The 461,373-nt window shown below is 70.5% G+C and carries 411 protein-coding genes, 4 tRNA genes and 4 pseudogenes (2 of these 419 running past the window's edge); 160 read left to right on the forward strand and 259 right to left on the reverse strand.

Annotated elements, in window-relative coordinates; all coding sequences use genetic code 11:
* Together HNR23_RS16910 and HNR23_RS16915 are read right to left on the reverse strand one after the other, a co-directional pair.
* A protein-coding gene (locus HNR23_RS16910) for an FAD-dependent oxidoreductase (RefSeq protein WP_184076653.1) crosses the window boundary here: on the reverse strand, positions 1–1,000 show its 5' portion. 173 nt of this gene lie to the left of the window's left edge; the window shows 1,000 of its 1,173 coding nt (coding positions 1–1,000); it begins with the start codon at positions 998–1,000; its stop codon lies beyond the left edge, outside the window.
* A 72-nt stretch (positions 1,001–1,072) separates the two neighbouring features.
* Positions 1,073–1,645, reverse strand: a complete 573-nt coding sequence (locus HNR23_RS16915) for a TIGR03086 family metal-binding protein (protein ID WP_184076655.1) — start codon at positions 1,643–1,645, stop codon at positions 1,073–1,075.
* A 212-nt stretch (positions 1,646–1,857) separates the two neighbouring features.
* Between HNR23_RS16915 and HNR23_RS16920 the strand changes: the two genes are divergently transcribed.
* Positions 1,858–2,397: a nitroreductase/quinone reductase family protein gene (locus HNR23_RS16920; RefSeq protein ID WP_394353784.1), complete on the forward strand. Its 540-nt coding sequence runs from the start codon at positions 1,858–1,860 to the stop codon at positions 2,395–2,397.
* 162 nt (positions 2,398–2,559) lie between these two features.
* Here HNR23_RS16920 and HNR23_RS16925 read toward each other — a convergent pair whose 3' ends face one another.
* From HNR23_RS16925 to HNR23_RS16935, 3 genes are read right to left on the reverse strand one after another with little or no spacing between them, the layout of a single operon-like run.
* Complete coding sequence (locus HNR23_RS16925) at positions 2,560–3,879, reverse strand: PQQ-binding-like beta-propeller repeat protein (RefSeq protein ID WP_184076657.1); 1,320 nt, start codon at positions 3,877–3,879, stop codon at positions 2,560–2,562.
* On the reverse strand, positions 3,876–4,772 hold the full coding sequence (locus tag HNR23_RS16930) for a cytochrome c biogenesis protein CcdA (protein WP_184076659.1): 897 nt from the start codon (positions 4,770–4,772) through the stop codon (positions 3,876–3,878). The genes HNR23_RS16925 and HNR23_RS16930 overlap by 4 nt, the downstream gene beginning before the upstream one ends.
* A complete protein-coding gene (locus HNR23_RS16935; protein WP_184076661.1) occupies positions 4,769–5,494 on the reverse strand; it encodes a DsbA family protein in 726 nt (241 codons plus the stop codon). Before HNR23_RS16935 ends, HNR23_RS16930 begins: the two co-directional genes overlap by 4 nt.
* A 131-nt stretch (positions 5,495–5,625) precedes the next feature.
* On the opposite strand from HNR23_RS16935, the gene HNR23_RS16940 reads away from it, so the two are divergent.
* The 3 genes from HNR23_RS16940 to HNR23_RS27545 are packed head-to-tail and all read left to right on the forward strand — an operon-like array spanning position 5,626 to position 7,452.
* Complete coding sequence (locus tag HNR23_RS16940) at positions 5,626–6,084, forward strand: hypothetical protein (RefSeq protein WP_184076663.1); 459 nt, start codon at positions 5,626–5,628, stop codon at positions 6,082–6,084.
* A 1-nt stretch (position 6,085) separates the two neighbouring features.
* Entirely contained in the window at positions 6,086–6,493 is a 408-nt protein-coding gene (locus tag HNR23_RS16945) for a BlaI/MecI/CopY family transcriptional regulator (protein WP_184076665.1), read from the forward strand.
* A complete protein-coding gene (locus HNR23_RS27545; RefSeq protein WP_184076667.1) occupies positions 6,490–7,452 on the forward strand; it encodes a M48 family metalloprotease in 963 nt (320 codons plus the stop codon). The genes HNR23_RS16945 and HNR23_RS27545 overlap by 4 nt, the downstream gene beginning before the upstream one ends.
* A 172-nt stretch (positions 7,453–7,624) precedes the next feature.
* On the opposite strand, the gene HNR23_RS16955 is transcribed toward HNR23_RS27545, so the two are convergent.
* The 5 genes from HNR23_RS16955 to HNR23_RS26880 all read right to left on the reverse strand — a co-directional run bounded on the left by HNR23_RS16955 (position 7,625) and on the right by HNR23_RS26880 (position 12,176).
* Positions 7,625–8,848: a tyrosine-type recombinase/integrase gene (locus HNR23_RS16955; protein ID WP_184075636.1), complete on the reverse strand. Its 1,224-nt coding sequence runs from the start codon at positions 8,846–8,848 to the stop codon at positions 7,625–7,627.
* A gap of 87 nt (positions 8,849–8,935) precedes the next feature.
* Positions 8,936–9,145, reverse strand: coding sequence for a MerR family transcriptional regulator (locus HNR23_RS16960; RefSeq protein ID WP_184075635.1), 210 nt, complete (start codon positions 9,143–9,145; stop codon positions 8,936–8,938).
* A 200-nt stretch (positions 9,146–9,345) separates the two neighbouring features.
* Complete coding sequence (locus tag HNR23_RS16965; protein ID WP_184075634.1) at positions 9,346–10,914, reverse strand: replication initiator; 1,569 nt, start codon at positions 10,912–10,914, stop codon at positions 9,346–9,348.
* Between the two features lie 267 nt (positions 10,915–11,181).
* Positions 11,182–11,373, reverse strand: coding sequence for a DUF397 domain-containing protein (locus HNR23_RS16970; RefSeq protein WP_184075633.1), 192 nt, complete (start codon positions 11,371–11,373; stop codon positions 11,182–11,184).
* Positions 11,370–12,176 (reverse strand): helix-turn-helix domain-containing protein, encoded by an 807-nt coding sequence (locus HNR23_RS26880; protein WP_343070524.1) that lies wholly within the window; start codon positions 12,174–12,176, stop codon positions 11,370–11,372. The genes HNR23_RS16970 and HNR23_RS26880 overlap by 4 nt, the downstream gene beginning before the upstream one ends.
* A gap of 384 nt (positions 12,177–12,560) precedes the next feature.
* On the opposite strand from HNR23_RS26880, the gene HNR23_RS16980 reads away from it, so the two are divergent.
* From HNR23_RS16980 to HNR23_RS17000, 5 genes are all read left to right on the forward strand, one after another.
* Entirely contained in the window at positions 12,561–13,016 is a 456-nt protein-coding gene (locus tag HNR23_RS16980) for an ATP-binding protein (RefSeq protein WP_184075632.1), read from the forward strand.
* Positions 13,013–13,207, forward strand: coding sequence for a hypothetical protein (locus tag HNR23_RS16985; RefSeq protein ID WP_184075631.1), 195 nt, complete (start codon positions 13,013–13,015; stop codon positions 13,205–13,207). The genes HNR23_RS16980 and HNR23_RS16985 overlap by 4 nt, the downstream gene beginning before the upstream one ends.
* A gap of 30 nt (positions 13,208–13,237) precedes the next feature.
* A complete protein-coding gene (locus tag HNR23_RS26360; protein ID WP_221308096.1) occupies positions 13,238–13,807 on the forward strand; it encodes a helix-turn-helix domain-containing protein in 570 nt (189 codons plus the stop codon).
* Between the two features lie 776 nt (positions 13,808–14,583).
* On the forward strand, positions 14,584–14,787 hold the full coding sequence (locus HNR23_RS16995) for a hypothetical protein (RefSeq protein ID WP_184073544.1): 204 nt from the start codon (positions 14,584–14,586) through the stop codon (positions 14,785–14,787).
* A 333-nt stretch (positions 14,788–15,120) separates the two neighbouring features.
* Positions 15,121–15,468, forward strand: coding sequence for a hypothetical protein (locus HNR23_RS17000; protein ID WP_184073542.1), 348 nt, complete (start codon positions 15,121–15,123; stop codon positions 15,466–15,468).
* 333 nt (positions 15,469–15,801) lie between these two features.
* Here HNR23_RS17000 and typA read toward each other — a convergent pair whose 3' ends face one another.
* Positions 15,802–17,691, reverse strand: coding sequence for a translational GTPase TypA (typA, locus tag HNR23_RS17005; protein ID WP_184076668.1), 1,890 nt, complete (start codon positions 17,689–17,691; stop codon positions 15,802–15,804).
* Between the two features lie 367 nt (positions 17,692–18,058).
* On the opposite strand from typA, the gene HNR23_RS17010 reads away from it, so the two are divergent.
* Positions 18,059–19,108, forward strand: coding sequence for an iron-siderophore ABC transporter substrate-binding protein (locus HNR23_RS17010; protein WP_184076670.1), 1,050 nt, complete (start codon positions 18,059–18,061; stop codon positions 19,106–19,108).
* 71 nt (positions 19,109–19,179) lie between these two features.
* Here HNR23_RS17010 and HNR23_RS17015 read toward each other — a convergent pair whose 3' ends face one another.
* Both HNR23_RS17015 and HNR23_RS17020 read right to left on the reverse strand, forming a co-directional pair.
* The gene (locus tag HNR23_RS17015; RefSeq protein ID WP_184076672.1) at positions 19,180–19,590 is read right to left on the reverse strand and encodes an NUDIX domain-containing protein; all 411 of its coding nucleotides are present in this window, start codon (positions 19,588–19,590) and stop codon (positions 19,180–19,182) included.
* Between the two features lie 102 nt (positions 19,591–19,692).
* Entirely contained in the window at positions 19,693–19,989 is a 297-nt protein-coding gene (locus HNR23_RS17020) for a hypothetical protein (RefSeq protein WP_184076674.1), read from the reverse strand.
* A 416-nt stretch (positions 19,990–20,405) separates the two neighbouring features.
* Between HNR23_RS17020 and HNR23_RS17025 the strand changes: the two genes are divergently transcribed.
* Positions 20,406–20,723, forward strand: coding sequence for a hypothetical protein (locus tag HNR23_RS17025; protein WP_184076676.1), 318 nt, complete (start codon positions 20,406–20,408; stop codon positions 20,721–20,723).
* 668 nt (positions 20,724–21,391) lie between these two features.
* Here HNR23_RS17025 and recD2 read toward each other — a convergent pair.
* From recD2 to HNR23_RS17045, 4 genes are all read right to left on the reverse strand, one after another.
* On the reverse strand, positions 21,392–23,686 hold the full coding sequence (gene recD2, locus HNR23_RS17030) for an SF1B family DNA helicase RecD2 (protein ID WP_343070598.1): 2,295 nt from the start codon (positions 23,684–23,686) through the stop codon (positions 21,392–21,394).
* 163 nt (positions 23,687–23,849) lie between these two features.
* Positions 23,850–24,746, reverse strand: a complete 897-nt coding sequence (locus HNR23_RS17035; protein ID WP_221308153.1) for an NgoMIV family type II restriction endonuclease — start codon at positions 24,744–24,746, stop codon at positions 23,850–23,852.
* A 9-nt stretch (positions 24,747–24,755) separates the two neighbouring features.
* Positions 24,756–25,736, reverse strand: coding sequence for a NaeI family type II restriction endonuclease (locus HNR23_RS17040; protein WP_184076678.1), 981 nt, complete (start codon positions 25,734–25,736; stop codon positions 24,756–24,758).
* A 26-nt stretch (positions 25,737–25,762) separates the two neighbouring features.
* A complete protein-coding gene (locus HNR23_RS17045) occupies positions 25,763–26,881 on the reverse strand; it encodes a DNA cytosine methyltransferase (RefSeq protein WP_184076680.1) in 1,119 nt (372 codons plus the stop codon).
* 226 nt (positions 26,882–27,107) lie between these two features.
* On the opposite strand from HNR23_RS17045, the gene HNR23_RS17050 reads away from it, so the two are divergent.
* The 7 genes from HNR23_RS17050 to HNR23_RS17080 all read left to right on the forward strand — a co-directional run bounded on the left by HNR23_RS17050 (position 27,108) and on the right by HNR23_RS17080 (position 34,695).
* Entirely contained in the window at positions 27,108–27,545 is a 438-nt protein-coding gene (locus HNR23_RS17050) for a very short patch repair endonuclease (protein WP_184076682.1), read from the forward strand.
* Between the two features lie 264 nt (positions 27,546–27,809).
* Positions 27,810–28,685 carry a polysaccharide deacetylase family protein gene (locus tag HNR23_RS17055; RefSeq protein ID WP_184076684.1) on the forward strand — a complete coding sequence of 292 codons (876 nt, stop codon included), beginning with the start codon at positions 27,810–27,812 and terminating at the stop codon, positions 28,683–28,685.
* 786 nt (positions 28,686–29,471) lie between these two features.
* The gene (locus HNR23_RS17060; RefSeq protein WP_184080491.1) at positions 29,472–30,053 is read left to right on the forward strand and encodes an ATP-binding protein; all 582 of its coding nucleotides are present in this window, start codon (positions 29,472–29,474) and stop codon (positions 30,051–30,053) included.
* A gap of 249 nt (positions 30,054–30,302) precedes the next feature.
* On the forward strand, positions 30,303–30,914 hold the full coding sequence (locus HNR23_RS17065) for a hypothetical protein (RefSeq protein WP_184076686.1): 612 nt from the start codon (positions 30,303–30,305) through the stop codon (positions 30,912–30,914).
* Positions 30,915–31,115: 201 nt separating this feature from the next.
* Positions 31,116–32,687: a PepSY-associated TM helix domain-containing protein gene (locus HNR23_RS17070; RefSeq protein WP_184076688.1), complete on the forward strand. Its 1,572-nt coding sequence runs from the start codon at positions 31,116–31,118 to the stop codon at positions 32,685–32,687.
* A 192-nt stretch (positions 32,688–32,879) separates the two neighbouring features.
* Positions 32,880–33,404, forward strand: a complete 525-nt coding sequence (locus tag HNR23_RS17075) for a GNAT family N-acetyltransferase (protein WP_449406841.1) — start codon at positions 32,880–32,882, stop codon at positions 33,402–33,404.
* Positions 33,405–33,651: 247 nt separating this feature from the next.
* On the forward strand, positions 33,652–34,695 hold the full coding sequence (locus tag HNR23_RS17080) for a protein kinase domain-containing protein (protein ID WP_184080493.1): 1,044 nt from the start codon (positions 33,652–33,654) through the stop codon (positions 34,693–34,695).
* 109 nt (positions 34,696–34,804) lie between these two features.
* Here HNR23_RS17080 and HNR23_RS17085 read toward each other — a convergent pair whose 3' ends face one another.
* Positions 34,805–35,563: an SDR family oxidoreductase gene (locus HNR23_RS17085; RefSeq protein WP_184076691.1), complete on the reverse strand. Its 759-nt coding sequence runs from the start codon at positions 35,561–35,563 to the stop codon at positions 34,805–34,807.
* A gap of 209 nt (positions 35,564–35,772) precedes the next feature.
* Here HNR23_RS17085 and HNR23_RS17090 point away from each other — a divergent pair, with 209 nt between their 5' ends.
* Positions 35,773–36,645: a helix-turn-helix domain-containing protein gene (locus tag HNR23_RS17090; protein WP_246421783.1), complete on the forward strand. Its 873-nt coding sequence runs from the start codon at positions 35,773–35,775 to the stop codon at positions 36,643–36,645.
* Between the two features lie 83 nt (positions 36,646–36,728).
* On the opposite strand, the gene HNR23_RS17095 is transcribed toward HNR23_RS17090, so the two are convergent.
* The gene (locus HNR23_RS17095) at positions 36,729–37,142 is read right to left on the reverse strand and encodes an MmcQ/YjbR family DNA-binding protein (protein WP_184076695.1); all 414 of its coding nucleotides are present in this window, start codon (positions 37,140–37,142) and stop codon (positions 36,729–36,731) included.
* A gap of 265 nt (positions 37,143–37,407) precedes the next feature.
* Here HNR23_RS17095 and HNR23_RS17100 point away from each other — a divergent pair, with 265 nt between their 5' ends.
* Positions 37,408–37,755 (forward strand): 50S ribosomal protein L7/L12, encoded by a 348-nt coding sequence (locus HNR23_RS17100; RefSeq protein WP_246421784.1) that lies wholly within the window; start codon positions 37,408–37,410, stop codon positions 37,753–37,755.
* Between the two features lie 28 nt (positions 37,756–37,783).
* Here HNR23_RS17100 and HNR23_RS17105 read toward each other — a convergent pair whose 3' ends face one another.
* The 3 genes from HNR23_RS17105 to HNR23_RS17115 form a co-directional block, all read right to left on the reverse strand.
* Entirely contained in the window at positions 37,784–38,203 is a 420-nt protein-coding gene (locus HNR23_RS17105; RefSeq protein ID WP_184080910.1) for a hypothetical protein, read from the reverse strand.
* Positions 38,170–38,823 carry a GntR family transcriptional regulator gene (locus HNR23_RS26890; RefSeq protein WP_246421785.1) on the reverse strand — a complete coding sequence of 218 codons (654 nt, stop codon included), beginning with the start codon at positions 38,821–38,823 and terminating at the stop codon, positions 38,170–38,172. Before HNR23_RS26890 ends, HNR23_RS17105 begins: the two co-directional genes overlap by 34 nt.
* Before the next feature lie 85 nt (positions 38,824–38,908).
* Positions 38,909–39,196, reverse strand: a complete 288-nt coding sequence (locus HNR23_RS17115) for a winged helix-turn-helix domain-containing protein (protein WP_184076697.1) — start codon at positions 39,194–39,196, stop codon at positions 38,909–38,911.
* 167 nt (positions 39,197–39,363) lie between these two features.
* On the opposite strand from HNR23_RS17115, the gene HNR23_RS17120 reads away from it, so the two are divergent.
* The 3 genes from HNR23_RS17120 (at position 39,364) to HNR23_RS17130 (ending at position 41,883) form a co-directional block, all read left to right on the forward strand.
* A complete protein-coding gene (locus HNR23_RS17120) occupies positions 39,364–39,510 on the forward strand; it encodes a hypothetical protein (RefSeq protein WP_184076699.1) in 147 nt (48 codons plus the stop codon).
* Complete coding sequence (locus HNR23_RS17125) at positions 39,507–39,794, forward strand: hypothetical protein (RefSeq protein ID WP_184076701.1); 288 nt, start codon at positions 39,507–39,509, stop codon at positions 39,792–39,794. The genes HNR23_RS17120 and HNR23_RS17125 overlap by 4 nt, the downstream gene beginning before the upstream one ends.
* A 226-nt stretch (positions 39,795–40,020) precedes the next feature.
* Entirely contained in the window at positions 40,021–41,883 is a 1,863-nt protein-coding gene (locus tag HNR23_RS17130; RefSeq protein ID WP_184076703.1) for a bifunctional metallophosphatase/5'-nucleotidase, read from the forward strand.
* Here the strand turns inward: HNR23_RS17130 and HNR23_RS17135 are convergent.
* Entirely contained in the window at positions 41,867–42,715 is an 849-nt protein-coding gene (locus HNR23_RS17135) for a type IV toxin-antitoxin system AbiEi family antitoxin domain-containing protein (protein WP_184076705.1), read from the reverse strand. The genes HNR23_RS17130 and HNR23_RS17135 overlap by 17 nt on opposite strands.
* Before the next feature lie 96 nt (positions 42,716–42,811).
* Positions 42,812–43,738: an SEC-C domain-containing protein gene (locus HNR23_RS17140; protein WP_184076707.1), complete on the reverse strand. Its 927-nt coding sequence runs from the start codon at positions 43,736–43,738 to the stop codon at positions 42,812–42,814.
* Positions 43,739–43,918: 180 nt separating this feature from the next.
* On the opposite strand from HNR23_RS17140, the gene HNR23_RS17145 reads away from it, so the two are divergent.
* The 5 genes from HNR23_RS17145 (at position 43,919) to HNR23_RS17165 (ending at position 49,994) form a co-directional block, all read left to right on the forward strand.
* A complete protein-coding gene (locus HNR23_RS17145) occupies positions 43,919–44,128 on the forward strand; it encodes a hypothetical protein (RefSeq protein ID WP_184076709.1) in 210 nt (69 codons plus the stop codon).
* Between the two features lie 22 nt (positions 44,129–44,150).
* Positions 44,151–44,834: a hypothetical protein gene (locus HNR23_RS17150; RefSeq protein ID WP_184076711.1), complete on the forward strand. Its 684-nt coding sequence runs from the start codon at positions 44,151–44,153 to the stop codon at positions 44,832–44,834.
* A 330-nt stretch (positions 44,835–45,164) separates the two neighbouring features.
* The gene (locus HNR23_RS17155) at positions 45,165–46,286 is read left to right on the forward strand and encodes a class I SAM-dependent methyltransferase (protein ID WP_184076713.1); all 1,122 of its coding nucleotides are present in this window, start codon (positions 45,165–45,167) and stop codon (positions 46,284–46,286) included.
* Positions 46,287–46,297: 11 nt separating this feature from the next.
* On the forward strand, positions 46,298–48,346 hold the full coding sequence (locus HNR23_RS17160; RefSeq protein ID WP_343070599.1) for a glycosyltransferase: 2,049 nt from the start codon (positions 46,298–46,300) through the stop codon (positions 48,344–48,346).
* 10 nt (positions 48,347–48,356) lie between these two features.
* Positions 48,357–49,994 carry a glycosyltransferase gene (locus HNR23_RS17165; protein WP_184076717.1) on the forward strand — a complete coding sequence of 546 codons (1,638 nt, stop codon included), beginning with the start codon at positions 48,357–48,359 and terminating at the stop codon, positions 49,992–49,994.
* Between the two features lie 61 nt (positions 49,995–50,055).
* On the opposite strand, the gene HNR23_RS17170 is transcribed toward HNR23_RS17165, so the two are convergent.
* From HNR23_RS17170 to HNR23_RS17190, 5 genes are all read right to left on the reverse strand, one after another.
* Positions 50,056–51,315, reverse strand: a complete 1,260-nt coding sequence (locus HNR23_RS17170; RefSeq protein WP_184076719.1) for a DUF418 domain-containing protein — start codon at positions 51,313–51,315, stop codon at positions 50,056–50,058.
* Positions 51,316–51,483: 168 nt separating this feature from the next.
* Positions 51,484–53,001, reverse strand: coding sequence for an enoyl-CoA hydratase-related protein (locus tag HNR23_RS17175; protein WP_184076721.1), 1,518 nt, complete (start codon positions 52,999–53,001; stop codon positions 51,484–51,486).
* Between the two features lie 334 nt (positions 53,002–53,335).
* A complete protein-coding gene (locus HNR23_RS17180; protein ID WP_184076723.1) occupies positions 53,336–53,992 on the reverse strand; it encodes a TetR/AcrR family transcriptional regulator in 657 nt (218 codons plus the stop codon).
* An 821-nt stretch (positions 53,993–54,813) separates the two neighbouring features.
* The gene (locus HNR23_RS17185) at positions 54,814–55,821 is read right to left on the reverse strand and encodes a dimethylarginine dimethylaminohydrolase family protein (protein ID WP_184076725.1); all 1,008 of its coding nucleotides are present in this window, start codon (positions 55,819–55,821) and stop codon (positions 54,814–54,816) included.
* A 309-nt stretch (positions 55,822–56,130) separates the two neighbouring features.
* Positions 56,131–57,075, reverse strand: a complete 945-nt coding sequence (locus HNR23_RS17190) for an ATP-grasp domain-containing protein (RefSeq protein WP_184076727.1) — start codon at positions 57,073–57,075, stop codon at positions 56,131–56,133.
* A gap of 282 nt (positions 57,076–57,357) precedes the next feature.
* Here HNR23_RS17190 and HNR23_RS17195 point away from each other — a divergent pair, with 282 nt between their 5' ends.
* The gene (locus HNR23_RS17195; RefSeq protein WP_184076729.1) at positions 57,358–57,693 is read left to right on the forward strand and encodes a YnfA family protein; all 336 of its coding nucleotides are present in this window, start codon (positions 57,358–57,360) and stop codon (positions 57,691–57,693) included.
* 252 nt (positions 57,694–57,945) lie between these two features.
* Here HNR23_RS17195 and rpoB read toward each other — a convergent pair whose 3' ends face one another.
* Together rpoB and HNR23_RS17205 are read right to left on the reverse strand one after the other, a co-directional pair.
* Positions 57,946–61,413, reverse strand: coding sequence for a DNA-directed RNA polymerase subunit beta (rpoB, locus tag HNR23_RS17200; RefSeq protein WP_184076731.1), 3,468 nt, complete (start codon positions 61,411–61,413; stop codon positions 57,946–57,948).
* 426 nt (positions 61,414–61,839) lie between these two features.
* Positions 61,840–63,153: a hypothetical protein gene (locus HNR23_RS17205; RefSeq protein WP_184076733.1), complete on the reverse strand. Its 1,314-nt coding sequence runs from the start codon at positions 63,151–63,153 to the stop codon at positions 61,840–61,842.
* A 224-nt stretch (positions 63,154–63,377) separates the two neighbouring features.
* Here HNR23_RS17205 and HNR23_RS17210 point away from each other — a divergent pair, with 224 nt between their 5' ends.
* Both HNR23_RS17210 and HNR23_RS17215 read left to right on the forward strand, forming a co-directional pair.
* Positions 63,378–64,550, forward strand: coding sequence for an alpha/beta hydrolase (locus tag HNR23_RS17210; RefSeq protein ID WP_184076735.1), 1,173 nt, complete (start codon positions 63,378–63,380; stop codon positions 64,548–64,550).
* A 38-nt stretch (positions 64,551–64,588) separates the two neighbouring features.
* Positions 64,589–65,716, forward strand: a complete 1,128-nt coding sequence (locus HNR23_RS17215; RefSeq protein WP_184076737.1) for an alpha/beta hydrolase-fold protein — start codon at positions 64,589–64,591, stop codon at positions 65,714–65,716.
* Positions 65,717–66,144: 428 nt separating this feature from the next.
* Here the strand turns inward: HNR23_RS17215 and HNR23_RS17220 are convergent, their stop codons facing one another.
* From HNR23_RS17220 to rox, 5 genes are all read right to left on the reverse strand, one after another.
* Positions 66,145–66,480, reverse strand: coding sequence for a histone-like nucleoid-structuring protein Lsr2 (locus HNR23_RS17220; protein ID WP_184076739.1), 336 nt, complete (start codon positions 66,478–66,480; stop codon positions 66,145–66,147).
* Between the two features lie 512 nt (positions 66,481–66,992).
* Positions 66,993–67,382, reverse strand: coding sequence for an RNHCP domain-containing protein (locus HNR23_RS17225; RefSeq protein ID WP_184076741.1), 390 nt, complete (start codon positions 67,380–67,382; stop codon positions 66,993–66,995).
* A 364-nt stretch (positions 67,383–67,746) separates the two neighbouring features.
* On the reverse strand, positions 67,747–68,487 hold the full coding sequence (locus HNR23_RS17230; RefSeq protein WP_343070600.1) for a class I SAM-dependent DNA methyltransferase: 741 nt from the start codon (positions 68,485–68,487) through the stop codon (positions 67,747–67,749).
* A 252-nt stretch (positions 68,488–68,739) separates the two neighbouring features.
* Positions 68,740–69,504 (reverse strand): SDR family oxidoreductase, encoded by a 765-nt coding sequence (locus HNR23_RS17235; RefSeq protein ID WP_184076745.1) that lies wholly within the window; start codon positions 69,502–69,504, stop codon positions 68,740–68,742.
* Positions 69,505–69,514: 10 nt separating this feature from the next.
* Positions 69,515–70,978 carry a rifampin monooxygenase gene (gene rox, locus HNR23_RS17240; protein WP_184076747.1) on the reverse strand — a complete coding sequence of 488 codons (1,464 nt, stop codon included), beginning with the start codon at positions 70,976–70,978 and terminating at the stop codon, positions 69,515–69,517.
* Positions 70,979–71,236: 258 nt separating this feature from the next.
* Between rox and HNR23_RS17245 the strand changes: the two genes are divergently transcribed.
* Entirely contained in the window at positions 71,237–72,241 is a 1,005-nt protein-coding gene (locus tag HNR23_RS17245) for an FAD-dependent oxidoreductase (RefSeq protein ID WP_184076749.1), read from the forward strand.
* A 72-nt stretch (positions 72,242–72,313) separates the two neighbouring features.
* Here HNR23_RS17245 and HNR23_RS17250 read toward each other — a convergent pair whose 3' ends face one another.
* From HNR23_RS17250 to HNR23_RS17270, 5 genes are all read right to left on the reverse strand, one after another.
* Complete coding sequence (locus HNR23_RS17250) at positions 72,314–73,264, reverse strand: aminoglycoside phosphotransferase family protein (RefSeq protein WP_184076751.1); 951 nt, start codon at positions 73,262–73,264, stop codon at positions 72,314–72,316.
* Between the two features lie 212 nt (positions 73,265–73,476).
* Positions 73,477–73,761 carry a hypothetical protein gene (locus tag HNR23_RS17255; protein WP_184076753.1) on the reverse strand — a complete coding sequence of 95 codons (285 nt, stop codon included), beginning with the start codon at positions 73,759–73,761 and terminating at the stop codon, positions 73,477–73,479.
* 35 nt (positions 73,762–73,796) lie between these two features.
* Entirely contained in the window at positions 73,797–75,851 is a 2,055-nt protein-coding gene (locus HNR23_RS26365) for a serine/threonine-protein kinase (RefSeq protein WP_246421786.1), read from the reverse strand.
* A gap of 310 nt (positions 75,852–76,161) precedes the next feature.
* A complete protein-coding gene (locus HNR23_RS17265) occupies positions 76,162–76,698 on the reverse strand; it encodes a putative immunity protein (protein WP_184076755.1) in 537 nt (178 codons plus the stop codon).
* Positions 76,699–76,953: 255 nt separating this feature from the next.
* Complete coding sequence (locus tag HNR23_RS17270) at positions 76,954–77,184, reverse strand: DUF6199 family natural product biosynthesis protein (protein ID WP_184076757.1); 231 nt, start codon at positions 77,182–77,184, stop codon at positions 76,954–76,956.
* 237 nt (positions 77,185–77,421) lie between these two features.
* On the opposite strand from HNR23_RS17270, the gene HNR23_RS17275 reads away from it, so the two are divergent.
* Entirely contained in the window at positions 77,422–78,117 is a 696-nt protein-coding gene (locus tag HNR23_RS17275) for a hypothetical protein (RefSeq protein ID WP_184076759.1), read from the forward strand.
* A gap of 115 nt (positions 78,118–78,232) precedes the next feature.
* Here HNR23_RS17275 and HNR23_RS17280 read toward each other — a convergent pair whose 3' ends face one another.
* The 3 genes from HNR23_RS17280 to HNR23_RS17290 all read right to left on the reverse strand — a co-directional run bounded on the left by HNR23_RS17280 (position 78,233) and on the right by HNR23_RS17290 (position 82,404).
* A complete protein-coding gene (locus tag HNR23_RS17280) occupies positions 78,233–78,946 on the reverse strand; it encodes an Eco57I restriction-modification methylase domain-containing protein (RefSeq protein WP_221308157.1) in 714 nt (237 codons plus the stop codon).
* Positions 78,947–79,166: 220 nt separating this feature from the next.
* Positions 79,167–79,772 carry a hypothetical protein gene (locus tag HNR23_RS17285; protein WP_184076761.1) on the reverse strand — a complete coding sequence of 202 codons (606 nt, stop codon included), beginning with the start codon at positions 79,770–79,772 and terminating at the stop codon, positions 79,167–79,169.
* A 1,384-nt stretch (positions 79,773–81,156) separates the two neighbouring features.
* Positions 81,157–82,404 carry a hypothetical protein gene (locus tag HNR23_RS17290; RefSeq protein ID WP_184076763.1) on the reverse strand — a complete coding sequence of 416 codons (1,248 nt, stop codon included), beginning with the start codon at positions 82,402–82,404 and terminating at the stop codon, positions 81,157–81,159.
* Between the two features lie 101 nt (positions 82,405–82,505).
* Here HNR23_RS17290 and HNR23_RS17295 point away from each other — a divergent pair, with 101 nt between their 5' ends.
* On the forward strand, positions 82,506–82,910 hold the full coding sequence (locus HNR23_RS17295) for a hypothetical protein (RefSeq protein WP_184076764.1): 405 nt from the start codon (positions 82,506–82,508) through the stop codon (positions 82,908–82,910).
* A 24-nt stretch (positions 82,911–82,934) separates the two neighbouring features.
* Positions 82,935–83,171 (forward strand): hypothetical protein, encoded by a 237-nt coding sequence (locus tag HNR23_RS17300; RefSeq protein WP_184076766.1) that lies wholly within the window; start codon positions 82,935–82,937, stop codon positions 83,169–83,171.
* A gap of 565 nt (positions 83,172–83,736) precedes the next feature.
* On the opposite strand, the gene HNR23_RS17305 is transcribed toward HNR23_RS17300, so the two are convergent.
* The 3 genes from HNR23_RS17305 to HNR23_RS17315 all read right to left on the reverse strand — a co-directional run bounded on the left by HNR23_RS17305 (position 83,737) and on the right by HNR23_RS17315 (position 86,355).
* Positions 83,737–84,654 (reverse strand): aminoglycoside phosphotransferase family protein, encoded by a 918-nt coding sequence (locus tag HNR23_RS17305; protein WP_184080499.1) that lies wholly within the window; start codon positions 84,652–84,654, stop codon positions 83,737–83,739.
* A 261-nt stretch (positions 84,655–84,915) separates the two neighbouring features.
* Positions 84,916–85,608, reverse strand: coding sequence for a hypothetical protein (locus HNR23_RS17310; RefSeq protein WP_184076768.1), 693 nt, complete (start codon positions 85,606–85,608; stop codon positions 84,916–84,918).
* Between the two features lie 6 nt (positions 85,609–85,614).
* A complete protein-coding gene (locus tag HNR23_RS17315) occupies positions 85,615–86,355 on the reverse strand; it encodes a hypothetical protein (RefSeq protein ID WP_184076770.1) in 741 nt (246 codons plus the stop codon).
* On the opposite strand from HNR23_RS17315, the gene HNR23_RS17320 reads away from it, so the two are divergent.
* Entirely contained in the window at positions 86,354–86,872 is a 519-nt protein-coding gene (locus HNR23_RS17320; protein ID WP_184076772.1) for a winged helix-turn-helix domain-containing protein, read from the forward strand. The two genes, HNR23_RS17315 and HNR23_RS17320, sit on opposite strands and share 2 nt — an antisense overlap.
* A 12-nt stretch (positions 86,873–86,884) precedes the next feature.
* On the forward strand, positions 86,885–87,223 hold the full coding sequence (locus tag HNR23_RS17325) for a transposase (protein ID WP_281382003.1): 339 nt from the start codon (positions 86,885–86,887) through the stop codon (positions 87,221–87,223).
* A 136-nt stretch (positions 87,224–87,359) separates the two neighbouring features.
* On the opposite strand, the gene HNR23_RS17330 is transcribed toward HNR23_RS17325, so the two are convergent.
* The 5 genes from HNR23_RS17330 to HNR23_RS17350 form a co-directional block, all read right to left on the reverse strand.
* Positions 87,360–87,875 carry a hypothetical protein gene (locus HNR23_RS17330; RefSeq protein ID WP_184076774.1) on the reverse strand — a complete coding sequence of 172 codons (516 nt, stop codon included), beginning with the start codon at positions 87,873–87,875 and terminating at the stop codon, positions 87,360–87,362.
* Positions 87,876–87,953: 78 nt separating this feature from the next.
* Positions 87,954–90,641, reverse strand: a complete 2,688-nt coding sequence (locus HNR23_RS17335; RefSeq protein WP_184076776.1) for a TPR repeat region-containing protein — start codon at positions 90,639–90,641, stop codon at positions 87,954–87,956.
* Positions 90,642–90,683: 42 nt separating this feature from the next.
* Positions 90,684–91,058 (reverse strand): hypothetical protein, encoded by a 375-nt coding sequence (locus HNR23_RS17340; protein ID WP_184076778.1) that lies wholly within the window; start codon positions 91,056–91,058, stop codon positions 90,684–90,686.
* 566 nt (positions 91,059–91,624) lie between these two features.
* Complete coding sequence (locus tag HNR23_RS17345; protein WP_184076780.1) at positions 91,625–92,089, reverse strand: hypothetical protein; 465 nt, start codon at positions 92,087–92,089, stop codon at positions 91,625–91,627.
* A gap of 180 nt (positions 92,090–92,269) precedes the next feature.
* Positions 92,270–92,647: a hypothetical protein gene (locus tag HNR23_RS17350; protein WP_184076782.1), complete on the reverse strand. Its 378-nt coding sequence runs from the start codon at positions 92,645–92,647 to the stop codon at positions 92,270–92,272.
* Between the two features lie 172 nt (positions 92,648–92,819).
* Here HNR23_RS17350 and HNR23_RS17355 point away from each other — a divergent pair, with 172 nt between their 5' ends.
* Together HNR23_RS17355 and HNR23_RS17360 are read left to right on the forward strand one after the other, a co-directional pair.
* A complete protein-coding gene (locus HNR23_RS17355) occupies positions 92,820–93,677 on the forward strand; it encodes a Scr1 family TA system antitoxin-like transcriptional regulator (protein WP_184076784.1) in 858 nt (285 codons plus the stop codon).
* Positions 93,678–93,684: 7 nt separating this feature from the next.
* Positions 93,685–93,879 (forward strand): DUF397 domain-containing protein, encoded by a 195-nt coding sequence (locus HNR23_RS17360; protein ID WP_184076786.1) that lies wholly within the window; start codon positions 93,685–93,687, stop codon positions 93,877–93,879.
* Positions 93,880–93,937: 58 nt separating this feature from the next.
* On the opposite strand, the gene HNR23_RS17365 is transcribed toward HNR23_RS17360, so the two are convergent.
* From HNR23_RS17365 to HNR23_RS17385, 5 genes are all read right to left on the reverse strand, one after another.
* Complete coding sequence (locus HNR23_RS17365; protein ID WP_184076788.1) at positions 93,938–94,723, reverse strand: hypothetical protein; 786 nt, start codon at positions 94,721–94,723, stop codon at positions 93,938–93,940.
* 44 nt (positions 94,724–94,767) lie between these two features.
* Entirely contained in the window at positions 94,768–95,937 is a 1,170-nt protein-coding gene (locus HNR23_RS17370) for an NlpC/P60 family protein (protein ID WP_184076790.1), read from the reverse strand.
* A gap of 66 nt (positions 95,938–96,003) precedes the next feature.
* Positions 96,004–96,678, reverse strand: coding sequence for a hypothetical protein (locus tag HNR23_RS17375; RefSeq protein ID WP_184076792.1), 675 nt, complete (start codon positions 96,676–96,678; stop codon positions 96,004–96,006).
* 80 nt (positions 96,679–96,758) lie between these two features.
* Positions 96,759–99,080 carry a conjugal transfer protein TrbL gene (locus tag HNR23_RS17380; RefSeq protein WP_184080503.1) on the reverse strand — a complete coding sequence of 774 codons (2,322 nt, stop codon included), beginning with the start codon at positions 99,078–99,080 and terminating at the stop codon, positions 96,759–96,761.
* 77 nt (positions 99,081–99,157) lie between these two features.
* A complete protein-coding gene (locus HNR23_RS17385) occupies positions 99,158–101,665 on the reverse strand; it encodes an ATP-binding protein (RefSeq protein WP_184076794.1) in 2,508 nt (835 codons plus the stop codon).
* Between the two features lie 185 nt (positions 101,666–101,850).
* On the opposite strand from HNR23_RS17385, the gene HNR23_RS17390 reads away from it, so the two are divergent.
* A complete protein-coding gene (locus tag HNR23_RS17390) occupies positions 101,851–102,930 on the forward strand; it encodes a type IV toxin-antitoxin system AbiEi family antitoxin (RefSeq protein WP_184076796.1) in 1,080 nt (359 codons plus the stop codon).
* Positions 102,931–103,031: 101 nt separating this feature from the next.
* Here HNR23_RS17390 and HNR23_RS17395 read toward each other — a convergent pair whose 3' ends face one another.
* The 5 genes from HNR23_RS17395 to ychF all read right to left on the reverse strand — a co-directional run bounded on the left by HNR23_RS17395 (position 103,032) and on the right by ychF (position 112,696).
* Positions 103,032–109,106, reverse strand: a complete 6,075-nt coding sequence (locus HNR23_RS17395) for a TcpE family conjugal transfer membrane protein (RefSeq protein ID WP_184076798.1) — start codon at positions 109,104–109,106, stop codon at positions 103,032–103,034.
* A 12-nt stretch (positions 109,107–109,118) separates the two neighbouring features.
* Entirely contained in the window at positions 109,119–109,445 is a 327-nt protein-coding gene (locus tag HNR23_RS17400; RefSeq protein WP_184076799.1) for a hypothetical protein, read from the reverse strand.
* 102 nt (positions 109,446–109,547) lie between these two features.
* Complete coding sequence (locus tag HNR23_RS17405) at positions 109,548–110,525, reverse strand: conjugal transfer protein (protein WP_184076801.1); 978 nt, start codon at positions 110,523–110,525, stop codon at positions 109,548–109,550.
* A gap of 517 nt (positions 110,526–111,042) precedes the next feature.
* A complete protein-coding gene (locus HNR23_RS17410; RefSeq protein ID WP_184076803.1) occupies positions 111,043–111,510 on the reverse strand; it encodes a GNAT family N-acetyltransferase in 468 nt (155 codons plus the stop codon).
* A gap of 91 nt (positions 111,511–111,601) precedes the next feature.
* Entirely contained in the window at positions 111,602–112,696 is a 1,095-nt protein-coding gene (ychF, locus tag HNR23_RS17415; protein WP_184076806.1) for a redox-regulated ATPase YchF, read from the reverse strand.
* Between the two features lie 356 nt (positions 112,697–113,052).
* Between ychF and HNR23_RS17420 the strand changes: the two genes are divergently transcribed.
* The 4 genes from HNR23_RS17420 (at position 113,053) to HNR23_RS17435 (ending at position 116,803) form a co-directional block, all read left to right on the forward strand.
* Complete coding sequence (locus HNR23_RS17420; protein ID WP_184076808.1) at positions 113,053–113,994, forward strand: FkbM family methyltransferase; 942 nt, start codon at positions 113,053–113,055, stop codon at positions 113,992–113,994.
* 105 nt (positions 113,995–114,099) lie between these two features.
* On the forward strand, positions 114,100–114,711 hold the full coding sequence (locus tag HNR23_RS17425; RefSeq protein WP_184076810.1) for a TetR/AcrR family transcriptional regulator: 612 nt from the start codon (positions 114,100–114,102) through the stop codon (positions 114,709–114,711).
* Between the two features lie 14 nt (positions 114,712–114,725).
* Entirely contained in the window at positions 114,726–116,105 is a 1,380-nt protein-coding gene (locus HNR23_RS17430) for a DNA recombination protein RmuC (RefSeq protein WP_184076812.1), read from the forward strand.
* Between the two features lie 32 nt (positions 116,106–116,137).
* Positions 116,138–116,803 carry a DUF6542 domain-containing protein gene (locus HNR23_RS17435; RefSeq protein WP_184076814.1) on the forward strand — a complete coding sequence of 222 codons (666 nt, stop codon included), beginning with the start codon at positions 116,138–116,140 and terminating at the stop codon, positions 116,801–116,803.
* Between the two features lie 95 nt (positions 116,804–116,898).
* Here HNR23_RS17435 and HNR23_RS17440 read toward each other — a convergent pair whose 3' ends face one another.
* From HNR23_RS17440 to HNR23_RS17450, 3 genes are all read right to left on the reverse strand, one after another.
* A complete protein-coding gene (locus HNR23_RS17440; protein ID WP_184080505.1) occupies positions 116,899–117,192 on the reverse strand; it encodes an exodeoxyribonuclease VII small subunit in 294 nt (97 codons plus the stop codon).
* 10 nt (positions 117,193–117,202) lie between these two features.
* Positions 117,203–118,441, reverse strand: coding sequence for an exodeoxyribonuclease VII large subunit (gene xseA, locus HNR23_RS17445; protein ID WP_184076816.1), 1,239 nt, complete (start codon positions 118,439–118,441; stop codon positions 117,203–117,205).
* Positions 118,442–118,587: 146 nt separating this feature from the next.
* Entirely contained in the window at positions 118,588–119,421 is an 834-nt protein-coding gene (locus HNR23_RS17450; RefSeq protein ID WP_184076818.1) for a patatin-like phospholipase family protein, read from the reverse strand.
* 210 nt (positions 119,422–119,631) lie between these two features.
* Between HNR23_RS17450 and HNR23_RS17455 the strand changes: the two genes are divergently transcribed.
* Positions 119,632–120,057 (forward strand): hypothetical protein, encoded by a 426-nt coding sequence (locus HNR23_RS17455; protein ID WP_184076820.1) that lies wholly within the window; start codon positions 119,632–119,634, stop codon positions 120,055–120,057.
* A 285-nt stretch (positions 120,058–120,342) separates the two neighbouring features.
* On the opposite strand, the gene HNR23_RS17460 is transcribed toward HNR23_RS17455, so the two are convergent.
* Positions 120,343–120,555, reverse strand: coding sequence for a hypothetical protein (locus HNR23_RS17460; RefSeq protein ID WP_184076823.1), 213 nt, complete (start codon positions 120,553–120,555; stop codon positions 120,343–120,345).
* Between the two features lie 505 nt (positions 120,556–121,060).
* Positions 121,061–121,708, reverse strand: a complete 648-nt coding sequence (locus HNR23_RS17465; RefSeq protein WP_184076825.1) for a hypothetical protein — start codon at positions 121,706–121,708, stop codon at positions 121,061–121,063.
* A gap of 31 nt (positions 121,709–121,739) precedes the next feature.
* Here HNR23_RS17465 and HNR23_RS17470 point away from each other — a divergent pair, with 31 nt between their 5' ends.
* Positions 121,740–121,886 carry a hypothetical protein gene (locus HNR23_RS17470; RefSeq protein WP_184076827.1) on the forward strand — a complete coding sequence of 49 codons (147 nt, stop codon included), beginning with the start codon at positions 121,740–121,742 and terminating at the stop codon, positions 121,884–121,886.
* A 213-nt stretch (positions 121,887–122,099) separates the two neighbouring features.
* A complete protein-coding gene (locus HNR23_RS17475; RefSeq protein WP_184076829.1) occupies positions 122,100–123,074 on the forward strand; it encodes a 4-hydroxy-3-methylbut-2-enyl diphosphate reductase in 975 nt (324 codons plus the stop codon).
* Between the two features lie 169 nt (positions 123,075–123,243).
* On the opposite strand, the gene HNR23_RS17480 is transcribed toward HNR23_RS17475, so the two are convergent.
* Positions 123,244–123,783: a DUF4245 domain-containing protein gene (locus tag HNR23_RS17480; protein ID WP_184076831.1), complete on the reverse strand. Its 540-nt coding sequence runs from the start codon at positions 123,781–123,783 to the stop codon at positions 123,244–123,246.
* A 31-nt stretch (positions 123,784–123,814) separates the two neighbouring features.
* Positions 123,815–124,453, reverse strand: coding sequence for a TetR/AcrR family transcriptional regulator (locus tag HNR23_RS17485; protein WP_184076833.1), 639 nt, complete (start codon positions 124,451–124,453; stop codon positions 123,815–123,817).
* Between the two features lie 176 nt (positions 124,454–124,629).
* On the opposite strand from HNR23_RS17485, the gene glpX reads away from it, so the two are divergent.
* The 7 genes from glpX to HNR23_RS17520 all read left to right on the forward strand — a co-directional run bounded on the left by glpX (position 124,630) and on the right by HNR23_RS17520 (position 133,862).
* Positions 124,630–125,655 carry a class II fructose-bisphosphatase gene (gene glpX / locus HNR23_RS17490; protein WP_184076835.1) on the forward strand — a complete coding sequence of 342 codons (1,026 nt, stop codon included), beginning with the start codon at positions 124,630–124,632 and terminating at the stop codon, positions 125,653–125,655.
* Between the two features lie 101 nt (positions 125,656–125,756).
* A complete protein-coding gene (locus HNR23_RS17495) occupies positions 125,757–127,346 on the forward strand; it encodes a DUF3352 domain-containing protein (RefSeq protein WP_184076837.1) in 1,590 nt (529 codons plus the stop codon).
* A gap of 318 nt (positions 127,347–127,664) precedes the next feature.
* Complete coding sequence (locus tag HNR23_RS17500; RefSeq protein ID WP_184076839.1) at positions 127,665–128,651, forward strand: lytic polysaccharide monooxygenase auxiliary activity family 9 protein; 987 nt, start codon at positions 127,665–127,667, stop codon at positions 128,649–128,651.
* Positions 128,652–128,712: 61 nt separating this feature from the next.
* A complete protein-coding gene (locus HNR23_RS17505; protein ID WP_184076841.1) occupies positions 128,713–129,315 on the forward strand; it encodes a DUF1707 domain-containing protein in 603 nt (200 codons plus the stop codon).
* 379 nt (positions 129,316–129,694) lie between these two features.
* On the forward strand, positions 129,695–130,330 hold the full coding sequence (locus HNR23_RS17510; protein ID WP_184076843.1) for a lytic polysaccharide monooxygenase auxiliary activity family 9 protein: 636 nt from the start codon (positions 129,695–129,697) through the stop codon (positions 130,328–130,330).
* Positions 130,331–130,551: 221 nt separating this feature from the next.
* Positions 130,552–131,946, forward strand: a complete 1,395-nt coding sequence (locus tag HNR23_RS17515) for a class II fumarate hydratase (RefSeq protein WP_184076845.1) — start codon at positions 130,552–130,554, stop codon at positions 131,944–131,946.
* A 248-nt stretch (positions 131,947–132,194) separates the two neighbouring features.
* A complete protein-coding gene (locus HNR23_RS17520) occupies positions 132,195–133,862 on the forward strand; it encodes a serine/threonine-protein kinase (protein ID WP_184076847.1) in 1,668 nt (555 codons plus the stop codon).
* A gap of 274 nt (positions 133,863–134,136) precedes the next feature.
* On the opposite strand, the gene HNR23_RS17525 is transcribed toward HNR23_RS17520, so the two are convergent.
* The 6 genes from HNR23_RS17525 to HNR23_RS17550 all read right to left on the reverse strand — a co-directional run bounded on the left by HNR23_RS17525 (position 134,137) and on the right by HNR23_RS17550 (position 141,055).
* Complete coding sequence (locus tag HNR23_RS17525; RefSeq protein WP_184076849.1) at positions 134,137–134,811, reverse strand: aggregation-promoting factor C-terminal-like domain-containing protein; 675 nt, start codon at positions 134,809–134,811, stop codon at positions 134,137–134,139.
* Between the two features lie 539 nt (positions 134,812–135,350).
* Positions 135,351–135,980, reverse strand: coding sequence for a transglycosylase family protein (locus HNR23_RS17530; protein ID WP_343070603.1), 630 nt, complete (start codon positions 135,978–135,980; stop codon positions 135,351–135,353).
* 153 nt (positions 135,981–136,133) lie between these two features.
* Positions 136,134–137,684 carry an alkaline phosphatase D family protein gene (locus HNR23_RS17535; protein ID WP_184076853.1) on the reverse strand — a complete coding sequence of 517 codons (1,551 nt, stop codon included), beginning with the start codon at positions 137,682–137,684 and terminating at the stop codon, positions 136,134–136,136.
* Between the two features lie 233 nt (positions 137,685–137,917).
* Positions 137,918–139,180 (reverse strand): PhoH family protein, encoded by a 1,263-nt coding sequence (locus tag HNR23_RS17540; protein WP_184080507.1) that lies wholly within the window; start codon positions 139,178–139,180, stop codon positions 137,918–137,920.
* A gap of 384 nt (positions 139,181–139,564) precedes the next feature.
* Positions 139,565–140,326: an isoprenyl transferase gene (locus tag HNR23_RS17545; RefSeq protein WP_184076855.1), complete on the reverse strand. Its 762-nt coding sequence runs from the start codon at positions 140,324–140,326 to the stop codon at positions 139,565–139,567.
* Positions 140,327–140,461: 135 nt separating this feature from the next.
* Positions 140,462–141,055 carry a sigma-70 family RNA polymerase sigma factor gene (locus HNR23_RS17550; protein WP_184076857.1) on the reverse strand — a complete coding sequence of 198 codons (594 nt, stop codon included), beginning with the start codon at positions 141,053–141,055 and terminating at the stop codon, positions 140,462–140,464.
* Positions 141,056–141,239: 184 nt separating this feature from the next.
* On the opposite strand from HNR23_RS17550, the gene HNR23_RS17555 reads away from it, so the two are divergent.
* Positions 141,240–142,616: a protein kinase domain-containing protein gene (locus HNR23_RS17555; RefSeq protein ID WP_184076859.1), complete on the forward strand. Its 1,377-nt coding sequence runs from the start codon at positions 141,240–141,242 to the stop codon at positions 142,614–142,616.
* An 11-nt stretch (positions 142,617–142,627) separates the two neighbouring features.
* Here the strand turns inward: HNR23_RS17555 and HNR23_RS17560 are convergent, their stop codons facing one another.
* The 4 genes from HNR23_RS17560 to mca form a co-directional block, all read right to left on the reverse strand.
* Entirely contained in the window at positions 142,628–143,278 is a 651-nt protein-coding gene (locus tag HNR23_RS17560) for a hypothetical protein (protein WP_184076861.1), read from the reverse strand.
* A gap of 144 nt (positions 143,279–143,422) precedes the next feature.
* Positions 143,423–145,408 (reverse strand): thioredoxin domain-containing protein, encoded by a 1,986-nt coding sequence (locus HNR23_RS17565; protein ID WP_184076863.1) that lies wholly within the window; start codon positions 145,406–145,408, stop codon positions 143,423–143,425.
* A gap of 48 nt (positions 145,409–145,456) precedes the next feature.
* Positions 145,457–145,741, reverse strand: coding sequence for a hypothetical protein (locus tag HNR23_RS17570; protein ID WP_184076865.1), 285 nt, complete (start codon positions 145,739–145,741; stop codon positions 145,457–145,459).
* 4 nt (positions 145,742–145,745) lie between these two features.
* Positions 145,746–146,624, reverse strand: coding sequence for a mycothiol conjugate amidase Mca (gene mca / locus HNR23_RS17575; protein WP_184076867.1), 879 nt, complete (start codon positions 146,622–146,624; stop codon positions 145,746–145,748).
* Between the two features lie 170 nt (positions 146,625–146,794).
* On the opposite strand from mca, the gene HNR23_RS17580 reads away from it, so the two are divergent.
* The 4 genes from HNR23_RS17580 (at position 146,795) to HNR23_RS27240 (ending at position 149,250) form a co-directional block, all read left to right on the forward strand.
* On the forward strand, positions 146,795–147,208 hold the full coding sequence (locus tag HNR23_RS17580; RefSeq protein ID WP_184076869.1) for a DUF4307 domain-containing protein: 414 nt from the start codon (positions 146,795–146,797) through the stop codon (positions 147,206–147,208).
* Between the two features lie 268 nt (positions 147,209–147,476).
* On the forward strand, positions 147,477–147,977 hold the full coding sequence (gene greA / locus HNR23_RS17585) for a transcription elongation factor GreA (protein ID WP_184076871.1): 501 nt from the start codon (positions 147,477–147,479) through the stop codon (positions 147,975–147,977).
* Positions 147,978–148,111: 134 nt separating this feature from the next.
* A complete protein-coding gene (locus tag HNR23_RS26895; protein ID WP_246421788.1) occupies positions 148,112–148,654 on the forward strand; it encodes an RDD family protein in 543 nt (180 codons plus the stop codon).
* Positions 148,651–149,250, forward strand: coding sequence for an RDD family protein (locus HNR23_RS27240; RefSeq protein ID WP_184076875.1), 600 nt, complete (start codon positions 148,651–148,653; stop codon positions 149,248–149,250). The genes HNR23_RS26895 and HNR23_RS27240 overlap by 4 nt, the downstream gene beginning before the upstream one ends.
* Here HNR23_RS27240 and HNR23_RS17600 read toward each other — a convergent pair.
* Both HNR23_RS17600 and HNR23_RS17605 read right to left on the reverse strand, forming a co-directional pair.
* Positions 149,247–150,776: a hypothetical protein gene (locus HNR23_RS17600; protein ID WP_184076877.1), complete on the reverse strand. Its 1,530-nt coding sequence runs from the start codon at positions 150,774–150,776 to the stop codon at positions 149,247–149,249. The two genes, HNR23_RS27240 and HNR23_RS17600, sit on opposite strands and share 4 nt — an antisense overlap.
* Positions 150,777–150,913: 137 nt before the next feature.
* Entirely contained in the window at positions 150,914–152,074 is a 1,161-nt protein-coding gene (locus tag HNR23_RS17605) for an FIST N-terminal domain-containing protein (RefSeq protein ID WP_184076879.1), read from the reverse strand.
* A 275-nt stretch (positions 152,075–152,349) separates the two neighbouring features.
* Between HNR23_RS17605 and HNR23_RS17610 the strand changes: the two genes are divergently transcribed.
* Positions 152,350–153,780 (forward strand): sigma 54-interacting transcriptional regulator, encoded by a 1,431-nt coding sequence (locus HNR23_RS17610; protein WP_184076881.1) that lies wholly within the window; start codon positions 152,350–152,352, stop codon positions 153,778–153,780.
* A gap of 35 nt (positions 153,781–153,815) precedes the next feature.
* On the forward strand, positions 153,816–155,627 hold the full coding sequence (locus HNR23_RS17615; protein ID WP_184076883.1) for a vWA domain-containing protein: 1,812 nt from the start codon (positions 153,816–153,818) through the stop codon (positions 155,625–155,627).
* Between the two features lie 54 nt (positions 155,628–155,681).
* Here HNR23_RS17615 and HNR23_RS17620 read toward each other — a convergent pair whose 3' ends face one another.
* Together HNR23_RS17620 and HNR23_RS17625 are read right to left on the reverse strand one after the other, a co-directional pair.
* Positions 155,682–156,251, reverse strand: coding sequence for a UTRA domain-containing protein (locus HNR23_RS17620; RefSeq protein ID WP_184076885.1), 570 nt, complete (start codon positions 156,249–156,251; stop codon positions 155,682–155,684).
* A gap of 263 nt (positions 156,252–156,514) precedes the next feature.
* Positions 156,515–157,321: a GntR family transcriptional regulator gene (locus HNR23_RS17625; RefSeq protein WP_184076887.1), complete on the reverse strand. Its 807-nt coding sequence runs from the start codon at positions 157,319–157,321 to the stop codon at positions 156,515–156,517.
* Between the two features lie 253 nt (positions 157,322–157,574).
* On the opposite strand from HNR23_RS17625, the gene HNR23_RS17630 reads away from it, so the two are divergent.
* Positions 157,575–157,850 (forward strand): hypothetical protein, encoded by a 276-nt coding sequence (locus HNR23_RS17630; protein ID WP_184076889.1) that lies wholly within the window; start codon positions 157,575–157,577, stop codon positions 157,848–157,850.
* Between the two features lie 90 nt (positions 157,851–157,940).
* Positions 157,941–158,393, forward strand: a complete 453-nt coding sequence (locus HNR23_RS17635) for a DUF6292 family protein (RefSeq protein WP_184076891.1) — start codon at positions 157,941–157,943, stop codon at positions 158,391–158,393.
* A 102-nt stretch (positions 158,394–158,495) separates the two neighbouring features.
* On the opposite strand, the gene HNR23_RS17640 is transcribed toward HNR23_RS17635, so the two are convergent.
* The 3 genes from HNR23_RS17640 to HNR23_RS17650 all read right to left on the reverse strand — a co-directional run bounded on the left by HNR23_RS17640 (position 158,496) and on the right by HNR23_RS17650 (position 161,919).
* A complete protein-coding gene (locus HNR23_RS17640) occupies positions 158,496–159,641 on the reverse strand; it encodes a cystathionine gamma-synthase (protein WP_184076893.1) in 1,146 nt (381 codons plus the stop codon).
* 83 nt (positions 159,642–159,724) lie between these two features.
* Complete coding sequence (locus tag HNR23_RS17645; RefSeq protein ID WP_343070604.1) at positions 159,725–160,360, reverse strand: acyltransferase; 636 nt, start codon at positions 160,358–160,360, stop codon at positions 159,725–159,727.
* 191 nt (positions 160,361–160,551) lie between these two features.
* Entirely contained in the window at positions 160,552–161,919 is a 1,368-nt protein-coding gene (locus tag HNR23_RS17650; RefSeq protein ID WP_184076895.1) for a cystathionine beta-synthase, read from the reverse strand.
* 571 nt (positions 161,920–162,490) lie between these two features.
* Here HNR23_RS17650 and HNR23_RS17655 point away from each other — a divergent pair.
* The 3 genes from HNR23_RS17655 (at position 162,491) to HNR23_RS17665 (ending at position 165,447) form a co-directional block, all read left to right on the forward strand.
* Positions 162,491–163,564 carry an SGNH/GDSL hydrolase family protein gene (locus HNR23_RS17655; RefSeq protein WP_184076897.1) on the forward strand — a complete coding sequence of 358 codons (1,074 nt, stop codon included), beginning with the start codon at positions 162,491–162,493 and terminating at the stop codon, positions 163,562–163,564.
* A gap of 153 nt (positions 163,565–163,717) precedes the next feature.
* The gene (locus HNR23_RS17660; protein ID WP_184076899.1) at positions 163,718–164,941 is read left to right on the forward strand and encodes an acetyl-CoA C-acetyltransferase; all 1,224 of its coding nucleotides are present in this window, start codon (positions 163,718–163,720) and stop codon (positions 164,939–164,941) included.
* Positions 164,942–165,201: 260 nt separating this feature from the next.
* Positions 165,202–165,447, forward strand: coding sequence for a DUF4287 domain-containing protein (locus tag HNR23_RS17665; protein WP_184076901.1), 246 nt, complete (start codon positions 165,202–165,204; stop codon positions 165,445–165,447).
* Positions 165,448–165,569: 122 nt separating this feature from the next.
* Here HNR23_RS17665 and HNR23_RS17670 read toward each other — a convergent pair whose 3' ends face one another.
* The 3 genes from HNR23_RS17670 to pruA all read right to left on the reverse strand — a co-directional run bounded on the left by HNR23_RS17670 (position 165,570) and on the right by pruA (position 169,401).
* Positions 165,570–166,496, reverse strand: a complete 927-nt coding sequence (locus HNR23_RS17670; RefSeq protein ID WP_184076903.1) for a Bax inhibitor-1/YccA family protein — start codon at positions 166,494–166,496, stop codon at positions 165,570–165,572.
* 239 nt (positions 166,497–166,735) lie between these two features.
* Positions 166,736–167,662 (reverse strand): proline dehydrogenase family protein, encoded by a 927-nt coding sequence (locus tag HNR23_RS17675; protein WP_184076905.1) that lies wholly within the window; start codon positions 167,660–167,662, stop codon positions 166,736–166,738.
* Positions 167,663–167,775: 113 nt separating this feature from the next.
* Positions 167,776–169,401: an L-glutamate gamma-semialdehyde dehydrogenase gene (gene pruA / locus HNR23_RS17680; protein ID WP_184076907.1), complete on the reverse strand. Its 1,626-nt coding sequence runs from the start codon at positions 169,399–169,401 to the stop codon at positions 167,776–167,778.
* Between the two features lie 146 nt (positions 169,402–169,547).
* On the opposite strand from pruA, the gene HNR23_RS17685 reads away from it, so the two are divergent.
* A complete protein-coding gene (locus HNR23_RS17685) occupies positions 169,548–171,323 on the forward strand; it encodes a PucR family transcriptional regulator (protein ID WP_246421789.1) in 1,776 nt (591 codons plus the stop codon).
* Positions 171,324–171,442: 119 nt separating this feature from the next.
* Here HNR23_RS17685 and HNR23_RS17690 read toward each other — a convergent pair.
* The 7 genes from HNR23_RS17690 to HNR23_RS17720 form a co-directional block, all read right to left on the reverse strand.
* Positions 171,443–171,516, reverse strand: a tRNA-Leu gene (locus HNR23_RS17690).
* Between the two features lie 127 nt (positions 171,517–171,643).
* Positions 171,644–173,023, reverse strand: coding sequence for an NAD(P)/FAD-dependent oxidoreductase (locus HNR23_RS17695; protein ID WP_184076909.1), 1,380 nt, complete (start codon positions 173,021–173,023; stop codon positions 171,644–171,646).
* Between the two features lie 359 nt (positions 173,024–173,382).
* Positions 173,383–174,375 carry a Ppx/GppA phosphatase family protein gene (locus HNR23_RS17700; RefSeq protein ID WP_184076911.1) on the reverse strand — a complete coding sequence of 331 codons (993 nt, stop codon included), beginning with the start codon at positions 174,373–174,375 and terminating at the stop codon, positions 173,383–173,385.
* On the reverse strand, positions 174,372–174,935 hold the full coding sequence (locus HNR23_RS17705) for a DUF501 domain-containing protein (protein WP_184076912.1): 564 nt from the start codon (positions 174,933–174,935) through the stop codon (positions 174,372–174,374). Before HNR23_RS17705 ends, HNR23_RS17700 begins: the two co-directional genes overlap by 4 nt.
* Positions 174,936–174,996: 61 nt before the next feature.
* Entirely contained in the window at positions 174,997–175,818 is an 822-nt protein-coding gene (locus tag HNR23_RS26900; RefSeq protein ID WP_246421790.1) for an FtsB family cell division protein, read from the reverse strand.
* 11 nt (positions 175,819–175,829) lie between these two features.
* Positions 175,830–177,113, reverse strand: a complete 1,284-nt coding sequence (gene eno / locus HNR23_RS17715; protein ID WP_184076914.1) for a phosphopyruvate hydratase — start codon at positions 177,111–177,113, stop codon at positions 175,830–175,832.
* Positions 177,114–177,339: 226 nt separating this feature from the next.
* Positions 177,340–177,876 carry a TetR family transcriptional regulator gene (locus HNR23_RS17720; protein WP_184076916.1) on the reverse strand — a complete coding sequence of 179 codons (537 nt, stop codon included), beginning with the start codon at positions 177,874–177,876 and terminating at the stop codon, positions 177,340–177,342.
* A gap of 161 nt (positions 177,877–178,037) precedes the next feature.
* Here HNR23_RS17720 and HNR23_RS17725 point away from each other — a divergent pair, with 161 nt between their 5' ends.
* Positions 178,038–179,309 carry an FAD-dependent monooxygenase gene (locus tag HNR23_RS17725; protein WP_184076918.1) on the forward strand — a complete coding sequence of 424 codons (1,272 nt, stop codon included), beginning with the start codon at positions 178,038–178,040 and terminating at the stop codon, positions 179,307–179,309.
* A 625-nt stretch (positions 179,310–179,934) separates the two neighbouring features.
* Here the strand turns inward: HNR23_RS17725 and HNR23_RS17730 are convergent.
* Together HNR23_RS17730 and HNR23_RS17735 are read right to left on the reverse strand one after the other, a co-directional pair.
* Complete coding sequence (locus HNR23_RS17730; protein WP_184076920.1) at positions 179,935–180,291, reverse strand: hypothetical protein; 357 nt, start codon at positions 180,289–180,291, stop codon at positions 179,935–179,937.
* A 209-nt stretch (positions 180,292–180,500) separates the two neighbouring features.
* Complete coding sequence (locus tag HNR23_RS17735; RefSeq protein ID WP_246422266.1) at positions 180,501–181,625, reverse strand: amidase domain-containing protein; 1,125 nt, start codon at positions 181,623–181,625, stop codon at positions 180,501–180,503.
* Positions 181,626–182,028: 403 nt separating this feature from the next.
* Here HNR23_RS17735 and HNR23_RS17740 point away from each other — a divergent pair, with 403 nt between their 5' ends.
* The gene (locus tag HNR23_RS17740) at positions 182,029–183,606 is read left to right on the forward strand and encodes an FtsW/RodA/SpoVE family cell cycle protein (RefSeq protein WP_184080514.1); all 1,578 of its coding nucleotides are present in this window, start codon (positions 182,029–182,031) and stop codon (positions 183,604–183,606) included.
* On the opposite strand, the gene HNR23_RS17745 is transcribed toward HNR23_RS17740, so the two are convergent.
* Positions 183,554–184,231 (reverse strand): MazG family protein, encoded by a 678-nt coding sequence (locus HNR23_RS17745; protein ID WP_246422268.1) that lies wholly within the window; start codon positions 184,229–184,231, stop codon positions 183,554–183,556. The genes HNR23_RS17740 and HNR23_RS17745 overlap by 53 nt on opposite strands.
* 213 nt (positions 184,232–184,444) lie before the next feature.
* Positions 184,445–186,073 carry an adenylyl-sulfate kinase gene (gene cysC, locus HNR23_RS17750; RefSeq protein ID WP_394353785.1) on the reverse strand — a complete coding sequence of 543 codons (1,629 nt, stop codon included), beginning with the start codon at positions 186,071–186,073 and terminating at the stop codon, positions 184,445–184,447.
* A gap of 311 nt (positions 186,074–186,384) precedes the next feature.
* Between cysC and mfd the strand changes: the two genes are divergently transcribed.
* The 8 genes from mfd to HNR23_RS17790 all read left to right on the forward strand — a co-directional run bounded on the left by mfd (position 186,385) and on the right by HNR23_RS17790 (position 199,129).
* Positions 186,385–189,987, forward strand: a complete 3,603-nt coding sequence (gene mfd, locus HNR23_RS17755) for a transcription-repair coupling factor (RefSeq protein WP_184076924.1) — start codon at positions 186,385–186,387, stop codon at positions 189,985–189,987.
* 275 nt (positions 189,988–190,262) lie between these two features.
* Positions 190,263–191,897 carry a Wzz/FepE/Etk N-terminal domain-containing protein gene (locus HNR23_RS17760; RefSeq protein ID WP_184076925.1) on the forward strand — a complete coding sequence of 545 codons (1,635 nt, stop codon included), beginning with the start codon at positions 190,263–190,265 and terminating at the stop codon, positions 191,895–191,897.
* On the forward strand, positions 191,897–193,312 hold the full coding sequence (locus HNR23_RS17765; RefSeq protein ID WP_246421791.1) for a ligase: 1,416 nt from the start codon (positions 191,897–191,899) through the stop codon (positions 193,310–193,312). Before HNR23_RS17760 ends, HNR23_RS17765 begins: the two co-directional genes overlap by 1 nt.
* Positions 193,309–194,556 (forward strand): aminoglycoside phosphotransferase/kinase family protein, encoded by a 1,248-nt coding sequence (locus HNR23_RS17770; protein ID WP_184076928.1) that lies wholly within the window; start codon positions 193,309–193,311, stop codon positions 194,554–194,556. Before HNR23_RS17765 ends, HNR23_RS17770 begins: the two co-directional genes overlap by 4 nt.
* Positions 194,557–194,687: 131 nt before the next feature.
* Positions 194,688–195,533 (forward strand): sulfotransferase family protein, encoded by an 846-nt coding sequence (locus HNR23_RS17775; RefSeq protein ID WP_184080524.1) that lies wholly within the window; start codon positions 194,688–194,690, stop codon positions 195,531–195,533.
* Positions 195,530–197,140, forward strand: coding sequence for a lipopolysaccharide biosynthesis protein (locus HNR23_RS17780; RefSeq protein WP_343070607.1), 1,611 nt, complete (start codon positions 195,530–195,532; stop codon positions 197,138–197,140). The genes HNR23_RS17775 and HNR23_RS17780 overlap by 4 nt, the downstream gene beginning before the upstream one ends.
* A gap of 46 nt (positions 197,141–197,186) precedes the next feature.
* Positions 197,187–197,648 carry a glycosyltransferase family 28 protein gene (locus HNR23_RS17785; RefSeq protein ID WP_184076930.1) on the forward strand — a complete coding sequence of 154 codons (462 nt, stop codon included), beginning with the start codon at positions 197,187–197,189 and terminating at the stop codon, positions 197,646–197,648.
* On the forward strand, positions 197,588–199,129 hold the full coding sequence (locus tag HNR23_RS17790; RefSeq protein ID WP_184076932.1) for a glycosyltransferase: 1,542 nt from the start codon (positions 197,588–197,590) through the stop codon (positions 199,127–199,129). Before HNR23_RS17785 ends, HNR23_RS17790 begins: the two co-directional genes overlap by 61 nt.
* On the opposite strand, the gene HNR23_RS26905 is transcribed toward HNR23_RS17790, so the two are convergent.
* The 11 genes and pseudogenes from HNR23_RS26905 to HNR23_RS17845 all read right to left on the reverse strand — a co-directional run bounded on the left by HNR23_RS26905 (position 199,065) and on the right by HNR23_RS17845 (position 211,491).
* Positions 199,065–200,483, reverse strand: coding sequence for a glycoside hydrolase family 26 protein (locus HNR23_RS26905; protein WP_343070609.1), 1,419 nt, complete (start codon positions 200,481–200,483; stop codon positions 199,065–199,067). The two genes, HNR23_RS17790 and HNR23_RS26905, sit on opposite strands and share 65 nt — an antisense overlap.
* A 298-nt stretch (positions 200,484–200,781) precedes the next feature.
* Positions 200,782–201,672, reverse strand: coding sequence for a sulfotransferase (locus HNR23_RS17800; RefSeq protein ID WP_343070764.1), 891 nt, complete (start codon positions 201,670–201,672; stop codon positions 200,782–200,784).
* A 98-nt stretch (positions 201,673–201,770) separates the two neighbouring features.
* Entirely contained in the window at positions 201,771–203,039 is a 1,269-nt protein-coding gene (gene cysN, locus HNR23_RS17805) for a sulfate adenylyltransferase subunit CysN (protein ID WP_184076936.1), read from the reverse strand.
* Between the two features lie 90 nt (positions 203,040–203,129).
* Positions 203,130–204,062 carry a sulfate adenylyltransferase subunit CysD gene (cysD, locus tag HNR23_RS17810; RefSeq protein WP_184076938.1) on the reverse strand — a complete coding sequence of 311 codons (933 nt, stop codon included), beginning with the start codon at positions 204,060–204,062 and terminating at the stop codon, positions 203,130–203,132.
* A gap of 49 nt (positions 204,063–204,111) precedes the next feature.
* Positions 204,112–204,904 (reverse strand): annotated as a pseudogene (locus HNR23_RS17815) (3'(2'),5'-bisphosphate nucleotidase CysQ).
* A 5-nt stretch (positions 204,905–204,909) separates the two neighbouring features.
* On the reverse strand, positions 204,910–206,382 hold the full coding sequence (locus HNR23_RS17820; protein ID WP_394353786.1) for a sugar transferase: 1,473 nt from the start codon (positions 206,380–206,382) through the stop codon (positions 204,910–204,912).
* A 512-nt stretch (positions 206,383–206,894) separates the two neighbouring features.
* Entirely contained in the window at positions 206,895–207,563 is a 669-nt protein-coding gene (gene pth / locus HNR23_RS17825) for an aminoacyl-tRNA hydrolase (RefSeq protein WP_221308777.1), read from the reverse strand.
* Positions 207,564–207,603: 40 nt separating this feature from the next.
* Positions 207,604–208,260, reverse strand: coding sequence for a 50S ribosomal protein L25/general stress protein Ctc (locus HNR23_RS17830; RefSeq protein WP_184076942.1), 657 nt, complete (start codon positions 208,258–208,260; stop codon positions 207,604–207,606).
* Positions 208,261–208,537: 277 nt separating this feature from the next.
* Positions 208,538–209,509: a ribose-phosphate diphosphokinase gene (locus HNR23_RS17835; RefSeq protein WP_184076944.1), complete on the reverse strand. Its 972-nt coding sequence runs from the start codon at positions 209,507–209,509 to the stop codon at positions 208,538–208,540.
* A 34-nt stretch (positions 209,510–209,543) separates the two neighbouring features.
* Complete coding sequence (gene glmU / locus HNR23_RS17840; RefSeq protein WP_184076946.1) at positions 209,544–210,995, reverse strand: bifunctional UDP-N-acetylglucosamine diphosphorylase/glucosamine-1-phosphate N-acetyltransferase GlmU; 1,452 nt, start codon at positions 210,993–210,995, stop codon at positions 209,544–209,546.
* Positions 210,996–211,419: 424 nt separating this feature from the next.
* A tRNA-Gln gene (locus HNR23_RS17845) sits at positions 211,420–211,491 on the reverse strand.
* A 392-nt stretch (positions 211,492–211,883) separates the two neighbouring features.
* Between HNR23_RS17845 and HNR23_RS17850 the strand changes: the two genes are divergently transcribed.
* The 3 genes from HNR23_RS17850 to HNR23_RS17860 all read left to right on the forward strand — a co-directional run bounded on the left by HNR23_RS17850 (position 211,884) and on the right by HNR23_RS17860 (position 214,145).
* Positions 211,884–212,501, forward strand: a complete 618-nt coding sequence (locus HNR23_RS17850) for a TetR/AcrR family transcriptional regulator (RefSeq protein WP_184080529.1) — start codon at positions 211,884–211,886, stop codon at positions 212,499–212,501.
* Between the two features lie 133 nt (positions 212,502–212,634).
* Positions 212,635–213,144 (forward strand): MarR family winged helix-turn-helix transcriptional regulator, encoded by a 510-nt coding sequence (locus HNR23_RS17855; RefSeq protein WP_184076948.1) that lies wholly within the window; start codon positions 212,635–212,637, stop codon positions 213,142–213,144.
* 89 nt (positions 213,145–213,233) lie between these two features.
* Positions 213,234–214,145 (forward strand): GDSL-type esterase/lipase family protein, encoded by a 912-nt coding sequence (locus HNR23_RS17860; protein WP_184076950.1) that lies wholly within the window; start codon positions 213,234–213,236, stop codon positions 214,143–214,145.
* 107 nt (positions 214,146–214,252) lie between these two features.
* Here HNR23_RS17860 and HNR23_RS17865 read toward each other — a convergent pair whose 3' ends face one another.
* From HNR23_RS17865 to HNR23_RS17875, 3 genes are all read right to left on the reverse strand, one after another.
* Entirely contained in the window at positions 214,253–216,049 is a 1,797-nt protein-coding gene (locus tag HNR23_RS17865; RefSeq protein WP_184076952.1) for an ABC-F family ATP-binding cassette domain-containing protein, read from the reverse strand.
* A gap of 481 nt (positions 216,050–216,530) precedes the next feature.
* On the reverse strand, positions 216,531–217,430 hold the full coding sequence (locus tag HNR23_RS17870; protein ID WP_184080530.1) for a transketolase family protein: 900 nt from the start codon (positions 217,428–217,430) through the stop codon (positions 216,531–216,533).
* Between the two features lie 83 nt (positions 217,431–217,513).
* The gene (locus tag HNR23_RS17875) at positions 217,514–218,206 is read right to left on the reverse strand and encodes a thiamine pyrophosphate-dependent enzyme (protein WP_184076953.1); all 693 of its coding nucleotides are present in this window, start codon (positions 218,204–218,206) and stop codon (positions 217,514–217,516) included.
* Positions 218,207–218,280: 74 nt separating this feature from the next.
* Here HNR23_RS17875 and soxR point away from each other — a divergent pair, with 74 nt between their 5' ends.
* Entirely contained in the window at positions 218,281–218,742 is a 462-nt protein-coding gene (gene soxR / locus HNR23_RS17880; protein WP_184076956.1) for a redox-sensitive transcriptional activator SoxR, read from the forward strand.
* Between the two features lie 72 nt (positions 218,743–218,814).
* Here soxR and HNR23_RS17885 read toward each other — a convergent pair whose 3' ends face one another.
* Positions 218,815–219,756, reverse strand: a complete 942-nt coding sequence (locus HNR23_RS17885; RefSeq protein WP_184076958.1) for a 4-(cytidine 5'-diphospho)-2-C-methyl-D-erythritol kinase — start codon at positions 219,754–219,756, stop codon at positions 218,815–218,817.
* 256 nt (positions 219,757–220,012) lie between these two features.
* Here HNR23_RS17885 and HNR23_RS17890 point away from each other — a divergent pair, with 256 nt between their 5' ends.
* Positions 220,013–221,974 carry a serine/threonine-protein kinase gene (locus tag HNR23_RS17890; protein ID WP_184076961.1) on the forward strand — a complete coding sequence of 654 codons (1,962 nt, stop codon included), beginning with the start codon at positions 220,013–220,015 and terminating at the stop codon, positions 221,972–221,974.
* Positions 221,975–222,083: 109 nt separating this feature from the next.
* Here HNR23_RS17890 and rsmA read toward each other — a convergent pair whose 3' ends face one another.
* Positions 222,084–222,968 carry a 16S rRNA (adenine(1518)-N(6)/adenine(1519)-N(6))-dimethyltransferase RsmA gene (gene rsmA / locus HNR23_RS17895; protein ID WP_221308780.1) on the reverse strand — a complete coding sequence of 295 codons (885 nt, stop codon included), beginning with the start codon at positions 222,966–222,968 and terminating at the stop codon, positions 222,084–222,086.
* 125 nt (positions 222,969–223,093) lie between these two features.
* On the opposite strand from rsmA, the gene HNR23_RS17900 reads away from it, so the two are divergent.
* Positions 223,094–224,200: a CaiB/BaiF CoA transferase family protein gene (locus HNR23_RS17900; RefSeq protein WP_184076965.1), complete on the forward strand. Its 1,107-nt coding sequence runs from the start codon at positions 223,094–223,096 to the stop codon at positions 224,198–224,200.
* A gap of 61 nt (positions 224,201–224,261) precedes the next feature.
* Here the strand turns inward: HNR23_RS17900 and HNR23_RS17905 are convergent, their stop codons facing one another.
* On the reverse strand, positions 224,262–225,185 hold the full coding sequence (locus tag HNR23_RS17905) for a TatD family hydrolase (protein WP_184076967.1): 924 nt from the start codon (positions 225,183–225,185) through the stop codon (positions 224,262–224,264).
* Between the two features lie 135 nt (positions 225,186–225,320).
* Entirely contained in the window at positions 225,321–227,138 is a 1,818-nt protein-coding gene (metG, locus tag HNR23_RS17910; protein WP_184076968.1) for a methionine--tRNA ligase, read from the reverse strand.
* A 122-nt stretch (positions 227,139–227,260) separates the two neighbouring features.
* On the opposite strand from metG, the gene HNR23_RS17915 reads away from it, so the two are divergent.
* The gene (locus tag HNR23_RS17915) at positions 227,261–227,770 is read left to right on the forward strand and encodes a hypothetical protein (protein ID WP_184076970.1); all 510 of its coding nucleotides are present in this window, start codon (positions 227,261–227,263) and stop codon (positions 227,768–227,770) included.
* A gap of 81 nt (positions 227,771–227,851) precedes the next feature.
* Complete coding sequence (gene secD, locus HNR23_RS17920; RefSeq protein ID WP_184076972.1) at positions 227,852–230,476, forward strand: protein translocase subunit SecD; 2,625 nt, start codon at positions 227,852–227,854, stop codon at positions 230,474–230,476.
* A 92-nt stretch (positions 230,477–230,568) separates the two neighbouring features.
* Here the strand turns inward: secD and rsmI are convergent, their stop codons facing one another.
* A complete protein-coding gene (rsmI, locus tag HNR23_RS17925; protein ID WP_343070611.1) occupies positions 230,569–231,441 on the reverse strand; it encodes a 16S rRNA (cytidine(1402)-2'-O)-methyltransferase in 873 nt (290 codons plus the stop codon).
* Positions 231,442–231,537: 96 nt separating this feature from the next.
* Between rsmI and HNR23_RS17930 the strand changes: the two genes are divergently transcribed.
* Together HNR23_RS17930 and HNR23_RS17935 are read left to right on the forward strand one after the other, a co-directional pair.
* A complete protein-coding gene (locus tag HNR23_RS17930; RefSeq protein ID WP_184076980.1) occupies positions 231,538–233,169 on the forward strand; it encodes a dolichyl-phosphate-mannose--protein mannosyltransferase in 1,632 nt (543 codons plus the stop codon).
* A gap of 308 nt (positions 233,170–233,477) precedes the next feature.
* Positions 233,478–233,681, forward strand: a complete 204-nt coding sequence (locus HNR23_RS17935; RefSeq protein ID WP_184076982.1) for a cold-shock protein — start codon at positions 233,478–233,480, stop codon at positions 233,679–233,681.
* Between the two features lie 133 nt (positions 233,682–233,814).
* Here the strand turns inward: HNR23_RS17935 and HNR23_RS17940 are convergent, their stop codons facing one another.
* Positions 233,815–234,657: an ion transporter gene (locus tag HNR23_RS17940; protein WP_184076984.1), complete on the reverse strand. Its 843-nt coding sequence runs from the start codon at positions 234,655–234,657 to the stop codon at positions 233,815–233,817.
* A 167-nt stretch (positions 234,658–234,824) separates the two neighbouring features.
* Between HNR23_RS17940 and HNR23_RS17945 the strand changes: the two genes are divergently transcribed.
* Both HNR23_RS17945 and HNR23_RS17950 read left to right on the forward strand, forming a co-directional pair.
* Positions 234,825–235,610: a phosphatase PAP2 family protein gene (locus tag HNR23_RS17945; protein WP_343070612.1), complete on the forward strand. Its 786-nt coding sequence runs from the start codon at positions 234,825–234,827 to the stop codon at positions 235,608–235,610.
* Between the two features lie 55 nt (positions 235,611–235,665).
* Positions 235,666–235,983, forward strand: a complete 318-nt coding sequence (locus HNR23_RS17950; protein WP_184076988.1) for a sec-independent translocase — start codon at positions 235,666–235,668, stop codon at positions 235,981–235,983.
* A gap of 65 nt (positions 235,984–236,048) precedes the next feature.
* Here the strand turns inward: HNR23_RS17950 and HNR23_RS17955 are convergent, their stop codons facing one another.
* The 11 genes from HNR23_RS17955 to galU all read right to left on the reverse strand — a co-directional run bounded on the left by HNR23_RS17955 (position 236,049) and on the right by galU (position 248,760).
* A complete protein-coding gene (locus HNR23_RS17955) occupies positions 236,049–236,627 on the reverse strand; it encodes a hypothetical protein (RefSeq protein WP_246421792.1) in 579 nt (192 codons plus the stop codon).
* Positions 236,628–236,806: 179 nt separating this feature from the next.
* A complete protein-coding gene (locus HNR23_RS17960; protein WP_184076990.1) occupies positions 236,807–238,696 on the reverse strand; it encodes an endonuclease/exonuclease/phosphatase family protein in 1,890 nt (629 codons plus the stop codon).
* Positions 238,697–238,922: 226 nt separating this feature from the next.
* A complete protein-coding gene (locus HNR23_RS17965) occupies positions 238,923–239,162 on the reverse strand; it encodes a hypothetical protein (protein WP_184076992.1) in 240 nt (79 codons plus the stop codon).
* A 698-nt stretch (positions 239,163–239,860) separates the two neighbouring features.
* Positions 239,861–243,160, reverse strand: coding sequence for a UvrD-helicase domain-containing protein (locus HNR23_RS17970; protein ID WP_184076994.1), 3,300 nt, complete (start codon positions 243,158–243,160; stop codon positions 239,861–239,863).
* A gap of 169 nt (positions 243,161–243,329) precedes the next feature.
* Positions 243,330–243,403, reverse strand: a tRNA-Ala gene (locus HNR23_RS17975).
* A 74-nt stretch (positions 243,404–243,477) separates the two neighbouring features.
* Positions 243,478–244,176: a divisome protein SepX/GlpR gene (gene sepX, locus HNR23_RS17980; protein ID WP_184076996.1), complete on the reverse strand. Its 699-nt coding sequence runs from the start codon at positions 244,174–244,176 to the stop codon at positions 243,478–243,480.
* Positions 244,177–244,587: 411 nt separating this feature from the next.
* A complete protein-coding gene (locus HNR23_RS17985) occupies positions 244,588–245,229 on the reverse strand; it encodes a GNAT family N-acetyltransferase (protein ID WP_184076998.1) in 642 nt (213 codons plus the stop codon).
* 181 nt (positions 245,230–245,410) lie between these two features.
* A complete protein-coding gene (locus tag HNR23_RS17990; protein ID WP_394353787.1) occupies positions 245,411–245,959 on the reverse strand; it encodes a MogA/MoaB family molybdenum cofactor biosynthesis protein in 549 nt (182 codons plus the stop codon).
* Positions 245,956–246,459, reverse strand: a complete 504-nt coding sequence (gene moaC, locus HNR23_RS17995; protein WP_184077000.1) for a cyclic pyranopterin monophosphate synthase MoaC — start codon at positions 246,457–246,459, stop codon at positions 245,956–245,958. The genes HNR23_RS17990 and moaC overlap by 4 nt, the downstream gene beginning before the upstream one ends.
* 72 nt (positions 246,460–246,531) lie before the next feature.
* Positions 246,532–247,773: a molybdotransferase-like divisome protein Glp gene (gene glp / locus HNR23_RS18000; protein ID WP_184077002.1), complete on the reverse strand. Its 1,242-nt coding sequence runs from the start codon at positions 247,771–247,773 to the stop codon at positions 246,532–246,534.
* Positions 247,774–247,842: 69 nt separating this feature from the next.
* Positions 247,843–248,760: a UTP--glucose-1-phosphate uridylyltransferase GalU gene (gene galU, locus HNR23_RS18005; protein ID WP_184077004.1), complete on the reverse strand. Its 918-nt coding sequence runs from the start codon at positions 248,758–248,760 to the stop codon at positions 247,843–247,845.
* A gap of 165 nt (positions 248,761–248,925) precedes the next feature.
* Here galU and HNR23_RS18010 point away from each other — a divergent pair, with 165 nt between their 5' ends.
* From HNR23_RS18010 to HNR23_RS18025, 4 genes are all read left to right on the forward strand, one after another.
* Positions 248,926–249,501, forward strand: a complete 576-nt coding sequence (locus HNR23_RS18010) for a 5-formyltetrahydrofolate cyclo-ligase (RefSeq protein ID WP_246421793.1) — start codon at positions 248,926–248,928, stop codon at positions 249,499–249,501.
* A 186-nt stretch (positions 249,502–249,687) separates the two neighbouring features.
* On the forward strand, positions 249,688–250,068 hold the full coding sequence (locus tag HNR23_RS18015) for an FmdB family zinc ribbon protein (protein ID WP_184077006.1): 381 nt from the start codon (positions 249,688–249,690) through the stop codon (positions 250,066–250,068).
* Positions 250,069–250,273: 205 nt separating this feature from the next.
* Positions 250,274–250,912: an SAF domain-containing protein gene (locus HNR23_RS18020; protein ID WP_184077008.1), complete on the forward strand. Its 639-nt coding sequence runs from the start codon at positions 250,274–250,276 to the stop codon at positions 250,910–250,912.
* A 184-nt stretch (positions 250,913–251,096) separates the two neighbouring features.
* Complete coding sequence (locus HNR23_RS18025) at positions 251,097–251,501, forward strand: MscL family protein (protein ID WP_184077010.1); 405 nt, start codon at positions 251,097–251,099, stop codon at positions 251,499–251,501.
* Positions 251,502–251,548: 47 nt separating this feature from the next.
* On the opposite strand, the gene HNR23_RS18030 is transcribed toward HNR23_RS18025, so the two are convergent.
* A complete protein-coding gene (locus HNR23_RS18030) occupies positions 251,549–252,712 on the reverse strand; it encodes a D-alanyl-D-alanine carboxypeptidase family protein (protein ID WP_394353788.1) in 1,164 nt (387 codons plus the stop codon).
* Between the two features lie 300 nt (positions 252,713–253,012).
* Here HNR23_RS18030 and HNR23_RS18035 point away from each other — a divergent pair.
* The 4 genes from HNR23_RS18035 (at position 253,013) to HNR23_RS18050 (ending at position 258,031) form a co-directional block, all read left to right on the forward strand.
* A tRNA-Arg gene (locus tag HNR23_RS18035) sits at positions 253,013–253,088 on the forward strand.
* A gap of 418 nt (positions 253,089–253,506) precedes the next feature.
* A complete protein-coding gene (locus HNR23_RS18040) occupies positions 253,507–254,823 on the forward strand; it encodes a DUF6884 domain-containing protein (RefSeq protein WP_343070613.1) in 1,317 nt (438 codons plus the stop codon).
* 267 nt (positions 254,824–255,090) lie between these two features.
* Positions 255,091–255,960, forward strand: coding sequence for an alpha/beta fold hydrolase (locus HNR23_RS18045; protein WP_246421794.1), 870 nt, complete (start codon positions 255,091–255,093; stop codon positions 255,958–255,960).
* A gap of 112 nt (positions 255,961–256,072) precedes the next feature.
* Positions 256,073–258,031 (forward strand): APC family permease, encoded by a 1,959-nt coding sequence (locus tag HNR23_RS18050; RefSeq protein ID WP_184077014.1) that lies wholly within the window; start codon positions 256,073–256,075, stop codon positions 258,029–258,031.
* Here HNR23_RS18050 and HNR23_RS18055 read toward each other — a convergent pair.
* Entirely contained in the window at positions 258,021–258,239 is a 219-nt protein-coding gene (locus HNR23_RS18055) for a hypothetical protein (protein ID WP_184077015.1), read from the reverse strand. The genes HNR23_RS18050 and HNR23_RS18055 overlap by 11 nt on opposite strands.
* 119 nt (positions 258,240–258,358) lie before the next feature.
* Here HNR23_RS18055 and HNR23_RS18060 point away from each other — a divergent pair, with 119 nt between their 5' ends.
* The gene (locus HNR23_RS18060; RefSeq protein WP_184077017.1) at positions 258,359–258,781 is read left to right on the forward strand and encodes an Hsp20/alpha crystallin family protein; all 423 of its coding nucleotides are present in this window, start codon (positions 258,359–258,361) and stop codon (positions 258,779–258,781) included.
* A 102-nt stretch (positions 258,782–258,883) separates the two neighbouring features.
* On the opposite strand, the gene HNR23_RS18065 is transcribed toward HNR23_RS18060, so the two are convergent.
* Positions 258,884–259,708, reverse strand: a complete 825-nt coding sequence (locus HNR23_RS18065) for a hypothetical protein (RefSeq protein ID WP_184077019.1) — start codon at positions 259,706–259,708, stop codon at positions 258,884–258,886.
* Positions 259,709–260,315: 607 nt separating this feature from the next.
* Here HNR23_RS18065 and HNR23_RS18070 point away from each other — a divergent pair.
* The gene (locus tag HNR23_RS18070) at positions 260,316–261,089 is read left to right on the forward strand and encodes a bestrophin-like domain (protein ID WP_246421795.1); all 774 of its coding nucleotides are present in this window, start codon (positions 260,316–260,318) and stop codon (positions 261,087–261,089) included.
* A 25-nt stretch (positions 261,090–261,114) separates the two neighbouring features.
* Here the strand turns inward: HNR23_RS18070 and HNR23_RS18075 are convergent, their stop codons facing one another.
* Complete coding sequence (locus HNR23_RS18075; protein WP_184077023.1) at positions 261,115–261,405, reverse strand: hypothetical protein; 291 nt, start codon at positions 261,403–261,405, stop codon at positions 261,115–261,117.
* 980 nt (positions 261,406–262,385) lie between these two features.
* Here HNR23_RS18075 and HNR23_RS18080 point away from each other — a divergent pair.
* Positions 262,386–263,159 carry an enoyl-CoA hydratase/isomerase family protein gene (locus HNR23_RS18080; RefSeq protein ID WP_184077025.1) on the forward strand — a complete coding sequence of 258 codons (774 nt, stop codon included), beginning with the start codon at positions 262,386–262,388 and terminating at the stop codon, positions 263,157–263,159.
* Between the two features lie 164 nt (positions 263,160–263,323).
* The gene (locus tag HNR23_RS18085) at positions 263,324–264,043 is read left to right on the forward strand and encodes a peptidoglycan recognition protein family protein (RefSeq protein ID WP_184077027.1); all 720 of its coding nucleotides are present in this window, start codon (positions 263,324–263,326) and stop codon (positions 264,041–264,043) included.
* A 30-nt stretch (positions 264,044–264,073) separates the two neighbouring features.
* Here the strand turns inward: HNR23_RS18085 and HNR23_RS18090 are convergent, their stop codons facing one another.
* The 5 genes from HNR23_RS18090 to HNR23_RS18110 form a co-directional block, all read right to left on the reverse strand.
* A complete protein-coding gene (locus tag HNR23_RS18090) occupies positions 264,074–264,922 on the reverse strand; it encodes an SAM-dependent methyltransferase (RefSeq protein WP_184077029.1) in 849 nt (282 codons plus the stop codon).
* 466 nt (positions 264,923–265,388) lie between these two features.
* Positions 265,389–267,617 (reverse strand): ABC transporter ATP-binding protein, encoded by a 2,229-nt coding sequence (locus HNR23_RS18095; protein ID WP_246422288.1) that lies wholly within the window; start codon positions 267,615–267,617, stop codon positions 265,389–265,391.
* 14 nt (positions 267,618–267,631) lie between these two features.
* Positions 267,632–268,576 carry an ABC transporter permease gene (locus tag HNR23_RS18100; protein WP_184077031.1) on the reverse strand — a complete coding sequence of 315 codons (945 nt, stop codon included), beginning with the start codon at positions 268,574–268,576 and terminating at the stop codon, positions 267,632–267,634.
* The gene (locus HNR23_RS18105) at positions 268,569–269,579 is read right to left on the reverse strand and encodes an ABC transporter permease (protein ID WP_184077033.1); all 1,011 of its coding nucleotides are present in this window, start codon (positions 269,577–269,579) and stop codon (positions 268,569–268,571) included. The genes HNR23_RS18100 and HNR23_RS18105 overlap by 8 nt, the downstream gene beginning before the upstream one ends.
* Positions 269,580–269,740: 161 nt before the next feature.
* A complete protein-coding gene (locus HNR23_RS18110; RefSeq protein ID WP_184077035.1) occupies positions 269,741–271,513 on the reverse strand; it encodes an ABC transporter family substrate-binding protein in 1,773 nt (590 codons plus the stop codon).
* A 343-nt stretch (positions 271,514–271,856) separates the two neighbouring features.
* Here HNR23_RS18110 and HNR23_RS18115 point away from each other — a divergent pair, with 343 nt between their 5' ends.
* A complete protein-coding gene (locus HNR23_RS18115) occupies positions 271,857–272,678 on the forward strand; it encodes an oxygenase MpaB family protein (protein ID WP_184077037.1) in 822 nt (273 codons plus the stop codon).
* 63 nt (positions 272,679–272,741) lie between these two features.
* Here the strand turns inward: HNR23_RS18115 and HNR23_RS18120 are convergent, their stop codons facing one another.
* The 5 genes from HNR23_RS18120 to HNR23_RS18140 all read right to left on the reverse strand — a co-directional run bounded on the left by HNR23_RS18120 (position 272,742) and on the right by HNR23_RS18140 (position 279,761).
* Positions 272,742–273,587 (reverse strand): putative protein N(5)-glutamine methyltransferase, encoded by an 846-nt coding sequence (locus HNR23_RS18120; protein WP_184077039.1) that lies wholly within the window; start codon positions 273,585–273,587, stop codon positions 272,742–272,744.
* Positions 273,588–275,024: 1,437 nt separating this feature from the next.
* Complete coding sequence (locus tag HNR23_RS18125; RefSeq protein ID WP_184077041.1) at positions 275,025–276,839, reverse strand: phosphoenolpyruvate carboxykinase (GTP); 1,815 nt, start codon at positions 276,837–276,839, stop codon at positions 275,025–275,027.
* 311 nt (positions 276,840–277,150) lie between these two features.
* Positions 277,151–278,368 (reverse strand): DUF1996 domain-containing protein, encoded by a 1,218-nt coding sequence (locus tag HNR23_RS18130; protein ID WP_184077043.1) that lies wholly within the window; start codon positions 278,366–278,368, stop codon positions 277,151–277,153.
* Between the two features lie 134 nt (positions 278,369–278,502).
* A complete protein-coding gene (locus tag HNR23_RS18135) occupies positions 278,503–279,153 on the reverse strand; it encodes a DUF4142 domain-containing protein (protein ID WP_184077045.1) in 651 nt (216 codons plus the stop codon).
* Positions 279,154–279,200: 47 nt separating this feature from the next.
* Positions 279,201–279,761 (reverse strand): hypothetical protein, encoded by a 561-nt coding sequence (locus tag HNR23_RS18140; RefSeq protein ID WP_184077047.1) that lies wholly within the window; start codon positions 279,759–279,761, stop codon positions 279,201–279,203.
* Between the two features lie 475 nt (positions 279,762–280,236).
* On the opposite strand from HNR23_RS18140, the gene HNR23_RS18145 reads away from it, so the two are divergent.
* Together HNR23_RS18145 and HNR23_RS18150 are read left to right on the forward strand one after the other, a co-directional pair.
* Positions 280,237–281,109, forward strand: coding sequence for a hypothetical protein (locus HNR23_RS18145; RefSeq protein ID WP_184077049.1), 873 nt, complete (start codon positions 280,237–280,239; stop codon positions 281,107–281,109).
* Entirely contained in the window at positions 281,106–282,590 is a 1,485-nt protein-coding gene (locus HNR23_RS18150) for an NADH-quinone oxidoreductase subunit NuoF family protein (RefSeq protein ID WP_184077051.1), read from the forward strand. Before HNR23_RS18145 ends, HNR23_RS18150 begins: the two co-directional genes overlap by 4 nt.
* 59 nt (positions 282,591–282,649) lie before the next feature.
* Here the strand turns inward: HNR23_RS18150 and HNR23_RS18155 are convergent, their stop codons facing one another.
* From HNR23_RS18155 to HNR23_RS18170, 4 genes are all read right to left on the reverse strand, one after another.
* Positions 282,650–283,264 (reverse strand): sigma-70 family RNA polymerase sigma factor, encoded by a 615-nt coding sequence (locus HNR23_RS18155; RefSeq protein WP_343070614.1) that lies wholly within the window; start codon positions 283,262–283,264, stop codon positions 282,650–282,652.
* 82 nt (positions 283,265–283,346) lie between these two features.
* Positions 283,347–284,507, reverse strand: a complete 1,161-nt coding sequence (locus tag HNR23_RS18160; RefSeq protein WP_184077053.1) for an anhydro-N-acetylmuramic acid kinase — start codon at positions 284,505–284,507, stop codon at positions 283,347–283,349.
* Between the two features lie 37 nt (positions 284,508–284,544).
* Entirely contained in the window at positions 284,545–286,224 is a 1,680-nt protein-coding gene (locus HNR23_RS18165) for a hypothetical protein (RefSeq protein ID WP_221308163.1), read from the reverse strand.
* Positions 286,225–286,289: 65 nt separating this feature from the next.
* A complete protein-coding gene (locus tag HNR23_RS18170) occupies positions 286,290–287,198 on the reverse strand; it encodes a universal stress protein (protein ID WP_184077055.1) in 909 nt (302 codons plus the stop codon).
* Between the two features lie 332 nt (positions 287,199–287,530).
* Here HNR23_RS18170 and lysX point away from each other — a divergent pair, with 332 nt between their 5' ends.
* From lysX to HNR23_RS18185, 3 genes are all read left to right on the forward strand, one after another.
* Positions 287,531–290,959: a bifunctional lysylphosphatidylglycerol synthetase/lysine--tRNA ligase LysX gene (lysX, locus tag HNR23_RS18175; protein WP_184077057.1), complete on the forward strand. Its 3,429-nt coding sequence runs from the start codon at positions 287,531–287,533 to the stop codon at positions 290,957–290,959.
* Positions 290,956–291,717 (forward strand): DUF998 domain-containing protein, encoded by a 762-nt coding sequence (locus HNR23_RS18180; RefSeq protein WP_184077059.1) that lies wholly within the window; start codon positions 290,956–290,958, stop codon positions 291,715–291,717. The genes lysX and HNR23_RS18180 overlap by 4 nt, the downstream gene beginning before the upstream one ends.
* A gap of 160 nt (positions 291,718–291,877) precedes the next feature.
* Entirely contained in the window at positions 291,878–292,090 is a 213-nt protein-coding gene (locus tag HNR23_RS18185) for a hypothetical protein (protein WP_184077061.1), read from the forward strand.
* A 101-nt stretch (positions 292,091–292,191) separates the two neighbouring features.
* On the opposite strand, the gene HNR23_RS18190 is transcribed toward HNR23_RS18185, so the two are convergent.
* Positions 292,192–292,941, reverse strand: a complete 750-nt coding sequence (locus HNR23_RS18190) for an RNA polymerase sigma factor (protein ID WP_184077063.1) — start codon at positions 292,939–292,941, stop codon at positions 292,192–292,194.
* Between the two features lie 358 nt (positions 292,942–293,299).
* On the opposite strand from HNR23_RS18190, the gene HNR23_RS18195 reads away from it, so the two are divergent.
* A complete protein-coding gene (locus tag HNR23_RS18195) occupies positions 293,300–294,136 on the forward strand; it encodes a helix-turn-helix domain-containing protein (RefSeq protein WP_184077065.1) in 837 nt (278 codons plus the stop codon).
* A gap of 24 nt (positions 294,137–294,160) precedes the next feature.
* Positions 294,161–294,406 (forward strand): DUF397 domain-containing protein, encoded by a 246-nt coding sequence (locus HNR23_RS18200; protein WP_184077067.1) that lies wholly within the window; start codon positions 294,161–294,163, stop codon positions 294,404–294,406.
* 155 nt (positions 294,407–294,561) lie between these two features.
* On the opposite strand, the gene HNR23_RS18205 is transcribed toward HNR23_RS18200, so the two are convergent.
* The 5 genes from HNR23_RS18205 to HNR23_RS18225 all read right to left on the reverse strand — a co-directional run bounded on the left by HNR23_RS18205 (position 294,562) and on the right by HNR23_RS18225 (position 298,278).
* Positions 294,562–295,236 carry a RibD family protein gene (locus tag HNR23_RS18205; RefSeq protein ID WP_184077069.1) on the reverse strand — a complete coding sequence of 225 codons (675 nt, stop codon included), beginning with the start codon at positions 295,234–295,236 and terminating at the stop codon, positions 294,562–294,564.
* Positions 295,237–295,546: 310 nt separating this feature from the next.
* Positions 295,547–296,368, reverse strand: a complete 822-nt coding sequence (locus tag HNR23_RS27245) for a peptidoglycan DD-metalloendopeptidase family protein (RefSeq protein WP_221308164.1) — start codon at positions 296,366–296,368, stop codon at positions 295,547–295,549.
* Positions 296,369–296,694: 326 nt separating this feature from the next.
* A complete protein-coding gene (locus HNR23_RS18215; protein ID WP_184077071.1) occupies positions 296,695–297,549 on the reverse strand; it encodes a helix-turn-helix domain-containing protein in 855 nt (284 codons plus the stop codon).
* Positions 297,546–298,076: a DUF6879 family protein gene (locus HNR23_RS18220; protein WP_184077073.1), complete on the reverse strand. Its 531-nt coding sequence runs from the start codon at positions 298,074–298,076 to the stop codon at positions 297,546–297,548. Before HNR23_RS18220 ends, HNR23_RS18215 begins: the two co-directional genes overlap by 4 nt.
* A gap of 1 nt (position 298,077) precedes the next feature.
* The gene (locus tag HNR23_RS18225) at positions 298,078–298,278 is read right to left on the reverse strand and encodes a hypothetical protein (RefSeq protein WP_184077075.1); all 201 of its coding nucleotides are present in this window, start codon (positions 298,276–298,278) and stop codon (positions 298,078–298,080) included.
* A 295-nt stretch (positions 298,279–298,573) separates the two neighbouring features.
* Here HNR23_RS18225 and HNR23_RS18230 point away from each other — a divergent pair, with 295 nt between their 5' ends.
* Complete coding sequence (locus tag HNR23_RS18230; RefSeq protein ID WP_184077077.1) at positions 298,574–299,071, forward strand: HIT family protein; 498 nt, start codon at positions 298,574–298,576, stop codon at positions 299,069–299,071.
* Positions 299,072–299,182: 111 nt separating this feature from the next.
* On the opposite strand, the gene HNR23_RS27250 is transcribed toward HNR23_RS18230, so the two are convergent.
* The gene (locus HNR23_RS27250) at positions 299,183–300,004 is read right to left on the reverse strand and encodes a peptidoglycan DD-metalloendopeptidase family protein (protein ID WP_221308165.1); all 822 of its coding nucleotides are present in this window, start codon (positions 300,002–300,004) and stop codon (positions 299,183–299,185) included.
* Between the two features lie 321 nt (positions 300,005–300,325).
* Here HNR23_RS27250 and HNR23_RS18240 point away from each other — a divergent pair, with 321 nt between their 5' ends.
* The 4 genes from HNR23_RS18240 (at position 300,326) to HNR23_RS18255 (ending at position 304,921) form a co-directional block, all read left to right on the forward strand.
* Positions 300,326–301,186 carry a phosphoribosylaminoimidazolesuccinocarboxamide synthase gene (locus HNR23_RS18240; RefSeq protein ID WP_221308166.1) on the forward strand — a complete coding sequence of 287 codons (861 nt, stop codon included), beginning with the start codon at positions 300,326–300,328 and terminating at the stop codon, positions 301,184–301,186.
* A gap of 175 nt (positions 301,187–301,361) precedes the next feature.
* A complete protein-coding gene (locus tag HNR23_RS18245; protein WP_184077079.1) occupies positions 301,362–302,066 on the forward strand; it encodes a response regulator transcription factor in 705 nt (234 codons plus the stop codon).
* A complete protein-coding gene (locus HNR23_RS18250; RefSeq protein WP_184077081.1) occupies positions 302,066–303,562 on the forward strand; it encodes a sensor histidine kinase in 1,497 nt (498 codons plus the stop codon). The genes HNR23_RS18245 and HNR23_RS18250 overlap by 1 nt, the downstream gene beginning before the upstream one ends.
* Before the next feature lie 354 nt (positions 303,563–303,916).
* Positions 303,917–304,921, forward strand: coding sequence for a DMT family transporter (locus HNR23_RS18255; protein ID WP_221308167.1), 1,005 nt, complete (start codon positions 303,917–303,919; stop codon positions 304,919–304,921).
* A 43-nt stretch (positions 304,922–304,964) separates the two neighbouring features.
* On the opposite strand, the gene HNR23_RS18260 is transcribed toward HNR23_RS18255, so the two are convergent.
* Together HNR23_RS18260 and HNR23_RS18265 are read right to left on the reverse strand one after the other, a co-directional pair.
* Positions 304,965–306,272 carry a glycosyltransferase gene (locus HNR23_RS18260; protein WP_184077083.1) on the reverse strand — a complete coding sequence of 436 codons (1,308 nt, stop codon included), beginning with the start codon at positions 306,270–306,272 and terminating at the stop codon, positions 304,965–304,967.
* A gap of 580 nt (positions 306,273–306,852) precedes the next feature.
* Positions 306,853–308,502, reverse strand: coding sequence for a S1C family serine protease (locus HNR23_RS18265; protein ID WP_184077085.1), 1,650 nt, complete (start codon positions 308,500–308,502; stop codon positions 306,853–306,855).
* 304 nt (positions 308,503–308,806) lie between these two features.
* Here HNR23_RS18265 and HNR23_RS18270 point away from each other — a divergent pair, with 304 nt between their 5' ends.
* On the forward strand, positions 308,807–309,910 hold the full coding sequence (locus HNR23_RS18270) for an IS630 family transposase (protein WP_184072741.1): 1,104 nt from the start codon (positions 308,807–308,809) through the stop codon (positions 309,908–309,910).
* Between the two features lie 349 nt (positions 309,911–310,259).
* Here the strand turns inward: HNR23_RS18270 and HNR23_RS18275 are convergent, their stop codons facing one another.
* From HNR23_RS18275 to HNR23_RS18325, 11 genes are all read right to left on the reverse strand, one after another.
* Complete coding sequence (locus HNR23_RS18275) at positions 310,260–310,532, reverse strand: hypothetical protein (RefSeq protein ID WP_184077087.1); 273 nt, start codon at positions 310,530–310,532, stop codon at positions 310,260–310,262.
* Positions 310,533–310,738: 206 nt separating this feature from the next.
* Positions 310,739–312,277, reverse strand: a complete 1,539-nt coding sequence (locus HNR23_RS18280; RefSeq protein WP_184080554.1) for a polyamine aminopropyltransferase — start codon at positions 312,275–312,277, stop codon at positions 310,739–310,741.
* Between the two features lie 213 nt (positions 312,278–312,490).
* Positions 312,491–312,910, reverse strand: a complete 420-nt coding sequence (locus HNR23_RS18285; RefSeq protein WP_184077089.1) for a DUF350 domain-containing protein — start codon at positions 312,908–312,910, stop codon at positions 312,491–312,493.
* Between the two features lie 82 nt (positions 312,911–312,992).
* Complete coding sequence (locus HNR23_RS18290) at positions 312,993–313,250, reverse strand: hypothetical protein (RefSeq protein ID WP_184077091.1); 258 nt, start codon at positions 313,248–313,250, stop codon at positions 312,993–312,995.
* Positions 313,251–313,259: 9 nt separating this feature from the next.
* Positions 313,260–313,832 (reverse strand): DUF2617 family protein, encoded by a 573-nt coding sequence (locus tag HNR23_RS18295; protein WP_184077093.1) that lies wholly within the window; start codon positions 313,830–313,832, stop codon positions 313,260–313,262.
* A gap of 8 nt (positions 313,833–313,840) precedes the next feature.
* Entirely contained in the window at positions 313,841–314,482 is a 642-nt protein-coding gene (locus HNR23_RS18300) for a DUF4178 domain-containing protein (protein WP_246422304.1), read from the reverse strand.
* Positions 314,483–314,643: 161 nt separating this feature from the next.
* Positions 314,644–315,519 (reverse strand): sulfurtransferase, encoded by an 876-nt coding sequence (locus HNR23_RS18305; protein ID WP_184077095.1) that lies wholly within the window; start codon positions 315,517–315,519, stop codon positions 314,644–314,646.
* Between the two features lie 34 nt (positions 315,520–315,553).
* Positions 315,554–316,021: a hypothetical protein gene (locus HNR23_RS18310; RefSeq protein ID WP_184077097.1), complete on the reverse strand. Its 468-nt coding sequence runs from the start codon at positions 316,019–316,021 to the stop codon at positions 315,554–315,556.
* Entirely contained in the window at positions 316,014–316,379 is a 366-nt protein-coding gene (locus HNR23_RS18315; RefSeq protein ID WP_184080557.1) for a hypothetical protein, read from the reverse strand. The genes HNR23_RS18310 and HNR23_RS18315 overlap by 8 nt, the downstream gene beginning before the upstream one ends.
* 207 nt (positions 316,380–316,586) lie before the next feature.
* On the reverse strand, positions 316,587–316,832 hold the full coding sequence (locus tag HNR23_RS18320) for a type II toxin-antitoxin system RelE family toxin (protein WP_184077099.1): 246 nt from the start codon (positions 316,830–316,832) through the stop codon (positions 316,587–316,589).
* Positions 316,829–317,122, reverse strand: coding sequence for a type II toxin-antitoxin system Phd/YefM family antitoxin (locus HNR23_RS18325; protein WP_184077101.1), 294 nt, complete (start codon positions 317,120–317,122; stop codon positions 316,829–316,831). The genes HNR23_RS18320 and HNR23_RS18325 overlap by 4 nt, the downstream gene beginning before the upstream one ends.
* 334 nt (positions 317,123–317,456) lie before the next feature.
* Here HNR23_RS18325 and HNR23_RS18330 point away from each other — a divergent pair, with 334 nt between their 5' ends.
* The 3 genes from HNR23_RS18330 (at position 317,457) to HNR23_RS18340 (ending at position 322,454) form a co-directional block, all read left to right on the forward strand.
* Positions 317,457–319,535 (forward strand): HelD family protein, encoded by a 2,079-nt coding sequence (locus tag HNR23_RS18330; protein ID WP_184077103.1) that lies wholly within the window; start codon positions 317,457–317,459, stop codon positions 319,533–319,535.
* A 133-nt stretch (positions 319,536–319,668) separates the two neighbouring features.
* Positions 319,669–320,751 (forward strand): hypothetical protein, encoded by a 1,083-nt coding sequence (locus HNR23_RS18335; protein ID WP_184077105.1) that lies wholly within the window; start codon positions 319,669–319,671, stop codon positions 320,749–320,751.
* Positions 320,752–320,882: 131 nt separating this feature from the next.
* A complete protein-coding gene (locus HNR23_RS18340; protein ID WP_343070616.1) occupies positions 320,883–322,454 on the forward strand; it encodes a CYTH and CHAD domain-containing protein in 1,572 nt (523 codons plus the stop codon).
* 18 nt (positions 322,455–322,472) lie between these two features.
* Here the strand turns inward: HNR23_RS18340 and HNR23_RS18345 are convergent, their stop codons facing one another.
* From HNR23_RS18345 to HNR23_RS18355, 3 genes are all read right to left on the reverse strand, one after another.
* Positions 322,473–323,366, reverse strand: a complete 894-nt coding sequence (locus HNR23_RS18345) for an ABC transporter ATP-binding protein (protein WP_184077109.1) — start codon at positions 323,364–323,366, stop codon at positions 322,473–322,475.
* Between the two features lie 39 nt (positions 323,367–323,405).
* On the reverse strand, positions 323,406–324,422 hold the full coding sequence (locus HNR23_RS18350; RefSeq protein WP_246422308.1) for a FecCD family ABC transporter permease: 1,017 nt from the start codon (positions 324,420–324,422) through the stop codon (positions 323,406–323,408).
* Positions 324,423–324,502: 80 nt separating this feature from the next.
* On the reverse strand, positions 324,503–325,606 hold the full coding sequence (locus HNR23_RS18355) for a FecCD family ABC transporter permease (protein ID WP_184077113.1): 1,104 nt from the start codon (positions 325,604–325,606) through the stop codon (positions 324,503–324,505).
* A gap of 204 nt (positions 325,607–325,810) precedes the next feature.
* On the opposite strand from HNR23_RS18355, the gene HNR23_RS18360 reads away from it, so the two are divergent.
* Together HNR23_RS18360 and HNR23_RS18365 are read left to right on the forward strand one after the other, a co-directional pair.
* Positions 325,811–326,011, forward strand: a complete 201-nt coding sequence (locus tag HNR23_RS18360) for a hypothetical protein (protein ID WP_184077114.1) — start codon at positions 325,811–325,813, stop codon at positions 326,009–326,011.
* A 40-nt stretch (positions 326,012–326,051) separates the two neighbouring features.
* A complete protein-coding gene (locus HNR23_RS18365; RefSeq protein ID WP_184077116.1) occupies positions 326,052–326,306 on the forward strand; it encodes a hypothetical protein in 255 nt (84 codons plus the stop codon).
* Here HNR23_RS18365 and HNR23_RS18370 read toward each other — a convergent pair.
* Positions 326,303–328,624, reverse strand: a complete 2,322-nt coding sequence (locus HNR23_RS18370) for a molybdopterin-dependent oxidoreductase (RefSeq protein ID WP_184077118.1) — start codon at positions 328,622–328,624, stop codon at positions 326,303–326,305. The two genes, HNR23_RS18365 and HNR23_RS18370, sit on opposite strands and share 4 nt — an antisense overlap.
* Before the next feature lie 181 nt (positions 328,625–328,805).
* On the opposite strand from HNR23_RS18370, the gene HNR23_RS18375 reads away from it, so the two are divergent.
* Positions 328,806–329,759: an HpcH/HpaI aldolase/citrate lyase family protein gene (locus HNR23_RS18375; RefSeq protein ID WP_184077120.1), complete on the forward strand. Its 954-nt coding sequence runs from the start codon at positions 328,806–328,808 to the stop codon at positions 329,757–329,759.
* Between the two features lie 166 nt (positions 329,760–329,925).
* Here the strand turns inward: HNR23_RS18375 and HNR23_RS18380 are convergent, their stop codons facing one another.
* The gene (locus tag HNR23_RS18380; protein ID WP_184077122.1) at positions 329,926–331,557 is read right to left on the reverse strand and encodes a glycine/sarcosine N-methyltransferase; all 1,632 of its coding nucleotides are present in this window, start codon (positions 331,555–331,557) and stop codon (positions 329,926–329,928) included.
* Between the two features lie 400 nt (positions 331,558–331,957).
* Here HNR23_RS18380 and HNR23_RS18385 point away from each other — a divergent pair, with 400 nt between their 5' ends.
* The 3 genes from HNR23_RS18385 (at position 331,958) to HNR23_RS18395 (ending at position 334,650) form a co-directional block, all read left to right on the forward strand.
* Positions 331,958–333,271 carry an aminotransferase class I/II-fold pyridoxal phosphate-dependent enzyme gene (locus HNR23_RS18385; protein WP_184077124.1) on the forward strand — a complete coding sequence of 438 codons (1,314 nt, stop codon included), beginning with the start codon at positions 331,958–331,960 and terminating at the stop codon, positions 333,269–333,271.
* A gap of 138 nt (positions 333,272–333,409) precedes the next feature.
* Complete coding sequence (locus HNR23_RS18390) at positions 333,410–334,030, forward strand: DUF6069 family protein (RefSeq protein WP_184077126.1); 621 nt, start codon at positions 333,410–333,412, stop codon at positions 334,028–334,030.
* 152 nt (positions 334,031–334,182) lie between these two features.
* The gene (locus HNR23_RS18395) at positions 334,183–334,650 is read left to right on the forward strand and encodes a hypothetical protein (protein WP_184077128.1); all 468 of its coding nucleotides are present in this window, start codon (positions 334,183–334,185) and stop codon (positions 334,648–334,650) included.
* 97 nt (positions 334,651–334,747) lie between these two features.
* On the opposite strand, the gene HNR23_RS18400 is transcribed toward HNR23_RS18395, so the two are convergent.
* The 7 genes from HNR23_RS18400 to paaN form a co-directional block, all read right to left on the reverse strand.
* Positions 334,748–336,430, reverse strand: coding sequence for an alpha/beta fold hydrolase (locus HNR23_RS18400; RefSeq protein ID WP_221308168.1), 1,683 nt, complete (start codon positions 336,428–336,430; stop codon positions 334,748–334,750).
* Between the two features lie 348 nt (positions 336,431–336,778).
* The gene (gene paaE / locus HNR23_RS18405; RefSeq protein WP_184077130.1) at positions 336,779–337,903 is read right to left on the reverse strand and encodes a 1,2-phenylacetyl-CoA epoxidase subunit PaaE; all 1,125 of its coding nucleotides are present in this window, start codon (positions 337,901–337,903) and stop codon (positions 336,779–336,781) included.
* Positions 337,904–337,957: 54 nt separating this feature from the next.
* A complete protein-coding gene (gene paaD, locus HNR23_RS18410) occupies positions 337,958–338,575 on the reverse strand; it encodes a 1,2-phenylacetyl-CoA epoxidase subunit PaaD (protein ID WP_246421796.1) in 618 nt (205 codons plus the stop codon).
* Positions 338,575–339,387: a 1,2-phenylacetyl-CoA epoxidase subunit PaaC gene (paaC, locus tag HNR23_RS18415; protein ID WP_184077132.1), complete on the reverse strand. Its 813-nt coding sequence runs from the start codon at positions 339,385–339,387 to the stop codon at positions 338,575–338,577. Before paaC ends, paaD begins: the two co-directional genes overlap by 1 nt.
* Positions 339,384–339,782, reverse strand: coding sequence for a 1,2-phenylacetyl-CoA epoxidase subunit PaaB (paaB, locus tag HNR23_RS27255; RefSeq protein ID WP_184080563.1), 399 nt, complete (start codon positions 339,780–339,782; stop codon positions 339,384–339,386). Before paaB ends, paaC begins: the two co-directional genes overlap by 4 nt.
* Before the next feature lie 11 nt (positions 339,783–339,793).
* Entirely contained in the window at positions 339,794–340,813 is a 1,020-nt protein-coding gene (gene paaA / locus HNR23_RS18425; RefSeq protein WP_184077134.1) for a 1,2-phenylacetyl-CoA epoxidase subunit PaaA, read from the reverse strand.
* 146 nt (positions 340,814–340,959) lie between these two features.
* Positions 340,960–342,642, reverse strand: coding sequence for a phenylacetic acid degradation protein PaaN (paaN, locus tag HNR23_RS18430; RefSeq protein WP_184077136.1), 1,683 nt, complete (start codon positions 342,640–342,642; stop codon positions 340,960–340,962).
* Between the two features lie 202 nt (positions 342,643–342,844).
* Here paaN and HNR23_RS18435 point away from each other — a divergent pair, with 202 nt between their 5' ends.
* The 3 genes from HNR23_RS18435 (at position 342,845) to HNR23_RS18445 (ending at position 347,498) form a co-directional block, all read left to right on the forward strand.
* Positions 342,845–344,209, forward strand: coding sequence for an AMP-binding protein (locus HNR23_RS18435; protein ID WP_246421797.1), 1,365 nt, complete (start codon positions 342,845–342,847; stop codon positions 344,207–344,209).
* 220 nt (positions 344,210–344,429) lie between these two features.
* Positions 344,430–344,972: a TetR/AcrR family transcriptional regulator gene (locus HNR23_RS18440; protein ID WP_343070767.1), complete on the forward strand. Its 543-nt coding sequence runs from the start codon at positions 344,430–344,432 to the stop codon at positions 344,970–344,972.
* Positions 344,973–345,149: 177 nt separating this feature from the next.
* Positions 345,150–347,498 (forward strand): hypothetical protein, encoded by a 2,349-nt coding sequence (locus HNR23_RS18445; RefSeq protein ID WP_246421798.1) that lies wholly within the window; start codon positions 345,150–345,152, stop codon positions 347,496–347,498.
* Here HNR23_RS18445 and HNR23_RS18450 read toward each other — a convergent pair.
* A complete protein-coding gene (locus HNR23_RS18450) occupies positions 347,493–348,362 on the reverse strand; it encodes a TauD/TfdA dioxygenase family protein (protein ID WP_184077148.1) in 870 nt (289 codons plus the stop codon). The two genes, HNR23_RS18445 and HNR23_RS18450, sit on opposite strands and share 6 nt — an antisense overlap.
* A gap of 381 nt (positions 348,363–348,743) precedes the next feature.
* Here HNR23_RS18450 and HNR23_RS18455 point away from each other — a divergent pair, with 381 nt between their 5' ends.
* Positions 348,744–349,250 carry an STAS domain-containing protein gene (locus HNR23_RS18455; protein WP_343070617.1) on the forward strand — a complete coding sequence of 169 codons (507 nt, stop codon included), beginning with the start codon at positions 348,744–348,746 and terminating at the stop codon, positions 349,248–349,250.
* 104 nt (positions 349,251–349,354) lie between these two features.
* On the opposite strand, the gene HNR23_RS18460 is transcribed toward HNR23_RS18455, so the two are convergent.
* The 4 genes from HNR23_RS18460 to HNR23_RS18475 form a co-directional block, all read right to left on the reverse strand.
* Positions 349,355–350,125 carry a M50 family metallopeptidase gene (locus HNR23_RS18460; protein WP_221308169.1) on the reverse strand — a complete coding sequence of 257 codons (771 nt, stop codon included), beginning with the start codon at positions 350,123–350,125 and terminating at the stop codon, positions 349,355–349,357.
* Between the two features lie 126 nt (positions 350,126–350,251).
* Entirely contained in the window at positions 350,252–351,241 is a 990-nt protein-coding gene (locus HNR23_RS18465; protein WP_184077150.1) for a DUF4097 family beta strand repeat-containing protein, read from the reverse strand.
* A gap of 52 nt (positions 351,242–351,293) precedes the next feature.
* A complete protein-coding gene (locus HNR23_RS18470; RefSeq protein WP_184077152.1) occupies positions 351,294–351,947 on the reverse strand; it encodes a response regulator transcription factor in 654 nt (217 codons plus the stop codon).
* Positions 351,948–351,954: 7 nt separating this feature from the next.
* A complete protein-coding gene (locus HNR23_RS18475) occupies positions 351,955–353,349 on the reverse strand; it encodes a sensor histidine kinase (protein ID WP_184077154.1) in 1,395 nt (464 codons plus the stop codon).
* Positions 353,350–353,670: 321 nt separating this feature from the next.
* On the opposite strand from HNR23_RS18475, the gene HNR23_RS18480 reads away from it, so the two are divergent.
* The 4 genes from HNR23_RS18480 to HNR23_RS18495 are packed head-to-tail and all read left to right on the forward strand — an operon-like array spanning position 353,671 to position 356,818.
* The gene (locus HNR23_RS18480) at positions 353,671–354,099 is read left to right on the forward strand and encodes a TOBE domain-containing protein (protein ID WP_184077156.1); all 429 of its coding nucleotides are present in this window, start codon (positions 353,671–353,673) and stop codon (positions 354,097–354,099) included.
* Positions 354,092–354,868, forward strand: coding sequence for a molybdate ABC transporter substrate-binding protein (modA, locus tag HNR23_RS18485; RefSeq protein ID WP_184077158.1), 777 nt, complete (start codon positions 354,092–354,094; stop codon positions 354,866–354,868). The genes HNR23_RS18480 and modA overlap by 8 nt, the downstream gene beginning before the upstream one ends.
* Complete coding sequence (locus tag HNR23_RS18490) at positions 354,846–355,700, forward strand: ABC transporter permease (protein ID WP_184077165.1); 855 nt, start codon at positions 354,846–354,848, stop codon at positions 355,698–355,700. Before modA ends, HNR23_RS18490 begins: the two co-directional genes overlap by 23 nt.
* Positions 355,697–356,818 carry an ATP-binding cassette domain-containing protein gene (locus HNR23_RS18495; protein WP_184077167.1) on the forward strand — a complete coding sequence of 374 codons (1,122 nt, stop codon included), beginning with the start codon at positions 355,697–355,699 and terminating at the stop codon, positions 356,816–356,818. Before HNR23_RS18490 ends, HNR23_RS18495 begins: the two co-directional genes overlap by 4 nt.
* Before the next feature lie 112 nt (positions 356,819–356,930).
* Here HNR23_RS18495 and HNR23_RS18500 read toward each other — a convergent pair whose 3' ends face one another.
* From HNR23_RS18500 to HNR23_RS18515, 4 genes are all read right to left on the reverse strand, one after another.
* The gene (locus tag HNR23_RS18500; RefSeq protein ID WP_184077169.1) at positions 356,931–357,368 is read right to left on the reverse strand and encodes an SRPBCC family protein; all 438 of its coding nucleotides are present in this window, start codon (positions 357,366–357,368) and stop codon (positions 356,931–356,933) included.
* A 125-nt stretch (positions 357,369–357,493) separates the two neighbouring features.
* Positions 357,494–358,558, reverse strand: coding sequence for an NUDIX hydrolase (locus HNR23_RS18505; protein WP_184077171.1), 1,065 nt, complete (start codon positions 358,556–358,558; stop codon positions 357,494–357,496).
* Complete coding sequence (locus HNR23_RS18510) at positions 358,551–360,617, reverse strand: RNA degradosome polyphosphate kinase (protein WP_184080569.1); 2,067 nt, start codon at positions 360,615–360,617, stop codon at positions 358,551–358,553. The genes HNR23_RS18505 and HNR23_RS18510 overlap by 8 nt, the downstream gene beginning before the upstream one ends.
* A 272-nt stretch (positions 360,618–360,889) precedes the next feature.
* The gene (locus HNR23_RS18515; protein ID WP_184077173.1) at positions 360,890–361,180 is read right to left on the reverse strand and encodes a hypothetical protein; all 291 of its coding nucleotides are present in this window, start codon (positions 361,178–361,180) and stop codon (positions 360,890–360,892) included.
* A 128-nt stretch (positions 361,181–361,308) separates the two neighbouring features.
* Here HNR23_RS18515 and HNR23_RS18520 point away from each other — a divergent pair, with 128 nt between their 5' ends.
* Positions 361,309–361,575, forward strand: coding sequence for a hypothetical protein (locus HNR23_RS18520; RefSeq protein ID WP_184077175.1), 267 nt, complete (start codon positions 361,309–361,311; stop codon positions 361,573–361,575).
* 9 nt (positions 361,576–361,584) lie between these two features.
* Here the strand turns inward: HNR23_RS18520 and HNR23_RS27550 are convergent, their stop codons facing one another.
* The 6 genes from HNR23_RS27550 to ectB all read right to left on the reverse strand — a co-directional run bounded on the left by HNR23_RS27550 (position 361,585) and on the right by ectB (position 367,258).
* Positions 361,585–362,568: a CPBP family glutamic-type intramembrane protease gene (locus HNR23_RS27550; protein WP_184077177.1), complete on the reverse strand. Its 984-nt coding sequence runs from the start codon at positions 362,566–362,568 to the stop codon at positions 361,585–361,587.
* A 180-nt stretch (positions 362,569–362,748) separates the two neighbouring features.
* Complete coding sequence (locus HNR23_RS18530) at positions 362,749–363,651, reverse strand: CPBP family intramembrane glutamic endopeptidase (RefSeq protein ID WP_184077178.1); 903 nt, start codon at positions 363,649–363,651, stop codon at positions 362,749–362,751.
* Between the two features lie 111 nt (positions 363,652–363,762).
* Complete coding sequence (locus tag HNR23_RS18535) at positions 363,763–364,230, reverse strand: flavodoxin family protein (RefSeq protein ID WP_184077180.1); 468 nt, start codon at positions 364,228–364,230, stop codon at positions 363,763–363,765.
* Between the two features lie 87 nt (positions 364,231–364,317).
* Entirely contained in the window at positions 364,318–365,226 is a 909-nt protein-coding gene (gene thpD / locus HNR23_RS18540) for an ectoine hydroxylase (protein ID WP_184077182.1), read from the reverse strand.
* A 202-nt stretch (positions 365,227–365,428) separates the two neighbouring features.
* On the reverse strand, positions 365,429–365,863 hold the full coding sequence (locus tag HNR23_RS18545) for an ectoine synthase (protein WP_184077184.1): 435 nt from the start codon (positions 365,861–365,863) through the stop codon (positions 365,429–365,431).
* A gap of 129 nt (positions 365,864–365,992) precedes the next feature.
* Positions 365,993–367,258, reverse strand: coding sequence for a diaminobutyrate--2-oxoglutarate transaminase (ectB, locus tag HNR23_RS18550; RefSeq protein ID WP_184077186.1), 1,266 nt, complete (start codon positions 367,256–367,258; stop codon positions 365,993–365,995).
* 1,251 nt (positions 367,259–368,509) lie between these two features.
* Between ectB and HNR23_RS18555 the strand changes: the two genes are divergently transcribed.
* The 3 genes from HNR23_RS18555 to HNR23_RS18565 all read left to right on the forward strand — a co-directional run bounded on the left by HNR23_RS18555 (position 368,510) and on the right by HNR23_RS18565 (position 370,221).
* On the forward strand, positions 368,510–368,773 hold the full coding sequence (locus HNR23_RS18555; RefSeq protein WP_184077188.1) for a WhiB family transcriptional regulator: 264 nt from the start codon (positions 368,510–368,512) through the stop codon (positions 368,771–368,773).
* A 117-nt stretch (positions 368,774–368,890) separates the two neighbouring features.
* Positions 368,891–369,637 (forward strand): hypothetical protein, encoded by a 747-nt coding sequence (locus tag HNR23_RS18560; RefSeq protein ID WP_184077190.1) that lies wholly within the window; start codon positions 368,891–368,893, stop codon positions 369,635–369,637.
* On the forward strand, positions 369,571–370,221 hold the full coding sequence (locus HNR23_RS18565) for a copper resistance CopC family protein (protein WP_184077192.1): 651 nt from the start codon (positions 369,571–369,573) through the stop codon (positions 370,219–370,221). Before HNR23_RS18560 ends, HNR23_RS18565 begins: the two co-directional genes overlap by 67 nt.
* Before the next feature lie 92 nt (positions 370,222–370,313).
* Here HNR23_RS18565 and ectA read toward each other — a convergent pair whose 3' ends face one another.
* Positions 370,314–370,961 (reverse strand): diaminobutyrate acetyltransferase, encoded by a 648-nt coding sequence (gene ectA / locus HNR23_RS18570; protein ID WP_184077194.1) that lies wholly within the window; start codon positions 370,959–370,961, stop codon positions 370,314–370,316.
* 60 nt (positions 370,962–371,021) lie between these two features.
* The gene (locus HNR23_RS18575) at positions 371,022–371,783 is read right to left on the reverse strand and encodes a PP2C family protein-serine/threonine phosphatase (protein ID WP_184077196.1); all 762 of its coding nucleotides are present in this window, start codon (positions 371,781–371,783) and stop codon (positions 371,022–371,024) included.
* A gap of 673 nt (positions 371,784–372,456) precedes the next feature.
* Here HNR23_RS18575 and HNR23_RS18580 point away from each other — a divergent pair.
* Positions 372,457–373,701 (forward strand): glycosyltransferase, encoded by a 1,245-nt coding sequence (locus tag HNR23_RS18580; RefSeq protein ID WP_184077198.1) that lies wholly within the window; start codon positions 372,457–372,459, stop codon positions 373,699–373,701.
* Positions 373,702–373,777: 76 nt separating this feature from the next.
* Positions 373,778–374,722, forward strand: a complete 945-nt coding sequence (locus HNR23_RS18585) for a sensor histidine kinase (RefSeq protein WP_184077200.1) — start codon at positions 373,778–373,780, stop codon at positions 374,720–374,722.
* A 73-nt stretch (positions 374,723–374,795) separates the two neighbouring features.
* On the opposite strand, the gene HNR23_RS18590 is transcribed toward HNR23_RS18585, so the two are convergent.
* Together HNR23_RS18590 and HNR23_RS18595 are read right to left on the reverse strand one after the other, a co-directional pair.
* Positions 374,796–375,146, reverse strand: coding sequence for an anti-sigma factor antagonist (locus HNR23_RS18590; protein WP_184077202.1), 351 nt, complete (start codon positions 375,144–375,146; stop codon positions 374,796–374,798).
* Between the two features lie 210 nt (positions 375,147–375,356).
* Positions 375,357–376,085, reverse strand: a complete 729-nt coding sequence (locus tag HNR23_RS18595) for a GAF and ANTAR domain-containing protein (RefSeq protein WP_184080571.1) — start codon at positions 376,083–376,085, stop codon at positions 375,357–375,359.
* Positions 376,086–376,276: 191 nt separating this feature from the next.
* Between HNR23_RS18595 and HNR23_RS18600 the strand changes: the two genes are divergently transcribed.
* Positions 376,277–377,440, forward strand: a complete 1,164-nt coding sequence (locus HNR23_RS18600) for a PAS domain-containing protein (RefSeq protein ID WP_184077204.1) — start codon at positions 376,277–376,279, stop codon at positions 377,438–377,440.
* A gap of 29 nt (positions 377,441–377,469) precedes the next feature.
* On the opposite strand, the gene HNR23_RS18605 is transcribed toward HNR23_RS18600, so the two are convergent.
* The 5 genes from HNR23_RS18605 to HNR23_RS18625 form a co-directional block, all read right to left on the reverse strand.
* A complete protein-coding gene (locus HNR23_RS18605) occupies positions 377,470–378,366 on the reverse strand; it encodes a hypothetical protein (protein WP_184077206.1) in 897 nt (298 codons plus the stop codon).
* 120 nt (positions 378,367–378,486) lie between these two features.
* Positions 378,487–379,596 (reverse strand): hypothetical protein, encoded by a 1,110-nt coding sequence (locus HNR23_RS26930; RefSeq protein WP_246421799.1) that lies wholly within the window; start codon positions 379,594–379,596, stop codon positions 378,487–378,489.
* Positions 379,597–380,119: 523 nt separating this feature from the next.
* Positions 380,120–381,256 (reverse strand): hypothetical protein, encoded by a 1,137-nt coding sequence (locus HNR23_RS18615; RefSeq protein ID WP_184077208.1) that lies wholly within the window; start codon positions 381,254–381,256, stop codon positions 380,120–380,122.
* 278 nt (positions 381,257–381,534) lie between these two features.
* Positions 381,535–382,173, reverse strand: coding sequence for a response regulator (locus HNR23_RS18620; protein ID WP_184080573.1), 639 nt, complete (start codon positions 382,171–382,173; stop codon positions 381,535–381,537).
* A gap of 2 nt (positions 382,174–382,175) precedes the next feature.
* Positions 382,176–386,558 (reverse strand): HAMP domain-containing protein, encoded by a 4,383-nt coding sequence (locus HNR23_RS18625; RefSeq protein ID WP_184077210.1) that lies wholly within the window; start codon positions 386,556–386,558, stop codon positions 382,176–382,178.
* A gap of 342 nt (positions 386,559–386,900) precedes the next feature.
* On the opposite strand from HNR23_RS18625, the gene HNR23_RS18630 reads away from it, so the two are divergent.
* The gene (locus HNR23_RS18630; RefSeq protein WP_184080575.1) at positions 386,901–389,072 is read left to right on the forward strand and encodes a SpoIIE family protein phosphatase; all 2,172 of its coding nucleotides are present in this window, start codon (positions 386,901–386,903) and stop codon (positions 389,070–389,072) included.
* 16 nt (positions 389,073–389,088) lie between these two features.
* On the opposite strand, the gene HNR23_RS26935 is transcribed toward HNR23_RS18630, so the two are convergent.
* The 7 genes and pseudogenes from HNR23_RS26935 to HNR23_RS18660 form a co-directional block, all read right to left on the reverse strand.
* A complete protein-coding gene (locus tag HNR23_RS26935) occupies positions 389,089–389,694 on the reverse strand; it encodes a response regulator transcription factor (RefSeq protein WP_343070769.1) in 606 nt (201 codons plus the stop codon).
* 126 nt (positions 389,695–389,820) lie between these two features.
* A pseudogene (locus HNR23_RS27555) lies at positions 389,821–390,273 on the reverse strand (histidine kinase); the annotation flags it as partial.
* A 142-nt stretch (positions 390,274–390,415) separates the two neighbouring features.
* Complete coding sequence (locus HNR23_RS18640) at positions 390,416–390,634, reverse strand: hypothetical protein (protein WP_184077212.1); 219 nt, start codon at positions 390,632–390,634, stop codon at positions 390,416–390,418.
* On the reverse strand, positions 390,634–390,846 hold the full coding sequence (locus tag HNR23_RS18645; RefSeq protein ID WP_184077213.1) for a hypothetical protein: 213 nt from the start codon (positions 390,844–390,846) through the stop codon (positions 390,634–390,636). The genes HNR23_RS18640 and HNR23_RS18645 overlap by 1 nt, the downstream gene beginning before the upstream one ends.
* A complete protein-coding gene (locus tag HNR23_RS18650) occupies positions 390,843–390,983 on the reverse strand; it encodes a hypothetical protein (protein WP_184077214.1) in 141 nt (46 codons plus the stop codon). Before HNR23_RS18650 ends, HNR23_RS18645 begins: the two co-directional genes overlap by 4 nt.
* Positions 390,984–391,147: 164 nt before the next feature.
* On the reverse strand, positions 391,148–392,380 hold the full coding sequence (locus HNR23_RS18655) for a helix-turn-helix domain-containing protein (RefSeq protein ID WP_184077215.1): 1,233 nt from the start codon (positions 392,378–392,380) through the stop codon (positions 391,148–391,150).
* Positions 392,381–392,638: 258 nt separating this feature from the next.
* Positions 392,639–392,839, reverse strand: a pseudogene (locus HNR23_RS18660) (ATP-binding cassette domain-containing protein); the annotation flags it as partial.
* Positions 392,840–393,106: 267 nt separating this feature from the next.
* Between HNR23_RS18660 and HNR23_RS18665 the strand changes: the two are divergent.
* Both HNR23_RS18665 and HNR23_RS18670 read left to right on the forward strand, forming a co-directional pair.
* Entirely contained in the window at positions 393,107–394,408 is a 1,302-nt protein-coding gene (locus tag HNR23_RS18665; RefSeq protein ID WP_184077216.1) for an ATP-grasp domain-containing protein, read from the forward strand.
* An 8-nt stretch (positions 394,409–394,416) separates the two neighbouring features.
* Positions 394,417–396,447, forward strand: a complete 2,031-nt coding sequence (locus HNR23_RS18670; RefSeq protein WP_184077217.1) for a CocE/NonD family hydrolase — start codon at positions 394,417–394,419, stop codon at positions 396,445–396,447.
* Between the two features lie 771 nt (positions 396,448–397,218).
* On the opposite strand, the gene HNR23_RS18675 is transcribed toward HNR23_RS18670, so the two are convergent.
* Both HNR23_RS18675 and HNR23_RS18680 read right to left on the reverse strand, forming a co-directional pair.
* Complete coding sequence (locus HNR23_RS18675; RefSeq protein WP_184077219.1) at positions 397,219–397,440, reverse strand: hypothetical protein; 222 nt, start codon at positions 397,438–397,440, stop codon at positions 397,219–397,221.
* The gene (locus HNR23_RS18680) at positions 397,437–397,577 is read right to left on the reverse strand and encodes a hypothetical protein (RefSeq protein WP_184077221.1); all 141 of its coding nucleotides are present in this window, start codon (positions 397,575–397,577) and stop codon (positions 397,437–397,439) included. The genes HNR23_RS18675 and HNR23_RS18680 overlap by 4 nt, the downstream gene beginning before the upstream one ends.
* A 172-nt stretch (positions 397,578–397,749) precedes the next feature.
* Between HNR23_RS18680 and HNR23_RS18685 the strand changes: the two genes are divergently transcribed.
* A complete protein-coding gene (locus HNR23_RS18685; protein WP_184077223.1) occupies positions 397,750–397,992 on the forward strand; it encodes a GntR family transcriptional regulator in 243 nt (80 codons plus the stop codon).
* 119 nt (positions 397,993–398,111) lie between these two features.
* Here the strand turns inward: HNR23_RS18685 and HNR23_RS18690 are convergent, their stop codons facing one another.
* From HNR23_RS18690 to HNR23_RS18700, 3 genes and pseudogenes are all read right to left on the reverse strand, one after another.
* Positions 398,112–398,324, reverse strand: a complete 213-nt coding sequence (locus tag HNR23_RS18690; protein ID WP_184077225.1) for a hypothetical protein — start codon at positions 398,322–398,324, stop codon at positions 398,112–398,114.
* 81 nt (positions 398,325–398,405) lie between these two features.
* Positions 398,406–398,552, reverse strand: a pseudogene (locus tag HNR23_RS27660) (NUDIX domain-containing protein); the annotation flags it as partial.
* 284 nt (positions 398,553–398,836) lie between these two features.
* Positions 398,837–399,295, reverse strand: coding sequence for a MarR family winged helix-turn-helix transcriptional regulator (locus HNR23_RS18700; protein ID WP_184077229.1), 459 nt, complete (start codon positions 399,293–399,295; stop codon positions 398,837–398,839).
* A 181-nt stretch (positions 399,296–399,476) separates the two neighbouring features.
* On the opposite strand from HNR23_RS18700, the gene HNR23_RS18705 reads away from it, so the two are divergent.
* Positions 399,477–400,676: an MFS transporter gene (locus tag HNR23_RS18705; protein WP_184077231.1), complete on the forward strand. Its 1,200-nt coding sequence runs from the start codon at positions 399,477–399,479 to the stop codon at positions 400,674–400,676.
* A gap of 139 nt (positions 400,677–400,815) precedes the next feature.
* On the opposite strand, the gene HNR23_RS18710 is transcribed toward HNR23_RS18705, so the two are convergent.
* Positions 400,816–401,037, reverse strand: a complete 222-nt coding sequence (locus tag HNR23_RS18710; protein WP_184077219.1) for a hypothetical protein — start codon at positions 401,035–401,037, stop codon at positions 400,816–400,818.
* The gene (locus tag HNR23_RS18715) at positions 401,034–401,204 is read right to left on the reverse strand and encodes a hypothetical protein (protein ID WP_184080912.1); all 171 of its coding nucleotides are present in this window, start codon (positions 401,202–401,204) and stop codon (positions 401,034–401,036) included. Before HNR23_RS18715 ends, HNR23_RS18710 begins: the two co-directional genes overlap by 4 nt.
* A gap of 113 nt (positions 401,205–401,317) precedes the next feature.
* On the opposite strand from HNR23_RS18715, the gene HNR23_RS18720 reads away from it, so the two are divergent.
* Positions 401,318–401,572, forward strand: coding sequence for a winged helix-turn-helix domain-containing protein (locus tag HNR23_RS18720; protein ID WP_184077233.1), 255 nt, complete (start codon positions 401,318–401,320; stop codon positions 401,570–401,572).
* A 60-nt stretch (positions 401,573–401,632) separates the two neighbouring features.
* Here the strand turns inward: HNR23_RS18720 and HNR23_RS18725 are convergent, their stop codons facing one another.
* The 6 genes from HNR23_RS18725 to HNR23_RS18750 form a co-directional block, all read right to left on the reverse strand.
* A complete protein-coding gene (locus tag HNR23_RS18725; protein WP_184077235.1) occupies positions 401,633–403,060 on the reverse strand; it encodes an FAD-dependent oxidoreductase in 1,428 nt (475 codons plus the stop codon).
* Positions 403,061–403,173: 113 nt separating this feature from the next.
* Positions 403,174–404,031, reverse strand: a complete 858-nt coding sequence (locus HNR23_RS18730) for an ABC transporter permease (protein WP_246421800.1) — start codon at positions 404,029–404,031, stop codon at positions 403,174–403,176.
* Positions 404,028–404,966: an ABC transporter permease gene (locus HNR23_RS18735; protein WP_246421801.1), complete on the reverse strand. Its 939-nt coding sequence runs from the start codon at positions 404,964–404,966 to the stop codon at positions 404,028–404,030. The genes HNR23_RS18730 and HNR23_RS18735 overlap by 4 nt, the downstream gene beginning before the upstream one ends.
* Before the next feature lie 10 nt (positions 404,967–404,976).
* Positions 404,977–406,200 carry an extracellular solute-binding protein gene (locus HNR23_RS18740; RefSeq protein WP_184077237.1) on the reverse strand — a complete coding sequence of 408 codons (1,224 nt, stop codon included), beginning with the start codon at positions 406,198–406,200 and terminating at the stop codon, positions 404,977–404,979.
* A 115-nt stretch (positions 406,201–406,315) separates the two neighbouring features.
* Entirely contained in the window at positions 406,316–407,473 is a 1,158-nt protein-coding gene (locus HNR23_RS18745; RefSeq protein WP_184077239.1) for an ABC transporter ATP-binding protein, read from the reverse strand.
* A 16-nt stretch (positions 407,474–407,489) separates the two neighbouring features.
* Positions 407,490–408,944 carry an aminobutyraldehyde dehydrogenase gene (locus HNR23_RS18750; protein ID WP_184077241.1) on the reverse strand — a complete coding sequence of 485 codons (1,455 nt, stop codon included), beginning with the start codon at positions 408,942–408,944 and terminating at the stop codon, positions 407,490–407,492.
* A 281-nt stretch (positions 408,945–409,225) separates the two neighbouring features.
* Between HNR23_RS18750 and HNR23_RS18755 the strand changes: the two genes are divergently transcribed.
* The 6 genes from HNR23_RS18755 to HNR23_RS18780 all read left to right on the forward strand — a co-directional run bounded on the left by HNR23_RS18755 (position 409,226) and on the right by HNR23_RS18780 (position 417,246).
* Positions 409,226–410,584, forward strand: a complete 1,359-nt coding sequence (locus HNR23_RS18755; RefSeq protein WP_184080580.1) for an aspartate aminotransferase family protein — start codon at positions 409,226–409,228, stop codon at positions 410,582–410,584.
* Positions 410,585–410,980: 396 nt separating this feature from the next.
* Positions 410,981–411,631: a hypothetical protein gene (locus HNR23_RS18760; protein ID WP_184077243.1), complete on the forward strand. Its 651-nt coding sequence runs from the start codon at positions 410,981–410,983 to the stop codon at positions 411,629–411,631.
* 375 nt (positions 411,632–412,006) lie between these two features.
* Complete coding sequence (locus HNR23_RS18765; protein ID WP_184077245.1) at positions 412,007–412,849, forward strand: nitrilase-related carbon-nitrogen hydrolase; 843 nt, start codon at positions 412,007–412,009, stop codon at positions 412,847–412,849.
* Positions 412,850–412,895: 46 nt separating this feature from the next.
* Entirely contained in the window at positions 412,896–414,311 is a 1,416-nt protein-coding gene (gene hydA, locus HNR23_RS18770; protein WP_184077247.1) for a dihydropyrimidinase, read from the forward strand.
* Between the two features lie 49 nt (positions 414,312–414,360).
* A complete protein-coding gene (locus HNR23_RS18775) occupies positions 414,361–415,368 on the forward strand; it encodes a TIGR03842 family LLM class F420-dependent oxidoreductase (RefSeq protein WP_184077249.1) in 1,008 nt (335 codons plus the stop codon).
* A 264-nt stretch (positions 415,369–415,632) separates the two neighbouring features.
* A complete protein-coding gene (locus HNR23_RS18780; RefSeq protein WP_184077251.1) occupies positions 415,633–417,246 on the forward strand; it encodes an NCS1 family nucleobase:cation symporter-1 in 1,614 nt (537 codons plus the stop codon).
* 454 nt (positions 417,247–417,700) lie between these two features.
* Here HNR23_RS18780 and HNR23_RS18785 read toward each other — a convergent pair whose 3' ends face one another.
* A complete protein-coding gene (locus HNR23_RS18785) occupies positions 417,701–418,174 on the reverse strand; it encodes a helix-turn-helix domain-containing protein (protein ID WP_246421802.1) in 474 nt (157 codons plus the stop codon).
* A 180-nt stretch (positions 418,175–418,354) separates the two neighbouring features.
* Here HNR23_RS18785 and HNR23_RS18790 point away from each other — a divergent pair, with 180 nt between their 5' ends.
* The 4 genes from HNR23_RS18790 (at position 418,355) to HNR23_RS18805 (ending at position 421,154) form a co-directional block, all read left to right on the forward strand.
* Positions 418,355–418,582, forward strand: coding sequence for a helix-turn-helix transcriptional regulator (locus HNR23_RS18790; protein ID WP_184077253.1), 228 nt, complete (start codon positions 418,355–418,357; stop codon positions 418,580–418,582).
* Between the two features lie 52 nt (positions 418,583–418,634).
* Positions 418,635–419,477 (forward strand): hypothetical protein, encoded by an 843-nt coding sequence (locus HNR23_RS18795; RefSeq protein ID WP_184077255.1) that lies wholly within the window; start codon positions 418,635–418,637, stop codon positions 419,475–419,477.
* A gap of 179 nt (positions 419,478–419,656) precedes the next feature.
* Positions 419,657–420,184, forward strand: a complete 528-nt coding sequence (locus HNR23_RS18800) for a DUF4352 domain-containing protein (protein WP_184077257.1) — start codon at positions 419,657–419,659, stop codon at positions 420,182–420,184.
* Positions 420,185–420,560: 376 nt separating this feature from the next.
* The gene (locus HNR23_RS18805) at positions 420,561–421,154 is read left to right on the forward strand and encodes a DUF4352 domain-containing protein (protein WP_184077259.1); all 594 of its coding nucleotides are present in this window, start codon (positions 420,561–420,563) and stop codon (positions 421,152–421,154) included.
* A 168-nt stretch (positions 421,155–421,322) separates the two neighbouring features.
* On the opposite strand, the gene HNR23_RS18810 is transcribed toward HNR23_RS18805, so the two are convergent.
* The 11 genes from HNR23_RS18810 to HNR23_RS27265 all read right to left on the reverse strand — a co-directional run bounded on the left by HNR23_RS18810 (position 421,323) and on the right by HNR23_RS27265 (position 432,779).
* A complete protein-coding gene (locus HNR23_RS18810) occupies positions 421,323–421,577 on the reverse strand; it encodes a hypothetical protein (protein ID WP_184077261.1) in 255 nt (84 codons plus the stop codon).
* A 705-nt stretch (positions 421,578–422,282) separates the two neighbouring features.
* Positions 422,283–423,062 (reverse strand): peptidoglycan recognition protein family protein, encoded by a 780-nt coding sequence (locus HNR23_RS18815; RefSeq protein WP_184077263.1) that lies wholly within the window; start codon positions 423,060–423,062, stop codon positions 422,283–422,285.
* A gap of 111 nt (positions 423,063–423,173) precedes the next feature.
* Complete coding sequence (locus HNR23_RS18820) at positions 423,174–423,455, reverse strand: hypothetical protein (RefSeq protein ID WP_184077265.1); 282 nt, start codon at positions 423,453–423,455, stop codon at positions 423,174–423,176.
* A gap of 115 nt (positions 423,456–423,570) precedes the next feature.
* Entirely contained in the window at positions 423,571–423,807 is a 237-nt protein-coding gene (locus HNR23_RS18825) for a hypothetical protein (protein ID WP_184077267.1), read from the reverse strand.
* Positions 423,804–424,586, reverse strand: coding sequence for a hypothetical protein (locus tag HNR23_RS18830; protein ID WP_184077269.1), 783 nt, complete (start codon positions 424,584–424,586; stop codon positions 423,804–423,806). Before HNR23_RS18830 ends, HNR23_RS18825 begins: the two co-directional genes overlap by 4 nt.
* Positions 424,586–425,347 (reverse strand): hypothetical protein, encoded by a 762-nt coding sequence (locus HNR23_RS18835; protein ID WP_184077271.1) that lies wholly within the window; start codon positions 425,345–425,347, stop codon positions 424,586–424,588. The genes HNR23_RS18830 and HNR23_RS18835 overlap by 1 nt, the downstream gene beginning before the upstream one ends.
* Positions 425,347–426,522 carry a hypothetical protein gene (locus HNR23_RS18840; protein ID WP_246421803.1) on the reverse strand — a complete coding sequence of 392 codons (1,176 nt, stop codon included), beginning with the start codon at positions 426,520–426,522 and terminating at the stop codon, positions 425,347–425,349. The genes HNR23_RS18835 and HNR23_RS18840 overlap by 1 nt, the downstream gene beginning before the upstream one ends.
* Before the next feature lie 29 nt (positions 426,523–426,551).
* Positions 426,552–427,541: a hypothetical protein gene (locus tag HNR23_RS18845; RefSeq protein ID WP_184077273.1), complete on the reverse strand. Its 990-nt coding sequence runs from the start codon at positions 427,539–427,541 to the stop codon at positions 426,552–426,554.
* Positions 427,542–427,553: 12 nt separating this feature from the next.
* Positions 427,554–428,420: a phage distal tail protein gene (locus HNR23_RS18850; protein ID WP_184077275.1), complete on the reverse strand. Its 867-nt coding sequence runs from the start codon at positions 428,418–428,420 to the stop codon at positions 427,554–427,556.
* Positions 428,420–430,558 carry a phage tail protein gene (locus tag HNR23_RS18855; protein WP_184077277.1) on the reverse strand — a complete coding sequence of 713 codons (2,139 nt, stop codon included), beginning with the start codon at positions 430,556–430,558 and terminating at the stop codon, positions 428,420–428,422. The genes HNR23_RS18850 and HNR23_RS18855 overlap by 1 nt, the downstream gene beginning before the upstream one ends.
* Before the next feature lie 526 nt (positions 430,559–431,084).
* Positions 431,085–432,779 carry a stealth conserved region 3 domain-containing protein gene (locus HNR23_RS27265; protein ID WP_221308171.1) on the reverse strand — a complete coding sequence of 565 codons (1,695 nt, stop codon included), beginning with the start codon at positions 432,777–432,779 and terminating at the stop codon, positions 431,085–431,087.
* Positions 432,780–433,130: 351 nt separating this feature from the next.
* Here HNR23_RS27265 and HNR23_RS18865 point away from each other — a divergent pair, with 351 nt between their 5' ends.
* Complete coding sequence (locus tag HNR23_RS18865; protein ID WP_221308172.1) at positions 433,131–435,020, forward strand: stealth family protein; 1,890 nt, start codon at positions 433,131–433,133, stop codon at positions 435,018–435,020.
* Between the two features lie 59 nt (positions 435,021–435,079).
* Here HNR23_RS18865 and HNR23_RS27560 read toward each other — a convergent pair whose 3' ends face one another.
* The 20 genes from HNR23_RS27560 to HNR23_RS18965 form a co-directional block, all read right to left on the reverse strand.
* Positions 435,080–436,609, reverse strand: coding sequence for a phosphodiester glycosidase family protein (locus tag HNR23_RS27560; RefSeq protein WP_184077279.1), 1,530 nt, complete (start codon positions 436,607–436,609; stop codon positions 435,080–435,082).
* A gap of 78 nt (positions 436,610–436,687) precedes the next feature.
* A complete protein-coding gene (locus HNR23_RS18875) occupies positions 436,688–438,154 on the reverse strand; it encodes an amino acid permease (protein WP_184077281.1) in 1,467 nt (488 codons plus the stop codon).
* Between the two features lie 299 nt (positions 438,155–438,453).
* A complete protein-coding gene (locus HNR23_RS18880) occupies positions 438,454–438,690 on the reverse strand; it encodes a hypothetical protein (protein ID WP_184077283.1) in 237 nt (78 codons plus the stop codon).
* Between the two features lie 143 nt (positions 438,691–438,833).
* On the reverse strand, positions 438,834–439,166 hold the full coding sequence (locus tag HNR23_RS18885) for a hypothetical protein (protein ID WP_184077285.1): 333 nt from the start codon (positions 439,164–439,166) through the stop codon (positions 438,834–438,836).
* Positions 439,167–439,204: 38 nt separating this feature from the next.
* Entirely contained in the window at positions 439,205–439,513 is a 309-nt protein-coding gene (locus tag HNR23_RS18890) for a hypothetical protein (protein WP_184077287.1), read from the reverse strand.
* A gap of 230 nt (positions 439,514–439,743) precedes the next feature.
* Complete coding sequence (locus HNR23_RS18895) at positions 439,744–440,316, reverse strand: hypothetical protein (RefSeq protein WP_184077289.1); 573 nt, start codon at positions 440,314–440,316, stop codon at positions 439,744–439,746.
* A 69-nt stretch (positions 440,317–440,385) separates the two neighbouring features.
* Positions 440,386–440,787, reverse strand: a complete 402-nt coding sequence (locus HNR23_RS18900; protein WP_184077291.1) for a hypothetical protein — start codon at positions 440,785–440,787, stop codon at positions 440,386–440,388.
* A gap of 403 nt (positions 440,788–441,190) precedes the next feature.
* Entirely contained in the window at positions 441,191–441,955 is a 765-nt protein-coding gene (locus tag HNR23_RS18905) for a crotonase/enoyl-CoA hydratase family protein (protein ID WP_184077293.1), read from the reverse strand.
* 18 nt (positions 441,956–441,973) lie between these two features.
* Positions 441,974–442,747 (reverse strand): SDR family NAD(P)-dependent oxidoreductase, encoded by a 774-nt coding sequence (locus tag HNR23_RS18910; protein WP_184077295.1) that lies wholly within the window; start codon positions 442,745–442,747, stop codon positions 441,974–441,976.
* A 177-nt stretch (positions 442,748–442,924) separates the two neighbouring features.
* Complete coding sequence (locus HNR23_RS18915) at positions 442,925–443,929, reverse strand: Gfo/Idh/MocA family oxidoreductase (RefSeq protein ID WP_184077297.1); 1,005 nt, start codon at positions 443,927–443,929, stop codon at positions 442,925–442,927.
* Positions 443,930–443,967: 38 nt separating this feature from the next.
* The gene (locus HNR23_RS18920; RefSeq protein ID WP_184077299.1) at positions 443,968–444,978 is read right to left on the reverse strand and encodes an ATP-binding cassette domain-containing protein; all 1,011 of its coding nucleotides are present in this window, start codon (positions 444,976–444,978) and stop codon (positions 443,968–443,970) included.
* A gap of 15 nt (positions 444,979–444,993) precedes the next feature.
* Positions 444,994–446,064: an ABC transporter permease gene (locus HNR23_RS18925; protein WP_184077301.1), complete on the reverse strand. Its 1,071-nt coding sequence runs from the start codon at positions 446,062–446,064 to the stop codon at positions 444,994–444,996.
* A gap of 8 nt (positions 446,065–446,072) precedes the next feature.
* The gene (locus HNR23_RS18930) at positions 446,073–447,050 is read right to left on the reverse strand and encodes a substrate-binding domain-containing protein (protein WP_184077303.1); all 978 of its coding nucleotides are present in this window, start codon (positions 447,048–447,050) and stop codon (positions 446,073–446,075) included.
* A gap of 171 nt (positions 447,051–447,221) precedes the next feature.
* Complete coding sequence (locus HNR23_RS18935; RefSeq protein WP_184077305.1) at positions 447,222–448,142, reverse strand: TIM barrel protein; 921 nt, start codon at positions 448,140–448,142, stop codon at positions 447,222–447,224.
* Positions 448,143–448,184: 42 nt separating this feature from the next.
* Positions 448,185–449,690 carry a CoA-acylating methylmalonate-semialdehyde dehydrogenase gene (locus HNR23_RS18940; RefSeq protein ID WP_184077307.1) on the reverse strand — a complete coding sequence of 502 codons (1,506 nt, stop codon included), beginning with the start codon at positions 449,688–449,690 and terminating at the stop codon, positions 448,185–448,187.
* A 26-nt stretch (positions 449,691–449,716) separates the two neighbouring features.
* Positions 449,717–451,597: a 3D-(3,5/4)-trihydroxycyclohexane-1,2-dione acylhydrolase (decyclizing) gene (iolD, locus tag HNR23_RS18945; RefSeq protein ID WP_184077309.1), complete on the reverse strand. Its 1,881-nt coding sequence runs from the start codon at positions 451,595–451,597 to the stop codon at positions 449,717–449,719.
* Positions 451,598–451,602: 5 nt separating this feature from the next.
* Positions 451,603–452,493, reverse strand: a complete 891-nt coding sequence (gene iolB / locus HNR23_RS18950) for a 5-deoxy-glucuronate isomerase (protein WP_184077311.1) — start codon at positions 452,491–452,493, stop codon at positions 451,603–451,605.
* Complete coding sequence (locus tag HNR23_RS18955; protein ID WP_184077313.1) at positions 452,490–453,374, reverse strand: Cgl0159 family (beta/alpha)8-fold protein; 885 nt, start codon at positions 453,372–453,374, stop codon at positions 452,490–452,492. The genes iolB and HNR23_RS18955 overlap by 4 nt, the downstream gene beginning before the upstream one ends.
* Positions 453,374–454,381 carry a 5-dehydro-2-deoxygluconokinase gene (iolC, locus tag HNR23_RS18960; protein WP_343070619.1) on the reverse strand — a complete coding sequence of 336 codons (1,008 nt, stop codon included), beginning with the start codon at positions 454,379–454,381 and terminating at the stop codon, positions 453,374–453,376. Before iolC ends, HNR23_RS18955 begins: the two co-directional genes overlap by 1 nt.
* Before the next feature lie 79 nt (positions 454,382–454,460).
* Positions 454,461–455,471 (reverse strand): Gfo/Idh/MocA family protein, encoded by a 1,011-nt coding sequence (locus tag HNR23_RS18965; protein ID WP_184077315.1) that lies wholly within the window; start codon positions 455,469–455,471, stop codon positions 454,461–454,463.
* 247 nt (positions 455,472–455,718) lie between these two features.
* Here HNR23_RS18965 and HNR23_RS18970 point away from each other — a divergent pair, with 247 nt between their 5' ends.
* From HNR23_RS18970 to HNR23_RS18980, 3 genes are read left to right on the forward strand one after another with little or no spacing between them, the layout of a single operon-like run.
* Positions 455,719–456,459 (forward strand): UTRA domain-containing protein, encoded by a 741-nt coding sequence (locus HNR23_RS18970; protein ID WP_184077317.1) that lies wholly within the window; start codon positions 455,719–455,721, stop codon positions 456,457–456,459.
* Positions 456,460–456,512: 53 nt separating this feature from the next.
* Complete coding sequence (locus HNR23_RS18975) at positions 456,513–457,082, forward strand: DNA glycosylase AlkZ-like family protein (RefSeq protein WP_184080590.1); 570 nt, start codon at positions 456,513–456,515, stop codon at positions 457,080–457,082.
* A gap of 46 nt (positions 457,083–457,128) precedes the next feature.
* A complete protein-coding gene (locus tag HNR23_RS18980) occupies positions 457,129–457,665 on the forward strand; it encodes a DUF2165 family protein (protein WP_184077319.1) in 537 nt (178 codons plus the stop codon).
* Between the two features lie 73 nt (positions 457,666–457,738).
* Here HNR23_RS18980 and HNR23_RS18985 read toward each other — a convergent pair whose 3' ends face one another.
* Entirely contained in the window at positions 457,739–458,773 is a 1,035-nt protein-coding gene (locus tag HNR23_RS18985; RefSeq protein ID WP_184077321.1) for an ROK family glucokinase, read from the reverse strand.
* Between the two features lie 140 nt (positions 458,774–458,913).
* On the reverse strand, positions 458,914–460,278 hold the full coding sequence (locus tag HNR23_RS18990) for a lysine 2,3-aminomutase (RefSeq protein ID WP_184077323.1): 1,365 nt from the start codon (positions 460,276–460,278) through the stop codon (positions 458,914–458,916).
* Positions 460,279–460,671: 393 nt separating this feature from the next.
* Here HNR23_RS18990 and plsX point away from each other — a divergent pair, with 393 nt between their 5' ends.
* Positions 460,672–461,373 carry the 5' portion of a phosphate acyltransferase PlsX gene (gene plsX, locus HNR23_RS18995; protein WP_281381848.1) on the forward strand. It continues 390 nt past the right edge of the window, so 702 of the gene's 1,092 nt are visible here — the first part of the coding sequence; its start codon is at positions 460,672–460,674; its stop codon lies off the right edge, out of view.

Below are 461,373 nucleotides of genomic sequence, written 5' to 3' on the forward strand. Positions count from 1 at the left end.
TTCGCGGCAACCGCGCATCGGTGTAGGAACGCAGCGCCGTCGGCACGTAGGCCATCGACCCGTCGATGTGGTGCGCCAGCATGACCGCGTCCTCCATCGCCTGCCCGGCGCCCTGCCCCAGGTTGGGTGTCATGGCGTGGGCGGCGTCGCCGAGCAGCGCCACCCGCCCCTTGTGGAAGGCCGGCAGCGGGGTGTCGACGTGCCAGACGTCCATCCGCACGATCGCCTCGGGGCGCGCGGCCGCGAAGAGCTCGGCCATCGGGGCGTGCCAGTCGTCCATCCGGCGGACCAGGGCCGCTTTCTCGTCCTGGCTGCCGACCCCGGCCGGGGCGTTTCCGGTGGCGTAGCAGTAGACCGCGTCGCCGTTGAGCGGGAGCACCCCGGCGACGCCGCCCTGACCCCAGCTCTCCCCGTACTCCAGGGGGTACTCCGCGGGCCACGGGACGATGGCGCGCCAGCAGGTGAAGCCCGCGTAGACCGCGCCGGGGTGCTCCAGGAAGAGCTCGGGGCGCACCGTCGAGCGCGCGCCGTCGGCCACCACGACGAGGTCGGCGCTGAGTTCCCCGCCGTCGGTGACGACCCGGGCCGGGCGGCGTGTGTCGCCGGGCTCCACGTTGGTGACCGTGGTGGCGGTGTGCAGCACCGAGCGGGGCAGCCGCTCCAGCAGCACATCGGAGAGGTCGGCGGTACGGAGCACGCACACCACATCGCCGAAGCGGCGCCGCGTCTCGTCCAGGCCGGTGCGCAGGATCCACCGGCCGTCCTTGCGCCTGATCGAGGCGACGTCATGGGCGGCGGAACGTTTGCGCACGTCGTCACCGGCGCTGAGGGCATCCAGGGCACGCAGCGCGTTCGGCGCCAGAGCCAGCCCGACCTCGGCGGGGTCCAGCACCGGCGCACGTTCGCAAACGGTCACGGCCCACCCTCGGCGGTTCAGCGCCAAGGCGGCGGTCAACCCGCCGATACCACCTCCGACGATGACGGCGTGCGGCTCTGCCATGGAGTCGTCCTTCTTCGGGCACGCGTGTGGACGGCCCCGGGGCGGGAATCCGTAGGCCTCTGTCACATCAGGCTAGGGCTGCCGACCGAGGAATGCCATGAGTTGCTGGGTTTTCGTCGTATCTGGCCCAAGCTGGACTTCCGGCCCGAACATCGTGCCGCGCCATTCGGGCCGGATGAAACCGCGGGAGAAGGCGAGCGCCGCCTCGGCGAGCCCATCGGGGACGGTCGCGTCCTGCCCGGTGGCGCGTGCGATGTCCCAGCCGTGCGCGAGGACGTCGACGACCATGACCCCGGCGACGTCGTACACGCGGTCTCCGGTGAAGGCCCCGGTGAGCTCCCGGTCCCAGACGTCCGGGGCGGCGAAGGTCACGCGGGCGCGGTCCGCCGCAGCGGCGAACGCGGCCCCGGGCGTTCCGCTGACCGGTGCGGCGGCGGTGGCCTCGGGGTCGAGCGCCGCCTCCTCGACCGCCTCACCCGCCACGCCGCGGGCCGCGAGGTCGAGGGAGTTGATCATGTGGTCGAGCACCTGGCCCAGACGCCACTCGGTACAGGGCGTGGGCGTATCCAGCGACGTGCCGCCGATCCCCCGCACCTTGTCGGCGGTGTAGTCGAGGGCGGCGTTGACCGTTGCCTCGGAGATCATGGCCGTTCTCCAATCGATCACCTGTACGAACAACGTGATCCACGCTACTACGCGAACCGCCCGCCCGCACCCCTCCCACACAGCCGCCTCCCCCGCAGCCGTGCCCATTCCCCCTCCACCGACCCCTGGCACGCCTCGCCACCACCCTTGGCACACCCGGCGAGCGCACGTAGTTTCACGGACACCCACCCGCACCGGGGAAAGGACCTCCCGTGCCCTCCACACCCCCTCCGCAGCCCCCGTCCTCCGGCCGCCGGACCACCCCGCTCCGCACCACACTCCTCGCCCTCTCCCAGCGGATGGCGGCGAGCCGCCTGTTCGCCCGGGTCGCCCCCCGCGTCCTCCCCCGCCTCGACCGGTTCCTCGCCCGGCGCACAGGCGGCCGTGTGCAGACCGCACGCTGGGCCGTCCCGAGCCTGATGCTGACCACCACCGGTCAGAAGAGCGGCGAACCCCGCCAGGCCCCGGTCGCGTGCCTGCCGGAGCGGGAGACCGGCTCCTTCCTGGTCGTCGGCAGCAACTTCGGCCGCGAGAAGCACCCCGCCTGGACCGGAAACCTGCTCACGACACCCGAGGCCGTGGTCAATTACAGGGGCCGCGAGATCCCGGTGACCGGCGTACTGCTCTCCGCAGAGGAGAAGGCCGCGGTATGGGACCGGCTCAACGCGATGTGGCCCTACGACTCGTATGCGTCCCGGTCAGGCCGCGAGCCCCGCGTCTTCCGACTCGTCCCCCGCCCGGCCCACCGGTGAGCCGACCACCCCCTCCTCCGTTGATCTCGGAGATATCGGGGTCTCAGCGGCGACTTTTACCCCGATATCTCCGAGATCAACGGAGACAGGGCGCCGATCACAGCGGGGCCGGGCTCCGACCATCGGGGAGACGGGGGCGCGGCCCCCGGCCCGGGTGCCCGCTCAACGCGGCGTGCCGACGGCGAAGCAGGTGCCCTCGGCGCGGCCGCACGCGGTCCCGGGCAGCTCCACGGCCGTCGCTCCCGACGCGGTGGCCGCGACCGGGAAGGGCCAGGCGCCGCGTTCCTCCACGGTCCCCTCCGCCGCCGCGAGCGCGACCCGGTCGGCGCCGTCGTCGGATCGGGCGCCGAAGAGCCGACCCCCGAGCAGTACCCGGGGCGCGTGGTCGGCCCCGTCGGCACGCCACAGCTCCCGGCCGCTCTCGGGGTCGTAGGCGGCGATGACACCTCCGCCGTCCGCCACCGACGTCGCGACGATCACCCCGCTCACCGGGTCGGCGAGCGCCCGCGGCTCGGCGATCCCGCCGGGGAGGACCGCCAGGGTCGCGCCGGTGCGCAGGTCGTTCACGGTGGTCACGGGGCGCCCCGAGCCGCCCGCCGGCGCCCAGGAGAGGAGGACCCGGCCGCCGTCGCCCTCCACGGCCGCCGCGTAGGCCGGCACGCGGCCCCCGGCGCCCGCGGGCGGGGAGAGTTCGTCCCCGGTCCACAGCTCCCGGTCGGCCACGGTGTCGCGTGCCCGCAGTTCGCCGCCGTCCTCGACCAGGAGGGCCCCGTCGTGCTCGTGGTGGACCACCACACCGTCGTCGTTCTCGTCGGCGCGTACCGACCCGTCGGCGGGCGAGAGCGCCACCTTGGCGCCCCCGTCGTCGCTGACCACGGTCCCCGGCATGTCACCGAACACCAGGCCCGGCCCGATCGCGGCGCCCGGGACGTCCACGGGTCCCCACAACCGCTCTCCGGTCACCGCGTCGTAGCCGCTGGCCTCGGTCGCGGGGTCGGCGCCGTTCCGCAGCGGGTCGAAGTCGTTGTCGAGCAGCACGACGATGTCGCGGCCCTCGGCGTGCGAGACGGCGAAGCTGGTGCACGAGGGGTTGACGGACCGGCTCCACCGGGCGGTGCCGTCGGCGCCGGTGAGGACGAAGGTGAGGTCGGGATCCTCCGCGGTGGGCAGGACGGTGCCGATGAAGCCGTCGCCGACCGCGGTGGGGCGGCTGTCCACGGGCAGCAGCGCGAGCGTGCCGGGGTCGACCGGGGGCGGGACGTCCCGGCCGTCGACACCGTGCAGCGGCTCGGCGGGCTCGTCGAGCACGGTGACCTCGTCGGCCGCACGCGTTCCCCGGTCCTCCCCCGCGGTTCCGGATCCGCCGACGCAGGCCGCCAGCGCGATCGCGGCGGCGCACCCGGCGGCTCCGAGGGCCGCGGCCCGTCGCGCCTGCCGCGCCTGCCGCTTTCCGGTTGTCTTGTCGACCGCGTTTCCGGTCATCGCGTCTCCTCGCGGTCCACGGCTTCCGCGGGCTCAGTGGGCTCAGTGGGCTCGATCCTCTTGTCGTGGGCCGCGCGCCGGTCGCGGTGCCAGCGCCAGGCGCCCGCGCCGATGAGCGCCGCACCCAGCGCGCCGAACAGCGCCAGGTCGGCCCCGGATCCGCTGAGCCCGGCCAGCCACTGCTGGGCGCGGTAGGCCTGGTCCTCGAAGAGCGCGCCGCCGAACAGCGACGCCGTTCCGTCGTAGCGGAGGAACAGCGCGCCGATGAGGATGAAGAGCAGGCCGGAGGCGGTGCTCGTGGTGTGCAGCCGGACCGGCCCGATGCGCACCTGCCGACCGCGCAGCCACGCCTTGCCGCCCAGGTCGAAGCGGTCCCACAGCAGCGCGAGCAGGAACAGGGGCAGCGCCATACCCAGGGCGTAGACCGCGAGGAGGAGGGCGCCGCGCACCGCGCCGCCGGTGGCGGCCACGGTGAGGACGGCACCGAGGATCGGGCCGGAGCAGAACCCGGCGAGGCCGTAGACCGCACCGAGGGCGAACACGGACACGGCGTCCGTCCGCCCGGAGAAGCGGCCCTCCAGCCGCGCGAGGAAGCCCAGCGAGATGCCCAGCCCGGCGATCTGGGCGACGCCGAACGCGATGATCAGCCACCCGGCGACGGCGATGAGCAGGTCGCGCTCTCCGTAGAACAGCCCGCTGACCGCGGCCGATCCGGCGCCGAGCGGCACCAGCGTCACGCACAGGCCGAGGTAGAACAGGGTCGTGCGGGCGAACAGGTGCCGCGGGTCGCGGAAGGCGTAGCCGAAGAAGGAGGGCAGCAGCAGCGCGCTACACGGGCTCAGCAGGGCGAGCACCCCGCCCGCGAGCGCCGCCGCGAAGCCGATGTCGGTCACGCGGCCCCCTCGGCGTCGTCCAGCGCGGCGTCGACGGCCTGGGTGAACACCGGCAGCGGCTGCGCGCCCATGACGGGTTGGCCGTTGATGAGGAAGGCGGGGGTGCCGTTGACGCCGATGCCGACGCCCTCGTCGAAGTCGCGCTGGACCGCCTGGGCGGCCTCTCCGCTCTCGCGGTCGTCGTCGAAGCGCTTCCCGTCCAGGCCGATCGCCTCGGCGATGGCGTCCAGTTCGTCCTGCAGGGCGTCGCCCTCAAGCTTCTCGTCCTCGGCGTAGTAGGCGTCGTGGAACTCCCAGAACCTGCCCTGCCGCCCGGCGGCGTGCGCGGCTCGGGCGGCGGTGGTGGAGGCGTCGCCGAGGTAGGGGAACTCCCGCCATTCGATGCGCAGGTCGCCGTCCTCGACATAGGGCATCAGCTCGGGCTGGATGTCGCGGACCCAGCGCCCGCAGAACGGACAGTTGTAGTCGGAGTAGGCGATGAGGACGACGGGGGCGTCGGTCTCACCCATCGCCATGGGGTCGTCGGCGTCGCGGCGGGCCAGCTGCTCGCCCATGTCGCGGATGTCGGCCGAGACAGGGGCCGACGGCGGCGCGTCCGGCTGGTCCGCTTCACCGCCGGATGCGGTGATGGCGTACCCGGCGATCGCGATGAGGATCGCGGCCCCGGCGGCGAGCGGCACCCAGGGGGCAAGTCGCCGAGATTTCCTGTCTGAGCTGGGCATTCGTCGCTCCTCCGTCGTCGCACCACGCGTCTTCTATCAAGCATAGTAGTATTTCTATGAACCATAGAAACAAAGTCCCGGACCACGGTCCCGGGGCGGCGCACGCAGGGTCGACGTGAAAGAGGGATCGGATGCGGCACTGGAACGCACGCAGGTGGTGGGCGGCGGCCGCCGGGAGCGCGGCGGCCGCGGTGCTGCTGGGAGTGCCGACCGCACTGATCCCCAACCCGCTGTTCGGCCGCGAGATCGCACCGGAGTGGTGGAGCCACCCCGTCTGGATCGCCTCCGCCGTCCTCAGCGGGCTGCTGCTGGCCACTTACGTTACCCCGCGTGGCAGCGGTGCCACGCCCGCCACACCCGAGCGCGGCACCCGCGCCTCCCTCGGCGGCGGGCTGCTGTCCTGGTTCGCCATCGGCTGCCCCGTCTGCAATAAGTTGGTACTGCTCGCGGTCGGCACCTCGGGCGCGGTGACGTGGTTCGCTCCCCTGCAGCCGCTTTTCGCCGCCGCGGGGCTGGTACTGCTCGCCTGGGCGCTGCACACCCGCCTGCGCGACGACGCGTCCTGCCCCGCCCCCGCACGAAAGGCCTGACATGGGTGGATTCGGCCCCCTCGAACGGGTCGTGATGGACATCGTCTGGGACGCCGCCGAGCCGGTCACGGTCCGCGCCGTCACCGAGGCGCTGGACGACCGCGACCTGGCCTACACCACGATCTCCACGGTGCTGCAGAAACTGTTCGACAAGGGGTGGCTGGAACGCGAGCGCATCGGCCGCGTGTGGTTCTACCGCGCGGCGGTCGGCCGCAGCGACTACGCGGCGCGCGTCATGCACGAGGCACTGCACGAGAGCGGCGGCACCCGCAGCACGCTGCTGCGCTTCGTGGACGCGATGAGCGATGAGGAGGCGCGGATGCTGCGCGACCTGCTGTCCGATGGCGGTGGCCGGGAGGACCGCGGGGACAGCGGTGATGGCGGGTACAGCGGCGGGGGCCGACCGTGACCCCGGGCGCCGCGCTGCTGCTCGCGGCCGCCTACACGGTGGCGCTCGGCGCGTTCGGGCCCCGGCTGCTCGCCCGGCTGCACGACGCCGCGCGGCGCGCACCGGGAACCGCCCTGCTCGCGGTGGTCGCGCTGGCGACCTCGTGGGCCGCCGCTCTGCTCTCCGTCGGCCTGCTGCTGCTCGCCAGGGTCACCGGTGGGCTCGGCCTGGCCGCGCTGATCGAGCTGTGTGTCGCCACCGTGTGCACGGTCTTCGGTTCCCCCGGCGACCCCAACGTGTCGGCCCTCGCCGCGCTGGCCGCCCCCGCCGCCACGCTCGGCCGCCTGGCCTGCTGCGCGGCCACACGCGGCTACCGCGGGTGGCGGTGGAGCTCCCGGCACCGCGCCATGCTCGACCACGTCGCCACGCGCCGCCGGGTGCGCGGCGCCGACGTGTGGCTCCTGCCCACCGGGCAGGCCTCCGCCTACTGCGTGGGCGGTCCCGGGGCGCGCATCGTGCTCACCCAGGGGGCGCTCGACACCCTCGACGGCGACCAGCTGGCGGCGGTCGTCGCCCACGAGCGCGCCCACCTGCGGGGGCGGCACCACCTGCTGCTGGGCTGGGTGCGGATCCTCGACTCCGCCTTCCCGTGCGTGCCGCTGCTGCGGCGGGCGGCGCCGCTCACCGCCGAGCTGGCCGAGTGGGCCGCCGACGACCGCGCCGCATGCGGCCACGACCGCCGCGTCGTCGCCCGGGCGATCGCCGCCATGGCGCCAGCCCCCGGGTCGGCCGCGCTCGCGGCCGGGGGCGGCGAGGTGGTGGAACGCGTCCGCCGCCTGGTGCGCCCCGCCTCGGGCGGACCCGCCGCGCCGCGCGCCCTCACCGCCACGGTCGCCGCGCTGGCCACCGCGGCGGCCGCCTGCGTGCTACTCGCCCCGATCACCGCCACCAGCTTCGGCCTCACCTGCGGCATGGTCTAGGCGGATGACACGCAGCCTCGGAATCCCCCGGCCCCTGCGTTGATCTCGGAGATTGTCATGCGTAAGGCCCGCCCTCCGCGTTGTGCCTGGTGACAGGCGCGCGGTGGGTGGGCCGGGGGTTCGAGGTCAGCAGGGGGTCAACGTACTACACGCCACCACCCCGGAACAGGCGTCAATGGGCCGGAGCGTCGGGGCCGCCGGGAGTGTCGGGGGCATCGGTGGCGAACGCGGCATCCATGGCCGAGCGCAACGAGTCGTCGGAGGAGTTCATCAGGTGGCCGTAGACGTCCATGGTCACGCTGATGCTTGCGTGCCCCATCCACGTCTGAATCTTCTTCGGCGAGGTGTTGTGCTCGATACAGACGCTGGCGAAGGTGTGGCGCAGGTTGTGCAGCTTGTGCGGGACCTCCGGGCGCAGCCCGGCGGCCGCGCAGGCCTTGCGGAACCGGTAGCGGACGGTGGCGGGGTTGGCCATCCCCCCGCGCGGGGAGCGGAACACCGGTTCGACCTCCGTGCGCCCCGGGGCGCCGTCCTGTTCGGCACTGACCGTCTGGGGCGGGTACAGGTCCCGGTGGGTGCGCAGTTCGGTGATGACCCGCTGGGAGAGCGGGACGCGCCGGATGGACGTGCGGGTCTTGGCCGGGGACAGGCGCCCGTCTTGCAGCTGGCGGTCAACACTCACCGTGCCCGCTTCCAGGTCGATCCGGTCCCAGGTCAGGCCGAGCAGTTCGCCGATGCGCAGGCCCAGGCAGGCGCCCATGACCACGAGTAGCCGGTAGCGGGGGGTGATTTCTTCGGCGATCGCCTCGACTTCCGCGACGGTGAAGGGCACCACCTCACTCGTGTGCACCTCGGGAAGGCGGACGTTGCGGCAGGGGGAGGCGGGGATCCTCCCGGCGTCGGCGGCTCCTTGGAACAGGCCCTTGCACGCCCGGTAGATCAGGCGCACCGTCCAGGCGGACAGGCCGTGGCGCGTCGCCCAGGCGTTGACGGCCCGCTGGACATCGTGGGGGGTGACGGCGTTCAGCGTCATCCCGCCCAGTTCGGGGAGGATGTAGCGGTTGACCCAGGTGCGGTAGGTGGCGTGCGTGGAGGGTCTGCGTGTGGCCTTGATCGTGGAGAGCCATTCGGCGCCCCAGGCGGAGACGGTGATGCGCCCGGCTTTGAAGTCTTGGAGGATGCCCGAGTTCTTCTGTCCGCGCACCAGGTCCCGGAACTCCTTGGCTTGCGTCAGGGTGTCCCAGGTCTGGGAGGTCTGCTTTCCGTCGCCGTCGCGGTAGGGCACTTTGTAGGCGTAGACCTCACGCCCGGCGGCTTTGGTCTTGGTCTGGTTGAGGGTTTTGCGGATTCCGTCGCGCATGGTCCCGACCGCCCAGCCGACCGCCTTTTTCGCCATGGTCCCATCTCCGTTTCCTCGTGTTCTTTCTTTCTATCGCCCATTCTATCCAAATCTGTGGAATTCGGCGATTAAAGAGTCTGTTGATCATGGCCGGATCTGGCCACTGATCCATTTCTTGACCTCATTTGCGGAGAAGCGGAGTTCCCGGCCGACGCGCGCCGCATGGAAATACTTGCGGTGGTTGTCGTGCACCCACGACACAGGTTTGCGCAGGTAAGCGGCCACATCATCGACCGCCCACAGCCCATCAAGGGACCCGGGGGAATCGTTTCCTTGTTTGTTTTCGCGTTTCACGTGAAACCCCCAAAGAGGAAACCGAGAATGGAATATCAGATGGTCGATAAAAGTGATCGGGCGCCGGGCTCGCCCACTGACCAATCCCCCGACCACCCACCCCTCGCCCGGCGGAGCCAAGGGCGTAAAAGGACGCGCTACGCGCGCCGTATTCCTGTTCCAGTGGCCGGCGCAAGCGGAACAGATCCGGGTTCACGCATTCAAGGACGCGCTTCGCGCGACATTTCTTCCCGGCGCTGCCGCACTGGAGCCCATGTCAGCGAAAAATGTTCCGCCCGCCTCAATTTCTCATCGCAGAGCACGCGGCGATATTCCTCGCGTGCGATCGCGTACTCCCGCGCCATCTGTTCGACGAGCATAGAATCGCCAGCCTTGACCCAGCCGCGACCGGCGTACGCCCAGTGGCCGATGACCAGCGTCGAACCGTCACCACCAGTGGCCCACACATCGCGTTCCCCGGACGCCTCCCGCTGGTTCGCGCGCCAGGCACGGCGAGCGGCCCGCAGCGCCCCCAAGGTCACCGAGTACACCCGCGACTTGGTCGCGAAGTGACCCCGAAACCCCAAGCAGTGCGCCCACTTGCGCAACCGCAGGTGTTCCAGGTCGCGCCGCGCCCCCAGGTCCCACGCCGTTTCCACCATCCGCGCCAGATGCGCCCCCACCGCCCGCCGCAGCCACCCACGGTGCAGCCGGTGAAACCGCCGCGCCAACGCCCCCGACGCCGACACCGCATCCGACGCGGTCTTGGTCGCGTACTTCGCCAGATAGGCACCCAGACGCCGCGTGTTGGTGACCGGCCCGCCCTCCGAGACGTCGGTGACGTCGCGCTGAGCACCCCACGAGGCCACCCGCAACCGCCCATCAGTGGACGGCAAGGCCACCGCCGCCTGATCGACCGCCCGCCTCACCGCCGACGCGAGCAGCCCCGCCGACGCCCACACCGGCGGCTCCACGATCCGGCCCCGGTCATCGGGATCGATCCCGTCCAGGCGGATGACCGCGTGCAGGTGCACCAGGCCCCGCCGCTGGAACTCCGCCACCTTCACATACGAGGTCCGCACCAGGTCACGCAGACCGGTCGCCGACACCCGGGTACCAAGCACCTCGGAGACCAGCGGGGCCAACGCCCGGTCGATCGCCACCCGGGTACGCCTCCACAACTCCCCGGCGTACGCGTTCCACAGCACCGCACCGGTGTAGTCATAGCACTCCGGACAGATCGGAGTGCCGACGATGGGGTGATCGCTGTCATGAGTCAGGGCGCACCCGAGAAGACGGCCATGGGCGCACGTCCGTCGGGTGTCGCGCCGTGGTCGGCACACCCCACCGCCGCGCGCCGAGTGCACCGGCCCGAAGCTGGGCGCCGTCAGCGTCACGAACAAACGCGGGTGCCCCTGCACCGTGTCGGGCACCACCGAGCCGACCGTGTCCTGACGCGCCCCCGCCCCACCCGACGAAGTCGCCGACATCCGCCCCGATATCCCCGACGCGACCAGGTGCCACATATCGCGCCGGTAGACCTCCGCACACGACCCACACACCGACGCCCGCCGGTCCCCGCACGCCACCAGCAACACCCCATCAGGGTGGGACGCGGTATCGACCTCCGCACGCACCTCACCCGTATCGGCGTCGGCCGACACCGCGCCCCCAGCCACACGGACCGGGTTGGAGCAGAACCGCGCCCGCTCCGCCTGCTGCCTCCAAGCCGGAAAATCCTCGCCCGTCAACCGGTCCATCAACGCCCGCTCTACCGGCGACACCCCCACGCGCAACCTCCCGCACCCGCATCGAACACCCGTCCTACAACAAGCCTGAGGGCAAACGGCAGAACCGAGCCGACGACTTTCGATCGGATCGACGATCCGCCCAACAGACCCGACCAGACCGGAACACACCCAAAGGTGAGGCGGACCGAAACGCGCGCAGCAGGGGAAATTAAGGAACGTCCGAAAAGACGAGGGCAAGCAGAAGGCCCCCGGCCGCGAACAGCGGGAGGCCCAAGCGTCTCAAGGGATGGGGAAGGGTGGAGGTCACTACAGAAGGTCGCTGCGCACGCCGGAGAGGAACGCCCCCCACTCCCGGGCGGGGACGGCCAGGTATCCAAGGTGCCGATTCTGCGTGTCACGTACGAACGTGCCCTGTCGAGTCCCGGCTACCTCAACGCACTGTCCGCCCGTGTTGTTGCTGTAGGTGGACGTGCGCCACGCCAGGTCATGAGGTCTCACGAGAACTCTCCTTGTACGGTCGCGATGAGTTGGCGGGTTGCATCCAGGGGGAGGGCTGCACCGCGTAGATCTCCGAAGAGTCGAGAGTAGTCGTCCACTGCGTCGAGATCGTGCACGATTGTGCCCTCCCGTCGAGTTTCCAGGTACAGGATGACCCCCTGGCCAGGGACCTTGAAGAGTTCGAAGGCTTCACTCAGCCCAGGGTGGTCGGTTGTGGCGAATGGGATGACTTGGATCGCGACCTTGGGGCGTTGCGATTTCTCAAGAAGGTTCGCCAACTGACGTGCCATGATCTCTCGTCCGCCTGTTGGCCTGCGCAGAACCGACTCGTCTAGGACGAAGACGAGGGCAGGAGCTTCGTCCGACTTAAGAAGTTCCTGACGCTTCATGCGAATTTGCACGAGTTCCTCGATCGAATCAGGAGTGTCACGAGGAAGTCCCGTCCTCAGAATGTGTCGGGCGTACTCCTCCGTCTGCAGCAGGCCGGGCACAACCATCTGGTGGAATTCCCAGATCTCCGACGCAGCGCGCTCTAGTTCCGCAGCGTCTTGGTAGCCAGGGGCTAGAGCAGACTCCGACAACCGATCCCACAGCTCTGTCAGTGCACCGCCTGTGTTGAGCTCGCGATCAAGGTGCCTCGTATGCTCCCTTTTGATCCCCCGTGCGCCGCGTTCCATTGCACTGAGCATGGCTGGCGAGATCCCAACCGCCTTCGCTAGGTCCTCCTGCGAAACACCAGCTCGTTCGCGGAATGCGCGGATCTGCTTGCCAATCCGGATCCAGCGACTCCTGTTTCCCTGCACCGATCACACACCCCTCACTACGCTTCCTCTACCGATTGGCACCCAATAAGACCAAGGAAAGCACTTTAGTAAAAGGTATTGCAAGCGATCTTTAGTGCAGACATTGTGTTGTCCCCAGCGGCAGTTAAGTCGCCGCCCGAAGATCACTACTCTGCTAGCACACATGCGGCCCTGGTCGGTGTAGGCACACACCGAGCGCAGGGCCTTGATCCCCAACCTGAGAACCACAAGGAGCAGGTGAGGACCCAACATGAACACTATCGTCCAGCAGACGGAGCAAACGACCGTCAGGCTAGGTTGCCGCGTTCGGAACCCGCACCACCGGCGATCCGCGCGGGTGCGCCCCTACGTCCACCGCATGACCACCGGGGAGGCGGTGTGACCATGGCTTTCTACACCCGTAGCTTCCCCGGGGTGCCCGAGCAGGTCGCCGAGGCACGCCACTGGGCCGAGGACGTGTTGACCACCGCCGTGCACGGCCCCGGCACCCCGGACGAGACCACCGCAACCGCCGTGCTCCTCCTGTCCGAGCTGTGCACCAACGCCATCCGCCACACCCACACCGGCCGCCAGGGCGGACGCTTCACCGTCAGCCTGGTACTGACACCCGGGCAACTGGAAGCCCGCGTTGCCGACAACGGCGCCGCCGACAGCGCGCCCCGCCTGCTGTCCACCGGCCCCGACGCAGAGCAGGGCAGGGGGCTGCACCTGGTCCGGCACTTCGCCGACCACACCGGCCCCCTGCCCCAGGGATGCGGCGTGTTCTTCCGCCTCGCCTGGGCCACCACCAGCAGCGCCCCCACCCCCGCCCGAGCAGGTGTAAAGGGGGAGGACCGGTGAACGGCGAACAGGACGAGGCCGAGGAACTGCGCCGCAAAATCGCAGAAATACGCGTGGTCGTGCTGTTCCGGGGCGCCGTCGACGTCTCGCCCCGCACACCGCCGCCCAACGTGCACGGCGAGATCGAGCGCCTGCGATGGCAGCTTGAAGACATCCAATGGCGGCGCGACTGCCTCACCCGGCGCCACTGACCCCCGACGACGAGGAAGGAGGACGCCCCTATGGCAGCCACCGCCCCCGCAGCGCGCCGCCCCCTCACCCGCACCGACCGATTAGTGATCACCACGTGCTTCGACGCGGGCGCGTCCATCGAACGCATCGCCACCGCAACCCGCCGCTCCCAGAACACCGTGCGCCGGGTGCTCAAGGAGTCCGGCCGCAGCATCCGGCACCGCCCCCGCACCCGCCCCGACGTCACCACCGAGGAATGCGCCCGACTCTACGCCGAGGGCCGCAGCTGCCCCCAGATCGCCGAGCTTCTGGACACAAGCACCAGCACCGTGTTCAACCGGCTCCAGGAGGCAGGCATCCCGCGCCGCCCGCCGGGCCGCCACCGGGCACCGGCATCCCGCACCACGGGCAGCGCCCACGCAACCCGGCCCCGCCCCGCCCTGAGTGCCCCGGTCGAGCTACTGACCACGGCCGAGGTCGCCGACCTCTTCAACGTGCGCACGCGCGCGGTACGGGACTGGACCCGCCAGGGCCGTGTGCCGGTCATCTACACACCCGGCGGACGCCCCCGCTACCCAGCAGAGCAGATCCGCCAGCTCATCAAGGAGAGCAGGCCATGACCGCGCTCGCAGCGTGCGCCGACGCGCTCACCCTGGCCGCCCGGCTCATCCGGCCCGCACGCGGCCTCCACGCCGTCCCGCGCCGACAACGCTGGGACCAACCCCAGCCGCCCCCGCAGCACTCCGGAGCCGCCCGAAGTGCCCGCAGGCCGCTACCGCCGCCACGGACACACCGTTCGCTAGACCGCCGACCAGGCGCACCATGCGATCGGTGACGACTTTCCCTACAGGGTCAAGGCTGCCCGCCCGCGCCATGGCGCGGGCGGGCAGCGGACGTGTGCGCCGGGGGTCGGCCGCAGGTCGGGACGGGCTTACGGGACACGTCGCGCTGCGCGCCCGACTTCGTCGGGTGCTCGCGCGCGGCCCCGACACCCGCCCTCCCCGGCCTCACCAGCGTGCCCCGCCTCCACCGCCCCGCCTACCGCACGAGGGCGAGCCCGCCCGCGCAGGAACGCCCTGCACACCGCCGCACCGACGCCCGCCGACCGTGCACAGCCCCCGGCCGGGCTCCGGGAACCGGGCCGGACCAGCTCGCCGTGTTCGTCGCGCGCGTGGTTCCGGTAGGCGGACAAGGTCACCGGTGCGCTTCAGCGTTTCGACCGTGGCACCGGTAGCGGGCACCCTCCCGGAGGTCGATCCGGCCTGACTTTCCGGGACCTATCACGCCCGGGGCGGGGGTCAAGGTCGTTCAGTCGTGGAGTGCTCCACCTTGACCCCCGCCCCGGGCGTGATCCAGACGGCCCCGTCAGGCCGAACCGACCCCCCAGGAGGCCGCCATGAACACCGCCGCCACCACGACCGGAAACGCGACCGCTCTGCGCACCGCCGACCGCGCCGCCTACCTCATCTGCTCCGACGACCCCGCCGAGGTCACCGCCGGACTCCGCCTCGCCTTCGCCCTCCCCCGGGAGCTGCGCACCGAGATCCTGGCCGGGGTCGAGTACTACCTGGCCGACGACGAGCCGGACGAGGCCGCATAGCGCCCCCGGGCCGCGCGCCCCGGACCCTCGGGTCTGGGGCCTTTCCGTGTGCTCACCTGCGCGGTCACCGGCATGCAGGCGCACCGCGGGCACGGGTGCGCGGTGGGGCCGGGTGGCCGGTTCCGTCCGCGTTCACGCGTCGCGGCGGGACCCGAAGGATCGGGGGCCGGTCGGAGAAAAGGGGTGGAGCCCGAAGGCTCCGACCGCTCAGGGCCAGCGTAGCGGCCCCCGATCCTCCCGCCGCGCCGCGCTCTGCGCGACCGGAACCGTCCACCCTCCCGCCGTTGCCCGCGCGGGTAGGCGCGCCCAAGCGCGGCGGTCTATCCTGCCGCCATGAGCGACCCGCACCGCGTGCGCCCCATCACCAGCGCCCCCACCGCCAAGGCCCGCCAGCGCGCCCAGGAGGCCGAGACCGCGCGCCTTGCCGACCTCATAGCGTCCGACCTCCGGCGCCAGCAGTGGGCGAAGCTCTCCTACACCGATGAGGAGGAGCGCGCCGCGATCAAGCGCGCCGCACGCCGTGCGGGCAAGGAGATCGGGGTGAAGGTCGCCGTGCGCACCACCCGCGACGGCGCCGTCATGGCCGCCATCGACGAAGAAGGCGGACCCCTGCGCGACCGGTTGGACGAGGCCCGCCTACGCAACGCGATCGATGACGCGTTCGGTGATGACCCCCGTTGACGTGTCCCGGACCGTCCGCGCCCGCCGCGTGGCCGGAGCCCCCAGCGTCATCCCGGCGTCAACCTACACACCCGGACCACCCCGGAACAGTCACCACTAGACCGGAACGCCCAACCCAGGGAAACAGGGCGCCACCTGGGCAGACGACAACAGTCGACAACAGGCCGGACCACCCCGGAACGTCCGAATCCGGCATCCGTTGATCTCGGAGATATTGGGGCCTCGCGGGCGATTTTCACCCCAATATCTCCGAGATCAACGCAGGAGCGGCGAAAACAGGGAGCCCGGCGGGCTCCCTATGGGGTCGTTCCGCGTGCGCCGCGTCTGCTCCTGCTAGTTGCCGCGCTTCTTGTTGGCGGTGATGCGGCCGCGCTCCTTCTGGTCGAGGACGACCTTGCGGATGCGGACGGCGTCGGGGGTGACCTCGACGCACTCGTCCTCGCGGCAGAACTCCAGCGCCTGCTCCAGGGAGAGCTTGCGCGGCGGAACCAGGCGCACCAGCTCGTCACCGGTGGACGAGCGCATGTTCGTGAGCTTCTTCTCCTTGGTGATGTTGACGTCCATGTCGTCGGAGCGCGAGTTCTCACCGACGATCATGCCCTCGTACACCTCGGTACCGGGCTCCACGAACAGGGTGCCGCGCTCCTGCAGGTTGAACATGGCGAAGGCGACCGCCTGGCCGGCGCGGTCGGCGACCAGCACACCGTTCGGGCGGGTGCGCAGCTCGCCGAACCACGGCTCGAAGGACTCGAAGACGTGGTGCGCGATGCCGGTTCCGCGCGTCTCGGTGAGGAACTCGGTGCGGAAGCCGATGAGCCCGCGCGAGGGGACCAGCCAGTCCATCCGGACCCAGCCCGTGCCGTGGTTGGTCATCTGCTCCATGCGGCCCTTGCGGACGCTGAGCAGCTGGGTGATGGTGCCCAGGTACTCCTCGGGCGCGTCCACGGTCAAGCGCTCGACGGGCTCGTGCAGCTTGCCGTCGACCTGGCGGGTGACCACCTGCGGCTTGCCGACGGTGATCTCGTAGCCCTCTCTGCGCATCTGCTCGACGAGGATGGCCAGCGCGAGCTCACCGCGGCCCTGCACCTCCCAGGTGTCGGGGCGGTCGGTCGGCAGCACGCGCAGGCTGACGTTGCCGACGAGCTCACGGTCGAGGCGGTCCTTGACCAGGCGCGCGGTGACCTTGCCGCCCTTGACCTTGCCGACGAGCGGCGAGGTGTTGATGCCGATCGTCATGGAGATCGCGGGCTCGTCGACCTTGATCAGCGGGAGCGGACGCGGGTCCTCGACGTCGGCCAGGGTCTCGCCGATCATGATGTCGGGGATACCGGCGATGGCGATGATGTCGCCCGGCCCGGCCTTCTCGGCGGGCTTGCGCTCCAGCGCCTCGGTCATCAGCAGCTCGGTGATCTTGACCTGCTGGGTCTCGCCGTCACCGCGGATCCAGGCGACCTGCTGGCCCTTGGCGATCTCACCCTGGCGCACCCGGCACAGCGCCAGGCGGCCGAGGAACGGCGAGGCGTCGAGGTTGGTGACGTGGGCCTGCAGCGGCGCCCCCGGCTGGTACTCCGGGGCCGGGATGGTGTCGAGGATGGTGCGGAACAGCGGGGTGAGGTCGTCGTTGTCCGGTCGGCCGCCGTTGTCCGGGCGGTTGAGGGATGCCGAGCCGTCCATGGCACAGGCGTAGACGATCGGGAAGTCGATCTGCGACTCGTCGGCGTCGAGGTCCATGAAGAGCTCGTAGGTGTCGTCGACCACCTCGGCGATCCGGCTGTCGGGCCGGTCGACCTTGTTGATGACGAGGATCACCGGGAGCTTTGCGGCCAGCGCCTTGCGCAGCACGAAGCGGGTCTGCGGGAGCGGGCCCTCGCTGGCGTCGACCAGGAGCACGACGCCGTCGACCATGGACAGCCCGCGCTCGACCTCACCGCCGAAGTCGGCGTGGCCGGGGGTGTCGATGATGTTGATGACGACGTCCTCGCCCTCGGGCGAGGTGTAGTGGACGGCGGTGTTCTTCGCGAGAATGGTGATGCCCTTCTCGCGCTCCAGGTCGTTGGAGTCCATGACCCGGTCGTCGACGTCCTGGTTGGCCCGGAAGGCTCCCGACTGCCAGAGCATCGCGTCGACGAGGGTGGTCTTGCCGTGGTCGACGTGGGCGACGATGGCGACGTTTCGGAGGTCGGCCCGGCGGGCGGAGCCTTCGGCGTGCGTGGCGCTGGACATGCGAAAGTCTCGATCTCATGAGGTGGGAAAGAACCGCGACTCCCGCGGCCATCCATCAGTTTATGCCGGGATACCGGACAGCTTGGGAAACGGGCTGGTCAGGCGGTATCCGCAGGGCATCGCCGGGAGCGGGAGCCTCGGGCGCGACCGTGCGCGCGGGCGCCCGCGGGACGTGTGGGCGATTCGGCCGGGGCCCTGCCGAGGGTGTAACGCGGGGACGCCCGCAGGACTTCCCCGACACGACGAATCGGACTTAGGATAGGCATGCCTCACATGTTGCCGAGGTGGATCCGCCGCCGTACGCGGCCCTCCGGCGCCGAGGCGGCCCCGCACGCTCCCCCGACCCTGACGAGAGGTCCTCCACCCCATGCCCACGCAGTCCGCCCGATCCCCGCTGCGCGCCACCGCACGGCTCCCCCTCATCGCCGCCGCAGCGGCCGCCACCACCCTGATCGCCACCGGGTGCGGCGCCGGCACGACGGACACCGGCCCCGGGTCGGCAAACGGCGACTGGACGCCCGTCACCATCGAACACGCCTTCGGCTCGACCGAGATCGACCGCGCGCCCGAGCGGATCGTCACCGTCGGCTGGTCCGACGAGGCCACGCTGCTGGAGCTCGGCATCGTCCCGGTGGGCATGGCGGCGTCCACCTACGGCGACGAGGACGGCTACCTGCCGTGGGACCTGGAGAAGATCGACGAGCTGGGCGCGGACAAGCCCGAGCTGTTCGGCGCCGACGACGGGATCCCGGCCGAGCAGGTCGCCAACCTCGCCCCCGACCTCATCCTCGGCGTGCAGTCGGGCATGCAGGAGAGCGAATACAAGCAGCTCTCCGAGATCGCGCCGACCGTCCCCTACCTCGGTGAACCGTGGATGACGGACTGGCAGGAGCAGACCCTCGCCATCGGCGAGGCCGTCGGCCGGAAGGACGACGCGCAGCGGATCGTCGACTCGACGACCGAGTACATCGCCGGCCTGGCCGCCGACCACCCCGAGTTCGAGGGCACGACGTTCGCCATGGGCATGCCCATGCTCGACAGCGGCAGCCTCGCGTTCGTGACCGAGGGCGACCAGCGCTACGAGGTCATGAAGCAGCTGGGCTTCACCCCGGCGGACTTCCACGACTCGGCGCTGTCCGTGGAGGACGGCCGGTTCTACGGCCTGCTGAGCCTGGAGGACGCCGACCAGGTCGACGCCGACGTGCTGGTGATGTGGTTCGGCACCGAGAAGGAACGCGGCGACCTGGACGGCAACGACGTCTTCTCCAAGATCGGCGCCGTCGCCGACGGCGGCTACGCCCCCTTCGACGACGACCGGCTCAGCATGGCCTTCTCCACCCCGAACCCGCTCACGCTGCCGTGGGCGATGGACGACGTCGTCCCGATGCTCTCCGCGGCGGCGAAGGGCGAGGCGTAGGGCACGGAGAGGGGCGGTCCGGGGCGGCCGACGGTAGGGGCTGCGCGCGGGTGCCTCGGCGCCACCGCACGTCAGGGCCGCAGGTGCGGGCGGATCGCGTCGAGGAAGGGGACGTCGGCGGGGAGCCAGTCGATGTCGGCGAGGACGTCGGACTTGAGCCAGCGCAGGGCGAGGTGTTCGAGGGCCACCGGCTCGGCGTCGTCGAGGATCTCGGCGGTCCACACGCGCATGACCGCCTCGGAGCCGTCGTTGCGCGGAGGGAAGGTCACCTCGTAGTTGATGCGCTCGATGGGGCGGATGTCGACGCCCAGCTCCTCGCGGCACTCGCGGACGAGCGCGTCCAGTTCCTCCTCGCCGGGGTCGACCTTGCCGCCGGGGAGTTCCCAGCGCCCGAAGAGCGCCTCGGGCTGGGAGCGCTGGGCTGCGAGCAGGGCTCCATCGCGGATGATGGCGGCGCCGACGATGATCTGTGTCTGTGTCACGGAGTCCAACGTTAGTCGGGGGAGCCTGCGCCGTCGCCCCCGAGGCGGGAACCGGGTCGGCGAATCGGGCGGGCCGCCGCAGCGCGCCGGGGTGCGTGCGGCTCAGGCCGCGGCGTGCGCGGCCCGACGCAGGCCGGCGAGGGCGGCGATCCGCTGCGCCGCGCCTTCGGGGTCGGCCGCGGGGTGCGTCTGCTGGATGCCCAGGTCGTCGCGCCAGCGGAAGAGCCCGCCCATGCACCAGACGGTGAGGCCGGTGCGAATCGACAGCGACGCCACCGTGCCCCGGTCGCCCGCGTAGAGGCGCTCCGTCCCGTCAGCGGCGAGGTGTCCCCGCAGCCGGGCGATGGCTTCGGACGGTGAGGCGGGGGAAGAGCCGTTGATCCAGGAGAGGGTGCCCACTCATGTGCCTTTCCGCGTGCTTCGCGGGCTTTGTTGCCCGCATGATCCATATGTGGGGGTTCGTGGTGGGGTGCACCCCGCCACTGGCGTCGCTCATACCCCTGTTTGGGACACCCATAAACAGGGATCATCGTTTGGATCTCTAAATGATCACATCGGTCAACTTTCGGACACACAGAGCGAGCGTCCGTGAGCAAGGAGAGGCTTACCTGCGATCACGCGGCCGGGCCAGACCCTGACCCCGCGTTTCGGCCCTGGTACGGGTCGTGGTTGCGACTCGCGGCACACTCCCCCGAACCACACTCCGCCGGAAAATCTGCCCAGAACCGGCCGGAACGGTGTGGGATCACATCCCATGGGGCACCTCACGAAGCAGGTCACCTGAGGACGCCGCCGCGACGTAGGAGGGTGCGCACATGTCGGCTCTGCACGGTCTGAAGGGGTCCTTGCTGGACGGCATCTGGATCGATGCTCCGGGACATACCGTGACGCTCTCGCTGCGATCCACCAACCTGACGCCCCCGGTCGGATACACCCTGGTCCTCGAAGGCGTCACCGACTTCCACTTCTTCGACGACTCCGCCGAGCCCTGGTCCGGCGCCGAGTTGACCGACATCCGCTCCGACCACGATCCGGGCTCGCTGCGCCTGGACTTCTCGTTCGGCAGCGAGTCCTCCGGACTCGCCCTCACCTGCGCCAAGGTCGTCCTCCACCGGACGAGATCGGCCGAATGAGAGACCCGTCTCCCCATACCCCCTGCTCCCCGCAGCCCGAGAACCTCGGGCGCCGACCGCCCTGGTCGGCGCCCGAGGGGGCCGACGCTCTCCGGGGGGAGTGGAAAGAGCGTCAGCGTCCTGGGTGGCTCGCCCGCCGCGGCGATCCGCATTACGGTTCCGCGGTAAACCCGAGTATTCCGCACCCCGGAATTGTGGTTCCTGAGGCTGCTGCTATGCCGACGCGCCCGCCGGTATCAGCTCCATAACCGGAGCCTATTCACCCATCGGCGACCTTGGGGCGGAAACTCGAAAAACACGGGATGAGCAGTGGGGAACGGACCGGGGACCGCCGTCGATCTTTTATCCGCGACATCACCTCGGGGCGGCGGTCGAACCACCCCGCCAGGGGACGGCGGTCCCGGTCCAGGCGCGCTCGGTGCCCAGGAGAGGGGCGAGCACCGCGGCGCCGGACGGCCGCGCTACCGGAGAGGGGGGCGCGGCTCTGCGCGACCGTCGCCTCCACCGTAAACGAGGGCAGGCCGAAATTCATTTGTTCAGGCGCACGAATTTCCCCGAAATTTCCAGCCAATCGGACAGCATGCAGTCCGAAAAGTCAGCTATGCCCGAAGCTCCGCGATTGTTGAATCCGGGTCGGGTGAATTTTATCCTTTTCACCCTCTTCATGACTAAAGGCCCCGGTTGGACAATCGGTACGCGAGCCCGGTATATCGGCGCCCGGCCGCGGCATTGCGCACCGCCTGGGCGATGGCCCGCCGCGAGCCGACCAGCACCACCAGCTTCTTCGCCCGGGTGATCGCGGTGTAGAGCAGGTTGCGCTGCAGCATCATCCACGCGCTGGTCGTCACCGGGATCACCACGACCGGGTACTCGCTGCCCTGCGAACGGTGCACGGTGACCGCGTAGGCGTGGGCGAGCTCGTCGAGCTCGGCGAAGTCGTAGCCGACGTCTTCATCCTCGTCGGTGCGCACGGTGAGCTCCTGCTCGTCGGTGTCGATCGCGGTGATGACCCCCACCGTGCCGTTGAAGACGCCGTTGGCGCCCTTCTCGTAGTTGTTCCGGACCTGGGTGACCTTATCGCCGACCCGGAAGATCCGGCCGCCGAACCTGCGCTCGGCCACGCCCTCGCGCGACGGAGTCAGGGCGCTCTGCAGCACCGTGTTGAGGTTGCCGGCCCCGGCCGGGCCGCGGTGCATCGGGGTGAGCACCTGCACGTCGCGGCGCGGGTCGAAGCCGAACTTCCGCGGGATGCGGGTGGCGACGACGTCGACCGTGATCTCCGCGGTCAGCTCGGTGTCGTCACAGGAGAACAGGAAGAAGTCGGTCATACCGTCCAGCTCCGGCGGCTTGCCCTGGTTCACCCGGTGCGCGTTGGTGACCACGCCGGACTGCTGTGCCTGGCGGAAGACCCGGGTCAGCCGCACGTTCGGGATGGGGTCCGCGCACTCCTCGGAGCCATCGGCGGCGGCGTCGGCCTCTGCGCCCTGTGTCGCCAGCAGGTCGCGCAGGACCTGCCCCGCTCCCACGGACGGCAGCTGGTCGACGTCGCCGACCAGCAGCAGGTGGGCACCGGGTGGCACGGCCTTGACCAGCTTGTTGGCGAGCAGGAGGTCGAGCATGGACGCCTCGTCGACGACCAGCAGGTCGCAGTCGAGCGGCCGGTCCTTGTCGTAGGAGGCGTCGCCGCCCGGTTTGAGCTCCAGCAGCCGGTGCACGGTCGACGCCTCGTGGCCGGTGAGCTCGGTCATCCGCTTGGCGGCCCGCCCCGTGGGCGCCGCGAGGATGATCCTGGCCCGTTTGGCGGCGGCCAGCCGGATGATGGAGGCGACCGTGAAGGACTTGCCGCACCCGGGCCCGCCCGTGAGCACCGCGACCTTGCGGGTCAGCGCCAGCTTGACCGCTTCCTCCTGCTCGGGCGCCAGATCCGCACCCGTCCGCTGCTTCAGCCACTCCAGCGCCTTGGCCCAGTCGACGTCCTGGAAGGCCTCCATCCGGTCGGCCGGGTGCTCCAGCAGTGCGTGCAGCTGAGCGGCGAGTCCCACCTCGGCGCGCTGGAAGGGGACGAGGTAGACGGCGTTGACCGGCTCGCCCTCGGGACCGGGGACCTTCTCCTTGACCACGCCCTCCTCGGCCACCAGCTCGGCCAGGCACTCGATCACCAGGCCGGCGTCGACCTGCAGGATCTTCACGGCATCCGAGATGAGCCGGTCCTCGGGCAGGAAGCAGTGGCCGTCGGAGGTGGATTCGGAGAGCGTGAACTGGATCCCGGCCATGACCCGCTGCGGGCTGTCGTGCGGGATGCCCACGGCGCGCGCGATGGTGTCGGCGGTCTTGAACCCGATACCCCACACGTCGGTGGCGAGCTTGTAGGGCTCGTTTCGGACGACGCCGATGGAGCCGTCGCCGTACTTCTTGTAGATACGGACGGCGAGCGACGTGGAGACGCCGATGCCCTGGAGGAAGACCATGACCTCCTTGATGGCCTTCTGCTCCTCCCAGGCGTCGGCGATGAGCTTGGTGCGCTTCGGTCCGAGCTTGGGCACCTCGATCAGGCGCTCGGGGGTCTGCTCGATGACGTCCAGCGCCTCGACCCCGAAGTGGTCCACGATCTTCTCGGCCAACCGCGGGCCGATACCCTTGATCAGCCCAGACCCGAGGTAGCGGCGCACACCCTGCACGGTGGCGGGCAGAACGGTCGTGTAGTTCTCGACCATGAACTGCCGCCCGTACTGCGGATGGGACCCCCACCGGCCCTCCATCCGCAACGACTCCCCCGGCTGCGCCCCCAGCAGGGCGCCGACCACGGTGGTCAGCTCCCCGCCGTTGCCCCGCCCGTTGTCGACCTTGGCGACGGTGTAGCCGGTCTCCTCGTTCGCATAGGTGATGCGCTCCAGCACCCCCTCCAACACCGCCGGCCGAAACGGCTGCCCACCACGCCCCTCGGCCACAAGAACCCCTCCCACGCCTCGGTTTTCCACCCACCCCCATCATGCCGCGCTCCCCCGACGCCCGCGCTTGGCTGTCCACACCGACCGAAAGCCGGTCTGGCGGTCTCCGCCCCCACCCCGTGTGGCTCGGAGGTCGCAGGCTTCGCGACTCCGAATCCTTCACCGATCGACCGTCGATTCAAATCCGTGACACGTATGCGATCAGATCATCGTAATCCCGGACCCTCCCCTGGTCTCGCAGGCGATGAAAAGTGTCTCGCGCGGCCATACGATTCTTCGACGTACAGACCTGATCGACTGCTTCGGCCAGGGCAGGTAGGTGGAGGTGGTAGACACAATCGATTTCGCCCGACCCCCTGCCGAGAATTCCAAGGAAGTAGGGCCGCGGCTCCATCGTGACGGCGGCGAAGTGCGGCATGCGGCCGCGTCTCAAAGCGGCCATTTTCGCCCCCTGGGTTCGACAATCCTGGGCACGATCGGTACGCAGACTCCACTTCAGCGAGAACCCGGCTTCCAAGAACGGAAGCGACGAATTCGAGTAAGGCGATGGCCCAGAGATCGCTATATCGAGCCCCAGCACGGATTCCTCACCGAGGGTATCCAGCAGGAGCCGCCGCTCGGCGACCGACTCCTCGTGCTCTCCACGAATCCTGCCCACCAGGTCGAGCAACCTCGGCGCCTGGTTCAGATCACCATCATCATCGTGAATGTACACCTCAAGTTCTTCGATACTCGACGAGACTCGACTCCCTGCAGGATCTTTCGCAAGCTCCTGCACCACACCCAGATGGGAATATTGCTCGAATTCCGCCAGCTTACGTTCAGCATCGACTGAGACATCACTCCCGAAGGATTCCACCCTGCCCGCAAGGTCAGCGAGCATTTCCCTGGCCATGACGGGACCGGCCAGCCCTCCATCGACCGCCGCCCGAGGCACCCCCATCACGTCGAAGAAGGCGGTCCCCAACTCCACCGAGAACGCGTGGCTCGCATCGCTGGTATTGGGCTTTCCATTACGGTAGCCGCACAAGGAAGCGGCGAACGGAGCAGGAATTGGTCGACCTCGTTCCAACACGGTGATTCTTCAGAGGGTGGGCAGAGGGCTGGGCGGCTCATCATCATTCGCCACGGCGTAGGTCGCCGATCCCATCGGTGTGACCCGGCGCCCATCATCGCCTTCCGAGGGAACCAGCCTGGCGCTTATCCATTCGCCTTTGGAGCACTTCGGAAGACCTAGATCGTGACAAACATTCGGATGCCCATTCTGGTGACCGAAGATCATTATCCCTTCATCGCGCAAGGCGATTCGGGCATCTCGAACGCGCTTCGGCGCATCCGACTGCTTGGCGACCGTGAGGACCGTCTGGCGATCCACGACACGCCCCTGTACGATTCTGAATAGTCGATTCACACGTTCCTGCCCACTCGGGGGGTTTCCACGTGCATCCAACCTGTCGAATATCTCGTGGCGCTCGGCCGCCGAGAGCCTCATGAGAAAATTCTCAGGAAGATCACCATCGCGGACCAACCACCGGATATGGCGTCGGGATTCCGATTTTATCGATCGTTTTCCGTCGCTGTTCTTCCCAGGGTTCAGCCGGTCTTCCGTGGTTCTCAACAACCCGACCGAGAACCGCCCTCTGTCGTCGCGTGCGTGCATGAGGAGGCAGATCCTCCCCACGGCTTCCCTCGGAATCGACTGTCCGGTGGATGCCCCGATCGAGAACTTGGCGTCGACTTCCTGTTCGCATACGAGGTAGTCCATCGATTTACCACGAGGAAGTTCGAACATGTCCTGACAGACGATCTCCACCTTCGTCCCCAGGTACGTCAATTCGGTCTTGGCGACGCGCGCTCGATCGTGAATATCGAACCTTCCGGTTCGCTGCCCGTCGAGCACCTCGTCGATCGCCTGACGGAAAACCTCAGCGAACCTGCTCTCCAGGTCGGGAAAACTCAGAAACCAGGACTCCACCGCATCCATCTCGGAGTCGACCATAGTGTCATCGACTTCATCCGAGATCGGCAGACCTTCATGGGAAAAAAGATTTAAATCGTCGCTCACACTACAAGTGTAGGAGCACCGACAACCTATGCCAAGAGGCTGAGTTGCCTGTCTTCTTTCCTCTCGGTGGACCACTTCCCATCGGCGAAGGCCAGTGCGTACACGAACTCGGCGAGTGCCCGCCCGAGCTTCGCAGGGACGGCGTTGCCGATCTGGCGCGCGACATCGATCTTCGTTCCCTCGAACACGAAGTCGTCCGGGAAACTCTGGATCCGTGCGGCCTCACGGTGAGTGATCGGCCTGTCGTACTGAGGGTGGAGGTACCGTCCCTTCTCCGGCTTGTAGAACTCGGTACGGATGGTGAATCCAGGTCGGTCCCACCAGAGTCTGCCCATGACGTCGGTCGTTCCCGTTGCCTTGTTCGCCCAGCATCTGGGCTCTAGATCGGGACGATTCCGGCGTAGATCGAATCTGTTTCCACCTTCAGGGATGGCACGATAGCGCGCAAGCGACTTCGCGGTCGGATTTCGCTTGATGTGCAGGTCCTGACGCCCCTCCGAATCGAATGTGATTTCCGCATTCTTCGGGTAGGAGGGAAGGTCACCGATGACGTCTCGAAGCGTAAGGTATTCTTGCCCGCTCGGGGACTCCGGACCATGGGTCGGCGGCGGGGGCCACGGGACGTCGTCGACTCCTCTGACCGCGACGAATATGCCTCGACGCCGTGTCTGCGCTACACCGTAGTCGGCTGCGTTCAAGACCCCGTAGTTGTAGGAGTACTGCTTCAGGTCCTCGTCCGTCTCCATGAGTTCCAGTAGGCGAGCGAACTGCGCGGACTTCTGGAACTGTGGGACGTTCTCGATGACGAACGCCTTGGGCTGCAGTTCGCAGACCGCCTTCAGGTACTGTTGCCAGAGATCGTTGAGCTGCGCACGGCTCTCGTCGTCCCGATCCCGACCGAGCGGGCTGAAACCCTGGCACGGCGGCCCTCCGATGATGAGGTCGGCCTCCGGATAGTGGTCGACGGCCTCGATGGGCCCGTCGAAGACCTCACACCCGAAGTTCTGCTTGAAGGTACGAGCAGCCGCTGGATCGACCTCGACCGCGAACACGGACGTGAAGCCCAGGGCGGCCTGGCGGAAACCGAGCGCCAGGCCACCCGCTCCGGCGAACAGGTCGATGGTCCTGATGGCCGTGCCATCCATCGGCGCCTCCCCAAGCAGTACGACGATGTAACTATAGGAGCCAGTCGGCCCTGTGAGAGCCGATGCGAGGGAGTGTCCCCCTGCTCCGCCGGTGACGGAAGGTTCCATCGAGGTATTCAACACTCTCCCGGTGACAGAACCGCTCGATCGACTCCGCCGCCATGCGGCGATCGGACGGCCCTCGGCCTGTCCCCATCGGGCTCGCGAGCTCCATATAGTCGGCTGTATGGTCGCCGAACGTCCACGGGGCGCCTCCAGCGAGGCCGTGCGGAAGAGCATGCGGTCCAACAAGGGTCGTGACACGAAACCTGAGCTCGCCGTCCGCAGAGCCGTACACGCCCGGGGACTGCGGTACCGCGTCTCTGCACGGCCTCTCCCCGACCTGCGGCGGACCGCCGATCTCGTCTTCATCCGGTCCAAGGTCGCCGTGTTCATCGACGGCTGTTTCTGGCATGGGTGCCCCGAGCACCACACCGGTTCCAAGACCAACGCCGCATTCTGGGCTGACAAGGTACGACGGAACCGGGAGAGAGATCGCGAGACCGACACCCTACTGACGAAGGCGGGCTGGACGGTGATCCGTTCTTGGGAACACGAAGCCACCGAGGCCGTCGTCGAACGGATCATCCGGGTGGTGAAGGATCGCCGGGCAGTGGAGGGCTAGAGGCTCGTCGCCCCCGGTCTGAGGTCCGAGGCCACCCTGGCCGGCAGCCTGTGGACCGGTACCGCACACGCCGAGTCGGCCCGCTTCTGCCGGTTCCGGATCACCCCCGGCGTCGCCGCGGCGGTCGTGTTCGCGGTCCGCGACGGCGCCCCCGAGGAATCGGTCACGGGGGCGGGAAAGTCCCGCGAATCGTAGGGTTCTCAACTACGCGTGCAGGAAACGATACTTGTCGTTACTGCCGCCGTGAGAATCACGAGGTCCCCCGTGAAGCACGTCTCGCTCCTGCGTCCGCGCATCCTCGCCTTCCTTCCCGACCACTTCTCCCGTCCCGCCGATCCCGACGTCGATCCCAGACCGCAGCGCACGACGCACCGGGCGCACCCCCGCCGGCTCGGCACGGCGGCGATCCTCGCCTCCGTCGCACTGCTGCTCGGTGGGGGGACCGCCGTCGCCGCGCCCGCCCCCGCCGGGCCCGCCCCCGACGCCGCCGTCGACTGCTCCGCGGCGGGTGCGAAATGCATCGCCCTGACCTTCGACGACGGCCCGGCGCCCCGTACCCCCGAACTCCTCGACATCCTCGACCGGCACGGCGCCGAGTCGACGTTCTTCATGGTGGGTCGGCAGATCGAGCGGCGCCCGTCCACCGTCCGCATGGTCCGCGACCGCGGCCACGAGGTCGGCAACCACAGCGCCAACCACCGCGTCCTCACCGAGCTGAGCGAGCGCGAGATCCGTGCGGAGATATCCGAGGTCAACGACCTCGTCCGGCGCGAGATCGGTCGCAGCCCCACGCTCATGCGCCCGCCCTACGGCGAGACCGACGCCACCGTCGCCAAGGTGATCCGGGACCTCGGGATGACCCAGGTCATCTGGAACGTCGACAGTGAGGACTGGAAGGGCCACGACTCCGCGACCATCACCCGCCGGACCCTTGCCGACGCCAAGCCGGGGGCCATCGTCCTGATGCACGACACGATCGACCCGACGATCGAGGCGGTGCCGACGATCCTGCGCGAGCTCAAGGCGCGCGGCTACACCATGGTCACGGTCTCGGATCTGCTCAGGAGCGGGCAGGCCGACCTCGACCGGTTCGAGGGCGGGCCGACCGCGCTTCCGGTGGAGTCCGCTTCGGCCCCGTGACCCGCTGCGGGCGCCCCTACTCGGTCCGCGGCGGCTGCGACCCGCCGCCTGGCTCGGGTTTCGGCCCCGGCCTTCCGCGTACACGCTCCGCGGCCCTGGTGCCGTGGGTTTCCCCCGCAGGCCGCCAGGGCCGCGTGGAGCCGCGCGTCGGTTCCGGAGCCCGGCCCGGCGTCGTCGCCTTCCGCACGGGCCAGGACCTCCGGCGCCCGACCCTCCTGCGGGCGGAATCCGGTCTCCTGGAAGAGCCGCAGCGCCTCACGCGGCGCGGTCGGGGCGGTCGGGGCGGCGCCACCCACACCACGAACGCGAGCCAACCCTTCACATCTTCACGAAGCCACCTCCACCCCCACCCCCGCCCGAAAGGAAAGGATTTCCTTCCCTTCGAACACCTCGCCCGCCCCTTCGTCAAACCCACCACCAATGCACCCACAAAGCGAGAGAAAACTCGTTCGGCCACCCCGGTAGCAGTATCGGCGAATCTGAGAGAATTCTCTGGAATTCAGTTCTCTAAGGTGCCACGTTAGAAGGGAAAGCCTAGTGAGGACGACCTCGTTCAGGTGATCGCGAGCCCGGCGCGAGGTGCGGGCCACCCGGCGCGCACACCGGGTGGACACGTGCCGCAGACCCACGAAAGGCCAGGTGAGCAATGATCATGGAAGCCGGCGCCCCTCGCGAAAGAAGGGCACCGGGAAGGGAGAGGAGAAATCCTCGGGCATCTCACGGACGATGCCCGGCCTCTCCCTTCACCGAGGTATCGAACACCCGAGAAAGGGGAGTGTGGTGATCATGCGAGCGTTCGCGCGCACCTTCCCCGGCCGCGCGGAGAGTGCCGCCCAGGCCCGCCATTGGCTCAGAGAACTGCTGGATCACGAGACCTGCGGTGCCAAGGTGCCCACCGAAACCGCCGAGACCGCCTACCTTCTCCTCTCCGAACTCGCCACCAACGCGGCGCAGCACACGGCATCCGGGCGGCCCGGCGGGTACTTCTCCGTGTTCGCCCGGTTCACCACGAGCCGACTGCGCATCGAAGTCACCGACGAACCCGACCTCGGCGATCCCCCCGCCCCCGCCCCAGCACGCCCACGAGACGAAAGCGGGCGCGGCCTCGGCATCGTCGCCGCGCTCTCCACCCGGTGCGGCGACTATCGGCGCGCCCGCAGCCATACCGTGTTCTTCGAACTCGCGCACGGCTCACGCCGCCACGGAAACGGAAACGGCAACTTCCCCCCGCCCCTCGCCCTGCCCCCGCTCCGCCACTGGTTCCAGCGGCAGGTCGCGTCCAGGAGTCGCCCCCGCGGCTCTCTGGCCCCCGCCCGAGGCCCCGGCGGAGGCGGGCGCCTCTTCGCCCCGTCCCCCGCCATCGCCTGACACCCCCGCACCCGGTCGGCCGTACCGGCGCGGTCGACTCGGGTGCCTGAACCACGTGCACCGCCCATCCGTGATGAAGACATGCAGACGGTTCCGAGAGCGATCGTGCCCCGACCCTCACCGCGGCGTTGCCCGCCTCGTCCTCGCCTGCCCGTCCCGCACCGCCCCGTCCCCTCCCGCGCCCGGGGTGTGCACGACGACCCACCACCCTCTTCCACGGTCTGTGCGCGTCCGGGAATAATCGGCCGCGTGCGACTCGACCAGCCGATCATCCGGGGCCTGCGCGCCGGGCTCTTCGCAACCGTCTGCGTTGCGGTCTCGGCCGGTCTGCACGTGTCCGCGGGCGGGGCACCCGTCGACTGGCGAACTCTCGGGCCGGCAGTGCTGATCATCGGTGCGGTCGGCTACGCCCTCGCGGGCGGCCGGCGCGGCCTGGGTCAGATCATGGCCGCGGCCTTCACGGCCCAGTACGGGCTGCACCACCTCTTCGGTGCGGGAGCCGCCGCCCCGTCCGCCACCCCGGCGGCGGCCGACCCAGCGGGCGGAACCCTGCACCACACCATGGACGGCGGCCCTGGCCTGGCCATGCTGCTCGTCCACACCTTCGCCGCGTTGGTGACGGCATGGTGGCTGGAGCGCGGCGAGTCCGACCTCGCCGAACTGCTCCACCTCCTCGGCGCACACCTGCCCGTTCTGCTGGCCCTGCCACGCCCCTTCGCCACTCCTCCCCTCCCGAAGCTCCGCTACCGCCCCACGGCGCCACGCCCCGTCGAGCGGTTGCTCGGCCGGACCATCCGGCGCCGCGGACCACCCGGGCCCTCGCGCGTGTTCCACGGCGGGCGGGTCGCCCTGACGCCCTGAGTCTGAGGGCCGCGCCCCGCCGTTCTCCTCCGCCGCCCCGACGCCGACCGCGGTGATCTCCAGCGCTCCGGCATCGGCGGCACCGGCTCCCCACCCCTGCCCGGCCGACGTCGCTGACCCGGCCGGGCCCCGCGCGATGCCGCATGCCCGAGAACGGGCGTGCGCGGTGCCGCGTGCCCGAACACGTAAAGGACACCACCCATGGCGACCCCCGCCGACACACCCCCGCGATCATCGGACGCCGCACCGTCGGCGACGGCACCGGCGAAACCGCACCCGGCGCGATCCCGACCCCGACCGCACCACCAGCGCTACCGGACCGTCTGGCGGTGGCACTTCTACGCCGGCCTCTTCGTCGCGCCCGTGCTGCTCGTACTCGCCGTCACCGGCGGCATCTACCTCTTCAAGGACCCCTACGAGGAGTGGCGCTACTCCGACCTGCGCACGCTGGACGCACCCGTCAGCGCACCGGTCCCGCTGTCCGAGCAGGTCGAGTCGGCCCAGGCGGCCCACCCCGACCTCCCGCTCGACTCGGTCATCCCGCCGGCCGAGGCCGACCGCTCGACCCGCGTCATCCTCAAGGGCACGGACGCCGGCCACTTCGCCCCCGGGATGTCGGTGTACGTCGATCCCGCGAGCGCGCACGTGCTGGGCTCGGTCGATGACAGTGCGACCCTGATGCGCGCGGTGCGGGACATCCACGGCTCGCTGATGGCCGGGGACATCGGCGACATGGTCGTGGAGACGGCGGCGTGCTGGGCCGTCATCCTCGTCGCCACCGGCACGTACCTGTGGTGGCGCAGCCCGGCGCGGCGGCGGTCGGCGGCCACGTCCGGCCGCAGCGGCGGAGCCGGCGAGAGCGGGAGCGGGAGCGGGAGCGGGACCGGCAGCGGCGACGCGCGGGCTCCCCGGAACGGGCGGCGCCTCTCACTGCGCCGACTGCACGCCCTCACCGGGATCACCGCGGGCGCCGTCATCGTCCTGCTCGTGCTGACCGGGCTCCCCTGGTCCGGGGTGTGGGGCGGCGGCCTCCGCGCGGTCCAGGAGTGGACCGGCTCCACCAGGCCCGACCCCGGCGACTTCGCCGACACCTCGGCCCCCGGCACCGCGCAGGACGGGCACGCGGGCCATGGCGCGTCCGCCACTCGGGACCCGCGGGAACACCACCCCGACGCCGACGTCCCCTGGGCCGCGCAGGACGAGAAGGTCCCCACGTCGGCCGGGGGCACCGCACCCGTCCCCATGGAGGCGGCGCTCGCAGCGGCGCACGACACCGCCGACTGCCCCGCTTCGTCCTGCGACTACTCGGTCCTTCCGCCGCAGGACGCCGCCGGCGTCTACACGGTGACGGCCAAGCCCCGGCACGACCCGGCCGACGAGCGCACCGTGCGCGTCGACCAGTACACGGGCGAGGTCGTCGCGTCCTACGGCTGGGCGGAGTACGGGGTGATCGCCAAGGGGGTCTCGCAGGGCATCGCCATCCATGAGGGGCGGCGCTTCGGCACGGCCAATCTGATCCTCATGCTCGCCGCCTGCGTGGCCATCGTCGGGCTGGTCGTGACGGGAACCTGGATGTGGTGGCGGCGCCGCCCCCGCAACCGCATCGGCGCCCCGGCCCGCCCCACCGACCGGCGCACCGCCTACGGGGTCATCGCGATCATGGCCGTCCTCGGCCTGCTGTTCCCCCTGGCCGGAATCAGCATGCTCATCGTCCTCGCGATCGACGCCCTCATCCTGCGCCGCGTTCCGGCGCTGCGGACCATGTTCGGCTGAGCCTCAGGCCCGAGGACCGGGGCCATGCCCCCGGTCCTCGGGCCGCGTCCGCGCCATGGAATCCACCTGACCTTGGCACGGGTCGCCCCGGCCTTCCGGCCGGTGCGGAACCGCCCCCGGAGCCCTGGTGGTGTGGGAGTGGCCGAAGCGGCCCCCTACCCGTGCTCGCGCTCCTGCGCCAGGATGAACGCCGTGAACGATATCGCGATCCGCCCTGCCCGGCCCGACGAGTCAGCGGCCGTCGCCGAGCTCCGCTGGCGTTGGGTACAGGAGACCTATGGAACCCCCGACACCACGCTGGAGGAGTTCGTCCCCCGGTTCGTGGCGTGGGCCAGGGAGAACGAGTCCTCACACCGGTGCATGGTGGTGGCCCGCGGCGACACGGTCATCGGCATGGCCTGGCTGGCGACCACACAGCGCGTGCCGCATCCGCGCTCCTTCGAGCGGATGTCGGGCGACGTGCAGTGCGTGTATGTGGCGCCGGGCGAGCGCGACCGCGGCCTGGGCGGCGAACTGATCGAGGCGGTCCTGTCGTGGGCGCGTGACCTGGGCCTTGAGCGGGTGACGGTGCACTCCAGCGACCGGGCGGTCCCGGCGTACTCCCGCCACGGGTTCGAAGCCTCGCCGCGCCTGCTCCAGTTCGAGGTGGGGGGCGGGAGAAGAGGTGCGATGCCGGTGGACGAGGTGGAGGACGAACTCGCTCGCCGTGCCCGATGAAGCAGGAACCCATCGAGGCCCGGACGTGCGGTCGGCAGGGTTCTCCCGCCTTCAGGCGGGGAAGACGTCAACCACCTGGACATCCCCCATGCCCTGGATGGTGCTCCGTGATCACGCTCCATCGGCGCGCTGTCGTACGCGCGCGTCCGGCCTCGTCGCGATGCCGGCGCTGTGCGTGCCGTTCGGCCTCGTCATCGCGTTCTGCATCGCGTTCTGCGCGCCCTGCTCGTTGTACGCGGGAGGAGCGGTGAAAGCGCGGGGGGCGCGGCGGCTCGGGCGGCTGCTGCCCGACGACCCGTCCGAGGTCGGGGGCTACCGCCTCGTCGGGCGGGTCGGCTCCGGCGGGATGGGAACCGTCTACGCGGGCACGGCCGCGGGCGTCCGCGGGTACCTCGCCGTCAAGGTGGTCCACCCGCGGCACGCCGCCGACCCCCGCTTCCGGGAGCAGTTCGCCCACGAGGCCCGGCTGCTGGCGCGAGTGAACAGCCCGTGCGTGGCCAGGTTCATCAGCGCCGATGTGGAGGCCGACCACCCCTGGTTGGCCACCGAGTACGTGCCGGGGCCGACCGTGCGCCACCACGTCGAACGCTACGGCCCGCTGCGCCCGGGGATGGTGCGGGCGCTGGCCGTCGGCGTCGCCGACGCGCTGCGCGCGATCCACGCGGCGGGCATCGTGCACCGCGACCTCAAGCCGAGCAACGTCGTCATGGCGCCGTCGGGGCCGAAGGTGCTCGACTTCGGTATCGCCCGCCCGTCGACCGCGGCGGACGCGACGCGGTGGGTGCGCATCCGCCGCATGCGGCGGGCGTTGCGCGCGCTGCGGCTGCCCTCGCCCGCGACCCTGCCCGGCCCGGAGGCGGGGAGCGGCGTGCCGCGCGACCGGGTCGGCACGCCCGGGTGGATCAGCCCGGAGCAGTACCGGCGCCGACAGGTGACCGACCGGTCCGACGTGTTCCTGTGGGGCGCCCTGGTCGCCTTCGCGGCGGCCGCCCACGACCCGTTCGGGCACGGGCACCCGCGCGAGCTGGCCCGGCGGGTCCTGCACGAGGACCCGGACCTGGACCGGCTCCCACCCGGACTCGACGAACTCGTCCCGCGCGCGATGGCCAAGGACCCCGGCGACCGGCCGGACGCGGCGGAGCTTCTGCGCCTGCTCCTCGCGTCGGAGGGCGCCGCGAACGGCCGCAGCGACGTGACACCGACGGTGCGGCGCGTCCTGCGCGAGCAGTGGACCGACGTGGCCGTGCGGTTCCCGCAGCCGCCCCGCGAGCGCTGGTGGCCGCTGCGCTGAACATCCACCCGCCCGGGAGAAAAGGGAGGACGGCACCCCATCTCCCGGGCGGCGTCACCGCGGCCCCGGGGCGGAACCCCCACGTGCCGCACCGAGGCCGAGCCGACGGTCAGCGGGTGGTGTAGCCGCCGTTGGCGAGGATGGTCTGGCCGGTGATCCACCAGCCGTCGGTGGCCAGGAACCGCACCAGCGGGACGATGTCCTCGATCTTCGTGAGCTGGTTTCCCAGGGCCTGGGACTTGTGGAACTCGACCCGCTCGGGGGTCTCCTGCCCGTAGAAGAACGGGGTGTCCATCGGCCCGGGGGCGACGTTGTTGACGGAGATGCCCCGGTCGGCGAACTCCTTGGCGGCGGCGCGGGCGTAGTGCTCGACCGGCGCCTTGCCCCCGGCGTAGGTGGAGTACCCGTCGGTGAACGCGGCCAGCAGCGACGTGAGGATCGTGATGACCTTGCCGTTGTCGTTCAGGTGCCGGCCGGCCTCCCGGATGAAGAAGTACGCGGCCTTGGCGTTGATGTCGGCCATCCGGTCGTACTCGTCCTCGGTGGTCTCGACGATGGGCTTGCGCAGCACCATGCCGGCGGTGTTGACGGCGACGTCGATGCCGCCGAACCGGTCCTTGGCGGTGGCGAAGAGGCGCTCGACCTCCTCGACCCGGGTCAGGTCGCCCTGGACCGCGACGGCCTTGGCCCCCGCGGCCTGGACCGCCTCGACCGTCGCCTCGGCATCGGGCTCCGTGGCGTCGGAGTGGTAGTGGACGATGACGTCGGCACCGTCGCGCGCCACAGTGCGGCTGACCAGCCCGCCGAGGTTCTTGGCTCCGCCGGCGACCAGTACCGTCTTGCCCGACAGGGAGTGGTTCGTGCTCATGCTGGCTCCTTCGCACCTCGTGCTCGGCTTGCCCGAACATCGTGCGATCGTGCCGCCCGCGGGGTCTTGAACGTTCGGCCGGTCGTGGAACGATCCCGCCCCGGGTGTGCCCGCGGGGTCGGGCAGCGCGTCGGGTGCCCGCCGGTGTGTGCGGAACCCCCAGGCCGCGTTGGACGCAATGGGTAACAATGAGTGTTATGGCACGGTCGATGATCAAGCCGCATCTGCTTCACCTGTCCGGGAGCGGGGACGACCTGGGCCACGCCGTGGTCGAACGCGATGTGGAGCGCGCGGCCGGGAAGGCCGACACGGTGCCGCCTCCGGTCGGTCCGGCCTCCCACGTCCTGGTCGTGCACTCCGGGACGTCGACGAACCTGACCTGGTCGGTCGACGGTCGGGCGCGCCGTGAACGCTTCCACCGCGGCCAGTCCCTGATCAACCCGGCGGGGTGGGCGTCGCGACCGCGGTGGGAGGAGGACGTCGAACTGATGCTGGTCTCCATGGACCCCCGGTGGCTGGAACGCCTGGCCGAGGAGGGCGGCGCCAAGGGGGTGTTCGAGCTCGCCCCGCAGTACCACCTCGACGATCCGCTGCTGGCGATGATGGTCGAACGGCTGGTCACCGAGTACGAGCTCCCCGGCCCCGCGGACACCCTCTACACCCAGGCGCTGGTCCAGGCGGTGGCCGCGCACGTGGTGAAGATGTCGTCGGCACGGTCGGACCGGCTGACACGGGACGGCGGGCTGTCCCCGCGCCGCCTGGCGCTCGTGTCCGACTACATCGAGGCCCACCTGCACGAGCGGCTGCGCCTGGATGACCTCGCGCGGGTGGCGGGGCTGAGCGAATCGCACTTCACCCGCGCCTTCCGCACGTCCACCGGGCAGTCGCCGCACCAGTACGTGCTGCGGCTGCGGCTGGACGCGGCGCGCCGCGCCCTGCTGTCGACCGACGCACCCATCGCGCATATCGCCGACGCGACCGGGTTCGCCGACCAGAGCCATCTGACCCGCATGATGCGGCGCCGTCTCGGGGTCACCCCGAGCGCTCTGCGGGCGGCCCGGATGTCCGGATCCCGTCGTTGATCTCGGCGACGTGCGCCGAACACTAAGACCCGCAGGCGGTAGCCGGCGCGCGTCGCCGAGATCAACGGAAGGGAGGTCGGGGTTCAGCCGTCCTCGGCGCCGCCCGGTGCGGGCAGGGGCGGGGTGCCGTCACCCAGGACGGCGAGCAGGCGGTCCCGGTCGGCCCGCCGGAGCCCCTTGACGACCTGGACGTAGGAGTGCCGCACCATCTCCACCACCTCGTCGTCGGGGACCGTGCCGTCCAGCGCGACGGAGTTCCAGTGCCGCTTGTTCATGTGGTAAGCGGGAGTGACCGCGGGGAACTCGGCGCGGAGTTCGAGCGCCAGGACCGGGTCGCACTTGAGGTTGACCGTGGCCGACCGGTCACCGCCCTCGTCCATCAGCAGCGCGAACATCTTGCCCGCGACCTTGTAGACCGGCACCCCGGCCACGAACGGCTCGGTCTCCACGGCATCGGGAAACCACAGCGCGATGTCGATGAACTGCTCCGGAGTCACCGGATCCCCTCGTCTCGTCCGCGTCGTGCGGGTCGACCGCCGACACGGCCATCCTGGCACCCGGTACCGACAACGCACCGCCACGGCCGCAGGCGCGCGTCGGCGATGCCCTGTGCCCGCGGTGATGCGCTAGGCTCCGCCGTCGAAGCACCGGTACATCGGAGGCCTGTCCGCCCCGTTTTCTCCCGCTTCCGGCGCCCGATTCGTCGCTGCGCCGCTCCCGCAACCGCACTCGTACGTCGACTTCTCCTACCTGGTGGTGGTCATGGCCGGACTGTTCGGACGCTCGCCCAAGATCCCGCGCGACGTCGTGCCCCTGACCGAGGACGCGATCGCCCAGGCCCGGGAGCTGGTCCGCCAGGGCAAGCAGATCAACGCGGTCAAGGTGATCCGCGAGCAGAGCGGGATGGGCCTGGCGGAGGCCAAGGCCATGGCCGACGCCCTGCGCGAGGGCCGACAGGTTCCGGTCGCTCCGGCACCGGGCATGAGCCTGGCGGACCGGGTGCGGCGGCTGCGCGGCGAGGACCGTATCGCCGACGCCGTCCGGCTGGTGGCCACGGAGACCGGCATGACGGAGGCCGAGGCGGCGCTGTTCATCGAGCACCTGGCGTGAGCCGCGGCGGCCGGGCGGCCGCGGCCGTTCAGTGGAGGTTCCGGTAGTAGGTGCGGGACGGCTGCATCAGCACCAGGCCGAGCATCGCGGCGGAGAGGGCGAGGGGGAGGAACGAGACGCCGGGGCTGTCGACCAGCACCCACAGCCACCACAGGGTCATGGCTCCGTGGAAGGCCGCCAGGAGCCACCACACGACCGGCGTCCTGCGACCCATGACCGCCGCGAGGCCGAGGGCGAGCACCGCGTAGGCACCGGTCGCCACCGCTATCCAGAACAAGGCCTCGGACCAGCCGGTCGCGTTCTCCACGCCGTGCTCCAGGAACGCGGCCTCCCGCTGCCCGTCGGTGGTCTGCGGGTCCGCCAGCAGGCCGGTCAGCACGGCGAGCAGGAGCCCGCCCGCGCCCAGGATGACCATCATGACCCGGACCCCGACCAGGGTCCCCGGCATGGACACCCGGGCGGGAGGCCCGTACACGGTGCCCGGCTGCCAGGGCCGGTGCCCCGTCGGCGGATGACCCTGGTGCGGCTGCGCGTACGGGGTGGGCTGCGGGTGGGGGTGGGGGTGGGGCGGATACTGGTGGGGATGCTGACGCGGCGGCTGCGCCCCAGGGTGCTGCTGGGGCCGGTTCGGCTGCTGCGGTGGATACGGCCCCGGTGGGTAGGACATGCGCGATGCTCCCGTTTGATCAGTTCCAGGCGTGCCTGACCAGCCGTGCGAATATATCCGACCCGAATGCGGAGATGGAGTACCGGAAGCGACATCCCGCCGAAATCACCCCTGGCCGAAACAGGCCATGACCGGTCGGCTACTCGTCGACCCTGTTCATTGGTCTTGGGATGCTGCGAGACGAACGTTCCTCTCTGGGGAAGCGTGATCACCCAGCCTTCGGAGCGCAGGAGGGCGACAGCCTGCCGCGCCGTGTCTCTGGCGATGCCGTACTCGGCGACCATCTGCGGCTCCGACGGAACACGGTCCTTCGGCTTGAGTTCACCTGACTTGATGCGCTCACGGATGACACGCGCCACCTGCTGATAGATGGGCGTGGGGTCGAAGTGATCGATGTCCATGCCGCAGGCTCACCAGGAGCCTGGCTACGCGGTGAGCGTTCGCAGAACCGAGTCCGGCGGCACGCGGGGCTCCCAGCCGCAGGCCCTACTTCTCGGCTTCAGGCTCACGAGCAACGACGAAGGTCCCCTTGGCGGGGAGCGTGTACACCAAGCCTTGCTCGCGCAGTGCCCGTACAGCACGGCGTGCCGTCTCCACGGCTACGCCGTATTCCTCGGCCAAGTCGCGTTCGCCGGCCAACCGCGCACCTGGCGGTAGCGCATCGGCCGGGCGGCTCTCACCTCGCCCGGCTTCGATCCGCAGCGCAATATGCCGGGCCACTTCGTCGTAGACGTAGGCGCCCGGGTTGGGATCGTACGGCGGGATCTCTGCCATGCAATGAAGATTAGAGCACTCCTGAGCTGGGCAAATACATGGAGTGCGCTGCACTGCTATGCAGCGCACTGCCACGTGCGGTATCGTCAGTAGGCACAAAAAGACCCCGACGGCAGCGGGCACTGCCTCGGGGCGCGGCCACCAGCTGCTCAAGGAGCTGATGACAAGTGAAGAGTAACCGTCTGCAGGCGCGGTCCGCGAACCGTGTCCGGCCCTATATCGCTGTTCTGGAACACCAGCGCGCCGCCGAGGCGCTGCGGTTCCAGCGGTTCGCCGTCCAGGTCGCTCTGTCCGCTGCGGGGGTGGGGCGATGAGTGGGGACAACGACCCGCTGCTGCGGCTGCTGCGGGAGCACTACCGGCACCGGTGGGCCATCCGGCGGACCGAGAACCTGTGGATCGCGGTCGCCCAGGACCCTGACGCCGACCACGCGCCGACCGTCGTACAGCCCGACATCAACGTCTTCCTCGCCGACCTGGAGAACCCGCCACCGCGGGCGGGCCGGTCCCGGTCGCTGATGTCGGCCGAGTACTTCGCGACCCAGTACAAGCAGGTCGACGACGGCGTGTGGCGCAACACCTCCCCGCCCGGAGTCTGACCTCCCGCGACGCGCGGCCCACCGCCGGGCTGCCGAACACGGCCCCATCGGCCCTCGCGGGTCGGTGGGGTCCTCCTTCGCCGGGATCAACGCAATGGCCAACCCGCGTCGGCCGGCTCGTAACGCCTCCCCCGTATGATCCCGGCAGGTTCGGTGGGTGCGCCCGCCGGGCCGTGTTCGATTCCGCCCCGCTCTACCGTCCCCCGTCTCCGGAGAGGAACCGTGCATGTCGAGACGATTCCGTCCCCCCAGATCCCTGCTGCGCGCCTCGGGCGCGGTGGTGATCGCGTCCGCTCTCGTCGCCACGTCGGTGGTGCCGGCGTCCGCTGAACCGAAGGGGGGCCATGGCGGCGGCAACAGCAGGACGCACTACACGCTGACCATCCTGCACGCCAACGACACCGAGTCGAAGCTCCTCGGTGCCCCCGCGGACGCCGACTACGGCGGCGCCGCCCGGTTCACCTCGCTGATGCACCGGCTGCGGGAGGAGGAGCGCAGTCCCCGGGCCGCCCAGGCCGGCGAATCGCGACGGCGCGGGGTCGTCACCCTGTCGTCCGGGGACATGTTCCTCTCCGGGCCGCAGTTCGCCGCCGGCCAGCAGGACGGCGCGCCCTTCTACGACGCGGTCGCCACCGGCTACGCCGAGTACGACGCGATCTCCATGGGCAACCACGAGTTCGACCTCGGGCCCGACACCTACGCCGACTTCATCGCCGCCACCCCCGGCGACGTACCGTTCCTCGCCGCCAACATCGACGTCTCCGGCGAACCTCGGCTGGCCGAGCTGGAGGAGAAGGGCCGCATCGCGCCGAGCACCGTCGTCAAGCAGCGCGGCGAGCGGATCGGGATCGTCGGCGCCATCACGCCGCTGCTGCCCGCCATCTCCAGCCCCCGCAACGCCGTCGTCGACCCGGACGTGCGCGCCGCGGTCCAGGGCGAGGTGGACGCCCTGACCGCGCAGGGCATCGACAAGATCATCGTCATCTCGCACCTCCAGGGCATCGGTGAGGACAAGTTGCTCGCCCGCGAGCTGCGCGACGTCGACGTGATGATCGCCGGAGGCGGCCACGAGACCCAGGCCTCCCCGGGCACCCCGCTGGTGCCGGGCGACGTCGTGCCCAACGACCCCGAGACCGGCGAACCGCTGGAGTACCCGTTGTGGGTGGCTGACTCCACCGGCGCCGAGGTGCCGATCGTGACCGCCGGTTCCGACTACAAGTACGTCGGCCGCCTCGTCGTCAACTTCGACAGGCAGGGCAACGTCACCTCGGTCGCCGACCGCTCGGCCCCCGTCCGCGTCTCCGGTGTCGGCGACGACGCCGTCGAGCCGCACCCGGACGTTCACGAGGAGGTCCACCAGCCGGTCGAGGCCTATGTCGCGGACCTGGCCGAGACCACGGCCGCGACCGCCGAGGTCGGCCTGGACGGCCGCCGCGATCCGGGGGTTCGCACACAGGAGACCAACCTCGGCAGCCTGATGGCCGACGCGCTGCTGGCCACCGGCCGCGCCAACGCCGCCGAGTACGGTGTGCCCGAGCCGCAGATCGCACTCCAGAACGGCGGCGGGATCAGGAACAACTCGGTGGTCGGCCCCGGGCGGGTCTCCGAGCTGGACACCTACACGATCGCCCCCTTCCCCAACCAGGTGGTGGTCGTCCCGGACGTGCCGCGCGCGCAGGTCAAGGAGCTGCTGGAGAACGCGGTCTCCTCGATGCCCGCCGCCGACGGCCGGTTCGCGCAGGTCGCGGGGTTCGACTTCGGATACGACGCCTCGCGCACCGCCCAGCAGGTCGACGACGACGGCGACGTACTGCGCGCGGGCGAGCGGGTGCGCGACCTTGAGCTGCACGACGGCACCGTCATCGTCGCCGACGGCGAGGTCGTGGACGGCCCGGCGATCTCCGTGGCCACCATCGACTTCTCCGCGCGCGGCGGCGACCAGTGGCCGTTCCGCGGCGCCGACTACACGGTCGTGGGCGCGAACTACCAGACGGCCCTGTTCACCTACCTCACCGACGACCTCGGCGGCCGGGTGACCGCCGCCGACTACCCCGAGGGCGGCTCCGGCCGCATCACCGCCGCCGGGTAGGCGGGGAACCACCCCCCTGTGTCGCCGATCGGCGGTCGAGCGGGGCGCGGCACCGGGCCGCGCCCCGTTCTCGTGCGCCCGGTGCGCGGGACTCCGCCCGCGGGCGGGGGCCGGGGTGCTGCGCGGTTCCGGCGGCGCCGAGGAAGCGGCGGGCCTCGGCCGCGCTGACCAGGCCCAGGCGCCGCGCGGCCGCGACCATGGGCGCGAACTCCGCACGCGGCGCCGTGCCGGCGAGATCGGCGAGGGTGCGCCGCACCGTGGTCAGCCGCACGGGACCCCTGCGGGTGAGGTCACTCCTGCGGATCCACCGGTGGTGGACCAGCAGCGGAGGCGCCGGGCACCGCACCTTGCCCCGCGGCCGGGTGGCCATGTGCACGGCGCCGCCCCACCGCCGCGGATCGCACAGGCCGTGCAGCCGCGCGGCGGTCTCCAGGCACGCGCAGGAGTCGCGCCCCAGTGCGAGCTGCGCCGCCATGACCTCGCGTGGCAGCCCGGGGGCGGCGAGCCGCGGGTCGCCCGCGATCTGCGCGAGCGGCAGGGCCACCTGGTACACGCCGGTGTAGCGGCGCACCAGGTGGCCCGCGTCGACCATGGCGGTGAGCCGCCGCCGACCGAGCCCGGACTCGTGCACCTGCTCGGTGGTGACACACCCGCACTGCCGGGCGGCGACGCGGGCGAGCCGGGTCTGGGCTGCGACGAGCCCCGCGAGCGTGGAGTCCGCGGTGAGGGGGCGGTCCGCCGACACGGCGGCGGGGAGGGGACGGAAGGGGCGGTCAGGTCGGGAACCGATGGGGCGAGCCGCGGCGCGGTCGCTGCTCTTGGCTGAGGTCATGGGTCCAGCGTGGGCGGGCGCGGCCCGGATCTCCATGCCGGTTCCCCGGGCTGTGGACAACCCGGCGCCGCGAGGCCCGGCGATCCCCCGCCGCGGTCAGCGCCGCGGACGGCCGCAGCAGCAGGCGTAGGGCTGCCCCGACATGCACCAGCACGGCGCGGGGTCGTGCGGCGGCCAGTGGGTCACGCCCACCCGCTCGGCCTGGTCGAGCAGGTAGTACTCGCGTGTGCCCGGCTGGTCGTCCGGCCCCGACGGAAGCCGCTGCACGATCTCGTGGTCCTCCACCCTGACCGGCACCAGGAGCCGCCGCCACACCCCGTGCGTCTCCGCGGCGATCTGCCACAGGACCTCGCTGCGCTGGTAGTAGAGCTCGGCGTCGACACCGGGCGGCAGCGCCTCCGCGGCCGCGGCGCGCTCGACCTCGCTCCGCGGGAAGTAGGGGGTCAGCACGGGCGCACCGGTGTCGGGGTGCTCGCGCATGCACTTCGCCTCGGCTTCGATGTCCTCCTGGAACAGGAGGAAGTCCAGCTCGTCCGGTGGGAGCCCGAGCTGTGTCCGCACCGCGGTCCGGTTGCGGCCCGCCTGGCGCCGGTCGCGCTGCGCCGCACCGTCGGCGGGGCACTCCAGGGTGAGGGCGCAGGTGTACCAGTGCAGCGCCCGTTCGAGATCGCCGTCGGCCGCCCACAGCGAGCCGAGCTGCTCGGCGGTGTGCACGGTGGGGGCGCAGCGTTCGAGCACTTCCAGCTCGGCCATGGCGCGCTCGGGTTGGCCCTGCTCCCGCAGGAGCATCACCTTGAAGTAGCGGGCGCTGAGCGACACCTGGCGGTCGCCCTCGCGGATCAGGCGGTCGCAGAACTCCAGCGTCCGCGCCTCGGGGTCGGCCACGCCGGCTCTGCGCGAGGCCGACCGAAACTGCAGCAGCCCGTGGATGGTGGATCTCCCGTCGCGCCACGCCATGCGCCGCGCAACGGCGATCCGATCCTCATCCCGCTGCCAGCGGCCGAATTCGGAACCCTTCCACATGCGGCGAATATAGTGCGCACATCCTCACGGCATCCGGCTTTTCCGCATATTCACCCGCCTCTCCCCCGAAGCACGCCCGCCTCTACCGGTGATCACGGCAAAAAGTGTCGATTTCACCCACTCTGCCCCGTCAAGTGCCGTGATGATCACGGAAACCGAAACCCCCGGTATCCTCCCGACATGCCCGTCCTCCCCCGGGGCCGCTTCACCCCCACCCGCTTCTCGGCCGCGCTCGCCCTCGCCGCGACGACCGCCCTCCTTTCCGCTTCCGCGGCCGCAGCGGACACCGTCGACTCCGCCGATGCCGGCGACGCCTACGTCCACACCAGCCCCGCCGCGTTCTTCGCCGAGCCGATCTCCGAGGAGCCCGAGGGCGCGGCGGCCATCTGATCGACGCACGCAGTTCGCCCCCGTGGCCGCCCCCTTCCACGTGGTGGCCACCCCCAAATCCCTGTCCGGCCACCTTTCCGGAGACGACCTCGTCGCCGCCGTCCAGGACCGCGTGGGCCACGAAGGCCTCTACGTACACATGGCCATCGGCCACCGGACGCTCGACGCCTTCACCACGCCGGGCGTGGACCTGCCGCTCGCCGACGCGCGGTCGGTGCTGCCGACGGACGACACCCTCACCCACCCCGTCCGGACACCGCGGGTCGCCGAGCGCTACGTGGACGCCCTGCTCGACCCCGACCTGCCCGAACGCGCCAACGGCCCCGCCGGCCCGGGCTTCATGACCGGGACGGTGGCGGCGGTCCTCGCCGGGGCCACCGCCGCCGACGTCCGGGCGCCTCCGGGCACCGCCCCCGAGTACCGGGACGCCCACGACCCGCCGGCCGCGCCGCCCGGCACCTGGCCCCGGGCGGGGAAGGCGGCCCGGACGCACCGGTGCGCGTGGCCGGCCCGCCGCACGGCCCCGGCTTCGGCCGCGGCAGCACCGGTGTCGGCGGCATCCGCCCGATGCGCCAGCACTGCCGCGAGCGGGACGCACACCGCCGCGCCCCCTGCGGGGGCACGCGGGCGGACGATGACGCGACCGGAGCCGCGGACAGAGGCCGAGAGGCACCCAGAAGGCGGTTTCACGTCCCGTTTCCGTTGATCTCGGGGATACCGACCGAATAACGACGAGTATTACGTCGATATCTCCGAGATCGACGAAAGGGCGGGAATCGGGAACCTCCACAGGGGAATTCCGTGGAATCGAAGCGGCGGTGAGCGAACTCCCCCGGGCGTGTTCCGTGCCGCAGGAAGACCGGCCCGGCTAGCATTACTCCCTATCGAACCCCGTCGCACCGGCATCGCTTCACGATTGGAATCGAAGCACGCGGCGGGAACGGCGGTGATTTCCGCGCCGACAACGCACCGCGGCCGCCACCGTTTTCGGGCATTGGCGACGTACGGCCGTCATTCATTCACGGGGGTTTCCACCATGCCGCTGCCGCGGTCGCGACTTCCACTCCTGCTGCTGGTCATCGCAGTGGTCGGGGTCGGGCTCATCATCACCGCGCGCACGGCGGACGCCGTGGGGTGGACGGCGGCCCTGGGGCTTGCCGCCACCGGTGCGGTCGGCCTCGCGATCGGCGTACTCGCCCTTCTGATGCGGCGGGTGATCGTGCAGATCCGCCGACTCGGCCGCACACTCGACACCAACACCCGCAGCATGTCGGAGGCGATCGGCGAACACCGCGTCGAATTCACCGAGATCATCGAGGGAACCCGCACCGAACTCGCCGGGTCGGTCGACCGCGTGCGCGCGGCCGTCCGGGAAATCAACGGGAATCTCGACCACATTCGCCCGACCCCCGCCAACGGCTCCGAAGCCCATCACTTCGAGCGGTTTCCGAGAATCACCGACCGCATCCCCCTCCCGCAGGACAACGGCGACCCCCGGCCGACCGACGAACCGGAACCGGGCGACGACCAAGGGCCGGGAGGCTGCGAGATCATGCAGGTCCGCCCGTTCGCCCCGACACCGCGCGGCTGGGCGGCCTCACCGGACGTGCAGCGGTTCGTCGCGCTGGCGGTCCTGGAGCGCCAACCCGCCCTTCTCGTCGAATGCGGGAGCGGGACCAGCAGCATCTGGCTCGGCGAGACCCTGCGCCGAACGGGCACCGGACGTCTGGTGGCGCTCGAACACGACGAGCGCTACGCGCGGCTCACCCGGGACATGGTGGCCGCCCACGGGCTGGACGGGATCGTCGAGGTGCGGTTCGCGCCGCTGGCCGACTGGCGGCCGCCCGGCGACGACGCCGGCACCGCCGCCGCCCGGCGCTGGTACCACCTCGACTCCATACACGACCTCGCCGGAATCGACATGCTCTTCGTCGACGGCCCGCCCACCGACGCGAGCGCCGAGGCCCGCTACCCCGCCGGCCCCGCCCTGCTCCCGCTGTGCTCGCCCTCCGCCCTCGTCGTCCTCGACGACGCCCAGGCCGCCGACGGCCGCGCCGTCACCGAGCGCTGGCTGGACGACCACCCCGCACTACGCCGTGAGGGCCTGTCCGGCGACATCGACGTGCACGTCTTCACCTGGGAACGGGGAACGCGGTGATACCCGACACGGTGCGTGCCGCACTGGAGCTGTCGGGCCACCAGGGCGCGGTGCTGTGCCACATCGGCGGTGACACGGCCCGCGACCTGCTCCCGGCCCGCCCGCCCGGGAAGGGCGACCGCGTCCTCGACCTCGACGACGCCGTTCCCGAGGCCCCCGGCGACCCCGCGCCCCCCGGTACCGGCACCGACGCGCGGCCGACCCCGGTCGGCCTCGCCGTCCTCATCGCCGCCACGCCCGCCGACCTGCGACGCGCCGTCCTCCCCAGCGAGGCGCTCCCGGCCTCCGCCCACCTCCTCCTCGGCATCCGCGCCCTCCCGAGGAACGGCACCCCGCCGTTGCCCTCGGCCCCCGGCCTGAACCAGTGGGCCGACCTCCACACCCTGCACGCCCAACGCCACGCCGACGACGCCTGGACGTGTGAGTTCCGATTCCTGGAACCGGTCGCCGTGCGGGAGGCGGTACTGGCGGTGGCCCGCGCGGTCGGCGGCGGCCGACGCCAGCGGCCCGCCTCACCCCTCGCCGGTCTGAGCGGCCCGGACGCCTCCCTGTGGTGCCCGGGCGACCCGACGGCGGTCGCGGTCCCCGATCCGGGCGGCCCCGTGCCCCTGCTCAGGGCGGCTCCCGTCGCCGACATCGCGCTGCGCTCCCATAACGGCCGGCCGCCGCACTGGACCGACGACACGGTCGCCTGCACCGACCGGCCCGGCCTCGCCACACTCTCCTGGGCGCGCCTCGGCCACGGCGGCGACGGCACACGCCTGCGCGACCTGCACCCCGGCGCGCTGGACGTCGACGACGTCCCCCCGATCGACGAGCGCGCCGTCAACCCGACCGGTTTCCGGTCGACGCCCGGCCCGCACATCGGCGGCCTGGTCCCCCGCCCGGACCGGTGGGCCGTGGTCGTCGGCAGGACGGTCCTCCTCCGTGTCCCCGACTCCGGCACCGTCACCGACGTCGACCTCGACCGGCTCCGCCACCTGCGCGGGGTACGCGTGGAATGGCACCGGCACAGCGGGCCCCTGGCGGCCGTGCGCGCGGTCGCCGGCCTGGCGGCGGGCGGTGTGCCGGTGTTCAGCGACCCGGTGCCCCGGTGGGGCCGGTGCCTCGGCGACGACCTGTGCTCCCTGCTCACCTCGGTCACCGCCGACGACCTGGCCGACCCGCTCACCCGCGAGGAGCACAGCGTGCGGCTGCGCCGGGCCGCGCTGCGCACCCACGGCTCCCTGGCCCGCTGGCGGCGGATCGGCGCCGGCGCCGGGTTCCCGGTTCCTCCGGAGCCGTCGGTCTCGGTCGTCCTGTGCACCCGACGCCCCGGGCTGCTGGACTTCGCGCTGCGGCAGATCGCCCTGCAGCGCGGCGTCGACCTCGAAGTGGTCCTGGGTCTGCACGGTGTGGAGCCGGACCTCCCCGAGGTGCGCGCGGCCGTCGCCGCCTTCCGCGCCTCCGGGCGCGAGATCACCGTCCACGCCGCCGACGGCGGCACCCGCTTCGGAACGGTGCTGAACCGGCTCGCGGCCAAGGCGGGCGGGAGCGTCATCGCCAAGATGGACGATGACGACTGGTACTCGCCGGACCACCTCTCCGACCTGCTGCTGGCCCGCGACTACTCGGGGGCCGACGTGGTCGGGTGCCCCGACGAGTACGTCTACGTGGTCGACCTGCACCAGACGATCCGCCGCCCCGCCGAGGTGGAGCGGACCGTCCCGGCGGTTTCGGGGGGAACCATCACCATGGACCGCGCCGTCCTGGAGGACATGGTCGCGTTCCGCCCCCTCGCCGTCTCCGAGGACAACCAGTTCCTGCACAACGTGGTGCGCTCCGGCGGCCGCATCTACATCACCCACGGGCTCGGCTACGTGACGCGCCGCTGCAGGTCAGGCCATACGTGGGACGACGGGACCGCGTTCTATCTGCGCCGCGGCGGCCAGCAGTGGTACGGGTGGCGGCCCAGTGCCCTGCTGGACTGCGATCCCTCGCTCGTTCCGCAGCCGCCGCACACCACCCGAGCAACGCACATGGAGAGAGACAGTGACGGTCGTCGACAAGGCATCGCCTGAACCAGGGGGCGTGGCACCGCGGAGCGAGGAGTCGGGGCCCGTCCTCCACCAGCCGCGGATCCGCCGCAACGACTACTCCGTGCTGATACCGCCGCAGCTCGGCGAGTGGACGCCCACCCTGGACGTGTCGGTGGTCATCCCCGCCCACGGCAACGCCGACAAGCTGCCCCTGGTGCTGGCCGCGCTCGCCGCGCAGAGCTACCCCGAGCGCCTCATGCAGACCGTCGTCGTCGACGACGGCAGTGACCCGCCGCTCACCCTGCCGGAGATCCGGCCGGAGCGGACCCGGATCGTGCGCCCCGACCCGTCGGTGTGGGGGCCCGGCGGCGCGGTCAACACCGGCGTGGCGGTCTCGGAGGGGGCGGTGGTCCTGCGCCTCGACTCCGACATGCTGATCCACCGCGACCACGTGGAGTCGCAGCTGCGCTGGCACCACCGGGCCGACTACCTCGGTGTGATCGGCGACAAGCGGTTCGTGGACTTCACGCCGGGCGACCTCAGCGCGCAGGAGGCCTTCGAGGCCGTCCGCGACGGGCGTGCCGCCGAGCTGTTCGGCCGTGACAACGGGCCGGAGGTGTGGATCGAGCGGATCCTGAACCGTACCGACCGGCTGCGCTCCGAGGGGCCACGCGCCTACCGGGTGTTCACCGGCGCCACCTGTTCGGTGCGCCGCGAGCTCTTCGACGCCGTCGGGGGCATGGACCCCACGCTGCTGCTCGGCGAGGACGTCGAGCTGGGGTACAGGCTCGCCCAGGCCGGGGTGGTCTTCATCCCCGAACTGGGGGCCGGCGCCTGGCACCTCGGCGAGGCGCGGACGCGGATGCGCCACGAGGAGGCCACCCGCTACCGGATCCCCTCCGTCGGACACCGCATCCCCGACTCCGACCTGCGGCGGGACATCCGCGGGCGGCGCTGGCAGGTGCCCTACGTCGACGCGGTCATCGACGTCGGCGACCACCCCTGGGAAAGGGTCCGCGACACCGTCGACGGCCTGCTGACCGGTGAGGTCGACGACGTCCGCGTCACGCTCGTCGGGCCGTGGGCCGAGCTGGACGCCGACGAAAGGCGGGCTCCGCTCGACGACCCGCGCCTCGACCTGCGCCTGCTGCGGGAGACCTACCGGACGGACGACCGTGTGCGGTTCGGCGATGTCCCCCCGGTTCGGGACGGTGCCGTGCCGTTCCGGTTCACGCTTCCCGCCGACAGCCGCCCCACCCGCTGGGCCCTGCGCACGCTGATCGAGACCGCCGACCGGGAACGCGCCGGGCTGGTCGGGGTGCTGCTGCGCGGCTCCGGCGAGGAGGCGCCCTATCCGCGCCTCGAACGCACCGCCGCCTTCGCCCGCGCCTACCGCCTCGGCGCGACGGCCGCCGACGTGGACCGGCTCGTCGACGAGATCTACGGAGTGCGGTGGGTGGACGGGGACGGTGTGTTCGCCGACGACCGCGAGCACCGCGAGCCGACACCCTGCTGTGCGTGCCAGGAGAAGCTGGAGGACGCCCGGCGCCAGGCCGGTCGGGAGCGGATCCGCGCCGAACGGGAGCGCGCCCGTGCCGACCGGTACGACCGCCAGCTGCGGTGGCTGCGTGAGTCCCCCTCGCCCGGGCTGTGGCGACGCATCCTGCCCGAGCGCTGGTCGCGCGACTGAGAAGCGTCCCCTGCCCTCCGGGGCAGGGGACGCTCCGGCGGCGCGGGCCGTCGGAGCCGGCTCAGCCGACCTTGAGGACGCCGCCCCGGTCTCCGGAGGCGGGCCCGGGAGCGGCGGCCGGGCGGGCGGGGGCGGGGGTGCGGCGCCAGGTGGGGATCTCCAGGTTGGTGACGGCGCGGAGCACCCACTCGATCGGGCCGTAGGTGTGCACGGCCATCCAGCGGGCGCTCAGCCACAGCTGGGCCGCGTAGATCGCGACGGCGATCAGCAGTACGTAGGCCGGGGCGACCCGGCCGACCAGGCCGAAGCCGAACCCGGTGAAGATGATCGCGCAGATCAGCGACTGGCCCAGGTAGTTGGACAGCGCCATGCGCCCGGCCGGGGCCAGCGCGGCGGCGAGCCGCGCGCCGCGCTCGCTCTGGAAGAACCGCAGCAGCGTGGCGGCGTAGGCGGCGGACAGGAACGGGCCGGTGAGGATGACCATGGACAGCGCGTAGACGTCGCTGGTGCCGCCCATGTCGGCCAGGGCCAGCGAGCCGACCAGGCCGACCGGGAAGCCGATCCACTGGACGAGGCGCAGCGCGCGGTCGTGGGCGCCGACGTCGGCGAGCACCCGGTGGCGACCGGCGGCCAGACCGACGAGGAACGCGGCGAAGGCGACCGGACCCTGCATGCCCACCAGCGCGACCGCCATGTGCGGCAGCGCCTGCACGTGCTCCATGATCACCGTGGCGGGGCTTGCGGCGAGAGCAGCCGTGGTGTGGGCACCGGCGGCCAGCGCGGCGTCGGCGTCGAACGCCGCCATCCCGCTCAGCCCGAGCCAGCGGAACTGGATCACGACCAGGCCGACCAGCACCGCCGCCGTGATGAGCGCGGTGCGCGCCGTGACCCGGTGCATCGCCAGCAGCAGCAGGCCGAGCAGGGCGTAGGTGGTGAGGATGTCGCCCTGGAAGAGCAGCACCGCGTGCAGCGCCCCGATGACGAACAGCCCGCCCAGGCGGCGCAGGAAGCGCCACCTGAAGTCGACGCCCTTCCGCTGCGCCGAGTCGAGCTGCAGCGTGAAGCTGTAGCCGAACAGGAACGAGAAGAGCAGGTAGAACTTCGTCTCGAAGAACATCGCCACGAACCAGTGCACGCCCTTGTCCATGAGGGACGTGAAGGCGGGGTCGTGCACCTGGTGGAAGGTGTAACCCGAGGCGAAGAAGCCGATGTTGACGACCAGGATTCCGAAGAGCGCGAAGCTGCGCAGCGCATCGAGGTCGAGGATCCGCCGCTGCGGAGTGGTCGGCTTGGAGGGGCTGTTCACCGCGCTTGTGCTCATGTCGTCGAAGGTACTGATCAGGCGACTCACCAGGCCATATGCCAGGCTTGCCGGTGCGGGGTGGGGGACGTCTTCACACACAGTGGTGGCGTGGGAACGTGGTGAGTGGTGCCTGCACCCCTCCCGCCCGGCGCCGCAGAGCCGAGGCCGCCGGTCCGCGGCCCCCGGTCAGGAACCGCCCACCAGCACCACTCCCAGGACGGCCGGTTCGTCGCCGCGGTTCGACCAGGTGTGGTCGACCCTGTCCCGGACGAGCACGTCACCGGGGCCCAGCTCCACCTCGCGGCCGTCCAGGACGCAGACCACCGTCCCGGCCAGGACGATGAAATAGCCGGTGGCGGCGTCGGTACCCGGCCCCACGCCGACCGGGCCACCATCCGCCGCCTCACCGCCCACGCCCAGCACGCGCCGGACATCGGGCTCCTGCCGGCTCTCCCTGCCACCGGTACCCTCCCGCCGCACCCGGTCCGGCTGGAGGTAGAACATCCGGAAAACGCTGCCACCCCGCGGCGGGCCGGAATCCTCCACTACGACGGGGACACCGCGCTCCCCACCGCCGGTGCGCCAGAAGTCGTCGACCGCACCGGCGGCGCCCTCGGCCCGGGCCGGGGTGGCCTCGGACAGGGCGGCGGGGCGGCCGTCGCCTCCCGGACTCGCGATGAGGAGGCGCGCGGAGGCGGGGAGTGGCGGCAGGTCGCGCCGACCGCGCCGGGTGCGGCAGGAGAAGCGCGTCCGGTGGCCGCCGCTGTCGGGGGCGTCGCTCGGCGCGCTCTCCGCGCTCTCCGCGCTCTCCGCGGTGTCGGCGGTGTCGGCGGGGCGCTCCGTCCCGTGCGGCGGGCGGATGGACTCGGCGAGCAGGGCGCCCAGCGCCTCCTGCTCGATGGCGAGTGCGGCGTCGATTCCGGCCATGGCCGCGACGCGGTAGGCGGTGGAGACGAGCGTCGCCCGCGCGGTGGAGGCGTCGTGGGGTGCGGCCGGGCGCGCCGGGGTGGCGGGGGCGGCCGCCATCCGGTGCCCGAGGCGGTCCCAGGGCTGCACGGGGTCCGGGTTGGCGGCGATCCACGCCTCGGCCTGGTGCTGCAGGGCGTCGGAGTCGGGGGCGATCTCCTCGACCAGGCCGAGCGCCCGCGCGCGCCGGGGCGGGTAGGCGGCGTCTTCGTGTAACAGGTTGGCCAGCGCCGCCGCCGGCCCCCAGCGGTGCACGACGCGCGAGACGCCCCCGGCGAGCGGGAGCAGGCCCGCATCAGCGTCAGGGAGCCCGACCCGGGACCCGTCGTCCTCGACGGCGATGCGGTGGTGGCAGGCGAGCGCCAGCTCGAAGCCCGCCCCCAGCGCGCTGCCGTCGATGGCCGCGACGACGGGGACACCGAGCCGCTCCAGGCGGCGCAGGGTCGTGCGCAACGTGCCCAGGGCGGCGTCGCGGCCGCGCCGGTCGCAGGCGAACCGCTCCAGCGTCGCGGGGGCGGTGCCGAGCATGAACGTCGGCTTGGCCGAGGTGAGGATGACCCCGGTGATGTCCTCCCGGGACCGGTGGAGGTGGTCGACCGCATCCGACAGCGCGTCGATGAGGCCGCCGGTGAGCAGGTTGGCGCCGTGCCCGTGCCGGTCGAGGACGAGGGTGACGACGCCGGTGAAGTCGAGGTGCCACCGCAGCGGGCGGGGCGGCGAGGCGCTCGCGGCCATCATGGGCGGATCCGGGCGGCGGGACTCGGGGGTGTCCCGGCGATCCCGGGGGCGGCTTCGGGGCACTCATGGGCCGGGGTCGGCCGGGGCCCTCGCATCTCGTCCTCGGTGCGGGTCAGCATCTCGCGGACCACACCCCTCGGACCGGGGAGCGGCGCGAGCGCCCACCGCAGCGGCGGGCGCTCGTCGGCACCGGGAGGGGCGGACACTCGCAGGGGACCGAGGATTCGCACACCATCATCACGTCCTTACCGGAGGACGGCGAAGGACACCGCGACCCGCCGACGTTGTCACGGTCGGCCTTCACCTCTCCCGTCGTCAGGCCCGAAGGCGGGAGTCAGCATGGTCTGCCGAGGATACGCAGCACCGCGATCAGCAGCAGCCTATGCAGCTCGGCGCGGTCCTCGTCGGTGTGCGGGGCCGTGAGAACGTCGTGGCACCGCTTGAAGACCATGCCCAGGATCATCTGGACCAGGGGGCGCGCGTCCCCCGCGTCCCGGGGGAGCAGGTCGGCGAACCGCGCCTCCTCGACCGCTTCGCGCAGGGCCTCCTCCCAGGGGGCCATGTGGCCCTGCCACCACTCCGGCTCGGTCGTCTTCGTCTCGAAGGACGTGGCCATCGCGGCGCCGAGCAGCCCGCCGGAGTCCTCCCAGAAGGCGATGAGGTCGTCGAGGAGGCGGCCGATGTACTCCTCGAAGCCCTCCATACGCCCGAACCGCAGGTCGACACGGGACATCAGGGCGGTGAACCGCGCGTCCATCGCGTCGCGAAGGATCTCGGTCTTGGCGTCCTGGTCGCCGTAGTAGGTGTAGACGCTGGAGTGGCTGATGCCGGCTCCGGCGGCGACCTCGGTCACCGAGATGTCCCGAAACGACTTGTGCCGCAGCAGGTCGGCCAAACTCTGCTGGAGTTGCAGCTGGCGACGAAGGCGCCGAGCGGCACTGTCCTCGGCGTTCTGGCTGCGCCGGAGGCGCGGAGATTCAGGCGGGGTCATAGTGCAGAGGGTAGATGCTGCGATCACACCCCTATTCCCCCTCTCCCACCTGCAACCTTAGATCGCAGTTACTCAACAGTGTGTTTGTTTCAGACGATACAGTGTTGACGATTCGGCACAGAGTTGCAAGACTCACTCTCGGTCGAACGCACGCAGCACGCGAGCGATCACGACGACGCGCTGGAGGGGGAGGACGGCCGCCGGCCCGGCTCTCCGTGGACGGCACAGAGGAGCGCCCCGGCGTCCCCTCCCCCTCCTTCGCCCTTCGCCCGGCGACCGGCGCCCGGCGACCGGCGACCGGCGACGAGCAGCACCCTGCCCGAGCCCGGTCGGCACCCTCGAAGCGGATCCCTTGCTTCCGTTGTTCTCGGGGCTGTCGACCGAATTCTCGTCGGTGTTCGGTCGACAGCCCCGAGATCAACGGAGGAAGGCGCGGGAAAGCACTTTCCCTAAGTGGGCGCCGGATCCAGGCGGGCTGGGCGCCCGGATCTGTGGTTTCCGGCCGGCTGAAACCCCCTCCCGCAATGACCATGGGATTCAATCGGACGAAACGGAAATCGTCGGATGCGAGCCCATGCTCGTCTTCAGCGAGACCCCAGGGCTCCCGGATCGCGGAAACCGCTGCACGCGAAGCGGAAAAACGGGCTTCCGGCCGACCCGAACCGTCGATCGGCTCGCCCACAACGTCCAACCGAGCCCGAAAAGCCACCGGACAGCGCTTCCCCACCCTCTCCTCCGATGATCTCGGCAGAGGAGAGTCGGTCACCCCGCGGGGTGACCGACGGGGGCGGCAGCCGCTTGCGGCCTCCACCGACTCCAGGTCAGCCGCGGACCAGAGGGGCGGTGGCGCAGCGGACGCCGCCGCCGTTCTGCGACACCTTCGCGAACGAGATGTCGTCGACGACCTCGACACCGCGGCGGCGCAGCTCTCCGATCAGCCGGGTGTGCTCACTCGGGACGATCACCCGGTTCGGGGCCAGGCAGAGGGTGTTGCACCCCATGGCGCGAGCCTCCTCCTCGGTCGCGTCGATGACCTCCCAGTCGGCGATGAGGTCGGGGAGACCGCCGGTGAACGCGGGACGATGGGCGATGGCGAGTCCCGGCCGGACGACCGCGAGGACGCAGTCGAGGTGGAGCCACGTGTCGGCCAGCTGCACCTGGTGGACCCGCCGACCGCCGGCGTGGCGGCGCAGCCAGTCGACGCCCGCGCGGTTGCTGGCCAGACCGGAGTCGCCGACGAGGATGTCGTCGTCCAGCAGGAACACGTCGCCGCCTTCGAGGAACGGCCCCGGTCCGTCGGGCCGCTCGATGTCGAACTCGCTCGGCAGCGGGGGCGGCGCCGCGATCCAGCAGGCCTCGGAATCCTCGGCGAGCCGGGCGGCGAGCGCATCGCGGAAGGCGAACGCCTCCTTGCGGCGCCCCGGGATCATCAGCGAGGCCTCGATGACCGCAGAACCGACGACGATGATCGGGTCGCGGGCGAACACCGGTGCTCCGCCCGGCACCACGTACCGCGACTCCGCATCGGTGAACGGCCGAGGCCGGTGGACCCGCACCCCGTCGGCCTCGAACAGCGCCGCGAGGTCGTCGAGCTCCCGTGTGACGGCGTGGACCTCCTCGGGCGGGTAGACGTCCAGCACCGGTCGGCCCGCGTTCCTGTCGAGGAACTCGACCTCCTCCGGGGAGAGACGGATGTACTTCACGGCGGAGTACGACAACGGCATCACCAGCCCGTCGGGATCGTTGGCGCCCACCACGACCTCGCGCAGCGGCGCGAACTCGTTCCGCACGGAGATGGCCTCGGTGCGGGCGCTGTCGGGCTGCTTCATGGACCCCGCGAGTGTTGTGTGACGAACCGGACCCGTCTGTTCCTCCGGCATGCGTGCCACCTCCCTGTTCTGCCGCCCCCCTTGTGCGCCCGGCCGCGCCACGGGCGACACTCACTCCCAGGGTCACAACGGCGCCCCCGGATTCCTTCCGCCGCGGGGATGAAGTTCGGCCGACCGGCGTCCCCCGTTCGATGTACGCCGAGCCGCTGCGCCACCACCTGGCCCGAGCTGACCAGCGCGATCCGCGCCTCCCTCCCCGCCTGACGGACGCGCCTCTCGCCCACGCACCGTCCCGATCCGGTGGCCGCGTCACGTCCGCGCCCCGGTCCGGACGTCCTCGATGGCGTGGGAGACCATCCGGAAGAGTTCGAGGCCGAGGTCCTTGCCGGCGGCACGGAACAGCTCCGGGTACAGGGCGGGGTAGGTGTTCTCGTCGACGATGATCGGGGAACCGCCGTGGAGGATCATGTCGAAACCGATGATGTGCGCGCCCAGGGCCTTCTGGGCACGTAGGGCCTGCTCGGCGTAGGCCGGGGGGACCTCGCACGCGTCGACGCCACCGCCCTCCCCGCCGGGGTCGTAGACCTTGGCGGCGCCGCCTCCCATCTGCGCCCACCGGTGCGGCCGTTTGCGGTAGCCGTACATCAGCGAGCCGTTGATGACGGTGGCCGAGATCCAGTCGGCGGGGTCGTTGTCGTAGAAGCGCTCCAGCAGGTACGTGCCGTCGGGGGCCGTCGGCACGGCGCTGGTCAGATAGCCGACCAGGTCGCGCAGCGTGGGGTAGCCGTCGATGAGGAGCACCCCGGTGCCGAAGTAGCCCCGGCGCGGCTTGAGGACCGCCTTCCCCCACTCGGCGAGGACCGGTTCCGCGGCCGCCACGTTTCCCTGGTGGATCAGCACCGAGTCGGGCACGGCCACCCCGGCACGCCTGAGCGCCAGGTGGGCGCGGTGCTTGTCCACGCCGTTGGCCAGGCCCTCCGGGTCGACGATCACCCGGGTGTCGCGGCTCAGGTTCTCCAGGGCCTCAAGGTGGTAGCTGTGCGGGCCGCGGTCGATCTGCGCGTACCAGACGTAGAGGTCGAGGTCGTTGAGGCAGAGGCCGCCGTGGTGGACGCGCCCGTTGCGGATGTGGGTCCGGTCGATGTTGAGGCCGTGGACGAACTCCACACCGTCGAGGCCGTCGAGGTCGGCCAGCAGGGCAAGGCACCGCTCCTGGTCGTCCGCGGGGATCGTGTGCACCGGCAGTCGGCGCACGGCATCGGAGGTTCCGATCGGCGCCGTCGACAAGAACGTACCGACTCGCAACGCGGCGTCCCCTCCCTTGTCAGGCCCACAGCACCACCCGAATATAACGCTGCGTAACCGGTTGAGGTCGTCCGCGACGCCGATGTGGGACAGGTTCGGTTCGGTGTCCGGGTGGAGTGCAGACGGGTGGAGTGCAGAATGGAGGACCGCCGCACATCGCACCTGTTGTGCCGGTTCGCCCCGGTGCAGGCATGGACGTCCGCCCGTCCCGAACCCCGGAGAGTCATTCACGTGCTGCCCGTAAAGTCCGTCCTCCTGTTCATCCTCGCCGCCCTGTTCGAGATCGGCGGGGCCTGGCTGGTGTGGCAGGGCGTGCGCGAACACCGCGGCCTGCTGTGGGTCGGTGCCGGCGTCATCGCCCTGGGACTCTACGGTTTCGTCGCCACGCTGCAGCCCAATGCCGATTTCGGGCGCATCCTGGCCGCCTACGGCGGCGTTTTCGTCGCCGGCTCACTGGCCTGGGGCATGGTCATGGACGGCTACCGCCCCGACCGCCTGGACATCGTCGGCGCCCTGATCTGCCTGGTGGGCGTCGCCGTGATCATGTACGCCCCGCGCGGCGCGTGAAGACCGCGACGCCGACACGAACTCCACCGTCCGAAATTCGAGTTCTCGAATCGATCGCCACACGAAGGGCTTGGGGAGGTGGGGTGAGTCCCGGCACCGGTGTTCGTCGAGGCGGGAGGGGGCGGCCCCGCTGCGGTTCCGGCCGTTGCGGGGCCGCCGTGTCCGGTTCGGGGTCGGGTGGCGGGCCCGAGCCGGGAGGGGGCGTGTTCCTACCGGCTCGGGACGGGACCCGCAGGTGACGTGCGAAAGACGTCAGGCTTCTTCGACGCTGCTCGGTTCGCGGCGGCCGAGGTCGATCCCCAGTTCTTCCGCTGCACGGAAGACGTCTTCGTCGGTGTCGCGCATCTCGATGGACATACCGTCACTGGACAGCACCTCCACGTTCAGACAGAGCGACTGCATCTCCTTGATGAGCACCTTGAAGGACTCGGGGATGCCCGGCTCGGGGATGTTCTCGCCCTTGACGATCGCCTCGTAGACCTTCACACGGCCGACGACGTCATCGGACTTGATGGTGAGCTGTTCCTGCAGGGCGTAGGCGGCGCCGTAGGCCTCCAGCGCCCAGACCTCCATCTCGCCGAACCGCTGGCCGCCGAACTGCGCCTTACCACCCAGCGGCTGCTGGGTGATCATCGAGTACGGACCGGTGGAGCGCGCGTGGATCTTGTCGTCCACCAGGTGGTGCAGCTTGAGGAAGTAGGTGTAGCCGACGGAGATCGCCTGGTCGAAGGGCTCGCCGGTGCGGCCGTCGAACAGCTGCGTCTTGCCGTCGGTACCGATGAGGGAGTTGCCGTCCTCGTCGGGGAGGGCCGACGTGATCAGGCCGCTGAGCTCGTCGCCGTGCAGGCCGTCGAAGACGGGGGTGGCCACGTGCGAGTTCGGCGGTGCCTCGGCCGCCCCGATGTCGTGGAGCGCACGCTTCCACGGCTCGTCCGTGCCCTCGACATGCCAGCCGTTCTTGGCCAGCCAGCCCAGGTGGACCTCCAGCACCTGGCCGATGTTCATCCGGCCCGGCACACCCAGCGGGTTCAGGATGATGTCGACCGGCGTACCGTCGGCCATGAACGGCATGTCCTCCTGCGGAAGGATCTTGGCGATCACACCCTTGTTGCCGTGCCGGCCGGCCAGCTTGTCACCATCGGTGATCTTGCGCTTCTGCGCCACATACACACGCACCAGCTCGTTGACACCCGGCGGCAGCTCGTCGCCCTCGTCCCGGCTGAACACCCGAACACCGATGACCTTGCCCGACTCACCGTGCGGCACCTTCAGCGAGGTGTCGCGCACCTCCCGCGCCTTCTCCCCGAAGATCGCCCGCAGCAGCCGCTCCTCCGGCGTCAGCTCGGTCTCGCCCTTCGGCGTCACCTTCCCCACCAGGATGTCGCCGTCCACGACCTCCGCGCCGATCCGGATGATCCCCCGGTCGTCCAGATCCGCCAGCACCTCGTCGGAGACGTTGGGGATCTCCCGGGTGATCTCCTCGGGACCCAGCTTGGTGTCCCGCGCGTCGACCTCGTGCTCCTCGATGTGGATCGAGGACAGCACGTCGTCCTGCACGAGCCGCTGGGAGAGGATGATCGCGTCCTCGTAGTTGTGGCCCTCCCAGGACATGTAGGCCACCAGCAGGTTCTTGCCCAGCGACATCTCGCCCTGGTCGGTCGAGGGGCCGTCGGCCAGCACCTGGCGCTCCTCCACCCGCTGGCCCTCGGCCACGATCGGGCGCTGGTTGAAGCACGTGCCCTGGTTGGACCGCTTGAACTTGCCCAGCCGGTAGGTCTTGCGCGTACCGTCGTCGGCCAGCACCGTCACATAGTCGGCCGTCACGTCCTCGACCACACCGGCGGCCTCGGCCAGCATGACGTCGCCCGCGTCGGTGGCCGCACGGTACTCCATGCCGGTGCCGACGTACGGGGCCTCGGCGCGCAGCAGCGGCACGGCCTGGCGCTGCATGTTGGAGCCCATCAGCGCGCGGTTGGCGTCGTCGTGCTCCAGGAACGGGATCATGGCGGTGGCCACCGACACCATCTGGCGCGGCGAGACGTCCATGTAGTCGACCTCACCGACCGCCACCTGTTCGAATTCGCCACCCTTGCGGCGAACGAGCACACGATCCTCGGCGAAGGTCCCGTCGGCGCCGACCGGGGTGTTGGCCTGCGCGATGACGTAGCGGTCCTCCTCATCGGCGGTGAGGTAGACGACCTCGTCGCTCAGGCGGCCGTCGACGACCCTGCGGTAGGGCGTCTCGACGAAGCCGAAGGAGTTGACCCGGCCATAGGCGGCCAGCGAGCCGATCAGACCGATGTTCGGGCCTTCCGGCGTCTCGATCGGGCACATGCGGCCGTAGTGCGACGGGTGGACGTCGCGCACCTCGAAGCCGGCGCGTTCACGGGACAGACCGCCCGGACCCAGGGCGGACAGCCGCCGCTTGTTGGTCAGACCGGCCAGCGGGTTGGTCTGGTCCATGAACTGGGAGGACTGCGAGGTGCCGAAGAACTCCTTGACGGACGCGACGACCGGACGGATGTTGATCAGGGTCTGCGGCGTGATCGCCTCGACGTCCTGGGTGGTCATGCGCTCGCGCACGACCCGCTCCATCCGCGCCAGGCCCAGCCGGACCTGGTTCAGGATGAGCTCACCGACGGTACGCACACGCCGGTTGCCGAAGTGGTCGATGTCGTCCGTCTCGACGATGACCTCACCGTCGACGCCCGGCATGGTCTCCTCACCGGCGTGCAGCCGCACCAGGTAGTCGATCGTCGCGACGATATCGTCCTCGGTCAGCGTCCCCTGCGTGAACTCCGCCTCCACCCCGAGCTTCTTGTTGATCTTGTACCGGCCCACCTTGGCCAGGTCATAGCGCTTCGGGTTGAAGTACAGGTTCTCCAGCAGCGCCTGGGCCGACTCCTTGGTCGGCGGCTCCCCCGGACGCAGCTTGCGGTAGATGTCCAGCAGCGCGTCGTCGGTCCCCGCCGTCGGGTCCTTCTCCAGCGTGTTGCGGATCGACTCATAGGCGCCGAACCGCTCCAGGATCTGGTCGGTCGTCCACCCCAGCGCCTTGAGCAGGACCGTCACACCCTGCTTGCGCTTGCGGTCGATGCGCACACCGACGAAGTCGCGCTTGTCGACCTCGAACTCCAGCCACGCACCCCGCGACGGGATGACCTTGCAGCCGTACAGGTCCTTGTCGGAGGACTTGTCGACCTGGCGATCGAAGTACACGCCCGGGGAGCGGACCAGCTGCGACACCACGACACGCTCGGTGCCGTTGATGATGAACGTGCCCTTGACCGTCATGAGCGGGAAATCACCCATGAACACCGTCTGGCTCTTGATCTCACCGGTGTCGTTGTTGATGAACTCCGCCGTGACGAACATCGGGGCGGAGTAGGTCATGTCCTTGTCCTTGCACTCCTCTTCGGAGTACTTGGGCGGCTCGAACCGATGGTCGCGGAACGACAGCGACATCGTGCCCGAGAAGTCCTCGATGGGACTGATCTCCTCGAAGATCTCTTCGAGACCGGACCGCTCCGGAACGTCCTTGCGGCCGGCGTTACGGGCCGCCTCGACTCGGGCACGCCACTTCTCATTGCCCAGCAGCCAGTCGAACGAGTCGGTCTGCAGAGCGAGAAGATCAGGAACTTCCAGGGGCTCCCGGGTGCGCGCGAAGGAGACGCGGCGCAGGCCGGAGGATACGGCGGAGGTGTTGCGCGAGGCTGCCAACAGGGGTCCTTCCGGAGGGCACGGACGGAATCGAAGTGCACGCACGCCAAAAACCCCGGACGAATCCGGGGCGCCGAAAGGCAGCGCGAGGGGGCAGCATAACGCAAATCAGAAACGTATGTCCACTTTTACCATGAACTTCAACCTCGGTGCCGCCATCAATATCGCACAGCCGCGCTGACGCGTCAACTCCGACAGGTTCCCGGGAGTCATCGGCCCGTATCGGCCACTGCCGGGTGTGCGGGGCTTACCACTACCGTTCTGAGGTCGACTCAGCCACCACGGTGGAAATCGGTGACCACCGGCACAGCACTTCTCCCTCCTCACTCAGGGATATTCCCTGCCGCGTTTCCGGCACCGAGCCGGGGATTCGCGCAGGACCGCACGGCGATCCGACGCGCCGGGGATCCCATCGGTGCGGAATGCCTAGACCTCGCCGCTCGGACTCTCCACGACCTCCAGGCCGGGACGGGCGGTCCGGATCGCGCCGAGCAGCCGCGCTTTGCCCGACACGTCCACCGGCACCACGACGCTCCCGTCTCGAACCGCGGCCCAATACGGCGCCGCGGCCGACGCATCACCGGACGACCCGCCGGACCCGGCCGAAGGAAGAGGGCCGTCGAGGAACAGGGTCACCGTGGTGTGCTCGAAAGGGATGTAGCTGAACCAGGGGCGCCGGAAACCGGTGTGGCCGACGGCCGAATCGATGCGCTCCCACGGCAGGAAGACGGTGCCGCCGCGGAGCCACCACCTGCCCTCGGAGACGAGGGCGACACCGTCGGCGCCGACGCGCACCCCCTGTCGGGTCATGAAGCGCGGCACCAGGTAGGCGATGCCGACCAGCGGCACCGCCGTGATGACATGGATCAGCCACAACTCCGCGATCCGCTCCCCCTCCCCGCTGATGAGGAATCCGCCGATCAGCACCGCGTCCAGCGCCGCGAGGAGCGGGCCGAAGTGCAGCGTGAAGTGCCACCGGCCCTTCCGCCGGTCGACCCTCCGCACCCGGATCCACGCCCCTTGCGTGCAACGGTCGGGTGGGTCGTCGGACGTGCCGGGGGCGGCGTCCCGCCATCGCACCCGGCGTTCGGGCGCCACCTCCGCGGGGTCGGGTCCGGGGTCGCGGAGGCGCTCCGGGGCGACCTCCTCGATCCGCTCGCGCACCCGCGATGCCGGTCGTCCGGTGAACACGAGCCGGTCGTAGCGGTGAGGACCACCCCGGCGCGGGTCGCCGGCCGGGACGAACACCGTGAACCCGGGCGGGCTCACGTGGCTCCCGTCCGGAGCCACGTGGACCTCCAACGCCGCGCGCCGCGGCATCCGGCCGCGATATCGGCGCACCACCACACCGCGGATCGCACGCCACGGAAGGAACAGGTCCTGGCCGGCCGACCACAGCAGGGGCCGCTGCGCCGCACGCAGCCCCAGCGGCGTGACCTCGACCCCCTGCGCGGCGAAGTACGTCGGCATCACCCACAAGTTCGCCCCCGCGGTCATGACCACGGTCATCGCGAACACCACGCCCAGGACGACAAGGAAGATCCCTGGCTGCTCCCCCTCGACCCACAGCACGACAGGACCGGCAACGAACGGCACCGCGACCACGCTGACGAACGCGAAGGTCAGGGGCGATCTCACACACCAGTGCAGGACGCGCCTCGGCCGCACGCTGATCCACTCGGTCCTCGGCGAGCCGCGGCTGTCCGGCTGCTCTTCCCGACATCCGCTTCCCTCGCTCATACACCGAATTATGGACACCACTGGTCGAGCACACGATCGGTGAAGCATGACACCCGCGGGTTGACCGGAACTTTGCCGCTGCTTCCTGGGATCGCCGACGACACGCTCGTAGCATCGACGGCAGGGCCTTGACCGGAGCGGCACGCAGGCGGGGGGACGACCGGTGCCGGGCGGGTCATGAGTGAGCGCGGGGACGCTGCGCCGGTGACGGGGGAGTACAGGGTTTGGCGTGGGTCGCTGCCGGAATGTGGTCGCCGCTGGTGGCGGGGGACACCGGATTCGGCCTGACGAGCGGCAAGTTCCTGCTGGCGCTGGCGCTGCTGGCGGTGGCCGCCGTCGTGCTCACCGTGTGGCTGTGGCCCCGCCTGGCCGGGCGCGGGGTACTCCCCGTCCTGGGCAGGATCGGCCTGGTGCTGCTGGTCGACGTGACCGTGCTCGCCGCACTCGCCGCGGTGGCCAACCGGGAGGTGAAGGCCTACCCGACCTGGTCGGACCTCTTCACCACCGGCTCCCAGCAGCGCATCGTGGGCGAGGACACCTCCCCCGCGACCACGAGGGCCGTCGAACTCCAGGTCACCGGCCGGACCGCCCCCGGGGTACCCGGCGGCGCCGACCCCGCGGCCGTCGGCCAGCTCCAACAGGTCTCCTTCACCGGCCCCGCCTCCGGCCTGCGTGGCACCGGGACCGTCTACCTGCCACCCGAGTACTTCGCCAAGAACGCGGACGAGCGGACCTTCCCCGTCGTCGCGGTGGTCGCCGGCCAGGGGCAGGACCCGCAGCGCCTCATGACCGACCTCTCCCCCGCCGCCGCGCAGCTGGCCGAGGCACGCGCCGGCCGCGTCGACCCCGCCATCTGGGCCGTCCTCGCCCCCTCCGACGACACCGCGCGCGCCTGCGTCGACGTCCCGAAGGGGCCGCGCGGCCTTGCGTTCGCCGGCCAGGACACGGCCTGGCTGCTGCGCGACACCTACCGCACCTCCCCCGACCGGCGCGCCTGGTCGGTCGCCGGAATCGGAGACGGCGCAGCCTGCGCGCTGCGCGCCGCCATGACCGGCTCCGACGTCTACGGGGCCGCGGTCATGCTGGGCGGCAGCCCGGGCACCCCCGACAACGGCGACCTGTACGGCGACAGCGCCGAGGTGCGCTCGCTCAGCGACCCGCTGTGGCGCCTGCGGCACCTCCCCGCCCCGCCCATCCGCGTCCTGGTCGGAGAAACGGGCGGGAAGGACCGCACCGCCGACGAGCTCGACGATGCCGCCGGCGAGCCGATGACCGTGACGGCCCTCCGCGCGACGGGCGGCACCACCGCCGCATCGTGGAAATCCCGCATGGGGGATGTCGCCCGCTGGGTCGCCCCCAAGGGCGAGGGGGCCGCTTCCCGCCGGGAGGGCCCGTGAGACCCGGACACCGCCGAACGGAACGGAGCGCCGCCTAAGTGGAACCGACCGGCACCGCCCTGCTCGCCATGCTCGGCGCCGTCGCGGCGCTTGCGACCGTCGCCGTCATCGTGTTCTGGCGCCGCGCGGCCCGCCCCGGCGTGTGGGGTGTCCTGGCCCGCCTCGGCATGCTGGGCGTGTCGGTGGTGTGCGTGATCGCGCTGATAGCGGGGCTCGCCAACGCGTACTTCTCGTTCTTCGGTACCTGGGACGCGCTGCTGGGCAGGACCGCGCCGACGGCCGACCAGGCCGGTGAGGGGAACGGGGAGGCCCCCGACTCCTCGTCCGCGCGGGTGCTGCCGGAGGACGACATCACCGCCGGGACCCCCAAGAGCATCGGCACCATGGAGAGGGTCGAGTTCAAGGGGGTGCGCACCGGGCTCGACCTGGAGGGCTACGTGCTGCTGCCCCCGGAGTACTTCCAGCCCGAGCACAAGGACGACCGGTTCCCCGTCGGCGTCGTCCTCAGTGGCTTCCCCGGTGAGGCCCGCAACCTCGTGGAGCTGCTGAATCTCCCCAACCTCGTGGGGGAGATGCGGGCCAAGGACGAGATCAAGCCGACGATCTGGGTGCTCACCCGGCCCACGGTGGCCCCGCCGCGCGACACCCTGTGCGTGAACGTGCCCGACGGCCCGCAGTCACGGATGTTCTTCGCCGAGGACCTGCCCGAGGCCATCAGTGGCCGGTACCGCACCGCCCCGACCCGGGAGGGGTGGGCGATCATGGGTGTCAGCTCGGGCGGCTCGTGTGCGCTGCGCACCGCGATGATGCACCCGTCGACCTACCGCACCGCGGTGGGCCTCGGTGCCGACCTGCGCGCGGTGCAGGACGACACCACCGGCGACCTGTACGGCGGAAGCAAGGCCTACCGCCAGGAGAACGACCTCCGCTGGCGGGTGGAGCACGCCCCGCCGCCCCCGATCGACGTGCTGCTGTCGGTCATCGCCGACGGCGGCGACGGCGACCCGGCGGCCGCGCGCCGCTTCGCAGAGCGGTCCAAGGCTCCGATGCGCGCCGAACTCCTGGAACGCCAGACCGGCGGACACAACTTCGACACCTGGCGCGGCATGATGACCGACGTCCTGCCCTGGGTGGACCGCCGCCTCCGCGTCGAGGAGGCGGGATAGCGGCGGGACGCCTCTCGACCGCCACAGGGAGGACTTCTTCGCCGGCGGAGCGATGACGTCCTCGCGGCCGAACGCCGCCGCGCCATTCGACCGCCGGGTGAGCCGCCCGACCGGTCGGCGCACCAGGCCCGCGGGACGCGAGTGACGGTGACCGCCCGGCTCAAGGGCGACCGCTTCCCACACCCCCTTCGCCGCCACGCCTTCATGGAACGGAATCCCGGACCCGCCACCAGCGGCGGATAGGGCTTTACCGGTGATCATCGCGTAGACGGCGGAACGCCACCGGCACCGGAGCCCGCACGGCTGTCGCCCGACCCGGCACGGCCCCACGCGTACCGCCCTGACCCGGTGGTCGGGCCTGTCGCCGCCCCCACGGGTAACGGCCACCTCGCCGGTGCTCGGTGGCCGTTACTCCTCCCAGTCTCGGGTCACTTGGCGGCCTTTTCGTAAGCCTCTCGGATCTCGGACGGAATGCGGCCTCGTTCGCTGATGTCGTAGCCCTTCTTCTTGGCCCACTCGCGAATCTTGGCGGTGTCCTCACGCGCAGGAGCCGCAGGGCGGGTCTTGCCACGCCCCCGCGCACGCCCCCGGCCGGATTTCCGGCCCGCGTCGATGAACTTGTCGAAGGCCTTGCGAAGTTTCCGCGCATTGGCGTCGGAGAGATCGATCTCGTAGTTCCTGCCGTCCAGCGCGAAGGCTACGGTCTCCTTGGCCTTACCTCCGTCGAGATCGTCGACCAGTAGGACCTGAACCTTCTGTGCCATGGAAAGCTCCTCCCGTCAAAGGTCGCGACTCCGACGATACGGAGCCGCGGAGAATCGGCCTGGAACGCCGGGACGCCCGGCGCCCGTGGGCGGCTCGGCCCGGGAGTTCCCCTGCGGTCGGGTCAGGCACTTCGCGGGCGTGGCGCAAGCTCTACGGGATCGGTATGCCGTGGAACCGTGTGTCGCGCTCCGATAGTGACGGCCTATCTCGACGACATGTCTTGTGTGTCTATCGCACCCAGTGTGAGCCGGTACTCTGCGACCCCCTCGCAGAATCAGTCGACCGGTTCTCCTGGTCTTATAACCATTCACGCCGGAGGGCTAACTTTAAACTTCGCCACGCGGCCGATCCCCGCGTTTCGACTTCGGCCTTCGCGGGTTATCCTCACCGACCCGTGCGATCGCCCGCCGACCCCCCGGGCAAGCCGACACTGCGTGGGGGCGGGTATGCCGAACGGGCCGCCCGGCACGGGTGCGTACCGGGCGGCCCGCGTGCGGTGCGGCGGTGCCCGCTACAGGGCGGCGAGCCGTTCCAAGGGGAACGGCGGTGCCGCCAGCGGACGTGCCGCCATACGGACCAGCACCAGCGGGTTGTCGTCGCCCGCGGTGCGGTTGGCGCCGAGCTCGTCGCAGGCGGTGCAGCGGTGGATGATCACCCACTCGCCGTCACCGCGCACCGAGATCGCGATCGGCTCCATCCGCGCGCCGCACTCGGCGGCGCGGTCGCCGGGCACGTCCCGGTCGACATGCCTGCTGTACAGGCAGTTCGGGCAGTGGTTGCGGTGCCGCGTTCCCGGCGCGCTCATCGGCACGTCGAGGCGGCAGTGCAGGCAGCGGAACGCGTCGGCGCTCGCGTTCCGTCCGGAGCGCGGCCGTGCGCGCTCGTCGCGTCGTCTGGACACGGAGTGGTGGCTCCTTGCGAGAGAGAATCCGGCGGTGCTCGGAGCCGAGCGCCGCGAACCGCCCCCGCGAAGGGCCCGTGCCGGGGTTCCCTCCCCGGCACCTCACCGGCTCACGCGGTCGGGCCCTCCCGGAGGACGACGGCACTCGGCGCCGGCCGGGGTATACGCCACTGCTTTCCGCACATAGGACGACACTCGTTTCCGCAGGGGACGACCATGGATCCGGACCGCACCCGCGGACCGGTCCGCCGATTCAATCTCGTTCACGGGGAGCGGCGCAACGCGTTTTTCCGACGCGGCCCGCCGCACACCGCGCCGACGGAAGGCCGCAGCGGCCGGGGCCGCGCGGTGGGGCGGCCGGCGGTCAGCCGGCCTGCTTCTCCCAGACCGACACGTGCTTCCCGCTGTCGCCGGTGAAGGGCTCTCGCCCCCAGTCGCCCCACCGGTCGCGCAGCCGCAGCCCGGCCAGCTGCGCCATCAGGTCCAGTTCGGAGGGCCACACATACCGGAACGGAATCGAGCGGAACCGGGCCCGCCCATCGACGACCGTGACGTAGTTCGAGCTCATCGCCTGGGTGGCGACGTCGTAGACGTCATAGGCCACCCCGTTCTCCCCCACCTGGAACGGCACGGCCGTCTGCCCGGGCGGGAGCTTGCGCAGCTCGGGGACGCCCACCTCGATGACGAAGCACCCGCCGGGGCTGAGGTGTTCTGCGGCGTTACGGAAGCAGGCCACCTGGTCCGCCTGTGTGGTGAGGTTGTTGATCGTGTTGAAGACCAGGTAGACGAGCGAGAACCGCCGATCCACCCGGGTCGTGGCGAAGTCACCGATCGTCACGCCGATCTCGTCGCCTCCGGGCTTGGCGCGCATGCGCTCGACCATCGCCCGGGAGAGGTCGACACCGTGGACCCTCACCCCGCGGCGCGCCAGCGGCAGCGCGATGCGGCCGGTTCCGACGCCCAGTTCAAGAGCGCTGCCGTCCGTCGCGAGCCCCTCCAGGACGTCGACCGTCGTCTCGATCACGTCCGGCCGGAACGCGTCGGACTCGGGGTCGTCGTAGGTGGCCGCGACATCGTGTCCGAAGTAGCCGTCGTCGTTCGTCACACCGCCACCGTAGAACGGGAGGCTCCCGCGGGCGAGCGGATTTCGCGGTGCCCGGGAAACGGCTGCCGATGGGAGGACTGCGCGGGTCGGCTCGGGCATCGGTGGAGACCCGGTACGCCGATCCACGGGAACGACCGGCGTCCTCGGCGGGTGTCCCGAGCCCGGTCCCCGTCGCGCACCTGCCCTTCGGGGCCGCTGCGGGCTCGGGCCGCGCGGGCCTCGCGGGCCGCGCGGCCCGTCAGCCGCGGCGCATCACGGCTCGGTGCGGTGGATGCGCATCGGCCCCCAGGCCTGCACGACCGGCATCAGCTCGACGCTGTTCACGTTGACGCGCGGGGGCTGCGAGGCGACCCAGTGCACCGTCTCGGCGACGTCCTCCGGGGTGAGCGGTTCGGTGTTCGCGTACGGCGCCTCGGCACGCTCATCGTCGCCGCCGAAGCGGACGCTGGAGAACTCGGTACCGCCGACCAGGCCGGGCTCCACGCAGGTCACCCGCACCCCGGTGCCGTGCAGGTCGGCCCGCAGGTTCCGGCTGAACTGCTGCACGAACGCCTTGGTCGCGCCGTAGACGTTGCCGCCGGGGTAGGGGTAGCTCCCCGCGATCGACCCCATGTTGACCACGTGCCCGGCCCCCCGCTCGACCATCCCGGGCAGCAGGGCACGCGTGCAGTGCATCAGGCCCGCGCAGTTGGTGTCGAGCATCTGCTGCCACTCGCCGGGGTCGGCCTCGTAGGCGGGCTCCAGGCCCAGTGCGAGTCCGGCGTTGTTGACGAGCACGTCCACCTCGGCGAAGGCGGGCGGCAGCTCGGCGACGACCCGCTCGATGGCGGCCCGGTCGCGCACGTCCAGCGCGACCGGCAGCACGGCGTCGTCACCGAGCTCCCTGCGCAGGCCGTCCAGACGGTCGGCGCGCCGCGCGGTGGCCACGATACGGGCGCCCTCGGCGGCGAAACGGCGGGCGATCGCCGCGCCGAAACCCGCGCTGGCCCCGGTGATGAAGATGGTTCGCTGCTCCATGATCACGAGCCTAGGACCCGGCCGCCTGGGGTCGCCGCTCCGGGGTGCCGGTGGCGGGGCCGAACCACGTCGGCAGGTGGGCGAGGAGATCCTGCTGGTCGTCACCGACCCATGCCACGTGGCCGTCCGGCCGCAGCAGCACGGCGGGCGCGTCCAGTTCCTCGCTGCCATCGACGACGTGGTCGACCCGGTCGGCCCAGCCCGCCGCCGACAGCCGGCCGGTCCGGTCGAGCAGGAGTCCGCGGCCGCCGTGCAGCAGCGCGTACAGGCGGCCGCGCTCCAGGCCGATGTCGCGCATCCGCCTGCCGACCAGGTCACGCCCCGCCCCGAGGTCGTAGCGGACCCCGATGGCGGTGATCTTCTCGATCAGGTACCGGTTCACCTCGTCGAAGTCCATCAGCTCCGACACCAGCCGACGCACCGACCGCGGCCCCGGCTCGGTGGACATCAGCTCCATCTGCGCACGCGTGCCGTCCAGCACGTCTGCGGCGACCGGGTGCCGCTCGGTGTGGTAGCTGTCCAGCAGCCCCTCCGGCGCCCAGCCGCCGACCTCGGCGGCCAGTTTCCAGCCGAGGTTGAACGCGTCCTGGATGCCGAGGTTGAGGCCCTGCCCGCCGGCCGGCGGGTGGATGTGCGCGGCGTCGCCGGCCAGCAGCACCCGGCCGGTACGGTAGCGCTCGGCCAACCGGGTGGCGTCGCCGAAGCGGGAGAGCCAGCGCGGTGAGTGCACGCCGAAGTCGGTGCCGGCGACCGCCCGCAGCCGCCGCCTGAACTCCTCAAGGGTCGGCGGGGTCGCGCGGTCCTCGGCCACCCCTTCGGCCGGAACGACGACACGGAACACCCCGTCGCCGAGGGGTGCGGCGCCGAACCGCTTCTGGGTCGTGCGGATGTCCGCGACGACCTCGGCGACCGTCTCCGGGTCCTCGGCGACCTCCAGTTCGCCCAGCAGCGTCTCGACCTTGGCGGGCTCGCCGGGGAAGCCGACGCCGAGCAACTTGCGCACGGTGCTGCGGCCGCCGTCGCAGCCGACGAGGTAGCGCGCGTGCAGCCGGGTTCCGTCGGCCAGCTCGGCGCTCACCCCGTGGTCGTCCTGGCTCAGTCCGACCAGTTCGCGGCCGCGCCGGATCTCGGCGCCGAGCTCGGCGGCGCGCTCGGCCAGCAGGCGGTCGGTGGTGGTCTGCGGGATACCGAGGACGTAGGGGTGCGCGGTGTCCAGCCGGTCGGGCGCGGGCTTTTCGATGCCGGCGAAGAAGACACCCCCGAGCGGGTACTTGCGGCCGTGCGCGAGGAACCGGTCCAGCAGGCCGCGCTGGTCCATCACCTCGATACTGCGCACGTGCAGGCCGAGCGACCGGACGTAGGCGGCCGGCTCCGTGTCCTTCTCCAACACCAGCACGCGCACGCCGTGCAGCCGCAACTCGGCGACCAACATCAGCCCGGTCGGTCCCCCGCCGACCACGATCACGTCGAACATGACATCCCCCCGCGGACGCGAATGCGATTCCACCGACCGCTCCGCGCATACCTGATCGCCACAGAAACCGGCTTTGACCGACGATTCTCCGGCACATCCCGGGCCTTGCGGCAAGTCCCCCGGTGCGCTGTACTCTGAAAGTGGCAGGGAGGTTTTTCCCTGCCTTTTTCGTCCGCCGTGACCGGAAACCTCCACACGATGCCGGTCCGGTGCCCGCGTCTTGTGCCGCCGGATGGCGGTGACCCATCATGGGGCACCATGGCCGTTCACTCGCCGCCCCTCACCGCCGACCGCGAGAGCACGCCTCCCCACCGCCGGATCGCCGTCATCGGGGCGGGTGTCATGGGGCTCAGCATCGCCCACGCCCTTCGTCTGCGCGGCCACGGCGTCACCGTGGTCGCCGACCGGTCGGCCACCGACAGCGTGTCCGGGGTCGCGGCCGCGATCTGGTTTCCCTACCGCAGCGGGTCCTCGCCCCTACTCGCCTCCTGGCTGCGCCGGTCCAAGGAGCGCTTCGAACGCCTGGCCGCCGACGACGCCTGCGGCATCGACCTGCGGGCGGGCACCGTGGTCGAGCGGGACGAGCACGCCGACCGCTCCTGGGCCGCGGCCGTCGCCGACCCCCGCGAGGCGCCGGCCGAGGCGCTTCCGCCCGGTGCGGTGGCCGGTCTGCGGGCGACCGTGCCGGTGATCTCCATGCCCCACTACCTCGCCTGGCTGAACCGGCGCTGCGAGGAACTGGGGGTGCGGTTCGACCGGCGCACGATCACCTCCGTCGGAGAGCTGGAGGGCGAGGCCGACCTGGCCGTCGTCGCGGCGGGGATGCGCTCCGGCGACCTGCTGGACGACCCCACGCCCTACCCCGTCCGCGGCCAGGTCGTCCGGCTCCCCAACCCCGGCCTCACCGAGTGGATCACCGACGAGGACAACCCCGCGGGCATCACCTACGTCGTCCCGCGCCGCGACGACGTCGTCTGCGGCGGGACGGCCGACGTCGGCTCGTACGCCGCCGAGCCCGACCCCGCGACCGAGCAGGCCATCCTCGAACGCGCGACCGCCCTCGTCCCCGCCCTGCGCGGCCTCCCGGTCCTCTCCCGAGCCGTGGGCCTGCGACCGGCCCGGAACACCATCCGCCTGGAACCCGTCGAGGGCCACCCCCTACCTGTCATCGCCTGCTACGGCCACGGCGGCGCCGGCGTCACCCTCTCGTGGGGCTGCGCCGAGACCGTCTGCGACCTCGTCCCCGCCCAGGGGGCGGCCTGACCGCAGTCCATCGCATTCTCCGCAAGCGATGCCGCAGACGCGGCACGGGCTCCGGCCCGCGCTGCGCGCCCGTCAGGCCGGCAGGCCTCCGGCGAACGGCATCGACCGCCACTGCTCGGGGAGTTCGCGCATGGCGTCCGCGAGCATGGGGAGTTGCGGCGCGAGGGCGAGGCTGGCGAAGGCGACCAGCATCCCCACGGCGTTCGCGAAGGCCAGGACGTCGGAGTTCAGCGTCCGCATACCCCTGCGCCGCGCTTCGCGGTTGTAGGCGGCCTCGCACTCGGGGCCGACCAGGGCCACGTCCCACTCGACGGGGCCCAGCGTCACCATCTCGAAGTCGGCGTACCGGTCCCCGTCCACCGCGTGGAAGATATTGGCGACCGGGGAGTCGCCGTGCACGGGCTGGACGCCGATCCCCGGGAACGTCTCCTCGAACAGCGCGCGCGAGCGGGCCACGGGTTCCAGCACCCGCCATTCGCGGCGCATGCGGTCCAGGTCGGCCGGGTCGATCAGGTCGGGCCGCTGTTCGAGCGCGGCGATCCCGTCCTCGATGAACCGCGGGTCGGCCGCGGACAGGAACGACAGCTCCCCCGGATAGTCGCGCATGCCCGCATGCAGACCGGGGACGAGGCCGGCGTTGGCCACGTAGTCGGGCTCGGAGTCCTTGGCCTCCTCGACGAACTGCCAGAACGTCATCGCGAACCCGTCGTACCGGACGGGTTCCGCCGGAACCAGCGGGCTGGGCGGGATGACGGGGGTCCCCCGGTCCGCGAGCCACCGCACCATGTCCAGTTCCGCACGCTGCCGCCCGGCGAGGCCGTCGAGGTCCGCCTGCTGCGGCACCACGGTGAGAACCCGGGCCACGACCGGAGAGGGGGCCAGGTGGACGACGACGGAGAACACGTCGTGCAGCACCTGGGGATCGGTCACGGTGAGCCCGAGCCCCCGCCCGGCCTGCACAGCCGCATCGACGGCACGCGAAGTTCGCTGGGCGATCTGCTCCGGTGTCATGAACGCACTCATGAGGCGATGGTCCCACGAGAGGACCACTGAATGGCCGACGAGAGCGGCCGAGGCCGGCGATCGAAAGACCTGCATTCCCCACAGCTCCTCCTGACCTGGTGGTCATGCCGCGGTACCCGGCCACTCGGGTGACGGCCCGTGCAAGGGCTTGGAGCGGAGCGGCGCCACGCCTCTCCGGTCCCGCCCTCGGGATCCCGACGTCGACGATCGCTCTATGCGCTCTGGACGCCGCCCCCGAGCGGTCCGCGATGGAACGCATCGCCTAGGGTGACCGCGTGGATCGCCCCCTCGACTTCCAGGACCGGGTTTTCGTCAACTTCCGCGACTTCGACTTCGCCACGCCCGGCGTGCACGGCTACCGCTGGGTGGACATCAGGCGATTCCGCCGACGATCGGACACGGCGCGCCATGAGGACGTCCTCGCCGAGCTGATCGGACACGTTCAGTTCAGGGACGGGTACGCCGGCGACGGCGTCGACGTGAACGGCACCCGGCACGGCCCCTACTGGATCGGCACCATCACCCCCGCCGCCTACGCGCCGATCAGCCCAGCGGCGGCGGCCGACCTGCTGGGCACCTGGGCGGGACAGTACGGCGACGTCCCGAGCGGCCTCGACGCCGCCCTGAACTCACACGTGTTCGGGCCGCTCCGCACCGCCACCGCCCTGTACCGCCTGGACGACCTGGGCGAGAAGGCGTTCCACGACTGGGGCGGAATCCACGTCGACTTCCACGAACTGGTTCTCATCGACGCCGACGCCGGGACCGTCACCCTGCTCGTCGCCGCTGACGACTGAGGGCAGGGTTGCACAGGGGTACCCGGCGGTCTGTCGAGCCCACCGAGTAGCGCGCAGCCGCGCGTCGACCCCCCTGAGCTCGGGGACGTCCATCCGCGCTCCAGGGAGCGGTGTGCCGTCGCACTCGATGAAAGGCGCCCTATCGGGCCCTTGCCGGAAGGCCTCAGAGCACCTCGTGACGTAGCCCTGCCCCCATGCCGGGGTCGACAGGGCGCTTTCCCGGCCGTCGACCCCAGCCCTCCGAAGACGGGAGCGCGGCCAGGAGCACGGACGCAGCCGCAGTGACAATGGTGACGGCGAGGACACCCCCGGTGGGCCGGGGAGAGTCCCACCTCAGGGAAGAGCACGATGAACCTCAGCGCTTGCAGCGCCAGGCCGGTGCCGCCCGCCATGATCAGCCAGCGGCCGGCGGTGTTCCGCAGCAGCACCAGCAGCGCGCCGATGGCGAGGACGATCGCCGACACACTGCACAGCACCGCCTGCACCGCTGCCTCGCCGCTCGTGGCCATTCCTACGTTGACGGCGTAGGCGGCCGCGAAGGGGATGGCCGGAACCGTGAGAAGGCACGGCGACGCCATCACGGCGGCCGCGGTTCCGGCGGCGGGCCGCCTCCCGGGAGGGGGAGGACCGGGCTTCATTCCTGAGCTTTGGCCCCCGTTCCGAGAGGCCGGGGGTCGCCCGACGGGGTCGGCTTCCAGGGGCCGGGTCTCGCGAAGCTTGATGACTTCGGTGACCGCCTCGGGCAGCCATCGCCCCCCGTTACGGCCCCGGTCGGACGGCGCCATGGCGGCCAGTTCCGCCAGGACCCGGTCCAGGCCGGGCCGGGCGTCGGGGGCCTTGACCAGGCACGCACCGACCTGGTCAGACAAGGGAGCGGGCAGGGCGGATAGGTCGGGGGCGTCATAGACGACGCGGTGGGTCACCGCGTAGGCGGGGCCCTCGCCGAAGGGGCTGCGGCCTGTCGAGGCATAGGCCAGCACGCACCCGAGGGCGAACACGTCGGTCGGCGGCCCCACCTCCTCCCCGCGCACCTGTTCGGGGGACATGAACGCCGCAGTGCCCAGAATGGCGGAGGTGCGGGTGGCCGAGGCCGCGTCCAGAGCACGGGCGATGCCGAAGTCGATCACCCGGGGGCCGTCGTCGGCCAGGATGACGTTTCCAGGTTTGAGGTCCCGGTGGACCAGGCGGCAGCGGTGCACCGCCATCAGGCCTTCGGCCAGGCCCGCGCCGAGCGCGGCCACCGAAGCGGGCGGCAGCGGACCGTGGTCGCGCACCGCCTCGTGCAGGGAAGGGCCGGGGATGTAGGCGGTGGCCAGCCATGGCGGATCCCCGTCGGGGTCGGCGTCGACGACCTGGGCGGTGTAGAACCCGCCCACCCGCCGCGCTGCTTCGACCTCGGCGGCGAAGCGCCGGCGGAACGCCGGGTCGTCGGCCAGGTCGGGGTGGACGGCCTTCACGGCGACGGTGAGCCCGCCCGGCGAACTGCCCAGGAACACCCGGCCCATTCCCCCGCCGCCCAGGTGGGTGTGCAGCCGGTAGGGGCCGATCTGCGAGGGCTCGTCGCCGACGCGGCGGATGGCCGGCATCGTGGCCCCGGCCGTCGTCCCGGTGGTCGCGCCGGCCTCGTTGGAACGGGGTCCCCGGCGAGTCCACAGCACCACGACGACCACGATGACCGCTGATGCCGCGAGGGCGGCGACGACCGTCACGACAGGGCTGATGGCGGAAGAGTTCGCTGCGGCCAGACCGCGTTCCAGGATCGCCCGGCTCCGCTCGGCATCGAATTCCATGCGGCGACGCCAACCCCGGGCGTCGGACCGCGCCAGACGGCTTCCTCTCCTCGCCTTCCCGCCGATGCGAATCCCCATCAAGAACTGACGGGTCACGGCACGGCGACGGCCAACGCAAGCAGGGACCAGCGGAACGAGGAATCCCCCGGCCTTCGGCGGCCGGGGGCGCGAGTGCGTCGTGCTGAGCCCCCGGGCCGGCGAGTACCTGAAGACCGACCCGGAAACCGGATGAGCGCGGGTGGCTCGGGGTGTGCCGCGCGACGTGGCGAGTTGGAACGGGCCACGGCCTTCGGGACCGGCCGCGGCCGTCTCACAGGGAGCGAAGCGATGTGTCCAGCTCGCTCATGAGCTGGGTCGCGCGGTTACCGCGCGCCGGGGCGGCTGGGTAGCGCTTGAGCACCGCGACTAGATCAGGTGTCGCTCGCCGACGCGCCTGTTCGATTCGAGCCGCGCCGACGTCCCGGTTTCCGCCCTCGGTCAGCTCCGCCGCGCGTGCTGCGTGCGCTGCGGCCCCCAGGATGTGTCTGACCTGGGTCGACTTGGCGAGCGGGTGCAGGTAGGCCGCTGCCGCGGCATGACCGGCGGCGCGTGCCGCCTCCCCGGCGGCCTCGGTCGCCGCTTCCCGCGCAGCCTTGTGCGCGGCCAGCGAACTCGTCCGCTGCAACTTCGTGCGCCTGGCGCCGTCGACGAAAATCCACGCCGCTTCCACGGCTGCACGCGGCCGCCGGTCCTCAGGGTGACTCTCCTCGAAGATCGACAGGGCCTCCTCGGCGATCTCCGCGCAATAGCGGGCAACGACGCGAAGATCCTGGTCACTCAGCTCGACCTCGTCGGTCTCATTCGCCATGCCCTCATCCTCCCGCAGTTCCGGGAAACCAGGCTCGGTGGGGCCACCCGGCAAGCAGCCTCCGGCCACCCTCAGTGCATTCGGGGATGGCTGCGCCCCCTTCTCGACGACCTCCCACCTGCCATGCGGCGTGTCCAGAGTCACCGTGTAAGTCACGGCGACCCTGTGCACGTCGGCACAGGCCGCCTCCTCGGCACCCCGCCGCACAGAGACGGCCATGAGCTGAGTCGACCCAACGTAGCTGCCGCTCGACTCCTATTGGTGAGCGATGCTGGACGGATGCAACATCGCAATCCAAATCGCGATGCAGACGATGACGGCGGCGGCCGAGCTGACGCGCACCATGGTGAAGTACGCCTCGCTGGGCTCGTTCTTCTCCGGGTTCTTGTACTGCCATTTCGACATCAGCCACCCGATCTTCGGCCACATCGCGTTGATGACTGCGACGGCGATCCCCAGGGCGAGAAACGGGTGGAGGGGCGTCACGAGCAACTCCTAAAACTCTCAAACGGCGTAAGTGCGGACAGAATATCTGAAACACGGCGCATTCTGACGGAGCTACCGGCACGGCGTCGCTCTGCTCGTCGGGGCACGGTCGTCAACGACGGCAACCAGCCAGGCCGCCGCACGCCCCGGTCCCCCTTCGGGCCACCCGGGGCGGCCGCATGTAGCGTCGCGGCGACGCGCCGAAACCCCGCACTTCCGGAGAACACAGGAGCCCCCGTGCCCGCAGCTCGCCCCGCCGCCGCAGCAGCGGCCCTCGCCCTGGCCACCACTGGCTGCGGCGCTCTCGACCAGGTCACCGGGCCTATCCAGCAGGCCGAACGGCAGGTGGCCATCAACGAGATCGACGATCTGGAAATGCTGTGCGACGGCATCGGCGACGGCTACCCCGATTCCGCCTTCTACGCCGGCGATGGCCCCCACCCCACCGCGATGTTCTTCACTGGCAGCTCACACGACACCGATGACCACCCCGGCCCGTGGCTGGTGGAAGGCAACCCCAATGCCCGCCCCGGCGCCACCCCCATCACCGGATGGCTGCCCGACACCCTGGAGGAGGTGGCGCTGCTGGTGTGCGCCGAGGGCCACGGCCCCGCCGAAAAGCTGCGCATGTGCGACTACGAGCCTTCTGAAGGGGCGTTCGGCACAGGCACGGGCACAGGCACTGGCGGCCCCGCCACACTGCCGTTCTACAGCCAGGATTACTCGCTGACCGTCTATGAGCTGCCCACCGGCAACACGGTCTACGAGGGCGAGTTCACCTCGGTCAACGGCTCGTTCACCGGCTCCGGCATGAACCTGGACTGCCCGGACTGGGTGCAGTACGAGAGCGAGCCGAGCGAGCTGTACGCCCAGCCCAGCGCGAAGGAGATCCACCAGCAGATCGGCCACATCGTCGAGGGCGAAGCTCCGTGACCGAGGCCTGCCCACCGATCCGCACGCCCGCGCGAACACCCCAGGTCCGGCAGCGGTGGTGGCCGTCCCCTCCTGCGGCCCACTCGGCGACCTGACCATCGCACAGCTTGCCCCACTACTCACCAGACGCAAGAACCGATGGCCGTCCCCGTCGACGAAGCAGCGGCGATACCTCACACCGCACCGATTTCCCCCAAAAGGAGCGTTGCGTGGACAATCGGTGACCGCGCCTCCACAGGTGCTCGATGCGGTCACGGGAGAGGGGAACAGGGCACATGTCCGGTCTGCGACGGACGTCGGCTCGTCCGCCCATCGTCGGGTAGGCGGCGCGGTAGTGCGCGGTCCGGTCGCGGGGGACGTCTTCGAGGCGGATGTAGGGCGGGTTGCCGACGACGAAGTCGAATCCCTGGTCGGGCGGGTCCGCGAGGAGGTAGTCACCCTGCCTGACCCACGCCTCCACCACCGCATCAACACTGGAAGCCGCCCAGCCGTCCGCGAGCAGCTGTGCGCGGACCACTTCCTGGGTCTTCTTGACGTTGAGCGGAATCAGGTCCAAGGCCTGTGCAGCGTGGACAGCGTCGGCGATGTCCCGCCCGTGCGCCCGGCACGAGGCGCTGAGACGCCGGGTGACCGCCATCATGAAGGCCCCGGCCCCGCACGCTGGCTCAGCGAGCCGGAGACTGGCCAGATCCCGGTCCGCGGTGTACCCCACCAGATCGAGGATCAGGTCGACGACCCAGCCACGCGTGAAGACCTCCCCGTGCTCCATCGCGTCGGCGGTCGCCTGAGACAGAGGGGCGGCAGGCTCGTGAAGTCCCAGGATTGACACAGGTTGACTGTACAAGCTGCGGGCCTGGGGGAACGGAGACAACTGCGGCCAGGTTGAACGAGCACCCGGGCGAGCGCAAGCCGTGCGCGGTTGGCCAGAGTCTGGGGGCAGGGGTGGTCAGGCCGGGCACGGCGGGCGTAGTGGGAGCTAACAACACCAGCAAGAACACTCGCGCGATCCGGTTCGTATCCGAGCGAGCGCTGCTCTTCGTCAGCGTCAGTTACGGACCCGACCCATCAGGAACTTGAACAAGCTCTGCCCACTCCCCAGCGCAATGGACATAATCATCTACTTCCTTTCTGTAATCGGAAAATTTTGAATACCGGTTTTCTGAACTCAATTTAAGATACTTCTCCACAGCCTGGTATCCAGACATTTCTTTCGAACAGATTTTAATATCATTCATTCTCGAAAAGTTAACCAGCGCCTGGTCTACGGAATCAAGAGAATTGGCCGATATGTCAAGATCCTTAGTCCAATTTCCGTCTATGTCATTCCATTTGTCGTGATTCACTTCCACCACATACCTCCCATCGCCATTCTCATCAATAATGCCAATTCCCATAAGGATGGGGAGATCTCCATCCACCATCCCATTTACCGCCTCTCTGTTTTCTTCGACGCTCCCTGAATCCAATAGAGATTTCATAATTTGAACGCGGACCTGCCTAGCCTTCCATTCGACCGCGACGTTCTCAGCCAATGACGCTTCGGTGTCCACTTTCGAATCAGCGTCGTCCCCATGCGGAACACTCATACAACCAGCAGAAATGAACACTACACCAAAAGCAAGAATCCCAAACATTGGCATTCTTACGGCGGTCACCGCATCATTCAATGGCCTCACCTCTCGACTGGCGCCTTAACCGTTCGCCAATGATCATCGCTTTTCCGGCAAACAGAATTGTCGGAATGGCGATAATAAACGCGATGGACTGGCGGCGGATTCGGCGAGCATCGCACACTACGTTGGCCCTCTCCGGAGTTATATTTGCGCCATCATACCAGTCCCATTCCAGTCTTTGTACCCACGAAGTGGAGCGCCCACACCAACCGTCGAATCGCAAACAATAAGAGGCTCCATCCAGTTATTCCTGTTTGCCATTCCCACCGACGGCGTCACCGAAAGCGCAACAACGATTACAAACCCCAGAGTGGACCACGCCAGGCACCGCTTTCTTCTTCGACTCTCGGAATCACGCGACGAGTTCATTTATTCCTCTGCATCAGACTTGACGCCCATTGACTTATCCATGGCCGAAAGCGGAAGTTGCCATCCTAACCAAACAGCCCACTTCGGTTACCAAGGCGCAGACGCCCACATCATCCCCCCGTTGAATGCTGGGATGACGACCCTCTCATCGCCCAGCACACCCGGACGTTCAACCACCTCTAACGCGCGCACTGGCCTCGCGCCGAGAGCGCGGGGTCGCGCTAATACTCCAGCCGCACTTGGAGATCTCGGTCTGATCGACGACCGGACATAAGACGGCCACAGCTGTGACCATGTGGGTGTATACGAACCAAACGATCGGCGGTGGCCGTGTCGCCCACTGTAGTAAAGGTCGACCCTGACGCGTGGGCGTACAGCTTCGGCGGCTTGTTCTCCCAGGTCCTCGCCCCGTTCTTCAGCCGCAGGGAGAATGCCCATGCCTCAGTCGGCAGCTCCCGGCCCTCTGGAGCGGGGGGCGGGGATGCGGTGGCCCGGTTCCCGTCTCTACCGGCCTCAGCTGGGGACTCCTGCGGGGTTCCCCTGACCATGGGTCCACAGGTCCTGAGCTGGGTTCAGTGAGCTCATTTCGTCCTGAATTCGCAGATCGCGCCCTGGCGACGGCTGCTTGCTTTGCCTCACGCCACGAAGAAGACCCTGGCAGATGGTTCGCCAACCGCGAGCGACAACCGGTCCAGGGAATTCGATGCTGTTCTACCTGCCGCGCTGCCGTTTTCAGGCCGGACGCTTTGGGGCGAGCAGATCCAAGGCTCTCACGGTCTCGATCGCCTCGGTGATGTCCCCCCGGCAGTGTGCCCTACACGAGGCGCTCAGACGGCGGGTGACCGCAATCATGAAGGCTCCGGCGAAACACGCCAGCTCAGCGGTCCTGAGCCTCGCCAGAGCCAGGTATGCGGTATACCCGACCAGGTCAGGTATCAGCTCGGCGCCCCAACCGCGCTACTCCTCCCTTCAATAATTGGCGAGCCGACCCCTTATTTCAGTTGGATGAGAGTTTTCTTTCGATTACACGCTGAACCGCCGCCGCCGCGCTGTCGCCCAATTTCCATGCTGCAGGATCGGCCAAAGGGATTTTGTTGCCAGATGCGTCGTTGGTGATAAAGTACGTACCCTCGAAATCATCGACGGAGATGACCCCATCAGAGATCAGCTCACTCGCAACCAAACCAATCATCTTATTTTGCGTGGTCGCGGGATGCCCGATCAATACGTACTCTGGAGGCGCAGCACGATCGGCCAATGGCGCAGGAATATAGTTATCAACTTCCCTTACGGCCGACCATGGATAGAGATCGTCATTTTCTCCACTCCGGATATCAATGGCAATATAGTTTCCCCCCATCTCGCCTTTCACTATAGATGTCGCCGGATCACCGTTGGTGTATGGCATCTGCAACGCATCTGCGTAGCTCAAGTTTGGTGGGTTCTGAGATTCCCAGGAGCGACTCCACACCTCATTTCCAGAGAAAGAGTCCAAAGCTACAACATCAGCTTCGTTGGTGGCTTCACAGGAATACGAAAGAGTGACCAACCCTTGGCTAGTCACAATACTGTCGCCCATTGCATCCTCGTTGGGGCCCAGTGAGCAATCAGATGGCACCTGGAAATCCCAAAGATAGTCACCTGACTCTAGGGAATGAGCTTCTAGTGACTTTCTTCCATCAGTGTCCAAAACACTGATACGAGAATCAGACGTCAACCAGCGAACTCGCCTTTCCAGATCCTCCTGCGAATTCGAGATAGAGCTGTCCGAGACTACTTCTCCCGTCGCCGCCTCGATAGTAATTATTCTCCCCACAGGCCCAAGTAGGCTCATAGAGTCAAAGGAGAGAACAACCCTTTGGTCATTATAGTCACCATACTTGTCTATCGGAGTAAGTCCCGCTGAGATCGGCGCGCCCCGATATGAGTACGACCAACGGACCTTCAGTGAGTCATTATCAACCGAGACAACACCGGTCTCAAGTACAGCGACTGTTCCATGACCTGCTCTGAGTAGGTGCTTTACTTCGCCGTATTCGCTTCCAGTGAGACTCTTACGAACTTTATCGAGATCATCCTTCGAGTACGCGGGGCGCACGCTGTCTAGCCCTGCAGAGGCTCCGTCACTTTCCACGCTCTCGATCCCCCAGTTACGAAGGGATAGATCAGCAACAAAGACGGAACCCGCAGTCAGCACGGCTGCAAGTACTGCGATTTTAGCCCTCTTGCCTCGCCAGCTCTCCATCGCATCCTCACTTCTACAGTTAAGTTAAGTTCAACTAGGACCAACGGAAATGGGAAACAAACACTTTCCCGCTGCCATTCAGATATCCTGGCTATCCCTCTATGACAATCGTCGCTACCTCACAGCATCAATACCGCTTTCAAAACGACGTGGCATTGGGAACGATGGCAGCAACTCCTTGGGTGCATCATTTCATAAAAAGAAGCAGCTTGGCTACTTCACAGGCAAACCTAATCCTTCTTGCTATCCGCGCCCTCAACCTTCTTCATAGGATCCGTGTACTGCTTGCCAAACTGCTCCACGTACTTCCTAAGCCTCCCATTGAGGTCGTCTGGGCTTTTGTTCTCACCGAGCACACTCTCAGGTATTTTTCCGAGAGTGTTTTTTTGCAGATCTCCGGTGTGGCTCTCGCTTCCATAATCCCATGCGTGCGAAGTGGTCGGGAGCTCGCCATCAACGAAATGGAAGGATACGTCCTCAGGGTCGATGACGCCATCCTCCAGTAGAACGTGTGTTGCCTGGAGAATTAGGTGGTCCTGGACAGCAGCTTCATCACCAAGTGTAAGCTTTTTAATTTCTTCGCCAGAATACTCCGGGGTTCTTTTCCCGACCTCATGAGAAACGAATTCTTTTATCCGAAAGCGGCCAAGTGCTTATCGAGCGCCCGCGACCACTACAGGGAGAAGAGCGTCGCCGCAGCTCTGGGGAGTCCCTGCGTCAGCGCTGTCCAGGCGAGGGCTCACCCCCACTCGCTGGGACAGCTGTGAGGGGTGCCCAGCTCACAGGCCGGGCACCCCTACGGGGCCGAGTCGGAATCAGTGGAGGAGGCCGAGGGCGTGGGAGAGGAGCATTAGGGCGAGGATCGTGCAGGAGTAGGGGAGCTGTTCGTAGAGGGTGAACAGCGCTCGGGTTTGGCCGGCGGTCTCGGCCAGGATGCGGTGCTTGTAGGCGTAGTAGGCGCGTCTGCGGGCCTGGCGGGTAGGCCGAACGGTTGAGGCGGGCCGGGGCCGGGTGGGCGTTCTGGTGGCCCGCTGGCCCGAGGGGCGGGCGGCCGGGCTCGTGGGGCGGGTTGCGTGACAGCGGACAGTGGATATTCCCCCAGGGACGGCCGTTTGAGGCCCCACCCACGGCCACGACACTCCCCGCTCGCGGCCAGATACCTCCCCTCCTGACCTGGACGAACACCTGTCAGCGAGGGTTGACCGGGTGAAGAGCAGCAGGGAGGCGCCGTCACCAGGCTCGTGCGCGGCGCTGCCACTACCAGCGCCAGAAACGCCTCATCGATCACTAAGTGCGGCTGGAATACTAGTTGGCGGACCCTTAATCTATGCTTCAAGACTGATCCGCGATCAGGCGTTGCAGGGAAGCCTCCGCTGGCGGGCCCCAGGTAGCTTTACCACCCGGGCGGCCATGGACTCCGTTATCACCGATGATCAGGCAAGCAAGTGCCTTGATTAGCGCCCAGCCGCGAGCGCGGCGCAGAGTCGCAGCGTCAACAGCGGACGAGTAGGTTTGATAGAAGCGGTCGATGACCCCATCGGGCAGAAGGATCCAACAAGCAGCCAGGTCGCAGGCCGGATCCCCCGCGCACATGTCGCCAAAGTCGACCACGCCGCAGAAGTTGCCGTCCCTTGTCAGAAGATTCGCCGGGTGCAAGTCCCCGTGCAGCCACAGGGGCGGACCTGTCCAGTCAGGCGCAGCTAGCGCATCCTCCCAGACCTGATGTACGGCATCCGGGTCGGCAATCAACCCACGATCGATTGCCTCGTTGAAGAAGTGCGCGAAGCCTTCACTGATATCGGCCAGCGACCCACCTCGGCCATTCCGGCCAGCAGGCACGTCGGTAGGCGCAGGCTTATGTAGGGATGCCAGAAAAGCCGCCAAGGTATCGGCTGCCTTGTTACCGCGAGTCGCAGGAGTGCGGTCAGCAGGTTCGCCGGCGACCCAGGTCGTGACAATCCAGGGACGCGGGAACCGCTCGGAAGGCTCACCCAGACGCTGTGGCACAGGTACTTCCAAGGGAAGTCGGGGCGCTATGGCAGGTAGCAAGGTGTACTCCTTAAGGAGTAAGTCGCCTGCGTCCCCGGTGGCCCAAGGCAGCCTGACCGCAAGGTCGTCGCCGAGCCGCCACAGCTGATTATCCCACCCGTGAGCCCCAAATGTCAGCGGCAAGTCAGCCAAGTCAGGGTGCTGGTCGCGGAGTAGCTCTGCAATCAGATCCGCGGTAATCTCACTCTCTGTGCCCTCCATAAAAACCACTCTACTCCTTTGCTTCAAGCAGAAGGGTTATAGGGGTGGGCGCATTCTCGGATTCTGAGAGTACAGTGGGAGCGCGCAGGTCACGTCGAGACCGGCCAGTAAATTCTGGCCTCGGGACGCATCACCGAAACCGGCAACGTCCTCGCTAACTCCGGCGGCCACTGGATGGATGTCGCGGCACTCGGAGATCCTGTTGGGTCCGAAGCACTGATCCGCAGGCGAACCGATCAACCCCAAAACCTGACCAGGCACCTATAGCTTGTCTAGAACCTCGCGAGCAACATAGGATGACATATCAATCAATTCCTCATCGTCGTAGATTGATTTATCCTCATTGGCATCTACTCCAAAGTACCAAACGTTGACCCTATACCTGTCTTCCACTGCATAGAGATTGGCGATCGCCGGCCAACGCATGTCAGTGACTATGTTGACTCTTGCATCTTCACCGACACCTTCAACTTCTTTTCCTTTATGGGAGTTTGGCAGAACATAGCCAGAGTAAGGGTAGGGTGAAACAACGAGACCGATGCTGAGATTGCGAAGCTCCCCGCTCTCCTTGTCTTCAGCCTCCCAATAGCAGGACAGCTCTAGCTCACCGCTAGAATAGTTAGCAGAATCTGGATCCCCCAAATCCTCCACCAGTTCGCCGCCTCCTGCCACCCCAAGAGCCCTCTCTAGAGCATCATCCGGGAGAATCTCGCAAAGGTTAGGCGGTGCAATATCAACTGGGTTTCTAAATTCCTTCGATGAGACTGGTGATGGGGAACTTGAATCATTGGCTTTTTCGCCATCAGATTTCGGTTGAGCACAAGAAGCCATCGAGGCCATGATTACCAGCGAAGCAATGGCCGAACGACCAAGAGGTCCTACACCAAAAGAAAATGAATAAGGCCTCAATTTCCTCCCCTTCTCAAATTCAGGATATCGTCTCCTCGAAAGCAAATCCTTTTATTCATCTTTCAGCATGTTCTCCAATTCTCCGGACCTCAGGCTCTCGCGCCCTTCCTTCGTATTCTGGTAGTGAAGTTCACGCTTCGCTTTATTATAGCTACCGAACGAGTCTTCGGTGAACCGTCCCATTTCGGCGATTTCCCTAGCGGAAAGCTGATCGAGGATCTTATCCGAACCTGCCGCGCTGCTGTATTTATCTCCCTCACTACCCCCATCGGTAGGCTCATACCTCCATTTCTCGCGGTCGAATTCAATGACGTTTCCGTTCATCATCTCCTCCGGAATTTTCTCTCTAATCTCTCCACTTTCACCTGCGTTTATCTTGCGTTGGATGAGATGCAGAAGCACCTTTTCTCTAATTTGCTCCTCATCAGTATATCCGTCAGTTCGTTGGTCTACCATTCCCGGGGCCTTGAAGAACTTCTCTAGAGCCTCATCCTTCACATAGCCCCCAACAGCAGCGGCGACTTCTCCTCCGAATTTTAGATTTCCAAGAGAATTTTCCCCAGCGTCCCCTGCAATTTTCCAAAGCTTCTTGATTCTCTCATTCTGCTGGTACTCTTCCTCATAACGCAGCAATGATTCATTTCTCAGTGCAGTGTCAACAAGCCCACCAAGGGTACCGACTGCAGATCCATTCTCCACTGGCCTGCCTTCTGCAGCGTACCTTCGCATAGTAGCTTTTTCGTATCCTTCAGCAACATTGATCGTCTGTGCCGCTATATCGTCCTCGGACATGAGGTACACGGCGACCGGAGCGCCGCCGAAGCTCACGGATGACGAACGGGGCAGGCTGTACAACTGGATCGTCGGGAGTGACCCCCGGAGGCACGGCTTCGAATTCGCCCTGTGGACGCGGGAGATCATCACTGATCTGATCAAGCGGAAATTCGGTGTCGGCTACACCCCTCAAGGAATCGGGAATCTCCTGCGCGGAATGGGACTGTCGCCGCAACGCCCGATCGTCCGGGCCTATGAACAAGACGCCGAACAGGTGCGGGCATGGAAGGAAGAGGAGTACCCCCGTATCCAGCAAGAGGCCGTTTCCGCAGGTGCGAGCATCTTCTTCGGCGACGAGGCCACTGTGCGGACCGACTACCACGCCGGAACCACATGGGGCGCGGTCGGCCGCACGCCGATCGTCCAGGGCAGCGGAAACCGGATGTCGGTCAATATGATCTCCGCCGTCAGTGCGCAAGGAAAGATGCTTTTCTCCTTCGTGGACGAGGGACTGACCAGCGAGGCGTTCATCTAGTACCTGGCCAAGCTGCTCAACGACATTCCCGGCAAGATATTCCTGATCGTCGACCGCGCGCCGTCGCACACCTCGCGAGCGACACGGAAGTTCGTCGAGTCCACGCGGGGAAGACTCACGTTGTTCTATCTTCCGCCGTACTCCCCGCAGCTGAATCCCGATGAGTGGGTCTGGAAGAACATCAAGAACGACAACGTTGGACGGGCTGCTGTGCGAACACGCGACGAGATGAAGAAACGGATCGATCAGGCGGTGGAGCGGCTCCAGAGCACTCCCGAGATCGTCCGCGGCTTCTTTCGGGATGTCGATCTAGCCTATATCGCTAATGCTGATATGTGGCCAGCAACTTAGTTTCTGCTTAGTAAGAGAATGATGGTCTATTTAACTACGTCTGTGGTGATACTCGCCCTGCCATTCTCGCAGCTTTCTCATCACTCCACTCGCTCCGTCGCTGCTCTGAAGCAGTATCGAGCCGTGATTGGCTGTCTTACTCCTCACAGTTGAGATAGTCATCAATCTGCTCTCGATACGCCGCAAAGGAAGACAACACGTCATCGGAATGGGACTCCATGTACATATTTGCAGCCTCATACCCGCGCATATCAGCACCACAAATGGAAATATTGCTGGCGTCCATGTAGTCGCTTAGGGCCTGATCAACATCTGATGCCGACCCACTATCAGGCAACTTCCCTTCCCAGAACTCACCATTCCATTTTTCGTTATCTACCTCCACCTCGTAGATTTTTCCATCCAATTCGACGAGGATTCCAGAATCCATGAGGGCACCGACATACCCATCCCCCCGGACTTCATTTATGAAGTTTCGGTTCTCATTCGGACTCTTTGAATCAAGAATCCTCTCCAGCGCTTGGACTCTAAACTGTCTTAACTTCCATTCGTTATCCACCTCCTTCTGAGAGGCGTTCGGAGAGGGGCCGCCCTCAGGGTCGCCATCTCCCAAGATCCTTGAGTCGCATCCTGATGAGAGAGCAGCGCTCACAATGAGAGTCGCCGTAAGAAGCTTCCTAAGTTTCATTCCGGTCCCACGAAGTAGTGTCCTGCAATACACCAGCCCACACTAACCAAGGTGTTTCTCAGTTGACTCATACCTGTTCTTGTACTGAGTAGTATATCTGTTTGTTGCCTCATACCCAGGCAATGAAGTCCCGTTCTCTCCAGCCCCGAAGGAGAAGTTGACGTTATCCATCGCATCACTCAGGGATTGATCGATGTCCGATATGGATGCCTTTGCGTCTGGGTCGTTAAAATCAACCTTCCACTTCTCAGGATCCATTTGAACCCTCACGTCCCCGGCAGAACTCTTAGTCAGAACTCCATAGTCTTCCAGGCGCTTCGCGAGCGACTCAGAGTTCTTGTCCGCTGAATCCGCAGCGACTTCATCAAGCTTCTTGTAGTTGCCTTCATTCAACGCACCATTCTCGCTTGAAATGAGGTAATCGAGCGCATTCACGCGCGAGTAGCGGTCAATCTCTTCTCCAAAAGTGTGAGTGCTGAATTTGGGAGGCCTCGAGGTTTCCCTTTCTATGACGCGATCAATGACTGCATCACTGATGCCATCAATTCCATTCTTCAAATGCTTTCCGATTGCCGGGAGGGACTCAGCGGCATTGGCACCCTTGTCAGAGAGGAGCTTGGCTATTTTCTTATCGCGCTCCAGAGTGTCAGTCAGGTCCTCACCTCTCAACTCAGCGTCACGAATAAGAGCAGACTCCATTAGCCTGTTAAGACCTCCAGCATTTGCAGCTGTCTCCGTCTGTTTCCCAGTCTCGAAGTAGATTCCGGCCATTACATTCGCATAGTCGTCCGTTAGGTTTACGACGCGACCGGCAGTACCGTCGTTGCCCATAAGGTAGGTCATGAACGCCTTCGCTTCTTCTCCACCGATTTGAATGGAGTTGTTCTCTAGGTGATAGTTTCCGACGCCCTTATATGCGAGTTCAGACTCACCATCGAGTGTGGTCGACTTGGCGAAGCTCGTCATGTAGCTCTCGAACACATCAGCTAGTCCATCGACCGCGCGTGTGTTGAACTGTCCGAATCTGGAGTCACCGTAGGACAGGTCTTCGTCCTCGACCCGGACGCCTGTCTTCGTTAGTTCGTCAAAAGCGCTGCTCGTCGTCATGTTACGGATCAGCCCAGCTGCGGCCTCTCCCGCCCGCTCGCGTGCACTATCGAACGGGCTATACGCATCCCGCGCGATCCAATCGGTAAGGCCACGAACAGTCTCACCCTTATCGCCCCACTCATAGGAATAGAGGCCGACCAGGACATCCTCTGGGCTGTAGAGGGTGTTCTGGGAGCCCTCCCCTGTGAGGAGACTGTGATTTCCAGACTCACTCCGCAAAGAGACATCGAGAAGCTGGCGCAAGCCCTCCTCCATGTTCTCCAAGCCAAGCGCGCCTGCCCCGGAAACCGAGTCGCTTGTGGCAGCGCTGATTCCGAGGTCGACGGCCAAGGCACCGCCCGACATAGCCAAGAACGACGGATCGAACGGTCCGCTCTTCCCGTCCTTAAGCGCGCCTCCAAGGGAGGAGGTAAGTGTGGATGAGAACTCCGTTCCACCCTCCGAATATGGGCCTGCGCTACCCAGCAAGTAGGAAAGGGCAGGAAGGTCCTCTTTCCATTCAACATCGCCATAGAGCTCGTACTTGGGAGTATCTATGGACTGCTCGGCTCCAGTCGGGCCTGCTGCAGCGTTTCTCAGGCTTTCCGGCAGGCGGTCCCAGCCACCACCATAGCTCTCATTCGAGAGCGTCAATATTCCTTCGCCAAGTGCCTTGGCAAGCTCTCGTTTTTCTGCATCGCTCATATTGGCGTTCGCTGATTGCGCAAGAAAAACAGGAAGCCTTTCAGCTCCGCTAAGCTTATCAAGTTCATCGAAGAGCCTTTCCAGATAGGCTGTCGCCTTTCGCTTGGCTTCGGGGTCACTGTAGATGACCGAGCTCTGAGACCCCATAAGTTGAAGGGCAAGCAGGGCCGACCAGTAGGCCTCATCCGGCTCCTTACCGTCCGGGCCAAGGTACTTTGCCAGAATTTGAGCGTTTCGACCAGCATCTTCCATTCGGATAGGAAGAGGTTCACCCTGTCCTTTAATGTTATATGCAGACCAGCCCATGATTCCAGCATCGACAAGACGTTTGACGTTCTCCGGAGTGGGGCCCTCTTTCAAACGTTCGCCGTGCTCTTCTGCTTCTTCTTTGAATTTCTTCCACCTCTTGCTAGACCTGGTATTCAGGTCATCCAGCTTCCCAGACAGTTCTCCCAGAATCTCTTTGAACTTGTCGACATAGATTCCTGTGTATTGTTGACTAAAGTCGGAGTGTGGGGCTGGACTTGGAGCGTTCACGATTTTGTTAGGGAGTCGCTTTGCTGCGCTCTTTACTGCACTCCCCCACTCCTCAATGAGGTCGCTTCTATCCTTTTTATAGTCGCCGACAGCTTCGGCCCAGGACAGAGTTTCCTTCGCGCAGAAATTTACGGAATAAGAAGCATCCCTCCACAATCCCTCGTTGTAGCCGCTTTGATCCTTCACATTCCAAGAGATCGCATTAGTGAAATGCACCGCTGTATCGTCAAACTGCCCAGACAGCTCGTTAGAGCGCCCCATGATTCGCGCTCTTAGAATATCCATCTCTCGCGCCCACTTATTGATGTCACCCTGACTGGCTTCAGTATTCCTGGGGTTAAACGAGAGCCCAAACTCTGACATTGCGGTAGCATTGTAGCTGCTGAGAGAGTCAGCCATGATATCCTCCTGGATGTTATTCAGAAACAGTGGAAGTTGATGTTAGTAGAGCTCTGCGCCCCCAGGGCCCGAGTGTCCCTCACCTGAGCTTTGGTTAATGGGCCTACTAAGGCCAGGCCATGCTCCATTGAATCCTTCCTCTGTTGTGTCATCATTGCGCCCAATCGCCGCACCACCTGAATGGATATTTTTAGCCAACTGAAGCCCATGTTCTTCAAGCTCTAGAATTGTTTCGGCATAGTTGTCTCGAAACTTCGGGTAGCCCTCAGCGCACTCTTCTTCCACCGCTGCCTTTTGCGCGCTATTCATGATGTCGTTGAAAGTATCCCGCAGGCCACTCATTGCATCCGCAAGTTGAGCTGCTGACCGCGCTTTTCCACTGATCCTGCTCGGATCTCCACCAGATTCGTCAGCCATGTGACCCGCCTTTCTCTTGGGCTCGGTGGCAGTCGCTATCCCCAGGGGCAGCGGCAGCAAGTCGAGGGAGAGGACCTGCCAACAGTCCCGATCCTGCTGGCGCTGGTCCTTCCGGCAGGCACTACCGCGTACGTCAGGGCATCGAAGACGTTTCTACCACTGTTGGGTGACACGCCTGAATCCCCCATTGCCCTCAGTGACGGGAGCGCACCTTCGCTCGCCAGATCCTTTGGGGCAGCACGTGTGGCTGGGAGGCAGTGCACATGCTCTGCCTCCCAGCCACTATTAAGGGATCTGGTGGCGAAGCCAGTCGCGGGTAAGGCGGACCGGTGGTGAGGGATGTCGTAGAGAACCACCTCGAATGACTGCAGAACGTAGTCGCCTGTCCGAAAGCGGCCAAGTGCTTATCGAGCGCCCGCGACCACTACAGGGAGAAGAGCGTCGCCGCAGCTCTGGGGAGTCCCTGCGTCAGCGCTGTCCAGGCGAGGGCTCACCCCCACTCGCTGGGACAGCTGTGAGGGGTGCCCAGCTCACAGGCCGGGCACCCCTACGGGGCCGAGTCGGAATCAGGGGAGGAGGCCGAGGGCGTGGGAGAGGAGCATTAGGGCGAGGATCGTGCAGGAGTAGGGGAGCTGTTCGTAGAGGGTGAAGAGCGCTCGGGTTTGGCCAGCGGTCTCAGAGAGGACGCGGTGCTTGTAGGTGTAGTAGGCGCGTCTGCGGGCCTGGCTGGTGGGCCGAACGGTTGAGGCGGGCCGGGGCCGGGTGGGTTGTCTGGTGGCCCACTGGCCCGAGGGGCGGGTGGCCGGGCGCGGGCCGACCGGGGCCTTGGGGCGGGTCGCGCGGGCGGGCGGGGCTGTGGGCCGCGCCGGGTAGCTGGGCTGGGTGGCGTACGGGCTGGGGCCGGGCAGGCGTGCGCGGTCCGGGGCCGTTGCTGGCCGGAGGGCCGCGTAGGGCCGCGGTCGCGGCGTTGCTGGACGGCTGGCCGCAGGGCTCGCCGGGTCGGGTGGTTGTCGGAGCTGTCGTGGGGGCATCGGTCCCCTCCCGGGGTGTGGCTGGTCGGAGTTGCCTGGGGGGTGGGTGTCCGCCCCGTCTCCCCTTGCACGGGGCGGACACCCGGTGGCGGCGCTCAGCGGGGGCGGCTCTTCCCCTCCCGATTCCGGGAGCCGGCCGCAGCGCCTGCGGGATAGGCTTCTGGCCTTGCTATTCCCCTGCTATTCGGTGCTGTCGAGGATGAGGATGTTGCGGATCCGGCGCGCGGTCTCGGAGATCTCCTCGACGGGGAGGAGACGGGTCACCTCTGGCTCGGCCGTCTCGCTGTCGAACCGCTCCCCCGGCCACAGCAGCCACCACCACGGGTGGGCGTTGACCGGGTCGGGCCGAAGGATCGCCCGCTGCGTGCACTGCACGCACACCCGTCGCAGCCCCTGCTGCCACCGGGAGGAGTCCGGGAGGACGTACGCGTCGACCACCGAGACCGACACGTCGATGCTCGCCCCGAGCCGCCGCGCTTCCAGCTCCTTAGCCAGGGCCTGGAGGGGGTGCAGCGGCGAGGCGGAGAGGGAGGACGGAGGAGAGAAGTAGCTGGGCATACAAGTCACCACCTGGGGATGAAGGTCGATCGGACGGATCATGATCGACCGCTCACATTGAGTATGAATTACCTCCGAGGTAAGTTTCAAGCAAGTTTGACGATCCAGAGGTATTTTTTTCGAGCCGATGGGGCCTTAGGATCGCGTCGCGGCCAGTTACGGGGAGGAACAAGTGGCAGAGAGGCAGACACCGACCGTGCGACACCGGCGCCTGTCCGCTGAGCTACGCCAGCTGCGAGAGGCCGCTGGGCTCGACACGTTGGAGACAGCGCAACGTATGGGGTGGGACCGGTCCAAGGTCAACCGCATAGAACGGAGCCAGTGGAAACGGCTCAAGGAAGCCGACATTCGTGGCCTGTGCGCCCTGTACGGCGTTGCGGATGAAGGCCGCGTGGACGCCCTGGTCTCGATGGCCAAGCAGGCCAAGGAGACCGGATGGTGGGTGCGTTACTCAGATGTGCTTGGCCCTGGGTCGTACGTCAGCCTTGAGGCGCAGGCATCCGAGCTGCGGTTCTACGGCGGGATGCTGATCCCTGGGCTACTCCAGACAGCCAGCTACTGCAAGGCTCTCGCCCGCGCAGCCGGGATCACCAACGACAACGAGATCAAGCGGCGCGCCGAAGCACGCTTGGCCCGCCAAGAGATCCTGGAGCGCACCGCCCCACCGACCGTCAGTGCGGTCGTGGATGAGGCGGCGCTTCGCAAGCTGGTCGGCAGCAAGTTGACTATGCGCGAACAGTTCCTGCGCCTGATGCTGCTCAATGAGCAGCAGATGGCCGAGATTCGTGTCCTCACTGACGAGATGGGCGCCCACTGCGCGATGGGCGGGCCGTTCGCCCTCCTGGACTTCCCCCATGACGACCAGAGTTCGGTCGTCTACCTAGACATCTCGCGCGACGGTATATTTCTGGAAGAACAGGATGATATTCGGACGTATAGGGCACAGTTCGACAGCCTGAGCGCGATGGCACTCTCCCCAGAAGCATCGAACGCTCATCTGGCCCGAATGGTTGACGAACTCGCAGAGTGAGGCAGCAGTGACCATCCCCCGGACTTGGAAGAAGAGCACCTACAGCAGAGGTGACACCCAAGAGTGCGTCGAGGTAGCCTCCCACGCTGCTACGGGGAGGCTCATCCGCGACTCTAAGCACCCCCACCTGGGGATGCTTGGCTTCCACTCCTCGGAGTGGTCGAGATTCATCGGAAATCTGAAGAGACCTGACGCTGAATGATCGCCTGAGCGATAGTCGGCTTGTACCCGACGGATTCCCCCTGAGCCCGCCTGATCTGCTACTCGGGGATCAGCAGACCGAACTCGATACTGAGGCGGGACACCAGCTTCTCCACCTCATGCCGGTAGGCCTGTTCAGGGACCGGCTCGTTGTCCAGCCCAGGTTCTCCCACGAGGCGGATCTCGTAGACCGCGCTACGAGTCTGCGCGAGGACGACGTAGGTCGTTTCCTGTTCGGATCCTGACGAGTCGCCGTACAGAACCTGAGAGCGATCGGCATCGGTGAGGGGGCCGCCTCCGTCGCTCTTCACCGGCGAGAAGAAGGACTCTAGCTCCTTCTTCCGATCATCGAAGATTCCGGAGGCCACCTCATCCCGGTCCTCACCCGGGGCCGCATCGATGATGGCCTCGTACGAGAAGTGAAAGTCCCATGGCTGAGCCGAGCTGTAGTCGGGGGTCAGGGTCCAGTCACACTCGTCGCGGACAGTGCGTTCGGTCTCCTCTGAGTCCCGTCCTTGGAGCGCAGGGTCGTTGTAGTTCTCCGCAGGGTCAACGCGATTGATGTTGACGCCACGCGTGCGCGGAAGCGTCCTCGTGCAGATGTCGAGCTTGCCGGGCTCCAACGCTGCCTGCGGCCTACCGGTCTGCTGGTCGCGGGGAACCTCCGGCGTAGCCTCGCCCCCGACGGCCGATGACACGCTCGACACGAAGGCCTGCAGTATGCCCACGATGATCCCCACGACGAGAAACGCGGCCAGGGTCCCGGAGGCGAACACCACCAGGAACGCTCGCCACCCGTGCAACCCCACCTTCTTCTTCCGTGGGGCCTCGTCTCTCTCAGGCATGTTCGGTCCTCGCGTCGGCCAACAGGCGTCGCGCAGGAAAGCCCCTACCTACCCTGGGCCTCCAGCTGCGCCTTCACGTCGGGGTGCTCCAACGGCCGGGTGAAGCCCAGGATCGTCGGAGCGTCAGGGGCATCGTACGGCCGCGTGGCGATCGGCCCGCAGTTGGTGCACCGCGCCTCCACCATCAGCCCGTCGCCGATCACCATGGCCACGTGCCCCGGCCCCGGCGGCTCACCCGCGCGCGTCACGTCGAAGAACACGAAGTCCCCCGGCTGCTCCTCGCCCTCCTTGACCCTCGGCCCGAACGTCCACTGGTCCTGGGAGATCCTCGGGATCGACACCCCGATGCTCTCGTAGGCCTTCTGCAGCAGGCTGGAGCAGTCGAACGCGTTGGGCCCGTTGGCCCCGTACACGTACGGTTTCCCGCGCTGCGCCATCGCCCAGTCGACCACCGCCTGCGACACCCTGTCCGGGGCCCGCCCGATCGGCTCGCCGTCCGCCGTGAGCTCGCAGTTGACCGCCACCTCGATCGACGAGCTCACGTCGAAGTTCCCGTCCGCGTACTTCTCCGCCCACTCCAGGACATCGTCCACGTACCACCACGCGTGGTTGTAGCCGTAGATCGCCCTGCGCATGTCCTCCTCGGCGCCGTGCGCGATCAGGTAGTCGGCGGCCGCCGGGATGGCGTCGGCCGGGTCGTACACGTTCACGATCCCGTCGTCGTTGCCGTCCAGCCCGTACCCCTCGTCCGGCCGGTCCTCAACAGGCATGATGGGTTCGCCGCCCCAGCTGTTGCCCGCCGCGGACCCGTCCTTGGCGCCGAACTGCATCGGCCCGGCCGCCCCCCAGTCGTTGTGCCCCTCGGTGATGCCCGGGCCGTCCCACCGGCCGTGCTTGCTCTCGACCTGGCCGATCCCGGCGAGCACGTTCCAGGGGATCCCGCGGTCCCGCCCCGCCTCCTTGTACAGCTCCAGGTAGTTCTCCGGGATGGAGTCCTCGGCGTAGCTGCTGGCCGCGGCCTGGTTCGCCTCCTGGTCGGGCGTGCACTTCAACCCGCTCATGAGGTTGGTCAGCCCCGTGTTGAACGTCGCCACAGGGAGCAGCACGACCGCGACGGCGATGGTCCCGGCGACCAGCAGGCCGACACCCACGGCGAGCCGGGTGACGGCGGATCCTCGGTCGTTGGGGGTGGGGGTTGTGAACAGGGAGATCACTCGGCACCTGCCTCGGACGAGCACCTGCGATGGGGAGAGTAGGGGGTTGTCGGTGGGGGAACGCCGTCAGTCGGCTCCCAGGTTGCCGGCATCAGCGGGTTGGAAGTCGTACACCTGCCACTCGCCGCCCTTCTTCACGACCGTGACGGCGAAGTCGCCCAGGTCCTCCTCGAATCCGTCGTCGTCCTCGGTGATCGACTGCGTCTTCACCACGAAGACCACCGAGTTCTTGTCGAAGCTCCGCAGCTTCTTCACCTCGGCGCGCCCCTCGGCGACGGCCTCCTTCTCCGCCAGCTCCTCCCAGAGGCCCGCCGCACCGGAGCTCTGCGCGAGGGTCTTCGCGTACTCCTTGGTCGCCAGGTCCTGCATCGCCTTGAAGTACTCCTCGGGCGACTTCGAGTAGTCGATCGTGCCGTAGGCCGCGGCGAACCCCTGAGCCGTCGCGGCCGCCGCCTTCAACTCGTCCTCGTCGAGCGGGAACCAGTCCAGCACCTGCATGTCCTCGGTGGCCGTCATCGGGATGGGGCTGGGGGGAGCAGTGGCCGGAACGTCCACTCCCCCGCCGCCCGGCTCCGGCCGCCCCTGGGCCTGGCTCTGATCCTGACCGGCGGCGTCCCCGGGATCATCCCCGGAACCGCCGCTGAACCCGCCGACGCTCAGATAGATGCCGAAGGCGACCAGGACGACGACGAGCACCCCGAAGAACAGGCGCTGCTGGCCTTCCGTGAGGGTCTTGGGCATGGCGAGGTCTTCCTACTATCCGGCGCACGGTCTGTGTCGATGGGGGCGGCGTCGCCGACGTGGTCGGGGATCACTCCGCATCAGCCGTCCTCGTCCCGCAGCCAGAACGGGATGTCGCGCTTGTTCTCGCGCTGCCGCTGCGCCGAGGACCCGGTCCAGAAGGGGCTGGTGGGCGCGTCGCCGCTCTTCTTGCCCGAACCCGTGATCCAGCTGCCGCCGTCCTCGCGCCGCGCGGAGGGGGCCGACGCCGGACGCGGGGGCCGGGGCGGCGGGGCGGACTTCTCCTTGCGCGTGCTCGGCCCGCCCCACCGGGAGCCCCGCGGCGACGGGTTGCCCTGGGGCGGCGTCGCCGAACGGCCCCGGAAGATCCCCTGCCCGGTGCTGGGGGCAGCCTGGTCGGCGCCGCCGGACGACGACCCGCCGCCTCCCCCACCGCCCGACGAGGCCGCGCGCTGGCCGCCGCCGGAGTCGGTGCCGAACACCGACGCCCAGCCGGTGTCACCGGTGCCGGTGTACCCCCCGGAGGGTCGGGGCGGGATGGGGCCGCTCCTGCCGCCGCTCCCCCGCGGCGGCAGCCCGCCGGACGCGGCCTCGCTGAGGCGCGGCGCCTGCGCGGAGCTGCGGTGGCCGGCGGCGCCCTGCTGGGAGCGTCCGGAGTCGCCGTCGCCGCTCTTACCGGCGAGGTCCAATGGCGGCGGCGCGGCCTTGCCGCGCACCCTGCCGTAGCCCGCGGTACCGCGGACGCGGTCGGTGTCGGCGCGGACGTTGGTGCCCTCGCCCTCGGCGGCGTCGCCACCGGCGGCCGCCGCCCCGCGCGCCGTGTCGGCCGCGTCGGTCCCACCCGCGGCCCCGGTCCCCGCCGGAAGCGCGGTCGCCGCGGCCGCGATCTGCGGAGAGCGCTTGAGCCCCCACTTCTGCGCCCGCATGTAGGCGACGGGCGGCAGCACGTTGGCGCTCTTGCTGAGCGCGCTGCTGCTGACGGCGTCGCTGACCATGCGCGAGGTGAAGGTGTTGGCGTTGACCGACGCGAAGAGGTGCGCGAAGGGCTTGCGGTAGATGAACAGGGCCAGGGTGAACAGCGCCAGCAGGATCATCTGCAGGCCCCACGCCAGGTTGGTGGCCATGATGATCCCGTAGCACATGACCAGCAGCGCGATCAGCAGGACCACGAAAACCTGCTTGAGCAGGATGCCCAGCACCATCTCGAACCAGCGCAGCAACACGGTCCGCCCGTAGCCGGGATGGATGCCGATGAGCAGGAACACGGGTGAGAGCAGCAGGAGGAGCAGGAAGCCGATCTTGAGGACGATGAGCGCGACCGACCCCGCGAGGATCAGCCCTCCGGCGAACAGCGCCGCGAACAGCGCCAGGACTGCGATGCCCAGCCGGTTCTCCTGCTGGCTGCCCTCGAAGAGGGGATACACACCGGGGTAGGTCGTCTGGATGCCCTCGGCGATCTCCTCGTACCGCTCCTGCTTCTCCGCGACCAGCTCCTGGCCGTCGACCTCGCCGTCGGCGATCCGCTGCTGCTCGATGCGGCTGATGCCCTGCGCGGCGATGAGGTCGGTCCCGTAGAGCGTGGCGGCGGAGTCCGCCACATCACCGGTCCCGAACACCCCGGCCACCCACGGCTCGCAGACCAGACTGCTCCACAGCATGTTGGAGTTCTGCCGGACCGCGAAGTCGTTCTCCGACTCCCACTCCGCCTTCTCCACCGGCTCGGCCCCGCCCGGACACGTCCCCGACGCGCCCGGGAACGACATCTTCGAGAACGCGGCGTTGACCAGCTGCCCGCCGGAGTTCACCACGTTCCCGGCCATGCCGAGCACCTGGCCCGGGTTGACCAGGATCCAGATGCCCATCGCGGTCGCCAGCACCATCCACACGGCGCTCTCGACGGTGAGCGTCAGCCGCTTGCGGATCAGCCCGTACCAGCCGAGCCACACCGCACCCAGGATGATCACCGTCGGCAGCAGCGGCCGCCAGATGCCTTCGCGCAGCTCCCGGATGAAGGACTCGACCACGGTGTTGAAGTCCGAGAGCAGCCCATCCGACGTCGCCGCCTGGTACACGGTGATCGTCGACTGGTTGATGGTCTTCGACAGCTCCCACGTCGTGGTCGTCAACGTCGCGACCGCCGCCGAGCCCATCTTGTCGACGCACGACTCGCGGATCACGTGCCACTGCTGCCCCGCCGTCCCGTACTGCCCGTACAGGCTCGCGTCCGGGGGCAGGCCGTCCGGGGAGCCCACGATCGACGACTGCGACTGCGGCGGCACCAGCAGCCCGTCGGCGCCGCTGCCCGCCGCCTCCGGCTGCGGGGCCGGCTCCCCCTCGCACACCGGGTTGGCCTGGGCACCGCCCATCGGCACCAGCACGAACGCCAGCACCAGCAGCGCCATGGTCAGGTTCCGCTTCAACCGCCTGCCGAAGAGAGAGCGGGGGTTCCTCACCGCTCCGGCCGACCTAGTCCTCACCGCTACTCCTGCCTTGTGCTCCCGATGCCACTGCCACCGGTACCCACCAGGGCACCGTCGGCACCGCCATCATCGTCTGCGTCGGGCCTCTGGCGTGTCGGGTTGGTGTCCAGCCACCGCAGCAGCTCCTCGGACACCAGGTCCACGGCGATGCGTCCGGCGCGGCCGTCGAGGTCGCGGAAGATGCACTCGCCGTTGCCGAGATTGCGGAGCATGGCCATGTGGTCCTCGGAGGGCTCGACTCCGAGCAGGGCCATGACGCTCTCGACCTCGTGGCGTTCGGTCGATCGGAAGGCGAACACGCTGGACAGGCAGTTGGTGACCTGCTCGTTGAGCAGGTCACCCGCGTTCTGGCTGACCAGGATGAGGGCGGTGTTGCGGGACCGCCCCATCCGCGACACCTCGGGCACCAGCTTGGCGCCCTCGGGCGTCGAGGTCACGGCCCACGCCTCGTCCAGGAAGATGGCCTTGGGCAGGCGCCGGTCGAGCCCGTTCATGAGTCTGCGGGCGAACTGGCTGACCAGGTAGAGCAGGGCGACGCTGAGCCGCTGCTCGTAGGAGTAGTCGTCGCGCTGGATGGTGGAGTCGGGCAGGGTGAGCCCGCCGAGGGTGAAGACGGTGGTCCACCCCTCGGTGTCGATCCGGGTCTCGCCCTGCGGGTCGAAGCACAGGCTCGCCAGCCGCATCTCCGACATCGAGCGCAGCACCGCCCCCAGGTTGCGCGACGCCGCGTCGTCGGAGTCCTCCAGGAACGCGACGACCTTGTCGAGGCTGGGGCGGGGCTGGTTGGCGACGGCGGCCACGGCCTGGATCATGGCCGACTCGCGCTCCTCGCTCATTCTGGGCAGGAGGAGGCGCAGGGTCTCGGTGGCCATGGTCTTCTGCGCGGCGAGGTCGTCGCCGAAGGAGAACGGGTCGAGCAGGCCGGGCTCGGCCGAGCCCAGCGACATGATGCGGGCCTTGCGGCCGCGCCGCTGCAGCAGCCGGACCAGGGACTCGGCGTCGCCCTTGGGGTCGATGGCCGCGACCGTGACCCCGCGCAGGGCGAGCTGGTGGATGAGGAGGAGCGCCAGCGTGGTCTTGCCGCCGCCGGGCTCGCCGGTGATGGCGATGGCGGTGGGCCGGTTGCGGGCGGCGGCCACCATCGGGTCGAAGTGGACGATGGAGCGCGCGCGGCCCAGCGTCTCGCCGATGTAGGGGCCGGTCCAGCCGCCCCCGCCGGTGCCCGGGTCGTGGCGGTCCCCGACCTCGACGGTGGCGGTGGGCATGCCGCCGGCGATGGTGCGCAGGGGCTGGCGCTGGGCGTAGGCGTTGAGGCGGATGCGGTCGCCCGGCATCGACTCCAGGAAGAGGGCGAACTGGTCGCCGGTGGAGTTGGTGACGTCGATGCCGATGTCGCGGTAGTGCTCCACGACCGCCTCGACGCGCTGCACCAGCAGGTCCTCGGTGGGCGCCGACACCATCAGGCGGTGCCAGCCGTAGACGAACGGCAGCCGCTCCTTGGTGATGCCGTGCTCCAGCATGCGGGCGGCATCGATCTGCTCGGCGAGCGCGATGGGCAGGTCGGCGCCGGCCTCGCGGATGTGGGCGTCCATGTCGCGGGCGTGGGCGAGCTTGCGGCCGACGTCCTTGCTGGCCTTGGCCGGCGGGATGAGCTTCATGCGCAGGCTCAGCTCGACGGGGAAGGGCAGGGCGTCGGCGAAGTGGAGCCACGGCTCGCCGTCGGGGAACGGCATCAGGTCGGGGAAGCGGGAGAAGGAGAGGTGGGCGACGTAGGTGGAGCCGGCGGGCTGGTCGAGGCGGAGCATCGAGCGGCCGTTGTGGATGACGCCCTCCACCAGCTGCTCGATCTCGCCCTTGCCCCAGGTGCGGCGGTCGGCGGCCGAGGTGCGGGGCTCCTCGATGGTGCCGGTGACGGCGTGGCGGATGAGCCAGGCGAGCTGGTCGGCGGTGGCGTGGCGGGCGTGCAGGGAGCTGGCGGACAGGGCGCGGCCCAGGCGCTCGGACTGGTCGGTCCAGCGGGCGATCTCGCGGTCGTCGATCGCGTCGTCCTCCATGCCCAGTACCTGCTCGGTGCGCTGGTAGGCGGAGAAGAGCTGGCCGAACACGCCCTGGCTGAACTGGCCGCGCACGCCGCCGCGCTGGCCGAGCCGGACGCCGAGGTAGACCTCCTTGGTCCAGAAGTCCTTGGCCCAGACGTGGCGGTACATCTCGTCGAGGTAGTCGAACCAGCCGGAGCCGGAGTCGGAGGTCGCGTCGAGCTTGGTGGCCCACTCGGCCGCCGGGTAGGTGCGGTGGGCGACGCGCAGGTGGACTTCGGCGTCGTTCATCCGGATGGCGGCGAGCGCGATGGTGATGTTGGTGGCCAGCGCCTCGCGCTCCTCGGGGGTGGAGAACTCGTAGGAGACCTTGGGCAGCCGGAAGTAGGCCCAGGCTTCGGCGTCGCTGAGCAGGATGCGGTCGTCGAAGTACCGCACCGCCAGCCGGCTCCCACTCCTACTGCCGATCATCGGTTCCCCTCCTGAGTGATCACTGTGATTCCTGCTGTGCCCCTTCCCGCTCTCCGTTGATCTCGGAGATATTGGGGGAAAAGCCCGCGCTGATACCCCAATATCTCCGAGATCAACGAAGGCATGCGCGGGTGGTCTGTGGACAGCGATGAAACGCGTCGACAGGGCGGCGCCATCGTGGGCGTATGCCTGCTTCCCCTGACATCCCCACCGGGCTCAGCCACGCACCCTTCCTTGGGAGCGAGGCACGGAAACGCGGACTGCTCACGACCGAACAACTCCGCGGAAAACAGTGGGTCCGCTTGTGGCACGACGTGTACACGCATGTCGACACCGACCCTGACTCGCTGGCCACCCGTCTCCGCGGGCTGATGCTGATCGTTCCGGAAGGGGCCGTGGTCGGCGGGTCGGCGGCCGCCGGTCTGCACGGTGCCGACTATCGGCGCAAGGGTGACCCGATTACGGTCGTGGTACCCAGGGACATTCCGGTGGGTCCGCGCCAGCACGTCGAAATGACGCACGCAGAGCTTCTTCCAGATGACACGGCTTATGTCCGGGGCATACCGGTCACCGCACCACTGCGTACCGCCTTCGACCTCGCGCGGCTTGCGAAGAGTGGAGGCGGTGGAAACCTCCGGGAACACGTCGCCGCGGTCAACGCCATGCTGCACGTCGGGGTGGACCCGTACGACCATCGGCCGCGGCTTTTCACCGTGGACGGGTTCCGGTGCTACGTGGGGCAGGAACGGCTGTACCGGTGGGTGGGGGTGCGCCAAGCCGCGGCGGTCGCGGAATTCGCCGAGCCGCTGGTGGAGTCGCCGGAGGAGTCGCGGCTGATGATGGACCTGGTGGGCGCGGGGCTGCCGAAGCCGGTCGCGCAGTACCGGCTGGCCACACCCGGTGGGCGGCGCGCCAACGCCTACCTCGACCTCGCCTACCCGGAGCTGGGGATCGGCATCGAGTACGACGGGGAGTGCCACGCGGACCGGCGCGAGGCCGATGTCGAGCGATGGCACCGCATCGAGGAACAGGGGTTCCGGCTGTTCGTCCTCACCAGGAGCACGCGTAGGGAGTTGCTGCCGAAGGTCGTGCGGGCGATCCGAACGCGGTTGAGCGCGCGGGGTGTGTACGTTCCCGAGGCGTACCCCCGCCAGGCGCACCTGTTCCAGTGGAGGACGGCCATGGCGCTGCGAGAGGAGCGCGAACGGCTCGGCGTCGGCGAGAACGCGCCGTGCCCCCAGCGCCGCCTCCCCTTCCACCGTTGATCTCGGAGATATCGGGGTATCAGCGCCGGTTTTTACCCCGATATCTCCGAGATCAACGTGGGAGGGGTGGGGGGCGGAGGGGGTGGGGGTGGGGGGAAGGGTCACCGGCGGCCCCCCGGGGAAGTGGGGTGGGTTCCGGGGGTGGTGCCACCGCCGAGGCCGTGGACGAGGACGCCGCCCAGGGCGGCGTGGGCGCGGCGGGTGGTGGCGCGCAGGGCGCCCACATCGACGATCTTCCCGGCGGCGAGGTGGTCGTCCCACGGCACCCGCACGATCGCGCGGCAGCGGCCCCGCGCCACCCGCTCGGCGTCGTCGACGTCGGTGAGGCTGCGCTTGCTCACCCCGTTGACCACGACCACGGCGCGCATGCGCAGGCTCGCGTAGCCGTGGCCGTCGAGCCATTCGAAGGTCATGTCGACGGCGCGAGCGGCGTCGGCGCTGGCCGGGGCGACCAGGACGAGCCCGTCGGCGACCGGCAGGGCGCGGGCGACGCCGGTGGCGGCGGGGTCGAGGACGGTGACCCCGTAGTAGGCGCCGAGGAGGCCGGCGAGGCCCGCGTAGTCGCGGTCGTCGAGCGTCTGCACGTAGGGGTCGTCGAGTGTGGACACGACCTCCAGGCCGCTCTTGGTCTGGGAGGTGTACTTGCGCATGCCGAGGTAGCCGTGGACGGCGTCGGCGTTCGCGAGGAGGGAGGTGAGGGTTTCGGGCGTCTCGGTCCGTACGCGGCGGGACAGGGCGTTGAGGCCCGGGTTGACGTCCACCGCCACGACGCGCTCGTCGCGGTGGGCCGCGAGGGTGTGGCCGAGCATGAGGGTGGTGACGGTCTGCCCTGCGCCGCCGGTGCAGCCGAGGACGACGACGCGGCGCGGCCGACCCAGGGGGGCGCGCAGCCGTTCGATGTCCTCCTCGGCCAGGTCCGAGCGCTGGGCGGCGGCGGAGCCGCCGGTGACGACCCGGGCCAGGCGGCGCCAGCCCCGGGTTCCGCCCGCGGGGGGTGTGTCGCCCGGGCGGCCGCCGGGTGCGGCGCCGTCGCGCTCGGCGGGGGCGCGGGTGGGGGTGTCGGTGAGGCCTTCCTGCTCGCCGGTGCCGTGGTCGAGCTGGAGTTCGGGCTTGTCGGCCCTCCTGTCGTGGGGGGTGCGGTCGGTGGCGCGGTCGGCGGTGCCGGGCCGCCGGGTGGCGTCGGACGTCCCGCGGGTGTCGGTGTCCGGGGACTGGCCGGGCGGGGTGGTGCCGAAGAGGTGGCTGATGCGGCGCGCGTTCTGCGCGACGCGGTTGAACACGCCGTCGTCGACGTAGTGGGCGTCGCGCGGGCCGTGGCCCTCGCGCTTGCGGCCACCGGTGGTGGGCGTGCGGTGGATGGGGCCGACCGGCGGCGGGGCCGAGGCGGAGCGGCGGGAGGACGGGGCCGACGGCGTCCTGCTGTTTCCGGGCGTGTCGGATCGCGAGCCGATGGCGGGGGTGCCGCCGGTCGGGTTGGAGCGCATGCTTCGGGAGAGGCGGTCGGAGCGGTCGGAGGGGTCGGAGCGTCCGGTGTCGATGTCGATGTCGGTGTCGGTGCCGGAGTCGGCCGCGGGTTCCGTCCGCCGGGCCCTGTCCTGAGGCGCTGAGGAGGACGAGGGTGCGGAGGCGGATGAGGACGCGGAGGAGGACGGGACCGCGGAGGGCGCGTGCGGCTGCGGGGCGGCGGGGGCCGACCGCTGCGAGTGACGGGACGCCTGTGCCGATGCCGCGGACTCCGGTGCGGGGGTGCGCGGGGCAGCGGTCGCCTTGTTCCGCTCGTTCTGCTCGTTCTGCTCGCCCCGCCCGGGTGCCGTGCCGCGGGCGTTCTTCCGCTGCCGGGCACGGAGCGCGGCGGCCTCGGCGGCTTCCAGGTCGGCGGGGGTCGCGCGGCGCGGGGCGGCCCCGATCTCGGAGTAGCTTTCGTGCTCGCCCGTGCCGTGGTCGAGTTCCAGCGGCGGCTTGCCGCTCGCGGCAGGCAGGTCCTCGGTGTCGGCGGGTGTGTGGACGGCCGGGGTCGGCGCGACGTCATGGTCGGCCGCCGCGGCATCCTGCGGCGAGGCCGCCGGGGATGGGGTCGGCGCGTGGGACGTCGACCGGGCACCGGGCACGGCCTCAAGCGGGCCGGATTCGGCGGCCGTCGACGGTGTGGTGCCATGGTCGGCGGGCTCTTCACCCTGCGGCACAACGGACGGGGAAACCGGCCGGGCGGCACCCTCACCGGCGGACGAGGGTACGGGTCGGGCGGAACCCTCACCGGAGGGCAGGGCGTCGGCGCTTCCGGGTTCCGTGCCGGATCGCGCCGCGCTGGAACCTTCGGTGGGTGCGGCGGCCGGGGACGACGCGGAGCCGTGGTCGGCGGGGTTCTCCCCCTGGACGGCGGCGGATGCGTGGGGTCGGGCGGGTTCCGGGCCGACGGCGGGATCGTCGGCGCTGTCGGCGGCCGCCACCCGCGGCCGCGCAGCGGCGGATCCCCCAAGGGGGGCGGCGGGCGTCCGCGACTCGACGCTGCGGTCGGTGGGCCGCTCGTCCTGCCGCGCCGTCGTCCGGGGGGCGGGCGTCGAGGTGGACCGGCCGGTGCCGTCGGGTTCGGGAGCGGAGGGCACGGCGCCGGGCTCCGCGGTAGACGCAGTGGACGCGGTGGACGACGCCGACGCGGTGCCTCCGCCGGTGGGCGTCTCCCCCTCGTGGGAGACGGCAGGTTCGGGAGCGGTCGCCGTCGGCGCCCCCGCGGACGGCGGGTCGGTGACGGGCCCATCGGCGTCGCCGGTGGCGGCGGCTTCCGCCCGTGCGAGGGCCGTGGCGGACCCCTGAGCGAGCACGTGGTCGGCCGCGGTCTCGGCCTGCGGCGAAACGGACGGGGAGGGGCCGCCATCGGCCGCGGCTTCCGTTTCGGACCGCGCAGCGCTGGATTCCTCAGCGCCCGCGACGCCTGATGCCGCCTCGGCGCCGTGGCCGGTGGGTTCCCCGTTCTGCTGCGCGGAGGACCGCGCGGGCGCGGCCGGGGAAGCGGCGGCGCCAGCGTTCTCGACGCGGGGATGGGTGGATGCGACCCCCTCAGCGGAGGATGCGGCGAGCGGCGTCGGCTCGGTGCCCCGGTCTGTCGGGGTGGCGGCCTCCTCCGGCACGGACGGCGCGGGTGCGGCGGCCGTCGGCGTGCGGGGCTGCTCCCGGTCGGTGGTGGGGGTGGGGGTGGTGGTGGGGGCCTGCGGCTGCTCGGGGGCGGGCTTGTCCGCAGGGTCGTCGGTGAACCACTCGACCCGGGCGCGCGGCTTCGGGCCGTCGGCGTCGGCGAAGCGCGGGGCCGGGGGTGGCGGGGTGTCGGCGTGGCTCAGGTGTCGGTCGAGGATTTCGAGGCGTTCGGCTTCGGCGGCGCTCCGCGGGTGCTCAGGAGTGTCGGACTGCGCTGGGCGTGTAGCAGGCTCGGGCAGCTCGGTGCCGGTGCGGGCCGGAGCGGCGGCTGCTGCGGCCGGGGGCTGCGCGGCGTCGTCTTTCGCGGCCTGGGTGCCGACGGTGTCTGCGGCGGGGTCACCGACCGGCTTCCCCCGTTCGGCCTGATGGGGCCGCGGTGAATGCGGTGTCGAGGCGTCGAGCTCGGAGATGTCCCGGGTCTCCCCCACAGCCCGGGCCGCAGGACCACCGACCTGCCTCACCGACTCGGACCGGTGCGCCTCCGACACGCGCGATGCCGACGCATCGACCCCCGCGACATCCCGGGTCTCCCCCACAGCCCGGGCTGCGGGGTGGTCGGCTTCGACGGCGGGGGCGGGCTTCTCGACGTCGACGGCGCCGGCCTGCTCCGGAGTGTCCTGTGCCGTGTCGGCCGCCGCGCTGTCCTCGGGACTCTTGGTACCTTCGGGACTTTTCTCTTCCACCGGGACAGAGAACACCCGCAGTACGCCGGACATGGCTCTGTGCTCGCCCGTTCCGTGGTCGAGTTCGAGCGAGGGCTTGCCGGTGGAGGAAGCCGCCGGGGCGGGTTCCTTGTCTCTGCGTCGCGTGGCGTCTCCTGGGCTGACTGATGGGTCGGTCTCGCTGACCTCGTTTTCTACGGTGTCCTCAGTTTCCTCGGGGTCCGTCGGCTGCCGCAGCTGCGGCACGCCGGATTCCTCGGATTCCTCGGACTGCTGTCGGGGTTCGCGTGGCTCGTAGAAGTGCGAGGTGAGGGGCAGGTCCCACGGCGCCGCGTGCGGGCGGCGGCGCGGAGCCGACTCATCGTCCTCCTCATGCCGTTCGACTTCCTCGGGGGTGGCCGGCGAGCCCAGGCCGCGGGCACGCTCGACCGGTGGCGGCGGAGCGACGCGCTCCTGCGCGCGGGCGGCCTCGGGGGGCGCGGTGGCGTCGCCGGATTCGGGCGGCGTGGGTGCCTCGGACGGTTCGGGTGCCGGAATGGCCGACTCGGTCGCGGTGGCCGCCGCCTCGGCCGGCGGGGCGGGGACCGGCGCGGGCGGCACGCTGTGCTCTGTTTCGGCGCGCTCGGGCTCCGGAGCCGCGGCGGGGGCTGCGGCGCCCGGACGGAGCTCCGCGGCCAGGTGGGGCTGTGTCGGCCGGAGGGCCGCGGCGCGCCTGCGTTCCAGGCGGCGGGTGGCCGCGGCCAGCTCGGCTCGGGCGCGCAGTCGGCGCACGGCGCGGCGTTCCGGCCCGGCGGGCAGGGTCGCGCCGGGGGCCGTCGACACGGTGGGGGTGTCGGCCTCGGGGTCCGCCTCGGCCGCCGCCACCGGCTCCGGTGCCGCTGCCGCTGCCGCTTCCACCGGCTCGGCCGGTCGCGCCGGGGTCGTCGGCTCCGGTGGTTCGGGGGCCGACATCATCTCTTCGGCACGGCGGCGGGCGGATGTGCCCTCGGAGGCCGTGGCCTTCGCGGGTGCGTCCTCGGGCTGGGCCGCGTCGTCGTCCGCGTCGGGCGGAGACATCGGGCCGGTGTCGCCCTTCTCGTAGGCGGCCTTGGACGACAGCGGCCACGGCGTCTCGCCCCAGGAGGCGCGGAGTTCGGTGAACCACGCGGCGTCGCGCTCCAGCTGCTCGTCGTCGTCCTCGTCGTAGAAGCCGGGGTGCGGGTTGTCCTTGGCGTCGGTGTTCCGCGCGGAGTCTCCGTCGGCCCCGGCCTGCTCGGGCAGGGCGAAGCCGAAGTAGTTGAGGACCTTGATGCCCAGGCCGCGCGAGGCGGCGGAGTCGCCGGCGTCGGGGGTGTCCGGGGTGTCGGAGCCGGGGGCGGGGGCCGCCGCCGCTTGTGTCTCCTGCTCGTCCTGGTCGCGCTGGGGGGTGGGCGCCGGGGCTTCGCCGTTCCGGTCGCCGATCCACCCCGCGGAGGATGCGGGGGCGGCGGCGAGCTCCGCAGGGTGGGCGGGCTCGGCCGCTGTGGAGGCGGCGACCGCTTCGACGGGCCGGGGGGTCTCGCCGACCTCGGTGGCCGTGCCGGGCTCGGCGGGTTCGGTCCGCTCGACGTGCTCGAACGCCTCGACCTGCGGGGTAGCGCCGGGCGGCTCGTCGGACGGCCGTTCTTCTTGTTCCCTTCGTTCCTTGTGTTCCTTCCGCTTGGGGTCGAGCACCAGCGGTGGTGCCACCCGGGCGGGGCGGGCGGGTGGGGCGGTGCGCGGTTTCGGGGCGGCGGGTACCTGTGCGGTCGCCGGGACGGCCGTTGCCGCGGCGTGGGCGTCGGTCTCGGCGCCGGTGGGCGCCGAGGCGCGCTCCTCCGCGGGTTCGACCGGCTCCTCAAGCTCGGCGGGGGCGGGCTTCCCCCGCCGCAGAAGCCCCTTGGCACGCAGCGGGGCGCTCTTGCGGTGCACGACCGGAAGCGGACCCGCCGCCGGGTCGCGGTGCCACACGCGCACCGCGACCCGGATCTCGGCGGGCTCGCGCTCGGGGGCGAGGCTCGTGTACACGCGCGCCTCGGTCATGAAGCGGACCTGCGACACCACCAGTTCGCTGAGCCGCTTGCCCTCCATGACCGGGCGAGTGGCGAAGAAGGTGATGATGAACGGCGGGACCAGCCACAGCACGTGCCACGGCGGGTCGGTCGTGAAGGGAACGCCGATGACGGCGAGCGCCACGAACCAGACCCCGTACGTGCCCAGGAGAACACCAAGGAAGACGACCGAGACCGGCTGCGGCAGCCGGAAATCGTAGAGCTTGTACAGCCGCTTCTCGATACGCCAGATGTTGGTGTACGTGGGCAGGTCCACGTCCCCGGCCTCCTACTCGGTCGAGACGCCCATGGCACGCGCGATGGCTACGGCTGTGACCTCGATGATGCCCGGGACGTAGAACACGATTCCGATGAAGATCGCCAGAATGATGAACTGCGCGAACCGGGTGATCTCCCTGGTGAACAGGAAGAAGATGGCCACGACCGACACGATCACCAGGAACAGCGGTCCGAAGAAGCCGCGGAGGAAGTCGGCCAGTCCGGAGGTGTTCGGGGCGTCGCCGCCGGCCGCGAGGACGAGCGGTCCTGCGATGTCGTATGTGCCGCGCACTAGGTCCGAAGACGCGTAGGCGAGGCTGGAGAGGAGGGGGAGCATCTTAGGCGCCGTCCTCCCGTGCCTCACGTCTGAACTGCATTTCGTTCACGACTCCTTGGTTCCTGCCCTGCTCGGCCGATGTGTCCGGTGGGGGTCTACCGGCTACTTTCCGAACGACCCCGGCGCTCCCTGGATATCCAGGACCTTCCAGTCGTCGCCGTCCTTGACCACGGACAATCGGTAGCTCTGGGTGAGTTCCGCGGGGTTGTCCGCGTCACCGTCCGCGAGCCGCCACTTCACGGTGGCCGTCGCCTGTCGTACATCATCTTGACCGTTCGCGGTCTTCGCTGGAACCAGTAGTTCTTCCAAACCAGCGAATTCCAGGCTGCCTTCGGGCAACTCGGAGAAGTGCGCGCCGTCGGCCAGGTAGCTGGGCAGGTGTTCCGGGGTCTCGGCGTAGGCCTCGAAGAAGCGCTTGAGGCGGGGTTCGAGCTCCTCGCGCACCGCGGAGTCGTTCTCGGTGGTGGTGGGGTCGGGGAGCTTGGCCTTGGTCGGCGCCGCCAGGAGGGCGGGGCGGCCGGAGACGACGAGGGAGGTGCCGTCGTCGTCGGCGTAGACGGGGACGTCGAGGCGCATCGGGTCGCCGTTGACGTCGGCGCTGAGGGTGACGACGGCGTTGTTGTCGTCCTGGGGGTCGACGGCCACCACCTGGATGTCGCGGCCGGTGAGGTCGGCGCCGGAGAGGTTGAGTTGGGAGACCTTGCCTTCGGGGACGAACCCGGCGAGGGCTTCGGCGCGCTCGGCGCCCTCGCCCTTCTTGGCGTTGAGGTAGGTGTCGGCGAAGCGAAGTGCGAAGGCGGCGGCCGCGCTCTCGGGAAAGGCGGGTTCGTCGTTCTCGACGGCGGGTTCGGCGGCGGGTTCGGCGATGCTGTCGCGGATGGGCGTCCACAGGCCGTTGAAGATGACGACGATGATGAAGGCCCACAGGACGGCGCGGCCGGCCCAGACCCACCACCGGCCGCCGGACGCGACGCCGGGTGCGCGGGAGGGCCGCACGGGGGGGTCGGTGTCGTCGTAGTCGCCGGCCGCCGCGGTGTCGTCGTGCGCACCACCGCGTCGCGCGGTCGACCTGCCAGCCATCACGCCTCCCCATCCCATTCCGGGTCCACAGCACCCACCGACGGCAAACCGACGGCAAAGTGATCCACGCCCTGTTTACCCCATACCTATGGTGAGGCATTGTTCCGGATCTCGGATGACAATCCACGTTCGCGATTGGTTCCCGGCCCTGGGTTGTACCCCGGTTGAGATCGGGCCAATGGCGGCCGAGCGGGCCGAACCGCGCCGATAGGTGGAATCATCCGAGGTCATCGGCGCGATTACCGACCGCTGGGAAAGGAAGAACTCCCTGGTCGGATAGGTATTCGTGACGATTGGTGACGTCCGGCCGCCGGTGCACGGCCGCGACACCCCCGGACGCGGGGCAGCGGGTGGGTGGGGGTCGGTCAGGGGTGGAAAGTGGCGAAGTCGACACCGCGCGGGGCGGGCTCGGACGCGAAACGCCCGCCCGTGCGGGGCACGGGCGGGCGGTGGTCCGTCAACCGGGTGACCCGGTCTCAGGGCGGGCCGGTACCGAGCGGGTCGGCTCGGCCGGAGTTCAGCGCGCGGCCCCGTAGGTCATGTGCAGGATCGGGTACGGGCGCCCGGCGTCGTCGAGTCCGCTGCGGTCGACGACGGCGAAGCCCCTGCTCTCGTAGAAGCCCACGGCCTGCGTGTTCTGTTCGTTGACGTCGACCTGGCGGGCACCGTTCGCCAGGGCGTCGGCGAGGAGCGCCGAACCGACGCCCCGCCCGCGGAGCTCGGCCCCGACGAACAGCATCTCGATCTTGCCGTCGGCGACGCCCACGAACCCGCCGGCGCCGCCGTCGACCTCCGCGACCCGAAGGGCCACGTTCGGGAAGTACGACGGGATGAGCCGCGCCTCGATGGCGTCGCGGTCGCGCGGGTCGAGGAAGTCATGGGTCGCATCGACCGCACTGCGCCAGATCGCCGCGAGGCTCGCGTACTCCGAGCTCCCTGCGCACTCTCGGATGGTCACGGCGCCGCCCGGTGCGTCCCCGGCCAAGTCGAAATCCCCTCGTCGTCACCGGGCGCGCCGCCGCGCGCCGCGCCCCGCCACGGAGCCGTGGCACCGTCCGGGCCGGACGGCCCGGTGTTCACACGTTGAAGCGGAACTCCACGACGTCGCCGTCGGCCATCACGTAGTCCTTGCCTTCCATGCGCACCTTGCCGGCTGCCTTGGCCGCCTGCATGGTGCCGGCCTCGACGAGGTCGTCGTAGGAGACGACCTCGGCCTTGATGAAGCCGCGCTGGAAGTCGGTGTGGATGACGCCGGCCGCCTCCGGGGCGGTCGCGCCCTTCCTGATGGTCCAGGCGCGGGCCTCCTTCGGCCCGGCGGTGAGGTAGGTCTGCAGGCCGAGGGTGTCGAAGCCGACGCGGGCCAGCCAGGCCAGGCCGGACTCCTGCTGCCCCATCTCGGCCAGCATCTCCGCGGCCTCGTCCTCCTCCAGCTCGGCGAGCTCGGACTCGATCTTGGCGTCGAGGAAGATCGCCTCGGCGGGGGCGACGAGCTCGGAGAGCTTGGCGCGCAGCCCGTCGTCGGCCAGCTCATCGGAGTCCAGGTTGAACACGTAGATGAACGGCTTGGTGGTCATGAGGTTGAGCTCGCGGATGAGCGCCAGGTCGACCCCGGCGGCCGGGCCGCCGGTGTAGAGCCGCTCGCCGTTGTCGAGGACCTCCTGCGCGGACTTGGCGGCCTCAAGCTTGAGCTGGGCGTCCTTGTCCTTGGCGTTGCGCTTGGCGTCCTTCTCCAGCCTCGGCAGCGCCTTCTCCAGGGTCTGCAGGTCGGCGAGGATCAGCTCGGTGTCGATGGTCGCGATGTCGCGGGCGGCGTCGATGGCGCCGTCGACGTGGGTCACGTCGGGGTCGTTGAACTCCCGGATGACCTGGCAGATCGCGTCGGTCTCGCGGATATTGGCGAGGAACTGGTTGCCCAGCCCCTCCCCCTCCGAGGCGCCGCGGACGATGCCGGCGATGTCGACGAAGTCGACGGTCGCCGGGAGGACCTTCGCGGACCCGTAGATCTCGGCCAGCTTGTCCAGCCGCGGGTCGGGCACCCCCACCACACCGACGTTGGGCTCGATGGTGGCGAACGGGTAGTTCGCCGCCAGAGCATCGTTCTTGGTTAGCGCGTTGAACAGCGTGGACTTACCGACGTTCGGCAGGCCGACGATCCCAATTGACAGACTCACAGCACCCGAGTCTATGCGCGCCGACGCGCCGAACCGCCCGGCCGGACGCGCGGGGGTCCGCCGAGGCGACGCTTCGGTGACACGCGGGTCTCGACTTGGGTGAAACGGCCTGCGGCCGTGAGGATTCTCGGAGTACGTTCGTGTTCGGCCAGCCGACGCGGGGGCGACGACGGGGAACCTCGCGGCGCGGACACGGCGGCACCGGGGGCCGGAGCGGGCACGTGGGGGCACGGGGCCGTCCGGTGGCGGGACCGTCGGCGCGGCACCGACGCACGCGGGTGCCCCGCACGGCTCACAACGCCATACAGGTCACAGGTCACAGGTCACATGGGGGGATATCAGTGCTACCTGGTCAGATGCGTGCCTTCGTGCGCCGCCACCCGGCCGTGCGCCATGCCACGCGGCAGATCCGGGTCCGGCTGCCGCAGAGCCTCGGGGGGCTCGACCCGGCGCGGCTGCCGCCGAAGACCCGCCGGTTCGACCTCGCGCTGCCGCGCCGGGAGGGGGCGGGGGCCTTCCCGGTCGGCCCCGACCGGCTGAGCATCGAGGCGCCGGGCGACTCTTGGATCCCCCGCTGCCTGGACCTGACCGGTCTGGCCGGGTACGACCGCGAGGCGCTGGCCTGCTTCCTGGCGGTCCTGGAGCACGCGCGGCCGGGCTCGGTGCTCGATGTCGGCGCGAACATGGGGCTGTACGCGGCGCTCGCGGCCGCGCGTACCCGGCGCCGGGTCTACGCGTTCGAGCCCGCTCCCGACACCGCCGCGACCGCACGGGCGGTGGCCGCCGCCAACGGCCTGGGGATCGAGGTCGTGGAGCTGGCCGCGAGCAACCACGGCGGCACCGGCCACCTGCACCTGTCGATGGCCAGCGACGCGTCGAACTCACTGGTCCCGGGCTTCCGCCCGGCACTGGGCCGGATCGAGGTGGAGGTCGACACCCTCTCCCACTGGCGCGAGCGCGCCGGGACCGCGCCCGCCGTGATCAAGATCGACACCGAGGGCAACGAACCGGACGTGATCGCCGGCGCCCTGGAGATCCTGCGCCGGTTCCGCCCGTTCGTGTTCTGCGCGGTGCTGCCCGACCAGGGCATCGAGGAGCGGCTGATGGCGCTGCTGGAGCCGGTCGACTACCAGTGGTACCGGCTGGTCGGGGCGCCGCCGTATCCGCCACGCCCCGCCATCGGCGGCATCGTCCCCGGGGTCGAGCAGACCATGTGGATGTTCGCGCCCGCGCCGGTACCGGACCGGGTGTGGGCGACCGCCCTGGAATGGCACGCGGCGATCGGCGCCTGCCGGTGAGTCCCTGGGCCGCCACCCCGGTCACTCTGGGCACATACCCGATGACTCTGTTGCGAGATGACGCCCTGTAACGTCGGCTGCGGCCATCTCGAAGTTGGAGGCACGATGAGTGAGACCGTCGTTCGACGGCGACGCGGTCAGGGCAGTGCACGGCGCAACGAGATCATCGCGGCGGCGATGGAGGAGTTCGCCGCGGGCGGCTACAAGGGCACGTCCCTGGCCACGGTCGCCGATCGCGTCGGACTGACCCAGCAGGGGCTGCTGCACTACTTCCCGAGCAAGGAGGCCCTGCTCGTCGCGGTGCTGGAGAGACGCGACGAGATGGACGCCGCGGCGGGCGACAGCCCGCGCGACCTGACGGACTTCGCCGAGGCCGTGAGCCGCAGCAGCGACCGGCGCGAACTCGTCCAGATGCACACGGTGCTCAGCGCGGAGGGCGTGACCGGGCACCACCCCGCACACGACTACTTCCATGCGCGCTACCGCGGGCTCCGGGACCGCACCACGGAGCTGCTGCGCGCGCGACACGGCGACACGCTACCCGGAGGGCTGGCCCCCGAGGACGCCGCGACCCTGGTCATCGCCGCCATGGACGGCCTGCGGCTGCAGTGGCTCTATGAGCCGGACGCGGTACACATGCCCGGCCTGATCAAAATGTTGGCCGACGTCCTGACCTCTCCCGCGCGTGGCGGGAACCCCGCAGACGCCCGGGATTGAGACCATAGGCCGCTATGGACGGCCTGAGTGTGATTCCGGTGTTACTGGTGGGCATCGCGATCGGCGTTGCGGTGGGGTGGTTACTCGCCCGTGACCGCACCGCCGATGCGCGGGCCCGGGCGCACGCGGCCGAGGAGCGCGCCGCCTATATCGAGGAGCAGCTCGGCGACCGCTTCCGCGCCCTGTCCGCACAAGCCCTCGACGCCACCAACCAGCGGTTCCTGGAGCTGGCCGAGGGGCGCATGCGGGCGGTCGGCCTGGAGGCCGGGCACGACATGGAGCAGCGGCGCCAGGCCGTGGAGCGGCTCGTCGCCCCACTGAAGGAGACCCTGGCGCGGGTCGAGGGGCAGCTGCGGGAGGTCGACGCGGGGCGCCGCGCCGCCCACGCCGAGCTCGCCAAGCAGGTCGACTATGTGCGCGAGGGGTCGGAGCGGCTGCGCGACCAGACCCAGGCACTGGTCACCGCGCTGCGCCGACCCGAGGCACGGGGCAGGTGGGGCGAGTTGCAGCTGCGGCGCGTCGCCGAGCTGGCGGGGATGAGCGCCTACTGCGACTTCGAGGAGCAGGCGAGCGCGGCGGACGACACCGCCGAGCGGGTGCGCCGCCCGGACATGGTGGTGCGCCTGGCCGGCGGCAAGAACATCGTCGTGGACTCCAAGGTGTCGCTGGCCGCCTACCTGGAGGCCGTGGAGACCGATGACGCCGACGTTCGGGCCGACCGGTTGGCGGCGCATGCCCGGCACCTGCGCACCCACGTGGACCAGCTGGCCGGCAAGTCCTATTGGAACGCGTTCGGTCCGGCGCCGGAGTTCACGGTGCTGTTCATCCCGGGTGAGGCGTTCCTGGCACCCGCGCTGGAGCACGACCCGGCGCTGCTGGAGTACGCGATGGCGCGCAAGGTGCACATCGCGACGCCGACGACGCTCATCTCGCTGCTGCGCACCGCCCAGTACGCCTGGCAGCAGGAGGCGCTGAGCGAGAACGCGCGGGCCGTGTTCGAGCTGGGCAAGCAGTTGCACGCGCGGCTGGCGACGCTCGGCGGGCACGTGGACGGGCTGGGCCGCCAGCTGTCGCGGACGGTCGCCGCCTACAACCAGACCGTGGGCTCCTTGGAGAGCCGGGTGCTGGTGACGGCGCGCCGGTTCGGGGAGCTGGGGCTGGTGGACGGCGAGTTGGAGCGCCCCGAGGGGGTGCGGGACCAGGCGCGGCCGCTCACCGCTCCGGAGCTGACCGACGAAGTGGACCGGGCCGGGGACACCGGGGAGGACACCGGGGTGCCCGGCGTGGGGGACGGCGCCGATCCGCGGGTCGAGCTGTTCGGGGCGGCGTTCGAGGAAGATGGAGACACGGCGCCCCAAGAGGAACCCAACTCCTCACCTCGGGTGACACAATAATTACTGTGAGTTATATAGGGAGCGTAAGGGCGATGGTGACGCGTAACACGGAGACCCCGGAGGACCCCCGTCCTCCGTTCTTCGTCGACGAGCCGTCCCGACGCCGCCGACCGTCCGACCGCCGACCCCCGGGTGGCGCCGGCGCCTCGGCCACACGCACGCTCCGTTCGGAGGCCGGAGCCGCCGCCCCGCCGGCGAAGGGGCGCAGATCCGGCGGGGGCACGGCACGCCCCCACCCCGCGCAGCCCGGCCGCGCGGGGGTCCGCCTCACCGCGCGCGGCGGCATCCTCGGCATCGTGGTCCTCAGCTTCGCCTCGGCGATGATCGCCCCGCTGGTCGGTATGCCGGGCATCAACGGGGGCGCGTTCGTGGCCGCGTGCGTCGTCGCCGCCCTGCTGGTCCGCCCCACCGACCTGCTTTCCCTCTCGGTCAGCCCACCGCTGGCCTACTTCACCGCGATCCTGGCCGCCGAGGCCGTCCTCACCCTGGGCGAGGACGGCTTCGCGCGCGGCGTGGCGATCGGCATCGCCACCCGGCTCGCCGACATCGCCCCCTGGCTCTTCCTCGGCACCGCCCTCGTTCTGATCATCGCGCTCTTCCGCGGGCTGCCCGCCAACGTCCGCGACCTCGGCGACGAACTCAACGGCCGCAAGGAACGCGCCGCCCGCCGCGCCGAACGCCACCCCGAAGCCGAGTAGCCCGCACCGCCGCGCCCCTGCGTTGATCTCGGAGATATCGGGGCGAAAATCGCCGCTGAGACCCCGATATCTCCGAGATCAACGCAGGGAACGGGTCAGAAGGGCGTGGAGTGGTCGTTGCCGCCGTTGTTCTGCGGGGTGTTCTCCTCCAGGGCGACGGCGAGCTTGGCGCGGGCACCCTCCAGCCACTGCTCGCAGGTCCTGGCGAGCTGTTCGCCGCGCTCCCACAGGGCCAGCGACTCCTTGAGCGTGAGGCCGCCGGACTCCAGGCGCCGCACGACGCCGTCCAGCTCCTCGCGGGCCTCCTCGTAGCTCAGCTCCGGTTCGGCGGGCGGCGCCGTGTCGGTCTCGGCTCCGTCGCCGGTCGTGCTCTGGGCCTCGTCGGCCATGGGGTCCCCCTCAGTCATCGGTGGTCGGGTGGTCGTCGGCCGAAGCGGGGCCGTCGGCCGTCGCGGTCAGGCTGTCCTCGGCGAAGCGCAGCCGCAGCGCCTCCCCCGCCTCGACCTCCGCGGCCGAGCGGACCACGGCTCCGTCGGACTTCTGCACGATGGCGAAGCCACGGGCCAGGGTGGTCGCCGGGGACAGCGCGTGCAGGCGGGCGCGGGTGTGGGCGAGGTCGTCGGCGGCGCGGTCGACGGAGATCGTGACGCAGCGCCGCGCCCGGTCGCGCAGGCCGGCGACCTGCTCGGTGAGCCGGTCCATCTCACGCAGCGGGCTGGCCAGCACCGGGCGCGAGCGCATCTGGGCCAGCCATGCCTCCTCGCGGGCGATGCCGCCCTCGATCACCCGGCGGCCCCGGTCGCGCAGCTGGTGGATCAGGCGCAGCTGCTCCCCCACGTCCGGCACGACCTTCTTGGCGGCGTCGGTGGGTGTGGAGGCGCGGAGGTCGGCGACGTAGTCGAGGAGCGGGGCGTCCTGTTCGTGCCCGATCGCGCTGACGACCGGGGTGCGGGTGGCCGACACCGCGCGCACCAGCGCCTCGTCGGAGAACGGCAGCAGGTCCTCCAGGGAGCCGCCGCCGCGGGCGATGATGACCACGTCGACATCCGGGTGCGCGTCGAGCTCCTTGAGCGCGTCGAGCACCTCGCCGACCGCCCGGTCGCCCTGCACGGCGACCTCGCGCACCTCGAACCGGACCGCCGGCCAGCGGCGGCGGCCGTTCTCCAGGACGTCGCGCTCGGCCGCGGAGTCGCGCCCGCAGATCACGCCGACGGTCCCGGGCAGGAACGGCAGCGGGCGCTTGCGGGCCTCGGAGAAGAGGCCCTCTGCGGCCAGCGTTGCGCGCAGCTGCTCCAGCCGGGCCAGCAGCTCGCCCAGGCCCACGTGCCGGATCTCCAGGGCGAGCAGCGAGAACGTGCCGCGGGCGACGTAGAAGTCGGGCTTGGCATGGACGACCACGCGCGCCCCGGCCTGCGGCGCCGGGGCCGCGGCCTCCAGCACCCGGATGGGGCACACCACGCGCGCCGAGACGTTGGCGACGGGGTCGCGCAGGGTGATGAACGCCGTGCCGCCGCGCCGGTTCAGCTCGGCGATCTGGCCCTCGACCCAGATCCTCCCCAGCCGGCCGATCCAGCCGCCGATGGCCTGCATGACGACCCGGACCGGCTGCGGGGACTCCGGGGAGCTGTCCATACCCATGGCCATGAGCGTAGAGGAGCGGGGCGACGTTTCCGGCCAGGTAGCGGCGCGCGGTGGACGGTCACCCGTCGATCTCGGGGGTCATCGACCGAACACCGCGGGATATTCGGTCGATAACCCCCGAGATCGACGGGAGGGGGCGGGTGTCAGTCGTTCCAGGCCGCGCGCACCTGGTCGAGGACCGCGGCCGCCTGGGCGCGTCCGGCGCGGGCCGCCGGGGCGCGGCGGGCGGGGTCGAGGGGGTTGGCGCCGATCGCCTCGCGGGCCGCGGCGTCGGGGACGACGAGCGCGGTACGCGGCGCCCCGGGGAGGTCGGCCAGCTGTTCGGAGGGCGAGGGGACCGGGCCGGCGCCGGCGTCGATCGGTGCGAGGACGACCACGCGGTCGCAGCCCGCGGCCACGTCGACGTTGGCGGCGGAGCCGACGCCGCCGTCGATGAACAGGCGGCCGCCGATGACCGCCGGGGGCCACACCCCGGGCACGGCGCAGGACGCCAGCACGGCGTCGAGGAGGGGAACCCCGCTGTCGCGGCCGAACGCCTCACGGCGGCCCGAGCGCGCGTCCACGGCGGTGACGCGAAGGTCGCGCTCGGGCCAGTCGTGGGAGGGGAGGCGCGCGGCGATCACGGCGCGGCGCTCGGTCAGGGAGGCGGTCGACGAGGCGTGCGCCAGGCGGCCGATGCGGGCGCGCGCCCGCGCCGGGTCGCGCTCGCGGAGGAACGCCCACACCATGCGGGCCAGCGCGCGGCGCGGCAGGCGGGCGGCGACCTCGCCGTTGGGGGCGGCGAGCTGGCGGGTGAACAGGGTCTCCAGGGCGACGCCGGAGGTGATCTGCGCACCGACGACCGAACCCGCGGACGTTCCCACGATCAGGTCGGCATCGGTGAGGTCGACCCCGGCCTCGCACAGCCCGGAGAGGATCCCCAGCTCCCACCCGATCCCGGTGAGCCCTCCGCCGCCCAGTACCAGTGCCCTGCGCATGCGCTCCGCCCTTCCCGCCGAGTCGTCCCCGGCCAGGATAGGGCCACGGCGTGTGGCCGGAGGGAAGCCCCTCCCCTACGCTTCCGTTGCCTTACCGGGAAGTCATTCGATGCTCGTCGAACTGCCTTGCCGCCGGTCACGCCCCCGGACAGCATGGGCGCATCCCGGCCCGCCGGGACCGCGACCACCCCCAAGAGCAGGGAAAACACCATGCAGAGAACCACCTTTACGTTGCGCGGAATCGGAACGACCGCAGTCGGGGCCGTCATGGGGGCCGCCATGGCGGGGACGCTGCTGGCAGCGCCGGCCCAGGCCGCGACCGCACCCGCGTCGGTGTCCGCGCAGTCCTGCGCCGGCTACCTGCAGAAGCCGTACAAGGTGTCGGGCTCCAAGCACATCATGGCGTTGGCCGAGGCCCGTGGGTGCGGAAGCCGGATGCAGTACGAGGTCTTCCTGCAGCGTTCCCGCTGGTACGGCTGGCAGAAGATGGACACCCGGCGATGGACGGGCGACGGCAGCCGCACGCTCTCCAGCGCGTGCGACGGCACGCACGACTGGCGGCTGTTCATGAACGTCACCGAGCCCGGCGGCCAGCTCGGCAGCAGGGCGGGGACGAGTGCCCGCCTCACCTGCTAGGGCGTGTTCGGCGGATGCTTTCCTCCTGAGCGAGCGGCCGTCCGGGGCGGCGCTCGCAAGCCGCTGCACGACGTCGATCCAGGTCGGCTTTGCGAGTGGAGCGGCGCAGCGAGCGCCGTTCCGGTGGCCGCGAGCCGGAAATGATCCGTCGAACACGCCCTAGCGGCACGCGGATCCCCTTCGGGGCCATCGGCCGCTCCCCACGCGCGGCCGATGGCCCCGTTTCCTGCCGTTCCCACGGGCACCCTCCATCGCCGATACATCTGAATTCCCACCCGTTCCGCGTCATTGCATTCGAGAAATTGCATCGGCCTTACCCTGGCTCGGACATTCGGACTGAACCGAAAGACATTGCCGATTGCCATTCACACGACGAATGATGTGAGGCACACCCGAATTCGTCGGGCAAGTGACCTTGGAGGCAATCGTGTCGAGGTTGACCATTGCATCGAGAAGGATCGCGATCGCCGTCGCGGGCAGTGCCATGGGCGCGGTCATGGCGGCATCCCTGATGACGGCCCCCGCACAGGCCGCACCGACGGCCGCGGAGCGTGCCGAAACCGCAGGCCAGGAGGGCGCCGCCCAGCAGTGCCGCGAAGTCCTGGGGATTCCCTATAAGGCCAGTCGGACTCGGGTGTCGGCGCCGGCGAGGACCGATTTCTGCGCTGGCTGGCACATCTATGTCGAGCTGCAGCGTTCGCGGTGGTCGGGGTGGCAGACGATGGACTCGCGGTCATGGCGGGGGGACGCTCTGCACACACTGACCACCACCTGCTCCGGCACCCATAACTATCGACTGCGGATGACCAAGCGGCCGCCCTCCGGGGCCACGCAGGTGAGGACAGGCCGCGAAGTGCGGCTTTCCTGCCCCGGCTGAGCGGGATATCAAAGGGTCTGACAATGACGGAGGCCTTCGACCGCTGTACGGAGTGGTCGAAGGCCTCCGGGTGTCCCGTGCCCCGGGTGCGGCGGGCGGGGGAAGCCGTTCCGGGGGTAGCCGGGGCTACTCGCCGGTCTTCTGGAGCTTGGCGATGCGGTTGTCGTACATCTTCACGAACTCCGGGCGCTCGGCGTTGGCGATCTCGTAGGCGCGGAGGTCGCGGACCTGGTCGATGGTGAGTTTGCGCAGGCGGGCGCGGATGGAGGGCAGGGTGAGGCCGTCATAGCCCGGCACCGGCAGCTCTTCTGCGGCGGGTGCGGACTGCTTGCGGACCTTCTCCAGCACCTCGTCGCCGGCGACCTGGGTGATGGCCTCCGCCCCGGCGATCTCCTCGGCGACGGCGGCTTTCTCCTCGGGGGCCACGAGCGGGGGCTCGTCCGCGGGGGTGTCCTCGGCGGGCTTCTCCGCGGGCTCGGCGGCGGCCGCGGGCGCCGAGGCCTCGGACCGGGTGTCCGGGGCGGGCTCCGGCTCGACGGGAGCGGTCGGCTCGGCCGGGGCGGCCGCACCGGCGGCTGCGGCCTTCTCGGCCTTCTCGGCCGTCTCCGCGGTCTCGGTGGTCGGGGTCGCGTCGGTCTTCTCCGCGGGCTGCTCGGCCGGCTCCCGCTGCTGCACCGGGATGGTGGCCGACGCCGGGGCCGGGGCTTCGGTCTTCTGCCCGAAGACCCCCTTGACCAGGGTCATCACCTTGCTGACGATGGACGGCTTAGGCATGGGACTGGGGGCTCCTGACAATCTCGGTGGGGTGAAACTCGGCGGCGCACACGCACTGGGGATCGCCCGCCGGGTCGCCCCGGCGGAGTGGCTGCGGACCGCTGGCACGGGGCTGGCGGAACGCCGCCCGGTGCTGCTCGGTGCCGCCTTCATGCTGCTGGACACTGCTGTCGGATGATGACGCGAATTCAACCCAGAATAGGGGAGTAAGGGTCGCCTGCCACGCCTCGTTTGTGAATGGTTCGAGCTGGTCGCGACGGAAACGAGCACGGACTGTTATCACGCATTCATCAAATCGGACCGGTCGGGGCGCCCGTGTCGCCCGAGCTCCCGCGGGTGCGTCTGATCACAGCCGCACCCCTTACGGCCCATGGGCCGTAGGATGGAGCCCATGACTGCGACGAATCGCCGCCGTGTCCTGCTCGCCAAGCCCCGCGGTTACTGCGCCGGGGTGGACCGCGCTGTCGTCACGGTCGAGAAAGCCCTTGAGCAGTACGGGGCCCCGATCTACGTGCGCAAGCAGATCGTGCACAACACGCACGTCGTGCGCACGCTGGAGGAGCGCGGGGCCATCTTCGTCGAGGAGACCGAAGAGGTGCCCGAGGGCGCCATCGTGGTCTTCTCCGCCCACGGCGTCTCGCCGATGGTGCACGAGGAGGCCGCGCGTCGGCAGCTCAAGACCATCGACGCCACCTGCCCCCTGGTCACGAAGGTGCACAAGGAGGCGCAGCGCTTCGCCAAGGAGGACCGCGACATCATCCTGATCGGCCACGCCGGTCACGAGGAGGTCGAGGGCACCAGCGGCGAGGCCCCGGACCACATCCAGCTCGTGGAGAGCCCGGACGAGGTCGACAAGGTCGAGGTGCGCGACCCGGACAACGTCTCCTGGCTGTCCCAGACCACGCTGTCGGTCGACGAGACCAACCAGACCGTCGACGCGCTGCGCAGGAAGTTCCCGAACCTGCTCGACCCGCCGAGCGACGACATCTGCTACGCCACCTCCAACCGCCAGGACGCGGTCAAGGTGATGGCGCCGGAGTGCGAGCTGGTCATCGTGGTCGGCTCGGACAACTCCTCCAACTCGGTGCGGCTGGTCGAGGTCGCCCTGGACGGCGGGGCCGACGCCGCCTACCTGATCGACAACGCCTCGCTGATGGACGACTCCTGGCTGGAGGGCGTCACCACCGTCGGTGTCACCAGCGGCGCGTCGGTGCCCGACATCCTGGTCCAGGACCTGCTGCGCAAGCTCGCCGAGCACGGCTTCGGCGACGTGCGGGAGATCGAGACCGCCGAGGAGCGGCTGACGTTCTCGCTGCCCAAGGAGCTCCGCCGCGACCTGCGCGCCGAGGAGCCGGCCTCCTCGTAGCCGCCGTTCGGCCGTCATCCGCGCGTCGGCCCCGCCCCGGAAGGTTCCGGGGCGGGGCCGACGCGCGTCCGCGCCTGCTTCCGTCTCCGTCGGTCTCGGCGACGTGCGCCGGAAGGCGGCGCGCATCCGGTGCGCTCCACCGAGACCGACGGGGGTGGGGCGGGGCGGGTCAGGTCTGGGGGTCCAGCGAGTCGGCCAGGGTCTCCAGCTCGTCGAAGCTCGCGCTGCCGGCGACGATGACGGTCGCACCCTCCTCGCGCTTGACCAGGGCGCGGCGGGGCTTCTCGTCGGGGTCCGCCTCGCGCTCGAACCGCTCCCAGCTCTCGCCGCCGACCTCGCTGGAGCCGTTCGGCTCGCCCTGCCGGGTGGTCTCGGCGATGAAGTCGTCGGGGTCCGCGTCGCTCATGGCCAGCTCGGCGTGGCGGTCGCCGGGGGTGGCGAAGCCGAGGGACCAGCTCACCGGCCCGTCGGTGTCCAGGTTGGTGCTGGTGGCCACCCACCCGTCGGGCAGGCTCTCGCCCGGGACGTAGGTGGTGTAGGCGGCGGTGTCGCGGAGCTCGGCGGCGTCGAGGCGGTAGTCGACGCTGGGGATGTGCTCCTCCCGCCGCCCCGCGACCACGAGCGCCATGACGAGCAGGATGCCGACGATGATGCCCATCGCGATGACGAGGGACCCGAAGGTCGAGTTGGCGCGGTCGTAACTACTCATGATGTCTTCAAGCTTGCCGCACCTGTCCGGGTCACTCGTCCCGGGGTGCGGTTCTCCGCTCGGCGACGTGCCGCGGCTCCAGCCGGGACAGCAGGGCGGTGATGTCGTCGGCGAGGCGGCGCGCGTCGGCGTCGTCGCGGCGGATCACCTCGGCGACGGCGACGAGCATGGCGCCGCTGACGACCATGAGGAGTGCTTCGTCGACGGGTTCGTCGGCCTTGCGGAACAGGGCGACGTTGCGGTCGGTCCACTCGCGCAGGCGGGTGCGGAGCTGGGAGTCGAAGCCGGGCGGCCCGTCGCCGCTGAAGAAGAGGAGTGTGGTCTCCCTCTCTTCGATGCACCCTTCCAGGTACGCGCGGGCGGCGGCGTACATGAGCCGGGTGGGGTCGGTCTCGCCCGCGGCGCGGGCGTCGCCGACCGCCCGGTGGGTGCGGTCCTGCTGGCGCTGCTGGAACTCCTCGTACAGCGCCATGTAGAGGTCGGCCTTGCCGCTGAAGTGGTGGTACAGGCTTCCGACGCTCGCCCCGGCCTCGGCGACGACCTCGCTCACCCCGGCTTTGGCGAAACCCACCGTGCGGAACACGTGGGCCGCGGCGCTGAGGAGGGCGCTGCGGGTGGCCGCTCCGCGATGCGAGACCCGCACCGGCTTGTGCACCTTTTCAACAGTCAAGTCCGAATACCGTCCCGTCCCGTTCCCGACAGCGTGCCGACGGCCCGCCTTGGGATGAGGTTACGCCAGTTGATTACGCTTGTTCCAAGCCGCCGCCCTCGGCGGGGGAACGTTGTACCCGCCAGCGCACGTGTCGTGAGCTGGGCGTTGAGAGCCGTACTGAGAGGCTGCCGAAGATGACTGATCCCACCGCACCCGCGTCGTCCGCGCCGGAGGCGCCCGACCGCAACCTGGCACTGGAGCTGGTGCGGGTGACCGAAGCCGCCGCCCTGGCCGCGGGCCGTTGGGTCGGCAAGGGGGACAAGATCGGGGCCGACGGGGTGGCCGTGCGCGGTATGCGCCACCTGATCAGCACCGTGTCGATGGCCGGGACGGTGGTCATCGGCGAGGGCGAGAAGGACAACGCCCCGATGCTGTACAACGGCGAGCGCGTCGGCGACGGTCAGGGGCCCGAGTGCGACGTGGCGGTCGACCCGATCGACGGCACCCGCCTGACGGCGATGGGCATGCCGAACGCGATCGCGGTCATCGCGGTCGCGCCGCGCGGGTCCATGTTCGACCCGTCCGCGGTGTTCTACATGGACAAGCTGGCGGCCGGTCCGGCCGCGGCGGGCGTGGTGGACATCACCGCGCCGGTCGGCGACAACATCCGGGCGGTCGCGCGCGCCAAGGGCGGCACCCCGGCCGACGTGACGGTCGTCATCCTGGACCGGCCACGGCACAAGTCGCTGGTGCGCGAGGTGCGCGAGGCCGGGGCGCGGATCAAGTTCATCACCGACGGCGACGTGGCCGGCGCGATCATGGCGGCTCGCGAGGGCACCGGTGTGGACCTGCTGCTGGGGATCGGCGGTACGCCGGAGGGCATCATCACGGCGTGCGCGATGAAGTGCCTGGGCGGTGTGATCCAAGGCCGGTTGTGGCCACAGGACGAGGACGAGCGCCGCAAGGCGATGGACGCGGGGCACGACCTGGACCGCGTGCTGACCACCGACGACCTGGTGTCCTCGGAGGACGTGTTCTTCGCGGCGACCGGTATCACCGACGGCGAGCTGGTCGAGGGCGTGCGCTACCTGCCCGGAGGCGCGATCACGGACTCCCTGGTGATGCGCGGGCGCAGCGGCACGGTCCGCCAGATCCGGAGCCGGCACCGCATCGACAAGCTCGCGACGTACTCCGGCGTGGACTTCGAGTCGGCCCGCTGAGGGCGGTCCGCGACCTCCGGTAGGGGCGGGGACCAGGGCAATTCCTGACGTCCCGGATTGGTACGGTCTACATCGACCAAGCTTGTCCCTCCGGAGGTTCGATGTCCTACCCTGACCCGCCCAACCAGCCGTCGTGGGTGCCTCCCGGTCCGCCGACCGGGGGGCAGCCCGTCGGACAGCCCGGATATCCGATGGGCATGGGGGCGCCGCAGCCGCCGCAGTACGCCGCACCGCGGAAGAACCGGATCTGGATGGTCCCGGTCGCCGCGGGCCTGGGTGTGGCGCTGATGGCGTCCACGGTGTGGGCGGCCAACTCGGTCGTGGGCGACTGGTTCGGGGGGCCGCAGCCGGAGTCGGTGCTGCCGGCGTCGTCCATCGCCTTCGCCAAGCTCGACATGAAGCCGTCGGGCGGCCAGCTGGCGAACTACGCGCAGCTGGTGAACAAGCTGCCCGACGAGGTCAAGGACGAGATCGACCCGGCCACCGCCACCAACCCGGCGCGGGACATCGTCGAGAAGGAGTTCGAGTACCTCGACTACGAGCACGACGTCGAGCCTTGGCTCGGCAAGCGCTTCGGGTTCGCGATGTGGGAGAGCGACGCCGAGGCCGCCCAGATCTCCCGGGACGGCACGACGGCGGCGTTCGCCCTGGCCGTGACCGACGAGGATGCCGCGCGGAAGGCACTGCAGAAGGTCGAGGCCAAGGAGGGCATGGCCTTCGAGTTCCGGAACGACTTCGCCATCATCGCGCCGAACGGCGCCGCGATCAGCGACTTGGACCAGCAGGTCGCGACCGGGGGAACGCTGGACGGTCAGGCGGACTTCTCCTCCGACATGGCCGGCATCGGCGGCGACACGCTGGCGACCGCCTGGATGGACTTCGGCGAGCTGAGCAGGCTGGAGTCGCGGCCGAGCTCCCGCGGGGGCTTCGGCAGCGGCCGGTCCGGCAACCCGTTCCAGGAGCTGACCGGCGGTGAGGACGTCGAGGGCCGCGTCGCGCTGTCGCTGAAGCTGGAGAGCGACTACGTCGAGCTGCGCGGCGACATGTTCGGTGTCAAGAGCGGCGACTCCCTGGAGGGCTTCGAGGCGCCCGAGCCGGGGTTGGAGGCGATGTCGTCCCTCCCGAACGACACCGTGATGGCGGTGGGCGGCAGCGGGCTGGACAGCCTGATGGAGCAGGTCTGGAAGGAGAACCCGGACGAGTTCGGCGAGTTCGAGGACGCGCTCCAGGAGGAGGGAGCCTCGCTCCCCGAAGGCTTCACCCAGCTGCTGGGGTCGAAGTCCGCGTTCGGTATCACCGATGTCCAGGGGTCGTTCGACGAGGTCTTCGACAGCGACTTCTCCTTCCAGTTCCGGGCGACCGGCGCCGACGGCGACCTGTTGGAAAGCCTGGCCGAGCAGCTGTCCGCGGGCACCTACGGCCCGACGCCGGGGGTGAACGAGGACGGCGACGCGGTGGTCGTCTCCTCCGGTGCGATGGGCACCGGCAAGCTCGGCGACGACGCGGTCTTCACGAAGGTCATGGAGGGGACCGAGGACTCCCACGTCGGCTTCTACTTCGACCTGCGCCAGCTGTCGAGCAGCGGCGACATGTCCCAGCCCGAGCAGTGGGGTGCCTTCGGGGCCGCGATGAACTTCGACGGCTCCAGTGGCACCGTCCTGGCCCGGTGGGCACCGTCGGCAGACGCGTAGCGATACGACGCGGCGGGCGGCACCCCTTCGTGGGGGTGCCGCCCTTTTCGTATCCGCGGGGTGGTTTTCGCGCCGTTCTTACTTCTCCACTTTCTCCACATTGGTGACTTTGCACGCCAAACGCCTCATTGCACCACACACAGAGCTATTACTGGCAAGAACCTTTACGGTTTTGAGTGATTTATGTACAGTTCTAGTTTCAACCTTTCGGGTGGGCTGGAACTCACTCCCGAAAGGTCGTCCTCCAGCCCGGACGGCCGTGCGGCGTCGCGCACCGCACGGCACCCCCGCTCGTCCAAACTGAGGAGAAACCACCCCATGACGCTGGGACGACCGATCCGAACCGCCGCCCTGCTGGCCGGCATCCCGCTCGCGGCGGCCCTCCTGACCGCCGCGCCCGCCGGCGCCCACGGCTCCATGGGCGAACCGATCAGCCGCGTCGCCGCCTGCTACCAGGAAGGACCGGAGAACCCGCAGTCCGACGTGTGCAAGCGGCTCGTCGAGCAGAACGGCACCCAGCCGCTCTACGACTGGCACGAGGTCAACATCGCCAACGCCGACGGCCGGCACCGCGAGATCATCCCCGACGGACAGCTGTGCAGCGCCGGCCGCGCCAAGTACTCCGCCCTGGACACCCCCGGCGCGTGGCACACCACCACCCTGCCGACCAGCGGAACCCACACCTTCGCCTACACCGCCGCCGTCCCCCACCGGGGCTACTTCGAGCTCTACGTCACCAAGGACGGCTGGGACCAGAGTAAGAGGCCGGGCTGGGGCGACCTGGAACCCGAGCCGTTCCTGCGGGTGGACCGGCCGCGGGTGCGGAACGGCATGTACCACCTCACCGGCGAACTGCCGCAGGGCAAGAGCGGCCAGCACCTGATCTACGCGATCTGGCAGCGCACCGACAGCCCCGAGGCGTTCTACAGCTGCTCCGACGTCGACTTCGGCGGAACCGGCGCGAGCGCCGCCGCGTTCGAGGCGACCGAGGAGGACTACGGTGACGCCGCCGAGCACGCGGCGCACGGCGGCCACGGCGCCGACGCGAACGCCGAGGCCGGTGCGGACGACGGGGGCGACGCAGCTCTCGTGTCCGCCTCGGAGGGGTCGGCCGCCGACGCCGGCGCTTCCGCTCCTGACACCGGGCACGGCACCCACGCAGCCCACGCAGCAGCGGCGGGCCCGTCGGACGGCTCGGTGGTGACCGGCCTGTTCCTGACGGCGTTCGCCGTGATGGCCGCGGCCGCCGCCTACCTGGGCGTCCGCCGCAGGCGCGGCACCACCGGGGAGCACCGGGCCCGGTGACGGCCCCGGGTCGGCCGTCCGCGTCCGGGCGGCGGGCGGCCGACCCGGCTAACGTGTCGGTGTGAACGACACACTGCCCCCGGAACGGCTGCGCGCCTCCCACGCCGATCGGGAGCGCGTCTTCGACGTGCTGCGCGGTGCCGTCGAGGACGGGCGGCTGGACATCTCCGAGTTCGAGGAGCGCGCCGAGCGCGTCTACCGGGCACGGACGCTGGGCGAACTGCCCGCGATCACCCGCGATCTCCTCCCCGCCGACCAGCAGCCGATCCAGCCCGGGGCCGGGCCGGTGACCGCGTTCTTCGGCGATGTCCGGCGGTCGGGCCGGTGGGTGCTGCGCGCCGAGGAGTACGTGGTGGCCATCGGCGGCACCGCCGATGTGGACCTGTGCGAGGCGCTGATGATGCGCGGCCGCGCCCGGGTGAACGCCTTCAGCCTGTTCGGCCGGGTGCGCATCCGCGTACCCGAGGGGATGGACGTGCGGATGGGCGGCCGCTCCTTCCTCGGGCGGCGCACGAGCTCGGCCGACCTGCCGGAGGAGGCCGATGCCCCGGTACTGGAGGTCGCGGGGTTTAACCTGCTGGGGTCGGTGCGCGTGTACGCGCCGCGGCGGAGGAGGCGGCGATCGTGGCTGTCGCGCCTTCGCCGCCGCCCGCGGCTCCGTTGATCTCGGAGATATCGGGGAAAAAACCGCCCGTGAGACCCCGATATCTCCGAGATCGACGGAGGGGCGTGGGGTGGCGCCCGGTGTAGTTGAAGAATCACCGAGTGCGGAGTAAGTGAACTGTCGCCTCGCGGGCATCCCCGCCCGCGTGGGCGACTGGCCTACCCCGCCGCCTGGACTGGTCACCCTCTCGCCGTGCCCCGCGCGCGTTCCTGTAGTGACCTGCACAGATCATTTTCAGGAAAGTCTCTTTCCTTTTAGTTGAAGCCGTGCCTACCATCCACTCACCCCCACCACGCGGTGCGCACCGTCTGGAACTCCCCCGGTGGGTCCCGGGGCGGGCAGTCCCCGCTCCGGCCCCCGCTCCCACAGGAGGACTGCCATGTCCGGACGACGCACGACCGCGGCGCTGGCCGTGATCGGCGGATTCACCCTGCTCCTCAGCATGCTGACGACGGCCACCGCCAACGCCCACGGCAGCATGCAGGACCCCGTGAGCCGCGTCTACAACTGCCGCTTGGAAGGACCGGAGAACCCCAGGTCCGACGCCTGCCGCGACGCCATCCGCCGCGGCGGCACCCAGCCGGTCTACGACTGGCACGAGGTCAACATCCCCAACGCCGCCGGGCGGCACCGCGAGATCATCCCCGACGGGCGGCTGTGCAGCGCCGGCCGCGCCAAGTACGCGGCGTTCGACGCGCCCCGCACCGACTGGGTGGCCACCACCCTGCCCTCGGGCGGCACACGGGCGCTGACCTTCCACGCCACCGCCCCGCACCGCGGGACCTACTACTTCTACCTGACCCGCGACGGCTACTCCCCCACCCAGCCGCTGAAGTGGTCCGACCTGGAGTCCGCGCCGCTGACATCCGTGACCGACCCGCGGACCGTCAACGGACGGTGGAGCACCACCGTGCGGTTGCCGCAGAAGACCGGGCGGCACATGCTGTACGTGATCTGGCAGCGCTCGGACAGCCCCGAAGCGTTCTACTCCTGCTCCGACGTCGACTTCCGCTGAGTCGACGGCGTCGCCCGGCTGAGGCACCACGCTCGGGCCCCGAACGCGGCCCCGGGCCGGCCCGCACCGGCCCGGGGCCGTCCGTGTGCCCGGCACGGCGGCGAACGTGACTCCGACCACGTTCGACGAGGTCGTGGGCGTGTGGGACGGGGTACGGGAAACCTGGGGGCGGGGTATCTGGCAGTCTTAGGCACAGGTTTCCCTGGAGGTGTCTTTCAGCAATGAGTGAATACCGCATCGAGCACGACTCGATGGGCGAGGTCAAGGTCCCCGCCGACGCGAAGTGGCGCGCGCAGACGCAGCGCGCGGTCGAGAACTTCCCGATCTCGGGGCAGGGCCTGCAGAGCGCGCACATCGCCGCCCTGGGCCACATCAAGGCGGCGGCGGCCAAGGTCAACGCCGAGCTCGGGGTCATCCCGGACCACCTCGCCAAGGCGATCCGCGAGTCCGCGCTGGAGGTCGCCGAGGGCAAGTGGGACGACCACTTCCCGATCGACGTGTTCCAGACGGGCTCGGGCACGTCCAGCAACATGAACACCAACGAGGTCGTGGCCACGCTGGCCAGCGCGCGCCTCGGCGAGGACGTGCATCCCAACGACCACGTCAACGCCTCGCAGTCGTCCAACGACGTGTTCCCGTCGTCGATCCACATCGCGGCGACCTCGGCCGTGGTCAACGAGCTGGTCCCGGCGCTGCGCCACCTCGAAGGCGAGTTCACCCGCAAGTCGGTGGAGTTCGCGACCGTGGTGAAGAGCGGCCGCACCCACCTGATGGACGCCACCCCGGTCACCCTGGGCCAGGAGTTCGCCGGGTTCGCGGCGCAGGTCCGCTACGGCATCGAGCGCCTGCAGGCGTCGCTGCCGCGCGTCGCCGAGCTGCCGCTGGGCGGCACCGCCGTCGGCACCGGCATCAACACCCCCGAGGGCTTCTCCCCCCGGGTCATCGCCGAGATCGCGACCACCACCGGACTGCCGCTGACCGAGGCCCGCGACCACTTCGAGGCGCAGGGCGCCCGCGACGGCCTGGTCGAGCTGTCCGGGCAGCTGCGGACGATCGCGGTGAGCTACGCCAAGATCGCCAACGACATCCGCTGGATGGGCTCCGGCCCGCGCACCGGGCTCCAGGAGATCTACCTGCCCGACCTGCAGCCCGGCTCCTCGATCATGCCCGGCAAGGTCAACCCGGTGCTGTGCGAGGCGATGCTGCAGGTGTCCTCGCAGGTCGTCGGCAACGACGCGGCGGTGGCCTTCGGCGGCTCCACCGGCAACTTCGAGCTCAACGTGCAGCTGCCGATGATCGCCCGCAACGTGCTGGAGTCGATCCGCCTTCTGGCCAACGTCTCGCGGATCTTCGCCGACCGCTGCGTGGCCGGGATCGAGGCCAACGAGGAGCGCTGCCGCGAGTACGCCGAGTCCTCCCCGTCGATCGTCACGCCGCTCAACCGCTACATCGGCTACGAGGAGGCCGCGAAGGTCGCCAAGCAGGCCCTGGCCGAGCGCAAGACGATCCGTGAGGTCGTCGTCGAGCGCGGCTACATCGCCGACGGCAAGCTCACCGAGGCCCAGCTGGACGCGGCCCTCGACGTGCTGAAGATGACGAACTCCAGCGCTTCCTAGAGGCTTTCCCGGAGGTTACGGGGTGGCCCCGCCCGTCGTGCGGGGCACGACCGGCTGTCCGCAGGGCCGGTGGATCGGGACGTCCCGGTCCACCGGCCCTGTGCCGTTCTCCGGGTCGTACGCGCGGCCCGCGTCCTTGGCCGATTCACGCCAATCCGCGGCAATTCGATCGCGGTCGGCACATCGTGAGTAATCTGCTGGTAAAAGCCCAGGGTCTCCCCCCATTACCCCGGACAGAGGCTTTGCTCATGACGAAGAGCGAGGACGGTGGCGAGCGCGTCATCGCCGACAGGTACCGGCTGCGGAGCGCGCTGGGTGCCGGAGGCATGGGCACGGTCTGGCTGGCGTGGGACCCCGAGCTGGCGCGCGACGTCGCCGTCAAGGAGGTGCTGCTCCCCGACGGCCTCTCCGGACCGGAGCGCGACGAGGCGCACGCGCGGGTGCGGCGCGAGGCGCGGTCGGCCGCCCGCATCGCCCACCCGTCGGTCGTCACCATCCACGACGTGCTGGATTTCGAGGGCCACCCGTGGGTGGTGATGGAGCTGCTCCGCGGCCGCTCCCTGCAGCAGGAGCTGGCCGCGAACGGTCCGATGGACCCGCAGCGCGTCGCGGTCATCGCCGTGCAGCTGCTGGAGGCGGTCCGCGCGGCACACGCGGCCGGGGTGATCCACCGCGACATCAAGCCCGGCAACGTCATGCTCGCCGACGGCGACCGGGTCACCCTCACCGACTTCGGCATCGCCACCCTGGAGGGCGGCGCCACCATCACCCGCACCGGTGTGCTCGTCGGCTCACCCGAGTACATGTCGCCGGAGCGGCTGCACAGCGAACAGGCGACGGCCGCCTCCGACCTGTGGAGCGTCGGCGTCACGCTGTACGCGATGAGCACCGGCGCCTCGCCCTTCCACCGCGACAGCATCACCGGCGCGATCGCGGCCGTGCTCTCCGCGCCGATTCCGCCGCTGGGGTGGGCGGGACCGCTGGCACCGGTCATCGGCGGCCTGCTGGAACGCGATCCCGGGCGGCGGCTCACCGCCGACCGGGCGCTGGCGCTGCTCGCCGCGGTCGCGCCGCCGAACGGTCCGGACGCCGCCTCCGGGGAGCGGCCATCGCCTCCGAACGGCCCGCCGCCGTGGCAGGGGCCGGTGACTCCGCACCCGTCCGGGCCGGTGACGCCACGGCCCACCGGTCCCGCCACCCCGCAGCCGCACGCCCCGCCGGCCCCCCGCCCGGGCGGACCCGCGACACCGCACCCGGCGCTCGGCCCTCCGCCGGCGCCGATACCGGCGGCACCGATCGGCGCGTGGCCGGCTCCCCCCGCGGCTTTCCACGCCGGACGTGAGAAGCCGCGCCGCCGCTCGCGCGTCGGCCTGTGGGCGCTCCTCATCGGCGCGGTGGTCGTCGCCGCCGTCGCCTTTCTCGCGGCGGTCGCGGTGGTCATGAGCGAGGAGTTCGGTTCGGCCCCGCCCATGCGGACCTACTCCAACCAGTGGTACTCGATCGGCTACCCAGAGGGGTGGGACTACGAGACCCCGCCGGACGAGGAGCGGACTATCCGGTTCCAGAACCCCGACGGGACCATCACACTCACGGTCGTGTCCTGGGAGCTCACGTCCTCCGACCCCCAAACCGCGCGCGAATGGGTGGAGCTGTACCACGAGGAGGTCCAGAATGAGGAGGGCGTCGAGGTCAGACGGGTGATCGGAACGGCCTACGGGTTCCCCTCCGACTGGGACGTCGGCCACATCCTCCTCCGCTACACCGAAGACGCCCACGACGATCAGATCCGCCGCCTCGACGGCTACGTCATCGTGTACGACGGCGAATACTACGGACTGGCGTGGGACACCCCTTGGGACGCACCACGCACCGACCTGCACGATTCGATAGTGGACTCGTTCAAGCCCCGGACATGACGGCGCCGCCTCCGCCGCACCGCGCGCAGCCCCGTCAGACCGGGGGCGAGGCGTCCCGGCACCACGGGCAGACGGCTCTGCCCTGCTTGTCCTTACCGCACATCCGGCACATGTGCCCCCCGCTTCCGTTCTCCGGCACAGTCGGTGCCTCCGGTCTGCCTAACGCCGGTGCACCCGGCGCGGGTTCCCCCGAAAGGGCGAAAAAGGCCCGCAGGCGTGCGCCTGCGGGCCTTTGCGGCCGCACCCCGCGCGGCCCCTACGTCACGTCACCGGATCAGTACCAGCCGTTGGCCTGCGAGTGCGCCCAGGCGCCGCAGGGGTTGCCGTAGCGGCCGTCGATGTAGCCGAGGCCCCACTTGATCTGGGTGGCAGGGTTGGTCTCCCAGTCGGCCCCGGCGCTGGCCATCTTGCTGCCGGGGAGCGACTGCGGGATGCCGTAGGCGCCGGAGCTGGGGTTCTTGGCCGTGTGGTTCCAGTTGCTCTCCTTCTCCCAGAGCGGCTCCAGGCAGGCGAACTGGTCCTGGCCCCAGCCGTAGTCGCCCAACATGGCCTTGGCCATGGCCTTGGGGCTGCCGCTGGGAACGGGGGTGCTCGACTCGGCGGAGCCGCCGGAGTCGTCGGCGCCGTCCTCCGGCTCCTCCTCCTTTTCCTCCTCCTCTTCCTTCACGGATCCCGACCCCGAGCTCACGGCGGCGTTTCCGGCCTCCTCCATCAGCCCTTTGGCCCTCTCGCGCGCCTGCGCCAGCTCCTCCTCGGAGTCCGGGTCGGCGGCGGCGAAGAAGTCGTCGGGGGCGCTTTGGGGACCCTGCGCCGCGGTGGCGGCGGAGGCGGCCAGCCCGGGATCGGCATCGGTGTCGGCGAACGCGGTCACCGCGAACGTGACGCCTGCAACCAACGTCGCGGAGCCAACGGCCGTGGCCGCCCGCAACGAGATCCGGTTCAGTAGCACTAATCGCCCTTCCGTCAGTCACGCGCCCGGCGGTGACGCGCGTGATCGACCACGGCCCCGGGAGTCGACAGGTCGGGTTCGTCATCGGGGGAGATGAGCGGCGGATCCGCATTCGAGGGGGCGTGACCGCCGACCGCCCCGCCGCTTCGCGACCTCGCGCACGGGTTCTCTTCGGGGTCCGTGGGGGTGTCACATCGGTACCCGACCCGCGCTCCGGGGACTCCTTATGGAACGGGTCCCACCATGCCGCATCGGTACGGAGCACTGCGCAAATTCCACCTATGACGTGAATCACAGCACACAGGGTGAAGAGCAAAAGGGCGACCACCTGCGCCGATGCACGCTAAGTGATCATCGATCACAGGCGTCACACAGAACGATCTCCTACACACACGACGCAGCCGCCGCTTTCGGCACTCGCATCACACCACACGACCGGAGCCGAAACGCACGCGGGCCCCCGCGATCGGTGATCGCGGGGGCCCGCGTCGGACCCTGCCGGACGCCCGCCCTCCGGCGCGCCCGGCGCCTCGGACGGCTCAGCCGAAGAGGTGGTGGCCGCACGACGGCCACTGACTCTGCCAGTCGCCGTTGGCGCGGTTGTAGAGCAGCTTGGCGCGCATCGTCTGCTCGTCGGCACCGGCCTCGGCGGGCGATCCGCTGCCACCGACCGACCGCCAGGTGGGCATGGTGAACTGGTAGAGGCCGTAGTAGCCCGCGGGATTCACGGCCGCGGGATCGCCGCCCGACTCACAGCGGGCCAGGGCGGCCCAGTTGAGGCCGTCGACGTCGCCTCCGAGGTTCGGGTCGACCGGGCCCGCGCTGTCCGCGGCGCCGCCACCGGCGTCCCCGTCATCCGCGGACTCGGGCTCCCGGGGCTCCTCTCTCGCCTGCTCGACGGTCCCCGTCCCGGTCGTCAGCGCCAGCCCGCCGGCCGCCTCGATCCGCTCCTGTGCCCGCTCGCGCCGCTGTCGCAGGTCGGTGTCGCCGACCGGGTCGGCGGCGGCGAAGAAGTCGTCGGGGGCGTCCGGGGGCGCCTGCACCGCGGTGGCGGCCTGCCCGGCGTCGACGGCGGGAACGGTGTAGGCGGCGACGAGGAAGGCCGTCCCCGCCACCGCCGCCGCGGCCCCCGCAGCCACCGCCACCCGCCCCGAGATCCGGTTGATCACCACAGTCCCCCCTACTGTCCGGTGTCCACACGTCGCGCCATACAGTACGCACTCGCATAACTACTGGCAGTGATGATATCGGGGTGTCGCCCGCCACTCCGGGGGTTCACGCAGAACGGGGCGTCCCGCTGAGCACCGGCGGCGTCGGCGCCGTCAGGACGGGCGGCCCTCCGGCGCCAGGGTCGTGGACCACAGGGCGTCGCCGTTGCCGTCGCGCAGGTGGACGGTGAGCTCGCGGCTCTCCCGGTCGATCTCGATCTCGCCGAAGTGCTGGAACCCCTCCAGCGGGGACGTATTGGCGCGCGGTGGGGCATGGGCGAACACCTCCCGGGGGCCGAAGGTGGGGTCGAGCCGGTTGGGGCCGAAGGCGCCCGCGTGCAGCGGGCCGGAGACGAACTCCCAGAACGGGGTGAACTCCGAGCTCTCCGCCCGGTCCGGGGAGTAGTGGTGGGCGGCGGTGTAGTGCACGTCGGCGGTCAGCCACACGACGTCGGTGACGCCCGCCCGGTGCAGGCCGTGCAGCACCCACTCGATCTCGGCCTCCCGGCCCAGCGGCGGGCCGGGCAGGCCGTTGGCGACCGCCTCGATGTTCTCGCCATCGGGCACGACCAGCCCGATCGGCATGTCGGAGGCAACGACCTTCCAGGTGGCGGTCGAAGCCGCCATCTCCCGGACCAGCCACCGGGCCTGGGCGTCGCCCAGGATGCGCTCGTAGGGCGCGGTGCCCGGGGAATTGGGGTCCCGGTAGGGGCGCATGTCGATGACGAAGACGTCGAGCTCGGGGCCGTAGCGGATCCGGCGGTGGATGCGGCCGTCGACGGCCTCGGCAGGGATGATCGGCTGCCACTCGTGGAAGGCGCGGTGGGCGCGGGCGGCCAGCACGTCGACGCGGCGCTCGGTGTAGCGGGGGTCGTCGAGCACCTGGCCGGGGTACCAGTTGTTGACGACCTCGTGGTCGTCCCACTGGACGACGTGCGGGACGCGTGCGGCGAAGGCGCGCACGCCCTCGTCCAGCAGGTTGTAGGAGAACTGCCCGCGGAACTCGGCCAGGGTCTCGGCGACCTTGGTCTTCTCCTCGGTGACCAGGTTGCGCCACCTGCGGCCGTCGGGCAGGTCCACGGTCTCCCGCAGTGGGTTGTCGGAGTAGCAGGCGTCGCCGCTGTGCACGAAGAAGTCGGGCTCGCGGTCGGCCATGGCGGCGTAGATCGGCATCCCGCCGATGTCGGCGTTGATGCCCCAGCCCTGTCCGGCGACGTCGCCGGACCACAGGAAGCGGATCGGGCCGTCGCCGCCGGGGGTGCGGAACGAGCCCGTGACCGGTTCGCTTTCCGCTCGGCCGGTCTCGGCGCGCACCCGCACGTGGACCTCGGTGCCCGGCTCGACACCGGTGATCCGCACCCGGCCGGTGCCGTCGTGCGCCCGGGTCAGCATGGGGCCGCGGACCACGCGCGCGTCCTTGAAGTCGGGGCGGCCGGAGACCTCCACGACCATCCGCGCGGCCCGGTCGGCCCTGGTCCACACGACGGCGCCGTCGGCGCGCGGGTCGCCGAGCTGGATGCCGTGGGTGAGGGTGGGGCGGTTCCGCCCCTGGGCGAGCGCGGGGGCCGCGCCGGGGGCGAGGACGGCGCCCGCGCCGAGCACGCCGGAGGCGAGCAGGGTGCGTCGGGACAACGGGGATCCGGGGGCGGGGGACGGTGCGGTCATGCGGCGGGCTCCTCCGTGCGGGGACGTGACGCGCACGGCAATCTACGCCACGGTCCCCGACGCTCGACCGAACACGCGCCGACCGCGGCATGAACACCCGCGCCGCTCGGGTCCCCCCTCCCCTCCGTTGATCTCGGAGATATTGGGGTCTCGCGGGCGGTTTTTACCCCGATATCTCCGAGATCAACAGGGCTCGTGGGCGGGCCGCCCGTGGGGGCGGCCCGCGGCGGGGCTCAGCGCTCCAGCATCTCCGTGACGAGTGCGGCGATGGGCGAGCGCTCGGAGCGGGTGAGGGTGATGTGTGAGAAGAGGGGGTGGCCCTTGAGCTTCTCGATCACCGCGACGACGCCGTCGTAGCGGCCCACCCGGAGGTTGTCGCTCTGGGCGACGTCGTGGGTGAGCACCACGCGGGAGTTCTCCCCGAGGCGGGAGAGGACGGTGAGCAGGACCCCGCGCTCCAGGGACTGGGCCTCGTCGACGATGACGAAGGCGTCGTGCAGGGAGCGGCCGCGGATGTGGGTGAGCGGCAGGACCTCCAGCATCCCCCGGTCCACGACCTCCTCGATGACCTCGGGCGTGGTGACGGCCGAGAGGGTGTCGTGCACGGCCTGGGACCACGGCGACATCTTCTCGTTCTCGGTGCCGGGCAGGTAGCCGAGGTCCTGGCCGCCGACCGCGTACAGCGGGCGGAACACCATGACCTTGCGGTGCAGGCCCTTCTCCAGCACGGCGTCGAGCCCGGCGCACAGCGCGAGCGCGGACTTGCCGGTGCCGGCGCGCCCGCCCAGCGACACGATGCCGACGTCGGGGTCGCTGAGCAGGTCGAGCGCGATGCGCTGCTCGGCGCTGCGCCCGTGCAGGCCGAAGACGTCGCGGTCGCCGCGGACCACCTTCACCGACTTGTCGGGGAGGACGCGGCCCAGGGCCTTGCCCCGGTCCGACACCAGCACCAGTCCGGTGTGGCAGGGCAGGTCGCGGGCCTGTTCTATGTCGGCCGTACCGCCGTCGAAGAGCGCGGCCACCTCGTGCGCGGGGACCTCCAGTTCGGCCATGCCGGTCCAGCCGTGCTCGATGGCGAGTTCGGCGCGGTACTCCTCGGCCGCCAGGCCGATGGACGACGCCTTGATACGCATCGGCAGGTCCTTGCTGACCAGCACGACGTCGCCCTCGCTGTGCAGGTTGCGGGCGACGGTGAGGATCCGGGTGTCGTTGTCGCCGAGCCGGAATCCGGCCGGGAGGACGGACGGATCGCTGTGGTTGAGCTCCACCCGCAGCGTGCCGCCGTGCTCGTTGACGGGGACGTCGGCGTCGAGGCACCCGTGGGCGACCCGGAGGTCGTCCAGCCTGCGCAGCGCCTCCCGGGCGAAGTAGCCCAGCTCCGGGTGGTGGCGCTTGCTCTCCAGTTCGGTGATCACCACGATCGGCAGGACCACCTCGTGCTCTGCGAACCGGGTGATCGACACGGGGTCGGCCAGCAGGACGCTGGTGTCGAGCACGTAGGTTCGCCGCCGACCCGTCTCCGTCACCGGAGCGGGCGTGCCGAGGGTGTCGATATCGCGGCGGTTGGTCGAGGAACTAGCCACTCGTTCTCCCCTTGGGCGCCGCGAGGGCGCCCTTCTCTCACGGGATACCAAGGACCGGGACCAGCCCCGACAGGGCCGGGACCGGCCCTTGTCACCATGAGTTCCTTGTGTCGCCAGGACCTCAACCGTTCGGGGCCTCCCGCGTGGACGGATACGCACCATCCACTCACATCGACGGTACCGGCGTCCTCCGAAAGAGCAAGACCCCCAGGTGAGACGGTGTGTGAACACCCGATGACGCGATCGTTCCTCCGTTTCGGCGCGGGCGTGTCCGGTCGAGGGTGGAGGGGGGCCGGCTCAGGTGCCGTAGCGTCGACTCCGCGCACCGTAGGAGCGGACCGCGCGCAGGAAGTCGACTCTGCGGAAGGCAGGCCAGAAGACCTCGCAGAAGTAGAACTCCGAGTGCGCGCTCTGCCAGAGCAGGAAGCCGGAGAGGCGCTGCTCCCCCGAGGTCCGGATGAGCAGGTCCGGGTCGGGCTGGCCGCGGGTATAGAGATGCTCCGCGATGTGCTCCAGATCGAGGCGCCCGGCGAGCTCCTCAAGGCTGGTGCCCTTGGCCGCCTCGGCGAGGAGGAGCGACCGCACCGCGTCGGCGATCTCACGTCTTCCCCCATACCCGACCGCGACGTTGACAATCAGCCCGGAGTTGCCGGATGTGGCCGCGCCCGCCTCTTTCAGGACACGGGCGGTGGAATCGGGCAGCAGGTCGAGCGAGCCCACGGGGTTGACGTTGCGGCCCTCGTTCCGCAGCCGCCTGACGGTGTTCTCGATGATCTCCAGCAGCGGATCGAGCTCCTCGGCGGGCCGGGCGAGGTTGTCGGTGGACAGCATCCACAGGGTCACGACCTGTACACCGACCTCGTCGCACCAGCCGAGGAGGTGGAAGATCTTCTCGGCTCCGGCCTGGTGCCCCTGCTCGACCCTGGCCAGCCCGCTCGTCTTCGCCCACCGGCGGTTGCCGTCGAGGATGACGCCGACGTGCCGGGGAATCTCGTAGCTGCCGAGCTTGCGCTCCAGCCGACGCTCGTAGAGCCAGTAGAGGGGGTCACGGAGCCCCATGGGTCGCTACCTTTCGCCGATATCCGGGGGAGGCTGACTACTACCGCTGCGGCGCCCTCACCCGGTCTCGGCCGGACAGGCCACCCCGGGTGGAAACGCGGGAGAACGTCTCCAGGGTAGGCCTGTTTTCCCCTCTCATGTCACGGCAAGCGACTTTCGCACGTGCTTCCGGCCCTGATGAATCCGCGATTTCACGGTGCCCAGAGCGAGGTCGAGTTCCGCGGCGATCTCGTTGTAGTCCATCTGGCACAGGTCGCGCAGCACCAGGGGGGCCACCAGGTTGGGCCGGTCCTTCTCCAGCTGGTCGAGGGCTTCGAGGAGGTCGATGCGGGAGCCGGCGATGACGCTGGTGGTGCGGGGGTCGCGCTGGTTGGGGATGCGCTCGGCCTCGGTGGGCATCTCGGCGGAGCGGCGCTTGAGCGAACGGTAGGTCTGGCGGGCGGAGTTCGACACCACGGTGTAGAGCCAGGTGGTGAACAGGGAGTCGCCCTTGAACCCGTGGATGTTGCGGGCCACCCGCAGCAGCGCGTCCTGGCAGGCCTCCTCGGCGTCCTGGCGGTAGGGCAGGAACCGTGCGCAGCGCCGCAGCACCTCGGGCTCGATGCGACGCAGTAGGGTCGTCAGCGCGTCCTGGTCGCCGCCGCGGGCGAGCACCGCGAGCTCTTCCAAGGAGTCGTCCACCCTCGCGGCCGGACGGCGCGGTGTCGAGCCCTTCTCAGTGTTTCCCACGGTCGGTCACTCCCTGACTTGAGAAGAAGAAATTCCATGCCATCCAGCTGTTACACGCCCATCCCCCTCTATGAGGTTCACATCCCCCGGCAGAGGAGGACAAGCCCCCGGGGAAATCCGGTCAGACCTGGCCACCCGTTGAATACGGACGTTTGGCCGTGACGGCACCGGTAAAGCAGTAGCTGTGGCACAACCGGACACGTTCGGCCGTTACCGCGTCATACGCCATCTGGGCTCCGGAGCGTTCGCGACCGTGTGGCTCGCGCACGACGACCGCCTCGACACCCCGGTGGCCATCAAGGTTCTGGCCGAGAACTGGGCCCGCCGGATGGACGTGCACCAGCGGTTCATGGAAGAGGCTCGCATACTCCGGCAAACCGATTCCAATTGGCTGGTCCGCGTACACGACCTGGACGTCCTGCCCGACGAGCGCCCCTACATGGTGATGACCTACGCCGACCAGGGCAGCGTCGCCGATCTCGTCGCCAAGGGGCCGCTGCCGCTCGACGAGGCGCTGCGGCTGCTGACCGAAATCGGCCAGGGCGTGACCGTGCTGCACCGGCACGGGACCATCCACCGCGACATCAAACCGTCCAACGTGCTGCTGCAGTCCAGCCCCGTGGGGCAGCGGGTGCTGGTGGCCGACCTCGGCTTCGCCAAGAGCATCGACCAGGCCTCCGCCTTCACCGCTGCGGCCGGGACCCCCGGCTACATGTCACCGGAGCAGAGTGTGCCCGGCGGCGACATCGACGTCCGCGCCGACGTGTACTCGCTGGGCGCCGTCGCCTACGAGCTCATCACCGGGCGGCCTCCGCCGGCCCCGCCGGTGCGCACCCCGCCGGGCCGGATCCGGCCCGGCCTTCCGCCCGCACTGGACGAGCTGATCATGTCGGCGCTCTCGGCGGACCGGGTCAACCGCCCCGCGGACGCCCAGGCGTTCACCGACCGGGTGCGGGCGATCCGTATGACACCCGGGCTGCCGACGTCGGTGCCGTGGTGGATGCGGCACCGCCCCAAGTGGGTGCGGGCCGTGGCCGCCGGGGCCGCCGCGGCGACGCTGCTGTTCACCAGCGGCGCGGCCGCACTGCCCGGCCTGCGCTTCATCGACGTGCGCGACGGCAGCGGGACGTTCGCCGCGGCGGTCCCGCACGCCTGGGCCCGCCAGCAGCACCTCAACGGCTGGGAGCCGCGCGAACTGGGGATGCTCGGCGGCAAGCAGGCGGGGATCCTGGTCGCCACCGACATCGGGCGGTGGCGCGACGACGGCGACCCGTCCTACGGGGTGTTCGCCGGGGTGCTGCCGCCCCGCGAGGAGGAGCGGGCGGGCCTGGACGACGTCGTCGACTCCGTCCCCTGCCCGGGGGAGCCGGTGCGGCGCCGGGTGGACGACGGCCGGTGGACCGGGGAGGTCGGTGAGTGGCCCGGGTGCCCGGCCGGGTTCGGCGCCGCCGTCCTGCACGCCGAGGACGGCGGCGGCTCGCTGTACCTGGAGGTGCGCCAGCCGGACGGCCGACCGGGCGTCATCGACCAGGTGATCGCGGGCACCCGTCTGCTTCGTTGATCTCGGGGGTGTCAGTCGGTGTAGCGGGAGAGGTCCATGGAGCGGGCGATCGCGTCGTAGTCGTCGCTGAGCCCGGCGTCGGTGATGGCCGCGACGCTGAGCTCCAGGTCCACCTCCGGCACGTACCAGACGCGGGTGTCGAAGCGATCGCCGCCGCAGGAGAGGATCCACGCCGCGGACTCCACCCGCTCCCCGCTGAGCGCGGTGAAACCGCGGCGGCCCAGGGCGGTCACCGTCTCGGGTTCCTCCCCCTCGACGACCTCCCCGTCGGGGCACGCCGTCCACGGACGCTCCCACCCGTCCCGGCGGGCGAGGTCGTCGCCCTCGGGGTCGATCAGGCCCTGGCGCGCGGCGCCGGGGACGATGCGCAGCGCCGTGATCGGGCAGTTCTCGGCCAGGGCGTCGACGTCGCCCGGGGGTGTGAGGCAGTCGTCGGATCGGGTCGAGGACCAGCCCTGCGGCAGCACGAAGTGGATGAGGTTGCGGTACGCGTAGGGCTGGTCGCCCGATTCGAGGCGGACGCCGTCGGTGCTGGAGGCCACCGGCTGCGCCAGGCCGGGGAGCGTGTCGACATGCGGCGGAGTGCAGCCCGCCGCCAGTACGGTCCCCAGCACGACCAGCCCGGTCGCGCTCCGCCTACGCCCCCCGGCGTCCTCCGTCATCGCACTCCTGGATCAGCCCGTCCGCCAACCTGTCGTCGAGGGAGGCGCTCCGCGATGCGGATCATTCCCTCTACGGCCCTGTGCGACCCGCCGCGCGTCCGGAGATCGGTCCGGGGCGGGGTCGTAGCCGTCCCAACGCCGCTGTCAGCGCAGGCGTTCCCGCAACCGCTCGGGTGTGGTGACGGGCAGGTCGCAGGTGAAGCCCTGGCAGACGTAGGCGGCGGGGGCGCCGTCGACCAGCGGGCGGTCGGCGAGCAGCGGGATGCCTCGGTCGTCGGTTCCGTCACCGCGGGTCACGGCGGTGCCGAAGGGCGCGTGCAGCAGGGCGGTGCGGTGCAGCCCACGGGTGCGGGGGTCGTCGTCGGGACCGACCACGGCGATCTCCAGGGGGCCGCTGAGCAGTGTCTCGGCGACCGCCAGCCCCCACCCGGCGAACCGCGCGGCCCTCTCGGCGAGCAGCGACACCGGTGCCAGCGCCGCCTCGGCGGCCTGTCGGTGCCGCGCCGAACCGGTCAGCCCGGCGTAGGTGAGCAGCGCGCCGGCCGCGGCGAACCAGCCGGACGGCGTCGCGTTGTCCGTGGGGTCGCGGGGGCGGTTGAACAGGGTCTCGGCGTCATCGGCGGTGTCGTAGAAGCCGCCTTCACCGTCGGCGAAGCGGTCCAGGACGGTGTCGAGCAGACCGCCCGCCGCGGCCACCCACTCGGGTTCCCCGGTGACGGCGTGCAGCGCCAGCAGGCCCTCGGCGACGTCGCCGTAGTCCTCCAGGACCCCGGCGCTGCCGCCGGCGGCGCCGTCGCGGGAGGTCCGCAGGATCCGGCCGTCGCGCATGTGCACGTCGCGCAGGAGCCGTGCGGCGGTAGTGGCGTGTTCCACCAGGTCGGGGCGGTCGAAGAGGGCGCCGGCCTCGGCCAGCGCGGCGATCGCCAGGCCGTTCCAGGCGGCCACGACCTTGTCGTCGCGTTCCGGCCGCACGCGCCGGGCGCGGGCGGCCAGCAGCGCGGCGCGCACCCGGGCGTGCCGCTCGGTGTCGTCGGGGTCGGTGCGCAGCTGCAGCACTGAGGTGCCGTGTTCGAAGGTGCCGCCGGGGGTGACGCCGTAGAGCCCGGCCGCCCACCGGCCGTCGTCGTCGCCCAGCACCGCGCTCAGCTGCTCGGGAGTCCAGACGTAGTAGCGGCCCTCCTCGCCCTCGCTGTCGGCGTCCAGCGCCGAGGCGAAGCCGCCCTCGGCGGTGCGCAGGTCGGCGACCATCCAGTCGAGGGTCTCGCAGGCGACGCGGCGCGCGAGCTCGTCGCCGGTGGTGCGCCACAGGCGGGTGTAGGCGCGGGCGAGCAGGGCGTTGTCGTACAGCATCTTCTCGAAGTGCGGGACGACCCACGCCGCGTCCACCGCGTAGCGGGCGAACCCGCCGCCGAGCTGGTCGTACATGCCGCCGCGGGCCATGGCCTCGGCGGTGTGCCCGGCGGCGTCCAGCCCGCGCCGGTCACCGGTGCGGGCGTGGTGGGCCAGGAGGAAGGACTGCAGCATGGACGGCGGGAACTTGGGGGCGCCGCCGTAGCCGCCGTTGACGGCGTCATAGTCGCGGGCCAGCGCGGCGACGGCGGCGTCGAGCACCTCGGGGCCGGGCGGCGCCGCCTTGGGCAGCGACCGGGGGGCGCTGAGCGCCTCCACGACGCGGCGGCCCTGCTCCACGACGCCCTCGCGCTCCTGCTCCCAGGCACGGGAGACGCCGAGGAGGATGCGCTGGAAGTGTTCGCGCGGGAAATAGGTCCCGCAGTAGAAGGGGGCCCCGTCGGGCGTGGTGAACACCGTCATGGGCCAGCCGCCGTGGCCGGTCATGGCCTGGGTGGCCTCCATGTAGACGGCGTCGACGTCGGGGCGCTCCTCCCGGTCGACCTTGATGTTGACGAAACCGGCGTTCATCAGGTCGGCGGTGGGCTCGTCCTCGAAGGACTCGTGCGCCATCACGTGGCACCAGTGACAGGCCGCATACCCCACGGACAGCAGGACGGGGACCTGGCGGCGCCGGGCCTCGGCGAAGGCCTCCTCGCCCCAGGGCCACCAGTGGACGGGGTTCTGGGCGTGCTGCAGGAGGTAGGGGCTGGTCGCGTCGGCGAGGCGATTGGCGGACATGTCCCCACTCTGCCCGAGGAGGGCGGGTCCGACACCCGGGGGCGGGGGTCAGGGCTTGCGGTCGTCGGGGCCGCTCTCGTCCTTGGGGCCCTCGCCCCCGGGTTCCTCGCGCTTCTCGGGCTGCGCTTCCTCGGGTCGCGCTTCCTCGGCCTTCGCGTCCTCGGGGTCGAACTCCTTGCCCTTGACGCCGCCCAGTTTCCTGGTCATGGACTTCATCAGCAGGTAGAGGCAGAACGCGATCAGGGCGATGACGATGAACCCGAGCACCCCGGGGGTGATGGCGTCGACGTCGAGGTCGACGTCGGTCTGGGCGAGGACGAGAGCGGACTTCATGCCGCTATGCTCTCACCCCTTCACGCACACCCGCGAACAGGTCGTCCTCGGGAATGTCGCTGTCCACGAGGGAGCGGGCCAGATGGTAGTCCTCGTACGGCCAGGCCTCGCGCTGGACGTCCAAGGGTACGGCGAACCAGAATCCGTTGGGGTCGATCTGGGTGGCGTGCGCGATCAGCGCGCGGTCGCGGGTTTCGAAGTACTCCTCGCAGCGGACCTGGGTGGTGATGTCCCACTCGGGCCAGTCGCGCTCGTCGATGCGCTCCATCCACTCCTTGTAAGGGTTCTCCAGGCCGCGCTGCTCCAGCAGCTTGGAGATGGCCTCGAAGCGGGCACGGGGGAAGGAGACGTGGTAGTAGAGCTTGAGGGGCTGCCACGGGTCGCCGGCCTCGGGGTAGCGCTCCGGGTCGCCCGCGGCGTCGAAGGCCTCGACCGAGACCTTGTGCGTCATGATGTGGTCGGGGTGCGGGTAACCGCCGTTCTCGTCGTAGGTGATCATCACGTGCGGCTTGAAGGAGCGCACGGAGCGGACCAGCGGTTCGGAGGCGGCGTCGAGCGGCTGCAGCGCGAAGCAGCCCTCGGGCAGCGGGGGCAGCGGGTCGCCTTCGGGCAGGCCGGAGTCGACGAATCCGCTGAACTCCTGGTGGACGCCGAGGATCTGCCGTGCCTCGGCCATCTCCTTGCGGCGGACCTCGCCGATGTTGGCGACGATCTCCGGGCGGTCCATGGCGGGGTTCAGGATGGAGCCGCGCTCTCCTCCGGTCAGTGTGACGACCAGCACTTCGGCGCCCTCACGGACGTAGCGCGCCATGGTCGCGGCGCCCTTGCTGGACTCATCATCAGGGTGGGCATGAACGGCCATCAGCCGCAAGCGCTCGGACAACGGACGAATCCCCTTGGATAGTCGCGGAAGGAAGATGCGATCGACCGCTCCGCCACGACAGGCCACCGCGCTCCCGGCCTTGCGAACTCGCGAGGAGCGGGGGTGGAGCGGGAGTCACTCAGGACGGAGCTATCTTAGACAACGTAGACCGCACGTTCGGAGATTCCCGTATGCCCGACAGCCCTTCCACTCCCATGCCCGACGCCGCCGAACCGGCCCGGGGTATGAGGCGTCTCTACGGGAACAAGCCGTTCATCTTCCTGATGGGTCTGCTGGGCGCCGGGATCTTCACCGTGGGGTGGGGGTCGGCGCTGATGAGCTACGGGGGCCATACCGGCGCCGCCTTCCAGGTGATCTCCTGGAAGGTCGAGTCCGCCGATGAGGCCACGGTCACCTTCCAGGTGAACAGCTCCAAGCCCGCGGTCTGTGTGATCAGGGCCGTCGACGCGCACCACGTTGAGGTCGGGCAGGCCCGCGTGGAGGTCAAGGCCGGAAACCGCAGCGTCACCACCAACGTTGACACGGTTCGTTCGGCTTCGGCGGTAGAAGTGACCTCGTGCAGGGAACAAGCTTCGTCAGAGTAGTCCCTTCGGGGAGAAGCCCTCGTCGAGCCGGGATCGGTGCCGATCCCACCCCTGCCAGCCGATGTCCACCCCTGCCCCGCCGCCGGCCGCCGCCGGCCTTCGCCCCCGCTCCGCACACCGCCCGGACCGGATCCACACGTGCCGGGTATGCGTGCTGGTGAGGGGTTTCGAAGGGCCGGACCGCCCAGGGCGCGCGGTGATAATCTCGTAAGTTCATCTGCGGCCGGATGGCGGTTCGCAGTTACTAGACGCACCAAAGGGAGTTCCCGTGACCGAGACCCGCGATGACAACGTCACCTGGCTGACTCAGGAGGCGTATGACCGGCTCAAGGCGGAGCTGGAGCACCTGTCGGGGCCTGGTCGCATCGAGATCGCCGACAAGATCGAAGCCGCCCGTGAGGAGGGTGACCTCAGGGAGAACGGCGGCTACCACGCCGCCAAGGAGGAGCAGGGCAAGATCGAGGCCCGCATCGCGCAGCTGCAGGGCATCCTGCGCACCGCGCGCGTGGGGGAGGCCCCCCGCAAGGCGGGCGAAGTCGGCCCCGGTATGACCGTGACCGTCAAGTTCGAAGGGGACGACGAGGAGATCACGTTCCTGCTCGCCTCCCGGGAGGAGAGCGGGGCTCCGATCGACGTCTACTCCCCCAAGTCGCCGCTGGGGAGCGCGATCACGGGCAAGAAGATCGGTGATTCGGCGAAGTACACCCTGCCGAACGGCAAGAGCCTGAAGGTGGACATCATCGACGCCGTCCCCTACGGCGGCGCATAGCCCTCAACGTAATCGCGGAGGGGGTGGCCACGAGCCACCCCTTCCGCGTTGGGGGGACACCGGCGATGCGGCCGCTCCCCCCGACCCCCGCCGTCCCGGCCACACCGTCGGCGGGGGTCGGGCATAATGCCGCGATGACCACTCCTTCATGGAATGCCCCGAAACACGGTCATCCCGCACCCGGCGGCCCGCCTCCACCGGGACAGCACGGCGGGTACGGCGGTTACGGCCCACTTCCTGCGGCCTACCCCAACGGCCCGATACCCGCGGACGCGTCCGGGTACGGATACGCCCGGCCCTGGTACGGAACGCCGTACCCCGGTGGCCCCGGATACGCCCCCGGCCCCGCGCTCGCGAGCTACGGTCGGCGGGTGGGCGCGCACCTGATCGACCTGGTGATCATCTTCGCCCTCTTGGCCGGCGTCTTCGCGGTCGGCGGCCTGGGCATCGGGGCCGTGGCCGGGGACGGCCCGGTGGCGGGGTACGTCGTGGTCCCCCTGTTCTTGCTGACCTATGTCGGCGCGTTCGCGTCCGCCTTCTGCTACCGCTGGCTCTGCCACGCCAAGTCCGGGCAGACGCTGGGCAAGCGCGCCCTGGGCATCCAGGTCGTCGCCCGGCAGACCCTGCACGACAAGACCGCCGACACGATCGTGATCGAGAAACCGCAGACACCGTGAACACTCCTCCCTGGCACACGCCCCCGCCCCATGGTCCGCCGCCCTACGGTCCCCCGCCGCTTCCCGGGTCGGCCCCGGCCCACACCCCCGAGCCGGCTCCGGCCGGATTCTGGCCGCGGGTGGTCGCACGGATCGTCGACTACATCGTGCTGGCCGTCTTCGCCTTCGCCTTCTTCCTCGTGGTGACGCTGGTCATCTCCGCCGCCAACCCCGAGGGGCTGGAGGCGCAGCTGTCGGAGGACTACTACAACGTCTGGGCGATGCTCTGGTTCTTCGGCTGGGGCATCCTGCTCTTCTTCTACGACTGGCTGTTCCACATCGCCTGGGGGCGCACGCTCGGCCAGCTGCTGATGGGGCTGCGGGTCGTGCGTGCCGAGGACGGCGGGCGGCTGCGGCAGGGCCAGGCCGTCGGCCGGGCCGCGCTCTTCGGACTGCCGCACAGCGTGCTGTGCCTCGGGCACGTGTGGGTGGTGGTCGACTGCCTCTTCGCCGGGTCCGAGAACGGACGCCGCCAGGCGCTGCACGACAAGGCGGCGCGGACCATGGTCGTCAGCACCCGCCGCCCGGCCGGACCTCCGCCCTACTACGCCGCCTAGTTCTCAGTGTCCTCGGCGCCGTCCGGGGCGGACGGTGCCGGGGAGTGGTCCTCCGCGGGCTCCTCGGCCGCCTCCGCCCCGCCGTCCTCCTCGGCCTCCGGCCCCTCGCACGCGGGGGCGGTGTGGCCGCCGCGGACGAAGGCCGCCGGGACGTAGTCGCCCTCGCCGATCCGGTACCAGACGTCACTCTCCCCCTGCGGGCCGGTCGCGCGGTCCCCCGACACCTGGCAGATGACGTCGACGTTGGCCTTGTGCGCGGCCAGCCCGCTGGCCGGGAAGGCCGCACCCGGTCCCGGGCGGACGATCACCGGGTCGGTTTCGGAGGCGGTGCCGATCTCGGCGCGGTGGGCGTAGGTGGCGGTCCACAGGTAGTCGACGTCCACCCACGCGTTGTCCCGCAGGCCCAGCGCCTCCCGGAAGGCGCCGTCGGCGAGGTCGATCCCGGCGGGGTTGCGCACCTTGCGTCCGAAGCCGTCGGCACCCCCGTTGTGGCCGTCGCGGTGCGCCGCCTGTGCCTGGGGTGTGCCGCGGGGCAGGTCGTTCCACATCTCCCGGCCGTCGTTCCAGTAGTCGTCCCTGATGTTCCACGGCCCCACGTCCCACACCGGCATGTAGGCGCAGCGCCGGTTGCCGCCCGTCGTGCACACCCGCACCGTGTACTCGCCGCCGCCGCGGGCCGCCAGTCCGCGCCGTGAGGGCAGCGCGACGAAATGGTCGTGCACGCGGACCCGGTGGCCGTTCGCGGTGGTGCCGCCGACCAGGCCGATCCGGGTGGCGAAGACCCGCGCCGAGAACGGCTCGCCCGCGTCCTCGGCCTCGCTGTCGTCGGCGGGCGCGTGCGCCGGTCCCGGGCGGATGCGGACACCGTGCAGCGCGGCGTCGGCGTCGGCGCCCTCGGTGATCCCGACCCGCACCTGCACTCCCTCGGCCGGTGCGGCCAAGGCGACCCACCGGCCGTTCACGCGCGAGGTCGTCGCCGTCGGCCCGGTCCGCCGCGCCACGGTGCCCGGGCCGCGCGCCTCCCGCCACTCGGTCCAGATCCCGTCCGGGCGCAGGCCGCGCACCTCGATCCGGAAACCCGCGGGGTCGCCGGCGGCGTCCACCGCGACCTCGACGGAGGACACGGGGTCGTCGAGGTCGTGTACGGGGAAGGTGGCCGTGGCGGCGCCGACCTCACGTTCCAGCGTGCGCGGCAGCGCCGTGCGCGTGTCGGGGGCGAGCCTGTCGGCCGGCCGCCCGGTGCCGGATTCGCGCAGGGACGCCACCAGCGGCATGTCGCCGTCCCGGCCGCTGCCGCGCCCGCGGCCGTCGCGGCCGTCGCGCCGGACGCGGATGCGGTCGCCGTCGAGGACGGCGCCGACCCGGTCGGCGGCGGTCAGGTCTTCCTCGATCCACTCCCCGCCCGCACCGTAGGGCTGCGTTCGGGCCACTGCGGCCGCCTCGCGCTCCCCCGCCGGCAGCGACGCGAGCGTGAGCGCTCCGATCGCGGCGACCGCGACGGCGCGCAATAGCCAGGCATGCGACATGATGACCCCCAACGGCGCCTTTGCGCCACTCTCAGTAAGCATTACCTGACATGGGGTCGCATAATTGGCGCGCCGGGCACCGCGGACGCCGGGGTAAAAATCGGTCTAAGCCGTCGTCAACGCGGCAACCCCGCCGCTCACGCCTCGAAAGTGAGCAGACAGGCGGTGAACCCGTGCACGTGGTTGCGGCCGGCCACCGGGCCGATCTCGCCCGCCGCGAAGAAGCCGCCCACGGCGTCGATGCCGAGCGCCTGGCGGACCATCCGGACGTCGTGGTCGGCGCTGGGGAACAGCGTGGCTCCGCGACCGTTGCAGGAGAAGAGGAGTGCGGCGGCGCTGCGGCCGTCGGTGTCCTCGTCGAACATGCGCAGCCGCTCGCGCAGGTCGGTGCCGGCGGTGTCGCGGTCGCGGACCTGGAACCGCACCGTCTGGCCGACCTCCACCATGTCGCCGATGGTGATCGTGCCCAGTTCGGGGTCGGCGGCCACCACGGAGCGCACCAGGAAGTCCCCGCGCTCGTGGCGGTCGGCGTACTCGTCCATGGCGATGCCGATGTGCAGGCCCTGTGCGGCCAGCTCCTGCTCCTCCGGCGGCAGCGCGTTGATCAGCTGCTCCAGCCGCTCGTAGGCGGGGGCACCGGCGAGCTCCAGGATCATGTTGCCGTCGGACTTGGTGACCGCCATGGCCGGGCCCACCGGGCGGCAGCCCTGGCTGACCATCGTGCCGACGATCCCCGAACCGCCCAGCAGCAGCCCGACGGCGCCGCACTCGGCGATCTCGCCGTCGGCGAAGAGCCGCACCGATCCCGGCCCGTGCGCGCCACTGGCGAGCCCGCCGACGAACGGCAGGCCGCCCAGGGCGTCGGTGGACCGCTCGACGAACGCCTGCGTCGGGAACTCGTAGGGGTCCACCAGGAGCAGCGCCGCCTGGTCGACCGGTGACGGTTCGTGCATGCCGACCACGGCGAGGTGGTCGCCGTCGGGCACGGTGTCCAGCCGGAAGGGGGTGATGGTGACCGACGGCATCCGGGCCGCCCACACGCTCACCGCGCCCTGGTCCTCCACGCCGCGGCCGCCGCCGATGACGCCGCCGGAGGTGCAGCCGATGGTCACCGCGCCGTCCGCGAGCGCCATGACGCGCTCGGCGGCCAGCACCACCTCCTCCTGGTCGGCACCGCTGATCCAGAAGCAGATGAGGTCCGCCGGGCCCTCAATCGGGCGCACGGCGGCGAGCACCGCCCGCTCGGCGGCGCTCACGAGGTCCGCACCCGTCGCCAGAGCATCACCGAACCTGGCCACTCGTCCGCCACCTCACATCGTCATCGGGCCCATTCGCCTACTCTTGGACCCTACTGCGGATCCTCAGACGTCCTATTCTCCCCGCTACCCCGCTCAGTCCATCAGATACGGACGCCGCTGCCGTCATCCCCCTTATCCCCGCTATCGCCGCCGGTGACGCCGCCGATGCGGCCGCCGATCCCCCCGCAGGTCATCCCGGTCCGCGACCGCCGCGGAGGGCCGGGGGCGGACGGTTCGGCCGCGGGCCCGCGCGGCACGGGCGTAGACTCGTCGCCGTGTCCGCCGTCACATCCGCACGCACAGCCCCCGATGACCCTCCCCCGACGCTCGGCGCCCTGCGCGCCGCGGGCCACACCCACCGATCGGTCAAGGCCGAGGTACGGGAGAACCTGCTGGCCCGGCTGCGCACCGGCGAGGAACGCTTCCCCGGCATCGTCGGTTTCGCCGAGACCGTCCTACCCCGACTGGAGCGCGCGCTGCTGGCCGGGCACGACATCGTGCTGCTCGGTGAGCGCGGCCAGGGCAAGTCCCGGCTGATCCGCACGCTCACCGGGCTCCTCGACGAGTGGTCGCCGGTCGTGGCCGACTGCCCGGTCAACGACCACCCCTACACACCGGTGTGCGCCCGCTGCCGGCGTCTGGCCGCCGAGGCCGGCGACGACCTTCCGGTCGCGTGGCGGCACCGTGCGGACCGCTACGGCGAGAAGCTGTGCACGCCCGATACCGGCGTCGGCGACCTCATCGGCGACATCGACCCGGTCCGGCTGGCCGAGGGGCGCAGCCTCGGCGACCCGGAGAGCGTGCACTACGGCCTGGTTCCGCGCGCGAACCGGGGGGTGTTCTGCCTCAGCGAGCTGCCCGACCTGCCGGCCCGCATCCAGGTGGGGCTGTTCAACGTGCTGGAGGAGCGCGACGTGCAGATCCGCGGGCTGGCGCTGCGGCTGCCGCTGGACATGCTGCTGGTCGCCGGGGCCAACCCCGAGGACTACACCAACCGCGGGCGCATCATCACCCCGCTCAAGGACCGGTTCGGCGCGGAGATCCGCACCCACTACCCGCGGGAGCTGCACGACGAGACCGCGCTCATCCGCCAGGAGGCGCAACTCCGCGGCGGCGTCACCGTGCCCGGCCACCTGGTGGAGATCGTCGCCCGGTTCACCCGCATGGTGCGCGACTCCTCCGCGGTGGACGCCCGCTCCGGGGTATCCGCCCGGTTCGCCATCGCCGGTGTGGAGACCGCTGCGGCCGCGGCCGAGCGCCGCGCCGCGCTCATCGGCGAGCGGCGGGCGGTGGCCCGGGTCTGCGACCTGCCGCCGATCGTGGAGACGCTCGCCGGCAAGGTCGAGTTCGAGGCCGGTGAGGAGGGGCGGGAGGCCGAGGTCCTGGGCCACCTGCTGCGCCGCGCCACGGCCGAGGCGTTCCGGGACACGGTGGACGAGGCGGCGCTGGCGCCGCTCACCGGGCTGTTCGCCGACGGCGCCAAGGTCGAGGCGGGCGAGCTCGTCGGCGCCGCCGAGCTGCTGCGCGGCGTCGGCCCGCTCCCCGGGCTGGCCGCCCTGACCGAGCGCGTCGAACCGGACCGGCAGGACTCGGGCGACCCCGAGGCCCGCGCCGCGGCCGTGCTGGAGTTCACCATGGAGGGCCTCTACCTGACCCGTCGGCTGTCCAAGGAGCACCTGGAGGACCGCGCGGTCTACCGGACCTGAGCGGCCGAGCTGCGGGAGTGACGGGAGTGATGCGCATGGACCGCGTCCGGTACGCCGCCTACCAGGGCGGCCCCGACCCCCTTGCGCCACCGGTGAACCCGCGCGCCGCCCTGGACGAACTGGGGCGCGGCGTCCTGGCCGGAGCCCGCCCTGCCGACGCCCTGCGCGAGCTGCTGCGGCACGGGGCCGGCGGTGACGGTCCGCCCGCTGCGCCCGACGGTTTCGGGGCCGGGCTGGCGGAACTGCGGCGCCGCGTCCGGGAGCGCATCGGGCAGATCCGCTCCGGCGGGGTGCCGGACGGCTGGTTCGCCGATCTCCCGCCGATCCCGGACCGGCCGTCGGGCCACCGCTCCCAGCCGACGGCCCCGGAGCGGATTCCCGAACCGGACGTCGAGCGCGTGCATGCGATGCTCACCGCCCTCAACGCCCTCCTGGTCACGGGCGGGCCGGGCCACCCCTCCGCGGCGGACTTCGACCGGTTCATGGCCGAGCACGGGGACTTCTTCCCGGAAGGGCCGCGCGACCTCGGCGGCGTCGTCGACGCACTGGCCCGCCGGGCCGCGGCCGCGCAGCGCATGCTGGACTCCCTCGCCCCGGAGGACCGCGCGGAGCTGACGGCCCTCGCCGACCGGGCCATCGCCGCCGCCGGCCTGGGCCCCGGCCTGGAGCTGCTGGCCGACACGCTGCGGTCCCGGCGCCCCGGCCTCTCCTGGTCCGGGACGGGGCCGATGCATGGCCTCGACGCGCTGGGCCTGGTCGAGGCGGCGTCCGCCGTGCGGAAGCTGGCCGACCTCGGTGAGCTGGACGCGGCGCTGGGACAGGACTATCCGGGGGCCGACCTGGCGGACATCGACGACGAGGCGGTGCTCCGCGCGCTGGGCCCGGACGCCGCCGACACCGTCGCGCGGCTGCGCTCCCTGGAGCGCGGGCTGCGGGAGGCGGGCTACCTGGACGGGCCGAAGAACCGGGTGCGGCTGACCCCCAGGGCGCTGCGGCGGCTCGGCGAGACCGCGCTGCGCGACGTGCTCGCCGACACACCGCCGCGGCTTCTGCGGCCGGGCGGGCACGGCGGCGCCGACCGCCCCGGCGCGCCGCCGGTCGGCGCGGCCGGAGAACCCACGGGCCGGGCCCTTCCCGCCGAGCCCGGGGACGAGCGGCCCGTCGACGTGGTGCGGACGCTGGGCAACGCGGTCGCCCGGGGCCGGTCGGCGCGCGGCGGGTCGCTGCGGGTGCACCCGCAGGACATCGAGGTCGCCGAGTGTGAGCAAGGGACGGCCGCTGCGGTGTGCCTGCTGGTCGACCTGTCCTACTCGATGGTCCGGCGCGGCCTGTGGGCGGCCGTCAAGCGCACGTCGATGGCCCTGCACACGCTGGTGGCGACGCACTACCCGCAGGACGCCCTGCGCGTCATCGGCTTCGACGACCGCGCGCGCGAGATCCCCGGCCGCGACCTGGCCGAGCTCGGTCCGAACCGGGTGCAGGGCACCAACCTGCAGCACGCCCTCGCCCTGGCCGGGCGCCACCTGGACACCCACCCGGACTTCGCGCCGATCGTGGTGGTCGTCACCGACGGCGAACCCACCGCCCACATCGCCCGGGACGGCTCCCCGGCCTTCTGCTGGCCCCCGTCGGCCGAGACGACGGCGGCCACCCTCGCCGAGGTCGACCGCATGACCCGCCGCGGCGCCCGCCTGCACACGGTCCTGCTCACCGACGACCCCCGGCTGCGGGCCTTCGCCGACCAGGTCGCGCACCGCAACGGCGGCACCGTCGTCCGGCCCGACCCCGCCGTGTTCGGCACCCGCGTCATCCGCGACTTCCTGACCCGGCGGCGGGCGCTGCCGTGATGACCATGGCGCCCGGCGGGACGAAACGGACCGAATCGCCGCGCCGCGCCATGCTCATCCTGGTCGGTCGCCGACCGGGGCCGGGGCGCCGATGTCGTAGCACAGCACGAGGTCGCCGCCCATCGGGGTGACCGTGGTGGTCACGCGCAGGACGCGGTCACGGGACCAGACGGTCCGCACCACGTTCAGCGCCGGAGTGCCGGCCGCGGCTTCGAGGTCGTGGGCCTCCGGGGCGTCCAGGACGTGGGCGGCCACCTCGTCCCGGTAGCCGACCTGCGGGTGGCCGTGCTCGGCCAGGACGCTGATGGTGCCGCGGGGGATGTCCCGGGCCGACTCCAGTTCGGTGCCGGCGGCCAGGTCGGCGGGGTAGTAGGAGGTCTCGACGCAGACGGGCCGGTCGTCGATGAGCCGGACCGCGCGGCGCACCACGGCGTCCCGGGCCGCGAGCCGGTCGGCGATCGGCTCGGGGAGGGGGGCCTGCCGGCTCACCCGGAGTTCCTTGCCGGGGCGTCGGCCCGCGTCGCGGATGAACTGGTCGAGCGCGTCGCAGCCGATCTTGTCGGCGCCGTCGCGCACGCGCTCCCGGGCAGCCGGATACCGAAAGGCAGGGGATTCCTCGGTCACTCGGACCACCTTTTCCTCAGGTGTTCGGGGGTGAACGGTGGTCCTATACCCCTTTCCCCCCACGACGCGAACGATCACCGAGCGCACTTTTTCCTTACCTTGTGCGACCGGTCGTTCCGCTCCGGCGAAACCCGGCGCGAATGCGCAGGTCGGACGGGCGGTCCTGTTCCGTTCGGGGTGGCGGGGGTGGAACTGGTCCCCTTCCGTCGGCTTTCGGGTCGCGTTTTCGCCGGTGGGTCGGCCGCGGTGGCGGAAATCGCGGGTCAGTGATCGTAGATATTGACGTCGGTCGCCTTGCTCAGCGATTCCTGCGTCATATCCCCTTCGAAATAGAGCAGCTGGTGGCGGTCGGCCGGCATCACCGTCTTGGTGAACCGGACAGGGGTGTCGCCGGAGTAGGCCATGCGGTCGTGCACGAGCAGCGGGGTGCCGGGGCCGATGCCGAACAGGGCGGAGTCCTTCAGCGACGGCATCTTGGCTCCGACCACGTCCCACGAGCGTGTCTGGGGATAGCCCATCTCGGCGAGGAGCTCGCGGGTACCGCGGGGGATGTCCTCCGGCTGCATCAGCGCCGATCCCCTGCCGCGGTCCATCGCGATGAAGTCGGGGTAGTAGGAGAGCTGGCGCTGCCAGAGCCGGGGGCCGATGTAGCGGTCGCAGCGTCGGATCACCACGAACCCCGCGGCCTCGGAGGGATCCAGGTCCATGAGGCAGGCCAGCTTTCCGGTGGCCGCCTCGACGATCACGCGAAGCCGCTGGGTCGGTTCGACCCCCTGCTCGTCCCTGATCCGCTCGACGTAGCGCGTGTACCGCTCGTCGTCGGGCTCCCCCTTGGCCGAGGAGGCGAGATGGACGGTCGGGCGGTAGCTGCGGACCGTGCTCCCGCTGCCCTGCCGGGTGTCGATCCGCCCCCGGCTGGACAATTCACGCAGGGCGCGCCGGACGGTATTGCGCGACGTTCCGTACGTGTTCATCAATTGATCTTCGGTGGGGAGTGCGGCGCCGGGGGCGTAGCGGCCTTCGTCGATCTCCTCCATGAGGTCATGGGCGATCTCCAAATGCCGGGCCATGTCCGCTCCCAACCGTTCGCCGATTCGTTCCCATGATTCTACCCAGAAGACTTGACTCTCCCTTTATCTGAGCGCATGGTGGGACTTGTAGGAATGAATCGCATGAAGCCGGACAGGAGAGGGAATAAGCGTCTGGGTCCCGAACACGCGAGGTCAACCGGTGGAGTGGGTCATTCCTCCCCTCGGGCCTGAGCGGTCCCGAGGTCGTACGGGCGCAGGACGGGCGTCCGCACGAAACGAGAGGAGGGGATTCATGCCCTGGGCCCTCGGAATGAGCCTCGTGCTGGTTCTGGTCGCCTTCTTCAGCGCCGTCTTCGGGCTGCTGCTCGCCGCATCCATCGGGATCAAGCGCGGTGACCGCGGCCGCTACCAGGCACTGCGCGACGGTGACGACCGCCGCTTCTTCACCGGAGCGGGACGCAGCCTCTCCGGGCTGCGCTTCGGCGCCGCAGCCCCGCGGCCCGCCCCGACCGACCGATCGACGGACAGTGACGACGACCCCGCGGGCGACGCGCGGACCGCGGCCTGAACGGACCGCCCCGCGACCGCCCCGGCACACGCCCATCCCCCGACATCCGCGACACACCGGCAGGACCACCCCACCGAAAAGGACCGCGCCGTGAGCGACTACGGCCCTCCCTCCGCACCCGTGCCCTACTCGCCCGAGTGGGTCCGCCTCCCCGAACCCTACGTCCACGCCATCGCCCACGAGCTGACCGCTCGGGGCGTGGCGGTCGTCGACCACTGGAACGACCCCATGGACCCGCGCGACGCCACGGTCATCGTCCGCGGCCACGACGGCGGCCGGCTCCGCTTCGTCTGGGACGAGGAGAGCGGCTGGAGGTACGGCCCCATGGACGAGAACGGCTGGGTCCCCCTCCACCTGACGAGGTACCTCGCCGCCGGGCTGCTGCCGGCCCCCGCGCACGTGGCGCACCTCGTCGACAGGGTTCTCCACCGAGCCATCGAAGGGGCCGTGCAGCGGCCCCGGTACCGCTCCTTCCGCGACTACGGCGACGCGTTGGACGGGCGTCTCGCCGCCTACGCGCGGGGGCGCGAACCGGCAGGGTGAGCCAGGCACCGAGCCGGTGACAACGGCGGTGGCCGCGTCCCCCGGACCATCCGGAAGGGCGCGGCCACCGTCATGTGCGCACTGCGCCGGAACGGCGCGGTGTCAGAAGTCCAGGGCGTTGCGCAGGTCGGCGACCAGGTCGTCGACCGACTCGATACCCACCGAGAGCCGCACCAGGTCCGCCGGCACCTCCAGCGGCGACCCGGCCGTGGAGGCGTGCGTCATCCGGCCCGGGTGCTCGATGAGCGACTCCACCCCGCCCAGCGACTCGGCCAGCGTGAACACGCGGGTCCGGTCGCACACCTTCAGCGCGGCCTCCTCGCCGCCGCGGACCCGGAAGGAGACCATGCCGCCGAAACCGCGCATCTGCCGCTCGGCCACCTTGTGGCCGGGGTGCTCGGGCAGTCCCGGGTAGAGCACCTGGCCGACCGCCGGGTGCCCGGACAGCTCGGCGGCGATGCGCTCGGCGTTGGCGCAGTGCCGGTCCATCCGCACCGCCAGGGTCTTGATGCCGCGCAGCGTGAGCCAGGCGTCGAACGGCCCGCACACGGCGCCCATCGTGTTCTGGTGGAAGGCGACGCGCTCGCCCAGCTCTGGGTCGGACACCACCAGGGCGCCGCCGACCACGTCGGAGTGGCCGCCCATGTACTTGGTCATGGAGTGCACGACCACGTCGGCGCCCAGCGTCAGCGGCTGCTGGAGGTAGGCCGAGGCGAAGGTGTTGTCGACGACGAGCAGGGCGCCGCCGTCATGGGCGATCGCGGCCAGCGCCTCGATGTCGGTGATGTTGAGCAGCGGGTTGGTCGGGGTCTCCGTCCAGATCGCCACCGTCTCGGGCCGCATCGCCGCCCGCACGGCCTCGGGGTCGGTCTGGTCGACGGCCTCCCACTTCACCCCCCACCGTTCCAGCACCTTGGAGAAGAGGCGGAAGGTGCCGCCATAGGCGTCACCCGGGATGATCACGTGGTCCCCGGGGGCGGCGATGGTGCGCAGCAGGGTGTCCTCGGCGGCCATGCCGGAGGCGAAGGCCAGCCCGCGGGTGCCCTGCTCCAGGGCGGCGATGCACTCCTCCAGGGCGGCGCGGGTGGGGTTGCCCGTGCGGGAGTACTCGTATCCGCCGCGCAGACCGCCGACGCCGTCCTGGGTGTAGGTACTCGTCTGGTAAATCGGGACCACGACCGCGCCGGTCCCGGGATCTGCTTCCTGCCCGGCGTGGATGGCCAGGGTCTCGAACCCGTCGAACGTCATGGCACCCAGACTAACCGCGCGAACCGGGCGCCGCCCCGCGCGACTCCCCCCGATGATCTCGGGCGGAGGGGGGCCGATCCGGGTCAGGCGGCGCTGCCGCGCAGGGGCGGGTCCCAGCCCGCGTCGGGATCGTAGCGGCGCACGACCCTGCCGGGGATCCCGGCGATGACGCTGTGGTCGGGGTAGTCCCCCGGACGCACCACCGTGCTCGCGGCCACCACGCAGTTGCGGCCGAGTTTCGCGCCGGGCAGGATCACCGCGTTGGTGCCGATCCAGGTGCCGGAGCCGATGACCACGGGTTCGTCGGACGGCCACTGGCGGCCGACCGGCACCTCGGTGTCGGCGTACACGTGGTTCTGGTCGGTGATGTAGACGTAGGGGCCGGTGAAGACGTCGTCGCCGATGTCGATGGAGGTGTGGGCGACGACGTGCGAGCCGCGCCCGATCGTGCACCCGTTGCCGATGCGCACCAGCGGTGCGGCGCCGAGGTCGAGGCCGGGCACCATCCCGGCGGTCAGCGTGATGTCGCCGCCGATCAAGGTGTGCTCGCCGATCTCGATCCAGGGCTCGCCGAAGACGGTCGCGGGCGGGAACGCGATGGAGCTGCCCGTGCCGAACGCGGCGAACCTGCGCGCGGCGCGGGACCCGGCGCGGATCTGGGCGTGGCGCCGGGCCCACGACCACACCCCGCGCACCATCCAGGACAACAGTCGCGACACCCTATCCCCTGCGTTCTTTCGTTCAGCGCCCCGCCGGAGGTATCTACCGGCCGGTAATGATGAGGTGAACAGTAATAGCATCCGGCTCGGGATGCGGGGACGCCCAGGTGGCGCCCCCGAACGGGGGGAGGTTCGGCGACGGCGCCGGAGGGGCGGCCGGGAGCGACGGCGGCGCCCCTCCGGGGGGCGGCCTACGCCGAGAGGTGCGCCAGCAGGTCCTGGCGGGTGAGGACACCGGCCGGCTTGCCGTCGACGAGCACCACGACGGCGCCCGCCGTCTGCAGCAGCTGCACGCACCGGCTGACCGGCTCGCCCGAGCCGACCAGCGGCAGCGGCGCGCTCATGTGCTTGTCGATCGGGTCGGCGAGCTGCGCGCGCCCGTTGAACAGGGCGTCCAGCATGTCGCGCTCGGCGACCGAGCCGACGACCTCGGGCGCCATGACCGGCGGCTCCTCCTTGAGGACGGGAAGCTGGGAGACCCCGTACTCGCGCATGACCGCCACGGCCTCGCCGACGGTCTCGTGCGGGTGGACGTGCACGAAGTCGGGCAGCTCGGCGCCCTTGGCCCCGAGCACCTGCGCGGCGGTGGCCTCCTCGGTCTCCTGCGACAGGAAGCCGTAGTCGGCCATCCACTCGTCGTTGAAGATCTTGGTGAGGTAGCCGCGCCCGCCGTCGGGCAGCAGCACCACGATGACGTCGTCCGGCGCAGCGGTGGCGGCCACCTTGAGCGCGGCGACCACGGCCATCCCGCAGGAACCGCCGACCAGCAGCGACTCGTCCTTGGCGAGGCGGCGCGTCATCAGGAACGAGTCCTTGTCGCTGACCGCGATGATCTCGTCGCAGATGTCCGTGTCGTAGGTCTCGGGCCAGATGTCCTCGCCGACGCCCTCGACCAGGTAGGGGCGGCCGGTACCGCCGGAGTAGACGGAGCCCTCGGGGTCGGCGCCGATGATCTTCACCTTGCCGCCGGAGACCTCCTTGAGGTAGCGGCCGGTGCCGCTGATGGTGCCCCCGGTGCCGATACCGGCCACGAAGTGCGTGATGCGCCCCTCGGTCTGCTCCCAGAGCTCCGGGCCGGTGCTCTCGTAGTGCGAGAGGGGGTTGTTCCGGTTGGTGTACTGGTCGGGCTTCCAGGCGCCGGGAATGGTGGCGGCCAGCCGGTCCGACACCGAGTAGTAGGAGTCGGGGTGGTCGGGCGCGACCGTGGTCGGGCAGACCACGACCTCGGCGCCGTAGGCCCGCAGCACCGCCAGCTTGTCCGTGCCGACCTTGTCCGGGCAGACGAACACACAGCGGTAGCCGCGCTCGGCCGCGACGATCGCCAGCCCGACACCGGTGTTGCCCGAGGTCGGCTCGACGATGGTGCCGCCAGGCTTGAGCAGGCCCTTCTCCTCGGCGTCGAGGACCATCTTCAGCGCGATCCGGTCCTTGACCGAACCGCCGGGGTTGAAGTACTCGACCTTCGCCAGCACCGTGGGGGCGAGCCCCTCGGTCACCTTGTTCAGCCGCAGCAGCGGAGTGTCGCCGACCAGCTCGATCAGTGAGTTGTGCACCCGCATCAGATCTTTTCGTCCCCTTCAACGATCGCTCGTTCGCGCCCGGGTGCCGCAGATCGCCGTGGCCCGCCCCGGACGGCCCGCGTGGCGCGCGGGACCCGGTTCACTCACGATGCCTGTGACAGCCGCGGATCTCGCGAACCGTCCTGGTCACGGCCGCCAATTGCCGTGGACGGACCGGTTGGGTCCGTATGTCTGTGCAGCCTAACGTGATCACACCCTCGGACGACATGCCGGGAGATCGCCGGGGCACCGGGCCGGGGAGAGCCGCGAGCACGGAGCGCGGCCGGTTCCGGACAGGCTTTCGCGGGCGCTGCGGACGCACTGGATACGGGAAGGACGAGATGGCGGCGGACGGCGGCGGCACCGGAGGTGATCGACCCGGTACTCCCGGAATCCGGCGCGCGCCGCGGTCGTTGACAACATCTCTACCGATGAGTAATCCGGAATTCGGAGTGAACGGGAGGACGCCGGGCCCATGGCCCGGCGGGCACGCGCGCCTCCGCGTGCGGGTCGCGGGGACGGACGCGCGCCGGATCCTCTGCCATCCGTTCGGAACGGGAGACGGGGACATATGTCGCTACGCGCCGCACGCGCCCGGAGAATCGCGACCGCCACCGCGTTCGGCGGCGGCGGTCTGACCCTCCTGGGAGCCGGGACCATCGCACTGCTCTACATGCAGGCCAAGATCGCGCACCGCACCGTCGGCTTCACCGAGTGGACGGCGCCCGACGTCGACGGGCTCTACGGCGGCGGTGACGGCGCACCGATCTCGTTCGTGATGATGGGCGACTCCACGGCCGCCGGGTTCGCGCTGGCCGACGGGATGCAGACGCCGGCGAGCCTGATCGCCGGGGGCCTGTCGGCGGTGGCCGAGCGGCCCGTGCGGATGCGCAACGTCGCGGTCGTCGGCGCGACGTCGGCGGGCCTGCACGAGCAGCTGCAGCGGGTCCGCCCCGGTCGGATCGACCTGGCCATCGTCTTCATCGGCGCCAACGACGTCATCCACCGGATGCGCCCGGCCGACTCGGTGCGGCACCTGCAGGCGGTGGTGCGCGAGCTGGTCGCGGCCGACACCGCCGTCGTCGTGGGGACCTGCCCCGACCTGGGGTCGGTGCAGCCCATCGGCCAGCCGCTGCGCTACGTGGCGCGGCGCTCCTCCCGGCAGCTCGCCGCCGCGCAGACCATCGCGGTGGTCGAGGAGGGCGGGCGCACGGTCTCGCTGAGCAACATGCTGGCCGACGAGTTCCAGAACAACCCCGACGAGCTCTTCGGCCCGGACCGGTTCCACCCCTCGGCGCGCGGGTATGCCCAGGCCGCGGTCGCCGTGCTGCCCACCGCGTGCGTGGCGCTGGGCCTGCTGCCGGAGTTGGAGACCGTCCCCGACCCCGGCGAGGGCGAGGGCGTCCTGCCGATCGCCACGGCCGCCGCCGAAGCGGTCGAGGAGCCCGGCATGGAGGTCAGCGGCGCCCGGGTCGCCGGGCACGAGCGGGGGCCGCGGGGGCGCTGGGCCACGCTGCTGCGGCGGCGGACCCGGACCCCGGTGCCGGAGGCCGCGGCGGAGCACGCGGAGGCGGAAGGGCCGGACACGGTACCGGAGGCCGACGCGGTCCGCGGCGCCGCCGTCGAGGGCGGCGGCCGGGCCTGACCGCGTTCCGCCGCCCCGCTGCGCCGCCGGGATCCGGCCGAACCGCGACCCCGGTGGTCGGCTACGTCACAACGCCAGGTTAACTGAGCAGTAACATCAAGATCGGCCGCCCTGCCCGGACGGCCCGGCGTCGAAGAGGAAGGCCCGCGAGCAATGCCTGAAGCCGTCATCGTCGCGACCGCGCGCTCACCCATCGGCCGCGCGTTCAAGGGGTCCCTGAAGGACCTGCGCGCGGACGACCTGACCGCCCGGATCATCTCCGCCGCGCTGGCCAAGGTGCCGGAGCTCGACCCCGCGTCCGTCGACGACCTGCTCCTCGGCTGCGGCCTGCCCGGCGGCGAGCAGGGCAACAACCTCGCCCGGGTGATCGCCGTCCAGCTCGGCCTGGACTCGGTCCCCGGCGCGACCATCACCCGCTACTGTTCCTCCTCTCTGCAGACGACGCGGATGGCCTATCACGCCATCAAGGCCGGGGAGGGCGACGTCTTCATCTCCGCAGGGGTGGAGATGGTCAGCCGCTTCACCAAGGGCAACAGCGACTCGCTGCCCGACACCAAGAACCCGCTGTTCGCCGGGGCCGAGGAGCGCACCGCGCGGCGCGCCGAGGGCGGCGCCCCGGAGTGGAGCGACCCGCGCGCGGACGGCGAGGTGCCCGACGTCTACATCGCCATGGGCCAGACCGCCGAGAACGTGGTGCAGATGCGCGGGCTGTCCCGGCAGCGCCAGGACGAGTTCGGCGTGCGCTCGCAGAACCTCGCCGAGAAGTCGATCGACAACGGGTTCTGGGACCGCGAGATCGTCCCGGTCACGCTCCCCGACGGCTCGGTGGTGAGCGCGGACGACGGACCGCGCCGCGGCACCTCCTATGAGAAGGTCTCCGGGCTCAAGCCGGTGTTCCGCCCCGACGGCACGGTCACCGCCGGGAACTGCTGCCCCCTGAACGACGGCGCCGCGGCGGTGATCATCATGAGCGACACCAAGGCCGCGCAGCTGGGCATCACCCCGCTGGCCCGGATCGTGTCCACGGGTGTCAGCGCGCTGTCCCCGGAGATCATGGGGCTGGGCCCGGTCGCGGCGTCGCGCCAGGCGCTGGCCCGCGCCAACATGAGCATCGACGACATCGACCTGGTGGAGATCAACGAGGCGTTCGCGGCCCAGGTGCTGCCGTCCGCCGACGACCTCGGGATCGACATCGACGCCAAGCTCAACGTGAACGGCGGCGCGATCGCGGTCGGCCACCCGTTCGGCATGACCGGCGCGCGCATCACCACGACGCTCCTCAACGGCCTGGAGTTCCACGACAAGACGTTCGGCCTGGAGACCATGTGCGTGGGCGGCGGCCAGGGGATGGCGGCCGTCTTCGAGCGGCTGAGCTGACGGGGCTTCGGACGGCCGGAACACCGGATCGCGGCCGACCGGGCCACCCGCGGCGGGACCCCTGCGGAATGCGGGGTCCCGCCGTTTCATGCCCGTAGGACACCGGACCGCCCGCGCCGTCTGGTTTCCCAACGGCGGGTGAAGACGCCCTGGAGGGCGGGGCACCGGAAAGTAACGTAAAAGCTCGCTTCGAGGGCTTGTCCGATTCGTGATCCTGATGCAAGGTCGCAGGTAAGTGCCGCTCATCCTCGGAGGTGCGTATGTCGGTAACCCACTCGCCGGAGACCCACGCGCTGCTCATCGCCCGCATTCCGACCGTCACAGGCCGCCAACTCCACGAGTGGTTCGACAAGCTAGAGAAGGGCCCGGGCCTCACCCGCTGCTCCGAGCGCACGAACTGGCTCGCCGACGAGTACCAGCTCAGCCACGGCTACGCGCAGGCCATCGTTCAGGAATTCGACCGTCGCCGCCGGAACCGCACGGCCGTTCCGCGACAGCGCCCCTGACACCCCAGCCCCGTCCTCACAGCGAAACGAAGAACCGCCTCGCCCGGGCAGGTGCCCGGACGAGGCGGTTTCGTCGTTCGCGGCTGCCGCCGGGCCGCCAGGCCCGTCGGCGCCGACAGGTGCTAGTCCTGGAAGATCGCGTACAGCATCCAGAACAGGCGCAGCATCTCGATGTACAGCCAGACCAGCGAGATGGTCAGGCCGAAGGCGCACTGCCAGGCGAGCTTGTTGGGGACGCCCGCCTCGATGCCGTCCTCGATGCCCTTGAACTCGATGGCCAGCGTGGCGCAGGCGATCACGATCATCACCAGCGAGACGATGATGCCCAGCGGGCCCGCCTCGCGGATGCCCAGGCCACCCGGGATGAAGAAGCTCAGCACGAGGTTGAGCAGGATCAGGACCAGGGCCGCGACCAGGGCGACCGAGACGACCTTCACGAAGGTGTTGGTCACCCGGATGATGCGCATCCGGTACATCGTGAGCATCGTGGCGAACGCGACGATGGTGCCCACGACGGCGGAGGTGACCAGCTGGCCCGGCGCGGTACCCGCCGAGACCTCGAAGACCCGGCTGATACCACCCACGAAGAGGCCCTCAAGGGCCGCGTAGATGAGGATCAGGGCGGGGTTGGTCGAGCCCTTGAAGCCGATGATGAGGCCCAGGACCAGACCGCCCAGCATGCCGCCGAAGGTCAGCATCATGCTCAGGCCCGGGTTGGCCGGGTCGAACAGGAAGTAGTTGATGGCGGCGGTGAGGATGACCATACCGATGGTCATCGCGCTGCGGATGACGACGTCGTCGATCGACATCGGCCGCGCGTCCTCGGCCGACATGGGGGGCTGGCCGTGGGGCTCGGCGTAGCCCGGCTGGCCGTAGGGGGGTTGCCCCGGCTGCGGGTATCCGGCGTATCCCTGCTGATAACCGGGCTGGCCGTAGGGCTGCTGGTAGGGGCCGCCCTGGCCGTACGGAGCCTGGTGGGGCTGGCCATAGCCCGGCTGGGCGGAGCGCATGGCCCGCTTCAGGACGGGGTTGGAACTCCTCATCTGCATCTCTTCGCAAGCCTTTCCAGGGCGTCGCTAATCTCCCCCAACCTAACGCACCGCCCCGCGGGCGGGTTCCCCGCTCAGGTCACGCTTGGGATTCATCACCGGCCGAAATCCCGTGGCCGGGTGCGGAATGCGGTAGAAGGTCGCGATCACCCGCACGGACGACCGTCCCCGCCCCGCCGCAGGGGGAGGCGCGGGCGGGGCGGGGACGGCGGGGGAACGGAGCCGGGGATGAGGGGGATTCAGCCCCGGCTCACCAGGGACCGTGCGAAGAACGCGACGTTGGCCGGACGCTCGGCCAGGCGCCGCATGAAGTAGCCGTACCACTCGTCGCCGTAGGGAACGTAGACGCGCATCCGGTTGCCCTCGGCCGCGAGGCGCACCTGCTCGGCCTCGCGGATGCCGTACAGCATCTGGTACTCGAAGGTGTCCGGCGCGCGCCCGGTGTCCTCGGCCAGCTTCCCGGCGATCGCGATGAGGCGCGGGTCGTGGGAGGCGATCATCGGGTAGCCGTCCCCGGCCATCAGGATCTTCAGGCAGCGCACGTAGGCCCGGTCGACCTCCCGCTTGTCCCGGTAGGCCACCGACGCCGGTTCGTCGTAGGCGCCCTTGCACAGCCGCACGCGCGAGCCGGCGCTGCGCAGGTCGCGGCAGTCGGCCTCGGTCCGGTGCAGGTAGGCCTGGAGGACCGCACCCACCCACGGGAAGTCGACGCGCAGGTCGCGCAGGATCCCCAGGGTGGAGTCGGTGGTGGTGTGGTCCTCCATGTCCAGGGTGACCGTGGTGCCGACGGCGGCGGCCTCCTCGCAGATCCGCCGGGCGTTGTCCAGCGCGACCTTCTCGCCGTCGGCGGGCAGGAACTGCCCGACCGCCGACAGCTTCACCGAGACCTCGGCCCGCCCGGCCAGCCCGCGGCGGCCCAGTTCACACAGGAGCCGGCTGTAGGCGGTGACGGTGGCCTCCGCCTGGGCGAGCTCGGTGGTGTCCTCACCCAGGTGGTCCAGGGTGATGAGGCGGTCCTCGGCGAGCTTCTCGACCGCGGGGAGCGCCTGCTCCTGGGTCGAGCCGGCGACGAACCGCGCGACCAGCCCCCGGGTCACGGGGGCGCGCTCAACGAGGGTGCGGCAGGCGGTGGAGCGGGCCGCGACCAGAAGTGGCGTACGAAGCATGATCGACCCCAGTCGTGTTCTGCGGCGCGCCGGCCGTCGGCGGCGCGCCCGGGTTCGAGCGGGTCCCGGGCGGTGTGTCGGCGCCCGGGACCCGGGGATGTCCCCGTCGGGGGTCAGCCCTGGTGGGGGTGGGAGGAGGCCGTCGGCGGGACGAACGTCTCCTTGATCGAGCGCGGGCTGGCCCAGCGCGCGAGGTTCTGCGCGGAGCCGGCCTTGTCGTTGGTGCCCGAGGCGCGGCCGCCGCCGAAGGGCTGCTGGCCGACGACGGAGCCGGTCGGCTTGTCGTTGACGTAGAAGTTGCCCGCGGCGAAGCGCAGCGCGTGGTGCGCCTTGGTGACGGCCTCGCGGTCGTCGGCGATGACGGCGCCGGTCAGGGCGTAGGCGGAGCCCTCGTCGACGACCTTCAGGATGCGCTCGTAGTCGCCGTCCTCATAGACGTGGACCGCGATGAACGGGCCGAAGTACTCGGTGCTGAAGACCTCGTTGGACGGGTCGGTGCCGACGACGACGGTCGGGCGGACGAAGAAGCCCACGGAGTCGTCGACCTGGCCGCCGGCGATGATCTCCAGCGTCGGGTCCTTGCGGGAGTGCTCGATGGCCCCGGCCACCTTGTCGAAGGCACGGCGGTCGATGACGGCGCCCATGAAGTTGGCGAAGTCGGTGACGTCGCCCATGGGGATGGCCTCGACCTCGGCGACGAGGTCGTCACGCAGGCGCTCCCACACCGAGCGCGCGACGAACGCACGCGAGGCCGCGGAGCACTTCTGGCCCTGGAACTCGAACGCGCCGCGGACGATCGCGGTGCGCACGACGTCGGGGTCGGCCGAGGAGTGGGCGACGATGAAGTCCTTGCCGCCGGTCTCCCCCACGACGCGCGGGTAGGAGCGGTAGGTCTCGATGTTCTCGCCGACCGTCCGCCACAGGTGCTGGAAGGTGCGGGTGGAGCCGGTGAAGTGCACGCCGGCCAGGTCCGGGTCGTTCATGGCGACGTCCGAGACGGCCAGGCCGTCGCCGGTGACCATGTTGATGACGCCCGGGGGCATCCCGGCCTCTTCGAGGAGGCGCATCGTGAGGTCGGCTGCGAACTGCTGGGTGGGGGACGGCTTCCACACCACGACGTTGCCCATGAGGGCGGGGGCGGTGGGCAGGTTCCCGGCGATGGCGGTGAAGTTGAACGGCGTGATCGCGTAGACGAAGCCCTCCAGCGGACGCTGTTCCAGGCGGTTCCACTGGCCGGCCGGGCTGAACGGCTGCTCGGCCATGAGGCGGCGCGCGTAGGCCACGTTGAAGCGCCAGAAGTCGATCAGCTCACAGGCGGAGTCGATCTCGGCCTGGATGGCGGTCTTGGACTGGCCGAGCATGGTGGCGGCGTTCAGCGTCTGGCGCCACGGGCCGGCCAGCAGGTCGGCGGCGCGCAGGATGATCGCGGCGCGCTCGTCGAAGGGCAGGTCCCGCCAGGCAGGGGCGGCCTTCTTGGCCGCGGCGATGGCGGCGCGCGCGTCGTCGTGGGTGGCGTTGGCCGTGGTGCCCAGGACGCGGGCGTGGTCGTGCGGCCGGACGACGTCGATGCGCTCGCCGCCGCCCATCCGACGCTCCCCGCCGATGGTCATCGGCAGCTCGACCGGCTCCTTGCCGAGCTCGGCCAGCTTGCGCTCCAGCTCGGCCCGCTCCGGGCTGCCCGGCGCGTACGTGAGTACGGGCTCGTTCACCGGGGTGGGGACGTTCGTGATGGCGTCCATGGGCACCTCCCTGTCTCGATCGTCGAAGAAAACGTAAATTCAACGTGAACCGGACAAACGTAAGAGATGCCGGGGCATGACCACCTTGTGGAGTCGGCCACTCTTTGTCAGGCTGGCTTGGCCGATAGGACAAAATGGATGCCATCATGAATCCAGCCGCCGATCCCACCCGCCCCGTCCCCGCCGCCCCCGCGCCGGACAGCGACATCCCAGGTGAACCCGGAGGTGTGGCGCTGCGGCGCCTGCTGCTGGCAGTCGGCGACCCCCTCGTCGACGTCCTCGCTGCCCCCGCCGGCCTTGATGTAGAAGTGAACAATGTCGTCATCGTCGACCCGGAGGACGAGGCCGAGGCGGCAACCGGCGACCTGGTGCTCCTGATCGGCGCGCGCGGCGGCGCCGCCCGGCACCTGGTCCGGTCCGCCGCACGGCAGGGGGCCGCCGCGGTCGCCGTCAAGGTGAACGCCACGGCCCGCGCCCTCTCCGAGGAGCCCAGCTACCCGCCGCCTCAGGGGTGGGCGGCACCGACTCCGGCGCCGCGCCCGGCGCGCGAGGAGTTCCGACAGCTGCGCGCCGCCGCCAGCGAGGCCGGGGTCGCACTGCTCGCGGTCCGCCCGGAGGTGCGCTGGGACCAGCTGCAGTCGCTGTGCCGCAGCGTACTGGACGACGCGCGGCTCACCGCCGACGGCGCGGAACTCGGCGACTCCACCGGCGACCTGTTCTCGCTGGCGCAGACGATCGCCACGCTCACAGGCGGCCTGGTCTCCATCGAGGACGCGGCCAGCCGGGTGCTCGCCTACTCCAGTGGCGAGGAGGGCGACGAGCTGCGCCGCCTGTCGATCCTCGGCCGCCAGGGTCCCGAGCAGTACCTGGCGCTGCTGCGCGAGTGGGGGGTGTTCTCCCGGCTGCGCTCGGGCGAGGAGGTCGTGCGCATCGACGAGCGCCCGGAGCTGGGCATCCGGCGGCGCCTGGCCGTGGGCATCCACGCGGGCTCCCAGCCGCTGGGCACGATCTGGGTGCAGGAGGGCGCGGCGCCGCTGGCGGACGACGCCGAGAAGGCGCTGCTGGGGGCGGCCCGGATGACCGCCCTGCACATGCTGCGGCAGCGCACCGAGATGACACTGGGCCTGCGGCTGCGCGAGGACCTGCTGTCCGGCCTGCTGGAGGGGCGGATCGAGGCGGCGGCCCTGGACGACACGATCGAGGTGGCCCCCGACCGCCCGGCGCTGGTCGTCGCCTTCACGATGGCCTCCGGCTCCGGCCGGGCCGCGGCCGAGGGGGCCGGGCGCTCCGGCCGGGAGCTGCAGCGCCGCCGGATGATCGACATGATCTCGGTGCACACGGCCGCCTACCGGCGCACGGCGCTGACCACGATGCTGGGCGGGCGCGCCTACGTACTGCTACCCGACCTGACCGGCGCCTCGGCCGAGTCGTCGGTGCTGGCGCTGACCCGCAAGACCGTGGAGGCGGCACGCCAGGCGCTGGGGGCGCCGGTGCAGGCGGCGGTGGGCTCGCTGGTGCGCACGCTGGACGACGTCACCCGCTCGCGGGCCGAGGCCGACCGGATCCTGGACGCGATGGCGCGCGACCTCGACTCCGACGTCGCCACGATCTCCGATGTGCGGGCGCGGGTCCTGGTCAGCGAGACCCTGGCGCACCTGCGCGGGGCCCCGGAGCTGCGCGATCCACAGGTGTCGCGGCTGGTGCAGCACGACGCCGCGGCCGGGTCGGAGCTGGTGGAGTCGCTCGTGGCCTACCTGGACGACTTCGGCGACGTGCGGGCGGCGGCCGAGCGGCTGCACATCCACCCCAACACCCTGCGCTACCGGGTGCGGCGCGCGGAACAGGTGAGCGGCCTGGACCTAGGCGACCCGAACCAGCGGCTCTTCGCCCACCTGCAACTACTCATGGAGCGCGGCCGATAGCCCCTGCCTCGCCCCTCCAGCGTCGTTCTCGGCGACGTGCACCGGAACCCGGCGCGCATTCGGTGCACTTCGTCGAGATCGACGGAGGCGAAGACGACGACCGAGGCGGCTCATGTGAGTGCCCCCGGTCGGACTCGAACCGACACTTGTGACCCTTTTAGGGGGCCTGCCTCTTCCATTGGGCTACGAGGGCGCGACCATCATACCGGCCATCGCGACGCCAAAGGTGCGCCCCCAGGGCATGAATGAACGAATCGGCCGACCCCGCAGGTGCGGGACCGGCCGATTCGGACGTCCGTCGGCGTTGCGGCCGATTCCGGTCAGCTGACCCGGCGCAGCGGCTCGCCCTTCTCCGCCGGAGGCCGGCTGGCCTCCTCGAAGGCCTGGCGCGGCGTGTCCATCTCGGCCAGCGCCGCGAAGTCGCGCCGGAAGAACAGCGCGAGCGTCCAGTCGGCCAGCACCCGCATCTTGCGGTTGAAGGTGGGAACCGCGAACAGGTGGTAGGAGCGGTGCGCGTACCAGGCCAGGCGGCCGTTGAGCTTGATCCTGCCGAACAGCTGGGCCGCGCCCTTGTGCAGGCCGAGCCCGGCGACGGCACCCAGGTTCTTGTGCACGTAGGCGGTGGGCTTCTTGCCGCGCAGCGTCGCGATGACATTGTCGGCGAGCACCGGCGCCTGGCGCACGGCGTTCTGCGCGTTGGGCGGGTAGAAGCCGCCGTTGCCGTCGGGCACCTGCGCGTTGTCGCCGCCGGCGAAGGCGTTCTCGACACCCTTGACCATCAGGAACTCGTCGGTGTCGACGTGGCCCTTGGGGCCGAGCGGCAGGTCGCTGGCCTGCACGACCGGGCTGGGCTTGACACCGGCGGTCCACACCAGCGTCCCCGCCTCGAACTCGGTGCCGTCGCTCAGCTTGATGCGCTGGTCGACCGCGGACTCAAGGAAGGTGGACAGGCGCACGTCGATGTTGCGCGCCTTGAGCTGGTTGAGCGCCTTGGTGCCGACCTCGGGGCCGACCTCCGGGAGGATCTTGTCGGCCGCCTCGATGAGGTAGAAGTGCAGGTCGTCGACGCTGATCGAGGGGTAGATCCGAGTGGCGTCGCGGGCCATGTCCTCCAGCTCGGCGATGGCCTCGGCACCGGCGAAGCCGCCGCCGACGAACACGAAGTTCAGCGCCTTGCGGCGCACCTCGGGGTCGTCGGTGGAGTCGGCGATGTTGAGCTGCTCCAGCACGTGGTTGCGGAGGAACGCCGCCTCTTCGACGGTCTTGATGCCGATCCCCCACTCGGCCAGGCCGGGGATCGGGAGGGTGCGGGAGACCGCGCCGGCCGCCATGACGATGTGGTCGTAGGCGATCTCGGTGGGGGCGCCGTGGTTCGGCTCGAAGACGACCTTGCGGTCGGCGTGCTGGATCTGCACGACCTTGCCGTTGAGGACGCGGACCCGGTCGAAGACCTTGCGCAGCGGCACGACGACGTTGCGCGGGGAGATGCTGCCGGCCGCCGTCTCCGGAAGGAACGGCTGGTAGGTCATGTAGGAGTTGGGGTCGACGACCGTGATGCGGGCTTCGCCCGGCCCCAGCTTCTTCTCCAGCCGCCGCGCGGTGTACATCCCGAGGTACCCGCCACCGACGATGAGGATGTGCGGGATCTCCGACTCGTCCCCACCACCGTGCACCAGCCGGTAGTTCCTGCTCTCGGTCATCTTCGCATTCCGCCCTTTGAGTGCCGTCCCGCCGCCCGCACAGGGGCGGCGATCATCGGTAAGTCTTCGTTGACCAGCATGTTCTCGTCGGACTCCGACGTGTGAGAACCGCTCCTTGTCCGGCGATCCCCGGAGCTCGCCATCTCCGGGCTGACGCTTGTGCATTCTTTCACAAGCAGTTCCCGTCAAGAAAGAGACAATTCGTGAAGGTTTAGACCATCGTTCGCGCGGAGTCAACCACGTTTGCGCAGGTCAGGATGCTTGTGAAAGCTTTCACAGGCGAAAGCGCGGGTGACGCGCCTCACGCGCGGCCGGGAGTTCGACCCCGGCCGCCCCGGACAACGGGGCGGCCGCGCGGGTTATTCCGTGACTTCGGAAAGGCAGAGGCTCCAGGCGATCCCGTCGAGGATGTCGTGCTCGCTGGCGACGAACCCGTCGGCGCCGGTGCGCTTCACCACACGGTCCAGGATCAGGGCCCCGGCCCCGATCACATCGACCCGGCCCGGGTGCATCACCCCGATGGCGGCGCGGGCCTCGTGCGGCATCGCCAGCAGCTCCTCGGCGATGGCGTGGGTGCGCTCCGCCGACACCCGGGTGTGGTGGATGCGCTCCGGTTCGTAGGCGGGCAGGTCCTCGGCGATCCCCGCCACGGTCGTGGCGGTTCCCGCCACGCACACGACGGTCGCCGCCTCGTCCAGCGGCACCGCCCGGGCGGCCTCCTCCAGGGCGGCGTCGATGTCGGCCGTGGCCGCAGCGACCTGCGCGGGCGGGGGCGGGTCCTGGGTCAGGTGCCGCTCGGTCATCCGGACGCAGCCGATGTCGACCGAGCGCGCGGCGCGCACCACCCCGGCCTCCTCGCCACCGGTGTGGCCGAGCACGAACTCGGTCGAGCCGCCGCCGATGTCCACCACCAGGAACGGGGGCTTGAAGCCGTCCTCGGCGCCCTCCAGCTCGGCCGTGGCGCCGATGAAGGACAGCTCCGCCTCCTCGTCGCCGGAGATCACCTCGGGCTCGACCCCGATGATCGAGCGGACGCCGTCGATGAACTCCTGGCGGTTGGCGGCGTCACGGGTGGCGCTGGTGGCCACCATTCGCACCGACTCCGGGCCGAACCCCACGCCGTGCTCGCGCATCAGCTCGGCGTAGCCGCGCAGCGCGGCGAACGTGCGCTCCAGCGCCTCGGGCGCGAACGCACCGGTGGAGTCGACACCCTGGCCCAGGCGGACGATCTCCATGCGGCGCTCGACGTCGAGCAGCTGGACTTCGTCCTCGTCCATCGCGATCACGCTGGAGATCAGCAGCCGGATGGAGTTCGTCCCGCAGTCGATGGCCGCGACGCTTCTGGTACTCACTCGGGGTCCTCGCTGTCGTTCGCACGGTCCTGCACGCACACGCACCGCCCCTTGTCCCACCACTCGGGCAGGGCGTCCAGGGCCTCGCGCCCGAACGGGTTGGTACCGGGCTCGGCGAGCTCGTGGCCGACCAGGGCGTGCAGGCACTTCACCCGGGTCGGCATGCCTCCGGCGCTCTGCATCCCGGGCGGCAGCGGCTCCACACCGTCGCGCCGCGCCTGCTCGTCGCGCTCGGCGACGTAGGACTCGTGCGCCCGGGTGTAGGCCGCCCGCAGCTCGGGGTCGTCGGCCAGGCGGGCCTGCATCTCCCGCATGACGCCGTCGGCCTCCAGGGTGCCGATGGCCGAGGCGGCACGGGGGCAGGTCAGGTAGTAGAGCGTCGGGAACGGCGTGCCGTCCTCCAGGCGCGGCGCGGTGCGCACGACATCGGGCAGGCCGCAGGGGCAGCGGTGTGCCACCCCGCGCAGCCCGCGCGGAACCCGGCCCAGCTGGAGCTCGATGGCGGCGACGTCATCGGCGGAGACACGCTCGTCCGCGGCGTCGTGATCATTGGAAGTCATCTCGGACTCAGGTTAGCCCCGGCCGACGGCTCCGGTGACACGACGGCCCGGGGGCGCCGGCTCAGCGTTTCGGGGGCTGGGCGTCGGGGATCGGCTCGTCGTCCGTCCCGGACTCGTCGGCCCCCTTGACCGACTTCCACAGCTTGGTGAACCAGGGGTCGTCCGAACGCACGTCATCGTCGTCCGCCTGCTCCGTGGTCCGGTCGGGGACGACGACGTAGGCGCGCTCCCCCGGGTACTGGTAGTGCAGCCGGGTGCGGGCCTCGCGCTCGATGTAGGTGGGGTCCTGCAGCTGCTCCTTGCGTGTCTCCAGCTCACTCACGTTCTCCTGGGCGCGGCTGCGCTGCTCCTGCAGGCGCGCGATCTCGGCGCGCTGGGAGATGTACTCGCGCAGCGGGTAGGCGAGGCTGAGCGCGATCACGCAGATGACCAGGGCGAGGATGGCGGCGCGGCTGGTGAGCGCCGGCCGGATGCGACCGGCCGCGCCTCCCGCGCCCCCCGTGGACCCTGCCGCCTTGGCCGACCCCTTGGCCGACCCCTTGGCCGACCCCTTGGCCGGAGGCTTCGCGGTGGCGGCGGCCCTGGTGCGACCGGATGACGACCGACCGACCGCCGCGGGCGCGCCTGGCTTCGCTCCCTTCGCCGCCTTCGCGGACGTGGCACTCACCCCGGGTTCCCCTGCGGCCTTGGCGGGGTGGGTGGGCTTCGCGGGCTTCGACGGGGAGCGCTTGGCCCCGGTGGGCTTGGCCGCCTTCTTACCGCTCGACGCGGGCCGGGCGTCCGTGGCCGACGCCTTCGCGCCCTTGCGGCCCGAGGCGCCAGAGGCCGGGGGTCCCGCCTTCCCCGGGCGGGACCCCTTCGGCTGCTCTGGCACCTTGGGCATGGGGCGTCAGCCTAGTCCCGGGCCTTGAAGCGCGGGAAGGCCGACACACCGGCATAAATCGCGGCGTCGTCCAATTCCTCTTCGATCCGCAGCAGCTGGTTGTACTTGGCGACGCGCTCGCTGCGGGCCGGGGCACCGGTCTTGATCTGCCCGGCGTTGGTCGCGACGGCGATGTCGGCGATGGTCGTGTCCTCGGTCTCGCCGGAGCGGTGCGAGATCATCGCCGTGTAGCCGCTGCGCTGGGCCAGGGCGACCGCGTCCAGGGTCTCGGTGAGGGTGCCGATCTGGTTGACCTTCACCAGCAGCGAGTTGCCGATCTCGGAGTCGATGCCGCGCTGCAGCCGCTCCGGGTTGGTGACGAACAGGTCGTCGCCGACCAGCTGCACCTTGTCGCCCAGGGAGGCGGTCAGCTTCCCCCAGCCCTCCCAGTCCTCCTCGTCGAGCGGGTCCTCGATGGAGACCAGCGGGTAGGCGTCGACGAGGTCCGCGTAGTAGGAGGCCATCTCCTCGGCGGTGCGGGACTCGCCCTCGAACCGGTAGGCGCCGTCGGAGTAGAACTCGCTGGCGGCGACGTCCAGGGCGAGCGCGATGTCGCGGCCCGGGGTGTACCCGGCCTTCTGGATGGCCTCGATGATCAGGTCGAGCGCGGCCCGGTTGCTGTCCAGGTTCGGGGCGAAGCCGCCCTCGTCGCCGACGCCGGTGGCCAGGCCGTGGGCCTTGAGGACCGCCTTGAGCGCCTGGTAGACCTCGGCGCCCCAGCGGACGGCCTCGCGGAAGCTCGCCGCCCCGATCGGGGCGATCATGAACTCCTGGATGTCGACGTTGGTGTCGGCGTGGGCGCCGCCGTTGAGGATGTTCATCATCGGCACCGGCAGCACGTGTGCGTTCGGGCCGCCCAGGTACCGGAAGAGGTGGAGGCCCGCGGTCTCGGCGGCGGCGTGCGCCACCGCGAGGGAGGTGCCGAGGATGGCGTTGGCGCCGAGCTTGGACTTGTCGGGGGTGCCGTCGAGGTCGATGAGCGCGCGGTCGATCAGCCGCTGCTCGTCGGGGGCGAAACCCAGGATCTCCTCGGCGATGTCGTCGTTGACGGCGATGACGGCCTTCTCCACACCCTTGCCGCCGTAGCGCTCGCCGCCGTCGCGCAGCTCCACCGCCTCGAACTGCCCGGTGGACGCCCCGCTGGGGACCGCCGCGCGGGCGATCGTCCCGTCGTCGAGCAGGACCTCGACCTCCACCGTCGGATTACCGCGGGAATCGAGGATCTCCCGCGCCTGCACTGCCTCGATCGACGACAACGTTGCACTCCTTCGATAGCGACTGTTCAGCGGCTCGCGCCCGCGCCCGATCAGGCATGGACCCCACCCCAGAGCTTCCCGGCCCTCCCAGCACCGACGCGATCCACACGAGCCGAGTACGAGCCTATCGAGCCGGGTAGGGCATCGCCGCCCCCACTCCGGGAAATTGGTCTAGTCCGCATGGGTGAGATGCGCCGGACCACGCTCCATCGACCATCATCCCTGGTCACGTCCGCAATGCGCGGTAGGCGGCATCGACGGCGGCGGCGCGGACCTCAGCGGCCGGTCCACCCCCCATCATCACCGCCGCGTCCTGCAGCCCGCCGACGGCGACCGTGACGCGGGCGGCGTCGGCCGCGGACGCGTCCGGCCCGACGAGGAGGGTCTGGAGCCGGTCGCGCCAGCCGAAGACGGCCGGCAGGACGTCGAGCCGGGCCAGCGCGCCGATGTCGCTGAGCATGGCCATGAACACGACGCGGTGGCGCGCGATGACGTCGAAGTAGCCCTCCAGGATCCGGCGCGGGTCGGACTCGCCCGCGCGCTCCGCCGCGTCCAGCATCGCCGGGACGTCGGTGAGCAGCGGCGCGACGACGTCGCTCAGCAGGTCGGACTTGGACGGGAAGTGGTAGTAGAGCGCCGCCTTGGTGATGCCGAGGCGCTCGGCGATCTCGCGCAGGCTCGTCTTCTCGAAACCCTGCTCGGCGAAGAGCTGCAGCGCGACGGCGCGGATCTCCGCTCTGGTGTCGATCTGCCGACGTGCCACGCCGATGCCTCCTCGCGGGTCGCAGGTGGTGTGCGGCCGGGTGGCGCGCGGGGCGAGTCTATCCCGGTGATCATCCGCCGACCGGAAACTTACTTGCCGACCGGCAAGTGACTCGACTACCGTCGAAGACGAACGGTCCCACCGGGCGAAAGGCGGACCCCATGCCCACGACCACCGGCCGCAGTGTCCTCATCTCCGGGGCGAGCATCGCCGGACCCGCGCTGGCGTACTGGCTGCGCGCCCACGGGTTCACCCCGACCGTCGTCGAACGCGCGCCGCGCCTCCGCGACGGCGGGTACGCGGTCGACGTCTGCGGGATCGCCGTCGACGTGGTGGAGAGGATGGGCCTGCTCCCCGCGGTGCGCCGGGCCGGCACGCAGACGCGCACGCTGTCCACCATCGGACGGGACGGGCGCCGCAGCGCCGAGGTCGACATCTCGGTCTTCGGCAGCGGCCCCTCGGCGTCCAACGTCGAGCTGATGCGCGGCCACCTGAGCCGGATCTTCCACCAGGCGACCGAGGACGGGGCGGAGTACGTGTTCGACGACTCCATCACCGCGATGGAGGAGACCACCGACGGCGTGCGGGTGACCTTCGAGAACTCCGCGCCGCGCACCTTCGGCCTGGTGGTGGGCGCCGACGGGCTGCACTCCAACGTGCGGCGGCTCGCCTTCGGGCCGGAGGGGAACTTCCGCCGCTACCTCGGGCGCTACGTCTCGATCTTCAGCGTTCCCAACGACCTGGGCCTGGACCGGGAGGTGCGCCTGTACAACACCCCCCACCGGCTCACCGCCCTGCACTGCTCGGCACCGCACACCGGCCGGATCGAACCGCCGCGGCCCGGCGAGGAGAACGACCCGGGAACCAACCCGGTGGCCAAGGCCATGTTCGTCTTCACCACCCGCCGCGAGGTGCCCGTCGACCACCGCGACGTCGCGGCCCAGCAGCGGATCGTCTCGGCGGTGTTCGCACGGGAGGGCTGGGAGGCGCCCCGGCTACTGCGGGCGATGCGGGACGCCGACGACTTCTACTTCGACTCGGTCAGCCAGATCCACATGGACCGCTGGTCGCGGGGACGCATCGCGCTCGTCGGGGACGCCGCCTACTGCCCCTCGCCGATGTCGGGCCAGGGGACGAGCGTCGGATCGGTGGGCGCCTACGTGCTGGCCGGTGAACTCGCGGCGGCCGACGGCGACCACACCGCGGCGTTCCGCCGCTACGAGTCCCTGATGCGGCGGTATGTCCACGCGAACCAGGCCATCGCCGCCAAGGGGTCACGCGTCCTCATCCCCGCCACCCCCACCGGTATCCGGCTGCGTGACCAGGCCTTCCGCCTCACGAACTACCTGCCCGGACTCACCGGGCTCGGCCAGGACATCGACCGCGCCTCCAACGGGATGGCCCTCCCCGACTATCCGGTGAACGACGAATGACGGACGTGCGGAGGCACATCGGCCCAGCGAAGAAGGCCCGAGAGAAAGGGGCCTGCCGGGCGGCCCTGCCTGCGGGAACGTGCGGGATGTTCGGTGGAGGAAGCGGCGCCGACGGCGGCAGGAGCCTGGGGGCGGCGGTCGCCGCCCGGGTAGGCGGATGGCCGGCGTCGGCGGGGGCCTTCGCTCCAGCCCGGCCCCGTACCGAAGGGCAGCGGCGAGGAGGACGGGAGGGGCGCCCCCAACCGCCCGCGGGTCCGAAAGACCACCGGAAAGCGCTTCCCCACCCCCTCCTCCGTTGATCTCGGAGATATCGGGGTCTCAGCGGCGATTGTTGCCCCAATATCTCCGAGATCAACGGAGACAGGGCACCGATCAGTGCCGGACCGGACTCCGACCGGCGGCGGCAGGGGTGCCCTCCCCCTTCGTCCGCGTCACTGCCCCCGGTACGGGGCCGGGGCCGGACGTGGAGTGCGGCCGACCCCACCGCCGGCCCGGCCACCCGCCCACCCGCGGGGCCATCGGTCGCCCCAGGCCCCCTCGGCCGTCGGCGCCGCTTTTCCCACCGAACATCCCGCACCACGACCGCGGAGAAGGCCGCCCAGCGGACCTGTGTTCCGAGCCGCTGTCACTCAGGACAGGGCGCACCGTCCTTCTCCCACTCGTCGCCCGGCTCGGTGATGACGTCGTCCCAGCTCTCGTAACCGAACTCCTCCAGCATCTCCTCGTCGCTCCACATCCCCGGACCGTCGTCTCCGAAGGGCAGGACGACGTACCAGCGCCCTTCGTCCTCATAGACCATCACGTAGAGCGTCTTCTCAGCGCCGTCCCGCTCCCCGTCGAAGCGAACACTGCAGGTGCTGTGGAAGTTCTGCTTCGCCCACGTTCCCGCCACATCGAACTCTCCGCCCCCGTCCCGCTCTAGGGCAAGCTCCGCCCGCTCTCGTTCGGAGCCGGGTTCACCCAGGGCCAGGATGGCGTCCACGTCCTTAGCATTGACCGCCCGAATATAAGACTCCGCAGCCTCCACAGGCTTCGTGGCGCCTCCCGAAGAGAGCGAACACGACGTTGCAACCAGGAACACCATCGGTGCGGCCAAGAGGCCGATTTTCCTAAGAGTCATTCTGCGTCTTCCCGAAACCAGATCGGAGGATATGAGAGGCGAAGGAGCCACCGAGAGGGAAGGACCTCAGGTTAGGTGCGGTGGGGATACCAATCAGCCCCCGGACTTTCCTTCTTGACACGGCTAAGCTTCTTCTCCTTGGTGCTGGGGGTGTGATAGTTGAGATACTTCTCGCTGCGCTTACCGGTCTTGACGACGATCATCGAGTGGTCCTTGGGGTTCCCCTTCTTCCAGGCTGCCTGCAAGATGTCCCCTGGAGCCAGCGAGGACATCTTGATCTTCCGGGTCCGCTTGGACTTGATCCGCGCGAAGGTGCCCCAGTTCTCGGCTCCAGCCCACGTATAGCTTGTGGCTTTCGCTGCCGGACCGTAATACCAGACGTGGTTCCACCTGCGGGCACCTACTCCCGACCCCTTGTACTTCCACCCTCCAGCGCGCATTGCCTGGGATACGAAGTTCGTGCAGTCCGCCTTGTATGACCTGTAGCTCTTGTTGTATTTTCGAACGTATTTCTGGGCGTAGTTGACGACCTTCTTCTTGTTGGCCTTACTCAACCCTTTCGGCCCGACCCCGTTCTCCAGCTCCGGTGCGACTTCGGGCAGAGGAGCCTCAGCCTCGGCGACCACCTCCGGCTCGGCTGGAGCCGCACCGGTGTCGATCATCGCCTGTGTGCTCGGCAGCAGCGCCCCACCGGCGAACTCCGGCATCGACTCAAGCATCACCCAGCCCGATGGCCCCTGCAGGAATGTGAAGTCATGGCGTAGCCAGTACTCCTCGCATTCGGGTTCGTCCGGCTCCGGATTCTGGTAATACAGCTTGGTGTTCTCTTCGACGGTAGCCACCAATCGATCGCCGTCGATTCTGACCTCCACGAGGGACACGGAGATGTCGGTGGACGCATTGCCACCGTCAACGGAACGGTGATCCTCCCGAGTGGCCTTGATGACCTCGATGTCGTCGTGGATCCGCGCCTCCGACTCCCGATCGATCTGGAGGCCGTCAGAGAGCCGGGTGAACAGCGAGGGCGCGTTCGTGAGCTGATCGGCGCGAAGGGCGAGGTAGTCGCGGGCCTGTCTGAGAAGAAGCCCTTCCTCCTCAGGTGACATCCCGACCGTCGCAGACGCGGTTCCCGCAGGCAGCAGGGTGACGGCCGTCGCGCCCAGCCCGGTCGCCACGAAGAAGGTGCGGCGATCCATGGACACGCCGATCTCCTTGGGGGATTGCGTTGGGGGGTTTGCGCGCAGTGCGCAAGGGGGTGAACGGGGAAAGTCGGGAGGAACCTACCAACGCAAGCGCCTTCAGAGCGGATTTCGGCCAGCTTCGGTCGGGGAGGGAACCGTTTGCTGGGACCACGGCGATAGAGACGGGCTCATCGATACCGAGCTTGGGTCGCCGTGGCTCCGGGTGTTCGAGGGGGGAGGGTGTGTACTCGCGGTGGCGATGGGCCTACGTGTGCGGCAGCGCCGTGAGGGGTGGGTTTCCCGGGCTCGCTGTCGGGGACACCGAGGGCGGGCGCCTATAGTTCTCTTCTGGGTCACTATCGACCGACGACATTCGCAACCCCGACAAAAGCCCCCTCGCATGACAGAGCACCCGTCCATGGACGGCGGGCACGGACCTCGGACGGTGAGGCGAGGCGGTGCGGTGACACCCCAATCCACAGGACACGCGGAGCGGCCGAAGCGGCGCAACGTCGAGTTGGCGCTGCTGCTCGTGGCCGTGGCGGTCCTGGCGGGCGGGCTGTGTCTGGCCGGGTGGGAGATCGACGGACGGGTGCCCGATGACCTGGCGCTGTTCGTCGGTGCATTCGGCGGGGCTGTGCTGGTCCTGCACGTCGCGCTGCGGCGGCTGGCGCCGTGGGCCGACCCGCTGATGCTGCCGTTGGCGGCCGTGCTGAACGCCGTGGGACTGACCGTCATCTGGGGGCTGCACCGCACCGAGGGGCTCGTGGAGTTCGCGGCCGGGAAGCAGCTCATGTGGGCGGTACTCGGGGTCGCGGGGTGTCTGGGTGTGCTCCTCCTCCTGCGGGAGCCGCGGCGGCTGCAGCGCTACCCCTACCTGCTGGCCGTCACCGGGCTGGTGCTGCTGGCCCTGCCGATGCTGCCGATCATCGGCATCGACGCCTACGGCGCCCACCGGTGGATCGGCGTCCGTGGGTTCACCGTCCAGCCATCGGAGTTCGCCAAGATCCTGCTGGTCGTCTTCCTCGCCGCCTACCTGGGGATGAAGCGCGAGGTGCTGTCGACGGCCGCCCGGCAGCTGCGGGTGCGCGGTGTGAAGGTCTTCAGCCTCCCCCGCATGCGCGACCTGGGGCCGATGACGGTCGCGTGGGGCTTCGCCATCCTGCTGCTGGTCGGCACCAAGGACCTCGGCGCCTCGCTGCTGCTGTTCGGCGTCTTCCTGGCGATCCTGTACACCGCGACCGGCCGCAAGTCCTGGGTCGGCATCGGGCTGCTGATGTTCTCCGCCGGGGCCACGATCGCCTGGGCGATGTTCGTGCACGTGCGCCAGCGCGTCCTCATCTGGCTGGACCCGTTCGACCCGGAGCTCTACCGCTCCGCCGGCGGCAGCTACCAGCTCGTCGAGGGGCTGTTCGCACTGGCGGACGGCGGGCTGTTCGGTACCGGGTTCGCCGACGGGCGGGCCGCCGACATCTTCGCCGCCGACAGCGACCTGATCCTCGTCTCGATCGGGGAGAAGCTCGGGCTCACCGGACTCATGGCGGTGCTGGTGCTGCTCCTGCTGCTCGCCGAGCGGGGGTTTCGGACCGCGATCGCCTCCCGCGAGATCTTCGTGAAGCTGATGGCCACCGGCTTCGCGTTCCTACTCGGCTTCCAGGTCTTCGTGGTGCTGGGCGGGGTCACCCGGCTCATCCCGCTGACCGGCATGACCACGCCCTTCCTGGCGGCCGGCGGGTCGTCGCTGGTGTCCAGCTGGATCATGATCGGGCTGTGGCTGCGCATGAGCGACTCCGCCCGCCGCCCCTCGCCCGCGCCGCAGGAGCAGGCGCGGGGTGAAGACGTGACCGAGGTGATCCGGCTTCCCGGGGGTGGTGTGGGCGCTCCACGAGGAGCGGGCACTTCGCAGGGTGCGGACGCCTCGCAGCGTGACGAGGAGGCCGGCGTCAATCGCGAGGGCGATCCGTCCCCCAGTAGGCGCGCCACTGCTCAGGGGTGAGCGCGCGCGGGTCGCGGCCGTCGGCGCGCGCCTTGGCCTCGGCCGCGCGCACCCGCCGGTCGAACCGGCGGGCCGCGGCGCGCAGGTCGATCTCCGGGTCGGCGTCGCGCCGCCGCTCCGCGTCGACCCCGGCGAACAGGCCGCCGCCCGCTCCCCCGTCGTCGGTGATGAGGTCGTCGGGCAGCCCGTTGCGCACCGCCCGCTTCTGCAGCTCGTAGGCGAGCAGCGCGGCCGGCTGGCCGAAGGGCACGCCCTCCAGGATGGAGGCCTCGGCGTCGCCCTTCCGGGCGCGCTCGGCGGCCTTGATGGTCTCCCAGTTGGCGCGCACGTCGTCCACGCCCTCGACGGCGACGCCGCCGAACACGTGCGGGTGGCGGCGGGTGAGCTTGTCGATGATGGCGTCGGCGACGTCGTCGACCGTCCAGCCGTCCGCCCCGCGCTCCTGCGCGATCCGGGCGTGGAAGAGGACCTGCAGCAGCACGTCGCCGAGTTCCTCGCGCAGCGTGGCGTAGTCGCCCGCCTCGATGGTCTCCAGCGTCTCGTAGGCCTCCTGGAGCAGGTACTTGGCCAGCGACTCATGCGTCTGGCGGGCGTCCCAGGGGCACTGGCGCCGCAGCGTGTCCATGACCTCGACCAGGGCGAGCAGGCGGTGGCCGGGGACGGGCGGCGTCCCGTCTCCGCCCCCGGTGTCCTGCTTCTCCGGTAGCTGCGGGGCGGGGCCGTGGGCGGCGTCGTCTGCGGCGGGGTGGTTGCTCATGGGGATGGTGTTCTTGTCTCGGCGCTGTGGTGGTGTGCGTCGGCGGGGCCGACGCGCGGCTGTGCGGTCGGGCGACCGGGGTCAGCGGTGGTCATGGTGCTCGACGTGACTGGGGTGGTTGCGGTGGTCGTGGTGGTCCGGCAGCCAGCCTCCGGCGCGCAGCGCGGAGAGGACCTCGGCGACCGACTCCCCCTCTGCGGCGTCCCGGGTGTCGACCACCAGGTCGGCGTCGGTCGGCTCCTCGTACGGGTCGGATATGCCGGTGAACTCCGGGATCTCCCCCGCGCGCGCCTTGGCGTACAGGCCCTTGCGGTCGCGCTCCTCGCATACCTCCAGCGGGGTGGCGACGTGCACGAGGAAGAAGTCGCCGTTCTCCTCCACCATGGCGCGCACCTGGGCGCGGGTGGCGGCATACGGGGCGATCGGGGCGCAGACGGCCACGCCGCCGTGCCGGGTGATCTCGGCGGCGACGTAGCCGATGCGGCGGATGTTGAGGTCGCGGTCGGCGCGGGAGAAGGTGAGCCCGGACGACAGCAGGCGCCGGACCACGTCGCCGTCGAGCAGGGTCACGGTGCGCCCGGCACGGCGCACCCCCTCGGCCACGCCGCGGGCGATGGTGGACTTGCCCGACCCCGACAGGCCGGTGAGGAAGACGGTGAGGCCGCGCCGGGTCCGGGCGGGGCACAGCCGGTGCAGTTCGGTGGCGACGCGGGCGGGGGTGAACCAGGAGGGCAGTTCCCGGCCGAGCGCGAGCATTTCCTCGACCTCGGCGTCGCCCGGCTCGGTCTCGGCGCGGTCGTCGGGGACCTGGTCGGCGCGGCGCCACAGTTCCTCGCGGGTGTCGTAGCGCCATTCCGCGGCCGGGAGGATCGGGATGGGGGCGTGACCGTGTTCTTCGCACGTGGCGGCGGGATCGCCCGGGGCGCGGTCGATGAGTAGGTGGGTGGCGCCGTAGGCGCGGGCGACGTGCGCGGCCAGCAGGTCGTGGCGGCCCGCAGGCAGCGGGTGGCCGTCCCTGCGGCCGGAGGTGGGCAGCGTGGTCACGACGAATCGGGTGCGCGGCGGCAGCAGCGGCTCGGCGGCGAGGATCGCCGGGGTCAGGCCCTCGTCGTCGAGCGGGGTGTCGATGAGGACCAGCACCTCGGCGCGACCGTCCCCGCCGATCTCTTCGGCCGCGGCGCGGATCTGGTGCAGGGAGCGGTGGTGCAGCGGGCGCTCGGCCAGCACGGCCAGAAGCGGGCGGTCGGCGAAACCGCCGATGTCGCGCTGGCCGCGGATCTCGGTGGGGGCCAGGCGCAGGTGGCGCAGGACTCCGTACATGGGCGGGCGGGCGAAGCGCACCTCGCCGGCCAGCCGGTGGCCGTACTCGTGGTCGCGGTGGTCGGACCACCAGTGCTGGCCGACCCGCAGCTCGGCCAGCGGGGCGCCCTCGGGGTCGGCGAGGACCAGCCGCTCGGCGCCGGCCAGTTCGTCGGGCACCGGCAGGGTGACCGGAACCGGCCACGCGGTGCCGTCGGGCAGCCTGCCGTGCTTGATCGTGGACGCGGACTCCTCCGAGGTCATGAAGCCGGTCAGGGGGTATGCGCCGTTGAGGATCAGCTCCAGGTGGGCCAGGGTCACCGGGTCGGGCGTGAACACCGGTGCCGTGTCCTGTGGGACCTGTCCCTGATGGTTGGCGTCCAACCCGACCTCCGCTCGTCCGACCGTCACCCATCCTCTGTCGTGCTCCAGCGTATGCCGCGGGGGTGCGGCGGGGCGGGCGCGCCCCCGGGGGAACACCCAGGCCCGCCGCGGTGTTGGCAGTGGTGATCTCCGATGTATCTCCTCGCGCGTGTCCGGCGGCGGGAGTCCCGGCCCGACACATCGCTCCAGTCCGGTACCTTCCGGGCGCCGCCGGTGCGGCGCGGCGCGTACTCTTGGCACCGGGGAACCCTGTCTCGTGAGCGAACGGGGAGCGCAGCCGTGCGCGTTGCGGTCCACCGCACTGATCGGTCCCACTGTCACACGCCCCTTTTGGTGATATGAGCCTCTCTGGACTTCTCGCCGTCGTCGCCGACGACCCGGCGCTCAAAACGTCGATCGCGACCGCCCGCAGCGGTCACGACCCCCGTCTCGACCTTGTCGCACCCCCGGCTCTGCGCCCGTTCCTGGTGGCCGCGCTCGCGGCCGGCGCCCCGGTCGGCGCGGGCCGCCCGGTCCTCGCCGTCACCGCCACCGAGCGGGAGGCGGCCGACCTCACCGACGCGCTGGGGGCGCTGCTGCCCGAGAACACCGTCGCGCTCTTCCCGGCCTGGGAGACGCTGCCGCACGAGCGGCTCTCCCCGCGCTCCGACACGGTCGGCCAGCGCCTGGCCGTGCTGCGCCGTCTAGCGCACCCTGACGCCTCCGACCCGCTGACCGCGCCGCTGCGCGTCGTCGTGGCCCCGGTCCGCAGCGTGCTGCAGCCGCTGGTGGCCGGGCTGGGCGACCTCACCCCGGTGCGTATCCGCCCGGGCGACCAGGTCGCCCTGGAGGAGGTGGTGGGCTCGCTCGTCGACGCCGGCTACTCCCGCGTGGACCTGGTGGAGAAGCGCGGCGACATCGCGGTGCGCGGCGGCATCCTCGACGTCTTCCCGCCCACCGAGGAGCACCCGCTGCGCCTGGAGTTCTGGGGCGACGAGGTCGAGGAGATCCGCTACTTCCAGGTCGCCGACCAGCGCTCCATGGGCGGTGAGCAGGCCGCGCAGGGCGACGGTGGCGGTGCGGCGGGGCTGTTCGCGCCGCCGTGCCGCGAGCTGCTGCTGACACCGGAGGTGCGGGAGCGCGCCCGGGCGCTGGCCGAGGCGCACCCGTCGCTGGCCGATGTGCTGGACAAGCTGGCCGACGGTATCTCGGTGGAGGGCATGGAGGCGTTCGCCCCGGTGCTGGCCGAGCGGATGGAGTCGCTCTTCTCCTACCTGCCCGAGGGCACCCACATCGTGGGCTGCGACCCCGAGCGCATCCGCACCCGGGCGGTGGAGCTGGAGGCGACCAGCAAGGAGTTCCTGGACGCGTCGTGGATCAACGCGGCCTCCGGCGGCGAGGCCCCCATCGACCTGGGCGCCTCCGCCTACCGGCCCATCGCCGAGGTGCGCTCCGACGCCGCGGCGCGCGGGCTGCCGTGGTGGACCGTCAGCCCGTTCGGGTCCGATGACCCGGCCGAGGCCGGGGATGCCGAGGAGTCGGTGGTCATCGGCGCCGCCGCGGCGGACGCCTACCGCGGCGACACCGAGCGGGCGCTGGCCGACGTCAAGTCGTGGCTGCACGATGAGTGGCGGGTGGTGCTGCTGACGCCGGGCCACGGCCCGGCCGAGCGGCTGGTCGACATGTTGAAGGACGCCGGGCTGGGCGCCCGGCTGAGCGGGAGCGTGGACGCGCCGCCCGACCCCGCGGTCGCGACGGTCACCACGGGCCTGCTCGCCAACGGGTTCGTGTGGAAGTCGGTGCGCCTGGTCGTGCTGACCGAGACCGACCTGGTGGGGCAGAAGTCCTCGACCCGCGACATGCGCAAGATGCCCAGCCGCCGCCGGGGAGCGGTCGACCCGCTGCAGCTCAAGCCGGGCGACCACGTGGTGCACGAGCAGCACGGTGTGGGCCGCTACATCGAGATGGTCAGCCGCAGCGTCCAGGGCGCCACGCGCGAGTACCTGGTGATCGAGTACGCGGCGACCAAGCGCGGCCAGCCCGGCGACCGCCTGTTCGTCCCGACCGACCAGCTCGACGAGGTCACGAGGTACGTGGGCGGCGAGTCGCCGACGCTGTCGAAGATGGGCGGCGCCGACTGGTCGAAGGCGAAGAACCGGGCGCGCAAGGTGGTCCGGGAGATCGCCGGGGACCTGATCCGGCTGTACTCGGCGCGGCAGGCCTCGCCCGGCCACGCGTTCGGCCCGGACACGCCGTGGCAGCGGGAGCTGGAGGACGCCTTCCCGTATGTGGAGACGCCCGACCAGCTGGCCGCGATCGAGGAGGTCAAGCGCGACATGGCCAAGCCGGTCCCGATGGACCGGCTGATCTGCGGCGACGTGGGCTACGGCAAGACCGAGGTGGCGGTGCGCGCGGCGTTCAAGGCGGTGCAGGACGGCAAGCAGGTGGCGGTGCTGGTGCCGACCACGCTGCTGGTGCAGCAGCACCTGTCGACGTTCGCCGAGCGCTACGCGTCCTTCCCGGTCACGGTGAAGCCGATGTCGCGGTTCCAGAGCGACGCCGAGGTGGAGGCGACCCGCGAGGGGCTGCGCACCGGCGAGGTGGACGTCGTCATCGGCACGCACCGGCTGCTGTCCAACGAGACGAAGTTCAAGAGCCTCGGCCTGATCATCATCGACGAGGAGCAGCGCTTCGGCGTGGAGCACAAGGAGGCGCTCAAGCGGCTGCGCACCCAGGTCGACGTGCTCGCGATGTCGGCGACCCCGATCCCGCGGACCCTGGAGATGGGGCTGACCGGCATCCGGGAGATGACCACGATCCTCACCCCGCCGGAGGAGCGGCACCCGGTGCTGACGTTCGTCGGCCCCTATGAGGAGAAGCAGATCGCCGCCGCGGTCCGCCGCGAGCTGATGCGCGACGGCCAGGTGTTCTTCGTGCACAACCGGGTGGCGTCGATCGAGAAGGTGGCCGCGACCCTGAGCAGACTCGTGCCCGAGGCGCGGGTGGCCTACGCGCATGGGCAGATGAACGAGCAGCAGCTCGAAAAGGTCATGGTCGACTTCTGGGAGAAGAACTTCGACGTGCTGGTCTCCACCACGATCGTGGAGTCGGGGCTCGACGTCCCCAACGCCAACACGCTGATCGTGGACCGGGCCGACACCTACGGCCTGTCCCAGCTGCACCAGCTGCGCGGCCGGGTGGGCCGGGGCCGGGAGCGGGCCTACGCCTACTTCCTGTATCCGCCGGAGAAGCCGCTGACCGAGACCGCGCACGAGCGGCTGACCACGGTCGCCCAGCACACCGAGACGGGTGCGGGCATGTACGTGGCCATGAAGGACCTGGAGATCCGCGGCGCCGGCAACATCCTCGGCGCCGAGCAGTCCGGCAGCATCGCCGGGGTCGGGTTCGACCTGTACGTGCGGATGGTCGGGGAGGCCGTGCGCGAGCTGAAGGGCGATCCGGCCGCGGAGGTGGAGGCCGAGACCAAGGTCGAGCTGCCCATCGACGCGCACATCCCGCACGACTACGTGCCGGGCGAGCGGCTGCGGCTGCAGGCCTACAAGCGCATCGCGGGCGTCACCGACCACGATGACATCGCGGCGGCCCGCGACGAGCTCACCGACCGCTTCGGTGCCCCGCCGCAGCCGGTGGACAACCTGCTGAGCGTGGCCCGCTTCCGCGTGCTGGCCCGCCGCGCGGGCCTGACCGACGTGGTGCTGCAGGGCAACCAGATCCGGTTCGGCCCGGTGGCGCTGCGGGAGTCCCAGCAGCTGCGGCTGCGGCGGCTGTACCCGAAGGCCGTCTACAAGGAGGCCGCCGACACGCTGCTGGTCCCCGTTCCCAAGGCGGGTGGCATCGGCGGCCGACCGCTGCGGGACATGGAGCTCCTGCAGTGGTGCACCGAGCTGGTGAACGCGGTCTTCGAGCCGAACAGGCCGCGGGGTTCGGCCGCCGCGCCCTAACCGATGGGGGCACCGTTCCATGGGAAGTCGTGGGAACGGGTCACCGATGAGGACCGCCTCGCTCCGGGGCGGTCCTTTTCGCGGTTTTCGGGGCGCTTCGGGGGCTGTGTCCGGTGCGTGCTGGGGTGGCGGATTCGAGCGCCGCCGGAGAACGTAAAGCTTTGCGGCGATGCGGAAATCTCCCGTGTGCGTCGCCGTTCGGCGGACCTCCGGCAACTACTGTTGGTACATATTTATTTACCCAATGTGGAGCCGCCGAAAGGATTCGTACCCGCATGCAGACCGCCGCTTCCGAACCGGAGCTCAGCGATTACCTGGCCTTGCTGCGCCGTCGGTGGCGGGTTGTGGTCGCGGCCGCGCTCGCGGGCCTCGTCCTCGCCGCCGTCGCCCTCGTGCTCGCTCCGAAGACCTACACGGCGACCACGTCGGTGCAGGTCCGCCCGACCGGCCTGGCCGAGCTCACGGGCGAGCGCATCGGGCGCACCAACGGCGAGGTGAACCTGGACACCGAGGCACAGGTCGTGCGGTCCATCCGGGTGGCCGACGCGGCCGCCCGGCTGCTCGGCACCGACGAGGACCCGGTGCGGCTGCGCGAACGCGTCGATGTCACCGTCCCGCCGAACAGCAGCGTCCTGGACATCGACTACTCCGCCGGCTCCCCCACCGCGGCCCGCGCGGGCTCGGCGGCGTTCGCCGACGCCTACCTCGCCCACCGCCGCGACGAGGTGACCGACCGGATCGACGGCCGCCTCGCCGCCCTGCGTGCCAGGGCCGAGGACCGCTACGAAACCCTGGAGGACCTGGCAGCGGCCACGACCAGCGGAAAGGACGCCACCCGGGCCCGTGCCGAGAGCCGGATCGTGTCGGTGCAGGACGAGATCTCCGACCTGAACGGCGAGATCACGCCGCTGAGCTCGCTCCGGGACTCGATGGAGCCCGGCCAGGTCATCAGCCCCGCCTCCGCGCCCGAGTCCGCCACCGCTCCCCGCGTCCCGGTGTGGCTGGCCGGAGGCCTGATGCTGGGGCTGCTGGCCGGCCTGAGCCTGGCCCACCTCGGTGAGCGCCGTGACCCGCGGCTTCACCACACGCGCGACGTGCGGCGGTGCACACCGACCCCGGTCCTGCTCGACCTGGCCGACGACCTGCCCGGCGGGGCGCCCGCCGGGCTCTCCGGCCTGCTGCCGCCCGCCGGGCGCGGCGGCCAGCGCGTCAACTCCCTCGCCCTCACCCTCGGCGCCCGGTCGGCCGTCGGCGGGCGCCTGGTCCTGGTCCCCGGAGTCTCCACCGGCCCGTCGGCGATGTTCGTCGCCGCCAACCTCGCCGCCGCGCTCGCCCGTATGAACACCGACGTGCTGCTGGTCTGCGCCGACCCCGACGGCACCGCCGCGCAGGGGCTGCTGGAACTGCCGACCGGGCCGGGGCTGGCCGAGGCGCTGGCCGCCGGGGCCGACCCGGGGCGCATGGAGTACCGTCCCGGGCGCCTGCCCGGCCTGCGGGTGCTGCGCTTCGGCGAGCGGGACGCCGTCGACCTGCTGCAGTGCGCGTCGATGACGCACCTGTTGCGGACACTGCGCACCGACGCGGAGTGCGTCGTGGTCGCGACCGCGCCACTGGCCGAGCGGGCCGACGCGCAGGCCATGGCCGCGGTGTGCGACACCGTGCTGCCCGTCGTCGACCTCGGCCGCACCGGAGCGGCCGAGCTCGCGGCGGCGCTGCGGGTGTTCGCCGCCCTCGACGCCGACCTACCCGGCCTGGTCACCGTACGGGCGGAGGACACGGCCGCGGCGGCGGCCGGGCGCACGCCGGGCCCCGCCGGGGCGGCGGGCGATCCGGACCGGCCCGCGGAGACGCCGCCGGGCGACGTCTCCGCCGAGGACCGGTCCTCCGCGGCACCCTCCCTGCGGAACTGATGGCGGCCGACGGCGCGCCGTCGGCGCGCACCGCACCCCGCCCCCCGTCCGGCCCCGCGCAGGCGCAGGTGTGCCCGCGCCCCGGCGCACTGGCCCCCGGGTGGCCGCTGATCTGGCTGCTCGCCGGTTTCCCCCTGTGGTGGGCGCTGGGCATCGGGTACTTCGCGTTCTGGGTCTTCGCCGTCCCGATGGCCGTCGAGCTGGTCCGCCGCCACCGCGGGCCGGGGCTGCGGCTGCCGCCCGGTTTCGGGCTGTGGGCGCTCTTCCTGCTGTGGGCGGTCGCCGGGCTCGCGCTCATCGGCGCGGTGCCGCCGGGCACCCTGGCCGACAGCGGGGGCCTGCTCGGCGCGCTCGCCCGGGTGATCAGCTACCTGTCGGTGACCGTGATCCTGCTGTATGTGGGCAACCTGTCCCGGCGGGAGCTGCCCGACCTCGTGGTGGCGCGCGCGCTGGGCTGGCTGTGTCTGGCGACGGTCGCGGGTGGGCTGCTGGGCATGCTCGCCCCGGCCTTCGAGTTCACCTCGCCGATGGAGCTGCTGCTGCCCGGGCCGATCGCCGCCGACGAGTACGTGCGGGCACTCGTGCACCCCGAGGCGGCGCAGATCATGAACGTCCTGGGCTACGAGAGCGCCCGGCCGAAGGCCCCGTGGGAGTTCACCAACACGTGGGGCTACATGCTGTCGCTACTGCTCATCTGGCTGGTCATCGGGTGGGTGCGGGCCGGCCGGGGGTGGCGGCGGTGGACCGGTGCGGTGGCCGTGGCCCTCGCGGTGGCCCCCGTCGTCACCTCGCTCAACCGCGCCCTGTGGGCGGGCCTGGCGCTGTCGGTGGCGTTCGCGGTGGTCGTGCTGGCGCGGCGGGGCCGGGTGGCGGCGGCGGGCGCGTGTGTGCTGCTGGTGGCCGCGGCGCTGGCCGCGGTGGTGGCCTCGCCGCTGATGTCCACACTGCGCGAGCGCGCCGACAATCCGCACAGCGACGGCGGCCGCGCGGCCACGAGCGCCGCGGCGCGGGAGGCCGCCGCGGCCTCCCCCGTGCTGGGCTGGGGCACCACCCGGGACATGGCCGGCAGCTCGCAGTCGATCGCCATCGGCAAGTCACCGGAGTGCCCGGCCTGCGGCAACCCGACCATCGGGAACAACGGCCAGTTCTGGCTGCTGCTGATCAGCACCGGGTGGGTCGGCACCGCCCTGTTCCTGGGGTTTTTCGCGCGCGTGGTGTGGCGGTACCGGCGTGATGTGTCCCTGGTCGGTGGGGGCGCACTACTGACGATTTTGTTACTTTTCTGGTACATGTTCTTTTATGTCGCGCTAACGGCGCCGCTGGCCGTCTGCATGATCGCCACCGCTCTGCTGTGGCGGCGGGCCACCGAACCCGGCGCCGTGCCTGCCGCGACGGTGGGGGGTGATACGGCATGAACGGCGAGACCACCTACCTGACCGATCTGGCCGAGGTGCTGTGGCCGTGCGGCGGCCTCCTCGGCCGCGGGGCGGACAGGGCCCCGCAGCGGGAGGAAACCGAGCCCCCCGGCGAGGCCGAGGTTCGCGAGTACCTCCCGGTCCCCTCCGCACACAACCCCCGGGTCATCCTCCCGGTCACCAACCGCTACGCGGCCGCCCGCGGCATCGCCGCATTCGCGCAGCGCCACTCCTTCGCCCAGCGCGTCCGCGCCGCACTGCTGACGTCGGCGTTCGCCAGCGGGCTGGCGCCACTCCTGCTGCGCGACCGGCTGCACGTCGGGCCGGGCCGGACCATCGAGCATGCGCTGGCGTCCGCGCTCGACCGCGACGTCGTCATCGCCATCCACCTCGGCCCGCCGCGCGCCAACCGCAAGCCGGTGCTGCTCCTGCTCACACCGGCCGGGCGCACCATCGGCTACGCCAAGCTCGGTGTCAACGAGCTGACCTCGCGGCTGGTCCGGGCCGAGACCGACGCGCTGCGCCGCCTCGCCGACGCCCGGCTGCCCGACATCACCGTTCCCCGGCTCATCCACGCAGGAGAGTGGAACCGGCACCCCCTGCTCGTACAGGAGGCGCTGCCCGTCGGCGACCAGACCGACCGGCCCACCCGGCGCCAGCTGCTCCGCTGCGTCCTGCAGATCTGCGATCTGGAGACGGTCCGCGAGATCCGGCTGCACACCAGCCCCTACCACCGCTCCCTGGCCCACCGGATCGCCGCCCTCGGCGACCGCGCCGAGGCACCCGCCCTGCACGACGCCCTGCGGCGGCTGCCGGACGTGGCTCTCCCGTTCGGCGCCTGGCACGGCGACCTGACCCGGTGGAACGTCGCGAGCACCCCGCGCCGGGCGTTCGTGTGGGACTGGGAGCGGCTGTCGTTCGACGCCCCGCTGGGCTTCGACGCGCTCCACTACGAGCTGAACGAGCGCGTGCAATCCGGGGTCCACCCCGGCGTGCGGCGCTGGCTGGACAGCGGGGCGCGGCTGCTCCGCGACCCGCTGATCGCCGGGGCCGGGCTGCGCTCGGATGCCGTGCCCACGGTCATGGCGCTGTACCTGATCGACCTGGCCACGCGCTACCTGCACGACCGGCAACTGGAAGCCGGCGGCCGCCTGGCCGCGGTGGGCGACTGGCTGCTCCCGGTCCTCGCCGAGCTGCGGGAACGCGCGGGGCAGGAGGCCCGGGAGGCGCGAACGGCCGGCTAGTCGAAGCCGGGGGCCGGGGCCGCCCGCCCCGGCCGCCCCGCCGCCGGCGGCCGCGCTTCCGCCCGCCCTTCATTGACTACTCTCTGTAAAGGAATGTACTCGTGACCGTGATCTCATCGACCACCCGCCACATGCCCGACGCGGTGAAGCGGTCGGTCCGCTCGACCTGGGGTGTGTTCGGCCAGGCCACCCGGACGGCCCGGGCACTGCCCACGTTCCTCATCGTCGGCGCCCAGCGCTGCGGGACGACATCGCTGTTCAAAGCCCTGGTTCAGCACCCCCAGGTGGCCGGCCCGGTGCTCCGCAAGGGCGTCCACTACTTCGACACCGCCTACGGGCGCGGCGCGGGCTGGTACCGCGGCCACTTCCCGACGCGGGCCGCAACGCGGGCACGGGGCGGGCGGCCGCGCATCGAGGTGGGCGAGTCGAGCCCCTACTACCTGTTCCACCCCCTGGCCGCCGAGCGCATCGCCCGCGACCTGCCCGGGGTCAAGGTCATCGTGCTGCTCCGCGACCCGGTGGAGCGGGCTTACTCCGCGCACAGCCACGAGCGGGCACGCGGCTTCGAGACCGCTGCGTTCGAGCGGGCGCTGGACCTGGAGGAGGAGCGGCTCGCCGGCGAGGAGGCGCGGCTGCGCGCCGACCCCGGTGCGCGCTCCCACGCCCACCAGCACCACGGCTACCTGGCCCGGGGGCGCTACGCCCTGCAGCTGCTGCGGCTGGAGGAGCACCTGGGGCGCGACCGCATGCACGTCATGGAGAGCGAGGACTTCTTCGCCACCCCGGAACCGGTCTTCGCCGAGGTCGAGCGCTTCCTGGGGATCCCGCACGCCGACGGGATCCGCTTCGACCGACACAACGCCCGGCCGCGCGCCGACATGTCGGAGGCGCTGCGCCGGAGACTCACCGACTACTTCGCCCGGGCCGACGAGCAGCTCGCGGCCTGGTGGGGCCGCACCCCCTCGTGGCGGGCGTGAGCCGGGGGCCGGCGGTGCGGGCCGCCGACCCGCTGCTTCGCCGGGTCGCGCGCGGCGGCGCGGTCAATATGGCCGGGGCGGTGGTCGGCGCCGTGCTCAACCTGGCGCTGGTCATCGCCGTGGCCCGCGGCTTCGACCAGCACACCGCCGGGGTCCTCTTCGCCGCCACCTCGGTGTTCCTGATCGTCGCGACCGTCGCGAACCTCGGCACGTCCAACGGCATCGTGTACTTCGTGGCGCGGCTGCGCACCCTCGGCGCGGCCGGACAGGCGCCACGGGTGCTGCGGCTGGCGTTCGGCCCGGTCCTCGCGGTGTCGGCGGCGTCCGGTGCCGCGATGTTCGCGCTGGCGGGCCAGGTCGCGGAGGTGATCGGCGCGCCGGGCGCCGTCGCCTACGTGCGGATCCTCGCGGTCTTCCTGCCGTTCGCGGTGTTCACCGACGCCGCCCTGGCCTCGACGCGCGCCTTCCACGACATGCGCGCCACGGCCCTGGTGGACCGGGTGGGTCGCCCGATGGCCCAGCTCGCCCTCATCGGAGGCGTGGCGCTGACCGGGTCGGCGGGACTGCTGACGGTCGCGTGGGCCGGGCCGTACCTGCCCGCCGCCGCGGTGGCCTGGTTCTGGCTGCGCCGCATTCTCCGAGCCGACGCCCGCACCCCGCCCTCCGCCGATCGCGCGGACACCGGGGGGAGGACCGGCCGTGAGCCCCCTCCGTCCGTACGGTCTCCGAGATCGGCGGAGGAGGAGGTGACGGCGCGGGGGTTCTGGGGGTTCTCGTTGCCCCGGTCGGTGGCGAGCATCGCCCAGCTCGGCAACCAGCGCCTGGGCATCGTGCTGGTCGCGGCGCTGCAGGGGGCGGTCGAGGCGGCGGTGTTCACCGCCGCGACCCGGTTCTTCGCGGTGGGGCAGTTCGCCACCCAGGCCATCCAGCTCGCCGCCCAGCCCCGGCTGGCCGAACTGCTCGCCGTCGACGACCGCCGGGGCGCCAACACCCTCTACCAGTCGGCCACGGTGTGGCTGATCTGCCTGACCTGGCCGCTGTTCCTCCCGATGATCGTCTACGCCCCGTTGGTGATGGGGCTGTTCGGCGACGACTACACCCGCGGGGCCGACGTGCTGGTCGTCATCTGCGCCGCCCAGCTCACCGCGGCGGCTCTGGGCATGGGTGACCTGGTGCTCACCATGGCCGGGCGGACCTCCTGGAACCTCGTCGACAACCTGCTCGCGCTGGCCGCCAACGTCGCGCTGTGCCTGGCCCTGGTCGGCCAGATCGGGGCGATGGGCGCGGCGTTCGGGTGGCTGGCGGCCATCGCCGCGCGCAAGCTGCTGCCGCTCGTGCAGCTGTCGGCCGCGCTCGGCCTGCACCCCTTCAGCCGCCGCTGGCTGCTGGCCATGGGGGTCTGCCTGGTGTGGTTCGGGGCCGTCCCCCTGGCCTGCGCCGCGATGCTGGGCACGGGGTGGCTCTCCCTGACCGCGGCGCTGGCGGCGGGCGGTGCCGGCTATCTCGCGACGCTGTGGCGGCTGCGCGGGGTGCTGGAGCCGCAGCTGCTCGGCACCGCTTTCCTGCGCCGCCCCGCGCAGCCCGCCCGCGAATCGACGAAACACTGACCGCAAGTGATGATCAAACTACTACGAGTTGTGGAATCATTGCCGCATGCCTACCGCCCCGATCCTGTTCGTCGCATCAAGTGGGGGCCACCTCGCCCAGCTGTGGTCCCTGCGTCCCTGGTGGGAGGGGCGGTCGCGGGCCTGGGTCACGTTCCGCACGCCTGATGCCGAACCGCTGCTCGACGGCGAAGAGGTCACCTGGGCCCACCACCCCACCACCCGCCATCTCGGCAACCTCGCCCGCAACACGGTGCTGGCGGTACGCGTGTTCGCCCGCCGCCGGCCGTCCCTGGTCATCACGACCGGGGCCGGTGTGGCGCTCCCCTTCTTCGCCCTGGCCTGGCTGCTGCGCGTCCCGACCGTCTACATCGAGGTCTACGACCGGATCGACCGCCCCACCCTGACCACCCGGCTGTGCCGCCCCTTCACCCGCCTGTACCTCGCCCAATGGGACGAGCAGCGCACGTTCCTGCCGTCCACCGCCATCACCGTGGGACCGCTCCTGTGACCAACGACGCGACCGCCACCGACCACCGACCGCTCATCCTGGTCACCGTCGGCACCGACCACCACCCCTTCGACCGGCTGATCGACTGGGCCGACGCGTATGCCGCCGACCACCCGGACATCCGCGTCCTGGTGCAGTACGGCCGCAGCCGCGTGCCGGAGGCGGCGGAGGGCACCGATTTCCTCGGCCCTGCACGGCTCCGCGAGCTGATGCGGGAAGCCGCCGCCGTCGTCACGCACGGCGGACCGGCCACCGTCACCGAGGCGCGGCGCGCCGGGCGGCTGCCCATCACCGTCGCCCGCGACCCCGAGCTCGGCGAACACGTCGACGACCACCAGCTGCGCTTCGTGTCCCGCCTGGACAGCGCGCGGCTGGTCCGATCCTGCTGCAGCCACCAGCAGCTCGCCGCCACCCTCGACAAGGCGCTCGACCAACCCGAGGACTTCCACATCGACTCGGCGGGCGAGGACGGCGCCACCGGCGCCGCGCTGCACGCCGGGCGCATCATCGACCTGCTCACCGCGACGGCGCCGGAGCAGCCGCCGCTCCCCGTACCGGATGCGGAAGCCGCCGACTGGCCCGACGTGACGGTCGTGATCCCGACCCGCGACCGCCCCGAACTGCTGCGCCGCACCCTGCGCGCCGTCGTCGAGCAGGACTATCCGGGACGCATCACCTCACTCGTGGTCTACGACCACGACGACCCCGACGAGACGCTGGCCGTGTACGGAGGCGAGCGCCCCGTCCGGGTCCTGGTCAACACCTCCACCCCCGGCCTGGCCGGGGCCCGCAACACCGGCATCCTCGCGGCGCGGACCGAGCTGGTCGCCTTCTGCGACGATGACGACTGCTGGCTTCCGGGGAAGCTGCGCTCCCAGGTCGCGGTGCTGCGAGCCGAGCCCGAGACCGAGGTGGTGTGCTGCGGGATCCGGGTCGTCTACGACCGCACCGAGGCCCCGCGCGTCCTCGACCGCACCGCCGTCACCTTCGCCGACCTGCTACGGTCCCGGCTCACCGAACTCCACCCCTCGACCTTCCTGATCCGGCGCGACGCCCTGGTCAACGGGTGCGGCCCGGTCAGCGAGACGATCCCCGGCTCCTACGGGGAGGACTACGAGCTGCTGCTGCGGCTGGCCAAGCGCGCCCCCATCCGCAACATCCCCGAGGAGGGCGTGCGGGTGCTGTGGCACCGCCGCTCGCACTTCAGCGGGCGGTGGCAGACGATCTCCACGGCGCTGCGCTGGCTGCTCGCCCAGTACCCGGAGTTCCGCCTGGTGCGGCGCGGATTCGCGCGCGTCGCCGGGCAGATCGCCTTCGCCGAGGCGGCGGCCGGACGCCGCGGCGCCTCCCTGGAGTGGGCGCTGACCACGCTGCGCGCCCACCCGGCCGAGGCCCGTGCTTACCTCGCGCTGGCGGTCACGGGGGGCCTGCCCGCCGGGCTGGTGCTGCGCACCCTCCACCGCCGCGGCCGCGGGCTGTAGGGCGCGTGGCGCGCGGTTCGTCCCTGATGGTCAGCGGCAGGCCGTCCTGGGCCTCCAGCGCGAGTCCGAAGGCCAGATCGATCGCCTGCCGGGCCTCGTCGGGGATGTTGACATAGTCCTGCCGACTGGCCTCGGCGAAGCCGCGGCTTGCGTCGGCATCGGCGAGTACCCGGAAGTCGCAGGAGGGGGCGGTCATGCCGTCCCACAGTTTGACCGCGCGGATGCGCTCGTACCTCGGCAGCACCTCGGGGATGGCGGCGTACCAGTCGTAGGTCGCCTCCGGGTCGCCGGGGATCGGGACGGTGCCCATCTCGCCGATCATGACCGGCTTCTCCGGGTCGATCCCGTGTTTGGGGCCCTCGTACTGCACCCATTCGTAGGCGGGGCGGACCGCCTCCTCGAAGCTGAGCACGTGCTTCCATCCCGGCTGCAGCTCGCAGCCGGTCATGTTGTAGGCCTCCCAGCTGATCCAGTCGACGTACTCGTTTCCCGGCCATAGCCCGGGCAGCCGGTCGAGATTCCGCGGCCATCCGGTCACGTTCCACACGAAGATCACGTTGTCGGCCTCCGCCTCCCGGTAGAGGTCCACGATGTGCCGCCAGGCCTGGACGAACTCCTCGGGGCTGCCGCGCTTGCGGTAGCGCTTGTTGGCGTCGGCCTCGTGGTCGAAGGTGAGGAAGAACGGTGCCTCCAGTCGGCCGATCCGCTCGGCCTGGGCGCGCAGTACGCGGTCGAACTCGCCGTCGATGATCTCCCGGTAGCGCGCCGGCGGGCGCCCCGGCAGCTTGAAGTGGCGGGCCTCGATGTTGGCGTGCAGGAACCGCCCCTCCTCGACGAGTGGCAGCTCCCGGTCGCGCGGGACCTCGGCCTGGTCGATGCCGTGCCAGGTGTAGACGATGTCCATGGGACGCCCCATGAGCCGCTCCAGCGGCCGGGGATCGTCCTTCCACGGGCTGGCGCCCCACCACACGCCGCAGGACGTCTCCAGGATCCGGTCCACCGTGCAGCGGGGGTCGATCCACGGCGGCCGGGGGATGTTCGGTGGCGGGTCGTCGGGGTGGACGGGAAGCGGCGGCCGGGGCCGGAAAGGGTGGTCGGGGCGTGGTGAGGACAGCGAGGGCCGGGGCGGGAGCGGGGCGGGCGGCCGCGACTCGGCGAAGGGGCCCGGGGGCGACCACGACCCGGTGTGCGCGCCGTCCGCGGCGGGCGTCCGGGTATCGGCATGGGCGGGGCCCGGGACCGGTGCCCCCTGGCCACCGCAGGTCGCGGCGAGGACGAGTGCGGCGAGCGCGCCGCCACCGCCCAGCTTCCACCGCCGTCCGTGTGTCGGCCGGTTCGTGCCGTGCGATCTCACCCGACCACCACCCCCGCGCCCGGCGCTCGCGCACCGGAGTTCGTTCGCATCCGTCTCGCCCCCTGTGGCCATCCCCGTCCACGCGGCAGCGTCGCCATCCGCGCATCCACCACTTGACTACCAGATGCAGCCACACAGTCACGCAAGGTAATGATTTTCGGGCGTGGCACCATAACCGGGCCTTGCTGTGGCATGACCTTCATAAGGGGCGGATTTGGCGAAGACGCCCGAATCGGCCGGGAGAGATGACGGATTCGCGACGAATTGCACGCCGAAGTGGGGCAACCCCAACCGGATGTCAGTAGCCGAACGTCCGCCGTGCCGGGAAGGTGAGCGCCGAGACCATGAGCCGACTGTGCGGCTCCAACCCGCCGCGCCACGAAACGTCGGGCCGCACTTCCACCTCGCCGGTGCTGAAGCGCAGCGGGTTGCCCGAGACCGTGTGCCCCGGGGAGAGCCGGGCGGCGCCGTCGGGGCCGATGGGGGTCGCCCCGCCGCTCCCGGCGAACTCCGCGATCGCGCGGAACTCGCGCTCGGGGTCGGCGGCGAAGTCCTCGTAGCGCACCCGCCGGGTCGGCGTACCGCGCCGGGACAGCTCGGCCAGCACCGCGTTCTGCACCATCCACTGCACGGCGGCGCGGCCCGGTGAGTAACGGGCCATCTCCTTCTCCGGACTGGACGGGGTGGCGTCGGGGCGCACCACGCGCTTGCCCCAGGAGTAGGCGACGGCGCGCGGGTCGCGCACCACGTGCAGCAGGCGCAGCCGGTCGCCGTAGCGGCGGCGCAGGCACACCGCCAGCGAGGCGTGCTTGCTGGAGTCCACGATCACCGAGGAACCGCTGACCTGGGCGACCGCCGTGTAGAGGCGGTCGTAGAAGTCGGTGTAGCGGTCGACCCGCTCGGCCAGGGCGGCCGGCGGGCGCCCGCCGATGAGCAGCGGGATGTAGCGGGTGCGGTCCACGCTCGCCTTCAGGTCGAGCAGGGCGGGCGCGTCGACCCGGTCCCAGCCACCGAAGGCCTCCTCGCCGACCGCGTGCCAGAAGTCGCACGCACCGAACGGGCGGCCGCAACCGCAGACCTCGTCGTCCACGAGACTGCGGCGCCACATGTGGACGACCTCACCCACGGAGCACACCTCGGACAACTCCCCGAGAAGGCGCTCAATCAGCGTGGATCCGGAACGGCCGATGCCACCGACGAAAAGCAGGCGAAAATCCTTCACAATCGCCCACACTATTACTTCACGTGATCACTCGCTCACCGTTTCGCCGGTGTCGTCCAATTTCGTCAGTCGGCACCCACGATCATCCCGGCTCCGACCGTGGCGTTGGTGGTCTCGTCGATGAGGATGAACCCGCCGGTCAGCCGGTTGCGCTTGTACTCGTCGGCGAACAGCGGCTGGGTGGAGCGCAGGCTCAGCCGACCGATCTCGTTCAGGCTGAGGCCGTCGGCCTCCTCGTCGCGGTGGAGCGTGTTGATGTCCAGCCGGTAGAGAAGGTCGCGGACCACGACCTTCACCGTGCGCGTGGTGTGCTTCAGGATGAGCTTGGAGCGCGGAGTGAGCTTGCGCGACTCCGACATCCAGCACACCATCGCGTCGATGTCCTGCGAGGCGCGCGGCTGGTTGTTCGGGCGGCAGACCATGTCGCCGCGCGAGATGTCGATGTCGTCTTCGAGCAGCAGCGTGACCGACATCGGGGGGTAGGCCTCGGCCACGTCGCCGTCGGCGGTGGCGATCCGGGAGATGCGGGTGGTCAGCCCCGAGGGCAGGTGCATGACCTCGTCTCCCGGCTTGAGCACGCCGCCGGCCACCTGGCCGGCGTACCCCCGGTAGTCGTGCAGATCGGCGTCGTCGGCCCGCTGCGGCCGCACCACGTACTGCACCGGGAACCGCACGTCGATGAGGTTGCGGTCGGAGGCGATGTGCACGTTCTCCAGGTGGTGCAGCAGCGAGGGGCCGTCGTACCAGGGCATGTTGGGCGAGCGGTCCACCACGTTGTCGCCGTTGAGCGCCGACAGCGGGATGAAGGTGAGGTCGGCGACGTCCAGCTTGGCGGCGAACGCCGAGAACTCCTCCTTGATCTCCTCGAACCGCTCCTGGGCGTAGTCGACCAGGTCCATCTTGTTGATGGCCAGGACCAGGTGCGGCACCTGGAGCAGCGTGGCCAGGAAGGCGTGCCTGCGGCTCTGCTCCTGCAGGCCCTTGCGCGCGTCGACCAGGATGATCGCCAGGTCGGCCGTCGAGGCCCCGGTGACCATGTTGCGCGTGTACTGGATGTGGCCGGGGGTGTCGGCGATGATGAACGTCCGGCGGGGCGTCGCGAAGTAGCGGTAGGCCACGTCGATGGTGATGCCCTGCTCACGCTCGGCCCGCAGGCCGTCGGTGAGCAGCGCGAGGTTGGTCTGCTCCTCGCCCCGGCTGCGGCTGGTGCGCTCCACCGCGTCGAGCTGGTCCTCGAAGATGGACTTGGAGTCGTACAGCAGGCGGCCGATGAGGGTGCTCTTGCCGTCGTCGACGGAACCGGCAGTGGCGAACCGCAGGATGTCAGTACTCATGCACGTCTTCCAAATGGGTGTCAGGGGATTCGCGGTCGCGTCCTCGTCCGCGCGCGGCACCCGCGGGAGTTTCCGTTGCTCGTGAGCGCCCTAGAAGTAACCCTCGCGCTTGCGGTCCTCCATGGCCGCCTCGCTGGTCCGGTCATCGGCCCGGGTCTGTCCGCGCTCGGTGATGCGGGTCGCGGCGATCTCGGCGATGATGCCGTCCACCTCGGTGGCGGTGGAGCGGACCGCGCCGGTGCAGGTCATGTCGCCGACCGTGCGGTAGCGGACGGTGGCCTCGAACAGCTCCTCATCGTCGCCCCGGGTGACGTGCGGGCTGTCGGCGAGCAGGACGCCGTCGCGCTCGAAGACGGTGCGCCGGTGCGCGTAGTAGATGGAGGGGAGTTCGAGGCGCTCCCGGGCGATGTAGCCCCACACGTCCAGCTCGGTCCAGTTGGAGATGGGGAAGACCCGGATGTGCTCGCCCATGTCGGTGCGCGTGTTGTAGACGTTCCACAGCTCGGGGCGCTGCGCCTTGGGGTCCCACTGGCCGAACTCGTCGCGGAAGGAGAAGACGCGCTCCTTGGCGCGTGCCTTCTCCTCGTCGCGGCGTGCCCCGCCGAACGCGGCGTCGAAGCGGTGCTCCTCGATGGCCTCCAGCAGCGCGGCCGTCTGCAGCCGGTTCCGACTGGCCCATCGGCCGGTGGGTTCGCTGACCTTCCCGGCGTCGATCTGCTCCTGCACGGAGGCGACCACGAGCCGGACCCCGGCCTCGGCGACACGCCGGTCGCGGAACTCCATCACCTCGGGGAAGTTGTGCCCGGTGTCGACGTGCATCACCGGGAACGGGATCGCGCCGGGCCAGAACGCCTTCTCGGCCAGGCGGAGCATGACGATGGAGTCCTTGCCGCCGGAGAAGAGCAGCACGGGCCGCTCGAACTCCGCGGCCACCTCGCGCATGATGAAGATCGCTTCGGCCTCCAGGTAGTCCAGCTGGGACAGCTGGTACCGCCGGAGCGCCGCCGTTTCGGCCTGAGTCATGAACCCGCCTCACGCTCTGCGGGGCCCGCTGCTGCGGGGGCTCTACGGATCAGCCTCCCAGGTGCGGGCCCGCGTCAACTGAGTTCCGCGGCATCGCGGATGTTCGCCAACAACATACTCGACAATTCCGGTCGACATACAAGGATATCGGGTAGGGACGGATCCACCTGGTTGTAGGCCAGCTCCGCGCCGTCGATGCGGGAGGCGTGCAGGCCGGCGGCGTGCGCGACCGCGACGGGCGCCGCACTGTCCCACTCGAACTGCCCTCCCGCGTGTACGTAGATGTCGGCGATGCCCAGCAGGACCGCGCAGATCTTGGCCCCCGCCGACCCCATGGGGACCACCTCGGCCCCCAGCGACGTGGCCATCCGCTGCACGAACTCCGGCGGCCGGGTACGGCTGGTGGTGATCCGCAGCCGCTGCCCCGAGGGGCGCTCGTCGGGCAGCCACGGGGGGTCGACCGTCGACAGCGTGCTGCCCTGGGCGGGAAGCGCCACCGCACCGGCCGCCAGCTCGCCGTTCTCCCACAGGGCGACGTGCACCGCCCAGTCCGTCCGGTTCTCCTCGGCGAACTCCCGCGTGCCGTCGAGCGGATCGATGATCCACACGCGCCGGGAGCGCAGCCGCGCGGCGTCGTCGACGCCCTCCTCCGACAGCACGGCGTCGCTGGGACGCAGCCGCCCCAGCGACGAGAAGAGGAACTCGTGCGCGGTCCGGTCGCCGAGCGTCCGCAGGACCTCCGGCTCATCGAAGCCGTGCCGGGACCGCAGGCGTAGTAGTTGCCGGCCCGCCTCGGTCGCGAGGTCGCGGGCGACTTCATGATCGTTTCGGATGCTGCTCACCGGACTCAGTATGCTCCCGCCCCACGGATCACTGCTGACCACGTCTTCCACAGAATCTGTACGTCAAGGGTCAGCGACCAGTTTTCCACGTAACGCAGATCCAGACGGACGGATTCCTCCCAGGAGAGGTCGGCCCGACCGCTCACCTGCCACAGACCCGTCATCCCCGGTTTCACCACCAGCCGCCGCCGCACGTCGTGGCCGTACTCGGCCACCTCCTCGGGCAGCGGCGGACGGGGACCGACCAGCGACATGTCGCCGCGCACCACGTTGATCAACTGGGGAAGCTCATCGAGGGAGTAGCGGCGCAGCCAGGCGCCCACGGGGGTGACCCGGGGGTCCGTACGCATCTTGAACAGCACACCGTCGTGCTCGTTGGCGGAGCGCAGCATCTCCTTCAGCGCCTCCGCCTCCGGAACCATGGTACGGAACTTATACAGGGTGAATTCGGCCCCGTCCTTGCCGACACGGGTCTGGCGGAACAGCGCGGGCCCCTGGTCGCCCGACCGGATGAGCACCACCAGCACCGCGAACAGCGGGGACAGCAGGACCAGTGCGCACGCCGCGGCCATCCGGTCGAACAGCCCCTTGACCACCCGGCGCGCCCCGCCCAGCTCGGGGTGCTCGACGTGCAGCAGCGGCAGCCCGGCGACCGCGCGGATGGACGTGCGCGGTCCGGCCACCTCCATCAGCGCCGGGGCGACCGTCAGGTCGGTGTCGCTCTTCTCCAGCCGCCAGGCCAGGCGGCGCAGCTCCACACCGTCCATCTCCGGGCAGCTGAGCACCGCGACGGTGTCCGCGCCCACCGCCTCGGCGGCGTCGGCCACCGAGGCGAAGTCACCGAGCACGGGATGACCGTCGACGTAGCCGCCGTCCACCCGCGGGTGGCACTGGTGGGTGGGCAGGCAGACGCCGATGACGTTCATGCCGTGGTAGGGCTCGCGGCGGAACTGCCCGATGAGTTCGCGGACGCTGTCGCGGTGGCCCACCACGACGACTCCGCGCATGCACGCGCCGCCGCCGCGCCGCCGGTGCAGCCGCTTGCGCCAGGCGTAGCGCAGCACCAGGCAGAGCAGGACCGTCGCGGGCAGGGCCACCAGCACGTACCCGCGCGCCGCGTTGATGTCGGTGGCGTAGGCGGTGATGGTCACCGCCGCCACCAGCATCACCCCGCCGCCCAGCACCCGCCGGAACTCCTCGGTGCCCACGCCGATGAACCGACGCGCGTATCCGCCGGCCACCGCGGCGACCAGGACCCACAGCGGCGGCAGGAGGGCGGAGGACAGGACGTAGGGCAGCTGCCGCGGATCGGCGATCTCGCCGTGGAACCGCAGTTCCAGGGCGAGGACCCCGGCGAGCGACGCCGCAAGGAGGTCGATGGCGACCAGACCCCGGATATAGGACCGCATCCATACCGACGACGCGCACCCGGAACGCCGCTGTGCGATACCGACCGCGGTCCCGTCGACGACGGTCATGACCCCCCACTCCGTACTCGGCGGAAAGAACGGTCTCTGGCCCGGGAGGAGTCGGATCCCTGCGGATGTGGCGACATGCCGAGATAAGGCACGGCGAACGGAGCCAGAGGAGCGGAATACGCTCTGTCACCCAAACAGTAGCCAAGCGCGGTCGCGAAGTCGCGCGACGTGACCACACTGGTCCCAGAAAATCCGGACCGAAGCCCGGGTAGTGGGCGGTACGGAACTCCGAACTTCGCTTCGGGGACGCGACAAGACCACACCGGGACCGATCACGCTATGTGGTCGATCTCGACGGAAAAGCCGGAAAACCGAAGATCGGCGCCGAACACGCCCAAGAGCGTGTTCCGTGGATCATGTCCGCCGCGGGCGGCACCGGGGTGCGGCCGTCACGGGGCCGAAGAAGGGGCATCCCGGTTCGGCGGCCGACCGATGGGAACGCGGCGGCGTCGTGCCCGGCCGCCGCGCGCCAGGAGGCGTTCCACGGACGCGGCAGGGGCGGGGCCCCGCCCTCAGGACGCCGTGTGGAAGACGTTCTGCGCCTTCTCCAGGCCCTCGGTCAGCACGCACTCCACTGCGTCGGCGGCGCGCTCGATGTTCAGGTCGAGCTCCTTGCGCTCCACCGAGGAGAAGTCCCTGAGCACGTAGGCGGCGGCGTCCATCCGCCCCGGCGGGCGGCCGATCCCGGCCCGCACCCGGATGTAGTCGGGGCTCGACAGCGACGACGTGACCGACCGCAGGCCGTTGTGCCCGCCGGCGCCTCCGCCGCGCTTCAGCTTCAGCGCGCCGTAGCCGATGTCCAGTTCGTCGTGGACCACGATGACCCGCTCGGCCGGAACCTTGTAGAACGAGCTCAGCCCGGCGACCGGGCCGCCGGACAGGTTCATGTAGGAGCGGGGTTTGGCCAGCACCACCGGCACACCCCCGATACGGGTCTCGGCGACCTCGGCGTGGGCCTTGTGCGCCTTCCAGCGCTCACCGCGCCGCTCGGCCAAGGCGTCGACCACCATGAAGCCGATGTTGTGCCGGTTTCCGGCGTACTTGGGACCGGGGTTGCCCAGGCCTGCCACCAGCCACCGCTCGGCCTCGCCCACGTCCGCTTCTTCTCCCTGCTCGACCGACCCGTGTCCGGCAGCGGACGCGCGGCCTCCCCGCCATCGCCGCAGGAGACCGCGCATCATCTGCATACCGGTAGAAATTGTACGGCCGGGGCCGGGCGGGTTACTCGCCGGACTTCCCCGACTCTCCCCCTTCGGCGGACTCGCCGCCCTCGGCCGCCTCGGCCGCCGGCACCTCGGCGGGGGCCTCCTCGGCCTCCTCGGCCGCCTCCACCTCTTCGGCGACCCGCTCGGCGCTGATCGACAGGATCAGCGTCTCGGGATCGGTCAGCAGCTCGACGCCCTCGGGGAGCTTGAGGTCGCCGGCGGCGACGTTCGCGCCGACCTCAAGGCCCTCGACGGAGTGCTCCACTCCCTCCGGAATGGCCGTGGCCTCGGCCTGGACCTCGACGCTGACGAGCTCCTGGGTGAGCACACCTCCCGGGGCGATGTCGCCGGTGAGGTTGACCGCGATCTCGACCGCGACCTTCTCGCCCTTCTTCACCACGAGCAGGTCGACGTGTTCGAGAAAGCCCTTGATGGGGTCGCGCTGCACGCTCTTGGGCAGCGCGAGGTTGTCCCGCCCGACACCCCCCACGCGCAGCAGCACGTTCGGCGTCGTCAGCGCGAGCATCAGGTCGTGGCCCGGCAGGGTGATGTGCCGAGGGTCGGTGCCGTGCCCGTAGAGGACAGCCGGGATCTTGCCCGCGCGGCGTGCGCGGCGCGCCGCGCCCTTGCCGAATTCGGTGCGGGGCTCGGCGGCGATACGTACCTCGGACACGACAGAACTCCTCAGGATCATCCCCGACGGGGCGGGGAGCGACTACTCGATACGACAGACGCGTTCGTTCGTTGCTCGGTGAAACACCATCCTCAGCCCCCTGGTCAGGGGGCTGCCGTGCACGCGGAGCAGGCCCGCGGGCACGGGGAAACCTCTGTCAAGTCTACTGTCGACGACGGTGAGGCGGGCCACACCCCCGGGTGGGGAGCGTCGCAGCCCCGGCCCGACCGGGGGTGCGACCCGCGCACGGCATGGAGAAGGCGATCGGCGCGGGCGGTCAGCTCTCGAAGAGGCTGGCCACCGAACCGTCGCTGAAGACCTCGCTGATCGCCCGCGCCAGCATCGGCGCGATCGACAGCTGCGTGAGCTTGTCGAACTGCCGCTCCTTGGGCACCGGCAGCGAGTTGGTGATGACGACCTCCGAGATCCGCGAGTTCTGCAGGCGCTCCGCGGCCGGGCCGGACAGCACACCGTGCGTCGCCGCCGCGATGACCTCGCGCGCGCCGTTCTCGAACAGCGCGTCGGCCGCCTTCACGATCGTCCCGGCGGTGTCGATCATGTCGTCCACCAGGATGCAGGTGCGGCCCTGGACCTGACCGACGACCTCGTGCACCTTGACCTCGTTGGCCACGTTCGGGTCGCGCCGCTTGTGGATGATCGCCAGCGGCGCGCCCAGGCGGTCCGCCCACCGGTCGGCGGTGCGCACGCGGCCGGCGTCCGGCGAGACCACGGTCGCGTCGATGCCGGTGACCCGCGACTTCACGTAGTCGGCCAGGATCGGCAGCGCGAAGAGGTGGTCGACCGGGCCGTCGAAGAAGCCCTGGATCTGGTCGGTGTGCAGGTCGACCGCCATGAGCCGGTTGGCACCGGCGGTGCGGAACAGGTCGGTCATCAGCCGCGCCGAGATGGGCTCGCGGCCCAGGTGCTTCTTGTCCTGGCGGGCGTAGCCGAGGAACGGCGTCACCACGGTGATGCGCTTGGCCGACGCGCGCTTGAGCGCGTCGACCATGATGAGCTGCTCCATGATCGACTCGTTGATCGGGTCGGCGTGGCACTGCAGGACGAACGCGTCGCTGCCGCGCACCGACTCCAGGTACCGCACGTAGGTCTCACCGTTGGCGAAGTCCTGGAACCTCGTCGGCACGACGCCCAGACCGAGCTGGTCGGCGACCTCCTGGGCGAGGTCCGGGTGGGTACGCCCGGAGAACAGCTTGAGTTCCTTCTGACCTGCGGCCTTGATGCCGGTCACTTTTCTACATCCCCCACAGAACTGGTGTTCGCCGCTAGCGGCGCTGATCGTCCTCGTCCGCCCGCCGCGCGGCCTCTGCCGCGGGCGTACCCGGACGCTTCCGCCGCACCCACCCCTCGATGTTGCGCTGGGAACCGGCCGAAACCGCAAGCGCGCCGGGTGGGACGTCTTCGCGGACCACGGTCCCGGCGCCGGTGTAGGCGCCGTCGCCGACCGACACCGGTGCGACGAACATGTTGTCGCTGCCGGTACGGGCGTGGTCTCCGATGGTGGTGCGGTGCTTGTTGACACCGTCGTAGTTGACGAACACGGAGGACGCGCCGATGTTGACGCCCGTGCCGATGTCGGCGTCGCCGACGTAGGTCAGGTGCGGGACCTTGGAACCCTCGCCGACGGTGGAGTTCTTCACCTCGACGAAGGTGCCGACCTTGGCGGACTTCTCCAGCACCGCGCCGGGGCGCAGGTAGGCGTAGGGTCCGACCTTGACACCCGCACCGATCACGGCCCCGTCGGCGACCGCGTGGCACACGACGGCGTCGTCGCCGACGGTGGTGTCGGTGAGCAGCGCGCCGGGGCCCACGTGGGCGCCCTCACCGATGGCGGTGCCGCCCCTGAGCTGGGTCTGCGGTTCGATGACGGAGTCGCGCCCGACGCTCACCTCGGCGTCCACCCAGGTGGTGGCGGGGTCGACGACGGTGACGCCCGCGCGCATGAGGTCGGTGAGCAGGCGGTCGTTGAGCAGCCGCCGCGCCTGGGCGAGCTGGACCCGGTCGTTGACGCCCTGGATCTCGACCCAGTCGCGGGCGACGGCGGCGTCGACGCGGTGGCCGTCGCCGCGCAGGATCGCCACGGCGTCGGTGATGTACTCCTCGCCCTTGGCGTTGTCGGTGGACAGGCGGGTGACGACGTCGGCGAGCAGCGCACCGTCGAAGGCGTACATGCCGGAGTTGATCTCGTCGACCGCCCGCTGCTCCTCGGTCGCGTCCGCGTGCTCGACGATCTCGGTGAAGGCGCCATCGGCGTCGCGTACGACGCGGCCGTAGCCGGCGGGGTCGGGGACCTTCGCAGACAGGACGGTGACGGCGTTGCCCCCGGCCTCGTGCGCGGCGACGAGGTCGGACAGGGTCCGGGCGCGGAGCAGGGGGGTGTCGCCGTAGGCCAGGACCACGGTGCCGGACAGGTCGGCGCCCTGGGCCTGGAGGGCTTCGACGGCCATGCGCACGGCGTGGCCGGTCCCGTTCTGCTGTTCCTGCAGTGCGGTGCCCACGTGCGGGGTGGTGTCCTTGAGGTGCTGGGTCACCTGGTCGCGCCCGTGTCCGACGACGACCACGGTGCGCTCCGGCCCGAGCCCGTCCGCGGCGGCCAGGACGTGTCCCAGCATGCTGCGTCCGCAGATCTCGTGGAGGACCTTGGGAAGCCTGGACTTCATACGGGTGCCCTCGCCCGCCGCGAGGACGATGACGGCAGCCGGGCGGCTCACGCTCACTGGCGGAGACTCCTCATGTCGCTGGCGGATGAACTGGTTCTGGGACAGGTTTCCGCACGGGTCTGTGATCCGCACCAGGCCCGTACCGGGATCTGTTCCGTGTCTGCAAAGACTGATCGAGCTGCGATCGGCGTTCGGCGCGGTCACCTGCGCTACCCCACGCGGTCGACGTGGGTGTGTCGGGCGGACTGGTGGATCCCGACGCGCACGCGAACAAACGCGGCCCTCGGCCGACATGGGAAGGATACATGCGCGCGGATGGCGACGAAGGTGCCGGTCACGGACACGGCGGCGGGATCGGGCACACGGGCGGCCCGGGAGGGCGGTCCGACCGGGACCGGCGGGCCGGGGCCGCGCCGACCGGGCCGGAGGTGTGAGATTGCTTGCCGACCGGTACCGCGTCGCGCGGGGTCGGCGTCCTGTGCTCCCGGGGAAGGATTCGAACCCTCACCACAAGGCACCAAAAGCCTGTGTCCTGCCGTTAGACCACCCGGGATGGGAGCGATGAGCCGACGATCCGCCGCACCCCCGCGCGGCTGCAGCGCCGACCGCGGTTCTGCCCGCCGCGGCCCTAGCTTAGCGGCTCGCCCCACTCCGAGCACACTCGTATCGGCCCGGCGGCACCCCCGTCCGCCCGAATCCCACTTGCCAAACCTACGGTGCCGTAGGTTACGGTTGGGTCGCTACCACGCTCACATCACTCCCCGAGCGATCCGGAGCTTTGCGAAACCGGGGTGGGCGAGCAGAGACACCAGGCACGACGAAGTCCGCTGGCCCGATGCCCCAAGCGTCTCGCTTCCGAACGCGTCGGCATGGAGAGCTAGAGTGAGAGGCCAATATGGGAGCCGTGACGTGACGCAAGCGAAGACCCGGTCGCCTCGAAAGCGCATGACCGGCAAGGAGCGCCGGGAGCAGCTGCTCGGCATCGGACGGGAGCTGTTCGCGGAGCGCGGTTTCGACGGGACGTCCATCGAGGAGATCGCCGCCCGCGCCGGCGTCTCCAAGCCCGTGGTCTACGAGCACTTCGGCGGCAAGGAGGGCATCTACGCCGTCGTCGTCGACCGCGAGATGCGCAAGCTGCTGGGCATGGTGGGCGACTCGCTGACGGCCGACCACGCGCGCGGCAAGATCGAGAACGCCGCGCTGGCGCTGCTGCAGTACGTGGAGGAGAGCAGCGAGGGCTTCCGCATCCTCGCCCGCGACTCCCACGCCGCCTCGGGCACCGGCAGCTTCGCCAGCCTGATCAGCGACATCGCCACACAGGTCGAGCACATCCTGGCCGAGGAGTTCCGCGAGCGCGGGTACGACCCCAAGCTCGCGCCGATGTACGCGCAGTCCCTGGTGGGGATGGTGGCGCTGACCGGCCAGTGGTGGCTGGAGGTCCGCAAGCCCAAGCGCGAGGTGGTCGCCGCCCACCTGGTCAACCTGGCGTGGAACGGGCTGTCCAACCTCGACACCAAGCCCCGGCTCGACGTCATGCAGCGGCGTCGGAAGAACGCCTCCTGACCGCTTCCCGTTCGTGCGCCGATCCCGGGAGGAGCGGTCGGCATCGCCGCGGATCCCCCACCGCTCCCCGAGTCGACGCACGAACGCGGAGCATTCGCTGCACTATCTTGATATCGAGAGATAAGCTGTCCGTATGCGCGATGAGGTAGACGGACTGGTCGAGGCGTGGCGCTCGGAGCGCCCGGACCTCGACGTCGAGCCATTACAGGTGCTCAGCCGGGTCTCCCGGCTGGCACGCCACCTGGATCGCGCCCGGCGCAGCGTGTTCACCCGGCACGGCCTGGAGCCCTGGGAGTTCGACGTGCTCGCCGAACTGCGCCGCTCCGGCCCGCCCTACGAGCTCAGCCCCGGCCGGCTGCTGCGCGCCACACTGGTGACCTCGGGGACCATGACCAACCGCATCGACCGGCTCGCCGCCGCCGGCCTGGTCGCCCGCCGCCCCGACCCCGACGACAAGCGCGGCGTACTCGTCCGGCTCTCCGACGAGGGCCGCGAGCGGGTCGACGCCGCCCTCACCGACCTGCTCGGCTACGAGGAGTCGATCCTCGGTGAGGTCCTGCACGCGGACCGTGAACGCCTCGCCGCGCTCCTGCGCCGCGTCCTCGCGCCTCTCGACGAAACGCCCGCCCATCAGCGATCCTGATCGACGGCGGTGTCCGTCCTCTCACCGGGATGCCGCGTTTCCCGGCGCGCCCCCATCGTGACTGGTGAGCGGAGAACATACACGTGCACATGCGCCTGAGTACCGCCCTCGTGGCGGCGTCCGCGCTGCTCGCGGTCGGCTGCTCCGCGGCCGGCGACGCAGCCCCCGACAAGCGCTACTACGTCTCGCTCGGCGACTCCCTCGCCGAGGGCGTCCAACCCGATACCGACGGCCGCGCGCAGGTGACCCCGCAGGGCTACACCGACGCCCTGTTCCGGAGCCTCTACGACCGCGACTCCACCCTCGAACACCGGAGGATGGGCTGCGGCGGCGAGGACACGACCACGTTCACCCACGGCGGCATCCAGCGGTGCGACGAGCGCTACCCCGAACCGTCGCAGCTCGGCGCCGCCGAACGGTTTCTGGAGGACCACCGCGGCAGCGTCGCCCTGGTGACCCTCGACATCGGGGGCAACAACTTCACCGGCTGCGTCGAGGAGGGCGGCGGCGAGGCGGTGGCCGACGTCGACGAGGCGTGCGTAGACGAGGGCCTGGCCCGATTGCGGGAGGAGGTTCCGGAGATCGCCGTCCGCCTGCGCACGGCCGCCGGCCCGGACGTGCAGATCGTCGGGATGACCTACTACAACCCCTACCTCGCCGCCCTGCTGCTGGAGGACGCGGATCCGGACGCGGCGGACACCGCCGATCCGACCCCGCGCGACATCGCCGAGTACGCCGACGACGTTCTCGGGCGGTTGAACGACACCCTGCGCTCCGCCTACGCGGAAGCGGGAATCGACGTCGCGGACGTGGCCGAGGCCTTCGAATCGGAGAACTTCGACGTTCCGCGGGGAAGTGAGAGCGGCCTTCCGGTCAACGTCCGCCGCATCTGCGACTACACCTGGATGTGCGATCCCGAGCGCGGCCCCGACATCCACACCAACCAGGCCGGAGCCCAGCGGATCGCCGAGGTCTTCGGCCAGGTCGTCGTGGCCTTCTGACCCCTCACGCCCACCCCTCCGTTGATCTCGGGAATATTGGGGTATCAGCGCCGATTTTCACCCCAGTATCTCCGAGATCAACGGAGGGGGACTGAGACAGGCGGATATCAGGTGTCGGTCAGCTTCTCCGCCTCCATGAGCCACGCCTCCTCCAGCTCGCCCTTCTCCGCCTCCAGCTTCTTCAGCTCGGCGTCGAGCTCGGCCAGCCGGGCGTAGTCGTCGGCGGCCCGCGCCATGAGATCGTGCAGCTCGGCCTCGCGGGCGGAAATGCGGTCGATACGCCGCTCGATCCGCTGCAGCTCCTTCTGCGCCGCCCGCCGCTCGGCCGCCGAGAGTCCCGGCGCGGGCACGGACGCGGCGGCGCCTTCGCCGAGCCGGCGCTCCCCCGCCGGGCCGTGGACGGGCACCTCTCCCCCGTCGGCCGCGGCCTCCCTGCGGGCCAGGTACTCGTCGATACCGCCGGGCAGGAAGGCGAGCTTCCGGTCGCCCATCAGCGCCAGCACCCGGTCGGTGACGCGCTCCAGGAAGTACCGGTCGTGGCTGACGAGCACCAGCGAGCCGGGCCAGCCGTCGAGCAGGTCCTCCAGCTCGGTCAGCGTCTCGATGTCGAGGTCGTTGGTCGGCTCGTCGAGCAGAATGACGTTGGGCTCGTCCATCAGCAGCCGGAGCAGCTGGAGCCGCCGCCGCTCGCCACCGGACAGGTCCCCGATGGGGGTCCACTGGCGCTCGCCGCGGAAGCCGAAGCGCTCCAGCATCTGGCTGGCGGAGAACTCCTTCTTGCCGATGGTGACGTACTTGCGGATCTCCTCGACGGCCTCCAGCGGCCGCCGGTCCGCGCCCAGTTCGATGAGGGCCTGCGACAGGTGCGCGAGCTTGACGGTCTTGCCATGCCGGACCGAGCCGCCGTCGGGCGCGCGCTCGCCCGCCAGCGCACGCAGCAGCGTGGTCTTACCGGAACCGTTGACACCGACGAGACCGATGCGGTCACCGGGGCCGAGCTGCCAGGTCAGGCGATCGAGCAGCGGCTCGTCCCCGGCGGTGAGCGTCATGTCCAGGGTGTCGATGACCGTCTTGCCCAGCCGGGAACTGGCGAAGCGGACGAGCTCCACGGTGTCGCGGGCGGGCGGCTCGTCGGCGATGAGAGCCTTGGCGGCATCGACCCGGAACTTCGCCTTGGTCGAGCGCGCCCGCGCACCGCGGCTGAGCCAGGCCAGCTCCTTGCGCATGAGGTTCTGCCGCCGCTCCTCGGCCGCGGCGGCCAGGCGCTCGCGCTCGGCCTTCGCCAGGACGTAGGCGGCGTACCCGCCCTCGTACTGCTCGACCCGGCCGCCGACGACCTCCCAGGTGCGGGTGGTGACCGCGTCCAGGAACCAGCGGTCGTGCGTGACGACGACCAGCGCCTCACGGCGCTGCTTCATGTGCCCGGCCAGCCAGGCGATGCCCTCGATGTCCAGGTGGTTGGTGGGCTCGTCGAGGATGATCAGGTCGTGCGTCTCGATGAGCAGCCGTGCCAGGGTGGCCCGGCGGCGCTCGCCGCCCGAGAGGTTGGCCATCGCCCCGCGGAGGTCCCACCCGCTGAGCAGCCCGCGCAGCACATCGCGGGCCCGCGGGTTGCCCGCCCATTCGTGCTCCGCGAGATCGCCCAGCACGTACTCGCCGACGGTGCAGTCCGGGTAGCTGTCCCGCTGGTGCAGGTACCCGACGCGCAGCCCGCGTCCGTGGATCACCCGCCCGGAATCGGGTGCGGTGAGGGCGGCGATCACCGACACCAGGGTGGACTTACCACCGCCGTTGCGGCCGACGACGCCGATCCGGTCGCCTTCGTCCACACCGAGCGAAACATTGTCGAGGAGGACGAGAGGCCCAAAGGCCAGGGAAACATCCTGAAGATTGACGAGATTCATCGTGTACCCATTGTGGGGGCTGGGGGCGGGTGGCCGGGCCACGCCCACCGCACCGGGGGTCGAAGGGGGTCGCCCCCTGGGCAGATACGGATCGTGTACCCATCGTGGGGGCTGGGGGCGGGTGCCCGGGCCACGCCCACCGCACCGGGGGTCGAAGGGGGTCGCCCCCTGGGCAGATACGGATCGTGTACCCATCGTGGGGGCTGGGGGCTGGGGGCGGGTGGCCGGGCCACGCCCACCGCACCGGGGGTCGAAGGGGGTCGCCCCCTGGGCAGATACGGATCGTGTACCCATCGTGGGGGCTGGGGGCGGGTGCCCGGGCCACGCCCACCGCACCGGGGGTCGAAGGGGGTCGCCCCCTGGGCAGATACGGATCGTGTACCCATCGTGGGGGCTGGGGGCTGGGGGCGGGTGCCCGGGCCACGCCCGTGGTGGCACCGGGGGCCGGGCGCACCTTCCCGTCCCCCGGCCCCGCCCCGAGTCACACGAGGAAGAAGTCGCGCGCCGACCTCGCGATGCCGTCGGCGTCCAGGCCGTGGACGCGGTCGTGGTCCGCGGAAGTGCCGTAGATGCGTACCTCGTCGGCGCGGCTGACGCCCAGGGACAGCTGCCGGTGTCGGCGGTCCGACAGCGCGGCGGCGATCTCATGGGCGGAGGTGCCCTCCAGGTACGGCTCGACCATGAGGACGTCGGCTTGCCCCGCCTCCCCGACGAGGCGGTTGAGTCCGGCCCGGTCGAAGGGGCGGACCGTGGCGGTGTAGGCGACGGTGACGTCGAGTTCCCTGGTCGCGGCCAGCACCCGGTCGAGCATCGGCCCGACGGCGAGCACGACGCCCAGGGAGCGCGCGGACCCGGTGCGGATGGGCACGATTCCCTCTCCCACCGGTCGGGCCGCCGCGTTGCCGCGCTCGCTCATCCTCAGGTAGACGCGGTCGTCGGTGCGGAACGCCGCTTCGAGGAGCCGCGCCGCCTCCGTGGCGTGGCCCGGCACGTGCACCGTCCAGCCGGGCAGTGAGTCCATCACGGCGACGTCGCCCGGCGCCATGTGGGTGCGCCCTGCGGACGGGACGTCGTAGGAGCCGCCGTTGCTGACCAGGAGGGCGCCCACGTCCTGGTGGACGAGGTCGAGCTTGATCTGTTCGAAGGCACGCTCGATCAGGAACGGCGCGTAGGTGTGCACGACCGGCCGCATGCCGGTCAGCGCCAGCCCTCCGGCCGTACCGATCATCAGCTGCTCGCGGATACCGACGTTGATGACCCGGTCGGGGTGGCGGGCTGCGGCCCCGGTGAACCGGTCGGCGGAGATGTCGGCGAGCACGACGGCGAGCCTGGGGTCGTCGTCGAGGGCGGCCGTGGTGACGTCGACGAAGGTGTCCCGCATCGGCTGGGGGCCGACGAGCTGCTCCTCCGTGCTGAGCTCGGACTCCCGGTCGGTCGTCGTGGTGGTCGGGGTGGCCATGGCGCTCATCCCTTCGTGTTCACGTGGGCGACCACCACGAGCGGGCGGCCGGGGTGCGGGGTGGTGAAGGCGGAGTGGAGGGCGTCGTGGTCGCGCCCGCTGACGGTGCGGGCGGCCCAGCCCTCGACCTTGAACCGCTCGGCGATGCCGCCGGGCCAGCCGTGGGTGCCGGAGCGGTTGTCGACGGCGATGACGGTGATCCCGTCGAGTCCGAGCCGGCCGGCGGCGGCGATGGCCTCGTGGTTGCTGCCCTCGTCGAGTTCGCCGTCGCCGACGAGGACGAAGACGCGCGGCTTGGTGCGGCCCTGGGCGCGCAGGCCCAGGGCGGTCCCGACGGCCAGGCCCAGCCCGTGGCCCAGGGAGCCGCTGCCGATCTCGACCCCGGGGATCAACACCCGGTCGGGGTGGTATCCGAGCGGGGAGTCGGCGCGCGTCCAGTTTCGCAGTGTCCGGACGTCGATGAAGCCCTTGGTGGCGAGAACGGCGTAGTAGGCCGACGGTCCATGGCCCTTGGACAGCAGGAAGCGGTCGCGGTCGGGGTCGTCGACGGTTTCGGGCGAGATGTCGAGGACACGGTCGTAGAGGACCCACAGCACGTCGAGCGTCGATTCCGACGCGGCCTGGTGCTTCTCGTCTCCGGTCATCAAGCCGATGAGGGCCGGCAGGTCGGCGTAGCGCGAGAGTGTTGTCGTAGCCATGCGGCCAGTCTCAGACCTCAAGTTAACTGGAGGTCAAGCCCGAAAGAGAGAACCCACCCCCGCCGGGATGTGATATGCGCCACCCACCCGCCGTACTGACCATCGGCCAGCTCGCCGAGCGCAGCGGCGTGCCCCGCTCCACTCTGCGCTACTACGAGGACAGGGGGCTCATCCGCAGCGAGCGGACCCCCGGCAACCAGCGCCGATACCCCCGCGGCACACTGCGCCGCCTGGCCTTCGTCTCCGCCGCGCAGCGCGTCGGGCTGACCCTGGACCGGATCCACGAGGCGCTGGCGGCCCTCCCCGACGATCGGACGCCGACGTCGCAGGACTGGGCCCGGCTGTCCGAGCAGTGGCGGGTCGAACTCGACACCAGGATCGACGCCCTGCGGCGGCTCCGCGACCGGCTCTCCGAGTGCATCGGCTGCGGCTGCCTCTCCTTCGACGTCTGCGACCTGTACAACCACGACGACGCCATGGCCGCCCAGGGGCCGGGCGCGCCGCTGCTGAAGCCCGCCGGCGAAGGCGGGCTCTAGCTGCGTCGATCTCGGGGGGTACCGACGGAATTCGCTGCGGGATTCGGTCGATACCCCCGAGATCGACGAGGGCTAGAGGCCGGGTCGGCGGATCACGGTCGCGCCCTCGACGTCGCCCTGCGCCCGCACGGCGCGCTCGCAGACGCCGGACTTCTCCAGGGCTGCGGCGACCGCAGCGGCGCCGCCCTCGTCCTCGGCGAGGAAGGCGCAGGTCGGACCGGAGCCCGAGACGATCGCGCCGACCGCCCCGGCCGCGCGCCCCGTCGCCAGGGTGTCCGCCAGATCGGGGCGCAGGGACAGGGCCGCGCCCTGCAGGTCGTTGCTGAGCGCCGCGCCCAGCCGCCGGGCGTCGCCGGCGGCCAGGGCGGCCATGAGCCGCTCGTCGCCGCGCGGTTCCGGAGCGTCGGGGCGCAGCCGGTCGTACTCGGCGAAGACGGCGGCGGTGGACAGCCCGCCCTCGGCGAGCGCGAACACCCACTCGTAGCGGCCGGGGCTCGGCACGGGGCTGAGGACCTCGCCGCGCCCGGTCCCCACCGCTGTCGCGCCGACGAGGGGGAAGGGCACATCGCTGCCGAGCTCTGCGGCCAGTTCGAGCAGCCGATCCGCCGACAGGCCGGTGTGCCACAGCCGGTCGCACGCCACGAGGGCGGCGGCCGCGTCGGCGCTGCCCCCGGCCATACCTCCGGCGACGGGGATCCGCTTGTTCAGGTGGATGTCGACCGGCCCGGCCCCGGTCGCCTCGCGGGCGACGAGGCGCGCGGCGCGGGCGGCCAGGTTGGTGTCGTCGAGGGGGACACGCTCGGTGTGCGAGCCGAGGTCGCCCGCGACGCTGAGCCGGACGAACCCGCGTCCCGCACGCGAGCGGGCCTCGCTGACGGTAACCTCGTCGAACAGCGAAACGGCGTGAAAGACATTGACCAGATCGTGGTATCCATCTTCGCGCGCCGGCCCCACCGCCAGCTGGAGGTTCACCTTCGCGGGTACCCGTACGGTCACGGCGGTATTAGCGGTCACGAGTCCTAGATCGTAAAGGAACCCCCACCCCTGTGAGCCCACGAACCCGCAATGGGATACTTGTGCGGCTCGCGCGTCACGTCACTGCGGGTTCCCCGGACGCCCCGAGAGGACGTCCCGGTCACGTTTCCACTCCCGGTCGGGTCGTCCTGGACGGCCGGATCAGGGCGCAGTGGCCTGCGCGGGTGGGTATCTGGGCACAATCCCCGCTACCTTGGGGGCCAGACGGAGTGTGGACACCGTCGGGGAGGATCGCTTGCCGTCGGATGGGCTCCCGAAGAACCTGGAACCGCTGGCCGCCGGTGACCCGGCGACCATCGGGCCATACGTGCTGGCCGGGCGGCTGGGCAGCGGAGGAATGGGGACGGTCTATCTCGGCCGTACCCCGGAGAAGGGTGCCCAGGTCGCGATCAAGGTGATCCGGCCGGAGCTCGCCTTCGACGAGGCCACCCGCGCCCGGTTCCACGACGAGATGGAGAACGCCCGCCGCGTCGCCTCCTTCTGCACGGCCAAGGTCCTGGACCACGGCACCTTCGAGAACCGCCCCTACATGGTCACCGAGTACATCGCGGGGACCGCGCTGGCCGAGCACATCGCCGAGCACGGGGCGCTCGACTCCAGCACGCTGCACGGGTTCGCGCTGGGTGTGGCGGCGGCGCTCGCCGCCATCCACAGAGCGGGGCTGGTGCACCGCGACCTCAAGCCGGCCAACGTGCTGCTGTCGCTGTCCGGCCCGCGGGTGATCGACTTCGGCATCGCGCGGGCGATGGACACACGGTCCAACCACACCCAGACCGGCATCGTCATGGGCAGCCCGGGGTGGATGGCCCCGGAGCAACTGCTGGAGGAGCAGGTCACCACCGCGGCCGACATCTTCGCGTGGGGATGCCTGGTGGCGTTCGCCGGAAACGGCACCCACCCCTTCGGCAACGGCGACGCCATGACACTCGGCAAGCGGGTGCTGTTCGCCGAACCGCAGATCGGCAACCTGGACGGCCCGCTCGACCGGCTGGTGCTCCAGGCGCTGGCCAAGGAGCCCGACCGCCGCCCCAAGGCCCAGGACCTGATGCTGGAGCTGGCCGGCGGCGAGGACGACCCGGCGGAGGCCACCGACATGGTGAGCCACGCCCTGCACCAGTCCTGGCGGCCCAACCTGCCGCCGATGCCGCCCATCATGCCGCCGGGCCACCATCCCGGTCCGCCTCCGGTCATGGGCGGGATGCGCCCTGGCGGGCACGGCCCCGCCGCCCCGCCCGCGCACGCTCCCCCGCCCTACCCCCACCCGCAGCACCCCCAGCAGCACCCGCAGCCCCAGCAAGCCCAACCGGCTCAGCAGGCGCCGATACCGCCGACCCACCAGAGCCAGCAGGTGCAGCGCCCGGCGGCCGGTGTGGCCCAGCAGCACCCGGTGCACCAGACCGGCCAATTCCCGGCTCACCAGACGGGGCAGTTCCCGGCGGTCGGCCCGAACCAGACGGGGCCGATTCCGCAGCTCGGCCCGCAGGCGCAGCAGGAGCGGCAGCGCACGGGGCAGACCGGCCCGCGGCGGCCGCAGGCCCAGCCGTACGTGCCACCGGTGCCGCCGCCCCCGCACCATCCGCTCCAGCCGACGAAGCGGCGGATGAAGTGGGTCGCGATGACCGCGGTCATCGCCGTCGCCCTGGTACTGGTGCTGTTCACCGCGCTCACCGTGCTCGGTATCAGCGGGCTGGGCGGCCTGCCCTGGTTCGGACCGGGCAACGGCTCGGCCGAGCAGCAGGAGCCGGGCGCGCAGCAGGACGCGGCCGGAGGCGAGCCCGACCCCGGTGAGCGGAGTCGGCCCACCCGGGGCTCGGACGCCGACTCCCACATGGTGTTCAAGGCACGCGAGTACACGTGCACACCCGACCCCGGCGAGCGGTCCATCCCGAGCCAGGGCACCTACTGCGTGTTCACTCTGCTCGTGGAGAACACGTCGGACCGGACGCTCAGGCTCGACCACGACTGGCAGGAGCTGAAGGATCACGCGGGGCCCCCGTATGCGGCGGAGCCGCCGCTGGGGTCGGAGGCCGACGCGCCGCTGTGGCACCCGGTGCAGGCCGGCAAGGCGGCCGAGGGCCGGGTCGTGTTCTTCGTGGAGGACGAGAACCTGCTGGACTCCGCCGAGCTCGTGCTGCGCAGCCAGCAGGAGAGCGAACCCGCGGTGATCCCGGTCGACGACATCCCGCGCAGCGCCTGAACGCCTGGCCGCACTCCGTCCGATGATCTCGAAAGGACGGTTCGGATTCACGACGGAATCCGAACCGTCCTTTCGAGATCATCGGAGGTCGGACGGCGCGCGGGAAGGGTCAGGAGGCGCGGGTCGGCGCATGCTCGGCGATGCGGGCGAACTCCACCACGTCCAGGGCTTCGCCGCGGGCCGAGGGGTCGACCCCGGCGGCCCGCAGGGCGGCCTCCGCGGCCGGTGCCGACCCGGCCCAGGAGGACAGGGCCGAGCGCAGCGTCTTGCGGCGCTGCGCGAACGCGGCGTCGATCACCGCGAACACCTGCTCACGGGAGGCGGTCGCGCTCGGCGCGGGCCGACGGCGCAACTCGACCAGGCCGGAGTCGACGTTGGGAGCCGGCCAGAAGACGTTGCGGCCGACGGCGCCCGCGCGGCGCACGTCGGCGTACCAAGCGGCCTTGGCGGAGGGCACGCCGTAGGTCCGGCTGCCCGGACGGGCGGCGAGCCGGTCGGCCACCTCCGACTGCACCATCACCAGGCCGCGCCGCAGCGACGGCAGCAGCTCCAGCAGGTGGAGCACGACCGGAACGGCGACGTTGTAGGGCAGGTTGGCGACCAGCGCGGTCGGCGCGGGGCCGGGGATCTCGTCGACGCGCATGGCGTCGGCGGTGACGACCCGCAGGCGGTCGGCGAGGTCCGGGGCGTACTCGCCGACGGTGGCGGGCAGCGCCTCGGCGAGCCTGGGGTCGATCTCGACCGCGGTGACCTGGCGGACGTGCGGGAGCAGCGCCAGCGTGAGCGACCCGAGACCGGGACCCACCTCCAGGACGACGTCGTCCGCTCCGACCTCCGCGACCCGTACGATCCGGCGCACGGTCCCGGCGTCGATGACGAAGTTCTGGCCGAGCGTCTTGGTCGGCCGGACTCCGAGGCGGTCGGCGAGCCGCCGCACGTCGGCCGGGGTGAGCAGGCGGGTGGAATCGGGTATCTCAGCGTGGGTCACCCACATATCTTGCCAGGCCGCCGGGGCGGGGTGGCCGCTCCGCGGCATGGCGCATCCGGCTCTCGACCCGCACAATGGGAATCCACCCAAAACCGAATGAGATTCGAATCAGGCTCAGTGGAGGCTAACCGATGGGTCCCCTCAACGGCGTCCGAGTCGTGGAGTTCGCCGGTATCGGCCCCGGTCCGATGGCCGCGATGCTCCTCGCCGACCTCGGCGCCGACGTCATCCGGCTAGACCGGCCCGCCACCGCCGACGCGGTGCGTGCGGGCGCGCCCCGCCCGCACATGGCCTCCGGACGCCCGATCCTCGGGGTCGACCTCAAGTCCGAGGAGGGCGTCGCCACCGCGCGCCGCCTGGTCGCCGCCGCCGACGTGCTGCTGGAGGGCTACCGCCCCGGCGTCATGGAGCGGCGGGGGCTCGGTCCCGACGAGTGCCTCGGCCTCAACCCGCGGCTCGTCTACGCGCGGATGACCGGGTGGGGGCAGGACGGGCCGCTCGCCGAGCGCGCCGGACACGATATGAACTACATCTCGCTGAACGGGACCCTGCACTCCATCGGCCGCCGCGGCGGGCCGCCGCTGCCCCCGGTCAACCTGCTCGGCGACTTCGGCGGCGGCACCATGTTCGTCGTCACCGGCATCCTCAGCGCCCTCGTGGAACGGCAGTCCTCCGGCCGGGGCCAGGTCGTGGACGCCGCGATGGTCGACGGCAGCGCCTTCCTGGCCTCGATGATGTACGAGGACCGCGAGCGCGGGATGTGGACCGACGAGCGCGGCACCAACTACCTCGACACCGGGGCGCCCTGGTACGACGTCTACGAGTGCGCCGACGGGCGGCACATCTCCGTCGGCTGCATCGAGCCGCAGTTCTACGCGGCGTTCCTGGCGGGGATCGGGCTGGCCGAGGCCGACCTCCCGGACCAGTGGGACCGCGACCGCTGGCCCGAGCTGCGCGAACGCTTCGCCGAGGTGCTGCGCACCCGTACCCGCGACGAATGGGCCGACACCTTCGCCGACACCGACGCCTGCGTCCAGCCGGTCCTGTCCATGCCCGAGGCCGCCGACCACCCGCACGTGCGGGCCCGCGGCGCGGTCGTCCGCAAGGGCGACCGCCTCTACCCGGGCCCGGCCCCCCGCTTCAGCCGCACCCCCGGAACCGCCACGCGCGACCCCGACCACCCGGAACCCGCCCTGGACGACGTCCTCACGTCCTGGGGCGTCGACCCCCGGCCGTGACCAGGGCGGCCGGCGGCGATCCGTCCGTCCTGCCCCGTCGGCCGCCCTGAGCGCCGCGGGGTCAGTCCAGGCCGAAGGCGCGCTTGGCGTTGGCGGCGACCGACGTCGCCAGGTCATCCTCGTCCAGGCCCTTGACCCCGGCCAGGGCGCGCAGGGTGTGCGGAACGAGGTAGGGGGCGTTGGGGCGGCCCCGGTAGGGCTTGGGGGTGAGGAACGGGGCGTCGGTCTCCACCAGGATCAGGTCGGCCGGGGCGACCGCGGCCGCGTCGCGCAGCGACTGGGCACTGGCGAAGGTGACGTTGCCCGCGAAGCTCATGAAGTAGCCGTTGTCAGCGCACACCCGGGCCATGTCGGCGTCGCCGGAGAAGCAGTGGAAGACCACCCGGTCCGGGGCGCCCTCCTCCTTGAGGACGCGCAGGACGTCGTCGTGGGCGTCGCGGTCGTGGATCATCACGGCCAGCCCGTGCCGCTTGGCGATGTCGATGTGGCGCCGGAACGACTCCTGCTGCGCCGCGACCCCCTCCCCGCCGGTGCGGAAGTAGTCCAGGCCGGTCTCGCCCACCGCCCGCACCTGCGGCAGCGCCGCCAGCCGGTCGATCTCGGCGACGGCCTCCTCCAGCCCGGCCATGCCCGCGGCCGCGCGCACCTTGCCGGCCCAGTCGGTGTCGTCGACCTCGACGCCCTCGGCGCCGTCGCCGTGCACGATGCGCGGGGCCTCGTTGGGGTGCAGGGCGACCGCGGCCCAGACGGCGGGGTGCTCGGCGGCCACCCGGGCCGCCCACTGCGAGGAGGCGACGTCCACGCCGACCTGGATCAGCGGGGTGACCCCCACCGCCTCGGCGGCGGCGACGATCTCACCGACGTCCGGGTCCTGCATGTCCATGTGGGTGTGGCTGTCGGCGACGGCCACGCGCAGCGGCTCGGGCGCGGGCGGCGGGGTCGCGGCGTTGCGTTCGCGGACGGCCTTGCCACTGCGTTTGCCCATCGGTCCGGTTTCCTCTTTCCCTCTGCGTTCTTCCACCCGGCGCGCACGCCTCCGGCGGACCGCTCCGGTACAACAACGGTCCGCCGGTGATTGTTCTCCGAGGCCCGCCCGGGCACCCGGGCGGGCCCTGGCGCGTCAGCCCGCGGCCGCTTCCAGGCGGGCCAGTTCCTCGTCGACGACGCTCTGGTCGAGCTTGGCGAACAGCGGCTTGGGGGGCGACAGCGGGGTGCCGGGGACGATCGGGACGGACGCCCAGGTCGCCTCGTTGTCCGCGTAGTCGCCGGTGATGACCGGGTAGGAGGTCGACTCACTCCCACCGCCGATGGTGTCCACGCCCTCGTCGATGCGCGGCATGCCCGACCAGACGCCGGTGCCGCCCAGCATCGCGTACACCTTGTTGGACGACTCGGGCAGGAACGGGGTCAGCAGCGTCTTGGCGTCGCTGACGAGCTGCAGCGCGACGTGCAGCACCGTCGCCATCCGCTCCGGGTCGGTCTTCTTCAGCGCCCACGGGGCCTGGTCGGAGATGTACTTGTTGGCCTCGGCGACGGTGCGCATGGCCTCCTGCAGGGCCGCTTTGAACCGGGACCGGTCCAGGTGCTCGCCGACCACCGCGAACGCCGCCTTGGAGTGGTCGAGCACGCGGCGGTCCTCGTCGGTGAGCTCTCCGGCCTCGGGGATCGCGCCGAGGTTCTTCACCGCCATCGAGATGGACCGGTTGACCAGGTTGCCCCACGCCGCGACGAGCTCGTCGTTGTTGCGGCGCACGAACTCGGCCCAGGTGAAGTCGGTGTCCTGGGTCTCCGGACCGGCCGCGACGATGTAGTAGCGCAGCGCGTCGGCGGAGTAGCGCTCCAGGAAGTCGCGGACGTAGATGACCACGCGCCGCGACGAGGAGAACTTGCGGCCCTCCATGGTGAGGAACTCGCTGGCCACGACCTCGGTGGGCAGGTTCATCGCACCCAGCGTCCCGGGCAGGCCGCCGCGGTCTCCGCGCCCGTTGTAGCCGAGCAGGATGGCCGGCCAGATCTCGGAGTGGAAGACGATGTTGTCCTTGCCCATGAAGTAGTAGGACTCGGCCCCCTCCGCCTGCCACCAGCGGCGCCACGCCTCCGGGTCGCCGGTGCGCTTGGCCCACTCGATGGCGGCCGACAGGTAGCCGATGACCGCGTCGAACCACACGTAGAGGCGCTTGTTCTCGTTGTCGCTCCAGCCCTCGACAGGGATCGGTACACCCCAGTTGAGGTCGCGCGTGACCGCGCGCGGCTGCAGGTCGTCGAGGAGGTTGAGGGAGAACTTCAGGACGTTGGGGCGCCACTGGCCGGACTTGGACCGCAGCCACTCCCCCAGCACCTCGGTGAACGCGGGAAGGTCGAGCATGAAGTGCTCGGTGTCGACGAACTCCGGAACCTCGCCGTCGATCTTCGAGCGCGGATCGATCAGGTCGATGGGGTCGAGCTGGTTGCCGCAGTTGTCGCACTGGTCGCCGCGCGCGCCGTCGTAGCCGCAGATCGGGCAGACACCCTCGATGTAGCGGTCGGGCAGGGTGCGCCTGGTCGTCGGGGAGACGGCGCCCTTGGTGGTGCGGGTGAAGATGTAGCCGTTCTCATAGAGCCCGGTGAACAGCTCCTGGGCGACGGCGTAGTGGTTGCCCGTGGTGGTGCGGGTGAACAGGTCGTAGGAGAGCCCGAGCGCGACGAGGTCTTCGACGATGACCTTGTTGTACCGGTCGGCCAGCTCGCGGGCCGAGACGCCCTCCTTGTCGGCCAGCACCTGGATGGGGGTGCCGTGCTCGTCGGTGCCGCTGACCATGAGCACGTCGTGGCCGGACATTCGCTGGAACCGAGCGAAGACGTCGGAGGGGACTCCGAACCCGGATACGTGCCCAATGTGGCGGGGCCCGTTGGTGTAGGGCCAGGCCACCGCGGTCAGGATGTGGCGTTTCGACGACATGCCCCAAGCCTAAAGGGCAAGGGGTGCGGCTTCGCACCGCATTTCCCCGCGGCGTCGCGGTGTCCATTCGTTTCCGCACCTCGATAGTGTGTGTTTCGGAACTCTTGTATGCGACACGCGAGGTGACCGGCACGTCCGGTGGTCCGACGAAGGCGGTGGTCATCACGGTCTCCCGTGTCCTGGCCATGCTGCTCGTGGCCGCAGCGCTGCTGCTCGGCGCGCCGCTGCAGTCGGCGGCCGCCGCCGGCTCGATCCCGGCCTCCCTGATTCCGGCGGGCCGGGCCGTCGCCATGCCCGGACCCGACGCCGAGGAGGCGCAGCCGCGCACCTGCCGCGTCGCCGGCACCGCGTCGGCGACGGCGGCATCGACGTCCGCGGGCGGCACGCACACCGCCGAGCACCCGCGGCACGACACCGAGGTCGTCGCACCGGCGATGCCCGTGTGGAAGGGCGACCACCGCCCCGCCCTGCGGGACATGCCCGACGTCTACGCCCCGGGCACGCCGCAGCTGCCCGACATCGGCGAGGCGTGGGGGCGCGCGCCCCTGCCCTCGTCGGCGCGGATGCCGGACCATGCCGACACGTGCTCCCTTCCGCTGGGTCGGGCACCGCCTCTCAGCGCACGCGCGTGAACTCCGCTCTCACGTGACCCGGCGCTCGCCGTCGGGCCCATCCGTCGTTCTTCATTCGCATATCCCTGAGAGGTACCCGTCTTGTCCACTCAAACGGGAGCCGGTGCACGCTGGGCGCGTGGCATCATCTCCCTGGTCATCGTGCTCGGCGCCTTCGCCGCCGCATGGTTCATACCGCCGAAACTGGGGCTCGACCTCAGCGGCGGTACCCAGATCGTCCTGCAGACCGAGGACGGCGCCGACGGCACTCCCGCCGACGCCGACAACACCGACAAGGTCATCGAGGTGCTCCGGCAGCGCATCGACAGCCTCGGTGTCAGCGAGGCGACGATGTCGCGCTCCGGCTCGGACCGGATCATCGTCGAACTTCCCGGTGTTCAGGACCCGACCGAAGCCGCCGACATCCTCGGCCAGACCGCGCAGCTGACCTTCCACCCGGTCCTTGGCGTCGCCCCCGCGGGCGGCGGCGGACCCGGTGTGGCCCCGCCCGGCGGTGACGAGGCCCGCGCCCCGTCCGACGCGGCCGACGAGGCCAAGCCCCCGGCGGAGCACGACACCGGCGCCGGTCCCGACGAGGACGGCATCTCCCAGGAGCAGCTGCAGGAGATGCTCCAGGGGCAGCAGGGCCAGCCGCCGGGCGGCGGCGGACAGCCGGCCGAGAACCCCGACGACGTCAAGCTGACGCTCCCCGACGACCAGGGCGAGCAGCTGCAGCTCGGCGACACCGCGATCCGGGGCGACAAGGTCTCCAGCGCCTCGGCCGTCCTCGACGCCACGACGCAGACCCAGTGGCAGGTCGACGTCGCGTTCCGCGGCGACGGCCGCGACCAGTGGCGTGAGCTGACCGGACAGGCCGCCTGCAACCCGATGGGCGACCCCAAGCGCCGGGTGGCCATCGTCCTGGACGACAAGATCATCTCGGCCCCCGAGGTCAACCAGGACGTGGCCTGTGAGACCGGCATGTCCGGCGGGTCCACCACCATCACCAGCTCCGCCTTCACCAAGGAGACCTCCAACGAGCTGGCGGTCCTGATCGAGGGCGGCTCGCTGCCGCTGCCGGTCCAGGAGATCCAGCGCCAGACCGTCGGCCCGACGCTGGGCGCCGACGCGATCAAGGCCAGCTTCATCGCCGGCGGTGTCGGCATCCTGCTGACCGCCATCTACATCTGCCTGGCCTACCGCTTCGTCGGTTTCCTCGCCTCCGTGGCGCTGGCCTGCTACACGCTGATCGCCTACGCGGCGCTGGTCGCGCTGGGGGCGACGCTCACCTTGCCGGGCCTGGCCGGGTTCGTGCTCGCGATCGGTATGGCGATCGACGCCAACGTGCTGATATTCGAACGAGCGCGGGAGGAGTACCAACACCAGCAGAAGGTGTACGACTCCAACAAGTCGGCCGGGATGATCGACGCCACCGAGGCGGAGACCGAACAGGCGGAGGCCGGGGTGCTGTCCCGGCGCCGCCGCCGGGCGATCCCGCCGAACCTGCAGAAGGCGTTCGTCACCGGTTCGCAGAAGGCGTGGAGCGCCGTCATCGACACGAACATCACGACGCTCATCGCGGCGGCGCTGCTGTTCTTCCTCGCCTCCGGCAACGTCCAGGGCTTCGGTGTCACGCTGGGCCTGGGCACGCTGGCGTCGATGATCTCGGCTCTGGTCATCGCGCGTGTGTTCGTGGAGTGGGCGGTCCGCCGCAAGATCGTCCGCAAGCACCCCGCGATCAGCGGTATCTCCAAGATCAGCGGTGTGCGCGCCTGGCTGACGCGCCGCAACCCGAACCTGATGGGCATGCGCAAGGCGTTCCTCATGGTCGCCGGGGTGGTCGTGGTGGTCGCGGTCGCCGGTGTGCTGATCCGCCCGCCGAACTTCGGTGTGGAGTTCACCGGTGGCCGGGTCATGGACTTCACCACCGAGCAGACCATCAGCGTCACCGATGCCCGCCAGGCGGTGTCCGATGCCGGATTCCCCAGCGCGGTGGTCCAGGCGTCGGGCGACGGCGACATCGCGGTGCGCACCGGTCCGATCAGCGACGCCGACGCGGAGACGATCCAGAACGCCATCGGCGACGAGGCCGGGGCGACGGAGCGCATCAGCGACGAGAAGATCGGCCCGAGCATGGGCAACGAGCTGCGGAACAAGGCGCTGATCGCGCTCATCGCCGCGCTCGCGCTGCAGATGATCTACCTGGCCTGGCGGTTCCGCTGGTCGTTCGGCCTGGCCACAATGGTGTCGCTGGCGTTCAACCTGGCCGTGGTCATCGGTCTGTTCTGCTGGCTGGGCAAGCCGATCGACGGCGTGTTCCTGGCCGCACTGCTGAGTGTCATCGGCTTCACGGTCAATGACGCGGTGGTCGTGATGGACCGTATCCGCGACGAGTGGGCACGAGATAGCAAGTCCGGGTTCGTCTCGATCACCAACACGGCCATCCTGCACACGCTGCCGCGAACGGTGAACACGACCATCGGCGGTGTGTTCATCCTGGCCACGCTTGCGGTCTTCGGCGGTTCCTCGCTGCGGGACTTCTCGATCGCGATGCTGGTGGGTCTGATCACCGGTGTGCTGTCCACGATCATCGTGGCGTCGCCACTGGCGATCTGGCTGCAGAGGTTCGACAAGACCGACCCGCCGCACGTGCAGCGGGAGAAGAAGGCCAAGCAGCGCCGGGAGGTGCGCAGCGCACGGGAGCAGAGCGACGGCGCGGTCGTCTGACCGGGTCGCGCGACGCGAGGGGGGCTCCCGGCGGACTCCGTTCCGCCGGGAGCCCCCTTCTTTTCCGATGGTCGCGGGAGAGGGCCGTCGGGTCAGCGGTGGACGGCGTCGTAGACCTCGCGCTTGGGCAGCCCGAGTGCCTTGGCCACCTCCTGGATGGCCTGTTTGCGGGGCACCCCCTCGCCCTCGCGTTCGGCGACGGCCGCGGCCAGGTCGGCGGGTTCGCGGGGGACCGCGCCCGGGACGGCGCCGCCCACGACGAGGGTGATCTCCCCGCGCACCTCACCGCTCGCCCACTCGGCGAGCTCGGCCAGCGGGCCGCGGCGCACCTCCTCGTAGGTCTTGGTGAGTTCCCGGCACACCGCCGCGGGGCGGTCCGGGCCGAACGCCTCGGCCATGGCCCGCAGCGTCGCGGCCAGCCGGTGCGGGCTCTCGAAGAAGACCATGGTGCGGCGCTCCGCGGCCAGCTCGGCGAGTCGCCCGGCCAGTCCCTTGCGCGGTGGGAAGCCCTCGAAGCAGAAGCGGTCGGTCGGCAGCCCGGACAGCACCAGCGCCGTGGTGACGGCCGACGGGCCGGGGATGGCGGTGACACGCACCCCCGCCGCCACGCAGGCGGTCACCAGGCGGTAGCCGGGATCGGAGACGCCCGGCATCCCGGCGTCGGTCACCACCAGGACGTCCCGCCCGGCGCGCAGCTCGTCGAGCAGCTCGGCGGCACGGCGGGTCTCGTTGGCATCGTAGTAGGACACGACCCTGGCACCGCTCTCGCCGCCCAGCCGGACGTCGAGCCGGGAGGCGAACTGGCGCAGCCGCCGTGTATCCTCCGCCGCGATGATGTCCGCGTCGCGAAGCGCGTCCAGGAGGCGCGGCTGCGCGTCGCCACTGTGGCCGATGGGTATTCCCGCCAGCGTCAGCGTCCCGTACTCTGTGGCACTCGCGTCACCCGCGGTGGCCCCTTCGGTCACTTTTCACCCGATCCATAAGCGCTACGGTTGGCTTGCCCCTCCGTCGGCGGACGGATCGGCGCCTGCAACCATCTCCGAACCAACTCTATGAGCGAGATGACCACAACAGCACCCGAAGTCGCACCCGAACCGGCACCGACCTCGAAGGACTCCGTCCGCGCGCGGCTGGTGCCGCCGATGCCGCAACCGGCCTGGGCGGGGTGGCTCGGTGCCGTCCTGGTGGCGCTGTTCGCCGGTGTGCTCCGCTTCGTCCGGCTGGGCGACCCCGGCCAGATCTACTTCGACGAGACGTACTACGCCAAGGACGCGTTCTCGCTGTGGCGGTTCGGCTACGAGCACGAGACGCTGGAGAACGCCGACCAGGTGCTGGCCCAGGGCGGCAAGGAGATCTGGACGGGCGGCGGCGACTTCGTCGTGCATCCGCCGCTGGGCAAGTGGATGATCGCCCTGGGCGACCACATGTGGGGGCTGCTGCCGTTCGGTGAGTCGATGACCCCGGCCGGGTGGCGGGTGGCGGCGGCGGTGATCGGCGCGCTGTCGGTGCTGCTGCTGGTGCGCCTGGCGCTGCGGATGACCCGGTCGTGGTTGCTGGGCTGCACGGCGGGGCTGATCATGGCGCTCGACGGCCTGCACTTCACCATGAGCCGGATCGCCATGGTGGACATCTTCCTGACGTTCTGGATCCTGGCCGGCTTCACCTGCCTGGTGATCGACCGCGACCGGACGCGTGCCCGGCTGGGTGAGCTGGCCGACGCCGGGCATACCGCCGTGGGCTATCTCGGGATGCGCTGGTGGCGGCTGGCGGCCGGGCTGTGCTTCGGCCTGGCGATCGGCACCAAGTGGTCGGCGCTGTTCTACCTGGCGGCGTTCGGGCTGCTCACGGTGGCGTGGGACTACGGGGCGCGGCGCGGTATCGGGCAGCAGGGCGCGGGGTGGCGCTGGTTCGTCTACGACGCGGTCCCGGCGTTCTTCCAGACGGTGGGTGTGGCCGCGGTGGCCTACGTCGCCACGTGGACGGGCTGGCTGGTCACCTCGGGCGGTTACGACCGGGGCTGGGCGGCCGAGCGCACCGGCGGCGTGCTGGACGGGCTGCCGGCGTGGGTGCGCGGGCCACTGGACGCGATGGCCAGCCTGGCGCACTACCACTCCGAGATGCTGGGCTTCCACACCCACCTCTCGGCGCCGCACGACTATGCGTCCCAGCCGTGGGAGTGGCTCATCATGCGCACCCCGGTCGCGTTCTACTACGACGGCGAGGGGACCGGCTGCGGCGCGGCGAAGTGCTCCTCGGCGATCCTGGGGATCGGCACCCCGGCGGTGTGGTGGCTGAGCATCGCGGCGCTGGCGGTGATGGTCGGCTGGTGGGTGATCTACCGGGACTGGCGCGCGGGGGCCGTGCTGCTGGGTGTGGCGGCCGGGTGGCTGCCGTGGTTCGCCTACCCGGACCGGACCATGTTCGTGTTCTACGCGCTGCCGATGCTGCCGTTCCTGGTGCTGGCGATCGTCCTGGCGCTGGGGTTGATCATGGGGGCCGGGGAGAGCAGCCCGCGGTATTCACCGTGGATCCGCGTGGTCGGCGGTGTGGTGTTCGGTGTGGTGCTGCTGGTCATCATCGCCGACTTCGCGTTCATGTACCCGGTACTGAGCGCGGAGACGATCCCCTACGACGAGTGGGCCAAGCGCATGTGGTTCCCGACCTGGATCTACGGGAGTGGCGGGCCGTCGTGAGCCGCCGCGGCCCGGGGAGGACCGAATACCCATTAGTGCGTCACCAGCGGAAAATCAACAAGGGGGCCACCCCTAATTGGCCAGAGTTCGACCACTCCGATTTCCTGCCGGGAAAGTCTCGGCAACCGCCGTATACGGCTGGTAGTGTCGTGCTCCGGTTGCGGTTGTGGTTTCCACGGATGCCTAAGGCGCCTCGCGGAACTAACACATGGGCGCTGGTCATTTGGGTGGAAACCCCCGGGGGCGGCGTCCGGCAACCCGGGGCCAGCAGGGTGCGGCCCCGTTTGTAGTCCCCAAAGGGAGAGCAGATGGCTCAGGGCACCGTGAAGTGGTTCAACTCTGAGAAGGGTTTCGGGTTCATCGCCGTTGAGGGCGGCGGCCCGGACGTGTTCGTTCACTACTCGGCGATCGCGGGTACCGGCTTCCGGAACCTGGAAGAAAACCAGCATGTCGAGTTCGAGATCACGCAGGGCCCCAAGGGCCCGCAGGCGTCCAACGTCGTCACGGTCTAGGACTGTGGAGCAGTTGTAGTCTCGCCTGAAACGTTCCTCGGCCCTTCGCCCGTGAGCCGGGCGAAGGGCTGTTGTGTGGGGGGCGGGTGGTCGGGTGGGCCCGCCACCGGCCGACGGCAGGGCCGACCCGTCCTCAGCGGGCGATCTCGCGGTCGGCGTCGGGGTCGGGGCGGCCGCCGAGTTCCCGCACGCGCTCGTCGAGGACCGCCACCTGGTCGCTGAGCGCCTCGATCTTGGCCATGAGCTGGTCGTGCAGGCGCTGCTCGATCTCCTGGTCCTCCTCCCAACGCCCCTTGTCGACCTCGCCCTGCAGCGACGTGACGATGACACCGATGATCAGGTTGAGCACCACGAATGCGCTCACCACGATGACCACCACGAAGTAGATCCACGCGAGGGGCGCCTGGTCGATCACGGCGTCGGAGACTTCGGGCCAGTCCTCGGTGGTCAGCAGGCGGAACACGGTGTACAGGGAGATGCCGACATTGTCGAAGAACTCGGGGGCGATGTCCTTGAAGAGGTTGGCGCCCATCACCGCCGACGTGTAGATGATGACGAAGAGCAGGGCGATGACCGTGCCGAGTCCGGGCACTGCCCGGAACAGCGCGTTGACAATGGTGCGCATCTGCGGGATGACGCTGATGAGCCGGAGCAGACGAAGCGTCCGGACAACGGAGAACCCCGAGGTGGTCGGAATGAGCGAGACACCGACGACGATGAGATCGAACCAGTTCCACGGATCGCGGAAGAACGCCCATCCGCGCGCGGAGAATTTGAGCAGCAGTTCGACGACGAAGAAGCCCACGAAGATGTGTTCGGCCGCCAGGAAGGCGCTCCCATGGGTGGCGGTGTGCCCCTCATAGGTCTGCAGGCCGAGGACCAGCCCGTTGAGGACGATCATCACGATGACGGTGTTCTGGAACCCACTGTGGTCGACGAACCGGCGGACACCGCCCCGGAGCGCACCCACGGACATCTATTCCCCCTTCACCCCGGGCACCGCGGATCTTCCACGGGCAAAGGCCCCAAGCCAACCAGCCAACCCTAATGCCCGCTGTGGCGCGCGCGGAGGCGTGCGCCCACATTCCCCACGAGGCGCCTAGACTCCTAACGGTTTTGGTATACGCGGGAGGTGTGAGAAGCGTGCTGGCATGGCTCGGCGGAGCCTGGTGGCGGCCGCACGCGGCAGGGGCCGCCGTCGCCGCGTTCCTGCTCGCCCTGATAACCGTGCAGGTCATCGGGCACGGTCCGGTCACCGCGGTCGACGCACCGGTGCACGCGTACTTCGACCCCCGCGAGCCCGAGGGCGCGCTGCACGCACTGGCGGTGGCCGGTGCCCGGCTCGGCCAGCGGGCGGTCACCATCCCCCTGTTGGCGGCCGCCGCCGTCTGGGCAAGCCTCCGGTGGCGCGATCCGCGTCCGATTGTGGCCACGGTCACCGGCCTGGGCGCGCTGGCCCTGGTGGGCACGGTGCTCAAGGTGTACGTGGGGCGGACCCCGCCCGTGCTGGACGTGGACGTCGTCAACGCCGGCATCGACAACGTCACCGCCTGGCTGACCTCGCTGGCGACCTTCGGCGCCACGCCCTTCGACGGCTTCGTCTCCTACCCGTCCGGGCACACCGCCAACGCCGCCCTGACCTTCCCGCTGCTCGCCTGGCTGCTGTTCGGGCCCTACGGCGTGCGCCCCGGGGCGGTGGCGCTGCGCCGCGCCCTGCTGTGCTCGCTCGTTCCGGTGGTGCTGGTGGGGTCGATGATGGTCGTGCTGGACTACCACTGGGTCAGCGAGGTCCTGGGCGGGGCCGCTCTGGGCGCCGCGCTGGCCCTGCTCAGCCGACTGGTACTGGGTTCCGGGACGGCGCGCGGCACGGAGGCGGTCGCGCGGGCGGCACCGGCCTCCCCTGTCCGGGTACCGCGGAAGAGCGGTTAACCTGCATAAGAGGTCGACGGCAGCCGACGGAATCGGTCAGTCAGAAGGGGGAGGCATGTTCAACATCAGCGGGGGTGAGTTCCTCGTCCTGGGTGCCCTCGCGCTGTTGATCTTCGGCCCCGACCAGCTGCCGAAGGCAGCGGCGCAGATCGGGCGGGTGCTGCGGCAGCTGCGCACCATGGCCGACAGCGCCAAGGACGACCTTCGCGAGGGTCTGGGACCGGAGTTCAAGGACTTCGACGTGCAGGACCTCAACCCCAAGCGGTTCGTGCAGAAGCACTTCTGGGAGGCCGGCGAGGACGAGGGCGCGGGAAGCCGCCCGGTCTCGCAGCTGAACGGCAAGCGGCCGCCCTTCGACCCCGAGGCGACCTGAGCGCGAAACCTTCGCACCGGTCGCACCGGTCGCACCACCGCGCGGCCCGTCGGCGGCGACGGGGGTCAGCCGAACATCAGCACCAGGAACAGGCCGAGCGCCAGCAGGATCACCGACCCGACCATGATGATCGGGGAGCCCAGGGTCGCGATGAGCAGTTCGGCCGCCAGCGAGCCGCCGAGCGCCGCGGCCGCCCACGGCCAGCGCGCGGTGGCCTCCCAGTCGTTGCGCCGCTCCCGGTGGACGGTCACGGCTGCGGCGATCCCGACCAGCGCCCAGAAGGCCAGGTGCCAGTAGACGCGGGTGACCTCCTCGATGTAGTCGGCCCAGCTGCCCAGGAACATGACGAACAGGACGGTGCCGGCCACCAGCCGCCAGCGGTGGCGGGTCTGCAGGGCCGGGATGGCCTTGCTTCGGGCCGGGGTCGCGCGACGGAACCGCTCGGCCGCCAGGGGCGTATCGCCCCCGCGCTCCTCTTCGGGTTCCTCGGCACGCTCCATGGGGTGGGTCGGGTCCGTCGGCTCCGTCGGCACCTCGGGGAGGTGGTAGCCGCCGGCGGCCTCCCCTTCGGGGTACTCGCGGCCGCGGGCGCCAGGGGACCGCGGGGGACGGTCGGGGGTGGGGTCGTCGGGGAATCCGGGCACGGTCGGCGCCCCTCTCTCCATGTCTCACCCGGGGGTGGGGGTCATGCCGGGTGACTACCCGGAGTCGCCGCCGGAGAACCGTTGCCGATCCCTTCCGTCTTCGGCCGTCCCCCACCCCGCTGACCGCGGCGGGCCGCCCCGGGGCAGCCTGGGGCAGCCCGGGGCGGGATGGGGCGCGGCTACGGCCGCCCCGCACCCGAGTAGTACCTGCGGTCCTCGCGCCGGTCGACCTTGGCGTCGCCGGTCAGCGGGCGGAACCGGACGACCTGCGGGTCGTGGTCGCTGACCTGGTCGTGGAACTCGGAGTTGGTCCGCACGATCCGGTAGCGGGCACGATCGGCCGCGGCCCCGCTGAGCAGCATGTGGTCCAGCATCTGGGAGTTCCCGTCGAAGACGTAGTTGTACCGCTCACCGGCGGGAAGCTCCAGGGCCGGGTTGTCCAGGCCGCCGTCGGCGGTGAGGATCTCCAGGGTCCGCGAGAACTCGAAGTCGTTGAGGTCTCCGATCACCATGACGTTGGCGGCCGGGTCCACCGCGGCGAGCTCGTCGGTGAACTCCCGCACCCGTTCGGCCTGGGCGTTGCGCTGCACCTCCGAGGTCCGCTCGGGCGGCTGCCGCAGGCCGTGCATCGGCTGGTCGCCGCGTTTGGAGCCGAAATGGTTGGTGACCACGAACACCGTGCGGCCCTCGAACACGAACTCGCCGACGAGGGGCTTGCGACTGCTGCGCCAGGCCTCGTCACCCGGGGCGATGCGCCCGGGTGAGACGCTCAGTGCGGCGCGGCCGTCCGCGCCCTCGACCACTTCGACGGGTGTGGTCGCGTCGCCGCCCTCGCGGTCGACGAAGGCGACGCGATCGGGGTTGAACAGGAAGACGTTGCGGATGTTGCCGCCGGGCTGGCCGCCGTCGGCGCCGTCTTCGGGGTTGATCTGCCTCCACTGGTAGGCCGGGCCGCCGGCATCCTTGATCGCGGCCACGAACCGACTCAGGGTCTCGTCGGCGTCCACGGTGCCGTCGTCCACCGGGCCGTTGTCGTCCTGGATCTCCTCCAGGCCCACGATGTCCGGGGAGCCGAGGTTGTGGGCGACGCCGCGCGCGAGCCCGTCCACCTTCTCCTGGTCGTCGGCGGCCGACAGGTTCTCCACGTTGTAGGTGGCGACCGACAGCTCCCAGTCCCGGTGCTCGTCGGCCACCTCGCGGGGCAGTTCGTTGTCCACGTGGCGGCCGAGCTGGGTGGCCCGTAGCTGGTAGCCGCCCCAGCGGCTGTAGTAGAGGGGGCCCTGCGTGGTTCCGGCCAGAACGTCGCCGACGTCGGCCCGGGGGAAGGGGCGCTCGGCGTAGGGGATCAGCGACTCGACCTTGAGCCGCCCGCTGTTGGGGTCGGCGTAGTCCCCGTAGACGGTGCCGCCACGGGGGCTGCGGTTCTGGTCGTCCTTGGTGGTCACCCACAGCGCGTTGAAGCGGTCGGTGGGGCCGACCACGGGCGCGTCGTCGACCCGGACGAGCATGTGCTCGTGGGCCTCCCAGAAGTCGAGGGCGTAGGTGTCCGGCTTGAGTTCCAGGCCGCTTATGTCGCCGCCGTGGTCGGGGGCGTAGGCGTCGGGGACGGTGTCGGTGTCGAGGAGGACGGCCGACGGGATGTCGGCACCGGAGCCGACCACGGTCCAGCGGGCGTCGGCGAGCTGGGTGATGGTCTGCAGGCCGGAGCCGGGGCTGTACTCGGTGACGGTGCCGCTCACCCTGACGTCGTCGCCGGGGCGGACGTCGGGCGTGGTGGCGGCGGTGAACACGAAGAGGGCCTCGCTGGTGCGGGGGTCGTCGTCGCCTTCGGGGTCCTGGAACCAGAAGCCGCGGGCCGAACCGAAGCGGTTGACGGCGGTGACGATGCCGGGGACGTCGGCCACCTCCTGCCCGGCGTACGGGGAGACCCGGGTCGTGCCCTGGATGGTGTGGATGCGCGGGGAATCCGCGGCCGCGGGTGCGGGCGCCGCGGGGACGAGCGCGGCGCCGATGGTGACCGCCGCCGCCACTGCCGCCGCGGACAGCGGCCGCGTGTGTGAGAGAGACACCCTCTCCTCCAAATCATGTGGGGTGCCCTCATCGTGCTTCCGGCGGGTAACCGGCCGGAACCTGAAACATGAAGGAGATGCAACGAATGTGTCGATTGTCGCGACCGAGGGGGTTCGAGGGAATCCTGGTGGCCGGGCGGAGGGCCGCACGTCCGGACATACGAGGGGGCCGGCCCCGGGAGCGCCCGGGACCGGCCCTTGATCCTCGTCGGTGTCGTGGCACCGACTACAGCCACCAGCTCCATCCTGCGGAGGCATCGAACAGTTCGTCGGCCCCGAGCCAGTCCGCGATCAGCTCGGAGGTTTCGGACGTGGTTTCGGCCGTCACGGTCCACCAGCTCCATCCGGCGAGCGCGCCCCAGCCGGGGCTCTGCGATACGGCGACCTCGTCCGCAGCGGCGGGGAAAGACGTCCCCATAACGACGGCGGCTGAGATCGCCGCCACCGCACAGATCTTCTTGAGCACAGCGCACCTTTCGCTCGAACTTCGTCCATCCCCGTCCAATAAGATGACCTATCGGGCACACCAGACACAAGCCCCGGATCCAAATATTAACGGCGTTCTTCGGCAATCCCTGGCATAGTGTGAAATTCAACCTGAATGCCGCACGGGCACGTCCCCTGCCCCAGGGCAGGTGCACGCACCATTGACACCGCAGCTACCTGCGGCTACGCAACATTCAACGCTCGGCGACGGAGATGGGGACGCCATCCTCTTCCGGAGAGCGAAAGCACGGCCTCACGCGCGCGCCCGCCGCCTCCGCAGTCGGCTCTGCCGGAGTCGAATTTCACCTCACCACCAGCGAAATTCCCAGGACTGAGGAAACCTAGGCCATCGCGGCGGCTAAAGTGCGCCAAATATCGTACAAAAGCACTCCCCCTGAGCGCCCGGGTACGCGAAGCTCCCCCGCGGAGGGCACACGCCTCCGACACCTCATGAACCCCAGGTTACGGTCAAGCACTCCCCATAATAAGGGCCCTTAGACCCTCATGCGGCGGTATTGAAGCTTTCCCGCCGCTTCGGTCCGGATTGCACCCCCTGAACCAGGCTGAATCATGGGGAAACGTGAGCAATGTCGGCATGGCCCCTATGGTCCGCATGGCCGGAAGGGTCGGAAAGGTCGGCTTTGTCACGTTCGCCGGTACTCCGCCGGGTCGCGTCGCCTACAGCAATCGCAGCTGGGTGTCGCGCGGCTTCCGGCGCGCGGCGGCCGCGCCGACGCGCTCGCAGACGTCGGCGCCGAGGTCGGCGAGGAACGGCGAGGGCGCACTCCTGCGCGCGCTCCCCTGCCGCACGCGCTCGGCCGCATGACTCAGGAACAGGTGTCGCCGAGCGCGCGTCATACCGACGAACAGCAGGCGCCGCTCCTCTCGGACCTCCTCCTCATCGGTGTCCTCCGGCGACACCCCCGGCCAGCGCAGCGGCAGCAGGCCGTCCTCGCATCCCACGACGAACACCACCGGGAACTCCAACCCCTTGGCGGCGTGCAGCGTCAGCAGCGAGACCCGGTCCGCCCGCGGATCCCAGGTGTCCACCTCGACCCCCAGGGCCAGCTCGTCGCGGAACCGCTCCAGGTCGGTGCCGCACGCCTCGGCCCGCGGGCGCAAGAGGTCGACCGCGGTGTGGACGTCGACCTCGGCCTCCCCCCGCTCCGCCCGCGGAATCCGCTCGATGACGGCTTCGGCAGCCCACCGCAGCCGCTCGGTGACCGAAGCGGGCGCGCCCGCCGCCGGGGCGAACGCCAACTCGGCGAGGAGCGGGCGCACCCCCGGCCGATCGGCCAGCCGGTCGTGCGAGCGCTTCTGGAACGGCAGCCCGGCCCGGGTCAGCCCCGCCATCACCGCCTCGGCCTGGCGGTCGGTCCGGTAGAGCACGGCGAAGTCGGAGAAGCCCAGCCCGTGGGTCTCGTCGGAGTCGATCCGCCCGCTGTCGAAGGAGTGGAACGACGCCCCGCCCAGCAGCAGCTCGACCGTGCGCGCCACGAACGACGCCTCGGCCCGCTCGTCGGCCGCCGGGTACACGCCGACCCGAGCCGGCCCATGGTCGCCCATCGGCCGCAGCTCGCGCCCGGGCACCAGTGTCGTGGGCGCGATGGCCTGCAGGGACGCGGTGAGGATGGCGGCGCTGGAGCGGTAGTTGCGGGTGAGCCGGACCATGCGGGCACCCGGGAAGTCCTCGCGGAACCGCAGGAAGAACCCGACGTCGGCGCCGCGGAACCGGTAGATGGCCTGGTCGGGGTCGCCGATGGCGGTGAGGTGGCCGTCGGCGGGGGCGAGCAGGCGCAACAGGCGGTACTGCTGCCCGTCGACGTCCTGGTACTCGTCGACCGAGATCCACCGGAAGCGGTCGCGGTAGGCGGCGGCCAGGTCGGGGGCGGCCTCCAGCAGTTCGACGGGCAGTGTGATGAGGTCGTCGAAGTCCACCAGGTCGCGCTGGCGCAGCGCCTTGGTGTAGCGCTCAGCGGCGTCGGCGAGGTCGGGCGACGCACCGTCGTCCGACCCGCGCCGCCGGGAGCGCTCGGCCAGCAGCCGCCGCCCCGACTTCTCGTCTCCGGCGGCCTCGGTGGCCAGCGCCAGCCGGGTGGCCTGGTCGGCGATGCCGAAGGCCGGTCCGAGACCCGCCCGGTCGTGCTGCTCGCGCAGTATGCGCAGGCCCAGCGAGTGGAACGTGGCGATGGTCAGGCCGGGTGCGTGGTCCGGTACCAGAGCGGCGAGGCGCTCGGCCATCTCCTCGGCCGCGCGGCGGGTGAAGGTGATCGCAAGGCAGTGCCGCGGATCCACGCCGCGTTCGGCCACGAGATGGGCGAGGCGGTGGGTGAGGGTGCGCGTCTTTCCGGTCCCCGGACCGGCGATGATCAGTACCGGCCCGCCGGTGATATCGGCGGCGGCCCGCTGGTCGGGGTCGAGACCGTCGAGCAGGGACGCCTCGCGGTGGTCGGCGCGGTCCGGGTGGTCGGAGACGGCGGTAGGGCCGTCCGGCCCCGCGGAGCGGCGGGAGCGGTCCGGGTCTTCGCGCCGCGCCCCGGCCTCCGCCGACCCGCCGGGCGCCGCGGCTTCGGGGGCCGTCCCGTGCTCCGGCGCGCCGGAGGCGCGCTGCGGCTCGGCGGCGGGCGACTGCGGTTCGGCCGCGACCGCCTGTTTCCCGGCCGCCCCGCCCGCCTCGCCGGGAAGCAGGTCGTCGAAAAGCGACGGCGCGGAGGCGGCCCGCACCCGCTTCAGCTCGCCGGGCTCGAACAGCCGGATCACCCCGTACTCGCCGTCGTACCCGGCCTCGCGGATCACCTCGCCGCGGCGCAGCCGCCGCACCGCCTCGGCCAGCAGGGGCGAGTGGCGCTCGATGTCGTCGGCCGGAACGCCTTCCAGGATCGCCAGCTCCGGGCCGAGTGCGGAGGTGAGCCCGTCGATCTCGCCGCGGACCTTCTTGCTCTTCGGTCCCACACCGAGGATCTCGCCCATGACCTCCGGCAGCGGCACCAGGCTGCGGAAGCCGGCGGCGCCCTCGGGCCGGGCGCCCTCCGGCCGGTCGGCCAGCTCCTCCACGCGGCTGAGCACGCCGACGGTGACCGGCTTTCCGCACACAGGGCAGGCCGTGCCGCGCCGACGCGTCTCGCTCGGCTCCATCCGGACCTCGCACTTGCGGTGCCCGTCGACGTGGTACTTGCCCTCCTCGGGGAAGAACTCGACGCTGCCTTCGTGCCCGGCGCCGGTCTCCAGGGCGCGCCGGATGGCGAAGTAGTCCAGCTCGGTGTCGAACACCGTGGTCTCGCGGCCGAGCATCGGCGGCGAGTGCGCGTCGGAGTTGCTGACCAACCGGTAGCGGTCCAGGCCGGAGATCCGCCAGTTCATGGCGGGATCGCTGGACAGGCCGGTCTCCAGCGCGAAGATGTGGTCGGCCAGGTCGACGTAGCAGTCCTCGACGGCGTCGAACCCGGCCTTGGATCCGAGCACCGCGAACCACGGGGTCCAGATGTGGGCGGGAACGAGGTAGGAGCCGGCGCCGCTTTCGAGGGTGATCTCCAGCAGGTCGCGGGAGTCCAGCCCGATGATCGGGCGGCCGTCGGAGCCCAGGTTGCCGATCGTGCCCAGCCTGCGGTTGAACTCCGCAGCCGCGTCGAAATCGGGCATGTAGACGAGATGGTGGATCTTGCGGGTGCGCTCGCCGCGCTTGTAGATCGTGGAGATCTCCACCGAGAGCATGAACCGCACCGGTGCCGCGGCCATGGCGGGCGGCAGTGTACGGACGATGTCGGCGTCCAGGTCGTCCCGGAGCCGGAACAGCCCCGGCTCCGCCGGCACCAGGCTCTCCTGGAGATGGGCGAACCACGCCGGATGGGTGAAGTCACCCGTCCCGACGACCGTGATCCCCTTGCGCCGCGCCCACCAGGTCAGATGTTCCAGGTCGGCGTCCTTGCTGCAGGCCCTGGAGTACTTCGAGTGGATATGCAGATCGGCATGGAAGCGCACGCGTGGAATCCTCCCACACCCCGAATGCCCGGTGGGATGCGAATGCACTTCATTGGCGGCGAATGTCGGCCCTGCGCCACGGCCCCACGGTCGTCGGACAGGGTCCGGCGACAGGCCCCGAAAAACACCGCAGGCCAGAACCGAAGTCCTGGCCTGGTGATCTCCTGGGTGGAGCTGAGGGGATTTGAACCCCTGACCCCCTCGATGCGAACGAGGTGCGCTACCGGACTGCGCTACAGCCCCTGAAGACGTGTACGACTTTAGCAGCTTCGCCGAGGTGGTTCGAACGGGTTGTGCGGGTTGTGCGGGCCGGGCGGTCAGTCGCCGGCCGCGCGGAGGTGGGCGTCGGCGTACTGGTCGTAGACCTGGTCGCGGCGGGCGGCCAGTTCGGTGAGTTCGACGATCTCGGCCTCCCGCGCGGCCTGCTCGCGGGCGCGGCGGGCGCGCTGGGCGACGCGGCGGCGGTGTTCGCGTTCGCGGAGCTCGGCGGCGCGGCGCTCGGCGTCGGCCCGGGCGGCTTCGCGGAGTAGCACCAGGTGGCCCAGGAGCAGGCCGGTGGGCGGGAGCAGCACCCACCACGGCCCCATCCCGAGGGACACGGCCAGCGCCGTCGCGGCGAACAGGGCGGTCAGGGCCGTGGTGCGGCGTCTGCGGCGGGCGATGACGCGGGCGCGGCCGGACGGCCGGGCCGGCCGGCCCGGCCGGGGCGCACGGGTGCGCGGGCCGCCGGGGCCGGCGCCGCCGTTGACGCTGTCGTAGTGGAGCACCTGGGTCCGTTGGGAGTCGGGGTCGTCGATGGGGTCGTCGATGGGGTCGTCAGCAGTGATGTCGGCGACACCCCCGTCCGCGGCGTCGTCAGGGGAGGCGTCGGTGTCCGTGCTGGCGTCGGTCCCGGCACCGTCGGCCCGGTCGCCGGTCCTAGCGGCGGGTTCGGCGGCGTCCCGCCGCATCAGCATCGGGACGAGCACGATGAGCCAGACGACCACGATCGCCAGGTACAAGGGAGCGCTGCTCATCACTCCTCCTCGTACCGCAGGTCGCCGGACACTTTCGGACACCCGGCGATGCGGCGGCCCGTGCACGCACCGGCACGGGGACCAGCGGGCGACCCGAGGTCACGAACCGCTGTCTGCGGCTTGTGCGCTACCGCTCACCAACAGCCGTCTCCCATGCGCCTTATGCACGTATGCCCGCATCGTCGATGCCTCTACGTTCCGCACCGTACGACCCGGTGTCCGAAAATGCGCAGTATTCGGGCCGGAGTGTCGTGAGATTACAGTCTTTCCTTGTTCCCTGAAGTTCTCCTCAGCGGACGAATCGGCGTCGGATCCACCGCTCCCACCATCCGTCATCGTCCGCCGACGGGGAGTCACGGGCGGTGAGCCGACGAATCGACCTCGTCTGAGGTTGCACGTTCGGTGTCTCCTTCAGCGGCCGTCCTGCGACGGCCCCGTCTCGCTGACACGGCCCTTGCGCCGCCATCGGGCCAGCAGGCCGCCGGGAACGTCCTCGGCGGTCAGGGCATAGCAGATGTGGTCCCGCCACGCGCCGTCGATGTGCAGCTGGCGGCGGCGGATCCCCTCCTCGTGGAACCCCAGCTTCTCGGCGACGCGGCGGCTCGCGTGGTTCTCCGGCCGGATGTTGGCCTCGATCCGGTGCAGGCCGACGGCGAAGAAGGCGTGGTCGACCGCCAGCGCCACCGCCGTCGGGGTGATCCCCCGCCCCGCATGGGCACTGTCGACCCAGTACCCCACCTGCGCGGAGCGCGCCGACCCCCAGACGATCGCGCTGATCGTCAGCTGGCCGACGAACACCCCCTCATAGGTGACGGCCCACGGCATCGAGACGCCGTTGCGCGCCTCCCTGCGGATGGCCTGGAGCATCGCGATGTAGGGAGTGATGCCGCTGGTCTGCAGCGGCATCTCGGGGTGGGTGGGTTCCCAGGGACGGAGCCAATCGGCGTTGCGCACACGCGTCTCCCGCAGCGCCGCGGCGTCGCGGAGCCGTAGCGGGCGAAGGCCCACCGGCCCCTCGACGAGGGTGGCCGGCCAGCCGCGGATCCGATTCACTTCCGTCCCTCCGATCCCGGGGTGACAAGGCCCAGTATTCCACCACGCCGCACAGGCGGGCGGGGATCGGGCAATGTGACGGCAAAAGGGGCAGGTAGTAACCCGGGATAGATTCGGGGACAATCCCCGGTCACGGCAGGGCGAGGGCACCGCAGCACCGCGGCGGCAGGGGATGCGGGGCTCAGGCCCCCCGGGGGTGATCTCCGCCGTGCAGCTGGTCGATCGCGTGCCCCAGCACCGGGCGGAGCACCTCCATGCCGTCGCGCACTCCCCCGCTCGACCCCGGCAGGTTGACCACGAGCATGCGGTGGCCTCCGGCCTCGGCGATCCCCGCCAGCCCGCGGGAGAGGATCGCCGTCGGCACGCCCTTCTCCCGCCCCGCCGCACGCAGCGCCTCCGCGATGCCCGGGATCTCCCGTGTCAGCAGCGGACGGGTCACCTCCGGGGTGTCGTCGCCGGGCGTCAGCCCGGTGCCTCCGGTGGTGAGCGCCGCGTCGCAGCCCTCGGTCAGCGCGCGCCGCAGCGCCTCGGCGACCGGAGGGCCGTCGGGCACCACCCACGGCCCGACCGCGGCGAACCCGGCGCGCTCCAGCTCCGCCACCATGATCGGTCCGGAGCGGTCGGGGTAGACCCCGGCGGCGGCCCGGTTGGAGGCGGTGATGACGGCGACGCGGCGCGGCCCGGCGCTCCCCGCCGACAGGTCGCCGGGTCCGGCTGCACCCCCGCTCACCGCGACCTCCGCCAGTGCCCGCTCTTTCCACCGGTCTTCTCCTCGACCCGCACATCGGTGACGACCGCTTCGGGATCGAGCGCCTTGACCATGTCCACCAGTCCCAGCGCGGCCGTCATCACGCCGGTCAGCGCCTCCATCTCGACCCCCGTGCGGTCGGCGGTGCGCACCGTCGCGCTGATCCCCACCCCGTCGTCGCGCACGTCCAGGGCGACGTCGACGCCGTGCACGGCGATCGGGTGGCACAGCGGAACCAGGTCGGGGGTGCGCTTGGCCCCCTGGATCCCGGCCAGTCGGGCCACGGCCAGCGCGTCGCCCTTGGGCACCTCGCCACCGCGCAGCGCGGCGACCGCGTCGGGCGAGAGCAGGACGCGCCCGGTGGCGGTGGCGGTGCGGGCGGTGACCTCCTTGGCCGAGACGTCGACCATGCGGGCCGCGCCGGAGGAGTCGAGATGGGTCATTCCGGAAGCGTGCGGACCGGATGCGTGGGATTCGGACATGGCACGACCCTACGACGACCGCTCCCCCGCCGGGGAGCCCGTCCCCGTGTCGGACGCGGACGGCCGGGCCCCTCAGGCCAGGTCGGGCAGTTTCACGACCTCGACCACGCTGCCCGCGGCCAACTCGGTCACCTGCTCGGGAACCACGACCAGGGCGTTGGTCTCCGCCAGCGCGGACAGCTGGTGGGAGCCCTGGCGCGCGGCCGGCAGGGCGGTGAAGGCGACGCCGTCGCCGTCGCCGCTGCGGTCGTACTCCAGGATCGCCCGCAGGTAGGAGCGGCGCCCGTTGGGCGAGGACGTGACCGGTTCGGCGAGACGGGCGTGCACGGTGGGCAGCGGCTGCGGCGGCAGACCGCGCATCCGCCGCAGCACCGGCAGGACGAACAGCTGGAAGGAGACGAACGCGCTGACCGGGTTGCCGGGCAGCGTCAGAATCGGCGTCTTGGACACGCCGATGGTCCCGTAGCCCTGGGGCTTGCCGGGCTGCATGGCCACCCGGTCGAAGGTGACCGTCCCCGATCGGGACAGCACCTCCTTGACCACGTCGTAGGCGCCCATGCTGACCCCGCCCGTGGTGAGGATGATGTCCGCCTGGAGCAGGACGTCGTCGAGCGTGTCCAGGACGGTGGCGGGGTCGTCGCCGATGAAGCCGTGCCGGTAGGCGGTGCACCCGGCGTCCTGCGCGGCGGCGGTCAGCATGAAGCTGTTGGACTCCCAGATCTGCCCGGGGCCGACCGGCCGACCCGGCTCCACCAGCTCCTCTCCCGTGGACAGGACGACCACGCGGGGGCTCGGGTGGATCCTCACCGATCTGCGGCCGACGGCGGCGAGCACGCCCAGTTCGGCGGCGCCGATGCGGATGCCGGCGCGCAGCACCGTGCTGCCCGCCGCGACGTCCCCGCCCGCTCTGCGGATGGCGTTGCCCTCGGGGACGGAGCGGCCGACGGCGACGGTGACCTGCCCGCCGTCGGTCCACTCCACCGGGACCACGGCGGTGGCCCCCGCTGGCAGGGGTGCCCCGGTCATGATGCGAGCGCAGTGCCCGGAGCGGATCGCGTTGGCGGAGGGGTCGCCGGCGGGGATGTCCGCGACCACGGGGAGTCGCACGGGGGTCTGCGCCGAGGCGCCTGCGAGGTCGGCCGCCACCACCGCGTAGCCGTCCATCGAGGAGTTGTCGAACTGCGGCAGCGGGACGGGCGAGGCCACCGCTTCGGCCAGGACACCGCCGTGTGCGCGCATGATGTCCAGCTCGATCGGGTCGAGCGGATCGACCAGATCCAGGACATCGGAGATGTGCTGTTCGACGCTCTTCATTGGTGTTCCCTCACCCGTTGCCGTGGTCGGCCGCGCGGACTCCCGAACCGCGGCGGCCGCTGTCGTCCCTCAGACCTGCTGCTTCGCCACGAACTCGCGCAGCCACGGCAGGAGCTCCGCGGCGAGGTCGGGGCGGGCACATGCGAATTCCACCACAGTGCGAAGGTAGTCGACCTTGTTGCCGGTGTCGTGGCGGCGGCCGCGGAACAGCACGCCGTGCACGGGGCCGCCGTCGGCGGGGGTGCGCTTGGCCAGCTCGCGCAGGGCGTCGGTCAGCTGGATCTCGCCGCCGCGCCCCGGAGGCGTCTCGCGCAGCACCCCGAAGACCGCGGGGTCGCAGATGTAGCGGCCGATGATGGCCCATCGGCTCGGCGCCTGGTCGGCGGGGGGCTTTTCGACGAGGTCGGTGATGACGACGACGTCCTCCTCCTGGGTGCCGTCGATGGCGGCGCAGCCGTACAGCGAGACCTGTTCCGGCTCGACCTCCATCAGCGCGACCACGCTGCCGCCATAGGTGGCGTGCACTTCGATCATGCGCTTGAGCAGCGCTTCGCGGCCGGCGATGATGTCGTCGCCGAGGAGGACGGCGAACGGATCGCTGCCGGCATGCGCCTCCGCGCACAGCACCGCGTGGCCCAGCCCGCGCGGCTCGCCCTGGCGGACGTAGTGGATCTGGGCCAGCTCACTCGACTCGCGCACGGCGTTGAGCCGCTCGGTGTCGTTCTTGGCCCGCAGCGCCTCCTCCAGCTCGTAGGCGCGGTCGAAGTGGTCCTCGATGGAGCGCTTGCTGCGCCCGGTGATCATCAGGACGTCGTCGAGGCCGGCGGCGACGGCCTCCTCCACCACGTACTGGATCGCCGGCTTGTCGACGATCGGCAGCATCTCCTTGGGGGTGGCCTTGGTCGCGGGGAGGAAGCGAGTCCCCAGGCCGGCGGCCGGCACCACGGCCTTGGTCACCAGAGGGCGGACGGCTTGCGATTCACTCATGTCGGCACTGTACGCCGCACAGCCGCCCCCACGCGTGCTCTGACCTGCCGCTCCAGGCGATTGGCGCCGGTAGGAGCGCTATGTCGGACCACCGGGCGGCCGGACGTTCATCTGCCTTTCCCCTCATCCTCACCTTCCGGCGCCGGGCTGGGACACTTCTGTGTCATGGACATCGAGGCGAAACGGGAGATGCGGCGCGAGATCCTCGCGGCGCGGCGGGCGATGCCGGAGGCAGAGCGGGCTGCCGCGGGACCGGCGATCCGCGACGCCGTCGCCGCCCTTCCCGAGCTGGGTATGGGCGGCACCGTGGCGGCCTACTTCTCGGTAGGCACCGAACCGGACACGCACAGGCTGGTCACGACCCTGTGGAAACGAGGCACCTACGTCCTACTTCCGGTCGTGATGCCCGACCGGAGCCTCGACTGGGCCGCCTATGAGGGGCCGGACAGCCTCGCCCCGGCCGGGCACGGGCTGCTCGAACCCACCGGGCACCGCTACGGCCCCGACGCGGTCCGCACGGCGGCCGCTGTGATCTGCCCGGCGCTGGCGGTGGACCGGGCGGGGCGGCGGCTCGGCCGGGGCGCCGGGTGCTACGACAGGGCGCTGGCGCGCGTCGGCCCAAACACGCTCACCCTGGCGGTGATTTACGACACAGAACTCGTGGCGTCCGTCCCCGCCGAGGAGCACGATCTCGCGGTGCGGGCGGTCGTGACGCCGGGCCGGGGGGTGGTGCGCTGCTGAGGCGCGCCGCTTCACGGGACTCGCCGGGGACCGGGGGGAACACAGCGGGGCGGTCGGGTGTTACAGGGTTCGGCCCACCACCCGCCGGCAGGAGCGGCACTCCCCAGCACCGATGTCGCGGCTTTGCCGTGCGAGAGCGTACTATTTGGCAGTCGGTGGGCGAGAGTGCCAGCAAGGAGGACCACAGTGCCTACGTACCAGTACGCATGCACCGAGTGCGACCACGGGATGGAGGTCGTCCAGAGCTTCAGCGACGAGTCCCTGACCGTCTGCCCGCAGTGCCAGGGGCGGCTCCGCAAGGTGTACTCGGCCGTGGGCATCGTCTTCAAGGGCTCCGGCTTCTACCGCACGGACAGCGGCACCAGCTCCGACAGCTCGGTGCTGGCCGGGTCGAACGGCAGCGGCACCAACGGAAACGGCAGCGGCAAGGGCGAGGCGGCTGCGGCTTCCTCGGACTCCGGCGCGTCGTCGACCTCTTCGTCGTCCGCCTCGACGGCCTCTTCTTCTTCGTCCTCCTCCGGGGGATCGGCGAGCACGTCCAGCGCACCGGCGGCCGCCACGAGCTGAGTCGGCGGCCTGAGCCGACACGACATCGAGAAGGACCGGGGCTCCCCGCGGGGAACCGCCCCGGTCCTTTCGCGTTCCATGGGACGCCGAGCCGGGAGCCGCCGCCCGCCGCACCCCGGGCTCCCCTCGGGCCGCACCGACCGGACCGCCCCCACCCTGTGGACGGCGCCACCCCGGGGCGCCGCCCGTCGCCTAACGTCCAGGCATGATCACCGGAACACCGCGCGCCTTCGTCCACCTGGCCCGCTACCGGCGCCCCCTCGGCGCCGTGTGCGCCGCGCTCGCACTCGGCGGGGCGGTGCTGATCATCCGCCCGCCACCCGCCCCGACGGTCGAGGTGCTGGTCGCCGCCCGCGATCTGACGGCCGAGTCGCCCCTCACCGCGGCCGACCTCACCGCGCGTGCCCTGCCGTCGCGCGCGGTCCCCGACGGGGCGCTGCGTCCGGACTCCGCCCCGGTCGGCTCCGGCCTCGCCGGGCCGATGCGGCGCGGCGAGGTGCTCACGACCGCACGCGTCGCCGACCCGCCCGCGAGTGGCTACGGGGCCGACCTGGTGGCCGCCCCGGTCCGGGTCGCCGACCCGGGCGCGGTGGCACTCCTGCACCCGGGAAGCAGGGTCGACATCCTGTCGGCGGCACCGGCCCCGGCGGCCGACCTCGGCGCGGCGGCGCCCGCGGCCGCGACCGTCGCGGCGAACCGCCCGGTCATCGCCGTTCCGGACGAGCAGGGCGCCATCTCCGGTGAGGCGGGTGCTCTGATCCTGGTCGCGGTCAGCGACGACGAAGCACGGGCACTGGCCGGGCGGGCAGCCGCCGAGCGGCTCTCCATCACCATCCGAGGTTGACCCATGACGCATCGAGGTACATCCTGACCAGGCGCTTCGCCACCGCTGCCCGCGGCGGTCCGGTGGGCGGCCCGGGACCACCGGACCGGCCGCCCGTGCCGGAACGGTCCAGCGGTCACCCGGCGGCGCTTCTCGGCCCCCGGTCGGCCACCCGGTCAGTCAGCGATCACTCGGGAGTATCCCCATGGACGGATTCAAGAAGTTCCTGTTCCAAGGCAATCTCATCCAGCTCGCCGTCGCCGTGGTCATCGGCGCCGTCTTCGCGGACCTGATCACCGCGTTCACCGAAGGGTTCATCACCCCGCTGCTGGGCATCTTCGGCGGGGTCCCCACGTTCGGCGACCTCTACTTCGAGATCAACGGCAGCCGCTTCATGTACGGGGCGTTCGTCGACTCCCTGATCGCCTTCCTGCTCACCGCGGCGATCCTGTACTTCTTCGTGGTCCTGCCCGTCGCCAAGCTCTTCGACCGGTTCATCTCCGAGGAGGAGGCCACCCACCGCGCCTGCCCCCAGTGCCGCAGCGAGATCGACAGGGCGGCCACCCGCTGCGCCTTCTGCACCAGCGAGGTCGTGCCCGAACCGGCCTGACAGCGGCCTGGGACGGCCCGAGGCCGCCCCAGGCGCCACGGCGCGGGTCACCCCGCTCCGCTCACCGCCTCGTACTCCCAGTGCCAGGGCTCGAACGGGCTGGAGTAGGCCCACTGCGGGTGGAACCAGCCCCACTGGCGCGAGTTCTGCTCCAGCCAGTTGAACGGCTCCGAGCCCTGGTTCTGCACGCCGCCGCACAGGTCGATGGCCAGCCCCCATCCGTGGTTGCTGGTGCCGGGGACGGCGGCGTTGCCGGGCGGCTGCTCGGCGTACACGCGGTGCTGGTTGGACAGGTCCCGGTAGGAGCTGGTGATGCACATCGACCGGCCGAAGCGCTCCTGGTAGGCCTCGTTCATCTTGAGGAAGTCGACGGCGGCGTCGGCGCGCAGGTAGTGCCCGTCCTCATACAGCTCACACAGAGCGTCGTTGGGCAGCAGGCCGTTGGGGTATCCGGATGCCGCCGCGCCCTTGGCGGGGTCGCACTCCACCCCGGCCATGTAGGCGTCGACCGACAGCCCCCGGTCCTCCAGCTCCTTCATGAGCTTGTCGGTGCTCTCCTTGGACTTCTTCTTCAGCGCTTCCAGGTCGTCCTTGAGCTCGACCTTCTCCAACTGCGTCGAGGCCTGCAGGTCCTGGGCGTCGCCGGTCAGTGAGGCCTGCTCCGCGCGCAGGTCGTTGGCCTCCTCCATCAGCGCCTCGTTGTTCTCCGAGAGCTTGACGACGTAGGCCTCGGTCTCCAGATCGTCGTCGAGCGAGCCGGAGGTCATCAGCGCGAGCGTGCCGCCGTCGGGGCGCTTGTAGAGGGAGCTGGCCAGCTCGGCCAGGGGTTCACGCAGATCGGCGAGTTTCAGCTCGGTCTGCTGCAGGTCGTGCAGGGTGCCGACGAGCTCGTCCTGGGCCTTCTCCAGCGCCTTCTCACGCTTGGTGTAGTCGTCGGTGGCCTTTTCGAGTTCTTCCTTGGCCTTGTCCGCCTGCTCCTTGAGCGTGTCGAGGTCCACATCGGCCTCGGCCGGCGCGGTCACGGGGGCCATGGCCACGTCAGCGCCCGGAACGACGAAGAACGCCACCGCGACGGTGAACATCACGGCCTGTGCCGACCGCGCGCGCACCCGGCGGGGCGTCCTCAACAGCGAGGGACTCTCGACCGCAGACGGGGTCTCGCTTCTCGTCACGCGCTTCTTCCGTCGCGTCGGATCGAGAATGAACGGCACGAGTGATCCTCCGGCTGCCTGGTTCGGTCGTACGCGTGGCCGCATCGCAAGCTACTACATGTCCACAACCGGACGCGCTGAGCAGGGCACACAGCACCTGCCTGCGAGGACGCGAACTCGGGCCGAGCCACGCTTTTGTGACAAGAGTCACGTGTGGGTGATGACAACCCCGATGAGAGAAGAGTACTCAATCCCGCTTCCCCATGACACCGCCCCTGGAAAGGACTCCACCCTCCGTCAGCCACATCCGCCCTCCTGCCGCACAACCGAGCAACCTCCGCTACCCTTGGACCCCGACAAGGCCTCATAGCTCAGGGGACAGAGCACCACTCTCCTAAAGTGGGTGTCGCAGGTTCGAATCCTGCTGGGGCCGCCACATAAAGGGTCAACGGATCACACTGCCCGCAGGTTCAACGCGCGCCCCATTGAAGACATTCCCGCTGGTCACAGGGCATAGGTCGGCTCCACTCCCCTAGCCTGGACCACCACTGCCCGGGGCGCCCGCACGTCGCCGCCCTCCTCCCGGCAACGGACCGACCGCCGGATCCGGACATCCACCCCCGCGATCGCCGAGCACAGGAGCAGGGCGTCCTCCCGCACATGGATCGTCTGGGGGCGACCGATGCCGACGCCCCTCCTGGTGGGCTCACCGAATTGTTCGTACGAATCAGGACCACGTCGGCACGACGATATGCGGTGCGAAGGTGGCAGACGAGCGGCGGCCCGCCGTCCACGCCATTGCGCTATTACACGATTCCTCCACGTATGCCGACCCTGTAGGCCATACTCAGCATGTGGCGAACTGGGCTCCGCTTCGTGAAGCGCTGGCATCCGTCGACGACCGGGTGACATACGCGTGGGCCGAACTGGACGAACTGGTCGGCGGGCTGCCACCGTCGGCGTACAAGCACGCCGCCTTCTGGAAAGGCGCCAGGCCACAGTGGCCGGGATTCACTACGGAGAACGTCAGGGTCGGTCGATCGGTGACGTTCGTCCGTCGGTCGGCAAGCCCGGCCAGGACTCGGCAACGAGCCGTCGACGGTGCCCCGCCACCGCAGCCTGCCAACACTGCCAGCACTGCCAGCACTGGCAGCACTGTCGGTCCTGACTTCGTTCTGGTCGGGTGTGGGAAGAAGAAGCTCAACCGGCCGGCCCCGGCGAAGGATCTCTATACGTCGGCACTCTTCGCGAAGCAACGTTCCTACGCCGAGGCGACAGGCCGCCCCTGGTTCATACTGTCGGCGGAACACGGACTCGTCCCTCCGCAATCCGTGCTTCACCCCTACGAGCTTCACCTGGCCACGACTTCACCCGGCTATCGACGGACGTGGGGGATGCGAGTCGTCGGGCAACTCAAAGAAACGGCCGGGCCGCTGGCCGGAAGGATCATCGAAGTCCACGCAGGCTCCGCCTACACCGACGCCATCCGGGATCGCCTCTCCGATGCGAACGCCAAGGTCCTGGAGCCTCTCCATGGTCTACCCATAGGTAAGCGACTGGCGTGGTACAACCCCGGCAAAGCCGCATCGGCGTCGGCTGTAGAGCCGATCGCCCCCATTCCGGAAGCCGCGTCACTTGTCGAGCGGCTCGGCACCTTCGCGAACACGGTCGCGCCTCTCGACTTCCTGCGATCCGGTGGCGCGGGCCTGCGGCTGCCAGGCCTCTACAGCTGGTGGGTCGACCAAGACGGTGCGGCCGATCTCTCGGCAGGCTTGCGCCTCCCGCTCGCACCAGGGGTCATCTATGCCGGACTGGCCGGGGCGACGCGATCACGCAGCGGGCGAAAGTCGGAGAACACCCTGTGGGGTCGCATTCGAGGAATGCACCTCGGTGGTCGCCACGAGTTCTCAACCTTCCGTCTCAGTCTCGGATCCATCCTGGCGAACGCACGAGCAGAGCCCAAGATCGACGAGCAGCGCCTGACCTCGTGGATGCAGCGGCACCTCCGACTCATCGCCATCCCGATCGAAGACGCGGACGCGTTGGACGGGTTGGAGACCGCGGTCCTCGCCCAGCTGAATCCGCCACTCAACCTGGCCAAGATGCCACGCACCCCTGTCCGCCGGCAGCTCACGGAACTTAGGCGTCACTACGGGCGCAGGACGCAGTGACACCATGGGGAGGCCCTTTTCAGGCCGAGGCTGGGTGACGTGCGGGTGTGGCTCACGATCGTGGCGGTCGGTGCCGGCGCGGCGCCGCTCCTCGGCTTACCCGCGCTACCGGGTGTGTGCACCGATGTGGGCCACGTTGGGTCTCCGCCTTCGTCGCCCACCATGCAAGCGCCGGTGTCCTCACATCCGAGCGCGGCGAACTCACCCCGCCCCCCTCTCGTCATAGGTTAGCCTTAGCTAACCCATGGTCGAATGAGGATGGTCCGCATGGGGCAGAACCACTGTCAGGGCACAGCCGGGAGCGCCACGACCCGTGATGGGCGCGAGCTCTTCTACATGGAGTGCGCGGGGCCGGACGGCGGTGGGCCGGCGACGGTGGTGTTCGAGAGCGGTCTCGCCGCGAGTCGCTCGTACTGGGCCCTCGTCCAGCCGGCCGTGGCGCGGTCCGCCCGGGCAGTGGTCTACGACCGCAGCGGACTCGGGCGCAGCGCCCCCGATCCCGAACGCCGTGATCTCGCCCGGCTCGCCGACGACCTCGGCGACCTCCTCGATCACCTCGGCCCGGGGCCGTTCGTCCTGGTCGGGCACAGCTGGGGCGGCCTGATCGCCCGCCGCGCCGCTGCCGCGCGGCCCGAGCGTATCGCCGGACTGGTGCTGGTCGACCCCACCGACGAAGCCTGCGACCTGCTCTTCGACCGTTCCGTCCGCCGCCTGGAGAAAGTCCGCTATCGCGCCGCGCTGGTGTTGGCGAAGCTCCGCCTGTTCGGCTTCCTGTACCGCGCGATGACGGACAAGCTCCCACTCGATGCCGCCGCCGACATGCGCGCCGAAGCCTTCACCGTCCAGGTCGTGCGCACCATGGGCGCGCAGCAGGCCACGGTCGAGGCCGACCTGACCGCGCTGCGCGACGACCCGCCCCGCATCGGCGACATCCCGGTCACCGTCATCTCTTCCACCCAGCGCACACCGGGCATGAGCGCCACAGCGCTCGAAGCCATCACCGCGGCCCATGTGCACCGGGCACAGCAGTTCCCGCGCGGACGTCACGTCCATGCCCGGCGATCGGACCACGACGTTCCGACGAACGAACCCGCCGTCATCATCGACGAGGTCGAGCGGGTGCTGCGGTCGTTGTGAGCCGACCGGACGGTCTCCGGCCGACCCGTGCCTGCACGACCGGCGTGACCGGGCACGTCACCGCCCGGGGCGCCTCGTGGACTCCGGGGGTGGGGTCGGTTCTGATGTGGGCATGTCGCAGCCCACCGGCGGGTTACCCGAGGCGCTCAGTTACCGGCTCAAGCGGCGGCTGCTCGGGCCGCCGCTGGTCACCGGGCGGGCGTCGCGGGAGAAGCTGAGCAACCGGACCGCCCTGGGTGTGCTCGCCTCCGACTGCATCAGCTCCACGGCCTACGGCAGCGAGCAGATCCTGCGGGTGCTGGTGCCGGCCATCGGGCTCGCCGCGTTCACGCTCATCATGCCGGTGACCCTGGCGATCCTGCTGACGCTGCTGCTGCTCACGCTCTGCTACAGCGACGTCGTCATGATCTACACCCGCGCCGGCGGCTCCTACGTCGTCGCCCGCGAGAACCTCGGCCCCGACACCGCGCAGGTCGCGGCGGTCGCGCTGCTCATCGACTACGTCGTGACGGTCGCCATCCAGGTCGCGGCCGGAACGAACGCGATCATCTCGCTCGCCCACCTCCTCGGCGAGGGCTGGACCGGGATGAACCACCTTCAGGTCCCCATCAGTGTCGGCGTCGTGGTCCTGCTGGCCTTCGGCAATCTGCGCGGCCTGCGCGAGGCCGGCCGGGTCTTCGCGATCCCCGCCTACCTGTTCATGGCCGCGGTCGGGCTCATGCTCGTCGTCGGCTTCACCCGCTGGTTCCTCGGCGACCTGCCCAAGGCCGACGTGCACGCCGAAGGCGCCGTGCCGCTGGGCGAGGCGGGCGACGGGTGGCTGTACGGGGCGACGCTGTTCATCGTGCTGCGCGCCTTCGCCAACGGCAGCTCCTCGCTGACCGGTCTGGAGGCGGTCTCCAACGGCGTCTCCGTCTTCCGGGAGCCCCAGGGCCGCAACGCCCGCCGCACGCTGGTCGCGATGAGCCTCATCCTGGGTGCACTCGTGCTCGGTGTCTCCTGGCTGGCCCACCTCACCCACGCGATCCCCTACGCGCACGGCACCCCCACCGTCATCGCCCAGGAGGCCCATCTCATCTTCGGGGTGGGGCTGCTGGGCCTGGCGGGACTGGTGTTCGTCCAGCTGGCCACCGCGCTGATCCTCTACACCGGTGCCAACTCCCCGTTCACCGGGTTCCCGCTGCTGGCCAGCTTCGTGGCAGGCGACCGGTTCCTCCCCCGGCAGCTGACGCGGCGCGGGCACAGGCTCGTGCACTCGAACGGCATCATCGCGCTGGCGGCGATCTCACTCGCCGTCCTGCTGGTCACCGAGGCGAACGTGGAGCGACTGGTCGCCCTGTACGCGATCGGGGTGTTCACCTCCTTCACCATGGCCGGGACCGGACTCACCGTCTACCATCTCCGCCGCCGCGAGCCGGGGCGCTGGTGGAAGGTCGCCGTGAACGGCACGGCCGCCGTGGTGTCGGCCATGGTCGTGGTGATCTTCGCGGTCACCAAGTTCACCGAGGGCGCCTGGCTGGTGGTGGTCTTCTTCCCGATCGGGCTGTGGACGCTGATCCGCATCAACCGCGAGTACCGCGCCGAGGCCGCGGAGCTGGCGAAGCTGCCGTCCGCCGCGGAGACCGACCGGCCCCGCTGGCAGCGCCACGTCGTCTTCGTCCTCGTCGACACGTTCGACCCGGCGGTGTTCCAGGCCCTGCGCTACGCGCACGAACTCCGGCCGGACGAGGTGCGGGCGGTCCACGTAGCCGTCGACGGCATCCACGCCCGGCGGCTGGCCGCCCGCTGGCGCACCGCCCAGGCCACCGACGTCCCACTGGACGTGGTCGAGTGCCCCGACCGGCGGCTGGAGCGGCGGCTGACCGAACTCGCCGCCCGCACCACCGCCGACGGCCGCACCGCACTCACCCTGCTCATCCCGCACCGCATGTACAGCACGGTGTTCGGGCGCATCCTCCACCGCGGCACGGGAGAGCGGCTGGCCCGCAAGCTGGAGGGCGTGCCGTCGGTGGCCGTCACGATCCTCCCCTACAGCGTCCCCCGACCAGGGGATGGCGAGGCTAGTCGGTGATCTCGACGTTCACGCAGGCGACCGTGCCCCCCTGTGTCCCCGCACCGCGGTCGCGATCGGGCGCGAACCCGCCGACCGGCAGAGTGAACCCGGTGCCGTCATGCGGTCCCGCGGTCTTCGGATCGACCGCGACCTCGTCGGGGACGGACTCCGGGTCGTGGATGACCGCGGTCGCCGTGCCCGCGGCCCGTACGGACACCGCCGGCACGTCGGCGTCCTGCGCCCGGCGCCCCCGCCTCTCGCACTCCGGATGTTTAGTTGATGACGTGGGTGGTATCAAACTTGAGCGAAAGGCCATCAACCCTGGATGTTTGGGAGGTGACCACGATGCTGATGCGCACTGACCCCTTCCGCGAGTTCGACCGTGTGGCTCAGCGCCTGCTGGGGGACGCGGCCCGACCCGCCACCATGCCGATGGACGCCTACCGGGAAGACGACGCGTTCGTCATCCACTTCGACCTTCCGGGTGTCCACGCGGACTCGATCGACCTCGAAGTGGAGCGCGACGTGCTGACCGTCAGCGCGGAGCGCGTGAGCGCGGTCGAGGGCAAGGAGCCTCTTGTCGCGGAGCGGCCGACGGGTACCTTCACCCGGCAGCTGTTCCTCGGAGACGCCCTGGACACGGACAGGGTCTCCGCTTCCTTCGCGGACGGTGTGCTCACACTGCGCATCCCCGTCGCAGAGCAGGCCAAGCCGCGCAAGATCACCGTGACGGAGAGCCCGAGCACCACGGCCGAGATCACGGCATGACGGGGTGACCGGGCCCGGATACGGCGACGGCCCGCTCATGCGCCTGCCGCGGCGCATGAGCGGGCCTCTGCCGTGCGGCAGGTCACCTCACCCGGGACATGGTCACGGCATCAGCCGCCAGCCGTAGCGGACCGGGTCCTTGGGAAGGTTGTTCGCGGCGCCGTAGCGGTAGCCGAACCAGGCCTTGTCGAACTTGACGCTCTTGCCGTAGACGTACCAGCTGCCGGGGAAGCCCGGCTTGGTCCAGCTCCACTGGTGGACGACGCCACCGGTGTTCGCCGTCGCGTCGGTGACCCGGTAGCCGTTGGGGCTCCAGCGCACGAGCTCGCCGGCCTGAGCGGTCATGGTCGAGTGGGCCCGGAAGGTCGCGCCCGCGGCGACCGGCGTCCCGGCGGGGTCGGCCTGCGTGTAGGCGAGTCGCTCCCCGGACATGGTCAGGTTGGAGACGTTCGTGTTCGCGACGAACGTGACCGGGTTCGACGCCGAGTGGTGGCGGCGCAGGTCGGTCCGGAAGTGCACCTTGACCTCGCCGAGCCGCAGCGGGCCGTAGCCGAAGTGTCCGACGCTGGAGAAGTCGCTGCGCAGCGCCGAGTGGCGGGTCCAGCACGCCTGGCCGGTGCAGTGGGTGTTCCGCGCCTCTTCGGCGATGCCGTCGGTCGTGTCGGCTGTGTCGGCCGTGTCGGCCGTGGCAGCTGCATCGGCCGCATCCGCGTGCGCCGCGGCCTGGTCCTGCTCGCCGCTGAGGCACAGCCAGTTCCCGCTGCGCTCGGCGACCGGCAGGTCGCACTGGTCCGCGCCTGCCGTCGTGGGCTCGGACAGTTCGTAGGCGCGGTCGGCCGGCGAATCGGCGGCCTCATCCGCCGTCGCCGGGGCGGCCATCGACAGCGTCATCGCCGCTGCCGCAGCCAGGAGAAAACCGGTCCTCATCGTTCATTCCCCTTTCAATCAACAATGCACGGTCGAACGATGAGAATCATTTGACCGGAGGAATGCAGAGTCAAGGATATCCCATTGGCCGAAACCGGCCAGACAGAGAAACTTTGACATTACCGACACCCGACATGCGAAAACGGAGATCGGGATTCACCCGGTCGAATTTTTGACCGTGAAGGAGCAACCGACCGGCGGATAGTGGATATCCGACCGACCCCGGCCCGAGTCGTTTTCAATTGTTCGACCGTGCATCTCCTGCCCTCTCGATCACAGCGTGAAGCCCGCCAGGCCGCTTACGATGCATTCGCACCGTTTCGCCGACCTTGCGGGGAATTGCACATCCAGCGGCCCGCAGCCGCCCCCGAGCCGACCACCCCTCCGCACCTGCCCGCACTCCGCGGAATCCGACGAATTCGCGCGCGTTCCCCGAATGCTCCCCCGACCATTTGGGCGCCGTGGTAAGGATGAGGATGGCCTTCCGGACTCACGGAACATTTCTCCTCTCCCCCGTTTCTCCACACCGTTCCGGGAGCCCACCCCACGTAGGAACCGATTTACGGCGACACCCCTGTCGATTCTTGAGAATTCCGCTGGAGTGCCATTGACCATCAGCCCCCTCTACCTCTTCATCGCCATCGCCGTTCTCACGGCGGCCGGCGTGGTGATCGTACGCCGATTCGGGTTCAAACCCCACGAGGACGGCGGAGCGATCGGAAGCCTCGTCATTCCCTGCCTGCTGTCCATCTACCTGATCGCCGTGGCCATGGGAATCGTCATCGGGTGGGAGAACAACCGCCAGGCCGCGGACGACGTCGTCGCCGAGGCGACATCGGCGACCGACCTCTACTGGAGCACCGCCACGTTCCCCGAGAACAGCGGCGAGCAGATCCGCCGGGAGCTGCGGACCTACGTCGAGACGGTGATCCGCAACGACTGGCCGGAAATGCGGCACGGCGAGCTCAGCGCCGCGGGGGACGCCGCCCTCGACCGCCTCCGGGCGAGCGTGGCCGAGCTCCCGACCCTCGACCAGGCCGACGCACTCGACCGCATGGTCGCCCGGCAGGAGGTGTCCGGCCTGGTCGACAAGCGCATCGAGCGGGCCGACTCGGCCCAGGACCACATCCCCAGGACCCTCCTGGCCATCACGGCCGTCACCGCACTCGCCATCGCCGTCCTGCCCTTCGGGATGGGCGGGGCGCGCTCCCGCGCCGGGGTGTTCTGGTCGGTGACCAACATGCTGGTCGTCGCGTCGACGGTGCTGGCCCTGCTGTTCCTGGACAACCCGTACTCCGGTCTCATCCCGGTCGACTCCGAACCACTGGAGGAGGCCCTCGCCGGGTTCGACCGGATCGACCAGGCCATAGGGCGGCTGTGAGGGGGTGCGCGCGGGCCCTACCCGGTCAGGCGCGCATCCGGCCGGAGCCCACGGCCACGGCGACCGCGATGAGCACGGCGATCACCATCATCCGCATCGGCGGGAAGTGACCGGCCGCCACACGCGGCCCATCCGGGGGCGCCGGGGCGAACTGCAGGTGGATGACCTCGGCCTCCTGCGTCGGTTCAGCTGCGGCCCGCTCGTCGGGGGCGGGCTCCTCCTCCGGAACCCGCGCCGGCTCCGTCGGCTCACGCGCGGGTGCGGCCGACGCCGCCAGCGGCGGTGGCGGCGCATCGGGGCCCGGGGCCGACTCCACGACCGGCGGAACAGGGTCGGGGGGAGCCGCGCCGGGCGGGGCCGACGGGGCCGGTTCGCCGGGTGGCGCGGGTTCCGCGGGGCCGGGGGGCGGCGGTGGGGGTACCGGCGGTAGGGGCACCGGCGGTTCGAGGGCGGCGGGAACCTCCGGGGGTTCGGGAGACTGCGCGGGTGGGGGCGGCGGGGGCGGTGCCGGGTGTTCGGGAGGCCTCGGAACTTCCGGCTGCGGGGGCGGCGTCGGTGCCGGCGGCGCAGGAGGGCCGGGCGGCTCCGGTGCCGACGGGGGCGGGCAGCCGGGTCGGCCGACGGAGATCCCGACGCCCGGAGCGGTGACACACACCGAGACACCCACGCCGACGCCGGCACCGGGCGCCGCCCGAGCCGCCACGTCGGCCCTCGCGTCGACACCGACGCCTACCGCGGCGCCGACGTCGGCACCGGTGTCGGCGTGAGCATGGGCCGCGCCGGCCGTGGCCCCGGCCAGTGCGAAGGCCACCGCCGCGCCGCGGGCGGCGGAACCGAGCGCACAGCTTTCCACTGTTTCCACTCAGACCCTCTCTTCGGCGATATTCTGCGCGAACTGCGAAGGAAAAGGAGATGCCCTCACAGGGCGTGATCAACCGATTCCACCGTGGCCATGATGTGCGATCGAGATCGCCCTGTCAGTCGAAACCGCGACATCTGCTGGCCGCCTCCCGAAGAAACGGGAAACGGGCGTTCCCTTCCCCTCCGGGCGAGGGAACCGTTTCGCGGGCGCACGGTCCGGCCGGACCGGCGCGCCGCACGCCCCGGTCACACCGGGTGCCCGATTCGCGGCCCCGCAGCCCACCGCCGCACCGATCCCGGGGGCGTTCGCGTGTCCCCCCGACCGAACGCCGTAGGGTCTCCCGTGCACCCGACGCGGGAGACGGGCGCACGCCGGCGTCCGGGCCACCGGGCACCGGAGCCGACCCACGAGCACCCGATGCAAAGGAACCGCGCATGACCGCCGCAGATCCGGGCCTCCGCCTCGCCGTCAAGGACGCCGTCGCGACGATCACCATCGACCACCCCGCCAAGCGCAACGCGATGACGGCCCGGATGTACTCCGACCTTCCGCCGCTGCTCGCCGAACTGCGCGACGACCCCCACGTACGGGTGGCCGTGCTCACCGGCACGGGCGACACCTTCTGCTCCGGCGCCGACATCTCCGCACTCGACGACATCACCGGGGAAGGAGAGGACGACCTGCCCACGGCCGCCGAGGAGTCCCTGGCCGCCTTCCCCAAGCCGGTCATCGCGGCGATCCGCGGCAACTGCTACGGGGGAGCCTGCCAGCTCGCCGCCGCCTGCGACCTGCGCATCGCGGCCGACGACGCGCGGTTCGCCATCACCCCGGCCAAGCTCGGCATCATCTACCCGGTCAGCGCACTCGCCCGGCTCGTGCGCATCGCCGGGCCGTCCACCGTCAAGCAGCTGGTCTACTCCGCCGACCCGATCGACGCCGAGCACGCACTGCGCACCGGGCTGTGCGACGAGGTGGTGGCGGTCGGCCGACTGCACGACCGGGTGGACGAGGTGGCGCGCACCATCGCGGGCCGCTCCCAGTTCACGGTGCGCGCGTCCAAGGACATCATCGACCGGATCGGCGCGGGCGCCCTGACCGACGAGGTCGTCGACGCGTGGTTCGCGCGGATGCGCGCCTCGGGTGACCTCGAAGAAGGGGTGTCCGCGTTCCTGGATCGCCGCACCCCCGATTTCCGATGGAATGGCTGATCCGAACGATCAATACGTCGGCGTTTCCGTTGAGATTTTGACGATTCAAAACGGGCACACCGGGTATTTGTCAGATTACGGCTGGGCATTACGCAGTCCCTCCGTCAGCGGCCCGGCCGACCCCGCAGGATCGTCCCCCGCTCGCGAACGGAGATCCCCCGCACATGGTCAGCATCATCAGCCGCTCGGCCTGGGGAGCACGCCCCCCACGCAGCCGGAGCACCACCACCTGGAGCCGACGGGTCGAGGTGACCGTGCACTACAGCGCGGGCCCCACCACCCAGACACCGCGCCAGATCCAGAACTTCCACATGGACTCCAACGGCTGGGCCGACATCGGCTACAACTTCCTCGTCGACACCCACGGCAACGCCTACGAAGGGCGCGGCTGGCTGGTCATCGGCGCGCACGCCGCCCCGCGCAACACCGAGGGCATCGGTGTCTGCTTCATCGGGCGCGACGGTGACGCCACCGCGGCCGCCAAGCGCACCGTCCGCGCCCTGTACGACGAGGCCAACCGGCGCGCCGGGCGCACCCTGATGCGCAAGGGCCACCGCGACGTCAACCCCACCGCGTGCCCCGGCAACGACCTGTACGGCTGGCTGCGGGCCGGGATGCCCGTCAACGGCGGCTCGCCCCCGGGCAGCGCCCCGCCCTGGCCCGGGGTGTACCTGCGCTATCCCCCGATCACCCGGCACTCCTCGGTGACGACCTGGCAGTCCAGGATGCGGCAGCGCGGCTGGCGTATCACCGTGGACGGCGCCTACGGCCCCGCGTCAAGGAACGTGTGCATCGAATTCCAGCGCGAGAAGCGGCTCGGAGTGGACGGCATCGTCGGCCCCGAAACCTGGCGGGCCACCTGGGAGGCGCCGATCACCCCCTGACGCGGGTGCCTCGGCGGCGACACCGGTGCGTCACGACTTGCGCGCGATGCCCGCCATCATCGCCCAGTGGTGGTCCTGGAACTTCTCGAAGGGCATGACCTCCGGGCCCTCCGGGTCCTCGGGGAACCACCGCGACTCGTACTCCAGTCCCGGCGGGACCAGATCCATCCCGAGGAAGTGGTCGTAGACCTCGTTCAGCGGGCGCAGCCACCCGTTGCCGAGCGTTTCCAGGCAGGCCCGGGACAGCGCATGCTGGGCCGGGTGGCCGGTGTCGGGCCAGGTGGTGATGAAGAGGTGGCTGCCGGGGCACAGCGCGCCCATCAGCTCCGCCACGATCTCGTCGGGCTTCTCCGAGTCGTGCAGCTGCATCAGCATCCCGACGACGATCAGCCCGACCGGGCGGTCGAAGTCGAGGAACCGCCGGACGTCGGGGTGCCCCAGGATGTATCCCGGGTCGCGCAGGTCGGCCGTGATGACGGTGGTGGTCCTGTTGTCCGCGAGGATCGCGCGGCCGTGCGACAGCACCATGGGGTCGTTGTCCACGTACACCACGGTGGCGTCGGGGTTGATCTCCTGGGCCGCGTCGTGCGTGTTCTTCATCGTGGGCAGCCCGCAGCCGATGTCCAGGAACTGGTCGACGCCGCCCACCCGCGCCATGTACCGCACGCCGCGGATGAGTGTCTCGCGATTCAGCCGGGCGGTCTCGCGGGATCGCGGAAGATAGGCCTCGAAGACGTCGGCCGCTCTCCGATCGACCTCGAAATTGTCCTTTCCCCCGAGAAGCGCGTCATAGACACGGGCCGTTGAGGCGGTGGACAGCCCGAAGTCGGGAAGATATTTCCGGTCGGTTCCGGAAGCCGTCCCATCGGTTGTGCTCATGAACCAAGCCTTCTCGTCTATGTCGAGGGGTGCCAGCATCGTACGCCGCGGGGTTTTCCGGTGTCCGGGTCTTTCCGGGAACCGGCGGCCCGACCGGGCCCGAAAAGGTCGCCTTTGGAACACAGGTGGCCGGGCCACTCCCGCGGCGCTCCGCCCCCCGTACGTGGAACGGGGGCGGTCCGCGCCTGTGCCCGGGCCGCGCGATCCCGCATTCGCCCAGGTCAGACGGGCCTCCTCGGAGGCTCCCCGGGCGCCGCGGCCGCGCGGGCCCGGTCGGCCGCGGCGCCGGCCGGGCCGGATATCGGACGGGACCCAACCCGCAGGATCATCGCGAACTATCGCCGCCTCCTGCGGGATTACGGGCGAAGCGATCCCATTGATTCATGGGGCATCGCCGTATTCGGCACCATCCGGAATCCGCGCATGTACGCCCCTGTACGGCTGCCCGCCCACCCCTGCCGACCGGTCACACCAGCGTGCGCGCCTGGGCGTAGTGGCACGCGGAGGCGTGCCCCTGTCCGCGGTCGGCCAGCTCGGGGACCTCCTCCACACAGCGCGTCCGCTCCACCTCCGACAGCTCGCCGGCGAACTTCGGGCACCGCGTACGGAATCGGCACCCCGACGGCGGCGCCGCCGGGCTCGGCACGTCGCCCGTCACCAGGATCCGCCGGCGCGCCCGCTCCTTGCGCGGGTCGGGCAGCGGGATCGCCGAGATCAGCGCCTGGGTGTAGGGGTGCGCGGCCGCTGCGAACAGCTGCTCGGTCGTGCCCGTCTCGACGATCGTGCCCAGGTACATCACGGCCACGCGGTCGGCGATGTGCCGCACCACCGACAGGTCGTGGGACACGAACAGGTACGACAGGCCGAGCTCGGCCTGCAGGTCCTCCAGCAGGTTGATGACGCCGGCCTGGATCGACACGTCCAGCGCCGAGACCGGCTCGTCCAGGACGAGCACCTTCGGCCGCAGCGCCAGCGCCCGCGCCACGCCGATGCGCTGCCGCTGCCCGCCGGAGAACTCGTGCGGGTAGCGCGACCCGTGCTCGGGGTTGAGGCCCACGGTGCGCAGCAGCCCGCGCACCCGCTCCGCGCCGTCCCCGCCGAACAGGCCGTGGATCCGCAGCGGCTCGGCGATGATCTCGAAGACGGTCATGCGCGGGTCGAGCGACGCGAACGGGTCCTGGAACACGATCTGCAGCTCACGCCGGAGCGGGCGCATCTGCGCGCCCTTCAACCCGGTCAGCGGCCGGTCCCGGTAGCGCACCTCGCCCGCCGTCGCCGGGATCAGCCGCAGCAGCAGCCGCGCGGTCGTCGACTTGCCGCAGCCGGACTCCCCCACCAGCGCCAGCGTCTCCCGCGCACGCAGCTCCAGGGAGACGCGGCAGACAGCGTGGATGTGCCCGACCCGGCGCCGGATGATGCCCCTCGACCGCACCGGGAAGTGCTTGACCAGGTCCTCGGCCACGAGCAGCGGCGCCCTGGGGTCGACCGGGCCGGCAGGCTCGGGCCGCGCGGCACCCGCCCCCGCCTCGGCGACCGGCTCCGCCACCTCTCCCGCCGCCACCGCCTGGACCTCCTCGGTGGTCTCCGCGTCCACCGCCGTGGGGCGGAACAGCTCGTCGGGCCGGGCCTCCCGCAGGCGGTCGCGGAAGTGGCAGGCCGACCGGTGCGGTTCGGTGCCCGGGGCGACCACCGCGTGTCCGCCCATCTCTCCACTGCCGTGCTCGGCCACCGCCAGCGGCGGCTCCTCGGCCCGGCACACCTCCTCGGCCATCGGGCAGCGCGGCGCGAAGGTGCACCCCGGCGGCAGGTGGAGCAGGGACGGCGGCGTGCCGAGGATCGGGGTCAGCCGCTCGTGCCGCGACTCGTCCATCCGCGGCACGCTGCCCAGCAGCCCCAGCGTGTAGGGCATGCGCGGGGCGTGGAACACCGCGTCGACGTTCCCGGTCTCCACCATCCGCCCGGCGTACATCACGGCGACCCGGTCGACGTGCCCGGCGATCACCCCGAGGTCGTGGGTGATGAGCACCAGCGCCGCCCCGGTCCGCTGCCGCGCGGTCTCCAGCGCCTCCAGGACCTGGGCCTGCACGGTCACGTCCAGCGCTGTGGTCGGTTCGTCGGCGATGATCACGTCGGGGTCGTTGGCCATCGCGATCGCGATGACCACGCGCTGGCGCATGCCGCCCGACAGCTCGTGCGGGTAGGCGCGCACCCGCTGCTCGGGGAACGGGATGCCGACGATCCCCAGCAGCTCCACCGCCCGCTCCCGGGCCTCGCGCTCGCTGACGTCGTGGTGGGCGCGCACCGCCTCGGCGATCTGCCGACCGACCGTGTAGACGGGATTGAGCGAGGTCAGCGGGTCCTGGAAGATCATCGCGATCTTGTTGCCGCGCACCTTGGAGATGCGCGCGTCGTCGAGGCCGACCATCTCCTGGCCCAGCACCCGAGCGGACCCGCTCACCCGGGCCGTCTTGGGCAGCAGCCCCATGATCGCCAGGGAGGTCACCGACTTGCCCGACCCGGACTCGCCCACGATGCCCAGCGCCTCGCCCCGCCGCAGCCGGTAGGAGACACCGCGCACCGCCCGCACGAGCCCGTCGTCGGTGGGGAAGCCGACGGTGAGGTCGTCGACCTCCAGTACCGTCTCTCGCTCCTCCGTGCCGCCCGGCCCCGGGGAGTGCATGTCCTCCGTCGTCATCTCAGACACCACCGTCACCTCCGCACCATGGTCTGCCGGGGGTCGAGGGCGTCCCGGAGTCCGTCGCCGATGAAGTTGATCGTCAGGCAGATCAGCACGATGATCACGCCTGGCGGGTAGAACAGCCACGGCCGTGTGAAGGCCGCGGTCCGGGCGTTGTCGATCATCAGGCCCAGCGAGATGTCCGGTGACTGGATACCGAAGCCGAGGAAGGACATCGAAGCCTCCAGCAGAATCGCCGTGGCGATGAGCAGCGTCGCCGCCACGATGATCGGCCCGGCCGCGTTCGGCAGCAGGTGCCGGAACACGATCCTGGTGCCCGTGGCCCCGGCGGCGCGTGCCGCCTCCACGAACTCCTGCTCGCGCAGGGACAGCACCACCCCGCGGACCACCCGCGAGATGGTGGTCCAGGAGAACGCGGCGATGATCAGTGCCACCGCGTACCAGGTGGTGCCGCCGCGGACGTTGCCGCCGATGGCGGCCACGACCACCAGCAGGGGCACCACCAGCATCACGTCGACGATGCGCATCATGACGGCGTCGGCCCAGCCGCGCAGGTACCCGGCCACCGCGCCCCAGACCGCCCCGATCGCCGTGGCCAGCAGCGACACGGTCAGTGCCACCTTGAGGGTCTGCTGGGTGCCGCGCATCAGCTGACCGAGGATGTCGTGCCCGGCGTTGGTGGTGCCCAGCGGGTGGTCCAGGCTCGGCGGCCGGTTGCCCGGAATCTCCCGGTGCACCATGTGGTCCCACTGCCACACGAACGGGCCGAGGAACGCGAACGCGGCGATGGCGAGAAGCACGACGAGGCTGATGACGGCCGGCCGGTGGCGCCGGAAGCGCTCCAGGACGACACGTGCCTGGCCGCGCTCCCGCACGGTCGCCACCGGCTCCGCTCCGGGGCCCGGCGCAGCGGGTTCGGCCGAGCGGCCCGTCCCACGGCCTTCGATGTCACTCATAGCGGATCCTCGGGTCGAGCACGGCGTAGAGGAGGTCGGCGAGGAGGTTGGCGGTGATCACGATGACCCCGCTCAGCATCAGCCAGCCCATCAGGGCATAGGAGTCGCTGCGCTTGATCGCCTCGACGAAGAAGTCGCCCAGGCCGCGCCACTGGAACACGGTCTCGGTGAGGACGACGCCGTCGATGATCCCGGCGATCGTCACCGCCGCCACGGTCGTCAGCGGGATGAGGGCGGTGCGCAGCGCGTGGCGGCGCATCACCACCCGGTCGGGCAGGCCCTTGGCCCGGGCCAGCCGCACATAGTCGCTGTTCAGCACCTCCAGCATGGAGGTGCGCTGGTACCGGCTCCAGGCCGCGTACCCCGTCAGCATCAGCGCGAGGGTGGGCAGCACGAGGTGCGCGGCGGCGTCGGTGAGGCTTTCGAGCGGGGTGAAGCCGCGTGTGTCGGGCGACGAGGCGCCGATGGTGGCGAACAGGCGGAACCCGATCTGCTGGTTGGTCCACACCCCGGCCTCCTTGATCAGGGCGGCCAGCCAGAAGGTCGGCATGGCCAGCGCCAGGAAGCCGATGAAGGTGAGGGTGTAGTCGATCTTGGAGTACTGCCGCATCGCGCTGACGACGCCGGAGACGATGGCCAGTCCGAGGGCCAGCAGCACGGCCACGCTGACCAGGCGCATGGTGGTGGCGAAGCGTTCGGCGATGTTCGCGCCGATGTCGTAGTGCGGCCCCTGCACGGAGGGGCCGAACTTGCCCTGCAGCAGGCCGATGTCGCCGTTGCCGCCGATGCCGGTGAGCCACAGGACGTAGCGCTCGGGCATGCTGCGGTCCAGGTAAAGGCGCTCCCTCTCGGCCTCGATGACGGTGGGCGAGGGCGGCGGCTGCTGCACCATCATGTCGGCGAGCGGGTCGCCGGACACGTCGATGAGGACGAAGGCGAGGACGGAGGCCGCGAGGAGGACGGGGATCGTGCCCAGTATCCGCCGCACGGTGTACACGAGCATCGCGGTGATCCTTCGGTCGGGTCGTCACGATCGGGCCGGGCCCGGTGCGGGTCGCCGGGCCCGGCCCGGAGCACGGGCGGTCCGAGCGATGGTGGGGAGATGGGCGGGGTGCCGGCGCGCGCCGGAGCGGGAGCGCGCGCCGACCGGTGGGGGCCGCGGGGCTACTGGGCCACCGTCCCCCACTCGCCCATGTTGTAGATCGCGCGCTTCTGTGCCTGGCGGTTGTCGCGGATGTTCACGTAACCCTCGGTCACGAACGCGTAGGCCGGCTCGTCCATGATCGGGAGCACGTAGGCGTCCTCGACCAGGACCTCCTGGGCCTGGTTGGTCAGCTCGGCGGCCTCGTCGAGGGTCTTGGCCTCCAGCACCTTCTCGACCAGCTCGTCGACCTTCTCGTTCTCGTACTTGCCGAAGTTGCTGCCGCTGCTGCTGTGCCACTGCTGGAACGGGGTGGCGATGAAGAACGGGCTGCCGCTCCAGCCGAACTGCACGATGTCGTAGTCCTGCTTGCCGAGCATCTCGCCCAGGTCGTCGGTCACCTCGATGTTGGTCTCCACCCCGATGTCCGACAGGTGGGACTGGATGATCTGCAGCGAGGTGTTGCGGACGACGGTGTCGGTGGAGCGCAGCCGGAACGGGCCGACCTTCTCGCCGTCCTTGGTCAGCGTGCCGTCCTCGATCTCGTACCCGGCGTCGGTGAGGATCTTCTCGGCGGTCTCGGTGTCACCGGTGCCCTGCCCGGTGCCGCTCATGACGTCCCGGTGGTACGGGCTCTCCGGGGCGAAGGAGAAGTTGGTCTTGATCTCGTAGTCCGGGTAGCCGGCGCCGAAGTTCCGCTCGGCGATCTCGCCGACGTCGATGGCGGTGAAAATGGCCCGCCGCAGCTCGACGTCCTCCAGCCACTCGTTCTCGGTGTTGAAGTCGATGTGCTCCCAGCTGGCCCCCGGACCGATGTCGAAGTAGACGTTGTCCATCGCCTTGACCTGCTCGATGATGTCGTCGTTGTACTGCGCCGGGTTGGCGCCGTGGATCTCACCGTTGGTCAGGGCCGGGATCCAGGTCCCCTCGTCGGGGTTGAACCGCATGATGATCTTGTCGAGGGTCGGCTGGATCTCGCCGTACCAGTTCTCGTTCGGCTCCTTGATGACCTGGTTCTCCAGGTCGCCGTCGACGATCTTGTAGGGCCCGCCGGAGTACTCGGGCATGGTCTCGTTCAGCCAGTCGAAGTACTCACCGAGCTCCTCGGGGTCGCCGACGTCGAGGCCCTGCTCCTCGGCCAGGTGGGCGGGGTACAGCCCGCCGGAGATCTTGTGCCCGTCCAGGAAGCCGAACCACTCGGCGTTGGCCTTGCCGTCCTTCAGGGTGACGGTGACGGTCTTGCCGTCGTCGGTCCCCTCGATCTTCTCGACGTCGTCGTACTCGCCCGGCGCGCGCGACCGGCAGCCGTCGCAGTGCCCCTCCTCGGGGCTGGCCGCCATCTTCCAGGTGACCTCGAAGTCGTCGGCGGTGATGGGCGTGCCGTCGTTCCATACCGCTTCAGGCCGGAGTTTGAATTGGAAGGTGAAGGGATCCTCTTCGATCAATTCCGGCTCTTCGGCCAGCAGGTCCATGTCGTGCTCATAGGTCTCCCCGTCGGGGGCCCAGCGCCCGACAGAGGGCAGAATCCCCTCCAGCATCTGGTTGGTGTAGACGCTGCCGCCCTCGGGGGATATCAGGTTCCAGGATCCGGGCAGCGAATTGATCACCCAGGTGATCTCACCGCCCTCGCCCCGTTCACCGCTGTTGCAGGTATTGGGGTTCTCCTCGCAGTCCTCCCAGCCGCGGACCGCACCGTCGCCGCCATTGCCGCCGGTACATGCGGTGGCCGTCAACGCCAGGGCGGTCAGGGCCGCGGCGAGTCCGGTCACCGGTTTTAGCTTGAGCACGGTTCCCATCCTTCTCGTTGCCGATTCCAGAGATCAGCGGATCGCGCCTACTCAGACCGGTCGTGATACCGCACAGCAGAACATTCCACCCGCCGCACAGATAAGACATAAAGGCGATTTGTGACAAACCTGAAACCACTCAGGCCACAAATCATCCCACGATCCCCTTGCACAACTTTTTCCCAGCGAACACTCAGACTCGAATTCGATCTTCGACGTCGCTCCCCATCTTCGATCTTCACCCTGGGAACCGGCGGGCGACAGCAAGATATCGGCAGCACGCCGCCGGCAAGCGCACAACACAGCGGCCGACGCCCGGCCCATCGACTCCCTCACACCTAAGCTGGACCCCATGGACACAGGTCTCTTCGCCGACGGCGCGGCCATCCGGCGGATCAACCGCGAGGCCGTCCTCCTCGGCGGGGCCGGCTACGCGGTCCTGATGCAGGTGGCCCACCCCGCCGTGGGCCAGGGCGTCCGCGAGCACAGCGACTTCGCCGCCCGCCCGGTCAACCGGCTGCGGGGCACCCTGACCTTCGTCTACGGGCAGGTCTTCGGCACCCGCGAGGAGGCCGAGCGCATCGCCCGCATCGTCCGGGCCATGCACACGAAGATCACCGGTCCCGGCTACGACGCCCTCGACCCCGACCTGCAGCTGTGGGTCGCCGCCACCCTCTACGACTCCGGCATCCGGCTCTACGAGCTGACCTTCGGCCCCTTGCCCCCGCAGGACAAAGACGAGGCGTACCGGCAGGCGTCGGTCTTCGCCACCTCGCTCGGCTGCCCGCCGGAGACCTGGCCGCCCTCCCGGGACGCCTTCGACGCCTACTGGGACCGCATGGTGGCGTCGATCGACGTCGACGACTCCGCACGCGAGATCGCCCGCGCCCTCCTCGCCCCCGCCAACCCCCTGCTGCGCCCGCTCGCCCGGTTCCAGGCCTTCCTCGCCTCCGGCCTCCTGCCGCCGCGCATCCGCGACCAGCTCGGCCTGGCCTGGAGCGAGGCCCGGCAGCGCCGCTTCGACCGCCTGTTCTCCGCCCTGCGCCGCGTCTACCCGCGCCTCCCCGCCGCCGTCCGCACCTTCCCGATGCGCGCCTACATGTGGGACATGCGCCGCCAGACCCGACGCAACCGCCTCTACCACCGCCCGAAGCAGGCGGCCCGCCCCCGCTGAGCCCGGACCGGCAGGCGGGTGGGGTGAACGGACGGCCGCGGCCACCCGCTCACCCCGCATCCCTCAGTTCCAGGCCCCCGGCCCTGCTCCGGCCCCGGTGACGACGGTGGCGTCCAGCTCCTCCGACCGGGCCACCTCCGCCGACAGCCCGCAGCGGCCCAGGATGTCGGCCGCCCGCGGCGCCTGGCGCTCGCTCGTCTCCACCAGCAGGTGGCCGCCGGGAGCCAGCCACTTCGGTGCCGAAGCCGCCACGCGGCGCAGGAGGTCCAGCCCGTCGCCGCCGCCGTCGAGGGCCGACCGCGGCTCGTGGTCGCGGGCCTCACGGGGCAGCAGGCCGACCTCCGCGCTGGGCACGTAGGGGACGATGGCGACGAGGACGTCGACCCGGCCGCGCAGGGTGGGCGGCAGCGGCGCGTCGAGGTCGCCCTCGTAGACCAGCCCGCCGACGGCCACGACGTTGCGCCGGGCGCAGCGCACCGCGGCCGGGTCGATGTCGGCGGCGTGCAGCTCGCCCGGCGCGACCGACGGGTGCCGGGCGACGGCCGCGCCCACGGCGCCCGAGCCGCAGCACAGGTCGAGGACGACGGCGCGCGGCGGGGCGAGGGCGACGGCCCGCTCGACGAGGAACTCGGTGCGGCGGCGCGGCACGAAGACCCCGGGGCCGACCGCGACCCGCAGGCCGCAGAAGTCCGCCCAGCCCAGGACGTGTTCGAGGGGAAGTCCGGATGCGCGCCGTCCGACCATGAGCTCGACGTCGTCCAGGGTGCGTGCGGTGGAGATGATCAGCCGCGCCTCGTCCTCGGCGAAGACGCAGCCCGCGGCCCGCAGGCGGGAGACGACGTCGGCCCGGGCGCGGGACGGAAGGACGAGCGGGGAAGCGGATGTGGAAACGGAAGTGAAAGCCGACATGGAAACCTTTCGGATGCCCGTGGGCACCCCCTCGGTCGCCTATGTCGACAACGGCGCACCGACCGCTCGGTCGCGAGGTGGGAGTACCCGGCCTGATCCAGCGTTAACGGGTCTCACCTCCTCGGTAGGTCCTTCAAGACGGATCAACGCTACCGCAGGTGCACGGGTGGCCTGACATCGCTGAGCCGACCGGCGCACCGGTACCCCTCCCCGCTGACCGGTAGGGGCGGTGACCGGTAGGGGCGGTGGGTCCGCTGAACGCCTTGCGGGCGATCCCGTGCCGGGTGTCCTGTCGAGACGGGGCCAGCAGCAACGAGGGCGGTGGGGGCGTGGGGTGGCCGGTCGTCACACGGGTGGGCGGGGGCCGGGCTGACGGTGGGAGCAAGCACCTCTGTTCGGCCCCGATTCCGGACGGAGAGGCAGCGAGGAGGAGGGGACGGGCGCCCCTTCCCCCCCCCCCCCCCCCCCCCCCCCGCGGCCCGTCCCACATCCGCCCTGACCAGCGCACTCGTCCGTTGATCTCGGAGATATTGGGGTGAAAATCGCCCGCGAGACCCCAATATCTCCGAGATCAACGAAAGAGGGGTGGGAAAACGCTCTCCCACGCCCGAACCCCGGTGGCGGGCGGGTTGGGACGCCCGGATCGGGGACTCCGGGCAGCCCAGAATGATTTCCCGCGATGACCATGGGAAAGAATCGGGCGAAACGGGCGCCACCGGATGCGAGACCATGATCATCTTCAGAGAGGCCGCGGGGCTCTCGGATCGCGGAAACGGCTGCACGCGAAACGGAAACCCGGACGTCCGGGCGGGCCGCAGCCACCGACCCGCCCGACCCCAACCGCCCACCGGGCCCGAAAGACCGCCGGACAGCGCTTTCCCACCCTCTCGTCCGTTGATCTCGGGGCTATCGACCGAATTCTCGTCGGTATTCGGTCGATAGCCCCGAGATCAACGGAGGAAGGGCATCGGTCGGGTGGGCGCGCAGGCGGGGGTAGGGCAGACCGGGGGACGGAAGGGGCGCCCCTCCCTGTCGTCCTCGTCGCTGCTTCCCTGGTACGGGTCCGGGGCCTGACCAGGGCGATAGCTCCCACCGCTGGCGCGGCCAGCCGCCCACCCGCACGGCGACCGACCGCCCCAGACCCCTCCTCCTCGTCGCTGCTTCCCGGTACGGGGCCGGGGGCGGTCTTTGGCGTCGGCACCCGCCGTTAGCCCGACTGCCGACCCACCCGCACGACGACCGGCGGCCCCAAGCCCCTACCGCCCTCGTCGCTGCTGCCCCCGTCTCTGCAGGACACCCCGCACCGGACCGCCGACAAGGTGCTCAGCGGGCCCGTCTGCCGCGGCGGCCACCACCTGCCCCTACGGGGAGGGCCCCACCCCTGAGGGGGTCCTCCCCGTGTGTCCGCGGTTCTCGCCCGGATCGGTCCGGGCGGGCTCAGGCCAGGCGGTCGTGCAGGGCGTTGTACTCGTCCCACAGCTCGGCGGGGAACTGGTCGCCGAAGGACTTGAAGAACTCCGGCATCAGGTCCGCCTCCTCGCGCCAGGTCGCGCGGTCGACCGAGAGCAGGAAGTCCAGTTCCTCGGCGCTGAGGTCGAGGCCCTCGGTGTCGATGCCGCCCTCGCCCGGGACCAGGCCGATCGCCGTCTCGGTCGCGTCGGCCGTCCCGTCGAGGCGCTCGACGATCCACTTCAGGACGCGGCTGTTCTCGCCGAATCCCGGCCATACGAAGCGGCCGTCCTGGCCCTTGCGGAACCAGTTCACGTAGAAGATGCGGGGCAGCTTCTCGGCGTCGGTCATCCGGCCGATGTCCAGCCAGTGGGCGAAGTAGTCGCCCATGTTGTAGCCGCAGAACGGCAGCATCGCGAACGGGTCGCGGCGCAGCTCGCCGACCCTGCCTTCCGCTGCCGCGGTCTTCTCCGAGGCGACGTTCGCGCCCAGGAAGACGCCGTGCTGCCAGCTGAACGACTCGGTGACGAGCGGGACCGCGGTGGCGCGGCGGCCGCCGAACAGGATCGCCGAGATCGGGACGCCGGCGGGGTCCTCCCACTCCCCGGCGATGGTCGGTGCCTGCCCGGCCGGGGTGGTGAAGCGGGCGTTGGGGTGGGCGGCCGGCTCGTCGGAGTCCGGCGTCCAGTCGCGGCCCTTCCAGTCGGTCAGGTGGGCGGGCGGCTCCTCGGTGAGGCCCTCCCACCACACGTCGCCGTCGTCGGTGAGGGCGACGTTGGTGAAGATGCTGTTGCCCCACAGCGTCGCCACCGCGTTGGCGTTGGTGGACGCGCCGGTGCCGGGTGCGACGCCGAAGAACCCGGCTTCCGGGTTGATCGCGTACAGGCGGCCGTCTGCACCGAAACGCATCCAGGCGATGTCGTCCCCGACCGTCTCGACCTTCCAACCGGGGATGGTGGGCTCCAGCATGGCAAGGTTGGTCTTGCCGCAGGCGCTCGGGAACGCGGCCGCGATGTAGCGGGCCTCGCCTCCGGGCGGGGTGATCTTGAGGATGAGCATGTGCTCGGCCATCCAGCCCTCGTCGCGGGCCATCACCGAGGCGATGCGCAGGGCGTAGCACTTCTTGCCGAGCAGGGCGTTGCCGCCGTAGCCCGAGCCGTAGGACCAGATCTCGCGGGTCTCGGGGAAGTGCGAGATGTACTTGGTGTCGTTGCACGGCCACGGCACGTCGGCCTGGCCCGGCTCCAGCGGGGCGCCCACGGAGTGCACGGCCTTGACGAAGGAGCCGCGCTCCTCGATCAGGCGCAGGGCCGGGGTGCCCATCCGGGCCATGATGCGCATCGACACCGCGACGTAGGCGGAGTCGGTGATCTCCACGCCGAGCTGAGAGATCTCACCGCCCAGCGGCCCCATGCAGAACGGCACCACGTACATGGTGCGGCCGCGCATGCAGCCGTCGAAGACATCGGCGAACGTGGCGCGCATCTCGTCGGGCGCGATCCAGTTGTTGGTCGGACCGGCGTCCCTCTCCCGCTCCGAGCAGATGAACGTGCGGTCCTCGACCCGGGCGACGTCGCCGGGGTCGGATCGGCAGTAGAAGCTGTTGGGCCGCAGTTCGGGATTGAGCCGGACAAAGGTCCCGTTATCCACGAGTAGACCGGTCAGCCGCTCCCATTCCTCGTCGGAACCATCGCACCAGACGACGTTCTCGGGCTTGGCCAGGGCTGCGACCTCACGGACCCAGTCGATGAGTTCCTGGTGGTCAGTGGGCGGAAGTCCGGTATCGGCAACACTGTCGGTCACAACGACTCCTTCGGGATGGACAGGTCCGCATCATCGTTGAACCGGGCCCTTCCAGGCTAGTTGGTCTGGACAGGAGGTCTAGACCATAGGTTCAGTAATCCCTCGCCTGCGGAGATTCGTTCCATCGCTTTCGGAAGGAGGCGTTCGTCACTCGGGTGCGTGGTCGGGGTACGGCGCGCCCGGCGGCCGGGCAGAGGAGGTACCGAGGTCGGGGGCCGGGGCGGGTAGGAGACGTTCCCGGCCCGCGGACCGTCGATGGCCGCCGGGCGCGTTCGAGGGGGCGGAGGGGACGGGGGTGCCGTCCGCCGCCGTCACCCGTTCCGGTCGCCGGTGCCGCAGTCCCGGCCGCTGTTGATGCAGTCGACGACCTCGCGCATCAGGTCGTCGGACATGACGTTGATGAAGTCGGAGTGGTCGGTGATCGGGTTGCGTCGCTCCTCGGGGAAGCCGTCGATGGCGAAGCTGTTGCCCTCCGGCACGTCGTAGACGAGCGTCTGGCGCAGCTGCGGCACCGCCACGGTTCCGCGCGGGCAGCTTCCGTCGCTGCGCGGGAACACGATGTGCGACCTGTTGTCGTCACTCTCGATGTTGCGGCCGTCCCAGCAGCTGGGGAAGTCGATCATGCGCACCACCTGGGAGCCGCCGGGGCACAGCGGGTACCGGTCGCTGAACGCCCGGTCCTCGAAGCCCGTGCAGGTCCACCGGGCGTTGGCGTTCTCCCCGCCCGTGGTGAACGCGCGCGCGTTGCCGGTGATGACCTGCAGGAACGGCGCCATCGGCTCGACCTCGGACCGCGGGTTCCCGCGGAACTCCAGGATGGCGCTCTGCGGGCGCAGGATCCGGCCGAAGTTGCCGTCGGCGCCGCCGCCGGAGTCGTTGGCGTCGAAGTCCACGCCGTTGATGTCGCGGAGCACCGGCCAGAAGTAGGAGGACTGGTCGCGCTCGTCGACGCAACTGGTGTCGCCCTGGGCGAGCAGCCGGTTGTTGGTGTCGAGGTCGTCGACGTAGTTCTGCACGTTCTGGTTGCCCACGTAGTCGTGGGTGTGCTGGGCGCCGTGCTCGACGCCGGGGGCGACGATCACGTTCTCGCTGTTGAAGAGCCGGTTCTCGTTGGTTCCGCAGTCCGAGACGAAGGTCCCGGTCGACCCGGAACCGCTCGCCTGCAGCTCGATGTCGGCCGGCGGGGCCTGCTCGATCGGCACGAAGTCGGCGTCGGACGGGCCGGTGACCTTTGCGTCGCCATGGCCGCCATGGTCGCCGTGGCCCCCGTGGCCCCCGTGCCCGCCGTCCCGGCCTCCGTTGCGGTCGCCGTCCCGGCCGCCGTCGAGGTCGAAGTCGACCCCGTCCTTGCCGGCGCCGGTGTCGATGCCTTTGCCGCCGTCGCCGCGCCAGAAGAAGCGGGCGCCGCCGTCGTCGGCCGAGGCACCCCAGCCGACGATGTCGACCTCCACCTGCCGGGGGTCGCCGAGGGCGACGACGGACAGCGCCCCGGCCAGTACCAGTGCCCCGGTGGCGGAGGCGAGCACCACGGGGCGCACCCGCCGCCGGTCGGCACTGCGGCCTTCCGCGGATTGTCTCCTTTTCCGGTCGGTTCGACCGGATTGTCGGTGTCTACGCACTACACCTCTCCCTTATCGATCGTGGGGGGACTGATTCGTCGAGGTCAGACGCCGGGGCGCCGCTCCGGTGGCAGGGGTTCGGGAAGGTCTTCGTAGTCGACCAGGCCGGTGCTCTCCAGGTGGGTGAGGTGCCGCAGCACGACGAGCATCGTGTGCTGCACGAACGAGCGGATGAGCTCGTTGCGGGTGCCCGCGCGCACCTCGGCGAGCAGCTGGATCACCTGGCCGTGCGCGTAGCGCAGGCGGTTGACGGCGACCTTGTCGTACTCGTCCCCGGACAGCCGGGACATCTCCTCCATCCAGCGCTGCTGCTCGCGCGTGGGCATGCTGGGCAGGACGACGTCGAGCTGCTCGGCGACGTCGCGCACCCGTTCGTCGAGCAGCTTGTGGTCCTCGGAGAGCATCACGCCGACCTCGCGTACGCGCTCGCTGCGCGCGCGCTCGATGGCCTGCTGGCCCGTGGGGATCTCCCACAGGTTGGCCTCGCGGACCTTGATGAGCACCTCGCGGTCGGAGGGGCCGAGCGGACCGAACGGGGTCGACTTCCAGTCCTGCCAGAAAACTCCGGCCACCGAGGTCGCGCCGTTCGGGACCACCATGACGATGGTGAGGAGTGAGACGAGGAGGAAGACCACCACCCCGCCGTACTCGACATATCTCAGCGAACTGACTCCGAAGCCCTGGAACCGCTTCACTTCCCGTCCTCCCGCGAAAACCCGACTGCGTCATGAGGCGTCAGGCGTCAGTAGCCGCCGGAGCCGCCGTCCATGTCCATGTCCATATCGTGCGTGCCATCGCCGTCCTCGGCACCGCCGGTGCCGTCGCCCTCGACCTGCCGGCCGTCGGGGGCCACCGCGTACCAGCTGCCGCCCATCGCCTGGCCGTTCACGTCCCCTGGGGACACGTCCCCCGCGTAGCGGTACAGCGGCCAGCCGGCGATGGTGACCTGGGTTTCGCCGTCCTCCCTTTCCATGGTTCCGACCAGGGCGGATTCGACGCCTTCAGCGGTGGGGTCACCCTCGGCCAGGGCGGGGGGCCACTGCTGGGCGCAGTCCGCGGCACAGGTGGACGTGGGCGGCTCGGTGGAGTCCTGGGTGAACATGTAGAGCGTGTATCCGTCGGAGTCGGCCACCACGTCACCCGCGCTGGTGCCCTTCGCCACCTGCAGCGTCGTATCGGCTCCGCCCTGCTGGTCCTGGCCCTCTTCAGAGGTGGCGGAGTCCTTGTCCGCGCCGTCGTAGCCGCCGTAGCCCGCATCTCCGTCGCTTCCGCATGCGGCGGCGGTCAGGAGTATGGCGGTCATACCGGCGGAGATCAAGGTCTTGTTTCCAGCACGCACGGTTCTCTTCCGATCCATTCTCGATGTCGCTGGGTAACGACGCCGTTTATTGCCTAGAGATACGGTCCCCGACGGTGAACGGTTCAACTCAAGTGACGGAAGTTGAGAAATACGGCGGTGATCAGGGGATTCTTTTGGACTGGAAAGATCGTGTGCTACACGGAGTGATCAACGGACAATCCCCACGCGACGGTGATCAACTACCGAATCCGCCCCAACCCGTCCCCCGAACGGCGGATCTGCTGCTACTGTCGACAAAGCGCGCATCTCTCGTTCACCACTCCCGTGTGGCCACTGCAGCCCCCGCGGAGATTCCGATCCGCCTGGACGGTGGAGGACAGCCATGTTCGAGCAGATCCCAACGCTAAAGCCGGGCGACACGACCCGGACGGCATCCAGGAAACGGCCCCGACCAGGGAGGACACGACCTAGGGATGCCGTGTCCCAACCCCTGCGGCGACCCTGGGTGAAGGTTTCGCTGCTGGCGGGAATACTCCTGGTCAACACCATTGTTGCAGTGGCCGGCCCGCAGCAGGTGGCGTTCATCCGGACTCTGCAGGATTTCCTGTGGGCATACTCCGGAGTCATCGCCCTCCTCGGGATGACCGCCCTCGTGGTGAGCGGACTGCTGGCAGCCGACCGCATCCTGACGTCCCCCGCGATGCGCATCGCCTACCAGACGCTCCACCGCGCGATCGCGCTCGCGTCCGTGGGGTTCCTGTTCGCCCACATCACACTGCAGGTCGCCTACTCCGGTGTCGGCCTGTTCAGCGCGATCGTGCCCATCGGCACGGATATCTCGATCGCCTTCGGCGTCTACGCGTCGAACCTGATGATCCTCATCATCGTCACCAGCCTGCTGCGCAAGCGCATGGCCGGGACGTCCTGGCAGTGGGCGTGGCGGGTCGTGCACACCACCGCCTTCCTGTGCTGGCCGATGGCGATCGTGCACGGGCTCACCGCCGGCCGCCAGCCCGACGGCTACGTCACCGTGGGCTACGCGCTGTGCCTGGCGGCGGTGGGGGGCGCGCTCGTCGTCCGCATGCTCATGCGTCCGGACACCGGTCGCCGCGAACCCGAGCGCCGGGCCGACGTCGTCCGCCCGGCCTCCGCCAACCGCGCCGCCGGCGGCCGCGCCCGGGGCAGGGCCACCGTGATCCGCCGCGGCCTCAGCGGCGACGATGCCGCGGCCGACCTCCCCGGCGGCACCGGGGACGCCCGGAACCCCGACGATCCGGCCGAACGCCGGGCCTCGCTCGTCGACGACGCCGACTTCTGGTCCTCCATGCGCAGCGAAAGACACGACAGATGACGTCGGTCGCCCCCCTCGGGGAGGTCCCGCCTGTACGCGCGATCGGCACGCCGCGGCTCACCCTCGGGCTCGACAGCGGACGCGGCTCCCGCCTCGACTTCCTGACCCACCAGGCGCTCCACGGCGACATGCCGCGGCTGAACGTCGACGACCTGATGACCATGGCCGGCCTGGCCGACCTGCGCGGTCGGGGCGGGGCCGGGTTCCCGTTCGCCCGCAAGCTGCAGGCGGCGGTACGGTCGGCCGAGCGCCGCGGCACGCCGGTGCGGGTGGTCGTCAACGCCACCGAGGGCGAGCCCGCCGCCGCCAAGGACCTGATGCTGCTGACCCGCGCGCCGCACCTCATCCTCGACGGTGCCGAGCTGACGGCGCGGGCGCTGAACGCCCCGGAGATCACCATCGGCATCGCATGCGGCGAGGCCGGTGAGAAGTCCCTGCTCGACGCCATCGACGAACGCGACTCCGACATCGCCGTGCAGGTCGTACGCATGCCCGACCGGTTCATCTCCGGTGAGGGGGGCTCCCTGGTCCGGGGGATCAACGGGCAGGTGCCGATCCCGCCCGGCCGCAAGGTCCGGGCCAGCGACCGGGGGGTGGACGGCCTCCCCACGGTGCTGTCCAACGCCGAGACCTATGCCCAGCTGAGCCTGGTCGCGGCGCTGGGCGCCGATCAGTACGCCACCGTCGGCCTGACGAGCGAGCCGGGAACGGTGCTGCTCAGCGTCAGCGGCTCGGCCAAGGCCCCGGCCGTGGTGGAGTGCCCGAGCGGAACCCCGCTGTCCGACGTGCTGGTGGCCTGCCACGCACCGGTGGGCCGAGGTGTGCTCATGGGCGGCTACCACGGCAAGTGGCTGCGGCCCGACGCCGTCCACGAGGCGGTGGTCTCCCGCGCGGGCATGGAGGCGGTCGGCTCGGCGCTGGGCGCGGGCGTCGTGGTTCCGCTGGGCGACGACTCCTGCCCGCTGGAGGAGACGGCGCTGGTACTGCACTACATGGCCCGGGAGAGCGCGATGCAGTGCGGGCCGTGCTTCCGCGGCCTCCCCGAGCTGGCGCGGGCGTTCGACGCCCTGGTCGACGGCGAGGCCGACCCGGAGGACGTGCAGCGCGCGGCGGCCATCGGCAACCGTCGGGGCGCCTGCTCCCACCCGGACGGCACCGCGCGGATGGCGCTGTCGGCGCTGGAGGCGTTCCCCGACGACGTCGCCGCGCACCGCTACGACGGCGGCTGCGGGACGTCCCGGCCCGGTGTGCTGCCCCTGCCCAAGGACGACTCCGGCCGCCGCCTGGTCTTGGACTGGTCGCGGTGCGACGGCCACGGGCTGTGCGCCCGACTCGCCCCGGAGCTCATCCAGCTGGACCGCAACGGTTTCCCGGAGAGCCCGACGGTGGACGTCCCGGTGCGGTCGGAGGACGCGGCGGCCAAGGCCGTGCAGATGTGCCCGTCCCTCGCGCTGCGCCTGGAGTCGCCGCCGCCCCTCTGATCGCTGCCGCGCCGTCCCGCTCCCGAGGCCATCGAAGGGGCAGGGGCCGCGGTGGGGGTTCAGGGAGGGGCGGAGCCGTTCTCCTCCTCTGGTTCCTCCAGGCTCTCGCGGAGGCGGCGCAGGCCGTAGTGCATGCGCGACTTGACGGTGCCCTCGGGGATGCCCAGCGTCTCGGCGGTCTCGTTGACGCTGAGGTCGCGCAGGTAGACGTGGGCCAGGACCTCGCGATGGTGGCGGGCCAGGCCGCGCAGCGCCTCCAACACCACCATCGCCGACAGGGTGGGTTCGGAACCGTCGGGTACGGGCGGGTCGGTGTCGATCCGGTCGGCCACGACCTCCTGGGGGCGGATGCCGCGCTGGCGGCGGTCGTCGATGACGATGCGCCGGGCAACGGTCATCAGCCAGGCCCACAGGCTGTGGGGCTCCCGCTGCAGGCGGGGGGCGTGCCGCCAGGCGCGTAGGACGGTCTCCTGGACCACGTCCTCGGCCCACTGCTGGTCACCGCCGGTCAGCTGCCGGACATTGCGTAGTAGGGGGACCTTGAACTCCTGGTAGAGCGTGCGCACCAGCTGCTCCTCGCGCTCCGCCAGGTCGTCGTCCGCGGTCGTCCGATGAATTGTGGGGGAACTTTGACGCCGCACATCCACATACTCGCCGAAACCGACCCAAGTCACGCGGGAATCCGAAAAATTCCGCGAAACATGAGATCACGGACGCATGCGCAGGTCGCGGCGGCTTCGATCGGCGCCGCCGCAGCTACGGCGGGACCACCCGCAGCCGCTGCGGCGGCCGACGCCCCTGGTCGCGCGCGGTGAGCACCCCCGGCACGGTCGGGCGGCGCGCACCGGTGCACGACGGGATCGTCGCGGGGATGCCGTGCCAGGTGAGAAAGCCCAGCAGCGCGAAGAGGTAGGCCTCCTTGGCGTCGGGGTCGATGCCGAACCCCTCGGAGGTGTGCACCGCCGCCGGTGCGAGCGCGGACCGCAGCGCCGCGGCGAGAACGGGGTTGCGCAGCCCGCCACCGGACACGACGAGCTCGGTGACGCCGTGCGCGCGGCAGGCGTCGGCGACCGTCGCCGCCGTGAGCGCGACGAGGGTGGCACACAGGTCGTCGAGGTCCACGTCGGCCCCGTCCACCACCGTGTCCAGGTAGGCGGCGTGGAAGTGCTCCTTGCCCGTGGACTTGGGGGCGGGGCGGGCGTAGTAGGGGTCGGCGCGCAGGCGGGCCAGCAGGTCGGCGTCGACGCGGCCGCGCCGCGCGCGGCGGCCGTCGGTGTCCCTCTCCTCCCGGCCGGCGGTGGCCCGCAGCACGGCCGCGTCGATGAGGGCGTTTCCGGGGCCGGTGTCGAAGGCGACGGGTGGGCGGCCGGGGGCGACGACGGTGAGGTTGGCGATCCCGCCGATGTTGAGCGCGGCGGCGGGCGCGTCCCGGTCCGCCAGCAGGAGCACGTCCAGGGCGGCGGCCAGCGGCGCGCCCTGACCACCGGCGGCGATGTCGCGGGCCCGCAGGTCGGAGACGACGGGCAGGCCGGTGGCCTCGGCGATCCAGGCGGGTTGCCCGAGCTGCAGGGTGCCGCGGGCGCGGCCGTCCTGCACCCAGTGGAAGACGGTCTGGCCGTGGGAGGCGACGAGGTGGGCGGTGCGGTTCGGGCACAGCTCGTCGACCGCGGTGGCGGCGGCCTCGGCGAAGGCCCGGCCGATGCGGGTGTCGAGGCGGCAGACGGCGTCGATCGTCGTCGCCGCGGGCGGGAGTACGGCGCGGATGTCGTCGCGCAGCCGGTCGGGGTAGGGCACCTCCCGGTGGGCGACCGGGGTGAGCAGGACCTCCGTGTCCGCGCCCTCCGCCAGGCGCAGGTCGGCGACGGCCACATCGATTCCGTCGACGGACGTGCCCGATGACAGGCCGAGGACGATCACTCCGGCACCCCTGCCTCTCCCCTCTTCTCCGGCGTGGTCAGGGTGTGGTCGACGCCGCCACCATCGCCCCGACACGGCGGACCGCGCGCTCCGGGCCGTCCCCGGTCGCCGCGACCATGCCCCACCGCCGGGGGATGCACGCGATGGCCTCCATCATCCCCTCGGGCGGTGTCAGGGCCGCCGCCGTGTGCCGCATGCGGCGCAGCGTCTGGGTGCGCGGCGGGTGGAAGATCCGGGTGGCCGCGTAGCGTTCGGGGATGCCCTGGCGCCGCGCGATGTCCTGGAAGGCGCGCAGGGTCTCGCCTCCGTTCGAGGAGAGGTTGAAGTCGATCGCGCCGACGACGGGGCTCGCGCCGAACCGGCCGCCGAGGCGGCCGACCGCGAAGTCGACGCCGCCGCGGACCAGCCCGCGGTGGCTGCCGTCCGCGATGCTCCGGTGCCCCTGGAACGCGGAGCGGACCGCGTCGAGGGAGGCGCGGATCGTCCGGTAGGTGGCGCCCGGCAGGCCGAGGCCGGTCCAGCCCTCCTCATCGAGGTAGATGTTGCCGCGCCAGGAGTAGCCGTCCAGCAGCTGCAGGGTGAGGCCGTCGGCGAGGTGGCCGTCGCGGATGTGCCCCGAGGGCGCCACGGGCAGGCGGGCGCCGTCCAGTGTGACGGTGTGGAAGGTCACCCACGCCTCCAGGATGTGGTCGTCGCCCCGGACGTGGGCGGCCGCGGCCTCGGCGGCGAGCCGGTCGGTGTCGCGCAGGTCGAGACGGCCGATGATCCGGGCGCCGTCGGCGGAGTCGCTGGGCTTCAGGGCGGCGGTGCGTAGTCCGTACCGGTGCCGGAGGAGGTCGGCGGCGGTGAGCACACCGCGGACGAAGTCGTGGGTCGTGACGCCGGCGCGCGGGACGGTGTAGCCGGGCAGGACCGGCAGGCGCAGGCCGAGCCGGAGGTGGGCCTCGCTGCGGCGCTGTTCGGCGTCGAGCAGGTGCTCGGCGGGCAGCCGGAGCATCGGCTCGGGCAGGCCGAGTGCGGCCGCCACCGTGGGGTGGATGTGGCTCTTGCGGTTCCACCGGGTGGACACGACGGTGCTGTTGGCGTCGGTGGTCAGCGTGGGCAGGCCGGTCGTGCGCCGCAGCCACAGCAGCAGGATCTGCGTTTCCACGTCCAGCGCGTAGAGGCGGACCACCGCGCCGGGGTGGGCGCGCAGCCAGTCGACGACCCGTCCCAGGCGGGTGTCCGCCCCGTCCTCGTGGGCCTCGGCGAGCAGCAGCAGCGCGTGGATCAGGTAGTAGTGGTCGACGCCGCCGACGTCGACCGCGGGGACCCCGCGCAGCTCGGCCGCCTCCGCCCAGGGGGCGGTACGGCCGACGCACAGGTCGTCGGCGGTGCAGAAGAAGACGGACCGGGCCTCGACGTAGGTGCTCGAATCGTGCGGCGGGTCGCCGTTGGCCACGGCGTCCAGGTCTCCCTCGAAGGCCCGGAGCATGGGCGTGGCGGAGTGCAGGAGCAGGGCGGGGCCGCGCTGGGCGCCGGTCGCGGCCCGGTAGGGCCGGAGCTCGGTGCCTACGGCCTGTTCCACGCCCCCGAGGTCCATGCCGAGGAGGCGTTCGGCGCACTCCGCGATCCGCGGTTCGTCCAGGACCCGGTGGCCGGTGAAGAACCCGACCCAGGGCACGTCCCTGCCGTCGGGTGCACGGCAGCGGGACGCGGTGACGGGTGAGAGCACCATGCACCCTTCTTTCCCCGGAACGCGCCGCCGGGCACACGGCCGCCCTCGCCTTCGGCGGGGCGTGCTCAGTGCACGATCGCCACCGGGCCGTGCGCGCCGTGCAGGACGGACTGGCTGACCGACCCGAGCAGCAGGCCGGTGAAACCGCCGCGGCCGCGCGATCCGACGACGATGAGGTCGGCGGGGGTGGCCTCCTCCAGCAGGGCGACGACGGGGTGCGCGCGGACCGCACGCACGTCGACGATGACGCCGGGGTACTCGGCGCGCGGGCCGCGCAGCTCGTCCTCGGCGGTGCGGCGCGCCGCTGCCTCGACGACGCCGTCGTCGAACGCCTCCGGCGGCACCGGCCCCATCGCCGAGGCGAACGCGGCCATGGGCTGCCACGCGCACACGGCGACGAGTTCGGCGCCGACCTCGTGCGCCTGGCGGAAGCCGAAGTGCAGGGCGCGGCGGCTCGGCTCGGATCCGTCGACGCCGACGATGATGCGGCCCTTGGCTCCGTGCGCCGACTCGTGCTTCTTGGGCAGCACCACGAGCGGCACCGGGCTGCGCGCCGCCAGTTCCACGCCGACCGATCCGACGAACGCGGTGGCCAGTCCGCCCAGTCCGCGCGAGCCGATGACCACGGCGGCGGCCTCGGGCTTGTGCGCCTCCTCCAGCAGGGCGTCGGCCGGGCGCGCGGCGGCCAGCCGCTCCTCCACGTCGAGTTCGGGGAAGATCCGCAGCACCCAGTCGCGCGCGTAGTCGAGCAGGGCGCGGGCGTCCTGTTCGCGCGACGAGGGGGCGGCGGCGTCGGTCGACTCGACGACCTCGCCGAACGGCCCCTCGGCCACCAGCGGCCAGACGGCGGTGACGATGCGGATGCCGAGGCCGCGCAGCACCGCCTGGTTGGCCGACCACTCCAGCGCGTAGCGACTGGAGTCGGACCCGTCGACTCCGACGATGACCCGCCGGAGTTCGGGTGTGTCGTTCATCTCACCTGCCTCGATTCTCTGTGGACCCCACACTTTCAGCCTAGGCGGACGCGGTCGACGATCACCGCGGACGAATCCGTGAACCGCTCGCCGGAATCTTGACGTTTTACCCATACATGGCCGCCTTGTTGTCCACTCTCGACCGCTCAGGCGCCATGATGGCGAATTTGGGTGTGCATACTTTCGGCCACCGGGATCAGCCGTACGGACGAGGCACGTCCCGCCTGACGTGCGTGATCCTGGTGGACGGTGTACCAGGGCAGTACCGGTCCGCATCGGACCCAGTTGGGACACGTCACTTACAGCAGTTCAACGATAGCTGGGGGTAATCGTTGACCGTCATTTCCAGCCCGGCCGAGTCCGGCCGCAAGCAACACGGCGGGGGCGCCGGCGCTGAGGCGCGCCCCTCGCTGTGGCATCGGGTCAAGGAGAAGATCCCGGGCATCCTGGCGACGACGCTCACCCTGATCGCGGTGCTGTGCGCGCTGCGGGCGCTGTCCCTTCCGCTGCGGCAGAGCACCGAGGGGATCGCCGAGTTCATCGAGGTCGCCCTCGTGCCGGTCCCGCCGAACCTCGCCTACGCGGTGTTCCTCGGGCTGCTGGCCGGTGCGCTGGCCTCCCGCAAGCGGGTGGCCTTCCGGATCGCGCTCATCTACCTGGCGCTGATCGTGGTCCTGGACTACCTCGTCCTGGTCAGCCTCATCTTCGCCCCGATGACCGACGACGAGGTGAACTGGATCTACTGGTTCATCCTCCCCAACACGGTCATCATGACGCTGCTGCTGGGGCTGCTGATCGCGGCACGCGACGCGTTTCGCGCGAAGGTGCAGCCGGGGTCCTTCTACAAGGCCCTCGGCGTGCTCGGCGGAGGCCTGGCGGCGGGAATCCTGCTCGGCTGGGGCCTGGTCGAGATGTTCCCCGGCTCCCTCACCACCACCGAGAACCGCTTCCTGTGGGCGGTGGAGAAGGTGCTGGGCGGCGCCTTCCAGTTCACCGTCGCCCGCGACGGCAGCGGCCCCGGCTGGGTCAACCTCACCCTCGGCCTGTTCGGCGCCATCGCGCTGCTCCTCGCGGTCCTGGTGCTGTTCAGGTCGCAGCGCGCCAACGCCGAGCTGACCCTCCCCGACGAGGCGCGCATCCGCGCCCTCCTCGACGAGCACGGCGAGCGCGACTCCCTGGGCTACTTCGCCACCCGCCACGACAAGACGGTGCGCTTCTCCCCCAGCGGCAAGGCCGCCGTCACCTACCGCGTCGTCGCCGGGGTCAGCCTGGCCAGCGGCGACCCGATCGGCGACCCCGAGGCGTGGGGCGGCGCCATCCGCACCTGGCTGGACGAGGCCGAGGAACACGCCTGGACGCCGGCCGTCATGGGCGCCGGCGAGGAGGGCGCCAAGGCCTATGCCCGCGCGGGGCTCAGCGTCCTGCAGCTGGGCGATGAGGCGATCCTCAACGTCGGCGACTTCACCCTGGAGGGCCGCAACATGCGCGTGGTGCGCCAGGCCGCGCACCGCGTCGAGCGCGCCGGGTACACGCTGCGCGTCCGTCGGCACTCCGACATCCCGGCCGACGAGATGGAGCAGATCATCGACCGGGTCGACGCCTGGCGCGACACCGAGACCGAGCGCGGGTTCTCCATGGCGCTCGGCCGCCTCGGCGACCCCGACGACGGCCGCTGCGTGCTGGTGGAGACGCTGGGGCCGGACGGGCGCCTGGCCGCGGTGCTGTCGTTCGTCCCGTGGGGCTGCACCGGGCTGAGCCTGGACGTGATGCGCCGCGACCGCGCCGCCGACAACGGCCTCATGGAGTTCATGGTCTCCGGGCTGATGAAGCAGGCCCCGCGCCTGGGTGTGCAGCGCGTCTCGCTGAACTTCGCGGTGTTCCGCGCCGCCTTCGAGGAGGGCGCGCGGATCGGCGCCGGGCCGGTGCTGCGCGCCTGGCGCGGCCTGCTGCTGTTCTTCTCCCGCTGGTGGCAGCTGGAGGCGCTGTACCGCTCCAACGTCAAATACCGCCCAGTGTGGAACCCGCGGTTCCTGTGCTTCGCCGAGGCGCGCGACCTGGCCAAGGTCGGCCTGGCCTCCGCCATCGCCGAGGGCTTTCTGACCGCGCCGCGGCTGCCCAGCCTGCTGCGCAAGTCGGGGCATCGGCCGTCCATCGCGGCGGCCCGCTCGGTCCCGGCCGGCCAGCGCATCGCCGACCGCGGGGCGGCCGTGGCGGCGGGCGACGAGGTGGCCACCGAGTTCGACGACCGCGACCCGGTGGCCGCCGAGCGCGCCCACCTGCCCGAGCAGGTGCGGGTGCGGCTCGACAAGATCGACGCCATCCGCGGCGAGGGGCGCGACCCCTACCCGGTGGGCTTCGGCCGCACGCACACCTGTGCCGACGCCCGCGCCCTGGCCGAAGGCCTGGCGCCGGACAGCGACAGCGGCACCGAGGTGTCGGTCACCGGGCGGGTCACGCTGGTCCGCGACCACGGCGGCGTCTGCTTCGCCACCGTCTCCGACTGGAGCGGCGAGGTGCAGCTGATGCTGACCGAGCCGACCGCCGGCAAGGAGGGCATGGCGCGCTGGCGCCACGACGTCGACCTCGGCGACCACGTGGGCGTGCGCGGCACGGTGGCGACCAGCCGCCGCGGCGAGCCGTCGGTGGCCGTCACCGAGTGGCGGCTCACCGCCAAGTGCCTGCGGCCGCTGCCGGACAAGCGGCGCGGTCTGGCCGACCCCGAGGCGCGGGTGCGCCAGCGCTACCTCGACCTGACCGTGAACGACGACGCCCGCCGGACACTGCGGGCGCGGACCGCGGCGATCCTGAGCCTGCGCGAGTCGCTGGTCGGGCGCGGATTCATGGAGGTGGAGACGCCGATCCTGCAGCCGGTGCACGGCGGCGCCAACGCCCGCCCGTTCACCACCCACATCAACGCCTACGACATGGACCTCTACCTGCGCATCGCGCCGGAGCTGTTCCTCAAACGGCTGTGCGTGGGCGGTGTCGAGAAGGTCTTCGAGCTGGGCCGGACGTTCCGCAACGAGGGCGTGTCCTTCAAGCACAACCCCGAGTTCACCATGCTGGAGGCCTACCAGGCCTACGCCGACTACAACGACATGCGCCTGCTGACCCAGGACATGATCCAGAAGGCGGCGATCGCGGCCAACGGGGCGCCGGTGCTGCGGCGCCGCAACGCCGACGGGTCGATGAGCGAGATCGACATCGGCGGCGACTGGCCGGCGATCCCGATCAACGCCGCGATCTCGGAGGCCACGGGGACGGAGGTCACCGCGGACACCCCGGTCGAGGAGCTGGTCGAGCTGGCGGCGCGGCACGGCATCCCGCTGCAGGACGGGTGGAACCGGGGCGAGATCGTGCTGGAGATCTACGAGCACCTGGTGGAGGAGAAGACCGAGCGGCCCACGTTCTACATGGACTTCCCCACCGAGGTGTCCCCGCTGACCCGCCAGCACCGGGACGACCCGCGGCTGGCCGAGAAGTGGGACCTGGTGGCGTTCGGCACCGAGCTGGGCACCGCCTACTCCGAGCTGATCGACCCGGTGGAGCAGCGCAAGCGGCTCACCGCCCAGTCGTTGGCCGCCGCGGCGGGCGACCCCGAGGCGATGGAGCTGGACGAGGACTTCCTGCGCGCGCTGGAGTACGCCATGCCGCCCACGGGCGGGCTGGGGATCGGCGTCGACCGGCTGATCATGATGATCACCGGGCTGACGATCCGCGAGACCCTGCCGTTCCCGCTGGTCCGCCCGGGCGCGCGGTGAGCACCGCTGTGGCGCCCGGCGGAGCGGCGGACCGCGCACCCGGCGGCGCGTCGGGCGGGCGGACCGCCGTCCGCGTCGCCCGTGCGGCGGCCGTCGCCGCCGCCGTGGCCTACAGCCTGTGGGTGGTGGAGTTCGCGCTGCCGACGGGCATCGACCCGGGCTTGAGCTTCGTCAGCGAACTGTCGGCGGCCGACGCCCCGTTCGGCGACGTGTTCCGCGGCGCCGACCGCGCGGCGGGGGTCCTGGCGGTGGTGTGCGGGGTGATCGGCCTGGCGGTGGGTGCCGGTCGGGACCGCGCCGAAGGCGGGAAGCGGGACCTGTGGACGCCGGTCCTCTGGCTCGCGCTAATCGTCTTCGGCGCCGCGACCTTCGCCGACAGCTTCCTGCCCATGGACTGCGCCGTGTCGGCGGACGCGGCGTGCGCGGCCGCCGAGCGCGCCGGGGAACTCTCGGCGGTCCACACGGCCCACGCCTACTCCAGCTCGATCGCGGGCACGGCCGGAATCGTGGGGGTGGCCGCACTCGCCTTGCGAGAGCGGCACGGCCGCGCCTGGGCGCTCGGCTGGGTGCTGCTCGCGGTCCAGGTGGCGGCCATGGTCGCCGTCCTGGCGCTGCTCGCGGTCGGCGACGGCCAACCGGTCGACGGCTTCGGCATCGCCCAGCGCGTACAGATCGGCGCGGTGGCGGCATGGCTGCTGGCGGTCGGCCTACTGCCGGGCCCGTGGCGCCGCGCCCCGGGATCAGCCCGCAAGGCCTGAACCTCACAGCGAGGCGACCGCACCCGCCGCCGACCGGTGGCCGGGGAACCCTCCCCGGCCACCGCGAGAAAGCTGGTGACCAGGTCACCACCCGAGGTTTCCTCCGACACGCGACAGGACAGGCACACAGTGTCATCGCCCCCATACGGATCGGAGTACCGTGTCTCCTCGCGCCACCGCGGCCCTGATCGCCGCGGCCATCGCCGCCCTCGTGTTCTCGGCCGCTGCTCCGGCTAGCGCCCAGCAGTTCGTCCCCGCCCCCGAATGCCTCGCCGGCGGCGGAATAATCCTCCCCGACGTGGAAGGCAGCCCCACGGGCTTCGTCTGCCACCGCGGCGACTTCGACGGCTACTGGGTCACCTTCTTCGGCTGACCACCACCGACCGAGCCCCGGAGCCCTGCTCCCACCTCCACATCGACGTAGGGGGCGGGCGGTGTGAGCCGCCCGCCCCTGAAAAGAGCGGCCGAAGGCCGTCAACTGGTCTGAGCTAGCGCCATAAGCCCCAGAACACGGCGCCGCACAGCCGTCGGCCCGATGCTGAGCGAGGCGGCGATGGACTCGTAGCTCTCGCCGTCGCGGTGGCGAAGGAGAAGGTCGGCGTCGCTGATGCCGATGTCGCGCTTGGCGCGGCTGTTGTTCGGCCTGTCGGCGGGCCGCCGCGCCCGCAGCCGTGTCCGCTGGCGCACGGCGATGACGGTGACATTCTTCCTCCGCAGCTTGCGCCCCCGGACGTCGTTGCCCCACGGACGCGAGGGCACCTCGTGCTCGTGCCAGAGGGCGAAGAACGCCTTGCGGGCACGGGAGACCAGCGAGTAGAAGCTGCCCAGCGTGACACCGAGGGCGTCGGCGGCCTCGGCATAGTGACCATGGTCCGCGAGCGCCCGCAGGACACGGCGGTGCTGCTCGGGCAGAGCCGCCCAGATCTGGCCCAGCGCGCGGCGTTCCACGACAGCACCCTCAGGGCTGGGCACGTGCCCGGCCGCTAACGCCCAGAACCGCTCGAAGCTCGGGGTACTGGTGGAGTCGTAGCCCCAGGTACGCCCCCGGAACGAGTTGTCCTTGCGGGCGTGCTCGGTGATGGCGCTCCACCCCGCGACCTTGAGGTCGTTGCGGGTGGGAGGTGCGTCCGCTGTGTAGAGCCGCTCCGCGACGGCCGACCACGCGGTCTCCACCCGCGTGATCCAGTCCAGCCGCCCCGGCCACCGGATCGTGGCCGCGGCCAACCGCGCGATGTCATCGATATCCGCACGCGAGAAGCCATGGCGGAGAGGTTCGTGCTCGGCGTCGTTCAGCCTGGTAGACGCCGGATGAGTGGATGCCGATCCATCTCGACTACCGTGATTCATGTCAACAGTCCCGTCTGTTGGCCACGCCCCGGGGTGCCCCAAGCACCGCCGGGGTCTTTGCGTTGAGCGGCCGCCTCGGTTATGCGGAGCGCCCAAGATCCATCATTAAGCCAACAAGCTAAACTTGCAACGGTTGCAAGATAAGTAGTCCGATTTATGCATCGACACGAAGAATCTCATCGGAGTGGCTATGATCGCTGCACTTGGTCCCACGTCCAGCAGCAAGGAAGACTTGATGGCCAACGAGATCCCTGTCCGGCGGCGGCACCTGATCACCCGTCTCAAGCAGCTCCGTCTAAGCTCCGGGCTCACGCAAGACGACGTGTCAGGTGCCATGGGTTGGGACAGAGGGAAGATCCACCGCCTTGAGCAAGGCCGGTTCAAGCGGATCAATGCCGCTGACGTCGTAGCGCTCTGTGGGCTGTACAAGGCCAGCGATGAAGAGAAGGATGCCCTGGCCGAGATCGCGAAGCAGTCCCGGAAGTCCTCATGGTGGTACCGCTACAGCGACGTATTCGCCGGACCGTTCATCGGCCTTGAAGCCGAGGCGCTCACCATCGAGGGGTTCAACAACTCGCTGGTCCCCGGCCTGTTCCAGGTCCCTGAGTACATCCAGGCCCTCATCGAGCCAGCGCTTGACGTCACAGTGCCCAGGGATGAGGTGCAGACCCGAATCGATGTCCGTCTGCAGCGGCAGCGGTCTGTCCTGGACAGAAAGAACCCGCCCCACATCTGGCTGATCCTGGATGAAAGTGTCCTGCGCCGACAGGTCGGCGGGGTCGAGGTCATGCGAACTCAAGTACGTCACCTGCGAGAGATGACTGAACGGCCGACCATCGACATTCAAGTACTGCCGTTCTCAGCAGGCGCCCACGCGGCCAGCGGGTTCCAGTTCACAACGCTGGGCTTCGAGGGCTCAGATCGGGTCGTCTACATCGAGACGGATCGGGATGGCCTCTACCTAGAAGAACCCGAACAAATCCGGCGATATACGCTGGTGTTCGACCGACTCCAGGCGACAGCGATGAGCGTCGAGGATTCAGCCAGGTTCATGGATGCGGTCGTCTCCTGAGTACCCAACCCGAATAGAGGAACCATGTGCCTCACGGATGGGCCATGGCGCAAGAGCTCGTATAGCGGCAGAAACTCCAACTGTGTCGAGGTTGCCCGCTTCCGCAAGAGCAGCTACAGCGCGGCCAGCAGCAACGACTGCGTCGAAGTAGCCGAGCTCCCCCAAGGCGCCGCCATGCGCGACTCCAAGCACCCCGCCCTCGGGCACATCACCTTCCCCGCGGTCGAGTGGAACGCCTTCCTTGCCGACGTCAAGGCTGACAAGATCTAGACGCAGCTGACGCTCACTCGACGATGTCGTCCCTGGATTCCCCCCTGCTGGGAAGGATAAGACGAGGCCCGTGCCCGCAGGTTTCGAGGCCAGGTCAGCTGAGAGCGGGGGTGCGCATCAAGACGCCATGGCCACCCCCGCTCGTTCACAGTCGCCTACTTGGCGAGGTAGCGCAAGAGCACGACATCACCGATCTGTCGTACCTCTGCCAACTCCATACGCCGGTCAGAGGTATGCGGGAAGCTGCCGGGGTGAACGAAGCGAGGTGCATCGGCTTCACCGACGAAGAACGGCGCGATCACGAGATGGATCTCGTCAGCCACGCCCTCAGTGAGAAAGCGCGTGTGAATACGTCCGCCGCCTTCGACCATGAGCCGCCCGACGCCGCGTTCAACCACGTCAGACAGCAGTGGTTTCAGGTTGACGCGTTCTCCCACGTCGATCACTGTGGCGCTCCCGTCGAGCCGCTTACGCGTATCTTCGGCGACGGCAGCAGCCGCGTATACCAACTTGGGGGTATCGCCGGTGGTGAAGAAGCGCGACCGCGCGTTGAGATCTCCACTCTCCGTCAGCGTGACCTTTACCGGATGGGGCGACTTTCCCTCGTTGACACGGCTGTCCCGGCGCTGCTCCGAGCGGACCAAGAGACGCGGGTCATCCCTGCGAATCGTGTTGGCGCCGACCAGGATGGCGTCATTCTCCGCCCGGACAGCATCGACACGGTCGAAATCTTCGTCGTTGGACAGGAGAAGACGCTGGTCGCTGAGATCGTCGATGTGTCCATCGACGGACATGGCACAGCTCAGCGTGACGTATGGGCGGTCACTCATGTGATCCTTCCTGCGAGGTCGTGGTCAGACGCCGGACCAGTGGGGCAAAACCTGCGGGAGTCGCCTCCTCCAGTGCCATGAGGTCCTGATCGGTCATCCAGGATCATCCAGGCCCGTGATCCCACGTCACGCGACATCACCCGGTATGCACTGAGTGCCGCTCCCCCGCTCGTGAGTAGTGGTAGGACCTTCTTTTCCATCGAAAATGCTAGATCAACTTCGTTCTGGGTACCGTCGCCACCTCCGATAATCACTAGACCGTCGATGCCGCCGCGACGGTTAAGGGTGTGGTGGTACATCGAAATTGCTTTCACGGGAGTTGCGTGGTGTGCGGGGTGAATCGGGTGGTGTCCTCGGGTACTCCGATATGGGTGGCCCCGGAGTCGTCCCGGTAGCTCCAGCTAAAGGGGATGCCTCGGGCGGTAGCCGAATCTGGACCATCCATCAGCTGGAAGTGCAGGTGCGGTTCGGTGGAGTTCCCGGAGTTCCCGCACTCGGCGAGCTGCTGACCTGCCTGTACCCGGTCGCCCTGCGCGACCCGCACTGAGCCCCGGCGCAGGTGCGCGAAGCCCGCCACCACGCCGTCGCCTATCTCCAGCAGCACGTAGTTGCCCCAAAGGTGGCAGGGCCAGCCCAGCCCCCGGACAAAGCTCTCCAGATAGAAAAAGGCGTGAGCGGGCAGCGACGTCCGGGAGAGGTGATCTCGCATCCGGCTCGCGGTGGCCACCACCACGCCGTCGGCGGGGGCCAGCACCGGCTGGCCGAACGACGGGTAGTGCTCCGGGCGGTGCGCGAGGGGCCACACCCTCGTGAACGGCGGAGCCTCCGGGCCTTCGGTCGGCAGGTGGATCAGGTCGATCGCATAGGTCTGGGCATGGCTGTGGGTGTGGCTGGGCACCCTGGTGGCCGGGCCGTTGAGGGCGACCCAGCGCCCCTTCACCGGCATACGCACCGTTACAGGCGCTCGCCCACTCGTCGGCCGTTGCCACCGGGTCAGTGACCAGCGCATCATCCCCCCGACGATCAACAACAGGACACCGGTGATCCACAGCGGGCTCACCCCACCGCTGTTGACCAGGATGCACAGCGCGCCGGCTCCGAAGAACAGGCCGTGCCTCTTCCAGAGAATCACGCGTCTTGCCTCCCGGGTGACAGATCCGGCGCGGTACGGAAGCCGTAGTGCCGACGGAGAACCGACACGTCTGCCAGGTATCCGCACATGCCGTGCACCGACGGCTCCGGCGATGCAGCCACCGCGCACCCGGACCATCATCGCCGACGAACGGAACCGCCCGGCAGAAGCCCCAGAACCTGACGCCGCACGGCGGTCGGCCGGATGCCGATCGGCAAGCCCCCTGACCTCGGGCACATCGCCTTCCCCGCAGTCGAGTGGAACGCCTTCCTTGCCGAGGTCAAGGCTGACAAGAGCTAGACATCACTGATGCCCACTCGACGGCATCAGTCCCTGGGAGACCGTTCGCCCTGGAGGTCTCGGCGGATGCGATCGATGATCCGCAGTGCGGCGAGACCACGGGCGGCTCCGTGGGAGAGCTCGGTGAATACCCTTCGGTACGGGGCGATCGCGTCGTCATCGGTGAGGCTGAGCTCCGCGCCGATCGTCTCCACAAGGACCCTGGTGTCATCGAAGATCCAGAAACCGTGAGATGGACGCACTTCCAGCCGCCGTCCCAGGGGGATCACACCGATATCCCGTGGACGTTGCCGAAGGATTCCGCTGAGGTGGTCAAGCTGCTCGACCATGACCGGCACTGGGCACAGCCGCATCCGCAAGGCGGGTTCCCACATGACGATGTCGAAGGAGCGGCGGCGATCGTCGAGGACTCGCTGCCGCTCCATCCTGGTTCGGACCCCGTCTTCCAGATCGTCCGGGGCGTGGTGGAGGTCGACGCCGGGCCGCATGATGTGCCGGGCGTAGGCCGGAGTCTGGAGCAGACCGGGGACGCACATCGACTCGAAGATGCGAAAACGGCGGGCATCCGCTTCAAGGCCGGCGAAGGCCCGCTGTGCGGCACGCGTCCCGCCCGCCAGTTGGCGCCGCCAGCTCGCGTAGTGGGTCTCCAGGGAACGGCGCTGAGCGAGCAGGCCGTTGGCGGCCGTCGGTTGGCCGCAGGCCGCGGCCCACGATCTCAGATCCTCGGCACTGGCGGTCTGCTTGCCGTGCTCCAGCTTCGACACCTTCGACGGGTGCCAGCCCAGCCGTTCAGCGAGAGCACGCCCAGAAAGCCCGGCGTCGCCACGCAGCTCACGAAGGTGAGCGCCCAACGACGCACGGGCGGTCTGGTAGTCGGTCATTCGAACCTTGTCGCCATGTACTCCAGGTAGGTGAGCGCATGGTGCCACGCGGCGTCGCGTGCCCGCAATGCAGCCAGGAGTTCCTGGGGATCCTCGCTCAGCGTCGCCCCCAGCAGCATGTTGTCGTCGTCGAAGTGCAACCGGCAGACCGTCTTGCTGTCGAAGACCCAGAAGTCATGGTCCGGCAGCTCGGCGACGATCGGGTGTTCCCGGGGGAGGTAGCGGATGTCCTCCCCCGCCGCGTTGTTGTACGGGGTGGCCCACAGCTCCCACTTCAGGTAGTCAGAGGGCGGATTATCGATGATCCGCACCCGCTGCATGCGTTTTCCGGTGGCCGTCTCGTCCCGGACCATGCGCAGCCAGGGCTTCAGGAAGTCGATTCCGGGGTCCTTGCCCGCGAGCCACTCCTGGAAGGGCTGGTCTTCGTTGACCTTTCCGTAGTAGGTGCGGGTTTCCAGGCGCCAAGCCGTGTAGCGGTAGTTCCGGAAGAGATCGGTGAAGGCGTCACCGGTGATGTAGGGGGCCACGCTACTCCTTGGGAGCGAATCGGGTCAGCAGCTCACGGGGAACGACAACGAACTCCTCGTCTGGGAGCACGTCCTCCAGTTGTCGCCGGGCTTCGTCATCGGTCAACCGATATCCCTGGACGACAATGTCGCCAGAGTCCGTCTCGTACAAAGTGGGGCAGCCGCCGTCCTGCGATGTCGTCCCGATCTTCGTCAGCTTCATACGGCTCCTTGTACCGGGGGATTTCAGTCTGCCGGGAGTCCCGCCGGCAGTACCAGAGCTGACGGCTCCCCTTGTGAGCAATTTCGAGCAACGCCCCGGAATCCGCCGCCTACCCCTTCTACGCTCCGGGAACGAGCGCGTTGCCGCGTCCGTGGCTCCGCGTCGACACGGAAGGTGGACATCGTGCCCCAGGCCATCTACGGCACCGGAAGACGATCGCAGCGCTCGCGCCGTATGCCCGGAAATGCAGCGCCGTGCCCATCTCCCGCTCCCATCGACCCGATCAAGGAGACGAATGCCCATCGATCCGAACACCACCGCCGCCACGACCTGCGTCTTCTGCCGTATCGTCACGGGGGATGCTCCCTGTCATCCGATCTGGGAGGACGACCGCTACCTGGCGTTCTTGTCCATCTATCCCAACACCGACGGCTTCTCCGTCGTCGTGACGAAAGCACACCGGCCCAGCTACGTCGTCGACCTGGACGACGAGGACTTCGTGGGTCTGCACTTGGCGGCTCGTGAAACCGCGCGACGTTTGGACGCCGCCTACCCCGACGTCGCCCGCACAGGAATCATGTACGAGGGGTACGGCGTGGACCACGCCCACGCCAAGCTCTTCCCCATGCACGGCACGGCGGGAAACCAGGGCGAGAACTGGCGGCAGGTCAGCTCAGCCGTCGACACCTTCTTCGACAGCTACGCGGGCTACATTTCCTCGCACGACCACCTACGCGCCGACGACCAGCGACTGGCCGAAACCGCCAAGCTGATCAGGTCAGCGGAGGCCTGAGCGCAAGAGGAGAGCTCGAAAACGAAAAGGCGGACCGGGGCGGTCGGTTCCATCCGCCCGCCTCTAGGAAGACGAAGGTCTTGATGGTGCGATGGCGCAGGGAGATTCCCTTCACGGGAGTTGCGTGGTGTACGGGGTGAATCGGGCGGTGTCCTCAGGTACTCCGATATGGGTGGCTCCGGAGTCGTCCCGGTAGCTCCAGCTGAAGGGGATGCCTCGGGCGGTAGCCGAATCCGGGCCGTCCATCAGCTGGAAGTGCAGGTGCGGTTCGGTGGAGTTCCCGGAGTTCCCGCACTCGGCGATCTGCTGACCTGCCTGCACCCGGTCGCCCGGCGCGACCCGCACAGAGCCCCGGCGCAGGTGCGCGAAGCCCGCCACCACGCCGTCGCCTATCTCCAGCAGCACGTAGTTGCCCCAAAGGTGGCAGGGCCAGCCCAGCCCCCGGACAAAGCTCTCCAGATAGAAAAAGGCGTGAGCGGGCAGCGACGTCCGGGAGAGGTGATCTCGCATTCGGCTCGCGGTGGCCACCACCACGCCGTCGGCGGGGGCCAGCACCGGCTGGCCGAACGACGGGTAGTGCTCCGGGCGGTGCGCGAGGGGCCACACCCTCGTGAACGGCGGAGCCTCCGGGCCTTCGGTCGGCAGGTGGATCAGGTCGATCGCATAGGTCTGGGCATGGCTGTGGGTGTGGCTGGGCACCCTGGTGGCCGGGCCGTTGAGGGCGACCCAGCGTCCCTTCACCGGCATACGCACCGTTACAGGCGCTCGCCCGCCGGTCGGCCTTTGCCATCGGGTCAGGGACCAGCGCATCATCCCCCCGACGATCAACAGCAGGACACCGGTGATCCACAGCGGGCTCACCCCACCGTTGTTGACCAGGATGCACAGCGCGCCGGCTCCGAAGAACAGGCCGTGCCTCTTCCAGACGATCACGCGTCGTGCCTCCCGGGTGACAGATCGGGCGCTGTACGGAAGCCGTGGTGCCGACGGAGAACCGACACGTCTGCCAGGTATCCGCACATGCCGTGCACCGACGGCTCCGGCGATGCAGCCACCGCGCACCCGGACCATCATCGCCGACGAACGGAACCGCCCGGCAGAAGCCCCAGAACCTGACGCCGCACGGCGGTCGGCCGGATGCCGATCGGCAAGCCCCCTGGCCTCGGGTGCATCGTCTTGCCCACAGTCGGGTGGGACGCCTTCCTTTGCCGAGGTCAGGGCTGGCAGGATCTAGACGGCACCGACGCCCACTCGATGACATCAGCCCTGGGAGGCAGCACCGTGGAACTCATCCACTCCGGGAAGGTCCGTGACGTGTACCAGGACGGGGACGACCTGATCCTGGTCGCCTCGGATCGGGTGAGCGTCTACGACGTCGTCCTGCCCACCCCCGTGCCCGACAAGGGGAAGATCCTCACGCAGCTGTCCCTGTGGTGGTTCGAGCAGCTCGCGGACGTCGTGCCGAACCACGTGATCTCGGGGACCGACGTTCCGGCCGAGTGGGCCGGGCGGGCGATCCGGTGCCGGCGGCTGGAGATGCTCCCCGTCGAGTTCATCGCCCGGGGCTACCTGGCCGGGCTCGGTCTGAAGGAGTACGAGAAGCAGGGCACCGTGTCCGGCGTGAAGCTCCCGGAGGGCCTGGTCGAGGCGTCGCGGCTGCCCGAGCCGATCTTCACCCCGACCACCAAGGCCACCGAGGGCCACGACGAGTTCATCACCTACGCCGACGTCGTCGAGGAGATCGGCGCCGAGACGGCCGACCGGCTGCGCGAGCTGACCCTGGAGATCTACCGGCGGGGTGCGGCCGTGGCCGCCGAGCGCGGCATCATCATCGCCGACACCAAGCTGGAGTTCGGCCGCGCCGCGGACGGCACCCTCGTCCTCGGCGACGAGGTGCTGACCTCGGACTCCTCCCGGTTCTGGCCCGCCGACGAGTGGCAGCCCGGCCGGGCCCAGCACGCGCTCGACAAGCAGTTCGTCCGCGACTGGTCCAGCACCGTCACCGACTGGGACCGCACCCCGCCCGGCCCGGCGATCCCCGACGACGTCGTCGAAGCCACCCGCGCCCGCTACATCGAGGTCTACGAGCGGCTCACCGGCAGGAAGTGGGAGTGACACGGAGCATCACCGGCCTCATCTGCCGATGACCATGGGGATCCATCCGATCGTTTCCGTTTTGCCCGATTAGTTCCCATGGACATCGGCGGCGTCATCGGCGGAGGGCGCGGCTCACACGGGGCTCGTCGTGTCCTCTTACCGTTGTCTCACCCGGATGCGAAAACATGGGCCCATGACACCCTCCAGCACCGTGCTCATCGCCGACGACGACCGTGCCATCCGCGAGTCCCTGGAGCGTGCCTTGGAGCTTGAGGGGTACCGGGTGCGGACCGCCAAGGACGGGGTCGAGGCGCTGGCGTCCGTGCACGCCGAGCCGGTGGACCTGCTCGTGTTGGACGTGATGATGCCCGGCGTCGACGGCCTGGGCGTCTGCCGGGTGCTGCGGGCCGAGGGGGACCGCACGCCGATCCTCATGCTCACCGCGCGGGTCGAGACGCCCGACCGGGTCGCCGGGCTGGACGCCGGGGCCGACGACTACCTGCCCAAGCCCTTCGACCTGGACGAGCTGCTGGCGCGGCTGCGCGCGCTGCTGCGCCGGGCCGCGCCCGCGCCGGGCAATGAGGGGCCGGAGCCGCCGATCCAGGTGGGCGACCTGCGGATCGAGCCCGGCGCCCGGCGGGTGTGGCGGGCCGGCCGGGAGGTGGAGCTGTCCAAGACCGAGTTCGACCTGCTGGAGCTGCTCGCGCGCAACGCCGGGATCGTGCTCGACCACTCGACCATCTACGACCGCATCTGGGGCTACGACTTCGGCCCGGAGTCCAAGAACCTCGCGGTCTACATCAGCTACCTGCGCCGCAAGCTGGAGCCCGAGGGCGCCCCGCCGCTGATCCAGACGGTGCGCGGCGTCGGGTACACGCTGCGTCCGCGGACACCGTGATGGATACCGACAGAGACAACACGGACGGAGGCGGTGGGCGGGACGCCCGCACGCGGCGCCGCAGGTTCCCGCCGCGCGTGCTGCCGCTGAGCGAGTGGCGGCTGGTCACGCGCTTCGCCGTGTCGTTCGCGCTGGTCGCCGCGTTCGTCATCGTGCTCATCGGGTCGCTGGCCTACAACACGGCCGCCTACATGATCCGCTCCGACGCCCAGGCGGAGTTCCAGGCCACCGTCGACAGCCTCACCCAGGACCTGCGCAGTCCGTCGCTCGGCCCGCGCCCCGGCGACGGGACCGCGCTCAACTTCGTGCACTCCGACTCCTTCACCTTCCAGGTGGTCGGGCCGAGCGGGGCGATCTCGGTTCCGGTGAAAGACCGCACCGCGATCGAGGTCCTGCCGGTCCGCGCCGTCGACCGGCGGATCGCCGCCGAGCAGGACCCGGGCGTCGCCCGGACCCGGGAGGACTCCGACAACGGCGAGGAGTACCGCATCGCCACGGTCTCGCTGGGCGGCGGCACCGGCGCGATCCAGATCGGCCAGCGGCTCTCCCCCACCGAGCGGATGCTGGGCGCGATGGCCGCGCAGATGGCCGGGATCGGTGTCATCGTGCTGGTGGGCGCCGGGCTGGCCGGGTGGCTGGTGGCCGAGCGCGTCACCGGCCGCCTCAAGCGGCTCACCGAGGCCGCCGAGTACGTCAGCTCCACCGGCCGCCTCGACCTGGAAGCGCGCGGCGCCGGGCCGACCGGATCCGAGCCCGCCGGCAAGGACGAGGTGGGGCGGCTCGGCCGGGCGTTCGACGGGATGCTGTCGCGCCTGGCCGGGGCCAAGGAGGAGCAGCGCCGCCTGGTGCAGAACGCCTCGCACGAGCTGCGCACCCCGCTGACCAGCCTGCGCACCAACGTCGCCGTCATGCGCCGCTTCGATCGCCTCTCCCCCGAGGCCCGCCGACGGCTCATCGACGACCTCCAGGGGGAGACCCGCGAGCTGACGGACCTGGTGAACGAACTCGTGGAGCTGGCCACCGACACCCGGGAGGACGAGCAGCCGCGCGAGGTGGAGCTGCGTGAGATCGCCGAGAACGTGGCCGAGCGCGCCCGGCGCCGCACCGGCCGGGAGATCATCGTGGACGCCGACGCGACGGTGGTCTCCGGCCGCCCGCAGGCGCTGGAGCGTGCGCTGTCCAACCCGGTGGAGAACGCCGCCAAGTTCGACGCCGAGAGCCGCGGGCCGATCGAGATCGTGATCCGCGACGGACGGGTCGAAGTCCGCGACCGGGGACCGGGTGTCGATCCGGCGGAGCTGGCCCATATCTTCGAACGGTTCTACCGCGCTACCTCTGCGCGGGGAATGTCCGGATCCGGTCTTGGGTTGTCCATGACGGAAGACATCGCGACCGCCCACGGCGGCCATGTCTTCGCATATAACAGGGAGGGTGGCGGCGCCGTGATCGGTTTCACAGTTCCGCCGTTGCGGCGCGACAACGGGCCTGCCGACTGATCCGCGGCCCATGCGAGCGCCCACGACCGGGTAATCTCGATCTGTCCCTTATCGTCGCTCTCATCCACGGTCCGGCCGATCGCGCGCCCGACCAGGTGGAGGACGGATGGTCGCAGACCATACCGGGGGGCGAAGGGAACAGGCCGACCGGGGCAGTGGTGCCTGCACCCCTTCGCACAGTTGTCCTTGGTTCATGGCTTCTCCCGTGCTCCGCTTCCTACAGTTACCGAATCGCGGTGCGAGCGGGAGAACCGGTGCGCCAGGGCACACCGTTAGATCAGTCGGGTACAGGGCACAGGCGTGGCGACTCCTGCGGTTGCGGGTCGGTCGTCAGGGGAAGGGGCAGGTCCGTACATGACGTGGGCAGTGATCATCGCCGTCGTGGGAGCGCTGGCCATCGCGGCCGGCGCGGCGCTTCAGGAGCGGGCGGCGGTGAGCGCGCCCTTCGGCATCAGCCAGCTCCGGTTGTTCCGGCACCTCATGCGCAGCCGCCGCTGGGTCCTCGGGCTGGGACTCACCGGCCTGGGAATCGGCGCCCACATGCTGGCTCTGGTCCACGCTCCGCTCATTCTCGTCCAGCCGATCCAGACCACCGGTCTGCTGTTCGCGGTCATGCTGGCGGCCTTCTTCGGCAAGCGCCGCCTGACCTCCGCGCAGATCGGCGGCTGTCTCGCGGTGACCGTCGGGCTGGTCGCGCTCATCACGGCGCTGCCCATGCACGCCGGGAACCCCGTGCTCACCCCGACCGAGACCGCGCTGATGCCGCTGGTCTGCGTCGGCGGGATGCTGATGTGCGTGCTCGTGGCGCGCTTCGGCGGCGCCAGCACCCGGGCGTGGACGTTCGCGCTGGCCGGAGGCATCGGATTCGCCGTCACCTCGGCTCTCGCCCGCTTCATCGGCGTGGGCATGCTGGACAACCCCATGGCGGCGATGCGCCCGCTCACCGTCATCGCCGTGGTCATCGGCCTGTGCGGCGGCATGATCGTGCAGAACGCCTACCGCACCGGCCATTTCACGCTCGCCTACGCCACCCTGATGATCAGCGACCCGCTGTCCGCCGCCATCCTGGGTGTGGTGTTCTTCGGCGAGCAGCTGCCCGCCGACCCCCTGCACTCGGCCATCGCGATCATCGGCGCCGTCGTCTGCGCGGCCGGGGTCATCACCCTCTCCCGCGCCACCCATGCCAAGGGCCGTGCCACCGGCGGGGCGGCGGTGGACACCTCGTCTCCCGGCCCTCCTCCGGCCACCGGACCGCAGGCGACCGTGACCGCCGTGGTCATCGACACCGAACCCGCGGGCACTCCGGTGGCGGAAGAGGACACCCCGCCGCGGCCGTCGGCGGCCGGCACCGCGGCCTGAAACCCGCTCCCGGGGCGCGGGCCCGCGGGCGGCCCGCCTCCGCTCAGCGCCCCCGCCGGTTCCGGGCGCGGTCGGCGACCTGAGCGTAGATCTCCTCGAACCGGGCCAGCGACCGCTGGTGGTCATGGTGCGCCGCCATCTCCCGGCTCTCGTGCCCCATGCGGGCGCGCTCGGCGTCGTCGGACAGGATCTCGCTGAGGTACTTGGCCAGGTCGGACCGGCTCCCCGGCTCGTACAGGTAGCCGTTGCGGCCGATGTCGACGAGCTGCGGCAGCGCCATGGCCTCGGCCGCGACGACCGGCAGGCCGCTGGCCATGGCCTCCAGTGTCGCGATGCTCTGGAGCTCGGCGATGCTGGCGATGGCGAACACGTCCGCGGCGCGGTAGGCGACCGGCAGGTCGTCGTCCTCGACGAAGCCGAGGAAGTGCACCCGGTCGGCGACTCCCTCGGCCTCGGCGCACCGCTCCAGGCGCTGGCGCTGCGCCCCGGTGCCCACCAGCACCAGCTGCGCGTCCTCGGCGGTCACCAGCGGCAGCGCGCCGATGAGGTCGTCGATGCGCTTCTCCTCGTCCAGGCGCCCGACGAACAGGACGGTGGGCCGGTCCGGGATGCCGAGGCGGGCACGCAGGTCGCGCCGGTCCGACCGCCCAAGGCGTTCCCGCACCCCCGTCGGTGCCCGACCGCAGGGGTGGAAGCGCACCAGGTCGATGCCGCAGGACACGGCTTCGACGGGGCTCGTGTAGCCCTGGTCGACCAGGAGCTGTGCCGCGGTCCGGGTGGGCGTGGTCACGTGGTCGACGTCGGCCAGCACGCGGCAGAAGTCCCGCCAGGCGAACGCGCCGACGGCGTCACGCAGCCCCGGCGGGATGTACATGTAGTTGAACAGGTTCTCCGGCATGAAGTGGTTGGTGGCCACCACCGGGATGCCGTGGCGGCGCGCCGCCGCGATCAGCAGGCGCCCGACGATGAAGTGGTTCTGGACGTGGACGACATCGGGCCGCAGCCGCACCAGCAGCCGGTCGATGTGGCCGGGGACGCCGAGCGGGATGGCGAGCCGCACGGTGTCGTGCACCAGCGACGACATCGAGCGGAGCCGGTGCTCGACCACGCCGCCGGCGTGGATCACCCGCGGTGGGCCGTCCGGGGACTGGCACAGGACGTGCACGTCGGCGCCGCGCTCCGCCAGCCCGTGGGCGAGCCGCGCGGTGAAGAAGGCGGCGCCGTTGACGTCGGGCGGGTAGGTGTCGGTTCCGATGAGCAGGCGGGGCCGCTCGGAGCCGGACCCGGTGCGCTGCCGGGGTACGCTCCTTGTCCTTGCGCGGCGGCCGGGCGAGGAGTGGGTGACGGCCATGGTCGGGTCTCCTGGGATGTGCACACGGGGGATGGGGGCGCGCGCCACGATTCTGATCGTCCTCGGTGGCCCGCTGCCATCTGTGCGATGACGCGGAGAAGTCGGCTCAGTACCACCTGATGCTGCGAACGATACGCGAGCGCACGGGTGTCTAGGAGAGGGGCGGCCGGTGTGTTGCCGCGGGTGACCGCCGGCGGGCGGGCCTCGCGACGCGCCCGAGCGGGGGTCGCCGCTGCTCGGCTCCGCCGGGGCCGAACGCTGTGAACTGGGCGGATACGGAGGGGCGGGCGTGCGTTGCACGTGCACGCGCCGGGGCCGTCTGCGCATGAGGAAGGAACACGCAGACGGCCCCGCGACCGCAAGTGGCCACCGCCGTGGTGATGTGCGGCCACAGTGGCGGCACTCCGAGCGGTGCTTCCGTCCTGTCCAACGCTCCCGGCGACCGCCCGGGTTCCCCGGCCCGCCCGCCTCCTCCGGGGTTTCGAGCCATCCGGACTCGCCGATACGCGCACACACGAAAAGCCTCCGGTGCATGTCCCCCACGGCATGCACCGGAGGCCGCTGGGCGGCCCTCGCGGGCCTAGCTTCCGGTTCCGTTCGCGGTCTGGGCCGACAGGGTCAGCTCGGCCTCGCCCGACTTCCCGTCGCGCTCGTAGCCGACCGTGACCTTCTCGCCGGGCTGCAGCGAGCGGATCTGCGCGATCAGCGCGTCCGGGCTGTCCACGGCTTTGCCGTCGACCGAGGTGATGATGTCGCCGCGCTCCAGTCCGGCGTCGGCGGCGGCACCGTTCTTCGCGGTGTCGACGACGGCCGCGCCCCGGCCGTCGCGAGTGCGGGTGATGGTGGCGTCGATCGCCGCGTAGCTGGCGCTGCCCTCCTTGATGAGCTGCTCGGCGATGGGCTTGGCCTGGTTGATCGGGATGGCGAAGCCGAGGCCGACCGATCCGGCCTCACCGGACTGGTCCGTGCTCGCGATCGCCGTGTTGATGCCGATGACCTCGCCGTTCATGTTCATCAGCGGGCCGCCGGAGTTGCCCGGGTTGATCGGGGCGTCGGTCTGGATCGCGTTGATGACGGTGGAGGTCTGCGGCTGGCCCTCACCGCGCGGCGGTTCGAAGCCGAACGGGTCCAGCGGGTCCTGGGGCTGCTGCCGGTCGGGCCCGGCGCTGCCGGTGTTCACCGGCCGGTCGAGGGCGCTGACGACGCCGGAGGTCACCGTGCCGGACAGGCCCAGCGGGGAGCCGATGGCGACGACGTCCGCGCCCACCTCGACCTTGCCGGAGTCCCCGAGCGTCGCCGGGGTGAGGTCGGACTTCCCCTTGGCCTTGATGACCGCGAGGTCGGACACCGAGTCGGTGCCGAGGATCTCGGCTTCGGCTTCGCTGCCGTCGTTGAACTGCACCAGGACCGTGTCGCCGCGGGCGTCGGCGACGACGTGGTTGTTGGTCAGGATCTCGCCGTCGGAGCTGATGACGACGCCGCTGCCCCCGGCGTTGCCCGCCTGGATGGACACGACGCTCGGCAGTGCCTTCTCCGCGACTTCGCTGACGCTTCCGGTGGACACCGAGCTCGCCTGGCCGTTGGTCAGCGAGCTGATGGCGGTGCCGCTGCCCCGGTCGAGGAAGTAGGTGGTGGCGACGGCTGCGGCGGGGCCCACGATGAGGCTGGTCACCACCGCGGTGGCGGCGACCGCGGTGAGCAGCTTCTTCTTGCCCCACGGCTGCTCCTGCCGGGGGCCCTGGCCGCCGGGGCCGGGCGCGGGCAGGCCGAACGCCGCCTCGGGCGGGGTGCCCTGCCCGCCGCCGTGGCCGCCGGGGGCCGGGTGCGGCCCGCCGGGAACCGCGCCGAAGGTCTGGGGGGTGGAGGTGCCGGGTGTCCACGCCCCCGGTGGCGGGGTCGGCCCGCCGATCGGCCCCTGCTGCCCGTGCGGGCCCGGGTGGCCGTGCTGACCCGGCCGGCTCTGGGTGTCCTCCGGCCGCTGCGGGGCCGACGGGTCCTGCCGGGCGAAGTGCCAGAAGCGCGCGGTGCCCTCCGGCTCCGGGGCGTCGGGTGTCGCCGGGGAGTCGTCGGCGGCCGGGTCGGCGTGCGGGGTCGGCTCGCTTTCGGCGGGCGGAACGGGCGTGGTCTCGGCGCGGTCCGCGGCGCTGTCGCGGCCGCTCCCGTCGCGGTTGTCCAGGTCGTCGCGGCCCTCGCCGTTCGGGACACCGCCGTGGGGGTCGTGTGCGCTCATGTGGTCCTCCGGACGAGTGGCTCGGGAGCGGGGGCTGGGCGCCCCGCTCGGCTCCATCTGTCCCCAGGATCGACCCCGAAGGTTAGAACGCGGTATGACCCGGCCTAGGGCGTGTTTGGCGGATGCTTTCCGGTAAGTGAGCGGCCGTCCGGGGCGGCGCTCGCAAGCCGCTGCACGAAGTCAATCCAGGTCGGCTTCACGAGTGGAGCGGCGCAGCGAGCGTCGTTCCGGTGGCCGCGAGCCGGGAATGATCCGTCAAACACGCCCTAGTGTCCTGATTGGTTAGTTCGTTTATGGTTGTGGGATGAGTCTTCCCGGACCGAAACCGCCACCGCTGGACCTGTCCGAGGACGAGCGCACCGAGCTCCAGCGGTGGGTCAGACGCCGCAAGACCGCCCAGGACCTGGCCCTGCGGGCGCGGATCGTGCTCGCCTGCGCCCAGGGCATGTCCAACGCCCAAGTGCGGCGCGAGCTGGGGGTGTCGGCGCCCACGGTGACCAAGTGGCGGCAGCGCTTCGCCGAGCACCGCTTGGAGGGCCTGACCGACGAACCACGGCCGGGCCGGCCGCGCACCGTCACCGACGCCCAGGTCGAGGCGGTCGTGGCCGCGACCCTGGAGACCAGGCCCGCCCACGGCACCCACTGGTCCACACGCTCCATGGCCAAGCACACCGGCCTCACCCAGAACGCGGTCTGGCGGATCTGGAACGCCTTCGGCCTGCAACCCCACCGCACCGAGTCGTTCAAGCTCTCCACCGACCCGTTCTTCATCGACAAGGTCCGCGACGTGGTCGGCCTGTACCTGGACCCTCCCGAACGGGCGGTCGCGCTGTGCGTGGACGAGAAATCCCAGATCCAGGCCCTCAACCGCACCCAGCCGGTCCTGCCGATGATGCCCGGCACACCCGAGCGCGCGACCCATGACTATGTGCGCGCGGGAGTGACCAGCCTGTTCGCAGCCCTGGACACCGCCACCGGCCGGGTGATCACCTCCATCCACCGCCGGCACCGCGCCACGGAGTTCAAGAAGTTCCTGGCCAAGATCGACCGCGAGGTCCCTGCCGAGCTGCAGGTACACCTGGTCCTGGACAACTACGCAACGCACAAGACACCCGAGATCCGCAGGTGGCTGCTGCGCCACCCCCGGTTCCACCTCCACTTCATCCCGACCGGCTCGTCCTGGCTGAACCTGGTCGAACGCTGGTTCGCCGAGATCACCGAGCGGCTGATCCGCCGCGGCACCCACCGCAGCGTCCAAGCCCTGGAAAAGGACATCCGCGCCTGGGCCGCGTCCTGGAACGAGGACCCCCGCCCATATGTGTGGACCAAGACCGCCGAGGAGATCCTCGACAGCCTTGCCTTCTACTGCCAACAAATCAACAAACGAACTAACCAATCAGGACACTAGCCGCCGATGGGAGTTCGCCGGACCGCCCGCGGGCAGCGCCGAGCGCCCCCGGCGGGGGTGTGCGGCGTCCGCCTTGGGACGCGCGTGGAAGTAATGCGGGTGTACCCGGAATCCCGGGCGATTCGCGGAACGCGAGATAAACATAGGTATGGGATTCTTTACCACCGAAGAAATCATGCCCGGCGTCCCGCTACCCGGGGCGGAGGCGCTTGGGCCGTCCGCGGTGAACACGGGTCCCCCGCACGCCCGCCGAGTTGTTTTGGCCCCTCTTTTTCCGTCCGGGTCACGAAGAGTGCGCCGGGCCGATTCTCCGACCCGACGCATCTCTGCGTTCCGGCACCACCGCGTCTTAGCGCTTGAAGTAGAAGCCGGGGACGCAGTGGCCGTAATACCAGTACCAGAACGGACAGGACTTGGAGAAGTGGTGCTTGGCCGACGTCGTCTCAGCCGACGCCGTCGAAGCCGCAGCCGGGGCCGCGCCCACCAGCATCGATCCTGCCAGAACCGCGCTGGCCGCGATGCTCACTGCCGCTCTTCCCGCCTTGCTGTTCATGTCCCCTCCAGAATCACCTTTGATCGGATCTGCCTGCCACGCGCGCAGCGCTATGTAGATGGCAAGCATGCGGACACATCCAGAATGACGCACGTACGGGGGGCGATAAAGAAAGCGAAAGTAAGAGGAATCTCTTTTTCCCGTTACCCCGGCGTGGATGGTTGCGCCCACCCCGGAGACCATCTAGCGGCGCGCGGCTCCCGGGTTCCGCGCGGGACACGCCGGAAATAATCGGCGACGACGCGCTTTCCGCGTTCTTTCCGGCGGGTCGCGCGCTAGTAGCCCTCCCAGCCGCGCTCGTGGTAGCCGATGATGTAGGGGTGCAGCAGGCTGGAGGGCTTCACCTCGCCGGGGAGCCGGTCCTTCGGGAAGACCTGGGCCGCGCCCAGCACGCGTTCATCGAGGAAGCGCAACTCGGGGTGGTCCTCGGGGAGCCGCGGCTCCGGCGGTGCTCCGGTGTCCGCCGCGATCAGGTAGAAGCCCCAGTTCCCGAAGCTCGGCACGTCCACGTGGTAGGGGGTGACCGCCATCCCCGCCTCCTCCAGGGCCAGGCCCACGCTCCAGTAGGCCTCGGGAGCGAAGAAGGGCGACCCGGCCTGCACGCTCGCCAGCGCGCCGTCGGCCAGCGCGTGCCGAAGCAGCGTGTAGAACTCCACGGTGTACAGCTTGGAGGTGCTGACGTCCTCCCCGTCGGGCATGTCGACGATGACGGCGTCGAAGCGGCGGCCGTTCTCGCGCAGCCAGTTGAACGCGTCCTCGTGCACCACCTCGACCCGGGGGTCGTCGAACGCGTCGCCGTTGAGCCCGCGGATGACCGGATCGGTGCGGGACAACTCGACGACGGCCGGGTCCAGGTCGACCAGGGTGACGTGCCGGACGTCGCCGTAGCCCAGGACCTCGCGCAGCGCCAGGCCGTCGCCCGCACCGAGCACCAGCACCTCCTCGCGGCGGCCGGTCAGCGCGGGGTGGACGAGCGACTCGTGGTACCGGTACTCGTCGATGGACGAGAACTGCAGGTCGCCGTTGAGGAAGAGGCGGGTGTCGGTGCCGTCGAACGACTCCGTGACGACGATCTCCTGGTAGTCGGTGCGCTCGGCGTGGACGATCGGATCGCGGTACAGCGCCTGGCGGGCGCTCATCTCGAAGCGGTCCGAGGCGAAGTAGGCCCCGGCCAGCACCCCCACCACCAGGGCGAGCCCGACACCCAGCAGCGCCCGCCCCCTGGGGGTCAGCTCCGAACGGAACAGCCACAGCACCACGGCGACGCCCACCACGGCGTTGAGCGCGCCCACGACCAGCGCCCCCTTGGGCAGGCCGAGCACCGGCAGCAGCAGGAAGGGGAAGGCCAGTCCGCCGATGAGCCCGCCCACGTAGTCGGCGGCGAACAGGTCGGCGACGGCCCGCGCCGCGCTCTCCTCGCGGATCTTCTGGATCATCGTCATCAGCAGCGGGATCTCCGCGCCGATGAGCGCTCCGATCACGAAGGCGACGATGACCAGGCCGGGCCCGTACAGGCCGAGCCAGGCGAACGACGCATAGAGCAGCAGCACCGACAGGCCGCCGATCAGCGACAGCAGCCCCTCGATCAGGGCGAAGGAGATCTCCGGCCGGCTCTGCAGCCGCTTGGACGCCAGGGAGCCGACACCCATCGCGAACACCATCACCGACAGCACGATGGAGGCCTGGGTGATGGTGTTGCCGAGCAGGTAGCTGCCGAGTGCGACCAGCGCCAGCTCGTAGACGAGTCCGCAGGCGGCGCAGAGGAACACCGCGAACAGCACCAGGAACCGGGCCAGGCGGGGCGGGACCGGCAGGACCGCGCGCGGCGGGGTCGCCGGGACGTCGGGCTTCGCGGCCGCCGGGGAAGGGGCGGTGTCGTCGGTGTCCGGGCCGTTCACAGCGGGGTCCGTTCGGGGAGGGTCATGGACGCGGGTGTCCTCGTTCTTCCGGTAACGGCGCACGCCGCCCCGGGCCGTGGCGGGCCCGGGGCGGCGGAAGCGCGCGTGGCTCTGCGGGAGGGTGGCGGGTCAGGAGATGGCCGCTGCCACGACCAGCGCGACACCGATGTGCGAGGACGCGTTCACCCAGGTGGCGGGGTGCAGCTGGGTCTGCTTGAGGATGTCGCCGATCTTGGCGGGGGTCAGCAGGTCGATGACGAGGAACGCGACGGCCATCAGGAGCAGGCCGACCCCGCCGTAGACGGCGGTGGTGATGAGGCCCTCGGCGACCCCGTAGTGGCTGGCGAAGATGGCCGAGACCACGATGATCGCCACACCCAGGGTGTTGGCCGACACCATGAGCGTCGCGTTGCGGTTGCCGTCCTCCCAGATCAGCTTGTGCAGCCGACCCGGTGTCAGCAGGTCCACGATGAGGTAGCCGACGACCATGACCGTCATGCCGACGGCACCGTAGGCGAGGGCGGCGCCCGCGTTGAACAGGATCTCCATCGTTACCTTGTCTTCTTCCTGTCGGGGGTTGTGTGGGGGATGTCGCGTCTCGGATGGCCGGATGTGCGGCGGCCGCAGGCCGCTACTTGCCCCATCCGGGGCCGCCGCCGCGGTGGCTGCTGCCGGGGCCGTACTTGTCGCTGCTGCTGCTGCCGCCGCCGAAGAACCAGAAGCCGCCGCCGCTGCTCCCGCTGCTGGTGCCGCTTCCACTGCTGCCGCTGCCCGTGCCGCCGCTCTGCGGTGTGCAACGGGAGAGCAGCAGCAGGAGCAGCACGATGAGGGCGATGACCACCACCACCGTGATGGCCTTGCGCTGCTCCTCGGTCAGGTGCTCATCCATCGCCTCGTCCTAGGTTCGGGGGGAAGTCGGCGGGGGGAACGCCACCGACGTCGTGGTCGTCACCAGCTCCGCGCTCTGCGGGTAGGCGTGCCAGGTGCGCCAGGTCAGCGCCGCGCCGTCCGCCCCGCCGCGGGACAGCAGGGCCAGCGCGGTGACCGCGAGGGGACTGCCGGGGAACGTGCCGATCAGGGAGTCGGGGCGCGCGGCGGCCTCGTCGCGCAGACGGGTCACCCGTGCCGCGAACTCCGGCTCGCGTCCGCCGAACCACTCGACCGCGGAGTCGAACGTGTAGCGCGCCGCACCCGGTCCGTCGGCCGTGGTGCGCTCCGGGAGCGCACCCGCCCGTCCCGGCAGGCACGCCACGGTCTCCACGAGTCCGCCGGCGCCGTCCGTGTCCGTGCCACCGCAGGGCGCCGGGGTGACCAGGACCTGGTGCGAGGCGCCGAGTACGCGTAGCTCCACGCGCCCCAGCGGCGTCGCGGCGGTGCGGACCGCCAGCGGCTCGATCAGCGGGTGTTCCAGCGACCAGGACAGGTCGGCGGCGCGGGTGTCGACGAACGGGGCGCTCACCTGTGTGTGCACCGCCGCCCTCACCCGCCGGGGTAGATGGTGAACGTCCCGGGGACCACCGATTCCCCGGTGCTGACCTCCCAGGGCCCGTGGTCGAACCGCTCGAAGGCGAGCAGGCGGCCGCCGGGACCCTCGTAGTCGGCGTAGTCCATGGCACCGTGGGCCGGGTGCCCGGTACTGCCCTCGGAGCGGTAGGACGCCGACCCGCGCTCGGTCAGGCGGAAGGTGGAGCCGTCGACGTCGATCGTGGGCGCGTCGGGCGCCAGCTGCAGGTCGGGGCGCCCGGTCCACAGTGCCAGTTCGAGGCCGGGGTCCTCCTGCACCGATATCCAGCGCTTGCCCTGCTCGACCTCCAGGAAGTGCTCGCTCCAGGTGAAGCGGCCCTCCGTGAGCCGCAGCGAGCCCCGGATCCAGGTCCGGTCGCTGCCGAAGTCCAGCATGTCCCCCGCCTTGAGCGTGCGGGGGTCGCCCTGGGTGTGGGTGGTATCGGCGAACGGGTCGCGCGGCGCGTCGTGCGCGGGCTGCGGCGGGGGCGGGTAGGCGTGCCCGGGAGCCGGGTGCGGGTGATGATGGCCGGGTGCCGACGGACGGTTCGGCCGCCACAGGTAGACCAGCAGGGCGATGAGCCCGGCGATCGCCAGCAGTAGCAGAAATGTCACCAGTGCGCCCCGCTTTCCTTACATACGACCGGTTCTCGGCCAGTAGAGAGTACCGGCCCTAGATCACGATCCGGACAGCGATCACCCGCTGACCTGGCCGATCCCGGACATCGGAGGTGGGGAACCGCGCGCGCGAGCCGTGCGTCGTGCACCCGCACGGCCGGTCAGCCGGCGGCGTCCGCGCCGCCCTCCCCTGTCTCGACGGGCAGGTCCGCGTCGGCGCCCCAGGCGCTCCAGGAACCCGGGTAGAGGCGGGCGCCGGTGAACCCGGCGTGCTCCAGGGCCAGCAGGTCGTGGCAGGCGGTCACCCCGGACCCGCAGTAGGCGGTGACGGACGCCGCGGTGTCGGCGCCGAGGGCGGCGAACCGTTCGCGCAGGCGTTCGGGTGCCGCGAAGCGGCCGTCCTCGGCGAGGTTGTCCGGCCAGGCGGCGCTGCGCGCGCCGGGGATGTGCCCGGGGCGGGCGTCCACGGGGGCCGGTTCCTCGCCCGTGTAGCGGCCGTGGACGCGGGCGTCGAGCAGCAGCCGGGAGGGGTCGGTGGTCTCGGCACGCACCGCGGCGGTATCGACGACGCGGTCGGCAGGCCAGGGGCGCGGGGTGCGCGGCCGGGGCTCGGCGGTGACCGGCCCGGTCTCCAGGTGGCCGGTCCACGCCTGGATACCGCCGTCGAGGAGGGCGGCCGGCGACCCGAGGACGCGCAACATCCACACCAGGCGTGCGGCGGTCGAGCCGCCGGCGTCGTCGTAGGCCACGACGGGGGTGTCGTCGCCGATGCCGAGGCGGCCGAGCGCGGCGGCGAAGGCGTCGGGGTCGGGCAGGGGATGCCGACCGCCCTCGGGCGTCGGCGGCGCCGCGAGGTCGGTGTCGACGTCGGCGAAGACGGCGCCGGGCAGGTGGCCGCCGAGGTAGGCGTCGCGCCCGGAGCGGCCGTCGAGGTAGAAGCGGACGTCGGCGACGCGGACCGCGTCGATGTTGCGGGCCAGCCAGGCGGCCGGGACGAGGACGGGCGGGTGCGCGGGGTCGGGCTCCTGGTGTGCCATGGCGCACAAGATATACCCGGTGCGGGCGTGCGGCTCAGGAGGCGGTGCCGCCGACCTCCCGGGCCTTGTCGACGTCGGCGTCGGCGCCGTCCTCGCGGGCGCGTTCGAGTGCGCGGACGTGGCGCAACCAGAGCAGCCCGAGGACGGGCAGCACCAGCGGGATGTACAGGTAGCCGCTGCCGAAGTTCGACCAGACGGTGTCGTCGGGGAAGGCCGCCGGGTCGAGCACGCTGAACGCGCCGACGACCAGCACGCCGGCCAGCTCGATCGCGCAGGAGGCGAACGCGACGCGGTGGGAGGTGCGCCCGCTGCGGGCGATGCCGACGGTGGCGACGATGTAGATGACGCCGGCCAGGGCGGAGAGGAGGTAGGCCAGGGGGGCCTCCTCGAAGCGGGTGAGGATCTGTACGGTGGCGCGGGCGGTGGCGGCCAGCGCGAACACGGCGTAGACGGCGACCAGTACCCGGCCGGGGCCGGACCGGCTCACGGAGATGTCAGACAAGAGAGGGGTCCCAGATCTGTTCGAGGCGCACCATCATGGCCAGCAGGACGAAGCAGGCGAAGGCGATGACGGCGGGCCCCCAGCGGGTGCGCTCCATGAGCCCCCAGATCGCGCACACCGGCGGGATGAGCACGACCGTGGCCAGGTAGGCGATGAAGGTGACCATCTCGGCGGGGCGCTCGCCTCCCACGAGCAGCACCGCGGAGACCACGGTCTGGCCGAGGAGCAGCAGCCACAGCACGCCCATGCCGATGAGGTGCCAGGTGTCCATCGGCCGACGGCGGAACGTCGAGACGAGGCACCACGCGGCCATGGCCAGCGACGCGATCTTGATGACGGCGGCCAGCCAGTCGATCACGGCTGCCTCCACCTCCTGCCGTTCTCCCCGCGCCCACCTGGGTCCCCGCAGGCCGGGTCGGCACGTCCAACACGTCTACGACGCACTGTAGTACCCATGGGGCGGGCAGTGGGAATCGGCTCGCCCCCGGAGGGACGCTGCGCGACCGATGCCGAACAGCCTCCCGCCCCTCACCCACCCACGCACCCACGCACCCACCAACGCGATCTAGGTGTTAACGCGGATGACCCAGACGCGAACCTCGTTCTCATACACGCCGACGATCATCGTGCGTTCACTCGTAATCACGTGGTATGCGTCAGGAACGCCCATGTCGGGCGATGCATTGTCAGGAGGTATCGGCCCCGTCGCCAGTGCGGCCAGGGACTCGCGGACCTGCTTCCTCAGGTTCCTTGGGAGCTTCTGCGCAACGGCCTGCGCTTCGGGGGTCCACAGGACAGAACGGATCGTCATTCGTCAAGGCCCAAAGCAGTGTTCAGGCCTGCCATCAGCTCCTCGCGCGTCTTGGCCGGGTAGGAGATCCACTCCATCTCACCGCGCCGGTCGGCTTCGACAGCTGCAGCCAGATCGCGCCGATCCTTCTCCCGACGCAGCTCCTGAAGCTCGGCATAAGCCTCAGCGGAGATGATCACGCCTTCGGCCTGACCGTAGCGGGTAATGGTGATGGATTCACCACTTCGGGAAGCTCTCATGAGCAGCTGCCCTAGATGACTACGCGCATCCTGCAAGGTGACTTCAGCCATGCACGGCAGTGTAGCGCACACACCGAACAGACTGTACTGACAGTACTTTCTGTACAGACTGCACGGTTCGTTCCATTTTGGACCCCTGTCCTGGCGCCTTGAGAGTTCCTGTCGTGTCCAGCTCGACGCGCTGACGGGGCGGAACCCGCCGGAAAATCGCTTGGCGGGCGTGATGCGCCTCGCATAGCATCGACCGGTTGCCCGACGGCGGCCCCGCTTTCGCGCGCTGAGGATCGAACCGGACCGGACGGCTGCGCCCCCGGGACGGGACCCGCGCGTCGTTCTTCCGCCGCCGCATCTCCTGTTCACGCCGAGAGCCGAGGTGCGCCTTTCCATGACCCTTTCCGACTCCGAGCCCGCCCCAGCCGTCGACCCCGAGATACGCGCCGAACGCGCGCACCTGGCGGCATCCCGCGCCGCGCTGCGCCGGATGCGCGACGACGTCCTGGCCACCGAGACCCCCGCCGTCTTCGGCGACTGGGTCTCCACCCAGGTGCTGCAGCAGGCCCGCGCGCTGCGCGCCGAGGCGCTGGAGGACATCCCCGACACCCCGCTGTTCTTCGGCCGCCTCGACTTCGAGGCCGGGGCGGTGTTCGAGGACGGCGACGGGCACCGGACGGCCGACCGCATCCACATCGGGCGCCGCCACGTCCACGACGAGCACGGCCGCGCCATGGTCCTCGACTGGCGCGCACCCATATCCGTCGCCTTCTACCGCGCCACGCCCCAGGACCCCATGCGGGTGCGCACCCGGCGGCGCTACGGGTTCGACAACGCCGCGCGGCTCACCGCGTTCGAGGACGAGTCGCTGACCGACGGGGCGCCCGGCGGCGACCTGCTCGGCGGGGAGCTGCTGACCGCCGAGATCGAGCGGCCGCGCACCGGGCCCATGCGCGACATCGTCGCCACCATCCAGCCCGAACAGGACGACCTGGTCCGCGCCGCCCTCGACACCACGCTGTGCGTCCAGGGCGCGCCCGGTACCGGAAAGACCGCCGTCGGCCTGCACCGCATCGCCTACCTGCTGTATGCCGAGCGCAAGCGGCTGAGCCGCACCGGCGTCGCCATCGTCGGGCCGAACCGGTCCTTCCTCTCCTACATCCGCAACGTGCTGCCCGCGCTCGGCGAGGTCGACGTCGACCAGACCACCGTGCGGGAGCTGCTGGAGACCGTGCCCGTGCGCCGCGTCGACGACACCGGCGCCGCCCGTGTCAAGGGCGACGCCCGCATGGCCGAGGTGATCCGCCGCGACCTCTGGTCGCAGCTGCGCGAACCGGCCGAGACGCTGGTCGTGCAGCGGGGCTCGCGCCGCTGGCGGCTCTACCCCGACGAACTCCGGGAGCTCACCGACGAGCTGCGCGGGCGCGGCGTCGCCTACGGGGCGGGACGGGACCTGCTGGCGCACCGCATCGCGCACGCCGTCCTCTCCCGGATGGAGGCCGCCGGTGAGGCGTGCGACGACCGCACCCACGACCAGGTGCGGCGCAGCCGGGAGGTGAAGGCGGCGGTGGCCGCGATCTGGCCCAAGGCCGACCCGGTCAAGCTCGTCCTCGGCCTGCTCACCGACGCCGACCGGCTCGCCAGCGCCGCCGACGGCGTCCTCTCGCCCGAGGAGCAGGCCGCCGTGATGCTGCCCGGACGTCCCCGCGGCCCCAAGTCGGCCCGCTGGTCCGAGGCCGACCTCGCGCTGATCGACGAGGCGGCGGCGCTCATCCGGCGCCCGGAGAGCATCGGCCACCTCGTCGTCGACGAAGCCCAGGACCTGAGCCCCATGCAGTGCCGCGCGCTCGGCCGCCGCGCCGCGAGCGGGTCGGCGACCATCCTGGGCGACATCGCCCAGGGCACCAGCCCGTCGGCCACCGGCGACTGGCCGACTCTGCTCGGCCACCTCGGCAAGGCGGAGGCGCGGCTGGCCGTGCTCGACCGCGGCTACCGTGTTCCCGCGCAGATCATCGGCTTCGCCGCCCGCCTGCTCCCGTCCATCGCCCCCGGCCTCGGCGCCCCGGTGGCCGTGCGCCGTTCCTCCGGCGCGCTGCGGCTCACCCCGGCCAGGGCCGGTTCCCTCCCCGACGCCGTGGCCGACGCCTGCCGCGAAGGGCTCAAGCGCGAGGGGTCGGTGGGGGTGATGGCCGCCGACGCCGACATCGCCGACCTGCACCGGGCGCTGGGGGCGGCCGGGCTCGACGCCGGGGTGCTGGGCGAGACCGACGACGCTCTGGAGGCCGAGCGGCTGGTGTGCGTGCCGGCCTCGCTGGCCAAGGGCCTGGAGTTCGACACCGTCGTCGCGGTCGAGCCCTCGCGTATCGTCGCCGCGGAGCCCCGTGGCCTGCACCGCCTCTACGTCGTCCTCACCCGGGCGGTCAGTGCGCTGCACGTGGTGCACGCCGAACCGCTGCCGGAACCGCTGCGCTGACGCCGCGGCGGGGGCGGCCGCAGCCGGGACCCACATGCCCGGGAAACCCCCGGGGGTGCGGAACTCCGGCACCATGATCGCCCGCTATGCTCCCCGCACGCATCAGCGGCGTGAAAGGACAGCCGGAGCCATCATGATCCCCCGACACCCGACGACCCGCTCCGAGCGTGCCCCAGGCGGCTTTCCGCGGCGATGGGCGGTCGCGGCCTCCGCCGCCGCCCTCACGGCATCGCTCACCGGATGCCTGGACGAGGACGGCGCCGACGGTGACGCGGCCCCGCCCGCCCCTCCGCCCCTGGGCACACCTGAGGAGGTCGTCGCCGGGATGGTCGACCTCATCGACTCGGCGGAAAGCTACCTCGTCGACCTGGACGCCGAGGTCGCCGCCGGTGAGGGCGGCTACGCGCAGCACGAGACCTTCGTGCTGAGCACCGACCCCGAACCGGTCTTCCAGTGGTTCGAGCGGTTCCCCGCGATCGGGGACGGCGACGCCTACGAGCAGGCGTGGCTGCGGGTCGGCGGCGACGGCCCGATCCTGTTCCGCACCACCTACGCGTCGGCGCCCCGTGAGGATCGCTTCTACAGCCGCGCGGGGGCCGACGCCACCGCCCCTCCCCTCGGCCCCGAGCACACCCTGTCCCGCGACCCCGTCGGCGCCCCCGTCAAGGACCTGGCCGCGACCATGTCGGTCGCCGAGGAGGACAAGGAGCCGGGAGAGGGGCCGGACGGGGACGACGGAGCCGTCGTCCGCTACAGCGGCACGTTCGACCTCACCTCCCCGGCCGCGGCGGGCGAGAAGGCGGAGGTGCAGGAGGGCGTCCCCTTCGAACTGCGGGTCGACGAGCACGCCCACCCCACCGGCCTCACCTACGAGACCGTCACCGGCCCGCACACCTGGACCTACCACTCCATCGACGCACCGCCGGCCACCCGCTACTGCGGCACCGTCGAGGGCGTCCCCCACACGGGCACCGCCCGGGTCGTCCCCACCCACGGCGACATCGCCTGCGACGAGGCCGTCGACGTCGTGGAGCGGTATCTGGAGATGCCCGACGGGCAGAAGGACGGCACCGGGTACCTGGCCGAGGTCGACGGCTGGACGTGCGGCATCCGGACCAGGGCCGAGATCGACGGGCGCACCGCCGAGGACGTGGCCCGGTGCTCCACCGACTGGCCCGAGACGACCCGGCGTGTGGACCTCCTCCGCGTCGACTGACCGCCTGCCCGGCCCTCACCTCCACCCCGACTGAGACGCCCTGCGGGTGGGTAGATCGCTCGTAGACGCAGAGGATGCGCGCCTCACGCGCACCCCCGGCCCGGGGTGCGGGAGCCGGAGGTGGACGGCCGGTGCCAGACCGCCAGGACCCACGGAAGCAGCAGGTCCGGCAGGACCACATCGAGATCGAGGCGAAGTACGGCGCGAGCCCGGACTTCCGATTGCCGGACCTGGCCGACCTGGCTCCGGGCGGCATCGAGTCCGCCGAGCACCGGCTCGCCGCCACCTACTTCGACACCGGCGACCTGCGCCTGGCCGCGCGCCGCATCACCCTGCGCCGCCGCACCGGCGGGCCGGACGCCGGCTGGCACCTCAAGATCCCCTGGGGGCCGGACGCCAAGAAGGAGTTCCACGAGCCGCTGGGAAAACAGGAGGCGACGGCACCGGCCAGGTTGTCCCGGCTGGTGGCTTCGGCCACCCGGGGCGCGCCACTGGTGCCGACCGCGCGGATCAGCACCGACAGGACCGAGTACGCGCTGATCGGCGCCTCCGGCGAGCGTCTCGCCTTGCTCGCCGACGACGCCGTCAGTGGCGAGGTCCTCGCGGCGGCTGACGGCGGCGACGGGCACCCCTCCCCCTGCTCGTGGCGGGAGGTCGAGGTCGAACTCGCCTCCGGGCCGCGGACGCTGCTGCGGAGCGTCGGCGCGCGGTTGGAGGAGGCCGGGGCCAGCCCGTCGACCGTCGGTTCGAAACTCCTGTTCGTGCTGGGCGGCCGCGTCCCGGCACCGCTACCGCGGCCGGACGGCGGCAGCGCCGGCGACGTCGTGCTGCGCTACCTGTGGGACCAGGTGCAGCGGCTGCTCGACTACGACCCGCGGGTGCGCGTGGACGAGGAGGACGCGATCCACCAGATGCGGGTCTCCACCCGCAGGATCCGCACGGTGCTGCAGGCGTTCCCGTCGGTGGTCGACCGGGACGCCACCCGGCCGGTCGCCGACGAGCTGCGGTGGCTGTCGGGCGTGCTGAGCTTCGCCCGCGACCTGGAGGTGATGCGCGAGCTGTGCGCGCGGCGGTTCGCCGAGCTGCCGCGGCGGGCGGCCGGCCACGACCTCACCGACGGCTGGCTGGGCGTCCTGGACGAGCAGCGGCGCCGCTCGCACGACCGCATCCTCCGGGAGCTGTCGGGCGATCGCTACTTCACGCTGCTCGACGACCTCGACCGGCTGCGCGCCGAACCGCCGATGACCGAGAAGGCGCTGCGGGAGGCCACCTCCGTCCTCCGGCGCGACGTGGCACGGGCCTGTCGGCGCATGGACGCCGCACACGACCGCGCCGTCGCCGCACCCGACGCCGAGACGCGCGTGACCGCATGGCACGACGTCCGCAAGGCCGCCAAGCGGGCGCGGTACGCGGCCACCCTCGCCCAGCCCGTGCTGGGCGCGCCCGCGAAGCGCATCCGGGCGTGGGCGACCGAACTCCAGCAGGTCCTCGGTGAGCACCAGGACGGCGTGGCGCTGCAGGCCTACCTCGACGGCAACGCGCCGCGGCTGGCGCCCCCGGGCGGGATCGGCCGCGACGCCGTGCTGGTCACGCTCGGGGCCATGGCCGGGTCCGAGGCCACGACCGGCCGCGCGCTCATCGACCGCGCCGAGCGGGTGTGGGAGACCGGGCCGGACCCGAAGAAGCCGCTGGGCCGACGCTGAGAACGCGGTGGCGGCGGGTCAGGCCGCACCGGCCGCACCCACGTCGGCGGCCTGTCCACCGGCGGAATCGGCGCCGTGCCCTCCCGCGTCCTTCGCCCCTCCGGCGCGCTGCGCGACCGTGCCGCGGCGGTCGACGGGGACGACCAGCGGTGTGTGCGTCTCGGGGTCGGGGATGACCCGCACCGGCAGGCCGAAGACCTCCTCCACGAGGTCGGCCGTGATGATGTCGGCGGGGTCGCCCTCGGCCACCACGCGCCCGTCCTTCATGGCGATGAGGTGGGTGGCGTACCGGCAGGCGTGGTTGAGGTCGTGCAGCACCGCGACCAGCGTGTAGTCACGCTGGTGGTGCAGCTCCGCGCACAGGTCCAGCACGTCCATCTGGTGGGCGATGTCCAGGTAGGTGGTGGGCTCGTCCAGAAGCAGCAGCGGGGTCTGCTGGGCCAGCACCATCGCCAGCCACACGCGCTGGCGCTGCCCACCCGACAGTTCGTCGACCATGCGGTCGGCCAGCTCCACCACGCCCGTGGCGTCCATCGCCTCGCCGATGACCCGCTCGTCGGCGCGCGACCACTGCTTGAGGAACTTCTGGTGCGGGTAGCGGCCGCGCGCCACCAGGTCGGCGACGGTGATGCCGTCGGGCGCGATGGAGGACTGCGGCAGCAGCCCCAGGCGGCGCGCGACCTCCTTCGCGGGGTACGAGCTGATCAGACGGCCGTCGAGGTGGACGGCGCCCGACACCGGCTTCAGCATCCGCGACAGGGCCCGCAGCAGCGTCGACTTTCCGCAGGCGTTGGGCCCGACGATCACGGTGAAGGAGGAGTCGGGGATGCTGATCCCCAGATCCCGGGAGATGACGCTCTGGTCGTAGGCGAGCGTCAGGTTCTCTCCCCACAACCGGGACGGCTGGGTCATCGTCGTCTCTCCTTGGTGAGCGCGTTTCGGGAACGGGGGTCAGGCACGGCCGGACCGCCATTCACGGTAGAGCAACCAGATCAGGTAGGCACCGCCGATGACGGCGGTCACCGCGCCGACGGGCAGCTGGGATGGGGCCATCGCCCGCTGCGCCACCAGGTCGGCGGTGGCGAGCAGGGCCGCGCCCATGAGCGCGCCACCGACGAGGGTGGTGCCGTTCGCGCGGGCCAGGCGCCGGGCCAGCTGCGGCGCGGCCAGGGCGACGAAGCCGATCGGCCCGCACACCGCGATGGCCGCGCCGGTGAGCGCACTCGCCACGAGCAGCGCGGTGACCTGCGTGGCCTGGACGGGAACGCCGAGCGCGGAGGCGGTCTGGTCGCCCATCTCCATGAGCCGCAGGCGCGGACCGAGCGCCAGGATGACGGGGGCGAGCACGGCGACGCCGATGGCGACCGCGGCCGCCTCGCCCCATCCGCGCCCGTTGAGGCTGCCGATCATCCACACCTGGGCGGTGATCGCGTCGGTGAGCTCGGCGCGGGTGATGAGGTAGTCGCGGACGGCCAGCAGCATCGCGTTCGCGCCGATGCCGACCAGGATGAGGCGGTAGCCCTGCACGCCCTTCTTGAGGGCCAGGAGGTAGACGAGGGCGGCGGTGGCGATCCCGCCGAGCACGGCGCCCGTGGAGACCGCCACCGTGCCGCCGCCGAAGACGAGGATCGCGGCGACGGCGCCGGTGGCCGCGCCGCCGGTGAAGCCGATGATGTCGGGGCTGCCCAGGGGGTTTCGGGACAGGCTCTGGAAGACGGCCCCGGCGATGCCGAGGGCGGCTCCGGCGCCGATCGCCACCAGGGCGCGGGGCAGGCGCACCCCTTGGGCGAAGTAGACGTCGAGCCGTTCGCCGTGGCCGAGGACGGCGGGCAGCACTCCGGGCAGCGGGATCTCGTAGTCGCCGGCCATGAGGGACACGGCGAGTGCGGCGACGGTGACCGCCAGCAGCGCCCCGTAGGCCGCGGCGATGCGCGGACGCCAGGCGAACGCGATGCCGCCGACCCGCATCGTGCGCAGGGGCCGGGCCGGGGGCGGCGCAGCACCGTCGCGGGAGGCCGCGGACGCCGCGGGGACGGTGGGAGTCGGGCTCATACCTGCGCCATCTTCCGTGCGCGGACCAGGGCGATGAACACGGGGGCGCCGATGAAGGCGGTGACGATGCCGACCTCCAGCTCCCCGCTGGGCAGCACCACCCGGCCGAGGATATCGGCGCAGGTGAGGAGGATCGCGGCGAACACGGCCGAATACGGCAGCACCCAGCGCTGGTCGGGGCCGACGGCGGCGCGGGCGACGTGCGGGACGATCAGCCCGACGAACCAGATGGGGCCGGCCGTCGCGGTGGCGGCACCGCACAGCAGCACGACACCGAGCGCGGTGACCGCCCGTGTCACCCCGATGCGCGCGCCGAGGGCCGAGGCGAGGTCGTCGCCGAGCGCGACGGCGTTGAGCGCGGGCCCGAGCAGGAGCGCCGTGGCCAGGCCGATGGCCATGAATGGCCAGATGGCCAGGAAGGCGTCGAGGTCGCGCCCGGCCAGCGCACCGACCTGCCAGAAGCGGATCCGGTCGAAGGTGAAGGAGTCGAGCACGACCACGCTGTAGATGAGCCCTTGGAGCAGGGCGGCGACCGCCGTCCCGGCCAGGGCCAGCCGGACGGGGGTGGCGCCGCTGCGGCCGCGCGAACCCAGCGCGTACACGAGCAGCGCGGTGGCCCCGGCGCCCGCGAACGCGAACCACACGTACTGGTCGGGGGCGGTGAACCCGAACACGCTGACCGCGATCACCACGGCGGCCGCGGCCCCCTGGTTGACCCCGAGGATCCCGGGCTCGGCCAGCGGGTTGCGCGTCAGCGCCTGCATGAGCGCACCGGCGAGCCCGAGCGCCGCGCCGACGAAGACCCCGAGGACGGTGCGCGGGAGGCGCAGCTCGTAGATGACGCTGTGCTCGTAGGAGCCGTCGGGGCCCCACAGCGCGCCCCAGACGGTGGAGAGGGGGATCGCCTTGGCGCCGACGGCGATGCTCACCACCGCGCAGGCGGCCAGGACGGCGAGCGCGGCCACCAGCCCGGACGCCCGGACGGCATGCGTGCGCGCGTGCGCCCGTGTCCTGCGCTCCAGCGCACGCGCGGCGACGGTGGAGTCATCGGCTTGGTCGACATTGTCGGCAAGAGCGGTGGAGGGCCGATCGAGACTCATCGCACCCCACCCAGAAGGCCAGGCACAGGCCACCACGCCCGCTGGGACACTGCACGCCTCCGAACCACCGACCCTGAAAAAACTTAGTAGAGGCTAACCTATCTTCCACCCCAGCGGAACCCGGCCACCAGGCGGGAAGCCCCCCTCCGGCGGATCAGCAGAATTCCCCGTGCTTGTGATTCACTCTGTGATACATTCCGTCGTATGGCTACGAAGCAGATCTCGATCAGAGTGGATGAAAACATCGCGGACGCGATAGAACGCCTGACCGGAAACCGGTCACAGGGCTTCGAGCGCGCAGCGCGCACCTACTTGATGTTTGCCGAATCCCAGGCCATGTCGGCTGAAGACGAGGAGCTGCTCGCCGACTTCGACTCCACCTGTGAGGCATGGCGTAGTGCGTAGGGGCGAGATCCGGGAGATCACCACCGTCTCAGGGCGGTCCATGACCGTCCTCGTCGTTTCCGACGTGACTGTCGCTGCACCTGTGGGCTACGTGTTCATCGCCCCGTTGCTGCCGAACGCAGGCAACCGGGGTCAGGTCACAGCTCCGGTGCATGCCATCGACTCCCACGCGATTCTGTGGCGCATGCAATCGGTCCCTGCCTACCGAGTGTCGGAGGGCAAGCCGCTCGGGCAAGCGAGCGAAGCGGAGATGTACACGGTCGATTCCCTATTGAAAGCGCTTCTAGGTCTTTAGTCGCCCTCAAGGTCAGCGAGGACCGGGGGGTCGAAGGCGCGGACCGGGGGCGGGGTGCCCTCGAACTTCTTGATCTCGACGAGGATGTGCTGGGCCGTCGTGCCCTGGCTGAGCGACGACGTGCCGATGTCCCGCGTCAGGGCGTTCGGGTTGCCGTGGACGCACGTGGCCGTGTCCGGAGCCGACGGGTCGTACCACGCGCCGGTCGACAGCTGCACGACCCCCGGCCGCGGCTCCTCGCTGACCGCGACGCCCGCGAGGCAGCTGCCCACGTCGTTGAGAACCTTCACCACATCCCCGTCGCGCAGCCCGCGCGCGGCGGCGTCGTCCGGGTGGATGCGCAGCGGGGCGCGCCCCGCGATCTTCTGGGACCGGCTGTAGGCCCCCATGTCCTGCTGGCTGTGCAGCTTCCCGCTCGGCTGGTTGGCGATGAGCAGCAGCGGCCACAGCCCGGCCCGCCGACCGCCCCGCCGCTCGTCCGAGGGGGGCCATACGGGGTGGCCGGGGCAGTCCGGGTACCCGAAGGAGTCGACGGTCGCGGAGTACAGCTCTATACGGCCGCTGGGCGTCTGCAGCGGGTGCGCGACAGGGTCGGCGCGGAACTCGCCGAACGTCGTCGCGTCGTCGACACGCCCCGGCAGGTCGACGCCGCCCGCCGCCCAGAACGCGTCGAAGTCGGGCACGCCCTCCGGCTGGCGTTCGCGCCACTGCTCGTAGATGTGCCGCAGCCACTCCCCCGAGGTCCGCCCCTCGGTGAACTCCTTCTCCACGCCCAGCCGCCGTGCGAGCGCCGCGTAGATGTCGTACTCGTCGCGCGCCTCGCCGTGCGGCGGCACCGCGCGCGGCATGGCGCGCAGCCGGAGGTCGCCGCGACCGGCCGTCAGGTCGTCGCGCTCCAGCGCCGTCGTCGACGGCAGCACGATGTCGGCGTGCCGGGCGGTGGCGGTCCAGTGGGTCTCGACCACGACCACGGTGTCGGGCCGCCCGAACGCCCTGGTCAGCCGCTTCAGGTCCTGGTGGTGGTGGAAGGGGTTCCCGCCCGACCACACCACCATCCTGATGTCGGGGTAGGTGCGCCGCTCGCCGTCGAACGCGTAGGTCTCCCCCGGGTGCAGCAGCATGTCGGCGACGCGTGCGACCGGGATGAACGAGTCGATCGGGTTGGCCCCCTGCGGCATGCGCGGCAGCCCGCCCGGCGTGGCCCCGCCGCCATAGCGGCCGGTGGAGCCGTACCCGGTGGCGAAGCCGCCGCCCGGCAGGCCGATCTGCCCGAGGCAGGCCGCCAGCGCGATCCCCGCCCACAGCGGCTGCTCCCCGTACCGCGACCGCTGTACCGACCAGCCGACGTTGACCAGGGTCCGGCCGGACGCCATCCGCCGGGCCAGGTCGCGCAGCGTGTCCGCCGGAAGTTCGCACAGCTCCGCCGCCCACTCCGGGGTCTTGGCCAGCCCGTCGGTCGCGCCGAGCACGTAGCGGCGCAGCACCTGCGCGCCGACCGTGTAGCGGTCCAGGAACGCCGTGTCCGCCAGGCCCTCCTCGAACAGGACGTGCATGAGTGCGAGCATGATCGCGGTGTCGGTGCCCGGCGCGGCCGGGAGCCATTCGGCGCCCATGTCGGCGAGGGTGTCGTCGCGCAGCGGACTGACCGACACGGTGCGCACCCCGGCCGCGCTCGCCGCCCGCATGCCGGGCTCGGCCGTGTTCGCCGCGCGCCCGCCGGACGAGACCCACGTGTTGGAGACGCGCAGCCCCCCGAAGGTGACGATGAGGTCGGTGTGCTCGGCGATCGCCCGCCAGGTGGCCGGTCGCTCCAGCAGGTCGTGGGCGCCCTGTGCCCCGACGACGTGCGGTACCAGCACCTCGACGGCGGCGTGGCTGTAGGTGTTCTTCGAGCGGGTGTAGCCGCCGATGAGCTTCAGGAAGCGGTGCAGCTGGCTCTGCGAATGGTGCAGCCGCCCGGCGCTCGCCCAGCCGTAGGACCCGCCGTAGACGGCGGCGTTGCCGTGTGCGGTCCGCACCCGGTCGAACTCGCGTGCGAGCAGGTCGAGCGCGGTCTCCCAGTCCACCGCGACGTACTCGTCGCCGACCGCGCCGCGCCGATCGTCGGGCCCCGGCCCGTTGCGCAGCCAGTCGCGCCGCACCGCGGGTCGGTCGATCCGGCTGGGGTGGTGCTGCGCGTCGGGGGCGTTGCCGATGACCGGCGACGGCGCCGGGTCGGCCGGGTCGGGGCGGGCGCCCACGACACGTCCGGCCTCCACCAGCACCTGGAAGGTCCCCCAGTGCGCGCTGGTCGGATAGACCTTCGGCTCACCGTCCACGTCGCCACCCTTCCCGTTTCTCCCGTTTCTCCCGCTTTTCCGGTTCCGTCCACGGGACACGATTCCGCACCGAAACGCACTCTATGCGCCGCTGTCCGCCACGCGCGCGGCCGGGCGGCCGGAGGATCTTGCGATTTGGAAGGATGGTCGGCGCACAACCCGTCGATCTCAGGAGTGGTATATGGGTGCGGTGGCGTCGCGGTCACGCCGGTCGGTCCTCGCGGTGCCGGGGTCCAACCCGCGGTTCATCGAGAAGGCGCGCGGGCTGGAGGTCGACGCGTTCTTCCTCGACCTGGAGGACGCCGTCGCCCCGCTGGAAAAGGAGAGCGCCCGCCGGACCGTGGTCGCGGCGCTGCGCGAGGGCGGCTGGGGCGAGAGGATCCGCACGGTCCGGGTGAACGACCTCGCGAGCCCGTGGACCTACCGCGACGTGATCGCGGTGGTCGAGGGGGCCGGGTCCGAGCTCGACTGCCTCGTCCTGCCCAAGGTCACCGGCGCGGACCAGGTGCGCTGGCTCGACCTGCTGCTCACCCAGATCGAGCGCGCGACGGGCCTGCCGGTCGGGCGGATCGGCATCGAGGCGCAGATCGAGGACGCGCGCGGGCTGTCGGCCGTCGACGAGATCGCCGCGGCCTCGCCGCGCCTGGAGTCGTTGGTGTTCGGCCCGGCCGACTTCATGGCGTCGATGAACATGAAGACGCTGGTGGTCGGGGAGCAGCCGCCCGGCTACGACGTCGGCGACGCCTACCACTACGTGCTCATGCGCATCCTCACCGCGGCGCGCGCCCACGGGCTCCAGGCGATCGACGGCCCCTACCTGCAGATCCGGGACGTGGAGGCGTTCCGGCGCTCCGCCGACCGCACCGCCGCCCTCGGGTTCGACGGCAAGTGGGTGCTGCACCCCGCGCAGGTCGCCGCGGCCAACGAGGCCTACGCGCCGACGCAGGAGGACTACGACCACGCCGAGCTGATCCTGGACGCCTACGAGCACGCCACCACGGTGGAGCGGCGGGGCGCGGTGATGCTCGGCGACGAGATGCTGGACGAGGCGTCGCGCAAGATGGCCCTGGTCGTCGCTGCGAAGGGGCGCGCCGCGGGGCTCACGCGCACCAAGGCGTTCGACCCGGAGGGCTGACCCGGGCGCCGGACCTCTCCTGTCCCTCCTCCCCGTCGATCTCGGCGAAGGGCACCGAATACGCGTCGTCCTTCGGTGCTCTTCGCCGAGATCGACGGGGAGAGGAGGCCGCGGTCGGCCCCGTCTGTGGGCGGGGCCGACCGCGGCGATCGGCCGACTTCCGGGGTCAGTTCCGGTAGTGCAGGATTCCCCAGGTCAGGGAGCCGGACTTACCGCCCTCGACCCAGTTGCGCAGGCCGGTCTTCATCCGGTCCAGGTACTCCTCGCTGATCTTGCCGACCAGCTCGGGCTCGCGCAGCTCGGTCTCGGCGAGCACCCGCGCGTAGTGGACGGGCAGATGGGTGGCGAGGTCGTCGAACTCCACCTTGGTGAGCCCGAGGCGGCTCGCCTCCCGGTCGTAGAAGCCCGGCGTTCCCATGGTGTCCAGGTGCAGCCGGTCCAGGATGGGACGCAGCACCTCGCCGGAGGCGTCGTCGGTGGCCATGGGGTCGGTGAAGACGAAGTGGCCGCCGCCGTGCAGCACCCGCGCGATCTCCTCCAGGACGAGTGAGCGGTCGCCGCTGTGCAGGAACGCGTCCTGCGACCAGACGACGTCGAACGCGTTGTCCTGGTAGGGGATCTCCTCGAACGAGCCGTCGACGACCTCGATGAGATGGTCGAGCCCGGCCTCCCGGTTCATCACCCGGTTCCGCTCGTTCTCGACCTCGCTGAGGTTGAGGCAGGTCACCTTGCAGCCGAACGTTTCGGCCAGGTAGCGGGCGGACCCGCCGTACCCGGAGCCGACGTCGATCACCCGCGTGTCCGGGGTGATCTCCAGCTTCGCGGCCATGCGCTCGACGGTGCGCCGGCTGGCATCGGCGATGTCCTGCTCAGGGGACTCGTACAGTCCGATGTGGATGTCGGTGCCGCCCCAGATGGAGTGGTAGAAGGTGTCGGCGTCGCTGGAGTTGTAGTAGTCGCGGGCGGTCTGGACGGCGGCGGAGTACCCCTCGGCGCGGCGCTCCTCCTCGTGGTACGCCTTCTCGGCGATGTGGATGAAGAAGTCGGGGTCCTGACCCTGGTGGGTCTCCTGGAAGTCGCCGTAGGTGTCGATGCGCTGGAAACCCACCTCGCGCATGAGCCGCCGCATGTAGTTCTTGCGCAGCGGGAACATGTTGAGGTGGTACTCGGACCTGTCGGGGAACCGGTAGACGAACCTGGCCAGGCCCTCGTCCACGTACTCCGGCTCCGCGGAGACCTCCTCGCCGCAGTAGTAGTACGTGTGCTTGTTCCCGTACTTGCCGTCGAGGAGCGCGTCGTAGTTGCGCTGGTCGATGATCAGCACGCCGTCGTGCTTGAGCATGGCGTAGAACTCGGCCAGCGCCTTGCGCCGGTCGCGTTCGGAGAACAGGTGGGTGAAGGAGTTGCCCAGGCAGATGATGGCGTCGTAGGTGCCGTGGACGCTCTTGTTGAGCCAGCGCCAGTCGGCCTGCACGACACGCAGGATGTGGCCGCCGAAGCCCAGGCCGTTGGCGAACGCCTTGGCCAGCATCTCCGGGCTGCCGTCGGCGCTGACGGTGTCGAAGCCCTCCTCCACCAGGCGCACCGAGTGGAAGCCGGTGCCGGTGGCGACATCGAGCACGGTGCGTACGCCGCGTTCCTTGAGCTGGTCGATGAAGAAGCGGCCCTCGCTCGCGTAGCGGCGCTTCCAGTCGATGAGCTCATCCCACTTCTCGACGAAGCCCGTGACGTATTCCGCTTTGTAGTGGTCGGTGTCGCGTACAGCGAGCGGGTCGTCCCCGAAACGCTGCTGATCCATGCCTTTGATGTCGACTCCTCACACTCGAAACACCTTCCCGCACGGACGCCGCAAGGCGCCTAGGGCGAGACTCCGCGTTCTTCCATTGAAAAACATGACCCACGCCGGAATTCAAGTGCCCCACACAAACTCTTGGCGTCTTCCCAGGTCGAACGCGGTGAATTCACTCCGTGAGCACAGCCGGTCACTGGCGTACGTACGTTCGCCCAGCATAACTATGTTCGCAATAGAAGAACACGAATCGGAGGGCGCAACAGATCGCCCATAACCAATCGAGAATTAATCGGCGGGTGACGGAGAATTCACGGCCGACGCGCCCGCCGGCGCCTGCGGCGATCCCGGGGTGGTCGGTGCGGACTCCCTGCGCCGCCGCACCCGGGGCTGCTGGATAATGCGGAGCATGGCCATCACCGGACGCGGATCGCAGGAGATCGCGGGAAGCGTCGAGCAGGCGATCATCGCGGGGGAGCTGGAAGCGGGGGCGGCGCTCCCCTCCATCCGCGACCTTGCGGGTGAGCTGGGCGTCAACCCGAACACCGTCGCTGCGGCCTACCGCCTGCTGCGCGACCGCGGGCTCGTCGAGACCGGTGGCCGCCGCGGCACCCGGGTGCGCACGCGCCCGGCGGGGCTGCCGCGCGACATCGAGACCGGAGCGGTTCCCGGAAACGTGCGCGACGCCGCCAGCGGCAACCCCGACCCCCGGCTGCTGCCCGACCTCGCCGCGGCGCTCGCCGCGGTGGCCGCCCGGCGGGCCGGGCGCCACCCGCTGTACGGCGACCCGCCGATCCTGCCGGAGATGCGCGCCGAGGCGCAGGCCGTCGTCGAGGCCGACGGTGTCCCCTGCCCCGCGCTGACCCTCACTTCGGGCGCGCTGGACGGCATCGAGCGCGTGCTGCGCTCCGCCCTGCGTCCCGGCGACACCGTCGCCCTGGAGGACCCCGGCTGGCCCAGCGAGTACGACCTCGTCGCGATGCTCGGGTTGAAGCGGACGCCGATGCGGGTGGACGAGGAGGGGCCGCTGCCCGGCGACCTCGACGCGGCCCTGAGCGCCGGCGCGCGGGCCGTCATCGTCACGAGCAGGGCGCAGAATCCCACCGGCGCTGCCGTCAGCGCGGAGCGTGCCGGGCGGCTGCGGGCGCTCCTCGCCGGGTACCCGCGGGTGCTGACGGTCGAGGACGACCACGGCTTCGGGTTCGTCGAGCAGCCGTTCGAGGGGGTCGGCGGCGCCACCGAGCGGTGGGTCCTGGTGCGGTCGGCCGCCAAGGGCTACGGGCCGGACCTGCGGCTGGCCATGGTCACCGGCGACACGGCGACCGTCGACCGGGTGCGCGCGCTGCAGCAGTCCGGGCACGGGTGGGTCAGCCAGGTGCTCCAGGAGGCCTTCGTCGAGCTGCGGCGGAGCGGGGCGGTCTCACCCGAGCGCGCCGGGCGGTCCTACGCCGAGCGGCGGTCGGCGCTGCTCGCGGAGCTGGAACGGCACGGCCTGCGCGGGCGCGGGCGCTCGGGGGTCAATGTGTGGGTGGAGGTCCCCGACGAGGCCGGGGCGGTCGCGGGCCTGCTCGCACGCGGGTGGTCCTGCGCTCCGGGGGGCCGTTTCCGGATCGACTCGCGACCGGGCATCCGGGTGACCATTTCTGCCCTGGATGTGCAGGATATGCCGATTCTGGCCGCCGACATCGCTGCGGCCGTCCGATCGGGCGGACCCGCCATCTGACCGACCGCACCCGACCCGGAACCCGCCTCCACGGCGCCCGGCCGACGCTCCTCAGGCGCCCCCAGGCGGCGATTATCGCCACTGGTGTACGGGTATGTGGGGCTTGACCGTATTCGACGCCGCATCAGGGGGGCCGGCATGAGCGAATATGGCAGCGACCGGCGCATCAACGTCACCCGGCTCTGGTCCGGCGGCCTGGCCACGGCCGTGGTCGCCGCCCTGGTCATACTGGTGGGGACCCTGGTCGCACGCGGCATCCTGCACGTCCCCGTGCTCGCCCCCGAAGAGGCCGGATACTTCGGCGACGCCACCACCGCCGTCTACGCGGGCATGGCGGCCGCGGCGGCGCTGATCGCCACCGCCCTGCTGCACCTGCTCCTGCTGAGCGCCCCGCGCCCGATGACGTTCTTCGGCTGGATCGTCGGGCTGGCGACCGTGGTGGCCGCGGTCAGCCCGTTCGCCGAGGTCGCGCCCCTCGGGAGCCAGATCGCCACGGGTGCCATCAACGCGGTCACCGGCATCGCGATCGTCTCCCTGCTCACCAGCGTGGGATGGAGCTCGTTCAGGAGCGGCCGCGGGACCCGGCGCACCCACCGCGACGACGGCACCGTGCCCGGGACCGGCTACGGCGGCGGCAACGGCTACGGGACCGGCTACCGCAACGCGGTCGACCGGTCCACCCGCCCGATCCGCCGCTACGACGGGCGGCACCACCGCGACGGCGACACCAACGCCGACACCCGTATCGAACGGGACTGAAACGCACCACAAGCAGGACCGATACACAACCGCAGCATGATTTCCGGGCCGCTGTGACGTGGTCGCAATCGGGACGCGTGAAAACCAGGGGACGCTGTTAAGCGTCCCCTGTGCGAGCCGAATTCGAACGCGCACTCCCGAGGAGAGTGAAGATGCGGAAGATCATGCTGGCTGTTGCCGCCACAGCATTGGTGGGCGCCCCGGCCGTCGCCACGATTATGGAACGTCCGGGCCTCGCGCCCGAGGCCGCCGAGGCGGCGCAGAAGGCCCGCATCGCGGTATCCCCCGCCACCATCGCCGGTGCGAACGCCGGACATCCGGCCACCGTGCAGCAGGTCGTATCGACCGGGAGACCCACCGTGAACGTCACCATCGACCCGCTCAAGGCCTCGAAAGAGATCGTCCGACTGAGGGAGACGGGCTGGATGAACCCCAACAAGGTCGAATTCGCCGATGACCCGGTCATCAGCCTGCTCCAGTTCAAGTACTGGCTGGACAAGGGATACATCGCCAAGGACGGCGGTTGGAGCGAGAAGGGCGAGAGGGAGCAGGGCTGGCTGGACAACGGCTACGAGGAAGGCAAGGCCTACAAGAAGTACATGCGCGGGCAGCAGGGCTGAGTCCGCAGCGCCCGGCGCACCGGGGCCGTGTCCGATGTCATGGGGGACGGGACACGACCCCGGGCCCGCGGACCCGTGGGCCCGCGGGTCCACCGCGCTACCCGACCGGTAGCCGCTCCTCGCGCTCGTCGAGCATCTCCTGCGCCTGCTCGGCCAGGGGCCGGTCCTCGTCGGCCGTTCCGGCGTCGAGGTCGACGCGCGGCACACCCGGGCACGTGACGGCACTGCCGGGCAGGATGCCGTCGATCAGGTAGTCGTCGATCCGCTCGGTGACGCAGCCGTAGTCGCGGCCGCCGTAGTAGCCGTGGTTGCCGTCGTCCTCGACGATGATGAGGCTGTCGCGCAGCCGCTTGGCCATCGCCGGGCCGCCCTCATAGGGCGTCTGCGGGTCGTACTCGCCCTGGACGACCACACCCGTCGGGTAGCCGTCGCGCTTCAGCTCCACCGGCTTCTCCGGCGGCGTGTAGGACCGGAACGTGCACGCGTTGGGCGCGGCCGCGGCGACACCGAAGCCGTAGGGGTGGTTCTCCCGGAAGTCGCGCATGTCGCGGTAGTAGACATCGAGGTCGGCCGGCCAGTCCGCCTCGCACAGGATCGCGCTGTAGGTGCCGTTCATCAGCCGCTCCCTGGACTTGGCGGCGACGAGCGCGATGGCCTCGGCCGCGTCCTCGGCGTCGGCCTGGGCCTCGGTGTCCGGCTCCTCGCCGCCCTCGTCCTCACTCTCCGGTGTCCCGTCGCGCAGGCGGGTGAGCGTGTCCGCGAGCAGGTCCCACTCGCCCTGCCACCGCGCGAGGTCACCGATGAAGAGGTCGAAGTCGGTCTGGGTGAGGCCGTCGATCGGCTCCTCCCCCGCACGCTGCGCCAGCTCCTCGATGAGCGCCCGCACCGCCTTGGCGTCGGCGCCCAGCCCGAGCCTGTCGTCGTTCTCCGCCGCCCACTCGGCGAACCGCTCCACGTTCTCGGTGGTGGCGGGCGCCATCGCCGTCCAGTCGTCCCGCCAGATGCGGTCGGGGTGCACGGAGGAGTCCAGGACGCTGCGGTCGAGTTTCTCCGGGAAGAGGCTGCCGTAGACCGCGCCGAGGTAGGTGCCGTACGAGTAGCCGAGGTAGTTGGCCTTGTCCTCTCCCAGCACACCGCGGATGACGTCCATGTCGCGGGCGGTGTTGGCGGTGGTGATGTGCGGCCGCAGCGACCCGGCCGTCCGGTCGCAGCCCGCCTCGGTCCGGCGGGCCGCCTCGGTGAAGTCGTGCAGCTGGGCGTCGGTCGGCCGGGACGGGAGCTCGTACTCCGCGGGGTCCGGCGCCGAGCAGTTGAGGTTGGTGGAGTCCCCGACCCCGCGCGGGTCGAAGCCGATGATGTCGTAGACCTCGGCGACCTTCTGGTCGCTGAGGAAGGCCGGCCCGCCGAGCCCGGGAGCGCCCGGCCCACCGGGGTTGGTGAGCAGGATGCCGCGCCGGTTCTCCTCGTCGGTGGCCGTGCGGCGCGAGATCGCGACCCGGATCTTCTCACCCTTGGGGTTGGCGTAGTCCATCGGGACGGTGATCCTGGCGCACTCCACACCCCCGCCCTCGTCTTCCCCGCTCTGGTCTCCCCCGCCCTCGCCGTCACAGGGCTTCCAGGAGACGTTCTGCTGGTAGAAGCTCTTCAACTCGGGAGCGGCCGATTCGGCCGGATCCGCCGCGGCGGGCGGCGCCCAGGCGAGCACCCCACCCATCGCCACCAGCCCGAGCACACTCCCGGCGGTGCCCGTACGCCGACCGGTTCTTCTGCTGACGTCCACAGCCTGCCTTCCGGAGGGGAACGCCGACCTCACGCACAGTGGCGCAAGATAGGCGAATTCAGACATGACGGTGGATGAGCCTAGAGACCCCCATGTGCCACACGGAACCGCCGAAAGTCGTACTTCTTGCGGCCAGAATCTTCGGTGTGCGGGGAGCGGCGGCAGGTTCCTTCCGGTGAGCACCCAGCTGGGGTCAGGCTCTGCCTCCGTTGATCTCGGAGATACGGGGGTAAAAATCGCCCGCGAGACCCCGATATCCCCGAGATCAACGGAGGCAGGGCACCGATCGGCCCGGCCGCCCAGCAGACGCCCCGGCTCCACGACTACCGGGAGCGGCGGCGGCTCCCATCAGGCGTCGTAGTCGACGACGACCGTTTCGGTGAGGGGGCGGGACTGGCAGGTGAGGACGTAGCCGGCGGCGAGTTCGTCGGGTTCCAGGGCGTAGTTGCGGGCCATGTCGACCTCCCCCTCGCAGAGTTTGGCGCGGCAGGTACCGCAGACGCCGCCGCGGCAGGCGTAGGGGGCGTCGTCGCGGACGCGCAGGGCTCCGGACAGGACGGTCTCGGTGTCGGGGTCGATGTCCACGGTGGTGCTGCGACCGTCAAGGGTGAAGCGGACGTGGCTGGTCGCGGCGGCCGCTGTGCCGCTCTCGGTGTGGCGGCGCCGCGGCGGCGGCTCCTCGTCCTCGGCGTGGAACAGCTCGTAGTGCACCCGGTCGTCGCCGATGCCGCGTCCGCGCAGGTCGTCGCGGACAAGGCGGACCAGGCCGGCGGGACCGCACAGGTACCAGTGATCGACCTCGTCGGGCGCGATGAGGTGGGTGAACAGCAGGTCGAGCTTGTCGGCGTCGATCCGCCCGCTGCTGACCGGCGATTCGCCCACCTCCCTGCTGAGCACGTTGATCAGCTCGAAGCGCTGCGGGTAGCGGTCCTTGACGTCCTGCAACTCCTCCAGGAACATCACGTCGCGCGCGGTGCGGTTGCCGTAGACGAGGGTGAACGCGCTCGACGGTTCGGCGGCCAGGGTCGTGGTGATGAGCGAGAGGACCGGCGTGATGCCGCTGCCCGCGGCCACGGCCACGTGGGTGCGGCCCCGCTCCGGGGCGAGCGGGACGTGGAAGCCGCCCAGCGGGTACATGACGTCGAGGACGTCGCCGGCGCGCAGGCGCTCGTTGGCGTAGGCGGAGAAGGAGCCGTCCTCCAGGCGCTTGACGGCGATGCGCAGCGGGCCGTCCGGGGCGCGCGAGCAGATCGAGTAGTTGCGGCGCAGCTCCCGACCGTCGAGTTCGCAGCGGACGGTGAGGTGCTGGCCCTGGACGAACCGGAACTCCTCGGCCAGCTCCTCGGGGACGTCGAAGGTGACGGCCACCGCGTCGTCGGTGAGCCGGTCGACGGCCGCCACGGTCAGCGGGTGGAACACACCCCGGTGGCGCCTCGCCGCGGGGCGGTCTCGTTCCCGGACGTCTGTGTTCATGGGTCCTCGGGTCGCTACTCGGATGGGCGGCGGGTGGTGATCACAGGTGGTGGGTCAGAGGGGTTTGACGCGGTCGAAGGGTTCCCGGCAGGCGGCGCACACGTACAGCGCCTTGCACGCGGTCGCGCCGAACCTGCTCACCTCGCGGGTGTCGGGCGAGCCGCAGTGCGGGCAGCGCACCGACAGCGGGACGAAGGTGGCCCCCGGCCGGTGGTCGGCGGCGCGCTGCGGTGGCGGGGCGATGCCGTGTTCGGCGAGCTTGCGCCGCCCCTCCCGGGTGATCCAGTCGGTGGTCCAGGGCGGGGAGAGCACGGTGCGGACCGTGACGTCGGGGTGGCCGTGTTCGGCCAGCCGGGCGCGGATGTCCTCCCGGATCGCGTCCATGGCCGGGCACCCCGAGTAGGTGGGGGTGACGGTCACCGTGACGGCCCCCGCGTCGTCGACCTGGACGTCGCGGAGGATGCCGAGGTCCGCCAGACCGACCATGGGCATCTCCGGGTCGGGGACGGATCCGACCAGGTGGGTGATGTCCGCGATGGCCGCGGCGCCCGCGGTGTCGCCGTCGGTCGTGCCGGCGCCGCCGGGGGCGGCGCGCTCGACGCGCTCGGCATCCTCGCTTCTTCCGGCGGGTCCCGCCATCCGCCGGGCCCGGTCGGCCGCACCGCTCGCCATCACCACGTCGCCCCCGGGTGTGAGCGGTGCAGGTGCTGCATCTCGGCGATCAGGTAGCCGAACGCCTCGGTGTGCACCCCCTGGCGGCCGCCCCGCCCGGCCAGGCCGGTGAGGGGCGGGGCCTCGGGCCGGGCGAGCGCCGCCTCGCCGAGCACGCCGTCGATGAAGGCATCCCAGGCGGGGCGGAGCGCGGCGGGGTCGACCCCCGTTCCGGCCTCGGCGACGGCCCGGGTGACGTCGTCGGAGGCGAACAGTTCGTCGGTGTAGGGCCAGGCGGCGTCCACGGCGGCCACCATGCGCGCGTTGCTCTCGTCGGTGCCGTCGCCCAGCCGCACGGTCCACAGCGCGGCGTGCTCGCGGTGGTAGTCGAGCTCCTTGACGGCTTTGGCCGCGATTCCCGCGACGATCTCGTCGGCCGACCCGCCCAGGGCCCGGTACAGCTCGTAGGCGTAGGCGGAGAACAGCAGCTGCCGGGTGACGGTGTGCGCGAAGTCGGTGTTGGGCAGCTCGACGAGCCGGCAGTTGACGAACTGGTGCTCGTCGCGCAGGTAGGCCAGGTCGTCCTCGGTGCGCAGTACGCCGGTCAGCTGCTCCTCCACGCGCCCGGCGTGGGTGAGCAGTGAACGGGCCTGGCCGAGGAGGTCGAGGGAGATGTTGGCCAGGGCGACGTCCTCCTCCAGCTGCGGGGCGTCGGCGACGAGCTCGGCGAGCCGGTGGCCGGCGATGAGGGCGTCGTCGCCCGACCGCAGCAGGTAGGCGACCAGCGCGGTGTCGGCCGCGGGGGCGCTGAAGGCGCCGTCGGGCACGGTCACAGGTGCTCCACCCCCTCGGGGACCTCGTAGAACGTCGGGTGCCGGTACACCTTGTCGTCGGCCGGGTCGAAGAAGGCGCCCTTGGCCTCCGGGGATGAGGCGGTGATCGCGGCGGCCGGGACCACCCACACGCTCACCCCTTCCTGGCGGCGTGTGTAGAGGTCGCGGGCGTTGTGCAGGGCGTGTCGGGCGTCGGCGGCGTGGAGGCTGCCGACATGTACGTGGGACATCCCCCGCCGTGCCCGGACGAACACCTCCCACAGCGGCCAGTCGGCCCGTCGGCCGCCGTGCCCGCTGTCGTGTCCGCCGCCGTCGCGTGTCACGCCGTTGTCCTCCGTGGTCGTCGCTGTCGAGTTCGGGCTCCGCCGCGCGGTCCGCCGCTTCTTCCGGTCCATGTTCCGTCCGCTCACGCCACGGGCTCCCGCACCTCCCGCACCTCCCGGACCTGCTGCGCCGACGGTGACTGCCGCATGCCGCGCTCCGTCCGGGCCGCGTGCTTGGCCGCGTGCGCCCGCGCCGCTTCACGCACCCAGGCGCCCTTCTCGTGGGCGGCGCGCCGGTGTTCCAGGCGCTGCCGGTTGCACGGCCCGTTGCCCTTGAGGACCTGCTTGAACTCCTCCCAGTCGATGGGGCCGTGGTCGTAGTGCCCGCGTTCGGGGTTCCAGCGCAGGTCGGGGTCGGGCAGGGTGAGGCCGAGCACCTCGGCCTGCGGCACGATGATGTCGACGAACTTCTGCCGCAGTTCGTCGTTGGTGAAGCGCTTGATCTTCCAGGCCATGGACCGGGCGGTGTGCGGGGACTCGGCGTCGGGCGGCCCGAACATCATCAGCGACGGCCAGTACCAGCGGTTCACCGCGTCCTGCGCCATGGCCTTCTGCGCGTCGGTGCCGCGCGCCAGCACGTAGAGGCATTCGAAGCCCTGGCGCTGGTGGAAGCTCTCCTCCTTGCAGATGCGCACCATGGCACGGGCGTAGGGGCCGTAGGAGCAGCGGCACAGCGGGACCTGGTTGGTGATGGCGGCGCCGTCCACCAGCCAGCCGATGGCGCCGACGTCGGCCCAGGTGAGGGTGGGGTAGTTGAAGATCGAGGAGTAGCGCTGGCGGCCCTCGTGGAGCAGGTCGAGGAGTTCGGCGCGGTCGACGCCGAGGGACTCGGCGGCGCTGTAGAGGTAGAGGCCGTGCCCGGCCTCGTCCTGGACCTTGGCGATGAGGACGGCCTTGCGCTTGAGGCTGGGTGCGCGGGTGATCCAGTTGCCCTCGGGCTGCATGCCGATGATCTCGGAGTGGGCGTGCTGGGCGATCTGCCGGATCAGGGTCCTGCGGTAGTCGTCCGGCATGCGGTCGCGCGGTTCGATGCGCTCGTCGGCGGCGATCATCGCGTCGAAGCGCTCGCGCCACTCCTCCGGTGCGTTCTCGGTACCGGCCATGTCGTGTCCTCCCGCTCGCCCTTCGAGGCGGCCACCATTACCTACCGAACGTTCAGTTAGAAAATACTGCGAAAGGGGAGGCGGGGTCAATGCCCCGCCTCCCCTCCGCTCTACCGCCTATTCGGCGATTCCCGCATCGGGCCCGCTCACGCGTGGCGGCGCGACTGCACGAAGTCGAACCGCCCCGAGACATAGCCGGGGTCGGTCAGCGACGAGGTGGCGGCCGGGTTGGCGCCGGAGCCGTGGTAGTCGCTGAACGCCGCGGACTGGTTGACGAAGACCTGGCCGGTGAGGTTGGCGGACAGGTTCACCCCTGCTTCCAGCGCGGCCTTCTCCGCCGCCGCCAGCACGTCCTCACCGGTGGCGTACACGGCCGCGGTGAGCGCGCCCCGCTCGGCGATGGTCTCGCGCATCAGCCGCAGCGCCTCATCGGTGTCGGCCGTGGTGACCACGAACGAGATCGGCCCGAAGTGCTCGCGCCCGTAGACGTCGCGGCGGTCGGCGTCGAGCCGGACGATCACCGGCGTACGCACGGTCGCGTCGGCGAAGTCGGGGTGGGCGATGTCGGTGGACTCCAGCACGGTCTCGCCGAGCTTGCCCGCCTCCTCGATGCGGCGCAGCACACCGTCGTTGGCGATGGCGCCGAGGACGCCGGTGGCCCGCGCCGCGTCCCCGAGCAGCCGGGACACCGACGCCGCGAGGTCGGCACCCACCTGCTCGGCGCTCTTGTGGCCCTCGTCGGTCTCGATACCGCCTCCGGGCACGAAGATGTTCTGCGGGGTGGTGCACATCTGCCCGCTGTACAGCGACAGCGAGAACGCGATGTTGCCCAGCATCTGCTTGTAGGCGTCGGTGGAGTCGATGACGATCGCGTTGACGCCGGCCTTCTCCGTGCAGACGAACGTCTGTCGGGCGTTCTCCTCCAGCCAGTCGCCGAACTCGGTGGACCCGGTGAAGTCCACGATCTTCACCTCGGGGCGCAGCGCGAGCGTCGCCGCCAGCTTCTCGTCGGCGCGCTCCGCCGCCAGCAGCACGGTGTTCGGGTCGAGCCCGGCCTCGGCCAGCACCTCGCGGGCGACGGCCACGGTGATGGCCAGCGGGAGCACCGCGCGGGGATGTGGCTTGACGACGACCGGGTTGCCGGTGACCAGGCTGGCGAAGATACCGGGGTAGGAGTTCCAGGTCGGGAAGGTGTTGCAGCCGATCACCAGGGCGACGCCGCGCGGCACCACGTGGAACCGCTTGTCCATGACCAGCGGATCGCCCTTGCGCTGCGGCTTCTCCCAGCGTGCGGCGCCCGCGTAGCGGGTCATGGTGTCGTAGCCGTAGGCGACCGCCTCCAGCCCGCGGTCCTGGGCGTGCGGGCCGCCGGCCTGGAACGCCATGACGAACGCCTGCCCGCTGGTGTGCTGGACGGCGTGCGCCATCTCGAAGCTGCGCCGGTTGATCCGGTGCAGGATCTCCATGCAGACTCCGGCCCTGCCCTGCGGGCCCACGTCGCGCCAGGACGGCCGCGCGGCCTCGGCCGCGGCGATCAGGGCGTCGGCGTCGGCGTGCGGGTAGCCGACTCCCAGCGAGATGCCGTACGGGGAGCGCTCGGTGATGATGCGGTCGTCGCCCCCGGGCTGGTCGAGCGGAAAATCCTTGCCGAGGTAGCCCTCGAACGCCGCCTGTCCCTCGGGCGCGGCCTCGTCTCCGTACACCTTCGGGCTCGGTGACTCCGGGTGCGGTGTCCAGAAGTACCGGCCGTGGATGGCCGCGACCGCCTCCTGGAGGGTCGACTGGTGCCGCTCGAAGAGCGCTGCGGGGGCTGTGCCGTTGTCGGCCACTGATCCGTACTCCCAACGCGTGCCTCGGGGAGCCACCTTGACAGCTCCCCTGCCGGTGGTGCTTGTCTATGAGGTATTACTAACCGAACGTTCATTCAGCACGCAAGGGTGGAAGTCGCGCCCGTGTGTCCGCTCCCCCCACCCCTCTCGGTCCGCCGCGATGCGGATCACCGCAGGCCACGACAGGAAAGGACGCCACGAGTTGACCGAGCACGACACCCGCCCCGCCCGCCCCGGCGCCGGTCTCGGACGCCCCCGGCGGCTCGGATCCGCCCCCGACCCCGACCTGCTCGACCCCATGGAACAGGTGTCCCGCGACATGCTGGAGGAGCACCAGCTCCACCGGCTCAAGCAGACCCTCCGGCACGCCTACGACCACCAGGACTTCTACCGGCGCAAGTGCGAGGCCGCCGGGGTCGCCCCCGAGGACCTGCGCGAGCTCGGCGACCTCGCCCGCTTCCCGTTCACCACCAAGCAGGACCTGCGCGCCGCCTACCCGTTCGGCGCGTTCGCCGTCCCCATGGACCGGGTGGTGCGGGTGCACGCATCCAGCGGCACGACCGGGCACTCCACCGTCGTCGGCTACACCCGCGGCGACATCGACATCTGGTCCGACCTCGTCGCCCGCTGTATCCGCGCCTCCGGCGGCCGCCCCGGCGACAAGGTCCACGTGGCCTACGGCTACGGCCTGTTCACCGGCGGACTGGGCGCCCACTACGGCGCGGAGCGGCTGGGCTGCGTGACCATACCCGTCTCCGGCGGGCAGACCACCCGCCAGGTCCGGCTGATCCGCGACCTGCGCCCGCAGACCATCATGGTCACCCCCTCCTACCTGCTCACCATCGCCGACGAGTTCCGCGCCCAGGGCGTCGACCCGAGATCGACCTCGCTGCGGACCGCCATCCTCGGCGCCGAGCCGTGGACCGAGGACATGCGCGAGGAGATCGAGGAGACCTTCGACCTGCACGCCGTGGACATCTACGGGCTCTCGGAGGTCATGGGGCCGGGCGTGGCCAACGAGTGCGTGGAGACCAAGGACGGCTTGCACGTCTTCGAGGACCACTTCCTGCCCGAGATCGTCGAACCCGTCGACGGCACCCCGCTCCCCGACGGCCGATCCGGCGAGCTCGTGTTCACCTCGCTCACCAAGGAGGCGCTGCCGATCGTCCGCTACCGCACCCGCGACCTGTCGCGGCTGCTGCCCGGCACCGCCCGCCCGGCGTTCCGGCGGATGGCCAAGGTGACCGGCCGCAGCGACGACATGGTCGTCCTGCGCGGCGTCAACCTCTTCCCCGGCCAGGTCGAGGAGCAGGTGCTGCGCATCGGCGCGCTCGCCCCGCACTTCCAGCTGGTGCTGCGCCGCCCGCGGCGGCTCGACGAGCTGACGGTGCGCGTCGAGCACCGCCCCGAGGCGACCGCCGACGCGCGCGCCGCGGCGGGCGGCCTGCTCACCGCGGCCCTGCGCGAGCACATCGGTGTGGGCGCCGACGTCGAGGTGGTCGCCCCCGGAACGCTGGAGCGCTCCGTCGGCAAGATCCGCCGCATCGTCGACGAGCGCACCGGGTGACCGGCCCCGGTGAAGGGCGGAACAGCGGGAGACGGGGAGACCGGAGGTTGTGGCCTTGCGCACCATTGATCCCGATGCCCGCGATGCGAGCGGCCCCGGGACACCGCCGACGGTAGATTCACCGTCTGTGTCCCCAACGTCCACACCAGGTCCGCCCGCCGCGACCGACGCACCGGCGGCGCGGCGCCGCGCCGGACGCCCCGGCCACGACGCCGAGTCGGTGCTGCGCGTCGCGGTGCGGGTCTTCAACGAGCGCGGGTACGACGGCACCAGCATGGAGGACCTCGCCCGTGCGCTCGGCGTGACCAAGTCCGCGATCTACCACCACTTCACCGGGAAGTCGGAGCTGCTGCGCCGGTCGCTGGACCACGCCCTGGACGCCCTGTTCGCCGTCACCCGCGAACCGGAGGCGACCACCGGCCCGGCCATCGACCGGCTGGAGTACGTGGTGCGAGGCAGCGTGCACGTCCTCGTCGAGGAGCTGCCCCACGTCACCCTGCTGCTCCGCGTCCGCGGCAACACCGAGGTGGAGCGGCACGCGCTGGAGCGCCGCCGCGAGTTCGACCACTTCGTCGGCGGGCTCGTCCGCGAGGGCGTGGAGGCCGGCGACATCCGCCCCGACGTCGACCCCGCCCTGGCCGGCCGGCTGCTGTTCGGCATGGTCAACTCCATCGTCGAGTGGTACCGCCCCGGCAAGGGCCTCGACAGCCCGGACCTCGCCGACGCCCTGGCCACCGTCGCCTTCAACGGACTGCGCGCCTGACCGCCCTTCCGTTCCGGCCGCCCCCGCCCTTACCGTCGGTACCACCGATGATCTCGGGAGGAATCGACAGGAGGTGTGGAACGACGTGTCTTCCGGGGGACATCCCACCGTCCCGGTAACCGGGCGACTACTGTGTTCTGCGTGCTCGGCCGACGGCGGAATGAGGGAGTGGCGCCCATGGCACTGCGCGGGCGGCGGACACGTGCGCTGAAGGACGTCCCGGGCGCCGTCACCCGGCCGGCGGCCCGCGTCTCGGTTCGGCTGCGCGCCGCCTTCGCCGTCCTCGCGGCGCTGGCGCTGGCCGCCGCTCTGGCCCCCGCCGCGCACGCCGCCGCCCGGCCCGGACCCGCCGCAGCGGCCGAGCAGGCGGTCGACGGTCCCGTGGTGGTCGTCGGCGTCCCCGGGCTGATGTGGGAGGAGATCGACCCCGAGACGATGCCGCGGCTGTGGGCTCTCGCCCAGGACAGCGCCATCGGCGACATGTCGATCCGCACCGCGACCTCCCGCACCTGCCCGGTCGACGGCTGGCTGACGCTGTCCGCCGGACAGCGCGCGTTCAGCCAGCGCCAGCAGTACTTCATCTGCGAGCTTCCGGTCGCCCCCGAGCGCGACGGGCGCGGCGCGGTCTTCCCCGACTACGAGGACTTCGTCGAGGAGAACGCGGCCTCCGCATACGGCGCCAGGGTCGGCGCCCTCGGCGGGGCGGTGCGCGAGGCCGGGGGCACCACGCTGGCCGTGGGGGCGGGGGCGGCGCTGGCCGCCGCCGACCACGACGGCCGCGTCGATACCTACGTCAGCGGCGTCGGCGGGTTGCGCCAGGAGGACCTGGACGCGGCGACACTGGCCGTCATCGACCTCGACGGCCTCGCCGACCTCTACCTCGAACCGCCGGTCGACCCCGACGCCGAGGTCGACGAGGAGGTGGACGGCCCCGACGCCGAGGACGAGCCGGAGCCCGACCCGATCCAGCACGAGCACCGGCTGGAGGCGCTGGCCGCGATCGACGACGAGCTCGGCCGCGTACTGGACGTCCTGCCCGACGACGCCACGCTGATGGTGGCGGGTGTGTCGGTGGAGGCCGGCGAGTCCAACCTCAATGCGGCGCTGCTGCACGGCCCGGGGCCGGGCGGCACGCGATTCGACGGCGGGTTTCTGACCTCCGACTCCACCCGCCGCGACGGGCTGGTGACACTGACCGACGCCACCGCCACCGTGGTGAGCAGCATGGGCCTGCCCACCTCGGGCATGGTGGGCCGGGTGTGGAAGCAGGGCGAACGTCCCGGCGACTTCGCCACCGCGGTCGGCGACCTCGCCGACCTCAACACCGCCGCCAAGGTGGTGGGGTCGCTGACCGCCGGGTTCTTCGCGTTCTTCGTCGCCCTGCAGCTGCTCATCTACGCCGCGGCCGCCTACGCGCTGCACCGCTACAGCGACCGGGACCGCAAGAAGCGCGACCTGGTGCTGTCGGTGACCCGTGTGGTCGCGCTCGGCGGTGCGGCGTTCCCGGTCTCCAGCTACCTGTCGAACCTGATCCCGTGGTGGTCGTCGGACGCGCCGCAGCTGGCCCTGATCGGGTGTGTGCTGCTCACCGACGCCGTCGTGGTCGCGCTCGCCATGGCCGGGCCGTGGCGGCGCGGCATCCTGGGACCGATGACCGTGGTCGCGGGCATCACCACGGCCGTCCTGTTCATCGACATGCTGACCGGTGCCAACCTGCAGCTGAACTCGCCCACGGGCTACACGCCCATCGTGGCCGGGCGGTTCTACGGGCTGGGCAACATCGCGTTCGCCACCTTCGCCACCGGCATGCTGATGGCCGTGGCGGGGGTCGCCCACTACCTGATCCGCCGCGGCCATCGGACGGCGGCCGTGGCGACGGCGGCGGTCGTGGGCACGGCCACGATCTTCGTGATCGGGTGGCCGGGGCTGGGGACCGACTTCGGCGGGGTCATCGCGATCATCCCGGGGCTGGCGGTCACCGTGCTGATGATCTCCGGACGCCGGGTGACCTGGCGGTGGTCGCTGGGCATCGCGGCGACGGCCGTGGGCGTGATCGGGCTGATGGCCTACCTCGACTTCCTGCGCCCGCCCAGCGAGCGCAGCCACTTCGGGCTGTTCTTCAGCCAGCTTCTGGGCGGTGAGGCGGCCACGGTGATCAGCCGCAAGCTCGCGGCGATGCTCGGGTCGCTGGGCAACTGGCAGCTCACCCTGCTCTCGGCGTGCGCGCTGCTGTTCCTGTTCGCGGTGCTCAACAAGCCCACCGACTGGCGGATGGGGGCGCTTCAGCGCGCCTACGAGTACGCTCCCACCCTCCGGGCGGGCCTCACCGGCTCGCTGGTGACCGCGCTCGTCGGCTTCGCCGTCAACGACTCCGGCATCGCCATCCCGGCCCTCGCCCTGACGGTGGCCGTCCCGCTGACCCTGTCGGCGTGCACGTGGGTCCTGCAGCAGGAGGGCCCCCTGGAACGAGACGGCGTGCGCGGAGGGGATGATTCCGGTCGTTCCGAGGCCCGGACGCCGCTATGACGCGGCCGGGGTCGGAGCGGTGTCCCGGTCCGTGAACCCCCAGGGGAAGTCGACGGTGACCCGGTGCATCTCGCGTCGCTCGGTGTAGTCGGGCACCGCGTAGTGCTGGACCGCGCGGTTGTCCCAGAAGGCCATGGTGCCCGCTTCCCACCGCAGGCGGACCTGGAACTCCGGGTGGCGCACCTGGTCGCACAGGAGCGGGAGCAGCGCCTCGTTCTCCCAGGGGGTGAGCCCCTTCAGGCGGGTGACCGAGCTGCGGTTGACGTAGAGCAGGCGGCGCCCGGTCTCGGGGTGGACGCGCACCACCGGGTGTTCGACGGGCGGCCAGTCGCGGCGAAGCCGCTCCAGGTCGAGCGCGTGGCCCTTGGCGATCGCCTTGGTCGCGCCCGGCACGATGTCGTGGACCCCGACGAGGGCGCCGGCCAGCTCCCGGATCTGCGGGGAGAGGTCGTCGTAGGCGGCGCATGAGCTGGCCCACAGCGTGTCGCCGCCGACCGCGGGCAGCTTGACGGCCCTCAGGAGCGAGCCCATCGGCGGGTGCGGCATGAACGTGTTGTCGGCGTGCCAGTTGTCGCCGCCCTCGCCCTTGGGGCTGGTCTGGTCGAGCACGTGGATGGCGTCGGCGACCGGGTCGCCGGTGTCCTTGCGGGCCTTGAGCGGCGGTGCGCTGAGCGTGCCGAAGCGCAGCGCGAAGCGGAGGTGTTCCTCGTCGGTGATGTGCTGCTCGCGGAAGAACAGCACACCGTGGTCGAGGAGGCCCTGGTAGACGGTGTCGACCTCGGTATCGCAGAGTTCCTTGCGGAGGTCGAGCCCGGTGACGTACGCGCCGATCCGCGCCGTGGCTTTCTCGAACTCGATGGCCATGGACACCTCCTGAAGCAAGCAGTTGCTTGGTTGAATCGAGCGTAGCACCGCGCCCGGCGACCGCACCGCGACGCATCCGCACCGAGGTGACCAACGCCATGCCCGGGGACACACTCACGCGTCGCCCACATCACGAAACGGCCACGACCATATGGTATGGTCCGGGACGGATGCTTGTTCTAAGCGTCTTAGGACCGAGCCGGCGCACATCCGCTCCACGCGGACCGCACGTAAGGACGACCAGGCCGCAGCCACCCGCATTTCTCGCCTGGCACCCCGAGCCGACGTCGGAATCGGTAGTCGTCGCAGCCGGATCCGGACGACGGACCACCACACGAATGCCGGACACTCCGCCGTGTCGGCATGAGGGGTAGCACACCGATGACACAGCAGTTCAGCCGCAGCGGCGTGCCCGCGTACGCGACGACCCGCGTCTTCGCCGCACGCCCGAGGACCGAGAGCCTGCGGCCCGCGGCCCTGCCCGATCTGCCGACGGTGCCGCCGCTTCACCCCGGAGCCAACGACATGCCCGCGCTCACCATCACCACCCGCAACCACGACGACGGCCTGGTCATCACACTCGACGGCGAGATCGACATGGCCACCGAAGAGCAGTTCCACCAGGCGGTCCTGGACTCCGTGGGCACCCGCCCCTACAGCAGGGTGGTCCTGGACTGCGCCCGGCTCGGCTTCATCGACTCCAGCGGACTGCGCGTGCTGATCCAGTCGCACAAGATCGCCAAGGAGCACTACACCGGCGTGTTCATCGCCGCGCCGACCGACAGGGTCGCCCGCCTGCTGCACGTCACCCGGATCAACACGCGCATCCCCGTGTTCCCGACGGTCGACGCCGCACTCGCGGCCCCGCTGGAGAGCCCCACCCTCTGACACCCCGTCCGCCCGCTGCACCGGCCTCGGAGGCAGTGCGGCGACGATCGCCCGTGGGGCCCGGCGCCTCCGGGTTCGACCGAGAAGGCGCGGGGGGCGGGCGCTCAGAACATCAGGAGCCACACGCCCGCGCCCAGCGCCGCCACGTTGACGAGGCCGAACACGAACACCCAGGCGGTTCCGGGGACACCGGTCAGCCGGTCGAGCTGGTCGGCGTCGGACTGGGGCGTGGGCTGGGCCCGGCGCTGCGACTGCAGCTCGAACACCGGCCGCACCCCGGCGACCAGTAGGAACCAGGTGAAGAAGTAGGCGAACGCCGCCTGCACCTCGGCAGGGGTGAACCAGGAGACGCCGAAGATCACCAGCCCGGTGCCGACCACCGAGATCACGCCGTAGATGTTGCGGATGAGCAGCAGCATGGCGAGCAGCAGCAGGATGCTGATCCACAGCAGCGCGGTGATCCGGTTGCCGACCAGCATCAGGATGCCCAGCAGGCCGACGATCGACGGAGCGATGTAGCCGGCCAGGACGGTGAGGACCATTCCCAGGCCGTCGGGCCGCCCACGGGTGACCGTGACGCCGGAGGTGTCGGAGTGCAACCGGATACCGGAGAGCTGGCGGCCGCAGAGCAGCGCGACGATGGCGTGCCCGCCCTCGTGCACGATCGTCACCACGTTGCGCGCCAGGCGCCACGGTCCGCGTGTCAGGACCACCAGGAGGGCGACCGCCCCGGCCGCGATGATGATCCACTGCGGAGGCGGCGTCTGGATGAGGAAGACCTCCTGCACGACATCGCCGAGCGTCGTCGCCTCTATCGGGAGCGCCGTGGCGGCGAGGGGGTCCGCTCCGGCGTTCCCGATCGAAATTCCTGCCATCGGCCCCGCTCTCCCGATTCCAGTCCCAGGTGATCTCACACGCGCTAGGCGCACTGTAGGACATCCGGGACAGTGGTCGGCTCGAAAACCGGGACGATTCCCGACGCGGCCGACGCGGCGGCCACATCAGCGGCCCGGTTCGATGCGCACCGATCCGCTCGTCGTCCTCGCCTCGATGCCGGCGTCCGCATCCTTGGAGGTGGCCACACCGACCTCGCGGTCGCCGCTACCGGTCTCGGCGATGACATCGTAGGTGCCGTCCGGAACCCGCACGGTGACGTCGCCCGACGTGCTCTCGGCCGTCAGCCGGCGGAACGGGGCGTCGGTCGTGACGGCCACGCTGCCGGACGTGGCGCCCACGTCGGCGGTCTCGAATCCGCCGCCGACCTTCACGTCGCCCGAGGTGGCGTTCGCCTCGACGGTCGACGCCGTGAAGCCGCCCAGGTCGATGCCGCCGGAGGTGGACACCGCGCGGGCGCCGTCCCCGGCCCCCGAGGCCGCGATGTCGCCGGAGGTGGACGTCAGGTCGATGACGCCCCGGACCCCGTCGAGCCGGATGTCGCCCGAGGTCGCATCGGCCTCGATGTCGCCGGTGACCCGGGTGGCCGTGATGTCGCCGGACGACGTCGTCAGCTTCAGGTCTCCGGTCACCGACCGCACGTCGATGCCGCCGGACCGGCCCCAGACCGTGACGTCGGTGCCCTCCGGCACGCCGATGACGAAGTCCACCTCGCAGTAGCTGAAGAGGAAGAACGGGGGCGCGTCGCACCGCGCCTCGGCCCACAGCTCGCCGTCGTTCTGGACGAGGGCGTCCTCGGGGTCGGCGATGGGCGAGCCGCGCAGCGTCCGCTCCACGGTGACCGCGTCCCCGTCGGTCCCGGTCAGCCGGATGCTCCCGGCCGCGTCGTTCTGCACGACGAGCTCGGTGACCCCGGTGAACGACTCGGTCTTCTCCGTCCGGTCGACGGAGACGTCCGCGAGCGCGACCAGCGCACCCGACACCAGCGCCACGACCGCGACGAGCGCCCCGAGGAGCAGCCAGCCGATGCGCGGCCTGCGCCGCCCGCGCGGCACCTTGCTGGACGAGGCGTACAGCCCCCTGCTGCTGAACGTCATGTCTCCACTACCTCTCCGGGGAGGTCTCCCCTCATGACCGCTCGTCCCGCCGTCATGACCCGACACCGCGCAGGTAGCGCAGGACCGCCAGCACGCGGCGGTGGTCGTGGTCGTCCTGGCCCAGGTCGAGCTTGGTGAAGATGGACCGGATGTGCTTCTCGACGGCGCGCTCGGTGATGAACAGCCGCGCGGCGATGCCCGCGTTGTTCAGCCCCTGCGCCATCACCTCCAGGACCTCGCCCTCTCGGGGGCTGAGCCGGTCCAGTGCGCTGTCCTGGCGGCGGCTGAGCAGCTGCGAGACCACCTCGGGATCGATGGCGGCGCCGCCGCCCGCCACCCGGCGCAGCGTGTCGAGGAACTCGTCGATGTCGGCGACGCGGTCCTTGAGCAGGTAGCCGACCTTGGTGGAGCCGCCGCCGAGCAGTTCGGCGGCGTACCGGCTGACCACGTGCTGGGAGAGCAGCAGTACCGCGACGTCCGGGCGGGTCCTGCGGATCTCGATCGCCGCCTGGATGCCCTCCTCCGAGTAGCCGGGCGGCATCCGGATGTCCACGAGGCACAGGTCCACGTCCGGGTGCCGCGCGACGGCCGCGAGCAGTTCGGCGGCATCGCCGACCTGCGCGAGGATCTCCACGCCCTCGTCTTCCAGCAGCTTGGCCATGCCGCTGCGCAGCAGCACCGAGTCCTCGGCGATGATGATCCGCATCGCTGTTCTATGCCTCCCAGGGGATGTCCGCGGTGAGGACGGTGCCCTCACCGGCGGGGCTGTGCACGCTGAGCGTGCCGTCCACGGCGTTGACCCGGTCCCACAGGCCGTACAGCCCGGTCCCGGCCTCAGGGTCGGCGCCGCCCGCGCCGTCGTCGGTGACGGTGAGTCGGAGCAGGTCGTGGCGGCCGCCGCGGACGCGTTCGGCGCGCACTGCCACGCTGTCCGCCCGGGCGTGCTTGGCGACGTTGGCCAGCGCCTCGCACACGACGTAGTAGCCGACGCCCTCCGCGCGCGGGGACGGCCGCCCCGGCAGGTCGACGTCGACGCGGACCGGCACCGGGCAGCGCCCGGCGGCGACGGGCAGCGCCGCCTCCAGCCCGTGGTCGGTGAGGACACGCGGGTGCAGACCGCGGGCGACCTCGCGCAGTTCGGCCATGACCTCCTTGGCCTCGGCCTGCGCCTCGTCCAGCAGGGCGCGGGCCCGGTCCGGGTCGCGGTCGAACCGGGCGCGGGCACGCGCCAGGGTCATGGTGACGGCGAGCAGCCGCTGCTGGGCGCCGTCGTGCAGGTCGCGCTCGATGCGGCGGCGCTCGGCCTCGGCGGCGTCGACCATCCGCAGCCGACTGTCGGTGACCTCCCTCAGCCGCCGCCGGACCCGCACCTCGCTGTCGTCCAGCAGCAGGCGGCGGCACGCCTCGACCTCAAGTCCGACGAGCAGCGGCACCAGCAGCAGCCCGACGAACGCCGCCAGTAGTCCCGCGGCGATGACGGTGATCAGCCGGGCGACGTCGGCGGCACCGCCGTCGAGGACGAGGTAGCCGAGCCCGAGGAAGGAGCCGATGGCCACGGCGATGCCGTAGACGACCAGGCCGATGGTGATCCCGCCGGAGACGAGCCCCTGCAGGCCGATGGCGGTGCTGTGCACCACCGCCGTCCAGGCGTCGCGTCCCGCGAGGTGGACCGCAGCCTGCAGCAGGGGCTTCAGGCGGCCGCCGGCCGCGGTCTCCGGCCGGGGCACCCCGGCCGCCGGGATGCCGAAGACACTCTCCAGGCGGTGGCGCTGGACGGCGCACGCGAGCCGGGCGATCAGTGTCGCCAGCGGCGGAAGGAGGACGAGGAAGATCACCCCCTCGACGAACAGGTCGCCGACAGGGAGCGCCGCGTAGCCGTCGCCGCCGCGTTCGGCGATGCGGTCGGCCAGCCCGATGGGACGCAGCACGATCCAGGAGGCGGCGACCACGAGCATCCCGAGCGGCAGCAGGTAGAGCGCGGAGAGGACCAGCGACGCCAGCAAGTGCAGCACGCCCACGAGCCGCTCGCTCCAGGACCGCGCGAAGAGCCGCTCGGCGGCGGCCCGCACCAGGCGGTCCCGCCCGTCGGCCGCACGCGTGCCCGCCATGGTCGTCCACTCCCGCGGTGATCTCGATCGTTTCCCCCAATCTAGGGTCGCCCGGCCGGGTCCGACGATGACGACACCTGGCCGGTGGCCGGTAGTGCTGTCACTACGGGCGGGTCCGCCCGGCCGGTGCGCCCGGCTCGGCCCCGCCCCCGTGCACCGTGCACCCGGCACCGTGCGCCCGGCACCGCGCGCCCGGCACCGTGAGCGGTGCCCAGTGCCCGGCGAACCGTCGCTTCTGCCAGGGAGACATCACCGTTCTTTGGCGAATTCCAGCTGATTCCACAGTTCACCCTGGCATCTGCGAGGCATATGCTCGTGCCCATGCCGAGCTTTCGGATCAGTGAGGTCGCCGCGCTCGCCGGGGTCAGCGGCGACACCGTGCGGCGCTGGGTGGACTCGGGGCGCCTGGACGCCGTCCGGGACGGCAGCGGACGGCGGATCGTCGACGGTGCCGCGCTGGCCGCGTTCATGCGAGAGGGCGCCGACGCCGAGGCGGGCGCGTCCGAGGACTCCGCGCGGCGGCTGTCCTCCGCCCGCAACCGCTTCCACGGCCTGGTCACCGACGTCGTCCTGGGCGACGTCATGGCGCAGGTGGAGATCCAGGCCGGACCGCACCGCGTGGTGTCGCTGATGAGCCGGGAGGCCGCCGTCGACCTCGGCCTCGAAGTGGGGTCGGTGGCCACCGCGATCGTCAAGTCGACCAACGTCGTGGTGGAGAGCGACGCCTCCAAGGGGGTGCACCATGCCTAGCGCGTGGCGCGCGGTCGGGGCGCCGCTGCTGGCCGGGGCCGCGCTGATGGGCGCCGCGGGGTGCGGCGGCGCGGGCGGACCGGCGGCCGACGGGGCGGCGACGCTCACGGTCTTCGCCGCGGCGTCCCTCACCGACACCTTCACCGAGCTGGGCGAGCGCTTCGAGGACGAGCACCCCGGCACCCGCGTCGTGTTCAACTTCGCGGGCAGCTCCACGCTCGCCCGGCAGATCGACGCGGGCGCGAACGCCGACGTGTTCGCGGCGGCGGGCCCCGACCCCATGGACCAGGTGGCACAGGCCGGGCGTGTGGCCGGGGAGCCGGTCGTGTTCGCCCGCAACACCCTGCGGATCGCGGTGCCGCCGGGCAACCCCGGCGACGTCGCCGGCCTCGCCGACCTCGCCGAACCCGGCGTCGCGGTCGCGCTCTGCGCCGAACAGGTGCCCTGCGGCACCGCGGCCCGGACGGTACTGGACGCCGCCGGGGTCGAGGTGCCCTCGGCCTCCGCGGAGGAGGACGTGCGGGCGGCACTCACCAAGGTGACGCTCGGCGAGGTCGACGCCGCCCTGGTGTACGCGACCGACATCGACGCCGCGGACGGCGCGGTCGAGGGCGTCGAGTTCGCCACCGCCGAGGAGGCGGTCAACGACTATCCGATCGCGGCGCTGACGGACGCCCCCGAACCCGAGCTGGCACGGTCCTGGATCGACCTGGCCCGGTCCGAGGAGGGCGGGCAGGTGTTGAGCGATGCGGGCTTCCGCACCACCTGAGCGCGCCGCCCCGGCCGGGCCGCGCGGCGGAGGCGGGCCGGTGCGGGCAGGCGCGGGCAGGTTCCCGTGGCTGCTCGTCCTTCCTGCGCTGGGCGGGCTCGTGTTCCTCGCACTGCCGCTCGCCGGGCTGCTGCTGCGCGCCCCCTGGGCGACGCTCGGCCCGCGGCTGGCCGACCCGGCGATCCGCAGCGCGCTGCTGCTGTCGCTGACCACGGCGACGGCGGCGACCGCGATCGCGCTGGTGCTCGGCGTACCGCTGGCATGGCTGCTGGCGCGCACCGCGTTTCCCGGGCGGCGGGTGGTACGCGCGCTGGTCACCGTGCCGATGGTCATGCCGCCCGTGGTCGGCGGAGTCGCGCTGCTGCTGGTGCTGGGGCGGCGCGGGGTCGTCGGCCAGTACCTCGACGGCTGGTTCGGCGTCTCCCTGCCGTTCACCACCGCGGCGGTGGTGCTGGCGCAGGTGTTCGTGGCCATGCCGTTCCTGGTGGTCAGTGTCGAGGGGGCGCTGCGCGGTGCGGACCGGCGCTATGAGGACGCGGCCGCGACGCTCGGCGCGACACGCGCGACGATCTTCCGGCGGGTGACCCTGCCGATGGTGCTGCCGGGTGTGCTCGCCGGGGCGGTGCTGTGCTGGGCGCGGGCGCTGGGCGAGTTCGGGGCGACCATCACCTTCGCCGGGAACCTCCCCGGGCAGACCCAGACGATGCCGATCGCGGTCTACCTGGAGATGCAGCGCGACCCGGACACCGCGATCGTCCTCAGCCTGGTGCTGCTGCTGGTCAGCATCGGCATCCTGCTCGGGCTGCGGGACCGGTGGGTGAGGGCGCTGTGAGCGGCGGACCCGCCCGGCGCCCGCCGGCCGGCGTCGCCGCCCTGTCGGCGGCCCCGGCCCTGGACGCGCACCTGGTGGTGGAGCGGGGCGACTTCCGGCTGGACGTACGGCTGACCGCGGCCCCCGGGGAGGTGCTGGCCGTTCTCGGACCCAACGGCGCCGGGAAGTCGACGGCGCTGCGCGCGCTGGCCGGGCTCACGCCCATGTCGGACGGCCGGATCCTGATCGACGGCGCCGACCTGGCGCGGGTCCCGGTCGAGCGGCGCCCCATCGGCATGGTGTTCCAGGACTACCTGCTGTTCGACCACCTCAGCGCCGTCGACAACGTGGCCTTCGGGCCGCGCTGCCGCGGACTCGGGCGGGCCGCCGCGCGGGCCGGCGCCATGGAGTGGCTGGAGCGGATGGGGCTGGCCGGCCACGCGCGCGCCCGGCCGCGGACGCTCTCCGGCGGCCAGGCGCAGCGGGTCGCCCTGGCCCGCGCGCTGGCCGCCGAACCGCGGCTGCTGCTCCTCGACGAACCGCTGGCCGCGCTCGACGCGCACACCCGCGTGGCGGTGCGCTCGCAGCTGCGCGCCCACCTCGCCGACTTCGGCGGCGCCGCGGTGCTCGTCACGCATGACCCGCTGGACGCGATGGTGCTGGCCGACCGGGTGACGGTGATCGAGGACGGCTCGGTCGCGCAGGACGGGCCTCCGGTGGCGATCGCCCAGCGCCCGCGGACCGCGTACGTGGCCCGGCTGGTCGGCCTCAACCTCTACCGGGGCCGCGCGGAGGGCACCCGCGTCGAGGTCCCGGGGACGGCCGGTGCGGCCGGAGGGTCCGCCGCGGCGGCGTCGATCGAGGTCGGCCACGCCTGCCGGGGCGACGTCTTCGTCGCGTTCCCGCCGCGTGCCGTGGCCCTGTACCGGGAACGGCCCGTGGGAACGCCGCGCAACGTGTGGCACGCGGCCATCCACGGCATCGAGCGCTTCGGCGACCAGGTCCGCGTCCACCTCGACGGCGACCTGGAGATGAGCGCGGACATCACGCAGTCGGCCCTGGCCGAGCTGCGCCTGGAGGTGGGCGACCGGATCTGGGCCGGGGTGAAAGCGGCCGAGGTGGAGTGCTACCCCGCGTGACCCCCGCCCCGCCGACGCCTACCTTCCGTTGATCTCGGGGATATCGGGGTAAAGATCGCCGGCGAGACCCCGATATCCCCGAGATCGACGGAGGAGGTGGGTGGGGATCTCGCTAGGCGGCGTCCTCGACGAGGTGTTTGAGGCGGGGCAGCGTCTGCTCGATCGCGCGGGCGTTGCGGGCCGGCCAGCCGGTGAGCTGGTAGAAGAACACGAACCGGTAGGAGTAGTCGAAGGTTCCGGTGACGCGCGTGGTCCCGTCCTCCAGCGGTTCCAGCTCCCAGCGCCAGCGGTGGGTGCCCAGGTGCCGCCAGGCGATCAGCCGGTTCGGTTCGTACTCCACGACGCGGTTGGTCATGCGGTACTTCACACCGAGCCGCATGTCCATGCCGAACTCGGAGCCCAACTCCAGCCGTTCGGGGCCGTGGAGCAGGCCCTTGACGGTCCCGGACCCGTCGAACTCGTGGTGGCGGTAGGGCGAGGCGATGACGTCGAAGACCTTCTCCGCCGGTGCGTCGACCACGATGCTGCGCGAAACCAAGTTGTCGGCCATGACGGCATCCTCGCAGCCGCCGTTCCACCCCTCACCCCGACCCCTTCCGTTGATCTCGGGTCCGTCGACCGGATATCGGCGACCGTTCGGTCGACCTACCCGGGTTCAACGGAGGGGAATAGGGCTCAACCTCGGACGGTATGGCGTTCGATGGCGGCCAGGGTGCGGTCCGACGCCGACACGTGCACCACCCAGAAGGTCCCCTTGCGCAACGACAGCTGCTGGGTCACCGGGGCTCCCAGCCGCCCCAGCGCGTCGCGCATCATCTCGGTGACGAGCTCGCCGTGGGTGCACACCACCGTCGGCTGCCCGTCCTGCAGCAGGTCGGCGAAGGCGTCGTGCGCGGCCTTCCGGTCGTAGACGGGGTTCGCGCGGTCGAAGGTCTGCACGGTGAACGCGCGCTCGGTGCGCATCTGCGCGCCGTTGGCGACCGCGTAGGGCAGCATGGTCTCGGTGCAGCGCGCCGCCGCCGAGCTCACCACGCGCGGGGCGCCGAAAGCGGCCAGGACCTCCGCCAGCTCCAGGGCGTCGGCACGGCCGACCTCGTCGAGCGGGCGGAGCAGGTCGCTGTCCGCCCAGGCCTTCTTCTCCCCTGCCGAGGCGTGCCGCATGAGGATCACCGGGAACGTCTCCAGGGGGCCGCACACGATGTTGTCGAGCACCTGGATGTCGTGGTCGTAGCTGAGCCTGCGCCGCGCCTCGGCGATCGGCAGCCACTGCAGCGCGTCGACCTCGTCGTTGGGCGAGAACATCGAGGGTCCCGTGGATGTGGCCGCCCACCATTCGACCTGCTTGGGCCAGCCGCTCTTGAGGTAGCGCTGCGGCGGGATGCGGCGGCCCAGCACCGGCCGCAGCCCGGTCTCCTCGGTGACCTCCCGGACGGCGGCGGTGAGCAGGTGTTCGCCGTTCTTCACCTTGCCCTTGGGCAGGGTCCAGTCCCTGCGGTCGGGGCGGTGGATGAGGGCGACCTCGCGCACCTTCCCGTGGCCGTCGGCGCCGTCGACGTCGCGCCAGAGCACGGCGCCGGCGGCCCGGATCGGCTCCATGTACCCGGCCGGTGCGGTGTCCCGGGGCGGAAAGGCACTGGTGATGGTCGCCTCGTCCGGAACGTAGGCGGACGGGTCGACCGGGCCGGCCGCTGCGGCGATGCCGTCGGCGGCGCCGGTCTCGGTTTCGGTCCTCTCAGCCATCGACGGCCCGCAGGTGGCGGTCGCCGCGCAGGGTGTTCTGCAGATCCAGGAGCGGTTCGCCCGAGGCGTCGCGGGTGACGCGGGTCCAGGACCCGTCGGAGTGCATCCGCCAGGAGGAGGTGCTCTCCGCCATCGCCAGATCCATCATTCCCACCAGGCGCATCCGGTGATCGGGGTCGGTCACCTCGATGAGCGCTTCGACCCGGCGGTCGAGATTGCGCGGCATGAGATCGGCGCTGCCGATCCAGACCTGCGGTTCCCCCCCATTCTCGAAGATGAAGACGCGTGAGTGTTCCAGGAACCGTCCGAGGATACTGCGCACGCGGACGGTCTCGGACAGGTCGGGGATGCCGGGGCGCAGTACGCAGCTGCCCCGGACCCACAGGTCGACGGGGACCCCCACGCGGGAGGCCTCGTAGAGTGCGTCGACGATCTCCTCGTCGACGAGCGAGTTGACCTTCATCCGGATCCGGGCGGGCTCGCCCTGGGCGTGCTTGTTCATCTCGTTCTGGATCAGCCCCATCAGCGACTCGCGCAGGCCGCCGGGGGCGACGAGCATCCGCCGGTACTCCTTCTTCCGGGAGAAGCCGGTGAGCCGGTTGAACAGGTCGCTGAGGTCCTCGCCCACCTCGGGGTCGGCGCTGAAGAGCCCGAAGTCCTCATAGACGCGCGCGGTCCTGGGGTTGTAGTTGCCGGTGCCGATGTGGCAGTAGCGGCGCAGCGAGCCGTCGCGTTCCCGGCGCACGATGAGGGAGAGCTTGCAGTGCGTCTTGAGGCCGACCACGCCGTAGACGACGTGGCAGCCGGCGTCCTCCAGTTTGCGCGCCCACTGGATGTTGTTCTGCTCGTCGAAGCGCGCCTTGATCTCGACGAGCGCCACGACCTCCTTGCCGGCGCGGGCGGCCTCGATGAGGGAGTCGACGATCGGGGAGTCGCCGCTGGTGCGGTACAGGGTCTGCTTGACGGCCACGACGTTGGGGTCGGTGGCGGCCAGGGCGAGGAACCGCTCGGTGGTGGCGGTGAACGACTCATAGGGGTGCTGGACCAGCAGCTCCCGGTCGCGGATCGCCGCGAAGACGTCGTCGTTCATGAGCCGCCGGGGCTCGACGGGCACCATCGGAGGGAAGGAGAGTTCGGGGCGGTCGAGGTCGGCGATCTGGCCGAGCCCGGCCAGGTTGAGCGGTCCGGGAACGCGGTAGACCTCCTCCTCTTCGGCTCCGAGTTCCTTGCGGAGGATGTCGAGTACGTCGTCGGAGATGGTCTCCTCGACCTCCAGGCGCACCAGCGGCCCGAAGCGGCGGCGCAGCAGCTCGTTCTCCAGGGACTGGACGAGGTCGTCGGTCTCGTCCTCGTCCACTTCCAGGTCGACGTTGCGGGTGACCCGGAACGCGTGGTGCTCCATGACCTGCATGCCCTCGAAGAGCTGCGGCAGGTGCGCGGCGATGACGTCCTCGACCGGGACGAAGTTCTCGCTGTAGACCTCGATGAAGCGCGGCAGCACCGAGGGCACCTTGATGCGGGCGAAGGTGTCGCGCCCGGTCTGCGGGTCGCTGACGGTGACGGCCAGGTTGAGGGAGCGCCCGGAGACATAGGGGAAGGGGTGGGCGGGGTCGACCGCGAAGGGCGTGATGACGGGGTAGATGGACCGCCGGAAGAACCGGTGCATCCGCTGGCGGTCGGTGTCCTCCAGGTCGCCCCAGCGCAGGATCCGGATTCCGGCCTCGGCGAGCGCGGGCCGCACCGAGCCGTGGAAGCAGCGGGCGTGGCGCAGCATCAGGTCGTGGGAGACCTCGGAGATGCGCTCCAGCAGGTCGCGGGGGTGGTGGCCGCTGGAGGAGGCGACGGCCAGCCCGGTCGCCAGGCGCCGTTTGAGCCCGGCGACCCGGACCATGAAGAACTCGTCGAGGTTGTTGGAGAAGATGGCGAGGTAGCGGGCTCGCTCCAGGAGAGGGATATCGGTGTCCTCGGCGAGTTCGAGCACGCGCTGATTGAAGCGCAGCCATCCCTCTTCACGATCCAGGTAGCGGTCCGCAGGAAGGTTGTCGCCACTCTGACCCATGTACACCGGTTCCACGCTCACGGCACGCAGACTCCTCCACCCGCATGAACCAGCATGGACAACTGGACACCACTGTGCTCTCGTCCACGTCATGAGGACGTCAGGTAGTCCATACCCGTTATCCGGGTCTTCGCGCACCTCAATTGCAACGTACACCCCGATCTTCCCCCATATGGGTCACAAGTGGACAGAGCAACCATGACCGATGCGGTTACGGGAGCGCGCTCCGCGACAGGGGGAAGCCGAGGGGACCGACGGTCCGCCGGGCGGGGTCAGCTTCGGGCGGCCACCGCGCCGGCGGCCATGACCGCGACCATCGCGCCCTCGATCGCCCGGATCACCTGGCGGACCACCGCGCCGAACGCGTCGTTGTCGACGACCGCCCGCATCCGCTGCCTGCGCTCGGCTCGCGGCAGCTCGGGGAAGAGCTTGCCGTCGATGCCCATCGCCCCGGCCAGCGCCACGGCCACCTCGGTGGAGTCGGCCAGCGGACGCCCCGTCATCGGATCATGGCAGGTAAGCAGCAGGTCCTCGGCCAGGATGGTGCCGTCGGTGTGGGTCATACCTCTCCCCCGTTGTGCTTTCGGCGCCGCTCGGCGCGTTCAGCGTGCACGACCTTCCCGGCTTCATGCGATGACGGAACGGCGCTTTGTAAGATGGGCCACTCCCTAGGAGGCCCAGGGAGGTCCAGATGACACCGCGTGTGTGGGCTCGGATCGCCGACTGCCTCGATGGCACCCCCAAGACCGTCCTGCTGCCGGGGTCCGAGGCCGTGTCCATTCCGCAGAGCGTGCGGCACCTCGTCCACGTCGACCCGGTGGCCGACGACCGGATGATCGCGGTGCGCGCCTACAGTCGCGGCCCCGGCGCCACCGACACCTGGGAATGCCGACACTGCGGCGCCCCGAACAGCAGCAACTCGTCGGGCAAGTGCCGCACCTGCGGCAGGTACCAGTAGCCCGCCCCCTCAGAACAGGGCGTCGGTCAGCGGGATCAGCGCCAGCGTGGTGATGCAGGCGTGCAGGCCGAAGTTGAGCCAGATGTTGCGGTACCGGGACCACAGGTAGCCGTACATCAGCCCCGCCACCCCCTGCACGCTGATCGCCATGGCGATCGCGACCCCCAGGTCGTCGGGGTAGGTCGCGGCGAGCACACCGGCCACCCCGTAGCACAGGGACGCGAGCACGATGCCCGGCCACCGGCCCAGCAGGATCTCCAGCCGGGTCTGCAGCATCGCGCGAAAGAACACCTCCTCCAGCAGCGAGGTCCCCGCGATGCTGAGCGCGACCACCACCAGCAGCGCGTAGTTCTCCGGTATCCGCCCCAGGTCGGGCGGCTGGGAGGCCCACGGGGCGAACACCATCGCCAGGTAGGCGGCGACCGCCCCCAGCCCGGCCCAGCGCCACGGCTCGCCCACCCGCGTTGCGAGGCTGCCCAGGTCGGGGCCGCTGACATGGCGCATGACCCCGCAGCTGCCGATGAACACCGTCGGCAGGATCAGCAGGAAGATCACCTTGGACGTGTAGTAGGACAGCGCGCACACCGACGCGTCGACCAGGCAGAACACCGGGTAGAGGAAGAGGTCGCCGAGGTAGAAGCCGAGCATGCAGCCGAACAGCACGGCGATCTCGGCACCGCCGGACCGCCCGCCCAGCCGGTCGCGGACCCGCCGGGCCAGGTCGCCCTCCGGGGCGCGCCAGGGCAGCGCCCGGATGAGCAGGAGCACAACGGCGACGGGGACCCACAGCGTCCACAGCGGCCCCGGGCGGTAGTCCTCGGAGGTGGGGATGGTGGTGTGGCCGGCGGCCAGCAGGAAGGCCCCGGACGTGAGGAAGGCCACGACCCCGGCGAGCAGTACGGCGTAGCCGACGCGCCGGGCGCCCTCGGCGGGGATCGCCGACGGCGTCGCGGTGGTGGTGGTGTCCCTCGGGTTGATCTCTCCCCCTCTCACGCCCGGGGCGCACGCCACGACCGGACCGGAAAACGCGAAAAAGCCGGGCACGTGGGCACCTGGCGGTTGGAGACCGGGCGGAGCAGCGGGGGACCTCCGCACACCGGCGTCGGGGAGACATCTTCCCCTCACCAGCACTTTACCTGAATGGCATTGTTACGTGACCATTCGCGGCCTTGGTCAAAGAATGAGTAGAGATGGGGCCGCGATGAGGAGGGTCACCCCTCCGTGCAGCAGGATGTTGAGCCACAGGTTGCGGTAGCAGGTCCACACGTAGCCGTAGAGCACGCCCAGCGCACCGTAGATGAGCAGCGCGTCGACCACGCCGGTGAGGAACCCGTCGCCGGGCAGCGGATCGGACTCGATGTGGGCGCCCAGGAGCGCGTAGGTGAGAGCGAAGATCAGTGCGGTGAGCAGCAGCCCGCCCCAGCGCCCGAGGAGCCGTTCCAACCGGGTCTGCACCATGCTGCGGAAGAAGATCTCCTCGGGCACGGCGACCGCGAAGAACCCGATCGCGGCGGCGAACAGGACCAGTTTCGGCGTGGGCGGCGAGGTCGGGTAGACGGCGAGGGCCGCGACGGCGAAGCAGGCGAGCACCGGCACCAGCCCGAGCCAGCGCCTCCCCTCCGAGACCCGCAGGACGTGCGAGGGCATGGCGGTGCCGTAGCCGGACAGGGTGTATCCGGCGCGGTCGACGAAGAGGATCGGCAGCACGAACAGGAAGACGATCCGCACCACCGGGGTGTAGGGCACATCGGGGCCGAGCTGCCCGAAGACGTAGGCGAGCAGGGCCGATCCGCCGACGAAGCATGCGAGGAAGAACAGCAGCCAGGTCAGCTCGACCCCGATGGGGTGGCCGCGCAGCGCCCCCCAGGTGCGGTCGTCCAGGGCACGCAGGTAGCCCCGGTCGGTGAGCACCCAGGCCAGCGCCACACCGGTCAGCCCGGGCAGCCACACCGCCTCGGGGGCCGGTGCACCGAACCACGTCAGGTCGCCGGGCGGGGTGTCCTGCAGGGTCAGTGCGATCGCCAGCACCACCGCGCCGCAGAACAGCACAGCCGCCAGTGCCCACCTGTACGCCATCGCCACGCGTCTTCTCCCCCGGTCTGAGCATCAGTCTGCCCGGAGGGACACTGAAAGCAGTGCAATGACCACCGTATGTCGCATTTCCGAGGACGTGTCGGTGGCCGCGGCTCACCCTTCGCCGGCCCGCTCCAGGGCCGCCAGCGCGGTGACCGCGCCCAGTTCCCAGCACGCCTCCCGGTCGTCACGGCCGACCTCGCCGACCACCGCCACCGGCGGCCGGTGGCGCTCCCACGACATGCCTTTGGCGACGGCCTCCACCGCACGCACCGCACCGGTGGTGTCGTTGTTCCCGTGCACGTAGAGGGCATAGGGCAGGCCGACGGTGTCGTTCAGGCAGGGGTAGTACACCGTGTCGAAGAAGTGCTTGAGGGCGCCGGACATGTAGCCGATGTTCGCGGTGGTGCCGAGGACGACGGCGTCCGCGGCGAGCACGTCGGGCACGGTCGCGCCGAGGGCGGGGCGGGTGACCGCCTCCACCCCCTCGATCTCGTCGCTGCGCGCGCCCTCCAGCACCGCTTCGAGCATGGTCTGCATCGAGGGCGAGGGCGTGTGGTGGACGATGAGCAGTCGGGCCATGCCTCCAGGGTGGCACGGCCCGGCGCTCCCCCGATGACCACGGCGACGTCGGAGACGCAGCGGGCGGAACCGACGCCCGCTGCCGCGTCAGACCACCGGGGTGACGTCGCGCGCGCCGAGGAACGGCGGGCGGTGCGACGGCGCCGCGAAGGGCTCCACGCAGGCGTTCTCCACGCTGTTGAACACGATGAAGATGTTCGACCGCGGGAACGGCGTGATGTTGCCGTTGGAGCCGTGCATGCAGTTGGAGTCGAACATGATGGCGCCGCCGGCGGGACCGGTGAGCACGTCGATGCCGTGCTTGGCGGCGAGGATCGACAGGCTGTCCTGGTCGGGCGTGCCGATCTCCTGCTGCTTCAGCGACTCCTTGTAGTGGTTCGCCGGGGTCGCGCCGACGCAGGACACGAACGTCCGGTGCGAGCCGGGCATGATCATCAGCGAGCCGTTGTGCTCGTAGTTGTCGGTGAGCGCGATGGAGATGCTCACGGCGCGCATTCGCGGCATCCCGTCTTCGGCGTGCCAGGTCTCGAAGTCGGAGTGCCAGTAGAAGTCGGTACCGCTGAACCCGGGCTTGGAGTTGACCCGGCTCTGGTGCACGTAGACATCGCTGCCGAGGATCTGCCGGGCGCGCCCCACAACGCGCGGATCGCGCACGAGGTCGGCGATGACGTCACTGATCCTGTGGACCTCGAAGATCGACCGGACCTCGTCGGACTCCCGCTCGACGATGACGCGCTCGTCCTTCCTCAGCTCCTCGTCCTCGCCGAGGCGGCGCAGCTCCGAGCGGTACTTCTCCACTTCCTCGGGCGTGAGCAGCGAATCGATCTGCAGGTAGCCCTTGTCGTCGTAGGAGTCCAGCGCGGTGCGGTCGATGGGGCCGTCGTTCTCGCCCCAGACCACGGCGTCGCGCCGGTACAGCAGTGACGGGAATCCGTCCTTGCGGGTCGGGTAGTCGTCCATGGTCGGCTGCTCGAAGTCGGTCGTCAACACAGTCATGGCCATACCCCTCGGGGTTTCGCTCCTTCGCGCTCGTGAGTGCTCTACAACTGCCGTTCGTGCTCTTCTCGTGTGTTCCTTCCTTGTCCTTGTCCTTGTCCGTCGAGGTCGGCCCCTGCGGGCCGGGCGGCGGCGCCGCAGGCGGGGCCCCATGGGGGCGGGCGCGGGCGGCCTCTGGTGGCCGCCCGCGCCCGCCCGGCGGCTACTCGCTCGCGGCGGCGCTCCGCCCGACACCGGCCGCCGGTGCGCCGTCCTCGGTGAGCAGCGGGTACACGCCGTTCTCGTCGTGCACCTCGCGGCCGGTCACCGGCGGGTTGAAGACGCACAGCACCCGGAAGTCCGTCTTGGGCCGAACGGTGTGCTTCTCGTGCCCGTTGAGCAGGTAGAGCGTGCCCGGGGTGATGGTGAACGTCTCCCCGGTCTCGTCGTTGGTGAGCTCGGCCTCGCCCTCGATGCAGTGCACGAGTTCGATGTGGTTGGCGTACCACATGCTCGTCTCCGTCCCCGCGTACAGGACGGTCTCGTGGAAGGAGAAGCCCACGCCGTCCTTGGCGAGGACGATCCGGCGGCTGCGCCAGGTCTCGGTCTGGATGTCGGCGTCGGTGCCGTCGACATCCTTCAGGCTGCGAACGATCACGCTCTCGTACTCCTCAATGCCGTGCTTCGGCCGCGGGCGACCGAATGCGGGCCCCGGGCAGCGCCCGGACCCTCTGGTGTTCCTCCGCTGCAATTGTGCGGCCCAGGCGGGCCGCCGCGCAGGGGCTTGTCAGGCGGGCTGTGAGATTTTCACCGCGGCGCGCGCCGCCTCGGCGATGATGTCCAGCCCCTGCTCCAGCTCCTCCTCGGTGGTGGTGAGCGCCGGCAGGAGCTTGGCGACCTCGTCCTCCGGACCGGAGGTCTCGATCAGCAGGCCGCGCTGGAAGGCCTCACGGCTCACCGCCTGGGCCGCGCCCTCGCGTTCGAAGGCCAGGCCAGCCGCCATACCGCGGCCGCGGACGTGCGCCCCGGCCTCGGCGAACTCCTCGGCGATGGCGCTGAGGCGGCGGTGGATGAGCTCGCCCTTGGCAGCGGTGCCCTTCTGCAGCTCGTCGTCGCGCCAGAAGTGGTTCAGCGCGGCGGCACCGGTGACGAACGCCGGGTTGGGGCCGCGGAAGGTCCCGTTGTGCTCGCCGGGCCCCCACACGTCCAGCTCCCGCTTGAACAGGGTCAGGGCGAGCGGGATGCCGTATCCGCTGATGGACTTGGACAGCGTGACGATGTCCGGCGTGATGCCGGCCTCTTCGAAGCTGAAGAAGCCGCCGGTACGGCCGCAGCCCATCTGGATGTCGTCGACGATGAGCAGAATGCCGTGGTCCTTGCACAGGTCGGCCAGGCCCCGCAGCCACTCGGCGCCGGCGACGTTGATACCGCCCTCGCCCTGCACCGTCTCGACGATGACGGCGGCCGGCTTGTCCAGGCCGCTGCCGCTGTCCTCCAGGACGCTGCGCAGCCACAGGAAGTCCGGCGTCTCGCCGTCCATGTAGTTGTCGTAGGGCATGGTGTTGACGTGGGTCAGCGGCACGCCGGCGCCACCGCGCTTCATCGAGTTGCCGGTGACGGCCAGCGCGCCCAGCGTCATGCCGTGGAAGCTGTTGGTGAAGTTGACGATGACTTCGCGGCCGGTGATCTTGCGGGCCAGCTTCAGGGCGGCCTCGACGGCGTTGTTCCCGGCGGGGCCGGGGAACTGCACCTTGTAGTCGAGCCCGCGCGGGCCCAGGATCACGTCGCCGAACGTCTGCAGGAACTCCCGCTTGGCCGTGGTGTAGGCGTCGAGGCTGTGCACGATGCCGTCGCCCGCGAGGTAGTCGATGAGTTCGGATTTCAGGACGGGGTTGTTGTGCCCGTAGTTCAGGGAACCCGCCCCCGCGAAGAAGTCGAGGTACGGCCGCCCCGACTCGTCGTAGATGTAGCTGCCTCGCGCCTCGTTGAAGACGACCGGCCAGCTACGGCAATAGCTCCGGACTTCGGATTCGAGGCGGTCGAAGATCTCCATCGTGTGTTCCTTGGTTCCTTTCCCCAGGTTCGTGGGCTCGGGGCGGTGACGACGGGGTCGGTCAGGATGGATGGTCGGTCGGGGTCCGCCGCGAAGCGGGCGGCGGGCCGCCGCGCCCTGGTTCCCCGGGGGTTCTCCCCCTGGGGACCTGCGGCGGAAGGTGCCGGGTGTGAAAGTCGGGGGTCCGCTCCGGCCCGGCGGCGCACGCTCGCGCCGGGAGGGCGGAAGGAGTGGAGACCGCGGCTGCACTCGGCGCCGTGGATGCCTCTGGAAGGGGTGCGGCTCGCGCGACGTCGCGAGCTCCGGTAGGGCCGAACATATGTCGCGGAAGGCGTCGGACACGGTGTCCGGAACCGGCCTCGACATGCCGGCGAAAGACGGTGTCAGGGCCGGAGTGTCCCGGCTGTGGCCGACGGCCGCCCGACGCGCCTCCTGTCGAGCGCACGCCGACGGGTCCCACGCCGAGAGTGACTACAGCGGGGTGATCCCCGGTGTCCGGTCGGTCGCGGGTTCCGGCGTCGATCTGTTGGTGAGGCACGTCGATGGAACATAGCGAACGTTTCTGAGCAGCGATTTCCTTGACGTCGGAAACCATGTTTCGATGCTGCTTCCCCGGGTAGGGCTCGTTTATTTAGCGCCTACCGTCACTTTCCGTCGCCACTGCCGGGGCTGTGCGCCGCACCGGCCGACCCCCCGCGGGCGCCGTACTCACCAGCGGTTTCGGAACGCTGTTCGGAGCGATTGCGCACCCCGTGCGAGGGAAGGGCATCACGAGTATCGCGCCTATTGCCGCTCAAACATAGAGCAAGCGCAGCAAATCTTAAGGGTGGGCTACATCACACGAATTCGGGTGAATGCTCGCGACATACGCGGGACGGGCACCCGTCACCGCTCCGACGTGCGGCGCTACTCACATCCGCGCACGTCGGCACGGCCGAGAGAAGGCACCCCCGGGCCACTCGGCCATTCTCCGGCACGGCGTCACCCGATTCGTGATATCGGCGTTACGCCAACGTAACCGAAATGGCCTTCGCGAAGTTGAAAGACCCTGGAATTTTTAGCAGACTTTGCGTAGTACGACCCGCCGTAGTACTACAATCGGTCGCGGCGCGCTGAGGGTCCTCTACGCGGTCTCGCGCACGTCTTCCACGTAGGGATCGCACCACACGGGTCTCGCCACGCGAGGCCTCGACAGGCCGGTGGAGCTCCGCCACTCCCACCGGACACCGAGCCAGGGAACGGAGGCGCCTGGTGAACCGCCTTTACCACGAAAGCGAAGACTGGGTCGCGCAGGGAGCCTGCCGGCAGTACGACCCGGAGCTGTTCTTCCCGGTGAGCACGACCGGGCCTGGGCGACACGACGCGGAGCTCGCCAAGGCCATCTGCCGCAGCTGTACTGTTCGCCAAGAGTGCCTGCGGTGGGCGCTCGCCGCCGGGGAGGCGCACGGCGTGTGGGGCGGAACGAGTCCCGAGGAACGCCGCTACATGCGCCGCGAGCTGGCCACCGCCAGCTGAGTCGTCGGCCCGCCCGCGGGGTCCGCGGGCGGGCCGACGTGCCGCAGCAGGGTCCCGACCATGGGGCACCCCGCCGCGTCTTCACCTCCCCGCTGTTCTCGGTTAGGTTCTTGAGTCGTGCAGTCCCCAGGTGGCGGCCCCCTACGGGCGATCCGCACGGCCTTCCTCGCCGTGGCGTGCACCGGCCTTGCCTGGGGCGGGCACGCCGTGTGGGCCGACGTGGCCGTCGCCCCCGGCGCGTTCGCCGCCGCCACCGCTCTCATGGGCCTGCTACTGGCCCGGTTCACCCGCTGCCAGCGCGGCTTCGGCGAGATCTTCACCGTGCTGGCCACGGCGCAGGTCGGCCTGCACCTCGCCTTCCAACTCCTGAGCGCGGCCTCCCCCTCCGCCGCCGCAGGGCACGCCGCACACGCCGCCGCGCCGGGCCACACCGCGGGAGTGCTCACCCACACCCTCGGCGCCCTGGGCCTCTCTCCCGGCATGCTCGCCGGACACCTGTGGGCGGCGCTGCTGGCCGCCGCCCTCCTCGCACACGGCGAGGCCTGCCTGTGGACCCTGCTGCGGCTGCTCGCCGCGGCACTGCCGACCCTGCTGCGCCCCGCGGCCCCGCCCACCCCCGCCCCTCCGGTCCACGCGCCCCACCCGGGCCCGGCCCGGCCGCGCCGACGCCTGCACTACTCCGAACACCCCCGCGGTCCACCCCCGACCGGCCGTCCTCACCGCATCATGGGCACGCCGCAGGCGCGCCCGCACACCATCCGACGGACACAGCTACGGCCGGAAAGGTCCCAAGACGCATGCCTCACGCATTCACGGCGCGCCGCGGCGCCATCACCCTCGCCTCACTCGCGGCATCCCTGCTGATCGGCGTCGGCCTCGCGCCCGCCGCTCTGGCGCACAACACGCTCATCGACTCCTCTCCCAAGGACGGCGCGGACCTCGACAGCGCGCCCGGCGAGGTGGTACTCACCTTCAACACCACCGTGAACGAGGGGGGCAACGCCATCGTCGTCACGGGTCCGGACGGGGGCAACTACGAGGAGGGCGACGTCCGGCTCGACGGTCCCACCGTGTCGACCGACCTGAAGCCGCTCGACACCGCAGGCGAGTACACCATCGCCTACCGGATCATCTCCGCCGACGGCCACCCGCTGGAGGAGCAGCTCACCTTCACCCTCTCCGAGGAGGGCGTCGCCGACGGCGAGGCGGCGACCGAGGACGGCGACACGGCCGCGCCCGGCGGGGCCGACGACACCGGCAACGCCGAACCCGCCGACGACGCCGGCGACCGCAACGAGACCGCGGCCACCGACCCCATGCGCTCCCTGGGCCCGGTCGGGGCGGTCATCGGCGCGATCGCGATCGTCGCGCTGATCGTCATCCTGCTCGTCCGCATGCGCCGCCGGCCGGACGGCCAGGGCGGACAGAACAGTCCGGGAACCGACTGACACGCCACCGCACGGTGAAGCGGCGGTGCCCCCGACCGGAGGGTCGGGGGCACCGCCGCTTCACGACGCGAGCATCGGGTTCCGGCCGGGGCTCACCCCCGGCCGCTCGCCGCCGGGACGCGCGTCCGCTCGGCCTCGGCCACGATCTCGGCCGGGTCCCACAGCGCCTCGGCCGCGGCCGGCTGCCCGAGCGGGCCGATGCGGACGAGGTCCTCGGGCTCGTGCGTGTGCTCGCCGTCCTGCGGGAAGTGCTCCCGCTCGAACAGCGATGTCCACACCGGCTCGACGCCGCGGTCGCGGGCGAACGAGCCGAACAGCGCGCGCGAGGCGGCGTTGTCCGGGGTCACGGTCGCCTCAAGGTGGGTCAGACCGCGCTCGGTGATCCGGTCACCGATGTGGTCGAGCATGCGGCGGGCCAGGCGGCGCCCCCGGCATGCGGAGTCGACCGCCACCTGCCAGAGGAAGTAGGTGTCGGGAGCGCCGGGCCGAACATGCCCGATGACGAACCCGAGTACCCGCCCCTCGGTGTCCCGGGCGACCACGGACGTCTCCGCGAAGTCCCGGCACCACATCACATACGCGTAGGGCGAATTCTCGTCGAGCCCGTTGTCACGGGCCAGGGCCCACAGCAGTCGGCCGTCGCCCAGCGCCGGCGGTGCGAACCGAATGTCATCGCCGCCGCCGGCACCGTCCGCACCATCGGCAGGTGAATGACCATGAGAGGAAGTATGGAGGGGCATACCTCGCGACACTAGCAAACGCCCCAGCTCAGGGCCCCGGGCGGTGGAACGCCGACGCGCTCAAAGGCGGCGGGCCAAAAGGATACTGATGTTGTCGCGACCGGAGGCCTCCATCGCCGCCTGCCACAGGCTGTGGACGGCGGCCTCGTCACTGCCCGCCTCGGCGATGATGCGCTCCATCTCGTCGTGGGCGACCAGGTCGGAGAGGCCGTCGCTGCACATCAGCCAGGCGCCCGGTCCCGCGTCGCCGTCGCGCCCGACATGGGGGGTCATGGCCGAGGCGCCGCTGCCGCCCAGGGACTGGGTGATGAAGTTCGTCGAGACGGGTTTGCCGTCCTCCGAGGGGGGCAGCGGGGGCGAGTCGTCCTGGGAGATCTGGCGCAGCCGGGTGCCTTCCAGGCGGTAGGTGCGCGAGTCGCCGACGTTGAACCAGAAGTTCCCGTCGGCGTTGAGCAGGATCCCCGCCACGGTGGTCCCCATACCGGAGAACTCGGTGTGCTGGGTGGCGTGCTCCTGGATCTCCTCGTCGATGTTCTTCAGCAGAATGTCGAGGTCGTCCGGTCCGGCCAGGCGCGGGCCCATCTCGGCCATCCGGTGCACGGCGTGCTCGGAGGCGATCTCGCCCGCGGCGTGCCCGCCCAGCCCGTCGGCGACCGCCGCGATCACCGGCTCGCCGAGCGGCAGCACGCACCGCACCGGCAGCGTCATGTTCGCACTGGCGACGGTGAGCGCGCCCACCACGACGGCGTCTTCGTTGGCCGGGCGTACAGCACCCCGGTGCGTGAGGGCTGTGACCGCGACTTCCCCACCAACGACACCCATACGCCCAACCTCCTGTTTCGTCGGCAGTAACTGCCGCACAGTCCCAAGCGGCGCCTCGTGCTTCGAGGACGGTACCCGAGGCGCGTTGATCATGTAACCGTATCGGGGGACCGTTGACCATGGTCAAAATCCGCGTACATCATGGCGGAAAACGCCCTGATACGCAGTTCCTCACCGCGTCCCTATCGCCAAAGGTACGGTTCCGGACCCGCTTCCGCGCGCACGCTTGCCTCACCAGGCCCTCCCCCGCTCCGATGCGCGTCCGACACTCCCCACCCATCCGACGGATCGGCACGCTCCGCGATCACTCCCCTACACACCCGCACGCTACAGCGGAGTTTGGCGGCCCGTTGCGCAGTCTGGCAGAATGAGTCGGTGATGGGTGTCTAAGACGCAGACACACCTCATCCTTCGCACGCTCCCGCGCGGCCTCAGCCGCCTGCGCCCCGTCGAGCGCGCGCCGTGCCCCCTCTTCCAGCGGTCAAGGTGTGGTCTTTTTGCGTCTGCCCGATTCTCTCTTCCCTACCCCTGTCACCCCGACGAATCCTCTCCGCCCACTTGGGCTTTCCCTGGCATGCCCGAAGCGGCCCCCGCACCCCCGGCGCCGACTCAGCCGCGCCCACGGGCGGACTCCCCCTGTGGCGGGTCGCCGTCTCGCAATGAGGAGCACCACGTGAAAATCGCCTTGGTCGCCGAGCACACCAGCCCACTGCCCGCCCATAAGGGGGAGCCGACCTGCGGTGAGAGCGTGCACATCGCCTCGGTCTCCCGCCACCTGGCCAAACTCGGGCACCGCGTCACCGTGTACTCCCGCAGGGACGCCGAGGGCCTGCCCGGCCGCTCCCGCATGGGGCGCGGCGTCAACGTCGAATACCTCGCCGCCGGACCCGAGTACACCCTGCGCGAGCACGAGGTCGCCGAACACACCGGCGCCTTCGCCGCCGCCCTCGCCGACCGCCTCGACGAGGACTCCCCCGACGTCATCCACGCCTTCGGCTGGACCAGCGGCCTGGCCGCCCTGTCCGCCGCCGACACCGCCGGCGGTGTCACCGAGGACACCGCGATCGTGCAGACCTTCCACTCGCTCAACGCCAGCGAACAGCGGGCCGGGCTCCCCGAGCGCCAGGAGCGGGTGCGCCTGGAGGCCGCGATCGCCGGACGCGCCGACGCCGTCGTCGTCAACTCCGCCGACCAGCGCTTCGAACTCGCCCGCATGGGCCTGCCCCGCACCCGCGTGAACGTCGTCCCCTACGGCGTGGACACCGACCACTTCACCGTCGAGGGCGGGGTCGCCACCGAACCGTGGAAGGGACGCCGCGAGGAGCGCACCCGCATCATCTCGGTGACCGGGCTGGCCGGGGGCGGCGCCGACGCGCTGATCGAGACGATGGTCCGCCTGCCCGAGGCCGAACTGGTCATCGTGGCGGGACCGGCGCCCGTCGAACTCGCTCTCGACGACGACGCCCGCCGCCTGGAGCTGCTCGCCAAGGAGGCCGGGGTCGACGACCGCGTCACGCTGACCGGCCCCGTGGACCGCAAGGAGATGCCCCGGCTGCTGCGCTCGGCCGACATCTACGTGTCGGCCGCGCCCTACGACCCCTACGGCGGCGCCGTCCTGGAGGCCATGGCGTGCGGGCTGCCCGTCGTCGCGACCGCGGTCGGCAGCGCCACCGGCGCCGTGCTCGACGGCACCACCGGCGTCCTGCTCCGCTCGGCCCGCCCCGAGGCACTGGGGTCCGCGCTGCGCGGGCTGATCGCCGAGTCGACGATGCGCAGCGCCTACGGCATCGCCGGAGCCGACCGCGCCGAGTCCCGGTTCACCTGGCAGCGCGTGGCGGCGGAGACCGAACGGGTCTACAGCCGCGCCCGACCGCAGGACGGCGAGCTGCCTGCCGCGGTCGGCGATGATGCACACTAGTGCGCGGAATCCGAACCGCACCGCGACCATCCGGCCGCAGCGGGCACAGGCCGGGAGGGATCCCCGGGGTGATGTCATGACGTCTCGCGCGGACTCCGCAGCCGCGGAAACCGAAGGGTTCGAGCACCATGGTGTGTTCTTCCACTCGGCTCGGGATCTCCGCGAGACCGTCATCCCCGTGCTCCGGACCGCTCTGGCCGCCGGCGAGAACGTCGTCGTCGCCGTCAGCGACCGGCTGGGCGGCGACCTCCGGTCCGCCCTGGGCGCCGCTGAGAGCTCCGCTGTGCGCTTCGCGGACCGAACCGCACTCTACGACGCCCCCGGGCGCACCGTGGCCGCGCTGCACCGCCTGGCGCGGGCGGAACCGCGCCGGGTCACCGTCATCGGCGAGCCGGTCCTGCCGCCGGACGACCCCCTGGAGCTCCGCGAGTGGCACCGGCTGGACGCCGCCCTGGTCACCGCGCTGTCCGAGGTGCCGATGCGGCTGGTGTGCCTGCACGACGGCCGCACCACGCCCGCCGACGTGCTCCGCTCGGCACGCGACACCCACCCGGTCCTGCTCACCCACGACGGCCGACGGACCAACCCCGACTACCGGGCCGCGCCGCCCGTGCGCGGCGCCGCGCACGCCCTGCCGCCCCCGGCCGGTGAGCCGCGAAGACTCGACATCCACGGTGATCTCCCCGCGCTGCGCAGGGAGGTCCGCGCCCTGGGCGCGGAGGCGGGGCTCCCGGCCCCCCGCCTGGGCGATCTGGTGGTGGCCGTGAACGAACTGACCGCCAACGTCCTCGAACACGGTGCGGGCAAGGGCACGATCACGGTCTGGAGCTCACCCGGCCGGATCGTCTGCGAGGTCTTCGACGAGTGCGGCGACCTGACCGACCCGTTGTGCGGCTACCACCCCGCCGACCCGCTCAGCCCCCGCGGCTACGGCCTGTGGATCACCCGCCAGGTGTGCGACTTCATGGAGGTCACCGGAGGCACCCGCGGCTCCCTGGTCCGCATGTACTTCCGTGTCTAGGGCGCGAAGCCCGTCACACCGGGTCGGCCGGAACGGACGGGATCGGTCCCCGGCACCGCGCCCATCGCCGGAGTCAGGCCAGCACGGACTCCATGGCGTGGGCGGTGTCCTCCTCGATGGTGATGACCTGGTCGATCCCGGCGATCACGAAGAGGCGGTGCACGGTGCGCTGCGGCGCGGAGACCGCGAGGCCGATGCCGAGGTCGCGGGCCTGGCGGTAGGAGGAGACGAGCACGCCGATACAGCGCGAGTCGCAGAAGCTCACCTTGGAGAAGTCGATCACGACCCCGCGGCACGGTTCGGCCGCGCCGAGGATCCGCTCCAGTGCTTCGGCCAGAACCGGCGAACTGATGGCATCCAACTCCCCCGCCGGTGTCACCACCACCACATCGCCTTCGGTCCGGATCGAGACATCGGACGCCACGCTCACGCTCCTCGCCGGTGACCGGGGATCGCCGCGGGTGCCGACGGTCGGGACCGCCTCCGTGCCCTCGCACCGTTCCTGAACTCCACGCGGCCACCTTAGCGCCAATGCCGGGGGCGAGACAGATTCGGCCCGAGGCCGTCACCACACCGATACTGCGCGTCGCCCCGATCCGCGACCGAGCCGGACCGGCGGCGCTCGGACCAGCGCCTAGGCGTTGCTCTCCGCGTGCTCGGCGACCAGGCTCCGCGCCACGTCGACCACCTTCAGCCGGTTGCGCTGCGCCACCTTGCGCAGCTCGGCGAAGGCCTCGGCGGCGTCGCAGCCGCGCGCGTGCATGATGATGCCCTTGGCCTGGTCGATCACGGCCCGCCCCGACATGGCCCGCCGCATGTGCGCCGCCTCACGCTCCACGTCGGAGTAGCGCCCCGCGGAGTGCAGCGCCATGGCGGCGTGCTCGGCCAGCAGCGCCACCAGCGGGGTGACCACGGAGTCGTCGAAGACGCCGGCACGCCCGGAGTGCACCCCGAACGTGACGACCTCGCCCTCCAGCTCGCCGGGGAACGTCACCGAGGAACGGTCACCGCACTGCACGGCCATGCTGGTGTAGCCCGGCCAGCGGTCCTCCCGCAGCACGTCCCCCACGACCACCGGGCGCATCTCGCGGACCGCCTCGACCGTCGGCCCCTCGTCGGTCGTGTACTGGTACTCGAAAGCCGTCGCCAGGTCGGAGTGGGAGGCACCGTAGTCGACGACGACGTGGCGGCCGCCGCCCGCCGTGGGCTCTTCCCCCGGGCCCACCTCCCGCCAGATGACGACGAGCGCCGCGGAGCAGCCGGGGACCCCCCGCGCGGCCGCCGTGCTCATCTGGTCCAGCGCCCGCTCGGGGGTGTGCTGCCCGATGTCGCCGATATCCCGCGCGAGGCGTTCGATCCACATCGACACGTCGCACTCCCCCCGCGTCGCACTCCCCCTGCCGCCGCAGCCGTCGGACCGCGGCCGTCCCGGTCGACTTCCACCGTAACCACCGGCCGGATCCGCTTGTGCATGCGTTAGCGTCGGCAACGGGGCACGACGTCCACGCGCGTCACGCACGGCCCCGGATCCCGAAGACGCCTGGAGGGCCGCGCGTGCCGGAGAATCTGGCCGATCTGCAGCGCGAGATAGCAGAGCTGCGCGAGCGGATAGCGGCGCTGCGCGCCACCCACACCATGTACCCGGACGACGCCGCCGGGACGGCGGAGGCCGCGTTGGCCGAGCTGGGGTACGCCGAACAGCTGCTGGTCGACTGCGGCGCGCAGCTCACCGCGGACGCCGAGGCCGCGACTCCGCGCCGCACCGGGGGCGAGGACGAGCGCTCGGTGCTGCGCGCGGTCTTCAACGAGCTCAGCGTGCCCGTCGTCCTGCTCGACCACGAGGGCTACATCCGCCGCATCAACGCCATCGGGGCGGAGCGGCTGGGCGGGCTCAGCGGCTACCTCACCGGCAAACCCTTCTCCAACTTCGTGGACCTGCGCCGACGCGCCGCGATGCGGTCGTGGCTGGCGGCCGTCGTGCGCGGCGGCGAACCCGCCTCGTTCGAGTCACGGCTGGCGCAGCGCGGCTGGTCGGAGGACGTGCACCTGACCCTGACCCGGCTGGACGTGCCCACCGAGGCCCACCCGATCGTGCTGGTCGTGATGTCGCCGCCGCTGGCCGGCCCCGACGACGAGGGCCCGGCCCCGCTGGAGTCGGAGGTCGAGGACCAGGTCGTGGTGCTGGCGGCGCGACGCCTGGACGTGCTGACACGGATGACCCGGCTGCTGCTCACCGGCGCGGGTCCCAGCGGGGCCGGGCGCCCGCTGGCACTGGACGAGGCGGCGGCGCTGCTGGCCGACGCCTACGCCGACTGGGTGATCATCGACCTGTGCGACCACCCGGCCGACGCCCGGCGGGCGCGCCGCGCCGTGGTCGCCGGGCCGCGCGGCGACGCCCATCGCGATTTGGTGGCGTCGCTGGACCCACTGCGCTCCGAGGTCCCGCGCGACGTGCTGACCGGCGGGCAGTCCGTACTGCACCAGTACATCGAGGACGAGAGCACGCTCGGGTACGGCGACGAAGGCGCGCCGCTGCTCAGCGCGCTGGGCGCGGGCTCGCTGATGTCGGTGCCGCTGAAGGGCAGCCGCGGGGTGCGCGGTGCGCTGACGCTGATCCGGCGGAGCAACCGGGGATCGTTCCGGCTCGCCGACCTGGGGCTGATCGAGGAGATCGGCGAGCACATCGGGCTGGCTCTGCCCCCGCGGGACCCCGGCTGACGGCGGTCTCCCCGGTGTGGCGGCGGCCGTCAGCCATAGGGCGGTCCGTAGGGGTCGTCGCGCGGCGCGGGTGCGGGCGGATACGGAGGGTGCACGATCGGCGGTTCCGGCCTCGGCTGCGGGCCGGGGGTGGGGAACCCCGGCCGCCGGGGCGGCTGCGTCCCGTGGGGCGGGGCCGGTGGGGACTGCGGCGGACCGTGCGGCGGCGGCGCGGGGCCGAAGTCGGGGCTGTGTGGGCCGTGGGGGCCGTACGGACTCTGCGGACCCGGGAGACCCGGCGGACCCTGAGTGCCCGGCGGGCTGTAGGGGCCGTGGGGGCCGTGGGGGCCGTATGAACCGTGCGGCGTCCGGCCCCGGGTCTCGGCGGTGGTCCACAGGACGAAGGCGTTGTAGGCGGTGAGCGCGGCCAGCAGCGCGACGGTGACCCAGAACCCGTAGCGGGTCCCCACCTCGACGGCTTCGGGTAGCCACACGGATTCGGCGGCCACCCGCTCCTCCAGCGCGAGGTACACCAGCAGCTCGTTGACGGAGAAGAGCAGCATCGCCAGGGCGGTGGCGACCAGCCCGCCCAGGGCGCGGGCGCGCACCGAGGGCAGCACGACCCCCAGGACGGCCCCGGTCAGCAGCGACACGATGCCGCCGAGCATGAGGACGTGGGCCCCCACCGCGCCGGGTTCCTCTCCGTAGCCGACATCGTCGGCGGGGTCGAAGCCGCGGGACGTGTCCTCTTCGAGGACACCGGACCCCGACACCGAGGGCTCACCGCCGACGGCGAGGTCCCATCCCGAGGCCTGGACGTCCAGGGTGCCCAGGCCGGTGTCGCAGGAGACCCCGACGAACGGGAGGAACAGGCAGATCAGCACCGCCCCGATGCCGGTGGGGCCGATCAGCCGCTGCCAGGGCGAGGTGTCTCGGGGGGAGCTCATAGGTCTCTTACTACTACGCCGCGCCGGTTCGCGGCGATGGAGCGCGAAAGGCGGGCGTCCGCTCTGCGCGGACGCCCGCCTTCGGTCACGGTCGCCGTCGGGCCCCGTGGGACGAGCCCATCAGGCCTCGTCGCCGGGGGCCTCCGCAGCGGCCTTCTTCTTACGCGCGAAGTACATCGCGGCGCCACCGCCGCCGAGCGCGGCCGCACCGGCGGCCACGAGGCCGGCCAGCGCCGCACCGGTCACCGGCAGGTTGCTGCCGGCGGTCTCGGCGTTCTTGGTCGGGTCGTCGTCCGTACCGGCGCCCTCGGCCTTCTTCGCGGGGTCGGTGTCGGAGCCCTTCTGCCCGTCCCCGTCGCCGTCCTGGCCCTTCTGGCCGCTCAGGTCATCGCCGGTGATCTGGACACTGGCCAGCTCGGCGGGCTTGGAGGGGGAGCAGGTGGTGGTGGCGGTGCCGGAGGCCTGCTCGATCTTGATGGTGATGGTGCCCGGGGTGAAGGTGAGCTTGCCGGGCTTCAGCGGGGTGAAGGTGCCCGAGGTGCCGTCGAAGTTCCACTTGTCGGCCGGGATGTCGTTGATGTCGTCGGCCGGACCGGTGGCCACAGCCGTGCTGGTCAGCGACTTCTGCGGAGCGGCGGGGCCGCCCAGGTCGAACACGCTGGAGATGGTGGCCTTCTGGATCGGCTCTTCGACGAGGTAGAAGGGCGCGTCGTCGATACCGCCGGCCCAGACGTAGGGGTCGCCGGTCTTGGCGTCGCCCGAGTGCGCGAGCGTCCACACGATCTGGGCGTTCTCGGTCTGGTCGCCCGCCTTGCAGGTGTAGGCGTAGGTCTTCTGGGCGAGGTAGTCGTCCTCGAAGTCGAAGTCGAGGTCGAGCTCGCCCTCGATGTCGGAGTCGAGCGTCCGGGGCTCGGAGTCGATGTTCTCCGGGGTCTCCTCGGCGGGGGCGGAGGACTCGTCCTTCGCGTCGCCCTCCTGCTTCTCGTCCTTCTTCTCGCCCTTGTCCTTCTCGTCGGAGGACTCCCCGCCGCTCTCCTCGGAGGACGCGCCGTCCTGGCTCTTCTCGGCGGAGCCGCCTTCGTTCTCCTTGGGGGTGGACTCGGCGCCGTTCTCCTCGGCCTTCGCCTCGGACTTCGCGGCGGCGTCATCGGCCACGGCGAGGGGCGCGCTGAAGACGCCGCCGAGGCCGACGAAAGCGGCCACGGCGAAGCCGGCGGCCGTACGGGTCATCGTTCGCGACACGGTGTAGCTCCAAAAGTGGGGGTTTGCGAAAGTGTGTGGGCGCTCGCGCGGCCGACGTGTCACCGCGGCGCGTTCCCGGGGTCATGCCAGGCGACTCGGCTGGAGCGGGCAGCGAACGGCATCGGGAAAACCCGAGAAACCCGAGCATGGTTTCGCACCTGGCAGTTGCCGGCGGTCGTGAACCCGCCGAACAAGCAGAACTTTAGACCCAGAAAACACCCCAAAACCAGTCGAAAGTGATCAGTTATCAATTCGTGTCGATTGCGGTTAATATCACATAAATCATCACATTGATTACCTTGAGCATCCGCCCGTTTTCTCCGTCCTGGGAGAACGCCGGAGATCAGTTACCCAGGGTGACGATCTTCGGGTGGACGGTGGGGTGGTTTACCTGCCGGCGGCCTGTGTCCGCATCCGGCCCGGCCCGATGAACACGAAAAGGGTGGGCGCCCACAGTACACAGGCACCCACCCTCGGTGGCGGTGGCCGTCGGCGGCCACCGCCGGACGTGTCAGGCCTCGTCGGCCGAGGTGGCCACCGCCGTCTCCCGGCGGCGCGCGAGATACATCGCGGCGGCGCCGACGCCGACCGCGGCCGCACCGGCGGCCACGAGGGCGTCCAGCTCGGGGCCGGTCACCGGGAGCGCGTCCCTGGACGCCGCGGAGCCCTTGGCGGGGCCGGTGCCCCTGTCCTTGGCCTTGTCACCGGCGGCCGCGGCCCCGGAGCCCGCACCGGTTCCGGCGCCGCTCCTGTGGTCGGCGACCTTGGTCAGGTCGTCACCGGTGACCCTGACCCTGGTCAGAACGTCGGGGTCGGACGCGGTGCAGGTCGTGGTGGTGGTGCCGGACGCCTTCTCGACCGTGATCGTGACGGTTCCCGGGGTGAAGGTCAGCTCACCGGGGGTGCGCGGGGTGAGCCGGCCGGAGATCCCCTCCATGTTCCACCCCTCGGGCCCGACGCCGGCGATGCCGTCGGCCGGCCCGTTGGCGATCGACGTGACGGCCAGGGACTCCTGCGGTGCCGCGGGGCCGCCCAGGTCGAGCGTTCCGGAGAAGGTGGCCTTCTGGAACGGCTCGTCGATGAGGTGGTAGCGCCGGTCGGTGAAGTTCGCGCTCCAGAAGACCGGGCGCCCGGTCCGGACCTCCCCGCTGGTCGCGATCGTCCACAGGAACTCGGCGGGCTCGGCGGTGCCGCCCGCCGTGCAGGTGTAGGCGTAGGTCTTCTGGGAGAGGTGGTCGCCTTCGATGTCCTCCAGCCCATCGAAGGTGAAACCCGGGTCGATCTCGGGAGGGGCCTCGGTGGTGTCCTCCGGCGTTTCCTTCGCGGCGGACTCCTCGGGGCGGCCCTGCCGCGGGTCCCCCTGTTCACGCGGCTCCGCCTCGGCCGTGCCCTCGCCGGAGGGGGCGTGTCCGCCGTCCGCGGGCGCCGGTACATCGCCTTCACCCCGCTCAGGGGCCGCCTCCGCGTCGTCCTCGTTCCCCCGCTCGACGGGCACGGCGCCGTCGGTGCCCTCCCGACCGGGGTCGTCCGACTCGGGGCTCATATCGGGCTGCCCGGCGGGGGTGTCGGCCAGGGCGAGCGGCGCGGAGACGACGCCGCCGAGGCCGACGAAAGCGGCCACGGCGAAGCCGGCGGCCGTACGGGTCATCGTTCGCGACACGGTGATGGCTCCAATTCGCGATCGGTCGAAGAATGGCGGGGTGCCCGCGGCCCGTATGCCGCGGGGGGCGTTTCCGGGGGCATTCCGGTGAATCGGCATCCCCGAATCCGCCGAGCATCCAGCACTCTAGACCCAAAATTCGCCGCAGAACCAATCGATCGCGAACGGCCACCGGAAAAGGGCGGGGTGAGCCCCGCTTCGGGGGCGCACCCCGCCTCTTTCGCCACCTGCGGGCGACGGGCCGCGCGACCCGCGCCGATCGGCGCCTACTCGGGGCCGCTCAGCGCCTCCACCAGCGTCGTCAGCTGCGCCACGGAGCGGTCGAGGTCGCGGACGGCCTCGACGGTACGGCTGTCGTCGTCACGCTCCTCGGTCACGATGAGCCCGCGCAGCAGCTCCAGGTTGGTGTTGACCTCGGCGACGCGCCGCGACAGGCGACCGGCCACGCCCGCGGCCGGTCCGCCGGTCTCCTCCGCCAGCTCTCGGCGCAGCATCCGCGACTGCTCCCGCAGCTGCTGCTTGACCTGGTGGAGTTCGACGAACACCTCGACCTTCGACCGCAGCACCCACGGGTCGAACGGCTTGGTGAGGTAGTCGATGGCCCGCGAGGCGTACCCGCGGAACACCTGGTGGCGGTCGATCCCGGCCCCGGTCAGGAAGATGATCGGGACGTCCTTGGTCCGCTCCCGCTGCTTGATGTGGGCGGCGGTCTCGAAGCCGTCCATCCCGGGCATCACGACGTCGAGCAGGATGACCGCGAAGTCCTCCTCCAGGAGGGCCTTGAGCGCGTCCTCCCCCGAACTCGCGCGTACCAGGTTCTGATCGAGGGACGTGAGGATCGCTTCGAGCGCCGTCAGGTTCTCGTCGCGGTCGTCCACAAGGAGGATGTTGGCCTTACGCGGCACGTTCACTGCTCCTGCTCATTGTCGTTCCTGTCCGCGTCCGCGCCGTCCACGTCCGCACCGCCTGCACTGCCCGCACTGCCCGCACCGCCTGCACTGCCCGCACCGGTCACACCGTCCGTGCCGGCCCCACTCTCGGCGTCCTGTCCCCCGCTGCCGTGCGCGCCGGGCTCCGGCTCCAGCCACTTGCGTATCACGTCGAGCAGATGGTCCAGGTCGACGGGCTTGGTCACGTAGTCGGACGCACCCGCCTCCAGGCTCCGTTCCCGGTCGCCCTGCATCGCCTTGGCGGTCAGCGAGATGATCGGAAGTTCGGCGAACTGCGGCATGGCGCGGATGGCCCGGGTGGTGGCATCGCCGTCCAGCTCCGGCATCATGATGTCCATCAGCACCAGCGCGACGCTCTCGTTGGCCTCCAGCTTCTCGATGCCCGTGTGCCCGTTGTCGGCGTAGATGACCTCCAGGCCGTGCGCCTCCAGCGCGCTGGTCAGGGCGAACACGTTGCGCACGTCGTCGTCGACGATGAGCACCTTGCGCCCCGCCAGCACCGCTTCCCGGTCGGGGTCGCTGCGCACGTCTTGGCTCGCGCCCACGTCCCCGGTCTCCGGGTCGGGCTCGACCGGCCGCAGCACCGGTACCGCGGCCGGCTCGGCGGGCTCGTCGGCCCCCGCCTCCTCCACGATGTCGATGTCGGCCGGGGCCTCGGCGATGTCGATCTCGGTGAGCGGCTCGATGTCCGCGGTGCCGTCCGCCGTCAGCCCCGCGTTTCCGCCCAGCGGGTCGTCCAGGCGCTCGGCCGTGCCGTCCGGCAGCCGCACCGGCAGCAGCAGGGTGAACGTGCTGCCCTCCCCGACGACGCTGCTGACCCGGATCTCTCCGCCCAGGAGCCGGGCGAAGTTCCGGCTGATCGACAGCCCCAGCCCGGTGCCGCCGAAGCGGCGGCTGGTGGTGCCGTCGCCCTGGTGGAACGCCTCGAAGATGACCTGGAGCTTGTCGTCGGGGATCCCGATGCCGGTGTCGGCCACGGAGAAGGCGATGACCTCCTCGTTCTCCCCGAACATGTCGAGGTCGGCGTCGTCGAGCGCCCACGCCGGCTCGATGAGCAGCCGCACCTCCCCGGCTCCGGTGAACTTCACGGCGTTGGACAGCAGGTTGCGCAGGATCTGCTGGAGCCGCTGCTCGTCGGTCCACAGGAAGCTCGGGATGTCCGGCGAGACCTCCACGGCGAACGCCAGCCCGCGCTCCGAGGTCATCGGGCGGAAGGACGCCTCGACGTAGTCGACCAGCTGGCTGATGGAGACGTCGGTCGGCTGCACCTCGGCGCGACCCGCCTCCACCTTGGCCAGGTCGAGGATCTCGTCGATGAGCTGCAGCAGGTCGTTTCCGGCCTTGTGGATCGTCTGCGCGAACTCGACCTGCTTGGAGGTGAGGTTCTGCTCGGAGTTGTCGGCGAGCAGCCGCGCGAGGATCAGCAGGCTGTTGAGCGGCGTGCGCAGCTCGTGCGACATGTTGGCGAGGAACTCGGACTTGTACTTCGAGGACACCTGCAGCTGGTGCGCCCGATCCTCCAGCGAGCGCCGCGCCCGCTCGATCTGCCGGTTCTGCAGCTCGATGGCGCGGTTCTGGCTGGCCAGCTGTCCCGCCTTGCTGTGCAGTTCGGCGTTCTTGCGGCGCAGCTCCTCCTGCTGGCGCTGCAGCTCGTTGGAGCGCTCCTGCAGCGCGGTGGTCAGCTGCCGGGACTGCAGCAGCAGGTACTCGGTCTTGGAGTTGGCCAGGATCGTGTTGATGGTGGTGCCGATGTGTCCCACCAGCTGACGCAGGAAGTCGAGGTGCACCTCGCGGAACTCGCCGTAGGAGCCGAACTCGATGACGCCCAGCGCCCGCCCTTCGAACAGGATCGGGAAGATGGCCAGGGTCAGCGGCGGCGCCTCGCCCAGCCCGGACTCGATCCTCACGTAGTCGCCGGGGACGTTGGTGATGATCATCTCCCGGTGCTGGGCGATGACCTCACCGGCCAGGCCCACGCCGGGGCGGATGCGGCGGCGCGGCTCCTCGGGCTGGAAGCCGAACCCGGCGTACCAGCGGAAGGTCTCCTCGTCGTCCTTCTCCTCGGGCAGGTAGCAGGCGCCGTGGTGGGCGTCGACCAGCGGCGTCACCTCGGTCATGATGAGCCGGGCGAGCTCCTTGAGGTCGCGGTGGCCCTGGATACGCCCGGATATGCGGGCCAGGTTGCTCTTCAGCCAGTCCTCGTCGCGCTGTGCGGCCGTGGTCTCGCGCAGGTTGCTGACCATCAGGTTGATGTTGTCCTTCAGGATCAGCATCTCGCCGCGCGCGGTGACCTGGATGTTCTGGGTGAGGTCGCCGCGGGTGACCGCGCTGGCGACGTCGCCGATCGCGCGCACCTGCGTGGTGAGGTTGCGGGCCAGCTCGTTCACGCTGTCGGTGAGCTGCTCCCAGGTGCCCGAGACGCCGTCGACCTTGGCCTGGCCGCCCAGCTGGCCCTCACTGCCGACCTCGTGGGCGACGCGGGTGACCTCGGTGGCGAACGCCGAGAGCTGGTCCACCATGGTGTTGACGGTGTCCTTCAGCTCCAGGATCTCCCCCTGGGCGTCGACCGTGATCTTCTTGCTCAGGTCGCCCGCGGCCACCGCGGAGGTCACCTGGGCGATGTTGCGCACCTGAGTGGTGAGGTTGTGCGACATCGAGTTGACGTTGTCGGTCAGGTCCTTCCAGATGCCCGACACGCCCTTGACGTCGGCGCGACCGCCGAGCTTCCCCTCGTTGCCGACCTCGCGCGCCACCCGCGTCACCTCGTCGGCGAACGCGGACAGCTGGTCGACCATCACGTTGATGGTGTCCTTGAGTTCGAGGATCTCGCCCTTGGCGTTGACCGTGACCTTCTTGGTGAGGTCACCGGCGGCCACCGCGCGGGTGACGATGGAGATGTGCCGCACCTGGTGGGTCAGGTTGTTGGCCATGGAGTTCACGTTGTCGGTGAGGTCCTTCCACACCCCCGACACGTCGCGCACGTGCGCCTGGCCGCCGAGTTTGCCCTCGGTGCCCACCTCGCGCGCCACCCGCGTCACCTCGTCGGCGAACGCCGAGAGCTGGTCCACCATGGTGTTGACGGTGTCCTTCAGCTCCAGGATCTCCCCCTGGGCGTCCACGGTGATCTTCTTCGTCAGGTCGCCGCCGGCGACGGCGCGGGTGACCTGCGAGATGTTGCGGACCTGGTAGGTGAGGCTGTTCGCCATCGAGTTGACGTTGTCGGTCAGGTCCTTCCAGATACCCGACACGCCCTTCACGTTGGCGCGACCGCCCAGCTTGCCCTCCGTGCCCACCTCACGCGCCACCCGGGTGACCTCGTCGGCGAACGAGTCGAGCTGGTCGACCATGGTGTTCACGGTTCTCTTCAGGGACAGCATCTCGCCCTGCACGTCGACGGTCACCTTGCGGCTCAGGTCGCCGCGCGCCACGGCCGTGGTCACCTGGGAGATGTCGCGCACCTGGTTGGTGAGGTTGTCGGCCATGGAGTTGACGTTGTCGGTCAGGTCCTTCCAGATACCCGACACGCCCTTCACGTTGGCGCGACCGCCCAGCTTGCCCTCCGTGCCCACCTCACGCGCCACCCGGGTGACCTCGTCACCGAACATGGACAGCTGGTCGACCATCGTGTTGACGGTGTCCTTGAGCTGCAGCATCTCGCCCTGGACGTCGACCTTGACCTTGCGGCTCAGGTCGCCCTGGGCGACGGAGTAGGTGACCTGGGAGATGTCGCGCACCTGTGCGGTCAGCCGGGAGGCCATCTGGTTGACCGACTCGGTGACGTCGCGCCACGCTCCCGAGACGCCCTCGACCTTGGCGCTGCCGCCCAGCTTGCCCTCGGTGCCCACCTCGCGCGCCACCCGGGTGACCTCGTGGGTGAAGCCCTGCATCTGGTCGGCCATGCGGTTGACGGAGGTGGCCAGGCGCAGCAGGTCGCCGTGGAGGGGACCGTGCCGCGTGCCCAGCTCCACGCGCCGCGACAGGTCGCCGTCGGCCACCGAGTCGAGGATCCGCGCGACGTCGGTCACCGGCCCGCTGACCTCGTCGAGGACCTGGTTGAGCGCGCGGACGCTCGTGCCCCACGCGCCCCGGGCCGGGCTGACCGAGATCCGCTCGGTGAGCCGCCCCTCGGTGTTGACCACCGTGCCGAGCCGCTGCAGCTCGCTGCTGAGCTGTTCGCAGTGGTCCAGGACCTGGTTGAACACGGTCGCGAGTTCGCCGGACTTGGCGCCCTCTCCGAAACTCAGCCGCACACTGAAGTCGCCGTCGCGCATGCTGTACAGCGCCGCGAGAAGCTCATCCATCTGTGCTTCCGAGGCGACCGCCCCGGACTGCTGGGGCATGATCCCCCTCCTTCGGCAACTCCTGCGCCGCCCTCGCACCCCGGCGGGGGACGCCGGGGAGAAGGCGGCGGGGGCGGCGCCGACCGCGCGCCCCGTGTCCGTCCACGCGTGGATGGATCGCACCGCCGGTTAGGGTCGGCCGGGCTGCTCATTACATGGACGTTCTGACATCATGACTTCGTTGTTCCTACTGTGCCCACGAAAGCAGCCGTTCCGACACCACAGGTTCAGCGGAAGTCGAGATTGGGGGTAGGCGCCCAACATGCCGATGCCGCCGCAGCACTCATCCGCCCTGTTCGACGCTGAGAGAAACCGTACGGCTTCACGATGCCACATGATGCGATGAAGGTCGCGCGCCGGGAGTTCTCCCCGGCCCCGGAGACCGCCGGCGACGCCCGCCTCTTCGTCCGCGAGACGCTGCGGGAATGGGGCGTCGGGCGGCCGTGCGACGACGTCGTGCTCCTCGTCAGCGAACTGGCCACCAACGCGGTCATCCACGCCCAGAGTGTGCTGGAGGTGACCGTGCGGCGGCTGCCGGACGCGATCGAGGTGGTCGTGGCCGACCGGGTTCCCGAGCGCGCGGTCCCGCAGGCGGGGCCGCTGTCCGTGGACGTCGGCCCGGCCGCCGACGGGCGGCGCACCGGAGGGCTGGGCCTGGCCCTGGCCGCCGCGCTGGCCACGTCGTGGGGTGTCAGTTACAGCAAGGACGACAAGGCGGTGTGGGTCCGGCTCCAGGATGAGGAGGAGCCGGGCGAGGACAACGCCCTCATCCCGCCGATGCCGGTCCGGCCCACGCGGCGCCGCCCCGAGCGCCCGGGGCCGTGGGCACCTCTGGACGCCGCCCTGTCGGCGCGGCTGCCCTTGCCCGACCTGCTGGACCGCACCGTCGACTACGCCCGCACCGCCCTCGGCGGGGACGCCGCCTACATCGCGCTGGCCACCACCGACGAGACCGAGTGGGAGGTGCGCACCGCGGTCGGGCTTACCAGCGGCCCCTGGCGGGCGTTCCGCAGCCGCACCGAGGAGACCTTCCCCTCGGCGGCCCCGGCCCCGGGGCCGGTCATCAACGACGACCTGATGATCGCGCGGGCACACCGCGGGCGGCTCGCCAAGGCGGGGATGCGCTCCCTGGTCACCGCGCCGCTCATCGTCGACGGCCGGATCACCGGGCTGATCGGTGTGGCCTCGCGGCGGATCCGGCACTTCGGCGAGACCGCGGCCCGGCGCCTGCAGGACGGCGCCGACCGCATCGCCCTGCCCGTGGAGCGGGCCCGCCTGGCCGAGGTGGAGCTGGCGCGCCGCGCCAGCCTGAGCTTCCTCGCGGAGGCCAGCGACCTCCTGACGGGCACGCTCGACGAGCACATGACGGCGGCGCTCGCGGCCCAGCTGGTCACCTCGCGCCTGGGCAGCTGGTGCGCCGTGCACGTCAACAACGACCTGGGGGTCTCGCGGCTGGCCTACGCGGTGCACGGCAACGAGAACTACAACGACGTGCTGCGCTCGCTGCTGTCCGCGCTGCCGCCGCCCGAGCAGCACACGCCCCGCCCGCTGTGGAGCCGGGACATGCTGCTGGCCTCGGGTAGAGAGGACGACCTCACCCACGAACTGGCGGCGTGCCCGGCCATCAGCATCCCGCTGGTGGCGCACGGCCAGACGCTCGGCCGGCTGACCATGGGCAAGCGCCCCGACGAGGACTTCACCCGCGAGGACGTGGACGTGGCCGACGACCTCGCCCGGCGGGTCTCCTCGGCGATGGAGAACGCCCGGCTGTACGCGGGCCAGACCTCGATGAGCGAGGCCCTGCAACGCAGCCTTCTCCCCGCCAAGGAGAAGGTCCCGACCATCCCCGGCGTGGACCACGCCGTGTTCTACCGGTCGGCCGACGAGCGCAACGTCGTGGGCGGCGACTTCTACGACCTGTTCGCCACCGACGGCCGCTGGTGCTTCGCCATCGGCGACGTCTGCGGCACCGGCCCCGCCGCGGCCGCCGTCACCGGCCTGGCCCGCCACACCCTGCGCGCCCTGGCCCGCGAGGGCTTCTCCCCGGCGCACATCATGCACCGGCTGAACCTCGCCATCCTGGACGAGAACACCACCACGCGCTTCCTGACCATGCTGTACGGGGAGATGACCCCGATCGGCGAACCGGGCGAGGGCTTCCGCATCCGCCTGGTCTCGGCGGGGCACCCGCTGCCGCTGCTCCTCAACCAGAAGGGCGAGGTCACCCCGGTCGGCACCTCCCAGCCCCTGCTGGGCGCCTTCGAGGACGTCGACTTCTACACCGAGACCATCGAGGTCACCTCGGGGGACGTCCTGCTCGCCGTGACGGACGGCGTCACCGAACGCCGCAACGACACCCAGATGCTCGGCGACGAGGGCCTGATGCGCATCTACTCCGGCTGCTCGGGACTCACCGCCCAGGCGGTGATCGTCCGCCTCGACCGCGACCTGGAGGAATTCGCCCCGGGCGGCCACACCGACGACACGGCCATGCTGGTGCTGAGGTTCCTGTAGCGCCGACGCCGTGCCGTCACAGCCACCCCATGTCCTGGGCCTTGCGGATGGCGGACATGCGGTTGTCCGCGCCCGTCTTGCTGATGGCGTTGGACAGGTAGTTGCGCACCGTCCCCTCGCCCAGGTGGAGGGTACGGGCGATGGCGGTGACCGAGGCGCCGTCGGCGGCGGCGCGCAGGACGTCCACCTCGCGCGGGGTCAGCGGGCTCTCCCCGGCCGCCATCGCGGCGGCGGCCAGTTCGGTGTCGATGTAGCGGCCGCCGCCGTGGACCTTGCGGACGGCCCCGGCGAGCAGGTCGACGGGGGCGTCCTTGGCCAGGAACCCGCGGGCGCCGGCGGCCAGGGCGCGGCGCAGGTAGCCGGGGCGGCCGAAGCTGGTGAGGATCAGGACGCCGCAGCCGGGGACGGCCGCCTTCAGCTCGGCGGCGACCTCCAGGCCGGTGGCTCCGGGCATCTCGATGTCGAGGACCGCGATGTCGGCGGCGTTCTCCCGCACCGCCGCGACCACCTGGTCACCCCGCCCGACCTCGGCGACGATCTCCAGGTCCTCCTCCAACCCCAGCAGGGCCGCGATGGCCCCGCGGACCAGGTGCTCGTCGTCGGCCAGGACGATGCGAATCACGACGCCGCTCCTTCTCGGTCCTCCGGCGGAGCTCCGTCGCCCCGCCCTTCCGCCGCCGGTTGTGTCGTCGGCGGCTGGGTCATCGACGGCTGCGCCATCGGCAGGACGGCACGCAGCAGCGCGCGCGATCTGCTGCACCTCCAGCATCTCGCGCGCCGCCCGATCGGGCGCCCGCTCGGCCAGGCGGGCGGCCAGGTCGCTCTTGACCGACAGCGCGGAAAGGATGTGCCTGAGGAGGTCGTGCATGTCGCGGGCGAACCGCAGCCGCTCCTCGGCCACGGTGAGCCGCGCCTGCGCCTCCCGCGCCGCGGTGGCCTCGTTGGCGACCTCCCACAGCCACAGGACCCCGTAGTTGCCGGCGAGAACCACCAGCGCCCAGAGGACAGTGATCCCCCAGAGAGGATCGTCATCGCCGACGGGAAGTGGTTGCGGGACGCAGTGAGAGCGGTGTCGGACTCGCGTAGCGACCCGGGACGGCTCCCTGCACGTGATTCGTGCGCGGCGGAACCGGCGCCTTGCCGGGCTGGACCCGGACGCCGAACCACGGTTGCCGACATGGCGGTCAGCGTGACCTCGCACGCCCGGGGCGGACCCTCTCGGACATGCGTGAACCCGGCCGTCCCCCGGTGAACGGCGGGGTTCACGTGCCCGGGGGAAGGTTCCGGGCGGGTCCCGCGCGCCGGTTCCTCCTGGGCTACCAGTCCGGCGCGCGGGGGTCCGGCTACTCGAAGGGCGACCTCCACACGATCGGCGGGTAGAGGCTCTTCTCCGACGTGGTGGCGACGACGGTCAGCCGCTCGCAGTGGGGACAGGTCGCGCTGAGGACGACGCGGCCCTCCAGGGTGTAGCCGGACCGGACGACCGGGGCGCCCATGGCGTTCGCCCACGCTCGCAGCCGGAGCGGGTCGCCGACGTCCTTGATCTCACACCAGGCGGTCATCACCGGCCCCCGTCCACCTGGTTGAGCAGGCGGGCGGCCTGGTCGAGGGTGAGTCCGCACTCCCGCACCAGCGCGCCGAAGACGTCGCCGCGCGAGGTGCGCAGGCGGATCGTGAACCCGAGGTAGCGGGCGGTGTAGCGGTGCGGGAACGGAAGCTCGGACTCGCGGAACACGGTGACGTCGCCGAGGACGACGCGCACAGCGGAGGTCATCGCGCGACCTCCATCGCCCTCAGTGCGACCAGCCCGGCGAACTGCCGGAACCGGCGGGTCTCGATGGCCCGCCGGTGTTCCAGCGCGGTGATGTACGGGCGGATGCGGCGGCTCCGCCGCGATGGCAGGATGGACATGTCTCACTCCTCATGCGAGTGGGGCCACGCCCCGGGAGTCCTGGTTCCCACCGACTCGCCGGGGTCTACTGTGTGGAGGTGACGTTAGAGCCCCGGACATGAGGAAGGGGGTAGCAGTGCTACCCCCTTGTGAAGGGGTACAGGTTGTACCCCTTGACGCAGTCTCAAGCCGCCGCTTGAACACCGATCTTTTGCGCCAGCCGCCGCGCGTCGTCACGGATCATCGCACCGCCGGAGGTCGTCAACTCCATGACCGCCGACCGTGTGAACAGGTTGAACCGCGCCGTCTCCGGCGACTCGTCATATGCCTTGCGCAGCAGGTGAATTACGGCGATGTTCTCTTTCTGCATGCTGTGGGCGCGCGCCAGTTCGATCAGGTGGAAGCTCCGGCGCGTGGCCGATGGCATCGGCGCAAGATCGATGCGTTCCGCCGCACTGACAGCTGTACCGGCGCGCATCAGGTCGGCGTTCATCGTGATGGCGTAGGCGTCGACCATGCCACGGCCAAAGATCAGGAACGGGTGCGAGTACCGGTTACCTAGGCGGCGTGCGGCACTGTCGGCGCGATCCCAGTAGTGCCACGCGTCACCGGTTCGGCCGATCTTCGCGAAGGACAGGGCTGCCGCCAGGTGCAGAAGCCCCCACCGGGCGAGATCCTCCGCGTCGTCGTCCGGGCGGAGGAGGCGAGCCGCACTCATCGCAAGGTCTATGCGTGCCTCGTTACGCTCTCCGGCGTCGCGGAAGACGTGGTTCATGTACCAAGCCGCGACCGCTATAGCGTGAGGATCGTCCGCATCCTGCGCCGCCGTCATGGCCCGGTCGCCGGTCATCGTCACCAGCTCCGGCGCTGGCTGGAAGCTCAAGTAGAGCTGAGCCAAGTGGTAGGTCTCGGCAAGCGCCGTGAGCACGCGCCGCCGGTCGGTTCCGTCGAGCACACGCGCTCCGTGCTGGAGGTCGGCGAGGAGTTCCGGAAGAATCGCGGACACGCGGGTGCGATGCTCGCGGCTGCCGTGCCAGAGCTGCCATGCCTGCCGGACACGCTCCCGCAACTCTGGAGCCGTCGGTGGTTCTGAGTCTGGGACCGTGAGTTGGTAGGTGGTGAGCGCGTCTCGTACCGCTGGTAGCGCATTATGCGCGGCTTTGGTGTAGGTCGAGGCGGAGAGGCGTTCCTCGCCGGTCAACTCTGCGAGGTCGTCAACGCCGAGTACTTCGGCGAGACGGAGCAGCAGGGGGAGGCGGGGCGTCTTGAGGCGACCGGTTTCGATGCCCTTGACCCACTCTGACGAGCGGCCGACAAGACCCCCGAGAATGGCGCGGGTCTGACCGTTGCGTTCCCGAAAACGGCGGACTCGTTGACCGAAGGTGAGTGAGGCTGGCGGGGTAACATCGTCGTGCATGGCCCTGTCCCTTCCTGATCAGCTCGCACTGTCAGGCTAAGGGGCAGGGCCATCCCTATGTAAGGAAAAGGAATCTGTGCGCCCGGAACGGCGTTACCGGCACGCCACACTTGCGTCACGGCGGGAAGTGATGTCACCAGGCGTGCGGAGGATCAGGCGGCACGGGGCCAGGGATCAGGGGGACGCGCTAGATCAGGCGAGGAGCGAGGCGTAGCCGAGGGGCACAACCCCAGAGGCCGCAGATTGATGTCACATCCCCGTACTGGTCTTGCCTGCCCCGTTGGTCCCGAGCAGCGCGAACAGTTCGCCGGGGGCGACGTCGAAGGAGATGCCCCTGACCGCCTCGAAGTCGCCGTAGCTCTGCCGGAGGTCCCGGACACTGATCGCCGCCCCGGCGTCGGCGCCGGTGCCGGGGCCCGCGTCGGTCACGGGTGCTGGGGTCTGCTGTGCCGTGCTCATGGGTGAAAGTCTCGCGGAGCGGCCCTGGCGGGCGGCAGACCCCGATGTCACCGCCCGCCGGTGAACCTCTCAGCGCGCGGAGATGACAGATGTCATCGTCGCCTCCCGCCCCGAAGCCGACGACGCAACGGCGATGATGACCGAGCCCGGCCGGGATCTTGACGAACCCCCACCGGCGCCACATTCACCATTGACCCGCACCCACCCTTTCCCTAACCCGGCAGTGGGTATCCCACCTGGGAAAACACACGGGGCAAGGGGGCATCGATGCCCTACAACGTCTTCGTCCTGGGGCTGGAGGACCTCAGCCGGTCCGTCCTCGACCGCATCGAGCGCGATTCCGGGGGACGCTACCGCTTCCACCAGCTCCTCGACTTCCAGCAGGTGATCCGCGATCGGCATATCGACGCGGCCGATCTGCTCCACCGGGCCCGCTGTGCTCTGGACGAGTTCGACGGCCCGGTCGACGGGATCGTGATCGGCTTCTGGGACTTCCCCGCCACCAGCATGGTTCCGCTGCTGTGCGCGGAGCGCGGCCTGCCCGCCCCCTCCCTCGAATCGGTGGTGAAGTGCGAGCACAAGTACTGGAGCCGCCTGGAGCAGCAGCGCGTCACCACCGCGATCCCCCGCTTCGCCACGGTGGACCCCGACGCGGAGCGGCCGCCCCCCGGCCTCAACTACCCCCTGTGGGTCAAGCCGGTGAAGTCCTACAACTCCAGCCTGGCCTTCCGCGCTCCGGATGACGAGCGGTACCGCAGCGCACTCGCCGACATCAGCGCCGGCATCGACCGCCTCGGCAAGCCGTTCCAGATGTTCCTGGACATGCTCGACCCGCCCGGCGCGGTGTCGCGCATCGGGGCCACGGCCTGCCTGGCCGAGGAGGAGGCCGTCGGTCGGCAGGCGACGGTCGAGGGCTACGTCTGCGACGGCGACATCCGGCCCTACGCCGTCATCGACTCGATCCGTTTCCCGGGCCGCCCCAGCTTCCTGTGCTACCGCTACCCGTCCACGCTGCCGCGCCGGATCGTCGGACGGCTCACCGCCCTCACCGACCGGGTCGTGCGCCGCATGGGGCTGGACACCACGACGTTCAACGTCGAGTACTTCTGGGACCCGGACACCGACAGGGTCACCCTGCTGGAGATCAATCCGCGGCACTCCCAGTCCCACACCCAGCTGCTGCGATCCGTGGACGGAATCACCAACCACGAGCACGCGGTGCGGTTGGCACTGGGCCTCGAACCGCGCCGCCCGCGCGGCGGCGGCCGGTTCCCGATGGCGGCCAAATGGTACCTGCGCAGCTTCCACGACGGCGTGGTCGTCCGCTCGCCGGACGCCGGCGACATCGCCCGCCTAGAACGCGAGGTCCCGGGAGCCACGGCGCGCATCTGCTACCACGCCGGAACACGGCTGTCGGATGTCCCCGGAAACGACGGCTACAGCTACCAGCTGGCGGACATCTATGTGGGCGCGGACGACGTCGACGGCCTGCGCCGCGCCTATGAGGAATGCGCCGCCCGCCTCCCCTTCGAGATCCGGCCGGTCCGCCCCGCCGGCGGGGCGGGGTGATCCGGACGATGCTGCACGTCACGTCGTTCCCGTTCGCGGTGCGCGAGGAGGCGGGGGTCATGATCCCGATGCCGGACGGGATCCGGCTGTCGGCCCGCATCTGGCGGCCGGAGGCGTCGGACACCGCCCCTGTCCCGGCCATCCTGGAGTTCATCCCCTACCGGCAGCGCGACCTGACCGCGCAGCGCGACTCCGTGCACCACCCCTACATGGCCGGGCACGGGTACGCGTGCGTCCGCGTCGACCTGCGCGGCAGCGGCGACTCGGAGGGGGTGCTGCGCGACGAGTACCTCGACCGGGAGCTGCGCGACGCCGAGGAGGTGCTGGCCTGGCTGGCGGCGCAACCGTGGTGCAGCGGGCGCACGGGCATGATGGGCATCTCATGGGGCGGGTTCAACGCGCTGCAGGTCGCCGCGCGGCGCCCGGCGAGCCTCGGCGCGATCATCACCCTGTGCTCGACCGACGACCGCTACGCCGACGACGTGCACTACATGGGCGGTTGCCTGCTCGGCGACAACCTCTCCTGGGCGTCGACGATGTTCGCCTACAACTCCTGCCCGCCCGACCCGCTGGTCGTCGGCGACCGCTGGCGGCACATGTGGTACGAGCGGCTGGGGCACAGCGGGCTGTGGCTCGACACCTGGCTGCGCCACCAGCGGCGGGACGACTACTGGCGGCATGGGTCGGTGTGCGAGGACTACACGGCGATCCAGGTGCCGGTGATGGCGGTGAGCGGGTGGGCCGACGGGTACTCCAACGCCGTGTTCCGACTCCTGGAGCGGCTGACCGTGCCCCGGCTGGGGCTGATCGGCCCGTGGTCGCACAAGTACCCGCACATCGGTGCCCCCGGGCCGGCGATCGGGTTCCTGCAGCACTGCGTGCGGTGGTGGGACCGGTGGCTGAAGGACGTCGGCAACGACATCATGGACGAGCCGATGCTGCGCAGCTGGATGCAGGAGAGCGTCCCGCCGTCGACCGCCTACGAGGAGCGGCCGGGGCGCTGGGTGGGCGAGCCGCAGTGGCCGTCGCCGCGGATCCGCTTCGAGCGGCACCCGCTGACGCGCCGCGGGATCGCCCCGGACGACGCCCAGGTGGGTGTTCCGGGGCGGGCGACGGTGCGCTCACCGCTGACGGTCGGCCAGTTCGCCGGGAAGTGGTGCTCCTACAACGCGCCGCCGGACCTGCCCTACGACCAGCGGGAGGAGGACGGCGGATCGCTGGTCTTCGACACCGAGGTCCTGGCCGAAACGGTGGAGATCCTGGGAGGGCCCGTCGTCGACCTGGCGTTCAGCGTGAACCGGCCGACGGCGATGGTGGCGGTGCGGCTGTCCGACGTCGCCCCGCAGGGCGCGGCCACGCGCGTCACCTACGGACTGCTCAACCTGACCCATGTCGACGGGCATGACGCGCCCAAGGCCCTGGTCCCGGGTCGGCAGTACCGGGTGCCGGTGCCGATGAACGGCGTGGCCCACGCGTTCCCGGCGGGGCACCGCATCCGGGTGTCGATCTCGACGTCGTACTGGCCCCTGGCCTGGCCGCCGCCGGAACCGGTGACCCTGACGGTCCTGCTCGACGGCAACACCGACCTGATCCTCCCGGTGCGGCCGACCTCGGTGGACGACGGGGCGCGGCTCCGCCCCTTCGGCCCCCCGGAGGGGGCGCCGCCACTGGAGACGACCCTGGTCCACGAGGGCGAGGAGCGCTGGAACGTCACCCGCGACCTGGTCGACTACCGCTCGACCCTGGAGGTGATCAAGGACCTGGGCACGGTCCACTTCGACCACATCGACCTCGAAGTGTCGCGCCGCGCCGAGGAGAAGTACCGCTCGACGGGCGACGAGTTCTCCTCGGTCAGCGGCAGGACCCTCTGGTACATGCGCTTTTCCCGCGACGGCTGGAACGCGGAGACCATCACCCGCACGGTCCTGTCCTCCACCCCGACGACCTTCCACCTCCACGCGACCCTCGACGCCTTCGAATCCGACCGCCGCGTCGCCGCCCACACCTGGAACACGGAGATCCCGCGGGATCACGTGTGACGCGATCTTCGGAGTGGGCTCAGTTCCGTCGGCCTTCACCCGCTCTCCGGAACGCAGCCAACTCGACAGGGCCGATCTCCAACAAGCCCGGGTGACGACAGGTCTGCTGGGCGGCCTTGTCTGCTGTCGTCATGCGGGATGTTCAGTGGGGAAAAGCAGCAGCGACGGCGGGAGTGGCGTGGGGCGCCCCTGCCACCTCCCGGTCGAGAGCGCGCTGGGTTGACCGGCGCCCGCGTTTCCGCTTCACGTGAAGCACATTCCGCGATTCGAGAGGAATCGGCCTCGTCGCGCCCTCTCTACCGATGAGCATGGGCTGGCATCCGATGGTGTCCGTTTCGCCCGATGGAATCCCATGATCATTGCGTTAAGCGTCGATTCTGTCTGTTCTGTCCCGCCGAACGCCATCGTCATCGGCGCCAGAGGGCTACGGCAGTCTGAAAAGCGCTTTCCGGCCCCGACACAGCCCGAACCGCACGACGGCAGGGGCGCCCCATCCCCTCCCGCCGTCGCTGCTGCTTTTCCCCACTGAACATCCCGCATGACGACAGCAGACAAGGCCGCTCAGCAGACCTTCACCGGTGTTGCTTCGATGAGTTTCCCGGCTTCGCTATCCCTGACGGCTACAAGCACGCCCTCATCGACTGGTCCGACCACCCACTAACGGTGATCACCGCGTCGCGCAGTGGATCCGGGAGCCGCGTCGCCGTCCACACGTGGAATACGGAGATCCTTCGCGACCAGGTGGGGACGGGCGACGCGGCCTCGGTGGCCTCAGGGTTCGAGCCCTTGCGCCTGGTCGAGGAGGCGGGAGGCGACAGCGGCCGGAAGACGGCACTCGCGGACCAGGGCGCGGTGGGCCTCAGCGCGCGGGGCCCGAAGCCGCACGATCCGCCCGCCGAGCCAGCGCACAGTGAACCGCTGGAGAGGCGGGAGGCACGGGTCATAGGTGACCGTCACGTCGCCGTATCCGACCCGGATGAGGGGGACGTTCACCGCTCCTCCCCCGCAACCTGCACGGCGACCTCCCGGGCGAACTCCCGGAAGCGCCGGTCCTGGACGGCCCGGCGGTGTTCGAGCACAGCGATGTACGGGCGGATGCGGCGGCTCCGCCGCGATGGCAGGATGGACATGTCTCACTCCTTGGTCGAGTGGGGCCACGCCCCGGGAGTCCTGGACCGACTCGCCGGGGTCTCTCTATGTGGAAGAGCTTTCGAGAATACTGGTCTGGTCCATGCTTGTACATGGTTAAACATATTTAAACTCGATCGTGAGGGGTGATCAGCAGCCGTCTACGGTCCAACCATGGAGTTCGACCTTGACCGTCCCGTGTGGGTCCAAGTGGCCGAGGTGCTGCGCGAACGGATCGCGAACGGCACCTATCAGCCGCGCACGCCCATCCCGTCTGAATCCCAGCTCATGGGAGAGTTCGGCATCGCGCGAGGGACTGCCCGCAAGATCGTTGAGCGCTTGCGGGAGGAAGGGCTCGTCTACACCGTGCCCAGGCTGGGCACGTTCGTCTCGCCGACATCCAACGAAGACAAGTAGTGCCGGTCACAACGAAAAGGACCGCCCCGGAGGGCGGCCCTGCGCATGTCGATTCTCAGCTGTCGAAGCCCAGGCCGAACGCGTCCAGCGTCTTCAGCCAGAGGTTGCGGTGGCCGTCATTACCGCCAGGTGAAGGTGCCGTCGGTCATGGGCGGGGCCGCCACACAGTCCGTCGGGCCGATGGGGGTTTCCAGTTCGGCGATCTGCGAGCCGACGGCTGGATACAGTGCGATGCCGTCGACCTTCCGATAGTCCAGCCATTCCACCCGGCCGGTGTCGGGCGACTCTCCTGCCCGAGCGTCGTGCTCCATCTCGGCCAGCTCCGCCCTCACCGATTCAGTGATGTGGAGTCGGTAGATCAGGTGCAACTTGCGAGGCGCATGGGTGGGACCGGGGCGCGACACCATCCGGTCCTAGTCCCAGAGCAGCTCCGGAACACCTGACCAAAGCCCGGACGACAGGTGCAGTTCTTCGGGCAGCTCGCGTGCGAGTGCCTGATCGAGAGGCTCAGCCGACTCGACCTTTCCGCCCGGCAAAGTGTACTGGGCACCCGCCGACCGGTCACGGCGTACGGCGCACTACTGCTCTCCCCAGAGCAAGGCCGAAGCGACGCGGATCTTCACTGTGGTGCACGGGGTGGAACATCGATGGAGCTGTCCACCGTCCGAGTATCGCCCGCATCGCCACAGTTGGGGGGTGAAAACGCGGGGGAGCCGTAGGGGTCAAACAAGACCAGGGTGGGCTCGCGTCTCCAGCGCCATCACGAGCGGGACAGGGGAGACGCTGCCCTACGGAGTTGACCAGACAGACGTTGTGGGCGGTCATGATGAGGAAGCCGCGGCACTCAGGCGTTCTCCACCGGTCGCTCCAGGACGTCCACCAAGGGGGCGAGCTCGGGGTTGTGCCGGGCGAGGTCGAGTGCTGCGGCCAGGGCCGTGTCGTTGGTGGGGCGGGCCTCGGCGAGCAGGCGGTGGCCCTCGCCGGTGATCGAGGTGTAGATCCCCCGGCGGTCGTCGGCGCAGAGGACGCGCATCAGCAGGCCGCGCTCCTCCATGCGGGTGACCAGCCGCGTGGTCGCGCTCTGGCTGAGGACGACGGCCGCGCACAGCTCGCTCATGCGCATGCGCGCATCCGGGCGGGCACTGAGCACCAGCAGCACCGAGTACTCGCGCACGCTCAGACCGTGGCGCGCCTGCAGGGCCCGCTCGATGTGCGCCTCGATAGTGCCGTGGAGCAGCGACAGCGCACACCACCGCTGCGCCAGACCAGGACGGGTCTCGGGAGCCGCGGCCGGGGTGTCCATGCCGGTCCTCCTGTGTGCTCGGGGGTGGACTGCGCTGCGGGCCGGGTCCTGCCGAAGGGGGCACTCCCGGCCGCCACCAGGGTAGTCGCCCCCGAAATAGAACGCGATGGCAAATAGTCCGCGTATGCATGTATTGTGTCCGCCTGTTACTTGCGTGTGCAACTATGAAGGGGTCCCCACCATGCCGTTAGCCCTGTGGGCGCTTGCCATCGGCGCCTTCGCCATCGGAACCACGGAGTTCGTGGTGACAGGCGTCCTCCCCGGCATCGCCGACGAGTTCGGCGTCTCCATCTCGACGGCCGGCTACATCGCCACGACGTACGCCATGGGGGTGTTCGTCGGCGCGCCACTGGTCACCGTCATCGGTGCCCGCGTCGAACGCCGGCGCATGCTTGCCGCCCTGATGGTGCTGTTCGTCGCGGGCAACCTGATCACCTCCCTCGCCCCCACCTTCGCAGCGGTGCTGGTCGGGCGCGTGGTCGCCTCGTTCACGCACGGCGCCTTCTTCGGCATCGGCGCCGTGGTCGCCGCCGACCTGGTGGCGCCGAACCGGCGGGCCGGCGCGATCGCGTTCATGTTCACCGGGCTGACCCTGGCCAACGTCGTCGGGGTGCCCGCCGGCACCCTGCTCGGCCAGTACGTCGGCTGGCGCGCCACCTTCGCCGCCATCACCCTGCTCGGGGTGGTCGGCCTGATCGGCGTGCTCGCCCTCGTCCCTCGCAGCGGAAAACCCCGGGGCGCGCGCCTCCGACCCGAGCTGGCGGCCCTGGCCAACCCGCAGGTCGTCCTCGCGATGGCGATGACGGTCCTGGGGTTCGGCGGGGTCTTCGTCTCGATCACCTACATCGCGCCGATGATGGTCGAGGTCGCCGGGTTCGCCGAATCCGGTGTCACCTGGCTGCTGGTGCTGTTCGGCCTCGGCATGGTCGTGGGCAACACCCTGGGCGGCCGGTTCGCCGACGTCCACCTCATGCCCATGCTCTACACCGCGCTCGGCGCCCTGGCCGTCGTGCTGCTCGCCTTCACCTGGGGCGCCCACAGCCCGTTCGCGTCCGCGGTGTGCGTCTTCCTTATCGGGGCGTTCGGATTCGCCACCGTCCCCCCGCTGCAGAAGCGGGTCATGGACAAGGCCGCCGCGGCCCCCGCCCTCGCCTCCGCCCTGAACATCGGCTTCTTCAACCTCGGCAACGCGATCGGTGCCTGGCTCGGCGGCTTCGTCATCGCCCAGGGCTTCGGCCTGACCTCCCCCAACTGGGCCGGAGCCCTCCTTCCTGCCGCGGCACTGCTCCTGGCGGTCCTCTCCGCCATCCTCGACCGCCGCGACACCACCCGCCCCGATCCGGCCACAGCGCGCAAGGCCACCCAGCCGACCACCGCGTGACCGTGATGGCACGGGGGCGCGTCCGGCACCGAGCCTCGCGATGATCATGGGCCGACATCCGGCGATGCCCGTTTCGCCCGATCGGATCCCATGATCATCGCGAAGCGACCGCGGGGCAGGCGGCGCGGCGTCGGTCGCCTCAGGGTTCGAGCCCCTGCGCCTGGTCGAGGAGGCGGGAGGCGACGGCGGCCGGAAGACGGCACTCGCGGACCAGGGCGCGGTGGGCCTCAGCGCGCGGGGCCCGCAGCCGCACGATCCGCCCGCCGAGCCAGCGCACAGTGAACCGCTGGAGAGGCGGGAGGCACGGGTCGTAGGTGACCGTCACGTCGCCGTATCCGACCCGGATGAGGGGGACATTCATCGCTCCTCCCCCGCAGTTCGCGCGGCGGCCGCCCGGGCGAACTCCCGGAAGCGCCGGTCCTGGACGGCCCGGCGGTGTTCGAGCACAGCGATGTACGGACGGATGCGGCGGCTCCGCCGCGATGGCAGGATGGACATCGTCATCAGCTCCCGAAAGCTGGTGGCCACGCCCCCGGAGTTAGCGGCTCGCGGGGGTCTTTGGTTGTTCCTCAGAATCGTACATGACATCACCCGACAACACATGACAACGTGTGAACACGCAGGTCAGCGACTATTGACACATGGCCATCGACTTGGACGGACCGGAGTTCCTACGCGATCAGGTCGCGGCGATCCTGCGTGGCCGGATCAGCTCAGGTGAGTATCCGCCGCGGCGCAGGATCCCTCCCGAACTGGAGCTGATGGACGAGTTCAAGGTCTCGCGACCTACCGTCCGGGCGGCGCTGTCGATCCTGGAAGCCGAGGGGTTGATCGTGACCCTCCGCGGCAAGGGACGTTATGTGACCGGGCACCTGCCGCCCGACGCCAACGAGTGACCTCCGCAACCACGAAAAGTAGGGCCGCCCCCGCGGAGCAGCCCTACGGTTCGTTGGTCCTCAGCTGTCGAAACCCAGGCCGAACTTGTCGAGTGTCTTCAGCCAGAGGTTGCGGCGGCCGTGGTTGCGGTCGGCGGAGGCGATGGCGCGGCGGGTGAGTTCGATGCCCGCGTAGCGCACGGGCTCGGGTGGGAAGGGGACGGGCTTGGAGCGGACCATTTCCAGGCGGGTCCGTTCGGTTTCCTCGCCCTCCAGGTGGTCGAGCATCACCTCGGCGCCGAACCTCGTCGCGCCGACGCCGAGGCCGGTGTAGCCCGACGCGTAGGCGAGGCGGCCGCCGTAGGCCTGGCCGAAGAAGGCGCAGAAACGGCTGCATGTGTCGATCACGCCGCCCCAGGCGTGGGTGAAGCGCAGGCCTTGGAGCTGAGGGAAGGTTGCGAAGAAGTGGTCGGCCAAGCGCTCGAAGGTCTGCGGGCGCTGGTCGTACTCCGGGCGGACCTTGCCTCCGTAGTGGTAGATGACGTCGTAGCCGCCCCACAGGACGCGGTTGTCCGCGCTGAGCCGGTAGTAGTGGAACTGGTTGGCCGAGTCCGACAGCCCCTGGCGGTTCTTCCAGCCGATGGCCGCCATCTGGTCGGCGCTGAGCGGCTCGGTCATCAGCGCGTAGTCGTAGACCGGCGCCACGAAGTGGCGGATGCGGCGCAGCGGGCCGGGGAACGCGCCCGTGGCCCAGGCGACGCGGCAGGCCGTCACCGAGCCGTTCGTCGATTCCAGGCGCAGGCCGCCGGGGATCGAGCGGATGTGGCGGATGGGGGTCTGTTCGTAGATCCGGACGCCCAGGTTCAGGCACGCCCTCCGCAGTCCCCAGGCGAGTTTGGCGGGGTGGAGCATGGCGACCGCTCCCGGGTCGAACATGCCGCCGACGTAGGTGGGTGAGTCGACCTCGGCCCTGACCTCTTCCCTGCTCAGGACCTCGGTCGCATAACCGAGCGCCTGCAGGTCGGCGGCGTGTTCGGCCAGGCCGTCGGCCTGCCAGCGCTCCGTGGCGACCAGCAGTTCCCCGGTCCGCTCGAACTCGCAGTCGATGCCGTGCCGCGCGATCGCCGCCTCGATCTCGTCCAGGTTCGCGCGGCCCAGCCGCTCCAGGTCGGCGATCTCGTCGGGCCACCGGCTCGCCCCGTTGTCGAAGCCGTGGGTGAGGCTGGCCGCGCAGAAACCCCCGTTGCGCCCCGAGGCCGCCCACCCCGCCGTCTTCGCCTCGATGAGCACGACCTCGCGGTCCGGGTCGCGCTCCTTGGCGATCAGGGCGGCCCACAGTCCGCTGTACCCCGCGCCGACGACCGCGAGGTCGGTGGCGACCTCGCCCGACAGGGCCGGTGCCGACTCGGGCACCTCGTGTCCGTCGATCCCCGGGTCCAGCCAGAACGGCGTCGGGCTGGCCTCGGCAAGGGCGGCTCTGGCTGCTGATGATGCGATGGCCCTGGACACGACCTATCACTCCGTTGTCTGGCTTCTATGTGATGTGATGATTGGCGGGCGAGGTCTCTATCTGTCCCCGCCTCCTCCAGAGCCGGGGAGCCGGGGGCCGGGGAGCCGGACGGTCAGGCCCTGCGCCGGGCGAGCACGATGTTGACGATCGCGAGGGCCACGCCGACCGCGAAGATCAGTGTCCCCATGACGTTGACCTGCGGCGGGATACCGACACGCGTCGAGCCCCAGATCCACAGCGGGAACGTGGTGGTGTTGCCGCTGACGAACGACGTGATGATGTAGTCGTCGATGGACAGCGCGAACGCGATCAGCCCGCCGGCCATGATCGCCGGGGCCAGCAGCGGCAGCGTCACCAGCCGGAACGTGGTGAGCGGCGTCGCCCCCAGGTCGCGGGACGCCTCCTCCAGGCTCGGGTCGAGGGTCAGCACCCGCGCCCGCACCGTGATCGCCACGAACGACACCGTGAACATCACGTGGGCGAGCAGGATGGTGAGGAAGCCCGTGGCCACGTTCATCGTCAGGAACAGCGACAGCAGCGCCGCCCCCAGCACGACCTCCGGAGCGGAGATCGCCGCGAACATGACCAGGTTGCTGGCGCCCTGCCCGCGGAACCGGTACCGCCCCAGCGCCAGCCCGAGCAGGCTGCCCAGCACGCCCGCGATCACCATCGTCAGCAGCGCGATGGCCAGCGAGGTGAGCAGCGCCGTCGTCAGGTCCGGGTAGGCGAAGGCGTCGGCGTACCAGCGCAGGGTGAACCCCTGCCAGGCGACGTTGTGCCGCCCGTGCACGTCGTTGAAGCTGAACGCGATCATGAAGGCGATCGGCGCGAACAGCCACGCCATCACCGCCCAGGTGAAGTACTTGCCCCAGTCGATCGCGCGGCGGGGGCGGCGCGCCACTCTCCCGCCCGCGGCCGCGGAGGCCTGCGGGGTGTCCACTGTGGTGCCTGTGGTGCCTGCGGTGCTCATCGTGCCTGCGCCTCCATGACCTGCTCGGTGCCGAGCGCCCGTGCGTAGGTGAAGATCCCGATCAGCAGCACCGCCATGAGGATGAACGTGATCGACGCCGCCATCGGGTAGGCGTTGTTCACCAGGTACTGCGACTCGATCACCTGGCCGATCATCGTGTTGTGCGTTCCGCCCAGCACCTTGGCGTTGATGTAGTCGGCGCTGGTGGGGATGAACGTCATGATCACCCCGGCGAACACGCCCGGCAGCGAGATCGGCAGCACCACCCGCACGAACGCCTGCACCCGCCCCGCGTACAGGTCGCGCGCGGCCTCCACCAGCCGGTGGTCCATCCGCTCCAGCACCGCGTAGATCGGCAGCACCATGAACGGCAGGAAGTTGTAGGCCAGCCCGAAGATCACCGCAGGGGCGGAGTTGAGCACGTGCACGCCGTCGGGCAGCAGCCCGATGCCCTTGAGCGTTCCGAGGACGACCCCGTCGTCGGAGAGCATGAAGCCCCAGGAGATCGTGCGCAGCACGAAGGAGACGAAGAAGGGCAGCAGCAGAAGCAGCAGGTAGGTCGACTTGTAGGCGCCGCCGCGGAAGGCGATCCAGTACGCCACCGGGTAGCCGATCGCGATGCACAGCAGCGTGGCGCAGCCGCCGTAGAACAGCGAGCGGAGGATCTGCGGCCAGTAGGTGCTCACCGCGTCGGCGTAGTTGCCGAACTCGAAGGTGAGCGCGAATCCGCGGACGAGGTTGCCGCTCATCAGCGACATCGTGACCATGCTGACGATGGGCACCACGAAGAAGATCGCGAGCCACAGCCAGCCCGGGAGGACGAGGAGGTAGGGGGTGGCCCCGGTGAAGCGGCGGGGCCCCGGTGCGCTCTGCCCGCTGTCGGGCGACCCGGGCGAGTCGGGTGACCCGGGTGATGAGGTGGGCGTCGTGTTCATCGTTCGGACCTCAGGACTGCGTCACCGAGAGGAACATCGGCGTGAAGGAGTCCTCGTTGTCCGTGGTCAGCGGCACGTAGTTGTGCAGCTTGGCGTAGTCCGCCTCGGTCGGGAACACCAGGGGGCTCTCGACGAGGCCGTCGAGCTCCTTCTTCTCCTCGCCCGACGCCTCACCGGCCTTGTCCTTCAGGATCTCCCGGGCCTCGGGCACCGGCGGGATGTAGGTGATGTACTCGGTGAGCCCGGCCGCGATCTCCGGCTCGTACAGGAAGTCCATCAGCAGCAGCGCGTCGACGGGGTTCTCCGCCGTCACCGGGATCATCATGCAGTCGGTCCAGATCGTCGCGCCCTCCTCCGGCACGACGAACTTCAGGTCGGTGCCCTCCTCGGCGTTCTGCTGGTAGATGTCGCCGGACCACGCCATGGACATCCACACGTCGCCGTTGGTGAGCGGCTGGATGTAGTCCTGCTCGTAGTACCGGCGGACGATCCCCTTGTCGCGCTGCTGCTCCAGCTTGGCCAGCGCCTTCTCCCAGTCGTCGGGGCCGGAGTCGGCGGGGTTGACACCGTTGAGCAGCAGCCCGAAGTTGGCGATCTCCTGGGGGTCGCCCATCATCCCGACCTTGCCCTTGAACTTCGGGTCCCACAGGTCGGCGATGGAGGTGATCTCCCGGTCGACGTAATCGGGGTTGTAGGCGATGCCGGTGATGCCCGAGGTGTAGGGCACGGTGTAGGTGTTGCCCGGGTCATAGGAGGTGTTCTTGTACAGCTCCCCCGCGTGCTCGGCGAAGTTGGGCAGCTGGTCGTGGTCGAGTGGCGCCAGGAACCCGAGTTCGATGAGCTTGGTCAGCTCGATGCCGTTGGTGATCACCATGAGGTCGTAGCCGATCGACTCGCCCTGGGCCAGCTTGGGCTGGATCTTGCCGAACCAGGAGTGGTTCTCCTGGACCGCCTCGTCGTAGGCGACCTCGATGCCGGTCCGCTCGGTGAACTGCTGGAGCTGGGTGCGGTCGGTGTCCATGTACAGCGGCCAGTTGGCGAACCGGAGGGTGCCGTTGCTCTGCTTGTCCTCCCAGAAGGAGGCGTCGGGGGCCTCGTCGGCGCCCTGGCCGCGCACACCGCAGGCGGTGAGGGCGAGCCCGGCGGCGGTGAGTCCGGACATCTGGAGGATGGACCGGCGGCTGAGGCGCGCGCGGGTCAGTCCGCGCGCGAGTGCGGGGTCGATTCGGTTCACGGCGCTGGCTCTCTCACTACTGGGGGATGCGGTAACTCCGTTGATCTCGGAGATATCGGGGTGAAAATCGGCGCTGATACCCCGATATCTCCGAGATCAACGGAGTGAGGGCGGGCTAGGTGTGGGGCAGGACGTAGGCGGACTCCGGCCGCCAGGACAGCCACACCTGCTCGCCGCGGGCGCTGAGCGCGGTGGCGTCGCTGGCGTTCTGCCGGAACACCACGACCTGCGCCCCGCTGTCGGTGCGGACCGTGTAGTGGGTGGTCGATCCGAGGTAGACGACCTCGGTGACGGTCCCCCGCAGCCGCGAGAACGCGGCCGGGGGCTCTTCGGCCCCGGGTGCCAGGGCGATCTTCTCCGGCCGCACCGTCACGTCGATCTCGTCGCCCGGTGCCGCGTCGGTGGCGGCGATGACGCGCCCCGCATCTCCGAAGTCGAGCACCGCGGCCTCACCCCGGCGCTCGGCGACCATGCCGGTGAGCAGGTTGGAGGTGCCGATGAACCCGGCGGTGAACCGGGTCGCCGGCCGCTCGTAGATCTCGGCAGGCGCGCCGAGCTGCTCGATGACGCCGTGGTTGAGCACGGCGATCCGGTCCGACATCGTCAGCGCCTCGCCCTGGTCGTGGGTGACGTAGACGAAGGTGATGCCGATGTCGCGCTGGATGCGCTTGAGCTCGATCTGCATGGCCTGGCGCAGCTTGAGGTCGAGCGCGCCCAGCGGCTCGTCCAGCAGCAGGGCGCTGGGCCGGTTGACCAGGGCGCGGGCGAGCGCCACCCGCTGCTGCTGGCCGCCGGAGAGCCGACCGGGCCGGGTCTTCTCCCTGCCGCCCAGCTCCACCAGCTCCAGGATCTCGCCGACGCGCCGCCGGACCTCGGCTTCGGGCAGCTTCTTGCGGCGCAGCCCGAAGGCGATGTTGTCGTGGATGGTCATGTGCGGGAAGAGCGCGTAGCTCTGGAACACCATGTTGACGTCGCGGCGGTTGGGCGGGACGTGCGTGACGTCCCGCCCGGCCAGCCTGACGGTCCCGGCGGTGGGCTCCTCGAACCCTGCGATCATCCGCATGGTCGTGCTCTTGCCGCAGCCCGACGGCCCGAGCAGGGAGAAGAACTCGCCCTGGGGAATGGTGAGGTCGATGCCGCGCACCGCGGTGACGGTCTCGTGGCCCGAGCGGTACGTCTTCTCGACGCCCTCCAGGCCGATCGCGGGCGCGTCCGGTGGCGCCGCCGCGTCGGCCGACGGGCGGGCGGGGGTCTCGTGCAAGGTTGCCGCCATGGTCCGTGGTTTCCTGTCAGTCCTGGCCGATGTAGCTCATCACGTGCTTGATCCGGGTGTAGTCCTCCAGGCTGTACAGGGAGAGGTCCTTGCCGTAGCCGGAGTGCTTGAACCCGCCGTGCGGCATCTCCGCGACGAGGGGGATGTGGGTGTTGATCCACACGCATCCGAAGTCCAGCCGCCGCGAGACGCGCAGGGCGCGGGCGTGGTCACGGGTCCACACACTGGACGCCAGTCCGTAGCGTACCGAGTTCGCCCAGTTCACGGCGGTTTCTTCGGCGTCGAACCGCTGCACGGTGATGACCGGGCCGAAGATCTCCTCGCTGACGAGCTCGTCGCCCTGGCGCAGCCCGGAGACGACCGTGGGCGCGTAGAAGTAGCCGCGCTCGCCGACGCGTGACCCGCCGGCCAGCACCGCGGCGTGGTCGGGCACGCGCCGGACGAAGCCGCTGACCCGGTCGAGCTGGTCGGCGTTGTTGAGCGGGCCGTAGTCGGCGTCGGCGACGTCGGGGCCGGCGGTCGTTGTCCTGGCGGCCTGCTCGGCGAGTGCGGCGGCGAAGTCGTCGTGGATGCCGGGGGCGGCGAGCACCCGCGTGGCTGCGGTGCAGTCCTGTCCGGCGTTGAAGTACCCGGCCTCGGCGATCCCGGCGGCCGCCTTCTCGATGTCGGCGTCATCGAAGACGATGACCGGCGCCTTGCCGCCGAGCTCCAGGTGGAGGCGCTTGAGGTCGGTCGACGCGCTCTTCGCGACCTCGAAGCCGGCCCGGGTGGAGCCGGTGAGGGAGATGAGCTGCGGGGTGGGGTGTTCGACGAGCGCGCGGCCGGTGTCGCGGTCGCCGGTGACGACGTTGAACACGCCGGGGGGCAGGAACTCCGCGGCGATCTCGGCGAGCAGGAGGGTGGAGAGGGGGGTGGTGTCGGAGGGCTTGAGCACGATCGTGTCCCCGGCCGCGAGCGCGGGGCCGATCTTCCAGGCGGCCATGGCCATGGGGTAGTTCCACGGCGTGATCTGGCCGACGACGCCGATGGGTTCGCGGCGGATCCAGGAGGTGTGGTCGGCCATGTACTCGCCGGCGGCCTTGCCCTCCAGGTTGCGGGCGGCGCCGGCGAAGAACCGCAGGGCGTCGGTGACCTGCCAGATCTCTTCGCTCTTGGTGGCGGTGACCGGCTTGCCGCAGTTCTGCACCTCGGCGGCGACGAGTTCGTCGGCGCGCGCCTCGACGGCGTCGGCGAACCTGTTGAGCGCGATCTGGCGCTCGGCGGGGGTGCTGTCCCGCCAGCCGTTGTCAAAGGCGTCGGCGGCGGCGCGGAACGCGGCGTCGACGTCGGCGGCCGACGACAGCGGCGCCTCGGCGAAGACCTCTCCCGTGGCCGGGTCGACGATGTCGGTGGTGCGGCCGTCGGCGGCATCGACGTAGGCGCCGTTGACGAAGTTGCGCAGTCGCCGGGGCGGTTCGGGGTGGTGGGTCACGCGCCATCTCCTCTGCTGGTCATCGTGCGGCCGGGGTGGGGCCGGTGATCGCCTGTGATTCGCAACACTGGCAGACGCCCCCGACCCACGCAAGGGATTCCGTAGTAAAAATCGGGTTTCGCCACTGATACTTGACAGATCGCGGTCAGATGCGACTATTTCATTGGGTCGACCATCGGATGGTCCCCCGGGACGACCGGCCGCACGGCCCATGGTCCCCGCGATCTCCACACCACCCCAAGGGGAGCCAAGTGACAGCAGTGACCATCGGCGGCCGACCGATGCCCGAGTTCCAGCAGGCGGCCAAGGACCACCTGTGGATGCACTTCACCGAGATGGCCGCCTACACCGAGACCGACATCCCGGTCATCACCCACGGTGAGGGCGCCTACGTCTACGGCGCCGACGGGCGCCGCCGCCTCGACGGCCTGGCCGGGCTGTTCGTCTCCCAGGTCGGCCACGGCCGCACCGAGATCGCCGACGCCATCGCCGAGCAGGCCCGCACCCTCGCCTACTTTCCGATCTGGACCTACGCCCACCCCACCGCGGTCGAGCTCGCCGAGCGGCTGGCGGACCTTGCCCCCGGCGACCTCAACCGGGTCTTCTTCACCACCAGCGGCTCGGAGGCGGTGGAGTCGGCGTGGAAGCTGGCGCGCCAGTACTTCAAGGCGATCGGTCAGCCGACCCGGCACAAGGTGATCAGCCGCCGGGTCGCTTACCACGGCACGTCGATGGGCGCGCTGTCGATCACCGGTGTGCCGGCGATCAAGTCCCAGTTCGAGCCGCTGGTGCCCAGCACGGTGCAGGTGCCCAACACCAACATCTACCGCGCGCCGGTGCACGGCGACGACCCCGAGGCGTTCGGCCGCTGGGCCGCCGACCAGATCGAGGAGGCGATCGTGCAGGCCGACCCGGCGACCGTCGCCGCGGTCTTCCTGGAGCCGGTGCAGAACTCCGGCGGCTGCTTCCCGCCGCCGCCCGGGTACTTCGAGCGGGTCCGCGAGATCTGCGACCGGCACGGGGTGCTGCTCGTCTCCGACGAGGTGATCTGCGCCTTCGGTCGGGTCGGCGAGTACTTCGGCGCCCAGCGGTTCGGCTACCTGCCCGACATGATCACCTTCGCCAAGGGGGCGACCTCGGGGTACGTCCCGCTGGGCGGGGTCATCGCGACCGACCGCCTGATGGAGCCGTTCCAGCGCAGGGGGGAGGCGTTCCTGCACGGCATCACGTTCGGCGGACACCCGGTGGCCGCGGCGGCCGCCCTGGCCAACCTCGACATCTTCGAGAGCGAGGGGCTGCTGGACAACGTGCGGCGCAACGCCCCGCTGTTCCGCGCGGCCCTGGAGCGGCTGCTCGACCTGCCGATCGTCGGGGACGTTCGCGGAGACGGCTACTTCTACGGCATCGAGCTGGTCAAGGACAAGGAGACCAAGGAGACCTTCTCCGGCGACGAGTCGACGCGGCTGCTGAAGGGCTACCTGTCGCCGGCGCTGTTCGACGCCGGGCTGATCTGCCGCGCCGACGACCGCGGCGACCCGGTCGTGCAGCTCTCCCCGCCGCTGATCTGCGGGCCGGAGCACTTCGATGAGATCGAGCAGATCCTGCGCAAGGTCCTCACCGAGGCCCACGACCGGCTCTGACGCCGACACCGGACGAGGGGTCGGGCCCGCTGCCGGGCCCGGCCCCTCCTGCGTCGCGGACCGGGCGCGTGAGGCCCCTTCCCGCTGCTCCACCGCCATTCCGGCATGGGAACACTCCCATTTCCCACCCGACTCGACAAAGCAATTTTTTCCGTGCTTTTATGAAGCGAGGCAACCCCGCGCAACGCGCGGATGAATGCCACCGAACGGACATTCCCCCAGATATCACGGTCACCTGCGACAAATCCCCCCACCTGCAGAAATCATGGCGTCATTTTGGGTGTGTCCTCCCGCATGAATCCCATTTGAGGTGTTCATATATGGACAGAGGCGGCGTTTCCCATGTCCACTGCATCCAGCCGGACATGCGCCACCTCCGGGAAAGTGGGAGGAAAATTGAAGCGACCCATCATCGGAATCACCGCAGCGGGCATCGCCTCAGCGGTCGTCGCTCTCGGAGCGCCCACCGCCCTGGCGAACGAGGAAGTCCCGATCCGCACCAAGGCGCCCACGCAGGACGCCAGGCAGGTGTCGGAGATCCTGCCCGACGTCACGGACCTGAGGACCGACGGCGCCGCGAAGCGAGCCCGGACTCCGTTCATGGCGGAGAACCCGCCCATCACCAACCCGCACCCGATCGTGCCGGAACCGCCGGACTGGGTGTTCGATCCGTTCCACCCGCCGTACGACGGGTACCACCCGCCGAAGCCACCCAAGCCGCCGAAACCGAAGCCACCCAAACCGCCGAAGCCCAAGCCACCGAAACCCGAACCGCCCAAGCCGGAACCGCCGAAGCCGGAACCGCCCAAGCCCAAGCCACCCAAGCCGGAACCGCCCAAGCCCAAGCCACCGAAGCCCGAGCCACCGAAACCGGAGCCGCCGAAGCCCGAGCCACCGAAACCCGAGCCGCCTGAGCGGCCCGAGCTGCCGGTGACCGGCGGGCCACTCGCCGGGCTGGCTCTGCTCGGCATGGTGTCCACGGCGCTGGGCGCCGGCCTGCTGCGGCTGGCCAAGCGCAACCGGCGGCGCGGACGCCACGAACGCTGACCTGACGCCGACGGCGGCAGAATCAGCGGCGGCATCGGCGTGATCGTCCGATCCGCGGACGCCGACACGGGGGCGAGGCGGGCACACCGCCTCGCCCCTGCTGTGCTCGCACACCAAATCCAGCGGTATAAGACGCCTCCGGCTGTGGGAACCTCTCATCCGCCACTCACCACAAATGCGGACATTCCATAGGAAATGCCGAATATCAGCGCCTCGGAAACACGGCCGACTCCACGACGACACACGGCGCGTATTGACCTTCGGACGATCGCGTATCTAAGTTCGACGCACGCACGACACCGACGCGCGTCCACAGCCACATCCGCCCCGGGCCGGCATCCCGCCCAGGACGGAAGAGCGCAATGGGGAGATGGCATGCCGCAGACCGTTCGCGCAGCAATCGTCCAGACCGAATGGACCGGCGACACCGCGTCCATGAACGACGCGCACGAGGCCTACGCCCGCGCCGCAGCCGACCAGGGCGCCGAGATCATCGGGTTCCAGGAGGTCTTCAACGCCCCGTACTTCTGCCAGGTACAGGACGAGGAGCACTACCGATGGGCCGAACCCGTCCCCGACGGCCCGACCATCACCCGCTTCCAGGCCCTGGCGAAAGAACTCGGCATGGTCATGGTGCTGCCCGTCTTCGAGGTCGAGGGCCCGGGCTTCTACTACAACACCGCCGCCGTCGTCGACGCCGACGGCGGCTACCTCGGCAAGTACCGAAAGCACCACATCCCCCAAGTGCGCGGATTCTGGGAGAAGTTCTACTTCCGGCCCGGCAACCTCGGCTGGCCCGTCTTCGACACCGCCGTCGGCCGCGTCGGCGTCTACATCTGCTACGACCGGCACTTCCCCGAGGGCTGGCGCGCCCTCGGCCTGGCCGGGGCACAGCTCGTCTACAACCCCTCGGCCACCCACCGCGGGCTCTCGGCCTACCTGTGGAAACTGGAGCAGCCGGCCGCCGCCGTCGCCAACGAGTACTTCGTCGCCGCCATCAACCGGGTCGGTGTGGAGGAGTACGGCGACAACGACTTCTACGGAACCAGCTACTTCGTCGACCCCCGCGGGCGGTTCGTCGGCGACCCCGCATCCGACACCAAGGCCGAACTCCTCGTCCGCGACCTCGACTTCGGCCTCATCGACGAGGTCCGCCACCAGTGGGCCTTCTACCGCGACCGGCGACCCGACGCCTACGACCTCCTCACCGACAGCTGACCGGACCACCACCCGCGGCCCAGGCGAACAAGGAGGCACACCCGCGATGAGCGACACCGGCCGAACCGTCATCCGCGGCGGACTCGTCATCAGCCCCACCGAGGAGATACGCGCCGACGTCCTCGTCGAGGGCGAGCGGATCACCGCGGTGGCCGCCACCGGCAGCACCGCCGCCGAGTCGTGGACCTCGGGCGACGCCCGCGTCATCGACGCCACCGGGCACTACGTCATCCCCGGCGGCATCGACGCCCACACCCACATGGAGTTCCCGTTCGGCGGGACGCAGTCCAGCGACACCTTCGAGACCGGGACCCGGGCCGCCGCCTGGGGCGGCACCACCACCATCATCGACTTCGCCGTGCAGTCCGTCGGCTCCTCACTGCGCGAGGGCCTGGACACCTGGCACGCCAAGGCCGACGGTGTCTGCGCCGTCGACTACGCGTTCCACACGATCGTCTCCGACGTCACCGACGACACCCTCAAGGAGATGGACGCACTCGTCGGCGAAGGCGTCACCTCGTTCAAGATGTTCATGGCCTACCCGGGCGTGTTCTACAGCGACGACGGCAAGATCCTGCGCGCCATGCAGCGCGCCGCCGACACCGGGGCGCTGACCATGATGCACGCCGAGAACGGCATCGCCATCGACGTGCTGGTCGAGCAGGCGCTCGCCGCCGGCAAGACCGACCCGCGCTACCACGGTGAGGTCCGCCGCGCGCTGCTGGAGTCCGAGGCCACCCACCGCGCCATCCAGCTCGCCCGCGTCGCCGGGGCGCCCCTCTACGTCGTGCACGTCTCGGCGTCCGAGGCCGTCGCCGAACTCGCCCAAGCCCGCGACATGGGGCTCAACGTCTTCGGCGAGACCTGCCCGCAGTACCTCTTCCTGTCCGTCGACAACCTCGCCGAACCCGACTTCGGCGGCGCGAAGTACGTGTGCTCCACCCCGCTGCGGCCCGTCGAACACCAGGCCGCCCTGTGGCGGGCCCTGCGCACCGACGACCTCTCGGTCGTCTCCACCGACCACTGCCCGTTCTGCTTCTCCGGGCAGAAGGAGCTCGGCCGCGGCAACTTCGCCAAGATCCCCAACGGGCTGCCCGGCGTGGAGAACCGCATGGACCTGCTCCACCAGGCGGTCGTCGACGGGCACATCTCGCGGCGCCGGTGGATCGAGATCGCCTGCGCCACCCCGGCGCGCATGTTCGGGCTCCACCCCCGCAAGGGGACCATCGCGCCGGGCGCCGACGCCGACATCGTCGTCTACGACCCGCAGACCCCGCACACCATCTCGGCCGCGACCCACCACATGAACGTGGACTACTCCGCCTACGAGGGCAGGCGGGTCACCGGGCGGCCGCGCACGGTGCTCTCCCGCGGCCGCGTGGTCATCGACGACGACGCCTACGTCGGCAGCCCCGGCCACGGGCGCTATATCGCGCGGTCCACCTGCGACTACCTCATCTGACCCCGACTCCTGACGCTTGGCTTCCGACGTCGACACACCGGGAGGGACCGTGGAATTCGGCCTCGTACTCCAGACCGACCCGCCGGCGGACACGCTGGTTCGGCGCATGCGGCGCGCCGAAGAGGTCGGGTTCGGCCACGGGTGGACCTTCGACTCCTGCGTGCTGTGGCAGGAGCCGTTCGTGATCTACAGCCGCATCCTGGACCACACCGCGCGGATGGCCGTCGGCCCGATGGTGACCAATCCGCACACCAGGACCTGGGAGGTGACCGCCTCCACGTTCGCCACGCTCAACGACATGTACGGCAACCGCACGGTCTGCGGCATCGGGCGCGGCGACTCGGCGATGCGGGTGGCCGGGCGCCCGCCGGCCACCCTGGCCCGGCTCAGCGAGGCCATGCGCGCCATCAAGGACCTGGCCGAGGGGCGCGAGGCCGAGGTGGACGGCGCGCCGATGCGGCTGCCGTGGGTACGCGGCGGACGGCTGCCGGTGTGGATGGGTGCCTACGGTCCCAAGGCGCTGGCACTGGTGGGGCGCCAGGCCGACGGGTTCATCCTGCAGCTGGCCGACCCCTACCTCACCGAGTGGATGGTCAAGGCGGTGCGCGAGGCCGCGCAGGAGGCCGGGCGCGACCCGGGCGAGGTCACCGTCTGCGTGGCGGCCCCGGCCTACGTCACCGACGGCAGCGCCGAACACCACGCGCACGCCCTGGAGGAGTGTCGCTGGTTCGGCGGCATGGTCGGCAACCACGTGGCCGACCTGGTCGCCCGCTACGGGGAGCACTCCGACCTGGTACCCGAGGCGCTGACCGCCTACATCAAGGAGCGCGAGGGCTACGACTACCGGCACCACGGGCGCAGCGGGAACCCCGATACGGCGTTCGTGCCCGACGAGATCGTGGAGCGGTTCTGCCTGATCGGCCCGGCCGAGGCGCACGTGGAGAAGCTGCGGCGGCTGCGTGCGCTGGGTGTGGACCAGTTCGCGGTCTACGCGATGCACGACGACATCGACGGCGTGATCGAGGCCTACGGCGACCGCGTCATCCCGGCGCTGTAGGGCCGCCCGCGAGCGGTCCCACCGGCTCGGGGCGGGTGCCGAACCCCGGCGCACGGCGCCCGCCCCGACGTTCCGCCCCGGCCCGACGATCGTCCCGCGCACCCCCGCTGACCTGGATAATAGAGACGAACAGGAGGAAGCGGGCGTTCGTTCGCCCGGTACTCCCGTTCGCCCCCTCCCTTTTCCCTCCCACCCCTGTGGTCCGCCGGTGCACAGCGTCGTGCCCGATTCCCACGTCCGACGCGAGGAAGAACGAGGCCGACCTTGAGCGACGCACCCGCGCCGAGACACCAGGTCACCCACCACCCCGACGGGCGGGTCTCCCTCTCCCCCGGCGCCGACCTGGGCGGCAGCCGTTACGTCAACGACGACCTGCGCCCGCTGTCCATGGAGCAGCGCAACTGGAGCACCTACGACTTCACCGCGCTGTGGGTGGGCATGGCCGTCAACATCCCCTCCTGGACCCTGGCCGGAGGCCTGGTCGCGCTCGGCATGGACTGGAAGCAGGCGGTGCTCACCATCGCCCTGGGCAACCTCATCGTGCTGGCGCCGATGGTGCTGACCGGGCACGCGGGCGCGAAGTACGGGATCCCGTTCCCGGTGTTCGCGCGGGCCGCGTTCGGGGTGCGCGGGGCCAACCTCCCGGCGCTGCTGCGCGGCGCGACGGCGTGCGGGTGGTTCGGGATCCAGACCTGGATCGGCGGGCAGGGCATCTTCTTCCTGACCGGCCGACTGATCGGGCCGGAGTGGAGCGAGGCGGCGCCGGTGGGCGGCGAGCCGTGGACGATGTGGCTGTCGTTCCTGCTGTTCTGGGCGTTGCAAGTCGCCATCATCTCCTGGGGCATGGAGGCGGTGCGGCGACTGCAGGACTGGGCCGCACCGTTCATGCTCCTCGGCGGGGTGGTGCTGCTGGTGTGGATGGCGCGCCAGGCGGGCGGGCTCGGCCCGATGCTCTCCCAGCCCTCGGAACTGGGGTGGGGGCCGGAGTTCTGGGTGGTGTTCTTTCCCGCGCTGATGGGGATGATCGGGTTCTGGTCGACTCTGTCCCTCAACATTTCGGACTTCACCCGGTTCAGTGGCAGCCAGAAGGCGCAGCTGCGGGGGCAGTCGTTGGGGCTGCCGACGACCATGACGGCGTTCGCGCTGCTGTCCGTGCTCGTCACCTCGGGCTCGCAGGCGGTCTACGGCGAGCCGATCTGGGACCCGGTGCAGCTGGCGGCGCGGATGGACAGCACGGTCGGAGTGATCTTCGCGCTGATCGTGGTGCTGATGGCGACGATCTCCACCAACATCGCCGCCAACCTCGTCGGTCCGGCCTACGACCTGTCCAACCTGGCACCGCGGCTGATCGGCTTCCGCACCGGGGCGATGATCACGTGCGTGGTCAGCGTCCTCATCTTCCCGTGGAAGCTGATCGAGAGCCCGAGCGTGTACATCTTCACGTGGCTGGGGACCGTGGGCGGGCTGCTGGGCACGGTCGCCGGCATCCTCATCGCCGACTACTGGCTCCTGCGGCGCAGCCGACTGCGGCTCGACGCGCTCTACCTGCGCGGCGCCGACTACTGGTACAGCGGCGGCTGGAACCGGCGTGCCCTGGCGGCGTTCGCGGTCGGCGGCGTCCTGGCGATCGGCGGCTCCTACTCCGAACCGGGAAGCGGCCCCTTCCCGGCGGACGGACTGATCCCCCTCCTCCAGCCGCTGGCCGACTACAGCTGGGCCGTGGGCTTCCTCACGGCGTTCGCGCTGCACGCGCTCCTGCACCGGCTCTTCCCCCCGGATCGCACCCCTCGGCCCGAGAGCATCACCGCTGGCGGGGAAGCCGCTGCGGCGGTGGGCCGGTCTCACCCTCACTCCGGGAGCGGGGAACCCCCGCGCTGAGCGGGCCGGAGCCCGGTGAACGCCTTTCCAGCCATCCCCGTAGGAGGGTCCGCTCCCGAGGCCCGAGGATCCGCCGAGCATCGCGCATGGCGGCCCCCGGTTCGGCCTCGGGGTCGATCAGAACGAGCACGCGGGCAGTACTGCGCACGACGCTGAGTCGCGCCGACATACCGCTGATCACGCGGACCTCCAGGTCCTCGCCGATCGAAATCGTCTCGGGGCAGTCTGCCGCCGTCAAAGTCATGCTCCCTCTACAGGTTGGGCGATCACGGACGCGCCGAGCGACAGACGCATCACCCGTAGATGATCACTGAATGCGACGGATTTGCAAGTCCCGCTGCCTATTCGAACTTCTTTTCGATCATGACGAACGCCATGTCTGGCGCGGTTTCGGCTGGTCACTTCCACTTCTTTGGGTGTGACCGTATGTGGCCACCACGCTGTGTAAACCCCGTCAGTCGCGCCAGATGACCACGGCCATGTCCATCAGCTGGTTGAGCTCCCGCTCGATCTGCTCGCGCGAGCGCTGGTCGCGCACCACCTGCGAGACGGTGACCGGGTTTCCCCTGATCATGCGCGTGAGGTGGTAGACCGGATATCCGTCCTGGATGGTCCAGGAGAGCCCCTCCTCGGTCGGAACGGACGATCCGGAGTGGTCGACCTGGGCCGCCGCGACTTCGGGCTCCCCCCCGTCGAGGACCGCCCGCACCGAACCGGGCGCCCATCCCAGCGTCTCTTCCAGACGGCGGATGGTGAGGTCCCGCGGGAAGCTGCGCCCGCGGCGAATATCACGCAGCGCCTGCTCCGAGGTGCCGGCCCGGACCGCGACGTCCTTCCAACGCAGACCCAGCTCCAGGCGGCGGTCGTCCATGGCCTGATCGAGCAGGTCGTACCTGGGGCCGGCGGGGGGCGGGGTGTGCTGAGCCATGACCCAATGTTAGGCCAAACTTCGGCTAGCTAGGACCAAGTTTGGCCAAACTTGGCTGAATCACCCCCCGCGACAGCGCCCCCACCCGATGTGGACCCCGACACCCGAGCGACCCCAATCACCGCAAACTTGCGCCAATTGGCCTTTGTCTGACGCAAAACTTTTGCTAACTTTGTCCTCATGCTCACTCATCGCATCGACCGGAACGCCCTGCGCCGCACCCGCGAACGCAAGGGCTACAGCGTCCCCGACCTGGCACGGCGCGTCGGCGCCAGCGCCCAGCACCTCTACCGCATCGAATGGGGGCAGCGGCAGCCCTCACCCCGCCTGTACCGGGCACTGACCGAGGCCCTGGAGGCCGACGAGGGCGACCTGCTCGTCCCCGAACCCCCGCAGCCCCCCGGCTGACCGCCACTCCACCGAACACCCGACACCCCTCTCTTCAACGAAGGACACCCACGTGACGTCACCGCACACCCCTGACGACCGCGCTCCCTCCCCTGACACCACCGACGACGGCCTCCGCTGCGAGGTCCCCGACTGCGACGACCCACTCACCGACGACGCGCCCGTCTGCGCCGGGTGCGGCTACACCCTCGCCATCGCGCTCCACGCACTGCACGGCGGCCCTCGGGGCAACGGCCAGGGCCTGGACACCGAGCTCGAACTCGCCGCCGCGCGGCAGAGCCGCACCGGCGAGAGCAACATGGGGCGCCGCTCGGCCGAAACCGCGGTGGCCTTCGACGAGCGGGCGAGTGAAACCGTCGCCGTCGTGCGCAACACGCTGTCGACGTGGGTGCGGCTGGTCCACGGCGAGGTGGGCGGACGCCTTCCGGACGACACCTTGGGCGATATGGCGCGCTGGCTGGAGCGCTTCATCGGCTGGATCCGCCGCTCCGACTTCGGCGGCGAGTGCGTCGACGAGATCGTCGCCGCGGTGCGCCTCGCCGAGCGCACGGTCGACCGGCCCGAGCAGAAGGTCTTCGCCGGAGAATGCCGCCGCTGCGGGGCACCCTGCTACGCCCGGCCCGAATCCCAGCGGGCGCGGTGCGGCAGCTGCGGCGCGGAGCACGGGGTGCGCGCCGAACGGGAACGCATCCTGCGCGATGCCGCCGACCGCCTGGTCACCGCCGCCGACGCGGCACGCGCCCTGCGGGCCGTGGGCTACGAGATCACCGACGCCATGGTCCGCGGCTACGCCCGGCGCGGCCACATCCGGTCCGAGGAAACCGGAAGCGCCGGCCGCCCCCTCTACCGGCTCGGCGACGTCCTCGACATCGCCCTGCCCGACTCCGCAGCGTGAATTCGAACATGACCGACTCGTGAAAATCTTCACTTTGCGTGACGGACGCGCAGGAAGGGTGTTCGGTTGTCACACCGTCCGACTGTGGCCATTTGTGGCTTTTGTGGACTCATGACCGCTTTTTCGGTCGTAGGTTCGTTCGAGTTCTTACCAACTCAACGAAGCAGCAGGAGTCCCCCGTGCACGGACAGCACATGCCCCCCGAACCGAAGAAGCGCAACCCCTGGCTCTGGGGCTGCCTCGGCTGCGGAGGAGCGATCCTGGTCATCCTCCTCCTCGGAGCCGGCTGCATGGTGATCGTCGGAAACTCCGCCGAGGAGGTCCTGAAGGAGAACTCCTCGGGCTCCGGTTCGACCACCGACGGCGCGAGCGAGGACAGCCCGGTGAAGATCGAAGCCGAGGCGACCGAATTCACCCCGGGCGTCCTGCACAACGGCGGGGACTACACCAGCGTGAAGATCACCGTCACCAACGACAGCGACGGAAACGTCGAAGTGAATCCCCTCTTCTTCTCCATCACCGACACCGACGGCACCAAGCACGACGCCGCCAAGGGCCTCGGTGAGGACGACAACGAGATCGGCTCCGTCACCCTCGCCCCCGGCGAAAACGTCTCCGGCGTCGTCACCGGCGAAGGCTCCTTCACCCCGGCCAGCGTCACCTTCGACATCCCCCTGGGCGAGACCATCAAGGTCGACGTCAAATAGCCCACGAACGAAGAACGCCCCGGCCCGCGAATTCCCGGCCCTCGCGCGTGCGCGACCGGCCGCCGGCCGCGAGCGGTTCCGCCGGACGCTCGGCTGCGTCATCCCAGCCGAGCGTCTTTCGCTGTAGGGAGATGCTCCCGGCGGCGAATCCCCCAGGCCTTCGCTCGTGCACCCCTGGCAGGTCGGTTCCCCGCAAGTGAAAACGTGAGCGACCTGCGAAATCATTCACTCGACGTGAGCGATGCGCAGCAACCCCGCCCGATTGCCATGCCGTCCACATCTGGCCATTTGCACGGTTCGCGCGTTTTTCACCTTTTGCCCCATTGTAGATTTCCTCAGGCCCCTACTGATTCACCACACGCATCAGGAGTCCCTCGTGTACGGCCAGCAGATGCCCCCGCCGCCTCCGCCGCCGCCTCCGCCGCCCCAGAAGACGTCCAACCCCTGGCTCTGGGGCTGCCTCGGCTGCGGAGGAGCGGCCCTGGTCATCCTCCTCCTCGGCGTCGGATGCCTGGCGATCATCGGCAACTCCGCCGAAGAAGCCCTCAAGGAGACCAAGGAGAACTCCTCGACCTCCCTCTCCGACAGCGACACCGCGGACGCCGGCGACAAGCCCGGCACCGAAGAGGCGGCCGAGGACAGCGAGGTGAAGCTCGAAGCCGAACGGACGGACTTCACCCCCAGCGCGCTGCACACCGGTGGAGACTTCACGAGCGTGAAGGTCACCGTCACCAACGACAGCGACGAGAACGTCGACGTCAACCCGTTCTACTTCTCCATCACCGACACCGACGGCACCAAGCGCGACGCTTCCAAGGGAATCATCGAAGAGGCCAACTCCATCGACACCGTCACCCTCGCCCCGGGCGAGAACGTCACCGGCGCCATCACCGCGGAGGGCTCCTTCACCCCCGCCAGTGTCACCCTCGACGTCCTCCTCGGCATCACCGTCAAGGCCGACGTCCAGTAACCCCGACATGAGAATCCGCCCCCGGCCCTGAAGGGCCGGGGGCGGTGTGGGTCAAGCCGTGTCATCGGCCACGACGCGTGTCGGTGCCTAGCGGGTCGGATGGGCGGCGGGACGCCGCGCGCTACCCTTTCCCGAGGCGACCCGGCGACGGCTCGGGCGGCACTGGGATCACATCTCCCCCTGGCTACTCCCCCGTCGGACGGACACGAAGCCGTCCAGACGCTTGTGAACATAGGCCGCGACCGCATACCCGGCCCCGGCCAGGGCAGTGGTCATGACCGTTTCCAGCGTGAGCGCATCCGCGGGACCCGTGAGCTGGGACACGGCCGCACCAGCACCGGTCAGAGCGACCACTACGAGTGCCTGTACCGACGAACGGAGCGCAACGCGCCGCGCATCGCCCCGGTAGCCGACTGTGGACATGAAAATCCCCCTTCCAATCGAAAAAAGGCCTCGCCATATGGCGAGGCCTGCATAAATAGGCGGCCTTCGGGCGCAAGAATCTCAACTACGATAGTTTCACACCGAGACCCCGGAAGGCTGTGGACTCTCCCAAGAGAACCAAACCGTCCGGAATTTTTTATCCATTCAACACCTTTCACTCCAACGGAAAATCCGAGTGCCCACATAAATGATGGCCACCGCAATCCCGGTCATGGACAGCGCAAGCCTACTCCAAATGTACCGTCGTCGTCATAGTAGAATTCTTCGCCCTCTTCGTACTCTTCCTCGTCGGCAGGATCGTCCTCTTCCATCGGGGGGAACGACTCGCTGGGGGATACAGCCAATCCTCGGACCTTTCGTCTCTTCGAGATGTCGCGCGCTGAAACGAGCCGGAGGGAACATGAAAAAACACCGGCGCATCTGCACCGGCGCCCACCGCGGGTGGAGTCCTCAGCCTTCGGATGAACCGACGCCCGAGATCACCCTTAATACGTGACCATATTCACCTATTGGCGTCCTTCACCCTAGTGTGCCTGCGTGACCGTCTTAGTCAGCGGGCGTGGCCAGAGTCGGCCACGCGAGGTGGGAATACACTTCCCGCAGGCACACCGCAGAGTGGACTCTCTCGACTTCATCTGGCCGAATGGAGATCCTGCCGGCAGTACCAGTGGGGCCGACGACGTTCTACGTGACAGGTGCCGCCCAGGCAGCCTCCCAGGTCTTCTTGCCGATGAGGCCGTCAGTCGACAGACCCTTCTCCCGCTGGAACCGGCGGGTGACACGTTCCGTCTGCGGGCCGTAGAGGCCGTCGGCTGCGATGTTCCAACCGCGCTGGCGCATGCGATGCTGCCACCGGCGAAGATCCGATCGGTGCGAGTAGTAGCCCGAGACCATCCAGGTCGGACCGGTCCGCCGACCGAACGCCCACCGCGCCGGAAGCGGAAACGGGGGCGCCTTCTCCGCACTGGGACGTTTCTCGGAGGCGGGTGCGGTCGGTGCCCCGTCCACCGGCATTCCCGACTTCACCCAAGCGTAGAGATCGTCACCTGGGCACGACGTGCTGTTGATGTCGCGGTGCCCGCGCATCCGCAGTCTGCGCCCAACCCGACGGCACGCCTCCTCATACAGCGCACGGATACTCCGTTTGGCCGCGTCGGTCGCATCCCCGTCGCGACCGATGAAGCAGACCCCGATTCCTTGCACGTTGCGCGGCGCGGCATGGGCGCCGGCCACGTTCCACCCACGTCCCTCGTAGACGACGCCTGACCGGTCAACGAGGAAGTTGTAGCCGATGTCGGCCCAGCCGTTGGAGTCCATGTGAAAGTTCTGGATCTGACGAGGCGTCTGCGTCGTCGGCCCCTGCGAATAGTGCACGGTGAATTCGACACGGCGCGCACGAGAGACCCCCTGGCGATTCCTAGGCGACCGCGCCCCCCATGACGAGCGCGACCGAATGTAAACCATGCGAAACCCCTTTCCTCTCACTCACGCAAGAGGGGCCTGGCGCACGCGCCAGGCCCCGAGTTAGAAAACCTCCCGATTATTCAGCCGGGAGTATAACGGATGACGAGGGATTCACTCCGAGAAGAAGTAGCCAGGGACGCGCCCGCGCGCCTTCGCATACTTGGTCACCACGACCGGGGTCGCGTCGTTCAGGACGGAACAGAAGGCGATCATAGCGCGGTCGATATGTTCGTCAGTAAAGTATTGAGTGGCATTGCCGCGCCCTTCAACGTTGACCATGATCCCGCTCATGTACGGATCGTTCGGGTGCGGATTGTACGGATCACCACTATCCCGATCACCGAACTCCAGAAGGTAGTAGGGATACCCGAGGTTCTCGTACTTGTAACTCATGCACTTCATCCTTTCTTATTCTTACTTGTTGACTGAAGGTCCAGGGCCATGCGAGACTTCCAGCAATTCCCCGTTCCTTCAACGCATCTGCGGCACAGGTTCCGCAGATGCGGGTCTATCCCAGCACAGCGGTGAGGACCGCCCCACCAGCAGCTACAGCCGCGGAAAGAGCGGACGCCGAGAGTGCGTAACGCCGCCTGTCGAGCACATCGACACAGGCCTCGATTTCCGTTACGCGGCGCTCCATCCCTTCAAGCCGGATGCTCATCGAGGCCAGAGTTCCTGAGATCTGGCGGACCTCGCCATAGACATCGGTGATCGTGACCATCGCGTACGGTCGTTCACCGGTCATTGAGCTGCTTGGGCCTCCGGTACTCTTCCCGCCCCATGGCTGTACAGAACCGCGACATTGAGTCCCGATGAGCCGTCGTCATGGGTCGTCGCGACGAGCTCTACGAGGAGAGGGCCGGAGTAGTCCAGAAACCGTGTGCCATCGATGTCGAACCGCACGGTGCGTCCCGTTACGGGGCCGCCCGCAGCGACGCGGCGCACGCCGGCGCTGTGAGCGGTTCCGTCCTTATGCACCACGAGTTCGAGCGTCGCATCCTTGGGTGTCGCCCACGCGAGAAACGCGAAGCTGACCGCGGTGTGCTGGAAGACCGCCCAGCACTCCAGGACGCTCTGCCTGCCGCCGCCGAACGCGTAGGCGTCCCAGCGCACGCGGCCCTCGTTCATGGTGACCCAGTGTGCTGCGACGGGCATGACCGGACGCGCCAACCCCACACCCTCAGGCCCCTCGGCCACCACCGCGTTACCCACCTGGTCACGCAGAGCCCACTGCCCCGCCTCACCCTCAGCGGCCCGCAGATCCAACACCGCCGAACCATCCCTCGGACGCCCCAGCCACAACCGCGCACCACCGCCCTCATCGTCACTGCCAACATGCAGCATCCGATCCTGCTCACGACGGCCCGCAACCTGCAGACTCCCACCACCCCCGACCAAAATCCCCGCAGCACGCACAGCAGCGAAACGCACCCGCGACTGCGCGGCGGTCCGCGCGGTCCTGAGCCGCTTCTGCAGACCCGACCACGCGCTCGACCAGTCGGGGGGATACGCGGGGATCGGCATCACACCACCCCCTGCGGGGGTTCCGGGGCCCGGCCGCCGCCTTCGTTGTAGAAGGGGGTGGCGTTCAGCGCCATGTCGCCGGACAGGCAGCGCCCCTCCAGCTCGACGAGAACGGGGCCGTTCCGGCCGAGATAAGGCGTTCCATCGATGACGAACCGCTCTGTCACGGCGTTCTCCATCCCGACCGTCCTCGGGATGTCGCGTTCACCGACCACGGTGCCATCGACCCGGAACCTGATCTTCCCTCTCCCGCTGAGACCGAAGGCCTTGAAGTAGAAGGTGACCGCTGTGTGCTGGAACACCGCCCAGGCGAGCATCATCCGCTGCCATGACTGGCTCGACGTACTCGGCCAAAACTGGGCGCTCGACGCGATCCACTGGGTGGCGACGGGCATGACCGGACGCGCCAACCCCACACCCTCAGGCCCCTCGGCCACCACCGCGTTACCCACCTGGTCACGCAGAGCCCACTGCCCCGCCTCACCCTCAGCGGCCCGCAGATCCAACACCGCCGAACCATCCCTCGGACGCCCCAGCCACAACCGCGCACCACCGCCCTCATCGTCACTGCCAACATGCAGCATCCGATCCTGCTCACGACGGCCCGCAACCTGCAGACTCCCACCACCCCCGACCAAAATCCCCGCAGCACGCACAGCAGCGAAACGCACCCGCGACTGCGCAGCGGTGTAGGCGGTGCGGGCCTTGCGCTGGAGCTCGTTCCACCTACTGGACCAGTCGGGGGGGTATGCCGGCGCCATCACGCCACCTCCTTTCCGGCTATGTCCTTGGGATGTCCCCGCCCGGACTCGTACTCCTCCACCGACCCTTCGGTCGGCTCCTCGAAGATCAGGCTCGCCTGCTCCTGGCCGTTGGATCGCGATACCGGGGTCACCTCGACCCCGATCACCCGCCACGACTTGGAGAACGTTGGGCGCCCTCCCGTCAGGGGGAACCAGTCGTTCACGAGGGTGAGCCGGGCACGGTCACCGAGGTTGTTCGGTGTGAACGATGTGGACTCCCCCAGGCGGACCGTGACCTGGGGAAAGCGGACCGCGCCGGAGCTGCGGCGAGCCCACCACCGGGCGTAGTCGTCCAGGACATCGGTGTCGGTGACACTCTGGTAATCGACCGTCCGCTCCAGCAGCGGCCACCCGGCCTCTCGGTACCGGGGGTCCTCCCACTGGCGCGACAGCGATGGTTCGGAATCCTCGCTGAGGTCGTCATTGGGCGTATCCCCACGCGCCCGCCAGGACGTCGCGACATCCCCTGCGTCGGCCGGATAGGACCAGGACAGGACGTCGCCGGGCTGCGCCCAGATGTGGTCGGTCACGTCCTGGCCCATACGCTGCGCCACGGTGAACTCGCGCACCCGGCGGCCGCCTTCGGGATAGGTCCGGATCATCCACTCCGGACCGTCGATAACGCTGGACAGCTCCTCCAGCCGCTCCCCATAGGTAGCGGCCTCCGAGGATCGGTACCGGCGGTTCCGCGTGACGGCGGAGAAGTCCTCGCCGCCGAGGCGCAGGCCGATCGGACGGTCCAGCTCCATGTGGGCGACCAGCCCGCGTGCGATATCGAGCTGGTCGGCTCGCCGGAATTCCAGGTCCTCGCGGATCTCCCGGTGGTACAGGTAGCTCTCCAGAGAGGCGCCGCTGATGTCGACGGTGACCCGGCCACGGTCGTCGCTCTTGGGTTCGGCCGACCAGATCAGGTAGCTCCCCCAGATCTCGGGGCCCCGCCATACGTGCACGACAGTGCGGCCGGGGCCCGCGGAGAGGTCGTCGTCATAACGGCCGACGACCTTGGCGACCTGTTCGGCGATGGTGGGATTAGTGATCGGAATCGATCCGGAAAACGCACCCGGCTGACAGATGCGCCGGTCGAATTTGACATCATCTAGATCAAGTTCGACGATCGTTCGATCGCTCAGCAAGTCACAGAATTGATAGCGATATCGAACCATCACGTGGTCCTTTCGATCGCCAACCAGTCCACACCGGTGGAGGTCCCAGAGTGACGAGCGAGGTTGATCGTGAATCCGTCGACCGAGGCGCTCGTGTACGCGGCCTCCATTACCAGGCCAGGGCCCGAGGTCCGAGCCGTCAGCAGGATGCTGGGTGTAGATCTAAAGTATCCACGAGGAAATGCGACGCGAGCTGAACCACGGTAATAGAAATCGCTGTAGATCCTATCCCAGACGTAGTCATTCTCTGACGTCTTCAGGTCGACCATCTGACTTCCGGCCAACATACGGGGGACGCCGATCGGTTCGTATCGCCGGTCGAGCCTCTCCTCGATCACACTGTCCGCCGCAGCGCCCACCACCGGGCGCCAGACTCCCCCCGACCGGAGGTAGATATCGCCGTTCTCCAGAACGTGCACGAGGGTCCCGTCCTGGAGCATCGGCAGCCGCTCGCGCGACGCCATGTCGGGGACCGTGATGACACCGCCGGCCGACGCAGTGTAGATGCGCCGGTCCTGCACGGCCGAACCCCACGGAACTCCACCTGTTCCCTCGCTCGCTCCCTGCGGAACGGTCACCTCGAAAAGTGGGAGGTAAGAGTCGTCGACGCCCGGGCGGACGATGCGCACCTCCGCTGTGGCGCGACCGGAATCGTCATAGACGTCATCACGAACGACAACTCCGATGAGGTCGGTGCGCGACCCTGTCCCCAGGCCGTCGTCGAGGGTGATGCTCACCTCTTCACTGCTGACCACCAGATAGGAACCTTGCAGCGGGGACGACCCGCCCGACACCACACCGGTGAAAGGACGGACGGTCGCGGTCATTCCCTCTCCGGAGATCGACGCGACGCCCGACGAGTAGAAGAGGCCACCCCGGCGATCGAGGGGCCAATCACCGTCGACCCCGCCGAGTAGCGAACCTACGAGCAGCCGGTGGTCCTCCGCTGTTGTGGTACCGGATGCGAGCGCAAGCGTACGAATGGTCATCTTCTCTCTCCTCTACAGATAGGTGTCGTGCCACCGAACGTGAACCGAGGCTCCCGGCCCCGCGGACACCGTCCGGAATCGGATGGTCGACTTTCCGGGTGCGACGGTCCAGCCTTCGGGGGGAACCGAACTCGCCGTAAGGGTGTAGAACCGGTCCGCTCCGTTCAGTCGAACCGTCCCGGAATCGCAGTCGACACTGAGCGTGTCGGTCTCCGCGAGGGCCAGATCGAATTCAAGTGAGCGGCCGGTCTCTTGATCGACGACGCGCGGCCGGTCGCAGGGGCCTGTGAACGTCAGGACAGGATGAGACGGGGTGTCTCCGTTGTTGCGGATGGTGCCGAGCCCTCCCGTGGCGGGCTCCCCGTACTCCAGTGGATAGCCGATCGGGTAGTCGAGCCCGTCCTCCGGCCGCTGCGGCGAAAGGATGGTGGTCGAACGCTCGTCCCCGTAGCGACGCGGGTCCGGGCAGGCCCACTGGATCGACACCGTCGGCCGCCCGGCTTGGTAGCCCGTACCACCGGGAATCGATCGAGCGGTCACCTGCCCGTAGGCGGTGAGCGCCCTCCCGCCGAGACGAATCGTCAGGGACCGCTGTCGGGCGTCATCGGACAGTGCGGTCGATCGCCGGACCACGGCCACATAGGGGTCGACCCCGCGCACTCCACCGTCGCCGGCCACGAGCACTCCCGTGGCGGTGACGATCCGCTGCTGGGCGAGACCTCGCCCTGCCCACGCCCCGTGTCGCGAGGGTCGAACGACGTTTCCGCTGTCGATGCCGGGCAGGTCGTCCCAGCCCTCGATCTCGGTGAGGGCCAGTCTCCGGCCGTCGAACAGCAGCGCGCCATCCCACCGGATCTGGCCTTCTGCGAGGTCTGACATCACATTCCTCTCGATCGCGCGAGGAACATCAGCCGTTCCCCGATCTCGTGCGGCGACATGCGCTCGGTCGTTTCGAATCGCTCGATGTTCACGGCGGGGCCGCCCGAGGCCAGCCCTTGGGACGCTGCCTGGGTGCGGGCGTGCCGCACCACTTCGGGCGACGGGGGGACCGGAACGTCCAGGCCGTGGGCGATGTCGTCGGTGATCCCACCGAGCCGGCCGCGAAGACGCGGAACACGGTCGTCGATGCCGCCCATCAAGCCGTCCATGATCATGCGGCCGTTGGGGGTCAGCAGCCGCATGTCGACGCGGCGCGGCCCCTTCCAGTCGGGAATCATTCCGGTGATGTCGCCCAGCATGCTCTTGAGGCTGTTCCACATCGACTTGATGCCGTCGATCAGCCCGCTGATGATGTTCTTTCCGGCGTCCAGCAGGAACGTCTTGGCGTCGGAGAAGGCGCCCTTGACCTTGCCGGGGATGCCGGTCACGAAGTCCATGAGGGCGCTGATCTTCTCGGAGACGCCGTCCCTCATACGCTGGAACGCCGCGATCGCGAGGTCGCGGGCCTTGCCGAACGCGGAGGTGACCGTGTCCCGAACGCCCGCGACGATCCCGGACACCCGGTCCCGGATCGCGGAAAAGAGGGCCAGTGCCTTGTCCCGGAAGCCGGTGACGGCGGCGACCACCCAGTTCACGGCGGACGCGAAGGTCTCCTTGATGAACTCCCACGCGGAGGAGAACACCGACTTGATGGTCTCCCACGCGCCGACCAGGAACTCCTGGATTCTGGCCAGGGCGGCGAAGAACGTCGCCTTGATGACCTCCCATCCGGCGGTCAGGAAGTCCTGGACGGCCGTGACACCGGCGACGAAGGTCGCCTTGATCGACTCCCAGATGCCGGTCAGGAACTCCACGATCGCGGTACCCCCGGCGATGAAGGTTTCCTTGATGGACTCCCAGGCCCCCACCAGGAACTCCTGGATTCCGGTGACCGCTGCGGTGAAGGTCTCGGTGATGGAGTCCCAGATCTCGCCGGCCTTCTCCACGAGTGCGTCCCAGGCCGCAGGCAGGGTCTCGGTGAAGAAGGAGGCCAGCTCACCGGCGATCTCCAGCACCTTGTCGATGGCGGCGTGGACGATATCGCGGAACGTCTCGCTCTGGGTGTAGGCGAGGACGAGGGCCGAGACGATGAGCAGAATCGGGTTGGCCCGCATCGCCATGTTGAGGCCCCGCTGCGCGACCGTGGCGATCTTCGTCGCTTTGGTGTAGTTCCCCAGCGCACCGCCCATACGCGACATCGCTCCGCTGGACGACCCGGCCTCCTTGCCGATCCCGCGCAGCTTGGTCGTGAAGTCGCCCAGCTTCTCGTTGGCACCGGTGAAGCGCTTCTGAACACCGCTGGAGAAGAGGTCGAAGGTCTTCTCCGCCAGGATTCGACCGGCCTGCGCGCCGGCCTCGGGCAGGACCTCGGTCAGGACACCCCCGACCTCACCGCCCACCGCCTGCACGATGGGCGGCATCCCCTGAAGACCGGACTCGATCGCCGCGTTGGCCTTGGTCGCGAGGTTCTCGCCGAGTTGTCGGCCGGCGTCCTCGCCACCCTGGGCGATGGCGGGCTTGAGGACCTTCTGCGCCCTGCTCCCGACGCGTTCCATGATCCCGGGGACGGCGTCCAGGCCATCCGCGAGCCGCGTCGTGGTACCGGATACGAGTTTGTCGCCCAGCTTCCTACCGTTGATCTCACCGAGCTTCGAGAGCCCGGTGGACAGCATGCCGTCGATCTTGTCGGGCATCGAGCTGAGGGCATCCGGTGCCTTGCTCAACCCCGTAACCAGCTTTTCGGCGCCCGCAGCAAGCTTCGTCCCGATCTCCTCTCCACTCACTTCGGAGATCTGCTGGAGCCGGGAGATCATTCCTTCGGCTGCCGACACCGCGCCGTCGAACGCCGCAGGTAGTCGCTGGAGGCCGACCTCCACTGCCGAGTTCATCTGGTCGGCGACCTTCGCACCGATCGCTTCCCCGACGCTCACCTGCGCGCTGTTCGCGAACGTTTCGAACGCGTTCAGCATGCTCCGCGCGGCCTGTTTGCCGATCTCTTCGAAATCCACTGACAGGTCCGCACTTACAGCTACCGCCACGACTCACTCCTTTCCTTGAATCCATCCATTTATTTCGACTCCGACCCCCATGCACACAACTCATCAACGAAACTGGAAATCACGAATTCATGAAAACGGACCAGAAATTTCCCACACTGAGAAGAAAAATTCACGGAAGGCCGCAGCCCCGGAAAGACAGAGCCGTGACCGAAGCCGACTCAGGTTCCGCGAATGAAAAAAGCCCGGCTTGCCGCCGGGCTTCGGATACACCTGTGGTGCTGCGAAATATCGTGCCAAATCGGAGTCGCGAGCGCAACCCTCAGCGAGGAATAAATTCAGCGGCGAGCAGGACCGCATGCAGGGGCCGGACCGCCTGAGCCTCCGCAGGGAAGCAGCCCATCCTCGACTTCACCGAGGAGCATACTTCGCCTCTTCTTGTCCTATTATCGGTCGATCGGAAAAGCCATAGAGCCGACCGTAGGCGTGCGATCAATGTCGCCTACCGGCCTCGCACGGCCGCAGGGCAGGATTCGGGCTCCCCACCCGAAGGCGGAGAGCCCTGGTCTCACAGCTCCCAGGGGGCGACGCACGGGAAGTACGCCTCCAGGAAATCCGTCACCATCGATTCCAGATTCGGTCCGTCAATGTGCCGAGAGTCGACATCGTTCACGCAGAAGAAGTCGAACTTTCGGGTGGCGCCAAGCTTGGCGAGCTTATCCCCGGCGTCCGGCTTGCCGACGTCGATGTAACGGAAGGTGAAACCACCACGAACAGCCCGTCCCGTCATCAGGGCATGGTGGTGACTCGATGAGATCGGAGGGATGTCAGTGATCGACCTGAAGCGGGATCGCATGGTGCGGTCGAAGTCGGCGGGGAACCTCTCCTCCAGCTCATGCAGCAACGTTCGCACCTGCGGATGCGGTGTGTGCATGAACTTGTTGGTGGTGAACCGCCCGTACGCGCCCTTCAACAACCGCCGAACGTTCTTGCCAGCGGAGTTGGGCGCAGGGTTCTCAAAGTGGGGGTCGCCGAGTCCGATCTTCAGCGGAGACATCGGAACCCGCATGATCCCGCTCCCCTGAAAGAAGTGCTGCGGCGTCACCGGCCGCCCCACGAACACATCATCGTTGAAGTACAGATAGTGCTCCGACAGCCCCGGAATGTGGTGCAGCCGCGTCTCGATCGCATGCGAGTTGAACACCGGCAGCACACCCTCAGGGAAGATCTCCCGATGGTCCACGACCCGCACACCCGGAACCGACGTATCCAGCCACCGCGGCACCTGCCCGTCCGTCACCACATAGATATTCCGCACGAACGGCGCATACATCCACACCGAACGCAGCGAATACCTCAGCTCGTCATGGCTCGTATACCTCGACTCACCGAACTCGCGATCGGCGATATCGATTTCGGTTTCACCGATGTACTTCGTGCGTTTCTCGCGCATGGCGGGCTCGTCACCATCGACCCACGTATAGACCACATCGATCGGAAAATCGACGTCGTCCACGGTCAACTCGGTGAACGGCTGGAACGTCGCCACGTCACGCTCCCGGACCCGCACCCAGGCCGGCTTCTGCTCGCTGGGCGGAACCACATCGGAGACCCGGTTGCGGCGCGGTGCCACCAGGGCCTCGGAGAACACCTCCTCGGCGGCTTGGAGCTGCAACTCGGCGAGCCGCTGCTGCCCGTCTGCGCCGGCCAGCACCGCGGCTCCGTCCCGCCAGAACTCCACGTCACACGCGAGGTCCGCACCCGCGACGACCTGCCCGGCAGGACCCAGCAGCACCTCCCCGACACGCACCACCGCCGCATCACGCACTGCCTTGGGCAGGCCGCCATCGGCGAAGAGCGCCGCGTGGATCAGCCGGTCGGCACCCCGTGGGCGGCCGATGAACGCACCGCTGTCGGCGTGGCGTTCCTCCATCGCTGCCAGCAGCCGGTCCCGGTCCGCCATGTTCACACCGACGGTGTGCCGGACCCGGCTGGTGCCCGGGACCAGGAAGTAGGAGATGCCGACCGCGTCGCAGGCATCGACCACCAGCCCAAGGTTTCGGGCAGCGGCCTCGGCCGCGGTGAAACGCTCGACGACCCGGCCGCACACGACCTGATCACCCAGCGACACCTCGCGCAAGGCCGGGTCACCCGAGAACAGCGCCTGCCGACGAGCAGACGCACGCATACGCCATGCACGCTCGACAAGCGCACGCTTTTTCCTGCCTACGGCGTGACGCAGGCCCTTGACCGAATCTTTCACTGTGGGGGTCCGTCCTCGATACGGCCGTTGACCGGACGTCGGTCCAGGCGACCATGACTCAGTGCCACGCACTGAGCCGTCCAGGTGTGGGGGGCAACAGCCGGAGAGACACTAACAAATGTTGCTTTATCAGGACACTTTGCCTCCAAGCCGGATTAACCTCGCATAACGAAATTGCATCATAAAGAACTACGACCCCATGGGGCCCGTGTGAACCAGTGCACATCCAGCTCCACTCGACGCACCCGAACGCGTAAAGTGGCGACACCCGGGAACGACTTCGCGACTTTCCGCTCTCCCGTCAATCGGAATCCGCAGAACAGCAGGTGAGATCAGCCGCCCACCCTTGCAATGCACGAAACGTCCCGTATGTGGGGTAGCCTTGCCTGCGCTGCTGTACGAACAGCGCGTTTCCCCCTAATCCAGGCGGCGGCATCATGGGCTCCTACCTCCGTGCCGAACAACCCGGATCCACGTCCCCCGCGCCCCGCACATGAGGCGCTCCTGTTCACACGCCCCAGTGGGCGAGGGAGGCATAACTCCACCATGGGCCTGCAAGCCAAGCGTTCCCACTTGAAGCGTGCGCTTGTCGAGCGTGCATGGCGTATGCGTGCGTCTGCTCGTCGGCAGGCGCTGTTCTCGGGTGACCCGGCCTTGCGCGAGGTGTCGCTGGGTGATCAGGTCGTGTGCGGCCGGGTCGTCGAGCGTTTCACCGCGGCCGAGGCCGCTGCCCGAAACCTTGGGCTGGTGGTCGATGCCTGCGACGCGGTCGGCATCTCCTACTTCCTGGTCCCGGGCACCAGCCGGGTCCGGCACACCGTCGGTGTGAACATGGCGGACCGGGACCGGCTGCTGGCAGCGATGGAGGAACGCCACGCCGACAGCGGTGCGTTCATCGGCCGCCCACGGGGTGCCGACCGGCTGATCCACGCGGCGCTCTTCGCCGATGGCGGCCTGCCCAAGGCAGTGCGTGATGCGGCGGTGGTGCGTGTCGGGGAGGTGCTGCTGGGTCCTGCCGGGCAGGTCGTCGCGGGTGCGGACCTCGCGTGTGACGTGGAGTTCTGGCGGGACGGAGCCGCGGTGCTGGCCGGCGCAGACGGGCAGCAGCGGCTCGCCGAGTTGCAGCTCCAAGCCGCCGAGGAGGTGTTCTCCGAGGCCCTGGTGGCACCGCGCCGCAACCGGGTCTCCGATGTGGTTCCGCCCAGCGAGCAGAAGCCGGCCTGGGTGCGGGTCCGGGAGCGTGACGTGGCGACGTTCCAGCCGTTCACCGAGTTGACCGTGGACGACGTCGATTTTCCGATCGATGTGGTCTATACGTGGGTCGATGGTGACGAGCCCGCCATGCGCGAGAAACGCAACCGATACCGCACGGGTGGCGAACTCGCCGAGATCCTCGACAAAGAGACCAACGAATCCCGGTACACCAGCCATGACGAGCTGAGGTATTCGCTGCGTTCGGTGTGGATGTATGCGCCGTTCGTGCGGAATATCTATGTGGTGACGGACGGGCAGGTGCCGCGGTGGCTGGATACGTCGGTTCCGGGTGTGCGGGTCGTGGACCATCGGGAGATCTTCCCTGAGGGTGTGCTGCCGGTGTTCAACTCGCATGCGATCGAGACGCGGCTGCACCACATTCCGGGGCTGTCGGAGCACTATCTGTACTTCAACGATGATGTGTTCGTGGGGCGGCCGGTGACGCCGCAGCACTTCTTTCAGGGGAGCGGGATCATGCGGGTTCCGATGTCTCCGCTGAAGATCGGACTCGGCGACGCGCATTCCCGGGAGACCGCGACGAACGCTGCCAGCAAGAACGTTCGGCGGTTGTTGAAGGGCGAGTACGGGCGGTTCACCACCAACAACTTCATGCACACACCGCTACCGCAGCGGCAGTCCTACTTGCATGAGCTGGAGGAGAGGTTCCCCGCCGACTTCGACCGCACCATGCGGTCGCGTTTCCGGTCCCCTGAAGACATCGCGGTCACGGCCCCTCTGCACTACAACCACGCGCTGATGGCCGGGTACGGGATGCGCGGCTCCTTCAAGTTCCGCTATGTGAACATCAGCCGGGACGACGCGGAGTCCCGCCTCACCGACCTCACGAAGAACCGGCGGTTCGACTTCTTCTGTGTCAACGACGTCGACGTCCCGCAGGATATGCGCGAGAGCGTACACAAGCGGATCGGCGACTTCCTCGACGAGTACTTCCCATTCCCGTCACCGTTCGAGCGCGACTCCGCCTGATCGACACGGCTGCCGGTAGCGGCAAGGCGGTCCCTACGACGGTAGGGGCCGCCTTTCGTTCACCTCCCTCCCCCGGCCTTCAGCACCAAGGCGTCACCTACCGCGCGTTCCCCGGATGATGCGTTGCCCACCAGGGCAACGCGGCCGCCGCCGACCATCGTCGTCGAACCGCCTCCGTCCAGCGCGACGGCGTCGCGCGCGCCCAGCTTCCGCATGGTCGCCGCCACCTCGTGCAGCCCCAATCCGTCACTCACTCCGGGCTGGCGGCCGGCGGCGGCCAGCAGCAGAATCCGGCTCCGGCCGTCGACCCCCATCGACGTGCGGGGGTGCCGCCTCACCGCCCACGTGTAGCCGAATGACCGGTCGTTCTTCCGTATCAGGCCGTCGCCTTGCAGGTCGACCTCAACCTCGCCGTTGCGGACCAGCCACGGTCCCCCGTTGACGATCCCGGCCCGGGGACCGGCGCGGACCACCCGTCCACGCGTATCCCGGATGCGTTGGGTCATGCGCAGTTCGGCACCTCGTTGGGCATGTTCCGCCAGCCAGTCGGCCCCCTCACCGATCCCCTGGATCGTGGAGCCGTCCGGCGGCACGTCTCCTCCCGGTACGCGCTCGCCTACCACCTTGTCGTCTTTGTCCAAGACCACCTCGTGGCCGTCGATATCGGGAGTCTCGACCCCCAGCGCCGGAGTGAACAGGACGAGCTCGTCGGAGTCGGTGCAGGTGAAGTCGTGCTTGGGACGTTCGGTCGGGATGTCTCCGCCGACACCTCCGCAATTGCGGATCTTCCCGGGAACACGGTTGATCCCATCGATCTCCCGTTCCGCGGACGCAGCCGCCACCGTCAGTTCGGTCACCAGCTCCACGAAGAGGGGATCGAGGCCGTCACCTTCCAGGACGACCGCGACCCGACCGTTGGTGGCCTCCGAAGCGAGCTCGCCGGCGTAAAAGCCGATCCCGGCCGGAGTTCCCGGAATACCGTCACGCCCGGAGGTGACGAAGAATCCCCCGTTGACCGCGGCCACCGCGCCAGCGTTCTCCGCCATCGATGCCACCGTTTCTCGCTCGCCGAGGGCCGAGCCGTAATCGGGGGTGAGTTTTCCCTCGGTCTGCTTCGGATCGATGACGATCAGGGCGGCCTGTACCCTCCGCCGATGTTCGTGCGGATCTACGCCGGTCCATTCCACGACCACGTCGAGCCCTGCGGAGGACAGAACGTCGGCGTCCGGTTGCGCGGCGTCCTGGGTCTCGTACCGATCGTCAAGCCGGACTATCCATCCGGCTTTCCCGCCCGAGGTGATGACTCCCTCCGGCCACAGCGCTGCCTCGGCCGATGCGCTGAAGCCCAGGGCCTTGAGCTGTCGGATCGCGGCTAGCGCGTCCTCATGGGAGCCGAGGACCTGTGGACGCTCGTAGCCGCGGTGCCGGAGGGTCACAGCCCAGTCGGCTGAACCATCGGCGAGGAGTCCCTCATAGAGGCGAACCCCGGGCGCCAGTTCACTGACGTCCGGGGTTCCAACGAAGACCGAGTTGATGTTGTCGTCACTCCCGCTCACGGATTCGCGGGCGGTGAGGACGACGAGCGCCACGGCCACCACCATGGCGATGGCAAGAAAGGGGATGAGTCCACTTCTCCACTGCCACAGGGCGCTTATCACCCGAAAATTCTAACGAGCCTCCGAGTGAGCCTCGTCGCCGGCACGTTCAGCCGCAATGGCGTTGACCTTGCCGCGGACGCAGAACCAGCCGACGACCAGTGCGGCGGCGATGACCGGGATGGACAGCACCGTGATCCGCCCGGCGGGTTCGTCGAACCACATCAGGATCAGGACCGCGGCGAAGAACGCGAGGGTGATGATCTGCGTCCAGGGCGACCAGGGCAGCCGGTAGGAAGGGCGTTCGAGCAGGCCCTGTTCGGTGCGGTGCCAGAAGAGGAGGTGGCTCAGCAGGATCATGCCCCAGGTGCCGATGATGCCGATCGCCGCGAAGTTCAGCACGATCTCGAAGGCCTGGGAGGGCACCAGGTAGTTCAGGCCGACGCCGAGCGCGTAGACGGCGCACGTCATCAGGATCCCGCCGTAGGGGACCTGGCTCCTGCTCATGACGCCGGTGAAGCCCGGTGCGGAGCCCGACATCGCCATCGAGCGCAGGATGCGGCCGGTGGAGTACAGCCCGGAGTTGAGGCTGGACATGGCCGCGGTCAGCACGACGAGGTTCATCACGTCGCCCGCCGCCGGGACGCCGAGCTCGGTCATGACCGTCACGAACGGGCTCGTGCCGGCCTCGTAGACGCCGAAGGGCAGCAGCATGGCCAGCAGCAGCACCGAGCCGACGTAGAAGATGCCGATCCGCCACATGATCGAGTTGATCGCCTTGGGCATGATCTTCTCGGGCTCGGCGGTCTCCCCCGCCGTGACACCGACCAGCTCGACCGACGCGTAGGCGAAGACGATGCCCTGGACGACCAGCACGACCGGGAGCAGCCCGTTGGGGAAGAAGCCGCCGTTCTCGACGAGCAGGTGCGGGCCGCTCTCGTAGCCGCCCACCTGGTGGCCGGTCACCAGCAGGCCGATGCCGATCAGCATGAACAGGACGAGTGCGGCGACCTTGATGATCGCGAACCAGAACTCCAGCTCGCCGAAGAACTTCACCGAGATCAGGTTGACGAGCAGCACGACCGAGAGTGCGGCCAGCGCCATCATCCACTGCGGGATGTCGCTGAACATGCTCCAGTAGTGCGTGTACATCGCGACGGCCGTGATGTCGGCGATACCGGTCGTGCCCCAGTTGAGGAAGTAGAGCCAGCCGCCCACGTAGGCGCCCTTCTCCCCCATGAACTCGCGCGAGTAGGAGACGAAGGATCCCGATGAGGGCCGGTGCAGGATGAGCTCGCCCAGCGCGCGGACCACGAAGAAGGCGAAGACACCGCAGACCGCGTAGACGAGCGCGAGCGCGGGGCCGGCGTCATGGAGCCGTCCGCCGGCTCCGAGGAAGAGCCCCGTGCCGATGGCGCCGCCGATGGCGATCATGTTGATGTGGCGGGCCTTCAGCGTCTTGCTGTACCCGGCGTCTCCGGCGTCGACGTGCTTGCCTGTCGATCGCTCGGGGTCGCGCTCCAGAGTCTCTTCGCTCATGGATCCCCCGCTTCTCTGCTCCGTTGCAGTCGGGCCGATCGGCCCAAGGAGCGAGCGTAACGCAGGTCACCCAGTGACCCTGACAACCAGTCATCCCATAATTTCCGGTTAACTCTGTGGGAAAACCGACGGTGTCGAGCCTGCGGCGGCGTCACCCGGCCGCAAGATTTCCGCCTGGCCGGGCCCTGCGCCCCGACAGCGCCGCTTCCCGGCCGCCGTGCCGCTTCCCTGACCGGAGCGGCGTGAGCCGGGGAAGCGGCACGGGGACCCGTCGTCGACGGCGGTCGCGCCCGGCCTCGTCAGCTGAGCACGGCGGTCAGGACCGCCGCGACCGCGGCGACGAGAGCGGAGAGGGTGGAGATCGGTAGCGCATAGCGCCACCGGTCGGTGGCGTCCGCCCTTTGCTCCAGGTCGGCCACCCGCCGCTCCATGGCGGCCAGCTGGGTGCCGATCGCGGACAGCTGCCCGGACATGGCCCGGACCTCCGCGAACACATCGGCCACCGTCACCACCGCGTACGGTTTCTCATCACTCAAGTGGGAACTCCTTCTTCCTCTCCTTCTCGTTCGCCGACCCCAACCTTCGATGTGGGGGTCAGGGCGGTCGCCCTGCGAAACCCCGACCCGGAGGGCGGGCCCGGCTGCTATCCCGCTCCTCTCAGCAGCCGGTGCCCGAGGAGTCACCGGGGACCGGCCTGCTCCTCCGGTGCGGAAGCGCCCAGCGCGTGCCGTCGCTTTTCGGCGCGGCGCTGGGCCTCGGCCAGGCGGGCCCTCTTCTCGTCTTCCGCGCGTTTGATGCGCGGGTCGGCGGGGTGGGCCTGGCCGGTCATGGCGTGGACGAGGTCGGCCTGGAGGTAGTGGCCGAGCGTCCAGCCGTCCCCGCCCAGGGCGCGGAAGGTCGCCGACTCCGGAGGGAGGTGGCGGACCAGCACCGCCAGGCGGCGCAGGGTCATCCGGCCCCTCCACAGGTCGGCGAGCTCGATCCGGTAGTAGCGTGCGAGGTCGGCCTCCACCGCGTCCGGATGGTTCCGGACCAGGCGGAGGAGGCGCGCTATTCCCCCGCGTTGTCGAAGCCGTAGGCGGTGGCGATCTGTTCGGCCAGCTTGTTCAGGTCGCTGAGCGTCGCGCCCGTCGCCTTGAGCCGCTGCCACTGCTCGGCGCCGAGCAGGCTGCGGACCGCGGAGACCACCTTGCCCTCCTCGAAGGCCTCCATGGTCTCCAGCGACCAGTCCTCGGAGGAGGGCGGGAGCAGGTACTCCTCGCCGGCCAGGGTGAGGCGCTTGTGCTCGGCGGACTTCACCGCCTCGGCCTGGATCGCGGGGGCGGCGCTGCCGGTGGTGCCGGTGTGGGTCTCGGTCATGGCGCGGTTCCTTCCTGAAGCCATACATCGGAGTGGATATCGTCGGGCGATCGGTCGGTCGCCCGGCGGGTGCGCGGTTCGTTGTGCGGGGTTGGGACCGGGCCGGGGTGAACCGCGCGAACCTCCCGGCCCGATCCGGTCAGTGGCGGACGGCCTGCTCCGCAGGCCGATCCGGCTGAGGACGGTCGGCCCGCGCCGGGTCGGGCCGGGCCGTCGGGTGGTGGGTGGATTTACTCGGTCGCCGAGGTCGCCTCGCCCTTGTAGGTGTGGAAGAGCGTGGCCTTGCCGTCGGCGTCCGCGTCGGTCGGGTAGATCGCCACGGTGATCTCGCGCTTGGCGAGCTCGGCGGCGTTCTCGGTGGCCTCGCCACGCTCGGCGACCATCGCGTAGTTGGCCGAGATGGTGCGCTTGATGGTGTTTCCGGTCCGGGTCTCGAAGGCGATCTTGAACTTCGCCTGCAGGTCCGGGACGTTGATCGCGCCGGCGTAGCCGCCGTCGCCGTCGAAGCTGACGTCGTGGCCCGGGTACATCAGGTCGTAGACGACCTTGTTGTCCTCGAAGGGCAGGAACTTCCGGGTCAGCTTGAAGTTGTTCTGCGTGCTCGCGACCAGGACGCCGCCCCAGGCGTAGAGGTCCTCGGACTCGACCTCGATGGCCTCGGTGAAGCCCTCCTCGCCGTCGAGCAGGCCGACCTGCTCCCATTCCGGGCCGAACGGCTCGCCGCCCCGCGGAACGGACGCGTCCAGCGGCGCGATATAGACGTCGGCGAAAGCCCAGACGGAGGCGTTCTTTGCATTACCCATGGATGGATTTCCCTTTCATTCGATGGTGTCCCGCGGCCGCGGAACGGATTGCGACGACCGGTGGCCCGGTCAGCCGGGGCGCTGGGTGACCAGCACGGTGAAGGAGGCGAACGGCTCGGGGACGTCGGGGTCGTATCCGGCGATGACGCCGTCGACCTGCCGGACGGCGACCACGTCGCGGTCCCCGACGTGCTCCATCAGGGCCGCGTGCGCCAGGTGGGCGAGCGTCTTGGCGCTGTCACGGTCGTCGGCCCAGGAGGTGACCCGCACGACCGCGTTCTGGGTGATGGGGTGGTTACCCGCTACCTCTTCGCAGCGGACGGACAGCCGCGGGTCGTCACCGGCCGACCGCTCGGTGAACGACTCGGCCACCACAGCGGTCGACCGCCATTCCACGGGAAAGTCCGGAACCCGCGATTCGAGGTACTCGACGACGAGCCCCTCGACGTCGGCAAAAGGCTGGATGATCACAATGAGGTTCTCGCTTCGGATGATGGAGATAACGCCGGGCGCACGCGGAGCTCCGCGCACGGACGCCGGGCGCGAAAACAAATAGAAGATGGCAAAGAAAAACGCCCGGCGTTCGACCGGGCGTTGGACACACGTGTGGTGCTGCGAAATATCGTGCACTAGTCGGACCGGGGGCGCAAGCGCACCTCCGCATCCCCGCGAATCACAAGAAATCGCTGGTCAGAGCGGCCACCATGACACGTTGGGGTGATTCTTGGGCTAGCTCAGGGTCAGCATTGGCGCGGCGAGGGCGCAGAAAGCGACCGTGAATGGTCTGACCTTTTCGCCGTGGGAAACAGCGTTGGCGCCACCCCGGTCCGGGGTGGCGCCAGCGGTTTCGTTCCTACGCCGGGAGGCCGCGGTCCTATTCGCCCTTCCAGACCGGGGGGCGGCGTTCGGCGAAGGCTGCCGCGCCCTCCATGGCGTCGTGGCTGGTGAAGACCGGGCCGATGAACTCGTCCTGCCGGGACCACATGGTGTCGGTCGTCCAGTCGGCCGAGGCGGTGATGACCTGCTTGGAGACCGCCACCGCCATCGGGGCGTTGGCGGCGATCCGGGCCGCGAGCTCCCGGGCGCCCGCCAGGGCGCCGCCGCTGGGGGTGACCTGGTTGACCAGGCCGAGGTCGGCCAGGCGCGGGGCCTGGACCTTGTCGCCGGTCAGGGCGAGTTCCATGGCGAGGTTGCGCGGGATGCGGTGCTGCAGGCGCAGCAGTCCGCCGCCGCCCGCGACCATGCCGCGTTTGACCTCGGGGATGCCGAACGTGGCGTCCTCCGCCGCGACGACGAGGTCGCACGCGAGTACGGCCTCGAAGCCCCCGGCCAGGGCGTAGCCCTCGACCGCGGCGATCAGCGGCTTCCTGGGGCCGCGCTGGGTGAACCCGGCGAAGCCGCGGCCCTCCACGATCGGAACCTCGCCCTGCATGAACGCCTTGAGGTCCATGCCCGCGCAGAAGGTCCCGCCGGCGCCGGTGATGATGCCGACCACCAGGTCCTTGCGGGCGTCGAGGTCGTCCAGCGCCTCGGCGATCCCGTTGGCCACCGCCGCGTTCACGGCGTTCTTGGCCTGGGGCCGGTCGATGGTGATGACGGCGACGCCGTCCTCGGCCGTGTACAGCACCTCGTCGCTCATGGCAGTGCTCGCCTCTCCTTATTTCGGCTGCATGCGCAGGCCGCCGTCGATGCGGACGACCTCGGCGTTGATGTAGCTGATCTCGATCAGCGAGCGGACCAGCCTGCCGAACTCGGCTGCGGTGCCCAGGCGCTTGGGGAAGGGCACCGGCGCGGCCAGGCGCTCCTTGAAGGCGTCGGACTCCGGGCCCTGGCCGTAGATGGGCGTGTCGAGGATGCCCGGGGCCACGGTGTTGACGCGGACGCCGATGGCGGCGAGGTCGCGGGCGGCCGGGACGGTCATGCCGATGATGCCGCCCTTGGAGGAGGAGTAGGCGATCTGCCCGATCTGCCCCTCGATTCCGGCCAGGGAGGCGGTGTTGATGATGGCGCCGCGCTCGCCGTCGGAGTTGATCGGCTCGGTCTTCGCCATGGCGGCGGCCGCGAGCCGCACCACGTTGAAGGTGCCGATCAGGTTGACGTCGATGACCTTCTTGTAACTCGCGAGGTCGTGCGGCTGCCCCTCGCGGTCGACGGTGCGGGTCGCCCAGCCGATGCCGGCACACGAGACGGCCACGCGCAGCGGCTTCCCGGTGTCGACGGCGGCCTGTACGGCCGCGGCGACCTGGTCCTCATCGGACACGTCGGTGGCGGCGAACACGCCGCCGACCTCCTTGGCGAGCGCCTCGCCGCGTTCGGCGTTGAGGTCGGCGATGACGACGGTCGCACCGGCCGCGGCCAGTTCCTTGACGGTGGCTTCGCCCAGTCCGCTCGCGCCGCCGGACACGAGGGCGGCAACTCCATTCAGCTCCATGCGCGGCACTCTACAGACTCACCGCCGCAAAAACTAGAACGAGGTTCGGTTTTGTTTCTCCGAACCAGCGAAGAAGCACGCCACGAGGGTGAACGGCGCCCTCGTGGCGTGCCCGGGGACGCGCCGACCTCCCGTGCCCGAGGAGGCCATGGCCGACGGCGCGGCCCCTCGGTGGCCTCAGGCGTAGAAGTCCGGGCGGTCCTTCAGCCCGGTGGCGACGATCCTCCCGGTATGCAGCGCCTCGACGTTGGCGTCGCAGATCACCGCCGCGGCGTAGCCGTCCCACGAGCTCGGCCCGGCGGCCGTGTCCGCCGCGACCGCGTCCACCCACTCCTGGATCTCCACGTCGTAGGCGGCGGCGAAGCGGTCCTTCCAGTCCTGGAGGACCGCGCTGCCCTGCCGACCCGCGGTACGCACCACCGGACCCGACGGGTCGGGCAGCCGCACGGTGCCCGTCTCGCCGACGGCCTCGCACTGGATGTCGTAGCCGTACTGGCAGTTCACGAACACCTCGACGTCCACGCGCGCGCCGCCGGCCGTCTCGAACAGCATTATCTGCGGGTCCTGCAGGTGCTCGAACCGGTGCCGGGTGCGGCGCGGCGTGAGGACCTGCGCCGAGACGATCTCGTCGTCCAGCAGCCAGCGCACCGTGTCGATCTCGTGCACCGCGGTGTCGTGCGTGGCCATCTCCGAGTGGTACCGCTCGGGGACCGCGGGGTTGCGGTGCACGCAGTGCACCATCAGCGGGTCGCCGATCTCCCCGCTGTCGATGACCTCCTTCATCGCGCGGTATCCGGCGTCGTAGCGGCGCATGAAGCCGACCTGGACGAGGCGCCGTCCGTGCGCGGTCTCGGCGTCGATGATCCGCAGGCAGTCCTCGGCGGTGGTGGCCAGCGGCTTCTCGCAGAACACCGGCTTGCCCGCCGCGATCGCGCCGAGCACCGACTCGGCGTGCGCCGGCCCCCAGGAGGTGACCAGCACCGCGTCGACATCCGCGGCACCGATCACCTCCTGTCCGGTGTCCAGTGCCCGTGCGCCCGCACCCGCGGCGACCACCGCGGCGCGGTCGGCGTCGATGTCGGTCACCGCGGTGACGCGGGCGCCGGTCACGACCGTGGAGAGCCTGCGGATGTGATCGGCCCCGATCATGCCGGCTCCGATGACGCCGACGTTGACGGTCATTTTCCAGTCCTTTCCCGGTGAGAGTGCGGCGGTGGCGCTCAGTCGCCCGACCGCGGCTCGGCCCTTCCCGCCGGCGCGCTCCAGGCCTCCTCCGCGGCCACCGCCTCCGCCGCGTCGATCGCCGCGGTGACGTCGGCCGACATCCCGCCGATCTCGCCGGCCGACACCCCGTGCAGCGGCGCGACCTCGGGCGCCGCTCCGCGCTTGAGCTCGTGCTGCAGCGCGTCGAGCTCGGCGCCACCGGCCATGTGGTGGGTGAGGTCGTCCAGGGTGAGTTCGGATCGGGGCGCGTCGAGCTCCATCCGGCCGAGCTTCAGCACGGCGAAGTGGTCACCGACCATGAACGCGTGGTGCGGGTTGTGGGTGATGAAGATGACGCCCAGCCCGGCGTCGCGGGCGGCGTTGATGTACTTCAGCACCACCCCCGACTGCTTGACGCCGAGCGCCGCCGTGGGCTCGTCGAGGATGAGGACGCGGGCGCCGAAGTAGACGGCGCGGGCGATCGCCACGACCTGCTTCTGGCCGCCCGACAGGTTGCTGATGGGCGCGTCGATGTCGGGCAGGTCGATGCCCATCTTCTTGAGCTCTTCGTCGGCGATGCGGCGCATCTTGTCGACTTCGAGCATCCTGAACGGGCCGAACCCGGTGCGCAGCTCGGAACCGAGGAAGAAGTTGCGCCACACCGGCATCAGCGTCACCATCGCCAGGTCCTGGTAGACGGTGGCGATCCCGCGGTCCAGGGCTTCGCGCGGCGAGGAGAAGTGCACCGGCTCGCCGTCGACCAGGTACTCGCCCGAGGTGGGCGCGTGCAGGCCGGCGATGATCTTGATCAGGGTGGACTTCCCGGCGCCGTTGTCGCCGAGGATGCAGGTGACCTCCCCGGCACCGACCTTGAGGTCGATGCCGGACAGTGCCTTGATGTTGCCGAAGGTCTTGCCGACGCCCTTCAGCTGCAGGACGGGCGCGGGTGCCTCACCCCGGTGCCGGGGCGACGGCGCGGCCGCGCCCGGGTCCGGGTCCGGGTCGGTGGGTTCGGCGGTCTTGGTCATCGTGTTCACCTCGTATCACCTCTTCGACGTCTGGTTGCGGACCCACATGTTGACGACGACGGCCAGCAGCAGCATCGCTCCGACGAAGAACATGATCCAGTTGTTGTCCCAGCCGGCGTAGACGATGCCCTGCTTGGTCATGCCGTAGATGAGGGCGCCGATGACCGCGCCGATGACGGTTCCGTACCCGCCGGTGAGCAGGCACCCGCCGACGACGGCGGCCATGATGTACAGCAGCTCGTTGCCGACGCCCTCGCCGGACTGCTGCACGCCGGACGCCATGAGCAGGTGCATCCCGCTGAACCAGGCGAAGAACCCGACGGTCATGAACAGGCCGATCTTGACCCGTGCCACCGGGACACCGACGGCGCGGGCGCTCTCGGCGTTGCCGCCGACCGCGTAGATCCAGTTGCCGACCTTGGTGCGCATCAGCACCCAGGTGGCCAGTGCGGCGAACAGCAGCCACCACAGCACGGTGATGCGGACGCTGACGCCCAGGCCCGGGATGGGAACGGAGGACGAGAAGACCATCTGCGCGGAGGCGAACCCGTCCATGTTGCGGATGCTGTCGGTGGACACCTTGCCGGTGATCAGCTTGGTCACGGCGATGTTGAGGCCCTGCAGCATCAGGAACATCGACAGCGTGACCAGGAAGCTGGGGAGTTTGGTGCGCACCAGGATCAGCCCGTTGATGAACCCGATGGTCAGGGCGAGCGCCAGCGCGAGGCCGGCGCCCACCCACACGTTGAGGTTCAGCTGGAAGCTGAGGATGGCGGCGGTCAGCGACGCGGTGATGACCGCGACGCCGGCCGACAGGTCGAACTCGCCGCCGATCATCAGCAGCGCGACGCCCACGGCCATGATCCCGATGATCGAGCTGGCATACAGCACCGTCATGAGCGACGACGCCTGCCGGAACGGCTCGGCCACGGAGAAGAAGACGGCGAAGACGACGATCGCGCCCAGCAGCGACCCCATTTCGGGGCGGCTCATGAAGCGCCGCAGGAAGGAGCGCTGGCCGACGCGGAGCGTCTTCTCCGACGCCTCCGGCGCGGGTGGCTCCTTGAGGGTGAGTGTGTGGCTCATGGTCGAGGTCACCGGGTGCCCTTCTCGGCGAACACCTTGATCTGGTCGATGTTGCTCTGGTCGATGAAGCTGGGACCGGTCAGCACGGGCTTGCCGCCGCCGGAGACGTTGCCGTTGGCGTTGTACAGCCACAGGCCGTCGACGGCCAGGTAGCCCTGCAGGTAGGGCTGCTGGTCCACGGCCCATTGCACGTGGCCGTCCTCGATGGCGCCGACCAGGTCCTCGTTGGTGTCGAACGTCGCGACCTTGGCGTCGCTGCCGGCGTCGTCGACCGCGTCCAGCGCGCCCATGGCGTAGGGGGCGCCGAGGGTGACGACGTAGTCGACGTCCTTGTCCTCCTGCAGCTTGGAGGTGATGGACGACTTCACGTCGGGCATGCTCGCGCCGTCGACGTACAGCGTGTCGGTGTCGCCGTCGAACGTGTCGGCGAGCGAGGAGCAGCGGGTCTCCAGCCCGACGTGGCCCTGCTCGTGGATGACGCAGAGCGCCTTCTGCGCCTGGACCTCGGTGAGCTTCTCGCCGAACGCCTCCCCGGCCACCGACTCGTCGGTCCCGAAGTACTGGGTGAGTCCGGCCTCCTCCCACTGCTCGATGCCGGAGTTGAGGCCGACGACCGGGATCCCGGCCTCGACGGCCTTGTCGATCGCCCCCTGCAGCGCGTCGGGCTTGGCCAGGGTGACCGCGATGCCGTCGACCTTCTTGTCGATGGCGGTCTGGATCAGCGTGGCCTGCTTCGCGGCCTCCGGGTCGGAGGAGTACTCCAGGTTGACGTTGCTCTTGGCCGCCGCGGCCTCGGCACCGGCACGCACCTTGTCCCAGAAGGAGTCTCCGGGGACCTCGTGGGTGATCATCGCGATGGTCAGCTCAGGCGTATCGAGCTCGGCGGCGGTGTCCTGCCTGCCGCCCTCGGAGCTGCAGGCCGAGGCGACCATGACCAGGCTGGCGGCGCCGGCGAGGGCGATGGTGAGTTTGCGGATGTGGTTCATGACGGAACCTCTCAGGAGGGTGGTGCGGGGTGAATCTGCGGGAATGCCTTCCGAGGTCGCGGTGGGGTGGTACGACTTGCGGGGAATCCGGGCCGACGGCGGGCTCGTGGCCGCCGGGGGATGTGCGGCCCGGGTTCAGCGGTGGTGCTCAGACGAGGTTCAGCTCATGAGTCACGCCTTCTGGTAGCGGGCGCCGAGCCCGCAGCTGTTGAGGTACTTGCGGGTGCGGATGGCGATGGGCATCGGCACGTCCGGCTCGCACGGGTAGAGGTCCTGCTCGACGATGACGAAGACGCGGGCGTCGACCTCCTTGAGGGCGTCGATGACGGCGTCCGGGGCGGGTTCGCCCGCGGGTGGTTCGACGCACACGCCGCGCTTGACGGCCTCGCCGAAGGACAGGTTCTCCTCGTTGACCTGCCGGATGATCTCCGGGTCCATCTGCTTGATGTGCACGTAGCCGACCCGCTCGGAGTAGCGGCGGATCAGGCCGACCGCGTCACCGCCCCCGTAGGCGACGTGCCCGGTGTCCAGGCACAGGGAGACGAGGTCGGAATCGGTGCCGTCGAGGAACCGCTCGATCTCGGGCTGGGTCTGGATGTGGGAGTCGGCGTGCGAGTGGAGGCAGAGCCGGACGTCGTAGTCGTTGAGGAGGATCCTGCCGAGCTCGTCGGCGCCCTTGTTCAGCGCCGCCCACTGCTCGTCGGTGAGCGTCGGCGACTCCGAGTACTCCCCGGTCTTCTCGTCGCGGAACATCGTCGGGATGAAGACGAGGTGGTGGGCGCCCACGGCGGCGGTCAGCTCGGCGACCTTGCGGACGGTGGAGAGCATCTCGTCCCACTTCTCCGGCCGATGCAGGGAGCCGAAGACGGTGCCGCCGGAGACCTTGAGGCCGCGGCGGCCGACCTCGTCGGCGAGCTGCCCGGGGTCGGTGGGCAGGTAGCCGTAGGGGCCGAGTTCGAGCCACTCGTAGCCGGATTCGGCGAGCTCGTCGAGGAACCGGTTCCACGGCGTCTGGTGCTCGTCCTCGGGGAACCACACCCCCCAGGAGTCGGGGGCGGAACCCAGGACCAGCTTCTGGCTCATCGCGGTCATGTCGTCGGCCTTTCGTGTGCGGTGCGGCTGTCCGGCGGCGGGCTAGCCGTGGGTGGGGAAGTCGAACGCGGCCTCGACGGACCGGGAGACGTGTGGCCAGCGGCTGGTGACGACCTTGGCCCGGGTGTAGAAGTGGACGCCCTCGGGGCCGTGGATGTGGTTGTCGCCGAACAGCGAGTCCTTCCAGCCGCCGAAGGAGTAGTGCGACATGGGCACCGGGATGGGCACGTTGACGCCGATCATCCCGACGTGTACGCCGCGCTGGAAGCGGCGGGCGGACTCGCCGTCACCGGTGAAGATCGCGGTTCCGTTGCCGTACGGGTTGGCGTTGATCAGCTCGATGGCCTCGTCGAGGTCGGCGGCGCGGACCACCACCAGCAGCGGGCCGAAGACCTCGTCGGTGTAGACGTCCATGTCCCGGGTGACCCGGTCCAGCAGGGTCGGACCGACGAAGAAGCCGCCCTCGTGCCCCTCGACCGTCAGGTCGCGGCCGTCGACCACGGCCACGGCGCCCTGCTCGACGCCGGAGGCGACGTAGGAGGCGACGCGGTCGCGGGCCTGAGCGGTGATGACCGGCCCCATGTCGTTTCCGGTGTCCTGGCCGGGGCCGACCTTGATGGCCTTGGCCTTGTCGGCCAGGACCGGCAGCAGCGCGTCGGCGGCCTCCCCGACGGCCACGGCGGCGGAGATCGCCATGCAGCGCTGGCCGGCCGACCCGAACGCGGCGGCGGTCAGGTGGTCGGCGGTGTACTCCAGGTCGGCGTCGGGCAGGACGACGGCGTGGTTCTTGGCGCCGCCGAGCGCCTGCACGCGCTTGCCCGAGGCGGTGGCGCGTTCGTGCACGTACTTGGCGATGGGGGTGGAGCCGACGAAGGACACGGCTTCGATGCCGGGGTGGTCGAGGATGGCGTCGACGGCGGCCTTGTCGCCGTGCACGACGTTGAAGACGCCGTCGGGCAGTCCGGCCTGCCGGTACAGCTCGGCGACGTAGTTGGAGGCCGAGGGGTCGCGCTCGCTGGGCTTGAGGACGAAGGTGTTGCCGCAGGCGATCGCGATGGGGTGCATCCACAGCGGCACCATGATCGGGAAGTTGAACGGGGTGATCCCGGCGACCACGCCCAGCGGCTGGCGGAAGTCGAAGGAGTCGATGCCGGTGGAGATCTGGTCGGAGTAGCCGCCCTTGAGCGCGCTGATGATGCCGCAGGCGTACTCGACGATCTCGCGGCCGCGCACGATCTCGCCGCGGGCGTCGTCGACGACCTTGCCGTGCTCGGCGGCGATGATCCTGGCCAGTTCGTCCTCGTGTTCGACCAGCAGTTCGCGCAGCCGGAACATGACGCGGGTGCGCCGGGTCAGGGAGGACTCGCCCCAGGTTTCGAAGGCCTTCGCGGCCGCGGCGACGGCGGCGTCGACGTCGGCCTGCTCGGCCAGCAGGACCCGGGCCTGCTCGCCTCCGGTGGCGGGGTTCCACACCGGTGCGGTGCGGGTGGAGGCCCCCGGGGTGGCGGCCCCGTCGATCCAGTGCCGGATGGTGTCGGTGGTGCTCACTGCTTCGTCCTTCTCGTCGGGGCGCGTCACAGGTAGTGGCGCTGGTCGGCCTTGTGTGCGGCGTAGGTGGCGGCGGCGTCCCGCGTGCTGTCGAGGTCGGATACCTCGCTGACCGGCACGTCCCACCAGGCCGAGCCGGGCGGGTTGGGCCCCTGCAGGTCGGTTTCGATGTGGATCACGGTGGTGGTGTCGGCGGCCTTGGCGCGGGCGATGGCCGCGCGGAACCCGGCGATGCCGTCGGCGCGGATGACGTCGGCGCCGAGGCTGGCGGCGTTGGCGGCCAGGTCGACTGGGAGGACGCCGCCTTCGAGCATTCCGCTCTCGGCGTCGCGGTAGCGGTACCGGGTGCCGAAGCGCTGGGAGCCGAGGGACTCCGACAGGGAGCCGATGGAGGCGAAGCCGTGGTTCTGCACCACGACGATGATGACCTTCAGCCCCTCGGAGACCATGGTGACGATCTCCTGGGCCATCATCAGGTACGAGCCGTCGCCGACGAGGACGACGACCTCGCGGCTGGGGTCGGCCATCTTGACGCCGGTACCGCCGGCCACCTCGTAGCCCATGCAGGAGTAGGCGTATTCGACGTGGTAGGCCTTGGGGTCGCGGGCGCGCCACAGCATCTGCAGGTCGCCGGGCATGCTTCCGGCCGCGTTGATGACGACGTCGCGCGGGTCGAGCTCTTCGTTGAGCGCGCCGAGTACGGCGGTCTGCGCGGGAAGCGGCCCGTGGGCGACGTGGTAGCACGCGTCGGTGATGCGCGCCCATTCCGCGGCCAGGTCGCGGGTGCGCTCGCGGTGGGCGGGTGGCACCTCCCAGCCGTCGAGCTCGCGGCGCAGCGCCTCCAACCCGGTGCGGGCGTCGGCCACCAGCATGGTCGCCTGGTGCTTGGCGGCGTCCATGCGGGCGACGTTGAGGTTGACGAACCGCACGTCGGGGTCGGCGAAGACGGTGTGGCTCGCGGTGGTGAAGTCGCTGTAGCGGGTGCCGACGCCGAGCACCACGTCGGCCTCGCGGGCCAGGGTGTTGGCGGCCTTGGTGCCGGTGGAGCCGATCCCGCCGACGGCGCACGGGTGGTCCCAGGGGACCGCGCCCTTGCCGGCGTGGGTGTCGGCCACCGGGATCCCGGTGGCCGCGGCGAAGTCGCACAGCGCCGCCATCGCCTGCGAGTAGACGACGCCGCCCCCGGCCACGATGAGCGGCTTCTTCGCGCCGCGCAGCACCTCGGCGGCGCGGGCCAGCGCGTGCTCGTCGGGCCGCGGGCGGTCGATGTGCCACACCCGCCGGGCGAAGAACTCCACCGGCCAGTCGTGGGCCTCGGCCTGCACGTCCTGGGGCAGGCACAGGGTGACCGCGCCCGTCTCGACCTGGTCGGTGAGCACCCGCATCGCGGCCAGCGCGGCCGGGATGAGCTGTTCGGGGCGGGTGACGCGGTCCCAGTACTTCGACACCGGGCGCAGCGCGTCGTTGACCGTGACGTCGCCACCGCGTGTGTCCTCCAGCTGCTGCAGCACCGGGTCGGGGACGCGGGTGGCGAACATGTCGCTGGGCAGGAGCAGCACCGGGATGCGGTTGGTGGTGGCCAGCGCCGCGCCGGTGACCATGTTGGTCGAGCCGGGGCCGGTGGAGGCGGTGCAGGCGAAGGTCTGCAGCCGGTCGCGCATCTTGGCGAAGCCCACCGAGGCGTGCACCATGCCCTGCTCGTTGCGGGCGAGGTAGTAGGGGAGGTCGGCGTCGCCGATCGTGGCGGCCTGCAGCAGGGCCTGGCCCAGGCCGGCGACGTTGCCGTGCCCGAAGATGCCCCACACCCCGGGGATCAGGCGCTGCTCGACGCCGTCGCGCTCGGAGTACTGGGCTGTGAGGAAGCGGACCAGCGCCTGCGCGGTCGTCAGCCGGACGGTCTCGGTCACCGGGCTCACTTCTCCTTACCCTCGGCGGTGTACAGCGGGAGGCGGGGGTCGACGTCCTGCTCGACCCAGGTCCGGCGGACCCAGCCGTGGGCGGGGTCGTCGCAGATCAGCCAGGCGCGCTCGTCCCCCGGGCCCGCCATGACGTTGAGGTAGTAGAGGTCGTAGCCGGGCGCGGCCATGGACGGGCCGTGCCAGCCGTGCGGGATGAGCACCACGTCGCCGCTGCGGACCTCGGCGAACACGTCGATGGGACGCTGCTCGGTGCCGTACACCCGCTGGTAGCCGACGCCGGGGCCGACCGGGCCGTCGGCGACCTCGAAGTAGTAGATCTCCTCCAGCTCGCGCTCGGTCTCCGTCACCTCGTCGTGCTTGTGCGGCGGGTAGGAGGACCAGTTGGCGGAGGGGGTCAGTACCTCGCAGGCGATGAGCTTGTCGCACTCGAAGGTCTGCGGGGTGCAGAAGTTGTTGACCTGGCGGCTGGACTGCCCGGCGCCGCGGAGCTCGACCGGGACGTCCTCGGCCGGGCCGAAGCGGGCGGGCAGCCGCCTCTCGCAGCGCGAGGCGGGCAGCGCGAACCGGCCGCCGCCGCTGCTGGTGATGGTGGCGGTGGCGTCGCGCGGGAGGTAGACGAAGTCGGTGACCCGGGAGAACACGTCGTCGCGGCCGGTGACCTCGAAGGTGTGCCCGTCGACCGTCACCGTGCAGCCGCCGTTGAGCGGCAGCACCAGGGTCTCGGAGTCCCCGGTGGCGACCTCCTGGGTGGCGCCGGGAGCCAGCTCCAGCACCCGCAGCCCGGAGTATCCCCACCCGGCGGACTCGGGCGTGACCACGGTGGCGAACGGACCCGAGGCGGTGCTTCCGGCGGGAAGGTAGTGCTTGGAATCGGATGAGCTCACAGCAGCCCCACAGCGGTGTCGACGGCGCCGACGACGTCGTCGTCGGCGGGGTACAGCAGGGATCGGCCGACGGTCAGGCCCTTGACCGTGGGCAGCTTCAGCGCCGCGCCCCAGCGGGCGTAGGTGGCCTCGGGGTCGGCGGACAGCTCGCCGCCGAGCAGCAGCGCCGGCAGGGTGGAGGCGGCCAGGACGCGCTCCATCTCGTCCACCACCGGCACCTTCAGCCAGGTGTAGGCCGAGGTGCGGCCGATGCCGGAGGCGATCGCCACCGACCGGGTCACCGCGTCGGGCGACAGGTCGTTCTTGACGACGCCGTCGGTGCGGTGCGAGATGAACGGCTCGACCATGGCCATGAGCCGGGCCGCGTTGAGCTCGTCGACGGCCCGGGCGCAGGCCTCGAAGGTGCCGGGGGTGCGGTCGTCGGTGTAGTCGAGGCGCAGCAGCATCTTGCCGCCGTCGAAGCCCATGTCCCGGACTCCGGCGGTGTCGTAGCCGGTGAACCGGTCGTCGATCTCCCAGGAGGCCCCGGACAGGCCGCCGCGGTTCATCGACCCGAAGACGGCCTTGCCGTCCAGGGCGCCGAGCAGCAGCAGGTCCTCCAGGATGTCGGCGGTGCCGAGCACGCCGGTGACGCCGGGGCGGGCCAGCGCCGCGCACAGCCGGTCCAGCAGGTCGGCGCGGTCGGCCATGGCCATCGGGCGGGCCCCGGCGCGCAGGGCGCCGCGCGCCGGGTGGTCGGCGGCGATGATCATCGCCTTGCCGTGCTCGCCCACCGGGGAGGTCGCCCTGACCCGTTCGGCGGCGGCCCGGGTGATGGCCTCGGGGTCGTGCACGCGCGTCTCGACGATCTCGCGCAGTCGCTCGGTCGGTGTCGTCGGCATCACTGGCCCCCGCCCGTCTCGGTGGCGCCGGCGGAGGCGGCTTCGGCGAGCTTCGCCTCGACCTCCTCCTGGGTGGGCATGGCATCGGAGCAGGAGAGCCGGGAGGCCACGATCGCCCCGGCCGCGTTGCAGAAGCGCATCAGGTACTCGGTGTCCCATCCGGAGAGCAGGCCGTGGCAGAGCGCGCCGCCGAAGGCGTCGCCGGCGCCCAGCCCGTTGACCACGTCGACCGGGACGGGCGGAACCGCCACCTCGCCGGTGCCGTCCACGGCCAGCACGCCCTTGGGGCCCTGCTTGACGATGGCCAGGTCGATTCCGAGCTCGCGGGCGGCCGCGGCGGCCGACCGGGGGTCGGTGTGCCCGACGGCGGTGTCCCACTCGTCGAGGTTGCCCGCGGCGACGGTGGCGTAGGGCAGGGCCTGGCCGACGACCTCGCGGGCCTCGGCGCGCGAGGTCCAGAACATCGGCCGGTAGTCCAGGTCGATGATGGTGATGCCGCGCTTGTCCCGGGCCTTGAGCGCCTCAAGGGTTGCGGAGCGACTGGGCTCTTGGCACAGCCCGGTGACGGTGACCCAGAAGATGTCGGCGTCCCGGATGGCGTCGTAGTCGAGCTCGGCGGCGTCGATCTCCAGGTCGGCGGCCTTGGGGTCGCGGCCGTAGAAGTAGAGGGGGAAGTCGTCGGGCGGGAAGATCTCGCAGAAGGTCACCGGGGTGGGACGGCCGGGGACGGCGCCGACGAAGCGGTCGTCCACGCCGAAGCCGCGCAGCGCGGTGCGCACGAAGGCGCCGAAGGGGTCCTCGCCGGTGCGGGTGATCAGGGCCGCGTCGCGCCCATAGCGGGCGGCGGCCACGGCGACGTTGGTGGGGCTGCCCCCGAGGAACTTGCCGAAGGACCGCACCCGATCCAGCCCGACACCCACCTGCTCGGGGTAGATGTCGACGCCCACGCGGCCCATCGTGACGACCTCGAATCGGCCATCGGTGTGCCGGCGGTCACTGGGTTTCACTCGAACCTCCGAAGGTAGAAGGTGGCAGGCGGCCAGCTGCCCTTGTTCGCTCGTCCGGCCCGTGTCGGGATCGGGGCGGCTAGGGCTCGGGGCGGACCTCGGCGACCCGCACCGGCCGCCCCTCGCGCATGGACTTGTCGGCGGCGTCGGCCACGAGCACGGCCTCCAGCGCGTCGGCCACCGTGCAGGGGCTCTCGCCCTTGTTCGCGACCATCTCGATGAAGGCCCCGATCTCCGCCTCGTAGGCGGGGGTGAACCGGGACCAGAACTCCTGCCAGGGCTCGCCCGCCGGGAAGCCGACGCCGGGCTCGGCGGAGACCAGCGGCGCGCGCTCGTCCAGGCCGACGGCGATGGTGCCGCGCGAGCCGGCCAGCTCCATGCGGACGTCGTACCCACCGCCGTTGTAGCGGGACCCCTGCAGGGTGACCATGGTTCCGTCGTCCATACGCAGCACAGCGGCGGTGGTGTCCACGTCTCCGGCCTCGGCGAAGTAGGCGGCGCCGCGGTTGGCACCGTAGGCGTGCACCTCGTCGACCTCGCGGCCGGTCACCCAGCGCAGGATGTCGAAGTCGTGCACGTGGCAGTCGCGGAAGATGCCGCCGGAGGTGGGGATATAGGCGGCGGGCGGGGGCGCGGCGTCGCAGGTGACGGCGTGGACGCGGTGCAGTTCGCCGAGTTCGCCGTCGCGCAGCGCCTGGCGGGCGCGGGTGTATCCGGCGTCGAACCGGCGCATGAACCCGATGTGCACGGGGATGCCGCTCTTCTCGACCTCCTGGAGGACGTCGACGGTCCCGGGGACGTCGGGCGCCACCGGCTTCTCGCAGAAGACCGGGATCCCGGCGCGGACCCCGGCGAGGATGAGCTCCGGGTGGGCCGACGTGGCGGCGGTGATGACGAGTCCGTCGACGGCGCCGGGGGCCAGCAGGGTGGCGATGTCGCCCGCGGTGTGGGCGCCGACGCGCCCGGCGACCTCGCGGGCGCGGTCTCCGTCGGCGTCGGCGAGTAGGAGCTCGGAGACTTCGGGTCGCGCCGCGATCGCGGCGGCGTGGGAGGCTCCGATCCGGCCGGTGCCGACGAGTCCGATCCGCATGCCCATCCTCCTTGGAGTTGATGCAGGTAACAGGGGGTTGTTCCGTGGGTCACAGCCCTGAGAGTGTTTGTACGCCCGACGTGAAGATCTTGTCAATACTTTGTCTAGACATATGGACGTCGTAATCTCAACGCAACATGTCGAATACGTAGACTGGTGGGAGCTTCCGCGACCGAGCGCGCGTAAGTAAAAGATCCTCCGACCACCCCGCAGGCCCCATCCGGAGAACCCAGGAGAACGGAGTCGCGTGTCAGAGTCGCCCCTGTCGATCCCCCTCGACCGCAGCAGCCCCGTGCCGCTGTACTTCCAGGTCGCCCAGCAGCTGGAGCAGCGCATCCAGGCCGGTGAGATGCCGGCCGGGACACGGCTGGAGAACGAGGTCGTACTCGCCGGGAGACTGGGCCTCTCGCGCCCCACGCTGCGCCGCGCCATCGAGTACCTGGTCGACCGCGGCCTGCTGGTCCGCAAGCGCGGCGTGGGCACCCAGGTGGTCACCCCCCGGGTACGCCGCCCCGTCGAGCTGTCGAGCCTGTACGACGACCTGGACCAGGCCGGCCAGCGGCCCCGCACCGAGGTGCTCGACCTCAGCGTCGGCCCGGCCCCCGACGCGGTCGCCGGGATCCTGGAGGTCGCCCCCGGAACCGACATCTACCGCCTGGAACGGCTCCGCTACGCGGGCGACGAGCCGCTGGCGCTCATGCACAACTACCTGACACTGGACCGGGTGGAGCTGACCCGGGAGAAGCTCGCCGATACCGGCCTGTACCAGCTGCTGCGGGCGGCGGGGGTGACCCTGAAGATGGCGTCGCAGAGCATCGGCGCCCGCGGCGCCACCCCGGCCGAGGCCCGCGTCCTCGGCGAATCCCGCGGCGCCCCCCTGCTCACCATGGACCGAACCGCCTACGACGACATCGGCCGCGTCGTCGAGGTCGGCTCCCATGTCTACCGCGCGTCCCGCTACTCCTTCGAACTCACCCTCACGGCCTGACCCAACGCGAAAACCCCCGTTGATCTCGGGACTATCGACCGAATACTCGCCGGCTGCGTCAAGTCGGGAGTGCGACCACGCCTCACACCACCGGCTCCGGAGCGACCGGCTCGGCCCGCCGCTGGCTGGCCGCCTTCGGCCCCGCGACGCGCGACGACCTCAAGTGGTGGACGGGGTGGACCGTCGCCGCCACCAGCAGGGCGCTGGCCGACGCCGGCGCGGTCGACGTCGACCTCGACGAGGGCGTCGGCTACGCGCTCCCCGACGACGTGGAGACCGCGTACACCGAGCCCACCCCGGCCGCCGCCCTCCTGCCCGGCCTGGACCCGACGTCCATGGGGTGGAAGCACCGCGACTTCTACCTCGACCCCGACCACCGCCCCGCCCTGTTCGACCGGATGGGCGACATCGGCCCCACGGTCTGGTGGCGCGGCCGCATCGTCGGCGGGTGGGCGCAGCGCCGCGACGGCACCGTCAACTGGCGGTCGCTGCCCGGCGCCGGCCTCGGCCGGGAAGCACGGACCGCGATCGACGCGGAGGCCGACCGCCTCACCGCCTGGCTCGGCGACGCCCGCGTCACCCCCGCCTACCGGACCCCGCTGGAACGCGAACTGGCCGGGTGAGACCGCGGCCGCAGACCGGGCGGACAACGGGGGTAGGAATCCGGCCATGGAGACCAACCACCGGTACGTGTTCGCGCTCCGGGCGGCCAAGTCGGCCGTCCTGGCGTCGGTATCGCTCTTCTGCCTGCTCATCGTCTTCGGCAACGTCACCGACTACTGGGTCAACTTCGAGTTCGTCGCCCGGGTGCTGTCCATGGACGGGCGCATCGAGGACCTGGCCGCGGCCAGCAACATCGACTACCGGGCCGTCACCGCGCCCGCGTTGCACCACGCCGCCTACGCCCTGATCATCGCCGTCGAGCTGTTCGTGGCCGTGGCCTGCGGTATCGGCGCGTGGCGCACCGCACGCGCGGCCAGGGGCGACGACGCCGCGTTCGACGCCGCCAAGACCTGGGGGATCATCGGGCTGACCGCCGGGATCCTGCTGTGGTTCACCGGCTTCCAGGCGATCGGCGGCGAGTGGTTCGGCATGTGGATGAGCGAGGCGTGGAACGGCCTCCCGGCAGCCGACCGGATCACCACGTTCTTCCTCGGCGCGCTCATCTTCCTCTCACTGCGCAACGACCACCACATCCCTCGTTGATCTCGGGGATATCGGGGTCTCAGCGGCGATTTTCACCCCGATATCTCCGAGATCGACGGGAGAGGGGGCCGGATCAGCGCGTCCGGAAGCGGAGGCGGCGGGCGCGGTGGCGCAGGCGGCGCGAGGAGGCGTCGCGGGCCAGCAGGGAGGCGCCGATGAGGCCGGCCTCGTTGCCCAGTTCGGCGCGGACGATGCGGGCCTCGGGACGGTAGCCGCGCCCGGCCAGTTGGCGGCGGAAGGCGGTACGGGCGGGACCCAGCAGCAGCTCGCCGCAGTCCGAGACGCCGCCGCCGATGATGAACAACTCCGGGTCGAAGGCCGCGGCGAGGTTGGCCAGGCCGGTGCCCAGCCAGCCCCCGGCATCCTCCAGGAGTTCCACGCACGCACGGTCGCCGTCGCGGGCCAAGTCGCTCACCAGCGGTCCGGTGATCAGCCCCGGGTCGCCGCCGACCGCGTGGATCAGGCCCCGCGCCACCGGCGAATCGGCCGCGGCCAGCTCGCGGGCGTCGCGCGTCACCGCGTTGCCGCTGGCGTACTGCTCCCAGCAGCCCCGGTTGCCGCACTCGCAGCGGTGCCCGCCCGGCACCACCGTCATGTGCCCGAACTCCCCGGCGATGCCGTAGCGGCCGCGGTGCAGCGTGCCGTCGAGGATGATGGCGCCGCCGATTCCGGTGCCGAGGTTGACCACGATGATGTCGTCGACACCCCGCCCCGCGCCCACGCGTGACTCGGCCCAGGCCGAGGCGTTGGCGTCGTTCTCCACGACGACGGGCAGCTCCAAGCGCGCCGTCAGCGCCTCGCGCAGCGGCTCCCTGCGCCAGGCCAGGTGCGGAGCGAACAGCACGCTGGCCCGCTGCTCGTCGACGAACCCGGCGGCGCCCACACCCACGGCGTGCACGGGGTGGTCGCGGCGCAGCTCCTCGACGAGGGAGGCGATGGTGTCCTCGACGACCTTAGGGCTCTTGCTCTTGTCGGGCGTCTCGGTACGCAGCCGGGCCAGGACCCGGCCCGACGGATTGACGACGCCCGCGGCGACCTTGGTCCCGCCGATGTCGATGCCGATCGTGAGCCCGCGGACCTGTCGACCGGTTCGCCTGGAGAATGCCATAACCAGCCCACCCTATCGATGCCGCGCCCGCTCGGCGCCGACCCGCGCCCCGACGCGTCGGCGGCCCCGGCCCCCGTTGAGGGGCCGGGGCCGCACGCCGTCCGGATCGGGCCCGCACGGGGCCGGGACCGCTCCGACCGCTACAGGCGGCTCGGCGCGACCAGCGCGGAGGCGTCGGCCGGCGGCGCCGTCTCGTAGGGGAAGTGGGTCGCCCCCAGCGCCGGTTCCAGGTCGAACAGCCAGACCGCCTTCTCGTCGTACTTGGCGAAGAACGGCTTGCCGACCAGCTCGGGGTCGCGCGCCTGGATGAGGTGGAGCACGAACACCTTCTCACCGGCGATCTCGGCGACTCCGTCCACGCACACCTTGCCGGGTGTGGCCGACATGGATGGGCCGCGCACCGTGCGGGCCAGCCCCGAGACGTTCTTGTAGGCGCCGCGGAAGATCTCGTAGGCCTCGGCCAGCGGGACCGCGAAGTAGTCCTGGGGACCGGTGTCGCGCTCGACGAACATGTAGTACGGGACCATGCCCATGCGGAGCTGGGCGCGCCACATGGTCTCCCAGGTGGCCGAGTCGTCGTTGATGGTGCGGATCAGCGGGGCCTGGGTGCGGATGACCGCCCCCGTGTCGCGGATGCGGCGCACGGCCTCGTGCACGAGGTCCGGCAGGAGCTCGTTGGGGTGCGAGAAGTGTGCCATGAACGCGAGGTTCTTGCCGGAGGCCACGACCTTCTCGAACAGGCGCAGCGTGTCGTCGGCGTCCGGGTCGGTGACGAAGCGCTGCGGCCAGTAGGCCAGTGCCTTGGTGCCGATGCGGATCGACTCCAGCGTCTCGATGCCGAGCAGCGGTTCGATGTAGCGGGAGAGGACGCCCTCACCCATGATCATCGGGTCGCCGCCGGTGAACAGGACGCTGGTGACCTCCGGGTGCTGGTGCAGGTACTCGACCAGCTGGTCGATGTCGCTGGAGGCGAACTTCAGGTCGGCGTCGCCCACGAACTGCGCCCACCGGAAGCAGTAGGTGCAGTACGCGTGGCACGTCTGCCCCTGCTTGGGGAAGAAGAGCACCGTCTCGGCGTACTTGTGCTGCACACCGGGAATGGGGTCCTCGTCGCCGAACTTGGGGACGTTGAGCTCCATCTGCCCGGCGGGGTGCGGGTTGAGCCGCGCGCGGACCTCGTTGGCGGCCTCGTTGAGCTCCTTGCGGGGGGCGTCGCGGCGCAGCAGGTCGGCGATCCTGGTGACGTCCTCATGCGGGAGCATGTCCGCCTGCGGGAACGCCAGCCGGTAGATCGGGTCGTCGGGAGCGGCGTCCCAGTCGATCAGATCGTCGATGACGTAGGTGTTGACCCGGAACGGCAGCACGGTGGCCACCGCCCGAACCGCCAGGCGTTCCTCCTCGCTCAGGCCGGCACGGGTCGTCAGCTCGTCCAGGTGTTTCGTCGTATAGGCACGAAACCGACGTCCGGCGGACGGGGACAGTGCCGCGTCGTGCGTCAAGCTCACGCGTCTCCTCTCATGACAGCCGACAGGCCGCCCAGGCGGGTCCACGGGGCGGCGCTGACACAGGGGCTCCGGCGTGTTCGCACGCCCGAGGACCACCCATAACGTGAACAATGTGGTTAGAACTCATGCCCGGAGCGTGGCTAAGGCCCGGGCCAGCAAACGGACATACCCGATCTAGGGCGATACTTACCCACTTTACGAAGATAAACCGGTGACCTGGGTTTATCCGCACCCCCTGCAGGACATCCCCAGGGCTCGCGTAGCCTGGCCCCGGCGCGGCGGGGAGTCGGTGGTCCGGGGTGCCACCAGGGCATTCCGCCACCCCCGGCACCGGCGGGCCGATCGGACGGCACCTCCGCAGTGCGGTCCGAGAAGAGAGCGAGGAAGCGACTTTTGAGCGGCGGATCCCAGGCACGACGCTCCGAAACGCCGGTCATCGCGGTCGACGCCATGGGCGGCGACCACGCGCCCGGCGCGATCGTCCGGGGGGCGGTACGCGCGGTCCGCGAGCACGGGCTGCGGCTGATCCTGGTCGGCCGGAGCCGGGAGGTCGCGGCACTGCTCGCCGAGGAGGGCGCGACGCGGGAGATCCCGATCGCGCACGCCGAGGACACCCTCGCCATGAACGAGGGCGCGCTGGCCGGCTGGCGCCGCCCGCGTTCCAGTGCCGCCGTGGCGTGCAAGCTCATCCGGCAGGGGGACGCCGCCGCACTCGTGTCGGCGGGGTCGACGGGCGGGGTGGTGGCCACCTCCACGGTGCGGCTGCGCACCCAGCCCGGGGTGCTGCGCGCGGCCCTTGCCGTCGCTCTGCCGACGCGCCCGATGCCCACGATCCTGCTCGACGCGGGCGCCAACGCCGATGCCAAGCCGGAGATGCTGGTCCAGTTCGCCCATCTGGGGGCGGCCTACGCGCAGACGGGCTACGGGGTCGCCGACCCGCGCGTGGGGATGCTGACGATCGGCTCGGAACCGGGCAAGGGCAACAAGCTCGCGCGCAAGGCCGCCGAACTCCTCCACGCCACAGCGGCGGACACCTCCGCGGGCGCGCCCCGCCTGGACTTCCGCGGCAACATCGAGGGCCACGACCTGCTGTCC

Origin of the sequence: Nocardiopsis mwathae, from assembly GCF_014201195.1 — a bacterium.
Taxonomy (GTDB): domain Bacteria; phylum Actinomycetota; class Actinomycetes; order Streptosporangiales; family Streptosporangiaceae; genus Nocardiopsis_C; species Nocardiopsis_C mwathae.

What these genes read in the sequence shown, in the direction of transcription:
- HNR23_RS16915 (WP_184076655.1), bottom strand. Translation starts at nt 1,645, where the DNA reads ATGATCTCCGAGGCAACGGTCAACGCCGCCCTCGACTACACCGCCGAC.
- HNR23_RS16925 (WP_184076657.1), bottom strand. Translation starts at nt 3,879, where the DNA reads ATGACCGGAAACGCGGTCGACAAGACAACCGGAAAGCGGCAGGCGCGG.
- HNR23_RS16935 (WP_184076661.1), bottom strand. Translation starts at nt 5,494, where the DNA reads ATGCCCAGCTCAGACAGGAAATCTCGGCGACTTGCCCCCTGGGTGCCG.
- HNR23_RS16940 (WP_184076663.1), top strand. Translation starts at nt 5,626, where the DNA reads ATGCGGCACTGGAACGCACGCAGGTGGTGGGCGGCGGCCGCCGGGAGC.
- HNR23_RS16945 (WP_184076665.1), top strand. Translation starts at nt 6,086, where the DNA reads ATGGGTGGATTCGGCCCCCTCGAACGGGTCGTGATGGACATCGTCTGG.
- HNR23_RS16955 (WP_184075636.1), bottom strand. Translation starts at nt 8,848, where the DNA reads ATGGCGAAAAAGGCGGTCGGCTGGGCGGTCGGGACCATGCGCGACGGA.
- HNR23_RS16980 (WP_184075632.1), top strand. Translation starts at nt 12,561, where the DNA reads ATGGCTTTCTACACCCGTAGCTTCCCCGGGGTGCCCGAGCAGGTCGCC.
- HNR23_RS26360 (WP_221308096.1), top strand. Translation starts at nt 13,238, where the DNA reads ATGGCAGCCACCGCCCCCGCAGCGCGCCGCCCCCTCACCCGCACCGAC.
- HNR23_RS16995 (WP_184073544.1), top strand. Translation starts at nt 14,584, where the DNA reads ATGAACACCGCCGCCACCACGACCGGAAACGCGACCGCTCTGCGCACC.
- HNR23_RS17000 (WP_184073542.1), top strand. Translation starts at nt 15,121, where the DNA reads ATGAGCGACCCGCACCGCGTGCGCCCCATCACCAGCGCCCCCACCGCC.
- typA (WP_184076668.1), bottom strand. Translation starts at nt 17,691, where the DNA reads ATGTCCAGCGCCACGCACGCCGAAGGCTCCGCCCGCCGGGCCGACCTC.
- HNR23_RS17010 (WP_184076670.1), top strand. Translation starts at nt 18,059, where the DNA reads ATGCCCACGCAGTCCGCCCGATCCCCGCTGCGCGCCACCGCACGGCTC.
- HNR23_RS17025 (WP_184076676.1), top strand. Translation starts at nt 20,406, where the DNA reads ATGTCGGCTCTGCACGGTCTGAAGGGGTCCTTGCTGGACGGCATCTGG.
- HNR23_RS17045 (WP_184076680.1), bottom strand. Translation starts at nt 26,881, where the DNA reads ATGGATGGCACGGCCATCAGGACCATCGACCTGTTCGCCGGAGCGGGT.
- HNR23_RS17050 (WP_184076682.1), top strand. Translation starts at nt 27,108, where the DNA reads ATGGTCGCCGAACGTCCACGGGGCGCCTCCAGCGAGGCCGTGCGGAAG.
- HNR23_RS17060 (WP_184080491.1), top strand. Translation starts at nt 29,472, where the DNA reads ATGCGAGCGTTCGCGCGCACCTTCCCCGGCCGCGCGGAGAGTGCCGCC.
- HNR23_RS17070 (WP_184076688.1), top strand. Translation starts at nt 31,116, where the DNA reads ATGGCGACCCCCGCCGACACACCCCCGCGATCATCGGACGCCGCACCG.
- HNR23_RS17085 (WP_184076691.1), bottom strand. Translation starts at nt 35,563, where the DNA reads ATGAGCACGAACCACTCCCTGTCGGGCAAGACGGTACTGGTCGCCGGC.
- HNR23_RS17090 (WP_246421783.1), top strand. Translation starts at nt 35,773, where the DNA reads ATGATCAAGCCGCATCTGCTTCACCTGTCCGGGAGCGGGGACGACCTG.
- HNR23_RS17100 (WP_246421784.1), top strand. Translation starts at nt 37,408, where the DNA reads ATGGCCGGACTGTTCGGACGCTCGCCCAAGATCCCGCGCGACGTCGTG.
- HNR23_RS17105 (WP_184080910.1), bottom strand. Translation starts at nt 38,203, where the DNA reads ATGCCGGGGACCCTGGTCGGGGTCCGGGTCATGATGGTCATCCTGGGC.
- HNR23_RS26890 (WP_246421785.1), bottom strand. Translation starts at nt 38,823, where the DNA reads ATGGACATCGATCACTTCGACCCCACGCCCATCTATCAGCAGGTGGCG.
- HNR23_RS17115 (WP_184076697.1), bottom strand. Translation starts at nt 39,196, where the DNA reads ATGGCAGAGATCCCGCCGTACGATCCCAACCCGGGCGCCTACGTCTAC.
- HNR23_RS17125 (WP_184076701.1), top strand. Translation starts at nt 39,507, where the DNA reads ATGAGTGGGGACAACGACCCGCTGCTGCGGCTGCTGCGGGAGCACTAC.
- HNR23_RS17130 (WP_184076703.1), top strand. Translation starts at nt 40,021, where the DNA reads ATGTCGAGACGATTCCGTCCCCCCAGATCCCTGCTGCGCGCCTCGGGC.
- HNR23_RS17135 (WP_184076705.1), bottom strand. Translation starts at nt 42,715, where the DNA reads ATGACCTCAGCCAAGAGCAGCGACCGCGCCGCGGCTCGCCCCATCGGT.
- HNR23_RS17140 (WP_184076707.1), bottom strand. Translation starts at nt 43,738, where the DNA reads ATGTGGAAGGGTTCCGAATTCGGCCGCTGGCAGCGGGATGAGGATCGG.
- HNR23_RS17145 (WP_184076709.1), top strand. Translation starts at nt 43,919, where the DNA reads ATGCCCGTCCTCCCCCGGGGCCGCTTCACCCCCACCCGCTTCTCGGCC.
- HNR23_RS17155 (WP_184076713.1), top strand. Translation starts at nt 45,165, where the DNA reads ATGCCGCTGCCGCGGTCGCGACTTCCACTCCTGCTGCTGGTCATCGCA.
- HNR23_RS17170 (WP_184076719.1), bottom strand. Translation starts at nt 51,315, where the DNA reads ATGAGCACAAGCGCGGTGAACAGCCCCTCCAAGCCGACCACTCCGCAG.
- HNR23_RS17175 (WP_184076721.1), bottom strand. Translation starts at nt 53,001, where the DNA reads ATGATGGCCGCGAGCGCCTCGCCGCCCCGCCCGCTGCGGTGGCACCTC.
- HNR23_RS17180 (WP_184076723.1), bottom strand. Translation starts at nt 53,992, where the DNA reads ATGACCCCGCCTGAATCTCCGCGCCTCCGGCGCAGCCAGAACGCCGAG.
- HNR23_RS17185 (WP_184076725.1), bottom strand. Translation starts at nt 55,821, where the DNA reads ATGAAGCAGCCCGACAGCGCCCGCACCGAGGCCATCTCCGTGCGGAAC.
- HNR23_RS17205 (WP_184076733.1), bottom strand. Translation starts at nt 63,153, where the DNA reads ATGAGCGAGGGAAGCGGATGTCGGGAAGAGCAGCCGGACAGCCGCGGC.
- HNR23_RS17220 (WP_184076739.1), bottom strand. Translation starts at nt 66,480, where the DNA reads ATGGCACAGAAGGTTCAGGTCCTACTGGTCGACGATCTCGACGGAGGT.
- HNR23_RS17235 (WP_184076745.1), bottom strand. Translation starts at nt 69,504, where the DNA reads ATGGAGCAGCGAACCATCTTCATCACCGGGGCCAGCGCGGGTTTCGGC.
- rox (WP_184076747.1), bottom strand. Translation starts at nt 70,978, where the DNA reads ATGTTCGACGTGATCGTGGTCGGCGGGGGACCGACCGGGCTGATGTTG.
- HNR23_RS17245 (WP_184076749.1), top strand. Translation starts at nt 71,237, where the DNA reads ATGGCCGTTCACTCGCCGCCCCTCACCGCCGACCGCGAGAGCACGCCT.
- HNR23_RS17250 (WP_184076751.1), bottom strand. Translation starts at nt 73,264, where the DNA reads ATGAGTGCGTTCATGACACCGGAGCAGATCGCCCAGCGAACTTCGCGT.
- HNR23_RS26365 (WP_246421786.1), bottom strand. Translation starts at nt 75,851, where the DNA reads ATGGAATTCGATGCCGAGCGGAGCCGGGCGATCCTGGAACGCGGTCTG.
- HNR23_RS17265 (WP_184076755.1), bottom strand. Translation starts at nt 76,698, where the DNA reads ATGGCGAATGAGACCGACGAGGTCGAGCTGAGTGACCAGGATCTTCGC.
- HNR23_RS17290 (WP_184076763.1), bottom strand. Translation starts at nt 82,404, where the DNA reads ATGGAGAGCTGGCGAGGCAAGAGGGCTAAAATCGCAGTACTTGCAGCC.
- HNR23_RS17295 (WP_184076764.1), top strand. Translation starts at nt 82,506, where the DNA reads ATGACAATCGTCGCTACCTCACAGCATCAATACCGCTTTCAAAACGAC.
- HNR23_RS17305 (WP_184080499.1), bottom strand. Translation starts at nt 84,654, where the DNA reads ATGGAGGGCACAGAGAGTGAGATTACCGCGGATCTGATTGCAGAGCTA.
- HNR23_RS17320 (WP_184076772.1), top strand. Translation starts at nt 86,354, where the DNA reads ATGAGGTACACGGCGACCGGAGCGCCGCCGAAGCTCACGGATGACGAA.
- HNR23_RS17315 (WP_184076770.1), bottom strand. Translation starts at nt 86,355, where the DNA reads ATGTCCGAGGACGATATAGCGGCACAGACGATCAATGTTGCTGAAGGA.
- HNR23_RS17335 (WP_184076776.1), bottom strand. Translation starts at nt 90,641, where the DNA reads ATGGCTGACTCTCTCAGCAGCTACAATGCTACCGCAATGTCAGAGTTT.
- HNR23_RS17340 (WP_184076778.1), bottom strand. Translation starts at nt 91,058, where the DNA reads ATGGCTGACGAATCTGGTGGAGATCCGAGCAGGATCAGTGGAAAAGCG.
- HNR23_RS17345 (WP_184076780.1), bottom strand. Translation starts at nt 92,089, where the DNA reads ATGCCCCCACGACAGCTCCGACAACCACCCGACCCGGCGAGCCCTGCG.
- HNR23_RS17350 (WP_184076782.1), bottom strand. Translation starts at nt 92,647, where the DNA reads ATGCCCAGCTACTTCTCTCCTCCGTCCTCCCTCTCCGCCTCGCCGCTG.
- HNR23_RS17365 (WP_184076788.1), bottom strand. Translation starts at nt 94,723, where the DNA reads ATGCCTGAGAGAGACGAGGCCCCACGGAAGAAGAAGGTGGGGTTGCAC.
- HNR23_RS17375 (WP_184076792.1), bottom strand. Translation starts at nt 96,678, where the DNA reads ATGCCCAAGACCCTCACGGAAGGCCAGCAGCGCCTGTTCTTCGGGGTG.
- HNR23_RS17380 (WP_184080503.1), bottom strand. Translation starts at nt 99,080, where the DNA reads ATGGCGCTGCTGGTGCTGGCGTTCGTGCTGGTGCCGATGGGCGGTGCC.
- HNR23_RS17385 (WP_184076794.1), bottom strand. Translation starts at nt 101,665, where the DNA reads ATGATCGGCAGTAGGAGTGGGAGCCGGCTGGCGGTGCGGTACTTCGAC.
- HNR23_RS17390 (WP_184076796.1), top strand. Translation starts at nt 101,851, where the DNA reads ATGCCTGCTTCCCCTGACATCCCCACCGGGCTCAGCCACGCACCCTTC.
- HNR23_RS17400 (WP_184076799.1), bottom strand. Translation starts at nt 109,445, where the DNA reads ATGCTCCCCCTCCTCTCCAGCCTCGCCTACGCGTCTTCGGACCTAGTG.
- HNR23_RS17405 (WP_184076801.1), bottom strand. Translation starts at nt 110,525, where the DNA reads ATGGCTGGCAGGTCGACCGCGCGACGCGGTGGTGCGCACGACGACACC.
- HNR23_RS17420 (WP_184076808.1), top strand. Translation starts at nt 113,053, where the DNA reads ATGCGTGCCTTCGTGCGCCGCCACCCGGCCGTGCGCCATGCCACGCGG.
- HNR23_RS17425 (WP_184076810.1), top strand. Translation starts at nt 114,100, where the DNA reads ATGAGTGAGACCGTCGTTCGACGGCGACGCGGTCAGGGCAGTGCACGG.
- HNR23_RS17430 (WP_184076812.1), top strand. Translation starts at nt 114,726, where the DNA reads ATGGACGGCCTGAGTGTGATTCCGGTGTTACTGGTGGGCATCGCGATC.
- HNR23_RS17435 (WP_184076814.1), top strand. Translation starts at nt 116,138, where the DNA reads ATGGTGACGCGTAACACGGAGACCCCGGAGGACCCCCGTCCTCCGTTC.
- HNR23_RS17440 (WP_184080505.1), bottom strand. Translation starts at nt 117,192, where the DNA reads ATGGCCGACGAGGCCCAGAGCACGACCGGCGACGGAGCCGAGACCGAC.
- xseA (WP_184076816.1), bottom strand. Translation starts at nt 118,441, where the DNA reads ATGGGTATGGACAGCTCCCCGGAGTCCCCGCAGCCGGTCCGGGTCGTC.
- HNR23_RS17450 (WP_184076818.1), bottom strand. Translation starts at nt 119,421, where the DNA reads ATGCGCAGGGCACTGGTACTGGGCGGCGGAGGGCTCACCGGGATCGGG.
- HNR23_RS17455 (WP_184076820.1), top strand. Translation starts at nt 119,632, where the DNA reads ATGCAGAGAACCACCTTTACGTTGCGCGGAATCGGAACGACCGCAGTC.
- HNR23_RS17460 (WP_184076823.1), bottom strand. Translation starts at nt 120,555, where the DNA reads ATGACCGCGCCCATGGCACTGCCCGCGACGGCGATCGCGATCCTTCTC.
- HNR23_RS17465 (WP_184076825.1), bottom strand. Translation starts at nt 121,708, where the DNA reads ATGCCTAAGCCGTCCATCGTCAGCAAGGTGATGACCCTGGTCAAGGGG.
- HNR23_RS17475 (WP_184076829.1), top strand. Translation starts at nt 122,100, where the DNA reads ATGACTGCGACGAATCGCCGCCGTGTCCTGCTCGCCAAGCCCCGCGGT.
- HNR23_RS17480 (WP_184076831.1), bottom strand. Translation starts at nt 123,783, where the DNA reads ATGAGTAGTTACGACCGCGCCAACTCGACCTTCGGGTCCCTCGTCATC.
- glpX (WP_184076835.1), top strand. Translation starts at nt 124,630, where the DNA reads ATGACTGATCCCACCGCACCCGCGTCGTCCGCGCCGGAGGCGCCCGAC.
- HNR23_RS17495 (WP_184076837.1), top strand. Translation starts at nt 125,757, where the DNA reads ATGTCCTACCCTGACCCGCCCAACCAGCCGTCGTGGGTGCCTCCCGGT.
- HNR23_RS17500 (WP_184076839.1), top strand. Translation starts at nt 127,665, where the DNA reads ATGACGCTGGGACGACCGATCCGAACCGCCGCCCTGCTGGCCGGCATC.
- HNR23_RS17510 (WP_184076843.1), top strand. Translation starts at nt 129,695, where the DNA reads ATGTCCGGACGACGCACGACCGCGGCGCTGGCCGTGATCGGCGGATTC.
- HNR23_RS17515 (WP_184076845.1), top strand. Translation starts at nt 130,552, where the DNA reads ATGAGTGAATACCGCATCGAGCACGACTCGATGGGCGAGGTCAAGGTC.
- HNR23_RS17520 (WP_184076847.1), top strand. Translation starts at nt 132,195, where the DNA reads ATGACGAAGAGCGAGGACGGTGGCGAGCGCGTCATCGCCGACAGGTAC.
- HNR23_RS17535 (WP_184076853.1), bottom strand. Translation starts at nt 137,684, where the DNA reads ATGACCGCACCGTCCCCCGCCCCCGGATCCCCGTTGTCCCGACGCACC.
- HNR23_RS17545 (WP_184076855.1), bottom strand. Translation starts at nt 140,326, where the DNA reads ATGGGGCTCCGTGACCCCCTCTACTGGCTCTACGAGCGTCGGCTGGAG.
- HNR23_RS17560 (WP_184076861.1), bottom strand. Translation starts at nt 143,278, where the DNA reads ATGACGGAGGACGCCGGGGGGCGTAGGCGGAGCGCGACCGGGCTGGTC.
- HNR23_RS17565 (WP_184076863.1), bottom strand. Translation starts at nt 145,408, where the DNA reads ATGTCCGCCAATCGCCTCGCCGACGCGACCAGCCCCTACCTCCTGCAG.
- HNR23_RS17570 (WP_184076865.1), bottom strand. Translation starts at nt 145,741, where the DNA reads ATGAAGTCCGCTCTCGTCCTCGCCCAGACCGACGTCGACCTCGACGTC.
- HNR23_RS17580 (WP_184076869.1), top strand. Translation starts at nt 146,795, where the DNA reads ATGCCCGACAGCCCTTCCACTCCCATGCCCGACGCCGCCGAACCGGCC.
- HNR23_RS26895 (WP_246421788.1), top strand. Translation starts at nt 148,112, where the DNA reads ATGACCACTCCTTCATGGAATGCCCCGAAACACGGTCATCCCGCACCC.
- HNR23_RS17600 (WP_184076877.1), bottom strand. Translation starts at nt 150,776, where the DNA reads ATGTCGCATGCCTGGCTATTGCGCGCCGTCGCGGTCGCCGCGATCGGA.
- HNR23_RS17615 (WP_184076883.1), top strand. Translation starts at nt 153,816, where the DNA reads ATGGACCGCGTCCGGTACGCCGCCTACCAGGGCGGCCCCGACCCCCTT.
- HNR23_RS17625 (WP_184076887.1), bottom strand. Translation starts at nt 157,321, where the DNA reads ATGGCCCGGCATTTGGAGATCGCCCATGACCTCATGGAGGAGATCGAC.
- HNR23_RS17630 (WP_184076889.1), top strand. Translation starts at nt 157,575, where the DNA reads ATGCCCTGGGCCCTCGGAATGAGCCTCGTGCTGGTTCTGGTCGCCTTC.
- HNR23_RS17640 (WP_184076893.1), bottom strand. Translation starts at nt 159,641, where the DNA reads ATGACGTTCGACGGGTTCGAGACCCTGGCCATCCACGCCGGGCAGGAA.
- HNR23_RS17650 (WP_184076895.1), bottom strand. Translation starts at nt 161,919, where the DNA reads ATGCGGGTGCACAACTCACTGATCGAGCTGGTCGGCGACACTCCGCTG.
- HNR23_RS17655 (WP_184076897.1), top strand. Translation starts at nt 162,491, where the DNA reads ATGTCGCTACGCGCCGCACGCGCCCGGAGAATCGCGACCGCCACCGCG.
- HNR23_RS17660 (WP_184076899.1), top strand. Translation starts at nt 163,718, where the DNA reads ATGCCTGAAGCCGTCATCGTCGCGACCGCGCGCTCACCCATCGGCCGC.
- HNR23_RS17665 (WP_184076901.1), top strand. Translation starts at nt 165,202, where the DNA reads ATGTCGGTAACCCACTCGCCGGAGACCCACGCGCTGCTCATCGCCCGC.
- HNR23_RS17670 (WP_184076903.1), bottom strand. Translation starts at nt 166,496, where the DNA reads ATGCAGATGAGGAGTTCCAACCCCGTCCTGAAGCGGGCCATGCGCTCC.
- HNR23_RS17675 (WP_184076905.1), bottom strand. Translation starts at nt 167,662, where the DNA reads ATGCTTCGTACGCCACTTCTGGTCGCGGCCCGCTCCACCGCCTGCCGC.
- pruA (WP_184076907.1), bottom strand. Translation starts at nt 169,401, where the DNA reads ATGGACGCCATCACGAACGTCCCCACCCCGGTGAACGAGCCCGTACTC.
- HNR23_RS17685 (WP_246421789.1), top strand. Translation starts at nt 169,548, where the DNA reads ATGAATCCAGCCGCCGATCCCACCCGCCCCGTCCCCGCCGCCCCCGCG.
- HNR23_RS17695 (WP_184076909.1), bottom strand. Translation starts at nt 173,023, where the DNA reads ATGACCGAGAGCAGGAACTACCGGCTGGTGCACGGTGGTGGGGACGAG.
- HNR23_RS17705 (WP_184076912.1), bottom strand. Translation starts at nt 174,935, where the DNA reads ATGACTTCCAATGATCACGACGCCGCGGACGAGCGTGTCTCCGCCGAT.
- HNR23_RS26900 (WP_246421790.1), bottom strand. Translation starts at nt 175,818, where the DNA reads ATGCCCAAGGTGCCAGAGCAGCCGAAGGGGTCCCGCCCGGGGAAGGCG.
- HNR23_RS17725 (WP_184076918.1), top strand. Translation starts at nt 178,038, where the DNA reads ATGCCCACGACCACCGGCCGCAGTGTCCTCATCTCCGGGGCGAGCATC.
- HNR23_RS17735 (WP_246422266.1), bottom strand. Translation starts at nt 181,625, where the DNA reads ATGGATCGCCGCACCTTCTTCGTGGCGACCGGGCTGGGCGCGACGGCC.
- HNR23_RS17740 (WP_184080514.1), top strand. Translation starts at nt 182,029, where the DNA reads ATGGACGGCGGGCACGGACCTCGGACGGTGAGGCGAGGCGGTGCGGTG.
- HNR23_RS17745 (WP_246422268.1), bottom strand. Translation starts at nt 184,231, where the DNA reads ATGGACACGCTGCGGCGCCAGTGCCCCTGGGACGCCCGCCAGACGCAT.
- mfd (WP_184076924.1), top strand. Translation starts at nt 186,385, where the DNA reads ATGAGCCTCTCTGGACTTCTCGCCGTCGTCGCCGACGACCCGGCGCTC.
- HNR23_RS17760 (WP_184076925.1), top strand. Translation starts at nt 190,263, where the DNA reads ATGCAGACCGCCGCTTCCGAACCGGAGCTCAGCGATTACCTGGCCTTG.
- HNR23_RS17765 (WP_246421791.1), top strand. Translation starts at nt 191,897, where the DNA reads ATGGCGGCCGACGGCGCGCCGTCGGCGCGCACCGCACCCCGCCCCCCG.
- HNR23_RS17770 (WP_184076928.1), top strand. Translation starts at nt 193,309, where the DNA reads ATGAACGGCGAGACCACCTACCTGACCGATCTGGCCGAGGTGCTGTGG.
- HNR23_RS17775 (WP_184080524.1), top strand. Translation starts at nt 194,688, where the DNA reads ATGCCCGACGCGGTGAAGCGGTCGGTCCGCTCGACCTGGGGTGTGTTC.
- HNR23_RS17785 (WP_184076930.1), top strand. Translation starts at nt 197,187, where the DNA reads ATGCCTACCGCCCCGATCCTGTTCGTCGCATCAAGTGGGGGCCACCTC.
- HNR23_RS17790 (WP_184076932.1), top strand. Translation starts at nt 197,588, where the DNA reads ATGGGACGAGCAGCGCACGTTCCTGCCGTCCACCGCCATCACCGTGGG.
- cysN (WP_184076936.1), bottom strand. Translation starts at nt 203,039, where the DNA reads ATGAGTACTGACATCCTGCGGTTCGCCACTGCCGGTTCCGTCGACGAC.
- cysD (WP_184076938.1), bottom strand. Translation starts at nt 204,062, where the DNA reads ATGACTCAGGCCGAAACGGCGGCGCTCCGGCGGTACCAGCTGTCCCAG.
- HNR23_RS17820 (WP_394353786.1), bottom strand. Translation starts at nt 206,382, where the DNA reads ATGACCGTCGTCGACGGGACCGCGGTCGGTATCGCACAGCGGCGTTCC.
- pth (WP_221308777.1), bottom strand. Translation starts at nt 207,563, where the DNA reads ATGATGCGCGGTCTCCTGCGGCGATGGCGGGGAGGCCGCGCGTCCGCT.
- HNR23_RS17850 (WP_184080529.1), top strand. Translation starts at nt 211,884, where the DNA reads ATGACCGGCAAGGAGCGCCGGGAGCAGCTGCTCGGCATCGGACGGGAG.
- HNR23_RS17855 (WP_184076948.1), top strand. Translation starts at nt 212,635, where the DNA reads ATGCGCGATGAGGTAGACGGACTGGTCGAGGCGTGGCGCTCGGAGCGC.
- HNR23_RS17860 (WP_184076950.1), top strand. Translation starts at nt 213,234, where the DNA reads ATGCGCCTGAGTACCGCCCTCGTGGCGGCGTCCGCGCTGCTCGCGGTC.
- HNR23_RS17865 (WP_184076952.1), bottom strand. Translation starts at nt 216,049, where the DNA reads ATGAATCTCGTCAATCTTCAGGATGTTTCCCTGGCCTTTGGGCCTCTC.
- HNR23_RS17870 (WP_184080530.1), bottom strand. Translation starts at nt 217,430, where the DNA reads ATGCGGGACACCTTCGTCGACGTCACCACGGCCGCCCTCGACGACGAC.
- HNR23_RS17875 (WP_184076953.1), bottom strand. Translation starts at nt 218,206, where the DNA reads ATGGCTACGACAACACTCTCGCGCTACGCCGACCTGCCGGCCCTCATC.
- soxR (WP_184076956.1), top strand. Translation starts at nt 218,281, where the DNA reads ATGCGCCACCCACCCGCCGTACTGACCATCGGCCAGCTCGCCGAGCGC.
- rsmA (WP_221308780.1), bottom strand. Translation starts at nt 222,968, where the DNA reads ATGTGGGTGACCCACGCTGAGATACCCGATTCCACCCGCCTGCTCACC.
- HNR23_RS17900 (WP_184076965.1), top strand. Translation starts at nt 223,094, where the DNA reads ATGGGTCCCCTCAACGGCGTCCGAGTCGTGGAGTTCGCCGGTATCGGC.
- HNR23_RS17905 (WP_184076967.1), bottom strand. Translation starts at nt 225,185, where the DNA reads ATGGGCAAACGCAGTGGCAAGGCCGTCCGCGAACGCAACGCCGCGACC.
- metG (WP_184076968.1), bottom strand. Translation starts at nt 227,138, where the DNA reads ATGTCGTCGAAACGCCACATCCTGACCGCGGTGGCCTGGCCCTACACC.
- HNR23_RS17930 (WP_184076980.1), top strand. Translation starts at nt 231,538, where the DNA reads ATGACCACAACAGCACCCGAAGTCGCACCCGAACCGGCACCGACCTCG.
- HNR23_RS17935 (WP_184076982.1), top strand. Translation starts at nt 233,478, where the DNA reads ATGGCTCAGGGCACCGTGAAGTGGTTCAACTCTGAGAAGGGTTTCGGG.
- HNR23_RS17940 (WP_184076984.1), bottom strand. Translation starts at nt 234,657, where the DNA reads ATGTCCGTGGGTGCGCTCCGGGGCGGTGTCCGCCGGTTCGTCGACCAC.
- HNR23_RS17950 (WP_184076988.1), top strand. Translation starts at nt 235,666, where the DNA reads ATGTTCAACATCAGCGGGGGTGAGTTCCTCGTCCTGGGTGCCCTCGCG.
- sepX (WP_184076996.1), bottom strand. Translation starts at nt 244,176, where the DNA reads ATGAGCAGCGCTCCCTTGTACCTGGCGATCGTGGTCGTCTGGCTCATC.
- moaC (WP_184077000.1), bottom strand. Translation starts at nt 246,459, where the DNA reads ATGTCCGAATCCCACGCATCCGGTCCGCACGCTTCCGGAATGACCCAT.
- glp (WP_184077002.1), bottom strand. Translation starts at nt 247,773, where the DNA reads ATGAAGAGCGTCGAACAGCACATCTCCGATGTCCTGGATCTGGTCGAT.
- galU (WP_184077004.1), bottom strand. Translation starts at nt 248,760, where the DNA reads ATGAGTGAATCGCAAGCCGTCCGCCCTCTGGTGACCAAGGCCGTGGTG.
- HNR23_RS18010 (WP_246421793.1), top strand. Translation starts at nt 248,926, where the DNA reads ATGGACATCGAGGCGAAACGGGAGATGCGGCGCGAGATCCTCGCGGCG.
- HNR23_RS18020 (WP_184077008.1), top strand. Translation starts at nt 250,274, where the DNA reads ATGATCACCGGAACACCGCGCGCCTTCGTCCACCTGGCCCGCTACCGG.
- HNR23_RS18025 (WP_184077010.1), top strand. Translation starts at nt 251,097, where the DNA reads ATGGACGGATTCAAGAAGTTCCTGTTCCAAGGCAATCTCATCCAGCTC.
- HNR23_RS18045 (WP_246421794.1), top strand. Translation starts at nt 255,091, where the DNA reads ATGGGGCAGAACCACTGTCAGGGCACAGCCGGGAGCGCCACGACCCGT.
- HNR23_RS18050 (WP_184077014.1), top strand. Translation starts at nt 256,073, where the DNA reads ATGTCGCAGCCCACCGGCGGGTTACCCGAGGCGCTCAGTTACCGGCTC.
- HNR23_RS18060 (WP_184077017.1), top strand. Translation starts at nt 258,359, where the DNA reads ATGCTGATGCGCACTGACCCCTTCCGCGAGTTCGACCGTGTGGCTCAG.
- HNR23_RS18065 (WP_184077019.1), bottom strand. Translation starts at nt 259,708, where the DNA reads ATGAGGACCGGTTTTCTCCTGGCTGCGGCAGCGGCGATGACGCTGTCG.
- HNR23_RS18080 (WP_184077025.1), top strand. Translation starts at nt 262,386, where the DNA reads ATGACCGCCGCAGATCCGGGCCTCCGCCTCGCCGTCAAGGACGCCGTC.
- HNR23_RS18085 (WP_184077027.1), top strand. Translation starts at nt 263,324, where the DNA reads ATGGTCAGCATCATCAGCCGCTCGGCCTGGGGAGCACGCCCCCCACGC.
- HNR23_RS18090 (WP_184077029.1), bottom strand. Translation starts at nt 264,922, where the DNA reads ATGAGCACAACCGATGGGACGGCTTCCGGAACCGACCGGAAATATCTT.
- HNR23_RS18095 (WP_246422288.1), bottom strand. Translation starts at nt 267,617, where the DNA reads ATGACGACGGAGGACATGCACTCCCCGGGGCCGGGCGGCACGGAGGAG.
- HNR23_RS18100 (WP_184077031.1), bottom strand. Translation starts at nt 268,576, where the DNA reads ATGAGTGACATCGAAGGCCGTGGGACGGGCCGCTCGGCCGAACCCGCT.
- HNR23_RS18105 (WP_184077033.1), bottom strand. Translation starts at nt 269,579, where the DNA reads ATGCTCGTGTACACCGTGCGGCGGATACTGGGCACGATCCCCGTCCTC.
- HNR23_RS18110 (WP_184077035.1), bottom strand. Translation starts at nt 271,513, where the DNA reads ATGGGAACCGTGCTCAAGCTAAAACCGGTGACCGGACTCGCCGCGGCC.
- HNR23_RS18115 (WP_184077037.1), top strand. Translation starts at nt 271,857, where the DNA reads ATGGACACAGGTCTCTTCGCCGACGGCGCGGCCATCCGGCGGATCAAC.
- HNR23_RS18120 (WP_184077039.1), bottom strand. Translation starts at nt 273,587, where the DNA reads ATGTCGGCTTTCACTTCCGTTTCCACATCCGCTTCCCCGCTCGTCCTT.
- HNR23_RS18140 (WP_184077047.1), bottom strand. Translation starts at nt 279,761, where the DNA reads ATGACCGCCATACTCCTGACCGCCGCCGCATGCGGAAGCGACGGAGAT.
- HNR23_RS18150 (WP_184077051.1), top strand. Translation starts at nt 281,106, where the DNA reads ATGACGTCGGTCGCCCCCCTCGGGGAGGTCCCGCCTGTACGCGCGATC.
- HNR23_RS18165 (WP_221308163.1), bottom strand. Translation starts at nt 286,224, where the DNA reads ATGGTGCTCTCACCCGTCACCGCGTCCCGCTGCCGTGCACCCGACGGC.
- HNR23_RS18170 (WP_184077055.1), bottom strand. Translation starts at nt 287,198, where the DNA reads ATGAACGACACACCCGAACTCCGGCGGGTCATCGTCGGAGTCGACGGG.
- HNR23_RS18195 (WP_184077065.1), top strand. Translation starts at nt 293,300, where the DNA reads ATGGCCAACGAGATCCCTGTCCGGCGGCGGCACCTGATCACCCGTCTC.
- HNR23_RS18200 (WP_184077067.1), top strand. Translation starts at nt 294,161, where the DNA reads ATGTGCCTCACGGATGGGCCATGGCGCAAGAGCTCGTATAGCGGCAGA.
- HNR23_RS18205 (WP_184077069.1), bottom strand. Translation starts at nt 295,236, where the DNA reads ATGAGTGACCGCCCATACGTCACGCTGAGCTGTGCCATGTCCGTCGAT.
- HNR23_RS18215 (WP_184077071.1), bottom strand. Translation starts at nt 297,549, where the DNA reads ATGACCGACTACCAGACCGCCCGTGCGTCGTTGGGCGCTCACCTTCGT.
- HNR23_RS18225 (WP_184077075.1), bottom strand. Translation starts at nt 298,278, where the DNA reads ATGAAGCTGACGAAGATCGGGACGACATCGCAGGACGGCGGCTGCCCC.
- HNR23_RS18230 (WP_184077077.1), top strand. Translation starts at nt 298,574, where the DNA reads ATGCCCATCGATCCGAACACCACCGCCGCCACGACCTGCGTCTTCTGC.
- HNR23_RS18240 (WP_221308166.1), top strand. Translation starts at nt 300,326, where the DNA reads ATGACATCAGCCCTGGGAGGCAGCACCGTGGAACTCATCCACTCCGGG.
- HNR23_RS18245 (WP_184077079.1), top strand. Translation starts at nt 301,362, where the DNA reads ATGACACCCTCCAGCACCGTGCTCATCGCCGACGACGACCGTGCCATC.
- HNR23_RS18250 (WP_184077081.1), top strand. Translation starts at nt 302,066, where the DNA reads ATGGATACCGACAGAGACAACACGGACGGAGGCGGTGGGCGGGACGCC.
- HNR23_RS18255 (WP_221308167.1), top strand. Translation starts at nt 303,917, where the DNA reads ATGACGTGGGCAGTGATCATCGCCGTCGTGGGAGCGCTGGCCATCGCG.
- HNR23_RS18260 (WP_184077083.1), bottom strand. Translation starts at nt 306,272, where the DNA reads ATGGCCGTCACCCACTCCTCGCCCGGCCGCCGCGCAAGGACAAGGAGC.
- HNR23_RS18265 (WP_184077085.1), bottom strand. Translation starts at nt 308,502, where the DNA reads ATGAGCGCACACGACCCCCACGGCGGTGTCCCGAACGGCGAGGGCCGC.
- HNR23_RS18270 (WP_184072741.1), top strand. Translation starts at nt 308,807, where the DNA reads ATGAGTCTTCCCGGACCGAAACCGCCACCGCTGGACCTGTCCGAGGAC.
- HNR23_RS18275 (WP_184077087.1), bottom strand. Translation starts at nt 310,532, where the DNA reads ATGCTTGCCATCTACATAGCGCTGCGCGCGTGGCAGGCAGATCCGATC.
- HNR23_RS18285 (WP_184077089.1), bottom strand. Translation starts at nt 312,910, where the DNA reads ATGGAGATCCTGTTCAACGCGGGCGCCGCCCTCGCCTACGGTGCCGTC.
- HNR23_RS18290 (WP_184077091.1), bottom strand. Translation starts at nt 313,250, where the DNA reads ATGGATGAGCACCTGACCGAGGAGCAGCGCAAGGCCATCACGGTGGTG.
- HNR23_RS18305 (WP_184077095.1), bottom strand. Translation starts at nt 315,519, where the DNA reads ATGGCACACCAGGAGCCCGACCCCGCGCACCCGCCCGTCCTCGTCCCG.
- HNR23_RS18320 (WP_184077099.1), bottom strand. Translation starts at nt 316,832, where the DNA reads ATGACGATCCGTTCTGTCCTGTGGACCCCCGAAGCGCAGGCCGTTGCG.
- HNR23_RS18325 (WP_184077101.1), bottom strand. Translation starts at nt 317,122, where the DNA reads ATGGCTGAAGTCACCTTGCAGGATGCGCGTAGTCATCTAGGGCAGCTG.
- HNR23_RS18330 (WP_184077103.1), top strand. Translation starts at nt 317,457, where the DNA reads ATGACCCTTTCCGACTCCGAGCCCGCCCCAGCCGTCGACCCCGAGATA.
- HNR23_RS18335 (WP_184077105.1), top strand. Translation starts at nt 319,669, where the DNA reads ATGATCCCCCGACACCCGACGACCCGCTCCGAGCGTGCCCCAGGCGGC.
- HNR23_RS18345 (WP_184077109.1), bottom strand. Translation starts at nt 323,366, where the DNA reads ATGACCCAGCCGTCCCGGTTGTGGGGAGAGAACCTGACGCTCGCCTAC.
- HNR23_RS18350 (WP_246422308.1), bottom strand. Translation starts at nt 324,422, where the DNA reads ATGCGGGTCGGCGGCATCGCGTTCGCCTGGCGTCCGCGCATCGCCGCG.
- HNR23_RS18355 (WP_184077113.1), bottom strand. Translation starts at nt 325,606, where the DNA reads ATGAGTCTCGATCGGCCCTCCACCGCTCTTGCCGACAATGTCGACCAA.
- HNR23_RS18360 (WP_184077114.1), top strand. Translation starts at nt 325,811, where the DNA reads ATGGCTACGAAGCAGATCTCGATCAGAGTGGATGAAAACATCGCGGAC.
- HNR23_RS18365 (WP_184077116.1), top strand. Translation starts at nt 326,052, where the DNA reads ATGACCGTCCTCGTCGTTTCCGACGTGACTGTCGCTGCACCTGTGGGC.
- HNR23_RS18375 (WP_184077120.1), top strand. Translation starts at nt 328,806, where the DNA reads ATGGGTGCGGTGGCGTCGCGGTCACGCCGGTCGGTCCTCGCGGTGCCG.
- HNR23_RS18380 (WP_184077122.1), bottom strand. Translation starts at nt 331,557, where the DNA reads ATGGATCAGCAGCGTTTCGGGGACGACCCGCTCGCTGTACGCGACACC.
- HNR23_RS18385 (WP_184077124.1), top strand. Translation starts at nt 331,958, where the DNA reads ATGGCCATCACCGGACGCGGATCGCAGGAGATCGCGGGAAGCGTCGAG.
- HNR23_RS18390 (WP_184077126.1), top strand. Translation starts at nt 333,410, where the DNA reads ATGAGCGAATATGGCAGCGACCGGCGCATCAACGTCACCCGGCTCTGG.
- HNR23_RS18395 (WP_184077128.1), top strand. Translation starts at nt 334,183, where the DNA reads ATGCGGAAGATCATGCTGGCTGTTGCCGCCACAGCATTGGTGGGCGCC.
- paaE (WP_184077130.1), bottom strand. Translation starts at nt 337,903, where the DNA reads ATGAACACAGACGTCCGGGAACGAGACCGCCCCGCGGCGAGGCGCCAC.
- paaD (WP_246421796.1), bottom strand. Translation starts at nt 338,575, where the DNA reads ATGGCGAGCGGTGCGGCCGACCGGGCCCGGCGGATGGCGGGACCCGCC.
- paaB (WP_184080563.1), bottom strand. Translation starts at nt 339,782, where the DNA reads ATGGACCGGAAGAAGCGGCGGACCGCGCGGCGGAGCCCGAACTCGACA.
- paaA (WP_184077134.1), bottom strand. Translation starts at nt 340,813, where the DNA reads ATGGCCGGTACCGAGAACGCACCGGAGGAGTGGCGCGAGCGCTTCGAC.
- HNR23_RS18445 (WP_246421798.1), top strand. Translation starts at nt 345,150, where the DNA reads ATGGCACTGCGCGGGCGGCGGACACGTGCGCTGAAGGACGTCCCGGGC.
- HNR23_RS18450 (WP_184077148.1), bottom strand. Translation starts at nt 348,362, where the DNA reads ATGGCCATCGAGTTCGAGAAAGCCACGGCGCGGATCGGCGCGTACGTC.
- HNR23_RS18455 (WP_343070617.1), top strand. Translation starts at nt 348,744, where the DNA reads ATGACACAGCAGTTCAGCCGCAGCGGCGTGCCCGCGTACGCGACGACC.
- HNR23_RS18460 (WP_221308169.1), bottom strand. Translation starts at nt 350,125, where the DNA reads ATGGCAGGAATTTCGATCGGGAACGCCGGAGCGGACCCCCTCGCCGCC.
- HNR23_RS18465 (WP_184077150.1), bottom strand. Translation starts at nt 351,241, where the DNA reads ATGACGTTCAGCAGCAGGGGGCTGTACGCCTCGTCCAGCAAGGTGCCG.
- HNR23_RS18470 (WP_184077152.1), bottom strand. Translation starts at nt 351,947, where the DNA reads ATGCGGATCATCATCGCCGAGGACTCGGTGCTGCTGCGCAGCGGCATG.
- HNR23_RS18475 (WP_184077154.1), bottom strand. Translation starts at nt 353,349, where the DNA reads ATGGCGGGCACGCGTGCGGCCGACGGGCGGGACCGCCTGGTGCGGGCC.
- HNR23_RS18480 (WP_184077156.1), top strand. Translation starts at nt 353,671, where the DNA reads ATGCCGAGCTTTCGGATCAGTGAGGTCGCCGCGCTCGCCGGGGTCAGC.
- modA (WP_184077158.1), top strand. Translation starts at nt 354,092, where the DNA reads ATGCCTAGCGCGTGGCGCGCGGTCGGGGCGCCGCTGCTGGCCGGGGCC.
- HNR23_RS18490 (WP_184077165.1), top strand. Translation starts at nt 354,846, where the DNA reads ATGCGGGCTTCCGCACCACCTGAGCGCGCCGCCCCGGCCGGGCCGCGC.
- HNR23_RS18500 (WP_184077169.1), bottom strand. Translation starts at nt 357,368, where the DNA reads ATGGCCGACAACTTGGTTTCGCGCAGCATCGTGGTCGACGCACCGGCG.
- HNR23_RS18505 (WP_184077171.1), bottom strand. Translation starts at nt 358,558, where the DNA reads ATGGCTGAGAGGACCGAAACCGAGACCGGCGCCGCCGACGGCATCGCC.
- HNR23_RS18510 (WP_184080569.1), bottom strand. Translation starts at nt 360,617, where the DNA reads ATGGGTCAGAGTGGCGACAACCTTCCTGCGGACCGCTACCTGGATCGT.
- HNR23_RS18515 (WP_184077173.1), bottom strand. Translation starts at nt 361,180, where the DNA reads ATGACCCACACCGACGGCACCATCCTGGCCGAGGACCTGCTGCTTACC.
- HNR23_RS18520 (WP_184077175.1), top strand. Translation starts at nt 361,309, where the DNA reads ATGACACCGCGTGTGTGGGCTCGGATCGCCGACTGCCTCGATGGCACC.
- HNR23_RS18530 (WP_184077178.1), bottom strand. Translation starts at nt 363,651, where the DNA reads ATGGCGTACAGGTGGGCACTGGCGGCTGTGCTGTTCTGCGGCGCGGTG.
- HNR23_RS18535 (WP_184077180.1), bottom strand. Translation starts at nt 364,230, where the DNA reads ATGGCCCGACTGCTCATCGTCCACCACACGCCCTCGCCCTCGATGCAG.
- thpD (WP_184077182.1), bottom strand. Translation starts at nt 365,226, where the DNA reads ATGACTGTGTTGACGACCGACTTCGAGCAGCCGACCATGGACGACTAC.
- ectB (WP_184077186.1), bottom strand. Translation starts at nt 367,258, where the DNA reads ATGGAGATCTTCGACCGCCTCGAATCCGAAGTCCGGAGCTATTGCCGT.
- HNR23_RS18565 (WP_184077192.1), top strand. Translation starts at nt 369,571, where the DNA reads ATGCCTCACGCATTCACGGCGCGCCGCGGCGCCATCACCCTCGCCTCA.
- ectA (WP_184077194.1), bottom strand. Translation starts at nt 370,961, where the DNA reads ATGCCCCTCCATACTTCCTCTCATGGTCATTCACCTGCCGATGGTGCG.
- HNR23_RS18575 (WP_184077196.1), bottom strand. Translation starts at nt 371,783, where the DNA reads ATGGGTGTCGTTGGTGGGGAAGTCGCGGTCACAGCCCTCACGCACCGG.
- HNR23_RS18585 (WP_184077200.1), top strand. Translation starts at nt 373,778, where the DNA reads ATGACGTCTCGCGCGGACTCCGCAGCCGCGGAAACCGAAGGGTTCGAG.
- HNR23_RS18595 (WP_184080571.1), bottom strand. Translation starts at nt 376,085, where the DNA reads ATGTGGATCGAACGCCTCGCGCGGGATATCGGCGACATCGGGCAGCAC.
- HNR23_RS18605 (WP_184077206.1), bottom strand. Translation starts at nt 378,366, where the DNA reads ATGAGCTCCCCCCGAGACACCTCGCCCTGGCAGCGGCTGATCGGCCCC.
- HNR23_RS26930 (WP_246421799.1), bottom strand. Translation starts at nt 379,596, where the DNA reads ATGACCCGTACGGCCGCCGGCTTCGCCGTGGCCGCTTTCGTCGGCCTC.
- HNR23_RS18615 (WP_184077208.1), bottom strand. Translation starts at nt 381,256, where the DNA reads ATGACCCGTACGGCCGCCGGCTTCGCCGTGGCCGCTTTCGTCGGCCTC.
- HNR23_RS18625 (WP_184077210.1), bottom strand. Translation starts at nt 386,558, where the DNA reads ATGCCCCAGCAGTCCGGGGCGGTCGCCTCGGAAGCACAGATGGATGAG.
- HNR23_RS18630 (WP_184080575.1), top strand. Translation starts at nt 386,901, where the DNA reads ATGAAGGTCGCGCGCCGGGAGTTCTCCCCGGCCCCGGAGACCGCCGGC.
- HNR23_RS18640 (WP_184077212.1), bottom strand. Translation starts at nt 390,634, where the DNA reads ATGACCGCCTGGTGTGAGATCAAGGACGTCGGCGACCCGCTCCGGCTG.
- HNR23_RS18645 (WP_184077213.1), bottom strand. Translation starts at nt 390,846, where the DNA reads ATGACCTCCGCTGTGCGCGTCGTCCTCGGCGACGTCACCGTGTTCCGC.
- HNR23_RS18650 (WP_184077214.1), bottom strand. Translation starts at nt 390,983, where the DNA reads ATGTCCATCCTGCCATCGCGGCGGAGCCGCCGCATCCGCCCGTACATC.
- HNR23_RS18655 (WP_184077215.1), bottom strand. Translation starts at nt 392,380, where the DNA reads ATGCACGACGATGTTACCCCGCCAGCCTCACTCACCTTCGGTCAACGA.
- HNR23_RS18665 (WP_184077216.1), top strand. Translation starts at nt 393,107, where the DNA reads ATGCCCTACAACGTCTTCGTCCTGGGGCTGGAGGACCTCAGCCGGTCC.
- HNR23_RS18670 (WP_184077217.1), top strand. Translation starts at nt 394,417, where the DNA reads ATGCTGCACGTCACGTCGTTCCCGTTCGCGGTGCGCGAGGAGGCGGGG.
- HNR23_RS18680 (WP_184077221.1), bottom strand. Translation starts at nt 397,577, where the DNA reads ATGTCCATCCTGCCATCGCGGCGGAGCCGCCGCATCCGCCCGTACATC.
- HNR23_RS18685 (WP_184077223.1), top strand. Translation starts at nt 397,750, where the DNA reads ATGGAGTTCGACCTTGACCGTCCCGTGTGGGTCCAAGTGGCCGAGGTG.
- HNR23_RS18700 (WP_184077229.1), bottom strand. Translation starts at nt 399,295, where the DNA reads ATGGACACCCCGGCCGCGGCTCCCGAGACCCGTCCTGGTCTGGCGCAG.
- HNR23_RS18705 (WP_184077231.1), top strand. Translation starts at nt 399,477, where the DNA reads ATGCCGTTAGCCCTGTGGGCGCTTGCCATCGGCGCCTTCGCCATCGGA.
- HNR23_RS18710 (WP_184077219.1), bottom strand. Translation starts at nt 401,037, where the DNA reads ATGAATGTCCCCCTCATCCGGGTCGGATACGGCGACGTGACGGTCACC.
- HNR23_RS18720 (WP_184077233.1), top strand. Translation starts at nt 401,318, where the DNA reads ATGGCCATCGACTTGGACGGACCGGAGTTCCTACGCGATCAGGTCGCG.
- HNR23_RS18730 (WP_246421800.1), bottom strand. Translation starts at nt 404,031, where the DNA reads ATGAGCACCGCAGGCACCACAGGCACCACAGTGGACACCCCGCAGGCC.
- HNR23_RS18735 (WP_246421801.1), bottom strand. Translation starts at nt 404,966, where the DNA reads ATGAACACGACGCCCACCTCATCACCCGGGTCACCCGACTCGCCCGGG.
- HNR23_RS18745 (WP_184077239.1), bottom strand. Translation starts at nt 407,473, where the DNA reads ATGGCGGCAACCTTGCACGAGACCCCCGCCCGCCCGTCGGCCGACGCG.
- HNR23_RS18755 (WP_184080580.1), top strand. Translation starts at nt 409,226, where the DNA reads ATGCCCGAGTTCCAGCAGGCGGCCAAGGACCACCTGTGGATGCACTTC.
- HNR23_RS18765 (WP_184077245.1), top strand. Translation starts at nt 412,007, where the DNA reads ATGCCGCAGACCGTTCGCGCAGCAATCGTCCAGACCGAATGGACCGGC.
- hydA (WP_184077247.1), top strand. Translation starts at nt 412,896, where the DNA reads ATGAGCGACACCGGCCGAACCGTCATCCGCGGCGGACTCGTCATCAGC.
- HNR23_RS18785 (WP_246421802.1), bottom strand. Translation starts at nt 418,174, where the DNA reads ATGGCTCAGCACACCCCGCCCCCCGCCGGCCCCAGGTACGACCTGCTC.
- HNR23_RS18790 (WP_184077253.1), top strand. Translation starts at nt 418,355, where the DNA reads ATGCTCACTCATCGCATCGACCGGAACGCCCTGCGCCGCACCCGCGAA.
- HNR23_RS18810 (WP_184077261.1), bottom strand. Translation starts at nt 421,577, where the DNA reads ATGTCCACAGTCGGCTACCGGGGCGATGCGCGGCGCGTTGCGCTCCGT.
- HNR23_RS18815 (WP_184077263.1), bottom strand. Translation starts at nt 423,062, where the DNA reads ATGGTTTACATTCGGTCGCGCTCGTCATGGGGGGCGCGGTCGCCTAGG.
- HNR23_RS18820 (WP_184077265.1), bottom strand. Translation starts at nt 423,455, where the DNA reads ATGAGTTACAAGTACGAGAACCTCGGGTATCCCTACTACCTTCTGGAG.
- HNR23_RS18825 (WP_184077267.1), bottom strand. Translation starts at nt 423,807, where the DNA reads ATGACCGGTGAACGACCGTACGCGATGGTCACGATCACCGATGTCTAT.
- HNR23_RS18830 (WP_184077269.1), bottom strand. Translation starts at nt 424,586, where the DNA reads ATGCCGATCCCCGCGTATCCCCCCGACTGGTCGAGCGCGTGGTCGGGT.
- HNR23_RS18835 (WP_184077271.1), bottom strand. Translation starts at nt 425,347, where the DNA reads ATGGCGCCGGCATACCCCCCCGACTGGTCCAGTAGGTGGAACGAGCTC.
- HNR23_RS18845 (WP_184077273.1), bottom strand. Translation starts at nt 427,541, where the DNA reads ATGACCATTCGTACGCTTGCGCTCGCATCCGGTACCACAACAGCGGAG.
- HNR23_RS18850 (WP_184077275.1), bottom strand. Translation starts at nt 428,420, where the DNA reads ATGTCAGACCTCGCAGAAGGCCAGATCCGGTGGGATGGCGCGCTGCTG.
- HNR23_RS18865 (WP_221308172.1), top strand. Translation starts at nt 433,131, where the DNA reads ATGCACGAAACGTCCCGTATGTGGGGTAGCCTTGCCTGCGCTGCTGTA.
- HNR23_RS18875 (WP_184077281.1), bottom strand. Translation starts at nt 438,154, where the DNA reads ATGAGCGAAGAGACTCTGGAGCGCGACCCCGAGCGATCGACAGGCAAG.
- HNR23_RS18890 (WP_184077287.1), bottom strand. Translation starts at nt 439,513, where the DNA reads ATGACCGAGACCCACACCGGCACCACCGGCAGCGCCGCCCCCGCGATC.
- HNR23_RS18895 (WP_184077289.1), bottom strand. Translation starts at nt 440,316, where the DNA reads ATGGGTAATGCAAAGAACGCCTCCGTCTGGGCTTTCGCCGACGTCTAT.
- HNR23_RS18905 (WP_184077293.1), bottom strand. Translation starts at nt 441,955, where the DNA reads ATGAGCGACGAGGTGCTGTACACGGCCGAGGACGGCGTCGCCGTCATC.
- HNR23_RS18910 (WP_184077295.1), bottom strand. Translation starts at nt 442,747, where the DNA reads ATGGAGCTGAATGGAGTTGCCGCCCTCGTGTCCGGCGGCGCGAGCGGA.
- HNR23_RS18915 (WP_184077297.1), bottom strand. Translation starts at nt 443,929, where the DNA reads ATGACCGTCAACGTCGGCGTCATCGGAGCCGGCATGATCGGGGCCGAT.
- HNR23_RS18920 (WP_184077299.1), bottom strand. Translation starts at nt 444,978, where the DNA reads ATGACCAAGACCGCCGAACCCACCGACCCGGACCCGGACCCGGGCGCG.
- HNR23_RS18925 (WP_184077301.1), bottom strand. Translation starts at nt 446,064, where the DNA reads ATGAGCCACACACTCACCCTCAAGGAGCCACCCGCGCCGGAGGCGTCG.
- HNR23_RS18930 (WP_184077303.1), bottom strand. Translation starts at nt 447,050, where the DNA reads ATGAACCACATCCGCAAACTCACCATCGCCCTCGCCGGCGCCGCCAGC.
- HNR23_RS18935 (WP_184077305.1), bottom strand. Translation starts at nt 448,142, where the DNA reads ATGACCGCGATGAGCCAGAAGCTGGTCCTGGGTTCCGCCCCCGACTCC.
- HNR23_RS18955 (WP_184077313.1), bottom strand. Translation starts at nt 453,374, where the DNA reads ATGCCGACGACACCGACCGAGCGACTGCGCGAGATCGTCGAGACGCGC.
- HNR23_RS18965 (WP_184077315.1), bottom strand. Translation starts at nt 455,471, where the DNA reads ATGCGGATCGGACTCGTCGGCACCGGCCGGATCGGAGCCTCCCACGCC.
- HNR23_RS18980 (WP_184077319.1), top strand. Translation starts at nt 457,129, where the DNA reads ATGGAGACCAACCACCGGTACGTGTTCGCGCTCCGGGCGGCCAAGTCG.
- HNR23_RS18985 (WP_184077321.1), bottom strand. Translation starts at nt 458,773, where the DNA reads ATGGCATTCTCCAGGCGAACCGGTCGACAGGTCCGCGGGCTCACGATC.